This window comes from Pseudomonas sp. 01L34, assembly GCF_056400265.1.
In genome coordinates this window covers 284,537-745,909 of the sequence record NZ_JBFTSX010000001.1, presented here as the reverse complement: position 1 = coordinate 745,909, position 461,373 = coordinate 284,537, and the positions used below count along the sequence as shown (strand labels likewise).

At 58.1% G+C, this 461,373-nt stretch carries 366 protein-coding genes, 1 tRNA gene and 20 pseudogenes (2 of these 387 only partly in view); 174 read left to right on the top strand and 213 right to left on the bottom strand.

Translation table 11 applies throughout. From position 1 onward, the window contains the following. The 5 genes in view from AC1DQM_RS03230 to AC1DQM_RS03210 are tightly spaced (at most 30 nt apart) and all read left to right on the top strand, a layout consistent with a single transcriptional unit that may run on beyond the window. A protein-coding gene (locus AC1DQM_RS03230) for an AMP-binding protein (protein ID WP_138867509.1) crosses the window boundary here: on the top strand, positions 1-1,636 show its 3' portion. 29 nt of this gene lie to the left of the window's left edge; 1,636 of the gene's 1,665 nt are visible here — the last part of the coding sequence; its start codon lies off the left edge, out of view; its stop codon occupies positions 1,634-1,636. A 16-nt stretch (positions 1,637-1,652) separates the two neighbouring features. Further along, complete coding sequence (locus AC1DQM_RS03225; RefSeq protein ID WP_138867510.1) at positions 1,653-2,414, top strand: SDR family NAD(P)-dependent oxidoreductase; 762 nt, start codon at positions 1,653-1,655, stop codon at positions 2,412-2,414. Positions 2,415-2,426: 12 nt separating this feature from the next. Next, entirely contained in the window at positions 2,427-3,620 is a 1,194-nt protein-coding gene (locus tag AC1DQM_RS03220; RefSeq protein ID WP_018929130.1) for an acetyl-CoA C-acyltransferase, read from the top strand. 22 nt (positions 3,621-3,642) lie between these two features. Beyond that, entirely contained in the window at positions 3,643-4,770 is a 1,128-nt protein-coding gene (locus tag AC1DQM_RS03215; RefSeq protein WP_138867511.1) for an acyl-CoA dehydrogenase, read from the top strand. A gap of 30 nt (positions 4,771-4,800) precedes the next feature. After that, positions 4,801-5,574, top strand: coding sequence for an enoyl-CoA hydratase (locus AC1DQM_RS03210; RefSeq protein WP_019649661.1), 774 nt, complete (start codon positions 4,801-4,803; stop codon positions 5,572-5,574). A 58-nt stretch (positions 5,575-5,632) separates the two neighbouring features. Here the strand turns inward: AC1DQM_RS03210 and AC1DQM_RS03205 are convergent, their stop codons facing one another. The 11 genes from AC1DQM_RS03205 to argH form a co-directional block, all read right to left on the bottom strand. Beyond that, positions 5,633-6,784 (bottom strand): acyl-CoA dehydrogenase family protein, encoded by a 1,152-nt coding sequence (locus AC1DQM_RS03205; RefSeq protein WP_018929133.1) that lies wholly within the window; start codon positions 6,782-6,784, stop codon positions 5,633-5,635. Between the two features lie 3 nt (positions 6,785-6,787). Then, complete coding sequence (locus AC1DQM_RS03200; RefSeq protein WP_192379116.1) at positions 6,788-7,894, bottom strand: enoyl-CoA hydratase/isomerase family protein; 1,107 nt, start codon at positions 7,892-7,894, stop codon at positions 6,788-6,790. Positions 7,895-8,239: 345 nt separating this feature from the next. Next, complete coding sequence (locus tag AC1DQM_RS03195) at positions 8,240-8,935, bottom strand: HPP family protein (protein WP_026286646.1); 696 nt, start codon at positions 8,933-8,935, stop codon at positions 8,240-8,242. A 160-nt stretch (positions 8,936-9,095) separates the two neighbouring features. Continuing rightward, on the bottom strand, positions 9,096-10,274 hold the full coding sequence (locus AC1DQM_RS03190; protein WP_138867513.1) for an MFS transporter: 1,179 nt from the start codon (positions 10,272-10,274) through the stop codon (positions 9,096-9,098). Between the two features lie 55 nt (positions 10,275-10,329). Further along, a complete protein-coding gene (locus AC1DQM_RS03185) occupies positions 10,330-11,688 on the bottom strand; it encodes an MmgE/PrpD family protein (protein ID WP_138867514.1) in 1,359 nt (452 codons plus the stop codon). A 17-nt stretch (positions 11,689-11,705) separates the two neighbouring features. Next, entirely contained in the window at positions 11,706-12,593 is an 888-nt protein-coding gene (locus AC1DQM_RS03180; RefSeq protein WP_138867515.1) for a polysaccharide deacetylase family protein, read from the bottom strand. Then, complete coding sequence (locus AC1DQM_RS03175; protein ID WP_138867516.1) at positions 12,586-13,434, bottom strand: polysaccharide deacetylase family protein; 849 nt, start codon at positions 13,432-13,434, stop codon at positions 12,586-12,588. Before AC1DQM_RS03175 ends, AC1DQM_RS03180 begins: the two co-directional genes overlap by 8 nt. A 139-nt stretch (positions 13,435-13,573) precedes the next feature. Next, the gene (locus AC1DQM_RS03170; RefSeq protein ID WP_028940620.1) at positions 13,574-14,398 is read right to left on the bottom strand and encodes an ABC transporter substrate-binding protein; all 825 of its coding nucleotides are present in this window, start codon (positions 14,396-14,398) and stop codon (positions 13,574-13,576) included. A 39-nt stretch (positions 14,399-14,437) separates the two neighbouring features. Continuing rightward, positions 14,438-15,202, bottom strand: a complete 765-nt coding sequence (locus AC1DQM_RS03165; protein ID WP_018929141.1) for an amino acid ABC transporter ATP-binding protein — start codon at positions 15,200-15,202, stop codon at positions 14,438-14,440. A 10-nt stretch (positions 15,203-15,212) separates the two neighbouring features. Continuing rightward, a complete protein-coding gene (locus AC1DQM_RS03160; RefSeq protein WP_018929142.1) occupies positions 15,213-16,091 on the bottom strand; it encodes an amino acid ABC transporter permease in 879 nt (292 codons plus the stop codon). A gap of 145 nt (positions 16,092-16,236) precedes the next feature. Then, positions 16,237-17,664 (bottom strand): argininosuccinate lyase, encoded by a 1,428-nt coding sequence (gene argH, locus AC1DQM_RS03155; protein WP_138867517.1) that lies wholly within the window; start codon positions 17,662-17,664, stop codon positions 16,237-16,239. Positions 17,665-17,960: 296 nt separating this feature from the next. Between argH and AC1DQM_RS03150 the strand changes: the two genes are divergently transcribed. Then, positions 17,961-18,926, top strand: coding sequence for a LysR family transcriptional regulator (locus AC1DQM_RS03150; RefSeq protein ID WP_138867518.1), 966 nt, complete (start codon positions 17,961-17,963; stop codon positions 18,924-18,926). Positions 18,927-19,068: 142 nt separating this feature from the next. On the opposite strand, the gene AC1DQM_RS03145 is transcribed toward AC1DQM_RS03150, so the two are convergent. From AC1DQM_RS03145 to AC1DQM_RS03080, 14 genes are all read right to left on the bottom strand, one after another. After that, a complete protein-coding gene (locus AC1DQM_RS03145) occupies positions 19,069-20,691 on the bottom strand; it encodes an ArnT family glycosyltransferase (RefSeq protein ID WP_018925827.1) in 1,623 nt (540 codons plus the stop codon). Further along, entirely contained in the window at positions 20,664-22,043 is a 1,380-nt protein-coding gene (locus AC1DQM_RS03140) for a UDP-glucose dehydrogenase family protein (protein ID WP_018925828.1), read from the bottom strand. Before AC1DQM_RS03140 ends, AC1DQM_RS03145 begins: the two co-directional genes overlap by 28 nt. Continuing rightward, positions 22,040-22,453 (bottom strand): 4-amino-4-deoxy-L-arabinose-phosphoundecaprenol flippase subunit ArnF, encoded by a 414-nt coding sequence (arnF, locus tag AC1DQM_RS03135; RefSeq protein WP_138867519.1) that lies wholly within the window; start codon positions 22,451-22,453, stop codon positions 22,040-22,042. The genes AC1DQM_RS03140 and arnF overlap by 4 nt, the downstream gene beginning before the upstream one ends. After that, positions 22,450-22,794: a 4-amino-4-deoxy-L-arabinose-phosphoundecaprenol flippase subunit ArnE gene (gene arnE / locus AC1DQM_RS03130; protein ID WP_018925830.1), complete on the bottom strand. Its 345-nt coding sequence runs from the start codon at positions 22,792-22,794 to the stop codon at positions 22,450-22,452. The genes arnF and arnE overlap by 4 nt, the downstream gene beginning before the upstream one ends. Continuing rightward, positions 22,791-24,446, bottom strand: coding sequence for a lipid IV(A) 4-amino-4-deoxy-L-arabinosyltransferase (arnT, locus tag AC1DQM_RS03125; RefSeq protein ID WP_018925831.1), 1,656 nt, complete (start codon positions 24,444-24,446; stop codon positions 22,791-22,793). Before arnT (AC1DQM_RS03125) ends, arnE begins: the two co-directional genes overlap by 4 nt. After that, positions 24,443-25,327 (bottom strand): 4-deoxy-4-formamido-L-arabinose-phosphoundecaprenol deformylase, encoded by an 885-nt coding sequence (gene arnD, locus AC1DQM_RS03120; protein ID WP_111453311.1) that lies wholly within the window; start codon positions 25,325-25,327, stop codon positions 24,443-24,445. The genes arnT (AC1DQM_RS03125) and arnD overlap by 4 nt, the downstream gene beginning before the upstream one ends. Beyond that, complete coding sequence (gene arnA, locus AC1DQM_RS03115; RefSeq protein ID WP_018925833.1) at positions 25,327-27,321, bottom strand: bifunctional UDP-4-amino-4-deoxy-L-arabinose formyltransferase/UDP-glucuronic acid oxidase ArnA; 1,995 nt, start codon at positions 27,319-27,321, stop codon at positions 25,327-25,329. The genes arnD and arnA overlap by 1 nt, the downstream gene beginning before the upstream one ends. Beyond that, entirely contained in the window at positions 27,318-28,337 is a 1,020-nt protein-coding gene (gene arnC, locus AC1DQM_RS03110; RefSeq protein WP_018925834.1) for an undecaprenyl-phosphate 4-deoxy-4-formamido-L-arabinose transferase, read from the bottom strand. Before arnC ends, arnA begins: the two co-directional genes overlap by 4 nt. After that, complete coding sequence (arnB, locus tag AC1DQM_RS03105; RefSeq protein ID WP_018925835.1) at positions 28,334-29,482, bottom strand: UDP-4-amino-4-deoxy-L-arabinose aminotransferase; 1,149 nt, start codon at positions 29,480-29,482, stop codon at positions 28,334-28,336. The genes arnC and arnB overlap by 4 nt, the downstream gene beginning before the upstream one ends. Positions 29,483-29,897: 415 nt before the next feature. Continuing rightward, positions 29,898-30,968, bottom strand: coding sequence for an ABC transporter ATP-binding protein (locus AC1DQM_RS03100; RefSeq protein WP_018925836.1), 1,071 nt, complete (start codon positions 30,966-30,968; stop codon positions 29,898-29,900). Next, positions 30,965-32,563 (bottom strand): ABC transporter permease, encoded by a 1,599-nt coding sequence (locus AC1DQM_RS03095; protein ID WP_111453405.1) that lies wholly within the window; start codon positions 32,561-32,563, stop codon positions 30,965-30,967. Before AC1DQM_RS03095 ends, AC1DQM_RS03100 begins: the two co-directional genes overlap by 4 nt. A gap of 3 nt (positions 32,564-32,566) precedes the next feature. Next, positions 32,567-33,583, bottom strand: coding sequence for an iron ABC transporter substrate-binding protein (locus tag AC1DQM_RS03090; RefSeq protein ID WP_064617803.1), 1,017 nt, complete (start codon positions 33,581-33,583; stop codon positions 32,567-32,569). 265 nt (positions 33,584-33,848) lie between these two features. Beyond that, positions 33,849-35,264, bottom strand: coding sequence for a sensor histidine kinase (locus tag AC1DQM_RS03085; protein WP_064617805.1), 1,416 nt, complete (start codon positions 35,262-35,264; stop codon positions 33,849-33,851). Then, the gene (locus AC1DQM_RS03080) at positions 35,254-35,919 is read right to left on the bottom strand and encodes a response regulator transcription factor (protein WP_018925840.1); all 666 of its coding nucleotides are present in this window, start codon (positions 35,917-35,919) and stop codon (positions 35,254-35,256) included. Before AC1DQM_RS03080 ends, AC1DQM_RS03085 begins: the two co-directional genes overlap by 11 nt. A 188-nt stretch (positions 35,920-36,107) precedes the next feature. Between AC1DQM_RS03080 and secF the strand changes: the two genes are divergently transcribed. Then, positions 36,108-38,681 carry a protein translocase subunit SecF gene (gene secF / locus AC1DQM_RS03075; protein WP_138867520.1) on the top strand — a complete coding sequence of 858 codons (2,574 nt, stop codon included), beginning with the start codon at positions 36,108-36,110 and terminating at the stop codon, positions 38,679-38,681. Positions 38,682-38,684: 3 nt separating this feature from the next. Here the strand turns inward: secF and AC1DQM_RS03070 are convergent, their stop codons facing one another. The 3 genes from AC1DQM_RS03070 to pmrG all read right to left on the bottom strand — a co-directional run bounded on the left by AC1DQM_RS03070 (position 38,685) and on the right by pmrG (position 42,828). Further along, on the bottom strand, positions 38,685-40,214 hold the full coding sequence (locus AC1DQM_RS03070; protein ID WP_018925842.1) for an ArnT family glycosyltransferase: 1,530 nt from the start codon (positions 40,212-40,214) through the stop codon (positions 38,685-38,687). A 27-nt stretch (positions 40,215-40,241) separates the two neighbouring features. After that, positions 40,242-41,963 (bottom strand): lipid IV(A) 4-amino-4-deoxy-L-arabinosyltransferase, encoded by a 1,722-nt coding sequence (gene arnT / locus AC1DQM_RS03065; protein ID WP_064617811.1) that lies wholly within the window; start codon positions 41,961-41,963, stop codon positions 40,242-40,244. Positions 41,964-42,150: 187 nt separating this feature from the next. Further along, positions 42,151-42,828: a lipopolysaccharide core heptose(II)-phosphate phosphatase PmrG gene (gene pmrG, locus AC1DQM_RS03060; RefSeq protein WP_111453315.1), complete on the bottom strand. Its 678-nt coding sequence runs from the start codon at positions 42,826-42,828 to the stop codon at positions 42,151-42,153. A gap of 299 nt (positions 42,829-43,127) precedes the next feature. Here pmrG and AC1DQM_RS03055 point away from each other — a divergent pair, with 299 nt between their 5' ends. Then, positions 43,128-44,399: a sensor histidine kinase gene (locus tag AC1DQM_RS03055; RefSeq protein WP_477745874.1), complete on the top strand. Its 1,272-nt coding sequence runs from the start codon at positions 43,128-43,130 to the stop codon at positions 44,397-44,399. A 6-nt stretch (positions 44,400-44,405) separates the two neighbouring features. On the opposite strand, the gene AC1DQM_RS03050 is transcribed toward AC1DQM_RS03055, so the two are convergent. From AC1DQM_RS03050 to AC1DQM_RS03020, 7 genes are all read right to left on the bottom strand, one after another. After that, a complete protein-coding gene (locus AC1DQM_RS03050; RefSeq protein WP_138867522.1) occupies positions 44,406-44,960 on the bottom strand; it encodes a PqiC family protein in 555 nt (184 codons plus the stop codon). A 15-nt stretch (positions 44,961-44,975) separates the two neighbouring features. Next, complete coding sequence (locus AC1DQM_RS03045; protein ID WP_138867523.1) at positions 44,976-46,631, bottom strand: PqiB family protein; 1,656 nt, start codon at positions 46,629-46,631, stop codon at positions 44,976-44,978. Next, a complete protein-coding gene (locus tag AC1DQM_RS03040; RefSeq protein WP_086944304.1) occupies positions 46,612-47,280 on the bottom strand; it encodes a paraquat-inducible protein A in 669 nt (222 codons plus the stop codon). The genes AC1DQM_RS03045 and AC1DQM_RS03040 overlap by 20 nt, the downstream gene beginning before the upstream one ends. Then, a complete protein-coding gene (locus AC1DQM_RS03035; protein WP_138867524.1) occupies positions 47,277-47,873 on the bottom strand; it encodes a paraquat-inducible protein A in 597 nt (198 codons plus the stop codon). The genes AC1DQM_RS03040 and AC1DQM_RS03035 overlap by 4 nt, the downstream gene beginning before the upstream one ends. Before the next feature lie 174 nt (positions 47,874-48,047). After that, positions 48,048-49,349, bottom strand: coding sequence for an NAD(P)/FAD-dependent oxidoreductase (locus AC1DQM_RS03030; RefSeq protein WP_138867525.1), 1,302 nt, complete (start codon positions 49,347-49,349; stop codon positions 48,048-48,050). Continuing rightward, positions 49,346-50,434: a polyamine ABC transporter substrate-binding protein gene (locus AC1DQM_RS03025; protein ID WP_019578877.1), complete on the bottom strand. Its 1,089-nt coding sequence runs from the start codon at positions 50,432-50,434 to the stop codon at positions 49,346-49,348. The genes AC1DQM_RS03030 and AC1DQM_RS03025 overlap by 4 nt, the downstream gene beginning before the upstream one ends. Before the next feature lie 50 nt (positions 50,435-50,484). Further along, positions 50,485-51,843 (bottom strand): glutamine synthetase family protein, encoded by a 1,359-nt coding sequence (locus tag AC1DQM_RS03020; protein WP_018925852.1) that lies wholly within the window; start codon positions 51,841-51,843, stop codon positions 50,485-50,487. A gap of 162 nt (positions 51,844-52,005) precedes the next feature. On the opposite strand from AC1DQM_RS03020, the gene AC1DQM_RS03015 reads away from it, so the two are divergent. Together AC1DQM_RS03015 and AC1DQM_RS03010 are read left to right on the top strand one after the other, a co-directional pair. After that, on the top strand, positions 52,006-52,932 hold the full coding sequence (locus AC1DQM_RS03015; RefSeq protein WP_019578879.1) for a helix-turn-helix domain-containing protein: 927 nt from the start codon (positions 52,006-52,008) through the stop codon (positions 52,930-52,932). After that, positions 52,929-53,381, top strand: coding sequence for a YMGG-like glycine zipper-containing protein (locus AC1DQM_RS03010; RefSeq protein WP_138867526.1), 453 nt, complete (start codon positions 52,929-52,931; stop codon positions 53,379-53,381). The genes AC1DQM_RS03015 and AC1DQM_RS03010 overlap by 4 nt, the downstream gene beginning before the upstream one ends. Here the strand turns inward: AC1DQM_RS03010 and AC1DQM_RS03005 are convergent. The 3 genes from AC1DQM_RS03005 to AC1DQM_RS02995 are packed head-to-tail and all read right to left on the bottom strand — an operon-like array spanning position 53,366 to position 57,057. Beyond that, positions 53,366-54,397, bottom strand: a complete 1,032-nt coding sequence (locus AC1DQM_RS03005) for a DUF2955 domain-containing protein (protein ID WP_192379120.1) — start codon at positions 54,395-54,397, stop codon at positions 53,366-53,368. The two genes, AC1DQM_RS03010 and AC1DQM_RS03005, sit on opposite strands and share 16 nt — an antisense overlap. Further along, positions 54,387-55,526, bottom strand: coding sequence for an HlyD family secretion protein (locus AC1DQM_RS03000; RefSeq protein ID WP_111453324.1), 1,140 nt, complete (start codon positions 55,524-55,526; stop codon positions 54,387-54,389). The genes AC1DQM_RS03005 and AC1DQM_RS03000 overlap by 11 nt, the downstream gene beginning before the upstream one ends. Beyond that, positions 55,519-57,057 (bottom strand): efflux transporter outer membrane subunit, encoded by a 1,539-nt coding sequence (locus AC1DQM_RS02995; RefSeq protein WP_138867528.1) that lies wholly within the window; start codon positions 57,055-57,057, stop codon positions 55,519-55,521. Before AC1DQM_RS02995 ends, AC1DQM_RS03000 begins: the two co-directional genes overlap by 8 nt. A 206-nt stretch (positions 57,058-57,263) precedes the next feature. Here AC1DQM_RS02995 and AC1DQM_RS02990 point away from each other — a divergent pair, with 206 nt between their 5' ends. After that, a complete protein-coding gene (locus AC1DQM_RS02990; protein WP_019578884.1) occupies positions 57,264-57,785 on the top strand; it encodes a transporter suffix domain-containing protein in 522 nt (173 codons plus the stop codon). Positions 57,786-57,791: 6 nt separating this feature from the next. Here AC1DQM_RS02990 and AC1DQM_RS02985 read toward each other — a convergent pair whose 3' ends face one another. After that, on the bottom strand, positions 57,792-58,424 hold the full coding sequence (locus tag AC1DQM_RS02985; RefSeq protein WP_018925859.1) for a response regulator: 633 nt from the start codon (positions 58,422-58,424) through the stop codon (positions 57,792-57,794). A 33-nt stretch (positions 58,425-58,457) separates the two neighbouring features. Next, a complete protein-coding gene (locus tag AC1DQM_RS02980; protein WP_018925860.1) occupies positions 58,458-59,819 on the bottom strand; it encodes a cache domain-containing protein in 1,362 nt (453 codons plus the stop codon). Positions 59,820-60,061: 242 nt separating this feature from the next. Here AC1DQM_RS02980 and AC1DQM_RS02975 point away from each other — a divergent pair, with 242 nt between their 5' ends. From AC1DQM_RS02975 to AC1DQM_RS02965, 3 genes are all read left to right on the top strand, one after another. Then, the gene (locus AC1DQM_RS02975; protein ID WP_138867529.1) at positions 60,062-62,119 is read left to right on the top strand and encodes a carbon starvation CstA family protein; all 2,058 of its coding nucleotides are present in this window, start codon (positions 60,062-60,064) and stop codon (positions 62,117-62,119) included. 14 nt (positions 62,120-62,133) lie between these two features. Further along, on the top strand, positions 62,134-62,331 hold the full coding sequence (locus AC1DQM_RS02970) for a YbdD/YjiX family protein (protein ID WP_007938220.1): 198 nt from the start codon (positions 62,134-62,136) through the stop codon (positions 62,329-62,331). 323 nt (positions 62,332-62,654) lie between these two features. Then, the gene (locus tag AC1DQM_RS02965) at positions 62,655-64,418 is read left to right on the top strand and encodes a SulP family inorganic anion transporter (RefSeq protein ID WP_138867530.1); all 1,764 of its coding nucleotides are present in this window, start codon (positions 62,655-62,657) and stop codon (positions 64,416-64,418) included. 75 nt (positions 64,419-64,493) lie between these two features. On the opposite strand, the pseudogene AC1DQM_RS02960 reads toward AC1DQM_RS02965, so the two are convergent. Next, positions 64,494-64,605, bottom strand: a pseudogene (locus AC1DQM_RS02960) (ornithine carbamoyltransferase); the annotation flags it as partial. A 1,178-nt stretch (positions 64,606-65,783) separates the two neighbouring features. On the opposite strand from AC1DQM_RS02960, the gene AC1DQM_RS02955 reads away from it, so the two are divergent. The 4 genes from AC1DQM_RS02955 to AC1DQM_RS02940 all read left to right on the top strand — a co-directional run bounded on the left by AC1DQM_RS02955 (position 65,784) and on the right by AC1DQM_RS02940 (position 69,765). Further along, a complete protein-coding gene (locus tag AC1DQM_RS02955) occupies positions 65,784-67,193 on the top strand; it encodes a circularly permuted type 2 ATP-grasp protein (RefSeq protein ID WP_138867531.1) in 1,410 nt (469 codons plus the stop codon). A 3-nt stretch (positions 67,194-67,196) separates the two neighbouring features. Then, on the top strand, positions 67,197-68,147 hold the full coding sequence (locus AC1DQM_RS02950; protein ID WP_019578892.1) for an alpha-E domain-containing protein: 951 nt from the start codon (positions 67,197-67,199) through the stop codon (positions 68,145-68,147). Beyond that, a complete protein-coding gene (locus AC1DQM_RS02945; RefSeq protein WP_138867532.1) occupies positions 68,144-68,941 on the top strand; it encodes a transglutaminase family protein in 798 nt (265 codons plus the stop codon). The genes AC1DQM_RS02950 and AC1DQM_RS02945 overlap by 4 nt, the downstream gene beginning before the upstream one ends. A gap of 80 nt (positions 68,942-69,021) precedes the next feature. Further along, positions 69,022-69,765: a proteasome-type protease gene (locus AC1DQM_RS02940; RefSeq protein ID WP_138867533.1), complete on the top strand. Its 744-nt coding sequence runs from the start codon at positions 69,022-69,024 to the stop codon at positions 69,763-69,765. 80 nt (positions 69,766-69,845) lie between these two features. Here AC1DQM_RS02940 and AC1DQM_RS02935 read toward each other — a convergent pair. Continuing rightward, positions 69,846-69,983, bottom strand: a pseudogene (locus AC1DQM_RS02935) (OprD family outer membrane porin); the annotation flags it as partial. Positions 69,984-70,196: 213 nt separating this feature from the next. On the opposite strand from AC1DQM_RS02935, the gene AC1DQM_RS02930 reads away from it, so the two are divergent. From AC1DQM_RS02930 to AC1DQM_RS02905, 6 genes and pseudogenes are all read left to right on the top strand, one after another. Continuing rightward, a complete protein-coding gene (locus AC1DQM_RS02930) occupies positions 70,197-70,928 on the top strand; it encodes a GntR family transcriptional regulator (RefSeq protein WP_111453331.1) in 732 nt (243 codons plus the stop codon). A gap of 136 nt (positions 70,929-71,064) precedes the next feature. Then, entirely contained in the window at positions 71,065-72,354 is a 1,290-nt protein-coding gene (locus AC1DQM_RS02925; RefSeq protein WP_138867534.1) for an MFS transporter, read from the top strand. Positions 72,355-72,382: 28 nt separating this feature from the next. Beyond that, on the top strand, positions 72,383-73,228 hold the full coding sequence (locus AC1DQM_RS02920; RefSeq protein WP_018925911.1) for an amidohydrolase family protein: 846 nt from the start codon (positions 72,383-72,385) through the stop codon (positions 73,226-73,228). 157 nt (positions 73,229-73,385) lie between these two features. Next, entirely contained in the window at positions 73,386-73,529 is a 144-nt protein-coding gene (locus tag AC1DQM_RS02915; protein WP_168206167.1) for a hypothetical protein, read from the top strand. Beyond that, complete coding sequence (locus AC1DQM_RS02910; RefSeq protein ID WP_032833722.1) at positions 73,526-74,911, top strand: GntP family permease; 1,386 nt, start codon at positions 73,526-73,528, stop codon at positions 74,909-74,911. The genes AC1DQM_RS02915 and AC1DQM_RS02910 overlap by 4 nt, the downstream gene beginning before the upstream one ends. A gap of 108 nt (positions 74,912-75,019) precedes the next feature. Further along, a pseudogene (locus tag AC1DQM_RS02905) lies at positions 75,020-75,160 on the top strand (hypothetical protein); the annotation flags it as partial. On the opposite strand, the pseudogene AC1DQM_RS02900 reads toward AC1DQM_RS02905, so the two are convergent. Further along, positions 75,146-75,295 (bottom strand): annotated as a pseudogene (locus AC1DQM_RS02900) (hydrolase); the annotation flags it as partial. The pseudogenes AC1DQM_RS02905 and AC1DQM_RS02900 overlap by 15 nt on opposite strands. A gap of 203 nt (positions 75,296-75,498) precedes the next feature. Then, positions 75,499-75,625: pseudogene (locus AC1DQM_RS02895) on the bottom strand (hypothetical protein); the annotation flags it as partial. Positions 75,626-75,802: 177 nt separating this feature from the next. Here AC1DQM_RS02895 and AC1DQM_RS02890 point away from each other — a divergent pair. Beyond that, on the top strand, positions 75,803-75,985 hold the full coding sequence (locus tag AC1DQM_RS02890) for an ATP-binding protein (RefSeq protein ID WP_414868092.1): 183 nt from the start codon (positions 75,803-75,805) through the stop codon (positions 75,983-75,985). A 1,218-nt stretch (positions 75,986-77,203) separates the two neighbouring features. Beyond that, positions 77,204-78,502, top strand: a complete 1,299-nt coding sequence (locus AC1DQM_RS02885; protein ID WP_477745873.1) for a tyrosine-type recombinase/integrase — start codon at positions 77,204-77,206, stop codon at positions 78,500-78,502. A gap of 348 nt (positions 78,503-78,850) precedes the next feature. On the opposite strand, the gene AC1DQM_RS02880 is transcribed toward AC1DQM_RS02885, so the two are convergent. The 6 genes from AC1DQM_RS02880 to AC1DQM_RS02855 form a co-directional block, all read right to left on the bottom strand. Continuing rightward, complete coding sequence (locus AC1DQM_RS02880) at positions 78,851-79,921, bottom strand: UvrD-helicase domain-containing protein (RefSeq protein ID WP_477745872.1); 1,071 nt, start codon at positions 79,919-79,921, stop codon at positions 78,851-78,853. Next, the gene (locus AC1DQM_RS02875; protein ID WP_477745871.1) at positions 79,914-80,402 is read right to left on the bottom strand and encodes an ATP-dependent endonuclease; all 489 of its coding nucleotides are present in this window, start codon (positions 80,400-80,402) and stop codon (positions 79,914-79,916) included. The genes AC1DQM_RS02880 and AC1DQM_RS02875 overlap by 8 nt, the downstream gene beginning before the upstream one ends. A gap of 265 nt (positions 80,403-80,667) precedes the next feature. Beyond that, the gene (qatD, locus tag AC1DQM_RS02870; protein WP_477745870.1) at positions 80,668-81,408 is read right to left on the bottom strand and encodes a Qat anti-phage system TatD family nuclease QatD; all 741 of its coding nucleotides are present in this window, start codon (positions 81,406-81,408) and stop codon (positions 80,668-80,670) included. Then, a complete protein-coding gene (qatC, locus tag AC1DQM_RS02865; protein WP_477745869.1) occupies positions 81,408-82,673 on the bottom strand; it encodes a Qat anti-phage system QueC-like protein QatC in 1,266 nt (421 codons plus the stop codon). Before qatC ends, qatD begins: the two co-directional genes overlap by 1 nt. After that, positions 82,670-83,524 carry a hypothetical protein gene (locus AC1DQM_RS02860; RefSeq protein WP_477745868.1) on the bottom strand — a complete coding sequence of 285 codons (855 nt, stop codon included), beginning with the start codon at positions 83,522-83,524 and terminating at the stop codon, positions 82,670-82,672. The genes qatC and AC1DQM_RS02860 overlap by 4 nt, the downstream gene beginning before the upstream one ends. Further along, positions 83,524-85,425, bottom strand: coding sequence for a KAP family P-loop NTPase fold protein (locus AC1DQM_RS02855; RefSeq protein WP_477745867.1), 1,902 nt, complete (start codon positions 85,423-85,425; stop codon positions 83,524-83,526). Before AC1DQM_RS02855 ends, AC1DQM_RS02860 begins: the two co-directional genes overlap by 1 nt. A gap of 761 nt (positions 85,426-86,186) precedes the next feature. Between AC1DQM_RS02855 and AC1DQM_RS02850 the strand changes: the two genes are divergently transcribed. From AC1DQM_RS02850 to AC1DQM_RS02840, 3 genes and pseudogenes are all read left to right on the top strand, one after another. After that, entirely contained in the window at positions 86,187-87,326 is a 1,140-nt protein-coding gene (locus AC1DQM_RS02850; RefSeq protein ID WP_477745866.1) for a ParA family protein, read from the top strand. Positions 87,327-87,952: 626 nt separating this feature from the next. Next, entirely contained in the window at positions 87,953-88,444 is a 492-nt protein-coding gene (locus tag AC1DQM_RS02845) for a hypothetical protein (protein WP_477745865.1), read from the top strand. 775 nt (positions 88,445-89,219) lie between these two features. Then, positions 89,220-89,387 (top strand): annotated as a pseudogene (locus AC1DQM_RS02840) (phosphoglycerate mutase family protein); the annotation flags it as partial. Between the two features lie 736 nt (positions 89,388-90,123). Here the strand turns inward: AC1DQM_RS02840 and AC1DQM_RS02835 are convergent. Next, positions 90,124-90,861, bottom strand: a complete 738-nt coding sequence (locus AC1DQM_RS02835) for a hypothetical protein (RefSeq protein ID WP_477745864.1) — start codon at positions 90,859-90,861, stop codon at positions 90,124-90,126. A gap of 228 nt (positions 90,862-91,089) precedes the next feature. Next, complete coding sequence (locus AC1DQM_RS02830; protein WP_477745863.1) at positions 91,090-91,917, bottom strand: pentapeptide repeat-containing protein; 828 nt, start codon at positions 91,915-91,917, stop codon at positions 91,090-91,092. A gap of 226 nt (positions 91,918-92,143) precedes the next feature. Here AC1DQM_RS02830 and AC1DQM_RS02825 point away from each other — a divergent pair, with 226 nt between their 5' ends. Next, positions 92,144-92,767, top strand: coding sequence for a 3'-5' exonuclease (locus tag AC1DQM_RS02825; RefSeq protein WP_477745883.1), 624 nt, complete (start codon positions 92,144-92,146; stop codon positions 92,765-92,767). A 100-nt stretch (positions 92,768-92,867) separates the two neighbouring features. Here the strand turns inward: AC1DQM_RS02825 and AC1DQM_RS02820 are convergent, their stop codons facing one another. From AC1DQM_RS02820 to AC1DQM_RS02790, 7 genes are all read right to left on the bottom strand, one after another. Further along, entirely contained in the window at positions 92,868-94,022 is a 1,155-nt protein-coding gene (locus tag AC1DQM_RS02820) for a Shedu immune nuclease family protein (protein WP_477745862.1), read from the bottom strand. 100 nt (positions 94,023-94,122) lie between these two features. Beyond that, entirely contained in the window at positions 94,123-95,004 is an 882-nt protein-coding gene (locus AC1DQM_RS02815) for a restriction endonuclease (RefSeq protein WP_477745861.1), read from the bottom strand. 76 nt (positions 95,005-95,080) lie between these two features. Continuing rightward, entirely contained in the window at positions 95,081-96,244 is a 1,164-nt protein-coding gene (locus AC1DQM_RS02810; protein WP_477745860.1) for a restriction endonuclease, read from the bottom strand. A 99-nt stretch (positions 96,245-96,343) separates the two neighbouring features. Further along, complete coding sequence (locus AC1DQM_RS02805; RefSeq protein WP_477745859.1) at positions 96,344-100,147, bottom strand: YobI family P-loop NTPase; 3,804 nt, start codon at positions 100,145-100,147, stop codon at positions 96,344-96,346. Between the two features lie 135 nt (positions 100,148-100,282). Further along, positions 100,283-100,729 carry a ubiquitination-like system serine protease family protein gene (locus tag AC1DQM_RS02800; protein WP_477745858.1) on the bottom strand — a complete coding sequence of 149 codons (447 nt, stop codon included), beginning with the start codon at positions 100,727-100,729 and terminating at the stop codon, positions 100,283-100,285. Next, the gene (locus AC1DQM_RS02795; RefSeq protein WP_477745857.1) at positions 100,726-101,913 is read right to left on the bottom strand and encodes a ThiF family adenylyltransferase; all 1,188 of its coding nucleotides are present in this window, start codon (positions 101,911-101,913) and stop codon (positions 100,726-100,728) included. Before AC1DQM_RS02795 ends, AC1DQM_RS02800 begins: the two co-directional genes overlap by 4 nt. Next, a complete protein-coding gene (locus AC1DQM_RS02790) occupies positions 101,888-102,637 on the bottom strand; it encodes a multiubiquitin domain-containing protein (protein WP_477745856.1) in 750 nt (249 codons plus the stop codon). The genes AC1DQM_RS02795 and AC1DQM_RS02790 overlap by 26 nt, the downstream gene beginning before the upstream one ends. A gap of 203 nt (positions 102,638-102,840) precedes the next feature. Here AC1DQM_RS02790 and AC1DQM_RS02785 point away from each other — a divergent pair, with 203 nt between their 5' ends. The 12 genes and pseudogenes from AC1DQM_RS02785 (at position 102,841) to AC1DQM_RS02730 (ending at position 117,703) form a co-directional block, all read left to right on the top strand. Then, complete coding sequence (locus AC1DQM_RS02785) at positions 102,841-103,212, top strand: helix-turn-helix domain-containing protein (RefSeq protein ID WP_429581454.1); 372 nt, start codon at positions 102,841-102,843, stop codon at positions 103,210-103,212. A 13-nt stretch (positions 103,213-103,225) separates the two neighbouring features. Beyond that, a complete protein-coding gene (locus AC1DQM_RS02780; RefSeq protein ID WP_477745855.1) occupies positions 103,226-104,095 on the top strand; it encodes an ImmA/IrrE family metallo-endopeptidase in 870 nt (289 codons plus the stop codon). Between the two features lie 224 nt (positions 104,096-104,319). Next, on the top strand, positions 104,320-105,267 hold the full coding sequence (locus AC1DQM_RS02775) for an RES family NAD+ phosphorylase (protein ID WP_477745854.1): 948 nt from the start codon (positions 104,320-104,322) through the stop codon (positions 105,265-105,267). Positions 105,268-105,321: 54 nt separating this feature from the next. After that, positions 105,322-106,617: a DNA-processing protein DprA gene (locus AC1DQM_RS02770; protein ID WP_477745853.1), complete on the top strand. Its 1,296-nt coding sequence runs from the start codon at positions 105,322-105,324 to the stop codon at positions 106,615-106,617. A gap of 24 nt (positions 106,618-106,641) precedes the next feature. Continuing rightward, positions 106,642-107,775 carry a phosphoribosyltransferase gene (locus AC1DQM_RS02765; protein ID WP_477745852.1) on the top strand — a complete coding sequence of 378 codons (1,134 nt, stop codon included), beginning with the start codon at positions 106,642-106,644 and terminating at the stop codon, positions 107,773-107,775. Between the two features lie 905 nt (positions 107,776-108,680). After that, a complete protein-coding gene (locus AC1DQM_RS02760) occupies positions 108,681-110,003 on the top strand; it encodes a DUF6602 domain-containing protein (RefSeq protein WP_477745851.1) in 1,323 nt (440 codons plus the stop codon). A gap of 418 nt (positions 110,004-110,421) precedes the next feature. Then, a pseudogene (locus AC1DQM_RS02755) lies at positions 110,422-110,904 on the top strand (3'-5' exonuclease); the annotation flags it as partial. A gap of 295 nt (positions 110,905-111,199) precedes the next feature. Continuing rightward, entirely contained in the window at positions 111,200-112,327 is a 1,128-nt protein-coding gene (locus AC1DQM_RS02750) for a DUF3800 domain-containing protein (RefSeq protein WP_477745850.1), read from the top strand. 235 nt (positions 112,328-112,562) lie between these two features. Continuing rightward, entirely contained in the window at positions 112,563-112,772 is a 210-nt protein-coding gene (locus tag AC1DQM_RS02745; RefSeq protein WP_019579120.1) for a hypothetical protein, read from the top strand. A gap of 106 nt (positions 112,773-112,878) precedes the next feature. Next, positions 112,879-113,820, top strand: coding sequence for a protein NO VEIN domain-containing protein (locus AC1DQM_RS02740; RefSeq protein WP_477745849.1), 942 nt, complete (start codon positions 112,879-112,881; stop codon positions 113,818-113,820). A gap of 365 nt (positions 113,821-114,185) precedes the next feature. Then, positions 114,186-116,237, top strand: a complete 2,052-nt coding sequence (locus AC1DQM_RS02735) for a DUF262 domain-containing protein (RefSeq protein WP_477745848.1) — start codon at positions 114,186-114,188, stop codon at positions 116,235-116,237. A gap of 278 nt (positions 116,238-116,515) precedes the next feature. Continuing rightward, the gene (locus tag AC1DQM_RS02730; RefSeq protein ID WP_477745847.1) at positions 116,516-117,703 is read left to right on the top strand and encodes a hypothetical protein; all 1,188 of its coding nucleotides are present in this window, start codon (positions 116,516-116,518) and stop codon (positions 117,701-117,703) included. Between the two features lie 133 nt (positions 117,704-117,836). Here the strand turns inward: AC1DQM_RS02730 and AC1DQM_RS02725 are convergent, their stop codons facing one another. Beyond that, complete coding sequence (locus AC1DQM_RS02725; RefSeq protein ID WP_477745846.1) at positions 117,837-118,790, bottom strand: hypothetical protein; 954 nt, start codon at positions 118,788-118,790, stop codon at positions 117,837-117,839. A 317-nt stretch (positions 118,791-119,107) separates the two neighbouring features. Continuing rightward, complete coding sequence (locus tag AC1DQM_RS02720; protein WP_477745845.1) at positions 119,108-121,240, bottom strand: DNA recombination protein RmuC; 2,133 nt, start codon at positions 121,238-121,240, stop codon at positions 119,108-119,110. A gap of 401 nt (positions 121,241-121,641) precedes the next feature. Here AC1DQM_RS02720 and AC1DQM_RS02715 point away from each other — a divergent pair, with 401 nt between their 5' ends. Further along, complete coding sequence (locus AC1DQM_RS02715) at positions 121,642-122,436, top strand: NYN domain-containing protein (RefSeq protein WP_477745844.1); 795 nt, start codon at positions 121,642-121,644, stop codon at positions 122,434-122,436. Positions 122,437-122,521: 85 nt separating this feature from the next. Here the strand turns inward: AC1DQM_RS02715 and tssD are convergent. After that, positions 122,522-122,740 (bottom strand): annotated as a pseudogene (gene tssD, locus AC1DQM_RS02710) (type VI secretion system tube protein TssD); the annotation flags it as partial. A 634-nt stretch (positions 122,741-123,374) separates the two neighbouring features. Between tssD and AC1DQM_RS02705 the strand changes: the two are divergent. The 4 genes from AC1DQM_RS02705 to AC1DQM_RS02690 are packed head-to-tail and all read left to right on the top strand — an operon-like array spanning position 123,375 to position 128,325. Next, positions 123,375-125,105, top strand: coding sequence for a caspase family protein (locus AC1DQM_RS02705; protein ID WP_477745843.1), 1,731 nt, complete (start codon positions 123,375-123,377; stop codon positions 125,103-125,105). Then, positions 125,102-126,022: a serine protease gene (locus AC1DQM_RS02700; RefSeq protein ID WP_477745842.1), complete on the top strand. Its 921-nt coding sequence runs from the start codon at positions 125,102-125,104 to the stop codon at positions 126,020-126,022. Before AC1DQM_RS02705 ends, AC1DQM_RS02700 begins: the two co-directional genes overlap by 4 nt. Before the next feature lie 15 nt (positions 126,023-126,037). Continuing rightward, a complete protein-coding gene (locus tag AC1DQM_RS02695; RefSeq protein WP_477745841.1) occupies positions 126,038-127,561 on the top strand; it encodes a hypothetical protein in 1,524 nt (507 codons plus the stop codon). Between the two features lie 20 nt (positions 127,562-127,581). Further along, on the top strand, positions 127,582-128,325 hold the full coding sequence (locus AC1DQM_RS02690) for a hypothetical protein (RefSeq protein ID WP_477745840.1): 744 nt from the start codon (positions 127,582-127,584) through the stop codon (positions 128,323-128,325). A gap of 128 nt (positions 128,326-128,453) precedes the next feature. Here AC1DQM_RS02690 and AC1DQM_RS02685 read toward each other — a convergent pair. The 4 genes and pseudogenes from AC1DQM_RS02685 to AC1DQM_RS02670 all read right to left on the bottom strand — a co-directional run. Continuing rightward, positions 128,454-128,651, bottom strand: a pseudogene (locus tag AC1DQM_RS02685) (IS3 family transposase); the annotation flags it as partial. Beyond that, entirely contained in the window at positions 128,648-128,716 is a 69-nt protein-coding gene (locus tag AC1DQM_RS02680) for a hypothetical protein (protein ID WP_477745882.1), read from the bottom strand. The pseudogene AC1DQM_RS02685 and the gene AC1DQM_RS02680, both read right to left, overlap by 4 nt. Before the next feature lie 196 nt (positions 128,717-128,912). Beyond that, positions 128,913-129,170: pseudogene (locus AC1DQM_RS02675) on the bottom strand (hypothetical protein); the annotation flags it as partial. A gap of 214 nt (positions 129,171-129,384) precedes the next feature. Continuing rightward, positions 129,385-129,684 carry a hypothetical protein gene (locus AC1DQM_RS02670; protein WP_477745839.1) on the bottom strand — a complete coding sequence of 100 codons (300 nt, stop codon included), beginning with the start codon at positions 129,682-129,684 and terminating at the stop codon, positions 129,385-129,387. Positions 129,685-129,837: 153 nt separating this feature from the next. Between AC1DQM_RS02670 and AC1DQM_RS02665 the strand changes: the two genes are divergently transcribed. Then, positions 129,838-130,137 (top strand): hypothetical protein, encoded by a 300-nt coding sequence (locus AC1DQM_RS02665; protein ID WP_477745838.1) that lies wholly within the window; start codon positions 129,838-129,840, stop codon positions 130,135-130,137. A 52-nt stretch (positions 130,138-130,189) separates the two neighbouring features. Here the strand turns inward: AC1DQM_RS02665 and AC1DQM_RS02660 are convergent, their stop codons facing one another. The 4 genes from AC1DQM_RS02660 to AC1DQM_RS02645 form a co-directional block, all read right to left on the bottom strand. Further along, positions 130,190-130,723, bottom strand: a complete 534-nt coding sequence (locus tag AC1DQM_RS02660) for an HAD domain-containing protein (protein ID WP_477745837.1) — start codon at positions 130,721-130,723, stop codon at positions 130,190-130,192. 293 nt (positions 130,724-131,016) lie between these two features. Next, the gene (locus AC1DQM_RS02655) at positions 131,017-131,580 is read right to left on the bottom strand and encodes a hypothetical protein (protein WP_477745836.1); all 564 of its coding nucleotides are present in this window, start codon (positions 131,578-131,580) and stop codon (positions 131,017-131,019) included. 77 nt (positions 131,581-131,657) lie between these two features. Continuing rightward, on the bottom strand, positions 131,658-132,062 hold the full coding sequence (locus tag AC1DQM_RS02650) for a DUF6957 family protein (protein WP_477745835.1): 405 nt from the start codon (positions 132,060-132,062) through the stop codon (positions 131,658-131,660). 22 nt (positions 132,063-132,084) lie between these two features. Beyond that, a complete protein-coding gene (locus AC1DQM_RS02645; RefSeq protein ID WP_367241817.1) occupies positions 132,085-132,405 on the bottom strand; it encodes a hypothetical protein in 321 nt (106 codons plus the stop codon). 254 nt (positions 132,406-132,659) lie between these two features. Between AC1DQM_RS02645 and AC1DQM_RS02640 the strand changes: the two genes are divergently transcribed. Continuing rightward, positions 132,660-133,172 (top strand): helix-turn-helix domain-containing protein, encoded by a 513-nt coding sequence (locus AC1DQM_RS02640; RefSeq protein WP_477745834.1) that lies wholly within the window; start codon positions 132,660-132,662, stop codon positions 133,170-133,172. A gap of 1,898 nt (positions 133,173-135,070) precedes the next feature. Here the strand turns inward: AC1DQM_RS02640 and AC1DQM_RS02635 are convergent. The 6 genes and pseudogenes from AC1DQM_RS02635 to AC1DQM_RS02610 form a co-directional block, all read right to left on the bottom strand. Continuing rightward, positions 135,071-135,883, bottom strand: coding sequence for a hypothetical protein (locus AC1DQM_RS02635; protein WP_477745833.1), 813 nt, complete (start codon positions 135,881-135,883; stop codon positions 135,071-135,073). A gap of 12 nt (positions 135,884-135,895) precedes the next feature. Next, positions 135,896-136,792 (bottom strand): TniB family NTP-binding protein, encoded by an 897-nt coding sequence (locus AC1DQM_RS02630; RefSeq protein ID WP_477745832.1) that lies wholly within the window; start codon positions 136,790-136,792, stop codon positions 135,896-135,898. 357 nt (positions 136,793-137,149) lie between these two features. After that, positions 137,150-138,949 (bottom strand): Mu transposase C-terminal domain-containing protein, encoded by a 1,800-nt coding sequence (locus AC1DQM_RS02625; RefSeq protein WP_477745831.1) that lies wholly within the window; start codon positions 138,947-138,949, stop codon positions 137,150-137,152. Between the two features lie 1,483 nt (positions 138,950-140,432). Further along, a complete protein-coding gene (locus AC1DQM_RS02620; protein ID WP_477745881.1) occupies positions 140,433-140,639 on the bottom strand; it encodes a DUF3224 domain-containing protein in 207 nt (68 codons plus the stop codon). A 28-nt stretch (positions 140,640-140,667) separates the two neighbouring features. Next, positions 140,668-140,811, bottom strand: coding sequence for a DUF3224 domain-containing protein (locus AC1DQM_RS02615; RefSeq protein ID WP_250637209.1), 144 nt, complete (start codon positions 140,809-140,811; stop codon positions 140,668-140,670). 81 nt (positions 140,812-140,892) lie between these two features. Further along, positions 140,893-141,050, bottom strand: a pseudogene (locus AC1DQM_RS02610) (transposase domain-containing protein); the annotation flags it as partial. 344 nt (positions 141,051-141,394) lie between these two features. Here AC1DQM_RS02610 and AC1DQM_RS02605 point away from each other — a divergent pair. Continuing rightward, positions 141,395-142,609: a sugar MFS transporter gene (locus tag AC1DQM_RS02605; RefSeq protein WP_477745830.1), complete on the top strand. Its 1,215-nt coding sequence runs from the start codon at positions 141,395-141,397 to the stop codon at positions 142,607-142,609. Positions 142,610-143,048: 439 nt separating this feature from the next. Here the strand turns inward: AC1DQM_RS02605 and AC1DQM_RS02600 are convergent, their stop codons facing one another. After that, positions 143,049-144,584, bottom strand: coding sequence for a diguanylate cyclase (locus AC1DQM_RS02600; protein WP_111453337.1), 1,536 nt, complete (start codon positions 144,582-144,584; stop codon positions 143,049-143,051). Positions 144,585-144,953: 369 nt separating this feature from the next. After that, positions 144,954-145,703, bottom strand: a complete 750-nt coding sequence (locus AC1DQM_RS02595) for a hydroxypyruvate isomerase family protein (RefSeq protein ID WP_477745829.1) — start codon at positions 145,701-145,703, stop codon at positions 144,954-144,956. A 178-nt stretch (positions 145,704-145,881) separates the two neighbouring features. Here AC1DQM_RS02595 and AC1DQM_RS02590 point away from each other — a divergent pair, with 178 nt between their 5' ends. Then, entirely contained in the window at positions 145,882-146,772 is an 891-nt protein-coding gene (locus AC1DQM_RS02590) for a LysR substrate-binding domain-containing protein (protein ID WP_476213549.1), read from the top strand. A gap of 505 nt (positions 146,773-147,277) precedes the next feature. On the opposite strand, the gene AC1DQM_RS02585 is transcribed toward AC1DQM_RS02590, so the two are convergent. After that, entirely contained in the window at positions 147,278-147,982 is a 705-nt protein-coding gene (locus tag AC1DQM_RS02585; RefSeq protein WP_477745828.1) for a helix-turn-helix transcriptional regulator, read from the bottom strand. Between the two features lie 269 nt (positions 147,983-148,251). Between AC1DQM_RS02585 and AC1DQM_RS02580 the strand changes: the two genes are divergently transcribed. Beyond that, the gene (locus AC1DQM_RS02580) at positions 148,252-148,875 is read left to right on the top strand and encodes a glutathione S-transferase family protein (RefSeq protein WP_064617920.1); all 624 of its coding nucleotides are present in this window, start codon (positions 148,252-148,254) and stop codon (positions 148,873-148,875) included. 263 nt (positions 148,876-149,138) lie between these two features. On the opposite strand, the gene AC1DQM_RS02575 is transcribed toward AC1DQM_RS02580, so the two are convergent. From AC1DQM_RS02575 to AC1DQM_RS02545, 7 genes are all read right to left on the bottom strand, one after another. Then, positions 149,139-150,557 (bottom strand): aldehyde dehydrogenase family protein, encoded by a 1,419-nt coding sequence (locus AC1DQM_RS02575; protein WP_477745827.1) that lies wholly within the window; start codon positions 150,555-150,557, stop codon positions 149,139-149,141. A 12-nt stretch (positions 150,558-150,569) separates the two neighbouring features. Next, on the bottom strand, positions 150,570-151,610 hold the full coding sequence (locus AC1DQM_RS02570) for a homoserine dehydrogenase (RefSeq protein WP_477745880.1): 1,041 nt from the start codon (positions 151,608-151,610) through the stop codon (positions 150,570-150,572). Between the two features lie 115 nt (positions 151,611-151,725). Next, complete coding sequence (locus AC1DQM_RS02565; protein WP_018925939.1) at positions 151,726-152,163, bottom strand: Lrp/AsnC family transcriptional regulator; 438 nt, start codon at positions 152,161-152,163, stop codon at positions 151,726-151,728. After that, entirely contained in the window at positions 152,160-153,548 is a 1,389-nt protein-coding gene (gene thrC / locus AC1DQM_RS02560) for a threonine synthase (RefSeq protein ID WP_064617926.1), read from the bottom strand. The genes AC1DQM_RS02565 and thrC overlap by 4 nt, the downstream gene beginning before the upstream one ends. Positions 153,549-153,566: 18 nt before the next feature. Then, positions 153,567-154,457, bottom strand: a complete 891-nt coding sequence (locus AC1DQM_RS02555; RefSeq protein ID WP_096480217.1) for a LysR substrate-binding domain-containing protein — start codon at positions 154,455-154,457, stop codon at positions 153,567-153,569. Between the two features lie 51 nt (positions 154,458-154,508). Next, a complete protein-coding gene (locus tag AC1DQM_RS02550) occupies positions 154,509-155,945 on the bottom strand; it encodes an amino acid permease (protein WP_086944287.1) in 1,437 nt (478 codons plus the stop codon). A gap of 137 nt (positions 155,946-156,082) precedes the next feature. Continuing rightward, positions 156,083-157,351: a cystathionine gamma-synthase family protein gene (locus AC1DQM_RS02545; RefSeq protein WP_026286400.1), complete on the bottom strand. Its 1,269-nt coding sequence runs from the start codon at positions 157,349-157,351 to the stop codon at positions 156,083-156,085. A gap of 468 nt (positions 157,352-157,819) precedes the next feature. On the opposite strand from AC1DQM_RS02545, the gene wrbA reads away from it, so the two are divergent. Next, complete coding sequence (gene wrbA, locus AC1DQM_RS02540; protein WP_064617932.1) at positions 157,820-158,422, top strand: NAD(P)H:quinone oxidoreductase; 603 nt, start codon at positions 157,820-157,822, stop codon at positions 158,420-158,422. Between the two features lie 172 nt (positions 158,423-158,594). Here the strand turns inward: wrbA and AC1DQM_RS02535 are convergent, their stop codons facing one another. Together AC1DQM_RS02535 and AC1DQM_RS02530 are read right to left on the bottom strand one after the other, a co-directional pair. Then, positions 158,595-159,158 (bottom strand): hypothetical protein, encoded by a 564-nt coding sequence (locus AC1DQM_RS02535; protein ID WP_477745826.1) that lies wholly within the window; start codon positions 159,156-159,158, stop codon positions 158,595-158,597. Further along, a complete protein-coding gene (locus tag AC1DQM_RS02530; RefSeq protein WP_477745825.1) occupies positions 159,159-160,859 on the bottom strand; it encodes a toll/interleukin-1 receptor domain-containing protein in 1,701 nt (566 codons plus the stop codon). Positions 160,860-161,117: 258 nt separating this feature from the next. Between AC1DQM_RS02530 and AC1DQM_RS02525 the strand changes: the two genes are divergently transcribed. Further along, a complete protein-coding gene (locus AC1DQM_RS02525; RefSeq protein WP_477745824.1) occupies positions 161,118-161,816 on the top strand; it encodes a hypothetical protein in 699 nt (232 codons plus the stop codon). 20 nt (positions 161,817-161,836) lie between these two features. Here AC1DQM_RS02525 and AC1DQM_RS02520 read toward each other — a convergent pair whose 3' ends face one another. The 4 genes from AC1DQM_RS02520 to AC1DQM_RS02505 all read right to left on the bottom strand — a co-directional run bounded on the left by AC1DQM_RS02520 (position 161,837) and on the right by AC1DQM_RS02505 (position 165,419). Further along, positions 161,837-163,486 (bottom strand): trypsin-like peptidase domain-containing protein, encoded by a 1,650-nt coding sequence (locus AC1DQM_RS02520; RefSeq protein WP_477745823.1) that lies wholly within the window; start codon positions 163,484-163,486, stop codon positions 161,837-161,839. After that, positions 163,486-164,478 (bottom strand): lipase family protein, encoded by a 993-nt coding sequence (locus tag AC1DQM_RS02515; protein ID WP_477745822.1) that lies wholly within the window; start codon positions 164,476-164,478, stop codon positions 163,486-163,488. Before AC1DQM_RS02515 ends, AC1DQM_RS02520 begins: the two co-directional genes overlap by 1 nt. Further along, positions 164,475-165,065, bottom strand: coding sequence for a hypothetical protein (locus AC1DQM_RS02510; RefSeq protein WP_477745821.1), 591 nt, complete (start codon positions 165,063-165,065; stop codon positions 164,475-164,477). The genes AC1DQM_RS02515 and AC1DQM_RS02510 overlap by 4 nt, the downstream gene beginning before the upstream one ends. A 210-nt stretch (positions 165,066-165,275) precedes the next feature. Further along, a complete protein-coding gene (locus AC1DQM_RS02505; RefSeq protein WP_477745820.1) occupies positions 165,276-165,419 on the bottom strand; it encodes a hypothetical protein in 144 nt (47 codons plus the stop codon). Positions 165,420-165,738: 319 nt separating this feature from the next. Here AC1DQM_RS02505 and AC1DQM_RS02500 point away from each other — a divergent pair, with 319 nt between their 5' ends. Then, positions 165,739-170,553: a M10 family metallopeptidase C-terminal domain-containing protein gene (locus AC1DQM_RS02500; protein WP_477745819.1), complete on the top strand. Its 4,815-nt coding sequence runs from the start codon at positions 165,739-165,741 to the stop codon at positions 170,551-170,553. Positions 170,554-170,734: 181 nt separating this feature from the next. Here AC1DQM_RS02500 and AC1DQM_RS02495 read toward each other — a convergent pair whose 3' ends face one another. After that, positions 170,735-171,235 (bottom strand): Lrp/AsnC family transcriptional regulator, encoded by a 501-nt coding sequence (locus tag AC1DQM_RS02495; RefSeq protein WP_018925946.1) that lies wholly within the window; start codon positions 171,233-171,235, stop codon positions 170,735-170,737. A 119-nt stretch (positions 171,236-171,354) separates the two neighbouring features. Between AC1DQM_RS02495 and AC1DQM_RS02490 the strand changes: the two genes are divergently transcribed. From AC1DQM_RS02490 to AC1DQM_RS02475, 4 genes are all read left to right on the top strand, one after another. Beyond that, on the top strand, positions 171,355-172,389 hold the full coding sequence (locus tag AC1DQM_RS02490; RefSeq protein ID WP_018925947.1) for a histone deacetylase family protein: 1,035 nt from the start codon (positions 171,355-171,357) through the stop codon (positions 172,387-172,389). A gap of 50 nt (positions 172,390-172,439) precedes the next feature. Beyond that, positions 172,440-173,492 carry an ornithine cyclodeaminase gene (locus AC1DQM_RS02485; protein WP_477745818.1) on the top strand — a complete coding sequence of 351 codons (1,053 nt, stop codon included), beginning with the start codon at positions 172,440-172,442 and terminating at the stop codon, positions 173,490-173,492. Positions 173,493-173,667: 175 nt separating this feature from the next. After that, positions 173,668-175,083, top strand: a complete 1,416-nt coding sequence (locus AC1DQM_RS02480) for an amino acid permease (RefSeq protein ID WP_477745817.1) — start codon at positions 173,668-173,670, stop codon at positions 175,081-175,083. Between the two features lie 262 nt (positions 175,084-175,345). Beyond that, the gene (locus AC1DQM_RS02475) at positions 175,346-175,996 is read left to right on the top strand and encodes an MliC family protein (protein WP_477745816.1); all 651 of its coding nucleotides are present in this window, start codon (positions 175,346-175,348) and stop codon (positions 175,994-175,996) included. 142 nt (positions 175,997-176,138) lie between these two features. On the opposite strand, the gene AC1DQM_RS02470 is transcribed toward AC1DQM_RS02475, so the two are convergent. The 3 genes from AC1DQM_RS02470 to AC1DQM_RS02460 form a co-directional block, all read right to left on the bottom strand. After that, on the bottom strand, positions 176,139-176,480 hold the full coding sequence (locus tag AC1DQM_RS02470; RefSeq protein ID WP_477745815.1) for a hypothetical protein: 342 nt from the start codon (positions 176,478-176,480) through the stop codon (positions 176,139-176,141). Between the two features lie 74 nt (positions 176,481-176,554). After that, a complete protein-coding gene (locus AC1DQM_RS02465; RefSeq protein WP_477745814.1) occupies positions 176,555-177,199 on the bottom strand; it encodes an ATPase in 645 nt (214 codons plus the stop codon). Between the two features lie 153 nt (positions 177,200-177,352). After that, a complete protein-coding gene (locus AC1DQM_RS02460) occupies positions 177,353-178,855 on the bottom strand; it encodes a sensor domain-containing diguanylate cyclase (RefSeq protein WP_477745813.1) in 1,503 nt (500 codons plus the stop codon). Between the two features lie 228 nt (positions 178,856-179,083). Here AC1DQM_RS02460 and AC1DQM_RS02455 point away from each other — a divergent pair, with 228 nt between their 5' ends. Further along, positions 179,084-179,515 carry a nuclear transport factor 2 family protein gene (locus AC1DQM_RS02455; RefSeq protein WP_477745812.1) on the top strand — a complete coding sequence of 144 codons (432 nt, stop codon included), beginning with the start codon at positions 179,084-179,086 and terminating at the stop codon, positions 179,513-179,515. A gap of 157 nt (positions 179,516-179,672) precedes the next feature. Here the strand turns inward: AC1DQM_RS02455 and AC1DQM_RS02450 are convergent, their stop codons facing one another. The 4 genes from AC1DQM_RS02450 to AC1DQM_RS02435 form a co-directional block, all read right to left on the bottom strand. Further along, positions 179,673-179,975, bottom strand: a complete 303-nt coding sequence (locus AC1DQM_RS02450; protein ID WP_019578969.1) for a hypothetical protein — start codon at positions 179,973-179,975, stop codon at positions 179,673-179,675. Positions 179,976-180,257: 282 nt separating this feature from the next. Next, the gene (locus AC1DQM_RS02445) at positions 180,258-181,766 is read right to left on the bottom strand and encodes a tripartite tricarboxylate transporter permease (RefSeq protein ID WP_477745811.1); all 1,509 of its coding nucleotides are present in this window, start codon (positions 181,764-181,766) and stop codon (positions 180,258-180,260) included. A gap of 24 nt (positions 181,767-181,790) precedes the next feature. Continuing rightward, a complete protein-coding gene (locus AC1DQM_RS02440; RefSeq protein ID WP_477745810.1) occupies positions 181,791-182,282 on the bottom strand; it encodes a tripartite tricarboxylate transporter TctB family protein in 492 nt (163 codons plus the stop codon). Position 182,283: 1 nt separating this feature from the next. Continuing rightward, positions 182,284-183,249, bottom strand: a complete 966-nt coding sequence (locus AC1DQM_RS02435) for a tripartite tricarboxylate transporter substrate binding protein (RefSeq protein WP_477745809.1) — start codon at positions 183,247-183,249, stop codon at positions 182,284-182,286. Positions 183,250-183,473: 224 nt separating this feature from the next. Here AC1DQM_RS02435 and AC1DQM_RS02430 point away from each other — a divergent pair, with 224 nt between their 5' ends. After that, positions 183,474-184,127, top strand: a complete 654-nt coding sequence (locus tag AC1DQM_RS02430) for a hydrolase (protein ID WP_253423344.1) — start codon at positions 183,474-183,476, stop codon at positions 184,125-184,127. A gap of 49 nt (positions 184,128-184,176) precedes the next feature. Continuing rightward, a complete protein-coding gene (locus tag AC1DQM_RS02425; protein ID WP_086944280.1) occupies positions 184,177-185,529 on the top strand; it encodes an OprD family porin in 1,353 nt (450 codons plus the stop codon). Positions 185,530-185,547: 18 nt separating this feature from the next. Here the strand turns inward: AC1DQM_RS02425 and AC1DQM_RS02420 are convergent. The 7 genes from AC1DQM_RS02420 to fdnG all read right to left on the bottom strand — a co-directional run bounded on the left by AC1DQM_RS02420 (position 185,548) and on the right by fdnG (position 194,678). Then, positions 185,548-185,643: transfer RNA gene (locus AC1DQM_RS02420), tRNA-Sec, on the bottom strand. A gap of 6 nt (positions 185,644-185,649) precedes the next feature. Then, positions 185,650-187,569, bottom strand: coding sequence for a selenocysteine-specific translation elongation factor (gene selB / locus AC1DQM_RS02415; protein ID WP_477745808.1), 1,920 nt, complete (start codon positions 187,567-187,569; stop codon positions 185,650-185,652). Beyond that, complete coding sequence (gene selA / locus AC1DQM_RS02410; protein WP_192350528.1) at positions 187,566-189,014, bottom strand: L-seryl-tRNA(Sec) selenium transferase; 1,449 nt, start codon at positions 189,012-189,014, stop codon at positions 187,566-187,568. Before selA ends, selB begins: the two co-directional genes overlap by 4 nt. A gap of 60 nt (positions 189,015-189,074) precedes the next feature. Then, positions 189,075-190,013, bottom strand: a complete 939-nt coding sequence (gene fdhE / locus AC1DQM_RS02405; protein ID WP_477745807.1) for a formate dehydrogenase accessory protein FdhE — start codon at positions 190,011-190,013, stop codon at positions 189,075-189,077. A 4-nt stretch (positions 190,014-190,017) separates the two neighbouring features. Beyond that, positions 190,018-190,671, bottom strand: a complete 654-nt coding sequence (locus AC1DQM_RS02400) for a formate dehydrogenase subunit gamma (protein ID WP_111453360.1) — start codon at positions 190,669-190,671, stop codon at positions 190,018-190,020. Beyond that, positions 190,668-191,612: a formate dehydrogenase subunit beta gene (fdxH, locus tag AC1DQM_RS02395; RefSeq protein WP_064617966.1), complete on the bottom strand. Its 945-nt coding sequence runs from the start codon at positions 191,610-191,612 to the stop codon at positions 190,668-190,670. The genes AC1DQM_RS02400 and fdxH overlap by 4 nt, the downstream gene beginning before the upstream one ends. Then, positions 191,613-194,678, bottom strand: a complete 3,066-nt coding sequence (gene fdnG / locus AC1DQM_RS02390; protein ID WP_138867564.1) for a formate dehydrogenase-N subunit alpha — start codon at positions 194,676-194,678, stop codon at positions 191,613-191,615. It lies immediately after the preceding gene. A 235-nt stretch (positions 194,679-194,913) separates the two neighbouring features. Between fdnG and AC1DQM_RS02385 the strand changes: the two genes are divergently transcribed. The 3 genes from AC1DQM_RS02385 (at position 194,914) to AC1DQM_RS02375 (ending at position 198,293) form a co-directional block, all read left to right on the top strand. After that, positions 194,914-196,068 carry a MalY/PatB family protein gene (locus AC1DQM_RS02385; RefSeq protein ID WP_477745806.1) on the top strand — a complete coding sequence of 385 codons (1,155 nt, stop codon included), beginning with the start codon at positions 194,914-194,916 and terminating at the stop codon, positions 196,066-196,068. A 176-nt stretch (positions 196,069-196,244) separates the two neighbouring features. Beyond that, positions 196,245-197,585 carry a cation:proton antiporter gene (locus AC1DQM_RS02380; protein WP_086944273.1) on the top strand — a complete coding sequence of 447 codons (1,341 nt, stop codon included), beginning with the start codon at positions 196,245-196,247 and terminating at the stop codon, positions 197,583-197,585. A 231-nt stretch (positions 197,586-197,816) separates the two neighbouring features. After that, a complete protein-coding gene (locus tag AC1DQM_RS02375) occupies positions 197,817-198,293 on the top strand; it encodes a hemerythrin domain-containing protein (protein ID WP_086944272.1) in 477 nt (158 codons plus the stop codon). 69 nt (positions 198,294-198,362) lie between these two features. Here the strand turns inward: AC1DQM_RS02375 and AC1DQM_RS02370 are convergent, their stop codons facing one another. The 4 genes from AC1DQM_RS02370 to AC1DQM_RS02355 all read right to left on the bottom strand — a co-directional run bounded on the left by AC1DQM_RS02370 (position 198,363) and on the right by AC1DQM_RS02355 (position 205,367). Continuing rightward, a complete protein-coding gene (locus AC1DQM_RS02370) occupies positions 198,363-200,282 on the bottom strand; it encodes a hybrid sensor histidine kinase/response regulator (RefSeq protein ID WP_086944271.1) in 1,920 nt (639 codons plus the stop codon). Between the two features lie 104 nt (positions 200,283-200,386). Then, positions 200,387-201,295, bottom strand: coding sequence for a zeta toxin family protein (locus tag AC1DQM_RS02365; RefSeq protein ID WP_477745805.1), 909 nt, complete (start codon positions 201,293-201,295; stop codon positions 200,387-200,389). Between the two features lie 128 nt (positions 201,296-201,423). Then, the gene (locus AC1DQM_RS02360) at positions 201,424-203,703 is read right to left on the bottom strand and encodes an ATP-dependent DNA helicase (protein WP_477745804.1); all 2,280 of its coding nucleotides are present in this window, start codon (positions 203,701-203,703) and stop codon (positions 201,424-201,426) included. Next, complete coding sequence (locus AC1DQM_RS02355) at positions 203,700-205,367, bottom strand: VRR-NUC domain-containing protein (RefSeq protein ID WP_477745803.1); 1,668 nt, start codon at positions 205,365-205,367, stop codon at positions 203,700-203,702. The genes AC1DQM_RS02360 and AC1DQM_RS02355 overlap by 4 nt, the downstream gene beginning before the upstream one ends. A 207-nt stretch (positions 205,368-205,574) precedes the next feature. Here AC1DQM_RS02355 and AC1DQM_RS02350 point away from each other — a divergent pair, with 207 nt between their 5' ends. After that, entirely contained in the window at positions 205,575-205,799 is a 225-nt protein-coding gene (locus tag AC1DQM_RS02350) for a YgdI/YgdR family lipoprotein (protein ID WP_018925975.1), read from the top strand. A gap of 121 nt (positions 205,800-205,920) precedes the next feature. Here the strand turns inward: AC1DQM_RS02350 and AC1DQM_RS02345 are convergent, their stop codons facing one another. The 13 genes from AC1DQM_RS02345 to AC1DQM_RS02285 form a co-directional block, all read right to left on the bottom strand. Next, positions 205,921-207,000 carry a tartrate dehydrogenase gene (locus AC1DQM_RS02345; RefSeq protein WP_192350537.1) on the bottom strand — a complete coding sequence of 360 codons (1,080 nt, stop codon included), beginning with the start codon at positions 206,998-207,000 and terminating at the stop codon, positions 205,921-205,923. A gap of 24 nt (positions 207,001-207,024) precedes the next feature. After that, the gene (locus AC1DQM_RS02340) at positions 207,025-208,482 is read right to left on the bottom strand and encodes an NAD-dependent succinate-semialdehyde dehydrogenase (protein WP_064617979.1); all 1,458 of its coding nucleotides are present in this window, start codon (positions 208,480-208,482) and stop codon (positions 207,025-207,027) included. Between the two features lie 149 nt (positions 208,483-208,631). Next, positions 208,632-209,789: an acetylornithine deacetylase gene (argE, locus tag AC1DQM_RS02335; RefSeq protein ID WP_477745802.1), complete on the bottom strand. Its 1,158-nt coding sequence runs from the start codon at positions 209,787-209,789 to the stop codon at positions 208,632-208,634. Beyond that, positions 209,786-210,955 (bottom strand): NAD(P)/FAD-dependent oxidoreductase, encoded by a 1,170-nt coding sequence (locus AC1DQM_RS02330; RefSeq protein WP_477745801.1) that lies wholly within the window; start codon positions 210,953-210,955, stop codon positions 209,786-209,788. The genes argE and AC1DQM_RS02330 overlap by 4 nt, the downstream gene beginning before the upstream one ends. After that, positions 210,952-212,343, bottom strand: coding sequence for an FAD/NAD(P)-dependent oxidoreductase (locus AC1DQM_RS02325; RefSeq protein ID WP_064617981.1), 1,392 nt, complete (start codon positions 212,341-212,343; stop codon positions 210,952-210,954). Before AC1DQM_RS02325 ends, AC1DQM_RS02330 begins: the two co-directional genes overlap by 4 nt. Further along, positions 212,325-212,633 carry a (2Fe-2S)-binding protein gene (locus AC1DQM_RS02320; RefSeq protein WP_018925981.1) on the bottom strand — a complete coding sequence of 103 codons (309 nt, stop codon included), beginning with the start codon at positions 212,631-212,633 and terminating at the stop codon, positions 212,325-212,327. Before AC1DQM_RS02320 ends, AC1DQM_RS02325 begins: the two co-directional genes overlap by 19 nt. Beyond that, entirely contained in the window at positions 212,630-214,471 is a 1,842-nt protein-coding gene (locus tag AC1DQM_RS02315; RefSeq protein WP_477745800.1) for an ABC transporter ATP-binding protein, read from the bottom strand. The genes AC1DQM_RS02320 and AC1DQM_RS02315 overlap by 4 nt, the downstream gene beginning before the upstream one ends. Before the next feature lies 1 nt (position 214,472). Next, a complete protein-coding gene (locus AC1DQM_RS02310; protein ID WP_018925983.1) occupies positions 214,473-215,348 on the bottom strand; it encodes an ABC transporter permease in 876 nt (291 codons plus the stop codon). Continuing rightward, the gene (locus AC1DQM_RS02305) at positions 215,345-216,301 is read right to left on the bottom strand and encodes an ABC transporter permease (protein ID WP_019578992.1); all 957 of its coding nucleotides are present in this window, start codon (positions 216,299-216,301) and stop codon (positions 215,345-215,347) included. Before AC1DQM_RS02305 ends, AC1DQM_RS02310 begins: the two co-directional genes overlap by 4 nt. Before the next feature lie 47 nt (positions 216,302-216,348). After that, positions 216,349-217,986, bottom strand: a complete 1,638-nt coding sequence (locus AC1DQM_RS02300; RefSeq protein WP_477745799.1) for an ABC transporter substrate-binding protein — start codon at positions 217,984-217,986, stop codon at positions 216,349-216,351. A gap of 94 nt (positions 217,987-218,080) precedes the next feature. Beyond that, a complete protein-coding gene (locus tag AC1DQM_RS02295) occupies positions 218,081-219,355 on the bottom strand; it encodes an NAD(P)/FAD-dependent oxidoreductase (RefSeq protein WP_477745798.1) in 1,275 nt (424 codons plus the stop codon). 42 nt (positions 219,356-219,397) lie between these two features. Beyond that, positions 219,398-220,066 carry a haloacid dehalogenase type II gene (locus tag AC1DQM_RS02290; protein WP_018925987.1) on the bottom strand — a complete coding sequence of 223 codons (669 nt, stop codon included), beginning with the start codon at positions 220,064-220,066 and terminating at the stop codon, positions 219,398-219,400. Between the two features lie 521 nt (positions 220,067-220,587). Continuing rightward, positions 220,588-222,060: an aldehyde dehydrogenase family protein gene (locus tag AC1DQM_RS02285; protein ID WP_019649870.1), complete on the bottom strand. Its 1,473-nt coding sequence runs from the start codon at positions 222,058-222,060 to the stop codon at positions 220,588-220,590. A 241-nt stretch (positions 222,061-222,301) separates the two neighbouring features. On the opposite strand from AC1DQM_RS02285, the gene AC1DQM_RS02280 reads away from it, so the two are divergent. Further along, positions 222,302-223,159: a GNAT family N-acetyltransferase gene (locus AC1DQM_RS02280; RefSeq protein ID WP_477745797.1), complete on the top strand. Its 858-nt coding sequence runs from the start codon at positions 222,302-222,304 to the stop codon at positions 223,157-223,159. A gap of 69 nt (positions 223,160-223,228) precedes the next feature. Next, positions 223,229-223,942 (top strand): cupin domain-containing protein, encoded by a 714-nt coding sequence (locus AC1DQM_RS02275; protein ID WP_477745796.1) that lies wholly within the window; start codon positions 223,229-223,231, stop codon positions 223,940-223,942. 67 nt (positions 223,943-224,009) lie between these two features. Here the strand turns inward: AC1DQM_RS02275 and AC1DQM_RS02270 are convergent, their stop codons facing one another. The 4 genes from AC1DQM_RS02270 to gabT all read right to left on the bottom strand — a co-directional run bounded on the left by AC1DQM_RS02270 (position 224,010) and on the right by gabT (position 228,367). Continuing rightward, positions 224,010-225,215, bottom strand: coding sequence for an acetyltransferase domain-containing protein (locus tag AC1DQM_RS02270; RefSeq protein ID WP_192350547.1), 1,206 nt, complete (start codon positions 225,213-225,215; stop codon positions 224,010-224,012). 572 nt (positions 225,216-225,787) lie between these two features. Continuing rightward, the gene (locus tag AC1DQM_RS02265; protein ID WP_003174918.1) at positions 225,788-226,276 is read right to left on the bottom strand and encodes an Lrp/AsnC family transcriptional regulator; all 489 of its coding nucleotides are present in this window, start codon (positions 226,274-226,276) and stop codon (positions 225,788-225,790) included. 45 nt (positions 226,277-226,321) lie between these two features. After that, positions 226,322-226,978 (bottom strand): HAD family hydrolase, encoded by a 657-nt coding sequence (locus AC1DQM_RS02260; protein ID WP_064617999.1) that lies wholly within the window; start codon positions 226,976-226,978, stop codon positions 226,322-226,324. A 96-nt stretch (positions 226,979-227,074) separates the two neighbouring features. After that, entirely contained in the window at positions 227,075-228,367 is a 1,293-nt protein-coding gene (gene gabT / locus AC1DQM_RS02255) for a 4-aminobutyrate--2-oxoglutarate transaminase (protein ID WP_477745795.1), read from the bottom strand. Positions 228,368-228,639: 272 nt separating this feature from the next. On the opposite strand from gabT, the gene AC1DQM_RS02250 reads away from it, so the two are divergent. Continuing rightward, positions 228,640-229,566 carry a 2-hydroxyacid dehydrogenase gene (locus AC1DQM_RS02250; protein WP_477745794.1) on the top strand — a complete coding sequence of 309 codons (927 nt, stop codon included), beginning with the start codon at positions 228,640-228,642 and terminating at the stop codon, positions 229,564-229,566. Positions 229,567-229,595: 29 nt separating this feature from the next. On the opposite strand, the gene AC1DQM_RS02245 is transcribed toward AC1DQM_RS02250, so the two are convergent. From AC1DQM_RS02245 to AC1DQM_RS02195, 11 genes and pseudogenes are all read right to left on the bottom strand, one after another. After that, a complete protein-coding gene (locus tag AC1DQM_RS02245) occupies positions 229,596-229,961 on the bottom strand; it encodes a hypothetical protein (RefSeq protein ID WP_477745793.1) in 366 nt (121 codons plus the stop codon). Between the two features lie 258 nt (positions 229,962-230,219). Then, on the bottom strand, positions 230,220-232,073 hold the full coding sequence (locus tag AC1DQM_RS02240) for a polyurethane esterase (protein ID WP_477745792.1): 1,854 nt from the start codon (positions 232,071-232,073) through the stop codon (positions 230,220-230,222). 97 nt (positions 232,074-232,170) lie between these two features. Next, on the bottom strand, positions 232,171-233,868 hold the full coding sequence (locus tag AC1DQM_RS02235) for a polyurethane esterase (RefSeq protein ID WP_477745791.1): 1,698 nt from the start codon (positions 233,866-233,868) through the stop codon (positions 232,171-232,173). A gap of 23 nt (positions 233,869-233,891) precedes the next feature. Further along, complete coding sequence (locus tag AC1DQM_RS02230) at positions 233,892-236,939, bottom strand: autotransporter domain-containing protein (protein WP_477745790.1); 3,048 nt, start codon at positions 236,937-236,939, stop codon at positions 233,892-233,894. A gap of 66 nt (positions 236,940-237,005) precedes the next feature. Continuing rightward, a pseudogene (locus AC1DQM_RS02225) lies at positions 237,006-237,263 on the bottom strand (autotransporter domain-containing protein); the annotation flags it as partial. Beyond that, positions 237,259-237,762: pseudogene (locus AC1DQM_RS02220) on the bottom strand (S8 family serine peptidase); the annotation flags it as partial. The pseudogenes AC1DQM_RS02220 and AC1DQM_RS02225, both read right to left, overlap by 5 nt. 180 nt (positions 237,763-237,942) lie before the next feature. Next, entirely contained in the window at positions 237,943-239,307 is a 1,365-nt protein-coding gene (locus tag AC1DQM_RS02215) for a TolC family outer membrane protein (protein ID WP_477745789.1), read from the bottom strand. 2 nt (positions 239,308-239,309) lie between these two features. After that, positions 239,310-240,659: an HlyD family type I secretion periplasmic adaptor subunit gene (locus tag AC1DQM_RS02210; RefSeq protein WP_019649882.1), complete on the bottom strand. Its 1,350-nt coding sequence runs from the start codon at positions 240,657-240,659 to the stop codon at positions 239,310-239,312. Next, on the bottom strand, positions 240,656-242,443 hold the full coding sequence (locus tag AC1DQM_RS02205) for a type I secretion system permease/ATPase (RefSeq protein WP_477745788.1): 1,788 nt from the start codon (positions 242,441-242,443) through the stop codon (positions 240,656-240,658). Before AC1DQM_RS02205 ends, AC1DQM_RS02210 begins: the two co-directional genes overlap by 4 nt. Before the next feature lie 212 nt (positions 242,444-242,655). Then, positions 242,656-243,078 (bottom strand): AprI/Inh family metalloprotease inhibitor, encoded by a 423-nt coding sequence (locus AC1DQM_RS02200; protein WP_018926003.1) that lies wholly within the window; start codon positions 243,076-243,078, stop codon positions 242,656-242,658. 67 nt (positions 243,079-243,145) lie between these two features. Beyond that, positions 243,146-244,594: a serralysin family metalloprotease gene (locus tag AC1DQM_RS02195; RefSeq protein WP_018926004.1), complete on the bottom strand. Its 1,449-nt coding sequence runs from the start codon at positions 244,592-244,594 to the stop codon at positions 243,146-243,148. 514 nt (positions 244,595-245,108) lie between these two features. On the opposite strand from AC1DQM_RS02195, the gene ahr reads away from it, so the two are divergent. Beyond that, positions 245,109-246,140 carry an NADPH-dependent aldehyde reductase Ahr gene (ahr, locus tag AC1DQM_RS02190; RefSeq protein ID WP_477745787.1) on the top strand — a complete coding sequence of 344 codons (1,032 nt, stop codon included), beginning with the start codon at positions 245,109-245,111 and terminating at the stop codon, positions 246,138-246,140. Positions 246,141-246,213: 73 nt separating this feature from the next. On the opposite strand, the gene AC1DQM_RS02185 is transcribed toward ahr, so the two are convergent. The 4 genes and pseudogenes from AC1DQM_RS02185 to AC1DQM_RS02170 form a co-directional block, all read right to left on the bottom strand. Then, complete coding sequence (locus AC1DQM_RS02185) at positions 246,214-247,299, bottom strand: polyamine ABC transporter substrate-binding protein (protein WP_436275333.1); 1,086 nt, start codon at positions 247,297-247,299, stop codon at positions 246,214-246,216. A 59-nt stretch (positions 247,300-247,358) separates the two neighbouring features. Beyond that, positions 247,359-247,445, bottom strand: a pseudogene (locus tag AC1DQM_RS02180) (cupin domain-containing protein); the annotation flags it as partial. A gap of 2 nt (positions 247,446-247,447) precedes the next feature. Next, positions 247,448-248,854, bottom strand: coding sequence for an NAD(P)/FAD-dependent oxidoreductase (locus tag AC1DQM_RS02175; protein ID WP_477745786.1), 1,407 nt, complete (start codon positions 248,852-248,854; stop codon positions 247,448-247,450). 51 nt (positions 248,855-248,905) lie between these two features. Then, the gene (locus AC1DQM_RS02170; protein WP_477745785.1) at positions 248,906-249,721 is read right to left on the bottom strand and encodes a helix-turn-helix transcriptional regulator; all 816 of its coding nucleotides are present in this window, start codon (positions 249,719-249,721) and stop codon (positions 248,906-248,908) included. Positions 249,722-250,000: 279 nt separating this feature from the next. On the opposite strand from AC1DQM_RS02170, the gene AC1DQM_RS02165 reads away from it, so the two are divergent. After that, a complete protein-coding gene (locus AC1DQM_RS02165; protein ID WP_018926009.1) occupies positions 250,001-250,276 on the top strand; it encodes a DUF1652 domain-containing protein in 276 nt (91 codons plus the stop codon). A gap of 187 nt (positions 250,277-250,463) precedes the next feature. On the opposite strand, the gene AC1DQM_RS02160 is transcribed toward AC1DQM_RS02165, so the two are convergent. The 3 genes from AC1DQM_RS02160 to AC1DQM_RS02150 form a co-directional block, all read right to left on the bottom strand. Beyond that, on the bottom strand, positions 250,464-251,645 hold the full coding sequence (locus tag AC1DQM_RS02160) for a cystathionine gamma-synthase (RefSeq protein ID WP_477745784.1): 1,182 nt from the start codon (positions 251,643-251,645) through the stop codon (positions 250,464-250,466). Beyond that, positions 251,642-253,018: a pyridoxal-phosphate dependent enzyme gene (locus AC1DQM_RS02155; protein ID WP_064618027.1), complete on the bottom strand. Its 1,377-nt coding sequence runs from the start codon at positions 253,016-253,018 to the stop codon at positions 251,642-251,644. The genes AC1DQM_RS02160 and AC1DQM_RS02155 overlap by 4 nt, the downstream gene beginning before the upstream one ends. 263 nt (positions 253,019-253,281) lie before the next feature. Beyond that, positions 253,282-255,756, bottom strand: a complete 2,475-nt coding sequence (locus AC1DQM_RS02150; protein WP_111453389.1) for a UvrD-helicase domain-containing protein — start codon at positions 255,754-255,756, stop codon at positions 253,282-253,284. A 281-nt stretch (positions 255,757-256,037) separates the two neighbouring features. On the opposite strand from AC1DQM_RS02150, the gene AC1DQM_RS02145 reads away from it, so the two are divergent. Beyond that, entirely contained in the window at positions 256,038-256,733 is a 696-nt protein-coding gene (locus AC1DQM_RS02145) for a pirin family protein (RefSeq protein ID WP_258668486.1), read from the top strand. A 245-nt stretch (positions 256,734-256,978) separates the two neighbouring features. On the opposite strand, the gene pgm is transcribed toward AC1DQM_RS02145, so the two are convergent. The 4 genes from pgm to AC1DQM_RS02125 all read right to left on the bottom strand — a co-directional run bounded on the left by pgm (position 256,979) and on the right by AC1DQM_RS02125 (position 263,305). Then, positions 256,979-258,625 (bottom strand): phosphoglucomutase (alpha-D-glucose-1,6-bisphosphate-dependent), encoded by a 1,647-nt coding sequence (gene pgm, locus AC1DQM_RS02140; RefSeq protein ID WP_138867588.1) that lies wholly within the window; start codon positions 258,623-258,625, stop codon positions 256,979-256,981. Positions 258,626-258,735: 110 nt separating this feature from the next. Then, entirely contained in the window at positions 258,736-260,136 is a 1,401-nt protein-coding gene (locus tag AC1DQM_RS02135) for an aminotransferase-like domain-containing protein (RefSeq protein ID WP_064618032.1), read from the bottom strand. 67 nt (positions 260,137-260,203) lie between these two features. Beyond that, positions 260,204-261,694, bottom strand: a complete 1,491-nt coding sequence (locus AC1DQM_RS02130) for a hypothetical protein (RefSeq protein ID WP_477745783.1) — start codon at positions 261,692-261,694, stop codon at positions 260,204-260,206. 588 nt (positions 261,695-262,282) lie between these two features. After that, complete coding sequence (locus tag AC1DQM_RS02125) at positions 262,283-263,305, bottom strand: zinc-dependent alcohol dehydrogenase family protein (RefSeq protein WP_019649900.1); 1,023 nt, start codon at positions 263,303-263,305, stop codon at positions 262,283-262,285. 268 nt (positions 263,306-263,573) lie between these two features. On the opposite strand from AC1DQM_RS02125, the gene AC1DQM_RS02120 reads away from it, so the two are divergent. After that, entirely contained in the window at positions 263,574-264,488 is a 915-nt protein-coding gene (locus AC1DQM_RS02120) for a LysR family transcriptional regulator (RefSeq protein WP_086944243.1), read from the top strand. A 51-nt stretch (positions 264,489-264,539) separates the two neighbouring features. Here AC1DQM_RS02120 and AC1DQM_RS02115 read toward each other — a convergent pair. Together AC1DQM_RS02115 and AC1DQM_RS02110 are read right to left on the bottom strand one after the other, a co-directional pair. Further along, positions 264,540-264,674 (bottom strand): annotated as a pseudogene (locus AC1DQM_RS02115) (beta-ketoacyl-[acyl-carrier-protein] synthase family protein); the annotation flags it as partial. 12 nt (positions 264,675-264,686) lie between these two features. Then, positions 264,687-265,580, bottom strand: a complete 894-nt coding sequence (locus AC1DQM_RS02110) for a DMT family transporter (protein ID WP_477745879.1) — start codon at positions 265,578-265,580, stop codon at positions 264,687-264,689. Between the two features lie 155 nt (positions 265,581-265,735). Between AC1DQM_RS02110 and AC1DQM_RS02105 the strand changes: the two genes are divergently transcribed. The 4 genes from AC1DQM_RS02105 to AC1DQM_RS02090 all read left to right on the top strand — a co-directional run bounded on the left by AC1DQM_RS02105 (position 265,736) and on the right by AC1DQM_RS02090 (position 272,703). Beyond that, entirely contained in the window at positions 265,736-266,317 is a 582-nt protein-coding gene (locus AC1DQM_RS02105; RefSeq protein ID WP_477745782.1) for a helix-turn-helix domain-containing protein, read from the top strand. A 507-nt stretch (positions 266,318-266,824) separates the two neighbouring features. Further along, positions 266,825-268,078, top strand: a complete 1,254-nt coding sequence (gene mexE / locus AC1DQM_RS02100) for a multidrug efflux RND transporter periplasmic adaptor subunit MexE (RefSeq protein ID WP_018926019.1) — start codon at positions 266,825-266,827, stop codon at positions 268,076-268,078. A 15-nt stretch (positions 268,079-268,093) separates the two neighbouring features. Next, positions 268,094-271,285, top strand: coding sequence for an efflux RND transporter permease subunit (locus AC1DQM_RS02095; protein ID WP_018926020.1), 3,192 nt, complete (start codon positions 268,094-268,096; stop codon positions 271,283-271,285). Beyond that, positions 271,282-272,703, top strand: coding sequence for an efflux transporter outer membrane subunit (locus tag AC1DQM_RS02090; RefSeq protein ID WP_018926021.1), 1,422 nt, complete (start codon positions 271,282-271,284; stop codon positions 272,701-272,703). Before AC1DQM_RS02095 ends, AC1DQM_RS02090 begins: the two co-directional genes overlap by 4 nt. 238 nt (positions 272,704-272,941) lie before the next feature. Here the strand turns inward: AC1DQM_RS02090 and AC1DQM_RS02085 are convergent, their stop codons facing one another. Further along, a complete protein-coding gene (locus AC1DQM_RS02085) occupies positions 272,942-273,913 on the bottom strand; it encodes an HlyD family secretion protein (RefSeq protein ID WP_371924272.1) in 972 nt (323 codons plus the stop codon). Between the two features lie 383 nt (positions 273,914-274,296). Here AC1DQM_RS02085 and AC1DQM_RS02080 point away from each other — a divergent pair, with 383 nt between their 5' ends. The 7 genes from AC1DQM_RS02080 to tkt all read left to right on the top strand — a co-directional run bounded on the left by AC1DQM_RS02080 (position 274,297) and on the right by tkt (position 280,866). Continuing rightward, on the top strand, positions 274,297-274,731 hold the full coding sequence (locus AC1DQM_RS02080; RefSeq protein WP_225602876.1) for a hypothetical protein: 435 nt from the start codon (positions 274,297-274,299) through the stop codon (positions 274,729-274,731). Next, the gene (locus tag AC1DQM_RS02075) at positions 274,728-276,203 is read left to right on the top strand and encodes an ATPase domain-containing protein (RefSeq protein ID WP_477745781.1); all 1,476 of its coding nucleotides are present in this window, start codon (positions 274,728-274,730) and stop codon (positions 276,201-276,203) included. The genes AC1DQM_RS02080 and AC1DQM_RS02075 overlap by 4 nt, the downstream gene beginning before the upstream one ends. Before the next feature lie 9 nt (positions 276,204-276,212). Then, entirely contained in the window at positions 276,213-276,503 is a 291-nt protein-coding gene (locus AC1DQM_RS02070; protein ID WP_256597082.1) for a hypothetical protein, read from the top strand. Further along, complete coding sequence (locus tag AC1DQM_RS02065) at positions 276,464-277,234, top strand: sensor histidine kinase (protein ID WP_225602874.1); 771 nt, start codon at positions 276,464-276,466, stop codon at positions 277,232-277,234. The genes AC1DQM_RS02070 and AC1DQM_RS02065 overlap by 40 nt, the downstream gene beginning before the upstream one ends. 253 nt (positions 277,235-277,487) lie before the next feature. Beyond that, positions 277,488-278,216, top strand: coding sequence for a Crp/Fnr family transcriptional regulator (locus AC1DQM_RS02060; RefSeq protein WP_111453649.1), 729 nt, complete (start codon positions 277,488-277,490; stop codon positions 278,214-278,216). 114 nt (positions 278,217-278,330) lie between these two features. Continuing rightward, positions 278,331-278,585 (top strand): DUF1652 domain-containing protein, encoded by a 255-nt coding sequence (locus AC1DQM_RS02055; protein ID WP_111453637.1) that lies wholly within the window; start codon positions 278,331-278,333, stop codon positions 278,583-278,585. Between the two features lie 190 nt (positions 278,586-278,775). Then, positions 278,776-280,866, top strand: coding sequence for a transketolase (gene tkt / locus AC1DQM_RS02050; RefSeq protein WP_477745780.1), 2,091 nt, complete (start codon positions 278,776-278,778; stop codon positions 280,864-280,866). Here tkt and AC1DQM_RS02045 read toward each other — a convergent pair. The 7 genes from AC1DQM_RS02045 to AC1DQM_RS02015 all read right to left on the bottom strand — a co-directional run bounded on the left by AC1DQM_RS02045 (position 280,837) and on the right by AC1DQM_RS02015 (position 295,258). After that, the gene (locus tag AC1DQM_RS02045) at positions 280,837-282,360 is read right to left on the bottom strand and encodes a mercuric reductase (protein ID WP_477745779.1); all 1,524 of its coding nucleotides are present in this window, start codon (positions 282,358-282,360) and stop codon (positions 280,837-280,839) included. The genes tkt and AC1DQM_RS02045 overlap by 30 nt on opposite strands. Next, a complete protein-coding gene (locus AC1DQM_RS02040; RefSeq protein ID WP_111453634.1) occupies positions 282,360-283,703 on the bottom strand; it encodes a glucoamylase family protein in 1,344 nt (447 codons plus the stop codon). Before AC1DQM_RS02040 ends, AC1DQM_RS02045 begins: the two co-directional genes overlap by 1 nt. Positions 283,704-283,721: 18 nt before the next feature. Then, entirely contained in the window at positions 283,722-283,868 is a 147-nt protein-coding gene (locus tag AC1DQM_RS02035; protein ID WP_105341819.1) for a lmo0937 family membrane protein, read from the bottom strand. 87 nt (positions 283,869-283,955) lie between these two features. After that, positions 283,956-292,460 (bottom strand): glycoside hydrolase family 94 protein, encoded by an 8,505-nt coding sequence (locus AC1DQM_RS02030; RefSeq protein ID WP_477745778.1) that lies wholly within the window; start codon positions 292,458-292,460, stop codon positions 283,956-283,958. 121 nt (positions 292,461-292,581) lie between these two features. Then, a complete protein-coding gene (locus tag AC1DQM_RS02025) occupies positions 292,582-292,740 on the bottom strand; it encodes a DUF3309 family protein (protein WP_105341824.1) in 159 nt (52 codons plus the stop codon). Between the two features lie 180 nt (positions 292,741-292,920). Then, a complete protein-coding gene (locus AC1DQM_RS02020; protein WP_008026537.1) occupies positions 292,921-293,121 on the bottom strand; it encodes a DUF1656 domain-containing protein in 201 nt (66 codons plus the stop codon). After that, complete coding sequence (locus AC1DQM_RS02015; protein WP_477745777.1) at positions 293,111-295,258, bottom strand: FUSC family protein; 2,148 nt, start codon at positions 295,256-295,258, stop codon at positions 293,111-293,113. The genes AC1DQM_RS02020 and AC1DQM_RS02015 overlap by 11 nt, the downstream gene beginning before the upstream one ends. A gap of 210 nt (positions 295,259-295,468) precedes the next feature. Here AC1DQM_RS02015 and AC1DQM_RS02010 point away from each other — a divergent pair, with 210 nt between their 5' ends. Together AC1DQM_RS02010 and AC1DQM_RS02005 are read left to right on the top strand one after the other, a co-directional pair. Continuing rightward, positions 295,469-296,368 carry a bestrophin family protein gene (locus AC1DQM_RS02010; protein ID WP_111453630.1) on the top strand — a complete coding sequence of 300 codons (900 nt, stop codon included), beginning with the start codon at positions 295,469-295,471 and terminating at the stop codon, positions 296,366-296,368. A gap of 76 nt (positions 296,369-296,444) precedes the next feature. Further along, positions 296,445-297,500: a tetratricopeptide repeat protein gene (locus tag AC1DQM_RS02005; RefSeq protein ID WP_192350583.1), complete on the top strand. Its 1,056-nt coding sequence runs from the start codon at positions 296,445-296,447 to the stop codon at positions 297,498-297,500. Positions 297,501-297,585: 85 nt separating this feature from the next. Here AC1DQM_RS02005 and AC1DQM_RS02000 read toward each other — a convergent pair whose 3' ends face one another. The 4 genes from AC1DQM_RS02000 to AC1DQM_RS01985 form a co-directional block, all read right to left on the bottom strand. Then, positions 297,586-297,963, bottom strand: a complete 378-nt coding sequence (locus AC1DQM_RS02000) for a response regulator (RefSeq protein WP_018926027.1) — start codon at positions 297,961-297,963, stop codon at positions 297,586-297,588. 44 nt (positions 297,964-298,007) lie between these two features. Next, the gene (locus tag AC1DQM_RS01995; protein ID WP_477745776.1) at positions 298,008-299,222 is read right to left on the bottom strand and encodes a hybrid sensor histidine kinase/response regulator; all 1,215 of its coding nucleotides are present in this window, start codon (positions 299,220-299,222) and stop codon (positions 298,008-298,010) included. A gap of 78 nt (positions 299,223-299,300) precedes the next feature. Beyond that, entirely contained in the window at positions 299,301-300,113 is an 813-nt protein-coding gene (locus AC1DQM_RS01990) for a CheR family methyltransferase (protein ID WP_018926029.1), read from the bottom strand. Further along, a complete protein-coding gene (locus AC1DQM_RS01985; protein WP_477745775.1) occupies positions 300,113-303,604 on the bottom strand; it encodes a response regulator in 3,492 nt (1,163 codons plus the stop codon). Before AC1DQM_RS01985 ends, AC1DQM_RS01990 begins: the two co-directional genes overlap by 1 nt. Before the next feature lie 258 nt (positions 303,605-303,862). Between AC1DQM_RS01985 and AC1DQM_RS01980 the strand changes: the two genes are divergently transcribed. From AC1DQM_RS01980 to AC1DQM_RS01890, 19 genes are all read left to right on the top strand, one after another. Further along, on the top strand, positions 303,863-304,225 hold the full coding sequence (locus AC1DQM_RS01980) for a response regulator (RefSeq protein WP_477745774.1): 363 nt from the start codon (positions 303,863-303,865) through the stop codon (positions 304,223-304,225). 200 nt (positions 304,226-304,425) lie between these two features. Then, positions 304,426-308,217, top strand: a complete 3,792-nt coding sequence (locus tag AC1DQM_RS01975; RefSeq protein WP_477745773.1) for a M35 family metalloendopeptidase — start codon at positions 304,426-304,428, stop codon at positions 308,215-308,217. 146 nt (positions 308,218-308,363) lie between these two features. Beyond that, complete coding sequence (locus AC1DQM_RS01970) at positions 308,364-309,659, top strand: glycosyltransferase (RefSeq protein ID WP_477745772.1); 1,296 nt, start codon at positions 308,364-308,366, stop codon at positions 309,657-309,659. Positions 309,660-309,808: 149 nt separating this feature from the next. After that, positions 309,809-310,675 carry a phosphatidylinositol-specific phospholipase C domain-containing protein gene (locus AC1DQM_RS01965; RefSeq protein WP_018926034.1) on the top strand — a complete coding sequence of 289 codons (867 nt, stop codon included), beginning with the start codon at positions 309,809-309,811 and terminating at the stop codon, positions 310,673-310,675. A gap of 190 nt (positions 310,676-310,865) precedes the next feature. Beyond that, the gene (locus tag AC1DQM_RS01960; RefSeq protein ID WP_477745771.1) at positions 310,866-311,747 is read left to right on the top strand and encodes a phosphatidylinositol-specific phospholipase C domain-containing protein; all 882 of its coding nucleotides are present in this window, start codon (positions 310,866-310,868) and stop codon (positions 311,745-311,747) included. 80 nt (positions 311,748-311,827) lie between these two features. Beyond that, entirely contained in the window at positions 311,828-312,733 is a 906-nt protein-coding gene (locus tag AC1DQM_RS01955) for an AraC family transcriptional regulator (RefSeq protein WP_018926036.1), read from the top strand. 341 nt (positions 312,734-313,074) lie between these two features. Further along, on the top strand, positions 313,075-314,385 hold the full coding sequence (locus AC1DQM_RS01950; RefSeq protein ID WP_477745770.1) for an ABC transporter substrate-binding protein: 1,311 nt from the start codon (positions 313,075-313,077) through the stop codon (positions 314,383-314,385). Positions 314,386-314,567: 182 nt separating this feature from the next. Then, positions 314,568-315,497, top strand: a complete 930-nt coding sequence (locus AC1DQM_RS01945; protein ID WP_064618053.1) for a carbohydrate ABC transporter permease — start codon at positions 314,568-314,570, stop codon at positions 315,495-315,497. A gap of 10 nt (positions 315,498-315,507) precedes the next feature. Continuing rightward, complete coding sequence (locus AC1DQM_RS01940; protein ID WP_064618055.1) at positions 315,508-316,338, top strand: carbohydrate ABC transporter permease; 831 nt, start codon at positions 315,508-315,510, stop codon at positions 316,336-316,338. 32 nt (positions 316,339-316,370) lie between these two features. Continuing rightward, on the top strand, positions 316,371-317,474 hold the full coding sequence (locus tag AC1DQM_RS01935; RefSeq protein WP_064618056.1) for an ABC transporter ATP-binding protein: 1,104 nt from the start codon (positions 316,371-316,373) through the stop codon (positions 317,472-317,474). Between the two features lie 16 nt (positions 317,475-317,490). Beyond that, complete coding sequence (locus AC1DQM_RS01930; protein ID WP_064618058.1) at positions 317,491-318,966, top strand: mannitol dehydrogenase family protein; 1,476 nt, start codon at positions 317,491-317,493, stop codon at positions 318,964-318,966. 126 nt (positions 318,967-319,092) lie between these two features. After that, entirely contained in the window at positions 319,093-320,589 is a 1,497-nt protein-coding gene (xylB, locus tag AC1DQM_RS01925) for a xylulokinase (RefSeq protein WP_477745769.1), read from the top strand. Positions 320,590-320,602: 13 nt separating this feature from the next. Further along, positions 320,603-321,541: a carbohydrate kinase family protein gene (locus AC1DQM_RS01920; RefSeq protein WP_018926043.1), complete on the top strand. Its 939-nt coding sequence runs from the start codon at positions 320,603-320,605 to the stop codon at positions 321,539-321,541. A gap of 396 nt (positions 321,542-321,937) precedes the next feature. Then, positions 321,938-322,669, top strand: coding sequence for a hypothetical protein (locus tag AC1DQM_RS01915; RefSeq protein WP_018926045.1), 732 nt, complete (start codon positions 321,938-321,940; stop codon positions 322,667-322,669). Positions 322,670-322,898: 229 nt separating this feature from the next. Next, positions 322,899-324,971 carry a type VI secretion system Vgr family protein gene (locus AC1DQM_RS01910; RefSeq protein ID WP_477745768.1) on the top strand — a complete coding sequence of 691 codons (2,073 nt, stop codon included), beginning with the start codon at positions 322,899-322,901 and terminating at the stop codon, positions 324,969-324,971. Further along, on the top strand, positions 324,968-325,819 hold the full coding sequence (locus AC1DQM_RS01905) for a DUF4123 domain-containing protein (protein ID WP_477745767.1): 852 nt from the start codon (positions 324,968-324,970) through the stop codon (positions 325,817-325,819). Before AC1DQM_RS01910 ends, AC1DQM_RS01905 begins: the two co-directional genes overlap by 4 nt. Beyond that, positions 325,788-326,627 (top strand): hypothetical protein, encoded by an 840-nt coding sequence (locus tag AC1DQM_RS01900; RefSeq protein ID WP_477745766.1) that lies wholly within the window; start codon positions 325,788-325,790, stop codon positions 326,625-326,627. The genes AC1DQM_RS01905 and AC1DQM_RS01900 overlap by 32 nt, the downstream gene beginning before the upstream one ends. A gap of 1 nt (position 326,628) precedes the next feature. Beyond that, on the top strand, positions 326,629-327,405 hold the full coding sequence (locus tag AC1DQM_RS01895) for a hypothetical protein (RefSeq protein ID WP_477745765.1): 777 nt from the start codon (positions 326,629-326,631) through the stop codon (positions 327,403-327,405). A gap of 11 nt (positions 327,406-327,416) precedes the next feature. Next, positions 327,417-329,546 (top strand): lipase family protein, encoded by a 2,130-nt coding sequence (locus AC1DQM_RS01890; protein ID WP_177431094.1) that lies wholly within the window; start codon positions 327,417-327,419, stop codon positions 329,544-329,546. Between the two features lie 82 nt (positions 329,547-329,628). On the opposite strand, the gene AC1DQM_RS01885 is transcribed toward AC1DQM_RS01890, so the two are convergent. Continuing rightward, positions 329,629-329,925, bottom strand: a complete 297-nt coding sequence (locus AC1DQM_RS01885) for a hypothetical protein (protein ID WP_111453612.1) — start codon at positions 329,923-329,925, stop codon at positions 329,629-329,631. 373 nt (positions 329,926-330,298) lie between these two features. Between AC1DQM_RS01885 and AC1DQM_RS01880 the strand changes: the two genes are divergently transcribed. From AC1DQM_RS01880 to AC1DQM_RS01870, 3 genes are all read left to right on the top strand, one after another. Then, positions 330,299-330,832 carry a hypothetical protein gene (locus AC1DQM_RS01880; RefSeq protein ID WP_018926050.1) on the top strand — a complete coding sequence of 178 codons (534 nt, stop codon included), beginning with the start codon at positions 330,299-330,301 and terminating at the stop codon, positions 330,830-330,832. Between the two features lie 171 nt (positions 330,833-331,003). Further along, on the top strand, positions 331,004-331,273 hold the full coding sequence (locus AC1DQM_RS01875; RefSeq protein ID WP_477745764.1) for a DUF2790 domain-containing protein: 270 nt from the start codon (positions 331,004-331,006) through the stop codon (positions 331,271-331,273). 90 nt (positions 331,274-331,363) lie between these two features. Next, on the top strand, positions 331,364-331,762 hold the full coding sequence (locus tag AC1DQM_RS01870) for a hypothetical protein (protein ID WP_018926052.1): 399 nt from the start codon (positions 331,364-331,366) through the stop codon (positions 331,760-331,762). On the opposite strand, the gene AC1DQM_RS01865 is transcribed toward AC1DQM_RS01870, so the two are convergent. Then, on the bottom strand, positions 331,759-332,028 hold the full coding sequence (locus AC1DQM_RS01865; RefSeq protein ID WP_026286409.1) for a DUF1652 domain-containing protein: 270 nt from the start codon (positions 332,026-332,028) through the stop codon (positions 331,759-331,761). The genes AC1DQM_RS01870 and AC1DQM_RS01865 overlap by 4 nt on opposite strands. Positions 332,029-332,418: 390 nt before the next feature. Here AC1DQM_RS01865 and eco point away from each other — a divergent pair, with 390 nt between their 5' ends. Next, positions 332,419-332,901: a serine protease inhibitor ecotin gene (eco, locus tag AC1DQM_RS01860; protein ID WP_086944229.1), complete on the top strand. Its 483-nt coding sequence runs from the start codon at positions 332,419-332,421 to the stop codon at positions 332,899-332,901. Positions 332,902-332,931: 30 nt separating this feature from the next. On the opposite strand, the pseudogene ilvA reads toward eco, so the two are convergent. Both ilvA and AC1DQM_RS01850 read right to left on the bottom strand, forming a co-directional pair. Continuing rightward, positions 332,932-333,927: pseudogene (gene ilvA / locus AC1DQM_RS01855) on the bottom strand (threonine ammonia-lyase, biosynthetic); the annotation flags it as partial. A gap of 222 nt (positions 333,928-334,149) precedes the next feature. Beyond that, positions 334,150-335,628 (bottom strand): RimK family protein, encoded by a 1,479-nt coding sequence (locus AC1DQM_RS01850; RefSeq protein WP_173861192.1) that lies wholly within the window; start codon positions 335,626-335,628, stop codon positions 334,150-334,152. 200 nt (positions 335,629-335,828) lie between these two features. Between AC1DQM_RS01850 and rimI the strand changes: the two are divergent. After that, positions 335,829-336,275, top strand: a pseudogene (gene rimI, locus AC1DQM_RS01845) (ribosomal protein S18-alanine N-acetyltransferase); the annotation flags it as partial. A 55-nt stretch (positions 336,276-336,330) separates the two neighbouring features. Here the strand turns inward: rimI and AC1DQM_RS01840 are convergent. Both AC1DQM_RS01840 and AC1DQM_RS01835 read right to left on the bottom strand, forming a co-directional pair. Continuing rightward, on the bottom strand, positions 336,331-337,479 hold the full coding sequence (locus AC1DQM_RS01840) for a PQQ-dependent sugar dehydrogenase (protein ID WP_477745763.1): 1,149 nt from the start codon (positions 337,477-337,479) through the stop codon (positions 336,331-336,333). 51 nt (positions 337,480-337,530) lie between these two features. Next, a complete protein-coding gene (locus tag AC1DQM_RS01835; protein ID WP_086944224.1) occupies positions 337,531-337,893 on the bottom strand; it encodes a hypothetical protein in 363 nt (120 codons plus the stop codon). Positions 337,894-338,106: 213 nt separating this feature from the next. Here AC1DQM_RS01835 and ku point away from each other — a divergent pair, with 213 nt between their 5' ends. Beyond that, the gene (ku, locus tag AC1DQM_RS01830; protein ID WP_018926060.1) at positions 338,107-338,967 is read left to right on the top strand and encodes a non-homologous end joining protein Ku; all 861 of its coding nucleotides are present in this window, start codon (positions 338,107-338,109) and stop codon (positions 338,965-338,967) included. Positions 338,968-339,047: 80 nt separating this feature from the next. On the opposite strand, the gene lpxO is transcribed toward ku, so the two are convergent. Further along, positions 339,048-339,947, bottom strand: coding sequence for a lipid A hydroxylase LpxO (gene lpxO / locus AC1DQM_RS01825; RefSeq protein WP_026286412.1), 900 nt, complete (start codon positions 339,945-339,947; stop codon positions 339,048-339,050). A gap of 234 nt (positions 339,948-340,181) precedes the next feature. Between lpxO and AC1DQM_RS01820 the strand changes: the two genes are divergently transcribed. Beyond that, entirely contained in the window at positions 340,182-340,859 is a 678-nt protein-coding gene (locus AC1DQM_RS01820) for an SOS response-associated peptidase family protein (protein ID WP_305412647.1), read from the top strand. A gap of 182 nt (positions 340,860-341,041) precedes the next feature. Further along, positions 341,042-341,254 (top strand): hypothetical protein, encoded by a 213-nt coding sequence (locus tag AC1DQM_RS01815; protein ID WP_081626507.1) that lies wholly within the window; start codon positions 341,042-341,044, stop codon positions 341,252-341,254. Here AC1DQM_RS01815 and AC1DQM_RS01810 read toward each other — a convergent pair. Then, entirely contained in the window at positions 341,224-341,565 is a 342-nt protein-coding gene (locus AC1DQM_RS01810) for a hypothetical protein (RefSeq protein WP_064618085.1), read from the bottom strand. The genes AC1DQM_RS01815 and AC1DQM_RS01810 overlap by 31 nt on opposite strands. Before the next feature lie 153 nt (positions 341,566-341,718). On the opposite strand from AC1DQM_RS01810, the gene dapF reads away from it, so the two are divergent. Continuing rightward, positions 341,719-342,537: a diaminopimelate epimerase gene (gene dapF, locus AC1DQM_RS01805; RefSeq protein ID WP_064618087.1), complete on the top strand. Its 819-nt coding sequence runs from the start codon at positions 341,719-341,721 to the stop codon at positions 342,535-342,537. Between the two features lie 39 nt (positions 342,538-342,576). Here the strand turns inward: dapF and AC1DQM_RS01800 are convergent, their stop codons facing one another. Continuing rightward, positions 342,577-342,858: an excalibur calcium-binding domain-containing protein gene (locus AC1DQM_RS01800; RefSeq protein WP_081626508.1), complete on the bottom strand. Its 282-nt coding sequence runs from the start codon at positions 342,856-342,858 to the stop codon at positions 342,577-342,579. 348 nt (positions 342,859-343,206) lie between these two features. Between AC1DQM_RS01800 and AC1DQM_RS01795 the strand changes: the two are divergent. From AC1DQM_RS01795 to AC1DQM_RS01785, 3 genes and pseudogenes are all read left to right on the top strand, one after another. Further along, positions 343,207-343,478, top strand: a pseudogene (locus AC1DQM_RS01795) (hypothetical protein); the annotation flags it as partial. Next, on the top strand, positions 343,462-345,051 hold the full coding sequence (locus tag AC1DQM_RS01790) for an ABC-F family ATPase (protein ID WP_026286413.1): 1,590 nt from the start codon (positions 343,462-343,464) through the stop codon (positions 345,049-345,051). The pseudogene AC1DQM_RS01795 and the gene AC1DQM_RS01790, both read left to right, overlap by 17 nt. 169 nt (positions 345,052-345,220) lie before the next feature. Continuing rightward, positions 345,221-346,408 carry an MFS transporter gene (locus AC1DQM_RS01785; RefSeq protein WP_477745762.1) on the top strand — a complete coding sequence of 396 codons (1,188 nt, stop codon included), beginning with the start codon at positions 345,221-345,223 and terminating at the stop codon, positions 346,406-346,408. Between the two features lie 27 nt (positions 346,409-346,435). Here AC1DQM_RS01785 and AC1DQM_RS01780 read toward each other — a convergent pair whose 3' ends face one another. Continuing rightward, on the bottom strand, positions 346,436-347,473 hold the full coding sequence (locus AC1DQM_RS01780) for an alpha/beta hydrolase family protein (RefSeq protein ID WP_477745761.1): 1,038 nt from the start codon (positions 347,471-347,473) through the stop codon (positions 346,436-346,438). 172 nt (positions 347,474-347,645) lie between these two features. After that, positions 347,646-348,257: an FMN-dependent NADH-azoreductase gene (locus AC1DQM_RS01775; RefSeq protein ID WP_477745760.1), complete on the bottom strand. Its 612-nt coding sequence runs from the start codon at positions 348,255-348,257 to the stop codon at positions 347,646-347,648. Between the two features lie 130 nt (positions 348,258-348,387). Here AC1DQM_RS01775 and AC1DQM_RS01770 point away from each other — a divergent pair, with 130 nt between their 5' ends. Together AC1DQM_RS01770 and AC1DQM_RS01765 are read left to right on the top strand one after the other, a co-directional pair. Continuing rightward, positions 348,388-349,296, top strand: a complete 909-nt coding sequence (locus tag AC1DQM_RS01770) for a LysR substrate-binding domain-containing protein (RefSeq protein ID WP_477745759.1) — start codon at positions 348,388-348,390, stop codon at positions 349,294-349,296. Beyond that, entirely contained in the window at positions 349,293-349,652 is a 360-nt protein-coding gene (locus AC1DQM_RS01765) for an MmcQ/YjbR family DNA-binding protein (RefSeq protein WP_477745758.1), read from the top strand. The genes AC1DQM_RS01770 and AC1DQM_RS01765 overlap by 4 nt, the downstream gene beginning before the upstream one ends. 7 nt (positions 349,653-349,659) lie before the next feature. On the opposite strand, the gene AC1DQM_RS01760 is transcribed toward AC1DQM_RS01765, so the two are convergent. Next, positions 349,660-350,088: a DUF1294 domain-containing protein gene (locus AC1DQM_RS01760; RefSeq protein WP_086946410.1), complete on the bottom strand. Its 429-nt coding sequence runs from the start codon at positions 350,086-350,088 to the stop codon at positions 349,660-349,662. Beyond that, positions 350,085-350,915 (bottom strand): undecaprenyl-diphosphate phosphatase, encoded by an 831-nt coding sequence (locus tag AC1DQM_RS01755; RefSeq protein ID WP_477745757.1) that lies wholly within the window; start codon positions 350,913-350,915, stop codon positions 350,085-350,087. The genes AC1DQM_RS01760 and AC1DQM_RS01755 overlap by 4 nt, the downstream gene beginning before the upstream one ends. Before the next feature lie 295 nt (positions 350,916-351,210). Here AC1DQM_RS01755 and AC1DQM_RS01750 point away from each other — a divergent pair, with 295 nt between their 5' ends. The 9 genes from AC1DQM_RS01750 to AC1DQM_RS01710 all read left to right on the top strand — a co-directional run bounded on the left by AC1DQM_RS01750 (position 351,211) and on the right by AC1DQM_RS01710 (position 359,523). After that, positions 351,211-352,845, top strand: a complete 1,635-nt coding sequence (locus AC1DQM_RS01750) for a methyl-accepting chemotaxis protein (protein ID WP_477745756.1) — start codon at positions 351,211-351,213, stop codon at positions 352,843-352,845. A gap of 238 nt (positions 352,846-353,083) precedes the next feature. Further along, positions 353,084-353,647 carry a nicotinamide riboside transporter PnuC gene (gene pnuC / locus AC1DQM_RS01745; protein WP_477745755.1) on the top strand — a complete coding sequence of 188 codons (564 nt, stop codon included), beginning with the start codon at positions 353,084-353,086 and terminating at the stop codon, positions 353,645-353,647. Then, complete coding sequence (locus tag AC1DQM_RS01740) at positions 353,644-354,168, top strand: AAA family ATPase (protein ID WP_477745754.1); 525 nt, start codon at positions 353,644-353,646, stop codon at positions 354,166-354,168. The genes pnuC and AC1DQM_RS01740 overlap by 4 nt, the downstream gene beginning before the upstream one ends. A gap of 401 nt (positions 354,169-354,569) precedes the next feature. Continuing rightward, positions 354,570-355,022, top strand: coding sequence for a hypothetical protein (locus AC1DQM_RS01735; RefSeq protein WP_192350619.1), 453 nt, complete (start codon positions 354,570-354,572; stop codon positions 355,020-355,022). Position 355,023: 1 nt separating this feature from the next. Beyond that, positions 355,024-355,617, top strand: a complete 594-nt coding sequence (locus AC1DQM_RS01730; protein ID WP_018926077.1) for a hypothetical protein — start codon at positions 355,024-355,026, stop codon at positions 355,615-355,617. 64 nt (positions 355,618-355,681) lie between these two features. Next, on the top strand, positions 355,682-356,632 hold the full coding sequence (locus AC1DQM_RS01725) for a heme utilization protein (protein WP_477745753.1): 951 nt from the start codon (positions 355,682-355,684) through the stop codon (positions 356,630-356,632). 67 nt (positions 356,633-356,699) lie between these two features. Next, positions 356,700-357,380, top strand: coding sequence for a C39 family peptidase (locus tag AC1DQM_RS01720; protein ID WP_138867630.1), 681 nt, complete (start codon positions 356,700-356,702; stop codon positions 357,378-357,380). A 45-nt stretch (positions 357,381-357,425) separates the two neighbouring features. Then, entirely contained in the window at positions 357,426-358,172 is a 747-nt protein-coding gene (locus tag AC1DQM_RS01715; RefSeq protein ID WP_477743227.1) for a hypothetical protein, read from the top strand. Between the two features lie 46 nt (positions 358,173-358,218). Next, positions 358,219-359,523: a hypothetical protein gene (locus AC1DQM_RS01710; RefSeq protein WP_477745752.1), complete on the top strand. Its 1,305-nt coding sequence runs from the start codon at positions 358,219-358,221 to the stop codon at positions 359,521-359,523. Positions 359,524-359,591: 68 nt separating this feature from the next. Here AC1DQM_RS01710 and AC1DQM_RS01705 read toward each other — a convergent pair whose 3' ends face one another. Next, positions 359,592-360,917, bottom strand: coding sequence for a sigma-54 dependent transcriptional regulator (locus tag AC1DQM_RS01705; RefSeq protein WP_477745751.1), 1,326 nt, complete (start codon positions 360,915-360,917; stop codon positions 359,592-359,594). Positions 360,918-361,260: 343 nt separating this feature from the next. Here AC1DQM_RS01705 and AC1DQM_RS01700 point away from each other — a divergent pair, with 343 nt between their 5' ends. From AC1DQM_RS01700 to nhaB, 3 genes are all read left to right on the top strand, one after another. After that, positions 361,261-361,527: a hypothetical protein gene (locus tag AC1DQM_RS01700; RefSeq protein ID WP_018926082.1), complete on the top strand. Its 267-nt coding sequence runs from the start codon at positions 361,261-361,263 to the stop codon at positions 361,525-361,527. Positions 361,528-361,809: 282 nt separating this feature from the next. Then, a complete protein-coding gene (locus AC1DQM_RS01695; protein WP_477745750.1) occupies positions 361,810-363,099 on the top strand; it encodes a hypothetical protein in 1,290 nt (429 codons plus the stop codon). A gap of 67 nt (positions 363,100-363,166) precedes the next feature. Next, complete coding sequence (gene nhaB / locus AC1DQM_RS01690) at positions 363,167-364,669, top strand: sodium/proton antiporter NhaB (RefSeq protein ID WP_477745749.1); 1,503 nt, start codon at positions 363,167-363,169, stop codon at positions 364,667-364,669. A gap of 55 nt (positions 364,670-364,724) precedes the next feature. Here the strand turns inward: nhaB and AC1DQM_RS01685 are convergent, their stop codons facing one another. The 3 genes from AC1DQM_RS01685 to gnd are packed head-to-tail and all read right to left on the bottom strand — an operon-like array spanning position 364,725 to position 368,043. Beyond that, positions 364,725-365,546 (bottom strand): HAD family hydrolase, encoded by an 822-nt coding sequence (locus AC1DQM_RS01685; RefSeq protein WP_477745748.1) that lies wholly within the window; start codon positions 365,544-365,546, stop codon positions 364,725-364,727. Beyond that, complete coding sequence (zwf, locus tag AC1DQM_RS01680; RefSeq protein ID WP_018926086.1) at positions 365,543-367,066, bottom strand: glucose-6-phosphate dehydrogenase; 1,524 nt, start codon at positions 367,064-367,066, stop codon at positions 365,543-365,545. The genes AC1DQM_RS01685 and zwf overlap by 4 nt, the downstream gene beginning before the upstream one ends. After that, positions 367,063-368,043, bottom strand: coding sequence for a phosphogluconate dehydrogenase (NAD(+)-dependent, decarboxylating) (gene gnd, locus AC1DQM_RS01675; protein ID WP_018926087.1), 981 nt, complete (start codon positions 368,041-368,043; stop codon positions 367,063-367,065). Before gnd ends, zwf begins: the two co-directional genes overlap by 4 nt. Positions 368,044-368,315: 272 nt before the next feature. On the opposite strand from gnd, the gene AC1DQM_RS01670 reads away from it, so the two are divergent. Together AC1DQM_RS01670 and AC1DQM_RS01665 are read left to right on the top strand one after the other, a co-directional pair. Beyond that, positions 368,316-368,498 carry a DUF6026 family protein gene (locus AC1DQM_RS01670; protein WP_018926088.1) on the top strand — a complete coding sequence of 61 codons (183 nt, stop codon included), beginning with the start codon at positions 368,316-368,318 and terminating at the stop codon, positions 368,496-368,498. Positions 368,499-368,692: 194 nt separating this feature from the next. Continuing rightward, positions 368,693-370,438, top strand: a complete 1,746-nt coding sequence (locus AC1DQM_RS01665; RefSeq protein ID WP_477745747.1) for a phosphoethanolamine transferase CptA — start codon at positions 368,693-368,695, stop codon at positions 370,436-370,438. A 65-nt stretch (positions 370,439-370,503) separates the two neighbouring features. Here AC1DQM_RS01665 and AC1DQM_RS01660 read toward each other — a convergent pair whose 3' ends face one another. From AC1DQM_RS01660 to AC1DQM_RS01645, 4 genes are all read right to left on the bottom strand, one after another. Then, positions 370,504-370,995 carry a GNAT family N-acetyltransferase gene (locus tag AC1DQM_RS01660; protein ID WP_477745746.1) on the bottom strand — a complete coding sequence of 164 codons (492 nt, stop codon included), beginning with the start codon at positions 370,993-370,995 and terminating at the stop codon, positions 370,504-370,506. A 130-nt stretch (positions 370,996-371,125) separates the two neighbouring features. Further along, entirely contained in the window at positions 371,126-372,244 is a 1,119-nt protein-coding gene (gene zapE, locus AC1DQM_RS01655) for a cell division protein ZapE (protein ID WP_477745745.1), read from the bottom strand. Positions 372,245-372,335: 91 nt separating this feature from the next. Then, complete coding sequence (locus AC1DQM_RS01650) at positions 372,336-372,677, bottom strand: nuclear transport factor 2 family protein (protein ID WP_008010768.1); 342 nt, start codon at positions 372,675-372,677, stop codon at positions 372,336-372,338. 52 nt (positions 372,678-372,729) lie between these two features. Next, positions 372,730-373,446, bottom strand: a complete 717-nt coding sequence (locus AC1DQM_RS01645; protein WP_019579228.1) for a helix-turn-helix transcriptional regulator — start codon at positions 373,444-373,446, stop codon at positions 372,730-372,732. Between the two features lie 140 nt (positions 373,447-373,586). Between AC1DQM_RS01645 and AC1DQM_RS01640 the strand changes: the two are divergent. After that, positions 373,587-374,087, top strand: a pseudogene (locus AC1DQM_RS01640) (solute carrier family 23 protein); the annotation flags it as partial. Positions 374,088-374,142: 55 nt separating this feature from the next. After that, a complete protein-coding gene (locus AC1DQM_RS01635; RefSeq protein WP_477745744.1) occupies positions 374,143-374,616 on the top strand; it encodes an LEA/WHy family protein in 474 nt (157 codons plus the stop codon). An 8-nt stretch (positions 374,617-374,624) separates the two neighbouring features. Here AC1DQM_RS01635 and AC1DQM_RS01630 read toward each other — a convergent pair whose 3' ends face one another. Then, the gene (locus tag AC1DQM_RS01630) at positions 374,625-376,187 is read right to left on the bottom strand and encodes an alkaline phosphatase D family protein (RefSeq protein ID WP_477745743.1); all 1,563 of its coding nucleotides are present in this window, start codon (positions 376,185-376,187) and stop codon (positions 374,625-374,627) included. A 68-nt stretch (positions 376,188-376,255) separates the two neighbouring features. Next, positions 376,256-377,179 carry a carbon-nitrogen hydrolase family protein gene (locus AC1DQM_RS01625; protein ID WP_477745742.1) on the bottom strand — a complete coding sequence of 308 codons (924 nt, stop codon included), beginning with the start codon at positions 377,177-377,179 and terminating at the stop codon, positions 376,256-376,258. Between the two features lie 85 nt (positions 377,180-377,264). On the opposite strand from AC1DQM_RS01625, the gene AC1DQM_RS01620 reads away from it, so the two are divergent. Beyond that, positions 377,265-378,185, top strand: a complete 921-nt coding sequence (locus tag AC1DQM_RS01620) for a LysR family transcriptional regulator (protein WP_477745741.1) — start codon at positions 377,265-377,267, stop codon at positions 378,183-378,185. On the opposite strand, the gene AC1DQM_RS01615 is transcribed toward AC1DQM_RS01620, so the two are convergent. Next, complete coding sequence (locus tag AC1DQM_RS01615; protein ID WP_007983592.1) at positions 378,178-378,429, bottom strand: hypothetical protein; 252 nt, start codon at positions 378,427-378,429, stop codon at positions 378,178-378,180. The genes AC1DQM_RS01620 and AC1DQM_RS01615 overlap by 8 nt on opposite strands. A 166-nt stretch (positions 378,430-378,595) precedes the next feature. On the opposite strand from AC1DQM_RS01615, the gene AC1DQM_RS01610 reads away from it, so the two are divergent. Continuing rightward, entirely contained in the window at positions 378,596-378,913 is a 318-nt protein-coding gene (locus AC1DQM_RS01610; RefSeq protein WP_018926101.1) for an ElaB/YgaM/YqjD family protein, read from the top strand. A gap of 23 nt (positions 378,914-378,936) precedes the next feature. Here AC1DQM_RS01610 and AC1DQM_RS01605 read toward each other — a convergent pair whose 3' ends face one another. Next, complete coding sequence (locus AC1DQM_RS01605) at positions 378,937-379,977, bottom strand: Ldh family oxidoreductase (RefSeq protein ID WP_018926102.1); 1,041 nt, start codon at positions 379,975-379,977, stop codon at positions 378,937-378,939. 229 nt (positions 379,978-380,206) lie between these two features. On the opposite strand from AC1DQM_RS01605, the gene AC1DQM_RS01600 reads away from it, so the two are divergent. Together AC1DQM_RS01600 and AC1DQM_RS01595 are read left to right on the top strand one after the other, a co-directional pair. Continuing rightward, positions 380,207-385,069: a dermonecrotic toxin domain-containing protein gene (locus AC1DQM_RS01600; protein ID WP_477745740.1), complete on the top strand. Its 4,863-nt coding sequence runs from the start codon at positions 380,207-380,209 to the stop codon at positions 385,067-385,069. Positions 385,070-385,200: 131 nt separating this feature from the next. Beyond that, positions 385,201-386,202, top strand: a complete 1,002-nt coding sequence (locus AC1DQM_RS01595; protein ID WP_477745739.1) for a FecR family protein — start codon at positions 385,201-385,203, stop codon at positions 386,200-386,202. Positions 386,203-386,258: 56 nt separating this feature from the next. On the opposite strand, the gene pvdQ is transcribed toward AC1DQM_RS01595, so the two are convergent. After that, the gene (gene pvdQ / locus AC1DQM_RS01590; protein ID WP_477745738.1) at positions 386,259-388,604 is read right to left on the bottom strand and encodes a bifunctional acylase PvdQ; all 2,346 of its coding nucleotides are present in this window, start codon (positions 388,602-388,604) and stop codon (positions 386,259-386,261) included. A gap of 235 nt (positions 388,605-388,839) precedes the next feature. Between pvdQ and AC1DQM_RS01585 the strand changes: the two genes are divergently transcribed. Next, complete coding sequence (locus tag AC1DQM_RS01585; RefSeq protein ID WP_477745737.1) at positions 388,840-389,241, top strand: fe2+ zn2+ uptake regulation protein; 402 nt, start codon at positions 388,840-388,842, stop codon at positions 389,239-389,241. Here AC1DQM_RS01585 and AC1DQM_RS01580 read toward each other — a convergent pair. After that, positions 389,231-389,419: a hypothetical protein gene (locus AC1DQM_RS01580; RefSeq protein ID WP_018926107.1), complete on the bottom strand. Its 189-nt coding sequence runs from the start codon at positions 389,417-389,419 to the stop codon at positions 389,231-389,233. The genes AC1DQM_RS01585 and AC1DQM_RS01580 overlap by 11 nt on opposite strands. Positions 389,420-389,577: 158 nt before the next feature. Here AC1DQM_RS01580 and AC1DQM_RS01575 point away from each other — a divergent pair, with 158 nt between their 5' ends. The 6 genes from AC1DQM_RS01575 (at position 389,578) to AC1DQM_RS01550 (ending at position 397,099) form a co-directional block, all read left to right on the top strand. Beyond that, entirely contained in the window at positions 389,578-389,715 is a 138-nt protein-coding gene (locus AC1DQM_RS01575; protein WP_018926108.1) for a hypothetical protein, read from the top strand. Between the two features lie 297 nt (positions 389,716-390,012). After that, positions 390,013-391,254, top strand: a complete 1,242-nt coding sequence (locus AC1DQM_RS01570; RefSeq protein ID WP_477745736.1) for an MFS transporter — start codon at positions 390,013-390,015, stop codon at positions 391,252-391,254. Between the two features lie 21 nt (positions 391,255-391,275). After that, the gene (locus AC1DQM_RS01565; RefSeq protein WP_026286419.1) at positions 391,276-392,406 is read left to right on the top strand and encodes a LuxE/PaaK family acyltransferase; all 1,131 of its coding nucleotides are present in this window, start codon (positions 391,276-391,278) and stop codon (positions 392,404-392,406) included. A gap of 1 nt (position 392,407) precedes the next feature. Beyond that, entirely contained in the window at positions 392,408-394,810 is a 2,403-nt protein-coding gene (locus tag AC1DQM_RS01560; RefSeq protein ID WP_477745735.1) for an aldehyde dehydrogenase family protein, read from the top strand. 40 nt (positions 394,811-394,850) lie between these two features. Beyond that, complete coding sequence (locus AC1DQM_RS01555; RefSeq protein ID WP_167331179.1) at positions 394,851-396,140, top strand: phenylacetate--CoA ligase family protein; 1,290 nt, start codon at positions 394,851-394,853, stop codon at positions 396,138-396,140. Further along, positions 396,140-397,099 (top strand): GNAT family N-acetyltransferase, encoded by a 960-nt coding sequence (locus AC1DQM_RS01550; RefSeq protein WP_477745734.1) that lies wholly within the window; start codon positions 396,140-396,142, stop codon positions 397,097-397,099. The genes AC1DQM_RS01555 and AC1DQM_RS01550 overlap by 1 nt, the downstream gene beginning before the upstream one ends. Here AC1DQM_RS01550 and AC1DQM_RS01545 read toward each other — a convergent pair. Continuing rightward, on the bottom strand, positions 397,088-398,014 hold the full coding sequence (locus tag AC1DQM_RS01545; protein ID WP_477745733.1) for a LysR family transcriptional regulator: 927 nt from the start codon (positions 398,012-398,014) through the stop codon (positions 397,088-397,090). The two genes, AC1DQM_RS01550 and AC1DQM_RS01545, sit on opposite strands and share 12 nt — an antisense overlap. A gap of 115 nt (positions 398,015-398,129) precedes the next feature. On the opposite strand from AC1DQM_RS01545, the gene AC1DQM_RS01540 reads away from it, so the two are divergent. The 14 genes from AC1DQM_RS01540 (at position 398,130) to AC1DQM_RS01475 (ending at position 417,625) form a co-directional block, all read left to right on the top strand. Further along, the gene (locus tag AC1DQM_RS01540; RefSeq protein WP_064618145.1) at positions 398,130-399,125 is read left to right on the top strand and encodes an aldo/keto reductase; all 996 of its coding nucleotides are present in this window, start codon (positions 398,130-398,132) and stop codon (positions 399,123-399,125) included. A 240-nt stretch (positions 399,126-399,365) separates the two neighbouring features. Next, positions 399,366-399,812, top strand: a complete 447-nt coding sequence (locus AC1DQM_RS01535) for a DUF411 domain-containing protein (protein ID WP_018926116.1) — start codon at positions 399,366-399,368, stop codon at positions 399,810-399,812. Continuing rightward, positions 399,812-400,246, top strand: coding sequence for a YqaA family protein (locus AC1DQM_RS01530; RefSeq protein ID WP_018926117.1), 435 nt, complete (start codon positions 399,812-399,814; stop codon positions 400,244-400,246). Before AC1DQM_RS01535 ends, AC1DQM_RS01530 begins: the two co-directional genes overlap by 1 nt. A 139-nt stretch (positions 400,247-400,385) precedes the next feature. Beyond that, positions 400,386-401,429, top strand: coding sequence for an alpha/beta fold hydrolase (locus AC1DQM_RS01525; RefSeq protein ID WP_477745732.1), 1,044 nt, complete (start codon positions 400,386-400,388; stop codon positions 401,427-401,429). A gap of 13 nt (positions 401,430-401,442) precedes the next feature. Further along, positions 401,443-402,396, top strand: a complete 954-nt coding sequence (locus tag AC1DQM_RS01520; protein WP_138867645.1) for a D-2-hydroxyacid dehydrogenase family protein — start codon at positions 401,443-401,445, stop codon at positions 402,394-402,396. A gap of 570 nt (positions 402,397-402,966) precedes the next feature. Next, positions 402,967-404,553 (top strand): glycogen synthase GlgA, encoded by a 1,587-nt coding sequence (gene glgA / locus AC1DQM_RS01515; RefSeq protein WP_457327045.1) that lies wholly within the window; start codon positions 402,967-402,969, stop codon positions 404,551-404,553. Positions 404,554-404,566: 13 nt separating this feature from the next. After that, on the top strand, positions 404,567-406,363 hold the full coding sequence (gene treZ / locus AC1DQM_RS01510; protein WP_477745731.1) for a malto-oligosyltrehalose trehalohydrolase: 1,797 nt from the start codon (positions 404,567-404,569) through the stop codon (positions 406,361-406,363). Next, positions 406,360-408,438 carry a 4-alpha-glucanotransferase gene (malQ, locus tag AC1DQM_RS01505; RefSeq protein ID WP_477745730.1) on the top strand — a complete coding sequence of 693 codons (2,079 nt, stop codon included), beginning with the start codon at positions 406,360-406,362 and terminating at the stop codon, positions 408,436-408,438. The genes treZ and malQ overlap by 4 nt, the downstream gene beginning before the upstream one ends. Further along, the gene (locus AC1DQM_RS01500; protein ID WP_477745729.1) at positions 408,435-411,221 is read left to right on the top strand and encodes a malto-oligosyltrehalose synthase; all 2,787 of its coding nucleotides are present in this window, start codon (positions 408,435-408,437) and stop codon (positions 411,219-411,221) included. Before malQ ends, AC1DQM_RS01500 begins: the two co-directional genes overlap by 4 nt. A 21-nt stretch (positions 411,222-411,242) precedes the next feature. After that, positions 411,243-411,584 carry a DUF2934 domain-containing protein gene (locus AC1DQM_RS01495; protein ID WP_477745728.1) on the top strand — a complete coding sequence of 114 codons (342 nt, stop codon included), beginning with the start codon at positions 411,243-411,245 and terminating at the stop codon, positions 411,582-411,584. A gap of 206 nt (positions 411,585-411,790) precedes the next feature. Beyond that, the gene (gene glgX / locus AC1DQM_RS01490) at positions 411,791-413,947 is read left to right on the top strand and encodes a glycogen debranching protein GlgX (protein ID WP_477745727.1); all 2,157 of its coding nucleotides are present in this window, start codon (positions 411,791-411,793) and stop codon (positions 413,945-413,947) included. Between the two features lie 400 nt (positions 413,948-414,347). Beyond that, a complete protein-coding gene (locus AC1DQM_RS01485; RefSeq protein ID WP_018926126.1) occupies positions 414,348-415,106 on the top strand; it encodes a PIG-L deacetylase family protein in 759 nt (252 codons plus the stop codon). 227 nt (positions 415,107-415,333) lie between these two features. Further along, the gene (locus AC1DQM_RS01480) at positions 415,334-416,134 is read left to right on the top strand and encodes an endonuclease/exonuclease/phosphatase family protein (RefSeq protein WP_018926127.1); all 801 of its coding nucleotides are present in this window, start codon (positions 415,334-415,336) and stop codon (positions 416,132-416,134) included. A gap of 426 nt (positions 416,135-416,560) precedes the next feature. Further along, the gene (locus AC1DQM_RS01475; protein ID WP_111453570.1) at positions 416,561-417,625 is read left to right on the top strand and encodes an autotransporter domain-containing protein; all 1,065 of its coding nucleotides are present in this window, start codon (positions 416,561-416,563) and stop codon (positions 417,623-417,625) included. A 108-nt stretch (positions 417,626-417,733) separates the two neighbouring features. Here AC1DQM_RS01475 and glgB read toward each other — a convergent pair whose 3' ends face one another. The 3 genes from glgB to AC1DQM_RS01460 all read right to left on the bottom strand — a co-directional run bounded on the left by glgB (position 417,734) and on the right by AC1DQM_RS01460 (position 425,500). Next, entirely contained in the window at positions 417,734-419,965 is a 2,232-nt protein-coding gene (glgB, locus tag AC1DQM_RS01470) for a 1,4-alpha-glucan branching protein GlgB (protein WP_477745726.1), read from the bottom strand. Between the two features lie 2 nt (positions 419,966-419,967). Beyond that, on the bottom strand, positions 419,968-423,309 hold the full coding sequence (gene treS / locus AC1DQM_RS01465; protein WP_477745725.1) for a maltose alpha-D-glucosyltransferase: 3,342 nt from the start codon (positions 423,307-423,309) through the stop codon (positions 419,968-419,970). Between the two features lie 193 nt (positions 423,310-423,502). Continuing rightward, complete coding sequence (locus AC1DQM_RS01460) at positions 423,503-425,500, bottom strand: alpha-1,4-glucan--maltose-1-phosphate maltosyltransferase (protein ID WP_477745724.1); 1,998 nt, start codon at positions 425,498-425,500, stop codon at positions 423,503-423,505. Positions 425,501-425,778: 278 nt separating this feature from the next. On the opposite strand from AC1DQM_RS01460, the gene AC1DQM_RS01455 reads away from it, so the two are divergent. From AC1DQM_RS01455 to AC1DQM_RS01430, 6 genes are all read left to right on the top strand, one after another. Continuing rightward, positions 425,779-426,012: a DUF3203 family protein gene (locus AC1DQM_RS01455; protein ID WP_018926132.1), complete on the top strand. Its 234-nt coding sequence runs from the start codon at positions 425,779-425,781 to the stop codon at positions 426,010-426,012. A gap of 195 nt (positions 426,013-426,207) precedes the next feature. Beyond that, positions 426,208-427,638: a cytochrome c oxidase accessory protein CcoG gene (ccoG, locus tag AC1DQM_RS01450; RefSeq protein WP_192350676.1), complete on the top strand. Its 1,431-nt coding sequence runs from the start codon at positions 426,208-426,210 to the stop codon at positions 427,636-427,638. A gap of 190 nt (positions 427,639-427,828) precedes the next feature. Continuing rightward, entirely contained in the window at positions 427,829-429,238 is a 1,410-nt protein-coding gene (mapR, locus tag AC1DQM_RS01445; RefSeq protein WP_018926134.1) for a GntR family transcriptional regulator MpaR, read from the top strand. Between the two features lie 169 nt (positions 429,239-429,407). Next, positions 429,408-430,586 (top strand): SIR2 family protein, encoded by a 1,179-nt coding sequence (locus AC1DQM_RS01440; RefSeq protein ID WP_477745723.1) that lies wholly within the window; start codon positions 429,408-429,410, stop codon positions 430,584-430,586. Further along, positions 430,576-432,351, top strand: coding sequence for an ATP-binding protein (locus AC1DQM_RS01435; RefSeq protein ID WP_477745722.1), 1,776 nt, complete (start codon positions 430,576-430,578; stop codon positions 432,349-432,351). Before AC1DQM_RS01440 ends, AC1DQM_RS01435 begins: the two co-directional genes overlap by 11 nt. A gap of 3 nt (positions 432,352-432,354) precedes the next feature. Then, positions 432,355-432,567, top strand: a complete 213-nt coding sequence (locus AC1DQM_RS01430; protein WP_477745721.1) for a KTSC domain-containing protein — start codon at positions 432,355-432,357, stop codon at positions 432,565-432,567. A 120-nt stretch (positions 432,568-432,687) separates the two neighbouring features. Here AC1DQM_RS01430 and AC1DQM_RS01425 read toward each other — a convergent pair whose 3' ends face one another. From AC1DQM_RS01425 to AC1DQM_RS01390, 8 genes and pseudogenes are all read right to left on the bottom strand, one after another. Continuing rightward, entirely contained in the window at positions 432,688-433,434 is a 747-nt protein-coding gene (locus AC1DQM_RS01425; RefSeq protein ID WP_018926135.1) for an SDR family oxidoreductase, read from the bottom strand. Between the two features lie 268 nt (positions 433,435-433,702). Then, complete coding sequence (locus AC1DQM_RS01420; RefSeq protein ID WP_477745720.1) at positions 433,703-435,784, bottom strand: putative bifunctional diguanylate cyclase/phosphodiesterase; 2,082 nt, start codon at positions 435,782-435,784, stop codon at positions 433,703-433,705. A 284-nt stretch (positions 435,785-436,068) separates the two neighbouring features. Next, entirely contained in the window at positions 436,069-437,550 is a 1,482-nt protein-coding gene (locus AC1DQM_RS01415) for an efflux transporter outer membrane subunit (RefSeq protein ID WP_018926137.1), read from the bottom strand. Next, positions 437,547-440,654, bottom strand: a complete 3,108-nt coding sequence (locus tag AC1DQM_RS01410) for an efflux RND transporter permease subunit (RefSeq protein ID WP_477745719.1) — start codon at positions 440,652-440,654, stop codon at positions 437,547-437,549. Before AC1DQM_RS01410 ends, AC1DQM_RS01415 begins: the two co-directional genes overlap by 4 nt. Continuing rightward, positions 440,651-443,755: an MdtB/MuxB family multidrug efflux RND transporter permease subunit gene (locus tag AC1DQM_RS01405; RefSeq protein WP_477745718.1), complete on the bottom strand. Its 3,105-nt coding sequence runs from the start codon at positions 443,753-443,755 to the stop codon at positions 440,651-440,653. Before AC1DQM_RS01405 ends, AC1DQM_RS01410 begins: the two co-directional genes overlap by 4 nt. After that, a complete protein-coding gene (locus AC1DQM_RS01400; protein WP_477745717.1) occupies positions 443,752-445,068 on the bottom strand; it encodes an MdtA/MuxA family multidrug efflux RND transporter periplasmic adaptor subunit in 1,317 nt (438 codons plus the stop codon). The genes AC1DQM_RS01405 and AC1DQM_RS01400 overlap by 4 nt, the downstream gene beginning before the upstream one ends. Positions 445,069-445,234: 166 nt before the next feature. After that, positions 445,235-445,735 (bottom strand): thiol peroxidase, encoded by a 501-nt coding sequence (gene tpx / locus AC1DQM_RS01395; protein ID WP_018926141.1) that lies wholly within the window; start codon positions 445,733-445,735, stop codon positions 445,235-445,237. 149 nt (positions 445,736-445,884) lie between these two features. Next, positions 445,885-446,181 (bottom strand): annotated as a pseudogene (locus AC1DQM_RS01390) (SRPBCC family protein); the annotation flags it as partial. A 181-nt stretch (positions 446,182-446,362) separates the two neighbouring features. On the opposite strand from AC1DQM_RS01390, the gene AC1DQM_RS01385 reads away from it, so the two are divergent. Beyond that, positions 446,363-446,788 carry a YciI family protein gene (locus AC1DQM_RS01385; protein ID WP_477745716.1) on the top strand — a complete coding sequence of 142 codons (426 nt, stop codon included), beginning with the start codon at positions 446,363-446,365 and terminating at the stop codon, positions 446,786-446,788. Between the two features lie 259 nt (positions 446,789-447,047). Continuing rightward, the gene (locus tag AC1DQM_RS01380) at positions 447,048-447,185 is read left to right on the top strand and encodes a hypothetical protein (protein ID WP_477745715.1); all 138 of its coding nucleotides are present in this window, start codon (positions 447,048-447,050) and stop codon (positions 447,183-447,185) included. Positions 447,186-447,244: 59 nt separating this feature from the next. On the opposite strand, the gene AC1DQM_RS01375 is transcribed toward AC1DQM_RS01380, so the two are convergent. The 4 genes from AC1DQM_RS01375 to AC1DQM_RS01360 all read right to left on the bottom strand — a co-directional run bounded on the left by AC1DQM_RS01375 (position 447,245) and on the right by AC1DQM_RS01360 (position 451,256). Continuing rightward, a complete protein-coding gene (locus AC1DQM_RS01375) occupies positions 447,245-447,916 on the bottom strand; it encodes a DUF3313 domain-containing protein (RefSeq protein WP_019650018.1) in 672 nt (223 codons plus the stop codon). Positions 447,917-448,036: 120 nt separating this feature from the next. Then, positions 448,037-449,005 carry a hypothetical protein gene (locus AC1DQM_RS01370; RefSeq protein WP_258612123.1) on the bottom strand — a complete coding sequence of 323 codons (969 nt, stop codon included), beginning with the start codon at positions 449,003-449,005 and terminating at the stop codon, positions 448,037-448,039. Positions 449,006-449,091: 86 nt separating this feature from the next. After that, positions 449,092-449,586, bottom strand: coding sequence for a DUF934 domain-containing protein (locus tag AC1DQM_RS01365; RefSeq protein WP_477745714.1), 495 nt, complete (start codon positions 449,584-449,586; stop codon positions 449,092-449,094). Beyond that, the gene (locus tag AC1DQM_RS01360; RefSeq protein WP_477745713.1) at positions 449,583-451,256 is read right to left on the bottom strand and encodes a nitrite/sulfite reductase; all 1,674 of its coding nucleotides are present in this window, start codon (positions 451,254-451,256) and stop codon (positions 449,583-449,585) included. The genes AC1DQM_RS01365 and AC1DQM_RS01360 overlap by 4 nt, the downstream gene beginning before the upstream one ends. A 428-nt stretch (positions 451,257-451,684) precedes the next feature. Here AC1DQM_RS01360 and ccoN point away from each other — a divergent pair, with 428 nt between their 5' ends. Beyond that, entirely contained in the window at positions 451,685-453,112 is a 1,428-nt protein-coding gene (gene ccoN, locus AC1DQM_RS01355) for a cytochrome-c oxidase, cbb3-type subunit I (RefSeq protein ID WP_026286424.1), read from the top strand. A 15-nt stretch (positions 453,113-453,127) separates the two neighbouring features. Next, positions 453,128-453,349, top strand: a complete 222-nt coding sequence (locus AC1DQM_RS01350) for a hypothetical protein (RefSeq protein ID WP_064618182.1) — start codon at positions 453,128-453,130, stop codon at positions 453,347-453,349. Positions 453,350-453,513: 164 nt separating this feature from the next. On the opposite strand, the gene AC1DQM_RS01345 is transcribed toward AC1DQM_RS01350, so the two are convergent. Beyond that, on the bottom strand, positions 453,514-454,008 hold the full coding sequence (locus tag AC1DQM_RS01345; RefSeq protein ID WP_064618184.1) for a hypothetical protein: 495 nt from the start codon (positions 454,006-454,008) through the stop codon (positions 453,514-453,516). A gap of 70 nt (positions 454,009-454,078) precedes the next feature. Next, complete coding sequence (locus AC1DQM_RS01340; RefSeq protein ID WP_477745712.1) at positions 454,079-454,855, bottom strand: helix-turn-helix domain-containing protein; 777 nt, start codon at positions 454,853-454,855, stop codon at positions 454,079-454,081. A 78-nt stretch (positions 454,856-454,933) separates the two neighbouring features. Here AC1DQM_RS01340 and AC1DQM_RS01335 point away from each other — a divergent pair, with 78 nt between their 5' ends. Next, positions 454,934-455,626 (top strand): aspartate/glutamate racemase family protein, encoded by a 693-nt coding sequence (locus AC1DQM_RS01335; RefSeq protein WP_477745711.1) that lies wholly within the window; start codon positions 454,934-454,936, stop codon positions 455,624-455,626. A gap of 1 nt (position 455,627) precedes the next feature. Here AC1DQM_RS01335 and AC1DQM_RS01330 read toward each other — a convergent pair whose 3' ends face one another. The 3 genes from AC1DQM_RS01330 to AC1DQM_RS01320 form a co-directional block, all read right to left on the bottom strand. Next, positions 455,628-456,146, bottom strand: coding sequence for a GNAT family N-acetyltransferase (locus AC1DQM_RS01330; protein ID WP_477745710.1), 519 nt, complete (start codon positions 456,144-456,146; stop codon positions 455,628-455,630). 222 nt (positions 456,147-456,368) lie between these two features. Continuing rightward, positions 456,369-457,355, bottom strand: coding sequence for a LysR substrate-binding domain-containing protein (locus AC1DQM_RS01325; RefSeq protein ID WP_477745709.1), 987 nt, complete (start codon positions 457,353-457,355; stop codon positions 456,369-456,371). Positions 457,356-457,447: 92 nt separating this feature from the next. After that, positions 457,448-457,888 carry a carboxymuconolactone decarboxylase family protein gene (locus AC1DQM_RS01320; RefSeq protein WP_018926156.1) on the bottom strand — a complete coding sequence of 147 codons (441 nt, stop codon included), beginning with the start codon at positions 457,886-457,888 and terminating at the stop codon, positions 457,448-457,450. A gap of 208 nt (positions 457,889-458,096) precedes the next feature. Between AC1DQM_RS01320 and pdxR the strand changes: the two genes are divergently transcribed. From pdxR to AC1DQM_RS01305, 3 genes are all read left to right on the top strand, one after another. Beyond that, complete coding sequence (gene pdxR, locus AC1DQM_RS01315; protein WP_477745708.1) at positions 458,097-459,530, top strand: MocR-like pyridoxine biosynthesis transcription factor PdxR; 1,434 nt, start codon at positions 458,097-458,099, stop codon at positions 459,528-459,530. A 123-nt stretch (positions 459,531-459,653) separates the two neighbouring features. Then, positions 459,654-459,947 carry a putative quinol monooxygenase gene (locus AC1DQM_RS01310; protein ID WP_018926158.1) on the top strand — a complete coding sequence of 98 codons (294 nt, stop codon included), beginning with the start codon at positions 459,654-459,656 and terminating at the stop codon, positions 459,945-459,947. A gap of 285 nt (positions 459,948-460,232) precedes the next feature. After that, entirely contained in the window at positions 460,233-460,652 is a 420-nt protein-coding gene (locus AC1DQM_RS01305; protein WP_138867708.1) for a cupin domain-containing protein, read from the top strand. Positions 460,653-460,753: 101 nt separating this feature from the next. On the opposite strand, the gene AC1DQM_RS01300 is transcribed toward AC1DQM_RS01305, so the two are convergent. After that, on the bottom strand, positions 460,754-461,373 hold the 3' end of the coding sequence (locus AC1DQM_RS01300) for an NAD-glutamate dehydrogenase (protein ID WP_018926160.1). Its footprint extends 4,288 nt past the window's final position; the window shows 620 of its 4,908 coding nt (coding positions 4,289-4,908); its start codon lies off the right edge, out of view; its stop codon occupies positions 460,754-460,756.

The following is a 461,373-nucleotide window of genomic DNA, read 5'->3' as shown; positions in this document are numbered from 1 at the left end:
GTTCAATTATCAGCACACCGTCGATGCCGCGCTCACAGGGTCGTTGACAGCGCTCAACGCCTGCGTCGAGTGTTGCGACCGGCATGCCTTGCCGGGGCGCATTGCGCTGTTCTGGGAGGGTCGCGATGGCAGCAGCGCGACCTACACCTTCAGCGACTTGCAGGACAAGGCCGCGCGTTTCGCCAACTTTCTGGTGGCCCAGGGCGTGAAGAAAGGCGACAAGGTCGCAGGCCTGCTGCCCCGCAACTTCGAATTGCTGATCACCGTGTTTGCCGCCTGGCGCATCGGGGCGGTTTATCAGCCGCTGTTCACCGCCTTCGGCCCCAAAGCCATCGAACACCGTCTGAACAGTTCCGGCGCCAAAGTGGTGGTCACCGATGCGGTCAATCGCCCGAAACTGGCTGAAGTGGCCGACTGCCCGACCATCGTCACCGTCGGCGGTCCGAAAGGCCAAGGTATTGTTCGGGGTGATTTCAGTTTCTGGGCCGAACTGGCCAACTATTCCAGCGTCTGCGAACCGGTATTGCTGACTGGCGAAGACCCGTTCCTGCTGATGTTCACCTCGGGCACCACCGGCCCGTCGAAAGCGCTGTCGGTGCCGCTCAAGGCCATCGTTGCGTTCCAGAGTTACACCCGCGACGCTGTAGACCTGCGCCCCGAGGACGCCTTCTGGAACGTCGCCGATCCGGGTTGGGCTTACGGTATTTATTTCGGTGTCACCGGGCCGATGGCGATGGGGCATCCGATCACCTTTTACGATGGCCCGTTCACCCTCGAAAGCACCTGCCGGGTGATCAACAAATACGGGATTACCAACCTCACTGGCTCACCGACCGCCTATCGCTTGCTGATTGCCGGTGGCGATGAATTCGCCCGTTCGATCAAGGGCAAGCTGCGCATCGTCAGCAGCGCCGGCGAGCCGCTGAATCCGGAAGTGATCCGCTGGTTCGCCGACAACCTCGGCGTGGTGATTCACGACCATTACGGCCAGACCGAACTGGGCATGGTCCTGTGCAATCACCATGGCCTGGAACATCCGATCCACATGGGCGCCGCCGGTTTTGCCTCGCCGGGCCACCGTATCGTGGTGCTGGATGAGGAATACAAAGAACTCGGCGTTGGCCAGCCAGGAATCCTGGCCATTGACCGTACCCAGTCGCCGATGTGCTGGTTCGGTGGTTACGAAGGCGTACCGACCAAAGCGTTCGTCGGCAATTATTACCTGAGCGGCGACACCGTCGAGTGGAACCCGGACGGCAGCATCAGCTTCGTCGGCCGCAGCGACGACGTGATTACCACCTCGGGTTACCGCGTCGGCCCGTTCGACGTGGAAAGCGCCCTGATCGAACACCCGGCGGTGGTCGAGGCGGCGGTGATCGGCAAGCCCGACCCGGAGCGCACCGAACTGGTGAAAGCCTTCGTCGTGCTCAGCCCGCAATACCGCGCCGAGCCTGCGCTGGCCGAAGAACTGCGGCAACACGTGCGCAAGCGTCTGGCGGCGCACTCGTACCCCCGTGAAATCGAATTTGTCAGCGAATTGCCGAAAACCCCAAGCGGCAAATTGCAGCGCTTTATCTTGCGCAACCAGGAAATCGCCAAGGCTCAAGAGGCCGCCGCGAAGAACGTTTCAGCTTGAATCCAAGGAAACAATGATGCAGATCGAAAACAAGGTTTTTCTCGTCACCGGCGGTGCTTCCGGCCTCGGTGCCGCCACTGCTGAAATGCTGGTGGCCGCCGGCGCCAAGGTGATGTTGGTGGACATGAACGCCGAAGCCGTCGCGGCGCAGGCGGCATGTCTCGGCGCGCAAAGCGTGGTGGCCGACATCAGCAATGAAGCGGCGGCAGAAGCGGCGGTGCAGGCGACGGTCAAAGCGTTTGGCGGCCTTAATGGCTTGGTCAATTGCGCCGGCATCGTGCGTGGCGAGAAGATCCTCGGCAAGACCGGCCCTCATGCCTTGGCCAGTTTCAGCCAGGTGATCAACGTCAACCTGATCGGCAGTTTCAATATGCTGCGCCTGGCTGCTGCGGCGATTGCCGAGACTGAAGCCGATGCAGACGGCGAGCGCGGGGTGATCATCAACACCGCCTCGGTGGCGGCCTTCGACGGCCAGATTGGCCAGGCCGCGTATTCGGCGTCCAAAGGCGCGATTGCCAGCCTGACCTTGCCTGCCGCCCGTGAGCTGGCGCGCTTCGGCATCCGCGTGATGACCATCGCACCGGGCATTTTCGAAACGCCGATGATGGCCGGCATGACCCCGGAAGTACGTGATTCACTGGCCGCTGGGGTGCCGTTTCCGCCACGCCTGGGCAAGCCGAGCGAGTACGCCGCGCTGGCCCGGCATATCATAGAAAACAGCATGCTCAACGGCGAGGTGATCCGTCTCGACGGTGCCTTGCGCATGGCCGCCAAATAAGGAGTATTTGTCATGACACTGTCCAACGATCCGATTGTTATTGTCAGCGCCGTCCGCACCCCGATGGGCGGTTTCCAGGGCGAACTGAAAAGCCTGACCGCGCCGCAACTGGGCGCTGCTGCGATTCGTGCCGCGGTCGAACGCGCCGGTATCGCCCCTGAATCCGTCGAAGAAGTGCTGTTCGGCTGCGTGCTCTCCGCCGGCCTCGGCCAGGCCCCGGCGCGGCAAGCGGCACTGGGCGCCGGGTTGGATAAATCGACCCGCTGCACGACGCTGAACAAAATGTGCGGCTCGGGCATGGAAGCGACGATCCTGGCCCACGACATGCTGATCGCCGGCAGCGCCGACGTGGTGGTCGCTGGCGGCATGGAAAGCATGTCCAACGCGCCGTACCTGCTGGACCGCGCCCGCAGCGGTTACCGCATGGGCCATGGCCAGGTGCTCGATCACATGTTCCTCGATGGCCTCGAAGACGCCTACGACAAGGGCCGCCTGATGGGCACCTTTGCCGAGGATTGCGCCGAGACCAATGGCTTCAGCCGTGAAGATCAGGACGCGTTTGCCATCGCGTCGACCACCCGCGCCCAACAGGCGATCGAGGAAGGTAGTTTTAACGCCGAGATCGTGCCGCTCACCGTGACGGTCGGCAAACAGCAAGTGCTGATCAGCCACGACGAACAACCGCCGAAAGCCAAACTGGACAAGATCGCTTCGCTGAAACCGGCGTTCCGCGAGGGCGGCACGGTGACGGCGGCCAACTCCAGTTCGATTTCCGACGGCGCGGCGGCACTGGTGCTGATGCGCCGTTCCGAAGCCGAGAAACAAGGCTTGAAACCACTGGCAGTGATTCATGGCCACGCGGCGTTCGCCGACACCCCGGGGCTGTTCCCGGTGGCACCGGTGGGTGCGATCAAGAAGTTGATGAAGAAAACCGGCTGGTCACTGGACGAAGTCGAGTTGTTTGAAGTCAACGAAGCTTTTGCCGTGGTGAGCCTGGTGACCATGACCAAGCTGGAAATCTCCCACGAGAAGATCAACGTCCACGGCGGTGCCTGTGCCTTGGGCCACCCGATTGGTGCGTCCGGCGCGCGGATTCTCGTCACCTTGCTCTCGGCCCTGCGCCAGAAAGGCCTGAAACGCGGCGTGGCAGCGATCTGCATCGGTGGCGGCGAAGCGACGGCCATGGCCGTTGAATGCCTGTACTAAAGCTTGGCATTAAGGAATCTACATGCTGCCCAACGACGAACAACTTCAGATCAGCGACGCGGCCCGGCAGTTTGCCCAGGAACGGCTGAAACCGTTCGCCGCCGAATGGGACCGCGAACATCGCTTCCCCAAGGAAGCCATCAGCGAGATGGCTGACCTGGGCTTCTTCGGCATGCTGGTGCCGGAGCAGTGGGGCGGTTGTGACACCGGATACCTGGCTTACGCCATGGCCCTGGAAGAAATCGCTGCCGGCGACGGCGCCTGCTCGACCATCATGAGCGTGCACAACTCGGTGGGTTGCGTGCCGATCCTCAAGTTCGGCAACGACGACCAGAAAGAACGTTTCCTCAAACCGCTGGCCGCCGGCGCGATGCTCGGTGCGTTTGCGCTGACCGAACCGCAAGCCGGCTCCGATGCCAGCAGCCTGAAAACCCGTGCCCGGCTGGAAGGCGATCACTACGTGCTCAACGGCTGCAAGCAGTTCATCACTTCCGGGCAAAACGCCGGAGTGGTGATTGTGTTTGCGGTGACTGACCCGAGTGCCGGCAAACGCGGGATCACCGCGCTGATCGTGCCCACCGATTCGCCGGGCTATAAAGTCGCGCGGGTCGAAGACAAGCTCGGCCAGCACGCCTCTGATACCTGCCAGATCCTCTTCGAGGATGTGAAAGTGCCGGTGGCCAATCGACTGGGTGAGGAGGGCGAAGGCTACAAGATCGCCCTGGCTAACCTCGAAGGCGGACGTGTCGGCATCGCCTCGCAATCGGTGGGCATGGCCCGCGCCGCGTTCGAAGCGGCCCGCGACTACGCCCGCGAACGCGAGAGCTTCGGCAAGCCGATCATCGAGCACCAGGCGGTAGCGTTCCGCCTGGCCGACATGGCCACCCAGATCGCCGTGGCCCGGCAGATGGTGCATTACGCGGCGGCATTGCGCGACAGCGGCAAACCGGCGCTGGTCGAAGCGTCGATGGCAAAACTGTTCGCCTCGGAAATGGCCGAAAAGGTTTGTTCCTCGGCGTTGCAAACCCTTGGCGGTTACGGTTACCTGAACGACTTCCCGCTGGAGCGGATCTACCGCGACGTGCGGGTGTGCCAGATCTACGAAGGCACCAGCGACATTCAGCGCATGGTCATTTCGCGCAATCTTTGAGAAGGAGTCCCGTCTGTGAGCAATAAAGAGCTGAACTACGAAACGATTTTGCTGGAAACCCACGGCCGCGTCGGCCTGATCACCCTCAACCGTCCGCAAGCCTTGAACGCGTTGAATGCCCAAATCGTCAGTGAACTGAACCACGCCCTCGATGGCCTGGAAGCCGATTCGAACATCGGTTGCATCGTGCTGACCGGCTCGAAAAAAGCCTTCGCCGCCGGTGCCGACATCAAGGAAATGGCCGAGCTGACCTACCCGCAGATCTACCTCGATGATCTGTTCAGCGACAGCGATCGCGTGGCTAACCGCCGCAAGCCGATCATTGCCGCGGTCAACGGTTTCGCCTTGGGCGGTGGCTGTGAACTGGCGCTGATGTGCGACTTCATCCTGGCCGGCGACAATGCAAAGTTCGGCCAACCGGAAATCAACCTCGGCGTCTTGCCGGGCATGGGCGGCACCCAGCGCCTGACCCGCGCCGTGGGCAAGGCCAAGGCCATGGAAATGTGCTTGAGCGGGCGCTTGATCGATGCGGTGGAAGCCGAGCGTTGCGGGATCGTGGCGCGCATCGTGCCGGCGGATGATCTGGTGGACGAAGCGCTGAAAGTCGCGGCGCTGATTGCGAAGAAATCACTGCCGATTGCGATGATGATCAAGGAAAGCGTCAACCGCGCCTTTGAAGTCAGCCTGTCGGAAGGCGTGCGTTTTGAACGCCGGGTATTCCATGCGGCGTTTGCCACCCAGGATCAGAAAGAAGGGATGGCGGCATTTATTGCCAAGCGTGAGGCTGAATTCCAGGGCAAGTGATGTCGCGCTTCTGATCGTTCCCACACAGAGCGTGGGAACGATCTTCTTAGAGATCTTTTTAGATCAGGTAGTTCTTGAGCTCCCGGGCAATCACCATCCGCTGTATCTCGCTCGACCCTTCATAAATCTGCGTGATCCGCGCATCCCGGTAGTAACGCTCCACCGGGTAGTCCTCCAGATACCCATACCCGCCATGAATCTGAATCGCTGACGAACAGACTTTCTCCGCGATCTCCGAAGCAAACAGCTTGGCCTGTGAAGCCTCCGACAGGCACGGCTTGCCGGCACTGCGCAAGCGCGCGGCGTGCAGGATCAACAGGCGCGCGGCGTTCAGTCGGGTCTGCATGTCGGCCAGCATATTGGCGATGCTCTGGTGTTCGATGATCGGCTTATCGAACTGCACCCGATCCCGCGCGTAAGCCAGCGCCGCTTCGAACGCCGCACGGGCGATGCCCAGGGCTTGCGCAGCGATGCCGATACGGCCGCCTTCGAGGTTGGAGAGGGCGATGGCCAGGCCTTTGCCGCGTTCACCCAGCAAATTGGCTTCAGGGACGGTGCAGTTGTTCAGGGTGACGGCGCAGGTGTCGGAAGCGCGGATGCCCATCTTGTGTTCACTGCGGTCGACGATGAACCCCGCTGTTTCGGTCGGCACCAGGAATGCCGAGATGCCACGCTTGCCCAACTCCGGATCAGTCACGGCGAAAACGATTGCAAGCTTCGCCCGTTTGCCGTTGCTGACGAATTGCTTGGCGCCGTTGATCACCCACTGGCCGTCGCGCAGTTCGGCGCGGGTGCGCAGGTTATGGGCTTCGGAACCGGCTTGCGGTTCGGTCAGGCAGAAGCAACCGATGGCCTGGCCGCTGGCGAGGTCCGGCAGCCATTGCTGTTTTTGCTCTTCGGTGCCGTAATTCAGCACCGGCCCGCAGCCGACGGAGTTGTGGATGCTCATCAGCGCGCCGGTGGCGCCGTCACCGGCGGAAATCTCTTCCACCGCCAGCGCGTAGGCCACGTAGTCGACATAGGTGCCGCCCCATTCCTCGGGCACCACCATGCCCAGCAGACCCAGTTCCCCCATCTTCGCCACCAGACCGTCATCGATCCAGCCGGCCTTTTCCCAGGCTTGTGCGTGGGGCGCGATTTCGCCGCGGGCAAAATCCCGGGCCATGTCGCGGATCATCACTTGTTCTTCGCTCAATTCGATATCGTGCATGGCTCAGCTCCCGCTCTGGTCAAACCCGGTGAAAAAACTCGCGACGTGCTCGGCGTCCAGCGCCTGCAAGGTCGGCGGGTTCCAGCGCGGGTTCTTGTCTTTGTCGATCAGCAAGGCGCGCACGCCTTCGATCAGGTCGCCGCGTTCGAACCACTGGCGATCCAGGTGCAGTTCGAGGGCGAAGCACTGTTCCAGGCTCAGGTGCCGACCGCGCCGCAGCATTTCCAGGGTCACGCCCATGGCCAGCGGTGAACGGCTTTCCAGCAAGTCGGCGGTGGCCATGGCCCACTCATGGCTGTCGGCGACGGTCACTGCACGCAGTTGTTCCACCATACTCGGCACATCGGGCAGGGCGAAGAAGTGGTCGATGACCGGCCGCAGCGCCGCCAGCGGCGCTGCCGGCAGTTGCTGCACGGCGAGTTTCGCCAGCGCGCCTTGCAGGTCCTTGAGCGGGGTATCGTGCCATTCCAGATGGTCGAGTCGCTCGTCCAGCTCGCCCAGGCTGGCGCTCTCCAGGTACCAGTCGGCCAGGCCGCAATAGAGCGCATCGGCGGCGCGGATCTGCACGCCGCTGACGCCGAGATAGATGCCCAGCTCACCGGGAATGCGCGGCAGGAAGTAGCTGCCGCCGACGTCCGGGAAATAACCGATGGCCACTTCCGGCATCGCCAGACGGCTACGCTCGGTGACCACCCGCAAATCGGCGCCTTGCACCAGCCCCATGCCACCGCCCAGGACAAAGCCGTCCATCAAGGCCAGGACCGGTTTGCGGTAGTGATGGATCGTGAGGTCGAGGGCGTATTCCTCGACGAAGAAATCTTCGTGCAGCGTGTCGCCGCTTTTGAAGCTGTCGTACAGCGAGCGGATATCGCCGCCGGCGCAGAAGGCTTTCTCGCCAGCACCGCGCAACACCACCGCATGCACCTGCGGATCCTGTGCCCAGGCATCGAGTTGCTGTTGCAGGCTGCGGACCATGTCCAGGGTAATGGCGTTGAGGCCGGCGGGGCGGTTGAGGGTCAGGTGACCGATGTGATTGCGAACCTCGGCCAACACTTCGTTTTGCGTGGCATCCATGGACGGTGTCCCCGGGGATGAAACCTGAGCAGTCATCACTAACTCCCTGCTTTTATTGTTCTTTATAGAGAAGCTCGCGCGCGAGCGATGCAGGATCGTAACAGTGCAAATTTGCCCTGTACAACCGAGATACGTGCAGGTTCTTTCTGCATTTTTACCTTAGTGCAAAATCAAAAGATCGCAGCCTTCGGCAGACTGACTCCGTTTTGAATCAACCTTGAATTTGTGGCGAGGGGGCTTGTCGGATCGCCGCACCGTCCCGTTCGACTGCGCAGCAGCCGCAGATAAGGGCTATGAGCTATGCCTGGAAAAATTCGTTAGCAGGTTTTGGGGCCGCTTCGCGACCCAACGGGGGCAAGCCCCCTCGCCACAAAGATGCCTTTAGGTTCTGCTGCTCAGCACTTCACCGATACTGCGGCGCTTGGCATGCAATTCACTGGCATGAATCAACTGCTCGAGGTCTTCAGGGGTGACGTCGTAGAAGGCCTCCATGTCGGCGAGTGCCCGTCGCAGATCTTCGGCGGTGATCGCCTGGCTGTCGGCCGCGGGCATAAGCGGGGCCGGTTCGGCGGGACGCTTGGGGTAACGAATGCGCGTGAAGTTGTTGTACGCCAACGCGCTGAGCAGCATCGTCGAGCCACTGAGCATTACCGGGCCGAGGGCTTTCCAGTCCATGGCGATGGTCGCCGGGTCTGCCAGCACCATCAGCAGCGCCAGCGCCCCGGCGGGTGGGTGCAGGCAACGCAGCCAGCACATCAGAATCAGCGCCATGCCCGCCGCGAGGCAGGCGCTGCCGAGGGTGCGGCCGAGTACGTGAGCGACCAGCAGCGAGATCACCCCCGCGCAGAGGTAACCGCCAAGAATCGACCACGGCTGGGCCAGCGCACCCGAGGACACGGCGAACAGTAATACCGCCGACGCGCCCAACGGACCTATCAGATGCAGCGCCACGTCGATGCCGAACACCTGGCCGCACAACCAGACACTGAACATCGTCCCCATGGCCATGCCGATGGCGGCACGGCTCCATTCGGAGGGGCGGGTGTTGATGGCGGCGGGCAACCAGTGAGCGAGCATGACGAACATCGATCCTTTGACAAAAACCAGGGCAAAAAAAAGGCTTGTCCGGATACCCGGAAAGCCCTTGAAGTGGTTCCAACTATTGGGGGAGGAACGGCGAACAGTGTGCCGGTCATTACCGATACTGACAAATTCATATTAATGCAGCTTCAATGCATTATTTTTGCAGTATCGCGACGCGTCGACCGCTCATGAAACAGAGAAAACCGCCCATCGCCGTCAATGCGCTCAGGGCGTAGAACATGGTGGGCGCGGGCGTGTGCATCAGCAAGAAGCCGCAGATCACCGGGCTCATCGCACCACCGAGGGCTGCGAGGTTCTGCGCGCCGTAGTAGCTGCCGCGCAGTTCTTCCGGGGCCAGGGTGTCGACGAAGAGGAATTCGGCCGGGTAAATGATCATTTCGCCGAGGGTGAAAATGAACATTGCGATGCACCAGCTCACCAGGCCGTCGGCCAGGCTGAAACCGATCAAGCCGAGGATGAACAGGCTGCTGCCGCCGACAATCCAGTAACGCAGTTGTTCGCGTTTGAGAAACCGGCCGATCTGGTATTGCAGCAGGATCACGCTGATGGCGTTGCAGGCGAGCAGGGCGGCCATGGTTTCCAGCGCTCGTTTGGAGTCGTGGGTCACCAGCAGGTATTGCGACAGGTACAAGGTAAAACGACCGTGGACCACGGTGCTGAGCAGGCAGCCGCAGGTGAACATGATCAGCGTGCGGTCGTTTTTCAGGGTGACCAGGGTCTTGAGAAAGTTTTGCGGCTGACCGATGGCGGGTACCTGGGCCGGGTCTTTGGGAATCCCGCTCATCAGGAAAATGCTGAAGAACGCGATGCCGCCGGCGATCAGGAACGGCGCAATCGGGTACACGCCGGCGATCACCACGCCGAGCATCGGGCCGGTGGCGTAACCGATATTGGTCAGGGTGTAGCGCAGCGAAAAAGCCTTGGCGCGTTGGCCCATGGGCAGGTTGTCGCTGAGAATCGCCTTGGACCCGATCAGAAACAGCGCCGAGGCGGTTTCGGTGATCACCAGGGTGGCGGTGGTCAGGTAGAGGTTTTCGGCAAAGGTCAGCAGCACGAAGCCGATGGCACTGGAGAGCATGGCCAGGATCAACAGCCGACGCTTTTCGAGGCGGTCGATGATGTAACCACCATAGAGCGCGAGCAGGGTGGCGATGAACACCGCAATCCCGAGCAGCAGGCCGACGTCCTGTTGGTTGAGGCCGAGCTTGGTGCTCAGGAACAGCGTGAGCAACGGGCTGGTGATGGCGCGACTGACGACGATGGTCAGCGAGCAGATCATCAGCCGGCGGATAACGAGGGAGTAAGTGGCCACGGTGGGGCAAATGTCCTTATTCAGATTCTGTGGTGTTCGACGCGCAACGCCAGGCTCAACTCAGCCACCGATCAAGCGCCCGAACCGACTCCAGTTCTTCCAGCCGCCACAACTGCTCCAGCAGCTCTTTTGCCTGCTGTAGCGGTATCACCCGCCCGGCCAGGCTGAAGAATTTCTCCTCCAGCGCCGCATCACTCAGCGGATTGCCCGGAGCACCCAAGGGCACCTCAACGCACAGGCTTGCTTGCCGACCGTCCACGGTCCGCACGCTGACGACAGGCTCGCCATCCTCGGACAGTTGCGGGTCGACTTCAAGGCGAATACGCGACATCCAGTGCGCAATCCGCGGGTGGCGGCGTTGTTCATCGTCGTAGGCTTCCAACCGGCAATGCCCATGGACCAGCCGGGCCGCCAGGGCATAACGCAGGCTCATCTGCGCCGCCGGCAACGTGCTGACGTCCTGGCCACCGCACATGTCCTGAAGGAATCCGCACAGCGACACCTGAACGTCCTCGATCTGATCGGCGCTGATCTGCAATTGATTGAGCAACAAGCCCAATGCATCAATCGCCGAATGGGTCCCACGGCAAGCCGCATAGGGCTTGATCGAGCAGCGCGCGAGTTTCCATACGTGGCCCAGTTCGGCGTCCAACGCCTCGGGCGCGGCGGTGTCCGCCGCGAGGGTCTTGAGGAAACCGCCCCAGACGTCATCGAACAGTTTTGTCGGGCCGGTGATGCCTTGTTGAGCAAACCGCGCGGCCAGCAATCCACCTTCGGCGGCGCGTCCGCTGTGGAGTCTTTTGCTTTGCGAGCCGTCATGGATAAACGCCCACAGACCACCACTGAAGCTGCCGGCGATGCCCAGTGCCGATAAGGTTTGTTGTGCATCCAGCCCCAGAATCCGTGCACTGGCCGCCGCCGCGCCAAACACTCCGCACGTCGCCGTGGAGTGCCAACCGGCGCCGTTGTGGGCCGAGTAACTGCCGCAGGCTTCGAGCACCCGACGGCCGATTTCGTAGCCGATCACCACGGCAGTGATCAGTTCGCGACCATCAATTGACGCTTCAGAAACCGATAGCGTTGACATCGACAACGCTGCCATCACCGCCGGCAGCACCACCGCGCCGGAATGGTCGCAGCCGCCGGTATCGTCCAGCTCCAGGGCATGCGCGGCGATACCGTTGAGCATGGCGGCTTGCGCCGCGCCGACTCGCTGACCGGTGCCCCAGACCAACGTGCTGCCGGCTTCCCCCTTGAACACCTGACGCGCCTGTCTGGCGACATCGCTGCCGGCTCCGGCCAGGGCTGCGCCGAAGGTGTCGAGAATGTGCCGCTTGGCTTGCTCCACCAACGCGGCGGGTAAATCTTCGAAACGGGTATCGACGCAGAACTGCGCCAGCCGCGCCATTCGCATAACCCCATCCTGATCTCTCATACGCCGTAATCCCGATAATGACGCTCGTACACAGCGGCCGGGTGATCCTCAGTCACCGGCGCTGCCGATTCTGCCCACCACTGGGCCACTTCGGCACCGGTGGCGATCCACACGTCATCGTGCTGCTGAATGCTTTGCAGCAATTCGCGCAACACGCCGATCCGCCCTGGCGTGGCGATGATTTCCGGGTGCAGCCGCAGCACGTAACACAAGCCGAATCGGTGAAACCCGGCGAAGTCCATCTTCAGATTGCCAAGGGTGTGGCTGTAAGAGGCGATGCGCGATTGCGCCGGTGGCACCGCCGGGCTGAGGTTGAAGGCGAAATAGGGCTCGTCCTCCAGTTCGTAGTGCAACGGCAGTTCGATTACCTCGGGCGCCGTCGGGTGGGCGAAGGGCAAATCATCGCCGCGCCATGACGAGGACCAACGGATACCGTGCTCGCGCAACGCCTCGATGAAGCCCGGTGCGCCATTGCCGGCGGGAATGCGAAAGCCTGTCGGCCGCTGACCGGTCAGCGCGCTCAAGGCCGCGCAGCCCTTGGCGATTTCGGCGCTTTGCTCGGCCAGGGTCAGGTTGTCGTAGTGCTGATGGCGGTAGCCGGCGCAGGCAATCTCGTGCCCGCCGGCCTGGATCGCCCGGAGGTGTTGCGGGTTTTCCTCGGCGACGATGCCGGGCACGAACCAGCAGCTGGAAACCCCCAGTTCTGCGAACACGCCAAGCAAACGCTCGACCCCGCGCTGGGTGCCGTAGCGCCACACCGACAAGGTCTTGTCGCGCCCGGCGACTTCCGGCGCCTGGGTAAGGATGCCGTGGATGTCGTTGTAATCGACAGTCAGCACCACGGCGCAGCGGTAGCCGTTGGGCCAGACAATGGAATCAGCCATGGTGATGCTCCTTCAGCCACCAGTGGGCGACATCGCGGCAGGTGGCGAACCACACGTCGTCGCGCTGGCGCATGTGTTCGAAGAGTTTTTCCAGTAACAGGATGCGGCCCGGTTTGCCGCTGATCTTGGGGTGGAACAGGGTGGTCAGGCACAGGCCTTCAGCCATGGCGCCATCGAACTCGCGGCACCAGTTATTGAGGGTCAGTTCGTAGCTGGCGGTTCGGTCCAGCCCGGAAGGGAAGTCCGGTGCGCGGGTGTAGGCGAGGGAAGCGTAGTCGTCCATTTCCCAGCGGCCGGGGATTTCCACCAGTGGTGTATCGAAGCCCGGCACCTTGACCAGGTAGGGCCGGTCATCGCCGCGCATGCTGCTGGAATAGGTCACGCCGGCTTCCACCAGCATGGCCGGCGTTTCGGCCCGCCAGTCGCCCGATGGAGTGCGGAAACCTTCAGCGCGGATGTTCAGGTACTTCCAGAACACCTCGCGGGATTTGTGCATCACGTCCTTCTGCTGCTCCAGCGTCAGGGCGTAAAAAGATTCGTGTTTGTAGCCGTGATAGGCCACCTCATGCCCGCGCTCGACAATCGCCTGGCACTGTTTCGGCCAGTTCTCCACGACCCAGGCCGGAACGAAAAACGTGGTCGGGATGCGGAACTCATCCAGCAGATCGAGAATCCGCGGCAGCGCCCGATAGGGGCCGTAACCGCCGAAACCGAAATACTCGGGCTTGCGCCAGATCGAGCCGTTAAGCATGGCATCGCCGGTGGGGCCATCGAGGTCGAAGGCCAGGGCGAGGCAGGCCTGGTGCTGGTCGGGCCAGGTGGGTTGCAGCGAGGAGGACATCGTGGCGCTCCCTTCATCCATAGATAAAACACAGACCCTGTAGGAGCGAAGCTTGCTCGCGAAAGCGGTGTGTCATTCAACGTCAAAGTTGACTGGCAGGGCCTCTTCGCGGGCAAGCCTCGCTCCTACAGGGCAAGCATTACTTGCCGGCGTTGATGGTCACGGTCTTGATCGCGCCCAGTTCCAGGTCCCATTTCTTCAGGATTGCCTGGTAGCTGCCGTCATCGATCATGCTTTGCAACGCGACTTTCACCGCTTCGCTCAGCTCAGGTTTTTTCTTGCTCACACCCATGCCCGAGAACTGCTTGGAGATCGGCAGTCCCACGGTTTTGTACATGTCCTTTTCCTGGGTCTTGAGGTACGGCAGGGTTTCGCTGCCTTGCATGGCCGCGTCGATACGGCTCTGACGCAATTGCGCACGGGCGTCGGCCGAGCCTTCGGTGCCGATCACGTTGATCGCGGGTTTGCCGGCGGCTTCGCAGTTTTCCTTGCTCCACGCGGCGATTTCCGCCGGGAAGGTGGTACGGCGGCTGGTGCCGACTTTCTTGCCGCACAAGTCGACGATCTCGTTGGTGTCCTTGTTTTTCTGCAAGGTGTAGAACTGCGGACCACTGGTGAAGTAATCGACGAAGGTCACGCTGGCCTGACGCTCGGCGGTGTCGGTCATGCCCGACAGCACCATGTCCACGCGGTCGGTCGTGAGCGCGTTGATCATTTGCTCGAAGCCGGTTTCCTGCCATTTGATCTTCACGCCCAGACGTTCGGCCAGGGCGTTGCCCAGGTCATAGTCAAGGCCGGTGAGGGTGTTGGTGGCCGGGTCCTTGAAATCCATCGGCGGGTAGTTCGGCATGATCGCAACAACGATCTCGCCCTTGTCTTTGATACTGGCCGGCAACTCGGCAGCGAAGGCGAAACCGGATGCCAGGACACTGGCAAGTACTGCTGGGATTACTAGGTTCTTCATGGTCGTTCTCTTATGAGTGTTGTGAGCGCCAAAGGGCGCTTAGGTTCGAACGGCAGAAATGAAGCTTTGGGTGCGTGGGTTTTGCGGACTTATTAGTATTTCTTCGGGGCTTCCAGCCTCCACGATCTGCCCGCCGTCCATGAACACCATGCGGTTGGAAACCTCGCGAGCGAAGCCCAGTTCATGGGTGACGACGATCATGGTCATGCCGGTTTGCGCCAGATCGCGCATCACCGACAGCACCTCTCCGACCAGTTCCGGGTCGAGTGCCGAAGTGGGTTCATCGAACAGCATCAGCTTGGGGCGCATGGCCAATGCACGGGCAATAGCGACACGTTGTTGCTGACCACCCGACAGTTCGATCGGGTAGCTGTTGCGCTTGTCGGCCAGGCCGACGCGAGCGAGCAGTTCCACGGCTTCTTCGTGCGCCTCTTTGGGCGAACGCTTGAGCACCTGGCACGGCCCTTCGATGATGTTTTGCAGCACAGTCATGTGCGGGAACAGGTTGAAACGCTGGAACACCATGCCGGTGGCCAGGCGCTGGCGGGCAATCTGCGATTCGTTGAGCTCGTGCAGTTTGTTGCCGACGATCCGGTAACCCACCAGTTCGCCGTCGACCCACAGGCCGCCCTTGTCGATTTTTTCCAGCTGATTCACGCAGCGCAGCAGGGTACTTTTGCCGGAGCCGGACGGGCCGATGATGCACAGCACTTCGCCTTGCTCGACTTCGATGTTGATGTCCTTGAGCGCGTGGAAATGGTCGTAATACTTGTTCAGGCTCACGGCCTTGACGATGCTTCTCATGTCGGATTCCTCAAGAACGCTTGCCGGCGCCGCGAGCGAAACGACGCTCCAGACGGCTTTGACCAAAGGACAGCACGGTGACCGTGGCCAGGTACCAGATACCGGCGACGATCAGCAGCTCCATCACGCGGGCGTTGGCGTAGTAGATGTTCTGCGCGTTGTAGAGCAGCTCCGAGTACTGGATGACGCTCGCCAGGGAGGTCATTTTCACCATGCCGATGAACTCGTTACCGACCGGCGGAATGATGATCCGCATGGCCTGGGGCAGGATGATCCGGCGCAAGGCTTGCAGGCGCGGCATGCCGATCGACTTGGCGGCTTCGTACTGGCCGGTGTCCACCGACAACAGGCCGGCACGCACCACTTCGGCGGTATAGGCGCCCTGGTTGATGCTCAAGCCGAGGAGGGCGGCTACGAAGGGCGTCATCAGGCTCACGGTGTCCATTTCGAACAGGCCGGGAATGCCGATGGTGGGGAAGATCAGCGCCAGGTTGAACCACAGCAACAGCTGCAGGATCAGCGGCGTGCCACGGAACAGCCAGGTGTAGGTCAGCGCCACATAGCGCAGGATCGGGTTGGCCGACATGCGCATGATCGCCGTGATCACCCCGAAGACAATGCCCAGCGCCATCGCCAGCACCGCCATGACGATGGTGTTGAGCAAGCCCCACATGATCGCTTGCGAAGTGAGGAACTGGCCGATGTACGACCATTCGATCTTGCCTTCGGCGAAGGCTCGTACCAGGCCAATAATCGCGATCACGATGACGCTGGCGAAGAAAATCCGCCCGTAGTAACGCCGTGGCACGTGTTGGTACTGGGTGATATCGAACTGGTTTTCCGCCAGTTTGCGCTCCGCCTGGAGTCGTTCTGCCTGTGTCTGGCTCATGTTGGTTCTCCGTACACTGTTCTTTCAGATCAAGCACAATCCCCTTGTAGGAGCCGGCTTGCTGGCGATGGAGTGTCAGTCGACATCAATTCAGCTGACACACCATCGCCAGCAAGCCGGCTCCTACAAGGTTTTGCGTTGTCTATCAGAGGCGGAAGCCCTGATAGTTCTCGGTCCACTCTTGCTGCGCGACAAGGGCGGTTTTCAGTCGGCCGATCTGCTCGCGCACCTGTTGCGGCGCGGTACCGCCCCAGCCACTGCGGGCGGCGATGGCGGCTTCGAGGGTCAGGCTGTCGCGCACCTCAGGTGTCAGGCGCGGATCGATCTCGGCCAGCAGCGCCGGTGAGGCTTCCCACAGTTCGATGTCGTGTTTCTCACAGGCCTGGACCAATGCGCCGGTGATTTCATGCGCTTCCTTGAACGGCACGCCGCGCATCGCCAACCAGTCGGCGACTTCGGTGGCAAGGGTGAAACCCAGTGGTGCCTGACGGCGCAGTTCTTCGACGTTGACCTTCATGGTCGCGACCATCCCGGCCATGGCCGGCAGCACCAGCAGCAGGGTGTCGACGCTGTCGAGCACGCCGTTCTTGTCTTCGCTCAAGTCACGGTTGTAGGACAGCGGCAGGGATTTCAGCGTCGAGAGCAGGCCGGTCAGGTTGCCGATCAAGCGGCCAGCCTTGCCCCGGGCCAGTTCGGCGATGTCCGGGTTTTTCTTCTGCGGCATGATCGAACTGCCGGTGGCGTAGGCATCGTCCAGCGCGACCCAGCGAAATTGTCGCGACGACCACAGGCAGAATTCTTCGGCGAGGCGGGAAATGTTGATCCCGAGCATGCTGGCGATAAACAGGAATTCGGCGACGTGATCGCGGCTGGCCACGGCGTCGATGGAGTTTTCGCACACGCCGCTGTAGCCCATTTCCTTGGCCGACTGCTGGGGCAGGCGAGCGATGGCGGAACCGGCCATGGCCGCCGCACCCAGTGGCGACAGCGAGGTGCGCGCGTCCCAGTCCACCAGACGCTGCACATCGCGCAGCATCGATTGGGCGTGGGCCAGCAAGTGATGAGCGAAGACGATCGGCTGGGCCTGTTGCAGGTGAGTGAAGCCCGGGCAGATGCTTTCGACGTGTTGCTCGGCCTGCTCCACCAGCGCTTGCTGCAAGGCCAGCACTTCAACGGCCAAAGTACGGACGTGATCACGCAGGAACAGCCGCAGGTCGTTGGCGGTCTGGTCGTTGCGCGAACGGCCGGCGCGCAGCTTGCCGCCCAGTGCGCCGAGGCGTTCGGTCAACAGGCGCTCGATGAAGGTATGCACGTCTTCGTCATCCAGGGTCGGCGCGATGCTGCCGGCACGGAAGTCATCACCGATGCGCTGCAGGGCGTCGAGCATGGTCTGGGTTTCCTGCTCACTCAGAAGACCGGCGCGCTGCAATTCCCGGGCATGCGCCTTGGAGCCGGCGAGGTCGTACGGGGTGAGGCGAAAGTAGCGCTCGGGGCAACGGGACAGCGCCGCCAAGGCTTCGGACGGGCCGCTCTTGAAGCGGGCACCCCAGAGACGGTCGGTGGTTTGAGACATTGTTGTTTTCCTCGTCGGTAACGCGAACTGATATCGGTGTGCAGAGCCTGAAACACTTCCCGGAAATTATTCGGGTGTGGTCATGGCCAAGCAGTGTTCAAGAGGGCAGTTGCTAAAGGGCGAGAGCTGATCGAAGTGTCAGCTTTTAATAGTTCGAAATCAGTGAGTTGGCACTGATCGGCGGAATTTATTAACGGTTGCCAAGCCTTGTTTTCTGTGTTCATTATTATTAGCCAGCACTGTTTTTGTTGTTGGGCACAGGTTGTTGAATAGGGCGCCAGAGGTAAATAAGCATTATGGAAACCCCACTTTCCAATTCCGGAAACCCGCCGTTAAAAACGGTACATCGGGCGCCGTTGGCCCTCAGCGGCCTGGACTTCAAACTGCTCAAAGTATTCAAGGCCGTGGTCGAGGCTGGCGGCTTCAGTGCGGCGCAGAATGAGCTGAACGTGGGCTTGGCGGCCATCAGCAAACAGATTTCCGACCTTGAGATTCGCATCGGCATGCGCCTGTGTACCCGGGGGCGGGAAGGGTTTCACCTGACCGAAGAAGGGCGCCTGGTGTATCAGGCGTCGATCGATTTATTTGCCTCGGTCGATAACTTTCGTGATCGGCTTAGTTCGGCGCAGAATGAACTTATTGGCGACCTTGGGGTGGGCGTCATTGATAATACAATTACGGACTCGAATTCTCCGTTAGTTGCGGCGCTTAGAAGAATAAATGAAGAGTCGCCGAAAGTAAGATTTCAACTTCAGGCCTCCCAGTTAGATGAGGTGGAAAGAGGTGTGGTCGAGGGGCGGTTAGTGGCCGGGATCGTGCCGGTTTATCAAAAAAGAGAAGAGTTCGATTACTTCCCGCTGTATGAAGAACGCTCGTATGTGTATTGCGCCGTCGGTCATCCACTGTTCTCGGTGCCGGAGGCGGACATGGGCGGCAATGTGCTGCAGGATTACGAGTGCATCAACCACCGCTACGCGATCCATCGGGACAAACTGAACTTTGCCCGCTACGACAGCTTTTCCGCTTCGGCGACTCAAGTGGAAGCTGTGGCGCTGCTGGTCAAGACGGGGCGTTTCGTCGGTTTTCTGCCCGAGCATTACGTGGCAAACCTGGTGGCTCAGGGACAGTTTCGGGCGGTGCGTCCGGACCTGATCAACATCGTCACGCCGTTCAATCTGATCCTGCGCCACAACACTGTGCGCAGTCCGTTGGTGAAGGCGTTTGCCCAGGCGCTGGGGGTGGATTTGAAGGCGCCGGTTTAACCTCAAACGTAGGCGTTCAAGTGTGGTTAACAGTAACTAAAGGACAATACATGGATACGCAGGAGCTACTGCAGGCTGCGATCTTTGATCTTGCTCTTCAGCAACATCGAAACCATCAAAAGATCGCAGCCTACGGCAGTTCCTACAAGGGCGGCGTGTGCAGCAATACGAAATCGTTCTTATCGAAACGTCCGCTCAATACCGGTGGCTGGGCACCCAGCGGAGTGCCTTGCAGGGCGTTGTAGTCGTTTCGGTCCATCATCAGCCAGGCCGGCCCCGAGAGGGCTTCCAGTTCCTGTGTCGATTCGGTGAACACCGGTTGAAAGTCCTGCTCGATATTGACCATGAACTTGATCGCCTTGGCGTCTTTGCCCATGCCGTGCAGCACCAACGGCGCCGGCGCTTTTTGAATCTCTGCGAACGCGGCTCGACTGAAGGCTTGCGTGTCGTAAAGCTGACGTTCGACCGGTTCATACACCAGGATATAAACCGACCACAGCGCCAGGACTGCGCAACAGGCCAGTACCTCGGCTCGCCAGTGAGCGCGGAACCAAGCCGCCAGTGTGATGACTTGCAGAGCCGCAAGCACGATCAATACCGGCACAAAGGCAGGAGGTTGTGCTGGCAGACGCCGCTGAATGATCAGCAATGCGACAATCAACACCCCCGGTATCACCAGCCACAGCCCTTGCATCAAACCCCGCAACCAACCGAATACCCGACCTTGCGCCACCTGAAACGGGTACGCCGCAATGATCGCCGCCATGGGCAGCATCGGCAGCAGGTAACGGGCCTTTTTCGCCTGGGGAATCGATAAGCCAATCATCACGATCAACCCGGCCGCCGTGCAGTATTGCAACAAGCGTAATGCCGGACCTGCCTGCCGTGGATTCGTCAGCCAGACCGCGGCCAATACCAGCAGTGCCAATGGATAAGCGAGCGCATAGTTGCCAAACGAAGCGGTGAAGTAATACAGCGAGCCACTGACGCCTTCACTGCCGTCCATGCGCCCCATGAACTGCATGCGCACCACGTCATGCATGAAGGCCGTTCCACCACTGGCTTCGGCCAGCCACAGCAGCGCGCCGACGCACACCACCAACAACACCGCCGCCAACAGGCCAAAACCGAACAACCGTGACCATTGGCGATTGAGCAGGTAGTAGCTGCACAACATACCGGTGGGGATAACCAGCCCGATCGGCCCGCGAATCCCGAAGCCCAACAGCAGCAGCACAAAAATCAGCGGCCACCGACGGGGCATCGCGAAATGATCGGCGGCGTACCCAAGGTAGAACACCGAAAAGGCCACGGCCGCTAGCATCAGGTCCTGGGACACGGCACGGGTTTCAGTGACAAATGTACTGGTGAGCAACATCAACGCGATGCTCAGCAGCGCCCAGCGTGTGGAGCAGGGCGCGACCAACCGGTACATCAACGTGACGATCACCGCAGCGCCGATGGCAGTCGGCAACCACGCGGTGAGGCTATTGACCTGACCGAACGGCAGGGACAACAGCCAGACAAACACCGTAGACAGCGCCGAGTAATCGGCATAGGGCTGGCCATAGGTGGTCGGGAAAAACGACGGCCCGTGGCGCAGCATCTCCTGGGCGAACAGCACGAACCGCGAATCGAAACCGATTGCTGTTTGCTGATAGACCCCCGCGATGAACAGCATGAACGTCAGCAGCCCGAACCCTAAGGACTGCCGACGAATGCCGGGCGATACCGTACTCACGCGACGCCTGAGGCCGATGGCCATTGCTGAAGGGGAATTGGCAATTTGCGGGATTCACCACGGCCCATCGGGAAATACAGGAAGCCGCTGCGGGCCAGGCGCTCTGCGTCGTACAGGTTACGTCCGTCGAAAATCACCGGTGCATTCAGGCGTTGCTGGATCAGGTCGAAGTCTGGCGCCTTGAACTGCTGCCATTCGGTGCAGATGATCAAGGCGTCGGCACCCGAAAGGACTGATTCCGGCGTGCCCATGAGCATCAGCTTCGGTTCGTCAGGATAAAGGTGTTGGGTTTCCTGCATGGCTTCCGGGTCGAACGCCCGTACATTGGCCCCCGCAGCCCACAGCGATTCCAGTAGCACCCGGCTCGGCGCATCGCGCATGTCGTCGGTGTTGGGCTTGAAGGCCAGGCCCCAAACGGCGAAGGTCTTGTCGCGCAAATCACCCTTGTAGAACGCGTTGATGCGTTCGAACAATTTGTGTTTCTGCCGCTCGTTGATGGCTTCCACCGCTTGCAGCAGGTCGCTGTTGCAGTGGGCTTCTTCGGCACTGTGGATCAGAGCGCGCATGTCCTTGGGGAAACACGAGCCGCCGTAACCGCAGCCGGGGTAGATGAAGTGGTAACCGATACGCGAGTCGGCACCGATGCCCAGCCGTACCGATTCGATGTCGGCACCCAGGTGTTCGGCCAGTTCGGCGATCTGGTTGATGAAGCTGATTTTGGTCGCCAGCATGCAGTTGGCGGCGTATTTGGTCAGCTCGGCGCTGCGCAGGTCCATGAACATGACGCGGTCATGGTTGCGGTTGAACGGTGCATAGAGGTCGCGCATCACGTCGCGCACTTCATCGCCTTCACAGCCGATGATGATGCGGTCCGGGCGCCGGCAATCGGCCACGGCCGAACCTTCTTTCAAAAACTCCGGGTTGGAAACGATATCGAACTGCAGCTGACGGCCGGCCTTGAGCAGGTACTGGTCGATATGGGCGCGTAGCGTATCGCCGGTGCCCACCGGCACCGTGGATTTCTCCACCAGGATCACCGGCTGTTCACGATGACGCGCGACCGCTTCACCCACGGACAACACGTATTGCAGATCCGCCGAACCATCCTCCCGGGACGGTGTGCCGACGGCGATGAACAGCACCTGGCCATGTTGCACCGCGAACTTTTCGTCCGAGGTGAAGTGCAGCCGCTTGGCATCCAGGCTTTCACGCACCAGGCTGGCCAGCCCCGGCTCGAAGATGCTGACGTGGCCTTGTTGCAGCAACGCAACTTTTTTTTCGTCAATGTCCATGCACACTACGTCATGGCCGACTTCAGCCAGGACGGCGGCTTGCACCAGACCAACGTAACCGCTACCAAATACACTGATTTTCATGATGCACTCCTAAGTTCGGGCGCGCGAGCAGGTCGAGAATTAATAGTAATGACCCCCAGGATGACCAGCGCCACTCCCAGGGTTTTTGAAAGACTGAAGGATTCGTTGAACAGCGGCAGGCTGGCGGCCAGCACATACACCAGCGCGTAGCTGATGCTCAGCAGCGAATAGGCCCGACCCAGCGGCACATCCCGCAGGGCGGCGAGCCAGGTGAGCATCGACACGGCATAGGCGAGGATGGCGGCCAGCACGACAATCACAGCGGGCATATCGACACTGCCGCTGCTCAAGGCCGCTAGCCACTGTTCGGGATGTGGCAAGCGAGTCATGCTCCAGCGCATGCCCAACTGCGCGGCGGTGCCCAGCACTACGCTGCCCATGGTAAAGGCGATTCCGCGACGCAGGCTCATGCGTGTTGCCCCAGCAACGCCACGCCACCAATCACCAGGGCCACGCCCAACCAGTGACGGCGGTCGATGACTTCGTGAAAGACGAAACGGGCGACCAGTGTGATCAGCACGAAATTCAGGCTGAGCATGGGATAGGCGATACCGACTTCGAGGCGCTGCAACACCAGCAGCCAGACCAGCAAGCCCAGCCCCAGAGAGGCGAGCGCCAGCCACAGCCAGGGCGAACGCAGTTTCTCGCCCCAACCCGAGGTCTTGCCACGCCAGCTTTCCACGGCGTACTTCTGGGCGATCTGGCCAAGGCAAGTCAGCAGGCAGGCGGTCAGGAGCAGCAACAGGCTCATGACGCATCCCGGGGGAAGATCAGGATCACCAGGTTGCCTTGTTCATAACGTTTGCCATCCTTGGGCAGCAGTTCGATTTCTTGCAGTTCGTCATCCCCTTTGACCCGCATCACCACGCCGACCGAACCACTCTGACGCGCTTCGCGCATCCACTGTTGCACGTGCTCGAGATCGACCCGTTGCTGTATTGCATCTGGATCAGGATAGTCGAGGCCGTATTTCAATTCGCCTATCGTGTTGTACAACGCCACCTCCGGGCGTTTCAAGCGCCAGGCCAGGGCCGAGGCAGCGCCCAGGTCGTTGCTCAACAGCTTGTCGGTCTGCGCCAGTTCCGGGGCGTGCTGGAGGATGAACTGGTCGGGCATCTTGTTCGCCACCACCGAATCCGGCATGCCGGCCGGCAGCACGCCGATCAGCAGCAAACTGCCAAAAGCCGGTGCCGCCCAGCATTGCAAGGGACGGAAGGCCTGCAGCAGGTTGGCCATGATCCAGCCGATCAACCCGATGAACACCAATACCAGGTTGTGCAGTTCGTGGGTGTACAGCGGTTTTTTCAGTTGCAGATAAACCAGCGCAATCAGGACGATCAGGCCCAGCGTCATGTTCAGCAGGCCATTGATCCCCAGCACCCGGCCTTGTTCCAGCTTCAGTCGGTCCGCCAGGGCATGGCCCAGCAACAACGCCAGAGGCAGCAGGCAGGGCATGATGTAGGTCGGCAGCTTGCCGTTGCTCAGGCTGAAAAACAGCAAGGGCATCAGCAACCACAGCAGCAGGAAAGCGATGTTGGCCTGACGCCGGGTCTGCCAGGCCTGTTTCAGCGCCGATGGCAGCAACGCCGCCCATGGCAGGCTGAACGCCACCAGCAGCGGCAGGTAGAACCACCATGGCGCATCGTGTTGGGCGTCATCCCCGGCGAAGCGGCGAATGTGTTCGTGCCAGAAGAAGAACCGCCAGTAATCGGGTTCCTGCGCGTGCACCGCCAAGGCCCACGGCAGGCTCACCGCGATGGCGACGATAATCGCCACCGGGCCGTAAGTCAGCAGTTCCCGCCAGCGTTTCTGCCAGAGCACCCAGGGCAGGGCGATCAACACCGGCAACGCCCAGGCGAGGAAGCCTTTGGTCATGAAGCCCATGCCGCAGGCCAGCCCCAGTACAGTCCAGCCGAGCAGACGCTGGCCACGGCTGGTGCTGTCCAGCGCAAACCACAAAGCCACCAGGCTCAGGTTTACCCAGAAGGTGAATTGCGGATCGAGGTTGGCGTAGCCGGCTTGCCCGGCGATGATCGCAAAGCTCATGTACAGCAGCGCACAGGCAAAACTCTTGCGCGGCTCGTTCCACAGCCGGTGAGCGATCAGGTAGCACAGCAACACGCTCAGCCCGGTACTCAGCACCGAGGCAATACGTACGCCAAACAGATTGTCGCCAAACAGCGCCTGGCCGATAGCGATCATCCAGTAGCCCGCGATGGGCTTTTCGAAATAACGCAGGCTCATGAAATGCGGCGACACCCAGTTACCGCTCAGGAGCATGTCCTGGCTGATCTGGGCGTAACGGGTTTCGTCGGGAATCCATAGGCCGTGGGTGCCCAGTGGCAACAAGTACGCCAGCAGCAGAACGACCAGTAATAACGGCAATGCCCAGGGTTTGCTCATGCGCCTTGAACCCCTAGCCAACCTTCGCGACCCTCAAGGGTGCCGCGTACAACCCGGCCCTTCGGCAAGATGGCGGGGGCGTCGGGAAGCAAATTGCCCAAGGGCTGGAAATGAATATCACGTTGGCGAGCATCGGCCAATAATTGGCGAAAATCGTTGGCCATCAGAATCCCTTCTACTTCGGCATGGACAGTGTAGACATTGAGTTTTTGCGGGGAGAACCGCTCAAGAATGAAGGTGTTGAAGTCTTTGGCCGCAACGGTCGGGCCAACCACTTCGTCGAAGGTCGGCAGGTCCACCGGAATCTGCGGTGCGCCCAGACTACCATTGGTCAGGATTGGCTGGAACATATGCTGGCCTCGACAATCGCTGTTGTAGCGAAAGCCGAAACCTTGCTTGGCTTCGATCACACGCTCGTCCGCCCGCCAACCGGCGGATGCCGAGCATTCGACTTTTTGACCGAGGATGTCACTGAGGCTGTCGACGCCACGACGAATCTGCTCGATCAGTTGCGCCTGGCTCCAGCGTCCGGCATTGGCCTGCCAGCCGTGGTGATCCCAGGCGTGCAGGCCGACTTCATGCCCAGCCGCCTGGGCTTGACGCATCAGGTGCCCGAGGTCGCGACCGATCGGTTTACCCGGCCACGCAGTGCCTGCCAACAAAATATCCCAGCCATACAGGCCGGCAGCGTTGGAACGAAGCATCTTCCAGAGAAACTGCGGACGGATAAGGCGCCACAAGTGGCGCCCCATGTTGTCTGGCCCGACGCTGAAGAAAAACGTCGCCTTGACCTGTGCTTCATCGAGTATTTCGAGTAACCGCGGCACCCCTTCACGGGTGCCTCGGTAGGTGTCGACATCGATTCGAAGGCCTGCCTGCATCAACGTTTTTTGTCCGCGATTTCGAGCATGGCCTCGCGCAGGAAGAAGTCCAGCGTGTTGCCGATGGTTTCCTTCATCTCCACGGTGGGTGCCCAGTCAAGCAGACGCTTGGCGTTGGCGATGCTCGGTTTGCGGTGAGACACGTCCTGATAGCCAGTGCCGTAGAAAGCCTTGCTTTCGATATCGCGGAAACCGGCGAATGGCGGGAAGTTGTCGCGCAACGGGTGAGCTTCGAACTGACGCAGCAGTTCTTCGCCCAGCTGACGAATGCTGGCTTCGTTGTCCGGGTTGCCGATGTTGATGATCTGGCCGTTGCAGACATCGTTGTCGTTGTCGATGATCCGCGCCAGGGCTTCGACGCCATCGGCGATGTCGGTGAAGCAGCGTTTTTGTTCGCCGCCGTCGAACAGGCGAATTGGCGTGCCTTCCACCAGGTTCAGGATCAACTGGGTGATGGCCCGGGAGCTGCCGATACGCGCCGAGTCCAGACGGTCCAGGCGTGGGCCCATCCAGTTGAAAGGGCGGAACAGGGTGAAGTTCAGGCCTTTCTGGCCGTAAGCCCAGATCACTCGGTCAAGCAGCTGCTTGGAGATCGAGTAGATCCAGCGTTGCTTGTTGATCGGCCCAACCACCAGGTTGGAGCTGTCTTCGTCGAAGTTGGCGTCCTGGCACATGCCATAGACTTCGGAGGTCGACGGGAAGATCACGCGCTTGTTGTATTTGACGCAGTAGCGAACCAGTTTCAGGTTCTCTTCGAAGTCCAGTTCGAATACACGCAGCGGATTGCGGGTGTATTCGATCGGCGTGGCGATCGCCACCAGCGGCAGGACCACGTCGCATTTCTTGATGTGGTACTCGATCCACTCCGAGTGGATGCTGATATCGCCTTCGACGAAGTGGAAGTTCGGATGGCTGCGCAGGCGCTCGATGGCGTCCGAGCCGATGTCCAGGCCGTACACTTCATAGCGGTCGTCACGCAGCAGGCGCTCGGACAGGTGATTGCCGATGAAGCCGTTGACGCCAAGGATCAGCACGCGGGTGCGACGCGGTGCACGGCCCGATTCGGCGCCACGCAGCACAGAACCGTCGACCAGCCCCAGTTCATTGGCCAGTTGTGGACCGCTGAGGTACAGGCCGTTGTCGTTGCGTTGGCCGGCGTTGACCACCAGCGAGTCTTCGCCGCAGGCGATTCGCAGCGGATCGACGCTGATAACCCGGCCCGGTGCCTGGCCTTCGTTGCCCTTGACGACATCCGCGCTCCAGACAATCAACTTGTGCTCGCCCACGGCACAGAACGCGCCCGGGTAAGGTTGGGTCACGGCGCGGACCAGATTGAACAGTTCTTCGGCCGGCTTGCTCCAGACCAGTTTGCCGTCCGCCGGGGTGCGACGGCCAAACACTGTGGCTTTGGATTCGTCCTGTGGGGTTTCGCTGATTTTGCCCTGAAGCAAGGCAGGCAAGGTGTCGCGCAGCAGATCGCTGGCGGCCTGGCGCAATTTGGCGTGCAGGGTCAGCGCGGTGTCGGCGCGCTCGATCGCTACCCGCTCCTGGGCAATGATGGCGCCGGCATCGGCACGTTTGACCATGCGGTGCAGGGTCACGCCGGTCTCGGTTTCACCGTTGACCAGTACCCAGTTGGCCGGTGCGCGGCCACGGTAGCGAGGCAGCAACGAACCGTGCAGGTTGAAGGCGCCTTTGCTGGCCGTGGCCAACAGTGGTTCGCTCAGCAGGTTGCGGTAGTAGAACGAAAACAGGTACTCGGGGTTGAGTTTGCTGATGCGCTCGATCCACAGCGGGTGGTTGGCGTCTTCCGGGGCGTGCACCGGGATGCCTTTACGGGCGCACAGTTGCGCAACCGAGCCATAGAACGCATTTTCCTTCGGGTCATCGGGATGGGTGAACACGGCTGCAATCTCGAAACCGCTGGCAAGCAGGGATTCGATGCCGGCACAGCCAATATCGTGATAAGCGAAGACAACAGCTTTTGCACTCATGAGAGAACCTGATCTGAAGAAGTGGAAGTGAGACCGTCAACGGTGACAACGGGGGCAGGAGCAGAAGGGGTGCTACGTAAAACTTTTTCGATAAAGAACCGTGGACGTGCCCGGACGTCGCTGTACATGCGACCCAGGTACTCGCCCAGCAGGCCCATGCCAATGAATTGCCCGCCGGTGAAAACGAACAGTACGGCGAACAGGACGAACGTACCGCCGCCCGCCCAACCGGCGCCGAAAGCCATGCGCAGCACAATCAACGCGATGGCGAACAGCACGCCGAGGCCGGCCATGCCGAAGCCGACGATGCTCAGCAATCGCAGGGGCGTGGTCGTCATGCAGGTGATCAGATCGAACATCAGGTTGATCAGGCGCATCGGGCTGTATTTGGATTCGCCGTGTTCACGCTCGGCGTGGGTCACCAGAATTTCCGTGGTGTGCCGGGCGAAGCTGTTGGCCAGGATCGGGATGAACGTGCTGCGTTCGCGGCAGGCGAGCATGGCGTCGACGATGGTGCGGCGGTAGGCGCGCAGCATGCAGCCGTAGTCGCTCATGGCAACACCGGTGGAGCGTTGCACGGCAAGGTTGATCAGCTTCGACGGCCAGCGACGCAAGGCCGAGTCCTGACGGTTGTTGCGCACCGTGGCGACTACGTCATAGCCCAGTTCGGCCTGAGCCACCAGCCGCGGGATTTCTTCAGGCGGGTTCTGCAGGTCGGCGTCGAGGGTGATCACCACGTCGCCCTTGCATTGTTCGAACCCTGCCATGATCGCCGCGTGCTGGCCGTAGTTGCGGTTGAGAATGACCGCCACCACCGGGCTGCCGTCGAGACTGGCCGCCTCCTCGAGGATTTGCGCCGAGTTGTCGCGGCTGCCGTCGTCGACCAGCACAATTTCGTAGTCATGGTGCAGTTGCTGGCACGCCGCTTCGGTGCGCCGGAGCAACTCGGGCAGACTGTCCTCCTCGTTATAGACCGGGATGACGATTGATACGCAACGGATCGGATAAGGTTTCACAGGCTTCTGTCCAGTGTTTTTTCAATGGCGCCGACGACACGATCGACATCATCGGTAGTCATGTCGGGGAACAACGGGATCGAACACAGCCGCGCCGAGTTCCATTCGGTGTTGGGCAGGTAGATGTTGGGGAAACGCTGCCGGTAGTAAGTGTGCAGGTGGGTGGCGATGAAGTGAATACCTGTGCCGATGTTCTGTTCCTGCAACGCCTTCATGAACGCCTCGCGATCCAGCCCGCAACGTTCGGCGTCGATGCGCAGGATGAACAGATGCCAGGCGTGCTGTTGCGCATGGGCCGGAATGGCCAGCGGTTGCACCGGCAGGCCTTCAAGGCGTTGCAGGTAGGTCTGGGCCAGCTCTGTGCGCTTGGCGTTGATCGCGTCCAGGCGTTCCAGCTGAACCAGGGCGATGGCGGCATTGATGTCGGCCAGGTTGTACTTGAAGCCGGGTTCGATCACCTGGGCCTGGGGTTTGCGGCCGTGGGTGAGGCGGTCGTAGGCGTCGACGCCCAGGCCATGGAACTTGAGCATGCGTACCCGATTGGCCAGGGCTTCATCGTCGCTGACGAACATCGCGCCCTCGGCGCAGGTCATGTTCTTGATCGCGTGGAACGAGAAGATCGCCGTGCCTTGGGCGCCGACATGCCGACCTTTATAGAAAGTGCCCGCCGCGTGAGCCGCGTCTTCGATGACGGTGATGCCATGTTTGTCGGCCAGAGCGTAGAGCGGATCGAGGTCGAATGCCGCGCCGGCGTAATGCACCGGAATGATTGCCTTGGTGCGAGGCGTGATCGCCGCTTCGATGCTCTCCAGGTCGCTCATCAACGTGTCGCGGTCAACGTCGACGAAAACCGGCGTCGCACCGAGCAGGCAGATCATGTTGGCGGTCGACACCCAGGTCTGGGACGGAGTGATGACTTCGTCGCCGGGACCGATACCCAAGGCCAATAAAGTAATGTGCATGCCACCGGTGGCCGAGGACAATGCGACGGCATGCCGACAGCCAACATAGTTGGCGAAGTGTTCTTCCAGTTGCTGGTTTTTCGGCCCGGTAGTGATCCAGCCAGAGCGCAGTACTTGCTCTACCGCAGCAATTTCTTCATCGCCGATACTCGGGCGAGAGAAGGGGAGAAACGCCTGACTCATGGGCACCTCGGAACTGAAAAAAAATTAGACTATCAGGCTTGAACGTTGGATCCAACATTAGCGTAGACGCTAAAACAAAAGCGGCATCAAGCAGTTGCCAGTAATTTGTGACAAATTACATCGGTTGACTTTGCTTGTCATGCCCGACGGGTTGGACGCTATCAAGACGCCATCTGTGATCCGTTGAGGGTAAGCGCGATTTTGTGAAAGGAACATGAAAAACCGGTAGGTGATTCGTTTTATTTCAAGCCCATACAGGCACTGTTCAGGCTTCTACCGGCTCATCGCATTTTTTGTAGGGAAAGGCGTACAGAAGTGTCTGCCTTGATGGACTTGCGCTGCATTGCTTAGTTGTTTTTTTGAATTGTTATATTCGGGGGCGATTTCGTTTCTCGCCCGTTACCGATTCAAAAGCTTAAGGTTCGCTCAGTACATGAGCATGGCCGATGGTCGACACATGAACCTCGCTCCCAGCGGGTGGCGCATGCATGCCGGAACTGCGCACCAGCAATGAACGCCCCGGACGGTCATCAGCGTTCAACGTCTGCAATTCCACGGTCAATGTGCAGGTATTACCGCCGAAGTCGCATTCGGTGACCACGCCGCGACAGCCGTCCTGTTGCTCCAGGCCGTGGGGCGCGCTGATCAGCTGAAGTTGCTCGGGGCGCAGCATGATTTGCGCTGATCGGTTGTTTCTGTGGTTGTTGACCGGTATGCGACCCAGATCGCAATGAGCCCAACCCGCTTCGATTCTGGCCGGCATGACCACGGCATCCCCGAGAAACAGGGCGGTTTGTTCATCGGCGGGATAGCGGTAAAGGTCCAGCGGATGTCCGGATTGCACTAGCCGGCCCTGACGCATCACCGCCAACTGATCGGCGAATGACAACGCTTCACTTTGATCGTGAGTCACCAGAATGGTCGTGACACCGGCGTCAGCCAGAAGCCTTGCGACCAATTTGCGCATGGCGGCGCGCAAACCGGTATCGAGTGCCGAAAACGGCTCGTCCAGCAACATCAGCCGTGGTTGTTGCGCCAGGGCCCGGGCCAGCGCGACACGCTGTTGCTGGCCGCCGGAGAGTTCATGCGGCCAACGATTGGCCATACTCGAGTCCAGTGCCACGCTGTCCATCAACTCGGCGACACGTTCCTGTTTGGCAACGCCCTTGGCCGCCAGCCCGAAACCGATGTTGGCGGCTACGGTCATGTGCGGGAACAGCGCACCATCCTGCGGAACATAGCCGATCAAGCGTTGATGCGCGGGGACCTCGCGGGTGCCGTCGACCAGCATTTGACCATTGAGCGCAAGGCTGCCCGAGTCCGGGAACTCGAAACCGGCGATCATTCGCAGCAAGGTGGTCTTGCCCGAACCGGACGGGCCGACGATCACCGTACGGCTTCCCGTCGGCACCGACAGGCTGATGTTCTCCAGGGCTCGGTGAGAACCGTAGGACTTGCAGATCGAGTGGAGTTCAAGAGCGTTCATCGGCCAGCCGTGCGTTTGGATTGATGGTAAAGAAGTCCGGTTAACGGAAGCGACAGCAGAATCATGAGCAAGGCATAGGGCGCCGCGGCGGCATAGTCGATTTCACTGGTCATTGCCCAGAAACCGGTAGCCAGGGTGCGCGTGCCATTGGGGGCGAGCAGCAGGGTGGCGGTCAACTCATTGCTGACCGCCAGAAACACCAGCGCAGCGCCGGCGGCAGCACCGGGTGCGGCCAGGCGCAGAGTGATCAGCCACAACGCCCGACCAGGCGAACGGCCGAGGCTGCGCGCCATGTTCTCCAGTTCCACCGGCGCCTGGGCGATGCCCGCGCGCAAACTCACCAGGGCGCGGGGCAAAAACATCAGTAAATACGCCAGCAGCACCGTGATGGTGGTCTGGTAAATCGGCCGGGCAAAATGAATCGTCAGCGTTACCAGCGCCAGCGCAACGACAATCCCCGGCAACGCGCTGGTAATGTAGTTGCAGCTTTCCAGCACACGTTGCAACGGGCCCGGTGAGCGAATCGACAGCCAGGCGATCGGGATGGCCGCGCATGTGGTAATGAGCGCGCCGGCGGCCCCGAGCATCAGCGTCTGCTCCAGCGCCGGCAGCAGTTCGCTCAGGTTCCAGACTTGCGCGCCACCGTCGATCAGCCACTTGCCAAGGGTGATCAACGGCACACCGAGTGCCAGCACACAGGTCATGCCTTGCAGCGTCAGCGCGAGCAGGGTGGTGCGCAACTTCAAGCGCACAATCCTTTGTTCGCGCGCGCTTCCCGACCCGACCCGGGCGTAGCGCGCCGTGCCGCGAGCAGCCGACTCGGCCGTCAGCATGGCCAGGCAGCAGAGCGCGAGGACGCCGGCCAGCATATTGGCGGCAGGCCCGTTGAAGGTGGACTTGAACTGATCGAAGATGGCCGTGGTGAAGGTGTCGAAGCGAATCATCGCGTACAGACCGTACTCGGCCAGCAGGTGCAGCCCCACCAGCAAGGCACCGCCGCAGATGGCCAGGCGCAACTGCGGCAGCACCACGCGAAAGAACACTGCCCAGGGCTTGAGCCCCAACGACTCGGAGACATCTTCGATAGCCGGATCGAGCCGGCGCAAAGTCGCTGCTATCGGCAGGTAAAGAAACGGGAAATAGGCGATGACCGACACCAGAACGCCGGCAAACAGGCCATGAATCGGTGGCACCAGACTGACCCACGCATAGCTGTGCACGAATGCCGGCACCGCCAGCGGCGCCGTCGCCAACAGCGACCACCAGCGCCGCCCCGGCAAGTTGGTGCGTTCCGTCAACCAGGCCAGCGCCAGACCCAGTGCGATGCACAAGGGAATGGTGAGCACCACCAGCAGCACGGTGTTGATCAGCAACTCGCCGACGCGTGGGCGCCATACCAGCGTCACCAGCGTCGCCCAGCCAGTCTGCACCGATACGCCGATCACGAAAGCAATCGGCAGCAACGCCAGCAACGACATCAGCACCGACAGGCTAATCACCCAGGCGCCGCCGCGGCCCGAGAAGACGCCGCGAGAGCGTGCGCGCAAGTTTACAGAGGACGCCGCAGCGACCTCTGCCGGTAGCGTTTCAGGCAACAATTAGAGCAACCCGGCCTGGGTCATCAGCTCAACCGCCTTTTTGCTGTCGAGTTTCGAGACGTCGACAGTCGGAGCGTCGAGTTGCTGCAGCGGCACCAGTTTTGGATTGGACTCTGCATTCTTGCCCACGGCGTATTCAAACGAGTTGCCGTTCTTGAGGATCGCCTGGCCGTCTTTGCCGGTAATCCATTTCAGGAATGCCTGAGCCTGTTCCTTGTGTTGACTGGAGGCCAGGACGCCACCGCCGGACAGGCTGACAAAGGCACCTGGATCCTTGTGTTTGAAGTAGCTCAGCGAGGTGTTCTTGCTGTTCTCGCCGGTCTTGGACTGATCGACGAAGCTGTAATAGTGATAGATCACGCCGCTGTCGATCTGACCGGCATTGACTGCCTTGAGCACGGCGCTGTTGCCCCGGTAGGCGGTGAAGTTGGTTTTCATGGCTTTCAGCCAGTCGAGGGTGGCGGCTTCACCCTTGAGTTCCAGTACCGCTGCGACGATGGCCTGGAAGTCGGCACCGGCCGGCGAAGCGGCCCAGCGGCCTTTCCAGTTCGGTGCTGCGAGGTCCATCAGCGATTTTGGCAAGTCTGCTTCAGCCAGCTTGCTCGGGTTGTAGACGAACACCGTGGAGCGTGCGGCAATCCCTACCCATTTGCCATGCGCCGGACGATAGGCCGCGCCCACTTGTTCCAGCGTGCTCGGCGCAACCGGTGCAAACAGCCCCGCGTTGTCGACCAGCACCATCGCCGGGGAGTTTTCGGTCAGGAACACGTCGGCCGGGGAGGCTGCACCTTCCTGCACAAGCTGATTGCCCATCTCGGTGTCGTCGCCATTGCGCACGGTCACTTTGATGCCGGTTTCCTTGGTGAAACCTTCGACCCAGGATTTGGTCAGGCTTTCGTGTTGAGCGTTGTAGACCACGATACCCTCCGTCTGCGCAGCGGCATACACGTGACCGGCGCTGAGGAAAGCAGTGGTCAGCAATGCGTTTTTAAGGAACGAGGGGATACGGGAAATCATTCTGTCGACGGCTCCTGTTTTTTTAGTCAACACGCGCAGATTCATTATGGGAACAATGCGAATCATTTGCATGTTTGAGTCGCCGCGAATGTAGAGCGCCAAATGAGAAAAAAACGTCAAAAAAATCGTAAATAGATGTCATTTCACGGTCGACGGAAAACTTGAGCCGACACGGTGGTGGGCAACTTTCAAACGATATCTTCGATCGGAGTGTGGCTTTGGGCCCCTTGGCTGAACTTTGGCCTGGTCTGAGGTGACGTGGGGCTCAAGGCTTATAACGCATCATGGCAATGGTCACGCGTGTTCCTGTCTGCGGCGTACTTTGAACCGTCAGATGTCCACCCAGTCTTTCGACAATCCGCTTGCAGTGGGCAAAGCCAAGCCCGAACGACGATGATTGCGACCGTGCGGCGTCGGCACGGAAAAACACTTGCCCCAATTGCCGGACTTCTTGCGCGGACATGCCTGCACCGTTATCGGTGATCCTGATGATCAAACCGCTGCCCGGATGTTCGTCCAGCGTGACGTCGACGGCGCCGCCGGCCGGGGTGTACTTGATGGCGTTGTCCAGCAGGTTGCCAAACACCACTTCCCACTGTTCCGGTCCTCCGGCGACTTGGGCCTGATAATCCTCCAGCAGATGCAGGGAGAGACTGAGACCTTTGAGTTCGGCAGCCTTGCGCCAACGCTCGACAGCATTGAGCGCATTGTCATTCAACCCACTTGCCTGCCCGGCAATCTCGGCGGTGCCCTCCAGTTGCGCAAGGTCCAACAGGCCGAGAGACAGGCGCTTGAGCACCTGCATTTCGGCCAGCACATCACGACAGGTCTGGGCGTAATCTTCGGCGTGCCGTGGCCGCGCCAGAATGACCTCCAGCGCAGAGGTCACGGCAGCAATCGGCGTCTTCAGTTCATGGGAGGCGTTGGCGATAAACAGCCGTTGATGTTCCAGCACCTCCTGAACCGCCGCTTCCATTTGCGCGTAGCTGTCGAACAGCAGTTTTTCTTCCGCCGAGTGCGCCTCGAACACCACCCGGCGGGTGAATTCCGGCGGCTTCAAGGTGCGCAGTTGTCGAGCGAAATGGCGAAGGTTGCGGGTGGAGAGCGACACCACGATAAAACTGCCAAGCGTCGTCAACAGCAATATCCCTATCGCGGCCAGCGCCACCACCCGTTTGAAGGCGTTGACCGCATTGAGCACCGGTTGCGCGTTGGTGGCCACCAGCAGCCTGGCTTTCAGCGGGCCTTCGGGGCTGGCGCGCTCAAGGTCGCCCATCTGTGCGATCCATTTCTCGTGACCGACATCGAACAGGAACGTCTCTTCGTCGCCCGCGCGAACCTGACTCATGGCCTCGCGAAGCGCTTTGCGCATTGACGGCGTTGGTCCCCAGGATTCTTGCAGCATCTCACCCGATATCGATGACAAGTCAAAAAACAGGTCGTGATCGTGATCCAGTTCCGAGGCGAATTCACCCTGGCGCTGATAGACCAACTGCGCGTTTTCGACGCTGATCAGCGACTCGATGACGTCCGACTGGGTATCGAGATGGTGCCGCAGTTCATCGAGCCGGGTGGTTTGCACCCAATGACTCAGCCACACATAGCCGACGAGCAACACACACGCCTGAACCACGAACAGCGTGAGCGCGATTTTGATGTTCAGTGCCAGGTTACGCCACACGAAGGATCAACCCTTTGCCGCGAACGGTTTCAATCTCGACGTCGGCCCCAGCCAACTTGCGTCGCAGGCGATTGAGCAGCACGTCCAGGCTGTTGCTGTCCGGCTCGCTGTCGAAAGGGTAGAGCAACCCCAGCAATACCGTGCGGGTCTGCAACTGATTCGCCTTGCCGGCCAGCGCCACCAGTAGATTGTATTCCATGCCCGTGAGATCCAGCGGACGGCCGCCGATGCTGACCCGCAAGGTGTCGAGTTCGATGTTCAGATTACCCAGTGTCAGCGATTTCGAGCCACGGGCGATCGAGCGCCGATAGAGGGCATTGAGCCGCGACACCAACTCGATCATTTCGAAAGGTTTGCTCAGATAATCGTCGGCGCCGCGATCCAGGCCCTGCACCCGATCCACTACTTCGCTTCTGGCCGTGACCATGATCACCGGCACGTCGTTGCCCTTGCCGCGCACCACGCTGAGTACTTCCAGACCCGATATCTGCGGCAGCATCCAGTCCAGCACCAACACGTCGTATTCACTGGCATCGGCATAGTACAAGGCCTCTTTGCCGTCCCTGGCCAGATCCACCACCCAGCCTTCTTCCTCAAGCCCGCGCTTGATGCTGTTACCCAGCAGGGCATTGTCTTCGGCCACCAGAACCTTCATCGCTCGCTTCCTGATCAGGCATTGCAGGCGTGCATTCATTGCATGTCCGGCACGCACTGGCAAGCCGTCGCACAGCCATGTGACTTCGTTAACAAGCGGTTCATTTTCGCTTCTTTAGACTGCCCGCCAGTGGTGAGCGAGCCCTTCGGCTTCGATTCGCTTTTCAGTCCCTTTTCTGGATTTCTTCCATGAGCCTTTCCAGTCGACGCCTGTCATTCATCCTCCTGACGGGGCTGCTGGCCTGTCTGGTGGCTGCGACATTTTCCAGCCTGGCCACTCATGTGCGCTTCGGGCTGGAGTTTCGCGGTGGTTACGAGATTTATTACGTTGTGAACCCGGCACCGGGCAAAACCCGGCTCGCCAAGGATGACTTGTTGCAGACGGTCGCGATCCTGAGTAAACGCGCCGACAGCATTGGTATTACCGAACCGGACATCCGGGTCGAGGGCGCCAACCATATTCGGGTGAAACTGGCAGGCCTGACGTCCGCCGAAGAATCACGCTCGCTGCTCGGAAGTTCGCAGGGGTTGCCCACGCAGCTGACCGAGAAATACACCCAGACCGTCGGCAGCGTACTCGGCAAAACCGCGCTGGCGGAAACCGTTCAGGCAGGTTTGATCGGCATCGCCTGTATTTTCCTGTTGCTGGTGGGGCTGTACCGCACTGCCGGTTTGATCGCCGCGTTTTGTACGCTGGTCTACCTGTGGCTATTGCTGATTGTATTCACCGCCTCGGGTGCCACCTTGTCGCTGTCGGCGGTGGTCGCGTTTGTGCTGGGCATTGGCATGGCGGCGGATGCGAGCATCATTTGCCTGGAACGTATTCGCGAGGAAATCGACCTTGGCCGGTCTCTGCGCGAAGCCGTGGATAACGGTTTCAAAGGCTCGCTGCCGACGATACGTGATGCAAACCTGGTGACCGCGCTGGCGATGATTGCCTTGTTCGCGGCCGGCATCGGGCCGATTCAAGGATTTGCGCTGACCATGCTGGTGAGCATCGTGATCAGTGTCGCCACTAACTTCTTGCTGATTCGCCAGCTGATGCTGTGGCTGGTCGATACCCAGTGGGTCAGCCAGCGTTGGTTGATCGGAAAGAGCAAGCCGCGCGCCACCAAGGCTCGCCGTTTCAACTTCTTGGGCCTGGGTAAAACGGCGATTGTGGTCTCGTTGCTGACCATCGTTTCCGGCTCGCTGTATTACCGCGCTCACGGCCTGAACCTGGACATTGATTTTACCGCTGGCACTGCGCTGGACATCGACGTCGACCGTGCGATCACTCAGGAAACCGCCACGCAAATCATGACCGGGGCGGGCACCATCCCGGCCACCGTGGCCGTGGGCGGTGCACAGAATCAGCACATCGCCGTACGCTTCGATGAAGTGCTCAAGCCCGCTGATCTGAAGCAGATCATTACTGCGTTCAAGGGTAAGTATCAGACCGTAGAGTACGAGGAAAACACCGCAGACCCGGGCGTTGCACGGGATTTTGCCACTCGGGCCATTTATGCGGTGATTGCGGCATTCGCCAGCATCGCAATCTATATCGGCCTGCGTTTCTCCTGGGCCATCGCCTTGGCAACCTTGCTGCCGATCGTTCAGGACATCCTCATCGTTTCGGCGATCTTCTCGCTGTTCAAGTTCGAGATCGACGTCACTTACATCGCTGCATTGCTGACGATCATCGGCTATTCACTGAACGACAAGATCGTGATCTTCGGACGCATTGTCGAAAACGTGAAAAAGTCCCCGCCGGTGGATGCGCTGGCCTTGTGGAGCCTGATCAACCTGAGCATCAGCCAGACCCTGAGGCGTTCGCTGTACACCGTGCTGACAGTGGTGATGGCGTCGACCTGCCTGTATCTGTTTGCCTGCGAACCGTTGCAGATGTTCTCGCTGGCTCTGGTGCTGGGTCTGATATCCGGCGCGGTGTCGTCGATTTTCATGTCCAGCGCTATCTGGCTGACGCTTTCCCGGCGAAGCTTTCGGGTGGCGAAGGTTGGTTCAACATTGAAACTCAGCCCCAAGCGTGTCCCGCATCTGGCGTCCACGCTGTTCCTGGGGGCACTGCTGTTCGTCTGCACGGTCGGCGTCGGTGGGTGGTTCTGGGTGCCGGCTCAGGCAACGGCCGGTAAACCGACGGTGAGCGCCTCGACGGTGACCGGTTCCCTTGGCGATTTGTCGAGTTTCCGGACGATTACCGTAGACACTGCCCGTTTAGTGGACGCCGGCGACCTGAAAGCAGCCAAGGCTCGCATCACCGATCTGGAAACAGCGTGGGATCAAGCCGAAGAAACCTTGCAGCCGAAGTCGCCGGCTGACTGGACTTCGGTCGATAAATCGATTGACCGTGCACTGTCCCAACTGCGCTCCGGCAACCCGGATCCGCAAGCCTGTGCCGAAGCCTTGAAGACTCTGCTGGCCAAGTTTGATAGCAAGCAGATCAGTGCCGCCATCCCCGTAGCAGCCACTCCCGCCGGGTCGATGGGCGATCTGTCCTACCTGATGGCCATCATTACCGACACCAAAAAGCTACTGGGCAGTGGCGACATGAAAGGTGCAAGGGCCAGGATCACTGACCTGGAAAGTGCCTGGGACCAAAACGAGGAACAACTGCGACCGATTGATCCTGAAGGCTGGACCTCCATCGACAAGTCCCTGGACCGGGCGTTGAAGCAAGTCAGAACCGGGTCGCCGGATCTGACTGCGTGTACTGAGGCGCTGGAAACCCAGGCGACGAAGATCGACAGCAAGCGCCTGCACTGACACCTATTCGGCCCGGGGAATATACGCCACGCTCTGGTCTTCACGGCCGTGGAATATGCGCTCGCCGTTGGTGGGCGTGGTGGTGATGACCTGATGGTCGGCACTCAGGTAGTCCAGCGGTACTGCATCACCGTTGCGGTACTGGGTGATAACGATGGTGCGTTGCGGGTCCCAGTGCTGGCCGCTGGTGTTGTCCAGCCAGGTCATCAGCGCGGCGGTATCGCCGGTGCGAGGAAAGTCCTGGCTTTGCTGCACGTAATAGAAGGGGGCGCCGCCGGTTTGCAGGTACATCGGCACTTTGTTGTCCACCTCGATCATCACCATGCGCCATGTATTGAGCGGTGCGCGTTTGCTGGCCTCAAGCCTGACCGTCTCACCGAACTGAACCACGCCGCCACCGCCGTTGGTCCAGGGATAGAACACACCGAGTATCGCCATCAACAACACAGCGGTCAGGCCGAAACCGATTTTCAATCGGCGACTACCGAACCTGTCTGTGGCGTTGCGTTCGGCCATTCGCCGGGTGATCCACCAGGCGCCCAGCAACTGGGCGAAGGGCACCAGGGGCAATACGTAGTAACTGCGTCGACTGCCGCTGGCCGTGAAAAACAGCATCAACAGACCCAACCCCCAAACCAGCCAGCGCGTATTGGGTTCGACGCTGCGCCAGTGGCGCAGCGCAAACCACAACCCCAGCATCCAGCAAGGCGCCCATGGCAGAGTGTAGACCGGGAGGTAAATCAAATAGGTGTAGATCGGTCCGATGTTGTCGAAGGGCTGGAAAAACCGCACGACGTTTTCCCGCAGCACCAGGCCCAGGCCACTTTCGCCATAAGTCGGCGCGCCGTAGAGGTGCGACAATATGAATGGCGTCATGTAAAACGCCCCGGCGATGACCAGGGCGCCGCACAGCCGCAGATTGAGATGGCTTTTCCAGCGACCGTCCTGCACCACATGCGGTAATAGCAGCAAGCCCGGCAGAATGAAGCCGATCAGGCCTTTGAACAATGAGGTCAGGGACAACAGCAGGAAAAACACCAGGTAACGGCTGAAACGCGTGTCTTGCGGCCCGCGCCAATACCACCACACCGCCGCCAGCACACCGCAGACGGTGAGGATGTCGGCGGTGGCGACCCGTGCCCAGAACACGAAATAAAAGGTGGTCGCCAGCATCCACCCGGCAATCAACCCGGTGCCTTTGCGCATTAGCTGCTCGCCGATCAAGTACACCAGCCAGACGCTCAGCCAGGCGGCAACCACCGAAGACAAGCGTAGTGACCAGTGCCCTAAACCGCCGGTCAGCCAGGCGGTGGCCGTGATCAGCCAGTAGGAGGGCAGCGGTTTGTCGTAATACGGCCCGCCCTTGAGGTAGGGATCGAAATAGTCACCGCTCTGGAGCATTTGCAACGCGATGTTGGCCCAGCGGGTTTCCGGCCCCCATAACTCCCGCGTGCCCAGGCCCAACAACAAAATCAGCGCAGAGGCGCCGAGCAGGAGCGCCAAGGCGCCCCTGTCACTAGCCCGAAGGTTCATAGCGGGTTTCCTGTAGGAAGAACGGTGTCAGGGTTGGCTCTGCGGGAATATCAGAATCTCCAGGTGGCCGCGCTGATAGCGCTTGCCATCGATGGGCAACATCTCGACTTCCTGCATCTCCGCGACACTGTTAACCCGCATCACCACGCCGACCGCGCCTTTTTTGCGGGCCTCGGTCATCCATTGCCCGACGTTGTCCAGGGTGACTTTACGTGACGCCATGGCGGGATCGTCGAGGCCATATTTCAGCTCGCCGACAGTGTTGAACAGATCGACCTGAGGTCGCTTCAGGCGCCACGACAAGGCTGACGCCGCGCCCAGATCGTTGCTGAGCAACGATGTCGTCTGACTCAAGGCATCCAGATGCTCGGCGATGAACTGGTCAGGCATTTGGCTATTGACGATCTGCGCCGGCATCGCTGCCGGCAACAACGCTACCAGCAGCCAGATGCCGAGTGCCGGCATGGCCCAGAATATCAATGGACGCAGCACCTGCAAGGCGTTGGTGATGATCCAGCCGAGCAACACGATGAACGCCAGGGACAGGGTGAACATCTCGGTGTTTTCGTAGACTTCCTTGGTGGCTTGCAGATAAAGCAGGGCGATCAGGGCGCTGGTGGCGATGACGACGTTGATCACGCCGTTGATGCGAATGATCCGGCCTCGTCCTTGATTCAATAGCTCCATCACTGCGTGTCCCATCAGCAACGCCAGAGGCAACAGACACGGCATGATGTAGGTCGGCAGTTTGCCGCTACTGAAGCTGAAGAATGCCAGCGGCAACAGCATCCAGAGCAACAGAAAGCCGATTACGGGCTGGCGCTTTTGCTGCCAGGCCTGAACGAGTGTCGTTGGCAACAAGGCAGCCCACGGCAGGCTCGAGGCGACCAGCAGCGGCAAATAGAACCACCACGGGCGCGCGTGTTGCGCATCTTCGCCAGCGAAACGGCGGATGTGTTCGTGCCAGAAGAAAAACCGCCAGAAATCCGGTTCCTGATGGTGAATGGCGAGCACCCACGGCAGGCAGACCACCGCGGCCACGACCACCGCCAGTGGTCCGTAGCGCAACAGCTCGCCCAGGCGTCGCTGCCAAATCATGTAGGGCAGGGCGATCAACACCGGCAACAACCAGGCGAGAAAGCCCTTGGTCATGAAGCCCATGCCACAGGCAAAACCCAACAGCGCCCAAGCGCCGAGTTTGCCGCGGGAGGAATGGCTATCGATGGCAAACCACAACGCGACCAGGCTCAAGTTGACCCAGAGCGTGAATTGCGGATCGAGGTTGGCGTATCCGGCTTGCCCGGCGATCAGGCCGAAGCTCATGTAGAGCAAGGCGCAGATAAAGCTCTTGCTCGGATCATTCCAGAATCGGCGAGCAATCAGGTAAGTCAGCCAGACGCTCAGCCCGGTGCTCAGCGCCGAAGCGATACGCACACCAAACAGGTTGTCGCCAAACACCGCTTGACCGATGGCGATCATCCAGTAACCGGCGATGGGTTTCTCGAAGTAGCGGATACCCATGAAGTGCGGGGACACCCAGTTACCGCTCAGCAGCATTTCCTGACTGATCTGGCCATAGCGGGTTTCATCGGGAATCCATAGACCATGGGTGACTAGCGGCAGCAGGTAGAAGACCACGTACGCCAGCAGCAAGCCGGGCACGATCCAGCGTTCGGTGATGGGCAGCGCACGCGCGGTGCCACGCAATAAAGAGCCGTCGGGGTGGGGCAACAAGTTATTGGACGTCATGACTCGACCTTGGCGCAGAAGGATGTTGCTCCGCCAGGTGTACGCTTGCACTAGCGGAACTTTTTACATAAAGCAACACAATAGCGATGTGGACTACAGAAGTTGCGTCAGCCATCTAATGGTTACGGACTAGTTATAGTCTGCCCGAGCAAAAAGGCTTTCTCGGCTTCGACTTTTTTTTCCGCGATTATTGTTTCAAGGCTTTGCCGTGCAACAGCGTCTGCCAGTCAGTGGCATTCACAATGCCGAGTACCTGAGGTTGCCCGTCGGCGGCAATTTGCACGAACAAGGCACTGCCATACTTACTGGTCGTCGCGTGCTTGAAACCGGTCTGGGCTTCGAAGTCGCTGATGCAACCGCTGTGCGTGACCAGCACCAGATTTCGATGGGCTTGCTTGTGCGCCACCACATCGTTACGCATGGTTTTGCCACAACTGACCAGCCATTCCTGGGTCGCCGCGTCTTTACCGAACATGTAACGCGAGGTTTGCGCCGTGCGGGTGGTTGGGCTGCTCAGCACATCGGTCTGGGTCATGCCCAGCTGCACAAAGCCTTGGCCCACGGCTGTGGCGGCTTCGCTGCCGACTCGGGTAATACCGTCGGCGGGGCCAAGGCACGGATTGCTGGACTGGTCGCAGCGTTCCGCATGGCGAACCAGTGCCACCACTTCACCGGCTTGCCAGCGATCGAGCAGGCTGTTGGTCGCTTCGGACCCGGCGGTCACCAGGTTGATCGGCGATCTGGGCCACCAGACAAACCCCATGACGAGTGCCGCGATAACCAGAGCGGCCGTTGCCGCGACCAGTTTGCCCAGCCGCGATGCAACGATTCGTGCTGGCTGTTTGCGCGATACATGATCAACCATGTTTTGTTTACCCGTCGGTACGCAATAGAGAACAACTTTCAAATACAACCCAGCGTAACAACGCTTGAAGGGTCCTGGAAAGACACTAGTTCAAGGGAGGTGTCGGAGTAGTGAAAGGGATGTGAAAAATTTGCGTAGAAAAATTTCAGTACTTTTTTTTAGTTGGTTGTAGCAGCGCTTGTCTTGAACACCACGTACAGTGGTCTATGGTCTATCTTTGGTTCGCGTCTCGGCTCTGCGGCATCGGCCTGATTCAGCAGATGGCGCGGTTTGAACCGGCAGTGGAGCCAAGCAACAGAATGGATTTCAAACTGAGTCTGAATAAACGGATTGTCATCGTATTTGCCTTGATGAGTACCTTGGTCGCGGGCGTATTTGCGATGGGCATCGTCGCGACCGTGCATGTGGTGGATCGAAATATCACGGCTTCCCGCCTGGTAGGAGGGCTGCACCGCTTGCTGTCGATGGAAAACAGCGCCGGGTGGAGCCATCAGCCGGAGAAAGACGAACTGTTTTTCATCCAGGAAGGTCCGGGTGCGATGGCGCTGGATAAGGAACTGGCGGCGCTTGCACCAGGTTTTCAGGAAACGCTCTACGCGGGTTCTAAGTACTACGCCATGGTAAGCCTGGTGGGCGGTCGCAAATACGTTTTGTTGCGAGACCGGCGAAGCGTCGAACAGCGTGAACAGGCGTTATTCTCAGTGGTGGTCGTCGGGTTCGTCTTGAGCATCCTGCTCGCGGTTTTGTTAGGCCGGATGCTGGCCAGGCGTGTGATGGCGCCGGTCATTCGTCTGGCGCACCAGGTGCGTCAACGTGAGCAGTTGCTGGAACTGGCCCCTGAGCTTCATCCCGACTACGCGGCCGACGAAGTGGGAGCGCTGGCACTTGCCTTCGATCAGACCCTGGGCCGGTTGCGTGAGGCACTGGACCGGGAAAAACTCTTTACCAGCGATGTCAGCCACGAACTGCGCACGCCATTGATGGTATTGGGCAGTTCCTGCGAATTGCTGCTAGCCAATCCCTCGCTTGACCGGCGCTCCGTGGCTCAAGTCAGTCGAATTGCCCGCGCGAGCGACGAAATGCGGCAATTGATCGATACGTTTCTGATGCTGGCTCGCGATCGGGAAGACTCTGATACCGCAGCAAGTGCGACGCTCAAAGAAGTCGCCGATGCTCTCGTGGATATCTGGGCACCGCTGATCCGGGAAAAAGGCATCGAGTTTATTTACGACAATGAACAGGTTTCGTCGGATCGCCATAACCTGACGTTCCTGCGATCGGTCATGGGCAATTTGCTGCGCAATACCTGGCATTACACCGATCACGGCTACATTCGCCTGACCCTGCGGGCGCGCGGTTTCAGCGTCGAAGACAGTGGCATAGGCATTTCGGAAGAAAAACGCCATACGATGTTTCAACCGTTCGTTCGCGGTGACGAGCGCCGGGGAGAAGGCCTGGGACTGGGGCTTTCACTGGTCCAACGGATTTGCACCCATCAGAATTGGCGAGTGGAACACAGCAGCCTTCAGCCCAACGGCAGTTGTTTCACCATTGAACTGGAAGGCGTCTGATGACTGTTATTTAGTTGCCGGGCAGCTTTTCGATGTGCCAGCGGTAGCCTGGCTGATGGTGGCGGCCAAGCGCTTCACATTGTTCTGATGAGCCACCACCAACTCATCGATACTCGTGCCGGAAGGCGTCTGCAAGGTGCTGCGGCAGGTGATTAATGCAGCATCGCCTTCGCCGAGTTTGCGCAGGCGCCATTTGACGTCGATCAATGCGTACTGGCCGGGTATCGAATCAAAACGCTGAACGTCCAGGCGCAACGACACTTTGCGCTGCGGGTTACTGTTGACCAGTTGATCGACCAGGGCACTGCGCAGTTCTTCCGACAGGCTTGCGCCCCACCATTGGGTTTCGAGGATTGCCAGGCCGGCGTTGCCTTGACGAATGACGATCTGCGGACGGTCGACCTGGGGCGGCACGGTGATGCTTTCGATCTGGATGTCCGCGACGCCGCTTGCACCGTTCGGTTGAGCCGGGGTCAGGGTGTGGAATTGAATCGGCTCACTGCGGCAAGCGGCGAGTAGCAACAACGCAGTGACCAGCGTGATCTTCAGCGAAAATGCCATGGGTAGCTCCTGTGGTCAGTTGCGCGGTGGCCCTTGCAGATCCATCGGCGCGGCATTGTCGGGGCGGCCGCGAATCAGCGATTCCGGATGCCGTCCCATGTAGTCCGAGAGTTCACGCAACGAGCGCGACATGCGTCCAAGCTCGTCTAGGGTCTGGCTCAGTTGTTCCCGTTGCGGCGAATCTTCGGCGAGGGTCGAACTGGCCGATTGCAAGGTCTTGCTGACGTCCGACAGGGTGGTTTGCACGCCGGGCAGGGTCTTGGCGTTGAATTGCGCTAAGCCTTTGCGCAGTTCGACGAGATTGCTGTCCAGGTTCCCGGCTATGCGTTCGATAGGCAGTTGGTTGATTTTGTTGACCATGCTTTCCAGTTTTTCCTGCAACTGCTCAAGACTGCCGGGAATGGTTGGAATAGAGATAGGGCGGGCAGCCGGATCGAACGCGACTTTCTCCGCCTTGGGATAGAAGTCGAGCGCAATGTAAAGCTGACCGGTCAACAGATTGCCGCTACGGGCCTGAGCTCGCAGGCCGTTTTCGATGAAGGAGCCTAGCAGGCGCACGGTTGCAGATTCGTCATTGGGGTCATGCTTCAAGGCCTCGAGCATTTTGATGTGAGCTTTACCAAGACGTTGCGGGTAGATCACGATGCCGACATTGACTGGAAAGCTGCGTTTTTTCGCGTCGAAGTCCAGATTGACTGCCACCACCCGGCCGATCTCCACACCAAGAAACTCCACCGGTGCATCAACCTTGAGCCCGCGCAACGCCTGATCGAAACGCAAGCTCAGGAACTGCGCCTTGCCGTTGGGCGGGGCGAGGGCGGTGTGCTCATCCTCGAACAGGTCGAAGGTTTTATCCTCGATGGCCACTTCATCGTTGGGACTGTATTCCGGCGCGCGAAAGGCGACGCCGCCCACCAACAAGGCCGACAGGGATTCGGTCTTCACCGAAAAACCGTTGGCGCCGACATTCACATCAATACCGCTGGCGTTCCAGAACCGGGTGTTCTCGGTAACGTAGGCATCGTTGGGTGCGTGTACGAAGATTTCGATGTTCACCCCTTTGCCGTCGGCATCCAGTTCATACGCCACCACTTGCCCGACGGGGATCTTGCGGTAGTAGACGGGGGAACCGATGTCCAGCGAACCGAGGTCCTGAGTGTGCAACATAAAGCGTTTGCCCGGCTCGCCATAGGTAATGGGCGGCGGGTTTTCCAGCCCGGTGAAGTGTTTGGAGCGGGCATCGGCCTGGCCGATGTCGGCACCAATGTAGTCGCCCGACAGCAAGGTATCGATGCCCGAAACGCCACCGGCACCGATGCGCGGCCGCACAACCCAGAATTGCGAGTCTGCACGAGTAAAGCTTTCAGCCTGTTTGTCGAGCTGGATCGTGGCGTCGACGCGTTTCTGGTCGCCGCTCAGTTTCACTTCCGAGACGCGGCCGATGACCACATTGCGGTATTTGACCTCGGTCTTGTTGGCCACCAGGCCGCTACCTGTCTTGAACGTGACGGTAATGGTCGGGCCTTCCTGCAGCCAGCTGTGCACCACCAGGGAAATCCCCACCAACACCGCTACGATCGGCACGATCCATACCAGCGAAACGCTGAAGCGACGGGTCTTGATCGCGGCTTGGCCAGGGGCATGCGGACCGTCAGTGGCTTGGGACTTCATCCATGGGCTCCTCATCTTGTGGGTTTTGCAGCGCTCTATCCCGCTCGTTATCCCAGATCAGCCGCGGGTCGAAACTCATCGCCGACAGCATGGTGAACACCACCACCAGACCAAAGAACAGAATGCCCGGGCGCGGTTCGATATCGCCCAGGGCCTGGAATTTCACCAATGCCGCCACCAGCGCAACGACAATGACGTCGAGCATCGACCAGTAGCCGATCAGCTCGACAAAACGGTAAAGCCTCGAACGTTCCTTGCGCGCCCAGAAGCTGCCGCGTTGCACCGTGATCAGCAGCAGGGAGAGAGCAACGAACTTGATGCCCGGCACCGCGATGCTGGCAATGAAAATGATCAGCGCAATGTCCCATGCACCGTGTGCCCAGAACTCCAACACACCGCTCATGATGGTGCTGTCGGAGCCGTTGCCGAACAGACTGGTGTTCATGACCGGCAGCAGATTGGCCGGGATATAAAACACCAGTGAGGCCAGCAGGTAGGCCCATGTCCGGGTCAGAGAGTCAGGTTTGCGGGCATGCAACGGCGCGCCGCAGCGTTCGCATTCGTGAGGTTGATCGGTCATGTCGCAGGCCATGCCACAACTGTGGCACAGGCACAGGTTGAGTTCGCTGGCGAGCGGTGGCCTGTTCATAGGGTGTCCCACAAATCACGTACATCGCGCCCGGCGATGCGGATCAGCAACAGGCTGAGGAGCGCCAGGGCAAACATGCCGATACCCGGCAGCACATCCAGCAGCCCGGCGAGTTTGAACACCGCGACCATCGCCCCAAGCAAGCAGACTTCCAGCATGCTCCAGGGTCTGAGGGTTTCCAGCCAGCGCATGCACAGCTTGAAGCCTGGGGAGCGTCGGGAGGTAAGGGCGAAGCTCAATACCCAGATCAACAGGAGCAGCTGGAACATCGGCGCGATGATGATGGAAATCGCCGCCACCAACGCGATGAAAGTGATCGGCCCCTGGCTCAGCGCCACCACCGAATCCCAAAGTGTCGCGCTGTTCCTCATGCCCTTGAGGCTGATGCTCATGACCGGATAGAAATTAGCGAAAGTCCACAGCACTGCCGCCGTGAAACTCAGCGCCAGGCGTTGTTGCACCGACAAACCGTTGTAACGCGCAAGCACACCGCCGCAACGTGTACACAGGGCCTTTTGATGTTTGGCGAGCGTGACTTTTTCATACACGCAGTCGCAGTGCTCGCAGATGATCAATGGAGCAGTCGTCGCCATGGGCAGCACTCGCCGGGAGGCAGAAAAGTCAGAGCACTCCCTCAATATAGAAGTGACTTGCGATTGAGCAAATCTAAAGGCTACTCCAGGGATAACCCGAATGCGGCACTAGAGGGCATTTGTAGCAGACTGCACTTCGGCTTCAGGGTATGTGCAAAGCCATTACCACGAATCTCAGCCAAGCAATTCGCGCAACCGGTACCAGAACATGCCAAGCGCCAGCAGCGGTGAGCGCAGGGTTCGTCCGCCGGGAAAGGTCATATGCGGCACGGCGCTGAACACGTCCAGCCCCCGGCTGTGGCCGACCTGTATCACTTCGGCCAGCAACCGGGCGCACCAGTGGGTCACGTTCAGGCCATGGCCGGAATAACCCTGGGCGTAGAACACGTTCGGGTACTGGCTCAAGCGTCCGGCCTGGGGGAAGCGGTTGGCGGTGATGCCGATCTTGCCGCCCCATTGATAGTCGATGCGCACATCCGCCAATTGCGGGAAGACCTTGAGCATTTTCGGCCGCATATAGGCGCCGATGTCCACCGGGTCGCGCCCGGAATAATGGCAGGCACCGCCGAATAACAAACGTCGATCCGCCGAGAGCCGGTAGTAATCAAGACCGACTTTCTGGTCGCACAGCGCCAGGTTCTGCGGGATCAGCTGAGCGGCCACCTCGGGTGCCAACGGTTCGGTGGCGATGATGTAACTGCCCGCCGGCAGCACCTTACCGCTCAGGCGCGGTTCGAGTTCTTCCAGATGTGCGTTGCAGGCCAACACCAGGCTGCCGGCGCGCACTGTACCGCCGGCGCAGCGAACCTGCACGGTGCTGCCGTGGACCAACTCCAGCACCGGGCTCTGCTCGAAAATTCGTACCCCGAGAGATTGCGCCAGCCGCGCTTCGCCGAGCACCAGATTCAGCGGATGCAAGTGCCCCGAACCCATGTCGATCAGGCCGCCGGCATAAAGGTCCGAGCCCACCACTTGCTGGCGGATCTGCTCGGGGCCGACGAGTCGGGTTTCATGGGCGTACTCCAACTCGGCGAGGCTATGCAGCTCTGCCTTGAACGCAGCGAACTGCGCCGGGGTATTGGCCAGTTCGCAGAAGCCCCAGCGCAGGTCGCAATCGATGCCATGTTCACGGATGCGATTGCCCACCAGCTCCACGGACTCGATGCCCGCACGCTCCAGATAACGCACGCCTTCCTCGCCGACATAACGGGCGAACCCACTGACGTCATGGCCAATGCCACGGATCAACTGCCCGCCATTACGACCGCTGGCGCCCCAGCCGATCCGCCGGCCCTCCAGCAGAATCACCGAGAGCCCGCGCTGTGCCAGTTCGATCGCGGTGTTGACCCCGGTGAACCCGCCACCGATCACGCAGACATCGGCTTCAAGGTCCGAATCCAGCGTAGGGTAGGGTGCCATGCCATTGGCCGATGCCGCGTAATAGGAGCGGGCATGTTGCTTGTCATGCTGATTCATTGGTTGGACTTCACTTTGCTCCAGGAACGGGTCATCAGACGCATGATCGCCTGGGGCGGGGTGGTGGAAATGTAGAGTTTGTCGAGGACGTCCTGGGGTGGGTAGACCTCAGGATTATTGACCAACTCAGCATCCATGTAGGCCTTGGCCGCCGGGTTCGGATTGGCATAGCCCACCGAGGCACTGACCTTGGCGATCACTTGCGGGTCCAGCAGGTTATTGATGAAGGCGTGGGCCTCTTTCGGGTTGCTGGCGTCGGCGGGAATTGCCAGCAGGTCGAACCACAGGTTGCTGCCTTCCTTGGGGATCGAGTAGGCGATGTTCACGCCGTTCTTCGCTTCCTTGGCGCGATTGGCCGCCTGGAACACGTCGCCGGAGTAACCGAAGGCCACGCAGATGTCGCCGTTGGCCAGGTCCGAGACGTACTTGGAGGAGTGGAAGTAGGTGATGTAAGGCCGGATGCTCAAGAGTTTGGCTTCGGCTTTTTTAAAGTCCTCAGGGTTTTCGCTGCGTGGGTCCATGCCCATGTAGTTGAGGACTGCCGGGAATACTTCATCAGCCGAGTCCATCATAGACACACCACACTGGCTGAGTTTCTTCAGGTTCTCGGGTTCGAAAAACACGGCCCAGGAATCGATGTGATCAATGCCCAGCACTTGCTTGACCTTGTCGACGTTGTAGCCGATGCCGTTGGTGCCCCACAGATACGGCACGGAATGCGCGTTCTGCGGATCGTTTTTCTCCAGCAGTGTCAGCAGTTTTGGGTCGAGGTTTTTGAAGTTGGGCAGCTGCGAGCGATCCAGTTTGAGGAACGCACCGGCCTTCACCTGCCGCGCGAGAAAGTGGTTGGACGGCACCACCACGTCATACCCGGTGCGGCCGGCGAGCAGTTTGCCTTCCAGGGTTTCGTTGGAATCGAATACGTCGTAGATCACCTTGATCCCGGTTTTTGCCTGGAAGTCGGCGAGGGTGGTCTCGCCGATGTAATCGGTCCAGTTGTAGACGCTGACGCTTGGCTGAGCCTGCGCCCCGGCGCTGAACAATACCGCCAGCGCGACCGGAACCACGGATTTCAATAGACGCATATCGACACCTCTTTGAGTTATTTGGCTTTGTGGGAGCGGGCGTGTGTTTTTCAGACGCTGAGCAGCAGGAACTCGCGCTCCCAGGAGCTGATCACGCGCTTGAAGTTCTCGTGTTCGGCGCGCTTGACCGCGACATACCCCCGGACGAATTTGCTGCCCAGGTAGCGCTTGATGGTTTCGCACTCTTCCATGCGCGTGAGTGCGTCCTCGATGGTGATCGGCAGGCGCAGGTTGCGTCGCTCGTAGGCACGACCCTGCACCGCGGCGCTCGGCTCGACCTTTTCGACCATGCCCAGGTAGCCGCACAACAGGCTCGCGGCGATCGCCAGGTAAGGGTTGGCGTCGGCACCCGGCAAACGGTTTTCCACGCGCATGGCGTCGGGGCTCGAGGTCGGCACGCGCAGGCCGACGGTGCGGTTTTCTTCGCCCCATTCGACGTTGACCGGTGCCGAGGTGTCGGGCAGGAAGCGGCGGAACGAATTGACGTTGGGCGCGAACATCGGCAGCACTTTGGGGATGTACTTTTGCAGGCCGCCGATGTGGTGCCGGAACAGCTCGCTCATCTGCCCGTCGGCATCGGCGAAGATCGGCTGGCCGCTGGCGATGTCGACCACGCTTTGATGGATGTGCATGGCGCTGCCAGGTTCGTCACCAATGGGTTTGGCCATGAAAGTCGCAGTCACGTTGTGCTTGAGTGCCGCCTCGCGCAGGGTGCGTTTGAACACGGTGATCTGGTCCGCCAGGTCCAGCGCATCGCCATGACGGAAGTTGATTTCCATCTGCGCCGGGCCGTCTTCGTGGATCAGCGTGTCGAGGTCCAGGCCCTGCAGTTCGCACCAGTCGTAGACGTCTTCAAACAGTGGATCGAACTCGTTGGCGGCGTCGATGGAAAAAGACTGTCGACCGCTTTCCGCACGGCCAGAACGCCCCAGCGGCGCCTTGAGTGGCAAGTCCGGGTCTTCGCAGCGCTGGGTCAGGTAGAACTCCATTTCCGGCGCGACAATCGGCTGCCAGCCTTTGTCGGTGTAAAGCTGCAGCACTTTCTTCAGCACGTTGCGCGGCGACAGTTCGATGGGGTTGCCGAACTTGTCGAAGGTGTCGTGGATCACGATGGCGGTGGGTTCGATGGCCCACGGCACCACGTAAACCGCGTCGGCGACAGGTTTGCAGACCATGTCGATGTCGGCCGGGTCGAGCAGGTCGTAGTAGATGTCGTCGTCGACAAAGTCCCCGGTTACCGTTTGCAACAGCACACTTTCCGGCAGGCGCATGCCTCGCTCATGCAGGAACTTGTTGGTGGGTGCAATCTTGCCGCGAGCAATGCCGGTCAAGTCGCTGACCACACACTCGACCTCGGTAATCTTGTGATCTTTCAGCCACGTGAACAGCTGATCGAAAGGGACATTCATAAAGACCTCATTGTTGGTTTGAATTACGCCGGGGAAGGCGCCTTCATCCACCGGACACTTCCCCTGTGGCGCGTTGACGACTATCTTGGGTGAGCCGTGGCGTTCCATCTATCCACTTTAAGCAGCACCAAAACGCACCAAACGAGTGCGTAAGGTCACCCCATGACAGCGTGCAATCCGTTACAGGTTCAAGCCTTCAACACCGCCGACGTGGCTGAGCAGATCCGCGCCACACCGGGTTGGGTGCAGCACTATCAGCAGATGTCACCGGGGCATTTCGCCGGGCGGGTGCGCTATCTGGACTTGCAAGGCGTGGAGATTTACGAAGAGCAGATGAACACCCGGGTCGAGCAGAATTTCAGCGCCCCCGAAGGTTCACTGGCGTTCTGTTTCGATCGCAACGACAACTCGCTGTACATGTTGAACGGCGAGAGCCGCAACATCTGGATCACCCCGGAGAACTACCAGGAAATCGCCGTGGTGTTCGGGCCGCAATTCGTTCAACGGCATGGCCTGGACGTGGCGCGGCTCGAAGGCTTGTTCATGTCGCCGCTCAATTGCGGGCAGAACGCGCTGTTCAGCCGCTGGTTGAGCGGCACCTTGACGCGACTGGAGCAGACGCTGGATCCGCCGAGCAAAGAGGCATTGACCCAGCAGTTGCTGGAGGACTGTTTGTTCATCCTCGATAACGCCTGTGTGTGCCTGGATCGCGCAGGCTTGCAGCGTCGGGCCGAAGAGCGAACGATCATGAAGCGCGTCGCCGAATGGGCCGCCGATACCCCGGAAGAAACCCTCAACTTGCTGGAACTGTCCCAGGTGGCCGGGGTTTCGTTGCGTCAGTTGCAGCACGCGTTCAAGGCGTACACCGGGATGACGCCCTCGCATTGGTTGCGCTTGCGCCGGCTCAACAGTGCGCGCCGTGAGTTGCTCAGCCGAACGGCCAGCGACACGACAGTCGCGCAAGTGGCGATGCACTGGTCGTTCTGGCATTTGGGGCGGTTTTCCAGCAGTTATCGAGCGTTGTTCCAGGAGCTTCCCAGCCAGACGCTCGCCCGCCAACACAGTGGACCTTGTCGGAGGTCATCATGAGTCGGTTATCGTCTTTCAGTCTGTGTGTCGTAGTGTCGATGGCCTGTACGCAGGTCCAGGCCGAAGCGGTTGTGCCGTTGAAAGGGCAGAGTTCGCAACAAACCCAGCTGGACATCAACGATTGCCGCAACGTCGCGGCGAGTCAGAGTTCCTCAACCCCACCACCCTCGGGCGGGCGACTGCGCGGTGCTGCGGTGGGTGCCGCTGCCGGGGCGGTGGGCGCTGAGGTGCGGGGGCGTCAGCATGACGAGTTTTACGAGGGGGTCGACGACGATGTGAAACAGGAATATCGCCAGAACCGGGCCGGGCAAACCGCAGCGGCGGGCGCAGTGGTTGGTGGCGCGCGCCAGCGTCAGGAGCGTCGGGCGCAGCAACAGACCAACGCGTCGACCAGTTCAACCGCCTATACCAGCTGCCTGCAAGGGCGGGGTTATCAGGTAACGCCCTGAGCACCGGGCGTTCGCTGCCGCTGTTCAATCAGGTGAACCATCAGGTCGGCATAGAGCGTGAGGGCGATAAACAACCCCATGCGCACGGCGAAGGCGGTATAGACGTCTTTGCCGGCAAGACTGTCCTGCACCGACTGGCCCAGCAGGATGATCAGCGTGACCAGGCTGTTGAGCCAGAACCCCGGGGTTTGTCGAGTCGGACTCAGGGCATAGAGCTTGCGCGCCAACAGCAAGCCGAACAGCAGCATCCACAGAAAGAACATCCACAAGTGCACGAACAGGCTGAGCGCGCACCAGAACATAATGGCCAACAGCCCGCCCATCAAGGTCGAGCCGAGCAGTTCGCGACTGGCGTTGCGCGTCGTTACCGTCGAACTCTGCTGGCCCAGACTGACCGCTTTCAAAATGATCGGCAGATAGCTGGCCGGGTCGATCAGCGCCAACAGGAACGCTGGGATCACGATCAGGGTGGCACGCAGCGCTATCCTTGGCACTTCTTGCGCCGGCATAGCGCTGGCGACAGGTGGCAAGGGTGCATTGGCCGGGTCGGGAAACAGCCAGTGACTGATCGCGACGACGATGACGGCGAGGAGCAAGGCCTTGACCAGGGCACCGATGACCATTATCGCCAGATCGAACTCGGCAACGCCGGCCGAGGAAATCATCGTCAGGCCGATGATCAGAAAGGTCACGACCAAGGTGTTGCCGCCGCGCAGCCCGAAACCAAAGGCCAGGAACAGACCGACACCGATCAGCAGCACGCCACTGAGGGGGTAATAACGCAGGACCGGGATCAGTAACAGCCCGATGCCGGTGGTCAGCATCGCAACCACTGCCAGCATCACGCCTGCCTTGAATGGCAGGGGTTTGTTAAGCGTGGCCAACAGCAACACGCAAAGCACCGGCGCAATAAACGGAATCGGCAGTGCCAGGCCGAAGCTGATGGCCAGGCACAGCGCCGTGCCGACGGCCAGACGCGGCGCCCGTTGGAATCCGGGCGGGCGATCAGTAGGCATAAGACAACCAACTCATCAGCCAGAAAAACAGGCGTCCCAAGGGATTCAGCGGATTATTCTGCGCAGGAAAGGCCATGACTTCGGCCTGGCCGCCGGCACGAATGGCGCGACTGTCACGTAGCACCTGCATCGCCTCGTCAGAAAATTCGATGATCACCGGGAAGCGTTGGGCCGGACGCAACCAGTCGCGACTGTTTTGCACACTGGGCAAGGTGCCCGGCGCCGGCGTCTGCCCCACGCTGACGCCGTAGCCGACGCTGCGCACCCGCCCCTCGAAGACCTCGCCCGGCAGCGCGTCCAGCACGATCGCCACCGGAGTTCCAGGCTTGACCCGCCCCAGGTTGTTCTCGGTCATGTCCGCACTGATCCACACATCGTGAATGGCAATCAAGGTCATGACCGGCGTGCCGACCGCGGCGAATTGCCCGACGTCGGTGCGCAGGTCAGTAATCAAACCCGCCGAGCGCGCGCGGACCTGGGTGTTGGCCATGTCGAGTTCGGCTTTTGACAATGCCGTGGCGGCGCTGCGTAACAACGCGTTGTCTTCCTCGCTGCCGCCTTCCTGTTCCCGTGCTCGCTGGACTTCAGCACGGGCCGCGGCGACCTGGCTGACGGCCTGCTCACGGCTGGCCCGCGAAGCTTCCAGCAGGCGCACGGAAATGGTTCCGCGGTCTTGGCGGTACAGGCTTTCAAGGCGTTCGTTATCCTGCCGGGCCTTGAGTTCATTGGCCTGGGCCGCCCGCAACGAGGCTTGCGCGGAGGCAATGCCGGCAGTGCTGGCACCGATCTGCCGGCGGGTAGACTCAAGATCCGCGCGTGCGCGGTCGGCGGCTATTTGATAGGGCTGCTGATCGACCTCGAACAGCACATCGCCGGCCTTGACGTCCTGGTTGTTGCGCACATTCACGCGGATCACCTGACCGGCCACCTCGGCCGTCACCGGAATCACAAAGGCACCGACCCGAGCCTGTTGCGTATACGGCGTGAAACGGTCAGCCAACAGGTACCAGGCCAGGCTCAGGACGATCAGCAGCAGCACCCATTTGATGCCTTTTTTTGCCGGATCGGCAGCCGGTTCGGGCGCCTTGGAAGAGGGCGCTTCAGTGGCGGGCGGTGAGGGTTCACTCATCGGCTTTGACCTTGTCTGACGTGGAAGAGGGGGCTGGCGAAGGGACTGGTTCATGCAGCAGGTCGCCCCAGTCGGTGCGGTGTTCCATTTGTTGGCGCGTGCCTGGGTCGACGGTTGGCAGGGCGCTGTACCAGCCACCGCCGAGGGCTTTGTACAGGGCGATCAGGTTGCTCACGGCACTGCTGCGGCTGATCAGGTAATTGTCCTGTTGTTCGAGCAATGCGCGTTGGGCATCCAGCACCCGCTGGAAGTCCGAGTAGCCTTCGCGGTATTGGCTGTTGGCCAAACTCAGCGAGCGCTTGGCGGCGACCTGCGCTTCACTCAGGATGCGCTCGCGTTCCAGTGATTTGCTCAGGCCGCTGGCGGCATCATCGGCTTCGCGTGCAGCCTCGCGGACTTTGTCGCGATAAACCTCGATCAGCTGCTGCAATCGCGCATCCTGCACCCGCACGTTGTTGCTGATCTGACCGTGATCAAACAGGTTCCAGCGCAAACTGGGGCCGCCGATCAGGTCCAGGCTGTTGGAGGTGCCCTTCAGCGTGTCGGTCGACCAGACGATGCTGCCGAGCAAGGTCAGCGATGGATAGAAGTCGGTTTCTGCCACGCCGATCAGTGCCGATTGGGCGGCGACGTTGAGTTCGGCGGCGCGTACGTCCGGTCGACGCAACAGCAGGCTGGCGGGTACGTCTTGCAGCACGGCACGGTCTACCAGCGGAATCAGTCCCTGGTTTTCGAGCAATTGGGGCAGGGCGTTGGGCGGCTGTCCGATCAGTACGGCCAATGCGTTGCGGGTGCGCAGTACTTGCCCTTCAAGCTCCGGAATGCTGCTCAAGGTGCCGAGGTACTGGGTCTTGGCTTGTTGCAAATCGAGCTCGGCGCTCTGGCCACTGTTGAACAGTTTCTCGGTGATTTCAAAGTTGCGCTTTTGCTGTTCGGCGTTTTCCCGGGCGACGCGTAAACGCGCTTCGGTGGTGCGCAATGAGAAGTAAGTGTCGGCCACTTGAGCACGCAGCAGTACCAGTGCGTCTTCATAATTGGCTTGAGCCGCAAAGTAACTGGCATCTGACGACTCGATGGCCCGACTGAAACGTCCCCAGAAGTCCAGTTCCCAACCGACATCAAAACCCACGCTGTGTTGCCAGAAATGGCTGTCTTGCGGGTTGTTGCCGCCGTATTGCCGACGGTTGATGTACAAGCTCTCGGCGCTGGCCTGCTGCAGTTGCGGATAGCGTCCGCTTTGGGCAATCCCCAACCGGGCACGGGCTTCCATGACACGAAGGCCGGCAATTTTCAGGTTGGAATTGTGCGCATCCGCTTCGGCGATCAGCCCGTCGAGGACCGGGTCAGCGAACACTTGCCACCACTGGCGCACATCGGGATAGGCGCGTCTTTGGCTGGCCTGTTCAAGCGCAGGGCTGCTCCAGCGTTTTGTCCAGGCCTCGCCCGGGGCCTGGAAATCCGGTCCCAGACGCACGCAACCGCCAAGAGCGAGGGCACTCAGTAGAAGCAGCGGACCCGGGCGCGTCAGCATCGCAGTACTGTAAGTTGGTCACGGGAAAACCTCATCCGAGCGTCCCCAATGTTGAATGCCCTGGCTGTTGGGCGGGTTTGAACCGGTTTTGATTAGGTTAGTACAGCCAAGGCAAACACAAAGTCATGTTTGACAAACAGGGCATTGAGCAACTGCTACGCTTTTGAAAGTTATTCATTCGGGTGAATAAGAAGGGTACGAAGACCATGACCAGTCCCCAGGACGAGATTGCCCCCAGCTCTACCGGTTGGCGTTTCAAAGCAGGCATCGGGATTCTCAGTTTGACAGTGCTCGCCTGGCTGTTGGTGCCGCTCGCCGCCGCTGCGGATGTGCCCGGCCCAAAGATCGCGGCACTGACAGGCATTTTGTTTATCAGCAACAAGATTCTGCTGATCCTCGCCATCGCCGTCATGGGCAAGTCTGGTTTTCAGCAACTCAAGCGCAGCGTGTTTGGCTACGTTTCCACGCTCGCACCGACTGAACTGGAAGTAGGCCCGGCTCGCCATCGAATTGGCCTGGTGATGTTTTGCCTGCCACTGATTTCATCCTTTCTCGAGCCTTACGTGGACACACTGTGGCCGGGGCTGAGACCGAACCTCTGGCAGGTCCAGGCGCTGGGCGATGCCATGTTGGTCGGCAGCTTTTTCGTACTGGGCGGGAATTTCTGGGACAAGGTGCGTGCTTTGTTTATCCGCACGGCGCGTGTTGTCAACGTGAGTACGGTGTGAGTGCTTCTAACGAGAGATGATCCCGTGATCGATCGCGTATTTTACGAGGGCGGCGGGTTTGTCGATGTTGAGTTTGCGGCGGATGCTCAGGCGATGGGTTTCCACTGTGCGGACGCTGATGTCCAGCTCGCGAGCCATTTCCTTGTTGTTCAACCCCTGAGCCATTTTGTACAGCACCTGGCTCTCGCGTGGTGTCAGTTCGTTGTCGGTACTTTTATCGGCGATGAGCCGTTGGGCGATTTCGGCACTGTAGAACGTCCCACCACTGACAATGGCTTCGATGGCCGCAATGATTTCCCGTGAAGGCGCGTTCTTCAGCACATAGCCGCTGGCCCCCGAGCGAACCGATTCACTGACGTATTCGTAGTTGTCGTACATGCTCAGCACCAGCACCTTGAGCGACGGGTACTGGCTGCGCAACAGCCGGGTCAGCTCGAGCCCGTTGATATCCTTCAGGCTGATGTCGACCAGCAACAGATCCGGCTGACAGCGCCCGACCATCTCAATGGCATCGGCGCCATTCTCGGCTTCGCCCACCACTTCCAGCGGCGCCATGACCGCCAGCAGCGATTTGATTCCATCGCGGACCAGGGAGTGATCGTCGACCAGGGCGACGCGGATCGGGTAGGGCAGGTTCATCGCAGGCATTCACTCTAATTGTTATGGGGTGAGTCAGCGTTCTGTACCGGGTGGCTTCATCGGCAGCAGCACGTCCAGTTCACTTCTTCCCGGCATCGAGGTCAGGTCGAATCGACCGCCAAAATGCTCGACTCGCTCACGGATATTGCGCAGGCCAATGCCGGCCTGGCGACGTTCGACCTGGGCGACATTGAAACCTATGCCGTCATCGATCACCGTCAACCGTACGGACTTTTCGCAGCCGTGCAGGGTAATGATGACGTGTTTTGCCTGGGCGTGGCGTTCGATGTTGGTCAGGCCTTCTTGCACAATGCGAAACAGCGAGGCGGCGGCGCCATCGGCCAGGTGACAGTCGAATTCGTTATCGTTGAAGGTTACAACAAGACCGCTGCGTTGCTCGAACTCGGCGGCGAGTTGACCGATTGCCGCCGGCAGGCCGAGGGTGTCGAGCAATGATGAGCGCAGGTCGTGGGAGAGGCTGCGAACCTCGCCGATCGCTTCCCCCAGGCGCTCGGTGGCGTCTCTTAAAATGCTCAAGCCTTTGTCTTGGCCATTCTCCAGTACATGGCTGGCCAGTTCGAACTGAAACTTGATAGAGACCAGCAACTGGCTGATACCGTCGTGCAGCTCTCGGGAAACCCGCGAACGCTCCTCCTCCTGCAGGCTGACGATACGTTGGGTCAGGCGCTGCAGCTTTTTGTCGGCCAGGCGATGTTCGCTGACGTTCAGCGTCATGCCGCTGGCGAACACAAACAGCACCGCTACAAGCGCCACCGCGGCAATCGCCAGCATGGTTGTGCGGATGCCCTGAGCCACCTCGGCACGCGCTTGTTGGGTGGCGCGCTCAACATCTTCAAGGTAGATGCCGGTGCCGAGCATCCAGCCCCAACGATCGAGCATCACTACGTAGGCGAGCTTGTCGGTCACTTGGCCGGAAGAGGGTTTGTTCCAGGCGTAACGTTGAAAGCCTTCGCCGGATGCCGCGCTTTTGAGCAACGCCTGGATTACCGGCAGGCCGTGAGGGTCTTTCATGTCCCACAGGTATTGGCCCACCAGCTCTGACTGGCGTGCGTGCATCAGGCTGCGGCCTTCGCGGTCGTAGACGAAGAAGTAGCCATTGATGCCAAAACTGAGCTTGCGCAGTTCTTCCAGCACTTGTTGCTGTGCGTGTTCGTCACCACGGCCGTTGTCGTACAGCGGCGCGATCAGGCTTTGTGCCATTTCAACGTAGTTTTTCAGCTCTGCGCGCTTGCTGGCCAGAATGCTGTCTTCGATCAGTTGCGCCTGTTGATCACCCAATTGGCGGTTCAGGGAAATCACCAGCGCGCAGATGACCGCGATCGCCAACACCAGCGGCAGAATGCCGAGCGCGACGATTTTGTGTTTGAGCTGCATCTCTACTCCTGGCCAGACCGAGGGAGGGCGAAGGCCCGGCATCATATGCCAAAGATACGCGCCTCCAGTAGCGGTGCTGGACAGAATGACAAACCGTCTACGTAGAACTACGTAGACGCCACGTACGTAGTAACGCGGATTTATTTGTCGACAGCATGGGTGGATATTGGGCCCGCTCCGCAAAGCGGACACAATTATAATAATTACCGCCGCAGTCACTGACTGTCGGCAGGAGACACGCTATGCCCCGTCTGGCTAAACACCTCGCCTGGTTTGCCGTGGCTGTCTTGGGAGCGTTTGCGCTAAGTGTCGTGGCCCTGCGCCGCGGCGAAGCCATCAACGCCCTCTGGATCGTAGTCGCAGCCGTCGCTATTTATCTCGTCGCATACCGCTATTACAGCCTGTTCATCGCCACCAAGGTGATGCAGCTCGACCCCAATCGGGCCACTCCCGCCGTACTCAACAACGATGGTCTGGACTATGTGCCGACCAATAAACACGTACTCTTCGGTCATCACTTCGCAGCCATTGCCGGCGCGGGGCCGCTGGTCGGTCCGGTGTTGGCGGCGCAGATGGGCTATCTGCCCGGTACGCTGTGGCTGATTGCCGGCGTGGTGCTGGCCGGTGCGGTTCAGGACTTCATGGTCCTGTTCATGTCCACTCGCCGCAACGGCCGTTCCCTGGGCGACATGGTCCGTGAAGAAATGGGCCGCATCCCCGGGACCATAGCGCTGTTCGGCTGCTTCCTGATCATGATCATCATCCTCGCGGTGCTGGCGCTGATCGTGGTCAAGGCCCTGGCCGAGAGCCCGTGGGGCATTTTCACGGTGATGGCGACCATCCCGATCGCGATGTTCATGGGCATCTACATGCGCTACATCCGTCCGGGCCGTATTGGTGAAATCTCGGTGATCGGCGTGGCGTTGCTGCTCGGTTCGATCTGGCTGGGCGGGCAAATTGCTGCTGACCCGGTCTGGGCCAAAGCCTTTACCTTCACTGGACTGCAGATTACCTGGATGCTGATCGGCTACGGTTTCGTGGCGGCGGTGTTGCCGGTATGGCTGATTCTGGCGCCGCGTGATTACCTGTCCACGTTCCTCAAGATCGGCACCATCGTCGCCCTGGCGATCGGCATTCTGATCACCATGCCCGTGCTGAAAATGCCGGCATTGACCCAGTTCATCGACGGCACCGGGCCGGTGTGGAAGGGTGGGCTGTTCCCGTTCCTGTTCATCACCATTGCCTGTGGCGCAGTGTCCGGTTTCCACGCACTGATCGCTTCCGGCACCACGCCGAAGCTGCTCGCCAGCGAAGGCCATGCCCGTTACATCGGTTATGGCGGCATGCTGATGGAATCCTTCGTGGCGATCATGGCGATGGTGGCCGCTTCGGTGATCGAACCGGGTGTCTATTTCGCCATGAACAGCCCGGCGGCCCTTGTCGGCGCCGATGCTGTTTCGGTTGCACAGACAGTCAGCAGCTGGGGTTTCGCGATTACCCCGGAAGCGTTGCAAGCGGTGGCCAAGGACATCGGTGAAACCACCATCCTGGCCCGTGCCGGCGGTGCGCCGACCCTGGCGGTCGGTATCGCGCAGATCCTGCACCACGTGCTGCCGGGTGAAAACACCATGGCGTTCTGGTACCACTTCGCGATCCTGTTTGAAGCGCTGTTCATCCTCACTGCGGTCGATGCCGGTACCCGTGCCGGGCGTTTCATGCTGCAGGACTTGCTCGGCTCCTTCGTGCCGGCGCTGAAACGCACCGAATCCTGGACCGCCAACCTGATCGCCACCGCCGGTTGCGTGGCGATGTGGGGTTACCTGCTGTACCAAGGCGTGATCGACCCGTTGGGCGGGATCAACACCTTGTGGCCACTGTTCGGTATCTCCAACCAGATGCTGGCCGGTATCGCGCTGATGTTGGCAACCGTTGTGCTGATCAAAATGAAACGCCAACGCTATGTGTGGGTGACCATGCTGCCAGCGGTATGGCTGCTGATCTGCACCACCACTGCAGGCTTCATCAAGCTGTTCGACGCCAACCCGGCGATCGGCTTCCTGTCGCTGGCGAAGAAGTACAGCGATGCCCTGGCCAACGGTCAGGTGCTGGCGCCGGCCAAGAGCATCGAGCAGATGCAGCATGTGATCTACAACGCCTACACCAACGCAACGCTGACGGTGTTGTTCCTGCTCGTGGTGTTCAGCATCCTGTTCTTTGCGCTCAAGGTCGGTATCGCCGCCTGGGGCACCAAAGAACGTACGGATAAAGAAGCGCCATTCCATGCGCTGCCAGATGCTTGATCGAGGAGGGCAGAATGTTCAATGACCTGAGTCGCCTCGGTAAATACCTCGGTCAGGCCGCGCGCCTGATGGTCGGCATGCCCGACTACGACAACTACGTCGAGCATATGCAAACCGAACACCCGGACAAGCCGGTGATGAGCTACGAGATGTTCTTTCGCGAACGCCAGGAGGCTCGTTACGGCGGTAAGGCAGGGCCGAAGTGTTGCTGACCTGACAGCCAGGTTGATCCAAACCCTGTGGGAGATTCTATGTTGCAGGACAACCCTGCAACGGTCGATTCGGTTGGTATTCGCTCTGGTTTTTCATCAGGGCGAACGCCCCTCATGATCGCTGATCATGTTCTAGACTCACCGGGGGCCTGATGGAGTTAAACGTCAAGAGCAGAAGGGCCGTCCACGCGATCTGGATAAAACGAATGAGCGGTCTGCAAGAGAAGGCAGGCGGTTATCGCGAGCCGGATTATCCGTTGCGGCGAATTCCCGAAAAATTCTGACGGATTGCCGAGCGAGTCTCCGCCAAGGGCTGCATTGCCATGAGTCATTCGGATATTGTGCCTCCCGTCCCGGAACCGGGGCGGATTGCGCACCGCAAGTCGAACGACGGCCAGACCCTCTGGGACCGCTGGTTCCCGGGACTGCGTACGTTGCGCGGATACCAAATGATTTGGTTGCGCCACGACCTCGTGGCCGGACTGGTGCTCACCACTATGCTGATACCCGTCGGCATCGCCTATGCGGTGGCATCGGGCGTACCCGGTATTTATGGGCTCTACGCAACGATCGTTCCATTACTCGCTTATGCGTTGTTCGGTCCCAGCCGGATTCTGGTGCTTGGGCCAGACTCTTCGCTGGCTGCTGTCATCCTGGCCGTCGTCTTGCCACTGTCCGGCGGCGATCCGCATCGCGCAATCGCCCTCGCGGGCATGATGGCGATCGTCTCGGGGGTGGTGTGCATCCTGGCTGGCATCGCGCGTCTGGGCTTCATTACTGAGCTGCTTTCCAAACCGATCCGCTACGGATACATGAACGGGATTGCGCTGGTGGTATTGATCAGTCAACTGCCAAAGTTTTTCGGTTTTTCGATCGAAACCGACGGGCCGCTGAGAAATGTATGGGAGATCGCTACAGCAGTGATGGCTGGGATAACCAACTGGGCCGCGTTCACGGTGGGCGCAAGTACTCTGTCGGTGATCCTGCTACTCAAGGGCAATAAACGCGTGCCGGGCATTCTGGTCGCAGTGGCAGGCGCGACCGTTGCCGTTGGTGTACTGGACCTTGCAGCTCGCGCCGGGGTGTCGGTCCTGGGATCGCTCCCACAGGGGCTGCCAGCATTCGCCATTCCCTGGATCACCAGGGCTGATATCGTCCCCGTCCTGATTGGTGGTTGTGCCGTCGCCCTCGTTTCGTTCGCCGACACCAGTGTGCTCTCTCGTGTCTATGCGGCGCGGACTCGTACTTATGTGGACCCGAACCAGGAAATGGTCGGGCTCGGCTTCGCCAATCTGACCGCCGGGCTTTTTCAGGGGTTTCCAATCAGCAGCAGTTCATCCCGGACACCCGTCGCCGAGGCCGCAGGCGCGAAAACCCAATTGACCGGTGTCGTCGGTGCGATCGCCGTTGCCTTATTGCTGATGGTGGCGCCGAACCTGTTGCAGAACCTGCCTACCAGCGCATTGGCGGCAGTGGTGATCGCATCCGCCATCGGCCTGATCGAAGTGACCGACCTGCGACGAATCTATCGCATCCAGCGCTGGGAATTCTGGCTGTCGATCGTCTGTACCATCGGTGTGGTCGTACTGGGCGCGATCGAGGGCATCGGCCTGGCCATCGTGATCGCCGTCATCGAGTTCCTGTGGGATGGCTGGCGCCCGTACTCGGCGGTTCTGGGCAGCCCGGAAAAGATCCGGGGTTACCACGATATCAAGCGCTATCCCGACGCGCGCCTTATCCCAGGCCTGGTTTTGTTTCGCTGGGATGCGCCTTTGTTTTTCGCCAATGCCGAGCTGTTCAATGACCGGGTACTGGACGCCGTGGCAACATCGCCTTCGCCCGTGCGTTGGCTGGTTGTAGCGTCGGAGCCGGTCACCAGCGTGGACGTAACTTCTGCCGATATGCTGGCTGAACTCGATGAAACCTTGCGTGGGGCGGGTATCAAGTTGTGCGTGGCCGAGATGAAGGATCCGGTCAAGGACAAGCTAAAGCGATTCGGGCTTTTCGCCAAGCTGGGCGAAACGGCGTTTTTTCCAACGATAGACGATGCGGTCGAAAGTTATCTCGTGATTTATCCAGTGGGTTAGCCCGCGCCAATGAGCTTCGCAGGCGGGATTTCCCGGGAAAGCAAAGCGCGCGTGGACGCTTGGATTTCACAGAACGAATGCCGGAAGGCAGTGCATGAACCGGGGGGGGCGGGTTGCCGGTGGCTTTCATCAAGTCCGTGTTGACCTGGTACGGCAACAGTTGCTTGATACGTTCGGCCCAGGCTTTGCCAAGTGAGGTTCATCGTGCTGATCGAGAGGCGAGCTGCGGGAAATCGTTCCCGGCCACAAAGGACGGTTTGTAATCATTTCCAGAGAGTGCGGGGCATTGATTCGGGAGTTCAATCTCTCGACAAAAGACTCGGCACCATCAAGGCTGCGGAAGCTCGCCATCCACAGACCCATGTGAACCCACCAACAATTCTGTGCAGGGTCTTTTTCAACATAAATCTTCATTGACGGCGCTCCAAAAAGGCAGGAATCAATCATCCTGATGTGTGCAGGCTCATCCTTTGCTTTCTGAGTACGCTGGCGGTGAGCAATCCATGGCATTGCGTCGTTGCGTGCCCGACAGCGTGTGCGCGATCAACCGGCAAACTATTGATCAGGATCAACTATCCTGATCTGTTTGCCCGCGGCCTGATGCCGTGCGTCGGACAGCAACTGTCTAGCTCAATGCCTATTGCGTTGTAGCTTGGCCATCGGGGCGTGGAATATGGTTTTGGCGTAGTACGGATGGTAAGGCTCAGTGTCGGGCCGTCCTCCATGCCTCACTACTTTGCAGCTTCGCTTCAGGCGTCATCTCCGGGTGCATTTTATTGACCATTAATAGTGCGTCGGTATTCATCAATGCGCCGCGCTGGACGCCTTGTATTACACGGAGAATAAAAACAGTGAGTAGGAATTTCCCGCTTGTAGGGCATAAAACTCAAATCAGTTGCCAAATGCACCATTTTCGTCCGATCCAGAGTTGTGCAAGTTACAAGTGGAAAAACCGTTTCAGTAGTCTTATCGATTTTCGTCTCAAAAATGAAACGATGTGTCGCTATTCCGGCTTGTCTAAGGGTTTTTCCGGTTTTTATCGGTCGTAACAATAGTTGGGCACAGCCCTTGCAAAAGTACTTTCAAACCACCGCTAGTGTGGTTTTTCATCGAAAAAAGATAATGGGGGAGCGTTATAAATGGGGCGCCAGAAATCAAACCGCAAAGGCCAAGTCTCTGGCGTCGGAACGCGTCAAGAGGTTGCCGAATTCATGCGGAATTTGTTTCCAAATGAGACAGGAAGTTAACGACGCACACTGAGGTGCTCAACAGAAACAGTACTCACTAAAACAACGTAAGGCCTAATTTTATTGAAATAGCGAAGTTATAAGAAAATGCCGTCTGTATCGCGGCAAGGAGTAGGGTATGTCCCGAGCTTTTTTTAACGAAATGTATGATGCGAGTGGTGGCTGCCGCCCACATTACCAGGAGTTCGCACGTTGGTTGGCGGACACACCTCTGGAGTTACTGGATCAACGTCGTCGCGAAGCCGACCTGTTGTTCCACCGAGCCGGCATCACCTTCACTTTATACGGGGACGAGCAGGGCACCGAACGGTTGATTCCGTTCGACATCATTCCGCGCAGCATCAAGGCCAGCGAATGGCAAATGGTCGAGAAGGGCTGCATTCAGCGGGTCCAGGCATTGAACATGTTCCTGGACGACATCTACCACGGGCAACGTATTCTCAAGGAGGGCATCATTCCGGCCGAACAGGTATTGGCCAATGAGGGTTATCAGGTCGCCATGCAGGGCCTGAATCTGCACCGGGGCCTCTACGCCCACATCGCCGGGGTCGATCTGGTCCGCGACGGCGATGGCAGCTACTACGTACTGGAAGACAATCTGCGCACTCCCAGCGGCGTCAGCTACATGCTTGAAGACCGCAAGATGATGATGCGTTTGTTCCCCGAGCTCTTCGCCGCCCAGCGTGTGGCGCCCATCGATCACTACCCGAACCTGCTGCTGGACACCTTGAGGAGCTCCAGTCCGCTGGACAATCCCACGACCGTGGTGCTGACCCCGGGCCGCTTCAACAGCGCTTACTTCGAGCATGCGTTCCTGGCCCGTGAAATGGGCGTAGAACTGGTTGAAGGCGCAGATCTGTTTGTCCGCGACGATCACGTTTATATGCGCACCACCGCTGGCCCCAGACAGGTGGACGTCATTTACCGCCGTCTCGACGATGCGTATCTCGATCCACTGTCGTTCAACCCGGACTCCATGCTCGGCGTACCGGGCCTGATTGCCGCTTACCGCTCAGGCAACGTGGTGCTGGCGAACGCCGTCGGCACCGGCGTGGCCGACGACAAGTCGATCTATCCCTATGTCGGCGACATGATCCGCTTCTATCTTGCCGAGGAACCGATCCTCAAGAACGTGCCTACCTGGCAATGCCGCAAACCGGAAGAGTTGTCCCATGTGTTGGCGAATCTGCCTGAGCTGGTGGTCAAGGAAACCCAGGGCTCCGGTGGCTACGGCATGCTGGTCGGCCCGGCGGCCACGGCGGCGGAAATCGAAGACTTCCGCGCGCGCCTCAAGGCACGCCCCGAAGCTTATATCGCCCAACCAACCCTGTGCCTGTCGACGTGCCCGACCTTTGTCGAAAACGGCATCGCTCCACGCCACATTGACCTGCGCCCGTTTGTGCTGTCGGGCAGAGAAACCCGTCTGGTGCCCGGTGGCCTGACCCGCGTGGCATTGCGCGAAGGCTCGCTGGTGGTGAACTCGTCTCAGGGCGGCGGCACCAAAGACACTTGGGTAGTGGAGGACTAAGACATGCTTTCAAGAACCGCTTCGGACCTCTACTGGATGTCCCGTTACCTGGAGCGCGCCGAAAACCTGGCGCGCATGCTCGAAGTCAGTTACTCGTTGTCGTTGATGCCTCAGGCGGGGCGTACCGATGGCCGCGCCGAACTGGCAATGTCGCTGCTCGCCGCCGGTACGCTGGACGATTACAACGAGCGTTATGGAGAGCTCAACACCGAACGCATGTTGCACTTCTTCGCGCTGGATGAAACCAACCCCGGGAGTATCTATTGCTGTTTGCAAGCCGCGCGAGCCAATGCTCATGCCGTGCGCGGACGCATCACCGCCGACATGTGGGAGAACATCAACGCCACCTGGCTGGAGATGCGCAACATCGCCAGCAATGGTCTGGCGCGCTATGGCATCAGCCATTTCTGCGAGTGGGTCAAGGAGCGTTCGCACCTGTTCCGCGGTGCGACCTCGGGCACCATCATGCGCAACGATGCCTACTGCTTCATTCGCCTGGGGACTTTCCTTGAGCGGGCAGACAACACGCTGCGCCTGCTGGATGCACGCTACGAAATGTTCGGCGAGGAGTCGGAGGAGGTGAGTGACAACTCCGCGCGCGGCTACTACCAGTGGAGTGCCTTGCTGCGAGCCTTGTCGTCCTTCGAGGCGTTCAACGAGATCTACCGCAATGCGCCGGGCGCCGAGCAGGTCTCCGAGATGCTGTTGTTGCGTAGCGACGTCCCGCGTTCGTTGCACGCCTGTATCGAGGAACTGGACCATATCCTCGCCAGCCTGCCGGGCAGCAACGGGCGGGCCGCCCAGCGGTTGGCCGCCGAGTTGAATGCTCGGCTGCGCTACACCGGTATCGACGAGATTCTCGGCTTCGGTCTGCACCTTTGGCTGACTGACTTCATCTCCCAGGTTCGCCATCTCGGCCAGACCGTTCACGAGTCCTATCTGGAGGCCGTATGAAACTGTCCATACGTCACGACACCACCTACAGCTACGCCGATGAAGTCTGCACCAGCATTCAGTTCCTGCGTCTGACGCCGCAGAACAGTGAACGCCAGCGCATCCTGGAATGGCACCTGGAACTGCCGCGCCTGGTGCGCAGCCAGTTCGATCCGTACGGCAACATCCTGCATGTGTTGACGATGGACGAACCCCATGGGGCCTTGGTACTGACAGCTTATGGTCAGGTGGATATCGACTCGGACCGTGAGCTGGAGCGCGACAGCCAATCGCCTTTGCCGTTTTTGCGCACCAGTAAGCTGACGATAGCGGACGATGCCCTGAATGCCTTCGCCGTGCAGCACTGCGGCATACGGCGTGATCGAATGGCGTTGATCGACCTGATGCACGGCCTGGCCGACCGTATGGTCTACAACCCGGGCGCAACCACCGTGGACACCACGGCCGCCGAGGCGTTTGCGGGCGGAGGCGGGGTCTGTCAGGACCACACTCACGCCTTCCTGGCCTGCGCCCGTAGCCTGGGGATTCCTGCGCGTTATGTCTCCGGTTACTTGTGCACCGAAGATGAAAACCACTTGGCCAGCCATGCGTGGGCCGAAGCCTGGCTCGACGATGGTTGGTACAGCTTCGATGTCACCAACCGGCTGGCCCGGCCCGAACGCCATCTGAAACTGGCGGTGGGCCTGGACTACCTCGACGCCTGCCCGGTACGTGGCATGCGTCGTGGTGGCGGGGCCGAGTCGATGCTGGCGCGGGTACAGGTAACGTCGCTGTTTCAGGTTCAGCACCAATAAGCCTGAAACGTTCATCGTAATTGGCCATGCCGTCGGGGAGACGGTATGGCCTTTCATCCAGAATTCACGAGTAAGCGCAAATGACTTATTGCGTCGCTATGCACCTGGCCGACGGGATGGTGTTCATCTCCGACTCACGGACCAATGCCGGTATCGACCAGATTTCAACGTTTCGTAAGTTGTTTATTTTCAGCACGCCGGGCGAACGGCTGATTGTGTTGCAGACCGCGGGCAATCTGGCCACCTCGCAATCGGTGGTGAACTTGCTCAAGCAGCGTTGCAGCGGGCCTGGCTCGCACCTGTTGAATGTCCGCACACTCTATGACGCCACTGTGCTGGTGGCCGAAACCGTTCGCGAAGTCGTCGCCCGGGACCGTACCAAGTTGGCCGGCAAGACCGACTTGAGTTGCTCTTTTCTGGTGGGCGGGCAGATCGCGGAGGGGGCGATGGATGTGTACAGCATTTACCCGCAAGGCAACTTCATTCAGGCGACGGAGGACACGCCTTTCCTGCAATTGGGTGAAAGCAAGTACGGCAGGCCGATACTCGATCGCAACCTCACGTACCGCACATCACTCGAAGAGGGCCTGCGCTGCGGGCTGATCTCGTTCGACTCGACCATGCGCAGCAACCTGTCGGTGGGTATGCCGCTGGATCTGCTGGTGTTCAGAAAAGACAGTTTTGGTGGTGCAAAAAGTTATCGCATCACGGCCGACGACCCGTATTTCATGCGTATCCGTATGCAATGGGCCGCCGGACTGCAAGACATGCTTGCCGCATTGCCGGAGCCGCCTGACGCTTACATGTCGGGTGGCTGCCAATAAAACGCTGACTCTGCGTCAGCGCTGAAGTAAAGCGGCCGGGCCAGCGATTACCAAGTGCGCGATATCGTGATGTCGATTGGCTAAAGCAGCGGAATGCTGTAGCTCACGATCAAGCGATTCTGGTCCTGGTCACGCGCCGCCTCGCTGTTGGACTTGCCGTTGCGCCATCCAAATCCGACACCTTTAAGCGTGCCGGACTGAATCACATAGTCCAGATCAAGCCCACTACGGACGCGACGCCAGAGGAGATTTTAGAACAGGCTGAGCGGGTAGGGCTCTCTCGGATTGAGGCAGAGGGGCATTCCAGTTGACCTAGGCTCACCCACCTTTCGTCAGCGAGATCAGCAACCCTTGTTGACAGAAAAATGCATCAGGAGAATACTCGCCTCAAGATTCATATATATGACTATATAACAAGGTGAATAAAGTCGATGAACTCCTTATCCAGTGATGTCCGGCTACCGCTTTATCAGCGCCTGCGAGATCAGTTGGCTGAACAGATTGCCAACAATCGTTGGCGTCCCGGGGAGGCCATTCCCACCGAGGCTGCACTTTCAGCGGAGTACCAACTGTCCACTGGCACCGTACGCAAAGCGGTTGACGCGCTGGTCAGTGAGGGCGTTCTTGAGCGTCAGCAAGGTCGAGGCACCTTCGTTCGCCGGCCGCAGTTTCAATCGTCACTGTTCCGATTTTTCCGCTTCCAGACCGCTGCGGGCGAGCGCCAGGTGCCGGAGAGTCGCATCTTGTCGATTGAGCCGGTGGCCGCACCCTCGGCGGTGGCCCAAACGTTAGGCCTGCCAATCGACGCACCGGTTATTCGCATTGTTCGCGTACGTCTTCTCGATGTTCAGCCGGTACTTGCCGAAGAAATCTGGCTACCTCGCAGCCGGTTTCAGCCGCTGCTGGAGATCGACCTGAGTCGAAAAGGGCCGCTGTTGTATCCGATTTACGAAGAAGTCTGCGGTCAGGTCGTCGCTTCTGCCGAAGAAACACTCACCGCCGAGTCTGTAAACGACGTGCATGCGCGATTGCTGCAAGTACCGGTCAACAGTCCCGTGGTGGTGATCGAGCGTCTGGCGCGTGACTACGCCGGGACGCCTCTGGAATGGCGTCGCTCCCGTGGGCATGCCGAGCATTTCCGTTACAGCGTGGATATTCGCTAGCGCCTTGCCTCAATAGCGGATCGCTCATCGGCGCCTGATCTGCGCCGTCTTCATCGTCTTGCTTGCCATGCCTGGCCTCGTAGCGGCGCGGTTCGCTTTCGGCTGCCTCACGTTTCACTTATAAGGATAAGAAATCATGTTCAGCTGGTATCGCCAAGTCACTCCTCGGGAGCGCAAAACGTTCTGGGCCTGCTTCGGCGGATGGTCGCTGGATGCTCTGGAAGTACAAATGTTCGGCCTGGCCATTCCGGCGTTGATCGCTGCGTTCGCACTGACCAAGGGCGATGCCGGGCTGATCAGCGGCGCCACGCTGGTCACTTCGGCCATCGGCGGATGGGTAGGGGGGACGTTGTCCGACCGCTACGGCCGGGTGCGTACGTTGCAGTGGATGATTCTGTGGTTCTCCTTCTTCACCTTTCTGTCCGCCTTCGTCACAGGGTTCCATCAGTTGCTGATGGTCAAGGCACTGCAAGGCTTCGGCATTGGCGGTGAGTGGGCCGCCGGCGCGGTATTGATGGCCGAAACCATCAACCCGAAATACCGCGGCAAAGTGATGGGCACTGTGCAAAGTGCCTGGGCGGTCGGTTGGGGGCTGGCGGTCGGGGTATTTGCGCTGATTTATACGTTCGTACCGCAAGACATGGCCTGGCGTGTGATGTTTATCGTAGGCCTGCTGCCCTCGTTCCTGATCCTCTGGGTACGGCGTAATGTCGAGGAGCCTGACAGCTTCCAACGTTTGCAGAAAGAACACGCCATTCCACAGAGCTTCTTCAAATCCCTGGCCGGTATTTTCCGACCTGAACTGCTCCGCGTAACGCTGTTCGGCGGGTTGTTGGGCTTGGGCGCACATGGCGGATACCACGCGGTGATGACTTGGCTGCCGACATTCCTCAAGACCGAACGCAACCTGTCGGTGCTGAACTCCGGTGGCTACCTGGCCGTGATCATCTTTGCCTTCTGGTGTGGCTGCGTTGTTAGCGGATTCTTGATCGACCGTATTGGCCGCCGCAAAAACATCGTGTTGTTCGCGTTGTGCTGTGTCGTCACCGTGCAGTGTTATGTGTTCCTGCCGCTGACCAATACCCAGATGCTGTTTCTGGGGTTCCCGCTCGGCTTCTTCGCGGCAGGCATTCCTGCGAGTCTTGGTGCGCTGTTCAACGAGTTGTACCCAGCGGATGTACGCGGTGCCGGTGTCGGTTTCTGCTACAACTTTGGCCGGGTGCTCTCTGCAGTATTCCCGTTCCTGGTCGGTCACATGAGCGACTCCATGTCCTTGGGTTCGGCGATTGGCATCGACGCTGGGATTGCCTACGGCGTGGCGGTGATCGCGGCACTTTGTCTGCCGGAAACCCGTGGACGTAGCCTCGAAGCTTCGAGTGCATCGGTGCCAGCAACGGTCAACGGCAACGAGAGTGCGCGGGCCTGATGCCCTTTACCTTCTATAGATGAACGCTATGACTGACACCTGTTCTACGCCGATCACCGGCATCGACTCCCATGCTCATGTGTTTAGCCGTGATCTATGTCTGGTCGGTGCACGGCGCTATACCCCTGATTACGACGCCACGCTTGAGCAGTATCTGACGCACTTGCACGCTCATGGTCTGAGTCATGGCGTATTGGTGCAACCGAGCTTTCTCGGCACCGACAATAGCTACTTGCTGGCGGCGTTGAAGCAAGCGCCGGAGCAGTTGCGAGGCGTGGTTGTGCTGGAGCCAGGCGTCAGTCGCGCCATGTTGAATGACATGGATCACCTGGGCGTGGTCGGCGTTCGCTTGAACCTGATGGGTAAGGCGTTACCTGATTTTCGTAACAGTGCCTGGAGAGAGTTTTTCAGCCACATTGCTGATCTTGACTGGCATGTCGAGTTGCATAGGGAGGTAAAGGATCTGCCGGGACTGATCCATCAATTGACGCCGTTCGGTTTGAAGTTGGTGATTGATCACTTTGGTCGGCCGGATGCCAATTCGGGCGTCGATCAGCCCGGCTTTTGCGAGTTACTGGAGTTGGGATCGAAAGGTTCGATCTGGATGAAGGTATCGGGAATCTATCGTTTGGGAGGTACGCCGCAACAGAACATCAATTTCGCTCGAATGGCATTACCGCTGCTGGAACAAAGTTTCGGCCTTCGCCAGTTGGTGTGGGGCAGCGACTGGCCGCATACGCAGCATGAGCAAAGCATCGGTTTCAGCACCGTAGTCGATCAGTTGCAAGCCCTGGAGTGTTCGACGCAGGTTAGCTATTCGTTGCTGGTGCAAGTCCCTCGAAGGTTATTCGGTTTTGCGAAAGGCGAAAGCTGAAATTTACGCCTGCATTTGCAGATGACCATTCATCTCACCCATTTAAACGAATACATACAGAACATTCGAAGTGCGACCGTTGCAGTAAAACCTATCGTGGCTCATCGAGAAGTTCTGTGTAATAGCAGCATATTCCAATTACAAGAGAGTAGATTCCATGAACACGTCATCCAATGCCGAAGTTGAAAGCACCCAAACGATGTTTGGTTTATTGCGTGCGCCGACAGGCGTTACGGTTTCAAACTTCTCTTTCAAATCTGAGTGCAGTTTGAGCGCCAGCCCAACCGAGATCCTTTCATGACTCCCTTAGATGTAGACCTCTTACTGACCGCATTGGTGAGCGTCCTGGTGCTGGTGGCGCTCATCGTGTCGCGTCTCAAAATGCACCCGCTCCTGGCCTTGCTAGTAGTTTCCGTTGGCGTTGGCTTTGCAACCAGTATGGAACCAGAAACCATAGTCTCCCACTTGATCACCGGCGTCGGAAAGACACTGGGGGCAGTAGGGGTCGTAATCGCGCTTGGAGCGATGCTAGGCAAAATCCTTGCTGACGCAGGCGTCACAGAGCAGGTCGCCGAGGTCATCCTCAAGCGAACATCGGATCGGATGATACCTTGGGCCATGATGATGGTTGCATTTGTAATTGGCATTCCCATGTTTTTCGAGGTGGGCTTGGTGATCATGCTGCCGCTGATATTCAGCGTGGCGCGAAAGCTGGAAAGCCAGGCTCGCTTCAAAGGTTCAGCCTATGTGTATGTGGGTGTTCCGGTGATTGCGGCACTTGCAGCCATGCACGGGATGGTACCGCCGCACCCTGGCCCCTTGACGGCCATCGCCGCGCTCAAAACCTCGGTTGGGCCCACAATGCTCTATGGCTTCCTTGCGGCTATTCCTGCAATGATTTTAGGCGGCCCGCTTTATGGCGCATTCATTTCGCCGCGCATGAGCACTCGGCCCGATCAGGTTTTGCTAGATCAGTTCACCCTGGCTGAAAAAGCCGACGATCAACCAAGCACCAGCGTATGCCTTGGCGTGCTGGCAGCCTTGCTACCGGCGATCCTGATGCTGATTCATGCCGTCGCTGAGATGGTATTACCCAAGGACAATGCGATCCTGAAAATGGCTAGTTTCTTGGGCAATCCCCTGATCGCCATGCTCCTGGGCGTGCTGTTCGCAGGGGCAAGTCTGGTACTCGCGCGGGGCGGCGATGCGGGGCAATTGCGCGAATCCCTGGGCAAGAGCCTCAAGCCAATCGCCTCAATCATCATGATCATCGCCGGCGGTGGTGCCTTTCAGGAGCTGTTGACCAGCGCCAAGGTGGGCGATGCCATTGTGCACCTGACTCAGCAGTCTGCGTTCCCTCCGCTGATCTTGGGTTGGTTGATCGCGATGTTGCTCTCGGTATCTACCGGTTCTGCCACTGTCGGTATCGTTGGTGCTGCTGGCTTGCTGGCGCCGCTTGCAGGTGCTGATCCCAGCCTCAACCTGCCTCTGCTTGCCTTGTCCATAGGCTGCGGCTCGCTGTTCTTCAACTATGCGAACCATGCGGGCTTCTGGATGGTGAAGGAATCCTTCGGCATGACTATGGGCGAAGCCACCAAGACCATTTCGGTGGTTCAATCCATCGTAGCCGTGGTCGGTTTGATTGTGGTGTTGATGTTGAATGCGGCTGTCACGGTGGTTTGAGTCAGGATCTGTTCGCAGTTAGTAACCCTGCCCGAACGAGTTAGCCGAGGGGGGGAGATAGAGTTACGCTCCACAGGGTGTTTTACTCGGCTCTAACCCTAAAGTGTCGGCACGCGTAAGCCCCGACAGGTGAAGGTCTACAAAAAACCTCACACAGGCGAAGTTGTAGAAACGAAGGGCCCTTCAAGGGCCCTTTGTTGTATGCGCTTTCGAAATTGTAAGGCCGAATTAAGCTTAGCGCGCTGCTAATGCCGAGTAGCTGTTCATCAGGTTGCGATAATTCGGAATGCGCTGGGACAGCAGGTTACCCAGGCCTTCGATGTCGTTGCGCCAGTCGCCCTGCAATTCGCAAGCTACCGAGAACCAGTTCATCATTTGCGCACCTGGCGTGGCTCATGGTGAAATCCTTTATCGATGCGAGTTAGAGGTGTCGTTCAACATGGGCTCAGATTAATGATCTATGAAAAAAGGAAAAGAGGGTGGAAACGGTTTTACTGACAACTCAGGAGAGACAACACCTCAGAGCCTACGCATGTGGTCTGTCCCGGTATTAGTAGAGTGAAGAGGGGGCAGGAACGATAACGGCGGAGGTCGAGATCGTAGACCAAGATGTCGACTACGCGAACCGGATTGGCATCGTGGGCATAGTCATCAAGGCTCTCGGGAAGTAAAGGTGTCTTGGCCTCGATGTTCACATTGGATAAAGCGCTTCAGAGGCGATCCCTGCGACGAAACCCTCAAAAACCATAGCAAGTGTTCGCGACGGCGTTTTTACACACTCTGGGCCAGATCATTCAGAAACCGTCAGAATGCCTTTTTCCTGCCTCGCGCCCACGACTTTGTTGATTAGTTCATCCCAAGGTGGCGTTGAAGGGAACAGCTCAATCAGAAATGCGAGGAATGCCTGTCAAATCCAAAATCGGCTTTAGGGGCGCAGATGATTTCACGGGTGGTTCGGGCTTGGACCTATCCACCGTCGAACGTGTTGTAGATCACCTTGGATGGGGCATTCGACATGAGCCCAATCCGAATGGCGGTAGCCGCTTCACCTTGCAGCTTCCCGATAGCGTGTAGTTTTCCATCGACAGTAAAATCGACACACCGCACGCACATAGGTTGATTCATCAGAGATCGTCCTGCATTGAATGAAAGGGATCCTCGAAAACCTGCGTCCCACTGGACTAATCTTGAAACATAATGTTACGTGTAATGTATATTATGTTAAATGATGTGTCGGGACGGAACTTCTCCCCATGTTGGACGGCTGATGTCAGCGTCCTTAATTAACCGGAATTGAGGCAATCGTGAAATAAAGAGACGTTGCTTTCAAAAGCGCTTAACAGATTGATTTTACTGGATATAACGAAAAATGTAGTGTAGGCCTCACCGACTGTTGCAACGTAATTATGAGACTACCACGTAGCCGGCAGTTGGCCTGTAAGCCTTTATTTGCGAGGGTTTCAGCCTATTCCATGATTTTGTTACTAACTCAGAGTCTATCAATCAATCGTGGGACAACATCGCGCAACCATTTTTGCGCGATTAAGAAAAAAACTATTAAAAACAGAAAGTTAGCTATATTTCGATGAAATCGCGAGACATAACCCGCAGCGCTTTTGGTGAAGATTTGACGAGACACATCTAGGCCCGAACGCTCTGGCGGCATAGGCAAAATTCCGCGCCAATCCACCGCTCGGATTGCTGTAGACCAAGCCTGATGCGAGTTTTCCTAAAATATTTTTCGGAAAACTGGACTGAGAACTGCTCTGCACTAGACCCATCCTAGAGCTATGGTTCTGGCCTCCCGGCACGAAATCGTGAGATATCACCAGTGGACTTACACCCCTGGCTGCCCGCCACCCAGAAATTCCGGGCATTGGCGGGAGTGTAAAGTTTTCACGATATTTAGCCGTGCCTACGACGGGTAACGGAATAATGAGACTAAAACGAGTTTTGTTAACGCAATTACGAGAAATAACCAGAAGGTTCGCGCAGTAATGACGAGACAGTATGGCGGGCTCATACGTACATAAGTGCCTCTAGCTTGATATCTTTAGAATAATCGGGAGACAAGCACTGTCTATTTAACGAAATCTTGAGATAAGTACAGAAGGTTTGGGAGGTAATGAGTCATAGTTGCGCGATAGATACGCGCGAGATACCATCGGGCTTTCTTAAGCCCATGTTGCATGAGAAGAGAGACTAATTATGGATAATAGGTCTCCGACTTCCGATTACTGTTATAACTGGAAGTCTCTAAACAGCATTAACTAACGTCTCTGGTGGTCATTAATGTCTCGTTCGCCGAAACCCTTATTTGATACGTACGAGTCCTTCCTTGATCAGGACTTCCGTTATAGCGAGCCCACCACTCCAAGCGTGAAAGCTTACCTTGCGTCATTTCCCCCTACGCTAGAGGCTCCGCGCGGCTACCTGGCCGTGCGTTCGTTCCTGCGGGCTTTTTCCGACAATGCTCAAACCTTCAGCTCGTATCGCATCCATATTGAGCGCTTGCTGCTGTGGTCATTGTTGATTAACCAGAAGCCGCTGAATCAACTTAAGCGCCAGGACGCCCTGGATTATTTGAGTTTTTGTCGTAACCCACCTCGAGACTGGATTGGGCCTGTCACGCGTAGCCGTTTCGTGAAGAATAACGACGCGCAGAGCGCGCTCGAGGAACCTGTTATTCCTAACCCTAACTGGCGTCCATTCAACATCAAATCATCGAAGCCACAGACCGGCTCCGATGGTCAAGAGCAAGTTGTAATGGGGAGCACATATAACGCAGCTAACGGTACGATTAATCAAGTTTTCTCGATTTGCAGTCGCTTCTTCGAATTCATGGTTGAAGATGGTTATGCTGTGGCAAACCCTTTCCGGATGATCAAAAAGTCCGGCCGTAACAGCGATAATGTTCAAGACGAGGGTGTTACGCGCGCGTTGACGCCGTTGCAATGGAGCTACGTGCTTGAAACAGCTGAAAAGATGGCGGAGTCCGAACCTGCCCGGTATGAGCGTACACTGTTTATACTTTCAACATTGTTTGCCATGTATCTGCGCGTGTCAGATGTTGTCGGGCGACACAACTGGAAGCCCTCTATGGGGGACTTCCGCCAAGATCCTGAGGGCAACTGGTGGTACCACGCCGTGGGCAAAGGTAACAAGGTTGGAAAAATTGCCGTCAGGGATGAATATATAGATCTCTATCTGAAGCGCTATCGTCGGTTTTTGGGGCTGCCGGAACTTCCGGAGATCGGCGAGACCACACCCTTGATCAAGACCCTCAGAGGACGGTCTGGTCTGTCGGATCGACAGGTACGCGCCCTCCTCCAGGTTGTCTTCGATAAGGCTCTTGAAAGTATGCGCATCGAGGGGCGTGCGGTTCACGAGATGGAAAGCTTAAAGGTCGCTTCTCTTCACTGGTTACGCCATACATCTGCGACCTTCGACGCGCCTTTGCGGAGCGCCAAAGACCTGCAGATCGATCTGCGTCATAGCAATCTCAGCACTACCCAGAACACGTACTACCACTCACACGATCAGGAGCGTGCGCACTCAATCAAGCGCCTAGGTTTACGCGATCGTGGGTAAACGTCTTTAGCTCCAGACGTGCCGATAGTACGTTCCCTCGCTGGGTATCTTCATTCGAGATCGCACGCAGCCTGCTCTTCAGAAATATCTGGGATGTCGACTGGATCTACGGGGGCCAAGTGCTGAGCCAGCATCCGCAGCTTACCGAGCAACTCGTCAAAGGTGACGACCTCGACGTCCTTGCAGGCGTTGCGGATGCAGTACCTGGGTAATCAGCTCCACTGAGTTGCAGGTTGGGCAAATAGAACCACATCTCGCACCGGCCCCCAGCCCGCCCCCTCCAAATGGGCCCCCAGCATCCCAACAGCCCTGGGCCCATCTTGACCACACTTGAGCGCCCTGCTCCTCTCAGCTACGGCCCCAAACCGGCAGTTTCGAGTTACCAGGTTTGTCGATGATGATCGCTAAGGTTTGCTTGGCCCGTGTAGCAGCAACATAAAAGGCAGCCGCTGACGTTGACTCCAGATAGGTCTGTTTCTGAATAAAGGCCTTGATTGGCGCGGTAGGCATGATCAGCACGCGCTCGAATGTGGCACCTTTCGACAATTTGAAATTCATGAAATCCAACGCAAACTCCTTGCCAGAAGCTATGGTGCTGCGCAGGCACTGAGGTCGGTATTGCTCAACGTATTGATGAACGTGCTGGGAATGCACTAAATACACGCCATCATGTTCAGACACCGCGTGGTTCTCTGACGTGGTTCCTGGGAAGCCCCATGACGCATCAAAAATGGTGTCAGAGAACGTCGCGATTTCAGTTCGGCAGCGGTAAGTCGTGGTCGCATAGTCAATGCTAAGCAGCCCTACTTTTTCGCGCACAAGAAACCATTCAAGCGCACCTGCGTACCCATACTGTTTGTTTTTCTGTCCCCTCGGGTTTGTCGAGAGCACCGCCTGGCGCACGTCACCAACCATGCGGACGTCGATCCTCGACTCAAGTAATTCATGGACGATTTCCCAATCGTAGCCACTGAGATCTTGTACCTCGTCGATCAGAATCTCGTCGTAGATAGACTCCAGTCGTCGTAACAACATGGGTGTGGCTGCCATCAACTCGCGTGCGAGACGGCCGAGCTCGCATGCGTAGATCTGGTTGCTACCATCCATAAATCTCTGTTTGCCGTTCGCGTACATGCTTGGGCGACCTTCGAAGTTGAAGCCCCCTACCCGCTCCCTTGGGAATTTGAATGGCAGGAACGGTTTTGCAAAGTGGCGAAGCAAGAATGTGTACCAGCCTAGAACTTCGATGTTGTGGCGATCGCCGGCTTGGGAGCCTAGGCGATGGATCAGTTCCTGCTGATTCGTCTGGGTGAACGTGACAATGAGCACACGCCGATCGGTAGGCAACTCTTTGCAGTGATCGACCAGGCCTTGAGTTTTTCTACCACCAGCGACAGCCAAGGTCAGAAGGTTAGGCATTGTGGATGAACTCCGCCGCATCCTTCATGTATCCAGGCGGGGTGAGCACCTGATCCGACTCAGCCAGTCGAATTGCCCCTTCGGTCTTCTCGCGCGCCATCCAGGTCAATAGAGTTGCTCCCGCGGTGATGCCGAGCATTTTGCGCAACTGAGGCTCGCCGTTCGCCGTAATAAGCTGGGGTTCCAGCGTGGTGCCGTCAGCAACGGTGCCGATGAACAGCTCTCTGCGCTTCACGTCCAGCCACTTTAGAACCGGAGCACGTAGGTCGATTGGGTCAACGCCGTCGTTGTCGCGCATCACGGCTACTGGCTTGTTGATCGCTGCGCAAAGCTCAAGGCATCGCGCCAGTGCCAGTCCACGCATGCTGATGACATCTATCCCGTGGGCCATCGGGCGTGCGCCGAAGCAATCGTTGTAGACACGTTCGAATATGATTTCGTCGGACGGCCCCTCGACCAAGACGACTTTTTTTGCTAGCACTAAGCGGAGGAAGTCTGTGTCGCATCGTCGGCGGGTGCTTAGTCGCCGTGTTTAGACGCCGTGTTTAGACGCCGGCTGAGCTGAGTGGCGCCCAAAGACCGTGGAGCCTTGGGAACACCAGATTTAATGGATAAGGTGATCAAACGCATTGCAGTTTCGCAATCATTCGAACAGTACGTAGAGGCTGCCATTTGTGCAGTGCGAGGCCTGGTTTATCGGTCGGAAGCCTCAGTCATCAACGAGAAGCGTGAGGACTCGAACAGAGTCAACCGGCCCCGTGTATCAGACCGATCAGTTGTCTAGCATTGAATTCGAGAGTCATTGCCACCTCACCCACTGGCACGCCCCATGCCTGAGCCAGCAGCTCAGCCGTTTGGCCTGAGCTCCACGGCATGACTGTGGCACCATTGACCTGGGCGAACGGCCCGTCGCTTTCAGGAACCACGCGATCACGAGGCAGCTTCTTGGCAAGCGCCTTACCAGATGCCGAGTTGAACGCTGCCGGCCCGACGCTGAACCAGCATCCCATATCTGAGGCGGACTTAAGCTCAGCAGCTGTACCCGTAAACCAATGAAGAACTGCTGTACCAAAACCCGGGTGGTCATCGAGAATCGCCAGCACGTCTCTCACGGCCTGGCGCGAGTGAATGCTAAGCACGCGCCCACCGACGCTGACGCATTGCGCGACCACAGCAGTGAACACTTCACGCTGAGCGTCGAAGCTGTGCTTGAACCGTTTGGAACCATCCAATCCCACCTCACCGACAGCAGATATGTACTTGATCTGCTCAATCAGAGTGTCGAGCTCAGCGTAACGCTCATGGACGATTTCCGGATGCAGTCCCGGCGTAATGAGCACATTTTCATGACCGCCAAGCACTTTGCTGGTGGCGGAAAATGCACGGGGGCTGGTGGTGACCAGCCAAGTGAACATGTTCCTCTCCAACGCTTGCGCGAAGACCTCCCGTGCATTGGGATAGAGGTCGAGATGGCAGTGAAAATCCATCAAAGCAATCCGTCTCCGGTCAAAAGTGCCTCCAGCTCATGGATGCCATTGGTAAGCACAGATCGATACTGAGGTCGTTCAGGAATAGGGGCAAACGCTAGTGATGCTCCCAGGAACCTGTCGATACCCCTATCTCGCGCCGTAAGTACCGCCAATGCTACAGCCATTGGATCATCTGGCCCGCTGGATTTGTCGCTGCCTACCAACCTTGGGAAGACGTAGCGGGTTGCATCGCCCCCCGATGTCCAGGCACCGAAAGCAGCCCTGCGAATCATACAAGGCACGCAGCGACCGCAGTGAGTTCGATTGTACGTACGGAATCGCCCGCAGCTGGTCGTGTCGGACGCTAGCGCTTGTAGGCGCGGCTGATCAAGGCACTCATTCATCATCTGCCCTTTGGTCTTGAACCGGTAGGGCAAGTCCAGCTGCACCGAGACGCCAATACCGTCGAGAACCTGCTGCAGTTTGTTGATGAACAGAGGGTGAGTCGTGCGAGTACTCAGGCTCGATACTCGCCCAGGAACCAGTGGAGGGTTCACGCAAATGAATCCGTTTTCTGGGATGTAAATTGTCGGGCGCGCGGCACCGAGCCTGGACGCGGCCAGCACGGCAAAGGCATAGAACGCCAGTGAACGACCACGCGTCGACGGTTCACGCGGGCCTTTGAAGCTGATTCCATGACTCCACTGATAGTGGGCATCAGCACCACCTAGCAGGGTTGCATAGCGACGCTGGCGTTCAGAGTCCTCGTGAGCCAGCTGAGAAACAAACAGAGGCCGCCGACCCCGGGCCACTAGATCCAGGCCACCGATAAGGCTGTCGAGGCCACCAGATAACAAGGAAACGCAATCTTGATCCTTGGCGGTGAAGCGTCCTTGAGGGGGTGGCAGGCCTGCATCCGTGAAGATCAGAGTCCAATAGTCCCCGGTCAGCACCCTCAGCAGTTGCTCAAGCTCCACCTTCCACGGATCCCATCGCAATGGCTCATGAAGCCCAACACTCAGCTCGATTGTACGAGTCCAGCCATCAGCACTTTTACTGCGCATCGCGCAAAGGTCGGTCGCACAGACGGCCAAGCAGAACTGAACGAAGTCCCAAGCCGCAGGGGTTGGGCGGAATCCTTTGCGCTTCAGGGAACCGTGCCAACTCTTGGCGATGGTACCGACACCCTCACGCCTGGCGCTTCTGAAATAGGTGAAGGCGCGCTCCCCTTCGGCGAGTTGTGCGGGAAGACGAGCAACGCTGGTACAAATGACCTTGATCATTCTGCAAATACCTCCAGCGCGGTCTGCAGTACACGATGCGCAAGGGTCTGGGGATCGATTCTCTGCGCCGCAAGACCTTCCATGATTCGCTGCACCTCTCCGTGAACCCATTGCTTGATGTCATTACGAAACGCCTGGATCTCGACTGGCGAATACTTAAGCTTTTCATAAGTCTGGCCCAGCTGCAGATCCATCCGGTTGCAGACTTCGTTGGCGATCGTGAACCCAATTACCGCCGTGATCTGCTGATCATCAAGCTGAAAAATATCGACATTGGGATCCTGCTCGTACAGCTGCGCTAACGCATCGGCGGCGGCGTTTCTCAATGACTCATCGTCGACACTGCCGGTGTCCGGCATGACTTCCTTGATGAGCTCCAGAGCAAGATCGCTGGCTGAAAGGTTCTGGCCGCGAACCCTCTGAATCCAGTCGACTACATGAGGATCGGTGCCGGCCCTGACCGCTTCGAGAAACGATCCCAGTCGGCCGGCGCCTTGAGCAACCCCACGCATGGTGTTGCTCGCACGCGCTGCTCCCCCCATACCCTTTTTGATCATGCTGCTGGCAGCGCCGCGAAGCGCGTCACGACCACCTCCAGACAAGTATTTGCCCATCTGTGAGCGGGCCGGCATAAACCTGCGATCTGGTGCAATGTCCTGATCTTGGGCGGGTTCTAAACCGGCCTCACCATTTTCAGGTGCATCCTGGGGAACACCCTCATCACCATCTGGAGCATCTTCCGGCGCTCCGCCATCTGGCGATTGGTTACCGGCAGCATCGCCCTGATCTAACCATTCCGGGTCAAACGGAGAACCTGCCTTGCCGCCACCACTTGATGTAGAGGTTCCCATCAGACTCCACTCCTTAGCGCTGCCTTGATTGCCCTTTTGGTATGGCCGCTCACGGCAGGATCATCTCCCCAAGATCTCAATACTTCCGCCGCCCAGGATTGGCCAGCAAGGGCGGGTATGATGCCTGGCCCCAATGCATCCAGAGGAGCAAGACTCAACAGCCCTGCTGCACGCCTTCCGAGCGCTGGATAAACCTTGCAGGGTTCAATCAGGATGATCATCTCGACGGTGGCTTTCCATGTCCGCGACGATGCAGTCGCCTGCCAGGCCTTCACCATCGCAAGCTCTGCCTGGTCGCTGTCGACGGCGGTAATAGCATTTGTCAGCGGTTCATTGGCGCTGGTGGCCACCTTCAAAACATCACGAAGAACACGCGCAGGGGGAGTCATGTTATCGTCGCCGAAATCGCGCGTCGCGGTATCTCGACTCAGGTGAAGCAGGGGGCGCAAGTCCGTCGCACCAAGCGCCGGCGCTAACTGCAGCCACTCTTTGATGAATGGCTCGTCAAAAGGCTTGGACAATGCTCCTCCATCGCGGGCGAGCTCCTCTGCCTGCAGCAACTCCGCCACTTGCCCGTCATTTTCAGAACTGACCATGGATGACAACGTGTCGGCCAGCTCCTCTTTGTAGCGCTCCAACAAATGCCACTTAGCCAATGCCGGAATGTCCAGGGTGATTCCTTGAGGTTGCGCCAAGGACTCCCTCAGATAGACAGTATTCAGAAAGCGCTTCATGAGTCGTGGATTCGCGCTGATGCTGGAGGACTTAAACATCAGCGTTGCCAACCCTTGCGCCAGTTCCATCAATGCCTGAAGACGTGTATCGGCTCCCACGAGCTCGTTGAGGAACGAAGACGTAATCGTCTCGCCGAGCCAGCTTCGGGCCAGGCGTTGCGGTATATCCAGCTTCGCCTGATCAAATTTGTCTTGTGGAAACATCCCCGACCTGGCCTCGCGTTCGAGCAGGAGCAGCACAAGGTATGCCTTGGCTTCGTTCACGCCGATACGGGGTACATGCAGAGGCACTTGGATCAGCTTGTCAAAGTAGTTAGTGGCAATGTCGCTCGTGATGCCGGTGCCTTCGAAATGTTTCTTCACCGCCCCGTGGATAAAGTCATTGTCGGCAGCGATCACGAAAGCCGTTCGCTTGAGGAATAAGAGCAGCCTGATGGATTCGAGGGTCGAAATCGCTGTCTCCGGTAAGCATCGATCCAAGTCGTCGACAAACACCACCAAGGTGATGCCAAGCTCTTCCAGCAGCTTTTCGAGTGCGGATCTGAAGGCATGAATTTCGTTAGGCAGCGACAGAGGCTTCGCCGGATTCAACAGACCATCGGCCTTGAGATCCAGCGACTCCCCTTCTTTCTTTTCTCCCCCCTCAGCCGCATCGCCGTCTGAGCTGAAGGCGCTCCAGAGACCTGAAACCTTTCCGATCGCCTTGCCGATCGTCCCGACGGGCACACCCGTGGTTATCGTGATCGCAGCCTCGCCCCCGAACTGGGCCAACCGCAGCAGGTTGATGCGTTTCAGGAGGTCGAGGGCTTTCTTCAGTAGCGTTTCATCGTCTTTGGCCAGCTTCAGCACTTCATCACCGACGATCTGCAGCAATGCACTTCGAGCGCTTTCGAAGTCTTGATACAGCCACGGGTTGAAGGTGATGACAACGTATCGGTGTTCGGGTTGGGCACCTGTGGTAGCAGGTAGTGACGGGGCTGCAGAAGCCACCGGGGTTTCGAGGCGGGCGGCGATCATTTTGACCAGAGAGGACTTACCCGCCCCCCACCCACCTGACACACCTATCGAAATCGGCTCGCCACGACTCTGCCGCAGAAGGCTGGCGCAGGCGTCAGCCACCACGCCGAAGTTCAGATAGTCGACCGTTGTCTCGTTGTCATGCCACATGGATTGAAGTCCGTTTCGGATTTTGTGCGAGGAACGCTTGGCCACTTAATGCTGCCGGCAGCAGCGCCTAAGCAGGGCTGAGAAAACGTCCGTGAATGAGTTGACTGCGCTGAGTTACGTCCAGTGGTGAGGCAGGCAGTGGGCCAACTCCCCTCGGGAGCTCCACAGCATGCAAATAGGATCCCAAAGATTCTAAGTCGCTTTGATGGCAACACGCCATACCAAAACCTGATGAATTCGGGCCGTCTACAGCCTCTCCATCACTCTAGATGCAGGCCGAGGCCAATGAATACGGCACTCAGTCGCACTTGGTTCGGTATGCAAATACACACCGTGTCGCAATTTCCCGTCCTGAGAGGGTCGCACAATCAAAAATCGGACAAAGATCCAATCCCGACGGTGGCAACGGATTTCCTGTGAACCCTCTCAATAATTAACAGATCAGAAATACAGCATTGTTAGCACTGATGGAATTTTGACCCAAGTTACCGGACTCGATTGACCCACCCTAATGCACTCTAAGCGATTGCCTTGCTTGATATCGCAGAGGCTGCAGACAGATCATTCAAAATCAGCCACCTGGGTCAAAATCGTATCGGCACCAACAATATGGAGTCCACTGAAGAGCTCTTCATCCGACCTCATAGCAGTCCAATCGCGGCACGATGCTCGTAGTGAAAAAAGCCCGGCACTCTGCTCATAATTTTTCGCCATCTCGGATTTGGTTAGTCTTCAGAAACCAACGAATTTGGAGGACGATCATGGACAACCAACTAAGAAAACATTCGAAAGAGCTCCGCGAGGCTGCCGGTGTCAGTGTCAATCTTGCCGCGATGTGGGCCAACGTTGCCGAGAGAACCTGGAGATCCTGGGAAACCGATAGCGGCAACGTAACCTCACGCTTGCCCTCCCCTGCTGCGCTGTGGAGCTTTCTGGCTCGCTCAGGGATCAACCTACGAAAATTGGGTCTTGATATTGATGTAAAAGCACGTGGGCTCGCGTTGGCTATCGCCTCCTACAAAGGAGGTGTTGGAAAGACATCCATCACTGTGAACCTCGCAGTCGCACTCGCTGAGCTGGGGTTTCGGGTAGCAGTCGTGACGAATGACTGTAACCACCGTTATGCATGCGAAGATGGCGAACAACCGGCCCCAGGCAGTTGGGCAAGTCGAGTTGGGTTCTTCGATGAGCGCGACCTCATCACCTTCCCATCGGCGGTGAAGCAGCGACGCAAGCGGATTCGCGATCAACTGGCTGCTTTGCCCCCAAACGAACAAGCGAAATACCAGTTCATTCATGCCGATGAACTTGAAGCCCTGGAACGAAAACAGCGAGCTACAGAAAAGCTCAGCGAACTGATCGCGCGGCATGATTACGTGTTGCTTGATGTGAACGCTGAGCTCGAACTGATACGGCGCTTTGCAAATCTGGTTGCCGTGGTCGTGGACACCAACTGCTCGATGGCTGTGCGCAGCGCTGGGAGATTCGTCTCGGCGCTGAAGGACATCAAATGCCGCGAGACAACACCTAGCTACTTCGGCTTGCTGACAAATTGTGATGTCGGAGGCGTCAGCACTGAGCTCGAAGAATTTGTTGGCGATTTTGTGAAGCTGAGTGATGAACAGTATCAGGACATTATCGACTCGAAATACTCGACCTACCGGCGCCGCGAGCGAGTGCTTGAGCTGGTCGACTCACTGAAGTTTCCTCCTCTGCATACTGAGTTGACCGGCGCTTACCGGATCGCCATCGAGATGCAGGAGGACGCCCCTACTCCGGGACAGGAGTACGGGTATTTCAGCGCATTCGTAGATTTCGCGCCGCGCTCACATGCCGCTCGGGAGATGCGTCGCCTGGCAGATGAGCTCATCCATTGGCGACTTCGCAATACCTGGAAGTGATATAGAAAGCTCGGTTTGCAGGGCATCCTGCCTCACTCGACTAGCGGTTCCACCGCCAAAGAGAGAAATAATGCTACGACGGTGGGTTTGTTAACTCGGTGCAGTGATTGGCTTCAAAATTTTTGGTTTGATGTCTCTTCTTCCGAAAATGTCTGGGGTTGACCATCGCATGATCCCCGATCTCGCGGGCCCTAGCGCTGTTGAAAGATCGTGGATGGCTGTGATCAGAAAAAGCCGGTCTGTGGCCAAAGACTGGACTGCAGCCCCCGACTCATCCTAAGACCGCTCGTGGTATCTGAGTACGTAACCCGCGTGGTCTTGCGATAAAGTCAGGAACGCTTCTGACGATACATTAGTAAACCATCTGTTTGAGGTTATGAATGTCGTCTGTCCTGCGCAAGTTCCTATATTTCATCCGAAACTCAGAGCAAGCCCGGTACCTGTTTCTTTTCCTGACGCCCCTGCTCGTGAAACCGTCAGATTTTGTAAGGCTTCCGAACATACCCTCTCCAATCTACACACGGCTCCGAGGCCTATGGAGCACGCCTCTCCTCGTAGCGGGGATAATCGCCCATCTTTCAGGCCCAGGTTTCGAGTGGATACTCTCGCAGAAGCATGACCCTGCCATGCCGATGTCTATGTTTTTCAAAGAGCTCCATAGGGTGCAGAATATTGGCTATCTGATGCTTTTTGTAGGCGTAGCTGTTCTGCTTTACGGTATAAGCGCGGCACGCTGGGGTTATCACTCTACGGCCATTCATATCCTGAATCGCTGGAAGCCAGAACTAACCAAGCCCAAGCCGTTATTTTTTTTGGTCAACACTACTGGCTGGGGCTTCTGGCTATCGCTTTACCTGACAGCTTTTTTTTACATCCTGAGGTGGTGGGATGAGAAAGGCCGACCTGCGTTCAACTTTGACGATCAGACTCCTGCTCAATCCTTTGGCGTGTTATTGGCACTTATCTTGATCGGAGGCGTCTTTCACCTCACTACGCGTAACAGCAACGCAGGGATGCGCGAGATCTATGGCGGTAGCCGAGCTCTGAGTTTCTGCGTAGACCTAATCGGAATTGCCCTTCTAATTCTTGCCATGTGCTTGTTCGAGTATTTGACCTAATCAACCGAGCCGCTCGGTGATTTCCTTTCCTGTTGTGATCGGGAGTCCGGCGTGACCAAGGTGTCGTTCCTGACACCACTGGCGACCTTGGCATCACTGACCCGTTGCATGAGCGTGGTTAGTTTGTTGAGGGACAGCGGCAGTACATGGCGGATTACTACAGGGCTGCAGCGGACATGGTCGTAAGGTGGGCCCTGAGTGAGTCCAACTACGGTAACGTCAATATCGCCGAATGGTTTCCTGATGTAACGGACAAACAACGACTGCTCGCTCTCTTCAATGCTGGGATGCCGAAGCTAGGGATTCTGAACAAGCAGGAAACGGTAAGCGCCCGGCTACGTACGCAGTCCCTCGGATAGCGGCGCGAGGTGACACACGCTCGAGCAAACGACTCTAAATTATTTAAATTATTGGCTAGCCATAATTATCGCCCCGCCATAATTCTTAATAATTTTGGGCGTATCAAAATCGGAGCCTAGCAGGCCATTTGGGTCACCAGTCATAGGCGGGCACAAGGCCCGAAGGAACGAAGCCCCCACGTACGGCTCAGCGATTGCGACGCGTCTCTCTTCAACGGAAGAAGCCACGATGTCGTACGCCGACCAGCTCCCCTCCCTGCTTTATTACCCGCTTGCCCTGGATGCGGGCAATAATGGAGCTCACTTGATCGAGCTTTCAGAAGCCTAGATGTTACCCCATCACCCCCAACTCAACTCCAGCCATGCCCCTAGCAACGATACTGGTGTCGTGCGTCGGCGAAACGACAGGTAAGTCAATGAAGAATGTCAGGCTAGTGCGTCATGGAGAAAGCGCGGCCAATGTCGGTGCAGCTACCCTTGATCACGCAAGTATTCCGCTCACCGAAAAGGGCATCGAACAAGCTAAACGAGTGGCGCAGTCCGTCGGCCGTGCACCTGAGTTAATCGTAGCCTCCCCTTTCACGGACGTTTGCTGCGCAGTATCCAAACGCGGGATGGGCATCTTGGGGTGACTATGATGCAAGACAGCTTGACCGCGATGCTGGTTTAGCTGGGTGCCCTTCCCTGCTCGAGGGCCTGCAACATTTCAATGCCAGGAAATGGCATGTTGGTTTATACGACAACCGCCCCAAAGGACTTAAGCAAACGGTGGAGTCGATGGGATTGGTTTGGCAGGGTACCTATCATCGAGGGATCGACGATGCCAAGAACGTTGCATCCTTCATTAAGGAGATGCTCGGCTGATTTGGTGAGCCGGCCCCATTGGCCCGAAGAAGCGACTTCTCCATTTATGTCACCCCGCAGCTCAGCTAGGGCTAGACAAGCCTCGGATGCAAAATAACTTGAACACAACCTCCCCTCTCTCCGCCCGCGTGGTTTGCGAGGTACTGACGGACGTCGCGCTCGGCAAACGCTTCATGACGCCAAGCACCATTTAGTCATGGAATTAGATCTACCACGGCCTCATGCCCGGAGAAATCGATGGCTGGCAGCTCAGAGTCTTCAATGACTGTGACGCCCTAGGCTACTGCTAATACGGCGGATCGCCGATCGCATATTCGGGGCACTCGAACTTGGACAGCGTGCCGGAAACGATTCCGGCGATCTGTTTAGAGCTTGAAAACTTAAGTATCACGAGCATTTGTTCGTATCGTGGCGGGCCAGATGTGAAGTGGCTCGCCCGATACAGGTGAGACGCTATCAACCCTTAAGTGGATAACTTACATAGCTGCATATCAGCTGCGAGATGATGGGCTCTTGAACATACGAGACCATCGCACTCAACAGAGCCATACCAATCACTGTTGAAAGGATCGCACGAATCCAACCGAAGTCATGCACTGAACGCTGCATTTTGGCGATGGCAAAGCCGATGAACATTACATAACCGATCAGCACTATATCATCTGAAGTCTTAGCCATTGAGCTTTGCTGGATTGCCGACGTGACCGCCTCGTCATAGCTGAAGGCACTACAACTCTGCGCCATCGCTTTAAATCGTGCACCCAAAGCGGGCATTTCGAATAACTTTAGTACCACCAGCCAACCCGAGACGTAAAAGAAGGTATTAACGCTTACCAACATCTCGCGGTCACTTCCGAGTAGCCGAGATCCTATCGCGAAGCAAACCCCGTAGAACGCAACGAGGAGCCAGTTCATCATTGTCATCACGCCCGCAAACTCAAGGTTTGGAGTAATGCCGGCAGACCGAGACGCTGGCAGCCCTAGAATCCCCAAGCCAATCGCCACGAAGATGCCGAAAAGCCAGGCATTCGAGCAAACTCCCTTGCGATCTCTCATGGTTGCGAAAAAGGATGAATTCGACTGAATGAGCTCCCGCGCGTCTTGAGCGGACGCGCACAAGGCTGGCCAAATCTTCTCCAAGAAAAACCCTATTATTTTTTCCATCTTCTTATTCCCCTTAACTTCAATGGCCATTCACCCAATAGCTGATGATCCAATCCTTGCCCTCTCATCTCGAAAAGCCGGAATTGAAAAAAAGGCACACGGATAGGGCATCAGCTCAAAGTGATACTTAATGTTCGTTACTAGCGTTGATATGATTCACTTGCAAAGCGTTCTTTAATCACAACATTCATCGCCCGCCCCGCTCACCACAACTCCATCTGGGCGAATGAGCGGGGTACCAAGTTCAGATGTTGCGGTTCAGTCTTCGTCGTCTGGTAACCAAGGGACGACGCCCTGAGGGCCTACGTCCCAGTTGTGATAAAGGATTTCACCGCTCAAAAACGCTCCTGTGGCACCGGTAAATATGCAGCCATTGATATTCGCATTGCGCAGATCAGCTCCATCGACTTTAGCCCCTTTAAAACAGGCTCCTCTCAAATAGGCCCCTCGAAGGTCAACGCCTCGCAAATCTGCATAGCTAAAATCGGTTTCCCATCCGTAAGCGCCAGGTTGAATCACTGGATCAGCAGTAATGCAGTAGAACTTTGCATCACTGAAGTTGCAGTGGCTTGCCTTTTGAACGTCCTGGAACCAGTCGTAGTGCACGAGGCTTCCGGGCGCCTGCAGGTAGCTGAAATCAGGGACTTTCAAGCGCTTGAGGACACGACGAATTCTGCTAAATAGCAACGAGCTGAAATGAAATCCGCTGAAATCGACGCCCCGCTTATCTGCAGCAGATGCAAGTGGAACTTGGTCACGAAGACATTCAACAAGCGCATCGAATTGCAACAGGAATCGCGCCCTTCGGAATACGCCTTCATATGGTTTGCGCCAAAACCCTTGAGAAACACAGTGTTCCGCATACCGGGATATCATCTGATCTCTAGCAACAATTTTGGGGTATGGCAGACCATGCTCTTTGGCAATGATACGCAGGCAGATATCACGGTTCACGGGGCCCGAACTGATCAATTGAGCACTAATTGCTCTGTCAATCGCAGAGCGGCAGCCACTGCGTAAATCACGATGCAGAACAGCTGCATCTGACTTAAAAGCAGCAAGCGAAGGAGTGTCAGGGAGTTTCATAGCCTAGCCTCTCACGATCAACGCTAAACCCTAGTGTCAGTTGACCATTAAAGGTGGCAATAAGAGGTGTTGGAACGACGTTGCAGAGGCTTCACCTAGCTAGGGCTGAACGCCAACGTCGATGGCGCCGACACATAGTGAAAAAAAAACTAGTCTTCGTCAAGGCCCGCAACGTCGTGTATGAATGCTCCTGAGCGATGTACCTTGGACAGATCAAAGTTAGGACATCCTTGCCATTAGCATTGAATCGAAGCTTCGTCATCTACAAGCCATCCAGAACCTCCTCGCGCCATACCGCTATCTTTATTGCGTAGACCTTGAGGCGACCTGTGATGAGGTTGGTGAGTCGGAATCACCAAGGCAGCTTGCAGTCGTCCCCGCCCAGATGGAAAAGATTGAAATTGGCCTTGTTGTGGTGGATCTGGAAACGCTTGAGATCGTCGATGAGTTCCAGCGCTTCGTCCGGCCTCTGATCAACCCCATCCTCACCGCTTTCTGCAAAAAGCTCACATCCATTCAACAAGCAGATTTGGATGATGCCCCAACCTATCAAGAGGTTGGTGAAGAACTACGAACGTTTGCTGCGCGTTATCCAGATGCGGCCTGGGCGTCATGGGGTAACTATGATGCGAGACAGCTAGAACGCGATGCTGCCTTTGCCTGCCCTTCCCTGCTCGAAGGCTTGCCACATTTCAATGCCAGGAAATGGCATGCTGGCTTATATGACGATCGACCTAAATCACTTAAGCAAACGGTAGAGTCGTTGGGATTGGTTTGGCTGGGTACCTATCACCGAGGGATAGACGATGCTAGAAATGTTGCTTCCATCGTGAAAGAGATGCTCGCCTGACAGCATGAGCCGGGCTCAGGAGCCCGAAGAAGCGATGCACCCTTCAACGGCATGATCTCAGCACAGCTGGGTGATGGGGAGCATGCCTTGCATGTGAATACTAAGCTTCATTCGCTGCGATGATGTGTTTTGCCCGTTCAAAAAGCTCATCGTAAGTCACTATCTCGGGCTGGATTGTATTTCGACGAAATAACTCAAAGCTCCTGAGATGCTCCCGATTGACGCCGTGCTCGCCAACAAACTGCTCTAGGGAACCAACCACCACAAATGCCCTCGGGGAATAGTTGAAAACCTCTTCAGCGGTGGGATATCCATTGTCGTCAGTCAGCCGCACCGATTCTTTCAGAGTTTCTGCTGCGAGGGCCACAGTTCCCTGCACTTGAGCGACCGCGCCTGCAAGCTCATCCGAGGGCGCCCAGCAACCTTCACGATAACTCTTGTTTTTTAACAGACGCGTCTTGTGAGTTTTGATTTCGACAAAACAGAGGCTAGACGCCCAAGCCTTTGTTTTCAGAAGCGCATCCACTCTCTTCCCTGGCTGAGCGACATCATTACCTCTGACCGCTTGTTCTAGCTTCTTCCCATCAAGGCCGGACGCGTATATATAGCTAAGCCCATAGCCGAATATCCAAGGATTTTTTTCAAAAAACTTTTGCCAAAGGGCTTCCGGCGTACAGCCTTTCCTTGATTGTAATTTTAGGAAGTAGTCATCATCCTCGAGTAGGGACTTGAAGACTTCAAGCTGCTTTTTTCGGTATCCGATTGCGACTACGTCCTGCTTTGTTAGTGAGTTTTTCACGACCTCAGTAATCAGGTCTTCGTTTTCCGTGACTAGTTGTTTTGCCTGGAGAGACGTCAGAGCGATTCGTCTCAGCTCTGAGTCGGAAATATTGATTTGGCTCCCGCCTTCAAAGGCTACCGCTTGGATATTGGCAAGAAACTCACAGAATCTACCAATCTCCTCTCCGACAAACGAGAAACCACTGCCATACGGCTGCCCACTTTCCGAACTAAATTTTTGAACAGTCAGAACCTGAATCCTCCGAGTGTCCTCGAGGAACTTTGCCGATATATAGGTCGCCGCTTCCGGTTTGTGCCGCAGCACAGCTTCGTCACGCTCGCGACCGTACTCATAGCCGTCTACCGATGGCAACACTTTGGACGCGATACGGATAAGCCGCGATTTATCACCAAAGGAGGGAAGCGCGGGGCTGATATATGTCTTTCCTGGCTTTGGATTCTGATAGTTATCCATACTCAAACTCCTCCTTACTTACGCTTGATCGTATGCCGATCAGACCCTGTCAACAAGTGAAGGCTTACTCTCTATCTCGTATGTTGGGTTAACCCTGTGGCTACTTGGTGAATAGCTCGTCTACTTCGACAAATGGAGCCCCCGTTTCTGCTGCTGCACGTACTTTTCGGTCAATCACATCAGCAATAGGAATGCCGCGCCCCAAGGCCTTGTAGATGTCTTCGCCGGACATGCAAATTACTTTTCGGCCTTTGCCAAAAGCTTGCAAGCCAACGTCGGTGAAACCACCGTAGCTGATAAAAAGCCCCCGGGCCCAAGCGGCTTTTTGTTCAACCTTCCCATGGAAGGAATGGAGCTCAGCCACCCCTATCGGATCCCGTACCCATTTGGCCTCAACCAGGTAGGTTTCATGGCCAAGCTGAAAACTCCCGTCTATTTGTTCACCCACCAGGCGGAAAGGCGACCGCGCTTGGAGTCTTGAAGAGTCAAACAGATCTTTTAAAAACGTTTCGAACTCGTAGCCACGCTGGTGAGGTGGAAGCTCACGTATTTCGAAAAGCTTTTTCCGAAGTGCCTCGTAGACCGCAGCCTGGTCGAAGACAGCGGCTGCGGCAAAAGGGTTATCTACAATTGCAGCCTGCTGCACAGGGGATCGGATGGAATTGAGCACGGAGAGAAATCTACCCTCAGCATTTACAATGGTTTCCTCAGTCCTAGCCTCCTCTCGCATCGCTTGCCGATATCTCCAGAGCGCCTCAAGTACGCGATAAACAGTCGGAACATCTGCGTTTTGCAGTAGGCACCGAAGGCGCTTGGCTTTTGAGGTGCCATCCTTGGAGAACATCGCATGGTCAATATCAATGTTCAGCTCTTCAAGGAAAAACTCGCCCATTGTTCGGTCTGAAAAATCGAGGACGTACCCTCCTCCCATTTCAAAGATCGAATCAAGGAATTTCATCTCAGTCGATTTGAAGTTGGCCATGCTCTTTCTCGTCACTCATCTCTAAACCGCACCGACGTCGCGAGCCAAAAGCTTTTGCCACGGAGGGCATGTACTTCTAAGCACTCTCTTCCTCAGCCTGAAAGACCTCGATAAGCTTCTGATTGTAGTCGTCTAAATAGCTCTGAAGCCCATCCCGGTCGATCAGCCGAACGCCTGCTGTGCCGGCCAGTTCTTTTGCGGATTTTGTGTAGTAGGAATTCGTGACTACCATAGCCTCGTCGCACCCATAGAAGGCTTTTGCGGAAATGGCTTGCTGTACAGCAGCATTGCCTACTGAGCCGGAGTAGTTTTTGGCCTGGATCACCATGTTTTTGCCGAAGCAGCTGACAAATAGATCAGCACCTTGGTCAGCAGTCTTCTTGGTTTCTTTTACGTCGTAGCCGATGGTCTGAAAAATCTCAACTAGAAAGGCTTCGAATTGAAATCCGTCCATAGCATCCACCAGGTACATGGTGATGAACTGGTTCGGATTGAAATGCTCCAGCTGTGATCCCAGCCGCTCGACGAGAATGTCGAAATAAATCTCTTCGCAGAGACTCAGGCCATTCCGGAAAGCCTGTAGCGGGAGGAGTGGTACGCCAGATGTCGAGGCCGCTTGGGGATCGAATTGGACATTGGGAAAGGGAACATCATTTTCCCAAAGGTAGTAGTAGAAAAGGGCCAAGTCAGACCTGAACGTTGTCCCGGCCTCTTCAATCCAGGAACGTAAGGTATCGGCGAGATCAGCTCGAATGTGGCGAGTCAGCTCCCTCGAGAATCCAAGGTACGCAGAGTTGAAGGCCGTGGTCTGCAGCAACTTGTCCAAGAGAGATGGAAGCCCTTCAAGTTCGTCAAAACCTCTGCGAATCAAGACCTCCATAAACAGCTCCCTTTCGCTATACACGCCATCCAGTCGAGGGCCAGGCACACCCGCGTCATCACTCCCCGTGCTTTCACGGGTGGTGTGAATGAAGTTTGTGAAGTAAGGCTGCTTAAGCTTCGCGTATTTTCTCAATACGTTGTTCAGAAGATCGTTGAGCTGGGCTTGCTCCTTCTTTTTACCGAGGAAGTCTTTTATCAAGCCTTTGGATCTGTATTGGAAGTCTGGGTAGAACGAAGGATCCAGCGGAGTGAGGTGTCGCAAAGTCAGCTCTGATGACGGCAAAACCTGGGAGCCCATGCACCATGGGCATGCTGTCTCAAAGGTCGTCCTGTTACATCCATTGCATTGGTAAATCATTGATTTCCATCCTGAATGAAGATGTCCAGTAGCCCAGTCACTTTGGTATAGCGGTTTCATTGACTCTACTCGTCTAAGACGAGCCATCGACGCAGTTTCTCAAGTCATTCCTGAAGGCTTGCTGAATGCCTCAATGTGGTTCTTTCCATTGTTGACCTTACCCACAAAACCTCTGAGCTGGAGCGCATTCGCGATGTGTGCATCCAGGCTAGAGGTGGGCAAGCGCACCGAGCGTTTCTTGGCTGCGAGGTCTCCGTATCCACCAGCCAACGCAACCAGAATTGGCGAGGTAGTGACCCAGTCTAAATTCAACTTCAGCGCCTGAAGCAGAAGCTCTTTCCGTTCCTGTTCCGAGGTATTCGCGTCGTTAGCTGAGCTAACGATTATCGGGAGGCAGTTGCGAGAGAGAACGACACCTTCAGCATTGGCCCGGGCGCACACGCTACCCAATTGCTTAAGGGTTCCTGCATCGCTTGCCACTTCGCGCTCAACCAATCCTTCCCACATCCTAAGGACATCGCCGATTGGTACGTTTGGAGCTTTGCTCAATGAGGCCACGGTGTACGGGTCTAGCTTCAAGAGCTCCAGCTCAGCCCGTGCGGTCTCCCATCGATTGCGCAGGAAAATAATTTCAAGATCTGGCCCTTGGTTAGCAAAGGCCATATGAGTTGCGGCATCGAAAGGAACAAAGGAAGCGGTGGCCAAAAACTCCCAGCGGGCAGGCGAAACTCTCGAGCCCTCTATTGCAGCAGCCCCTACCGTAGTGCTGGCAAACACCTGCTCAAGGGTATCGTCATCATAGAGATCAGACACGATGAGACGAGCCTTCAACTCATCGTTCTCCGGCTGTTCTTCAACCCAAAGCTGTTGAGCAGCAATGGCGTTTCGCGCAATAAAATGGGCGAACACGTCTTCCAGATAGTCCATTTCATCGGAGGTAGGTGCGTCGTTAGGACGCTCTGTTGGCCGAATGAGCATATGATTGAAGAACGCCCATGCAGCTCCTGGGACTGACTCTACGCGATCCAACTGAAGCGCTTTAATCCAAATGTTGTCTGAGAAGCTACTCAGATCCTCTATCGGACAATCAGTACGCAGGAATAGCTGATCTTGCAGCTCAGGATCGTCGTTGATCAGGGATAGGACGTACTTCAGCGAATTGGAGTCTTCCTCAATGACTCCTACCTGCTCCATCAAAGCTAGGACGTACCCCCTAGGCGCGTGTTCGATCATGGCACTCAACCCACTGAGCTTCAAAGCCAGCAGGCGGCGACAAGAAACATTACCCTCCTCTCCATCCAATTTACGGCAGAGCAGCAACATCATGGAAAGGTTTAGCTCTAGGCAATTCCACTCCACCAAGTGTCTGAGCGTCTGCTCATCTGTGCCAGAGTCGAGATTTCTGAATTTTACCGGCTCGTGAAGAAGCCATGCCCAGCCATTCGCTTTAGTTTCCATACTAGAGATGAAAGCCTTCGCATCCGGCAGCTCTTCAATGGTGCTCAGGAGTAGATCCTGACCTGCCATTCCTTCAATTTGCTTTTGAGTCAGGGTGTCCAAAAGGCCGCAAATAAAGTCGAGCCGTATGTCTGAGCCGCTGAATTGGTCTGCTTCAAGCAAGTCGGTAAACAGGCGTGGCTCAATCGCAAAGATTGACCGGATGAAGTCTGATCGAGCTTCTCCTGCAAGGATGATACGAGCCGCATCAGCAAACCTGTCCAGATGCTGCTGCGCACTCCGTAAAACAATGTCTAGCTTTTGAGTTCGAACATCACCGAGATTACTGAGGCACGCAGACACGGAGAGCTCAGCAATCAGCGCTGCGATAATCCCGCCACCGCCATCTAACGAGTCGTGTTCGAGTTTCGCAATCACTCGCTCAGGATTTCTAATTGGCGTGGCAACGTCTAACACGGCACGACGCCGAAGCGCGAGAAGCAAATTTTGATCATCGTGGGTCAGAGAGCCTTCGTAGAAGAAACCGAGGTAGTCCGTGTAATCGGTGTCGAGATAGCCACTACGGAGCAAGTACACAATCACTTCCATGCTCATGAGCTGTTGCGCAATCACAGTGCCGTAATCTCCGCGTGCAGCTTCGCGAAAGGAGAGCGTTTTAAATTTGATAATGTCCCTCTCGACAGCTCTGATCGCGTCTTCCAGCGCCTTCATAGGGGTCTGTATTCGATTTTCCCGCCTTTTGAAATCAGCTTGCGCGAGAGCGTCTTTTGGACTGACGGCGACCCCAAGCGGGTTGTGATGCGACCAAGAAGAAAACCAAACGCTCTGCCATTGTCTCGCTTGGCAAAGTTGCTCGAAGATCTCATCCTTGAGGAAATCGCTTAGGCTAAACCGTTGGCCATTTTCACTCTGAATGTAATTAGCCCCATCAACCCCACTAGCCTTCAGGGCCTCATGCCAGACGCGGAGTCTCGCATCGACCAGCTGCTCCTCATTTTGAAAAAGTCGTTGAGATCTCTCCTCGTGCAGCTCTTCTTGGCGATCAATAAGTGCCTGGCTTGAGCTTTCTAACCACTCCGACAATCCGGTCAGTACGGAATGTACCTGACCTCGGCGCCTGCTCAATAACGCAAATTCTTCAGGGTGCAGATTCCTAATCACCACAATCGCGAACAGCTTGTTTTGGTCTAGTTCCAGACCACCATGGGAGAGCAGGCTCGCAAATATGTCGTACTCGTTGACAATATTTTTTATAAGCCGCATCTCATCGATGTAGTAGCAGACCGTTTCCACCAAGATAGGGTCGAGGCTTGCCCCCAACGGCTTGCCATTCACTGTACGAGTGCCCATTAGCTGGTACAGCTTTTCTCGAGAATTTTCCGAGTTAACGACGGGGATCACAGGGATGATCAGGTCGAAGAATTTGGTCTTGTCTGTGACGGTGAAGAGTTCATCGCGGATGGCGTAGATGAAGTGAACGGGACGCTTGATCTGAGGCGAGCGACGTATTGTGAAATTGATCTCCCGGAGTCTGAAAAACACCTCTTGGGTACCGAAGCGATCCAGATCCTCAATGATAACGACGCGGATGTCACTACGCTCGAAGCAGTAGATGATTTCGTCCACGTTCTTGTGCAGGACGGAGCTATGGTTTGTGGCCTCGAGCTTTCCGCCCTTGATGGTCAACCCGTCAATGCTGAACATGGCGAGGAATTTCAGGCTAGCGTACAAGATGTACCAGCAGCCAAACCCCACCCCGGCTATGGCGAGCCAGCCAGGGATCATCATAAGGCCAGGTACGAGCCAGTCCGGATCAAGCGTAGGAAGCTTCGTCACTGTGGGGATGTAGAGACGAAGGCTGCCCAGGATGATCCCGGCAACTGCAAATGTACGAAAGAATATCGTTCGCCCAGGAGCCTGAACGATGCGTTTCAGTCGGGTCTTAGGAAGTCGTGACGCCGGCACTGCGTAGAGCAATTGCTGAACGATGGTTTCCTCAATCCTGGCGATGAGATCACCCGATGCCGCAGGCTCCGATGAAGAATCAGCTGGCTGCCCTTTCTTACTTCCTGCCTCGGAAGTTGGCTCACTCTCTGAAACCGGTAAGGGCGATGGTGCGTCCTTGCTGAAGGTGGCTAGCGAGACGTAGGCAGTTTCGAATTCTGGATGTCGCTCAAAAAAGGTTTTGATGATGCTGGACTTCCCTGCGCCATATCCACCCGTAAGAGCGACGTTCAGAACCTCATCATTATTCAGGGCCCCTACCAGTTCGCGTTCGTACCGATCAAATTGATCGGCATCAAGCAATACCGGGGTGAGCGGCTCAAATGTCCCTGGCGAAGCTGCCGTATTGCGGAGGGATTTGAATAACCGTAGCCCTTCATTGCATGAGATGACGAAGGCAGTCCATGTCCGCACAACGGGGGAGAAGAATTCGTGAGGCATCGCTAATCCTGGCGACCAGATTCCATGCCGTTGTCAGGCAAGGCATACGCTAAAGACATTCATGCACCAGCCCACTGGTGCACTACCCATACTAGCTATATGCCATACACTGTGGCATGTAAGCTAGCCCACACCTTACACGTGGCTTAACCACTTTTTCAGCCTGCCAATCAACGACGCTACTTGGGTTTGCGCTTGAGCTGATGGTGCCGGATGGCGAATCTGTTCACCACTCGGCCTGCCCACCTGCTGCCGCGCCTTCGCCTCAGCATCCCGTTTGCGCCCGGCGTTGATCGCCTCCTGGGACATGTTACCGGCCCACTCGATTCGGCCAGACCGCACCCAGTAATGCGAGCGGCACTTGAATGTCCAGTTGCCGATGGAGGGCTTGAGCGACACCGTTTCACCATCGAATGACATCTGCCAGTCGGTTGGTGAGAACGGTGTGATCACCTTGTTGCCGCAACCACAGGCACACAGGTGGGCTGCAGTTGCGAACTCCATGGCCAGGTAGAGCTCACCGGGTTCCAGCTTCTCCGGGAAGTGCTCAACGAACTGAGGCGTGAGACGTTTGATGGTCATGGGCGCTCCTCGCTATTACCCATCTCATTGAGGTTGGTCGAGTAGGTGAAGTGGTCGGCCTGTACGTTGTCGACATAGAAGCCACACAGTCGCTTCCACGTACCGACAGCCAGTACCGCGTTGAGGGCATTCAGGTCGGCGATCTGAATGTTCGTGCCGTAAACGTCCTCACCAGCATTCTCGCTCAGCGGCATGGTGCGGGCAGCGTGGTCATGATGCCCAGGAGTGAGAGTCGTGACCCGGCACGTTCCCCAAACCTGTTGCGTTTCGCCTACCAGGTGAACCCCCATCCCAACGTCAAGCAACGAGGTACGAGTACCACTGAGCTCATGCACCACTAACTCTCGCACCGTGGTGTTATCGACGCTGAGGAACACGTAGTCGAAGGCGCCAAGCTCAGCGACATTCTCAGCTGTGATCATGCACGGATGCGGAATGATGTTGCGATGCATCTGCCCGAAGACCTCCTGCAGGTATTCCACTTTCTTCATCCCCCGTTCGAGATGGGCGAAGGTGACAGCGCCTGGGTAGCGGAAGGCGTTGTGCTGGTGGAGCCCATCACCATCAAAGAGATGGATCTCCGCCACCGGGGTTTTCGCAACCTGATCCAGGATGTAGGCGCCGGTACCTCCGAGCCCGACGATTGCGATCTTCAGTCCTTTGAACTTCTCGGTGGGCACTCCGATGCCGGCACGTGTTGACGCCGTGTCGGTATAGGCGAACACCGTTTCCGATGCCTCCGACCGAAATGGTGCGAATGTCATCGCGGTGACCCCTTTCTCGATAGCCTCAGCCTGGCCGCTCAGGATCGAAACGTAGATCGAGACCTTCTCGTAGTAATCGGAGTAGTTGCCAGCCCGGGGCTTTGCCGAGAAGTAGTGGTTCACGACCAAATCCGGCAACAGCGGATTCAACTGGCTGTTGTTGACAATTTGTTCGAGGGGACGCCCTTGCGAATCGCAAGGGCAGTCACCAATGAAATGTGCTGTATGGTCGCTCGGTTGGCCCGCAACATCAGCCACCAGGTTGAGCCCCATGACCAACACGCCTTTGCACACCTGACGCTGAGCGTTTACGTAGGGCACGTCCCGAACCAGGAGGTAAGCCTCCTTGATGTCCAAGTTGTACCCTTCGTTGCGTAAGCGCAGGAGGTGAGGACTACGACTTATCAGTTGGTGTGACATTGAAGTGCATCCCCTTCTTGATACGGACGTGTTGGCCATCGACCAGGTTGGTGAGCGAGTTGCCTTCGTGGCCCTTGGCAAAGGTCACGGTGAAGTGGGAATTCGGGCCAGGCTCAGCTTCCGGGTAAGCGAGCCGCACTACTTCCCAGTAGGTAAGGTTGCGAGAGTGGACGAACACGGGCACCGTGTTGACGAAGACCTTGATGTTGATCTCCACCGCCGCAAAGTGCTCGACACCAGGGCGCGCCAAGTCGAACAAGTCACGATCTTCAATCAGCTCATCGTCATCACCCGGAACGACCAGGAAGATGTCGTACTTCTGCGCATCCACGCCGGCCAACTGCTTCAGGGTGCGCCCAGAGATGCGCTGGCCACCCCAATCCTGCGCGCTCCCGTCGATGAAGAACCGGAACGAGCGGTCGCTCTTGAACACCAGGAATTTCTCGATACCAGCCTGACGCAGGTCAGTCGTTTCACTGGGGCTGAACAGCTCCAGGTGGCCGTTGCTGAGAACCTGGAACAAAAGGTACTCGTCGACCGGACGGAGTTCTGCGGCCCCCAGCACCTGCTGGCCGGTGGGAACAGGATCAGCGATCACCAGCGGACGGTACTCCAGCGCCTCGTTGCCTAGCTGGATTTTGTACGGGCCGTGATCACGTACTTCGCGGCCCGCCAAGACGGCGGCGGCCACGTCCTCAACCTCAAAATCGCTCAACTGTGTCATGGGGAAAATCCTCGCATGCGAACTGTTGCCTATACAGACAACACCATCGATCTAAAAAACGACCCCGGGGTCGTTGTCCAGACAGACAACAGTGGACTTCAAAAAAAAGCCGCTTATCATGGATCATGAATCGCGAGCTGTTGTCTGGCTAGGCAACAGACTACTCCCGCCCGTTTGGGCAATGCAAGAGGTTGGAGAAAAAAATGGATTTGGCCGAGTTCATCGCAACCATGCGTGAACGAAAAGAGCTGAGCTTTCGTGACTTGGAGAAGCGCGCAGGCGACCTAGATCACGCATATATCTGGAGATTGGAGAAGGGAGACCGGGCAGCACCGTCCGATGATGTCGTCATGCGGCTGAGCCAAGCGCTTGAACTGGACGACAGACAGAGTGACATATTTCGACTGCTGGCCAAGTCAGTGACCGTCGAGAACGCGCTGTACCAGCTCATGATTTCTCGCATAGATATACCGTGGGAAGATTTTGAGGACGTTGCTACGATGAGCTTCCGAGGTGAGCGTCCAGACACCGAAGAAGCATGGCTCAAGCGCATCGAACTCATTCAACAGATGTAGAGAGAAGGATTTCATGGACGAAAACGTTGCAGTTGCTTTGGCGCGTAGACTGTTGAAGGACGCCAACGTCACAGCGGCGCCTGTTGATGTTGAGGCGCTGGCTCTATCACTGGGCTTCCATGTATCTCGCAAGGAGCTGGAAGAAGGTGAAGCAGGCATTACCTTTGAGCGACGCGGAAAAAAACATATCTGCGTCAACCAGAAAGACAGCCTGTTACGGCAACGTTTCACGATCCTCCATGAAATCGCACACCACGTGCTCAAACTGCCTTCCAAGCATGGTGAAAAGGTGCCATCGATTGAGCTTGAGCGCTTCACCGGACGCCCACCGGAGGAAGTTCTTTGCGATATATTCGCGGCGGAGTGCCTAGTACCCTGGGAACTCATTCAGCCGCTCGCAGAAGAGAAGGATTTCACTCTGGAGCATCTCGCCGAACTGGCTGAACAGTTCCAGGCGTCCCGGTCTTGTATCGCGTCCAGGTTCGCTCAAGCCTCAAATGATCACCTTGCATTTGTGGTGGCCGAGGATGGCGTCGTCAAATACTCCATCGTCTCGAAGGCACTCAAAGAATCGCGAGTGTGGATAAGCAAAGACATCCCGCTTCCCCGGAGCTCCGCTGCTGCGAAAGCTTTCAACTCAGGTATCAGTGGCCTTCATGAGGCAGATTCCGAAGGCGTAGACTGGAGCAACAGTGATGATGCCAGGCGATTCGCCTGCTACGAGCAGGCGATCTACTACGCTCCTGCCAAGCAGACTCAGTCGATCCTCATTTTCGAAGAGCTTGAGCGCCCAGTGTCGAACGGCTATCGCAACAATCGTGACGATGACAGCCTGTTGGAAGAGCTTGACGGATACCCTGGATGGTCTAAACCTCGGTACTAGCTAACCCGATGGATAGGCGCCACAGCGGAAGCAGAAGGTGTCATCGACCAAAAACGATCCACCGAATATTTGGGCATCCACTTTAGACTCTGCTTACTCATTTGATGTGTGAGTATGTCTCGTCCGCAAAAGCGCTTTGGAAGGCTTTCAAATTTATACACCCGATTGGAACGTGTAAGACATCAGAAACTTGATTGTTAGAAACAATAACCGTTAGGAAACACATGAATTACGAACTTACTTCTTTTGAAGACATGGTCTACGCGGATTTAGAAAAGGCATTCAGTGCTCGAATTGCTTGCTGCGATAAATGCCGCGATGATTTCTTGAAGTCTTGGCCTTGGGCATACAACGCAGAAGATCACGACTTCCAGAGACGAGGCATTGATCTACAATGGTTTTACGACTCTGGCAGAGTGAAAGACTTATGGACTATTGAAGAATACTGGGAACTAATGGCTGAACTTGGTTGCCCCAGGTGCTATGAACCGCTTACCGGAGCTATCTGGGCATATGAATTACCTTTCGACGCTCGAGACCTCGAGGATGAAATATACGAAGTTTCAGAACTAGCCAAAGCGACGCCATTCCTGCTCCTAGAACACGACTTTTGCAAGAATGTATATTCGGCGATCAAAGCAGCTGCAATGGTTATCCAACCAATCATTATTACCCAACACCTATACAGAGCGAGAGTAAAAACAGCAAACCTCAACGCTGTGATTACAGAATTTGATTTCCCCCCAGCTCGTTTCGTGGGTGAAGGTCGATACAATCACGCTGGAGGGCCAGTCCTGTACATCGCAAGCGATCTAGAAACTTGCAAAGCCGAGACCCGCAATGAAAATATCCTTACGATAAAGTTCAAAACAGACACACCACTGAAAATTTTTGACCTTACTAGCGATTTTCGCGATATACGGGAGCATGAAGAGCTTTTGATATGCTTGGCGTACTCAGCCCTGGTGAGCGCCCCTCAGGATGAGGAAGGATTTCATAAGCCGCACTATACCGTTTCGCGATTTGTAGCTGACTGCGCCAAATCAGCCGGATTTGACGCTATAAAGTATCCTTCAACAAGATCCGCATATGGATCATTCAACTTAGTTATCATCAACCAGAAACTCACCCTGCAGCATATTGCCAGTGATATTGAATATATAGATCTGTAGCATGCCGTTTGCGATAGAAAGCGACGATAGAATTCAGCGTGAGGCATCTGGCGGATGGTCGCTCAGCACCAGTTGTCTCACTGGGTAAGCCATCGGGGAATAGGTCTTGATGAGACACTGCGCGACAAGGCATTCGGTGCGGAAGCAGAGAAAACGTGCTACACACCTTCTGGATATAAATGGACTTCTACACCGTTCCAAGGCACCCTTCAAACTCGCATGGCCTTACACCTAGTGAGGCAGAACCTTGAAGGGCGGGATGCCTCTGAAGGTCATAACGTTAGTCATCACAAGGCTTTAATAGGGATGGAAGACAAACAGTTCATTCGGAGCGAAAAGGTCGCTTTCCTCGCGTTGACGTGCGTCAAAGGCGTTGGCTTCTGGACATTGCACAAGGTCGCCCAGTCAGGCATCGGTTACAAAGGGTCTCTAAAGGATCCAGATAGCGTAGGCCTAGGAAAAGCATTCCGAGACGCGGATTTCGGAGGTTTCGAAGGTCAGGAGCGTCTTTGGGCCATGGGCCTTGGTCTCGCTAGGCAGTTAGCTGCTGCAGGCGTGAATGTTGTATTCAAAGAAGAGGCAGCTTTTCCCCCTAAGCTACGCGAAATACCAGACGCTCCAGAGTGGCTTTTTATTCAAGGCAAGGCCGATAATCTTGGGAGGAAAGCTGTTGCCATTGTTGGAACCAGGAAACCCTCTCCTGACGGGTTATTCTTGACTAAATTAGTCGTCGCTACATTGGCCAACACAGGGATGGCGACGGTAAGTGGTTTAGCGCTGGGAATTGATCAAGTAGCTCATAGCGAATCGATCCGTTTTGGGCTGCCCACAATTGCAGTGCTCGGCACCGGAATATTCAACGACTATCCTAAGGGCTCGGAATCTTTACGTAGCGAGATCCTGAGTGCAGGAGGAACGATAGTTAGTGAGTATTTGCCACACCAATCATATAGCGCCGAAAATTTTGTAAGACGTAATAGAATTCAAGCAGCCTTAGGAGATATTCTGGTTCCGGCTGAATGGCAGATAAAAAGCGGAACTGCCCATACAGTGAGATTCGCTTCAAAATATGGGAAACTTATTTATAATGTGTGTCTCCCTGACACTAGAAACTCAAAACCAGAATTTGACTTCGCGCTTGAGGAATATGGAACCAGAACCCTTGAGCTACCGTTAGATATTTACGTGTTATTGAACTCCTGCAAAGAAATCCCTGCGCAACACCACAATACAAACTCAGAAATGGAAGATACCTCGCGACCATTGGCTATTTCAAGCCAAGAGCAGAAAGAAGCGCCGACTGAGGCCAACCCAGCAGACCTAAATTTAAAACAATTACCACTTTTGTAGATCATCGGATTCTCAGGAGTAAGGATGCTAGCTCTAATCACCTCACCTCATGCTCTGATACTAAACGGCCAACCGAGGCCATACATCGTTGATGCATTAATAAAAACCAGCTTACAAGGCAACTCGGTAACCATCGTATCCAACAAAGATAAACCGGACTGGTTTGACAAAATTTTTGATAAAAGCAGAGTGACTTTTCGCCGTACGGAGGCGCGCCAGAGTGGAGTGATTATTGGCCAAATTGCCAAGGAGTTGTCCATTCAGACCTACGACGTCTTAGTGCTTGCAGTTACCGATATAGACATGCAAATGGCAAAAACGGGCAAAGCTGTGCTTATCGCAGCCGCTTGGTCAAACGACGTAAAAGTAAAAAATTTAGGCATTCAGGTGGCCTCTGCAATTGAGCTCCGAGAGCTGATCGAAATGACTAATGGCTGGTCTGGCCATTGGTGGTTCGAAGGTGTCGAGTCAACTTACAGCGCGAGAGCATTAATGGATTTATCTGAGTATGGAAAAGACTCTGACCAAATCCTTTTTGCCGGCAAACTTAAAAACACAGTAAAGAAAGGTGGAGCAAGGCTCACAGCCCTTCTAATCGTGACAGCACGATCCCTCCTGATAGATGGCGCAAGAAACACTGATAAACTCTTTTGGGCAGTATATCCTTCGTCTCAGTCGGACAATGACGACACTGAGGTTCTTAGTGAGTTCACCCACCGCCTACGAACTACTGCCTCACAAGTTCAATTCTCTCGCAAAGGAAAGCCACTGTTCATAAGACACGCAGCATCAGAAAAAAGATCAGCGAAGAAAGGAGGAGATCGGACAGACCCGACCGGGCAAATAACCACCCTCCACCTAAATCCTGAATATAAAACGCAAATAAAGGGAAGAAACGTCATTGTTATTGACGACTGCACGACATATGGAGTTTCTTTTGCAGTGGCCTCTGCATTTCTGCTGAAAGCCGGTGCGGCTTCCGTAAATGGAGTGGCGCTTGGGAAGTTCGGCAACACCATGAGTTACTTCGATATAACCATTAACAGTGATCCATTCAGTCCAGTGCAGGCAGACGGATTTCAGCTCAAAGAAGTAAGACCGTTCAACGGCAATAGGGACAGCACAGCTCAGAAGATTTTGCTGACTCTTATACCTTAGATAGAAAATTGTCGTATTGGTTTGGCGATAAAAATTTTGAGTAGCATTAACAAATACGCAGCTAGGCACTTGGCAAGGTTACCAGGTCGCCTAGCTACGCTGTGAAGTTTTACCAGGTCGCCCTCCTCTGGTCTAAATGACCAAAATCTCGGAGCGAGAGACGATTTTAGACGTCAATAATCTTCCGTGATGCTTTGGTTAATACCGTAGACGCCGGCGTCGAATTGAACCACGTACCGGCGCAAAACTGCCCCAACCTCAAGGCGGTACTAATACAGCACAGGTAAAGGTTCGCGAAGAATCAGACTGAGTCAGTTATATCTCGGCAACTAGCTCAATTGGCCTCGGCGCCAACATATCGTCGCTAGTCAATACCATAATCGTGAAAACTTCGAAGTCATCCATGTCGATCCTGCCGGGCCCGACGGCCCGACGGCCCGACGGCCCGAAGCAGTGACGCCAAGAAAATGCGTCGACACGTACCTGCGGCTGAGCCGGCCTCCCAGCAAAGTTGACTGCATTGCACAGTCATAAATTGTCTCAGCTTAAGCTCGTCCCGTTCTTGAAGTCGCCTCCTTTTGCCGGTACTTGTAGGACACCAATCTCATGCACGGAAAGCAACCATGCAAGCAAGACTCAGAGTGATTGAGACCACCATACTGGACGATGGTAGCAAGCGATACAGGGTCGTTGATCTTGTAGAGGACGGTTCAGCTAGCAAGCATGGTGTCTTCAACGTCAGTAGAGAGGCAGACGCTGTTTGCTCAGGCAGTAGCATTCTTATATGCAGGCCTGAAACTGCTGGCCCTGATAGAGTTCGGTATCGCTTATCCTCATGCACCGCCTGCGCCGACTCGTGAGAAAAACACGGATTGGCTCAGGCGCTATTACCTAGAGACGATGATATGAAATATGAACTTGGCGACTACTGCATCGTCATTACGGATAGCTGGGAACAACTCAAGCCATACCGATTTGCGGGCGCAAGCGAAGATGGAATGATATTAGTCAAGGAGATCAGTTCATCTGGAACACGGATGCTCTCAATCCATGAAAAAATCTCCTTGTCACCATTTTCCATACGTGCACATTGTGAGAGGTCACCGAATCTTGAGCTCTACCGGCAGGTGCTAGACATCGCAAGCTCTCATATTGGCCACTCTCGGAGAGCGCTACTGAAAGATGTTATTGACAAAGTTTGTGCTGATAAACGAGTCAGCGCTACTCCAGAACAAATTATTTTTATGTTTCAAGCCTTAGTCGTAGAAGGCTATGTGAAGGCGACAGCGAGCAGCCAAAGTCACTGCTATCTAGAGCTCGGCGAACGTCAAAAAGATATTGAAAAACGCCGAAGCTTTGCTGCCTCAATGGCAAGTGAACTTGAAAGCCTGAGCAATCGGGTGCGATTAATCATCTCTCACGGCCCTACTGTAGGTGCCTATCGAGAGCAGCTGCTCATAGGTATTTTACGTAAACACCTGCCAGAGCGTTATCATATAGCCTCAGGCTTTATTTACGATTGCCCTAGACAATTCGATGTCTTGATCTACGACCGCCTAGAGTATGCCCCCCTATTCAGGGAAGGTGATTTAGTCGTCGTACCGGCAAACTCAGTAAGGGCTGTCATCGAAGTAAAAACGACTCTAGACAAAGATCAATTAAAAAGCAGTTTAGCCATCCTCGAGGCGGCCGGGCGTCATGACGATGGATACCCTCCTATCTTCAAGGGAGTATTTGCATTTGAAAGCTCTCTAAAAGAAAGCTCACTTTGTGATATTGCTTTTGATTTTTATACCAATGGTCATCATCCAATTTCACCCCCCTATGGATTTGTTTATCATCCATTTTGCCACCTTACAGCCGTGTGTATATACAAAAGACATTACATGTACACCCGTTACATTCGAAATAGCGACGGGAAATATATGCCAACATTGTGCACGAAGCGGAGCAACATCGGATTAGAAAGCCAATTCGCATGGTTCATTCAAGAGCTTCTTACACATCTTCGATACAGCGCCGCGAAGGACAACTACTACTCGCAAGTTTCCGAAATGCTCGGGACAGACACTATCGTAGAAACTCACAAAGTGATTGCTCATGATGAGTGGGGGCCGTACTCCGACGATGACTTCATCACTGACGATGATATCAAGTCTACGGAAGAGCGCATTTCCTCTGTACAAGACTGGCTGGAGGGGAGAATAGACTCCTGGAAGACGCGCTAGCCTTTGTATCCTGGGGGGCTTCGTCTTGTACCCGACACGGAAATGTTGTGATCACAACCTCCGCTCTCAGCCCGTTAGGTCTGCAAGATGCTGACGGATTCCGCGTTCGGCAAACGCTTCAGGGCACCAACCCGCGAGGCATGAAATGCGATCTATCGCAGCTCGTGACTGTTCGAAGCCCCTAGCCTCTACGGCGAAACCGAAACAGCATGCCCACTAACAGCTCCGTCAGAACGTGGCTGTATGCTCGTATCGATGTATCTTGGACAGATCAAAGTTAGGACATCCTTACCATGAGAATTGAAGCAAAGCTGCTTCACCTTCAAGCCATTCAGCGCCATACCGCTATCTTTATTGCGTTGACCTTGAGGCAACCTGTGATGAGGTTGATGAGTCGGAATCACCAAAGCCGCTTGCAGTCATCCCTAACCAGATGGAAACGATTGAAATTGGCCTGGTGGTGATCGATTTGGAAACGCTTGAGATCGTCGATGAATTCCAGCGCTTCGTTCGGCCTCAGATCAATCCTACCCTGACCGATTTCTGTAAAAAGCTTACATCCATTCAACAAGAGCACGTTGACGGAGCCCGAAGCTATCAAGAGGTTGGCGAAGTGCTACGAACATTTACTGCACGTTATCCAGACGCCGCCTGGGCGTCATGGGGTGACTATGACGCAAAACAGCTTGAGTGCGATGCTGGCTTTGCTGCGTGCCCTTCCCTGCTCGAAGACTTGCCACATTTCAATGCCAAGAAATGGCATGCAGGTTTGTACGACAATCGACCGAAAGGACTTAAGCAAACAGTAGAGTCGATGGGGTTGGTTTGGCAGGGTACCTATCATCGAGGGATAGACGATGCTAGAAATGTTGCCTCCATCGTGAAAGAGATTCTTGCCTGACTGCGTTAGCCAGGCCCAAGTGCCCGAAGAGGCGATGCCTACATTAACAGCACTGCATCAGCGCTGTTGGGTGGTGGGCAGCGCCATTACTCTCGCTAAGCTATTCCGCTTTTTGCAGTACACCGTCCATAGCTCGTCAGTTGGTACTCGATAGTGCGACTACCTTGCCGCCAGAGTTTAGGAATCTCCCAAACCATTAGGTAAACATCAATGCAGGTGTGGAATTTTTTTCCTGCATGCGCCCATGATGCGCTGCTCTCAGCGGCCGTCGACATCCACACATAAGGAACATGAAATGTCGCAAAAAATCTACTTCGATGAGTCAGGCTTTACCGGAAATAACCTGCTACACCCCAGGCAAAATTACTTTGCTTACGCTTCGGTTGCTACTGACGACGACGAGGCAAGAGCGTTGGTTGAGAAACTCACCAAAAAGTACAACATTCAAGGTGGCGAGCTCAAAGGCGCCAATCTGGTGAAGTTTTCGAAGGGCAGAAAGGTCATTACGGAGGTACTGGATGCTTTCGATGGCCGAATCAAAATTTCCATCTCTGACAAGAAATTTGCTCTCGCTGGGAAATTTCATGAGTATATTTTTGAACCCTGCTACTCCAGCATCAATTCCATTTTCTATGGGATAGGTTTTCACCGCTTCATCGCAAACGTGCTCTATATGGAGTTCACCGCACGAGGCGCGGGCGCGGAAGAGCTTTTTGCTGAGTTCGAAAGCCTGATGCGGGAAGGCACGGGGCAAAACCTCGAAACCATTTTCTCTTCTTCAGCAGTCGCGGAGCATTCCGATACCATCAGGCTGATTCGTGAGTTTGCCCAAGTCCGTCACCAAGATATCCGGAGCGAACTGGAGTCTTTGACTGGCGGTGAAACGGGCAAGTGGGTGCTCGATTTAACCAACACAGCCCTCTATACCCTTCTGGCAAACTGGGGAAACGAGCATGATGTGCTTACGGCAGTGTGTGATCACTCAAAGCCGCTGCAGCACAACCAAGAGCTCTTCAATGCGATGGTCGGCAACACCAAAAAGCTTACATCTGATTTTGGGGGCGTGGAGCATCCCATCACATTCAATCTGTCGGGCCCAATAGAGTTCGCGTCCTCGCATGATACCCACGGTATCCAGATCGCTGATGCCCTAGCCGCAGCGGCCGTATACGTTTTTTCGGGAGCACGGGATGAGGCCTCTGACCGTTGGCGACACATTGTCGCCCGCCAAGCACACTACGGCAGCGTCGTACCGGACATGGACGAACTCAGACTCGGGTCTCAGCGCCCCCAGCTCAATACCCTTGTGCTACACCAACTCCATCAGCGTGCGATGAAGGGACTCAGTCTTACGGAGGGAATGCCGGAGGCAATTGCAAACATGGGGCGCAGCTTGAGATTTTCACCGTACTCTGCGGCATAGACATCTTAAGGAGGACAGGAAACTAGATAGCAGAGAGTGCGGTGTGCGCCCATTTATGAAGCTGGGCGCCAACTGAAATTTGTTGGTACTACAACCTATTGAGTGGCTGGGAACGAGAGCAACTTGAGCGTCTGCTGAGCGCGCTCTGACTCTATGCGACCGTCCATAGTCGAGCGGCAAAATCCCACCAAACTCCTCTACTGCTACGCTGTCCTTTTTCCATGGAGGAATCGCGATGCCAAACTCAGATCTGCTCCCTTCCCTGCTATTCAAGATCAACGAAAACCAACAAGCCCTTGAGGCTGCCATCATGGAACTGACACTCTGGGTCGAGCAGCGTGGATCGGGGGAGGTTGGAGGCAACGTGCGCGGTGCGCTGGACATGATCAGAACAAATGAAGAGTTCATCAACATGACGCTCGCTGTATTGATGACACCGGAGTAATTCACCCCACATGTTGAAAGAAGCCTGTTGGATGCGAAGGTGCCATTACCTAATCCAAACACCAATTATCTCACTCACGCTTCGCTGAGAAATTTCAAAGGTATATATGGACAGAATTGCATTTTTAAAAACAGGTTGGGCCGTCGACTACCAAGGAGAAGAGGTAGTCGGCAGACATCGCCACATCAATGATTATGCTGAAGCGCACGAACGCTTCAATTTTAGAAAAGCTCCGGACGGACGTTACTACGGCTACATACCTCCGATGGGTGAGCATGAGGCAACGCCGAAGCCCTTACGCCTTAGCGGGTGGACAATCATTTTAGTCGCGGCACGAGATGGCGATGGCCCTTTGACCGTAGTCGGACACTACGAAAATGCGACTTTTGAAACGGGCTATCGCGACCGGCCTGAGTATCGCTACGGTTCATTTCCGAAAGACGCAGACGGACAGAATTTTAGCTACATCGTTAGCGCCGACAAAGCCAATATCATTCCCTTACCTTTGCGTCAGACAGAAATTTCAGGTGCTCACTTTAAAAGGTCGCCAATCGTTTACGTTCGAGGTAATAGACCTGGTCAGGATCAAGAGTGGCGTCAGCACTTCGCCAAGATTGCACAGGAAATAGTCAGCGTCTCCCCTGAAGGCGACGTTGTTGACGTACAAGTACCAACGTTTTCCTTTCCTGATGCCGAGCATAGAAAGGCGGTGGAAATGGCGGCTGTGGACTACGCATCTACAGCTTACGGAAAACGCTATGAAATTCAGGATGTCCAGCTGCTCAATCTTGGCTACGACCTGATTTTTCGGGATCGTAAAACAGGTGAAGAACTACACGTAGAAGTAAAGGGAACCAGCAATGCGATACCACATTTTTTTATGACTAGGAATGAGTACCGATATCTCGACAATCCTCGTTGGCGCATGCTCATGGTCACCCAGGCGCTCGAAAAACCAAAAGGTCGGTTGCTCACTCTGGGTGAACTGGAGGATGCGTTTGACGTTAAGCCATTCGCCTTCGAGGGCGTTGCTAAGCTGTTGCCTTAATGCGGAAACCACATTGCTGTAACTGTTAAGAAAGGACATTTCAGAGTGGTGGGTCGAAGTACGCTTCCAATACATTGCGCAGACCACCGTGATCTACAATTACCGCATCGCTCTACGCAGCATCCCGCTTGTGGCTTGGGACTATGTGGTCAACGGCAAGGCCGGGCTGGGTGATGGACATCGTCAACGAAGCCAACAACTGGGCCATAGAAACCATGGGCAACCCTAAGCCCCCACTGGAGCTGTTCCTACGTGTGGTGGCGGTGAGTTTGGAAACCAAGAGATCGTCAAGGCACTGCTTGCCCTCAACATCGAATAGGACGACTGAGGTCACCTATCTTTGAAATACAGACAAGGATTTCAGGATGCAGCCCAGCAAAACCACAGTCACCGGTCTGTTCAGTACACCTCATCAGTACCAGATTCCCATTTTTCAGCGGGGTTATGTATGGACGTTGGAAAAGCAGGTTGGCCCGCTATGGACTGACATCCAAGACCGTGCAGATGCCGTGCTGGAGCAACAATCGCTAGTATCAACAGGCACCACGGCGGCATTGAAACCGTTACAGAAGCACTTTCTGGGTTCAATTGTGATGACTCCTGTGCCCAACAGTTTCGGCAGGGCGCCAGCTTTCGAGGTGATCGATGGCCAACAGCGTTCGACAACCTTACACCTCCTACTACTCGCCTTCCGCCTGGCAGCGCGTGAGCTGATAGACAGCCCCATACCGCAAATGCTTGATGGGTTGGTGCGGAACCCAGGCCCTTACCAGCGCGCAGAAGATCATTACAAAGTTTGGCCAACCCAGGCGGGACAGGACGAGATGCGCCGCCTGAGCGATACCGCCACTTACGCTCAGGATGTGTACACGATGTATCCTGCTCGCGATGTACGCACTCGGATTGAGCGGCCCCTGATGGTGCAGACTTACCTGTACCTCTACCACGCCTGCCTTGCCTATATGCGGGGTGTTGACCTCACCGATACTGTCAATCCTACAGCCGACCCCACGTTCGGGGATACGCTGATCGCGGATATTGGCCGTAATAACGACGTGTCGCCGTTGCAAGCCCATATGCCGCTAGAGTCGAAGCGTGCTCAGGCGCTTTACATGGCATTGGCCGACCACGTGCAGATCATGACCCTGACCTTGGAAGCTGAGGACGACCCTCAAGTCATCTTCGAAACGCTCAATGCGCGTGGAGAACCGCTGCTGGCGTCTGACCTAGTACGCAATTTCGTGTTCCTTGAAGCCGCTCGCCAGGGACAAGCTGTGCCGCAGCTATATGAACGGTACTGGAGCCCATTTGATCTTGTTGCGACCACCGGCCAGGGCGTTTCGGCAAACGCCTACTGGCGGGAGAAGGAGCGACAGGGTCGCTTGACCTATCCGCGCATTGATCTGTTCTTCTACAACTACACGATCCTGCGCAGCCACGAAATTACCCTAGCCAGTCATGTGTTTCAGTCATTCAAAGCATGGTGGCTAAAGCAGCTACGCGATCTTGAAGTGGAGCTGGCGCAGCTTGTTGCATCCAGCCAGCACTTCCAGGAGCTGGTATCTCCAGAGGGTACTGGGCACTTGGCTGAGTTTGCACGCTTGGTTAAATCACTTGACGTGGGTACGGTTACACCGGTTTACCTTGCACTGCGTGAGCGGTTGGCAAGCGACAGCGCGGAGCTGAAACAGGCTCTCGGCGACTTGGCCTCCTATCTGACACGACGCGCCGTCTGCGGTTTGACTACCAAGGGCTACAACCGCTTTTTCATGCGTGTACTGCAAGCTGTGTTGGGCGCACCCGAAGCCCCACACATAGCTTTACGCAAAGTGCTTCTAGCAGCGACGGCACTCAGCGAGGTTTGGCCGGATGACGCCCTTTTTAGTGACAAGTGGTGTCATCGTCCGGTTTACAAGGAGCTTCGACCCGTTAAAACGTGCGGTGTCCTACGGGCGCTGGAGTATGCCGCTCGTGGCTCTCAGCAAGGGAGCAATCATGTGCCAGCCCAGTCTGATTTGACCGTAGAGCATGTGATACCGCAAAGCTGGGAAAAGCTGCCTACATACCAGATAACAGACATGACCGAGGCACAGCGTCAGTTCAGAGAGACGGCAGTTCATGGTTTTGGGAACCTGACGTTACTTACTCAGCCGCTGAACAGCTCGATCAGCAACGGCCCCTTTGCCGACACCCAGGTTGTAGGCAGTGAACAGGTTCTGGGTAAACGGTCTCGACTGGGTCAAAGCGCTCTACTATTGAATACCTATTTTCAGCAGACAGCGCTTGTAGCATGGGATGACGATGCCATCGCGAACCGTTCTGAAGCCCTGCTTAAAGCTGCGCTACTCGTGTGGCCGAAGCCTGTAGCCGGCAGCGTTGCGCCCGTAGCTGTGGCATCGGCGATCTCAGGGAACTGAACCTACCCTCCTCTCGCTGGGACGTTGGAACCAGCCCCTGGGGAATTGGTATAGCGTTGGGTTCCTGGTGGATGGGTGGCGGTCGACAAGAGCTGTGCTTAAGTAGGGGCTGATTGGTTCACTTGATCTCGATCTAATTAACCCCATACGTCGAAAGAAGCCTGTTGGGTAGTTGGAGTTCATGCCCTCGCAGACTTGAAATGACCCGCAGGCTTCGACTTGAGATTGGAGTGAGGGAATCTACGCTGGTATCGGAACGCCAAACGCCGGATAAGTCTATGTACAAGATCGTAACCTTCACTCCTCAGGAGTTGTTCGACAAAGCTTGGGAAACACCTGTACTGAAACTGGCCCAAGAAATCGGTATATCAGACGTTGCGCTTTCCAAAGCATGTCGCAAAGCCGGCCTAGCTCTGCCCCCTCGAGGACATTGGGCAAAACCAGTGTCTAAACGCCCTAGCAAGCCTATGCCTCCCACCGTCGAACACCCCATCAGCTTCACGGTATTGGATCGAAGCACACTTCCAGCGCAAAGCGCTGCGCGTATAAAACCGAAAGCATTCCGTTCAACCATCGAAGCACCTCACACCCTCCTTGCGCCCCACCCGCTGGTGATCAAGTGGTTGAAATGCGTTAAAGCGGCCAAGACGCATGAAGGCCATCTCGTGACCACAGGCAAACATGTGCTCGACGCGAGAATCTCCTCCGAAGTCATTGATCGCTGCGCACTAATTTTCGACACCCTAATCAAAGAGAGCGAGGTACTCGGCTACACATGGAAGGTCACATCGGACGAAAAAACATTGGTCGAGGTCGACGGCGAGCCCCTCGCGATCAAACTTGTGGAGCGCTTGAATAAACACGCTATCCCGCCACCTCCACCACCCCCTCGGCGCAATGCTCGATGGGAACCTGATTTCTCGTTGCTGCGCGCGCCTCAGTTTGAATGGTCTTCCACTGGCGAATTAAGCCTGCAGATTGACGCACGCACCGAATACGGAAAGCGGAAGAACTGGACGGACACCAAGACCGGAAAAATAGAGGAAAAACTTACGAGCATTTTCGACGGCTTCGAGGCTATAGCCGAATCGGTGAAAGCTCTGCGTTTGAAGAATGAAGAGGCTCGTCGTGAACGAATAGCTGAAGAAGCGGTACGACTTGAGCTCGCGAAGCGTGATGAGACTCATAGGCGCTTACGTCACAAACTCGTGGAAAATACAAAGCGCTGGGAGCAGGCTCAGCGATTGAGGGCATTCATCCAGGCAACCTGCAATGCCAGTGCGGCTACCTCAGAGCACAGCCAGCAACAAACTGCACTATGGGCGGCCTGGGCATCAGCCCAAGCGAACCTACTTGACCCTCTACACCCAAACACTTCATCCGTCACTTCGCTCACCGTCGATATCGAAAGCTGGTTCAACGGCTATGGAATGACACGTGCAGAAAAGGACTGGTGGTCAGAATGAATGAACGCTCCGGAATGAGCCGAATATCGAGGCTTTCACTACCTAAGCCTCCGTCATGCACATTGCTTTTCGAATCTACCCAGCGCCCATATTTCCACTCTCTAGCGTTGACCAACGTGGTGCCTACCAGCCGCTACTGTGGCGTTATCTGTTTCTGAGCAATCTTGGCCCAGTACCTGATCGATGGTTTTACTGGAAGCGTGGGGTCATGCGCGAGCCTCTCAATGAATGAGAGCACGAGGTCGAAGGTATCCATCTCCCTGGATCGCGCGGCGACTTCCTCAGGATTTCTGAAAAATGGGATTCCTGTGATATTTGTAGGAGCGATCTGTCCACTCGCTGTCCATAGGATGTAGGCCGCATGAGCTGAAGCATATCGCTTCTTGTCCTTTGGTTTCGTGTCTCTGGATCCACGCTCAATCCCAAGCACGGACTCATCGAACAAGCCTTGGAGGGTGTCGGAGACCATCCTCATCTGGTTTTTGGAAGTGCGCAAAAAAGGCTTCTTTTCAAAAATGTCTTCCTCATATAGTTCAGGTGCTCGGTCGCTCGGCTCGGGAACTGCAGTGACTTCCGGCTTGTTCACATCAGAAAGAGGTTCGGGCGCCTCAGGCAGGCCTCTAGCTTTCCAGTTTTCCTTGGCAGCCGCCAAATCAGTCTCTGTTACCTCGGCCGCTTTTTCCCAAGTGCTCTCGAACCAGTCCAAGGCTTGCTTGAACTCATCGCGCTCAGGGTCGAGCAACACCCCGGCTTCATTCCAGCCCAATGCCTGCCCCTCGAACCCGAGAGCAGCGTCAGAGAAGTTGGCTGACCCCACGATAGCGCCCGCATTGGAAACAACGACCTTGGCATGCAGTCGGCTAGATTGCCTCATGCGGATGCCAGGCTGCGCCATGATGCGTTCTACAGCATAAGGGTTGGTTCCAGGGTGACTCAGATTGCAAATCACTCTGCCGGCTCCTTGGCGGGGTATCAGAGCCTCTGAACCATTACCCCAGAAAGCGACCGCCACGCCATAGTCGGCATCGGGGGCCTCAATGAGACTTTTGATTGCCGACAAAATTTGTTCGCGACTTCCCAAGAACATTGAGCAGAGTCCTTCCGGTGGCAATGGTATCGCGACCCTTCCAGATTGCAGCGGGAGAGCGGCGGAGGTGATCAGGGCCCGCTGATTGAATAATCGGACGGGCACCCTATGGAAATATTGGTACCTAAATGACGTCAGCCACCAGAGGCAGAATAAGCCACTTAGCCCCCACGCTTAACCTCGACTAGCTACCGTCCTTTATCCACATTCTGAGGAGTGCTCCCTTGCCTGCAATGCAAGACCAATTAAAACCAACTCGCCTTAGAGGCGGCCACCATCGAATCTTCAAGCTGAATCATTCGCGTGTCTATCACCTCCTATTGGTGTGAACCATTAGGTCGGATGGCGTCAGATGAGGCTATCAATACCGTAGGTTCAACCTCTGCGAGCTCCGCGATGGCACTGCTTAGCTCTAAGTTCGCACGTTCGACCAGATTGGCTGGCAGCTCTTTCTGGACAGACACACCCAGGTCTTTAAACTCGGCGGCTTGTTTGATCAGGTTCCCTTTTCCGGTATACAGCTGACCGAAGGCTCTGTCGTAACTGTCACGAGCCCTGTCCAACTGGTTGCCTACCCCCTGCATGCTAGTCAGGAAGCCATTGAGTTTGTTGTAAAACTTCTCAGCTCGGTTGGCCAGCTCGGCGGTGTGCTTGTTCTGATCTTCGAACCGCCACAGCTGGCGGACGATGTTAAGGCTGGTCAATAAGGTGGTGGGCGTGGCGACCAGCACGTTACGCTCAATAGCCCGCTGGAACAGAGTCTCATCGTACTTAAGGGCTTCAACGTAGGCGGATTCGATCGGAATAAACATAATCACCACCTCGGGTGAATTCAGGCCAGGCAGCTTGAAATAGTCTCGATCGGCCAACTCATTGACCCGGTCACTCACCGCCTTGGTATGGGCCGCCAACGCTTTACCGCGTTCCAAGTCATTATCGGCATTTACATACTGGGTGTAGGACATTAACGACGTCTTGGCATCGATGATCAGATGCTGTTTTTGTGGCAGGTAGACGATCGCATCGGGACGTTGTCGGCCCTCTTCAGTGGTGAAGCTGACTTCCCGTTTGTAGTCGATATCAAGTCGCAGGCCCGAGTTGTCCAGTACGTTCTCCAGCATTAGCTCACCCCAGTTGCCCTGTACCTTCTTTTGGCCTTGCAGGGCGGTAGTCAGCTTGTCGGCCTGATCGGTGATCTCCTTGTTGAGTGTTTGTAGGTTTTTCAGCTCGGTTCTGAGCTCGATGCGCTGCTCCGCATCTTTAGCGTGAATATCCTCCACCTTCGCCTTAAACCCTTTCATTTCGGTATGGAGAGGATTGAGCAGGTTGGTGATGCTCTCCTGATTCAATTCTTTAAACGCTTTGCCTTTGCGCTCCAGAACTTCGTTGGCGAGGCGTTCGAACTCTTTGGTTAGTTCTTCCCGATTCTCTTGCAGCAGCTTCAACTGCGCGTCAAAGTGTTGCTGCTTTTCATCCAACGAGGTCTTGAGTTGGCCATGGGCGTTGTCCAGCGCCGCATATCTGTCTTGCGTAGTCTTCAATTCGCCCTTGGACTGCTCCCACCAGGTTTTGTAGTTGGTGAGTGCTTCCTGCTTTTCTTCCAGTTGCGTCTGCGCTTTCTTCAGCGTCTCGCGAATTTCAGCCAGTTGAGCAGCAGTATGCTTTTGCACTGCGTCGGCGGCCGCCAGCTTTTCATCCAACTCCGCGATCCGCTGATCTTTCTCTTCGATGCGCTCCTTCGAAGTCGTACCGTTAATGACAAGTTGTTCTTTCAACTTGTTCGCCGATTCCTGTGCCGTAGCTCCGACCTCACGAGCCTGTTTTTCTGTTTTACGCAGGGCTTCGAGTTCGGCTTTCTGGGCACCCCAATCACGTTCAAAACGCTCTTGAACGACCTGTTTCTCTTCGAGCTGGGTCTGGGCTTGTTTCAGTGCCTCGCGACTTTCGGACAGCAGCTTCGCTGTATTGGTTTGTTGCACCTCTGCGGTGACCTGCTTTTGATCCAGATCTGAAATGCGCTGATCCTTCTCTTCGAGACGTTCTTTGAAGGCGGTACTGTTACTGGCTAACTGGTCTTGCAGCTTGTCGGCCGCCTCTTGTGCTTTCGAGCTCGTCTCTCTGGCCGCTTGTTCGGATTTTCGCAAGCGATCAATCTCAGCTTGTTGGGCGACCATATCACCCTCCAGGCGGTCGATCCGTGCCTTGCCGCTATCCCGTTCCGTTTCCAACCGTCCATAAGCAATATCCAGTGCTGCTTTCTCTCTAGACAGGGCGCCAAGTGTGGCCTGTTGTTGCGATAACTCTGCCTGGACACGCGTCAAATCAGCCTGTGTCACATCCAGATCAGTCTGCAGCTGCTGGTTGTTGCGCTGGGCACGCCAACTAGCGATCGCCCAAGCCGCGATGAAGGTCGCCAATGACAATACGATGAGAATTACCAAATTTTCCATATCCATTCTCCTACGTCCAAGTTGTAATTATTTAAGGCGAATGAGGTCTCAGGTCTTTAGCGTAGCTGACCCCAAGGATAAAAAATGTGTTCTACAGGATGCTGAAGGACGTCGCGCTTGATACACGAATGACGAGCGCCTGCGATCAGTCCTGTAATGAAATCTATAGCGGCCTCATGCCAGTTGAAATCAACGGCTAGCTGCTTACGCTTTTCAATGACTTGCGACAGCTTGGATTACTGTGAGGATTACAGGTCACCCGAGGGACGAGTTGGAACACTTTAAATCTGGCAGCGCTACGGCGCTGATCCGGGCCCTTAGTGGATGGGAATACGAGCGACCGAAGCCAAAATTAGTCTCTCGTTTACAGGTAAGGTGAAGCTTTCACTCAAGGATGAACCATGGCTACGCATACCTCCAATAACGCTCAGAAGCGCCTCGCAGTGTTGATCGACGCCGACAATGCCCCTGCAGCAATCGTCGAAGGTCTGTTTGAAGAAATTGCTAAGTACGGCGTCGCGAGTGTCAAGCGCATCTACGGCGACTGGACTGGCCCCCATCTCGGCGGCTGGAAGAAAGTCCTGCTCGATCACTCGATTCAGCCCATCCAACAATTCGCCTACACCAAAGGCAAAAATGCCACCGATAGCTCGCTTATCATCGATGCCATGGACTTGCTATACACCCGCCGTTTCGACGGGTTCTGCTTAGTATCGAGCGACAGCGACTTCACTCGATTGGCTTCTCGATTACGCGAAGAGGGCTTGACTGTTTACGGGTTCGGCGAAGAGAAAACACCCAAGCCTTTCGTGGCCGCATGCGACAAATTCATTTACATCGAGTTACTCCGCGAGGATGTCATTGCACCTATCAATGGTGAGCCTAGTACGGCTTCTGTTGCGCCCCCTGATGTGACCAAACCAGCAGTTGCTGAGCCTTCCAAAAAGCCTAAAGCACCGGTGGGCTTTATCGCCAAGATCATGGACGACATTGCTGACGAGGATGGCTGGGCACATTTAGGCGCGCTGGGCGCGAACATTACGAAACTACGTCCGGATTTCGACCCACGCACTCATGGCTACAAAAAACTGAGCGACCTCATCAAAGGCTACCCGCAGTCGTTTGAGCTGCAGGCCAGAGGCACATCAGGTGGCACGGCAGTGATGTACGCTCGTCACAAGCAGCCAAGCAAATGACAGACATACCTCCTGGTGGACGCCAACTGTCCGTGACCGGCAAGTTTTACGGTCGCTCTGGCCCGCCGTGCTAAGTCGATCCGATGACCTTGGTGATCACGACTGGCTTGTGTACACGCTGACCGGTCGGTTGGCCGGACTGTGGGTCACGCGGGATGATCACGTCGTGGCTGAAAGCCTGAACCATGACCTGGTCTTCGTGACCTTCCTGGTAGGTGTTGCCAACGGAGTCGGCGGTGAACGCGCCGGCAGTGATCAGGCCTTGTTTCTCGCCAGTAACGGACATGTACGCTGGTGTAGCCATGAATGCTCTCCTTGCTAATGGATGGGGTCGCTGGTAGGTGGGATTACCTGACAGACTGCCCATTGCCATCAAAAAGCGCGCCAGCTTTTATCAACCCCTTATAAACCAAGGGCTTGGTGAGGTATTTCCGCACAAGCGGCGAAATTGGCGTAAGCATCTATCGAAAAGTGCGCAAGAAGTTGCGCACTTCCAAAGTGACCTGTCGACTCTTCTCGCGGATGGCAAAAATCCTAACGAAAGATGGTCAGGTTCCGGGAAAAGTCCAAATAGCCTAGGTAGCCAGTCAGGGAAGCCATTCAGCTCAAGTAGACCGTAGAGACAAATTTTATTTTCAGCTCTTATCGCATTGTCGGTATAAAAAAACGCCTGCCTATCGCGGTATATTTTATACTGAGACTAGAAAACTTACTCTAAGACTGAATTATCACCACTAAGGCATTGGAACAGCAACGCTGCTCCTTCTGATGCTGGTTTGCTTTGGCATAACATCCGTGCCGCTGATGATTTTTAGCCCCAAAAGAGGAATGACTTGCACAATCGCTTTTGCGGGCTACATTGACATATAGCCCCCTAGTAAAGCTTCACAAAAGTGTCGACAGAGCGACCAGAGTAACGATTTTCAGAGGCCTACATAATGCCTAAGTTTTCGTTTCGCACCCCTTTTGTAGTGATCGCTATAGTACTAAGCACAATCCTACCTGCAATGGCGGAACAAAAGGACTATACCTTTGAAAAACCTGTCAAGCATTTAGCTCTATTAATTGCCAATTGGGATTACGATGGAGGTAGCCTACCGGGCACAGAACTTGACCAAAAAGAAATGAAGGCTAGATTAGAAAGACTCAACTTCAAAGTTCAGGTCTTATCGAACTTTAGAAATCGTGACGAGCTAATCGAATCATTAAATCCATTTCTAGAGCAAGTAAAATTTGGTGATTTCGTAGTGGTTTATTACTCAGGTCACGGACTAGGCTATTCTGCAGAAAATTATCTAGTACCAACAAAACTACCAAAACAAATTCAAAAAGATAAGTTTTTTGACTATTTTTTTTCCGCAGAAGATATTCAGCGACAAATACAAATTCGACAAGCCGGTATCAGCTTAGTCATTTTTGATGCATGTCGAACGTTCAACACTCCCGAGCTTATCAACACAACCAATGAGCCTAGTGAAAACAAAGAAATAGAAAAAGGTCTTCTGAGACCCTCAATCAGACTTGCAACCAATTTTGTAATCGGATACGCAGCAGAACCAGGGCATGCCGCCATTGCTAGAGCCGGAGAACAAAGCTACTTCACCCAAGCCATTACTAAAAGTATCGACAACGGAATCTATGAATTCGACGATCTTCGGCGAGCAGTCATTGATGAGGTACTTAACTCAAGCCGCGGAAAACAAGCCCCGTGGTTTTTAGACTCAACGACAGCTGTTATTCGTCTACATGATACAGAACAGTCACTCACGAATGAAAAAACAACATGGATTAATGTGCTTGGGAGCGGTGCACCGGAAATGGTACAAAGATACATCCGCACTTTTCCAACTAGTCGATTTGTAACTGCAGCAAGGGAGTGGCTCAGAGACAACCCAGAAAAGGAACCTGTTGCAACAACCTATCTGCCACCCGCTATCGTCGCGGAAGCATGGAACTCAAATACACCAGTAACTGTAGAGTTCACTGATGTCAGCCAAGAGTTTAAATTTCCAAAAAGCGGTAGACAAAGTCCGAAAACAGCCCAAGCAGCACAGCAATACTTTAACAAAATCCAAAAAAGAAGCGTTCGACAAACTCTCTACCTGGACGCTTCTGACATGATATTAACTTCAAAAGATCAAGTTGTGCGTGCTACGCCATCCACGCAGTCCATGATTACAGACAGCGTTGCTGCTGGAACAAACATAGCTTTCACAAAAGCAATTAGTGATGCTCACGGCAACTCGTGGGTATTAACAAATGACGAGACAAAAAATACCAAAGGATATATTTTAACCCCCAACAACTACAATACAATGAAGGTAAAGTTCGGCACGCCTGCTGCTGAAGGGTATGCTAGACCCAACGCCCCAGAGAGTTCTGGCTTGGTTATCAAGGAAGATGTTTACAAACTTATAGAACAAATAAAATTCGGGAATAAAAAGCCATCATGGGCGTCACTTGAAGTCGGAGCAATTAAATGCCTTGAAATTGATAAAGAGCGCTGCACACTTCAGTCAGATCTAAACACACTACGCTTACTTCACGTCGAATCCCTACTAGCTACCCACGGATATGCTCGCAATAAAATTACATCTCTTACGAATGTGGAAAATATACCTAACAACGAAATTCGAATTCGCTTATTCGCGAATGAGGAAAAACAATGAAATCAATATGTATAACCTCATTCGTACTTACCGCACTTACGTTCACTCCTGCTACCGTTTTGGCTCAAAGAGAAATCCCCCCTACAATTGCGAATGAAAAATATCCGGATCGAGGTGTACTAATCGAATACCAATCCGCAATTGAATCAAGCAAAAGGGGTGAGAGCCCGAAAATCATAGGAGGCATCGACGCACCAATCTATGGACAACCATGGCAGGTATCGCTTGTCATTCCCTGGATCAAGGACTCTAGGGAAGCACACTTTTGCGGCGGTGCTTTAATTGGAAGTGAATGGCTAGTTACCGCAGCACACTGCGTTGAGAACTTACAACCTGAAGATCTCGAAGTTATCACGGGTACCGTGACGCTAAATAACAAAAATACACGAACACCCGTTATAAAAATTATTTCCAACCCAGATTTCGACCCGGAAACCTTCGATAATGATATAGCACTCGTGCGCATCCCCCCCATAAAAAATTTTGACCGCAACTCCTCACCAATAAAATTAATTAGCAAAAATCAAGAAAATAATATTTCATCAAATGAGTCAGTTCGAGTCACGGGATGGGGAGCAGACAAGGTAGATGGCGACGCAGTCGCCAGATTAAAAAAGATAGATATCCCCCTCATTAGTCGCAAACGATGCAATGATATTCGCTCTTATAACGGCGATGTTAGCTCTCTAATGCTATGCGCGGGAACAATACCACGCGTAGATAAAAACACAATAATCCAAGATGCCTGCCAAGGTGATAGCGGCGGCCCGCTAGTAGCTTCATTTGACAGTTCCGAACCTTTACTTGCAGGCATAGTTAGCTGGGGCAAGGGATGTGCAGAGCCTAATAAATTCGGTGTATACACTAGAATCCCACCTCAAACAAAATGGATTAATCGCACCATTTCGGCTAAATAATGAGGAGATAACAGCATGACCACTTTCAGGCTCGTATACCTTTCAGCAATTCTATTCTTAACCCCAACACAACAAATACTATATGCAAATGAAAACTTAGTATATCTTCAAGGCGTCGTGGTATCACCCAACTCGACAGAACAATTAGGAGGCATACCTGGCGGTATGATTTCGATCAACCCTCAGTCGCTACTAATACTTGACAACCAACGCAAAAAAATTGTCATGATGAGCCTTCCAAATCACAAAGTACGAGACATCGACTTACCTGACACACCTAATGCACCTATTGCTATAGATACAGATGGACAAAATATTTTTATCGAATTCATAAATACAAATGAAAGACTCTACACTTCGATTGAGTCCCTGTCTCAAAGCGAGCGCCAAACGTGGCTCACTAAAGAGGTCACCCCCCCACTCACCAAACCTTTCCAAGTTTTACGCGATGATAAAAACATTAAGATAAGCCTTCATAAAAACTCCAGTGCAATTTTAAGCCTGAAGCCCATAAGCGGCGGACGCGTAGTATCAGTAAATGATTTTATCCCGCTGAAAAATGATAAGTTTATCGCATCCTGGGAAGAGCTTCACGATATAGAAGGTTACATTCAATCCTCTTCTTGGGCTGGTATTTTTTCTAGCAACGGAGAGCTTGAAAAACTTGCACTATTACCCACTGAAAAACAACCTAATCTTGCACATCGGTATGTGGCACTAACATCCGACGGAAAGGTTTACTTTCAGGGGGCCACAGACGGACGCGTTTTTGTGGAGCAGGTTTTTCTTGTCTCGCCTACTGATGGCCAAATAAGCTTTGCCAAAAGATCGAGGAAAATTTCTAACCCTGGGCTCGGAAGTGAGTTTGAATCTGCTGTCAGGCGAATTGCAGAAGAAGAGATAGGCGAACAGTATAAAACTCGGGCGGCATTTGGAAAAATAAGCAGAACTGAAGTCATTGATAATGCCAGAAACTTCCTAACAGTAAACTGGGTGCTAGCAGAGAAAAACTACTCCAGGCCTAATCTTCCTTCATTATGCAATGTTAAAAACAAACAATGGTGGTTGCGCCCTAAACCCCTGAACGGAAGAAAAGATCAGTCAATTGTTGCAATGCCTTACCGCTGGGGCGGCACTTCAACCCCTAAAAGCTTTACTACTCGCTTGAACCAAGGAGATTTGGCGGGCTCAGTCTGCACCTGCCGAATTAGCGAGTACAATTATTGCATAGTCCCCAGAACTACTGGCGTTGACTGTTCTGGATTTATATCTAACGTATGGAGTACTGAACGGCATACTACCTCATCGCTCAACAGCATCTCAGTTATTTTGCCTTCTATTTTAGACTTGAAACCTGGAGATGCACTTAATAAACCTGGATCGCATGTTAGGCTATTTCTGGGTCTCACTAATGACCAAGAAATTAAAGTAAGAACAATAGAGTCATCCGTCAGTTGCGGGGGAGTTTGCGAGCGCACCTATAGTATGAGTGAGCTTAATGGCTATATACCGATCCGATTCAAGGGAATAACCGACTAATTTCACCAGGAGGCACTGAAATGCAAAAAAAAATCATAATAACCCTCTTGCTTTCTCTTGCCGGATGTTCGAGCTATCGACCGATACCTACTGAAGCCGAGCATATGTCATTTAGAGGCTATGTCAACAAAGAGATGATAGATGACAAAAAAACTTCTTACAAGCTTAAGCACGTAGATAGAGCATTGGAAATTTACTCAAACCTATTACTTAATAGCCTCCGAAAAAAAGCGACTAATGCTTGGAACGTTTCAAGTATAACTACAGCAGGAGGTACTGCGGCTGTTATAGGGGGAATAGCCAATGAAACCGGCCTACTTAATACCGGCCTTGGGCTAGCGGGCTTAGGCTTTGCAACATCCTCACAATCAAAGCTAGACGAACAAATCAACCTTATACTGACTGCGTACAAGAAATTTAGTTGCGTTAAAGGCTTTAGTGGCTCGTTGACTGAAGAATTAGCTCAACTGGTACGAGCTTCGGGAGACCAAGATGCTATAGCTGCGTTGGACAGCGCACCTGAAGATACAATTCAATCAAGCATAAATATTCAAAATGATTATTTGGTATCTATGTACTCACTAAAACCCAGCCCCCCTTCCAGTGGAGATATTGCTAGCTTTTTTGACAGGCTAGTTGAATTACGGACATCAACCACAACATCACTAAGAGGTCGGAAAGCGCGTGCTTCACCGGAAACCGAGGCGGCCATCAAGACGATAAAAGGCTACAAACTTCAATTAGAAGCATGTACCAAATTCTGATAGCTCACCTTCAAACAAAAAACTATTGGGTAAAATGACGATCATCTTTTTTGTGACCGGATGAAGCGCCGAACGGATGAACTGACCGAAAGAAGCGAATCCGGCTACTGTAAATCGCCCCGGATTCTCTAGGCACCTTGCAAGCTCATTGCGGAACGCTTTTCAAACTCTACCGGTGACAGCCGATTGTTGAAACCATGGCGGCGTTTTGCGTTGTAGGATATCTCGATGTAATCGAACACATCGCTACGAGCATCTTGCCGTGTGGTGTAGATTTTTCGCTTGATACGTTCCCGTTTCAGCAGCTGGAAAATACTCTCTGCTAGAGGCTGTGCACGGACACGCCCAATCGCACAGCCACCTCTGAGATAGGAAGCTGCTTTTCGGTCACTTGGTTGACCGCCTGGATTTTGAATTCTTCGGATAACGCTGGTTGCTCATGGCACCTCCTAATTGGCCTGATTTTAAGGCTGGAGGCGTCTACGAAACCCGGGGCGATTCAAATAGGAGAGTAGCTCGGGTGCCTAAAATTCACCTTAGCAACTTATCCAAGAGGCTTTACCCAAGGCAAACGAGGAGCGCGACTATCATTGCAACACTCGCGGTGTGAAATGCTGCAGTCCCTGTGATAGGCGCAAAAACTCCCGCAGACTCGCACGTCCATTACCGCGCTGAAAAGTAGCGAGGACGTAGCGAGAGTTCACTGTTGTCAGCACCCAAAACATACCTTCACGTTCGGCCTTCACAACGTCAGAAGTACGGATCAAGTGACCGTCGCCGAACCTACCGTATTGGTCTTTCCGCTTGTGGCCAAAAACAACACCGATACCTGCGCGAGCCAGTACCTAGATAGAAGATTTTGAAATGAAAAATTATGGCTAAGCCATAATTTCCAATAATTCAGTCTCCCCTCCGCCGTATCCATTGGTGGCGAACTCGATCACCTGCTGCGCACCGTACGTCCCACTATTTACAGCCCCGATGGATGTTCGAGGAGCATGACTCAAAGGTCAGCCGATTAAGTTGAAGCGCAACATTGTGATTGAAAGTGGGGGGTTTTCAGTCGTCTCTCCAAGGATTGAATTTGTCCCCATACCTCGCGTGTAAGGCGCGATTGCGCTCGATCCTCCTGATCCACGGATCGTAGTCCTCGGGCAACGCGGCTAGCTTAGCGCTGATGATCATTTGCACCGCCTCGTCACGCAGTAACCTGCTGGTCAGTTCGCGGTAATCGCTAAGCGTAACTACACCATAAATGGCGTAATTGTCTTTCACATAGAGGTCAGTCATTCCCACCCGCAGATGGCCATATTTTTCTACGTCATCAGGGTAGATATCCTCTAGGCTGAGGTGCCCCATATCGAACTCCAGGTTTCAAAGGCGCCATCGAAAGCCTGCGCCATCATTGAAATCGTTCCTTCGCGCCAGCGCCTACAAAAGCCAGCCAACAGCAGGCCATTAAGTGTGCGCATGATAACCTCGGCACAGACATCACTGTTCTGAGAATTCGCTTTGAACACACCTGACGCACGTGCCGATTTCAACACCCTGATCAACGCACCAAAATTTTCGGACGACCCAGTTGGGCAGCACCAAAAGAAACGGTGGCGACTGCTGGCTGAAGACATTTATCAAAGCACCACAATAGAGGCACTGCTAGAAGCGAGAGGCAAAGCGGAAGGCTACATCCATGGCCTTGTGGATGCCGGACACCTCTCGACCAAGGACTACGAGCGTGATTACCTAATACTGTGCATCGCTCAGAGGCGGCGTGACTTTCTGCGCAAATTGCTGAACGAATACGGTTACTGAAGCAATAAATTCATGCCTTAGCAGCAATTCCAAAGCGTTTCGGGGAGTGTTTTTACGACCCCATCATGGCTCTCAGCTTGAGCCGTAGCTCCTCCTGGGTCGGCACTGAGCTAAGGCCCAGGTTGGGATCAGTGCGAATCAACCGTCGATCGTGATCTGCCCAACTTTCAAAAGGATCATCATCCAGGGCGATCCAATTCGTCAGGCCTGCCCTGATCACTGCAGCACGGATCTGCTGATAGCGGCTGTACATGTCATAGCCCTCAAAAGGCGCCTTGGGCATTCTTGAATGCCATGTACTGCTCACGGTGAGAGCCTGCAACTCTGGCGGTAACGCAGCGCGTGCACGACGGTAACCGAGAATGCGCACCCAGCTTGTCGATAAGCTGATTTTGACTTGAGGAAACTCCTTCAGTATCTCGACAAGGATTCCGGCATGCATCATGAGTTGCCCGGGTGCACGCAACACCAAACCGTTCCGGGTTCGGTAAACGTCGTCTGGGTGCAGCACACCATCAAAATCGAGAAATAGAACTCGATCATTCGGCATCAGCCGGCTGCATGTCGGGCAGTTCGAATCAAGCATGGAAAAGAACTCTCAAAGCCGGCCCTCCTGAAAGCTATCTGCTTCCCCTGGGAAGCACTGGCGTATGCGCTCAATCAATCCGTAGCTCGTCAAGACTGACTAGGCCATCCACACATTGCCGCAGCTCAGCAAGGTGCCTGAAGAAGACCTCACATCTTCGAGTGCTTGACTGCCAAGAACCTCCGCCACAGCTCAGCGACGTCGCTCGTGCTCGAGCACATAGGCCTGCAGCCGCCACCTCCCCCTTCGCTTCGCCGAAGCCTCAACCAAGGGGGAGCCTGGCTATGAAGTGCTTACTTAAACGCCTTACTAAAGCGCTGAGAAAGTGTCACAGCATCGATCACTGCCCAGTTCTCCGGTTGGCTACTTTTCCGAATAAAGTTGATCGCACATCCAACCATGAACACGCCCGCAGCGACTCCTTCCCAAGCCGCAGCCTTAAACGTCGCCGGAACGAGATAACTCGGGTTGACGCTACCCGTTATGAGGTGGATCGGATAAGGCGAAATGAAGCAACCAGCAACGGCCACCGCAATCATCAAGGGTACCGCTGCAACTAGCATTAGAACCGGTACTTTGATCTGGTACTGCTTCGCCGCGACAAGCTTGCCGCTCGAACCCTTTACTGCGTAGATGATGGCTTTGTTCTCAGTCTTGTCTTTTTTCTTCGTGAAGATGCCGTACAGGGTCACTCGCTCCCCCGCCTCAATCTCTTCAAAAATCTTTCCTGGCAGCAAAACATTCGGCAATACCTGCCCATCGATAACGATGCGCGCGGTCACAGTCCCCTGCTCAGTAGCAATCACTCGTGGCTTCTCGATCACTCCAGTGACCTGCCGGCAATCAAATCGAATCAAAACGTGCTCCTGCAATTTTTAAAGGCGTAGTCAATCGCACTGCCTGAATGGCAGCGTGGGTGAAACTGTTGAGTCAGTTACGCTCGAAACGAAAAAACGGTACTAAGTGCTGCTGGCTTCCTTACACCATCACCAAGCAATAGGTAGACAGTGCTTTTGGTTTCAAACATGCACGGGTGGTCATGCGAAATTCCAAAATTTGTACGCACCCAGTGGCCTGGAGAAAAACGTCGTCGGCTGTCCAAGACGACCTCATGGGAATAGACAGCTTTTGGTAGCAGCCCCATTGACGCGAGACGATCTTGCTCCGCCTGAGTGAGCTGGAGATCAGCGATGATCCATTGCTTCACTAGGCAGAAAGGCTTCCCCGGAAAAGTCTTTTCGGCGAGCCCGATTATTTCTTCTTGCGCGCCATGCCAACCAAGAACGACTTCCCCACTTCCGTAAAAAAACTGAGCAATCTCATCAAGAGTTACTGACATGGCGCCTCCAGTGTTTGAACCATCATGTGCGTGCACTGGTGTAGATATGGCCCGTTCCGGTGATGAACTCGTAGACGGGGTTTTCCTCGGTGCCAGGCTGGATGCGAATTTCAGAGAGAAGCTCCATTGCGTATGACCCCTGCTCGCTCTTTGTGGGTGGAAGTATGAGATGGATGTTCGTCACGATCAGGAACTCACCCTGCTCCGCTGCACGCATCATCTGAACGGTTTCCACATCCGTAACTAGGTGAGCAACCGGACTAAAGCCACCATCCTCTAATCCCATTCCCTCAATCAGAAACGAGTACTCGCACCGACTGATATCGACCGACTTCCAGAGCATTCGAGTGCTGTCCGGAGTTCTAAATTGCCCCTGCAAATTGCTGCTATTGGTTACAAACACTGCGGATAAACCCTATTTCAAACCCTGCCAAGCTCTGAAGAAGCTCAGCGTAGGCAGCCTTCGATTGACCCTGCTCATGCTTCTGGCAACCGGATAGGGATGCTGCCGAAAGGCACGCGATTCCTTGGCGCTATGCATCCTGTTGAATGGCCATCATAAGCAAATATCCCACCATTAACAATTAGAGATATTTGGTGGGCCAGCGCGAGTATGGCTCTATCCTTTATTTTGAGAAATTGAACGTGAAGGAAGAGCTAGCCGTCACGCTGCGCGCCATCCGACAAATGAAAGGATTGGGTTATGAGGCCCTGGCGGGAACCATCAGCCAAAGCAACCTTAGCTTGCTCGAGCAAGGGAAAATCCAGGCGACGCTGCCTACCCTCGTCAAGATCGCCGAAACGCTCGATATCAACCTTCTGACTCTATTGGCGTTGTGCTTGGCGATCCGTGACAAAGAGGCTCCTGAACATTTGATAAAAAATGCGCAAAAAGAGCTTCAAGGCTTCATCGAGTCGGGCGGCCTTAAAATCATGGAGGATCAGATTCAGGACGGAGCATTGAAAAAACGATCTCGAGGAACTCGAGCGGATGCTCAGAGGGTCAGTGCCGTTGTTGAACTGAAAAAGCAGGGCCTGACACAAGCCGAAGCTGCGCGCGAGCTAGGTTTGCCCACATCGACTGTTCAACGGTACTGGCAAAAGGAGTAAGCCTTTAAAGGCAGAACCTCCACCACGACGCGCCTCATCACCACACTATTCATCCACTACACTCGCCCAGCCGGTTATCTAAGGCAAGACTGAGTGTATGAGGAAAACCTAATGCTGAGCTCATGCTAACGCGTGGATCACTTCGGACATCAGACACCTCTATCTGGCGAGCATTCTCGCCTAAATGGGTGTCCGGTTTCATTAGACCACTACATCTGGCGTTGCATAGGGAAGAAAATGGCGTTCTTGCTTAATGCAAGGCCAACGATACTGGACAGCCACAACCTATACTCTGTGCCCATTAGCCTGTGAAAGGGTAAGCAATCCAGGCTCTATAGCCGGCTGCTGCCCAGAGATCTAGTGACAGGATTCCTGTCGACCTTTGCGTAATCTATGAACGTCTATCGTGTATGGTTCATTCGCGTCACCGTTGCCGAAAGGATCCTGAAGAGTGCTTCCAAACTGATCCTATAGGGGTCGTTGATCAAAGCTAGCTCATCGCATCCCCAATCAAAAAAGCAACGTAGCAGGCGGTTCTTAAACACCTGTTCGTCGATCAAATTCAACTTTCGTTTGTACCTCCAGTTTAGGGAGGCACATAGCCGATCTGGATCTGGATACCGAGTCGAGAAGTCTGGTTCTACCGGCATTACGCCGGAGAACTGGCTGACCATCGGGTTTATAGTTGAAGGCCATGAACACTTCCCTGACTCCTGCGCTCTAAGGGCGAGCAATGCTCGTTGGTAGAGATCCACGCCCGGATAGCCGAATGAGGACGAGTAAGTGAGGATCTGCCCGGTTCGCGCGCTTCCTACAAAGCACAAGGTCACTTGGCGTGATTCGAAGCTCCTCGGTAAGCTGACACGGATGGATGTCGTCAGATAAACAGGAAACAGATAAGTCAGCATCATTTTCTTACACATAGCGCTTAAACGCCTATGTTCGATAGTGAAAGGAGACTGCTCTCGTACAACTCCAACTGATTATGCACCCATCTACCTAACTGCGAATTTATATCAATAGTCCGCCATATTTGCGCGCGATCAGTGACCCTATAATAGTCCCTACCCCTAGCTGCTTGAGCATCGCTGGGTTCGATCCAGCCGAGCAATAGCCCACTTAAATAAAGCGCCCTCGCTCTCGCACTGCACGACACCCTGTAAACCTCGAAATAGAATGTCACATAGAAGCTTAGGCCATGCTTTGGAAAACAATCAGGGCCTCCGCATCCCGACATATCCACATTGCGGTATGAAGCGCTGAGGCAAGGTAGAAGCATCGCTCTCATTAGAGTAAGCATAAAATTGTCCATCTGCTGAGCCACATCGCTATGGGGCGCCCTTAGCCGGAGATCCATGTACCGCTGCTGCACATCCAAAGACAGCCTCAGCAACTCTGAATCAGCTTCACATGGAAGATCATATCGGTCGAAAACCCTGTCTCTATTGTGGTGCCACATGAAAAGCCGGAACCCATAATCTTCGTTGGTACTGTATTTTACGGGTGCGTCTCGCAAAAGAACCTGGTGCGCAGCGCAAAAGGGTTGAAGAAGATATCGCCACTCCAATTTGCATACAAATGAGCGGGTGGTCTTGAGACCTTCTTCCAAACATGCATAGCAATAAGAGCGCCGATATTTAATCGGAACTAACGGCTGCTCACACGGGCCGAACTTCTCGGCCAAACGTTCTCTCGCAACACCATGCTGCTTGATGAAAGATGGCAGCTTCACGTTAGTTTCCATAAAATCAGGATCACTTACCGATGAATGCGTTGCATGAGCCCACATCTCGCCAGCCTCAAACTCCCCAATGTGACTCGCGTCAAAATATCTATTACACATTCCCTGCAAAGCAATCCTGTACATCCAGGACGAAAGGCTTTCTCCCTCCGAAACCTCAGGAATAAACATTTGATTGCACCTCAAATTTGATTTCCTCCCTCGATATGCATCTATCCGTTATTTTTTGCGCCCCCTTCCCAAACAGAACCCCAAGCACATAAATATCTTGAAGGATATCGATTACTCGATCGATCTCAAAGTCAGCATCTTTACAGAGGCTAAAAATACATTTACTCATAGGGATGTCTAATCGAAAAGCACTATTATTCCAACGCCAAAAAGACTCGATAATCTCAGTGCTACTAGAAATATTAAGCTGCCGCTTAAGCCCTATCCGAAAAAAATTTGAGCTACTAGTTTCTATATGCTGCTGCAACGATGTCGAGCGTGTTGAAATAATAAAGCAGAATCGCGCACGACTCTCCGTCATTTTTCTTATCTGTTCCGCGACATGTAGGGATTCCACCTTATTTCGCACAATCACATCCAAATCGTCGACCGCGATCATCGTCTGGGCAGTGAGAAATGAAAACTCCGCCAAGTAAGCGGGCACGTCTTGCAGGGAAACGGAAGGTTCTAGAAGTGAAAATGCAGCACAGACTCTATCTATAAAAGTGATGTCGTAATCATATAAATTATTCGTCACGGTAATCCCAGAGAAAACAGGGTCAGCCACAATAGCTCTAAAAAAGGTCGTAATACCGCTTCCCGCAGGGCCGTCAACCAGAATCACTTGGCCGCCCTCTTCGTTCTGAATATACTTTAGCATTTGGGAAAAAGCGTTACGCCAAGACTCGCTAACATACTGGAAGCCGTGACGGCCTTCCAGTACAGTGCGAGCAACTTGCAGGGAGTGCTCTTGATTCAAGACATGTTCCTATTATGCTGTAGCATCGGCATCTTCGGCTCGCAGGGCGAAGCTGAAGTCTTCCATGATTGATTCGATGTTATCGATATGGGAATGCGTAATGTGCTCGCTGCCGTCAATGACTGCTGCCATCGCTGCACTCTGCAGGATTTTCACAATGTTGTCAGTTAAACCCAAGCTTTTGTCCATAATCTTCAAATACAGGATCTGGTCTTTCAAATTGGTCGCTTTCTTCAAAGGCAACCGATGGATGTAGCTTGCGACAAAACTTCTAAACTCAGCGCCGTTCTCCCAACTGGCCAAATGTTTTACCGCGTAGCGACGCTCCAATTGCTGATCTCGGCGAAGAACATCTGCAGCATCTTCTACACCAAATGCGAAGACCGAAAGCCCATAAATATCACTAGAAAGATTCTTCAAAAGTGACAAATTCACGCTTTGCTGTGCAGCCGTCAACGTCAATGCGTCGTGCACCTCATCGATGACAATGCCTCTGATATTCTGCGATTTGATTCTACTTTGAAGTTGTGGGGTAAGATTTCCGCCTTGACGCGCAAGCTTACCGACTCCAAGGCCCATCGCAACAAGAATCAGGTCGCGCAAACTATAGTTATTTGGATTCTGATGCATGGTCACAAATATCAACTTGTCATCAGCGTACAGATTACGCTCCTTGAGTTGGTTCACCATTGCAGACTTGCCCGCGCCGCCTGCTGCTGCAACGATCATGCAAGGCGCTACAATCCTGTTTTTCATTTTCATAGAGAAATGAATCTGACTGATAACTCGTTCTGCTGCAGGATGCGGCACCCAGAAATCGTCAGAGCACGAGATCATTCTATTTTCATCGGAAAGCTCAAAATGGTGCTGAGCAGCCTGATGCACATGCGGATAAAGAGTTTCGCTCACAGTAAATTTCCAATTTAAATATTTATATATAACTTATTCAAGGCCAAGGACTCAACTTGCATATCATTCACTATGACAGAGCCTGCGGAAGTGGCATCAAACCTATTGACACCTTTCCCGTTGATTAAGTTTTTTCAGGCAGCGAACAAGGCGTGCACAAAATTTTACTTCTGAGAATTTATAATATTGCGATACGCCTTATTCCAATTTTCAGACAATAAAATTCGTACTCGCGCTACTGAATCACGCAAGTGGATTACGTTTTTATTTGATCCATTAACGGCGTCTTTATGCATTAGCTTTTGCTAAGATTTTAGCCTGCTGTCCAACTCGGGCTACTCAAACTGGGCTGTTGCTTCACCATCGAATAGGGGCGCTGTCGTAGATAACTGGAAACTCGTCGTCGCGAGCAACCTGCTCCTTACGCTGCAAGAATGCAATGACATCAAAAACATTCGATTTAACTTCCCTAGCGACCTTGCCCAGCTTAGGCTTCGTCTTGGGATTAATGGACGTATGGAGTTTTTTCGATTCAGTTGCTTTGTCTGAATTGGCTGCAACAGAGCCAGATTTAGCGTTCTGTGTTCTGTAGTCCTCCATACCTTTCTCGCGTTTCTTCCTCTGTTTCTCCTGGCGCGTAAGCTTTGATTCCTCTTCAGCAGCCTGGTGAAATTTCCCAGCCGACTGCGCCCCTGAAGTGCTCATGGTTCCGTCCCGGTCTCCTTTTTGTTGACGCTGCCAACGATAAATCTCTAGGTCGCTGCTTCTGTTAAATTTGTTCCTTACACACGGAATCTTTTCCCATTTACCGTCAAACTTAACCATTACATAGCTCATATCATAAGGGTCATATTTTACTAGAACCTTCTGTCGAACCTTACTCTTCAAGGCTGATGAGGAGTATTGCCTACGAAACATACCTATCCCGTCAGGGGTGATTTCCTTACCTGAGACTTCAGGATAAAAGGTGTACTTGAAGTGCTCATGCTGAACCACTGGCAGGAGCCGATAAGCTGGATGCTTTTCATAATGCTTGTTCCAAGCTTGGCTAGGACTTTTACCTAACGCTGAGTGCTTCGTCTCATGATAAGCATGTATGGCATATACCATCATCTGACGCAGCCTTGTTAGGGTAATGCTGGCGGTCTTCTCACTGCGAAGTGACTTGCGTTGAACTGTGTTCGAACCAGTACTACCAGGTAGTTGGTGGATCAAATGGATCATCTGTTTGCCAATCAGGCTTTCAATGTGCCCACCCTGATGCTTCTTTCCAATCATCCGATGCTCAACCGTGATACCGAAGCCTTTTGCATTAAGAACGAAAACGTCCGACGTGAATTCCTTCGCGTTGTCGGTATGGATCGTCTCCGGCAGACCGTGCATAGGCCACAAATACGTCGGTAATCCCCACCTTTCCAGCATCTCGTCCTTCGGCAGGGCGCAGTTCTCCAATAACATAGCGACTGTCACTGCGCTGGGAGGGAGGAAGGACAGGTAGAACCCGAGAATTACTCTAGTATGAATACAGATTGCCAAACTGATGTAGGGACGACCGATAATTTTTGTCCTATCGTCCTCATCGACTAACAGCATATCCACAACCGTGTGGTCAATCTGCACCCACTCCAAAGGGCGGTTCGTTACTTTGTAGCCTGGACGAAGTTCAAAACGCTGAACCGCTGCTTCCTTCCCGTGTTTCATCTTGTAGAGAAGTTCTGACGGTTGCTTTTTAATCCATCGTTTGACCGTGTGATAGCTCGGTCTCAGAATTTGACGGCTGTCACCCTCGGTCTGACAAGCTCTCCAGACCGCCCCATAGGTTCTCGCCTGAGGGTAGTGCTTAAGGAACATGTCCTCGATGAGCCGCTCCACGTCATTCTGAATCGCATTTGCGCCGAACTTTCTTCCGCTACGATCGCCTACGATGGCGCGGTAGCTCAGAGACCCTCTCGACCGTTTGAGCAACTTGTAGAATTGTGACCGGCTGATCGAAAGGATTTCTAGAGCCTGCTGGAATTCTAACGCGCCCGAATTGAAATCTTGAATGACCGTGTAACGCTTGTTCGCCAACTCATGTCGTGTTATCTCTGTGTCTAGGCTTTGTGAGTCCAGAACAGTTTTTTCATGCAGCATTACGCTTTGGGATACTTCTTCCATTGAACCTTCCGTTCACTATCTGCTCGACGTGCCACGCCATTAGATCCGAAACTCCGCAAGCGAGCGCACATCTGAGTTTGTACTTAGTTTTTTTAAAGAGCGAGTGTTGCATTCCTAAGGAAATACATCTTCCAGAGCAACTTTGATGTTTTGGGTTTTGTGCATCGATCTGTTCTCATGTCGTGAAAGCCAATCTAGTAAAACTTTCAATGGTCGAACTTGTCAACTTTGACGCGCCCGACAAAATCCGACCGTCACCATTATTTTATATATGCAATATATTGACTGAATGGCAATTTATGATATATGTTTTTTTGGCTGGAAGCCCCGTAATACGGGGCCTCTAGAGTTAACTGCTTAATATTTGACTCGAATAGATCTCATTTTTCACGAGATCCGATTATGACTTCCATTTTAAAAATCTGCGCAATCAGGCCTCATAAACTGGCAAACAAATCGAAAATTTCTATGTAAGTTTTCTTTCGCGATTTTTTTCAATACCGTCAGGAATGATTACATATATATTGACAATTTTTTAGTTTGGATGACGGAAACGATGCACACATTTGCGTGCTTAATCACACTAAATGACAGAGTTCAATTGTTATATATTGACAGCGAGGCCATTGAAATCATGTCAAACAATCGCGAGATTTTTTTGTAGTGCGAATAAACAATGGAGATAATTATCCGAAGAATTGGCTATCTTCGTGAGATAAAACCAGAAAAAGTCTCAACATTAGCGCACTGGGGGGCTGCGCCCCCCGGAAATCATGGCTTTGGCAATGTCTCATGATTTCGCGACTGCCTCACCCTGCTTGATCGACTCCGTGTCCCTTGGATCATTTTTTTTATAATGGACGCTCTTTACTCAGAAGCTACAAACCTCAACCTCCATTCAATTAATCGTACTTTCGTGTTCCGTGGCCAGCCAGTTTTCACAACACAGCCAATTAATCCGGCTTGGCGCCCGTGCTATCGACGCGCCCCGGAGACCCCAATCGTCAGCACAGTGATGCGCAAGGTGCACGGTATTACCTTCCATTTTCTCAATTATTTGTGGAATGATGAGGCGCTGCTAGGTGCAACAGAAATTGCAAAAAAATTAGCGCAGTTGACGTTCAGCCAGGTACGGCGTTCGGCGCGCGCAAATCGGCAACTCGCGTGTAAAAAACCAAGATTCCTAGATGATCTCAAATTCTGCTTGTCGCTTCATAGGACTTGCCCAGGCTGCCTACTAGCACTGCTAGGGTTTGCCTAGAACTACAGTTTGCCCCTCGCGAGCGCCCTGCTCCTCTCAATTACGGCACCCACACTGGAAGTTTGGACCTACCAGGTTTATCAATGATGATCGCCAGGCTTTGCTTGGCTCGCGTAGCTGCAACATAAAAGAATGAGAGACTCCAGTCTTCGTAACAACATAGGTGTGGCTGCCATCAGCTCTCGCGCGAGACGGCCAAGCTCGCATGCGTAGATCTTGTTGCTACCATCCATAAATCTCTGTTTGCCGTTCGCGTACATGCTGGGGCGACCTTCGAAGTTGAAGCCCCCTACCCGCTCTCCCAGTAATTTGAATGGCAGGGTGCGTTCCATCGATGTCAATTGTGATCCCTCCTGACCCTGATATCCCTTTCAAACCATCCGTACCACTGCCTCCAACTATGCAGAAAAACTCATCTGCACGATCAATTCCGGTAGTGGAGGCGGAGTGAATGAAGTTAAAGGAACCCTCTACCCCAATTCACCGTCCCCTTGAAGCTCTCCATCGCGATGTAGCAGCCCCTTCTTGATGCTTGGTCGAACGCCGCAGTAAAGGCTGTTGAAGAAATACCATCGATAGCTCCTGTATAGGACTTTTCCATGGAGCTGATCGACACTGGTAAGCCTGTTGTAATTTCGGGCGTGGGATGCTGTGGCAGCAGTTGATCGATCTCACTCGCTCGCTACGTCGGCAGGCGCGTCAGCACATCTTTGAGATACGCATAAGGATCATGCCCATTCATGCGGGTTGACTGAATCAAGCTCATGATCGCAGCTGCCCGCTTACCGCTGCGTAGCGACCCGGCGAACACCAGTTCGAGCGTCCAAGTGCCCACGGCCCTACTGCAGCCCAAATGAGCGAATTTACCCCTTATCTCGGCATCCCCCCAAGAGATCCTGCGGCTTGCCAAATGAAAAGTCAGGCACTAAGGTAGCGCCCTCTAACGACTGGCCCTGGACTTTGGGTGAGCGGTAGCGGCTACAGACAAAAAATCAGATGGCAGCGCACCCTCCTTTGGCGAGTACTTCACCGCACAAAGATAGCGCTGTCCCACTGTCAAGGTGCCCGAGGCTCTATAGAGCTTTCCTTGAAAGTAACAATCACAAGAAAGGAAGCCCGTGATGACGAATGCTAGTGCTAGCGCGACTGTCACCAACAGTTTGGCAACACCCCACGCCCAACGGATGAGCACCTACGTGTTCGCGCTGTTTTTCATCCTCGGCAGCATCACCAGCCTTAACGATGTCCTGGTGCCAAAACTCAAGCACCTCTTCAGCCTCAGCTATACCGAGGCCATGCTTGTGCAGTCGTCATTCTTTTTTGCCTATTTCATTTTCGCCATACCCGCAGGCCTGCTCATTTCGCGAATCGGCTACATGAGAGCGGCCGTCCTCGGGTTGCTGCTGATGGCTGGTGGATGCCTGCTCTTCATTCCTGCCACCCAGTCCGCATTGTTTCCAGCCTTCCTCGGCGCCCTCTTTGTGCTTGCGATTGGCGTGACAACCGTTCAGGTCGTTGCGAACCCGCTGCTTTCACTACTCGGAACCGCCGCAATGGCCCCCAGCCGCCTCACCCTCGGCCATGCGTTCAATTCGCTGGGAACCACGGTCGCTCCCTACCTGGGTGCCATACTGATCCTGGGCTCCCTCAATGCGGTAGATACCTCCGCATTGTCGCCAGCAGAACTGACGTCCTTCCTGTCGCAGGAAGCCAGCGTGATCAGCAACACCTATGCAAGCATTACGCTCTTCATCTGCATGGTCGCCTTGATCGTCTGGCTGAAAAGAAATGAGCTGCAACCGTCAACAAGACCTGAACGTCTCAATCCACTCGCTGCGCTCGACCTTCTAAAGCAGCCGCGCTTTGCACTCGGCACCGTTTGCATATTTCTCTATGTCGGCGCCGAAGTCACGATTGGCAGCCTCATCACCGACTACCTCATGCTGCCGACAACCCTGGCCCTTCCCGCCGAAGCCGCAGGCAAGCATGTTGCCTTCTATTGGGGTGGCGCCCTGGTTGGCCGCTTTATCGGCTCGGCGCTGATGCGCACTTTCGCGCCCGGGAAACTGCTGGCCTTTGCCGCCACGGCAGTCATTGTGCTGTTGACGATCTCTGCCACCGCACAAGGCGTTGTTGCCGGATGGTCGCTGCTGGCCGTCGGGCTGTTCAACTCCATCATGTTTCCGACGATCTTTACCCTTGCGACCGCAGGGCTCGGTCATCGCGCGGCGGAAGGTTCGGGCCTGTTCTGTTGCGCCATTGTTGGCGGGGCATTTATTCCGCCATTGACAGGGTATGCGGCCGACCTCTCGACGCTCGCGATGGCATTGAGCGTGCCAGCGACCTGTTATGCCGGCATCGCAATCTACGGTTGGTATGCCCGCGCTCCGAAGCACTAGCATTCCCTGGCGCGGCTAGCCCATTGGTAGAAGCTAACGATCAGATTCAACCGCTTGTTCGCCGTGCCAGGATCGAGCCCCAGCTCGCCTTGTAGTGGTCTAATGAAACTTAACGTCGTGTCAGGGATTAATTGACCACTACACTCAGTCTGATAATGGGCGCTGATGACCGAAGCTAAAAGTGGAGCACGGGTTTGGTAATTCGATGACGACCGAATCTTTATGTAATTCGCACGATCTGCCGAGGTCTGAGGCGTTCCAAAACGACTACCTGTTGAAGTTTCTGAGCGCAGAGTCCGAATCACGGTGACTTAACCGAACGCTTACGATTACCAGGGGGCGTGTGCTGGACAATGGGATGATGATCTGAAGGCAGAGCGCGGCTCCGAAGCTGTCGAGTTTTGGCTTTTTGCGCAGTGACACCCGGGTAGCCGATCTGCTACATATCGGCAAGTTGGACTTGATCTCTACCATTTGATTTTGCACTGTACATCGCGGTATCGGCACGCCGAATGAAGGCGTCAAACGATTCTGATGGAATCCATGTTGCAACGCCGAAGCTACAAGTCGCCTGTCCAATATCATCAAATGGTAGGGTGTTTATTAGAGCTCGAAGCTTTTCTGCCAGCAGCCTTGTATCGTTCAGTTCGCTATCCGGGCAGATCAATGCAAACTCTTCTCCGCCTGTTCTGCACAGCAGATCGGTTTTGCGTGTTGCCGAACGTATTCGTGTGCACAACGACTTCAGAACGTTATCACCACACTGATGGCCCCAGCGGTCGTTGATGTGTTTGAAGTGATCGACGTCAAACATGATCAGCGACAGAGGTCGGTATTGCACGTTAGCCTCGATGAGCAAGTGCTCCATCAACTCTTCGAAGTATCGGCGGTTATAGACTCCGGTCAGGTGATCGGTAATGTTCAACAAACGCAAGTCTTGCGTGCGCTCATCAACCAGCAAGAGGGCGCGGGCGCGCTGCGTAATCAGCAAGTACACCATCAAGGTCAGCAGCAGCGACAACCCTGCTCCGAACACGACAATTAGGCTGATGGACAGTGCGTAGCTGTTGGCGACCAGAAATGTTGAGCTGGGTCGAAACTGGATCAAGTAATTTTGGTCGGCTACTTTCAGCAGCCGCTGCGTGTACAGCGCTGAAGGGGCCGCGGGGGCCAAGCTCTGATAAATGCTTTCCCCTTGATGCTGCGTGTCGATCAATGAAAGCGTCACGTTCAGTCGTTGCAGACTTGGTAATGGAATGCCTTGTTCCATCAAAGAAGCCAAGCGTACGCTGGAGACAACGAACCCCTGCAAATTATCATCGTTCAATGGAACCTCAGGGGGCTTCTGGAATACAGGTGCGACAAAGAAAACCCCCGACTGCCCATTGGTCATTTTCAACGGTTCCGACACAACTATTTGACGTGTTTGTCGTGCCTTGCTCATCAAGGCTTGGCGACCCGGGCGAGCTAGAATATCCATGCCGGGTATGATCTTTACGTCATCGCGCTTCAATAAGTAGAGCAATATCCAGTGTTCCGGCCGGCTGGTGAGGGGGACTCTTTCACCGGTGACGGGATTAATTTCATGATAAGAAAAATCACTGGTACCGTTGAGGAGCGCCTTAGCGCGAAACGTTTGTAGATCCTTCTCGAGAATCCTTGGCACCCAGCTATAGGCTTCGTCCTCTCCAACTAGAGGCGTAACAAATCCCAGAAACTCCTTTTCAGTGACATCGTCGGCGTTGATAAAGAAACGCCTCACAACGTCTAGTTTCAAGACCTGAGTATTAAAGCGTCGTTGCAGGCGACTGAATCTTTCGTCGACCTCCAGTTGAAAAGCAACGCTAACGGTACGCTGCTCTGCCCCTGCGAACAGAATAAGCACCAAGAACGTGACGGCCACCCCAGCTAGGCACACCAGACCGCAAAGGGTCACGTCTGATGCTTTGAGCGCGTTCTGACGAATAGACATCATTTTGTGTTCCTTGCTCATCGCCAAAAATAGCGTGCAGTGACCTGAAGTACTTTTGGAGTATCGGCACACTTGTCGTTATCTTTATAAATCAGACGTTAGAGCAAGGGGCTTATATTAAGGACTCCAACCAGTTAACGGTTCAAATCTAGAGCTGTCGTGGCAAATGGGTCTGCGAACAGTTATAGACACGTTCGCCGCCCCTCCACAGGCTTCGGCCGATGTGCATGCGTCAGCCAGTCTGGCAGCGCTCAGGCGAACCCAAGCTTGTGAATGGCAAAGTCGCGCAACCCGCTTTTCTGGAGCTTACTCGATCGGCTGATTTTGGCCGGTTGCTACCCTTCGTGACGGGAAGCAACCAGCCATCAAGCGCTAAGTATTTTGCGACTTGAGCCAGCCTAAGCTTGCAACAGTAGTGCTGGAAGGACGGTATTCACATCCGATCCATCCTGTGTATCCACGATGTTCCAGAGTCGCGAACAATTCAGCAAAATTTAAGATGCCTGTCCCCGGCTCGTGGCGACCTGGGCAGTCCGCAATCTGTACGTGGACGGTTCGGTCATAAAACTGATCCAGAACATTTGCGGCGTCGCCGGTCAAAAGCTGTGCATGGTAAAGATCGAGAATCAGTCCAATACTCGGGAAGGCTTCCAGCACCCGTAGCGCTTTGCTGAAATCCGACATGTAGTACCCCGGGATTTCCTTTGGGCTTATCACTTCAATCAGGGGCCGCAACCCCCGATCTTCAAAATATTTGACTGCATATTCCAAGTTGCTCATGAAACTGGGCGCAGCTGAAACTTGTGCAGTAATCCCAGACATGACGTGCACATTTGAGCAGCCCAACACCTTTGCATACCTGGCGGCCAAGGCTAAACCTGCACGAAACTCTTCTTCCTTGCCTTGCAACGCAGCAATGCCCTTGGTGACTCCGGCCGGTACAGCGAACTGGATCAGAGGTAGAGAATATTGAGTCAAATGTGCGGCCAATTGACTGGCTTCAAATTCATAAGGCGAAGGAAACTCCACCGCCTTGAATCCAGCAGCCGCTGCAGCTTCGATACGCTGGAGAAAAGGCAAATCGTTGAATTGGAAGCCGAGATGAGCATTGAACTTGAGCATTCAGTAAAAATCCGTTTTGAAAGAGGCAAGTCATCTGCCTGGACGCGAGCCTCGAGAAGGCGACAACACAGTTATCGCAGGCATATTAAAGAGACTCCTCCATCACGAAAAATATTATGTTGTGATTTTTTTCATCACTAATTGTTATGCTTTGGGTTTCGATCCGAGAATGACTGGTATGAATCTCAAAGCGTTGATGTGCTGCGTAGAAGTTGCGCGGCAAGGTAGCTTCACCAAAGCCGCGCAGAGCCTGCACATCGCCCAACCAGCATTGAGCATGGCCATTACTCGATTGGAAGAGGAGTTGGGCGTTACGCTTTTCAACCGCGCGGCACGACAAATCAACGTGACGGCTGAAGGAAAAAGCTTTATTGCCCGTGTCGAAGTCGCTTTGCTCGAACTAGACATGGCACGTCAAGAGCTGCGGGATCTGTCGCATTTGCACAGTGGTGAGATTCGTCTTGGCGTGCCTCCCATGTTCGGGATCAACTACATTCCGCAGGTACTCAACGCCTTTGGCAAGAGATATCCAGGTATCGTGATGACGGTGATTGAAGGCAGTGCGGATGACATCAGCCAGCGCCTGGAAAGCCGTGACATTGATGTCGCCCTGCTGGAGTCTCGTCGAGTAGAGAGCGGATGGGACTCCGTTTTGTTAGGCACCGACGAGATGGTGATGTGCATGAACGACAGCCACCCACTTTCGCGCGAGGCTTTTATCGAGGCCTGGCGTCTGCAAGATGAGAAAATGGTGCTTTTTGACCAGACATTCCTGCAACGCCATATGTTCGACACCTTCTGCGAAGCCTCTGGAGCCCGCTATCGAATAGCATTGCAGACCAATTTCGTCTCACTGGTCATCAAGGCAACACTGGATGGAATGGGCGCCTCTACATTGCTGCGTTCCATTCAGCAATGTGTACCCGGCTTGCTGGGCATTCCCTTCAAACCGGCACAGATCATGAGTTTCAGTCTATGCTGGCGAGCTAACGAATATTTGTCTGTCGCAAACAAGCGGTTTGTTGAGTTTGCTCAAACAACCGGTTTCTTCGGTAAAGACCCCGACTAACAGTCAATGGAGTTGAAACGCGCCAAGCCACCGATCTCGGCTGCGAGTCCGATGTAACTGCCCGTCCTGGTCGTCTGGTCGAACGCCGCAGTAAAAACTGTTGAGGAAACACCGTCGATAGCACCCGAGTAGCATTTCTCCATGGTGCTGATAGACACTGGTAAGGAGGTAGTAATCTCGGGGGTTGGGCTCAGGCCTATTGGTTTAAAATTCTTAGCAGTAAAAGTGGCTAACGCTTCCATTCACATCCGTCTCTATCCAAATGAGTGAGGTTCTGATTCTACTCCCCAGCACAGCACAGAGCCAAAAACGCTTTTCGGAGCTAAGCCTATTTCCATCTATGTGGCAGCAACTCCGAGGTGTCTTCACCGGACTCTTACTTCCGCGCATAGAGAAATGCAGGACGGAAGCCCTTGGCCTGGAACGCTTCCAACTGGCTAGGGGGGCACACCGATCAGGATACACTCCTCGACCAGGGGGCTCAGAAAACGCAATATAAAGCACGCTAAGACAAATGCTGCGGCGGCCGCTGATGGATGTCCACCTCGCGCCATTCTTTAAGCAAGGCTTGCCTCCGACGAGGGTAGCGCTCGGGCTTTACTCTCAAAGCAGATATGCGATCAGTCCTAAAGTGACGGAACTCTTGCCGTAGTTCGCACCACCCGGCAAGCATCCGAGCATGATCAAAATAGCCCAGCGCAACGGGCCAAATCGTTCTCTCTGAACTAGCTCCCTTCAGATCTAGATACTTGATTATTACCTTATGCTCGACTCGAATGGCCCTTCGAATCTGCGACAGATCGATGGCCTCTAATTCTGTTTGATCCCCTTTGCCAACCACCAATGAATTGGTATCAAGTGCGGTCCGCAGGTCTTGGGGTAAAACAGAAGCTATTTTTGACAATGCTCCTTTTGCGGCACTACTCAGTTGAAGGTCAGCACGCTCGGACACCCAGCGAGAACCCAAGACAAGGGCCTCTATTTCCTCCTCGGTAAACATCAATGGCGGGAGCATAAAGCCGGGGCGTAAAACGTAACCAAGTCCTGGCTCGCCTTCAATGTTGGCACCTTGCCCCTGAAGCGTTGCGATATCTCTGTAAAGCGTACGAACGCTTATCCCCAGTTCTTTGGCCAAATGATTGCCAGTCACTGGAAAACGATGGCTTCGCAGGGTCTGAATCAGATCAAATAATCTTTCGGTGCGAGACATAAGTGGCTTTGTTGGTGGTGTGATCTCAACGAGATGCTGCCATCATTTGGCAGCAAGTCAAAGAACTGATTGCCATCAACCTCTGGGGAAGGCTACTGAAGGCCATTTGGATCATGCTGATAGCGATGTTCAACGGAAACGACCTGATAGGAAGAGCTTTCCTGGCAGGCTGATGAGAGCAGACGCAACGCACGCATCACTACTGACACTTTCTGTCAGTATGCAGGAAGACAATGGCAGTGTTGATCACTAAACAAGGAGCTAAAACCATGCGTCTTCACTACCATCCCGCATCAACTTGCAGCCGCCGAGTGCTGATGGCCGCACATTACCTCGAAATCAAAGTCGATCTCGTGCTGGTGAATCTGTTCAATGGGGAGCAGAACTCTCCTGAATTTCTGAAACTTAACCCGAATCATCGGGTTCCGGTTCTCGAACATGATGGATTTGTTCTTTGGGAATCTTACGCCATCATGCAGTACTTGGCGAATATGACCCCTAGCCAAACTATTTATCCCATCGAACCCCGTGGCCGTGCTGACGTTAACCGCTGGCTTTTTTGGTGTGGGCAGTATTTCATGCCGGGCGTCGGCATTCTTAACTGGGAGAACTCGATCAAGTCTTTGGCTGGAATTGGTTCGCCCGACCCCAGTGAGGTCGCTCGCGGAGAGCGGCTTGTGACTGAAGCTGCGAAAATTCTTGATGCGCACCTTAGTAATCGAGAATGGATTTGCGACACCGGTCTTTCACTCGCCGATTTTGCTATAGCCGCGCCACTAGCTGACCAGCACAGCGCCAAATTCCCCGTAACTGATCTGCCCAATCTCCAGCGGTGGTTCATGCAAATCCAGGCGCTTGAGTCTTGGAAGAAGACGGAAGCAGGTGCTCTGTAAGCTAAAGGCGTCCGGTTGGAGCAATGCCTAACTAGGCGTCAGGCATTGCCGTCAGGATGTAGTCCCATTGAGCCTTTATTGACAATTGACACACTCAATAAAGGCTCAATGATTCTTTCTTGAAACATTGGTGAGGGAGACGCACATGTTTCGACGACCTCACTGTTCGGCCAGGTGTTTCTCAAGGTTGCCTGAACTCTGCGACTCTGGACATCGTTAACCTCGTGAATGACTGTCTGCAAAGACGAATTTACTTCGTAGGTTTAATCCAACTCACTGATGCAGACCACTTTAGGCTGCGTCATGTCCTCATAGGCAAACCGGACACCCTCTCGCCCCAGACTTCCGTACTTGAATCCACCGAAAGGCATGGCATCAAAACGATAATCGGAAGAGTCATTGATCATCACTCCACCGGCTTGAATTTGCCGCGCCAATTTCAAGGCCTTGGAAAGATCACGTGTGAAGAGTCCCGCATGTAAGCTGTACTCCGGAGCGTTGGCCAGAGCAACAGCATCATCCAGGTGGTCAAAAGGCTCCAGGATGACAACCGGCGCGAAGACTTCCTGCTGCCAAATCCGACTGTTATGGCTTACACGCTCCAGCACGGTCGGCGCATAGCTTCCCACTTCGCGATGGTGCCCACACAGAAGAACGGCCCCCTCGGCCAGTGCTTCATTCACCAATTGTTCGGTACGACGGGCCGCCTGTTCTGTAATCATCGGGCCTACATCCGTTGCTCGCTGGTCAGGATCACCCACTACCAAGGCACGCGTTTGGCTGACAAAACGCTCACGGAAGTCCTCATAAATTGAACTGTGTACAAGGATGCGTTGAGTGCCGATGCAATTCTGCCCTGCTGCCCAAAAGGCGCCAGACACGCAGGACTCAACAGTCGGTTCGATATCGCAATCTTCAAGCACAAGAACCGGGGCATTTCCTCCCAGATCCATCGCTAGCTTCTTCAACCCTGCACTACGAGCGATGGCCTCACCTGTGGCAAAACCGCCCGTAAAGGAAATCATCCGAACTTCACGAACCTCCACCAATGCTTTACCCAGATCGACGCCACCGGTCGCCGGGGTTACCACAGACGGAGGCAGACCCGCTTCCACCAGGCACTCAACCAGCTTGAGAGCAGACAACGGTGCGAGCTCTGAGGGCTTCAGGATCACAGCATTACCACCGGCGATGGCCGGGCCAAGTTTATGGGCGACCAGGTTCAGCGGATCGTTGTAGGGGGTGATCGCGACGATAAGCCCCAACGGTTCCCGAGTGAACCAGCCTTGGCGCGATTCGGAGCCTTCATATGCCTCAAATGGAATCACTTCCCCGGCGTTACGACGAGCCTCTTCCGCCGATAGCTTCAGCGTATTCACACAACGCTTCACTTCCTTCTCTGCTTGTCGCAGCGTCTTCCCCGCCTCTGCAACAATAAGTTTGGCAAACGCTTCAGCCTCAAGCTCTACACGCCGGGCCGCCTCCTCAAGAATGCGCGCACGCAGGTGACGAGGCATTGCCGCACTCTCACGCACGCCAATTCGCGCACGTTCCAGCAAGCCAGGAACTGCGGCGGCATCGAGGCAAGGGACACTGCCCACCAGGCGACCATCGAATGGACTGAACACATCAATCTGTTTGGCTTCAACAAGCTGGATACTGGCCATGCTGGATACGCTCATGACTATCTCCTGTTATTTGCCGTGGGCGGTGTGGATGGCGACGATGTCCGACAGCAATGCGAAGGCTGTTTCGATGCGCCCTGCCCCAGGCCCGGACACCGTGACAGCTCCCAGCAGTTCGGTCTTGAATGACACTGCATTCGTAGCACCGCTGATTCCGGCAAGAGGATGTGTGTTCGACAGTAACCGAGCTTCCACACTCGCTCGAACCGAGCCATCTGCTTCACGATCGGCTGAGCCAATCAGTTTCCAGCTAGCGCCATTGGCACTTGCCTGGGCAATATCTTGTGCGCTGATATTGCTGATACCCGAGCACGCTACATCGCTGACATTCAGTCGTGCGTTGAGCAGTTCGTTGGCCAGGATCACCACCTTGAGGCGTACGTCAAACCCTTCCACATCGGCGGTTGGATCTGCCTCGGCGTAGCCGAGCTGTTGCGCTTGTACGACGGCATCGTTGAACGCCAGGCCGTCTTTCATCCGGGTGAGCACGTAGTTGGAAGTGCCGTTCAGGATGCCTTCGAAGCCTTGCACGTTGGCGCCCGCCAAGGCCTGCCTGGCCAGACGAATCACGGGGGTGCCACTCATCACCGCCCCCTCGTATTCGAAGGCGACCTGGTTGCGCCGGGCCAACGCTTTGAGCTCGGCACCGTGCAGCGCAATAGGTCCCTTATTGGTGGTCACTACATGAATGCCGCTTTCCAAGGCCCAGCGGCAAAAGGTAGTGGCAGGCTCGCCATCCACCGGATTGGTGAAAGTGGCTTCAGCGATGATGTCTGCACCGGAATGCTTGATCACGGTTTCGTTGAAGGCCTCAGCATTGCCGCCGGGCAGTTGAGCGAATGCGCCCTTCTCAACCGGCAGCGCCACCAACTGCTTTGCATCCAGACCGTCTTTGGCAACGATTGAGCCGAGGAACAGATCGGTGACACCGACAATTTTAATGGTGAAGCCGAGGGCCTCTTTCCACTCGGCATTACAATCGGCGACCAATTGGGCGAAGCCACGGTTCACGCCACCAAATCCTACCAAGGCAATTTTGTACTCAGTCATAAGCGTTGTTCCTATATTGATGTTGTTCGTTAGGAACATCCTAAGAGCCGGGCTTTGGCAGTTGAATATGGCAGAGTGCTGTATTAATTGAGCGTTTTGCCCAAGCACGATGTTGTCAAAACACCGCAGAAAGGACGAACGATGTCACGGTGTTTTCCACCCCCGGCATGGCCGCGATTTCCTTCCACACGAGATGGACGCGTTCAGGTGTGGCGGCATTCACACGCAGCATTAAATCGAACTCACCACTGAGTACTTCACATTGCACGACTTCGGGAATGGAGCGCAGCGCAGTCAGTACTTCTTCGCCACGCATGCGGTCGTAGCGGTAGACAAAGATCACCGCGCTGATAAGCGACGTAGGCCGCCGCGACTCACCGAGAAGAACCGTATAGCCCTGGATCGCACCGTCGCGCTCAAGACGCTCGATGCGCTGGCGCACCGCATTGCGCGATAAGTTGATCTTGGCACCCAGTTCGATATGGGCTATTCGCGCATTGGCGGTAAGTTCGGCCAGTATGCGTTCGTCCAACGGATCTAGAATGCGCTTCATGCAGACCTCTGCAGCGCCAGACGAAGAGCCTGGCACAGACCGTCAAGATCGCCCTTGGCCAGGTACGGTGGTTGCGCGCGCACCTCGACAGTGCTCGGAACGCTTGCTTGCCAGACGCCCAGTTCGGCCAACAGCGCCGCTGACTTGGCCGGCGCAATTTGCCCGAAGGTGACCATCGGCGCGCCCAGGCTGCGTCGATGAAGCCTGCCGGCCAGTACACCGACAGCGGTGTGAGGATCGATGGCCGAGCCTGTCTCTCGGAACAGTTCGACTACTTCATCGCGCACCTGGGATTCGTGTACGGCATAGGAATCGAAGAGTACTCGAGCACGCAGCCATTGCTGGTTGCCGATGCTCATTTCTCCGCAACTTTCAAAATGCTCCATCAGTGCTTTTGTTGAGCAGCCATCGTGCTCGTAAATCTCCCAGATAAACCGCTCCAGGTTGGAAAACAACGAGAAGTCCATCGCCGGCGACACGGTTCGATTAGTCATCCGGGTGGAGTAGCGATTGCAATGAAAAAACTGGTGCAGGGCATCATTGCTGTTGGTGGAAATGATCACCTGATTGATCGGTAATCCCATTTTCTGCGCAATGTAACCAGCGTAGATTTCGGCCGAGCTGGCAGCTGGAACGCTAAAGCCAACGGGACGCGAGCCACCGCCCAGTTGCAAGGCTGCGTGGAAGTAAAAAACGATCTGGGCCAGGACGCCGATCCAATTGGTCGAGTTGAAACAGACCGGCAATACTCCGTCCAACGGCCACTCGCGCAAGAGTCGGGAGACCAGCGTCTGGCAATCATCGAAATTACCGTCAACCGGAAACAGCTGAACCCGCTGCGGGTCGGCTGCCTGCAAGGCACTGAGTTGCTCAGGCGCAAGCCCGTCGCGCGGATACAGTATTGCCATGCGGGCGGCCGGGCAGTTAGCAAAGGCTTCAAGCGCCGCGACGCCGGTATCACCGTTAGTTGCACCGACCACCAACGCTTCTTTACCGATCTCCTTCAGGAAATGGTCGACCAGGCGCGACTGCAATTGCGCGGCGAAATCCTTGGAAGAACCGGTCGGACCATGAAACAGCTGGAGTATCCACTCGTTGTGCCCGATTTGCTCAAGCGGCGTAATAGCGCGGTGCTTGAATTGTTGATAGCTGTCACTGAGCAAGGCACGCAGGGTGCTTTCGTCTATGGAAGAGCCGACAAAAGGCGAAATCACTCGCCAAACCAACTCATCAAACGGCAGCCACGACCAGCCAGCAATCTGTTTCTCGGTAAAGACAGGCAAACTGGCTGGGACATAGAGACCACCATTTTCGGCGAGCCCCGACAGAACCACACTGCGAAAATCAGCACGCATGTCGCCGCCGCGAGTGCTTACATAATCCATGGCAACTCCAAATCAGTTTTACAAAAGGCGATGGGCTTGCGCCACCAGCCAGGTAGAAAAATGTGCGGCATCAGGCGATAGCACTTCGTTCTGTTCGTGCACCAGATAAAAGGATTCGCTTGCCTCGATACGGTGATTGAATGGCGCAACCAATTGCCCACTCTTAAGCAAATCCTCGACCACGGAAGACCGTGCCAGCGCAACGCCCTGCCCCAATTCGGCCATGCGGATGGTGGAAATCAGCGTGTCAAACTGAAGGCCACGGGAGTAGTCGACGTCGTCTGCACCAACTCGTTTTAACCAGTAACCCCAACCTTCTTCGTACCCCAACACGTGAAGCAGTGAATGGTTCATCAAGTCGCGAGGCTCATGTATGGGTGAGCTGGCCATGAGCGTTGGGGAGCAAACAGGCTGAAGGATGTCCCAAGTCAACCGCTGAGCGTGCAAGCCCGACCACTCACCGCATCCCCAGCGAATCTCCAGGTCATCCTCGCCGTCCGGTTCTTTCACCCAAATATTGCTGATATATCGAATATCAATCTGGGGATACTCCCGACAAAAATCTGCGAGTCGGGGGGCCAACCAATAGTGAAGAAAGGAAAGGCTGCCACGCACCTTCAAATGTCTTCGATTGCGCTGGCCGAAAATCTCGTTTGTGCCGACTGCAAGGCGACTGATCGCGTCTTGTACGACAGGCAGGTACGACTGCCCTTCCTCGGTCAAGCCAAGTCCTCGAGGTAAGCGCTTGAACAGCGCCACACCGAGGTGACTTTCTAACTGACGGATCTGCTGACTCACAGCCCCTTGAGTCAAATGGAGTTCTTCCGCCGCGTGGGTAAAATTTAAACAACGCGCCGATACTTCGAATGCCCTCAACCAGTTCAAGGGTGGTAGTGACTTTTGACTCATCGGCGCAACCTCATCAGGGCTTTAACTATGCTCAATCATTGCCTGAGAAACTCACACGGTGCCAGAGGAATGAACAGCGGCGGCTAAAGCCAATCGCTCTGCTCTCTTGTTTCGAGTGACCCAGTAAACGAAATAACACCACGCGATAAAGGGCAGTCCGAAGTAAAGCGCCACTCGCTGCTCAGGATCAAAAGCGATACCCACACAGGCCAGCAAGCAACACAACAGTGCACCGATAGGCACCCATGGATAGCCGCGTACACGGAAATGCAGGTCTTCAACTCGTCCGCCATTAGCAACGTATTGACGACGGAACGCGATCTGGCTGGCAGCAATGCTCATCCACACGACTACGACCGCCAGACCGGAAATGGACACCAAGGCCAAGTAAACCGTATCAGGGGCAAACACACTGCTGAGCAGAGAAGCCACTGCGCCCGCCATACTAAGCACGATGGCGTTCACCGGTGTGCCACGACTGGAGAGCCTGGCGTAGCGCTTAGGCATATGTCCTTGATCGCTCAATGTCCACAGCATGCGCGATGCTGCATACAGCCCCGAGTTAGCGGCGGAAATCAGTGCCGTAAGAATGACGAAGTTCATAATGTCGGCAGAGTATGGGATGCCAATCAGCTCAAACACCATGACGAACGGACTTTCTACAAGCCCCGCTTGCTCTCGTGGCAGTAACGTCGCAAGGACGAAAATGGTCCCCACGAAGAACAGCGCCAAACGTACCACTGTCGTGCGGATTGCCTTGGGCACGCTAGTTTGTGGATCTTGCGCTTCACCTGCCGCAATCCCGATCAGCTCAGTTCCCGAAAAGGCGAAGGAAACAGCCAGGAGGGTCATTGCAATGGGTAGAAATCCGGTGGGAAAAAGCCCCTCACGTGTGAAGTTGGAAAGTCCCGCACCCTGCAAACTCTGTACTTGAATAAGACCGAAAATTGCCGCTCCGCCGATCACAATGAATGTGATAACGGTCAGCACCTTAATCAGCGAAAGCCAAAACTCAGTCTCCGCAAACCACCGAACGGAGACAACATTGCTTGAGAACACTGCGATGGCAAATAGCGCGCTCCAAATCCAGACGGGTGTATCAGGAAACCACCGAACCATCAGAATGCCCGCAGCTGTGAACTCTGAACCGATAGCTACTGCCCAAGTGAGCCAGTATAGCCAGGCCACTGTATAGCCTGTGCCTGGGCCCAGGTATCGCGTTGCGTAACTACTGAAAGATCCGGTTTCTGGCATCTGTACAGCCAACTCACCGAGACAGACCATGACTAAATACACCATCACTGCACCGATGATGTAAGCAATCACTGCACCGAGTGGCCCTGCCTGATTAACCGTGTAACCGGAGGTAAGGAATAACCCCGTACCGATCACACCGCCCAGTGCCAACATAACGATGTGGCGTGTTTGCATTTCCTTTTTGAAACGCGAGTTTGGGTCGGACTGATGATCTTTAATATGCGTGGACATAGTTTTATTCTCATGAAATGTGCGGACAAGCGTCCTTGTAACTGGCGGTTGGGCAGTACAATTTAGTTGTCGCTGGATTTTATTATTTTCATTCTTCATGAAGGGCTTAAGATGAATCTCGAGCGTCCTGCCCGTATTCAGGTTTCTACTTCAATGAAACGTTGGGCACTATCAGCGTTAAAGCTCGTATCACCATGTTTACCTCGCACTAAAGCGAAAGCTTGTTTTAGGTCAGCCAATAAATCTGCTGAATCTTCAATACCTACGGATATTCGAACCAAACCTTCGGAGATTCCCAGTGCCTGACGCTCTTCCAAGGTATTTTCCACGTGACTGGTCGTCCGAGCCGGCCCATAGATGGTCTCGACAGCGCCCAAATTACCCGCCCGATGCGCATACCTGAGCAGCGGTAGCAAACGGGTCACTGTGTCCATGCCTCCTTTCAGCACGAAGCTGACGATGGCTCCGAATCCGTTCATTTGCGAACGAGCGATGTCATGACCTGGATGTTGAGGCAGCCCCGGATAGTTCACCGACTCAACCAGCGGTTCGGTACAGAGGTACTCGGCCAAAAGCTTCGCGCTCGCCTGTTGCTGGCGAACACGCAGAGCCAGAGTCTTGATGCCTCGGATGATTAGATACGCCGAAAAAGGATCCAGCGAGGCACCATTGATTTCGCGGTAATGGCGAACTTGAGACATCAAATGCTCGGCGCCGCAGACCACACCACCGAGGACATCACCATGACCGGACAGGAATTTGGTCGCGCTGTGCACAACCACATCAACGCCTAAGGCGAGCGGGTTCTGATTCAGAGGCGTCGCGAATGTATTGTCCGCAACAACCAAAGCGCCCACTCGCTTGGCCGCTGCCACAAGGCGCCGAATATCAACGATTTTCAGCGTTGGGTTCGTGGGTGTTTCCAGGTACAGGACGTTGCAGCCTTTAGCGATCTCCTGCTCAAGTGCCACGGTGTCGAGCGTATCGCAAAGGGTTACCTCCACCCCCATGCGTGGAAGAAACTCCTCGAAAATCTTGTTCGTACCACCGTAGCTGTCACGCGTAGATATCACACGCTGCCCAAAGGACAGGAAGGTGTGCAGTACACCGCTGATCGCGGCCATTCCGGTACTGAAAGCTACGGCCGACTCTGCGTTTTCGAGCTCACAGAGTTTATCTTCCAAGACGGAGACAGTGGGATTGCTCATCCGGCTGTAAATGAAGCCGGGCTCCTTTCCCAATGCCACGTCATACCACTTATCGATATCGTCATAGCCATAGGCAGCACTGACCACGATGGGTGTCTGCGTCGCATTGTAGGGATGTTGAACCTGCTCTCCTCCCCATACCACTCGAGTCCCCATCCCAATGTCTGAAGCCTGGACGGCGCGTTTCTTATTTTCCATAAAGTTCTCTCGCATCAAGGGAAACACAGCCGTGTTCCAAGTGGGCTTGGGAGGACTATATGGAAAGCTCATGCTTGTGAAAAATCATGATATCCGGGAGTAAGGGGTACTTTTTTTAATGGCTGGGTACCGGGTGCCCTGACCATCCATTCACATGCCCATGCCCATGCCCATGCGCATTGAGTGAAGTGAATTACCTATGACAGATGCCCTCTTTGCTGCGCGCCCTTCCCCACTACACGTGCTGCCATCTGCCACCAATCGAATAGCTTCCCTGACTGCCCGGCAGGCAGCATACGGAACTGCTAGTGTTAATCCGCATGCCGTCAAAGTCCCTGCAGTCGGGTGGGTGTGAGCCGCCGTTTTGTTCATGACCGAGTGCTGCACCTGCCGCTGCTGTTCGTTGGCAGTGGTGTAACCCAAGATCTTCCTAATCCATCGAATGGCGCTTAATCCAGGAGAAAAATCATGGCGAAGGTACTGGTTCTCTATTACTCAATGTACGGTCACCTCGAAACGATGGCTGGAGCAGTGGCCGAAGGCGCACGATCCGTACCTGGCACCGACGTGACGCTCAAGCGTGTTGCTGAAACCATCCCGGCCGAACAGGCAGCAGCCATCGGCGTCAAACTTGACCAGAAGGCACCGGTGGCGACACCTGACGAGCTGGGCAATTACGATGCAATCATCTTTGGTACACCGACGCGCTTCGGCAATATGGCGGGACAGATGCGCACGTTTCTCGACCAGACCGGCGGACTGTGGATGAGCGGCGCGCTGGTCGGGAAAATCGGCAGTGTCTTTGCATCGACCGGCACCCAGCACGGTGGCCAGGAAACCACGATTACGTCGTTTCACAGCACACTCCTGCATCAAGGGATGGTCATCGTGGGTGTGCCTTACACCTGCGCAGGGCTGACCAACATGAGCGAGATCACCGGCGGTACGCCCTATGGCGCGACCACCCTGGCAGGCGCTGACGGTAAACGGCAACCGTCAAAAAATGAACTGGATATTGCGCGTTTCCAGGGTAAACACGTCGCTGAGCTTGCAATAAAGATCGCGGGTTAACGTAAGCACCTGAATGGGCGCGTGTTGCAGGACAGGTTGTCGGCCTGCACTTCTCCGGTATCCATGAGAAGGTGAACACTGCGCCCTACCCTACAAGAATTCTGACCGTGACCCGTTTCTGCTAACCGAAAACTGACTTGGGTGCTCAACTGCCCCTACTCAGCTAACGCGGTCAATTCGGCGACACGTCAGCCTCGTTGCTGCTCTGGTAGATGTTGATGCTCCGTACCACCCCTTCCAGCATTGGCTGGTAGGCTTCCAGTTCCTTCGCGTAGGACGAAAAGGTGATCAGGATAGCCACTTGTGCAGTGAACGTAGCCAGGTAGTGCGTGCGATAGCCGATCACCTCGCTGTTGAGGTGAGTCCCCTCAATCCAGGTGCGGCCATCGATCACCGAGCGCTTGACCTGCTCGACGATCGAAGTGGCTTCGTTGGTGAGCGAAGCAGGCGTTTTCAAATGGGCTTCATAGGCGGCGAACGTGTCCATCTGCGGGTTTCGGTACTTCATCGTCGCAATCAATATGGCGTGATACGGCTTTGGCCCAGGTGGTGTGCAGACCAATTCGGAGCTTTCCATCCCACACACCCACCCTCTAGGCAGCGTAATGTCGTACACCGACATGCGGTATATATTCGCTGGTGCGGGCATCAGGAAGTTCGCAACCGCGAGGCCAGCGGCGGTCAGTGCGGCGAAGACCAGCGCTGCGGTGGCTATCGCTGTCAACAGGTTGCGCATCTAGTTGGCCTTCAGCGCAATCGCCGATTCGGCGTTTGCGATGCGCTGAGCCAGGAAGCCTTTTTCCCGCTTCAACTCCCCCCGCTGCGCCTCGCTGATATCGAGGGCAAGCAGTTCGTCGGTAACGGCCAATCCACGCCTGTCTACCTCTATGCCTTCCGGCTGGCGACTAGCCGCGAACAGCGCGGTTGCGCGTACTTCATGGGCCAGTATTTCCTCCATGCGCAAGGCGATATAGTGCTCGTCGCCCTTCGTCGTCAGGCCAAGCCCCTCGTTCACCAGTGCCAGAGCTGACGTCGTCGCGGCAAGCGAACCGGGGTTGTCCCCGAGCTTCTCGGTGAGCAGCCAGCCCAGCCGGCGTTGAAACGCCACCGACCGCTCAAAACCGAAGTGCTGCCGGCGTTGGGCCCCCTCATCGGTTTCGCTTTTTATGTCCTGTTGTTTTTTTGCCATCGCTTCGAATAATCCGGCAGCCACCTCGGTCACCAGCGCCGAATCCCTGAAGTTGCCTGCTTTCTCCTGCGCGTCAATCAGCCAATTGACACGCCTGGAATAATCATCGGCCAGCGCTAGCGTGAGGTGCGCCTTGAAAAGCTGACCTTGCTCGCGCGCGTTGTCGCGTACAACGCGCAGTTGCGCCGCATCGTCTTTTGCGGACAGTAGGTTGGTCCTGAGTTGCAGGTCGAGCAGCGATGAGACAGCTTCGGCCCATTCGGCGCTGTTTTTCTCGGCGTACCGTGCTCGCACCCGGGCCCGCGTTGCCTTCAGGTACGTCTGTGCACGCTCGAGGTCAGGCAGTTCTATCAGGGAGATGATGCGGTCGATATTGCAGTTGAGGCTTTCGAGTTCAAACTTCTCCCGTGCGGCCTCATCCGCCATGTTGTCGAAAAGGTCACAGGCCTTCATCAGCATGGACCGCCTCTGCTCCTCATGCTCCGGGCCAACGCTCAGCGCGCTTGCCTCTTTGATGATCTGGCTGGCGGCGAACAGGCTGTTGTCGAGGGTCTGCTGCGAGGCCCGTTGCTGGCTCAAGGCATACCAGGACAGCGCCACGGCGAACGCGATCGCACCGGCGCTTCCTCCCAGCACAATCGCCAGTACACGCTGTTGAGCCAACTCCTGCTCGCGCCTGAGCCTAGGCATGTCGGCGGTTGGCACATCGAACAGGGGCGCGACCAATTTTATCCATTCATCCGCCAGGCGCGAGGCATGCAGAGGCGACATCATCGAAAACAAACCGGAGCGCCTGAGGTCGATGATCTGGATATTGGGCGCGGTAACGTCAAGATCACCTGGCAGCTTCTCGAAAAGCTCGCCCGCGGCGCGCACGACCAGGATGTTCTCGGCACCACGATGGGCTCGAAAGTCCTGGATTTCACGCTGGATCCAGTCATCACCGCCCCGTCGGGAAATGGCGTCAGGGCTGGCCAGCACGATCAAGCGCCGTGAGGACAGGAGCGCTGGCCGGATGTTGCGCTCGTAGAAGTCGTCAGCGCCGCGCTCGTATACCGTATCGAGGAATACTTTGAGTTTTTCCCGCCGTAGATGCTTGAGCCGGCTGTGAATGTCATAGCGCTGGAGCTTTTGTCGCAGGCGTTGTGCAGCCTGGGTGCCATCGGAGCGGCGATAGGAGATGAAAACGTCAAAGGCGAAGTGTGCTGGCAGTTGCTCGTTTAGCGCAGGTTGAGTGGGGTCCACCATGTTCATTTCTCCCGGGTGGTGGTCGCTCAACGTTTACTCTAGCCCAGAAAGACAAGGAAATGGCAAGGTATTAACGGTCCAGATGCGAGCAAGCCGCATAGCTTCGAACTAGACTTTGCCCACCTGCCAAGTCATGAGGTTCTGCGAGTGAAGCACTTTGCGCATTACATTAAGCGTACGGTAGTAACTGCGGGCGTAAGCAGCCCAGCCCATGACCTCCCCTATGCAGAGCCTCAACCTGAAGACCAAGGCTTCAGTTTGCCGACCTATCATTCCGTACCCTTGAACTCCGGTGTCGCTTTACGGGTAGGGGTTGGCGATACGATCTGGTTATTTTCCCAGCTCAATAGCCCTTGGGGTTCCTTGCCTCCTTCGCTGGACGGCAAGATCGAGGTGGGGAAAATAGCCAAGAGCCAGGGGGCGGCCGGTCGGTATCGATTCGGTGCAGGTGGCAATTCGAAGTGGTACCCGTTGTTCAGCGCAATCAAGCTGGCGGGCGAACTGAATGCCATTGATGCCCAGGGCGAAGTACGCGATTTGCTGAACACACCCCGTACCACGATTGGCCAGGCGTTGCAGTTTCTTCGCGAAATCGCCGACCCCGCACCGTTGTTGAAACATGCCGCGCGCGTGGAAGAAATGGCGCCCGATTTCATCAGTTACAGGATGGTCGATGGAACACGGATGGCATTTGAACTTGCTGCATGGCTCTTGGGTAACCAGCGCGCCGTTTTCTGGGATCGCTGGTCATTACCGCGTCGGCTCGCCGAGCGCGACGAGCACGTTGCGGCCGTGGCGCTCGACGCACATATCGCGACGGCGATCGAGCACGCTCGAATCGTTTGGGGTGTGCATTCCGAGCGTTACGCCATGGCGGGGTCGTATTCGAAACTCGAGAAAGAGTGGGCCGAAAGATTGGGCAAGTTCCGGCCCTACCCTCCCAGGGTCGAAGACTGACCTCTCCCCGCTCACCCCGTTCAAATCGCGGGTGCTGCCCCCTTCCAGTGCTGGCGGATTGAATGCAGCGTGATGCCTTCATTCGCTTCATAGAAGCCAACGCCCGACAAACGCGGGCACGTCTGCGAGCCAGCGTGGTGCAGAGCGACGACCTCCCACTCTCGGTTGAACACCGGGCTGCCGGAGCTGCCGGGGTCGGTGGGCGTTCGGTAGTGCATCAGTCGCTCATTGTGGCAGACGTCGAGGAGGACGCTGTCCTGGAGCGAGAACTGCAATTCGCCGGCGCGTGGATGACCGACCACGAATGCCTTGGTCCGCGGTGAGGGCCAGGGGATGCTCGCTGCCACGAGAAGGCCGTCCGCGCCGCTCGGCGTGCGGCTCAAGCGGCAGATGGTCACGTCCAGCTTGCCCGGCGCCTCGGTCACGTTGCCGAGTTGCCCCGGCTCCGAATTGAACAGGATCTCTTGCACCAGGCAAGGCTGCATGCCGCTGTCCGCCTCGGTCTCGAAGGTGACACGAGCGTCGGCGCTCCGGATCGCTTTAGCCAAGGTATCGCTAATCACATGCGCATTGGTGACGAACAGCAGGCCTTCGTCGCCGAAGGCCGAACCCTGGACCAGGAAACCGGTGCCCATGCGCACACCTTTGTCGTTCGTGACGCAGCCGATGTTCGGCGCAAGAGCGAGCATTCTGCGGATGTCGTCTACAGTGAACGACTTCTCACCGCAGAAGTTCTTTTCCAGCTCTTCGGGGTTTTGTTGAAACCACTGTAATTGACGGGCATCCACGGACCAGCGCCGTTGGGTGCGCAACACATGACGTTCGAAGATCCTGGCCAGGCGCCCAGCACACGTCGATTCGTCCAGCGGCGTTCCATTCCAGATTTCGCGCAACTGGCGGAAATAGCTTTCCATCTCGAACGGCCCACACTTTGGGTGCGCCAGGAATCGGTACAGCCACAGCTCGGCCCAGTCGCACCAGTTCTCGTCCGGTAGGAAGCGGTTCAACGCAAGGCACGCCTCGGAGGCGGTCGCCAGTGCCCAAGGGTCAGCAGGCTTGGTTCGGATCGCCACGGTTGCCTGTTTCAGGACATCGTGGGCCAGTTCGATCAGCGCTTGGACCGGTTGCGCTATCCGGTCGTGCAGGCACACGCGCAGCGCCAGCACGTTGACGTCGAGGAAAAAGCTCGGCTCCGCACGCTGCTTCTTCTGGTAGTAGGCGATTGACTCGTCGAGCACGTTCACGTTGTCCGTTAGCACGAACCGTTGCTTGCGGATGCGCCCGCGCAAGGCGTTGTAGTCCTTATCCTGAGCCTTATATTCCAGGTCTTCCGGGTGCTTGCTCGCCATTTGGTCGGCTTCGTCGAGCAACTCGTCGGCCCCCTCCAGGGCGCCGAGTTCCACCTCGGCTTGGGCGAGCAAGCGCTGGATGACGGCATCGCAACCATGGGTGTCGTGCCAGGCGACGCCGATTTCGTGCACGTGCTCGAAATGGCGGTGCCTGCGCAGCAGGTCCATGGCGTCGCGGATGCTCTTCGGGGAGGCCGGCGTGCTGTCGAGCACCTCGTCCGCGAGAAAATGCACGGCTTGCGTCAGCAACTGCAACGGCGGGTTCGGATACTCGCCACGTTTCAGTGCCTTCGCGAGCTCGCTCACTGAAAGGGGCGTCATCAGCGCTGCATCCCGAGGGCTTGCGCCAGCAGTGTGCGGAACTGCCTGCCGGCGAAGTAGTGGGTGATGGTGTGACGCCAACTGCCCCAATTGCTCTCACGCACGTCTTCCACTTTGCGCCCCGCCGTGGGGCGGTAATCGTCCATTTTCGGGTCCGCGCCACAGATAGGGTCGAGCGGGTCATAAACGTTGATCCACCGCCCGAGTGCTGGCGGGAAGTCGACGTTCTGCTGGCCCTCAGCTCGCAGTTGTTCCTGTACCTCGGTGATGCCTAGCGGCGAGCCCAGGGTGAACAGCACCTCCACCGGTGGGCAGTCCTTGCAGTTGCGCAGCACGTCGTAGGCGATCATCGTGCCCATGCTGTGAGTCACCAGAACCAGCTTTTGTGCCTGCTTCGCCGCTTGTTCCAGATCCTCGATCAGGCGCTTGCGCAGCTCCGCGCGGACCTTGAAGGTCACGCCGTCGGCGGGCCGGACATAGTCCTTGTCGAACAGGAAGTAATAGGCCTCCATCGCCGCTTTCTTGATTACGGCCTCCTTCACGGGGCCCGGAAGCCACGAAGCGATCTCTAGTTGCGCGGCTTGCTGTGTGGCGGGCAGAGCCATGAGGCCTGGCGGCTCGGCGGGGGAAGGCACCTCGCGCATCTTGCGCTCCACCTCTACAAGGAACCTCGCCTCTTTTTCATTGGCAGGTGTCGGAAGGGTGAGCTCGCCGGCCACCTGGTCGAAGTTCTCCTGGTGGACGACGGCACCATTCTCCGACTCGTAGAAGGCGTCAAGATCCGTTTCGTAGTCGGTGCCGTAGAAAACGTCCGCGTAGTAGTTGAACAGGCCCCGCACGCCCTGGGTGTCGAGGTCGATCCCTGGGTTGTCGCCATCGAAAGGCGGAGGCGTATCCGCTCGCTCCAGCCCCCAACGCCAGATTTCCTCGAGCTTTGCTGGCGAAGGTTTCTTTGCCAGTCCGTGTACAAAGACGACCGCATACTTCCTCATGCTCCATCCTCCCCGCCTGTGTCCTGGAAAAGCGTCTGGGCATCGCCGCAGAACGCCCGAGGGACCGGCCTGCCTTCTTTGATGGCATTCGCCGTGGCGCGAGCGTGAATCATGTCCGCCTTGTGGAAGCGGATAAGCTTGCCTTTGCTGCGCCCTTCCTCAAGTTCGTCACGGGTGATCGCACCGCCGCCGATGGCGATCATCACGTCGCTGGCGTTGACCATCGCCTGAGAGGTGGAGGATAGATGATCATTGGCCTGCTTTCCGCCCCAGGTATCATCGTCCACCACGAACACGCACTCGCAGTCCTTGGAAAACTGCACTCCCTCGGCGCGCGCCCGCGACGACACGATGCCTGCGGTGCGGAACCCCATGCGTAGTGCCAGCGGATAGACCATGCCGATGCCTTCGGCGGTGGCACCGGAGCACACGATGGTATCCCTCGGGTCGAGAGTCTCGAGCTCGGTGAGGAGCACCCCTCGGGCGTGTGCCTCATCCTCATAACCCGCGTCGGAAAAGCCCAGGAAGGTCACCACACGCCCCCTGCCCAGGGAGCGGATACCGTCGACGGCTGCTTGTGCGTCCATGGAGTGGATCTCGTGGCAAATACCCACTGCCGTGCGCAGGGGGGGGCGGGCCTGCCGACGATCGCGCCTGGCGGGTCGCCAGGAACACCGGAGCCCGATGGATCACTTGACGAAAGCACCAAACCCAGGGTTCTGCAACTTACCCACCATTTCGTATCGGGGGCCGGCCTTGCTGTTCAAACGCTTTCGGTAGCCTTCATCGTCCTGATCTCAGGGTTTCGAAGGTGCCTGGGCATTGCTCGCCGCACGCTCTGGCTGACCATTCTGATGCGCTGTCACAAGGCCGATGAAGGAAATCACCAGCACCACGACCATGGTCGAAGAAACCTCCAGGCGGTGTTCCGGCGTCACCATCGCCTGAGCACGCCATGTACGAGTCTGATTTCGACATCAGGCCACCGGAGTCGGTGGCCCCTCAACAGGCCTCTATCAGCCCATGCGCATTTACTGCCAGTCCACCGCTCCCACACGGGCATCGCTCGCTACCGGAGTGAGCGTCAACAAACTGTTACTTTTTTGATACACCCCTCGAACCGCCGATCAGTTAGTCCGGTTTTTTGACACATCCCCGATATGTGGTCATAACTTTTGCACTCCGCTGGGTCAAACCACGGTGGCTGTCGATGGAATATTGGCATCTTCCGAGGTTCTTGCCTGATACGGAGATAAGCTCATGATTTTCAATGTACAAAATTTTGGCGCCAAAGGAGATGGCATCACTGACGACACAGCGGCGATACAACGTGCAATTGATGCGGCGGCCGCCGCAGGCGGGGGGCAGGTTTACGTGCCGACCGGAACCTATATCGTTTCGGGAGGAGTGGAACCTTCCGACGGTTGCCTGATGCTCAAGAGCAACGTCTACCTGTACGGCGACGGCATGGGCGCTACCACCGTCAAGGTGGCTGACGGCTCCGACACCAAGATCACCGGCGTCATCCGCTCCGCCTATGGCGAGGAAACCCACGACTTCGGCGTCAGCAAGCTCACCATTGACGGCAACCGTGACAACACTACGGGCAAGATCGACGGTTGGTTCAACGGCTACATTCCCGGGCAAGCAGGCTACGACTCCAACGTCACCCTCGACAGCGTCGAGATCAAGGACTGCTCCGGGTACGGTTTCGACCCCCACGAGCAGACCGTCAACATGGTCATCAAGAACAGCGTGTCCCACGGCAACGGCCTGGACGGTTTCGTAGCTGACTTCCTGAGCAACAGCACCTTCGAAAACAACGTCGCCTACGACAACGACCGGCACGGTTTCAACGTCGTGACCAGCACCCACGACTTCACACTCACCAATAACGTTGCCTACAACAACGGCGGCAATGGCATCGTGGTGCAGCGCGGCAGCGAGAACATCCCCTCCCCCAGCAACATCACCATCACCGGTGGCGAGGTGTATGGCAACGGCGCCGAAGGGGTGCTGATCAAAATGTCCAGCGAGGTGACGGTCAGCGGCGTCGACATTCACGACAACACCAGCGCCGGGGTCCGTATCTACGGCAGCAACCACGTCGAGCTTATCGACAACACGCTCCACAGCAATTCCCTGGGCAACCCCGTACCGGAGATCATCATCCAGTCCTACAACGACACCCTGGGGGTGTCCGGCAAGTACTACAACGGCAGCGATAACATCATCCAGAGCAATATCATCACCGGCAGCAACCTGTCGACCTACGGCGTTGCGGAACGCAATGAAGACGGCACTGATCGCAACGCCATCATCGGCAACACCATCAGCCACACCAGCAACGGTGCGACGCTGGTCTATGGTGACGGCAGCTACGTCAGCGACACGGTGCCGATGATCACCGTGCAAGGCACGGCTGGCAATGACACCCTGCTGGGCAGCGCCGGCAGCGAGATTTTCTATGGCGATGCCGGCAACGACACCATCAATGGCGGGGCCGGTGACGACATTCTGGTAGGCGGTGCAGGCATCGACAAACTCACCGGAGGTACCGGCGCCGATACGTTCCGTTTCACCACTCAGTCCGACAGCTACCGCAACGCAACCGCAAGCTTCGATGACACCATCACCGACTTCGATGTCACCCAGGACAAGATCGACCTCGCCGGCCTCGGTTTCACCGGCCTGGGCAATGGCCATGGCAGTACCCTGCAAGTCAGCTATAGCGCCAGCACTAACCGCACCTACATCAAGGACTACGATGCCGACGCCAGTGGCAATCGCTTCGAATTGATACTCTCGGGCAACCTCGCCAGCACTCTGACCGCCAGCAATTTCATCTTCAATCGTGTGCTCACCGGCACCAGCGGCAACGACTCGCTGCTGGGCAGTGATTCGGCCGACACCCTGCTCGGCCTGGCGGGTAACGACAGCCTCAGTGGCGGTGCGGGTGACGACAAACTCGATGGCGGTGCCGGTATGGACACCCTCACCGGTGGCGCCGGAGCGGACACCTTTGTGTTTTCCAATCGCCTGGACAGTTATCGCAATTACAACACCGGTGGTGCCAACCTTGCCGACCTGATCACCGATTTTGATATCACCGCCGACAAGATCGACCTCTCGGCCATGGGTTTCACCAGCCTGGGGGATGGCAAGAACAACACCGTGTACGTGGTGCTCAACAGTGCCGGCACCAAGACTTACATCAAGTCCCTGACTGCCGACGCCGATGGCAACCGCTTCGAAGTGGCACTGAACGGTAACTACCTCGACAAGCTGACCAGCGCCAACTTCGTCTTCGCCACGTCGTCACCGACCAACCACGCACCGGTTCTGGCCACGCCGCTGCTGGATCAGAACGCAACCGAAAACGCCCCGTTCAGCTATGTGGTGCCAGCCACCAGCTTCACCGATGCGGACAATGACAACCTCAGCTACACCGCCACCCTGGCCGATGGCAGCGCCCTGCCCGCGTGGCTGAGCTTCAATGCCACCAACCTGACCTTCACCGGCACGCCGACCAGCACCGCGTCCGGCAATTACGACGTGCTGGTCAAGGCCACAGACCCGGCCGGTGCATCGGCCAGCGATAGCTTCGCCCTGGGAGTGGCCAACACTGTCACCGGCACCAACAATGCCGAAACCCTCAACGGCACGGCGGGTGCGGACCTGATCCTCGGCCTCGGTGGCAACGACACGATCAAGGCCGGCGCTGGCGCCGACACCGTCGACGGCGGTGCCGGACGCGACTCGCTGTATGGCGGCGACGGCGCCGACACCTTCCGCTATACCAACCTGCTCGACAGTTACCGCGACTACGACACGGGTGGTATCACGGCCACCGACACGATTTATGACTTCACTGCGGGCGTCGACAAAATCGATGTGTCAGGCCTGGGCTTTGTCGGCCTTGGCGATGGCCACAATGGCACGTTGTACATCACCCTCAACGCGGCGGGCGACAAGACCTACATCAAGTCCGCCGAAGCGGATGCCAATGGCAATCGCTTTGAAATCGCCCTCAGCGGCAACTACCTCAACACCCTGACCGCCAGTGACTTCGTGTTTGGCCAGCACGCCCAGCAGGACATCCTCTACCTGCCCACCCTCGGCCAATCCAATGCGCGCCTGCTGCGCATGACAGAGGACGACAATCAGTCCGGCACCTCGATGCTGGTCAACGACCTGGATCGCTACACCCCCTATGACGTGCGCAGCCAGTTCACCGATGCCGATGGCAACGGCATCGACATCGCGGTGGGCGGCAGCACGGTCACCGGCCTGTCGACGCTCAGCGCCGAGGAACTCAAGTTGTGCTGGTGGCTGACCGACACCAACCAACCCGGGGCTGCGCTGTTGCGCGCCGTGACGCTGCTGAGCGAACAGCGCTCCGAACTGCAATCGATCAATAACGTCACCATGGGCATCATTTGGGGCCAGGGTGAGGAAGCCGCCCAGGAGATCGCCCGCGCTACGGACAAGGCAGCGGCAGCGGCGGCCTACAAGGCAGCGACCCTTAAGGTGTTTGATTACCTGCATGCCCAGCTCGGCAACTTCGACGTGTACATGATGGAAACCGGTCACTACGAGCAGGACGCGGCGCGTGCCCGTGGTTATTCGGAAGACAAGATTGCCGCCGTCGTCGAAGGGGTTGGCTATGTCCGCGCCGCCCAGGAAGCCATCGCCACCGAGCGCGCCGACGTCAAGCTGGCGGTGGACTACACCGATCTCCCCTTGCGCCACGAAGTCGATGCGCTGACGTATCCCGACGACGTCTGGCACCTGCACGAGGAATCGGCGGAAATCGTCGGCCAGCGCCTGGCCGACTACATCGCCAATGACCTTGGCTTCCAGGGCAACCCCAACGACAACAACAGCGTGCAGGACATTTTCGACAACAACCGAAAGATGATTTCCGGTACCGACCAGGCAGATACCCTGGTGGGCAGCTCGGGTAACGACACGCTGGATGGCGGCCTGGGCGCCGACACCATGACCGGTGGTGACGGCAACGACATTTATGTGGTCAACAACGTGCTCGACCGCGTGGTGGAAAGCAACACCTCGACCTCGCAGATCGATACGGTACAGGCCTCGGTCAGCTGGACCCTGGGCGCCAATCTCGAGAACCTGGTGCTCACCGGCGTGTCGGGCGTCAACGGCACCGGCAATGAGCAGCACAACTTCATCACCGGCAATGCCGGCAATAATGTGCTCGATGGTGCCGCAGGCGGCGACAGCATGAGCGGCGGCGATGGCAACGACACCTACTATGTCGACAACGCTGACGACGCCGTGATCGAGACCAACAGCAGTGCGGCGTCCGGAGGGATCGACAGCGTGCACAGCAGCCTGGCGGCCTATACCCTCGGCAACAACGTCGAGCATCTGTATATCGATAGCACTGGCGCCGCCAATGGCACGGGCAACGCGTTGGACAACACGCTGTTCGCCGGAGCCGGCAACAACGTGCTGGACGGACGCGAGGGCAATGACACGGTGTCTTTTGAACGCGCCGCGTCTGGCGTTACCGTCAACCTCTCGACGTCAGCGCAGCAAAACACCGTGGGTTCCGGGCTCGACACCGTGAAGCTCTTCGAAAACCTCACGGGAAGCGCCTACGCCGACACTCTGTCGGGTAACAGCGGCGCGAACGTTCTGAACGGTGGTGCGGGCAACGATACGTTGGTGGGCGGTTCGGGCAATGACCGGCTGATCGGCGGTGCCGGCACCGACAACCTCACCGGAGGTACTGGCGCGGATACCTACGTGTTTGATGCGCTGTCAGACATGGGCGCCGGCGCTTTACGCGATGTGATCAACGGTTTCAAGAGCACCGAGGGTGATCATCTGGACTTCTCCGGCCTGGACGCCAACCCGCTGACCACTGCTATCGACGCCTTCACCTTCATCGGCGCCAACGCCTTCGACCCTGCCGACGCCACCGGCCAACTACGCTTTGCCGATGGCATTCTCTACGGCAGTGTCGATGCCGACGCCGCCCCCGAGTTCGAAATCGCACTGATGGGCGTCACGGAGCTGCACGCCAGCGATTTCACAGCCTGAGTTACGCCCAAAAGGGATTTGCAGTGCTCGAAAAATCGAGGACAGCCACAGGTCAAAATGCAGGAGCGGGCTTGCCCGCTCCTGCATTTTGCATTCTGGTACGGGGGCAGGCGTCAATTTCGCCAGCGAGAAAAAAACTCGGTCAAGGTAGTTTTTAGAAAGGTGATCCAACACCTGCCCTTCAGTCCTTGCTCGATTTGGGTATCGCAATACGGCTACTGGTCTTGACCTCGCGTAATGCCAGGCTGGACTGGATGGAGGCAATACCCACCTGGCGCCTGAGCACCTGCTCGATAAAGTCACTGTAGCTATCAAGATCCTCTGCCAACACTTGCAGCACGTAGTCGGCATCCCCGGTGATCTTGTGGCAGGACAACACTTCGGGCAACTGCGCAATCACCGCCTCGAAGTCGTCGGGAGCGTGATCGGCGTGGGTGGAAAAACGGATGTGCACGAACGCCATGATGTCCAGCCCCAGCATTCGTCGATCAAGGTTAGCCTGATAGCCCTTAATCACTCCCGCCTCCTCCATTCTCTTACGCCGCCGCCAGCAAGGCGTAAGGCTTAACGACAGGCGCTCACTGAGCTCGGCGTTGGAGATACTCGCATCCTCCTGCAGCAATGCGAGAATCGCCAGGTCGGTGTCGTCGAGACTGATGCGCTTGGATGTTTTTTTCTGCATTGCGCCATTCCTGAGTAAAACCTCCCGTAATATCTACCAAACACCGAAAACAAAGCAAAGAAATCGCATCTGTACCAGAACAAAATATTTGTACTGGCTCACATCAACGGATGCGCACAATGTTTACAGTTTTCAGTGATTCCCACCGTTTGCACCACGGCACCGAATTGAAAGACGGCGTGCTCAAGCCGTCCTTCGAACAGCCCAGTCGGGCCGATACCGTCCATCATCGGGTCAAGCAGGTCGGGCTTGGTCAGGTCATCGAGCCGCAAGCCTTTGACCGGTCGTGCTATGTCAACGCGCACAGCGAGCGCTACGTAACCTTTCTTGAATCGGCCTGGTCTGAATGGAGCGCAACCGGACGCACCCACGATGCCTTGCCGCTGGTATGGCCAGTGCGCGATCTGGCTAACGAGCATGTGCCGGCTTACATCGACGGCAAGTTGGGTTTCTACGCCATGGACGCCGGCTCCCCGATTACCGCCACCACATGGCAAGCGGTAAAAACCAGCGCCGATATCGCGCTGACCGGGCTGGCGCTGATCGATGAAGGACACGACAGTGCTTTTGCCCTGTGCCGTCCGCCCGGCCATCACGCAGCACGTGAATACATGGGCGGCTATTGCTATCTCAACAACGCCGCCATTGCCGCACAGCACGCCATTACTCAAGGCGCCAAACGTGTCGCGGTACTGGACGTCGACTTTCATCATGGCAACGGCACCCAGAACATCTTCTACGGGCGCAGTGACGTCATGTTTGTCTCGCTGCACGGCGAACCGACGGTGTCCTATCCGTATTACTCAGGCTACAGCCACGAAGTCGGCGCCGGCCACGGCGAAGGTTACAACCTCAACTACCCGTTGCCGAAGAACACCACCTGGGAAAGCTATCGCAACGCCCTGCTCCACGCCTGCAAGAAACTTCAGCAATTCGCCCCTGAAGTGCTGGTTATTTCACTCGGCGTCGACACATTCAAGGACGACCCCATCAGCCACTTTCTGCTGGAAAGCGACGATTTCATCGGCATCGGCGAGCTGATAGCGGGCGTGGGCTGCCCCGCCCTGTTCGTGATGGAGGGCGGCTACATGGTCGATGAAATCGGGATCAATGCGGTCAACGTGCTGCACGGTTACGAGAGCAAACGCACCTGAGTCATCCCCTGAATCGCAGCGTTTCAACTATTGAATCGGAGAATAAAAACATGACTCTTTTTATAGACGTCGATCATGCCGCACGCCTGTTCGCCAAGGTGGGAATCCGTCGGGCAACACGCGAAATGGCGGCTTACATCGAAGCTGACTACTCACGCTGGGCGCAGTTTGATAAGTCGCCGCGCACCGCCAATCATTCGGCCGATGGTGTGATCGAGTTGATGCCGACGGACGATGGTCAACAGTACTCGTTCAAATACGTGAATGGTCACCCGGACAACGGTCAAAGCAATTTGCTGACGGTCATGGCCTTCGGTGTCCTGGCCGATGTCCACAGTGGCTATCCAACCTTGCTCAGCGAACTGACATTGACCACCGCCGTGCGCACAGCCGCGACCTCCGCCCTGGTCGCGAAGTCCCTGGCGCGCCCTGATGCAAACATCATGGCAATCATCGGCAATGGCGCCCAGAGCGAATTTCAAGCCATCGCCTTCTACGAAATGCTGTCCATCAAGGAAATCCGCATTTTCGATATCGATCGCGACGCTTCACTTAAGTTGAAGCACAACCTAGCCGCATTCCCGGATATCGAGGTGATTCTGGCCAACTCGGTACAGGACGCGGTCAAGGGTGCGCACATCGTCACCACGGTCACTGCAGACAAGGCCTATGCAACGATTCTGACGCCCGAGATGATCGAGCCCGGCATGCATATCAATGCCGTCGGCGGTGATTGCCCTGGGAAAACCGAACTGCACGCCGACATCCTGCGCAATGCCCGGGTCATCGTTGAGTTTGAACCTCAAACCCGGATTGAAGGCGATATTCAACAACTGGAGGCCGACTTTCCCGTCGTCGAATTCTTCCGGATTGTTCAAGGTGAAGTCGCGGGCCGTGAGAACGACGCCCAGGTCACGGTTTTCGATTCCGTGGGTTTTGCACTCGAAGACTTTTCGTCACTGCGCTACGTGCACGACCTTGCGCGGGAGCATGCCATCGGTGAGCGCATCCATCTGGTGCCGACGCCTGCCAACATAAAAAACCTCTATCAACTGCTTGATCAGCAGCCAGCAGTTCCCTCGCGCCTGCGCACAGTCAGCTGATCGCCATAGGTGAGGCCTCCTGAGCAAAGTGCCAAGGGGCTACTCACCGTGTGACCGGACGAGAAACCCTGCCACACGCAAACCACCACCGTCAGTAGCCGTTGCATCTCTAACAAGAACGCTAGACACCCACTTTCTGCCAAAACTCAAAAACATAAAATCAAGAGGTTTTGTAATGAAAACGACTCCGTCCGGGCTGCCTGAACAGCCCGCGCTGCAGCGTACCCTCAGCAATCGTCACATTCAGTTAATGGCCATGGGAGGCGCCATTGGTACAGGGCTGTTCATGGGCTCCGGGAAGATCATCGCCCTTTCCGGCACGTCGATCATCCTCATCTATATGATCATCGGCTTGTTCGTCTACTTCGTCATGCGCGCCATGGGCGAACTGTTGCTCTCCAACTTGAACTTCAAAAGCTTCGCGGATTTTGCCGGTGCCTACCTTGGCCCGCGAGCGGCATTTTTTCTCGGTTGGTCGTACTGGCTGAGTTGGAGCGTCGCGGTAGTGGGTGATGCCGTGGTGGTCGGCGGCTTCTTTCAATACTGGTTCCCTGATGTACCCGCCTGGATACCGGCCATCGGTGTGCTAATGACGCTGTTTGCCTTGAATGTGCTGACCGTCAGGCTTTTCGGTGAAGTGGAGTTCTGGTTCGCGATCATCAAGATCATAGCCGTCGTCACCTTGATTGGCGTCAGCATGGTGCTGATTGCCAGCTCCTTCGTCTCACCCAATGGCGTCACTGCCTCCCTGAACCACCTGCTGGATAAACAGGCAGCCTTCCCCAACGGCCTGTTCGGTTTCTTTGCCGGTTTCCAGATGGCCATCTTCTCCTTTGCCGGCACCGAGCTGATCGGCACAGCAGCAGCCGAAACCCGCTCCCCCGAGAAGACCCTGCCTAAAGCCATCAACTCGATTCCGCTGAGAATCATCCTGTTTTATGTGCTGGCACTGGCCTGCATTATTGCGGTGACCTCCTGGCAACAGGTTTCGCCCAACAAGAGTCCTTTCGTCGAACTGTTTCTGGTTGCGGGATTTCCCGCAGCAGCAGGTATCGTCAACTTTGTCGTGCTGACATCTGCCGCCTCATCGGCCAACAGTGGCGTATTTTCATCCAGCCGCATGCTGTTTGGGCTGGCCAGTCACGACAATGCACCAGGGATTTTTCGGCGTTTGTCGGGCAATAGCGTGCCTCTGCTGAGCCTGGCGTTCACCACACTGTTGATGCTGGTGGGAGTGCTGTTGCTGTTCATCGTTCCGGAAGTCATGACAGCGTTCACCATCGTCTCGACCGTGTCGGCGATCCTGGTGATTTTCACTTGGTCGACCATCCTCGCGTCGTACATTGCCTATCGCAGAAGCCGGCCCGATCTGCATGCGCAATCGGCCTACAAGATGCCTGGCGGCGTGCCGATGGCCTGGTTCTCCTTGGCGTTCCTGGGCTTTGTACTCTGTTTGCTGGGATTAAGACCTGACACCCGGATTGCTTTAATGGTCATGCCGGGGTGGTTTATATGGTTGGCAATTGCCTATCAGCTGACCCACACCTGGAGGCCCAAACCCGCAGCTGGATCGATAAGTCAGTACAACTGATTTTACCTGGAGCCTTTGGGGGCGCCCCCCTAGAGTGACGTGGCATTTGTGGGTCACCTGCGGGTCGAATAGCTGCAGGCGAAGGCCGTCAAATTTCAGTGGCGGCTAACTCGCTCCTGCAACCCCACCGCCGCCGAGCGGTATGGCAAGTTCTGAGCACTGACTTACACTGCGATACACCAATGCGAACGAATAACTATTCAACGCATTGATCAATCCCACGGCAATCCGGGCATCACGTAATGATCTGGGTGAAGCCAACATGAAAACGGTCACGACCCTTTTCACCTGTCTACTCGCTGCCAGCGTATGCGCGGCGGCGAGCACTTGTGTCAATGCTGCACCAACCTTCAAGACCAGCTTCGACTGTGCCGAGGCAAAGGCGTCCGTCGAAAAGCTGATCTGTCGCGATCCGCAGCTGGCGCAGATGGATATCGAACTGACACGTCTTTATCGCCTGGCGCTCACGGATGAACATTCAGTGCCGCGTCCAGATAAAATCATGATTGACCAGCAGTTCTGGATCGATGCCCGCAATCAGTGTGCCTCCACGCCTGTACCCAAGGCGTGCACAGTCCGCAGTTATGCCGAGCGCGCGCACCAGTTGCGCCAAGGCTCGGCCATCGTGAGAACCAAGGACCCATACAGGCTCACCGAGGGCCCCCTGGCTTTTCGTTGTACAGGGCTTGACCCGCTGGTTGCCGCCACCTTCTTTACCACGCAGCCTGGTGTCGTGTACCTGAAATGGGCGAACACCTCGATCGTCCTGAACCAGGAACCGAGTGATTCGGGAACCCGATACACAGGCAAGGATAGCCAGGGGAACTACAGTTTCTGGCAAGACGGCGACGTGGTGCTTTTCCAGAAGCCAGGCTCAGGGCCAATGAGTTGCAAGGCCGAGCCGGTCGGTTGATGTCTCTGGCGCAAGTACCGGCTCCCTGCTCCCAGCCCCAAAACCTGCAGGCAAAAAAAAGCCCCGAAACCACATAAGGTACGGGGCAAAAAATTGGTTGGTTGCGGCCAACCAAAGGAGCATTTTTCAAAGCGGTTTCGGGTTACAGGCAATCCTGCGCGGCACGTTCGAAACTCGAAGGCATGAAGTTCGACGCCAGCAAGTGGCGCTCATACAAAAACACCTTGCCGCCGTTCGGCGCTTTGTAGGCTTCCAGAACGTTGTCCGCGGCGACTTTGCTCGGCACCACGATCCGGTAGCTGCGCTGGGTTTGCGAGACCGTCGGGTTCAGTGCGCTGCCCTGCAACTTCGGCACCACGCAATCGGCGTACTCGGCAGGCGTTTTTTTCGTCTGCAGGATCTGCGTCGGGTCGTTCGGCGCAGAGGCACAACCGGCCAGCAGCAAGGTGGCGAAAGCCATGACAGGAACAAATAAAGGGCGCATCGGTGCAGTCCTGAAGTAAAAAATCTGTTTCGTTGCGCAACGGATCGCTGTCGTTGCGGTTATGGTCCGGGTGTTCAGCCAGCAGTCACCAGGGTTTTGAGCGAATCATCGAACTGCTTCAAGGCGCTGAGTTGCAGGTCGCGTTGTTGATCAATCTGGGCGGCAATCTCGGCAGCAGCTTTACGGTGTACCCAGACCGAAGGCATTTGTTTCTCGACGGCGCCTTCGGCCTTGCCGATGTATTGCAGGTTGGCGTCGTAGAACCGTGCGGCGAAACGCGCTTCGACCTGACTGTTGCGCTGGGTCAGCAGACGGTTATGCGTATCGAGCATCACCACCACATCCGGATGGGCCTGCAACAACGCATCGAGGTTGTCGTAGACGGTCGCCGACAGGAACTGCTGCTGTAACGAACTCATCAGCCAGTCGATTGCCAACTCTGGGTCGGAGCTGTTGACGAAGGCGTCGCGAATCCGCGCATCCAGCGCATCGCGCGCGCCGTTCACCGCCACATCGTGATAACGCTCGAGGTATTGCAGGTTGTCCAGGGTGTTTTCGCTGTACAGCACACCGACAGTTTGCGAATGCTGCAACCCGGTACTGGCGCCGGCGATGGGCAGAAAATGGCACGACTGGGCGTCGTCTGCGTAGGCGGTTGCAGCAGTAACAACCCCGCCCATCAACAGGGCGACAATTGCCAGTCGGATCAATGTCTTCATCGCGCAAATTCCTTGAGCTGCGTCTTCGATGGAGGCGATTTTCCGCCTTTACCCGATCCAGCAGAACTTGCGTTTCTTGATTGTCACTATCACTTGAACCGATAGTTGCGCCGCGTGCCGATAGTTCGCTCTTTCCTCCAAGTGCCTGCTCGTTCACGCGACGCTCAGCTGATTTCTCCCCTGCGACTTTGCCGCATAAAGTGCGCGGTCTGCACGACCGATCAGTGCCTTTTCATCAGGGTCGCTGCCGTCGGCGACATAAGTCGCCACCCCAAGGCTGACGGTCACGATACCTAGCGGGCTCGACAAATGCGCAAGTTGTTCGGCCGCAATACCCGACAGGATCGCCTCGGCCACCTTGCGCGCTCCTGCTTCGTCCGTATTGGGCATCACCACGGCGATTTCTTCCCCGCCATAGCGAGCCGCCATGTCACCCGGGCGACGTACACAGTGCTTGATCGCCTGACCAATGATCCGCAGACATTCGTCTCCAGCGAGATGGCCGTAGTGATCGTTGTAGCGTTTGAAAAAGTCCACATCGATCAGAATCAGTGACAACGGACTTGCGAGTCGCTTGGCGCGTTTGAGTTCGACATCCAGGAACTGATCGAAATGCCGACGGTTGGCGAGGCCGGTGAGTTTGTCCTCGCTGGCGAGAACTTCCAGCGTCTGGTTAAGCTCGATCAGTGCGGTTTGGGTGGCGAGCAATTTTTCCTCCGCCCGAATACGCCGGCTGATGTGGGAAATCAGCCGGCGTCCCAGTGCGACCAGGAGCCCCAACAACAGCAGCACCACAGCGACAGATTGCTTTGTCTGACTGAGCCACGCTTGCATTGCCTCGGCCTGCCCCACCGCAACCGTCGTGACGACAGGATATTGATCGTTTCTCTTGAATGCGTAGAGGCGATGGATGCCATCTACTTTCGACGCAAAATCCACGGTGCCCGATGAGGTGTTGCGCAAGTATTCGGAGAATATGGGTGCGTGAGACAGGTCACGGCCGATGTCTTCCACTTGAAAGGGATACCGCACCAGCAGGCGCCCTTCGGATGAGGTCAGGCTGATTGCGCCGAATTGCCCCACGTGGATGCTTCGATAAAGTTTTAGGAAGTGTTCGAGGCTGATAGTCGCGGCGATTACCCCGGCAAAACTTCCATCAGGGTGATCGATGCGTCGGCTGACGGAAATCACCCAGGCGCAAGTGACACGGCTGAGAATCGCCGGGCCGATATAGATACCGCGATCCGCGACGTCTCGGTGATGCTTGAAGAACGCCCGATCTGCGTTGTTGCTATTGGATGAGATCAGCATGTTGGTCGAGAATAGCCAGTCCCCTTGGGCGTCATATAGCACCACATTATTTAATTGCGGGAGCGCATCCATCTGCTGGGCAACCAACTTGCTCAGCCGTTTGAGTTGCTCCGGGCCGGTGCCGTCTTTCTCGATCCTTTCTGTCAGGCCCAGCAACAGCACTTCACTTTGCTTGAAGGTGCCCTCGGTGTAAGTGTTGAGCGCCTGAGTCAGGTTCAATGTATCGGTATTGATGTCGCTCAAGGTGTTCTGTCGGGCTGTCCATGTCTGCCAGGCCGTCAGCAGCACCACGGAGACACACACCAGAAAGATCAGAAAAGTGGCAAGTCGAAGATCGCGTTTCAAGGAAATACCGGGCTGTTGAGTACACTGGCGTCAAAGGCTGCGCATTATAGAAGGCTTTTAGCCATCACTGCTGATGCATATGCATAGGTCAGCCCTGCGCCGGGAATGTTTCCAGGTCGGCAAGCCATATCTGCGTCAATTGGTAAAAACCTGATATGTTGTACGATGACAGATGAGTTGACGTAATCCATCTGTCGTCCTCGCACCTATAACAACAAGGAATTACCCATGAAAAAAGTGAAACTGATTATCGGTTTTTTATGCCTGTTCAGTGGCTACGTGGCGGCCTCCCCCGCATCGAGCGAGAAGGATGTTGCCACTGCGGTAGACCATCTGACTCAAGCGATGCTGACCAAAAACGTCCCACAACTGAATGCGCTCACCGCTGAAAACCTGACCTACGGGCATTCCAGCGGGAAAATCCAGGACAAGAAAGAATTCATCGCCGACATCGAAACCGGAAAAAGCGCTTTCAAAACGCTGGAGATGCAGAACCAGAAAATCACCGTCTCGGGTGATGTGGCGTTGGTCCGCCATCATTTTTCGGCGCAAGCCATCAAGGGCACCGAGATTGTTCCCACAGAAATCGAGAACTTTCAGATCTGGCAAAAGCAGCAAGGCAAATGGTTACTGGTAGGACGACAAGCGTTCCGGCTCTGACCTGGCGAGGGGTGTCAGGCAGTTGCAATGCTGGATGTGCCGGTCTCTTCGCGAGCACGCCCGCTCCCACACTGGATTTTCTGTGAGCACAGTATTTGTGCACGCCAGCGATCACATGTGGGAGCGAGCCTACTCGCGATGGCGTCCGTCGCTACCACTAAACAGCAGCCTTGAACCCCTCCTCCCGCTGCAACGCCCGAGCCTGGATCACATCCAGCACGGCACAGCCTTCACGCGTCAGCAGATGCACCGCCCGGGTGACGCGGGTCAGGTCGCAGTCGGAAATACCTTTGAGGTTGAGACTGGACAAGGTGTCCATCAGATCGCGAACCACGGTGAAGCGATGCATGGCGCAGGCGGCCAGGTCGCTGAGTTCTTTATGGGTATTGATGAAGAGCACCGGGGATTCGGCGTCGTAGGTGTCGATGGGGAGGTAACGCGGCATGACTTGGTCGGACATTGAGGTAGCTCCTGATTAATTGAGTTCTCCTGGGTTATCGACCGGCCAAGATCGTCGCGAATTTTGCCGCGAGCCGGAACTATAAGGGGCGTACTGGAGCGTAGCAACGAGAGACTCTGTCAGAAATTTCCGGAAAATTTGTGCGCCACGTTCCTACGCTTTGCCCGGGAGCGAATGCGGTATGTCAGGCAGACCGCATCAGTTGAATACACGACTGCTTCGCAGCCGAACGCAGCCTTCGGCAGCTGCTACAGATCGCGCTGGGAGCCAGGTAATCAGCCGTCAATCATCCTCATGCAACTTGATCCCACGCTTATGCAGCAGATACGGCACCAGCAACACCAACAACGTCAACGCCAGCACCGACGCCGCAATCGGTTGTGTCACAAATATCATCCAGTCGCCCTGGCTGATGGATAAAGCATTACGCAGCTGTTTTTCCGCCATCGGCCCCAGCAGCATGCCGACGATCACCGGGGCGACGGGGAAGTCGAAGCGGCGCATCAACACCCCGGCCCAGCCGATACCCAGCATCAGGAACAAGTCGAAGGATGAGTGGCGCATGCCGTACACGCCAATGGTGGCGAATACCAGGATCCCGGCGTTCAGGTACGGCCGAGGGATTTGCAAGAGTTTGACCCACAGCCCCACCAGCGGCAGGTTCAGCACCAGCAGGATGACGTTGCCGATATACAAAGAGGCCACCAGGGTCCAGACCAACTCGCCCGAGGTCTGGAACAGCAGCGGCCCCGGTTGCAGGTTGTAGTTCTGGAACGCCGCCAACAGAATCGCCGCCGTGGCGGAGGTCGGTATGCCCAGGGTCAGCAGCGGCACCAGTGAGCCGGTGGCGCTCGCGTTGTTCGCCGCCTCGGGACCTGCGACGCCTTCGATGGCGCCTACGCCCTTGCTGGCGGCGAATTCTTTCGGGTACTTGCTGAGTTTGCGTTCAGTGGAATAGGACAGGAACGTCGGGATTTCCGCGCCACCGGCCGGAATCGATCCGAAGGGAAAACCGATCAAGGTGCCCCGCAGCCACGCCGGGACCGAGCGCTTCCAGTCTGCGCGGGTCATCCACAACGAGGTCAGGCGGTGTCGGCTGGCCGTTTCTTCCTTTTGGTAAAGTACGCCGTACAAGGCCTCACCGACGGCAAACAACCCCACCGCGACCAGCACCACTTCGATGCCATCGACCAGTTCGGGAACTCCCAAGGTGTAGCGGGCAATGCCTGACGTCGAGTCGAGGCCGATCAAACCGATGGTCAGCCCGATGCCCAATGAAGCAAAGCCGCGCAGCATCGACGCGCCGAGCACTGCCGACACGGTGGTGAAGGCCAGCACCAGAATCGCGAAATACTCCGCCGGCCCGAATTTCAGCGCCAGCGTGGCTACGAGGGGCGCGAACAACGTCAGCAAGATCGTTGCGATGGTGCCAGCCACGAATGAACCGATGGCGGCCGTTGCCAGCGCCGGGCCTGCCCGTCCGTTGCGGGCCATGAGGTTGCCTTCCAGGGCCGTGACCATGGAGGACGATTCCCCCGGGGTGTTGAGCAGGATCGAGGTGGTGGAGCCGCCAAACTGAGCGCCGTAATAGATGCCGGCGAACATGATCAGTGCCCCGGTCGGATCGACCTTGGCGGTAATCGGCAGCAGCAAGGCGACGGTCAGCGCCGGGCCGATCCCCGGCAATACTCCGATTGCAGTGCCCAGCAGACAACCGATAAAACCCCACATCAGATTGATCGGCGTCAGCGCGCCAGCGAAGCCGACGGCCAGATTCGAGAGAATATCCACCTTGTCGACCTCCTTCGGCCTGGATCAGATCCAGGCGTTGATCAAGGGCGGAAGGGAAACCCCTAGCCCGGCGGTGAAAAGCCAGTAGATCGGCAGTGCCAGAGCGATGCCGATGGCCAGGTCCCGCACCGGGCTGCGGCTGCCGAAGCCTCGCGCCGAACAGGCAAACAGCAATGCAGCAGCCAATACGAAGCCGATGTAGGTAATGAGCAACGCCACGCCCAGCAGCCCTGCCGTAACCCAGGTCGCCCCAGACTTGCCGCCGGGCTCGGCCCCGGAAGTCTCATGATCATCGGCGAGGTTGCGAAAACCACCGGTGAGCGCCTGATAGCCCATCAACAGACCGACGGCGCCCAGAAATGCCGCCACGGCATAGGGGTAGACGTAGGCCGGCATGATGACGAACCCCATCTCGGCGGGAAACCGCGAGGCGCCGACCGCCAATACCGCACTGATCACGACAATACCGACGCCAATCGCCAGTTGAGCCGGCCTTACGCTCCAGCGCCCGGCCATCTCAAAGCAGCCCGACCTTGACCAGCATCGCGTGCAGGCGTCCGTGCTCCTCATCGACGAATTTGCCGAAATCATCTCCGGTCAGAATGCTCGGCGACCACGCATTGGTTTTTACGTTTTCCTGCCATACGGCGCTTTTGGTGGCGGTCAGGACGGCTTCCGTCAGTGCCTTGCGCTGTTCAGGCGTCAGGCCCGCGGCGCCGTAAACACCCCGCCAGTTGCCGATCGTCACGTCGTAACCAGACTCTTTGAGGGTCGGTGCGTCGATGCCTTCAACGCGGTTGGGCGCGCCGACGGCCAGTAAGCGGAACTGTTTGGACTGCACGTATTTGGCCAGCTCAGCGTAGCCGCCGGTGATCACCGTGATGTGCCCCCCCAGCACCGCGGCAACGACTTCGCCGCCACCGGCGAAGGCAACGTAATTGACCTTGTTGACGGGGATGTCCATTTTGCTCGCCAGTTCGGCGATGCCGATGTGGTCGATCGAACCCTTGGAGCCACCGCCCCACTTGATGCTGGACGGGTTGGCTTTGAAGTCCTTGAGCAAGTCCTCCAGGTTTTTGTATGGCGAGTCGTCGCGTACGGCGATCACGTTGTATTCGGTAAACAGCCGGGCGATCGGGGTTACGTCCTTCAAGGTGATTTGCGGTTTGTTCTGCTCGATGGACGCGACCATGATCGCGCCGACCACGATCAGCGCATCGGGGTCGCCCTTAGTGGCGTTGGCAAATTGCGCCAACCCCAGGGTCCCGCCGGCGCCCCCCTTGTTCTCGAAGGTGGCGGCTTTAGCCGTTTGGGCCTCGACCATGGCTTTGCCCAGGACTCGCGCGGTCTGGTCATAACCGCCACCCACGGAACCTGGGGCCATGAACTTGACGGTGTCCAGGGCAAAAACGGGTGATGCGAGTGCGGCGGCGGTAATGAAAGCGGCGAGGTTGCTGCTGAATCGACGGGCCAGTGCAAACATGAGACGTCTCCGGATAGCCGTTCTTGTTGTTTTCGATCAGGGAGAACCCCTGTTCGGTGAGCATGCGTCTGGAAACAAGCGTAGGTCATAGATGTGTTTGTTGACGGCCTTTGTGCTGATGCGCCGTTAATCAAAGACAGCACATCGACTCAATATCCGCATCGAAATCTACGCAACCATAGGCCTTGTGAACCAACCCCCAATCCACTTGCAAGGACATCATCATGGCCATCGCAAAAGCTGTACCGGGCAAAACCCTGCTGACCCCAACCGACCACACCCTGATCATGATCGACCACCAGTCGCAAATGTCCTTTGCGACCAAGTCGATCGATGCCGTCACCCTGCGCAATAACGCCGCACTGGTGGCCAAGGCAGCCCGGGGCTTCAAGGTGTCGACCATCCTCACCACCGTCGCCGAGAAAAGCTTCTCCGGCCCGATCTTCGACGAAATCAAATCGGTGTTCCCGGAACACAAAGTGATCGACCGTACCAGCATGAACACCTGGGAAGACGAGCGCATTGCCGTTGAAGTCAACGCCATCGGCAAACAAAAAATCGTCCTGGCCGGCCTGTGGACCTCCGTGTGCATCGTTGGCCCGGCACTGTCGGCCCTCGACCAAGGCTTCGAGGTGTACTTCATCGCCGATGCCTGTGGCGATGTCTCCATCGAAGCCCATGAAATGGCCGTGCAACGCATGATCCAGCTCGGTGCCCGCCCAATGACTTCGCTGCAATACCTGCTTGAACTGCAGCGCGACTGGGCACGCACCGAGACTTACGACGAGACGGTGAAAACCTCCATCGCCAACGGTGGTGCTTATGGTCTGGGCCTGATCTACGCCAAGACCATGTTCCATGCCTCTGAAGGCCATTGAGAATAAATAGCGACTCTTCGGAGTCGCTATTTCAGGCGGGAGATCAATCATGTTTTCTTTACAAACCCTCCCGCGCATTTCCGGGCGGAAGGACGTACCCAGGGCGTCCTTCTGGCTCTGCGTGTTTTTTGCCGGAACAGCTCTGGCGGATGAGGCACCGGATTCCGCGCAAGGATTTCTCGAGGGCGGGAAGCTTGAGGTGCTCAGTCGAAATTTCTTCCTCAACAGCGACTACCGCTCACCCCAGCCTTCGGGCAAGAACTACAAACAAGAGTGGGCTCAAGGCTTTATCGGCTCATTTGAATCTGGATTCACTCCCGGCACGCTAGGTTTCGGCGTCGACAGCCACGCGTTTATGGGGCTGAAGCTCGACGGCGGCAAAGGGCATTCGGGAACCGGGTTACTGCCGCTGGACAGTGACGGTCGCAGCGAAGACAACTATTCCAGTGCCGGTGGCGCGCTGAAAATCAGGGCCTCCCGAACCACCCTGGCCTTCGGTGAAATGACCGTGGAAACCCCAGTGTTCGACACCTCCGACAAACGCCTGCAACCGGAATACGCCACGGGCTTTCTGTTGAACAGCAACGAAATCGACAACATGAAACTGGTGGCTGGTCATTTCACGGCGTTCAAGAATCAGGACAACACAACAAGCAAGGGCAACTTTTACGGCTACGGCGCCAACACCGAAGCTGGTGGCATCACGTTTCTGGGCACCGACCTGTTCACAAACAGTCCTGTCGGCGGCGCGTTGTACGCCTCCGAGCTGAGCGACACCTGGCGCCAGTATTACGCCAACCTGCACCTGAAACAGTCCGCCGTGTTCCTCGACGCCAACCTGTACCGCACGCAGGACACCGGCAAGGCACTGGCCGGTGCCATCGACAACACCGCCTACAGCCTCTCGGGCAAATACACCCTGGATGCCCATGCCTTCACCCTGGCCTGGCAACGCATCAATGGCGACACACCGTTCGACTTCGTCGGTGGCGACTCGATTTACCTGGCCAACTCGATCAAGTACGCCGACTTCAACGGCGCCCATGAACGCTCCTGGCAGGCACGCTACGACCTCGACCTCGGTGCTTATGGCATCCCCGGCCTGAGTTTCATGACGCGTTATGTCCGGGGCAGCGACATCGACGGCACCCGTGCGCCCAAGGGTGGGGCCTACAACCCGTTCGACCCGACCATCGGCGAGTACGTGCCTCAACAGGGCGATGGCGGGCGGCATTGGGAGCGCGACATCGACCTGCGCTACGTCGTGCAGTCAGGCTCCGCCAAGGGGTTGTCACTGCAACTGTCCCATGTGTCTCATCGGGCCAACACCGCTCAGGCGGGTGATGACATCGACAGGGTTTACGTTGTCATCCAGTACCCGCTGACCTTCGGGCACCTGTGATCGAGATCACCATGGAAATGGCGGAAGGCAGCCGGAGTCGAACCTGCCCGGGAACGGATGCCGTCCCCAACCGGGTTTGAAGCCCGGCCGCGCCACCGGGCGCGATTGCCTTCCTTGAAGTCAGACTGCGGCTTGTTGGGCCAGTGCATTGTCGAGCCGGATATGGCGTCGATCGCCAAAGCGGCGGGTCAGGCCGAGCCGGTCGAAGTATTCAAGAATCTGAATACTGCGCTTGCGCCCCAGGCCCACGGCATCGCGAAACCCGACGACCTGGATCACTGGGTTATCGCTGGCCAGTTGCACCAGCATAGCCGCCAATCGGCGCAGCAGCGTGTCGGTGTAAAACAGGTCGCGAACGATTTGATGCAGCAGTCCCAACCGGGCCATCTTGCGCAGCAGCAGGCGCACGGCAGCCTCGTCATGGCCAGTGGCTTTGGCCAGATCACGCACCCACGGCGGATCGAAACCCGCCTGTTCGAACAATGGCTGCAATTGTTGCCAGAGGCTTTCGTCGTCCTCGCTCAAGCGCACCTGGTGATCGGGTAAATGCAGCCACGGGCCGCTGGCCGTCATTGCACCACTGGCCAGTAATTCGTCGAGCAGGCTGATAAAGGTCGACCGTTCCAGCACGCTGCCGGCGAAGCGACGCAGGCGATCGCGGTCCGGTCCCATCTGGTCCGGTTCGAGTTGATGAAAGCGTGCGAGGTGTTCCAGCAGCGGCGCTTTCAGCGCTTCCCAACGCACCGCGCTGAACAACAATGGCCCCTGCCGCGTATCGAGGAGACGCACGTCATCGGGCAATTCCCAAGTCTCGCGCGGACGGTTGAACTGGCGCTCCAGTCGCTGCGGATCGAGCCCGGTGTCGCTGTTGGCCAGCAGCGCCGGCAGTGCCGCTTCCAGACTATTGGTGGTGGACAGCGCTTGTAGCTGCGCCAATCGCTCAGGGCTGCGACGATGTCGGGCCGGAGCGAACGGGTCCAGCACTTGGCCACCGCCATGGGTGCGTTGGGCGCTTTGGTCGCGCAGGATCAAGCGGTCGCCCTTCACTGCCAACACCGGTGCATTGACCAGCAGTTGCGCGAACATCTGCTCCCCCGGGGCCAGGCTCGCGCCCTCCAGCAAGGCCACTCGCCCCGTGATGTCCTGAGTGCCGAGATGCACATGCACCGGTTGAAAGTGTTCGAAGCTTCGCGCTTCGCTGGCTAACACCGTCATCTCGATATCCAGGCGCTGAGTGGGCGCATGCAGCCATTCGGCCACCAGCCAATGGCCACGGTGGATCTGCTCCAGGGCCAGACGCTCGGCACTCAGGTTCAGCGCGACCCGCTGCCCAGCCGTTGCGCGGTCAGCGGCCTGGTTTTGCGCATGCAGGCCACGTACTCGCACCGGTTTGCCCTGCGGGCTCAACATCAGCGTATCGCCCACTGTCACCTGACCGGACAACGCCGTACCGGTCACCACGATGCCGGCGCCGGCCACGCTGAAGGCCCGATCAATCGCCAGACGAAAACCGCCGCCGGTGCTACGTTGAAGCACTTCACGCTGTGCCTCCAGCAAGGCCAGACGCAGTGTCTCGATGCCCTCGCCAGTGATACTCGACAGCGGGATTTGCGGCGCACCGTAATACGGGCCGGGCGCCAGTAATGCTTCGATCTGCTCACGAACAGCCTGCACCCGAGCCGGGTCAACCCGGTCGCACTTGCTGATTGCAATCAGTGCCCGAGGGATGCCCAGCAACTCGACAATCGCCAAATGCTCACGGGTTTGCGGCATGACGCCGTCATCGGCCGCCACCACCAGCAACGCCAGATCAATCCCCTGAGCACCAGCCAGCATGTTGTGGGTGAAGCGCTCATGGCCGGGCACGTCGATAAAACCGGTCAGGGCGGCGCCCGGTTCCAGCGCCGCATAGACATAGCCCAGGTCGATGGTCATGCCGCGTTCGCGTTCTTCGCGGCGACGATCACCGGCCTGCCCGGTCAGAGCCTGGAGTAAGGAAGTCTTGCCGTGATCGATATGCCCCGCCGTGCCGACAATCACCCGTCCCGGCCCTCCTCCTGCAGTTGATCGAATTGCGCCAGCTGATTGAGCTGCGCCAGCCACGCGGCTTCGTCGTCGAGTTGACGCAGGTCGAGCCACAAGGCGTCATCGTCAATGCGACCGAGCACTGGAATGGGCAGTTGCCGTAATGCTGCCTCCAGCCCTAGCAATCGACGCCCACGCAGGCGTTTCGAAACCTTTGGCCGCAGGCATAACGCCGCGCTGGGCAACCGGGCCACGGGTTGGCTGCCACTGCCGATCATGCCCAGTGCCGGCACCGCGCTGACGCTCCAGCCATCGCCCAACACCTGCGCCAATGACGGTTGCAAGCGTTCGGCCTGGGCGAGGATGTCGGCTTGGGGCCGGGTCAATAGACGCAGACTTGGCAGTCGTTCGGCCAATCGATCGGGATCGCGGTACAGCGCCAATACGGCTTCTAGGGCGGCCAGGGTCAGTTTGTCGACTCGCAAGGCACGCTTGAGCGGGTTCTTTTTGATCCTGGAGATCAGGTCTTTGCGGCCGACGATCAATCCGGCTTGAGGCCCGCCGAGCAGTTTGTCGCCGCTGAAGGTGACGATGTCCGCGCCATCGAGCAGTGCCTGGCGCACCGTCGGTTCGGCGGGCAACCCCCAGCGTGTCAGGTCCAGCAGGCTGCCGCTGCCGAGGTCTTCGAGCAAGGGCAGTCCGTGGCTGTGAGCCAGCTGCGCCAATTCCGCCGTCGGCACTCTCGCGGTGAAGCCTTCGATGCTGTAATTGCTCGCGTGTACGCGCATCAGCAGACCACTGCGTGGGCCGATGGCGGCCTCGTAATCGCGCGCATGGGTGCGGTTGGTGGTGCCCACCTCATGCAACCGCACCCCGGCGCGGGCCATGATGTCGGGAATGCGAAACGCGCCGCCGATTTCGATCAGCTCACCTCGGGAGATGATCCCTTCCTTGCGTGCACCCAGGCTGTTGAGCGTCAGCAACACGGCGGCGGCATTGTTGTTGACCACCGTCACCGCTTCGGCGCCGGTCAGTTCGCAGATCAAGCCTTCGATCAAATCATCCCGGTCGCCGCGCTTGCCGCTGTGCAGGTCGAATTCCAGATTGAGCGGATAGCGTGCAGCCCGTTGCACCGCTTCAATGGCTTCTTCCGGCAACAACGCGCGACCTAGGTTGGTGTGCAGCACCGTGCCGGTGAGGTTGAACACCCGGCGGATCTGGCTGCGATGCTGAATTGCCAGACGCTCACCTGCCCTCCCCGCTAATACGTCGGGGGCGATTTCAATGGCGGCGAGTTCACCGTTGTGCACCGGCTCGCGCAAGTCGTCGAGCAATTGCCGCAGGCCGGCCAGCAGTGCGTCGTGTCCGTACCGCTCGGCCAACGGTTGGCAGGCGGGATGGCGTAGCAGGCTGTCGATGGAAGGCAGCCGCAAGGTTTTGCCGGCGAGTGTTGCGGGCATCAGAGGCTCCCGGAAGCGAGTGACCGTCGCGTCTGAGTGTAGCCGCTGGGATCGATAAGCTCAGTCGCCTCCGGGCGCCAGCAGCAGATTGGGCGCTGGCCGCTGATAGCCTTCCTGCTCCAGACGCATGTCCAGCATCAGGCTGGACAGGTCCGCCGACAGGGCTTCGGCTTCGGCGTCGTTTTCCAGGTAGATCAGTTTCAGGTAGCTGTTGCAGCCGGGACAGACCTCCGCCCGCAACGGCGCCTGATTGGCGGCGTGGCGATCATCCTCGAAGCTGACGTATTCAAGCCCCTTGCTCTGTTCGCAATACACGCATTTGACCCGCACCACATGCCACTCGCAGGCACACAACGAGCACACCAGATATCGCAAACCGTTGTATTTGCCGCGATGACGAATCACCCCGGCCATCGCCGGCGAACCGCAGGCCGGGCATTGGCTGAGGCTGTCGCCATGCTGGCGCTGCAGATGGAGTTCAAGGTTAGGCGTGTTCAGCAGCCAATAACTCCAGGCCGCTTGCAGCGCGGCACCGAGAAACGGTACCAGCGCTGCCGGCAGCATCGAGTACTGGCCGCTGACCAGGGCAATCGCCCACGCCTTGAGCAGCCCAGGGTTCGCGCTGCGCAACGTCGCCACGGCGTTTTCTACCGCCGAGTGTGGCAATGGCTGATAGCGCTGCAACAAGGCCTCGAGGTATGGCAGCCAAACGTTTTCGCGCACCAGACTGTCGGCAGCGAACGGCGGCAAGCCATGTTCTACGCACAACCGCAGGCGTTCGGGGTCGGGCATGGCGGCCATGGGGGGATTGTCCATCAGGTGCTGCTGGACGTGGCACAGCTCCGCGATCAAACGCAGATAGTCCGCCATGGGATGGCCGTCGGCCAAACGTTCCAGGCGCAACGCGCGCAGGGTGAACAGGTTGTTCGGCGGCAGGTACAAAAACGGCGGTGAACTCGCCGCCGCTTCTATTTGCCCAGGTTCGAGGATCGTGGCCAAGGGGTCATCCTTTTTTGCTGATCGGTCGCTCAGGCGTTTCGTCACCGGTCACTTCCCGGTACCAGAGCTCATGGTGTTTTCTCGCCCAGGCGCGGCTGACCCGGCCACGCACCATGGCGTGGACCGAACCGCGAATCCAGATACCCGCGTAGACGTGGACAATGATGCTCAGCACCAGGATGAACCCCGCCAACGCATGCAACAGCATCGCCCAGCGAATGCTGGTGATGCCGAAGTACGCGCTGAACCAGGCGCGCCAGATCACCAGCCCGCTGAACAGCAACACCAGCATGCAGATCAGTAACACCCAGAACAGCAGCTTCTGTCCCGGATTGTATTTACCGATCGGCGGCACGCCCTCCTCCTCGTTACGGATCACATGCCCGACACGCCTGAGCCACAGCCGGTCGTTGGTGATGAAGTAGTTCGCCCGCCAGAAACTGCACACCAGGCCGAGGAACAGCACAAACATCGTCACGCCCAGGTACGGATGCAGAATGCGCGTCCACGAACCGCCGCCAAACAGGTTGCTGAGCCAGAACAGCCCCGGATGGAACAAGGCCAGCCCCGACAGCGCCGCCATGAGAAACAGAATTGCCACCAGCCAGTGATTGGTGCGCTGGTTGACGGTATAGCGCAGGATCGGTTTGTCGTTCATGGCCTGTCCTCCCCGCCCGGTTTGCTCGGATCGAAGGTGTGCACCGACGGATCGAACTCATGCACGGCAGGGTCGACGGTGGTCGGATGTTCGTCCTCCTCGACCAGTTGTGGCCCGACGCGCACGTAATGGAAGAACCCGGCCAGCACCGCCGCGCCCATGGCCAGCAACGCCAGGGGTTTGCTCAGGCCTTTCCACAGGTCCACCAGCGGACTGATCGCCGGGTGATCCGGCAAACCGGCATACAACCTGGGCGTGTCGGCATGGTGCAGCACATACATCACGTGAGTGCCGCCGACGCCCGCGGGGTCATACAAACCGGCGTTGTCGAAGCCGCGGCTCTTGAGGTCGACGATGCGTTCGGCGGCGTGTTCCTTCATGTCTTCCTTGCTGCCGAACACGATGGCGCCGGTCGGGCAGGTTTTCACGCAGGCCGGTTCCAGCCCCACCGCCACCCGGTCCGAACACAGCGTGCATTTATAGGCCTTGTGGTCCTTTTGCGAGATGCGCGGAATGTTGAACGGGCAACCGGTGATGCAATAGCCGCAGCCGATGCAGTGGTCCTGATCGAAGTCGACGATGCCGTTGGCGTGTTTGATGATCGCGCCGGGGCTCGGGCACGCCGCCAGGCAGCCGGGCTCGGCGCAGTGCATGCAGCCGTCCTTGCGGATCAACCATTCGAGGTTGCCGGCGTCGGTTTCATGCTCGGTGAAGCGCATCAGGGTCCACGTGTCTGCGCTGAGGTCGTGAGGGTTGTCGTAGGTGCCCAGGTTGTGACCGACATCGTCGCGTAGCTCGTTCCATTCCGAGCAGGCGACCTGGCAAGCCTTGCAGCCGATGCACTTGGTGGTGTCGATCAGCTTGGCCACTTCCTCCTGGGTGCGCACCGAGGGCGGCACGGTGGTGGTGGCCGAACGGGCGATGATGTCTTGGCTGGCCATTTAGACTTTCTCCACGTTGACCAGGAATGACTTGGATTCCGGGGTCTGAGTGTTGCCATCGCCGAGGAACGGCACCAGGGTGTTGGTCAGGTAACCGTGGCGGGTGGCGCCGGTGAAACCCCAGTGCAACGGGATACCGATCTGGTGCACCACCTGATTGTTGACCTGCAGCGGACGAATCCGCTTGGTCACCACCGCCACCGCTTCGATATGTCCGCGCTTGGAACTGACCCTAACCCGGTCGCCAGCGGCAATCCCCTTCTCCTTGGCCAGCGCCTCGCCGATTTCGACGAACTGCTCGGGCTGGGTCACGGCGTTGATCGGGCAATGCTTGGTCCAAAAGTGGAAGTGTTCGGTCAGCCGGTAGCTGGTCGCCGCATAAGGGAAGTCCTTGGCCTGGCCCAGGGTGTCCCAGACCGAATCGAAGATCCGCCCGGCCGGGTTGCTGGTCGCCTGTTTGTTGTTGGGGTGCATCGGGTTGATGCCGATGGGCGTCTCGAACGGTTCATAGTGTTCGGGGAATGGCCCTTCGTTCATCTTGTCGAGGGCGAAGAACCGCGCCACGCCTTCGGGGTTCATGATGAACGGGTTCATCCCGGCTTCCGGCGGCACATCGACCTTGTAGTCGGGCACGTCGGTGCCGGTCCAGACCTTGCCGTTCCACCACACCAGCCGCTTTTTCGCATCCCACGGTTTGCCTTGGGGGTCGCAAGAGGCGCGGTTGTAGAGAATCCGTCGGTTCGCCGGCCAGGCCCAGGCCCAGCCCAGGTTCTGCTTCATGCCGAAAGGATCGCTGTTGTCACGCCGGGCCATGTTGTTGCCCTGCTCGGTCCAGCTGCCGCAGAAGATCCAGCACCCGGACGCCGTGCTGCCATCGTCCTTGAGCTGGCCGAAGCCGGACAGTTGCTGACCGGCCTTGACCACCGCACCCGAGGCGTCGGTGACATCGGCGATGGCGTAGCCGTTGAATTCCCGGGCCAGTTCTTCTGGCGTCGGGTCATCCGGCACTTTGTAGGGCCAGTCGAGTTTGAGGATCGGCTCGGCCCAGGCGCCACCATTGGCCTGATAGCGCTGGCGCAGGCGCATGAACAGCTCGGCCATGATTTTCACGTCAGTGCGCGCCTGTCCCGGGCCGTCGGCCCCCTTCCAGTGCCATTGCAGCCAGCGGCCGCTGTTGACCAGCGAGCCGTTTTCTTCGGCGAAACAGGTGGTGGGCAGACGGATGACTTCGGTCTGGATGTCGGCCGTCTGCACATCGTTGTAAGGCCCGACGTTGCGCCAGAACTCCGAGGTTTCGGTGGCCAGCGGGTCCATCACCACCAGCCATTTGAGTTTGGCCAGAGCCTTCATCACCCGGTTCTTGTCCGGCAAGGCGGCAATCGGGTTGAAGCCCTGGCACATGTAGCCGTTGACCTGGCCCTTGCCCATCATGTCGAACATTTTCAGGATGTCGTAGCCGGGAATGTCCAGTTTCGGCAGCCAGTCGTAGCCCCAGTTATTCTCGGCGGTGGCATTGGCGCCATACCAGGCTTTCATCAGGCTGACATGGAACTTGCCGTAGTTCTGCCAATAGGACATCTGCCCGGGACGCAGCGGTTTGAGTGCGCGCTTGGCGATGTAGGCGTTGTAGTCCTGTTCGCTTTCGGATGGCAGGGTCAGGTAGCCGGGCAGCAGGTTGGACAGCAAGCCGAGGTCGGTCAGGCCCTGGATGTTGGAGTGCCCCCGCAAAGCGTTGACGCCCCCGCCGGGCATGCCGATGTTGCCCAGCAGCAATTGCACCATGGCCGCGCTGCGGATCATCTGCGAGCCGATCGAGTGCTGGGTCCAGCCCAGGGCATAGAGAATCGTCATGGTCTTGCCCGGTTGCGCACACGTGGCAATCTCTTCCCAGATTTTCTTCATCGCGTCGGTGGGCATGCCACAGACCTGACTGGCCAGCTCCAGGGTGTAGCGGCTGTAATGCTGCTTCATCAATTGATAGACGCAGTGTGGGTCCTGCAAGGTCGGGTCGACTTTGGCAAAGCCGTCCTCGCCGATCTCATACCCCCAGCCGGACTTGTCGGTGTAGCTGCGCTTGCTCGCGTCGTAACCGCTGAACAAGCCGTCCTCGAAACCGTAGCCGGCCTTGACGATGAACGACACGTCCGTATAGGCCCGCACGTATTCGTGCTGGATCTTGTCTTCGGTCAACAGGTAATTGATCAGCCCGCCCATGAAGGCGATGTCGGTGCCGGTGCGGATCGGTGCGTAATAGTCCGCTACCGAGGCCGTACGGGTGAAACGCGGGTCGACCACAATCAGCCGCGCCTTGTTGTGGGCTTTGGCTTCGGTCACCCATTTGAAACCGCAAGGGTGTGCTTCTGCTGCGTTGCCGCCCATCACCAGAACCAGATTCGCGTTGGCGATATCGGTCCAGTGGTTGGTCATGGCACCACGGCCATACGTCGGGGCAAGACTTGCCACCGTCGGGCCATGTCAGACACGTGCCTGGTTATCGAACCCCAGCATGCCCAGACTGCGAATGACCTTGTGGGTGATGTAACCCGCTTCGTTGGACGAGGCCGAGGCCGCGAGGAAACCGGTGGTCAGCCAGCGATTCACCGTTTGCCCTTGGGCGTTCTTCTCGATGAAGTTGGCGTCACGGTCGGCCTTCATCAGGTCGGCGATGCGGTCCAGCGCGTCATCCCAGGAGATCCGCGTCCACTCCTTGGTGCCGGGCTTGCGCACTTGCGGGTATTGCAGACGGCTGGGGCTGTGAATGAAGTCGAGCAGGCCTGCGCCTTTTGGGCAGAGGGTGCCGCGATTGACCGGGTGGTCGGCATCGCCTTCGATGTGAATGATGCTCTGGGCGACATTCTTCGCATTGTCGCCCTGGCTGTACATGATCAAGCCGCAGCCGACCGAGCAGTACGGGCAGGTGTTGCGGGTTTCATGGGTATGGGCGAGCTTGAAATGACGCACTTGTTCGGCGAAGGCTGGCGTCGGAGCCATGCCCAGCGCGCCGAGGGTGGATCCTGCAAGGCCGAGACCAGCGACCTTGAAGAACTGACGACGGTTGAGGTCCATCGTGCACTCCTGATCAGGTGGAAGCCCGGTGCGTTGGCCGGGTTTTTCTGGACGATCACGGTGACGGCAACGGAACTACCGCCAATTAGAACTTTAGACAATGTTGTGGTGCACGGTCTGAAAACCGACCGTCGGCGGCTTGCCGGTCATGCCCTGTTGCACAACTCGCCAGCAGTGAAGGTTGGCGCTTATCATGGCCGCCGGATTACCCCCTCTGCCTTTTATGAGACTGAGCATGACTTTCGATTTTGATCAGGTGTTCGACCGCCATGGCACCGGCAGTACCAAGTGGAGCCGTTACCCGGCCGACGTGTTGCCGATGTGGGTCGCCGACATGGACTTCGCCGCGCCGCCGGCGATCATTCAGGCCCTGCAAAAACGCCTGGAACACCCGATGCTCGGTTACAGCGTGGCTCAGGATGACTTGCGTGACGCCATCGTCGCCGACCTGTGGAGCAAGTACGCCTGGCGTGTGCAGCCCCAGGAACTGGTGTTCCTGCCGGGTATCGAATCAGGCTTCAACATGGCCCTGCATGCACTGGTTCAACCGCAACAGAACGTGGTCGTGCAGACGCCCAACTACCCACCACTGCGCCATGCGCCGGGCCACTGGCAGCTGAACAAGGTCGAACTGGACTTCAACGTGCTGGCCGATGGCACGTACGCCACGCCACTTGAAGCCTTGCGCCAGGCTCTGCAAGGCGGTGGCGCGTTGCTGCTGAGCAACCCGCATAACCCGCTGGGCAAGGTCTTCCCTCGGGAAGAACTGCAAGCGGTTGCCGACATCTGCCTGGAACAGGATGCGTGGATCATCTCCGACGAGATCCATTCCGAGCTGTGCTTCGATGGGCGCGTGCATATTCCGACCGCCTCGCTCAGCCCGCAGATCGCCAAGCGCACCATCACCTTGATGTCGGCGAGCAAGGCCTACAACATCGCTGGCCTGAAGACTGCGTTCATGATCATTCAAGACGCAGCGCTGCTCCATCGCGTCAACCATGCCCGCTGCGGCATGGTCGACAGCGTCAACCCGCTGGGCCTGGAAGCCACCCGCGTCGCCTACAGCGAAGGCCGCCCATGGCTGACCGAACTCATGGCCTACCTGCAAAGCAATCGGGACTATCTGGTGGAGGCGGTTCGCACGCGGTTGCCGGGCGTGACCATGAACGTGCCCCAGGGCACTTATCTGGCGTGGCTCGATTGCACGGCACTGGGGCTGGACAACCCGCAGCAATTCTTCCTCGAACAGGCCAAAGTCGGGCTGAGCGCCGGGCTGGATTTCGGCGATCACGCCCGGCAATTCGTGCGCCTGAACTTCGGCTGCCCACGGGCGTTGCTGGAAGAAGGAATTGCGCGGATGGAGCATGGATTGCGTAGCCGCAAGGCCTGATAGCAACGAAGATCCAATGTGGGGCTTGCTCGCTCCCGCACTGCTCGCATGATGCTGTCCCGGCAAAAAAAATGAACCCTGACGATTGACGCACCTCGATACCTTAGGAGCCCAAGGTTAAGTGCCTTGGGCCAGCCATCCCTCGGCGGTCGGCCGCACGTATCCGGGAACCAGGCATGAGTTTCATCGTTTGGATGGCGGTGTTGGGGGCGGTGCTGCTGACCCTGGCGCTGACCTCTTCCTATCTGCGCTGGATGCCGGTGACCACCTCGGCGGTGTGCCTTGCGCTGGGCGTGGCGATCGGCCCGGCGGGCCTGGGCTTGCTGAAACTGGACATCAAGGACGCTGCGGTCTGGATGGAGCACCTGACGGAAGTCGCGGTGCTCTTTTCGCTGTTTGTCTGCGGACTCAAATTGCGCCTGCCGCTCAAGGATCGCCAATGGCGGGTGGCGTTCGGCCTGGCGGGACCGGTGATGGTCTTGACCATCATTGGCATCTGCCTGTTGCTCCACTATGGATTTGATCTGGCCTGGGGGCCGTCGCTGCTGATCGGAGCGATTCTGGCACCCACCGATCCGGTGCTGGCCTCGCTGGTACAAGTCAACGACGCCAGGGATGACGACGCAGTACGTTTCGGGCTCTCCGGTGAGGCCGGCCTTAACGACGGCATCGCCTTCCCTTTCGTGATCCTTGGTTTGTTGTTTGTGCAGCAGAACGGTGCCAGCGATGCCTGGCTCGGTGAATGGGCCTTGAAACGCGTGTTGTGGGCCGTACCGGCGGGCTTACTCATCGGTTACTGGATGGGCCACGGCATCGGGCGCCTGACCTTGTCGATGCGCATCCGCAATGCCGACAGCACCCTTTCCCCCAACGATTACCTGACCCTGGCTTTGATCGCCCTGGCTTACGTCGCCGCCGAACAGATCCATGGCTATGGCTTTCTGTCGGTATTCGCCGCTGGCCTCGGTTTGCGGCAAGCCGAAGTCAAATCCACCGGCGACACCCAGATGCCCGCCGAGCATCTGGTGCAGCCGGTGGTTGGTCACCAGAACGTCGAGCCTGAAGCCGCCGTCCATGGCGACGTGTCGAATCTGCAGGATACTCAAGTGGCGGCCGGCATCATGATGGGCGACATGCTGGCTTTCGGCGGCCTGGTGGAGCGCGCCATGGAAGTGTTTCTGGTGACCCTGCTGGGCGTGGTGCTGGTCGGCCACTGGGATTGGCGAGCACTGGTGGTTGCGTTGGTGCTGTTTTGTGCCATTCGCCCTTTAAGCGTATGGCTTATGCCGTGGGGGCGTTTGCTGGATGGCCGACAACGCCTGTTAATCGGCTGGTTCGGGATTCGCGGCATCGGTAGCTTTTACTATCTGTTCCATGCCTTGAACCATGACCTCGGTCCGTCGTCGGCGACGTTGTGCACCGACCTGACGTTGTCGGTGGTGGCGCTCAGCATTCTGGTCCATGGCATCAGCACCCAACCGATGCTTGCCCGTTATGAGCGGCGTAATCGGCCATAGGTTTTACTGGCGTTCGGCGAAATCAATCCTTCGGTCAACCTGCACTGAGCAATTACGCAGATTCATGCAGGCTGCACGATGATGAGCGCTGCCGCTTCAGCGCAACCGATTGTTTTCAAGTGGCTTTTTTTTAATCCAGAAGCAGGCACGGGAAATGCTCCAACCATGGGAGCGACTGACGGGAGGAAGACCGTTTGCGCTTGACCCATGACTAAACAAGAGGTTTCGACCATGAACGCCATTGACCTGTTGAAAGCCGACCATGAACGCGTAAAAGGCATCCTGAGCCAATTGAGCGAATCCACCGAGCGTGGCGTGAAAAAACGCACCGAGCTACTGGCCAAACTGGAAATGGAGATCTCGATCCATACCCGCCTGGAAGAAGAAGTCTTGTACCCGGCGTATAAAAAAGCCGGGGGCAAGGAGCAGGATGTGATGTATTACGAAGCCAAGGAAGAACATCGCACTGTCGATTCGCTGGTGCTTCCCGACCTGAAAACCACCGATCCCTCTACTCCGCAATTCGCCGGCCGAGTGAAAGTGGTCAAGGAGTTGCTGGAACATCACATCGAAGAAGAGGAAAAGGAAATGTTTCCTCAGGCCAAAAAGCTGCTGAGCAAAACGACGCTTGAGGAGTTGGGCGCAGAGATGGAAAGCCTGAAGGCTCGGTACAAAAAAGAACTTGGCGCATCCAACCTCGCCGCTTGATAGCGGTTGAGTAACCAGCAGAGGCCCGGTGAATGCGGGCCTTTGGCTTATCCAATAAATGCGGTGGTGTCACTTCATGACCAGAGCAATGACTTCCACCAGGTTGAGTTGGGTAAAAGGCTTGGACAGGCGCGGCAGTCTGGCCGCGAAGCCTTCCAGTCGCTCGGCGTAACCGGTGGCGAGGATGATCGGCAGGTGTGGCTTCAAGGTCCGGATCGCCTGCGCCAGTTGCGCGCCACTCATTCTGGGCATGACCATGTCCGTAATCACCAGGTCAATGTCATGTCCGTTGTCGAACAGCTCCAGTGCCTGGGCACCGGACGCGGCACTGATCACCCGATGGCCAAGGTCCTCAAGCAACAAACTGGTACTGGTCAACACCAGGCTGTCATCGTCAACGACCAACACACACAAACTGGGCACCCGCGACGCAGCGGTCTGCTCGGTAGCGGGTTCGGTGGTCGAGCCTGCGACTGCGACGGGTAACCAGAGTTCGGCAGTGGTGCCGGCATTCTGCTGGCTTTTCAGGATGAAGCGCCCGCCCAGTTGTTCGGTAAACCCATGAACCATCGACAGTCCCAGTCCTGTGCCTTTGCCGACGCCTTTAGTGGTGAAGAACGGATCCATTGCCAACGACAGGGTAGCGTCATCCATTCCCTCCCCCGTATCCGTGACACTCAGGCAGACGTAACGACCGGCCGCAAGGGATAACTTCGTCTGATCGGAGACCTCCTCCATCCGGGCACTGATGAGCAGTTTTCCACCGTCGGGCATTGCATCGCGGGCGTTGGTCGCTAGATTCAGTACCGCCAGTTCGAGCTGATTGACGTCGGCCATCACAGGTTCGAGTTCGGGCGCAAAGCGGGTTTCTATGCTCACCGAAGGCCCTAGGGAGCTGCGCAGCAACCCGGTAATTCCCTGCACCAGCGTCGGTATCTCGACCGGTTCGGTCTTGAGCTCCTGACGCCTGGCAAACGCCAGCATGCGCTGGGTCAGGGAAACGCCACGCAAGGCACCCTGGGTCGCGTTGTCGAGCAGGCGGGTAATTCTCGGATCGTCCGCTGCGCGTTTGCGCACGATTTCCAGATTGCCGAGGATAACGGTCAGCAGATTATTGAAATCGTGGGCAATGCCCCCGGTGAGTTGGCCGATGGCCTGCATTTTCTGCGCCTGAAACAACGCTTCGCGGGTTTGTTCAAGCGCCTGCTGGGCTTGTGTCACCTCGGTGATGTCCCGGGTGATCTTGGCAAATCCCAGCAATGTACCGGTGTCGCCCCAGATCGGATCGACCACGACATGCGCGAAAAAGCGCGTACCGTCTTTGCGAACGCGCCAGGCCTTGTTTTCGAATCGGCCCTCGCGAGTCGCAATGTCCAGCGTCCGCTGCGGTTCGCCGGCTTCACGGTCTTCAGGCGTGTAGAAAATCGAAAAATGTTGACCGATGACTTCTTCTGGCCGGTAACCCTTGATGCGCTGCGCCCCCGGATTCCAGTTGGTCAGGCGTCCATCGGGGGCGAGCATGTAGATGGCATAGTCCGTAACGCTTTGAACCAGCAGCCGGAACTGCTGCTCGCTTTGCTTGAGGATTTCCTCGGCCATCTTGCGATCGGTCAAATCCCGGGTGATCTTGGCAAAACCCAGCAACTTGCCCGACGGATCGAAAATGGGATCGATCACGACGTGGGACCAGAAATGCGTGCCGTCCTTGCGAACCCGCCAGCCTTCGCCTTCGAAACGCCCTTCGTTAATGGCGGTATCAAGGGCGCGCTGAGGCAAGCCGGCCTTGCGATCTTCCGGGGTATAAAAACGCGAGAAGTGCTGGCCGAGGATCTCCGCTTCTTCATACCCTTTGAATCGCTTGGCGCCAGCGTTCCAGCTGGTAATGATGCCATCGGGGTCAATCATGTAGATCGCGTAGTCGACCACCGCATCTATCAGCAGCCGAAAGCGCATCTCTTCAATGGCATTCTTGGTCCGGTCATCGCTCATGGAACCCTGCCCTTATTGTTGTTCTTCTGGAGTATGCGACAAACCAAACGGGTGGAAGGTCCAAAAATAACCAATACGTTGGTGTGTCGCAGTGACGGGAGGAATTACCGGCGCACGTATTTGACGATGTAGGCGTACAGCTCGTTGTAGACGAAGTTCGGGACATAGCGGGCATGAGTCCGGGACTTATGCAACGCCACATGACACTCTTTGACCATTTCGTCCCGGTCGGTCATCGCGAAGACATGCTTGTCGATGATGCCGGAATAGACGCCGTGCGAAAAATGCGTGTTGAGTGTCGTCGAATCGATCGTTCCGTTGGCGGCCTTGGTGTAGGTGCTCTGAGCGCGCAAGACACGGTCTTTCAAACCACCAAACCCACGTTCGTACAAGATGATTTGCGAGCCGCTGATCGCCTTTGCGGCTGTCTCGAAGGCCGGGATGATCGCTTGTGCATATCTCATGCTGGCCTCCAGCTTTGATGCCGGGAGAAATCTTTCCATTTCCTGATCTTCCAGGCTTTTCAGTGCTCTTTTGATGCTCGATACATGAGCGAACTCCTGATTGCAGGCGACGATGTGAGTTTCGAACTGGTAGCCGGCAGCCGTCGCCGTCGGTGGGAAAGCCGCGAAATCGATGCTGTCGAATGCACATTCCATGATGATGTTGTATTTGTTTTTAAACGCCTCGGTGAAGATCTTCGTGCTCACATCCCGGACAAAAGCCTCCGTATGTTCATAAGCGTGCAGGACACCGAGTTTGATCATTTCTGCGTATTGAGGGTGTTTTTTTCGGTATTCGGGCAAGTACAGCCGGACATAATTGGCATAGCGGTTGGTGGGCAAAAGGCTTTTTTCCAGAAGATAGGTTTTACCCGAGCCCTGTACCCCCGCGACAATCAGCATCTTGGGGAGTGTTTCGGCGGTGATGCCGCTGAATAATGTGGTGGTGATTTCAGTGAACGCTGCGGTGACTTGTTCTGGCGTGTAAGCATAATTCGGTGCTACTGACATACCTTGATTTCCTTATCAAAGATTCGCTTGAAAGTGATTGCCTGCCCTTTGAATAAAGCGGTGTTTCGTTGTTTGTTCAAATGAGCGTGTCTTTCAAGATATGTCACTGTTTTACAAGGTAAAATCCCCTACAAGCCAGAAGGAAAATGCGTCAGCTCAACGGACCACCAACGCGGCAGTAATTGCTTGACCTTACTCTCGCCAAACCGGTCGTCGATCAGCATCACCACCCCTTGATCCTCCCGTGTACGGATCACCCTTCCTGCCGCCTGCACCACTTTCTGCACACCTGGAAACAGGTAGGTGTAGTCATAACCGGCACCGAAAATCGCCGCCATGCGCTGTTTCAGCTGTTCGTTGACCGGATTGAGTTGCGCCAGCCCCAGGGTGGCGATGAAGGCGCCAATCAAGCGGGCGCCGGGCAAATCGATGCCTTCACCGAACGCGCCACCCAGCACCGCAAACCCGATGCCCTGCCCGTCGGCGGTGAACTGGTCGAGAAAGTCCTGACGCTGCGCTTCCCCCATGCCCCGGGACTGCGACCACAGCGTGATCTGCGGATACCGCTCGGCCAGCAACTGCGCCACTTGCTGCAAATAGTCGAAGCTGCTGAAAAACGCCAGGTAGTTGCCCGGACGCTGGCTGAACTGTTTGGCGATCAGCTCGACGATGGGCGCAAGGGAGGCCTGACGGTGGACGAACCGCGTGGATATCTGGCTGACGATGTGCACTTGCAGCTGATCGGCGTGAAATGGCGATTCCACATCGATCCATACCGTATTCGCCGGAGTGCCCAGCAAGTCGGCGTAGTAATGCCGAGGGCTCAGGGTCGCGGAAAACAGCACCGTGCTGCGCGCTGCGGTCAGGCGCGGGCGGAGGAAACCGGCGGGCACCACATTGCGCAGGCACAACTGCGACAGATTGCGCTTGCGCTCGAGGTCACGCTTGGTGATGTCGAACAGGAAATGCTCGTCGAACAGTTCAGCCACGCGGCCGAATTGCAGCATGTCGAAGTAAAAATTCTGCAACCCGCTGTCCAGGCCCTGAGGATGATCATTCAGGTAATCGCCGATGCTTGCGCAGCACAAGGACAAGGCCTGAAGCAGTTTTTCCGGGGCTTTGTCGTAGGCCTGATAGGCGCCGAGTTGCTGATCGTGCAAGGCATTCCATTCACGATTGACTCGCTGCAAGGATCTCTTCAACGACTCGGGCGCGGTTTTTCGTACGCCGTTCAAAGTCGCCTGGTCGAGGCTGGCGCTGTACATTTGCCGGCCGCGCTCCACCAGGTTGTGGGCTTCGTCCACCAGCACCGCGACGTTCCAGTTATTGGCCTGGGCCAACCCGAACAGCAACGCGCTGAAGTCGAAATAGTAGTTGTAGTCAGCGACCACCACGTCCGCCCAGCGGGCCATTTCCTGGCTCAAGTAATAAGGACAAACCTCGTGCCGCAGGGCAACCTCGCGCAAGGCACTTTGGTTCAACAGGCTCAATTGACTGGCGGCCTGACGCGCGCCCGGCAGACGATCATAAAAACCCTGGGCCAACGGGCAGGATTCGCCATGACAGGCCTTGTCCGGGTGCTCGCAAGCCTTGTCCCGGGCGATCATCTCGAGGACTCGCAACGGCTGCGCATCGGCGCTGTCGAGGATGACCTGAGCGGCGTCCAGCGCCAATTTGCGCCCCGGGGTTTTCGCCGTGAGGAAAAACACCTTGTCCAGTTGCTGCGGCGCCAGGGCCTTGAGCATCGGGAACAGCGTGCCAATCGTCTTGCCGATACCGGTCGGCGCCTGGGCCATCAGACAGCGGCCGGTGCTGACCGCCTTGAACACCGATTCGGCCAGATGCCGTTGGCCGGGGCGAAAATCGGCATGGGGAAAGCTCAGCTGTTGAGCCGCCAGATTGCGCCCTTCGCGATGAGCCATTTCCTGCTCGGCCCAGTGCAGGAACAACCCGCAGTGGTGCTCGAAGAACAGCTGCAAGTCGGCGGCGCTGAAGGTCTCGACCAGACAGGTTTCCTTCTCGCTGACGATGTCGAAGTACACCAGCGCCAGGTCGATCTGCGCCAAATCCAGTTTCTGACACATCAACCAGCCATAGACTTTCGCCTGCGCCCAGTGCAACTGCCGGTGGTTGGCCGGTTGCTTGCTCAGGTCGCCCCGATAGGTTTTGATTTCTTCGAGGCAGTTTTGCCCCGGATCGTAGCCGTCCGCCCGGCCTTTCACGCTCAAGGTTCGATACTGGCCTTCGAGCGCGACCTCGTTCTGGTAACCCTCGCTGCGTCGTAACGCCACGGTGCGATGGCCGACAATGCCTTCCAGCGCGGTTGGCGACGGGGTGAAGCGCAGGTCGAGGTCGCCGACCTTGGCGGTGAATTCACACAACGCCCGCACCGCGATGCTGTAGCTCAAGCGCCCTGCTCCACCCATTGCACGTAGCAAACGGCGATGGGCATCTGGTGCTCGTGACAGAACTCCAGCCACCGCAATTGGTTGTCTTGCAGGCGATCGCCGGGGCCTTTGACTTCGATCATTCGGTAGGTCTTGTGTTGCGGCCAGAACTGGATCAAGTCCGGCATGCCGGCGCGGTTGGCCTTGATGTCGAGCAGCAGTCGATTGAACCAGTGCTTGAGGTGTTCGGCGGGCAGACAGTCGAGCGCCTGCTCCAGCAGTTCCTCGCTCAGCGCGCCCCAGAATACGAACGGCGACTGCACGCCCCACTTGGCGCTGTAACGCTCGCGGATGGTCTGGGCGTAACGCCCGTCATCGAGTTCGGCGAGGCAGGCCTGGAACAGATCCGCGCGCCGCGCATGAAAGTCTTCGTTGTGCAGGTCCACCGGGCCGCGCTGGAATGGGTGAAAAAACGCCCCCGGCAACGGGGCGAAGATCGCCGGCCAGCACAGCAACCCAAACAGCGAGTTGATCAGGCTGTTCTCGACGTAATGCACCGGTGCCGACTCGTCCGCCAGATGCGCCTGAACGTAATACTCCACCGACAATGCCGGGTCGTGCCTGGGCAATTGCAGGTCCAGGCGCTGCATGGGCCGCGGGGCTGGCCGCTTGATCGGCGGCCCGCCCAGTTTGCGCCGCAGCCTGGGCAGCACACGCAATAAATGCTGATGTTCGGTGGCGCTTTCCGGGGTTTGCTCGGCGTGGCTCGCCAAATCCATGGCCAGTTGAAATTCACCACAGCGCTCCAGCACGCGAATCAGCCGCAGGCGTGCGCCGGGGTAGGCGCAATCGCGGTAGAGGCCCAGGGCGGTGGAAAAATCCGCCATGCGTTCGCAGTGCTGAGCGATCTGGAACAGCAGCTTGGCCCGACGTCTTTGCAGCCAGGGATTGGCGAGTTCCAGCCTGTTGATCTGCTCGACAACCACCGCCACCTCTTCACCGGCCTCGAAATGCTGCTGACAGCTGTGCAGGAACAGGCAGGCGTCGACGTCTTCGCGGCTGCGCAAGCCTCGGGACTCGGCGCAAAACTCGACTTTTTCGTAGGTGTAGATGCCCAGGTCAGCCAGAACGAATTCCGACCAATCCTGGTAAAGATTGCCGAAGAACATCAGGCGCAACCGATCGCACAGGCCCATGACGGTCAGGCTGAACAACCGGTCATCCAGTGCCGGGCACCACTGGGCAAAACTTTGCTCTTCAGGAAACTGCTCGCTCAGGGCCGGCAGCCAATCGCTCTTTTTGCCTTTCGGTTGATCGATGGCGTCGCCAAAACACTGGAGAATCTCGGCCTTGAGCAGCACCTCGAACACCTCCTCGACAGGCAGCGGCGACTGTTCGTCGATCCAGCCCAAAGCCAGTAGCGGCGCCGCGGCGCTGGCGATGTCGCCGATTTCGACGTAACTCAGTTTGCCGACCCTGAAATGCACGCCCTTGCGCATCACCAATCTGACCAGCAAAGCCTGGGACTCGCGGGGCAGTCGATTGAAGTCGCGGATGAAGTCCTGCTCTTCGATGCTGAGTACATCGGCATAACGATGCTCAAGCCAATCAAGCACTTGCATGAAGTTGTTCAAGTAATAGAACGGGTCGTCGAGGGGATTTACAATCACGGGCAATCGGGCCATGGCAAGCGAATACTGGTTATGCGTACAGATACCAGCTATGCCCCACCCGGCGCAAACGGAAAAGGATAAGTGGCGACGCAATCGGACAATTTTCGGGTGACCATCGAACTTTCTGCCATTCCATCGCACCAACCGCGTTAGAAGCACAGTGAGGATTGATCTCGAACGAGGCGTTCGCACTGTTTTTATTGAGTGATGGAGGTGTGTATGAATATCAAGACTCTGGGTTTGCCTCTGGCGGCAGCGGCCTTTCTGGCCCTGACCGGTTGCTCGACGCCAACGGTCGTGACCCTGCAGAACGGCACCCAGTATTTGACCAAGGACATGCCGAACACCAAGGGCAAGGATGGCTTCTTCGAATTCGAAGATATTTCCGGGGCGAAAGTGAAAGTCCGCGCCGATGACGTGGCCACGATTCGCAAGGAAGACTGATCCCCTGAACGGGCCGCCCCTGTAGGAGCGAGGCTTGCCCGCGAAGAACGATGACGCGTAATACCTGATAAACCGCGGTGCATTCTTCGCGGGCAAGCCTCGCTCCTACAGGGTGTTGGCTTTAAAGCGCTTGCGCGATCGCCTTGCCGACCTCCTGAGTCGAGCCCTGCCCGCCCAGGTCCGGGGTGATTGGCCCTTCTGCAATCACCCGTTCAATCGCCCGCAGAATCCCGTCGTGCGCGGCGCGATAACGCTCATCGCCATTGCCCAGAAAATCCAGCATCAACGCACCGGACCAGATCATCGCGATCGGGTTGGCGATGTTGCGCCCATAGATGTCCGGGGCCGAGCCGTGCACCGGTTCGAACAGCGATGGAAAACGCCGCTCGGGATCGAGGTTGGCCGACGGCGCAATGCCGATGGTGCCTGCGCAGGCCGGGCCGAGGTCGGACAGAATGTCGCCGAACAGGTTCGACGCCACCACTACATCGAACCGGTCCGGTTGCAGTACAAAACGCGCGCACAGGATGTCGATGTGCTGTTTGTCCCAAGTGATGTCCGGGTACTGCGCGGCCATCAATGCCGTGCGTTCGTCCCAGTACGGCATGCTGATGGAAATCCCGTTGGACTTGGTTGCCGCCGTCAGGCGTTTGCGCGGTCGGGTCTGGGCCAGGTCGAAGGCGAACTTGAGAATCCGGTCCACGCCGCGTCGGGTGAACACCGACTCTTGCAGCACGAACTCATGCTCGGTGCCTTCGAACATCTTGCCGCCGACCGAGGAATACTCGCCTTCGGTGTTCTCGCGGATCACCACGAAATCGATGTCCCCCGGTTTGCGCCCGGCCAGCGGGCACGGCACGCCGGGAAACAGACGTACCGGGCGAATGTTCACGTATTGGTCGAAGTCGCGACGAAACTTCAGCAGTGAGCCCCACAAAGAAATGTGGTCCGGCACCTTGTCCGGCCAGCCGACGGCGCCAAAGTAGATCGCATCGAACCCCTTGAGCTGGTCGAACCAATCGTCGGGCATCATTTGCCCGTGTTCCAGGTAGTAATCGCAGTGAGCCCAGTCGAGCACTTCGATGCTCAGCTCCAACTGCCACTTCTTCGCGGCTTGCTCCAGTACCCGCAACCCTTCCGGCAGGACTTCCTTGCCGATGCCATCGCCGGCAATCGCGGCGATTCTGAATGTCTTGCTCATCAATCGTGCCCCCGTGTCCGTTAATTACAGCCCGCCGATGTGGAAAGCTTTGACTTCAAGGTATTCATCCAGCCCGTACTTGCTGCCTTCACGGCCCAGCCCAGACTGCTTGATGCCGCCGAACGGCGCGACTTCCATGGAAATGAGCCCGGTGTTGAGGCCGACCATGCCGAACTCCAGCGCCTCGCCGAACCGCCAGGAACGGCGCAAATCCTGAGTGAAATAGTAGGCGCCCAGGCCGTAAGGCGTGGCATTGGCCAAGGCCAGCGCTTCGGCCTCAGAGGTAAACCGCATCAACGGCGCCACCGGGCCGAAGGTTTCTTCGTTGGCCAGCAGCATGCCGGCGTGGGTGTCGCCAAGGACGGTCGGCTGAACGAACTGGTTGTCGCCTTCAGGAATGCCGCCGCAGAGCAAACGCGCGCCCTGACTCAGGGCATCGTCGATGTGCCGGGCGACCTTGCTCACCGCCGCCGGGTTGATCAGCGGGCCGATGGTCACGTCGGCGTCCAGGCCATTGCCGACCTTGAGTTTGCCCACCTCCTCCACCAGTCGCTGGGCGAAACGTTCGTAGATGCCATCCTGCACCAGAATGCGGTTGGCGCAGACGCAGGTCTGCCCGGCGTTGCGAAATTTGCTGAGCATGATCCCGGTTACCGCCTGCTCCAGGTCGGCGTCGTCGAACACAATGAACGGCGCGTTGCCGCCCAGTTCCAGGCTCAAGCGCTTGATGTGCTCAGCGCTCTGACGCATCAGCAGCCGACCGACCGCAGTGGAGCCGGTGAAGGAGATCTTGCGCACCGTCGGATTGCCGGTCAGTTCTTCGCCGATGCCGGCGGGCATGCCGGTCAGCACGTTGAACACCCCGGCCGGAATGCCGACGCGTTCGGCGAGTACCGCCAGGGCCAGGGCCGACAGCGGGGTCAAGTCCGAGGGTTTGACGATGATCGGGCACCCAGCGGCCAGGGCCGGCGCGCACTTGCGGGTGATCATCGCGTTGGGGAAATTCCACGGGGTGATCGCGGCACACACGCCGACCGGTTGCTTGAGGGTCAGCAGGCGGCGGTCGCCGCTGGGGGCCGGTATGGTTTCGCCATAAACCCGGCGGGCCTCTTCGGCGAACCATTTGACGAACCCGGCACCGTAGCGGATTTCACCCTTGGCTTCGTTCAGCGGTTTGCCCTGCTCGCAGGTCATGATCAAGGCGAGGTCGTCGAGGTTGTCGATCATCGCCTGATACCAGCGCTCCAGCAGCGCCGCCCGTTCTGCTGCCGGGCGTGTGCGCCACGCGGGCCAGGCCCGCTCGGCGGCTTCGATGGCGCGTCGGGTTTCTGCGCCCTGCATGGCCGGCACCCGGGCAAGCAACTGGCCGGTGGCCGGGTCGATGACGTCCAGGGTCGCGGCGTTATCGGCGCCGATCCACTGCCCGTCCACATAAGCGAGTTCTGCCAGAAGGCTGGGGTCTTTCAAACGATTCTTGAGCATGGTCGAGTCCTGATCCGAGACATTTCCAGTCTAGGGAGGTGCCACGGATAAGGATGCTGAAAGCGTTTGATGGGCAGTGTTGGATGCTGAAATTCGCGGTGGGACGGCAGGCTCTACCGGCAAGCACAAATCAAAAGATCTTGACGATCTCAAAGTTTCAGGGAACCCAGCAATCCCTCCAGAAACCGCTCCCCAGCCTGCATCTGGCTGATCTCGATGAACTCGTCCGGCTTGTGCGCCTGTTCGATCGAGCCCGGGCCGCAGACCACCACCGGTACATCCAGACGCTGCTTGAACAGCCCGCCCTCGGTGCCGAACGAGACTTTGGCGGTGCCGGTGTCCGGGGCGGCGAAGTTTTTCAGGAAGCGCACCGCTTCAACGCTCGGGTGGGTATCGAGGCCCGGATAGACGTTGAGGGTTTCGATCTCGATGTCTGCCACGCTGGACAGCTTTTTCGCCTCGCGCACGATCACTTCGGCACGCTCGCGCATCTGCTCCAGGAACTGATCCAGATCGTCCGCCGGCAAGTTACGTACCTCGAAATCCAGGGTGCACAGGTTCGGCACGATGTTCAGCGCCTTGCCGCCGACAATCTGCCCGACGTGCACGGTGCTGTAAGGCACGTCGTAATCGGCATCCTGTGCGCCCTGCTCTTGCAGTTGCTGCTGGCTCTGACGCAGAGCCGCGATGAAATCGCAGGCCACGTGAATCGCATTGACCGAACGCGGCGCCAACGAGGAATGCGCTTCCAGGCCACGGCAGTAAGTGCGGTAAGACCCCTTGCCCTTGTGCCCCAGCACGAACTGCATGTTGGTCGGCTCACCGATCAGGCACAAAAACGGCCGCACCGGCGCCAGGTGCAGCACGTCGAGTAAACGTCGTACACCGACGCAGCCGGTTTCTTCGTCATGGGACAAGGCGATTTGCAGCGGTCGGCTCAACGAATGGTCGGCGGCATCGAGCATGGCGTCGATGGCCAACGCAATAAACCCCTTCATGTCGCAACTGCCCCGGCCGTAAATCCGCCCGTCCTGAATCGTTGCCTGAAACGCCGGCAAGGTCCAGGCCTGGCCTGCCGCCGGCACTACGTCGGTGTGGCCGGACAACAGAATGCCTGGTAACTCTTTAGGGCCGGTGCTGGCGAACAGGTTGGCCTTTTTACCCGTTTCGTCCTTGACGATCAGTGACTCGATGCCCTTGGTCAGCAGCAAGTCGCGTACGTACTCGATCAGGGCCATGTTCGACTCCGAAGACACGGTGTCGAAGGCCATCAGGCGTTTGAGAATATCCAGTACACGGGGTTTCATGAGGCCCTGCTCCTTTGCTCGGTTGTCCGTTGCTCGGCTGAAGGGGTGAACCGGCGGATCGAGAACGGCTCAATCGAAGTGCTGGTGCTGCCGGTGCTGATCAGTTCGGCCATGACGTCGCCGACGCCTGGGCCGAGCTGGAAGCCATGACCGCAGAAGCCGAACGCGTAATACAAACCGTCAACGTTGCCGCTGGGGCCCATCACCGGCAGGGAATCGGGCAAGTAGCCTTCAATACCGCTCCACACGCGGATGATGTTCAGGTTGCCGACGCCTGGCAGCAGGCGACGCATCTGGTCCATCTGATTGAGAATGCTGCGCGGCTCGACATAGGCGCGGCGGTTGAGCATGTCCGGTTTGCTGCGGTAGCCGCCACCGATGATGATGTTGCCGCGCGGGATCTGGCGGAAGTAGATCACTTCTTCGGGGATCTTGGTGTACACGCCGATCACCGTTGGCAAGGCGTACGGCACCGGTTCGGTCACGGCCATTTGTGGGCCGTTGGTATCCAGCGGCACCGGTTCGCCGAACTGCGCCGAGAGTTTCTGGCCCCAGGCGCCGGCGGTGATCAGCAAGCGCTCGGCGCCGAACTGGCGACCGTCGGTGGTAGTCACCGTGAACTCGCCGGCAATTTTCTGCACTTCAGCGACTTCAGTCTGTTCCTCGATCCACGCCCCGAGGCGGCGGGCAGCCCGGGCAAACGCCGGTGCGGCCAGACGCGGGTTGGCGTGGCCATCGTGGGGCGCATAGGAGCCGCCCTTCACGTCCGGCCCGAGAAACGGAAAGCGCTGGTGCAGCTCGGCGCCACGATAGATTTTCAAATCCAGCTGCGCCGCCTCGGGTGCTGCCGCATAGGCTTCCAGTTCAGGGATTTCATCCTCGCGGTAACACACGCGCATGTGCCCGCTGGCAATGAATTCGAGGTCGTCGTCGATCAGCTCTGGCAAGCGTTTCCACAGCGCCCAGGAACGGTTGGCCAATTCCAGTTGACCGAGGAAGCGTCCCTGACGCCGGACGTTGCCGAAATTGACGCCGCTGGCGTACTGACCAATCTGGTCGCGCTCCAGCAGAATCACCGACTGCCCGCGCTGGCGCAGGAAAAACGCCGCCGCCGAGCCCATCAGGCCGCCGCCAACAATCACTACATCGGCTTTGTGTAGCGTCATGGCGACACCTCCTCGGTGAGCATCGAAAGGGGTTTGACCGGTGCCTGTCCACGCTGCCGACCGACCTGTTGCACACTGACGCCTGCCGCCGCCGCGATCACTTCGGCCCCGGCCTGGGAGCAATAACGCCCCTGGCAGCGGCCCATGCCGACCCGGCTGAAGGCCTTGGCCCGATTGACTTCACAGGCCCCCTTCTCACTGACGGTGCGGCGTAACTCGCCGGCGCTGATCATCTCGCAGCGACAGACGATGGCTGAGTCCGGCAAGGCTTTGGCTTGATCCGCCGGCCAGGGAAACGCCTGGGCCAGACCGAGGCGAAACTCATCCATTACCGCCAGCGCGTGGCGTTGTTCGTCACGCAAGCCGGCGTTCACCGGTTGCTGCAGATCCTCCAGCAACGCCATCGCCGCCAGGCGCCCGGCGTGCTCGGCCGCATCGGCGCCGCGAATCTTCGAACCGTCCCCGGCGGCATACACACCGTTGACCGAGGTGCGGCCCTCTTCATCGACGGCCAGCCACCACTGGCTGGAGGCCTCATCGAAGCGCATGCGACAACCGGCCAGATCGGCCAGTTGGGTTTCCGGGCGCAAGTGATAACCCAACGCCACAGCATCACAATCCACCGTTAACGTCTCACCGCGCGCGGTACGCACCCGCACACCACTGACGCCGCTGGCTGCATCGCCTTGCACCTGAAGCGGCGAAATCCCCAGATGCACCGGGATTTTCGCCCGGTACAACTGCGCCAGTAACTTCATCCCGGTGAACAGCAATCCCGGACGCGCCATCAGCTTCGGCACTGCCGCGATACGCTTGCTGAGGGGCGAAGTGTCGAGCACCGCCGCCACATTCGCGCCTGCTTTGACGTATTGGCTGGCGACCAGATACAGCAACGGCCCGCTGCCCATGAACACCACGCGGTGGCCGATGGAAACCGCCTGGGACTTGAGCGCGATTTGCGCCCCGCCAAGGCTGTAGGTGCCTGCCAACTGCCAGCCTTCGATCGGCATCAAGCGGTCGGTGGCACCGGTGCAGAGGATCAGCGCATCGTAATCCACCGTCGAGTGCTTGCCCTGGCTGACGCAGCACAATTGCCCTGGCGTCAGGTTCCACACCAGCGTGTCGGGGCGGTAGTCGATTTGCCCGCGCAATCGGTCGAAACTCTGGTGCAGATTCTTGGCCTTGGCCGCTTCGGTGCCATACAAGGTGGCGTAGTCCCGGGTAAAACCTTCGGGCTGGCGCCGGTAGATCTGCCCGCCATCCCGGCGATTCTCATCGATCAGGATCGGTTTCAAGCCAGCCGCCAGCAGCGTTTCGGCACAGCGAATGCCGGCCGGCCCGGCGCCGACAATAACCACTCGTTGAGCGCTCAGCCGTGCAGTGGCCATATTGCCTCCGGTTGTGTGGTGACGATGTCCAGCCCTTCGCGGACTTCATTGGAACAGGCGCGCAAACGCTCGCCACTGCGGGTCCAGACCCAACAATCCTGGCAGGCGCCCATCAGGCAGAAACCGGCGCGGCGGCCCGAGTCGAATTCCGATTGGCGCAGCGCCGAGCCCTGGGTCAGCAACGCGACCATTAATGTGTCGCCCTGCAACGCCTCAATGGGCGAACCGTCCACCGTCAGCTTGACGGTCGGCCGGCCCTGCTCGGCCAGCCTCACAAAACGCCCTTTCATGCATAAGCTCCCAGGCTCATGGTGGATAAACCCTGCTGTGTTTTCAGCAACTCGGCACTGTCGTGATGACAAAGAATTTCGCTACCGCCGTCGATGATCCGCCGGTTCGGCGCGGTGCGATTGCACAGGCCGTCGACCCGCACCGGGCAGCGACTGAGAAAGGTGCACAGCTCTGGCACATTGGCCTTGGCGCCAATCGGCGGCAGCGTGCCGCAGGTGGTGCCGCAGTTTTCCAGCCAGCCCTGACGCAGTTCCGGCACCGAATGGATCAACAGGTCGGTGTAGGGATGGAACGGTGCCTGGGCAAACGCCTGCCGGCTGCCGGCCTGAACCTTGTGGCCGCTGTACATCACCACAATGTCGTCGCACAGCGCGCGCACGGTGGAAATATCGTGACTGATGAACAGATACGACACCCCCAGTTGCTGACGCAGGTCGCGCAGCAGTTCGAGAATCGCCGCGCCGACCACGGTGTCCAGCGCCGAGGTCACCTCGTCGCAGAGGATCAGGTCCGGTTTGGCCGCCAGGGCACGGGCCAGGTTGACCCGCTGTTTTTGCCCGCCGGAGAGTTCATTCGGACGGCGTTCGGCCATGGCGCGCGGCAAGCGCACCAGGTCCAGCAGTTCGCCGATACGCTCGCGCAGCGCGGCGCCCTTGAGGCCAAAGTACATTTTCAGCGGACGGCTCAGAATAGTGCTGACACTGTGCATCGGGTTGAGCGCAGTGTCGGCATTCTGGAACACCATCTGAATCCGGCGGAACTGCTCATCGGTGCGCTCGGACAGGCTACCGCCCAGTGGCTGGCCATCGAAGGTCAGGCCGCCCAAGGCCGGCGTCAGCAACCCGGCCACCACCCGCGTCAGGGTCGACTTGCCGGAACCCGACTCACCGATCACGCCAATGGCCTGGCCCCGGCGCACGGTCAGGTCGATGTCTTCCAGCACGCGAATCGACGGCATGCCTTGCAGGTTCTTGTTGCCGTAACCGGCGGTCAGCCCCTGGATGGTCAGCAGCGGTGTTTCTTCAGCGATGCCGCAAGGTGGGCGGATCGTCGTGTCCGGGCGGGCCGCCAGCAGCAGGCTGCGGGTGTATTCATGGGCCGGAGCCTTGAGCAACGGCGCGGTGGCGCTCTGCTCGAAAATCTGTCCGCCGTTGAGCACGACGATCTGATCGGCCATTTGCGCGACGACCGCCAAATCATGGGACACATAGACCGCCGTCGCCCCACGTTCGCGGACCACCCGCTTGAAGGCGCGCAGCACGTCGATCTGCGTCGTCACGTCGAGGGCGGTGGTCGGCTCGTCGAGCACCACCAGCAGCGGATCGCTGATCAGCGCCATGGCCGCCATTACCCGTTGCAACTGCCCGCCGGATACTTGGTGCGGGTAACGCTGGCCAATGTGATCGGGATCCGGCAAGGCCAGATCGCGGAACAGTTCGATGGCTTTGGCTTCCAGCACGGCCCGGCTACCCAGGCCGTGAATCAATGCGCCCTCCACCACTTGATCGATCAGTTTTTTCGCCGGGTTGAACGCAGCGGCGGCGCTCTGGGCAATGTACGACACCCGATTGCCGCGCAGGCCTTGCAGTTCGCTTTCGCTCAACGCCAGCATGTCGTGTTCGCCGACTTGCACCACGCCGGACGCCAATCGACAACCGCGTCGGGCATAGCCGAGCAACGCCAGCGCTATGGTGGTCTTGCCGGAGCCGGACTCACCGATCAACGCCAGCACTTCACCTTTGGCCAGGGAGAAGCTCACGCCTTTGACGATCTCCACTTCGCCACGCTCGCCGCAAGCGACCACGCGCAGGTCTTCGACTCGAATCAAATCACTCATTTCAATGACCTCCCGTACGTCGACTACGCCGTGACGACAATCGGTCGATGAACAGATTCACGCCGATGGTCAGGGTGCCAATGGCCAGCGCCGGAATCACGATGGCTGGCGCGCCCTGATTGAGGCCGCCGATGTTCTCGCGCACCAGGGAGCCCAGGTCGGCGTCCGGTGGCTGCACGCCGAGGCCAAGGAAGCTCATGCCACTGAGCAGCAGCACGATGAAGCCGAAGCGCAGCCCCAGATCGGTCAGCACCGGGTTGAGCATGTTCGGCAGGATTTCCACGCAGGCGATGTACAACCGGCGCTCGCCACGGGTGCGGGCCACTTGCACGTATTCCAGCGCTTCGATGTTCACCGCCATGCTGCGGGCGATGCGGAACGCGCCTGGGGTGAAACTCAAGACTGCGGTGCAGATCAGCAACAGCACCGATGAACCGAACGCCGAGACCATGATCAACGCCAGCATCTTGCTCGGGATGGATATAAAGGCATCCATCAAACGGCTGATCACTTCGTCCAGCCATTTCGGCGACACCACCGACAGCAGCGCACATCCGGTCCCCAGCGTGCTGGCCAACACCGCTGAAATCAGCGCCAGCCCCACGGTGAACCGCGCGCCGACGAGAATGCGGCTGAGCATGTCGCGGCCCAGGTAGTCGGTGCCCAACGGGTAAGCCGCGCTGAGGCTGTCGAACACATTATCGGAGACCACTTCACCCACCGGGTGCGGCGCCAGCCACGGACCGAAGATAGCCACCAGCAGCCAGATCACACACATCGCCGCCCCGACCAGGCCAAGCCACGACGGTCCATGGGCGACCTTGCCCAATGCCAGCTCGGGCCCGGCAGGCGCCGATTTCGCCATGAGATCGTTCATTGGTTTCTCAGCCTCGGATTGGAAAGAATCGCGCACAGGTCGGCAATCAGCACCAACCCCAGGTACGCCGTACAAAACAGCATGGTGCAGGCCTGAACCAGCGCCATGTCACGGTTGGTCACGGCATCGACCATCAGGCTGGCGATGCCGGGGTAGTTGAAGATCGTCTCGACGATCACCACCCCGCCCAGCAGGTACGACAGGCTCAGGGCGATGGCATTGGCAATCGGCCCGATGGCGTTGGGCAAGGCATGGCGCAACACGATCCGTACCGGGCTCACGCCCTTGAGCCGGGCCATTTCCACATAGGCGCTGTCGAGCTGATCGATCACTGCCGCCCGGGTCATGCGCGCCATTTGCGCGACAATCACGCAGCACAGAGTCATCACCGGCAAGGCGTAGGTGCGCATGAATTGCCAAGGTGAGGTGATGTCGCTGGCATAGGACAGCGCCGACAGCCAGCCCAGGTTCACCGCAAAGATCAGCACTGCCAGGGTCGCCACCAAAAATTCCGGCACGGCGACCAGGGCCAGGGTGATGAAGCTGAGGAAACTGTCCATGCGCCCGCCCCGGCCCATGGCCGAGCCGATGCCGATGATCAGCGCCACCGGCACCGACACCAGCGCCGTGACGGCCGCCAGCATCAGTGTGTTGGGCACCCGCCCGGCCATCAGCTCGCTGACCGGCAAGGCATTGGACACCGATTGCCCCATGTCGCCGCTCAGCAGGTTCATCAACCAATGCAGGTAACGCACCACACCGGGTTGATCCAGCCCCAGTTTCAGGCGCAAGGCCGCCACCTGTTCCGGCGTGGCGAATTGCCCGAGTGCCTGTTGCGCCGCGTCCCCCGGCAATACCGCCGTGATCGCAAACACGACCATAGACACGATCAACAAAGTCACAATCGCCGCGCCCAGGCGCCGGCCGATCAACCACAGTGTGTTGCTATTCATCGCCCTACCCTCATGCAATAGCCCCGCTGACACCCGCGTGCGGCCGATCAGGCATCGAGCCAGACCTGTTCGGCGAACATGTAGCCCATGAAACCGCCGAGGGGGTTGCTGCCGTAGCCCTTGATGCGCTGGTCGACACCGTCGATGTTGCTGATGAACACCGGCACGCCGATGCCACTGTGTTCATGCACCAGGGCCTGCATGTCGCCGTACATCTTGCCGCGCTTGGCGTCGTCGGTTTCACCGCGGGCGAGCATCAGCAGTTGGTCGAACTGATCGTTCTTCCAGCCCGATTCGTTCCATGGCGCGCTGGACTGGAAGAACTGCGAGAACATCACGTCGGCGTTCGGCCGTGGGTTGATGTTGCCGAAGCTCAGCGGGTGCTTCATCCAGTGGTTGGACCAGTAGCCGTCGCTGGGCAGGCGGTTGACGTCGAGCTTGAGCCCGGCCTGTTTCGCCGATTGCTGCAACAGCACGGCGATGTCCACCGAACCGGTTGCGGCAGGCGATGCCACCAGCGGCATGCTGATGCTTTCCATGCCGGCCTTCTTCAGCAGGAATTTGGCTTTTTCCGGGTCGTAGGCCCGCTGCGGCAGGTCGGCGTTGTAGTAGCGCGAGCCAGGGGAAATCGGATGGTCGTTACCGACGACGGCAAAGCCACGGAACACCGCGGATTTCACTTGTTCACGGTCCAGCAAATACTTCATCGCCTGAGTGAATTCGGCGCTTTTACCCGGCATCTGGTCCTGACGGATGATCAGGTCGGTGTAGTTGCCCGACGGCGCATCGACGACCCGGTGTTTGGCGCTGGCCTTGATCCGTGTGGTCGAGCGTGGGTTGACCTCGTTGATCATGTGCACGTCGCCCGACAGCAGCGCGTTGACTCGTGACGGTTCGTCGGCAATCGCGATGAATTCGATCTCGTCCAGGTACGGCAGGCCCGGTTTCCAGTAGCCGGTGTTGCGCGCGGCAATCGAGCGCACCCCCGGTTTGAATTCCTTGACCGTGAACGGCCCGGTGCCGATGCCCTGGTTGAAGTCGGTGGTGCCCTCGGGAACGATCAGCAAGTGCGACACGGCGAGGATCGACGGCAGCTCGGCGTTCGGCGCGCTCAGGCGGATCTGCACTTCGTGGGTGCCGGTGGCCTTGATCTCTTCGAACTGCGCCATCAGCGGCATGACCTTGGAACCGGTCAGCGGGTCTTTGTGGCGCGACAGCGAGAACACCACGTCGGCGGCGCTCAGGGTCTTGCCGTTGTGGAAGGTCACGTCCTTGCGCAGGGTGATGATCCACAGCGTCGCATCGGTGTTATCGATGCGCTCGGCCAGTTCCAGTTGCGGCACCAGGTGGCTGTCGAAACGGGTCAGGCCGTTGTAGAACATGAAGTGACGCACATAGTCGGTAGACAGCGCGCCCTTGGCCGGGTCCAGGGTGTCGGCGGTGGAGCTGGACATGCCGGCGACGCGAATCCGCCCGCCCGGCTTGCCTTTGCCCGGGGTTGCCGCTTCTTCGGCCAACAGTTTGCCGGCAGCGCCGAACAGGCTGCCGGCACCCGCTGCGGCAACACCCGCCACGCCGAGCATCTGCAAGGCGTGGCGGCGCGACATGCCACGATTGAGGCCTTCGAATACCCGCAGGCTTTCTTCACCGGAAATCAGTTGGGAGTCGATCTTGTTGTCAGTCATATCAGTTGTACCTGTCGAAAATCAGAAGATTCGAGTGCCCCGGATGTCCGGAGCGTCCTGGAAACGCAAACGACGGTGACGCCACAACATCAACTCAATGCAAATAGTCCTGGAGGCGGTAGTAAGCGCCTACGAGCGGCAAGAACCACGGCTTGCCGAAATGCCCGGGAATCGCTGGCCAGTCGAGTTCGCGCCAGGGATTGGCCTCGACTTTGCCGGCCATCACCTCGGCCATCACCTGGCCCATGTGCACCGACATCTGCACCCCATGGCCGCTGTAGCCCATGGAGTGATAAACCCCGCCGTGCTGACCGGCGCGAGGCAAACGGTCGGAGGTCATGTCCACCAGCCCGCCCCAGCAGTAGTCGATTTTCACCTTGGCCAACTGCGGGAACATCTGCACCATCGCCGCTTGCAGCACCTTGCCGCTCTTGGCGTCGGACACGCTGTCGGACATCGCAAACCGCGCACGTCCGCCGAACAGCAAGCGGTTGTCCGGGGTCAGGCGAAAGTAGTTACCGATCATGCGACTGGTGACATAGGCACGCCGACCGGGCAGCAACTGATCGATGAGGAACTGCGGCAGCACCTCAGTGGCGATCACGAAACTGCCGACCGGCACGATCCGCCGCCGATACCAGCCCAGGCCACCGTGCTGACAAGCGCCGGTCGCCAGCAATACTTGCCCGGCGTGCAAAGAACCCTTGGCGGTGTTGACCCGATAACCGCCGGCCTGGGCCTTCCAGTCCGTCACCGACGTACCTTGATAGATCAGCGCGCCGTGACGCGCCGCAGCCTCAGCCAGACCGACGCCGAAACGCCCGACATGCATCTGCACACCGTTGCGCTGCAGCAAGCCGCCATGGAACTGGGCCGAATTCACTTCGGCGCGGGTCTGTTCGGCGTTCAGCAACTCGACCTCGGCATCGACCTCCTTGCGAATCAATTCGCAGGTGCGCGCCAGGCCTTCGTAGTGCAGCGGTTTGGCCGCCAGTTTGAGCTTGCCGTTGCGCTTGAGGTCGCAAGCGATCTGCTCCTGCTCCACCAGGGACACAACGCTCTGCACCGCGCTTTCATAGGCCTGGTAATAGGCCCGCGCCTTGTCGGCACCGAGGCTGGCACTCAGCCCGGCATAGTCCTGGGCAACGCCGGTGTTGCATTGGCCGCCGTTGCGCCCGGAGGCTTCGCCGATCACTCTCCCGGCTTCCAGCACCACCACACTGGCGCCCTTCAAGGCCAGCGCGCGAGCCGCCGCCAGGCCGGTGAAACCGCCACCGACGATGGCCACGTCGACCTGCCCGGGCAATGCGCCTAGCTGAGCACCGGTAAACGCCGGTGCGGTGTCGAGCCAGTAGGATTCACTGCCCATGTCTAACCCCTTATTCCGTGAAGAGCGCCGTTACCGTTCAACTCAGAGACCGACCAGCGCCGCCAGTCCACCGATGTCGGTGATCTGCTGGTAGCCGTAGAACGCATTGCCCGGAACCTCGTGACCGCGGGCGACGAAGGCCTTGTTCTTGATCTTCATGTCGTGGGCCGGCATCAGGTCGTAACGGAAACTGGAAGACACATGCAAGATGTCTTCCGGGCCGCAGTTGAGGTTGTCGAGCATGTACTCGAACGCGGCCAGGCGCGGCTTGTAGGCCTGGGCCTGTTCGGCGGTGAAGACTTTGTGAAACGGTGCGCCGAGCTTGTCGACGTTGGACATGATCTGGCTGTTACTGGCGTTGGAGAAAATCACCAGGGGGATCTTGTCGGCGATTTTCGACAGACCGGCCGGCACGTCCGGGTGCGGGCCCCAGGTCGGCACGGCGTCGTAATACAGCTGGCCTTCGCCACGGTATTCGACACCCCAACGCTTGCAGACCCGCGCCAGGGAGGTCTTGAGGATTTCGTCATACGGCATCCAGTCACCCATGACTTGGTCCAGGCGATAGGCCGAGAAGTCCTTGACGAACTGATCCATCTGCTCGGGTGCCACGCGGTCGGCGAACAATTCGCGAGTCATCGTGCCCATGTGGAAATTGGTCAGCGTACCGTAGCAGTCGAACGTAATGAATTTGGGGCGAAGGAAGCTCATTGAGTGCGGTCCTGAAGTTCGTTGAGGTCATGGCGCGACAGGTATTCGCTGCGTTTCGGGAGCGGCGATGCAACGCTGCAGCACACCGTCATTACAACACCGTGAAATCAGCAGATGGCGTTAAAAGCGACCTCTGCTTGATACAAACCACCGTTTTAGCCTGCCCCCTCAGCAGACTTTGCGGCTCGCTCCAGCCTTGGGCAACCCCCGTATTTATGCGCTCTTATGGATCTTCATGGCTATGCGAGGCTGACGAACGCCCCCATTCACGGCAGAACCTGCGCCGGGCTGAACGAAAACGGGCGCTTCCCTGAGGAAGCGCCCGTTTGGGTGCGGTTTGAACCTTCTCTTGATGACTACCCGGTGTAGCAGCTGCCGAGCCTGCGAGGCTGCGTTCGGCGGCGAAGCCGTCGTGAAATCAGCTATTGCGGTGTGTCATGAAAACCTTGCAAATCGGGTTTACGACGGCTTCGCCGCCGAACGCCGCCTCGCGCTGCTCGGCAGCTGCTACGGGGGCCGTGTTATTGGACGATATCGATCAGCACACTCTTGAAGCGCAAGTTAGCTTCGAAGGCTTCGCGACCCAGGTCCTTGCCGATGCCGGAGCGTTTGTAGCCACCGGTCGGCAGGATGTAGTCGTTGCTGCGTCCATAGCGGTTGACCCACACCGTGCCCGCCTCCAGCCGCCGGACCAGTCGCAGGGCGCGGTTGATGTCGGCGGTGTGCACGCCCGCCGCCAGGCCGTAGGTGGCGTGCGCGGCCAGGCTCAGTGCCTGCTGTTCGTCATCGAACGCCTGCACCGTCAGCACCGGGCCGAAGATTTCTTCACAGATCGCCGGGTTCTGATTGTCCAGGCCAGCCAGCAAGGTCGGCTGGTAATAGGCACCGCCCAGCCCTTCAAACAAACCACCGCCAGTCAGCACTTCGGCCCCGGCCTGGCGCGAACGCTGGACGATGCCGTCGATACGGCTGGCCTGCAACCGGGAAATAATCGGCGACAGCGTGCTCTCGGACGACCAGGTCGGCCCCGGGCGCAACTCCTCGAAATACGCCTGCAAGTGCGCAACGAACGGTTCCATGATCGAGCGCTCGATCAACAACCGCGAACCAGACACGCACACCTGCCCGGCATTGCCGGTAATAGCCAGCGCCACGGTGCGTGCGGTTTTCGCGATATCCGGCACGTCAGCGAACACCAGTTGCGGGCTCTTGCCGCCCAGCTCCAGCGTTACCGGTTTCGGCCCCACCAATGCACAAGTGGACATGATGCTCGAGCCGGTCGCCGTGGAGCCGGTAAAGGTTACCTTGCCCACCCGTGGATGACGGCACAAGGCGTCGCCAGTGACCCGGCCATCGCCCTGAACCACGTTGAAAATCCCGGCAGGAATGCCCGCCTGCAGCGCCAGTTCGGCAAAGCGCAGGCTGGAAAACGGCGTCAGCTCCGACGGCTTGAGCACCACGGCATTGCCGGCAGCCAGCGCCGGCGCGACTTTCCATGAAGCCATGCTCAAGGGGAAATTCCACGGCGCGATGGCGGCGATCACGCCGTACGGTTCAGCGATCTGCATGCCCAGGCGATCGGTCTGGGTTGCCGCGACTTGGCCGCCGTGCTTGTCCGCCAGTTCGGCAAAGAAACGAATGCCCTCGGCGACATAAGGAATGTCCCAGGCGATCACATCTTTATGCGGACGGGTCGAGCCCACCGCTTCCAGCGGCGCCAGCACGGCGACATCGGCTTCGATCAGATCGGCCCAGCGACGCATGACCCGTGCCCGCTCCCGGGGCGGACGGCTGGCCCAATCGCTGCGGTTAAACGCCTGCCAGGCATCGTTGACCGCCTCATCCACCAGGTCGGCATCGGCGATCGGCAACTGGGCATAGGCCTGACCGTCTGAAGGGCGAACCACCTCCAGCCCCGGTTGGGCGTCGCGGTATTTGCCAGCAATAAAGTGAGCGCTGCGCACAGCGATAAGGCGAGGATCGAAGCTATCCATGGAGCACTCCAGAAAGGGACGGCGAGGCGTTTACTCAGGCCTCCATCGTAGAAAAAAAGCCCAAGCATTTGCTGCCGACCTTATGGGGCAATTAAGTAGTAAGTGTGGTCTGCAGGCCTTTGATGTGAGGAATCTGCCGAATCCTTCCGCCCCCCTTGTCAGGCCTTCACACAGATGGGATACAGGCATCCTCGCGCCGGAAAACCGGTTGATCGCGCACACTGTAAAACGGAGATTCATCATGTCCGCCTCGCACCCTTCCGCTTATGTCTATCGGCCGATGACCGCTGCTGATTTGCCTTCGGCCCATGCCTTGTCTGTTGAGTTGAAGTGGCCTCATCGCCTGGAAGACTGGGCGATGTTGCAGCGGGTCAGCGAAGGTTTCGTGGTGCTCGATGGCCCGCGTTTAATCGGTACCGCATTCGCCTGCCGGCAAGGCGACTTCGCCACCATCGGCCTGGTGATTGTCAGTGACGACTATCAGGGCAAGGGCATCGGCCGTCGATTGATGGAGCACGCACTGGAGGCCTGCCAGTCGCGCACGCCGATGCTCAATGCGACCCTCGCCGGTGCGCCGCTTTATGCCAGCCAGGGGTTTGTCGAGTACGGACGAATTCAGCAGCATCAAGGCCTGGCCCAGGTGCCCGCGCTTGAACCACTGGCGGACGGTGAGGAATGCCGCCCGTTACAGGCGACGGATCAGGCTCCTCAACTGGCACTGGCCAACGCCGGCAGTGGTCTGGACCGGCAAGCGGTGCTCACGGAGCTGTTTACGGTGGCCGAGCATTCGGTAGGCATCGAGCGCGACGGTCAGTTGCGTGCCTTCGCCCTGCTGCGCCCGTTTGGTCGTGGTCGTTGCCTCGGCCCGGTCATCGCCGAAAATCTTGAACAGGCCAAACACCTGATCGCCGTGTTGCTGGCCCAGGTGCCAGACGCTTTCGTGCGAATCGACATTCCAGCGGACAGTGGTTTGAGCGAGTGGCTGGAGCTGGCCGGTCTCAAACAGGTCGACACCGTGGCGCAAATGGCACGGGGTACACCGCCGCAAGCGGCCAACGGCGTACGCCAATTTGCCCTCGTCACCCAAGCCATCGGCTGATCCCGGCGCGCGATGAAACGAGCGCCTTCCATCACTTTCTACCCCCCATTTGCAGGGAGCGTCACCCGCATGTCTCAACCCACCATTGTGCTGTTGGCCCGCGCCGACGGCAGCCGCGTTTCTACGTCTTTCAAGGCAGCGCCCTTGAGTTCCATCGATCCGTTCATGGACGGTCGTCAGATCGCCTACATTGGGTCCGACGGCGTCTCGGCGGGCCTTGTTCACACCAGCAAAACCGTCGATTTCGAGCACTTCCCGCACACTGAAGTGATCGTGGTCCATGCCGGGCACGTCGTGCTGCAATCCGGGGAACAGGTGCTGGAACTGGGCATCGGTGCCAGCGCGGTGATCGGTCGCGGCACAGCGCTCAGGTTTGAGGCACAACCCGATACGTGCTGGGCCTTCTGCGCCGTCACCAGCCCCAGCGCCGAAAAGAAACCGGGGCTGACAGCGCTCGACCCGCTGGCGATGCTGTCCCCTTCGGCGGCACCGGAACCGCAGATACTGATCGGGCCTACGCCGCAGTGTCGCTCGCGCAATGCCTTCGAAGATGACGCCACTGATCTGCGTGTAGGCGTGTGGGATTCGACGCCTTACACCCGCCATGGCCGAGCGCACAAACTCAACGAGCTGATGCACCTGCTCGAAGGCAGCGTGACTTTGCAGGCGCCGGATGGAACCAGCGTAACGGTCAACCCCGGTGACACCGTGTTCGTGCCGCAAGGCGCACCGTGCGCCTGGAGCAGTACGCGGTATGTGCGCAAGGTGTATGCCGTCAAATAGGGAACTGTGGGAGCGCCGTATCGCCGCTCCCACAGGTATTTGTGCTGAATTCAGCAAGATCTTTGAATCAGAGGTATTTGAGAATCGCGATGTCGCGACGGCGCTGCTTGAGGTTGGCGAACCAGCGCGTCGGGAAGAACAGCAGCACCCCGAGAATCACGCTCCACAGCCAGACCATGGGCAGGTTATCGAAGCCGTAATAGGTGCCCTGATTGGCGCCCCAGATGGCAACGGCCACCAGGTACATGGCCTTGAGCACATACAGGTGCAACAAGTAGAAGAACATCGGCGCACCACCGTAGACCGCCAGGGTCGCGGTGGACCAGCGATTCTGGGCCTTCTCGAACAGCGCCAGAAGGATCAGCCCCAGGCCGAGGGTCGGCATCAGGAACATCAGTGACGGCGGGTACTTCTTCGCGCTCATGAAACTCATGAAGGTGCGCAGCGAATCACCGGTCTGCACCCAGGGTTTCTCGCCGTAAACGTTCAGATAGCGGATGAACACAAACGCCGCCAGCAGGCCGAAGCCGACTTTGAGCAAGCGGGAAATCCGCTCTGCCGGGTCCATGTCCTTGCCGAACCACGGCCCGATGGCCCAGCCCAGCAGGATTACGCCGATCCACGGCAACACCGGGTACGTGGTGCGAGCCCGGGTGAACTCGGTGATGTCGATGAATACGCGCTGATGCAGGATCGACCACGGCACGAAGAACGGCGACTCCGGCCCCACGGTCACGCCATCGAGCAGGTTGTGCCCGGCGACGATCGCCACCCCGAGTACGATCAGCCAGCCGCGCTTGAAGTGCAGCAACCCGGCGAGCACGATCATGCAGATGCCGATGCACCAGATCACTTGCAGCCACAGCGTCTTGGGCGGGAACTCGGCGTTCCAGGCAAAGCACACGAATGTGAGCTCCAGAAATACCAGGAACAGCCCGCGCTTGAGCAGGAACACCGAGGTTTCACTGGCCGTGTGTTTCTGGCTGTAGAGCCAGGCCGACAACCCGGTGAGGAAGATGAACACCGGGGCGCAAAGGGTGCTCAGCAGGCGGGTGAAGAACAGGTCCGGGGTCACGCTCAGCGCATCGATCGGGTCGGTGACCTGACGGTGCAGCAGAAAGGTTTCGCGCACATGGTCGATGAGCATCAACAGCATGACGAAGCCGCGCAAGGCATCGATGGCCAACATCCGGGTGTTGGTTTTGGCAACGCTGGTGGCCAGCGCAGGGGAAACACTTCCCGCCTGCCCTGCCACGCTTGTAGATAGGGTCATATCAGTCACTCATGTCTTGGTCTGTGGACTACCGCTGGCTCAGCCCTGTTTCTTCAGCCTGGCAACTTCCGATGCCGGCAGCTGCGACGGCGCCCGCGGCAAGGGTACCTGACCTTCCTTTCGATAGAACGACAGTGTTGAACTGAAACCGTGCCACGACCTGCCCCTCTCTCTGAACGCATTACAACGCAGGCGATTTTGCGCTTTGTTCCGAATTCATCGCCCGTAACGCAAACGAAGACTGTTTTCGCCGCGTAAACAGCGGTTTATACGGCCTGCGCCAGCATGAAGCGTGTTGAAGCGGTTGTGCGGCCCCGATGTCCGATTGAGGTGCATGCCCAAACCGAATTCTCCGTAGCAGCTGTCGAGCAGCGCGAGGCGGCGTTCGGCGGCGAAGCAGCCGCAAAATCAGTCACTGCGATCCGTCAGGTACACCGTGCATTCAGGGTTTACGACTGCTACGCAGCCGAACGCCACCTCGCGCTGCTCGGCGGCTGCTACACAGAGCCCGTCGCGCGCCTCTTTCGAAGGCGCGGCAGGCTGCAAGGGAATGGGGGGATGTGGAGTCAGCTTCAGTGCCGCAACAATTTGCGCAGCGGCACGCCGTCCTTCAGTACGGGCGACTTGATGACGATGTAGCTGAAATACTTGGAGATGCCGATGTTCTTGTCCAGCAGGCTTTCGACCACTTCCTGATAATGCTGGATGCTGCGTGTCATGAAGCGCACCAGGTAATCGTAGCCACCGCTGATCAGGTGGCATTCGAGCACTTCGTCGACCAGACGGATATTGGACTCGAACTTGGCGAAGTCTTCGCGCTTGTGGTCGCTCAAGGTGATCTCGGTGAACACCGTGACCGAGTCGGTGATCTTGGCCAGGTTCAGGTGAGCCTTGTAGCTGGAAATATACCCGGCCGACTCCAGCCGCTTGACCCGTTGCAGGCAGGGGCTGGCCGACAAGCCCACGGCATCGGCCAGGCTGACGTTGGTCATGCGCCCGTCCTTTTGCAGCTCAACCAGGATGCTGATGTCGATTCGGTCCAGTTTTACTAAACCTTCCATTGCGTACCTCTTGACTGCCGTTTGTAAGACAATCTTCTAGCAAAATCAGCGCCGTAAAGACAGCTGATGCTGAGCCACCAGATCCGCCATGCTGTTAATGCAGTAATCCGCCGCGCACGGCGACGGTTGTCTGGCCCGGCCGCGACAGATCAGGCAGACCGCCCCCGCCCCCGGTTGCCGGGCGCCAGGCCGGGTTACCTGGAGGATGGTGTTGGCATCAAGGTCATTGGCCGCCAGCCAGTCATGGTCCTGCAATGGGTCGCTTGCCAAGGAAATAAAATCGTCGGGCATGATCCCCAGGCGTTCGCACAGCAGGCCGCGATCTTCGGCGTCACGGTCGCCATGCACCAGCAGGCGATAGAACTTGCGCAAGTACAGCATGGCGCCGGGTGCATCCTCGAACAACGACCAGCCGACGACGGACCGGGCGAAGCTCATGCCCTCCTCCCAACTGGCTTTCAACGCCCAGCGCTCGGCCAATTGACGGTGGGCGAAACACAGCAAACCACTGAAGCCCAACTCGCCGAAACGCGGGTACAGCGCCCGCACCACCTCGCTGAATTCGGCCAGCACCTGTGCCTTGTCCGGGTGACCGCCACGGCTGTCGAGCAGCGGCTGCAACGCCGCCCAGACTCCGGAATCGCGATCCACCAGCACCTCATCGCAATCGATCAGCAACGCTCGATAATCAGTCAGCCCCATGGTGTGTAAAGCCTCCGATGATGCATTCCATCAATCCATGCTCCATAAATGCTCACGGGCGATGCCGTGTGGCAGCGCCCGTGAGCTGGCGTGAGCTCAGTTCAAGACTCGTGCCAGTGCCGCGTCGAGAATCTGCAACGCTTCATCGATCTGTGCTTCGCTGGTCACCAGTGGCGCGAGGAAGCGCAACACGTTGCGTTGCACGCCGCACTTGATTACCAACAAGCCACCGGCCCGGGCTTCGTCGATCAGTCGTTGGTTGAGGTCGGCATCCGGGGTGCGCGCCTCGTCATCCTTGATCAGCTCGATCGCCAGCATGAAGCCGCTGCCGCGCACGTCGCCGATCCGCGGGTAACGGGCCTGCAAGCGCAACAGTCCCTGACGCAGACGCTCGCCCAACGCGTCGCCACAGGCCAGCAACTGCTCTTGCTCGTAGGCCTCGATCACCGCCAGCGCCGCCGCGCACGACAGCGCGTTGCCGCCGTAAGTACCGCCGAGGCCGCCGGGCAATGGCGCGTCCATGATCTCGGCTTTACCGACCACACCGGACAGCGGCAAACCGCCGGCCAGACTCTTGGCCACGGTGACCAGATCCGGCTGAATCCCGGCGTGCTGGAAACCGAACCATTTGCCGGTACGCCCGAAACCGGTCTGGATCTCATCGAGGATCAGCACGATGCCGTGCTTTTCAGTCAGGGCACGCAGGGCCTGAAGAAACTCCGCCGGTGCCGCAAGGAAACCGCCATCGCCCTGCACCGGTTCGATGATGATCGCCGCGACCCGCTCAGGCGTCACTTGGGTCGCCAACAACTCGTCCAGCGCCTTGAGCGCCATGTCGCTGGTGACACCGCGATAGGCATTCGGATACGGGGTGTGGAAGACCTCCGGCGCGAACGGCCCGAAGTTCTGTTTATACGGCTGGCTCATGCCGGTCAGCGTGGTGCCGAGCAAGGTCCGGCCATGGAACCCGCCACGAAAGGCGATCACCGCCGAGCGGTTGGTGTGGGCGCGGGCAATCTTCACCGCGTTTTCCACCGCTTCGGCGCCGGAGGTGAAGAACGCTGCTTTATAAGCGTCCTGGCCGCCGATCATTTCGCACAGGCGCTGGGCCAGGTCGAGATAAGGCTTATAGGCCACCACCTGAAAACAGACGTGGGAGATTTTTTGCAACTGCGCCTGCACCGCCGCGACCACCTTCGGGTGGTTGTGACCGATGTTAAGCACACCGATACCGCCGACAAAGTCCAGGTAGCGCTTGCCGTCCACGTCCCACAATTCTGAACCCAGGGCCCGATCGATCACCAACGGATGCGCGGTAACCAGGCCACGTGGCACGAATTGATCGCGCTGACGGAGCAAATGAGGGGTTTCGTCGACTTTGCTATTCATGGCATTTCCCATCGTGAGTCCGGCAACCGGGAAGTGGTTGCGATGGTGTTCAGGTTAAGGGTTGCGCGAAACGAACTACGCCGAACTTGCCCCCTGAGAAATTCGGATCGACTGTTTTCACCCCGCCAAACGGCAGATTCCTTCAGCCCGCCGAATCTGCCGATGCCGGGTCGATACAAGATCACACAACCCGTTAAAGCCGCTGCTTTCGACAGATCCTGCGCTGGTATTGCGCGATGATGGGCAGCCCCTTCACCTTTCAGGAAATGCCCATGGCCCTGCTGTATAAAGCTGACCCTGTGCGCGGCAAACAGTGGCAAGCGCTGTTTGCCGAACACGCCCCGGATATTGAATGGCGCGCCTGGCCGGACATCGGCGACCCGAAGGACATTCAATACCTGGCCGCGTGGCAGGCACCTGACGATCTCGACGTTGTGCTGCCGAATCTGCAAGTGCTGTTTGCCTTGTCCGCCGGCGTCGATCAACTCGACCTCGGTCGCTTGCCGGCGAGCTTGCCGGTGGTGCGTCTGCTGGATCCGGGCATCACCCGTGGCATGTGCGAATACGCGACTTTTGCCGTACTCAGCCTGCACCGCGACATGCTGCGCTACCGCCAGCAACAAATGGCCCGCTGCTGGCAGGCGCACTTGCTGCAACCGGCGGCCAAACGTCGGGTCGGGGTCATGGGGCTCGGTGCCCAGGCGCAGCAGATTCTGGCGACCTTGCAACCGCTGGGCTTTGCCTTGTCTGGCTGGGCGCGCAGTGCCCATCACATTCCGGGGGTCGATTGCTATGCCGGCAACGCGCAACTGTCGGCGTTCCTCAGCCAGTGCGACATTCTGTTGTGTGTGTTGCCGCTGACCGAACAGACCCAGGGCATTCTTGATCGCAACCTGTTTGAGCAACTGCCCAAGGGCGCGGCGCTGATCAACATGGGCCGTGGTGGGCATTTGATCGAAGAGGATCTGCTGGAAGCGCTGGGCAGCGGGCATTTGAGCGGCGCGGTACTTGATGTGCTGCAGCAGGAACCGGCACAGGAGGATCATCCGTTCTGGCACCACCCGCAGATTCTGCTGACGCCACACATCGCGGCGATGACCCAGCCGGAAAGCGCGTTCGGGGTGTTGCTGGAGAACATCCGCCGGCATCAACGGGGTGAGCCGATGCTCGGCGAGATCGATCGCGCGCAGGGTTATTGAACGCCGATGCCATAACGGTCGCTCGGTGTTTAGTGGGTGCCCGGAATACTGTTATCGCAGGAAATGTATTGCCCGCCACGCCGGATCAGTTGTTCCTGCATGCGCTGGCAGCGTTCCAGTTCCTGCTGCATCGAACGGTCGATGCTGATATTGCCAGTCTTCTCTGGTTGTTTGCCATCGCCCAGGCGCAACGTCACCCAGGGCTGTTCCGACTGGAGCTGGAAGCGGCTTTTTTCTTCGACGGGCTTGGCGGTTTCGGTGGCTGCCGGTTTGGGCAGTTGATCGGAGGTGACCCCGTAACGGGTCAGAATCGAGCTCTGAGGCAGTTCTGCGGCGGCGGCGGCCGATAACAAGGCCAGCGCCAGACCGAAGGTGTACCTCTTGCTGTTACTCACGTTACTAAATCTCCTGTACTCAATGGCGGCATGCAGCACCGGCGTCATAAGGATAACGCGTGGATGGACTGATGCTTTAGGGCCAGTTGCTGTTGAGGCAGGTATTCGAGTCCGGGAGTGGCCAGTGAGTCACGGGGACAGGCAGGATTACCGCGTTATCGTTCTTCGCGGGCAAGCCTCGCTCCTACAGGGGAAATGGATTCCAATGTAGGAGCGAAGCTTGCTTGCGAAGAGGCCCTTACCGGCGCCCCATTACCCTCAGGCGATCACAATGCCGCTGCTGGACAAACTGTCCAGCCCAACGCCTACCAGGGTCACCGAATCACTGCCAAACGTCAGCAGCGTATCCTGCCCCACCGCCGTGGCATGGGCGCGGAAGTCGTCGTTTGGCGCAACGCCCTGAACCCCGAGGAACACCAGTTTGTCGTTGGCCTGATAACCCACCACCCGGTCCTGGCCAAACGCGCCGCTGAACAGGAAAGTATCAATCCCGCCGCCCGACTCGATCAGGTCATTACCCGCCCCGCCGACAAACACATCGTTGCCGGCGCTGCCGATCAAGTGGTCGTTGCCGTCCAGGCCAAACAACCAGTCGCCCGTTGCATGGGCCTTGAGAGTGTCGGTGCCGGTGGTGCCCTTCACGCTCGAGGCGTACTGGGTCAGGTTGCTGCCGACGGTGAGGCCATTGGCGGTGACGCTGTGGGTCACGTCATCCTTGAACACGCCCCAGAGAAACCCCGGCTCCTTGGTGACGATGCTACCGATGTCGCGGGTGATGCTGATGCCGCCATTGGCGTCGCGCACGTACAGGTTGCCGACACCGTCATTGGCGAAGACGAAGTTCTTCACCGACTGTTGCAGGTCCAGCACGTTGCTGCCCTTGCCGCCCAACAGGATGTTGTAGCCACCACTGTCGCGGAAGGTGTCGTTACCGTCGCGGCCTTCGATGTAGTCGTTGCCCTTGCCGCCCTGGATCAGGTCATTGCCGTCGCTGCCGATGATGAAGGTGCTGCCTTTGTGGGTTTCGGCGTTGCGGTTCAAGTCCTGGACCCAGGTGTTGGCTCGCGCCGGGTCCGAGAGGTTGGCGACGATGATCGTCGAGTCCTTGCTGGTCAGGTCGTAGAACTTGGACTCCAGCACCCGGGTCATGCCGTCGCCGTAACCGGTGGGCAAGTGTGAAATCCAGGTGGCGATGTTGGTGATGGAATACGGCAACACATTCCACGCCGTCGAGGCGTAATGGTCGTTGAAGCTGACGATGTTATCGGTCGCTGAATCCTTGGGAGCATCGTGCACGCCCACCGAAGCCAGGTTGAACGACGAGCCATCGAGCGCGCGGAACACCGGGTCATTTTCATAACCGATGTTCAGCACTTTGTCGCTGCTGCTTTGGGTCGGTGAGGCGTAGGCGATGTAGTTGGAATCCTGATAGAACCCGGACCATTTTTCGCTGCTCAAGTCCGCCAGGCTGTTGACCGCCAACCCGCCGAGGCTGTGGCCGCTAACCAGCACGTCCTTGCCCGCAAGGCCATTGGCCTGGCCAAACGCCGCGACTTTGCCGAGCAAATTGCCGAAGGCTTCGCCCGCATAGTTTTTTGCGTAATCCTTGGGGCCGAGCGCCGCCAGCAGATCGTTGATCACATCACCGATGGAATCGCCGATCTGGATTTCCCTTGGGCCGCTGGTGCCACGAAAGGCAATGCCGATTTCCGTGAGATGACCCTGGGCGTCGTACTTGCCGAGGATCTCCACTTGCGCGCTGGTGTAACCGGCCTTCTCGCCGAAGAAGGTTCCGCGAGCGTCGGTCTTGCCGTCATAGCCCAGTTGTGTGGCCGTGATCGGGGTCCAGCCGGCCTTTTGCACAGCGTCGAGCGCGGCCTTTTCCGAATCGGGGTTCCAGGGAATGCCGGGAATCACGCCCTGGGAGTCGGTGCCGCCGATCAGCGCGGTCACGAGGGTGGCCGGCAAGCCCAGGCCGAAACCGTTTTGCTGGTAACCGGTGGCGAAACCGTTGTCGAGGTTGTGATAGGAATACAGCATGATCGCCATGGCGTCGCTGAACAACGCCTTGGAGTCTGCTGCGCCGAAGTTCTTGTAGTCATACACACCCATTGCTATTGCCTCTCTCTTTGTTGGAATTGTCAGAGATAGCTCACAGCCAGGACGCCTCGATCACGAGGCGCCCCGGAGCCTCTAGTGCATGCCGCCTTTACGCAAACGTAATTCCCGAAGCCGACAGGTTATCCAGTCCCACCCCCACCAGCGTCACGGCGTAATCGCCAATCTTCAGCATCGTGTCGTTGCCGGCCTGTGAAGCGTGCTGGGTGTAGTCATAGCCCTGCCCCGCGCCCTGGACGCCGATGAACACCAGTTTGTCGCTGCCCTGGTAGCCATTGATCGCGTCAAAGCCGAAGGCGCCGCTGAACAAAAAGGTGTTGCCGCCTCCCGAGGCATGCATCACGTCATTGCCCGTGCCGCCGACGAAGGTCACATGGCTTTTATCGCTGCGCAGCAGGTCGTCGCCGGCATTGCCGAACAGCCAGTCACCGTCGACGCTGGCCACCAGCGTGTTGCTGAAGGCATCGCCGTTGAGCGAATGGTTGTAGTGGGTCAGTTCCGTACCATTGAGCAAGCCATTGGCGGTGACGTTGTAGGTCACCTCCTTGCTGCCCCACCACGAACTCGACTCCTTGCTCACCAGCACGCCAATGTCGCGGGTCATGCTGATGCCGCCGTAGGCATCGCGCACGTACAGGGTGCCGTCGCCGTCATGGGCAAAGCTGAAGTTCTGCAACGGCTTCTGCAGCTCGAAGGTGTTGCTGCCCTTGCCGCCCAGCAGCAGGTTGTAGCCGCCGTCATCGCGGAACCGGTCGTTACCGTCTCGACCTTCGATGAAGTCATTGCCGGCGCCGCCCTTGAGCCAGTCATTACTGTCGGTGCCGATGATGAACGTGCTGCCGGTGTGGGGCTCGCCGCTGCGGCCCAGGTCCTCGACCCAGGTGGTGCCTCGGGACGACTCCGACAGGTTGGACACGATCAGCGTCGAGTCCTTGTCGGTGAGGTCGTAGAAGCGCGAGTCGATCACCCGGTTCAAGCCGTCGGCATAGCCCAACGAGCCATGGGCCGACCAGTTCAGCGGGTTGAGGATGCTGAACGGCACCAGGTTCTGCGCGGTGGACGCGTACTGGTCATTGAAGTTGACGATGTTGTTGGTCGCCGAATCCTGATGACCGTCGTGCTTGCCCAGCGAGCCACTGCTGAAAGTGGTGCCGTCGAGCACGCGAAACACCGGGTCGTTCTCGTAACCGATGTTCAGCACGTTGTTGCCGGTGGCGCTTTGGGTCGGCGAGGCAAAGGCGATGTAGTTGGCGTCCTTGAAGAAACCACCCCAGTTGTTGCCGCTCAACTCCGCCAGGCTGTTGACCCCCAGCCCACCGAGACTGTGCCCGCTGACCAGCACGTCCTTGGCGCTCAGGCCGTGGGCGATGGCAAACGCGGCGACGCTTTTGAGCAAGGTATCGAAGGCGTTTTTCGCGTAGTTGCTCGCGTAATCCGCCGGTCCGACCGCGGCCAGCAGGTTGTTTTTCATGTCGCCGAAGGTGTCGCTGTAGCCCAGGCCGCCAGTGCCACGGAACGCAATGCCGAGGCCGATCAGCTGCCCTGCCCCGTCGTATTTACCGAGGATTTCGGCTTCGGCGCTGGTGAAACCGTCCTTCTCGCCATAGAAGGTGCCTTGAGGCCCCACCTTGCCCTGATAGCCCAGGGCTGCCGCGCCAATCGGCGCCCAAGCGGTCGCTGGCAGTGGCTGGCCGGTGGGCGTGTACGCGTAGAGCGTCAGCGCGATCGCGTCGGAGTACAACGCCTTGCCGGCCGCACTGCCGGCATTTTTGTAATCAAACAGTCCCATGTTGTGGCTTCCTTTGCGTCAAATCAGAACTGCCAGTCCAGGGTCAGGCCCACACCGTGGTCTTTTTCCCGGGAGCCGAGCAGCCCGTTGTAATCCAGGTTCAAACGGGTATCGCGGCCCAGCGCCAGTCCGGCACGGGCGCCGACCACCGCGGCATCGCGGTCCATCGACACGCTTTGCACGCTGAACGCGGTGTTGCCGTTGACGAAGGCCAGGTGGTCTTCGGAACGGGTGCTGCTCAGGTTGTGCTGCCAGCCGAGCGTGCCGGACAGTTCCAACTGATGCTGGTCGGACAGCGCAATGGCTTTGCTCGCCCGCAGACCGAGGGTCGAGAGCACCGCATCGCGGTTGTTTTCGCCGCCCTTGAGTGCGGCGGCATCACCTTTTTCGCTGAAGCTGTCGCTGTTCAAATGCACGTAGGCCAGGTTGGCGAACGGCTCCAGTGCCAGCGGTTGCAGGTCCAGGCGATAGGCTGCTTCGGTGAACAGTTGCGCGGTGGTCGCATCGCGTTTGGATTTCTGCTTGCCGCTGACGTCACCGAATTGCAGGTCGCGTTTGACGTCGATGCGATGCCAGCTGTAAGCGCCGCCGACACTCAGGCGCAGCGCGTCGATCTCATGGCCCAGGTAGGCGCCCAAGTGATAGCTGTCGACGGAAGCTGAAGAGTGCGTGCCATCGCCCATGCTCAATGAGCTGTCGCTGTAACCAGTGACGAAACCCAAGCGCGTATCTTCAGTGATCAAGCCATCGACACCGGCCAGCAACCCGCCGATGGAGCTGTTGGAACTGGCGTTGTCATGCCCGCCATCGCTCTTGCCCCAGGCGCCGAGCACTTTGAGCCAGGCATTGCTGCGGTCATCGGTCGGTGCGCCGGCGTCGAACAGATCATGCTCGCGCAAACGTTCGCCGACGGCATCGCGCAGGTAGTGGCTGTCGTTGATCAGCAGCGTGCCGATCGCCGGATGAATCTCGCCAGACAGCTGCTGGAACGCCTGTTGCGCGACAGCGGCGGTCGGCGACAGCAGCAGGGTTTCGTACAGCGGATTGCCTGCGCCCAGTTGCTCGGCGGCAGCGGCCACGGCGCGTTGGTTCGGGGTTTGGCCAACGCTGGTGAAGGACGTCGCATTACGCTCGACGGCCAGTTGAATGCCGTTGGCCGCGTAGTCGAGGGTGCCACCGATAAACAGGTAATCCGGCAGCACTGCTCCGAAGCGCCCTTCGATTCCGCCGGCCGCTTGCAGGATGTTGTACTGATTGCCGAGCAGGGTTTTCGCCTCGCCGGTGGTCAGCAGCGTCGGGCTGTTTTCCAGCGACAGGCTGACCGTTGCGCCGTCAATGATCGCCTTGCCGCCGGCGATGATCCGGTCGCTGCTGGTGGGCGACAGTTCTACGGCGTAGGTCGAACCAGGTTCGAAGGTCACGTCGCCCGCCACCTGCAAGGTGCCGATGGAATTGCCGGGGGCTACAGTACCGCCGCTTTTCGCGGTCAGTGCCGCGATGCTGCCGTTACCGCCAAGGATGCCGCTGTTGTTGACGGTGACGGCCGACAGCAGCGAACCGTTGATCGCCAATCGGCCCTGATTGACCAGGGTCGGGCCGGTGTAGGTGTTGGCGCCGGTCAGCACCAGCGTGCCGATGCCCTGCTTGGTCAGGCCGCCATGGCCGGAAATGTCGTTACGCCAATAGTCGAGCCCGCAATGCACGTCATTGCACACACGCTCGGTGGGTTTGCCAGCGTCGATGATCGCGCCGATACCCGGCAAGTCCGCGACAAACTGGCTGGAGCCGTAGGCGCCGTTGATGCGGAACTCCTCGGGAATGTCCTGCTCGGTGACGAACATCGCCGGGCCATCGATGCCTTTGCGCAGGTTGATCATGCCCCAGCCGTACAGTGCGTCGACGCCGGGTGCGCCGAGGTCGGTGGCGGTGGTGCGCAGCACGCTGGCAACTTGCGCGCCGGTCATGTACGGGAAGCGTTCCATCAACACTGCCACCGAGCCGGCAACGTGCGGCGCCGCCATCGAGGTGCCGTTGTAGTTGGCGTAGCCGGTGGTCAGGTTATCGGCATTGGTGCCACTGATGATCGAGCTATAGATGCGGCTGCCCGGTGCCGACACGCAGAAACTCGCGGTGTAGCCGCAGCGCGACGAGAAGGTGCTGATGGTGTAGAGGTCGGGGCTGTTGATGTCCGGGTTCTTCTGCAACGCGGCGACGGTCATCCAGTTCGGCGCGATCTGGGGGACGAAGTAACCGAGGCCGGCGATAGCGTCCGGGTTGTTGAGGTTGTAATCGTTGCCGGCGGCGAAGATCGTGATGATGCCGCTGCGGGCCGCCGCAATGGCGCCGTCGTAGGCACCGCCGGGTTTGGTCCCGAGCAAGGTCTGGATTTCGTTGAATTGCAGCTGCGCGTCCTGCACGGTGAAGTGCGGGTACGCCGGGTCCCGGCCGCCGAGATCGAAGCGGTCGGTGATGCCGATGCCCCAGCTGTTGTTGATGATCCGCGCGCCGCTGGCGATCAGGGCGTCCCAACCGGCCTTGTACACCGCGCCGTCGTTGCCACGGATGATGCCGTCTTCCGGGCCTGGGTCGCCGTTGTCAGCGCTGATGATTTGCGCGCCAAAGGCGACGCCGTGCATCGGTCCGCCATCGCGACTGCCCGCGGCGATCCCGCCAACGTGGGTGCCGTGGGCGCCGAGTTTGCCGTTGGAACCTACTGAAGGCGAACCGTCATAGAGAAAGGCGTCCCCGGCTTTCACCGGAATGTATGGGTCGGTGTACTCGCGGATGCCGCTGGTGACCAGGGTTATTACCTTGTTGACCCCGGAAAACTCCGGGTGCAAGGCGTAGACCGGCTGATCGAAGATCCCCAGTTTCACCCCTTTGCCGGTGTAACCAGCCGCATAGGCCTCCTGAGCGTTGATCGCCCCCAGACCCCAATCGGCGTTGAACTCCGCGCTGCGCCAACTGTTCGGGTTACCGACCCTGCCGTTTTCCACGTAGGGTGCCGCGTGTGCGGTGCCCAGGGTTGCCAGTGCACAGAGCAAGGCAAGTTTGTTGTACTTGTTATCCATCAAGCTACCGTCCTTAGTTGTGTTGCAAAGATCCTTGGGCCTTCAAAGGCGTGTCTTGTCCTGCGACTAAAACTGCCAATTGAGACTCAGCCCTACTCCATGGCTCTTCTCGCGGCTGGCCAGTTGGCCGGTGTAATCGAGGTTCAACCGAATATCCCGACTCAAGACCAGGCTGGCATGGGCGCCCACCAGCGCCGCATCACGAACCAGCGGCGAGCTCTGCACCGCGAACGGTGCGCCACCGCTGGCAAACACCAGGTGTTCTTCGGAATCGGTGTTGCTCAGGTTGTGCTGCCAACCGAGGCTGCCGCTCAGGTCCAGCTGTGAAGTAGCGCGGGTCGGGGTTGGGACCGAACAGGAAACTGTCGTTCTTGTTGGTGTTGCCGACGTAGATTTGCGCGTTGAACGCCACACCGTGCGTGCCGCTGCCATCCCGGGAAGCGCCCATGGTGCCGGTGACGTGGGTGCCGTGGGAGTCGTTGTTGGCGTTAAGCGTGCCGTCGACGTTGAACGCCGAGCCATCGACATAGCTGCCGTTGGTCGTCACCGCGTGATAACGGTCGGCGGCGAATTCGGGATGACTGGAATCGAAACCGGAATCCAGCGCGCCGATTTTCACGCCTTTGCCGGTGATGCCGGCGGCATAGGCTTGATCGGCCTGCATCCGCCCCAGGCCCCAATCGCGCTGGAACTCCGCCGAACGCCAACTGGCCGGGTCACCGAGGGTGCCGGTTTCCAGGTACTGCGCCTGGGCCGAACCCGGCGCTGATGAAATCAAGAGCAGCAGTGTGCCGACCGACATCGGCTTGATCTGTACGTCCATGTGCATGAAATCTCGCTTTCTTGGCGTTTTTAGAGTTCTAGGCCCCGGTCCCAGGGGCGACGTGTTGCGGTGATTCTGTGGCGAGGGAGCTTGCTCCCGTTCGGTTGCGCAGCACCCGCCATTGGGTCTGCTTCGCAGCCCAGCGGGAGCAAGCTCCCTCGCCACACTGTTTTCTAACGGCTACTGTGCCCTCGTGCCCTGGCCGAACGCCTCATCCACCTTGGCCAAGTCCTGTTCGTTCAAGGTGCCGGCGTAGTAATGCAACTTGGTCCAGGCCATCAGGTAGTCGTAGCGTGCCTGCGCCAGATCCCGGCGGGTGGTAAATAGTTGTTGTTCGGCATTCAATGCGTCGAGGTTGACCCGTTCGCCGCCCAGAATGCTTTGTTTGGTCGAGACCACCAGCGCTTCGGCCGAGGTCAGGGCCTTCTGATAAGCGCGCAACTTGTTGACCCCCGACAGGCAGGCGCTGAACTGGCGGCGCAGCTGGATCAAGGTTTCCCGGGTCTTGCCGTCCAGCTCGTACTCAGCCTGTTCCATGTTGCGGCTGGCCTGCCGGGTCGAGGCCGAGACGCCGCCACCGGCGTACAGCGGCATATTGACTTCAATACCGATGGTGTTGGTGTCGTAGCGCTGGTTGTAGGTGTTGCCGCTTTCCGATTCGTTCTGGCGCATCGAGGCGTAGGCGCTGACTTTCGGCAGGTGCCCGGCGCGGTTGCGTTCGACTTCATAGCGCGCCACTTCCACCGCCTGGCGCTGGGAAGCCAGGTTCGGGTTATTGGCCACCGCCATCTCGTGCCAGGTGTCGTAGTTGGCCGGTTGCAGGGTGAAGGTCTGGAAGTTCTGATCCAGTGGCGTCAGGTCGCCAATGTCGATGGCGGCTACACCCACCAGGGCGCCCAGTTCCCGCAGAGCCGCATCCTGTTCGTCCCGCGCCTCGATTTCCTCGGCGGTCGCCAGCTCGTAACGTGACTCGGCTTCGAGGATGTCGGTGCGCGTGCCTTCCCCTTGGCGGAACATCTGCTCGTTCTGCTGGAACTGCTCCTCGAAGGCTTTTTTCTTCGCGCGCGCGATGTCGATCTGGTCCTGGGCGAACAGCGCCTTGGTGTAATTCTCCAGCACGCGAACCAGCAGTTCCTGGCTCTTGCCACGGAAGTTTTCATCGGCGAACAGCGATTGCGCCACGCCTTTGCGATACGCAGCGTAAGCCTCGTAATCGAGCAACGGCTGTTGCAGGGTCAGGGTCGAGCCGTAACTGCTGTAGTTGCGATCTTCACTCTGGCTGTTACCGCGGGCATTCAGATTGGTGGCCTTGGAGGAGTTACGCCCCTTGTTGTAGTTGTAACCCAGCCTCGGCAACAGCCCGGCGCGGCCAATGGCGCGGTTTTCGAGGCCGGCATCGCGCTCCTTGATGGCACCGAGGAACACCGGATCATTGCGTAACGCTTGCTCGTAGATGTCGAACGGCCCCATGGCCATTGCGCTGTTGCACGTCAGCAACGCCAGGGTCGCTGCGAGCAGGGAAAGCTTATTCATACAACCGAACATCCTTATTCCTCAGTCAACGCGGAGCCTGCCCGGTCGAGCAGCGGTTTGAACAGATAGTTGAGGAGTGAACGCTCACCGGTGCGCACGAACATTTCTGCCGGCATGCCAGGCTTGATCACCAGGCCGTTGAGTTTTTCCATCGCCTGATCGCTGACGCTGCTGCGCAGCACGTAATACGGCGCACCGGTTTTCTCATCGACCATTTGGTCGGCGGAGATCAGGCTGACTTCGCCCGGCACTCGCGGGGTGCGGCTCTGGTTGAACGCGGTGAACAGAATGTCCACCGGCAAGTGCGTGCCGACCTTGTCGATCAAGTTGATCGGCAAGTGCCCTTCCACTTCCAGGCTGGTGCCTTGCGGGACAATCTCCAGCAGGTTTTCGCCCTGGCGTACTACCGCGCCTTCGGTATGAACCCCAAGGTTGACCGCAATGCCATCGGCGGTGGCGACGATTTCGCTGTGTTGCAGGTCGAAGCCGGCGGAAGTCAGCTGCTCTTCCAGGGTCACGCTTTTGAGCTGCGCGTCGGCCAGTTGGCTGCGGACTTCCTTCTGGTATTCCTCACTGTGCTGTTGCAGCTTCAGTCGGGACTCGAGGATGCCCTGCTCCACCCGGCCGCTTTCGCCGGTGTTCTCTGCCAGTTGTTGCTGCACTTGCGACAGCTGACGCTGGTACTCCATCAAGCGGTTGCGCGGGATGTAGCCGTTGTCTGCCAAGGGCTGCAGATTGCTCAACTGTTGTTGCAGGGAACTGGCCTGGGCTGTCAGGTCCGTGCGCGCGCGGCGCATGCCGGCCAGTTGCGCGCTGGCGCCTTCGATGTTCGCGCGCAAAGCGGCTTGCTCACGGGAAAACGCTTCGCGGCGGCTGCTGAACAATTGCCGTTGGCCTTCAAGCACCAGCGCCAGGCGCGGATCGGGATCGTTGCTCAGTTCAGCGGGGAAATTCACCTGCTTGAGGTTGTCCCGTTCACTCTGCCAGCGCGCCAGGCTGGCCCACGCCATGCGGTATTGCGCTTGCAGCGATTGCACGTCGGCCGCGACCTGAGTCTGGTCGAGGCGGAACAGCGGCTGGCCTTGTTTCACCACTTGGCCTTCACGCACCAGAATCTGGCTGATCACGCCATTGCTCATCGATTGCACGGCCTTGCGCTTGCCCGAGACCACCACGGTGCCCTGCACCGGGATGCCTTGATCGAGTGGCGCGAGGCTCGCCCAAGTGAAAAAACTGCCGGCGCCGACAATCGCCAGAATCCAACCCATGCGGGCGAAGAAACGGGCATCGCGCTCAGGGCGTTCGGCAATGTAATCGTGTTCCATCGTCGCTTCGCTGTCGTTGTTCATGCGTGTGCTGCTCATACACCCGAATTCCTGGTCGTGGGCTGATACTGCCGGCTCATGCTGAGCCCGCCCGGTGCCTGCGCGGCTTTTTCACGTGCCTGTTCCTGGGAAGCCGACGGGTTGCCGGCAAGCGCCTTGAGCACGTCCTGGCTTGGGCCGAAGGCTTGCAAGCGACCTTCATTGAGCACCAGCAACTTGTCGGCCTGGGCCAGGGCCGAAGAACGATGGGTGACCAGAATCACGCTGGTGCCCCGGGCCTTCATGTGTGCGATGGCGCCGGCCAGTGCCGCTTCGCCGACGGTATCGAGGTTGGAGTTCGGTTCATCCAGTACCACCAGGCTCGGATGGCCGTACAACGCACGAGCCAGGGCCACCCGTTGCTTCTGGCCACCGGACAAACCGCTGCCGTCTTCGCCGAGCACGGTGTCGTAGCCCTGGGGCATGCGCAGAATCAATTCATGGACGCCAGCCTGTTGCGCGGCTTCGACGACTTTTTGCGGGTCTGCCTCACGGAATCGGGCGATGTTTTCGGCGATGCTGCCGCTGAACAATTCGATGTCCTGAGGCAGATAGCCGATGTAAGGGCCGAGGTCGTCGCGGTTCCAGCGATGAATGTCCGCGCCATCGAGGCGCACCGTGCCGCCCAGCGTCGGCCAGACGCCGACCAGCACCCGTGCCAGGGTCGACTTACCGGAGCCGGAAGCCCCGAGCACGCCCAGCACTTCGCCGGCGCCGAGGTTGAAATTGACCATGTGCAAGGTCGCTGCCCGCTGCCCCGGCGGGCCGGCGCTGACTTGCTCGAACGTGATCTGGCCTTTCGGCGCCGGCAGCGCCATGGCCTCGTCACTCGCAGGAAAGGCTTGCAGCAAGGCGTCGAGGCGGCGGTACGCGAGTTTGGCGCCGCTCCACTGTTTCCACACGGCAATCAACTGATCGATGGGGCTCAGCACCCGGCCCATCAAAATGGAGCCGGCGATCATCATCCCGGCGGTCATGTCGCCCTTGATCACCAGCAAGGCGCCCAACCCCAAGACCAGGGATTGCAGGCACAGGCGCAGGGTTTTGCTCAAGGAACTGATGACCGCGCCGGTATCGCTGGCCTGATTCTGCAGGCCGAGAAAACGCGAGTGCACCCCGAACCAGCGCTTGCGCAATGCACCAAGCATGCCCATGGCTTGAATGGTTTCGGCGTTATGCAGATGACTGGTGGCCAGTTGGCTGGATTTCTGGGAAAACCCTGCCGCTTCGCCCAAAGGCTTTTTGGTCATGGCCTCGTTGAGGCAGGCCAGCCCGATCAGCAGCACCGCCCCTGCGGTGGCCAATACGCCGAGCCAGACGTTAAACAGGAAAATCACAAACAGATAGACCGGAAACCATGGCGCATCGAAGAAGGCAAACAGCGCCGGACCGGTGACAAACTGGCGAATATGGGTCAAGTCGCCCAGGGATTGCCCGGCGTTGCCCTCACCCTTGAACAGGTTGCGTTCGAAAGCAGCCTGATACACCCGCAGGTTGAAACGGCGCTCCAGTTGGCTGCCGATACGGATGACGATGAAACTGCGCACGGTCTCCAGCAACCCGATGAAGGCGAAGAACCCGACCACCATCAGCGACAACATCGCCAGTGTGGTTTCGTTTTGCGACGACAGCACCCGGTCATAAACCTGGAGCATATAAATCGACGGGACCAACATCAGAACGTTGATCAATGCGGTAAAGCAGCCGACGCTGATCAAGATGCTCTTATAGTCGCCCAGTGCCTTGAATAACGGTGCGGTGGCCGGGCTCTTCGCCATCTTCATTGGTTTTTCCTGAGGTATTAAGCCTCGCCTCACTTGGCAAGGTTCCAATTAACTGTCCGCACACGGGTCGAGACATTCTTTTGCCGGTTATTGCTGACAGATTAATAACAACTCTTTGTGGACTTTAAAGAGTCTTGGTTATTGATCTGCTGCTTATAACTGCAACAACGGTCTTTATATTCAGTACCTGTCGTCGGTCCGACGCCTTTCGCTTATTGCGCTGCGCGCGTGAGCGTAATAATCAGCCCCGACTTCAAGGTGCTTTTATAAAGCCCCTCATGCTGTCGGCTGAAAAACACAATTCTTGAGCCTTCTTCCCCGGTCACGGCAATGCCGTCCGGCTCCGGGAACCAGCCCATTGCCGATTTGTTCAGCCAGGCACTGAAGCAATCGGCCCCCTCACCCAGGGTCTGGTCCGATTTAAGCTCTATCGTGCAGACATTCGACGGTTTGTCCTGCAGCGCCTGGGACTCGGGCGAGTCTTGCGCGGTATTCAAAATGGCTTGCCATTTGCCGGCGAGCTCCGACGGATCGGCTAATTTCAGACTGCTTGCCATGGCTACTTCTCCAAGAAACATCATTAGCGTCGCTAACAGCCACGCGGTTGTTTTGCAGGTAAAAGCGTTCTGGGTCATAGGGCGTTTTACTCTGGATCGGGGCAGAGAACGACGCGTAAAGCGCCGCCCTCCTTTATGCCTTGAATCAGGCCACGATGTCCGAGAACGCCGCCTGGCCAACGGTGCTGACCAGGAAATCAGCCACGCCGTGCCCGGAGAAGTCCACCGACAACAGGCTGTTGCCGCCCGAAGTGGTCAACACTGCATCGCCTGCCGCACCGGTGAACGAGTTCACGAAATGCAGGCCCGCGCCTTTGGTGATGCCGGTCAGGTCGATCTTGTCCAGGCCGCTGACGAAATCTAGGATCTGGTCGACCGCGCCTGGCTTGGAATCGCTGCTGGCCGCGAACACGAAGGTGTCCGAACCCGAGCCGCCCCACAGTTTGTCTGCACCGCCCGCGCCGAAGAGGATGTCGTTGCCGGCACCGCCCTTCAGTTCGTTGGACACACTGTTACCGATCAACAGGTCGCTACCCGAGCCGCCAATCGCGTTCTCGATCGTGACGCCTTTGGCGATGGACACGTTGCCCACCAGGCCGCCAACGTCGGAGAACGAGGCTTCATTGAGGTTGATCTTCTGGTTCTGGGTAAAGCCGGAGAAATCCAGGGTGTCCTTGCCGCCCGCATCCCACACCGAAAACACGACTTTGTCCGACGAGGAAGATGCGCTCAAGAAGTCGCGACCGGCGTTGGAGTTGAAGCCGTAGGTGGTGTCACCGGTACGGGTGGTGGTGTTGGCACCGTAGAGCTTCTGGATGGCCGCGATATCGTCCATCAGCGGGCCGGAAGAATACGCTTCCACACCGCCCTTGCTGAAGTTCTGATCGGTATTGCTTTCACTCCAGTAACTCATGACGCTATAACCGCGGGTGTCTTGCCCGTAAGTCGCGTCATTGTAGGTCGGCGCACCTTCACCGGCGTTGTAATCGCCAGGGTGGGCCAGCCCCAGGGTATGACCGATTTCGTGGGTCAGGGTCTGACGGCCGTAGTTGTTCAGGTCCGGCGTCTTGTTCGGCGTATAGCTGCTGTTGGTCAGGTACCACGAAGTACCGTCATAACCGGCGCCCGTGCCAGGCAGATAAGCGAATGCCGCTGCGCCATCCTGACCACCGCTGTAGTTGCCGAAGGTCATGTGACCGTCACCACCGGAGGACTTCTCGGTGAAGGTGACGTTGGCCACGTCGGCCCAGGATTGCATGGCGAGCACGGCCTGGGCTTTCTGTTGCGTATTGAACTGGCTGAACCCGGTAATGCCGTGCTTGTTCATGGTGCTCGACGAGGCCGAGGTCAGGAACGTGTAGGTAAGTTCGATTTTGCCACTGCCGTCCTTGTCCTGGTAGGCAGCGCCGTCACGCAGCAGCTGGGTAGCGGCCTGGTCGACGGAGAAGGAGGGTTTGCCATTGACCGTGAGATTGCCACCCCGATCATACTGATGGCTGAAACTATCGATCTGGTTGTAGGCAGAACTGGCGGCAGCCAATGGTGCAAAGGCCTGTTCGGCAAGATCAATAGCGTTGTCTTTTACTTTCGACATAAACACACTTCCTTGTTTAGCAATGGAACAGTTTTTGTCCGATACGACAATCTCTGGCGAGATCGTCCTATCACTCGCCCAATGAAGGCGTATGAAAACTGACACAATTCGAAATCAAACGTCTACATTTTTTTTGACGTCAAATTGAACTGTTTCGTAGAACTCCAGCAAACATTGCTTGTGCTGTCGAAAGATTGTTCTTAGTACAGGGTTTCAGCCGGATTGTCCGACAATTTCATATTTAAATATTAAATATTGGTAAGTTGTTTTTTTGTTGATTGGCTCTCTTTTTTTGGACTTCTTAGTATCAGTGCCAGTGTATTGATATCAATCAAATTAAACGTCCAGTTAGTTGCCGCAGTGGACAACGACAGGGCTCCGACGACCCGTTAATCCCGGCGCCGCCCTCAGACCATGCTCGTGATTGCGGCCTGCTAGACTGATTACGCTCTGGCTTGCCAGGCCACCGCATCCGAACGGCCAAAGTCCCTGTCTCCTGATCTGGAGGTATCCCATGAGCAACAGTACCGAACTCACAACTTTTACCGGCTGGGCCGCAACATCGGCAGGCGCGCCGCTGGAGCGCTATAGCTACGACCCCGGTCCATTGGGCGCCGAGGAGGTGGAAGTCGCCGTGGAGTATTGCGGCGTCTGTCACTCCGACCAGTCGATGATCGATAACGAATGGGGCCTGAGCCACTACCCGTTTATCCCTGGCCACGAAGTAGTCGGCAGTATCGTGCGAGTGGGCGCACAGGTACGCGGTCTCGAAGTGGGGCAACGGGTGGGCATTGGTTGGTACAAGGGCAGTTGCATGCATTGCTCCTCGTGCATCGGAGGCTCCCACAATCTGTGCAGCACAGTCCAACCCACCATCGTTGGCAGCAATGGAGGCTTCGCCGATCGCCTGCGTTCGCACTGGGCCTGGGCGCTTGCGATACCGGACGGACTTGACCCGGCCATGGCCGGACCGCTGTTCTGCGCAGGCTCGACGGTGTTCAACCCGCTCGTGGAATTCGACGTCAAGCCCACTGACCGGGTCGGTGTCGTGGGAATCGGCGGCCTCGGTCATCTGGCACTGCGCTTTCTCAACGCCTGGGGCTGCGAGGTCACGGCCTTTACCTCGTCGTTGAGCAAGCAGGACGAAGCCAGGCGCCTGGGCGCGCACAACGTGCTCGCCTCTACCGACAGTAACGCGCTGAAATCCATTGCCGGCACCCTGGATTTTCTCCTGGTCACCGCCAACGCCGACCTCGACTGGCCGTCCATGCTCGGCACGCTGCGCGGCAAGGGTCGCCTGCACTTTGTCGGCGTCGTGCCTGGCGCTATTCCAGTGCACGTATTCAACCTCCTGCCCCAACAAAAGAGTGTGTCCGCCTCGCCGGTTGGCTCGCCCAGTAACACAGCAACCATGCTTGAGTTCTGCGCCCGGCATCAGATCTTGCCGCAGGTCGAACACTTTCCCATGAGCCGGATCAACGACGCCATTGATCACCTACGCAGTGGCAAGGCGCGTTACCGCGTCGTGCTGGACGCCAGCAAATGACAGACTGGCGCGTCGGGTAATACCGCACGCGCCTTTTGCCATCGCTACTCGAGAGGTGTTGCAGGCAGACCGATCAGCTACCGGTCCTGATCTTGTTCCACACCCGCGTCCGCACCCTGTCGATGTTCAACGGCATCGCCTCAAGGGCAAACAATTTGCCCATCATTTCCGGGCTCGGATACACCTTGGTGTCGTTCTTGATCGCCGGATCGATCAGGTGGTCGGCCTGTTCGTTGCCGTTGGCGTAGTGCACGTAGTTGCTGATGCCGGCCATGACGTCGGGACGCAGCAGGTAGTTCATGAACGCGTAACCGGCTTTCTCGTCCGGGGCGTCGGCGGGCATGGCGACCATGTCGAACCAGATGGCCGCGCCTTCCTTGGGAATCGAATAGCCGATGTCCACACCATTCCCGGCTTCCTTGGCGCGGTTTTCCGCCTGGAGAATGTCGCCAGAGAAGCCGACGGCCACGCAGATATCGCCGTTGGCCAGGTCGCTGGTGTATTTGGACGAGTGGAAATAGCTGACATAGGGCCGGACTTTCATCAGCAGCGCTTCGGCCTTTTTATAGTCTTCGGTTTTTTTGCTGTGATGCGGCAGCCCCAGGTAATTCAACGCCGCCGGCAACAGTTCGGGCCCGTTGTCGAGGATCGCCACGCCGCACTTTTGCAGTTTTGCCATGTTCTCGGGTTTGAAGATCAGGTCCCAGGAATCCACCGGCGCGTTGTCGCCCAGCACAGCCTTGACCTTGGCCACGTTGTAGCCGATGCCGGTGCTGCCCCATAAATACGGGAAGCCATGCTCGTTGCCCGGGTCGTTGGCTTGTAACGTTTTGAGCAACACCGGGTTGAGGTTTTTCCAGTTCGGCAGCTGGCTCTTGTCGAGTTTCTTCAGGGCCCCGCCCTCAATCTGTCGGGCCATGAAGTGGTTGGATGGGAATACCACGTCATACCCAGATGCGCCGGTCATCAATTTGCCATCAAGGGTTTCGTTGCTGTCGAAGACGTCGTAACTGAAGGCGATACCGGTTTCTTTCTGGAAGTTTTTTGTGGTGTCCGGGGCGATGTAGTCCGACCAGTTGTAGATTTTCACGGTCTCGGCGGCCTGACTGAGGGTCGCGACGAGCGCAAGTGGAGCAAGCGTCAGTGTCTTTCGGATCATGGGTCGATTCCTGTATGGGTTGTTTTCTTTTTATTGGAGAACTGGCAGGCAATCAGAGATCAAAAAATCAAAACGTAGGTCTTGCGCACGGTTTCCTGGATGTCCCAGATGCCGAGGCTGTTGGCTGGCAACATCAGTGCATCGCCGTTCAGCGCATGAAACCTTCCATGAACCCCGCGACCCGGCCGGCCAGTTTGCGACGCCAGGGCGCGGTGGACGGATTGGCCAGGGTCTGGTCTTCGTGAACGAAGCTGCGGATGATTGCGTTGTAGCCCAGCCAGCGGCAGGGCTCCGGCTCCCAGGCCTTGAGCGCGTCGAGACCGCCCTCCGTAATCACCCACGGCTGGCGCACCAACTCGGTATCGCGCCGAAGAATCAGATCGGCCAGCGTCCGCCCGCCGAGGTTGCTGGCACCCACGCCTTCCCCGCCATAACCGCCCGACAAGGCGATGCCGCTGGCCTGATCGCAGAGCATGTGCGGCTTGAAGCGCCGGGACATCCCCAGGTTTCCGCCCCAGGCGTGGGTGATTCGCACGTTCTTGAGCTGCGGGAAGAGTTCACCGAACAGGTAGCGTCGCAACTGCACTTCGCTGGCGCTCAGCTCGAAGTCATGGCGCAACTTGCCGGCAAACTGATAGCCGCCACGGGCGCCAAACACCAGACGGTTGTCGGCCGTGCGCTGGCCGTAGGTGACCTGGCGGCTGCTTTCGCTGAACGCCTGACCATGGCTGAGGCCGATGTCGTCCCAGGTCGCGGCGGACAGCGGTTCGGTCGCCACCAGTAAACTCTGCACGGGCAATTGATAACGACCCAGCGGCGGCAACGTGACCGCGTAACCTTCTACCGCCGGCACGATCCAGCGGTTGCGAACCTGCGCGCGGGCGGTACGCAAACTGCCCGACTGCCACTGGGTGACCGGGCTGTTTTCATAAATTTTGACCCCCATGCACTCCACCGTCCGTGCCAGACCTCGCACCAACTTTGCCGGGTGAATGGTCGCCACGTGCGGTGCATAGATACCGCCATAAGGTTTGGCAATTCTGATCTGTTGCGCCAATTGCTCGGTGTTGAGCCAGCGGTAGTCGGCCTCGGTCAGCCCTTGGCGGTAGAGCGCGTCCAGATAATCGCGCAGGCTGGCTTCCTGCTCCGGGTAACGCGCCGCACAGTAAAGCGCCCCGCCCTTGCGGTAATCGCAGTCAATGCCTTCTCGTTCGAGGACGATCTCTACTTCATCAGGGATGCTGTGCAACAGATCGAAAGAGGCGCGACGTTGTTCCGCCGGTAGTCCGGCGAGCAAGCGGTCTTCACCCAGCAGATTGCCCATCAACCAGCCGCCGTTACGGCCCGACGCACCAAACCCCGCGGTTTGGGCTTCGACGATGGCGATGTTCAGTCCCGGCGCCAGGCGTTTGAGGTAGTACGCCGTCCAGAGCCCGGTGTACCCGGCGCCAATGATGGCCACGTCGACGTCCAGGTCCTGTTCCAGCGCCGGGCGCGCCAGCATCGGCTCGTCGAGTTGATCCATCCACAAACTGATCGTTCGCCACGCTGCCATGCAAGACTCCGCCACTCAATACTTCGATGGCGTCGATCCTAGTGCGTGGGCTCAGGGGCCGTCTTGCGCGCGTGCATGCAAAGAAATTTGTTTGACGTAAGCCTTGGGCGACAGACCGGTGTGCTGGCGGAAACAGCTGTAAAACGCCGACAGCGAATTGAAGCCTGCGGCAAAGGCCAGCTCATCGATACGCAGTGGTGGAGTGGCACTGTCCAGTGCCGCGAGCAAATGCTGCAACCGCGCCTGATTGACGTAACGGTAGAAGCTTTGGCCGAGCACCTGGTTCAACAGGTAGGAAATCTGATTGCGGCTGTAACCGCACTCCTTCGCCACCCGTTGCAGGTCGAGTTCGGGATCCAGATACGGCTGCTGCCCCTGGAAATACTGCTGCAAGTCTTCGGCCATGAAACTCAGCTGTCGCGGTGACAACCCGAGCCGACTGACCGCCGGGCGCAGGCTGCGGGCGGCTTTGCCGGATGTTTGTTCATGTACAAGGGTGGCGTATTCATTGACCCGCCAGATCAGCCCGTCACGCACGGTGATCGCCTCGCTGGTCCGAAACGACACCAGCCCTTCACCGCCGCGAAGGGTGATGCGGTATTGAATGAACGCCGTGTTGCCATCCAGTCGAATACGGTCCGAGTGCTCCAGCGCCTCATCCGGATCCCGGGGCATACTGTCGCGCACGTAGTCGCGCAACGCATCCAGCCCCATCACGCGGTTCTGGAAAAAGTCGTTGTACTGAATGTCCGGGTGATAAAGCGCCATCACACCATCCAGATCCCGGTGCTTCCAGCGCAGGTGGTAACGCATGACCGTGTCGCCCGTGGCCTGGGTTTGCGACGGACCATCATCATCGGCGTGCATAGAGGACTCGACGAGAAAAAATCGAGCTTGCCGAAGTTCTGTCCGGGCTTCAATGACCAATGGGATGCCCGGCCCGGCAATGCTGGCCCTTGGCCGAGATGCCCGTATCTCATGACCTGCATCAAAAAAACTGAACCAATCGCTGAACGGTCTGAAAAAATCCACATGATTTTCACATCCGGGTGCTACTTTTAAAGACAGTCACCGGTTGAGCCATTGAAGGCTCTTCCCTCCTAACATGAGCTAAAGGAAGCGCTCGATGAAGAAGGTGGGCAACACATGAATCAAGGTTCATTCAGCAAGGTCACTTTTCCAAATGCCTGCCAGCTGATGCGCTGGCATTTTCATCCCATGGGTTTCGAAGCGACCATGGATGCACCGGGCAGCATGGTTGCTCGTCTATTCGACCGAGCCAGCGGCGAAACCATGATCGCCATTGCCGGCATTCCTTGTGCAACGGTCATGAACGCTGCCGATGTAGAGCGGATTATCGAAGCGGTCGAGGATGAGCTGGAAGCGTTCATTCCTCCGCAGACGCTCAGGAGTTATGCCTGACGGTCAGGACAAAGGCGCGGGACTATTGTGGCGAGGGGGCTTGCCCCCGTTGGGCTGCGCAGCGGCCCCAAAAAAACATTCACTGCGATCCTCCAGGTAAAACGCATCAACCGGATTTGCGACTGCTACGCAGCCGAACGGGGGCAAGCCCCCTCGCCACACAAGCCCGCTCCCACATGAATTGCGCTTAACTGATAGACATCAGGGCCTGGGCCAAATCGGCGCGTAGGTCTTCGACATCCTCCACCCCCACAGACAAACGCACCAGCGCATCGCTGATACCTAGCTGTGCGCGTGTTTCTGCGGGAATGGTGGCGTGAGTCATGATCGCCGGGTGCTCGATCAGGCTTTCCACCCCGCCCAGGCTCTCGGCCAAGGCAAAGATCCGCACACTCTCGAGAAAACGTCTGGCGCCCGTCAGGTCGCTGTTCAGCTCGACGGAAATCATCCCGCCGAACCCGCGCATCTGCCGCCGCGCCAATTCGTGCTGCGGGTGCGATGGCAGGCCCGGATAATACACGCGTGCCACTTGCGGCTGACGTTCCAGCCATTGCGCCAACTCCAGCGCGTTGCTGCAATGACGTTCCATGCGCAGCGCCAGGGTCTTCACCCCGCGCAAGGTGAGGAACGCGTCGAACGGCCCGGCGATCGCCCCCACTGCGTTCTGCAGAAAGCCCAGGCGCTCGGCCAGTTCTGCATTCTGCCCGACCACTGCGATGCCGCCGATCACGTCGGAATGACCGTTGAGGTACTTGGTGGTCGAGTGCAGCACGATATCAAAGCCCAATTCCAGAGGACGCTGGATCCACGGGCTGGCGAAGGTGTTGTCCGCCACGCAGATGATGCCGCGCTCGCGACAGATGCGTGCGACGGCGGCGAGGTCAGTGAGGCTGAGCAAAGGATTGCTCGGCGTCTCGACCCAGACCATCCGCGTGTCATGCTGCAGCGCCGCTTCGAAGGCCGCCAGGTTCGTCAGATCAACGAAGCTGAAGCGATGCCCCGCGCTGCGCCGGCGCACCCGTTCGAACAGACGGAAAGTCCCGCCGTACAAATCATTGCCAGAAACGATGTGCGCACCCGCGTCGAGCAATTCGAGCACAGTGGCGATCGCCGCCAGCCCGGAGGCGAAAGCGAACGCCTGGGTGCCGCCCTCAAGGTCCGCCACGCAACGCTCCAGGGCAAAGCGCGTCGGGTTGTGCGAACGCCCGTAATCGAAGCCCTTGTGCACACCGGGGCTCTGCTGCGCATAGGTGGAGTTGGCGTAAATCGGCGGCATCAGCGCCCCGGTGGCCGGGTCCGGCGTCTGTCCGGCATGGATCACACGGGTGGCAAAGCCCCGTGGCGCGGTGCTTTCATCGTGCTGACTCATGCCAGTGATCTCCGCAAGTGATTGAGCATGTCGACGCGGGTAATCAGGCCGTGGAAGCCCGAGGTGTCGGCGATGATCGCCACCAGCCCACGGTCGAGCACCGCCTCCAGTTCAGCAAGACTGGCGCCGGGAGGCAGGGTTTCGAGTTTGTCGGTCATCGCGCTGGTCACGGTCATGCGAAAGTGCGTGGCGTCTTCATGCACGCCAAACAGAATATCGGACTCGTCGATGACCCCGACCAGCCGCTGCCCGTCCACCAGCACCGGCAGTTGCGACACATCCGCCAGGCGCATGCGCTGGAAGGCGGTGAGCAAGGTGTCGTCCGGGCCGACGCTGACCACCCGGCCATCCTCGAAACGCCGCGCGATCAGGTCACGCAAATCGCCGTAGCGTTTGCGCGCAAGCAGGCCCTGATCGTTCATCCACTGGTCGTTGTAGATCTTCGACAGATAACGGGTGCCGGTGTCGCAAACGAAACTGACCACCCGCTTCGGCTCGGTTTGCTCGCGGCAATAGCGCAATGCCGCCGCCAGCAAGGTGCCCGTCGAAGAGCCGCCGAGAATGCCTTCGGCGCGCAGCAGCTGGCGGGCATGATCGAAGCTTTCCTCGTCGCTGATCGAATAGGCCTTGCGCACGCTGGAAAGGTCGGCAATCGACGGAATGAAGTCCTCGCCGATGCCCTCCACCGCCCAGGAACCGGGCGTACCGAGGGTGCCGCTGCGGCTGTATTCGGCCATCACCGAGCCGACCGGATCGGCCAGCACCATTTCCAGATTCGGTTGTACGCGCTGAAAGAAACGAGTCAGCCCGGTCAGCGTGCCGGCCGAACCGACACCGACCACGATGGCATCCACATCATGCTGAGTCTGCGCCCAGATCTCCGGCGCGGTGCTGCACTCGTGGGCCAGAGGATTGGCCGGGTTGTTGAACTGATCGGCGAAGAAGGCGTCGGGAATGTCCTTGGCCAGCCGCGCAGCGACGTCCTGGTAATAATCCGGATGCCCCTTGCCGACGTCGGAGCGGGTGATGTGCACTTCGGCGCCCATCGCCTTGAGGTGCAGGACCTTCTCGGTGGACATTTTGTCCGGCACCACCAACACCACCCGGTAACCCTTGGCGCGACCAACCAGTGCCAGCCCCAGACCGGTGTTGCCGGCGGTGGCCTCGACGATGGTACCGCCGGGGCGCAGGCGACCGTCGCGCTCGGCGGCGTCGATCATCGCCAGGCCGATGCGATCCTTGATCGAACCACCGGGGTTCTGCGATTCAAGCTTGAGGAACAGTGTGCATGGGCCGGTATCGAAGCGGCTGATACGCACCAGCGGCGTATTGCCGATCAGTTCGAGCACGGCGGGACGGGAGTTGTTCGGCATGTCGTCACCTCGCTACGGGTATCCGCACTGGATGGACAGCGACCTGAAGCGTGTCGAGCGCCTCGTCGCAATCAAAGCCTCGCTTGGACCATAGGCCGGGATCGCGCCCCTCGCAACTTTTGTGGCGAGGGAGCTTGCTCCCGCTTGAGTGCGCAGCGCTCACAAAAATCGGCAATGCTTGTCGCATTTTTGGGGCCGCTACGCAGCCCAGCGGGAGCAAGCTCCCTCGCCACAGGTTTTTTGACTCAAGACTCTCTTGAGGTTCAGGCCTGCACTTTTCCCTGACGGTGATCGGCAAAAAACGCCTTGCCCTTGCCGATCCGGTCGGAGGCCTTGGGCATATTCGCCGCCTGGGTATCCTGGCCATCGACATACCAGTAGCAATGGCTCACCGCCCGGGTGATGCCCACGTAGGCCAGACGCAGGATCTCGTCTTTCTGTGCGCTGTCGTAGGGCTCGCTGTCGCCGGCCTTGCCGAGCCCGGCCATGCGATAGACCTGGTTCTTGTAAGGCGAACTGGTCAGATGCTGGCAATCACCCAGCAGGAACACCGCATCAGCTTGCAGGCCCTTGGCGCTGTGATAGGTCAGTTGCTTGAGCCGTCGCGCGTCGTACGGCAAGCTAGAATCAACATTAACTACAGACTGAATATGCTCTTCTATCAATGACTTATCGCTACTTTTTCGATAAAGCATCAAGATTGAATCGCCTTTTCTGTAGTGCTCGATCAGGCGCTGGGCCATGCCCTGGTCATCCCGATCGAGGACGTTCACCGGCAGCAACGCCTTGGGTTCTCCGCTGGCCTTGGCCTTCTTGCCGGCGATTGCCGGTGCGGCGCGGACGATGTGCTCCGCCGCGTCGATGATGTGCTGATGGCTGCGGTAATTGTCGCTGAGCATCACCTTGGTTGTGCTCGGCGACGGGAACTCCTTGTTGAACTCCATGAAGTAGCTCGGCGAGCTGCCACGCCAGCCGTAAATCGATTGCCAGTCGTCCCCCACACACAGCAATGACGAACGTTGCGCCCCTCGCCCTACGTGCATGGCCGGGCCACGACTGCGGATCTCGGCCAGGCTGGCGCGAATCCAGGAAACGATCTGCGGCGACACGTCCTGGAACTCATCGATCATCAAGTGCGACATTGGCCTGAGCAGTTCATCGCCGAGCAACTTGAGATTCTCCGGTGAATGCTCGCTGAACAGGGCAAACATCCGGTTGTAGGTCATCACGGGTGGCGATTGATCCAGCAGATGATCTTCCAGCGCTCGCCAGAACAGGCTCAAGGCCTCGAAGAAGAATCGGTCCGGGTCATCTTTGGCGAAACTCATCTGGCCCACGGCATTGGGCACATCCAGGCCGAGGTTTTCGATAAACCCGGCTGCCGCGACAAAACAGTCCAGCAACGGCGCGGAAGCCAGCTCGCCCTTGACCTTGTAATCGAAGCCCGGCCCGGCGCTGGCGTCACCGGCAAGCGACGCCAAAACACGTTTTGAAGATTCGTAACTATCTAGCCATATCAATGGCTTACGACAGAAAGCTTGAAACAGGGTGCGCTTTACAGCCCATTCCGCACGCACGGTCAGCTTGGCATTCGGGCGACTGACCTGGGGATTTTCCCGAGGATCGAAACCCAGCACCACCCAGGCATCCAGCGCCGGAATATAACCGTGGCAATGGAAGGTCGAACCGTTGATGTCGAAGGTCTGACGATTCGGCTCGATGCCCTTGATCGGCCAGGCGCCGGCGCGAAACCACAGGTCCTCGATGGTGTCGCACAGCTCTTCATCGCGCTTGGCCGCCAGTTCAGTCACCGCCATGCGCTTTTGCACGTCCGGGTGATCGCGCTCCAGTTCCTTGAGCTGCAAGGCGTGACGAGACAACGGCTTGATCAATTCGCGGAAACGCTCATCGCGGGTATGCAGGCTGTGATAGCAGGCGTTGAGCTGCTGGCGCTGGGCGTCGTTGATTCGCAGGTCGAAGGGGTTGCTGTCGACCTCCTCATCGGTGCCCTGCACGCGAAAGCTGAGGTTTTCGAAGGCTTGCAGCCGTTCGAAACCCGGCAGGCTGCGCACCATTGGCAGGATCCGCGAATGAAAAGTACGCACCAGGTCCCGCGCTTCTTTGAAGCTGAGTGCCCGGCCCCACACGGCAAACAGTTCGATCAGCTTATTGATGAAGTCCTTGCGCGACTCGCGAGTGAAGGTCACCACGGTCATCGAGCTCAGCTCAAACCCCAGGTAATGGCTGAGCAGCAGGATACGCAACACCAGGGTGGTCGACTTGCCCGCGCCCGCGCCGGCGATCACCGAAGTCGACGGTGTGTCACTGAAGATCATTTTCCATTGGGCAGCGCTCGGCTGGGCATGCGCAGGCAGCAGTCGCGCCACGTCGGCCTTCATGCGCTTCTTCAGCTCGGCGCTCAATGGCAGGCGCCAATCGTCGAACAGGTTGTCATCGACGTTGGGCGGTCGATGCTCGGTGGAGCGCGAGTCGCGGATCAGCAGCACTTGCCGGCCTTCTTCCAGACCCTCGAGCTTGCCTTCCTTATAGCCGTATTCCACGCCAGCGCTGTGACCGCTGCGAAAACCGTCGGCTTGCCCGTGCAGCCAGGACGCACGGTGTTGCGCGCGCAAGCGGGTCAGGCCGTGGCCAAAGAACCGGGCGGCCAGACGTTTGAGCAAAGGCATCTCGGCCAGGGGACGAAGTTCGGGCGGAAGATCGGGTGTGTGTTGCGGCACGCAGGCGGACTCCAGTGTGTGAGGCTGTCGGGGGCTATGGTGTCTGCATTTGCCGTTGAGTTCTAGTGAAATGCTTACAGGTCATTGGCTTATGCGATGAAGTGAAGGCTGGATGAGAAAAATTCGAGATTATTCGGTATCAAATAATTCGATTGGATTGAGGCATTTTTTACGCTTTTTATCGATGGGTACCTGATGGATGATACTGACCATCAACCACCGGTTCTCGTTTGTGGCTCAGACGTTCTGCCCCCATGACGAACCTTTTTCAGGAGACGATCATGCTTGAACTCAGACCTTTCAACTCCCTGGGCGGCGCGCACCATGGCTGGCTGGATGCCCATCACCACTTTTCGTTCGCCGAGTACTACGACCCCAAACGCATGAACTGGGGCAACCTGCGGGTGTGGAACGATGATGTGATTGCCCCCGGCACCGGGTTCCCGCAACACCCGCACCGGGACATGGAAATCATCACCTACGTTCGTGAAGGCGCGATTACCCACCAGGACAACCTGGGCAACAAGGGCCGTACCGAAGCCGGTGATGTGCAGGTCATGAGCGCCGGCACCGGGATCGCCCACAGTGAATACAACCTGGAAGCGACCGAGACCCGGATCTTTCAGATCTGGATCATCCCCAACGAAACCGGTCTGGCACCGTCGTGGGGCGCCAAGCCCTTCCCCAAAGGCCAGCGCGAAGGCTTCGTGACCCTGGCCAGTGGCAAGGCCGGCGACGATCAAAGCCTGCGGATTCGCGCCGATGCACGTCTGGTGGCGGCCAACCTGAAAGCCGGGGAAACGGCTGAATATCGTCTGGACAGTGGCCGTCGCGCTTATCTGGTGCCAGCGACAGGAGCGATTGAAGTCAATGGCTTGCGCGCACAAGCTCGAGACGGGGTCGCGGTTGCCGATGAGCAAGTGTTGCGGGTGACCGCGATTGAGGACAGTGAAATCGTGTTGGTGGATTTGGCTTGATAAGGTAAATGCGCGACAAAAAAAGGGGCGACCGTTAATGGTCGCCCCTTTTTTATGTGTAGCCATTTTGGTGAGGGGATTTACCGTGGCGAGGGGGCTTGCCCCCGTTGGGTTGCGAAGCAGCCCCAAAACCAGCAAGCGCGGTGCATCAGGTACACCGCATGCAATGGTTTACGACTGCTTCGCAGCCGAACGGGGGCAAGCCCCCTCGCCACAGGCAAGCTCCCTCGCCACAGGGCCTTCAATCACTTCGCAGAAATTGCGCCATCTACCAGTGTCTGGGCCTCGGCCACCAGTTGTTTCAGGTGGTCATCACTGACAAAGCTTTCTGCGTAAATCTTGTAGATGTCCTCGGTGCCCGACGGCCGCGCCGCGAACCAGCCGTTCTCGGTCATGACTTTCAGACCGCCGATGGCCTGGTCGTTGCCCGGTGCATGGCTGAGGATGCTCTGGATCGCTTCGCCCGCCAGTTGAGTCGAAGTGACCTGGTCCGGCGACAATTTGCTCAGCAGTGCTTTCTGTTCAGGGTTGGCCTTGGCATCAACGCGTACCGAGAACGGCTCACCCAGTTCATCGGTCAACGCGCGATAGGCCTGGCTTGGATCACGGCCCGTGCGAGCGGTCATTTCAGCGGCCAGCAGCGCCGGAATCAAACCGTCCTTGTCGGTACTCCAGACACCGCCGTCCTTGCGCAGGAACGACGCACCGGCGCTTTCTTCACCGCCAAAACCCAGGGAGCCGTCGAACAGACCGTCGGCAAACCATTTGAAACCGACCGGCACTTCGTACAGACGACGGCCCAGGCGTTTGGCGACGCGATCGATCAAGCCGCTGCTGACCACGGTCTTACCCACGGCCGCATCGGCGCGCCACAGTGGACGGTTCTGGAACAGGTAGTCGATCGAGACCGCGAGGTAGTTGTTCGGCGCCAGCAAACCACCGGACGGGGTCACGATGCCATGACGGTCGTGGTCCGGGTCGCAGGCAAACGCCACGTCGAAACGCTCTTTCAGGCCGATCAGGCCTTGCATGGCATAGCTGGACGATGGGTCCATGCGGATCTGCCCGTCCCAGTCGACGGTCATGAAACGGAACGTTGCATCAACCTGTTTATTCACCACTTCCAGGTCCAGGCGGTAGTGCTCGGCAATCGCCGACCAGTAGCGCACCCCTGCTCCGCCCAGCGGATCGACACCCAGACGCAGCTTCGCATCGCGGATGGCGTCGAAGTCGATCACGTTGATCAGGTCAGCGACATAGGTGTTGAGGTAATCGTGACGATGGGTAGTGCTGGCCTTCAGGGCCTGCTCGTAGCTGATGCGTTTGACGCCGGCGAGCTTGGCTGCCAGCAACTCGTTGGCCTTGGCTTCGATCCACTTGGTGATGTGGGTATCGGCCGGGCCGCCGTTGGTTGGGTTGTACTTGTAGCCACCGCTTTGCGGCGGGTTGTGGGACGGCGTGATGACAATGCCGTCCGCCAGGCCTGAAGTGCGCCCGCGGTTGTAGCAAAGAATCGCATGGGAAATGGCCGGCGTCGGGGTGTACTCGTCGCCTTCGGCGATCATCACCGTGACACCGTTCGCCGCCAGCACTTCCAGGGCACTGGCACCGGCCGGCGTGGACAGTGCGTGGGTGTCGATCCCGACGAACAGCGGGCCATCGATGCCCTGGGCCTCGCGATACAGGCAGATCGCCTGGCTGATGGCCAGGACATGCCATTCGTTGAAACTCAAGTCGAACGAGCTACCTCGGTGTCCGGACGTGCCGAAGGCAACGCGCTGGGTAGAAATGGCTGCATCGGGCTGGCCGGTGTAATAGGCCGTTACCAGTCGCGGGATGTCGACCAACAGTTCTGCCGGTGCCGGTTTGCCCGCAAAAGGACTGAGTGTCATGCAAAACCTCTGAGAGAGAGTGGTTCGGGATAGGAGCGCAGTTTACTGACAGTTTGGCCGTTGCGCGACGTTATCGAATGTCAGGTTCCGAGGAGCTCTGCCACCTCGGCTCAATCGATCGATTCCAGACGCAAGGCATCCCCCAGTAGCCCCAGTGCAGCGACGAGCTCGTGGTCGCCACCGAATGTATGACTCAGGCGCAAGTGCTGCGCGTGCAGGCCCTGCAAACTGAACAACTCCCCCGGTGCGATGACCACTTGCTGCTTGAGCAGTCTCTGGAACACTCGATGTACATTGACCTGGCGCAACGAGCGAATCCATACCGTCGCCCCGCCCTGGGGCTCGACGAAATGCAGCGATTCCGGCAGACGCTCCTGGAGCAGTTGGGTCATCAGCACCATGCGTTCCTTGAGCAGTCGACGCAACACCAGCAGGTGTTGATCGATTCGTCCGTTGCTGTACAGCCGCGCGATGGCTTTCTGACGAATCAGCGACAAACGGAATGCCCGCAGCAGAAAGTGCCGTTGCAGTTCGGCACGCAGTTGTCGCGAAAGCAGGTAACCAAAGGGTGCCTCCGAGCCGATGATTTTCTCGAAAGTGGAAAACACGATCAGCCGATCAGGGTCCACCAGGTCGCGAAACCGCAAGCCGCTCGGCTCGAATTCGAGCTCGCCGTAACAATCGTTTTCCAACACCCAACAGCCATGCCGTCCCAGCAGTTGCGCAGTGGACTGCCGGTTGTCGTCAGGCGCCACGCTCCCGCGCGGCATGTTCAGTCCTGATGAAAGCATCATCAGTCGCACCCGCCCGGTCTCGAGCAGCTCTCTCAGCTGTTCGAGATCCAGGCCACCACAGGCTTGCAGCGGCAGCTCGACAACCTGCACGTCGGCGTCCTGGAACAAGCGCAGAATCACCCAGTCGCACGGCGACTCGACCACCACCACCGAATCTTTGAGCTCAAGAACGGCGATCAATATTTCAAGTACGCCGCGCATATCTGCGCCGATATAGACATCATCGGCATGCCAGCAGCGTGTCGGCGAAGTGGTGTAGCGTGCCGCAAGGGCCGTGCGCAGTTCCAGCTCGCCGCAGGGTTGTGAAGACGGTTGTGGCTGGCGCGGATACTGGCGCAGCAATTCTCTCTCCAGCAACAACAACGGGCTGTCCAGGGGTTGTAACAACGCCGGTTCATCGGCGCTCAACACCAGCATGCCGGGGCGCCTGGCGTTGACATAGACCGTTTCGAGCAGGTCTTTACCGCTGCCGGGAAGACCGATAGAAGACACCGGCAGTGCGTAATAGCCTGACTTGGCAACCGAATAGATGCGTCCTTCCTTCTCAAGCAGCGAATAGGCGTATTGAATGGTCGAGATCGACACACTCAAACGATCCGCCAACTGCCGCAATGAGGGCAGGCGCACTCGCACGTCACTGCCCGGTTCATTGATCAGATTGTTCAGGTAGCGGTACACCGCCTGGTACGCGAAATCGGAATCTCGTGATCCTTTCATGGGTGATGACCGAACACGCTACGAACGTCATGACGCACTCTTGATGCATCCGCCAAACCAGGAACATTCACTGGCCCATCGACCATTCGCCAGTCACTGCTGTTTCATTCTCGGGGTCCATGTCTTCGACTTGCACGCCCGCGTCGCCGCTTTCCGTGTCTGGCACCCTACCCTCATCCCGAACCACCGGCCTCATGCGGTAAAGCGTACCGATCAGGCTGACCGGTAACCCGCTGACATCCACCATCCACTGCAGAACCTGCTCGGGTGCCGGACCGCCCTGCATCGCCCGGTGCAATTCCGGCAGCGCTACCAGCATGCCGGGATGGCATTGACGAAGAAAATGCTCCAGGGCCGCGCCGTTATCGACAAACGGGGCGAACAGCAGGCACACCAGTTGGGCTTCACTCAAACCGAGATTTTTTTGTGCCTCGGCTGTCGCCAATCCGCGCTGATCGGCCATGGTCAGCGGATTGCCGAAGGTCTCCACTGCCTGCTCGCAAAAGCGCTCGGGCAATTGTTTACGACGCATCATCACCAACGCCCGCTGCAGGTATTCGCTGACCCCCTCTTCGTAGGTGCGACCGTGTACAAAGCGCGCTTGCAAGCCGCGAAGGTGCGCGGATATCGACGGACTGACATGGTCGTTATCACTGAGTTGAGCCGTCAGTTCGTCAGGTTGGAAGCCGAGGAAGTCAGTGAGCAGCGGCCAGCGCTCTTCCAGGTTGCTGACCAGCATGTCGTGGATGTCGATGAAGGTCGTGCGACGGCAGGCCTCAAAGCGCTCGGCAGGACGCCACGCAGCCTGAGCAGAGTCGGGATAAAACTCGCGATAGCAGTCGCTGCCCAGTTCATCGAGCCGCGCGAACAATCCCTCGTAGCCCGTTTCATGGCGGCTCGTCGGCGCAAGCCCGGCCTTGGCTGCGGCACGGTTCAAACCCTCGATAAACTGCGCCTGCCGACGGGGTGAATCGCTGCTGACCATGACATCGACGCCGTTGTCCCAGCGGGCAATTTGTCCATAAAAATCACCTGTGGCCAGGTACCCGTCGTCCCACAACTCAAGCGGCCCGTTCCAGGCCCGACGGTGCCCGACCATCAGCAGGTTGAGCCGATTCGACTCGCGGCCGGCATCGGAGATTGGCGCCAAGTGATTGAACGGCAGGACCTCACGATTATCGACCATCAACATTTCGACCCGGGGATCGTCGTAGAGAAACAATGCACTGCTGCTGCGATGGATGTTTTCCAGTGCTGTCGCAGCCGTACCATTCAAGCGCAAAGTGGCCACTCGCAGCTGAAACGTCGCCGGTGCCCGACCGGCGATACTCAGTTGCGCGGCGCGCAGCAGCGCCAGTGTGTAGCAGCTGTCACGGGACCCGGACTGGATCGCCAACACCTTGTAATCGCCGATACGCTCCATACCTCCAGCCGACACCACCAGGCGCTGAATCATCAGTTGCAATGCCGTGCGCTCGGCGCGAGAGAAAAAGCTCAGCAAGCGCTGCAGTACTTGTTGATAAACATAATTCATTGCCTGTTCATGGGTATGGGTCATCATTGTTTACCTGTTACTCATAAGTTCGACGCCACGCAAACAATTACATGCACTGCGCGACGGATTGCCTGTCATGAATGGGGTGCCGGGGTTGTTATCAAATGCTAGCACTTAAGCATTTTGTAATTATTTGAAATGGTTGCATGTCTCGAGAACCCCAAACAGGGCAATACCGCCGCAACGCCAGGCAGGACGGGTGTTTTTCGGCCCCGAGCGATGTCCTAGGAAATTTCCGACAACATCCCACAGACGTGTAATACAAGAAATAAAGAAAGAAGTTGCCAGTAAATGTATGACCGCCGAGCGGCGTCGAATTATTTGTTGAGCATGTATTGCCGATGCGCGTTGAAAAGTTTCAACCTGATACCCAGCCATGACTCTTTCCTTGAGATGAAATAATCATTCAATTATCAGGGCTTACATAATGATTAGAAGATACAGATCGAGAGCAAAAACCAGTTCAGTTGCTGAACCGCCCCACCGAGGGATCGATGGGATGTCTCATTTTGGAGGTTTTGACAGCGGAAAAGTCCGTGCCTGCACGGACCTTTCCAGAGGGGTTTATACAAAGGGGCTCGTACGAAGAGCTCAGGCAGGTTCGACCTCAAGGGCGACCCGTTCGCGGCATGGGCATTCGTCCATGTAGCGGTGTGCTTCGACAAACTGGGAAAACGGGAATACCCGAGTCTTGAGCGGCAGCAGCACATGGTCTGCGGTCAACTGGTTGATGTCGCGCAGGGCACGTTGCAGTGCGGCCTGATCCTGGAGGATGCCCAGCTCCGGTTTGCCGGTGAAGTTGCCGATGCAGTGCACGAAGAACTGAATGTTCTTCTGGAACGCCGCACAGGCCGGAAATGGCGTCTGGTTACCACCTTGCAGGCCATAGAGCACCAGGCTGCCGCGAGGCGCGAGCACATCGCCGAGCAGCGACATCTGCGGGCCACCCAGGCCATCGAACACCACATCGACGCCACGGTTGTCGGTAATTTTGTTGATCCGCATCAGCAGATCTTCTTCTTCGGTGACGATGACTTTTTCGGCACCCAGCGACAGCAGGTATTCACGCTCGTCCGCGGTTTTGGTCGCAGCGATTACTCGCACACCAAGGGCTTTGCCCAGCTGTACGAACGACGGCCCGGCGCAGTGACTGGCGTCGGTCACCAGAGCGAATTGCCCGGGCTTGACGCGCGCCAGATCGGTGTAGCCAAAATAGGCGACCAATAGCGGCGTGTAATGCACGCTGGCTTCGACCGGACTGAGCACGTCCGGGTAGCGGGTCAGCGCCGTGCGTGGCAGAACGATCTGTTCGCCGTAGACCGGATAATCGTTGGGGCTTTCGGCCGGGAAGCTGGCGACCTTGTCACCGATAGCGAGGTCATCGACCCCCTCGCCGAGCGCCGTGACCACGCCGGCCATTTCATGACCCAGGCCTGAAGGCAGGCGAGCATGGGACGAGGCCAGGTTCTGGCGCCAGAGAATGTCGTACCAGCTGATGCCTATCGCCTCGACACGCACCTGCACTTCGCCCGGCGCAGGCAGAGCGGCCGCATGCTCTTCGCATTTGAGCACCTCGGCTGGACCAAACTTGTGAAAACGGATCGTGCGGGACATCGCAAACCTCGTCAAAGTAACCTCTAATGCCCTGAACTCTATCTGGGCTTTCTACCCAAGACCATCAGTGGCTATTAATAGTCGACATGCCTGTCATTGATTCCGCAGCGACGGCGACATCATCCAATGCCGTAAAAACCGAAGCAGCCTTTCAGGGAAAACTGAATTACCCTGTGCAGAGTACCAGCCTTTCCCCGTAAGATTCACGCCGGCCATTGTTCTCATATGGTCGCTCACGTCAAGTTTGCTGAATCTGCCAGGACCCCAGATGAATCGTAATGACCTGCGTCGTGTCGACCTGAACCTGTTGATCGTTTTCGAAACACTGATGCACGAGCGCAGTGTGACCCGCGCTGCGGAGAAATTGTTCCTCGGCCAGCCGGCCATCAGTGCGGCGCTCTCGCGCCTGCGTGGGCTGTTCGATGACCCGTTGTTCGTGCGCACGGGCCGCAGCATGGAACCTTCCGCCCGAGCGGTGGAAATCTTCGCCCTGCTCTCGCCGGCCCTGGATTCGATTTCCACCGCGGTCAGTCGCGCGGCGGAATTCGATCCGGCCACCAGCACCGCGGTGTTCCGCATCGGCCTGTCGGACGATGTCGAGTTCGCGTTGCTGCCGATGCTGCTCAAGCGGCTGCGCGCCGAGGCACCGGGCATCGTGCTGGTGGTGCGTCGGGCCAACTACATCCTGATGCCGAACCTGTTGGCCTCGGGCGAAATTTCCATTGGCGTCAGCTACACCGCCGACCTGCCGGCCAACGCCAAGCGCAAAGTACTGCGCCGCAGCATGCCGAAACTGTTGCGAGCCGACTCCGTGCCGGGGCCGTTGAGCCTGGATGACTTCTGCGCCCGCCCCCACGCGCTGGTGTCGTTCGCGGGCGACCTGAGCGGCTTTATAGATGAAGAGCTGGAGAAGCTGGGGCGCAAACGGCACGTGGTGCTGGCGGTGCCGCAGTTCAATGGGCTGAGCACACTGATCAGCGGCACCGACATCGTGGCCACCGTCCCGGACTACACCGCCGAAGCGTTGACCGCCGCCGGTGGTGTTCGGGCGGAAGATCCACCGTTGCCGGTGCGCAGCTTTGAATTGCACATGGCCTGGCGCGGGTCGCAGGATAATGATCCGGGTGAGCGGTGGTTGAGGTCTCGGATTCAGATGTTTTTTGGCGACCCTGAGAGCCTTTGAATCAAACCGGCGTAGCGCCTGATCGCTGCGACCGGGCGCTATCCACAGCGGTCATGCATGGCGATTGTCCGTACCGTCCATGGTGCGACGGGCCGTGGAGGCGCCGGCACCAAAGATCGGCCAAGTGGCACGGTCTTGCGGGTTGACGACGGAGGTAAAGGCTTCCGCTCCGATCAGCAGGAGGTTTCTCGCCGAGCCCTACATCACTTCCTGACGCGGGGCGCGGCCCAGCGACCAACCGAAGTTCATGCCCGCAGCCGCCAACAGGATGGCGCTCGCGCCAATCACTTGCAGGACGCCGAGCGGGTGGGCGAAGGCAACCCAGTCGACCAGGATGGCGACGATCGGATAGATGAACGACAGTGCCCCGACCAGCGCCGTGGGGATTTTCTGGATAGCGCTGTACAGCAGGGTCGACATGAGCCCGGTATGGACCACGCCGATAATGATCAGGTATGTCCAGGCGCCCTCGACCGTATCGCCCCTGCTGAAATCCACGAACGGTGCCAGGACCAGCACGCCTACCACCATCTGGATCAGCACGATCAGGTGCGCGGGCAAGTCCTTGAGGCGCTTGGTGATCGCCGCCGCCACTGCGTAGAAGAAGGCTGAAGCCAGGGCCAGGCAAACGCCCAGCAGGTAGTCGACGCCAGTGCCCTGCCCGCTGCCTTTGGCGGACACGATCAGCATCAGACCGGCGAAGGCCAACAGCAACCAGCCGACCTTGGCGGTGCTGAGGCGTTCAGCGAAAAACAGCACACCCAGACCAACCAGCATGAACGGCTGAACGTGGTAGACCACCGTGGCAATGGCGATAGAGGAATGTTTGTAGGCACTGAACAGCAGCACCCAGTTGAGGATCAGCGCCGCCCCGCCCAGGCATACCAGAATGAACTGCCGGGCGGTGATCAGGGAGCGGCGCAGCACCCCAAGCACCAGGCATGTGACCAGCATCGCCATGGCGCCGAACAAGCAACGCCAGAACACCACGGCCTCCGGGCTCTGCCCCGACATGATGACGAACCAGCCCACCGTGCCGGAGATCACCATGGCCGAAATCATTTCGAGCGTCCCACGGGTTTGCGACTTCATCACTCACTGCTTCCTTGCTGCCGGCATTGCCGTAACCTAAGCCGCCATTCGCGGGGGTTGGTTCGGCAAATCGAACTTTATAATGAACTAATGACCACTATACTGAACAAGACGCCTGAGAGCGTCAACCCATTTCAGGACGATTTACAAAACAAATGACCGACATAACGAACACCCTACTGAGAAATAACCCGAGCCGAATCGATCTGCTGGCCCTTTCAATCAAACGCGAGCGCCTGGCCGCCGGGCTTTCCTTGACCGAGCTGGCAAAGCGCGCGGGGGTGGCGAAGTCAACCTTGTCTCAATTGGAGTCGGGAATCGGTAACCCCAGCTTCGAAACCTTGTGGTCGCTGGCGATGGCAATGGGCTTGCAAGTCACTCGGTTCTTCGAGCAACCCCAGCAGACCCTGCGGGTGATTCGCGCCAACGAGGGTATGACGACCTATGCCGAGACTGCCAATTATGCAGCGACACTGCTTGCCGATTGCCCGGCGGGAGTACAACGTGATATCTACCGGCTCAAAGTGCAGCCCGGCGAAGTTCGGCTGTCTCAGCCTCACCCACCGGGAACCGTAGAGCACGTGGTGTTGTGCAGCGGCAGCGCCCATATCGGCCCGGCGACTGGACCTGTATTGCTGAACGCTGGCGACTACATCAGCTACCTGGCGAATGTGCCTCACGTGTTCGAAGCACTCGAGGCGGACACCACTGCGGTGATGGTGATAGAGCATTCCTGAGGTGGGTGCCATCGACACGGTGAATCACCCTGAATTTTCTAGACGCCCTGACAGCTGCGCACGATGCCCCTGACTCTAATAGTGAGTGGGGGTAAAAGTGGGGGCATCGCCAGTTTTTTATCACCTGAAACCACCGCCCTGGAGTCAAGTCAAAATATTCTTCGGGGATCCGGATAGTCTGGCCTGATCCTGATGTTGTATTGAGGCTGATGGCCTCTTCGTGGGCAAGCCTCGCTCCTGGACCGGATCAACGATACACAAATCCCCAGTGGGAGCGAGGCTTGCCCGCGAAGGCCACTACACGGTTTCAAGCCAGACCTTTGCACTCCACGCAACACACAATTGTCATCATTTCATTTGATAGCCCGCTAACGAAAGGTGCATGCTAGAGGGCTTGCTTCTGGCTTATATCATTCCGAATGATAGTTACCTTTGCCTCGTTCGATTCGTTTGATACCGCCCCGCCAAGCATTATCCGCCCATCTCAATACATTGGCGGATGCATCCATGGAACAGTCACTCAAACATTTGCGCTTCCCCTTGGCCCTGTTGGCCGTGATGGTGATGAGCGCCTGCGGCAAGACTCCGGACGCTGCCGCCACCATGCCCGCGGCCAAAGTCAGCGTGGCCAAGGTGCTGGAGCAACCGGTCAACGAGTGGGACGAATTCACCGGGCGCCTGGAAGCGCCGGAAACGGTTGAGATTCGTCCACGGGTCTCCGGTCAGATCGATGACGTAACCTTCACCGAAGGCGCATTGGTCAAGAAAGGCGATCTGTTGTTCCAGATCGACCCGCGTCCGTTCCAGGCTGAGGTCCGCCGCCTCGAAGCCCTGGTGGCGCAAGCTCGCGCCACAGCCACCCGCAGTGAAAACGAAGCCCAACGCGGCGAACGTCTGCGCACCAGCAACGCGATTTCCGCCGAACTCGCCGACTCGCGCACCAGCGCTGCTCAAGAAGCTCGCGCCGCCGTCGGCGCGCTTCAGGCTCAACTGGACCTGGCCAAACTGAACCTGAGCTTCACCCGCGTGACTGCGCCTATCAGCGGTCGCGTCAGCCGTGCGGAAATCACCGCCGGCAACCTGGTGACCGCCGATACCACCGCCCTGACCAGCGTAGTGTCCACCGACAAGGTTTACGCCTACTTCGACGCCGACGAGCGTGTGTTCCTCAAGTACAACCAGCTCGCCCGCCAGGGTCAACGCGGCGCCACTACCCCGGTTTACATGGGCCTGTCCAATGAAGACGGCAACCCGCACCAGGGCCAGATGAACTTCGTCGACAACCAAGTCAACCCGAAGACCGGCACCATCCGCGGTCGTGCGGTGTTCGACAACAGAGACGGCAGCTACACCCCGGGTCTTTATGCACGCCTGAAACTGGTGGGCAGCGGCACCTACTCCGCGGTGTTGATCAACGACGAAGCGGTCGGTACCGACCTGGGTAAAAAGTTCGTGCTGGTGATGGATGCCGACAACAAAACGGCTTATCGCCCCGTCGAGCTGGGTCCGAAAATCGAAGGTTTGCGCATCGTGCGCAGCGGCCTGAACAAAGACGACACCATCATCGTCAAGGGTTTGCAACGGGTTCGCCCTGGTTCGCCGGTCAGCCCTGAAGTGATCCCGATGGCCAGCAAGGAAACCCTCGCGGCCCTCGCTCAACAACGACAAGCGCTGGAAGCCAGCAACCTGCCCCAAGTCGCACCTGCCAAGGTTGCGCCGGGTACGGTTGTGAAACTGGCTGCTGCGACTCCACGCGGTTAAGGGGCAATTACTCCGATGAATTTCTCCCAATTCTTCATTTCACGGCCGATCTTCGCAGCGGTGCTGTCGCTGCTGATCCTGATCGCCGGTGCCATCTCGCTGTTCCAGTTGCCGATCAGCGAATACCCGGAAGTGGTACCACCGACCGTGGTGGTCCGTGCCAACTTCCCGGGCGCCAACCCTAAAGTCATCGGTGAAACCGTGGCCGCTCCTCTGGAGCAAGCCATCACTGGCGTCGAGAACATGCTGTACATGTCCTCGCAATCCACCGCTGACGGCAAGATCACCCTGACCATCACCTTCGCCCTGGGCACCGACCTGGACAACGCGCAGGTGCAGGTGCAGAACCGCGTGACCCGGTCCGAGCCCAAGCTTCCCGAGGAAGTGACGCGCATCGGTATCACCGTCGACAAGGCATCGCCCGACCTGACCATGGTTGTGCACTTGACCTCGCCGGACAAACGCTACGACATGCTCTACCTGTCCAACTACGCCTTGCTCAACATCAAGGATGAGCTGGCGCGTCTGGGCGGTGTCGGTGATGTGCAGCTGTTCGGCATGGGCGATTACTCGCTGCGGGTGTGGCTCGATCCGAACAAGACCGCTTCGCGCAACCTGACCGCCACCGATGTGGTCACCGCGATTCGTGAACAGAACCGTCAAGTGGCGGCCGGTGCCCTGGGTGCTCCGCCCGCACCGAATGCCACGGCATTCCAGCTGTCGGTCAACACTCAAGGCCGTCTGGTGTCCGAGGAAGAGTTCGAGAACATCATCATTCGCTCTGGCGAAAATGGTGAAATCACTCGCCTCAAAGACATCGCTCGCGTCGAACTCGGCTCCAGCCAATACGCCCTGCGCTCCTTGCTGAACAACCAGCCGGCGGTGGCGATTCCGATCTTCCAGCGCCCAGGCTCCAACGCGATCCAGATCTCCAACGACGTTCGGGCGAAAATGGCCGAGCTGAAGAAGAACTTCCCGGAAGGCATGGACTTCAGCATCGTCTATGACCCGACGATCTTCGTGCGCGGCTCCATCGAGGCGGTGGTTCACACCCTCTTCGAAGCGCTGATCCTGGTTGTGCTGGTGGTGATCCTGTTCCTGCAAACCTGGCGCGCTTCGATCATCCCGTTGGTGGCGGTGCCGGTTTCGCTGATCGGTACGTTTGCCGTGATGCACCTGTTCGGCTTCTCGTTGAACGCCCTATCGCTGTTCGGACTGGTATTGGCCATCGGTATCGTGGTCGACGATGCGATCGTGGTGGTGGAGAACGTCGAGCGAAACATCGGGCTCGGACTCACTCCGGTAGAAGCCACCAAGCGTGCGATGCGTGAAGTGACCGGTCCGATCATCGCGACGGCGCTGGTGCTGTGTGCGGTGTTTATCCCGGCCGCGTTCATCTCCGGCTTGACCGGTCAGTTCTACAAACAGTTCGCCCTGACGATTGCGATTTCGACCGTGATCTCGGCCTTCAACTCGCTGACCTTGTCGCCAGCACTGGCCGCTGTGTTGCTCAAGAGCCATGACGCGCCGAAGGACCGCTTCTCCAAGGTGCTGGACAAGATCTTCGGTGGCTGGTTGTTCCGTCCGTTCAACCGTTTCTTTGACAAGGCCAGCCATGGCTATGTCGGCACCGTGGGCCGGGTAATCCGCAGCAGCGGTATCGCCCTGCTGCTGTACGCAGGCTTGATGGTGTTGACCTTCTTCGGCTTCTCCAATACGCCGACCGGTTTCGTACCTGGCCAGGACAAGCAATACCTGGTGGCGTTCGCACAACTGCCGGATGCCGCGAGCCTGGACCGTACCGAAGACGTGATCAAGCGTATGTCCGACCTGGCCCTGAAACAGCCTGGCGTGGAAAGCGCGGTGGCCTTCCCCGGCCTGTCGATCAACGGTTTCACCAACAGCCCGAACGCCGGCATCGTGTTCGTCACCCTGAAGCCTTTCGACGAGCGTAAGGATCCGAGCATGTCCGCCGGTGCGATTGCCGGCGCGTTGAACGGCCAGTACGCCGGGATTCAGGAAGCCTACATGGCGATCTTCCCGCCACCGCCGGTACAAGGCCTGGGGACCATTGGCGGTTTCCGCCTGCAGATCGAAGACCGGGGCAACCTGGGCTATGACGAGCTGTACAAAGAAACCATGAACATCATCGCCAAGAGCCGCAGCGTGCCGGAACTGGCCGGTCTGTTCACCAGTTACACCGTGAACGTGCCGCAGGTCGATGCTGCTATCGACCGGGAAAAAGCCAAGACTCACGGCGTGGCCGTCAGCGACATCTTCGACACCCTGCAGATCTACCTGGGTTCGCTGTATGCCAACGACTTCAACCGCTTCGGTCGCACCTATCAGGTCAACGTTCAGGCCGAGCAACAGTTCCGCCTCGAATCGGACCAGATCGGTCAGCTGAAAGTGCGTAACAACCGTGGCGAGATGATCCCGCTGGCGACCTTCATCAAGGTCAGCGACACCTCGGGGCCAGACCGCGTGATGCACTACAACGGCTTCATCACCGCTGAAATCAACGGTGCGGCAGCCCCAGGCTACAGCTCCGGCCAGGCCGAGAAAGCCATCGAGAAACTGCTCAAGGATGAACTTCCGAACGGCATGACCTACGAGTGGACCGACCTGACCTACCAGCAGATTTTGTCCGGCAACACTGCGCTGTTCGTGTTCCCGCTCTGCGTACTGCTTGCGTTCCTGGTGCTCGCTGCTCAATACGAAAGCTGGAGCCTGCCACTGGCGGTGATCCTGATCGTACCGATGACTCTGCTGTCGGCCATTACCGGGGTGATTGCCTCGGGCGGCGACAACAACATCTTTACCCAGATCGGCTTGATCGTACTGGTGGGACTGGCCTGTAAGAACGCGATTCTGATCGTCGAGTTTGCCAAGGATAAACAGGAAGAAGGCCTCGGCCCGCTGGCAGCGGTACTGGAAGCTTGCCGTCTGCGTCTGCGGCCGATCCTGATGACCTCCTTCGCGTTCATCATGGGTGTTGTGCCACTGGTTTTCTCCAGCGGTGCGGGTGCCGAAATGCGTCATGCCATGGGTGTGGCGGTGTTCTCCGGGATGCTCGGGGTGACCTTCTTCGGTCTGTTGCTGACGCCGGTGTTCTACGTACTGATTCGCAACTTTGTGGAGCGCGGTGAGCAACGCAAAGCGGCCAAGGCACTGAAATTGGAAAAGCAACTGGAGGCGCAACAATGAGCCTGAAAGCCTTCCTGCCGAGCCTGCTGGTACTGGCGCTGAGCGCCTGTGCCGTCGGCCCGGACTATAAAACCCCAGCCACCGAGGCGGCCAACATCACGGCCGCCAACGATGGCAGCGCCGGTCAGAAGAACTTTGACCGCGCCCGTTTCGAAGGCATCTGGTGGCAGCAATTCGACGATCCGACCCTCAATCAGTTGGTGAAGCAATCCTTGCAGGGCAACCGTGATTTGCGTGTGGCTTTTGCCCGCTGGAAAGCGGCCCGAGCGATTCGCGATGACGCCAGCAATGACGCCATGCCGACCATCACCAGCCGCGCGAGCAGCGATCTGGGCAAAGGGCAGATTCCGGGTCAGACCACCAAACGGGTCAACAGCGAACGCTATGACCTGGGCCTGGACATGGCCTGGGAACTGGACTTGTTCGGTCGCATCCAGCGCAACCTGGAATCCAGCGACGCTGAGCAGCAAGCGGCCGAAGCCGATCTTTACCAACTGCAAGTCACCATGATTGCCGAACTGGTGGACGCCTATGGCCAACTGCGCGGCGCGCAACTGCGAGAAAAAATCGCGCTGGCCAACCTGAACAATCAGCAGGAGTCACGCAAAATCACCGAAAGCCTGCGTGACGCCGGTGTTGGCGATCAGCTGGACGTGGTTCGTGCCGATGCGCGCCTGGCGTCTGTCGAAGCCAGCGTGCCGCAACTGCAAGCCGAACAGGTTCGTCAGCGCAACCGCATCGCCACCCTGCTGGGTGAACGTCCAGACAAGCTGACCGTCGACCTGAGTCCAAAAGACTTGCCGGCGATCGCCAAGGCCCTGCCCATCGGCGACCCGGGTGAACTGCTGCAACGGCGTCCGGACATCCGCAGCGCCGAACGCAAACTGGCGGCTGCCACTGCGCGTATCGGCGTGGCCAAGGCTGACTTGTTCCCTCGGGTGAGCCTCAGCGGTTTTCTTGGCTGGACTGCCGGGCGCGGTTCGCAGATCGGCTCGTCGGCGGCCAATGCCTGGGCACTGGGCCCGAGCATCACCTGGGCGGCGTTCGACCTGGGCAGCGTGCGCGCCCGTTTGCGCGGCGCCGATGCTGAAGCCGAGGGCGCCTTGGCGACCTATGAGCAGCACGTATTGCTGGCACTGGAAGAATCGGAGAACGCCTTCAGTGATTACGGCAAACGCCAGCAGCGCCTGATTTCGCTGATTCGTCAAAGCGAATCAAGCCGCGCCGCTGCGGACCTCGCCGAAATTCGCTACCGCGAAGGCACCGTGGACTTCCTCGTCCTGCTCGATGCTCAGCGTGAGCGTCTTGCAGCCGAAGACACCCAGGCCCAGGCCGAAGTCGATTTGTATCGCGGCATCGTCGCGATCTACAAAGCCCTCGGCGGCGGCTGGCAGCCAGAGACGGTCGCCAGCAAGTAATGCTTTAACGTGCCCCTTTGGTTGGCCGCAACCCAACCAAATTCTTTGCCCCGCGCCTCATTCGGTCGCGGGGCTTTTTTTTTGTCGGTCTTTAATTCAACGCATATCCCTGTGGGAGCGAGCCTTTGTGGCGAGGGGGCTTGCCCCCGTTGGGTCGCGAAGCGGCCCCAATCTACGACTGCTGCGCAGCCGAACGGGGGCAAGCCCCCTCGCCACATAAGCCCGTCCCCATATGGGGTTAGTGGGTTGCCTGATTATCCCGGTTTTCCATGACGGTCACCGTGGCCGTGGTCCCGGCACGCAGGCTGTTTTTGGCGATATAGTCGGCGTCGATCTGAATCCGCACCGGCACTCGTTGCGCCAGTTTGACCCAGGTATAGCTGGGGTTGATGTTGGCCAGCAGGCGACTGCCGGGGGAGTTCTCACGGTCGGCGATAGCAAAAGCGATGCTTTGTACGGTGCCGCCGAAGGTCTCGCCGCTCATCAACTCGATCCTGACCCGATCACCCTCCTTGATTCGCGGCAACTTGGTTTCTTCGAAGTAGCCACTAACATAAAAGGATTGACTGTCAACCAACGCCAACAGCGCACCGCCACCACTAGCGAAGTCACCCTCGCGGGTCAGCAGATTCGTCACATAGCCACTGACCGGCGCCACCACCCGGGTTCGTTGTAAATCCAGCTCGGCCTGGGTCAAGGCCGCAATAGCCAGCTGCACATTGGCTTGCGCCAAGCCAAGGTTGGCCTGGTTTCTCAACAGGTCCGCCTGAGCTACCGCCACTTCGGTACTGGATTTTTCCCACTCTTCGCCGGAGATCGCGAAACGCTGCTTGAGCGTCCTTCGCCTCTGCTCTTCGCTCTGGCGTTGTTTGAGTAAGGCCTCACTGGAAATGATTGATGCCTTCGACTGGCCCTCAGTGGCTTTCGCCACTTCGACTGAGCGCTTCGCGTGTTCGACCGCCAGTGCGTAACGCGCCGGGTCGATTTCCAGCAGCAACTGGCCCTTCTGCACATGCTGGTTGTCCTGCACCTGCAAGCTAATGATGCGTCCCGAGACCTCGGCTGATAGCGTCACCACATCGGCACGCACTCGCGCATCACGAGTCCAGGGTGATCGAGTGTAATGATCCCAAGCAAACCAACCGAGCAGCACCGCCAACCCGACTACGGCCAAAGTCACCAGTTGTGCAACGGTTTTCTTCAGACTCATGAGATACCCATCACCAAAATCACCACCGCACACACGCAAGCGTAGACGGTCATTTTCACTGAGATTTGAATATTTTCAGATAGGTTGTAATGGGCAGATGAGATTGCACAGCCAGCACAACGCGTCCGTCTCGTAGCACCGTACCGCCCCACAGCGAGCCACTGGCGCCGGTAAAAAGGAGGCTTTTCTCTCGGCATCGTCAGAAAAAGAGACGATCACACCCTTGCTTTAACCGATTCTCCAGCCCGTACCGATGGGATCAAGCTCAGATCACAGCCAAAAGGACAATCAGACTGCTTTTTCAATACTGCCTCAGAACTGAGTCTCGATAAACTCGAGATAAGGTGTACCATCAGGCTCTGTCCATCAGATATTAGTCCGTCATGTCCACGCTAAGCGAAGAGAGCCGCCAGATCGTAGCTTCTCTGGCGCACCGTGTTGGTCCCGACGCGGACATTGCGAGGGTCGCCCAAGCGATCGTTTCAACCTTGCAGGATATGGACGCAGCCCTCACGCCCATCATTGGGCCGCAGGGGGTTGCCGCGCTTTACCGCCGTAGCCTCCAGCTTTGCACTTGCGCTCATCCGCGCCTGGCCGGTACCTATGACCGCGTGCAGGCCGCGCTGGATCTGGCTGCCCTCAAATCCGTACTCGTTGAACAAAGCGAAGCCGATGCGTTGTTTTTCGGTGAAGTGATGCTGATCACCTTCTACGAACTGCTGACCACGCTGATCGGGCCCTCGCTCACCGCACGGTTGCTTCGTGACGTGTGGGAACCTTCTTTGAGCGACACCCCATCGCAGGAAAATTCGCCATGAGCACCAAAGTGACTATCAACCGCTTGGCCACCGGCGTGCCAGGATTGGACGAGGTGCTGGGCGGAGGTTTGCCGGAGTTTTCGTTCAACTTGATCGCCGGCCCTCCCGGCTGCGGCAAGACCACCCTCGCTCACCAGATGATGTTTGCCCTGGCGACGCCCGAACGTCCGGCGCTGTTCTTTACGGTGCTTGGCGAGCCGCCACTGAAGATGCTGCGCTATCAACAGCAATTCGATTTTTTCGACAGTGAAGCGATCAACCATTCGATTCGCTATATCAACCTGGCCAACGACACCCTCGCCGGAAATCTGGACGAAGTGCTGCGGCGCATCGTCAGCGAGGTGGAGGCGCACTCTCCGTCGCTGGTGTTCGTCGACTCGTTCCGTTCGGTGGTGCTGGCCAGCCAAACCCAGGACAACCCCAACAACAACCTGCCGCAGTTCATTCAGCAACTGGGCATGTTGATGACCACCTGGCAGGCGACGACCTTCCTGATCGGCGAATATTTCACCGAAACCGACACCAACCCGATTTTCACCGTGGCCGATGGCCTGATCTGGCTGCGTCAAAGCGTTCAGCGCAATTCCATGGTGCGCAAGATGGAAATCATGAAGATGCGCGGCCAACCGACACTGCCGGGGCTGCATACCTTCCGCATCGCGACGTCGGGGATCAAGGTCTTTGCGCCAACGACCCCCAACCCGGTTGAAGCGCCGCTGGAGTTCCCTATCAAGCGCCTGAAGATGGGCGTGCCGCAGCTCGACGAGATGCTCGGCGGCGGTCTGCCCCGTGGTTATTCCTTGCTGGTAGCCGGGCCTTCGGGCTCGGGCAAAAGCATTCTGGCCGCGACATTTCTCGCTGAAGGCGCGCGCAATGGCGAAACCGGCGTGATCGCGGTGTTCGAACAGCGGCCCAATCACTCCCAGAATGCCACCCTCGCTGGCCTGATCCAGAGTGGCCAGGTCGGTCTGGTGGACAGCCGGGCCCCGGACCTCTCCATCGACGAAATCGTGCAGTTGCTGTTGAGCGAGATCACCCGGCTGAAAGCCACCCGCGTGGTCATCGATTCGCTGTCGGGCTTCGAACTGGCGCTGGCGCCGACCTTCCGCGATGACTTCCGCGAGTCGCTGTCACGCATGGTCACCGCGCTGACCGGCGCCGGGGTCAGTGTGTTGATGACCTCCGAGCTGGAAGACCGCTACACCGATCTGCGTTTCAGTCCTTACGGCACCGCCTTTCTCACCGATGCGATCATCGTTCAACGCTATATTGAAGTAGAGAGCCGCTTGTTGCGGATCATGGCCGTGGTCAAGGTCCGAGCCAGCGCCCATTCAGATCAGTTGCGCCAGTACCACATCGACGATAACGGCCTCCAGATCGGCGAAATGCTGCCGGACCAGGAGGGGCTGCTCGGTGGTCGACCGACAAAACAGAGTTCAGGAGCGGTACGTACGGGAGATAAAAATGTTTGAGCCCGACTCATGAGTAAAGCCGGTGGCAAGAAGGAACGTGAGATGGCCAATGCTGCTCACGAACTCTTCCTGCTTGGACAAAAAACTGTTGAAGCGCGCGCCGTACTGGCAGCACTGCAAAAACAGTTGAGCGACGCCAGCAGCCGGTTGGCAGATACCCAGCAGGTCGAGCAAGTGATCGAGGCCAATCAGCAGCTGGTACTGGCGATACTCTTGGCGCAATCAGACGCTGTACCCCCCCTCGTCTGGAGGAGCAGCGTTTGTACCAGCAATTGCGCGAGGCTAATGCGCAACTGGTAATGGCTGCGCTCAGCGCTCAAGACCTTCAAGCTACAGCCGAGCGCGCATTGAGCCAGCAGAAAAGCGTACTGGCGATGGTGGCCCATGAGCTGCGAAATCCGTTAACACCTATCAGCATGATTGCAGAGCGTATGGTTCGACTGCCTAGCGACCAACTGCCGCGAATGCGAGAGTTGATTGAGAGTCAAGTACAGCATATTTCACAGCTGGTCGACGATCTGCTCGACGTCTCCCGCGCCAGCACGGGCAAGCTGCGAATCAATCGCCGCGATGTCGACATGATGCAAATTCTGATTGAGGCTGTTGATGCGTGTGGTCCTGTGATGATCGCCCAACAGCAGCAGTTCGATGTCCATCTTCCAGATGGCACCTTGATGGTGAATGGTGATTCAGGACGCCTCGCTCAGATTCTTCACAATCTACTGGCGAATGCGGCCAAGTACACTCCGGCCGAAGGCAGAATCAAGCTGTCTGCCACGGTAGAGGCCGACGTTCTGAAGATAAGTATTTCCGACAATGGAATCGGCGTTTCGGCTAAAGCACTCCCTTTTATTTTTGACCCTTATGTTCAAGACGAACACGCCATAGGTTTCAACGGCTCCGGTTTGGGCATCGGGTTGACCGTCGTTCGGGAGCTGGTCGAAGCGCACGGTGGCAAGGTCACCGCCACGAGCGAGGGTAATGGTAAGGGAAGTGAGTTCGTGGTGATGTTGCCGCTGGTGAGCCATTGACGCTTCTTTGCACTTAATAGCACTCACGCCTGATCGAAGCGCTCGCATCGTCTTCCTCCGTTACGCCGCTCTTCAAAGGCCTGAAAGATGACAAGGAGCCTATGGAGCCGCCAATCCTCGACGGCCGTCCAAGGGCCTGGCCCGAATTGAATGTGCCGGCAAAACCGACGGACGGCCCCATATGGCAGCGTACGGCGTGCGCCATGGATTAATCTTTAGGTATTGGAAGTCTCAACCTCGGATGCTGGCTGATATGTTTGATACACCCAAGCCACAACAGAACCATCTTCTGGCGGCCCTTCCTGCACAATCGAGGGAGCGCTTGTTGCCCTACTTCGAACTGATCACCCTGCCGCTCGGCAAGGTGCTCTACGAATCCGGGGATGTCCTGCGGCACGTCTACTTCCCCACCGACGCCATCGTGTCCTTACTGTATGTGATGGAAAACGGCGCATCGGCGGAAATTTCAGTGGTAGGCAATGAAGGCTTGATCGGCATCGCCGTCTTCATGGGTGGTGAAAGCACACCAAGCCGGGCGATCGTACAGAGCGCCGGGCATGCCTTTCGGTTACCCAGCCAGCGACTCAAGGATGAGTTCAATCGCCACGGGGAGATGCTCCTGCTGATGTTGCGCTACACCCAGGCGTTGATCACCCAAATGGCGCAGACCGCCGCGTGCAACCGCCACCACTCGATCGATCAACAATTGTGCCGCTGGTTGCTGCTGTCTCTCGATCGCCTGCAAGACAATCAACTGATCATGACCCAGGAGTTGATCGCCAACATGCTCGGCGTACGCCGTGAAGGCGTGACCGATGCCGCTGGCAAACTGCAACGCCTGGGCGTCATCGAATACAGCCGTGGCCATATCAAGGTGCTGGACAGGGCCGCACTTGAGCAACTGAGTTGCGAGTGCTACGCCGTCGTCAGAAAAGAAACCGAGCGCCTGCTGCCCTATGTTCCGTTAAAACCGTCTTACTGACCCGCACCTGCGTGTTCTAGCGAACAGACCACCCCGACGGCGTCCCTCACACTCCAGCTATGAGACGGTTCAACACTCGCCCTTCCCGAGTCCACCGTCTTCACTGGAGTCATCATGCTATCCACGCTTGAGTTGCGTCACATCATCGAGTCAGCACTCCGTCCCCTGTCCTGCGAGTGCCGAGTCGATCAAAGCGGATCACTGCAAGCTCTGATATTCGAGCCTGTCTCTGGTCGAGTAGAGCTGTTGGTTACGGGAATTAGTACAGCCAGCCTCAATTGCAATCGAGCGATAGGCAAGTTTATAGCTGAAATTCAGGAGGACCTCGAAACGACTCATGGGCAGAGGCCAACGCTCAGGATTGGGTAGAGGCTCAACGAGAAATCCCGGCGCATGGGCGGGCATTTTTTATCTGCTGGTGGAATACACGACATACCTGATGAGCGTTGGATCAAAGCGGGAACCGCGAGTAAAGGGACGTGAACCCGATGATGGATGTGGACCACAACCGAAACACCCGCGACGCGCTGAGTCCCCTTTACCTCACCAAGAGACCATCATGACCAGCAAACTCGACCAGCAATGCATCGATACCCTACGCTTCCTCTCGCTCGACATGGTGCAAAAAGCCGATAGCGGCCACCCCGGTCTGCCGCTCGGTGCCGCGCCGATGGCCTATGTGTTGTGGACGCGCTGGTTAAAGTTCAACCCGCGCAACCCGCAGTGGCCCGACCGCGACCGTTTCGTGCTCTCCGCCGGACACGGCTCGGCGCTGCTCTATAGTCTGCTGCACCTCAGTGGCTACGAGCTTGCGCTGGAGGAGATCAAGCGTTTCCGCCAATGGGGTAGCAAGACGCCAGGGCATCCCGAGCGCGGACACACGCCCGGCGTGGAGACCACTACCGGGCCGCTTGGTCAGGGCCTGGCCAACGCGGTCGGCATTGCGATGGCCGAGGCGCAACTGTCCGCGCGCTACAACCGTCCCGGTCATGCGGTCGTCGACCACCATACCTACGCCCTCGTCAGCGACGGCGACCTGATGGAAGGCGTGGCAAGCGAGGCCGCCTCGCTCGCCGGCCATCTCGGGTTGGGCAAGCTCACCTGCCTGTACGACGACAATGCCGTTACTCTGGCCGCCGGCACCGCCATGACCTTCTCCGAGGATCGTGCGCGGCGATTTGAGGCCTACGGCTGGCACACAGTGTCGGTGGCAGATGGCAATAACCTATTGGCGATAGATGCCGCGCTGCAGGCGGCACGGGCGCAAAGCACGCGGCCATCGTTAATTCTCGTTCGTACACATATCGGCTACGGCTCACCCGAGCAGGACACCTTCAAGGCCCACGGCTCGCCGCTCAGCATGGAAGAGGTGCGCAAGACCAAGGAGAAGCTGGGCTGGCCCACCGAGCCGGACTTCCTGATACCCGACGCTGCCTTGGCGCATTTCCGCAAGGCCGTGGAACACGGGGTGCGGAGCGAGGCTGCCTGGCACATGCGCATGGACGTCTACACCAAGGCCTTTGCAGAACTGTCCCATGAACTGGAGCAGCGCCTGAACGGGGAACTGCCGCCGGGCTGGGATGCAGACATTCCGGTGTTTCCCACCGATGCCAAGGGGTTGGCCACGCGCGACGCCAGCGCCATGGTGATCAATGCCATCGCGCCCCGTCTGCCAGCATTGAGCGGAGGCTCCGCCGACCTCGATCCCTCAACGAAAACCGCGCTCAAGGGCCTTGGCGACTTCAACCCGCCGCCTACCACGGGCACGGATCAACAAGGCTCTGACGTGGGCGGCTGGAGCAAAGCGGGTCGCAACTTGCACTTCGGCGTGCGCGAACATGCAATGGGCGCCATCGTCAACGGCCTTGCCGCACACGGCGGCTTCATTGCCTTTGGTGCGACCTTCTTGATCTTCTCTGACTACATGCGCCCACCGCTACGCCTCGCGGCACTGATGGGCCTGCACGTGGTGCATGTGTTCACCCACGACAGCCTGGCGCTCGGCGAGGACGGCCCTACCCATCAGCCTGTCGAACAACTGGCGAGCCTGCGCGCCATCCCGAATCTGGTGCTGATCCGCCCCGCCGACGCCAATGAAGCCGCAGTCGCCTGGCAGGTTGCGGTGACCACCCGTGACCGCCCTGTGCTGCTGGTCTTGACCCGGCAATCGTTGCCAACCCAGGATCGCAACCGCTATGCCCCGGCAGATGGATTGCGTCGCGGCGCCTATGTGCTGAGCGATGCGGCGAACAGCGAGCCCGAACTGATCCTGCTCGCCAGTGGCTCGGAAGTCGCCTTGATCCTGGCGGCGGGCGAGCGCCTGGAACGCGAGGGCATTGCCGTGCGCTGTGTCTCGATGCCCAGTTGGGAGCTGTTCGAGGCCCTGCCGCAGGCCGAGCGCGACGCGGTACTGCCGCCGTCAGTCGGCGCGCGGCTGGCGGTCGAGTTGGGTGTGCGGCAAGGCTGGGAGCGCTACATTGGCGCGCGGGGGGACATGCTCGGGGTAGAACGCTTCGGCGCCTCGGCACCGGCCGACGTACTGCTGCGCGAATACGGCTTCAGCATCGACAATGTCTGTGCACGCGCCAAGGCGCTGCTGGGACGGCTTCAGGCTACTGACTCAGCGCTCCATCCAACGCGCCAAACGTGACCTGACGCGAGGAGGCAAGCGGGTACGATTGTAGGCATCGGCGGCCTTGCGGATCGCCTCCGCCTGCGTGGGATAGGCATGGATCACCAGGGCCAATGTGCGCAAGCCGACGCCCGCCACCATGGCCAGGGTGATTTCGTTGATCATGTCGCCGGCATGGCGAGCGACGATGGTGGCACCGAGAATCTGGTCCGTGCGCTCCCTGACGTGGATTTTCACGAAACCCTCCTCCTCACTGTCAGTGACCGCACGATCGACCTGATGCATGGGAATGGTGAAGGTTTTCACCGGAATATCCCGACGGTTGGCCTCACGCACATACAAACCGACGTGAGCAATCTCCGGATCGGTGTAGGTACACCAGGGGATTACCAGCCGGCTCATCCGCTCGCGACCGCGCAGCAGGGCGTTCTGCACGACAATGCGGGCTGAAGCCAGGGCGGTATGGGTGTACTTGTGCTCAAGGCAGACATCCCCGGCAGCGTAGATAAGCGGATTGCTGGTGCGCAGGAAGTCATCGACACGGATTCCCTCACTGGCGTCGTAGTCGACACCGGCGGCTTCCAGGTTCAGGCCCTGGACATTCGGCGAGAGGCCGATGCCGGCGAGGATCGCATCGACGGCAACCGTACTGCGGTAATCGTCGCTGACCAGGTCGACCAGTTTCTGCCCACCCTCTACGCGCACGGCAACGACCTGGGTGTTCAGACGGACCTCGATGCCGTCGCGAGCGAAGGCATCCGAGAGCAGTTGCGCGGCGTCCCGTTCCTCGTTGCCGAGGAACAGCGGCATGTCTTGCACGATGGTGGTTTGTGCGCCAAGCCGGGAGAAGGCCTGGGCCAGTTCACAGCCAAGGGGGCCACCACCAATCACCAGCAGGCGGCGCGGCAACTCGGTCAGATCGAAAACGTTTACATTGGTTAGGTAACCGGCTTGCGCGAGACCGGGAATCAGCGGGATATTCGGGGCCGCGCCAGTCGCAATCAAGGCTTTGCGAAAGCGCAGGGTCTGCCCATCGACGGTCAGCGAATCAGCCCCCGTGAAGCGCACTTCGCCGAAGAACATATCCACGCCAATTGCGCTCAATCGTGCCGCCGAATCGCCGCCGCTGAGGTGACTGCGGATACGCCGTACGCGCTCCATCGCGGCAGCGAAGTCGACCTGAATGTCGCTCGGCACTTGCGCGCCATAGTGCCGGGCATCGCGCATTTCGGCATACAACTGCGCCGTCCGGATAATCACCTTCGACGGTACACAACCATTGTTCAGACAATCGCCGCCGATCAACCTGCATTCAATCAACGCCACCCTGGCGCCGAGCGCTACAGCGGTTTTCGCGGCGCCCAGACCCGCAGGCCCCGCACCGACTATCACCAAGTGGTAGCGCTCGGCAGCGTGCGGATTGACCCAGCGCGGCGGATGCACACTGGCCAGGCGTTGACGCTCATAAGCATCCTGCGGCGTGGTGATCGACCCATCGTAGTCTTGCGTCATCAGCCTGCTCCCGCAAATGGCGGTTGCTGCAACCAGCCGCCGTGGAACCCGGCGCGCTGCAAACCGTCGCGGATGTAGGGGCAGGCGCGCATCAGCTCCCAAATCCGTTGGCTACGATGGTTCTCGATCATCATCAGTACAATGCCCTGATCGAGCCCGTAGTGCCCTGGGGACACCCAGGCGCGCCCGTTGGCATCGGCGAGGCTCGGATTGAAGCTGCTGGAAAAGCGCCCTTCGACGCACATTTCCGGGTAGCGCTCCATCATATGCCGCACCGCGTCGAGGACAATTTCCGGCGCAAACGGCAACGACGCCACCACCGAGGGGGCGCACAGTGTGCCGTCATCCGGCCCGTACGGTACGCCACGAGCGGCATAACCGAACAATCGCCGCGGCTCATTGGACAGCTGCGGCTGCTCATCGCTCGGCCCATCGCAAGCGGACAAGCCCCAGCAATTTTCAGCGTAGCCGGCGAACTCTTGCGGGTTACGCCGCGCGTACTCACGCTGGATGTAAGCGGCGCGTCGGCTGTTCTGGAAGTAGTCCGAGCACTTCTCACGCATGAAACCATCGTGGATGCCGCGAAAATCTATCCATGCATGGGAGAAATGGTGGACAAACAGCGGCCCGGCATAGAGATAGTCATGGTCGTAGAGGTTTTCCCACTGATAGGTGGAGGTCCATGCCCGGTAGCAGTCGCCCACGATGGCACAGCTTGGCGAGCCGAGCGCCAACACATACAGCAGGATGGCCTCGCTGTAGCCCTCCCAGCCGTAATGCAGGAACCCGCATTCGGGTTTCCAACCCTGCCTTATCGTCTCACCACTGTCCTGTGCCCAGCGCCAGTCGATGCGCCGATAAAGAAAGTCGGCCAGGCCCCGCAACTCGTTCTCGTCAGCGGTATCCGCGCAAAAATACAGGCTTGCTGTCAACACGCCGGCGATCAGCAAAGCGGTGTCGATCATCGACAGTTCCGAGCGCCAAACCCGCACACCCGTATGGATATCAAGGAAGTGATAATAAAACCCTTTATATCCTGTCGCCCCGGGGCTACCGCTTTGATCGCTGGCCTGGAAGAAACGCAGTGCGGCGAGGCTGAACCGCAGCGCGTCGGCCCGTGTCAACCAGCCCCGATCTACGGCCAGCGGATACACTGACAGGGCGAATCCGACCACCGCGATACTGACGGGCGAACCGGGACGCGAGGTATCGGCCACCAGTCCGTTAAACGGATTCAATGTCTGCAGGAAATAACCCAAGGCGGCACGCTGCAGGCGATCGAAAAGCGCTTCATCGGCGAGTGTGGACTGTACTGTCCGCGAGCGGCGCTCAACCCTGTTCATCGGCAGGACCGAAGAGGCTTATGAGCGCCTGCTCTGAAAGAAACTGACCGCCAGCAAAATCAGCGCCACGATCAACAGGACATGAATGAAGCCGCCCAGGCTGTACGACGTTACCAGCCCAAGTAACCACAGGACGATCAGGACGACCACGATTGTTTGTAGCATGACGATTCTCCGATTGTGATCCAGGACTTTCTGAACACCTCCAGATTGAACGCATCGGCAACGTAGTTCTGTGCGCCAGCGTACCCATTAGAGAACAAGCTCAAGACGATGCGCACATCCGTCCAGCGGCACGCGAACGGCCCCTTGCTCGCAGGTCTGCGGTACACCATCGAGCAGCGCCTGCTCGAGGTCCCGGCAACGTCGTCCCGCCGACTTCAGGCTGATCGTGTAGTCGCTGCCGTCCAGCCTCAGACGGGCTTCAAAACCTGGCCAGTGACGCGGGATGCAGGGATCGACAACGAGAAACGCCCCCTCTCGGCGCAAACCCAGAATCCCCTCTACGCCGGCGCGGTACATCCAGCCGGCCGAGCCGGTGTACCAGGTCCAGCCACCCCGGCCTATATGCGGCGCAACGGAATAGACATCCGCGGCGATCACATAAGGTTCGACCTTGTAGCGCTCGACCTGCTGTGGCGTGCGCGCATGGTTGATCGGATTGAGCAGCGCGAACAACTCGACGGCCTTATCGCCTTCCCCGAGTCGGGTCAACGCCAGGATCGTCCACATCGCCGCATGGCTGTACTGCCCGCCATTCTCGCGCAGGCCTGGCGGGTAGCCTTTGATATAGCCGGGGTCGAGCGAAGTGTGCGCGAACGGGGGTGCGAACAGTAACGCCAGGTTGTCGTCGCGGCGGATCAGCAGACGCTCCAGCGAGGCCATCGCCAGCCTCGCGCGGGCGGGATCGGCGCCACCTGAGAGTACCGCCCAGGACTGCGCAATGGAGTCGATCCGACATTCCTCGCACGCCGCCGAGCCGAGCCACGTACCATCGTCGAACGTCGCCCGGCGATACCAGTCGCCATCCCAGGCCTCACGCTCCAACGCTTTGCGCAGCAACCCCGCATGCGCCCGCCACCGCTTGGCACGCTGATCGTCGCGGCCGTCGGCCAAAGGCGCAAAACTGTTCAAGGTGCTCAACAGCAACCAGCCGAGCCAGACACTCTCGCCCTGCCCGCCCACGCCAACCCGGTTCATACCGTCGTTCCAGTCGCCGCTGCCGATCAGCGGCAAGCCTTGGGCACCGGTCAGCGTCAGACACTGGTCGAGACCGCGGGCGCAATGTTCGAACAGCGAAGCCGACTCGTCCGCGGGCATCGGCTGGAAGAACGCGTCGCTTTCGCTGGGGAGCAACTGCCGCCCTTCGATGAACGGCACGCTCTCGTCCAGCACCCCGGCATCCCCGGAAGACGTGACATAGGTGGCGCAGGCAAAGGCCAGCCAGACACGATCATCGGAAATCCGCGTACGGACCCCCTGCCCCGAATGCGGTAACCACCAGTGCTGCACATCGCCCTCGACGAACTGCCGGGCGGCAGCACGCAGCAGATGAGACCGGGTTTGCGCTGGGTGTGCGAATGCCAGTGCCATGCAGTCTTGCAACTGGTCGCGGAAACCATAGGCACCGCTGGCCTGGTAGAACGCCGAACGAGCCCAGATGCGGCAAGCCAGAGTCTGGTAGAGCAGCCAACCGTTAAGCAGGATATCCAGGGCGCGGTCGGGCGTGCGTACCTGCACTGCACCGAGCACTTCGTCCCAGTGCCGTTTGACCGCTGCAAGTACCTCGTCCAGGTCACGCTCGCGGTAACGCAGAACCATCTCCCGGGCAGCATCGGTCGATACGGCCTGCCCCAGCAAAACCAGCACCTCGACAGACTCGCCGGGGGCCAGCTCGACGACGCACTGCAGCGCCGCGCATGGGTCCAGACCGGCACCGCAGGCCGCGGACAACGGAGCTCTACCGAGCAGCGCCCGAGGCGCCGCCGGCCCGCCATGGCGACCGAGGAATTCGCGGCGGTCGGCGGTCCAGGCGCTTTGCCGGCCGCCGAGATCAGCAAATGCCACACGGCCCGGGAAGGCGATACTCCATGGGTTGTGCGCCAGCAGCATGCCGCTGGCGGCGTCGATCTCCGTTTGGATGAACGGCCCGTCGGTCCCGCGCGAGGTGCCGAGCACCCATTCCACATAGGCCGTCACCGACAGTTGACGTGGCCGCCCGGACAGATTGCGCAGGGTCAGTCGGGAAATTTTCAATGGGTCGTCCAGCGGCACATACTGCAGCAATTGCGTGTGAATGCCGTGTGCCGAATGGTTGAAGCGGCTGTAGCCGAAGCCGTGCGCAGCGCGGTAGACGCCGTCGTCGCGGATCGGCTGCGCGGTAGGGCTCCAAAGCTGGTGACTTTCCTCGTCGCGGATATACAGCGCCTCGCCCCCCGGGTCAGCGACCGGGTCATTGGACCAGGGGGTGAGTTGGTTTTCACGGCTGTTCTCGGCCCAAGTGTAGCCACTGCCGTGCTCCGAAACCTGGAAGCCGAACGCCGGGTTAGCGATCACATTGATCCACGGCGCGGGCGTCGTCTGGTCGCGCTCAAGCGTGATCAGGTATTCCCGCCCGTTGCGATCAAAGCCGCCCAGGCCATTGAAAAACTCCAGGCCGTCATCCCCGACCGGTGCCTCCGGCAACGGCCACACTGGCATTGACGGAGGCTGGCGGGCGGCAAGCCAGTTGCGCGGCGCAGGCTTTGGCAGGCGCTCGAGCTGGTCTGCAATGGAACCACGATGGGCGATCAACTCGACTCGCGCCACGGCCTGCAGCAACGCCCGTGTTTCTACGGTCATGAGGTCGGTGCGCAATGTGTAGACCGCACCGCGCCTGCGCTCCTCGCCAAAGTGCAGGCGAGACTGAGTGCTGCGTACTGCGGTTTCTATCGCCTCCTGCAGGTCCTGCACATAGGACGACGCCCGTTCGTTGAGGATGACCAGGTCGACGTGCAGGCCCTTTATCCGCCAGTATTCACGGGCACGCAGCAACTGACGGACCCGGGCGAGGTCCTCGACCTCGTCGATGCGCAAGAGAACCAACGGCAGATCACCAGAAATCCCCAGCGGCCATAGCCCCGACTGGCACCCCGCCCCTCGTATGATGGCCGGCGCCGAAGCGCGAAAACGTGGGTCAACATAGAGAATCGGCGCGGCCAGGCGCTGGAAGTCCGCCGCCTCCTCGGAGTCGATGCCAAGGTCGCGCAATTGCACCTGGGCCTGGGTCCAGGCCAGGGTCTTGGCGCGCTCGAAGGCATTGCGTTCATGGTGCTTGTCGATCAGATCCAGTAATTCCTCTCGCGAGCTTGCGACCACCGTCCAGAAGGCTACCCGCGCAACTTTGCCGGGCCCAACCCGCAGACGTTGACGCAAGGAAAAGATCGGATCGAGGACCGTCCCCTGGCTGTTCGACAGCGCCCGATGCCCGGTGATCGCCAGCGCCTCGCGCACGCTACGGTTGCGGCCAAGGAAACGCGCGCGGTCGGACTCGTATTGCGGATCAGCGATCAGCTCACCTTCCACCACCACGAAGTGCGCCGCCCATACCGGCGTTTCCTCCGGTCCACGCGGGCGGCGAGTGGCGACCAGTGCCGTGAACTCGGCAAGGTATTCAGTCTGCACGAACATTCGCGAGAACACTGGATGCGCGCTGTCAGCGGCCCGAGTCGCCAGGACCACCTCGGCATAGGAGGTCAGTTCGATGTCGCGTGGCCTGCGCCCGTTGTTGACCAGCGAAACTCGCCGCACTTCGCCGTTGTCCTCGCCGGACACCAGTACTTCCAGGCTGGTGACCAGCGAGCCTTGGCGATGAATGAACTCGGCCTGATCCTCGTGGAACAGCACCTCGCCGTTTTCAACGTCGCGGCCACTGGGCTGCAGCGTCGCCGACCAGGCTTCCCCACTCTGGGTGTCACGCAGGAAGATGAAGCTGCCCCAGTCATCGCGGGTGGCATCCTCACGCCAGCGCGTCACGTCGATATCCCCCCAGCGACTGTAACCGCCGCCTGCCGAGGTGAGCATCAGCGCGTAGCGGCCATTGGAGAGCAGATGGGTGATCGGCGCGCCGCCGCCTCCCGCATCGATGCGCCGCAGGGTTTCGCTGCGGCCCTCGGTCGCGGAAACCGTCACCTCTTCGGCTCGTGGATGCGCCAACAGTACGTCCCGTGGCACGCGCTCCTGCAGTAGCAAATCGCAGGCCTGAATCATCGGCTCGCGGTGGAAACGGCAGCGCATCCTGCCATCGTGCAAGGCATTGGCGATGGCAACGATGGTCATGCCCTGATGGTGGGCCATAAAGCAGCGAACGATCGCCACATTCTCGTCATCCGGCAGCCGTGAGCGGGTGAAGTCCAGCGCCTCGTAGAAACCATAGCGGCCCTGCGCGCCCATCCCGGCCAGCCGCTCGTAATTGCGGCGCGCTGCCTGCGGATCGATCATCGCCGCCAGACCGGTCGCATAGGGCGCGATCACCACGTTCTCGGACAGCCCGCGCTTGAGGCCAAGCCCGGGCACACCGAAGTTGGAGTACTGGTAGGTGAATTCCAGGTCACGGGCGTTATAGGCGGACTCCGAGATCCCCCAGGGGATGCCCAACGAACGGCCGTAGGCTTCCTGTAACGCCACCACCAGACGAGTGCTCTGTTCCAGCAGGCTGCCGGCCGGCGCGCGCATCACCAGCGACGGCATCAGATATTCAAACATCGAACCGGACCAGGAGATCAGCGCCGAGCCGCCGGGGACCGGCGTTGCGATGCGTCCGAGGTGGAACCAGTGACGAGTCGGGACATCCCCCTTGGCAATGGCGAACAGGCTGGCCAGTCGTGCTTCCGAGGCGAGCAGGTCATAGCAGCTCGGATCGAGGCGATTATCGGTCTGGGAGTAGCCGATCGACAGCAGCTTTCGTTCGGGGTCGAGCAGGAAGCTGAAGTCCATCGCCCCAGCCATCGCCCGGGCCATATCGGCGAGCGCTTGCAAGCGCTGCGCCAATGTAGACCGCGCCTCGTCCGGCAACGTGCGGTCGCGCAGGTGTTCGGCCACTGCCTTGCGCAGCGCTTCGACCCAGAACAGCAGGTCATCACCCTCGCCGACCGGAACGACCCTGACGGCCACCTTGGCGGCCTTCTCGGTCAGCCGCTTCAGACTCGGCAGCAGTCCGTCGAATGCTTGCAGCCCCGCCAAGTGGACGCGGACTTCCTCCAGATCGTCGCGCAGTTGCCGCAGCGGCTCGCCACCCGCACCCGACAGCCCGGCGATGGCCTCCTGGACCAGCCACAGGTCGTCCATCAGGCCGCGACAGGCCTCCTGCGCCAACGGGCTTTCCCGCCACTCATCGCAAGCGTTGGCGAGCACGATCAGGTGCCCGGCGAAGTTACCACTATCGACCGACGACACGTAGGCCGGATGCAAGGCTCGTAGGTCTTGGGTCGCATACCAGTTGAAAAAATGCCCGCGATAGCGCGGTAGCTTCTCCAGGGTTGCCATGGTCGCTTCCAGGCGCTCGAGCGTCTCAATGCTGCCGGCCCAGCCAAAGTCGCGGGCAGCGACTGCCGAGAGCAGATAGAGCCCGATGTTAGTCGGCGAGGTGCGATGTGCGAGTACCGGTTTGGGCTGTTCCTGGAAGTTGTCCGGCGGCAGCAGGTTATCCTCCGCTGTAACGAAGGTTTCGAAGAAACGCCAAGTGTGTCGCGCGGTCAAGCGCAGGGCATGCGCGTCCAGCGGCGAAGCCGTGCGCTGGCGGGCGACCTTCGATGGCCGGCTGCTCAGCAGAGCCAGCGCCGGCGCCGCCAACCAGAGCAACGCTAGTGGCCCGACTAACGGCCAGGAGCTGGGCGCGAAGGCCAGCCCGGCGGCGCTCATCAGCAGCGCAAGCGCGGTGCCACCAGCCATCTGCCGGTAACTGCCGCGCAGGTCTGGTAAAGGGCAGCCGGAGGCCTGCGCGGCGGTGGTCCATTCGAGCAGGTGATCGTGGCTGGAGAACATCCGCACCAAGGTGCGCCCGATAGCGTCTCCCATGCGCCATGCAAGGTCCGCCAAAAAGGCCAGCGAGAGCACAATCTGCAGAGCCGCGCGACGCAGGTCGGCACCTAACATGCCGAAGTGATTGCGCAGACGGATGCCGCGCCGCTGCGGCAGCAGGGAGCAGACGGTTGGCAGCAGGGCCGGAATCATCAGGGTCGCCAGCACGAACAGTGTAGCGAGCAGCGCCAGCGGCAACGGCAGCCACCAGCAGAACACCAGACTGGCCAGGGCGAAGGGCGCGAACAACGAGCGACGCAGGTTGTCGAGCATCTTGCAGCGGCCGATCGGCGGTACCGCCTGAGCCCCCCTCCAGTGCCCGAATACCCAAGGAAGCAATTGCCAGTCGCCGCGCGTCCAGCGGTGCAGACGTTTGGCGGTGACATCGAAGCGCGCCGGGGATTCTTCGATCACTTCGACATCCGAGGCCAGGCCGGCGCGGGCGAAGATGCCCTCGAATAGATCATGACTGAGCAGCCGGTTGTCGCCGACCCGGCCACCGAGCGCGGCTTCGAAGGCATCCACATCATAGATACCCTTACCGGTGTAGGAACCTTCGCCGAAGAGGTCCTGGTAAACATCCGAAACCGCCGACGCGTAGGGATCTATGCCGCCGGGACCGGAGAACACCTGCTGGTAAAAGGAGCCCTCGCCGCCCAGCGGCAGAGAGGGCGTGACCCGTGGCTGGAGGATCGCGTAGCCGCTGACAATGCGCTTCAGCGCGGCGTCGAAACGTGGGTGGTTCAATGGGTGAGCCATCTTGCCAATCAGCCGCAGCGCCGCCTCCCGCGGCAGGCGGGTATCGGCGTCAAGGGTGATCACGTAGCGCACCCCGGCCGGCACTTTCGGTGCCTCGCCGAAGATGGACATGAAACTCGTCTCGCCATCCCCACGCAACAGGCGGTTTAGCTCGTGCAGTTTGCCGCGCTTGCGTTCCCAGCCCATCCAGCACTGCTCGCGGGCATTGAACAAGCGCCGCCGACAGAGCAAGAAGAAGCGCGGGCCGCCGGGCCCAGGCCCATAGCGGCGATTCAGCTGTTCGATCGCCTCGGTTGCTACCGTCAGCAAATGCGCATCGCTGTCGAGCTCCTCTTGCTGCGCATCGACGCCATCGGCCAGCAAGGCAAAGGCCAGATCGCCGCCGATGCCCGCCAAATGGTGGACCTCCAGTCGCTCGATCTGCTCCAACAGATCGGCTTCGCTGGTCAACAGCGTCGGCACAGCGATCAGCGTACGTAGCGCCTGCGGCACGCCGGCGGACAACTCCAACCCCGGCAGAGTAATGGCGCCGGAACTCCAGGTGACTATGCGATTGACCAGCGCCGTGGCCACCTCGGTGACCGGCACGCACATCGACAGCAGGAACAACAGGATCCAGCCAACAGCCACGGACGGCACCGCCAAGGCCCAGGCCATTAGCGCCAGTAGCAGCGTGGTCAGCAAGAAAATGCTGCCAACATAGCCGCCGATGCCCAGGCGAATGTTGAAGCGGCTGATGCGCAAGCGCAGAGGTGCGCGAAAGCCCATGGCCCGCTCCAGCGCCGGGCGTCCCTCGGCGATCAGGTGGTAGCCAGGATCGCTCGCTCGCCCACCCCACTCCTCGCCCTGCTCGGCGCTCTCAGCCAGGCGGGCAGCCTCCAAGGCCCGGTCGGCGACCTCCAGTTCCGAGAGAGCCGAGCCACGCGCCAGTTGCTCGATGGCGCTGCGGTACAGGTTGCGCGTCGGGAAGTCCATAAGGGCAAACGCACTGCCCGCGCGCAAGCGCGCATCGACCAGGCTGACACTTTCAAACAGCTTGGCCCAGTCAATATCGGAAATCAGCCGCATGCTGGTGATGATGTTGCGCACCGTGACATTGGAGGCACCCTGGCGTTGCTGGGCGTGCTGCACCACCTCCTCGACGCAAACACCCTGTGCTTGCAGACGTTCGTCCAGCCAGCCCAGCGCCGGGGTCGTACGCGGATCCTGGTCGCGCAGGCGTTTAGCGAGTTGAGCGGCGAACAGCTCGGGCAACCGCCCGAGCGGACGCGCGGCGATGTCTGCCAGCGCCGAACGGGCGCTGGCAGGTACGAGCAAACGATCGGCCAGTTCGTCGGCGTCCGCGCGGGCCATACGACCGTCGTCGATCTGCTCGGCGAGTCGGCGCAGGTTCTCGATCAGGACGATACGCAGAGTGATCGCCACAGCCCACAACTCACCGATGGTCAGCGGCTGGACCCGCTGGTACGCATCGATGAAACACCGCAGCATGTCGAGGTCGAGATGACTGTCGGTATGCGCAACGAAGGCCCAGGCCAGGCCAAAGACCCGCGGGTAGCCAGCGAACGGTCCCTCGGCGAGCTTCGGCAACTGGCGGTAGTAGCCAGGTGGCAGATCATCGCGAATTTCCCGGATCTGTTCCTCGACGATATGGTAGTTATCCAGCAGCCATTCGGCGGCGGGCACCACGCTGTGGCCGCTCTCAAGCTCCGCGGCGCTCGCCCGGTAGGCGGCGAGCAGGACCGAAGCGTTGTCGTCGAGGCATACATGCAAGGAAAGCACAGTGGGCGGCCTGGGTGTCACCTGCTGGGCGATGGCCAGACTCTCGGCATGCTGCTCAAGTCGCTCGATACCGAAAAGCGTCTCCCGTACCGGCGCATGGTCACTCCAGGGGGGTGATAGAACGCGCTGCCCAAGTGCCCGGCGGAAGATTGAATGCATAAATAACGTTCCGAGACGCGCATCGGTCTCATCAGCAAGCTAGGTAGCGAACCTCAGACAAGGCGGCAAGGGGCTCGAAACAGCAACATGCCGCTGTTCAGTCAAGCCCGGCGCCAGTCAATCAAAGCCGCCCCATTAGCAGCAGCACGATGACGATGATCACCACAATGCCCAACCCACCGCTTGGCCCGTATCCCCAGCTCCTGCTATGCGGCCAACTCGGGAACGCACCGATCAACAGCAGGATGAGAATAATTAACAGAATTGTGCCCAAGCTCATGGCTATCTCCTCGGACGCATGAAGAAACTGGCTGGTTGACTATCGCTCAAAGCGCGTCCAGCAATCTGACAGAGCCCAGATTGAGTGTATTCACAGGCACGAGTCTGTACGCCAACGCACAGAGTCCGCTCAGAAGCTGATGCGCGGTTCAACGTTAATGGCCCCAGTTGAAATTACAGCTCAGGCGCCCATCACCAGAATCAACGTTGCGCATACGCAGGCATACAACGCGCCTTCGAACAGGGCTTCATGCCAGACAAATCGCAATACCCCCAGGCGGCGCAAGGTCCAGTCCAACAGCAGAAAAATCGGCAAGGCCAGCAACAGCGCCTGGGCGATTGGCGGCAGATAGACGCCCCCCACTTCCAGATCAATGGGCAAGGGCTGGCACTCCTTCCTTGTCTGCGGGTTGAAAGTATTTGCGATGGCGCTCCAGAAACGACACCACGATCAACAACGCCACGCGCATCCTGAATACCGACCACAGGTGTTCATGTACGTCTAGATGCAAGTCGTCCATTTCATCGCCCAAGACATGCAAGCTTCCGAGCAACTGCACAAGGTCAACCCCGGGTCGCCCGGCGATCAATCGCCCTGTCTCTCGGACAGCCGCCAGCAAACGGTTCTGTTGTTGCGTACTCAACAACGTATTGCTCTGCCCCTGCTGCCTGAGCTGGTTCAACGCCACCCCCAGCGCCATGCACCCGAGGCTGACTTCGAACAGCTCGCGGGTATGCTTGTCGCTGGTCGCCGGCAATAGTCCCAACATCATGGTCAGGCGATCGACCATACGGCTTTCAAACGCAAATTGCTGTTCATCGGTGGCCGGCGTCTTCAACAAAGCGTAGACCTGCTCGCAGCTTTCATTGAACAGCCGGCGCATTCGTAAATCGGGCCTGAACGGGAAGATCAAGGCATACACGCTGAGCGCCATCGCGGCCGCGCAGATATACGCACCGGCAAACTCGAACCACTGAATGGCATTGTTTTGGCCGATTCCTGCGTTTTGCGGCCCCAGCAACAACATGGTCGTCAGTCCAAGACCAATGCCTGTGCCAGTGGTTGGCGGACTGGCCAGCCCCACCGCGACCGCGTACAGCAATGGCGCAAACAACAAGGCGAGCAACTCGAAGTCACTGATCATCGGCATCAGCATGAACAGATAGAACGCCGACACCACCAAGGCCAGACCCAGCCCCCTGGCAAAGCTTTGACTGGCCAGCAACGGCCGCGGAAAAGTCGCCATCAGCGAACAGAGAATCCCCACTACAATCATCCCGCCACGGGCCCCATCCCAAGCAGTCTCGATCCAGATCAGCCCCGCCACCAGTAACGCGGTAAATGCCCGGACTGCGTTCATTGCTGCCAACATGAAGTCCAGATGCAACGGGTTGTCCTGGCCGCGGAACACGCAACTGGCTTCCCGTCCTTCCTGGATCGCGTCGCTCAGTTCCAGAATCTGCCCCAGTTGCTCCAACATCCGTGCCTGCTCCCAGCGCAGTGCCCAGGCCAATGAACGCAGCGTGGCAGGCATCGTCTCGGTGAGTTGTTCGGCCTTGTAGGCCTGGTCATCGAAACGCTGTTGCAGCGTCAAAAAATGATGCCGCGCCTCAATCGACAATGAGCGACCTTGCACGGCCAGCTCATCAAGGAATGCCAGTTCCTCGCTGCGCAAACGCTGTATCTCTTCCGGCAGCGCGCCTTCCCAACGTTCGGTGAGTAATTGCCGCTGGTGACGCAAAGCCGTCAGGCGCGAAGTCAGCAGCACCAGTTGATTGCCAAGCAATTGCACCAGGCTATTGGAACTGCGCAACCGTGGTGCATCGAAGTACAAATGTCGACGCAGCCCTTCAAGGGCGCTGATCTCGCCCAACAGTTGCATTTGCCGCTTGTGGAAATCGGCCTCGCTTTCCTCGGTTCGAATCACCGCTGCCGCGTGAGTCGCGAGCAGTTTGATCACTTGATCGATCTTGGCGAAGTAACCCTTGGCCACCGCCTCCGGTCGCGCCGTCAGAAGGCTGACAACGCACACGCAGGCCACCGCCAGCAATGTTTCTGTCACGCGAGTGACTGCCAGCAGGAACGTACCCTCCTGATCGGGTTGCGCCAGCAGTGCCACCACCACCGCCGTGTAACCGCTCAGGACAAACGCTTGGGAACTGGTGTAGCGCAACAAGGTGCCGCCGGCGGTACACAGCGCCAACCACAAGGCCAGGGTGATGATGAAGGGCAGCGGCGCCTGGGGGAAAATGGCCATGATCAACACCGCGACTGCCGCGCCCAACGTGGTGCCGATGATCTGGCCGAAACTTCGGGCCAGGGCCATGCCGCCCAATGGCTGACTGACAATGATCACCGCCATGATCGACCACTTGGGCTGGTCGAGGTCGAACACAAAGGCCAGGTACAGCGTCAGCAGCCCCGCCACGATGGTTCTCAGGGCAAACAGCAGCACCTCGCGTCCGGGGTTGAGAATCGCCTTGAAGTATTGAAGCAGCGGTTGCATGGGAGCGCTCATCGAGTGGTCTCCTGCAAGCGTAGTCATTGCTTCCTTGCTTCGACGAGTTTCAATGTCGACAAGACCTGTAGGCCATTTCGCCGATGGACACGCCTGCGTCGATAGAGCCTGTCGATCACTTCGTCAGCCAAAGCGATTGGACAGGATCCCCCCATGCCCCTAGGCTGAAATCGCTGCGAAAGCGTCACTCTCTCTATAAAGCCCCTGCCCATGATTGTGCGTCCCAAGCCGAATCTGCTCGGCATGTTGTTTTCCCTTAAAGGCTCGATTGCCAAGCGCATTGCCTTGCGCAGTCTGTTGGTGACCCTGCTGGCGTCGGTAATCGTGCTGGTGGAGATCTGGCACCCGGCGTATTTCTCCAAGGTCAACGCCACGCCGTTCACCCTGCTGGGTCTGTCGTTGTCGATCTTCATGAGTTTTCGCAACAATGCCTGCTACGACCGCTGGTGGGAGGGCCGCAAGCATCTGGGGCAGTTGATCATCGAAGTGCGATCGTTGATTCGTCAAACCCAGGGGCTGATGGAGGCGGCCGAACGTGAACTTATGCTGCGTGAACTCTGCGGGTTCGCCCATGGCCTGATCGCCCGCCTGCGCGTTGAAAACGAGATGAGCGCCATCAAGCCGTGGACGCAGGATGCCGTGGACGCAGAGCATCCGAACATCACTGACGCGCTCTTGCAGCGGATTGGCGTCCGGTGCTCGGCCCTTGCCGAACGCGGCCAGATCAGCGAATGGCGTTATACCCAACTGGAAACGCGACTGGTCAGCCTCAGTCAGGTCCAGGCCAGTTGCGAACGCATCAAAAGTACGCCGCTGCCCTTCCCCTACACCCTGTTGCTGCACCGCACCATCTACCTGTTCTGCATCTTGTTGCCGTTCGCCATGGCCGAATCTCTTGGCTGGCTGACACCGGTGATTACCGCCATTGTCAGCTACACCTTTTTCGGTCTCGACGAAATTGGCGACGATCTGGAAGACCCGTTCGGCTTCGATGAGAACGATCTGCCGTGCAATGCGATTTTGCGCACGCTGGAGCGCGAAGTGCTGGCAGCGTTGGGGCAAACCGACTTGCCACCGGCCCTTGAGCCCGATGACTACGTGCTGAACTGAGCCAGGGTTTGACTCACAGCCCGGCCTGACCGAAGCTGGTGACCTTGTAAAAGCCTGTCAGCTCCCGGATTCCTGCATGCCTCAGTCCCGCCGCTATCTGCTCATCAGCCTCTGTGCACTGTTTGCCCTCGCCCTTGCCTGGTTTTTTTTGCGCAGCACGACGCCCGTGGTGCCGGAGGCAATTCGACGCGGCTACAGCGAAGCGCTGACCCAGGCACGCACGGGTCAACCGGGGGCGGCGCGGGTTCTTTACCAGCAATTGGGCCGCCCTGACCTGTCCGACAAGCGCCGCGTCTGGCTACATGCCGAACTGCCCAACTACCCCAGCCCGCAAGCCTTGAAACTGGCGGATGCGGACCTGCAACATCCATCGGCGGAGGTACGCATCGCGGCGATCAAAAGCATCAGCGGTTTAGTGCCCAATGGACAGCGAAGTCTGTTGCTCGGGCCCTTGCTCGATGACAGCGACCCAAGCGTCCGGTTTGCGGCGGTCAACGCCTTGCTGGGGCTGTCTCCGGATGAGCTGGGGTTGTATTTCGGCCCCCTGGAGCAAGCCATTGACGCTTGGGAGCAGGTCCTCAAGCAGCAGCCGGAAAGCGCCGACACCCAGTACCAACTGGCGCGCCTGCATTTGCATAATGCCGAACTGAAGGACGCGCAGCAGGCATTGGAGCGCACGTTGCAACTGGCGCCCGGCAACTTGCCGGCACTGGTGATGCAGATTGACGTGCTGGATCGACTGGGCCAAAGCGATGCCGCCCAGCAATTGTTGGCGAAGCAGTTAAAGGCCCAGCCCGATTCGGCCTACTTGCAACATGCGTTGGGGCTCTGGTTGCTGCATCACGGGCAAAGTGAGTTCGCCTTGCTCGGGCTGTCCAAAGCCGTGGAGCTTGAACCCGACAATAAGGATTACCGCTACGACCTGGCCACCACGTTGCATGGTGAACAAGAGCTGGAGGCCGCGCAGAAACAGCTGCAGGAAATCGTCCAGCGCCACCCGGCCGATCGCAAGGCGCGCGTGCTGTTGATCAACTATTGGAAGGAAAGCGGGCAGCTGCAGAACGTACAGATCCTGTTGGCGCAGCTCGAGCAGCTCAATCCGGATGATCCGGCGTTGCAGCAAGGGCTTTAATCAAGATCAAAAGATCGTCCGAACGCGGCCCGAGCCTTCGGCAGCGCCTACAGGGGGGCCGTACGACACAACCGTCGACGCAGCTTCAGGAGAGCATGTCCTGCATGATCTGTTGCAACACATCCAGATCGAATGGCTTGGCCAGGATCGGTGCCTTGCGGGTGATCGGGCTGTCGGTCTCGCGGATTTCCTGCGGGTAACCGCTGATGAAGATCACCTTGAGTTCCGGTCGCAGCTTCACGGCTGGTTCGGCGATTTGCACGCCAGAAATCCCGCCAGGCAGGCGGAAATCGGTGATCATCATGTCCAGGTTTGGTTTGCTCGCCAGGATCTCAAAGGCCTGCTCACCATTTTCGGCTTGCAGCACCCGGTAACCTTCACCCGACAAATAAGCGGACAGCACCATCAAAATCGAAGGGTCATCTTCAACGATCAGTACCACGTCTTGTGCATCTTCACTCATGGAAAACCTTTGTTCGGTCAATAGCTGCTGATACGACCATGTGGTCAATCAGAGGTTGCGTTCATCGGGCTGTTTTCCTGCAGCGGCAGACAAACGCGAAACAAGGCGCCTTCGCCAATCCGGCTCTCGACGGTAATGGAGCCACCATGGGCGGCGACAATCTGCTGCGAAATAAACAACCCCAGGCCCAGCCCCGCCACCACGGCCCTGGTGGAAACCCGCTCGAACTGCTGAAAAATGCGCTGTTGATTCTCTATACCGATCCCGATACCGCGATCCTGAACCTCAACCCGCGCTTGCCCGTGGTGATTGTACACGCGAACGTCGATCGCGCTCTTGGCACCATAGCGCAACGCATTAGTCAGCAGATTGCAAATCACTTGTTCGATACGAAACTCGTCCCAGTCGCCCATCACGGGCTGGTCGGCGATCAAGCTGACTGACGACTCTGCGGCCTCAACCTGCGGTGCGAAGTTCTGCAAAAGATTGTGCACCAGTTGCACCAGGTCAAACCGACTGGGGCGGATCGACAGCTTGCCGGTGCGGATCCGCGACACATCAAGCATGTCTTCGATCAGGCGGATCAAGCTTTTGATCTGCCGTTCGTCGCGCTCGACCATGGCGTGCATTTTGTCCAGGGTGAACGCCGCGGCGTTATCCCGGGCCAGGTGCATTTTGCGCAACTGGGTTTCGAGGATCAGGCCATTGAGCGGTGTACGGACTTCATGCGCAACGATGGACATGAAGTCATCGCGCATGCGCACCGCCTGCTTCAGTTCTTTCTGGGTGTTCTGCAACTGTTCGAGCAACGCCCCCTGTTCGCGGCGACTTTGCTCCAGGGCTTCGACCTGTTGCTTCATCGCCTTGCTCTGGCGATACAGATCGACGAAGACATTGACCTTGCTCTTGACCGCGTGAACATCCAGCGGCTTGTGCAGAAAGTCCACGGCTCCACTTTCGTAGCCCTTGAATGCGTAGTTGAGATCACGGCCAGCGGCACTGACGAACACAATCGGGATGCTTTTGGTTTTTTCCGTGCCGCGCATCAACTCGGCCAACTCAAAGCCGTTCATGCCGGGCATCTGCACATCGAGAATGGCCAGCGCGAATTCGTGCTGCAACAACAGCGACAGGGCTTCGTCGGCGGACAAGGCCTTGTAGACGATGAGGTCCTGCCGCTTGATCAACGCCTCAAGCGCCAGCAGGTTCTCCGGCAGGTCGTCGACGATCAGCAGTTTGGTCTGGATGTCACTTGGCATGGGATTCGTTCCCGCTCGACACGCAGACGGCCGAAGCACCGATCACGATAGCTTCTACACAAGGAAAACCTGCACTGTTCATGATTTGCGGTAGATCCTTTCTTGTTTGACCAACGGCTCAAACTGATTGCCATAGGCCGAAAAATCCAGGGTTTCCTTGCTGCCCAGCGCCAGAAAGCCCCGATGACACAAAGATTCGTGAAACAAGCCGAACGTTCGATCCTGAAGCTTTTTGTTGAAGTAAATCAGTACATTACGACACGAAATTAATTGAGTTTCGGAGAATACGCTATCGGTGGCCAGGCTGTGATCGGCGAAGGTTACGTTGTCGCACAGGCTCTTGTCGAAAATCGCGTAGTCATAAGCCGCCGTGTAGTAATCGGCGAACGAACGCTGACCACCGGCCTGCTGATAATTGTGAGTGTAGGCCCGAACATTCTGCAGGGAGAAAATCCCCTGCCTGGCTTTATCCAGCGAGCGCGGGTTGATGTCAGTGGCATAGATGATAGTGCGCTCCAGCAAGCCTTCTTCGCGCAGCAGGATCGCCATCGAATAGACCTCTTCGCCGGTGCTGCAACCAGCAATCCAGACCTTGATCGACGGATAGGTCTTGAGCAGCGGCACCACTTCCTGACGCAGCGCCAGGAAGTGCGAAGGGTCGCGAAACATTTCGCTGACCGGAATCGTCAGCAATTGCAGCAGCTGCATGAATGCGGTTGGGTCGTGCAGGACCTTCTCTTGCAGCGCCGAGATGGTATTGCACTCGAATTGGCTCAATGCATGGTTGACCCGACGCTTGATCGACGCGCCGGAGTAATCGCGAAAATCGTAGCTGTATTTGAGGTAGATCGCTTCGATCAACAACCTCAGTTCGATTTCGCTGCGCTCCATTAGAGGCGTTCCATCTTCGGTAACCACACACGAATCAGCGAGAACAGGCGATCCAGGTCGATGGGCTTGGCCAGGTAGTCGTTGGAGCCGGCCTGCAAGCAGCGCTCCTGATCGTCCTTCATCGCCTTGGCCGTCACCGCAATGATCGGCAGCTTGCGCCAGCGCGGATCATTGCGGATTTCCAGGGTGGCTTCGAAACCATCCATTTCCGGCATCATCACGTCCATCAGCACCAGGTCGATGTCCTCGACTTCATTTAATCGCTCAATTGCTTCACGACCGTTACGACCAATCACCACCACCGCGCCCTTCTGCTCCAGCGCACTGGTCAGGGCGAAGATATTGCGTACATCGTCGTCCACCAGCAGCACTTTGCGCCCCTCGAACACCTTATCGCGGCTGCGGGCGGTCTTGAGCATGGTCTGGCGTTCATGGGATAACCGGGATTCGACCTTGTGCAGGAAGAGTGTCACTTCATCCAGCAACCGCTCGGGCGAACGCGCGCCCTTGATGATGATCGAGCGCGAATACTTGCGCAGCTCGGCCTCTTCGTCCCGGGTCAGATTGCGCCCGGTATAGACGATCACCGGTGGAAACGAGCAGATATCCTCGCAGGACATGCGCTTGAGCAAGTCGTTGCCAAGCATGTCCGGCAGTTTCAGGTCGATGATCATGCAGTCGAAAATCGTCGTGCGCAGCAAATCGAGTGCATCCTGCGCCAGGCCGACGGCAGTGATTTCGATGTCCTCGTCGCCGATCAATCGGGCGATGCTGTCACGCTGCAGATCGTCGTCTTCGACCAGCAATATGCGTTTGACCTTCTGGGTCAGTTTGGCTTCGAGACGGGCAAACACCTCCTTGAGCTCCTCGCGCGTAGTCGGTTTGACCGCGTAACCGATGGCGCCCATGTGCATGGCGGCCTCGACACGGTCTTCGACCGAGATCACATGCACGGGAATGTGCCGGGTTTCGGCTTGCTCTTTCAGGCGCTGCAACACCGTCAGCCCGGAATGATCCGGCAGGCGCATGTCCAGCAGGATCGCGTCGGGGATGAATTGCCGGGCCAGGTCGTAGCCTTCATCGGCGCCGTAGGCCACCAGGCACTGATAACCCAGTTCATGGGCCAGATCGTAGAGGATGTGCGCAAAGTCCGGCTCATCTTCCACCACCAGGATGCAACGAGTGGCGAACGGCGCCTTGTAGCGATCATCATCGAAACGCGCGACTTCGACCTCGGCAACCAACGGTACAGGCGCGGTAACCACGATGGCTTGCGGCATGGTCACCGGCGTGGCTTTCATCGTTTCGACAGGCGCATCGCCCGGTTCGATGTAGTGCTGCGGCAACACCAGGGTGAACACACTGCCCTGCCCCGGCGTGCTGGTCAGGCTGACGGAGCCGCCCAGCAAGGTGGCCAGATCACGAGAGATCGACAGGCCCAGGCCGGTTCCGCCGTAACGACGGTTAGTAGTGCCGTCGGCCTGACGGAAGGCTTCAAAAATGCTGTCCTGATGATCCGGCGCAATGCCGATCCCGGTATCACGGACGATAAAGGCGATGCCCTCGCCTGGCTGAGCCGCGACAATCAGGCTGACTGTGCCCTTTTCGGTGAACTTCACCGCGTTGGACAACAGGTTCTTGATCACTTGCTCCAGGCGCTGGCGATCGGTGAACAGCATCAGCGGTGCGTCAGCGCGCAATTCGACTTCAAAATCCAGTTTCTTGTCCGCGGCCAACGGCTCGAACATTCCTCGCAGGCCTTCCACCAGGCGCGCAACGCTGGTGTTCTCCGGACGCACCTCAAGCTTGCCGGCCTCAACCTTGGAAATGTCGAGAATGTCGTTGATCAGGTTGAGCAAGTCGTTGCCGGCGGAATAGATCGACTCGGCGAACTTGACCTGCTCGGCGCTGAGGTTTTCCTGCGGGTTTTCCGCCAGCAATTTCGCCAGAATCAACGAACTGTTCAGCGGCGTGCGCAATTCGTGGGACATGTTGGCAAGGAATTCGGATTTGTACTTGCTGGCACGCTGCAATTCTTCGGCGCGGGCCTCGAGCTCAAGCTGGGCCTGATTCAGCTGGCTGTTCTTCAGGTCCATGGCGTCGCGTTGCTCGGCCAGGATCTGCGCCTGTTCGGCGAGTTGCTCGTTGGTTTGCTCCAGCTCGATCTGCTGGGTTTCCAGGTGAGCCTGGGACTCCTTGAGAACCCGCGACTGCTCTTCCAGCTCTTCGTTGGCGCTCTTGAGCTCTTCTTGCTGAACCTGCAACTCTTCGTTGAGTTGCTGGGTTTCGGCCAGCACTTCCTGTAAGCGCTGGCGATAGCGCGCCGCTTCGATCGAGGTGCCGATGTTGCCGGCAACCAGTTCGAGCAACTCGATGTCACGATCTGTCAGCGGTCGCAGGAAACCGAGTTCGATCACCCCGTTGACGCGATCGTCATCGCTGGTCGGCACCGCCACTACACTGCGTGGTAAACCGTCGCCCAGGCCGGAGCTGACTTTGAAGTAGTCCCCTGGCACCTCATCAAGACGAATCAGACGCGCCTGTTGCGCCACCTGGCCGACAATCCCTTCGCCATTGTAAATCTGCTGCTCAAGTGCTTCCTGTTCCCGGGAGAAACCGTAAGACGCGATGCGCTTCAGGCCACCATGCTCCTCACGGACATAGATCGCCGCGACGGCGCTGCCCAGGTATTGCGCGCAGAACTGCAGGATATTGCGGCCCAACAGATTGAGCGATAACTGCCCCAGGACTTGCTCGGCCAGTTCGGTCTGGCCATTGCGCAACCAGGCCTGCTGTTCCAGACGCCGGGCGCTGGCCTGTTGCGCGGCGAGGTTGACGCTGTAGCTGCGGGACAGGTTGAGTAGATCCCGGCGGCCGACATAGGCCAGCAATCCGCTGATACCGGCTACGAACAACAGATAAAGGGCGATGCTCCAGATTGTGGCGCTTCGCACTTCTTCATTGCGCGTGGCACGCAACTGCTGCTCCATGTCGATCACGTCTTCGAATTGCTTGCGGATCTCATCGGTCAACCGTTTGCCGCGCCCGACCTTGACGACGCTGCGGTAATCACCGCCTGCGCGCTGCAAATCGATTATCGATTGCGCGTAATTGGCCCATTCCGTCTGCAAGGCCTGGAGCCGGTGCAGGCGGTCGGTTTGCACCGAATTGTCCGCGGTCAGTTCGAGCAGGGTATTGAGGGCGACCGTTATTCTTGGCTTGGCCGTCTCATAGGGCTCGAGAAATTGCTCGTCGCCACTGAGCAGGAAACCGCGCATACCGGTTTCCAGATCGACGGTCAGTTTTACGGCTTCATTGGCATTATTGATCACCCGGTCCGAGTGCTGGACCCACTGGATCACCGACAGCAGATAGGTGATCAGCAAGACAAAGAACGCCGCGCTGATGACACCGACACCCAACGGCAGGCTGACGTTGCGGCTCAGGAGTTTACGGAATCGTTGCTCATCAACCGCAGGCGCAGAGGTCATGGGAAGCCTTGTCGAACTGTTGGATGCCATCGAGTCTGCCCCAAATCGGCCGAGGGGATCCATTTTTCTGACACGTTTTTCGGCAATACCCTGCATTTCACTGCTCCGGCGCAAAGGAGCGGTTATTCTTCGCGGCTCTTGTGCGGCTATTGTTCTTTGTAACGCCTCGGGAACTTGTCGTGATCCGTCCCATACTCATGCAAGAGCCCGGCGATTTCGATCGACGCTATCGTAAATCCAACCTTTGAGAGCCCCACTATGTCCACCAACACATCCACCATCCTGGTCGTCGAAGACGATGCCATCGTGCGCACGCTGATCGTCGATGTGCTGGAGGAACTGGAATACCGGGTACTTGAGGCCGATGGCTGTGAAGAGGCGTTGGATTTCATCAACGATGAGGACCAGCACATCGACCTGCTGATGACCGATGTGGGGCTGCCAATCATGGACGGTCGGGAGCTGGCCAAGCAGGCACGCATGCTGCGCCCCGAGTTGCCGATTCTGTTCGCCAGCGGTTATGCCGAAAGCATCGAGGTGCCTGATGACATGCATGTGATCGGCAAGCCGTTCTCGATTGATCAACTGCGGGATAAGGTCAAGGGCATACTTGAAACGTAACTAAGCGCTTAAGCCGCGCCAAGCACCTGTTCCTGAAAATAGCGGTGCTTCTTAGTTGTCCCGCAACGGAACAGTCCGCACCCATAAATACTTTACAACCCCACCTGAAACAGGAACTAATACAATGCCAGTTGCCCAATAACTTAAACTAAAAGAGGATCCCCACACCTTTAAGCAACAACCAGTAGAAGGAACTACTAATGAACCAACTGCACACAGCTGCGAATTATAATTTGCAACTATCCAACCCTCAAGACATCACCCCTCGACTTAAACAAGGCATTGAGAGCGATAAAATCGAGCGAGGCGAAATCATCGCACAGCTTAAAAAGGCTATTTCCGGAAAAGAAAACAATGAGCAGATAGACTGGGAAGAGCTATTCATTACAGTGACCGAAGGTTCTTCGTTCGAACAGGCGCTGCGCCCCGGCGCTGTCATGTTGCAGAGCATGATCGACAAGCCCGCCTTTAAAGAAGTGCTCGCCTACTATTCCGTCCATCCCGATGCTTCGTTCTATGTTGTCGATGCAGGTCACATCATCGCCTCCCATAATGGCCGCGAAATACGATTGACCGCAAAGACCAAACTTGATCCGGACCTCAATGATGATTTGGTTGCAATCGCGGATATTGCAGCAACCATCGACAGAGTGGTGTTCTTCGACAATCGGCTGGGTGTTGCTCAATGGATCACATTCCACGAATACGAACTGCCCGAAGATGTAAAACGCATAAAAAACCTGATCAAACATCTAGAGTTTGACTACCACCCTTCCCCTGCATTGGGTAACTACTGGGAAGCCATCACGAGCAGTGAGGACAGGGCTTTGGTGTTGTCGGCGGACGACAGGCAAACAATTCGTACCTTGACCGCTCAGCACATCGGCGGACGCGGAAAACTGCTGGTGGACCTGTGTAGCATTGCATTGGGAAATCGTTCGAAAACAGCAAACCGATTGAATTGCCGCGAACTGCTGCATGAATTGGGTGTACACCCCTATTTCAAAAGCTGGTCCGAAAGTTATTTAAAAGCGCTTGACTGGTACGGATCCAAATCAGGTGAGTCCGTCTCAGAGTTGAACCTCGAGCAGGTGCTCATGACTGCAATTATTCTCGACATTTACCCGGACGCGGGAGGCGACGAGCGTCGAAATCACATCGCGGGTTACAACCTTTATGCACCTGAAAACATAGAGAAATCGGTTCCAGAGGTTTTCACTGAACTGGAACGGCATCTTGAGAATGAGCATGACATTCCTTCTAACACCAGTACGCTCGCCGCCTACTTGCTGCTGGCAGGCAGGGCACCCGAATTTCTGGTAAGAAATCTGCCCGAATCATTGCGACTGGGCACCCCCGAATGGATTACGTTCTGTCGGGGCGTTGCCATAGCAGAAGCCAACGCTTGCGGTTCCGTGCTTTCCATGACATTTGCCAACGTCATGCAACTTGAAGCGATTGAGCCAGTCAACAAGGAGCAGGAAATTCTGCACAGTGTGCTGTCAGTCGACCCGATTATTGACTGGGCGCTGTTGAACAACGTGATTACTCTTGAGCAGGTGGTCAGTGACTATAAAGGTTCTGGTGATCGTGCCATTGAGGCTTATCAGACCTTTGCAGATGCCTATTCGCAAGCAGTCGCCACGTTATCGACCCCACTGCCCAGCCGAAAAGCGATTTCCCGGGAGATACTTGAGCAGATCGTGCCGGACTGCGATTTCATCGACGAAAAAATACTGTTCGAGAAACAACGGGGTTGGCACGAGTTCAACAATTTCGAGCCGTTAGCCATGTCCATGGTAGAGCTCAACATGTCCAACCATCTGGGGACACTGAACTGGGATTTGAAAAGAAGCCCTAGTCTCTACCAGAGATTTCCGCACCTTGTGCCTAATCTGGTCTCTACGGAGGGGATTTTCAAACGTCGTTTTGACCAGGCTTATGCGCCATTGGAAAAAGCGATGGCCAGTATTGTCAAGCTGGCTTTGTCGGCGTTACCGCCGGCTGACCGGGTTCGTTTGCTGTGCGGTGAAGTCACTTTCTTCACTATCCGGCCCTCGGTTGCCATCATCCAGCCTCCCGATTTGTTTCCTCAGGAAAAACAGAAAGCCAAAGATGAAGCCACGGGTCGCTATGGCGTCGTGATGTGCTCGAAATATGAAGGCCGGTTGTATTGTTATGAACTGTTCACCTTACACGGTGAATGCAGGGAGAACCCTCAACTGGCAGCACTTGTGCAAAAAGAAGGTCTGCTGGCACAACCTGCGAGACTGGACTTTACCGATCACATCAACAGTTTGAGCAAAGCCGAAAAAATCCACAATTTGCCAACTGATATAGAGAGCTATACCCATGGAGTTCCACCCGGCAACACCCGGTCCAGTCATGGGGTAATTGAAAAACTGGGATCATTGAACGCATCGGTAAAAACAACACGCACTATTAAGCCTGGTTATTATGAGAGCTATCAAAGCGAAGAATTCAGCCCCCTGACAAATTACATTTTGAAGCATCGCCCCCTCTGGACGTACGACGAACTGATAGAAGACGCACGGGGCCGAACAGAACTGGAGCAAAGACACTCAAAGGAAGAACAACAATTCGAGACATTCATTAATATTATTGTGCCTTTTAAATCCTGCATCGAAGACTTCTTCTCCGACGATCCGGACCGTAACAGGGGCAGTACGTTGTCCTGCACGCTTGAACTAGCGATGACCGTTTTGCTGGTTGTTGGCGTCGCCGCAAAAGCCGCTAGCGTTGCGGCAAAGGCCGTTTCCACGGCCTCGAAGACCAGAGCGCTAGCCAAGTTGGGCCTAGGGTTTCTCCACTCTGTATTCAACCCGCTGGACGGTACGCCAGAGCTGATCCTGGGCGTCGGAAAGTATTTAAAGAAAGGTGTATTGGGTATCAGTCGGGCTGGCTTGAACTCTTTGGAAAGTGCAACCCATCAACTTCGAAGACTGACCGGCAGTGCTGACGCTTATGACTTGATCAAAGCGGCGCAACGAACTGATATCGGACAAGGAACCTGGCGTCCGCTGGGTAGCTCTGGAGATTCTTTCGTCGTGTCGGCGGTCCGCATGCAGGATGACTGGTACGCTCTCAACCGGCTGGGGCAGCCGTGGGGAAAGAAACTCAAAAACTTCGACTTGAGTTTCAAGTCCTACGTTCGCAAGAAACTCCTCCCGGATAGCTTCGTCTCCGCCTATGTCAAAAGAAGCTTACCGATCGCCCAGACAAAAATTGACACCGCACTGCATCAACTGGTGGCGAACAGTGCTGATTTCGACGTAAAAGCGGTAATAAAGTATTTCTTCGGCAACAGTTCCGCTCAAACTGTTGAGCACCTGACCGAAGCATTACGCAAAATGAAAAAAGACCTCAATCACATCTCCCTGAAGAACATAGATATTGTAAAAAAACCTTCGGACGGCGCGCTGGCGGCAATGCTTCCCGAGACCTTCGCGCGATGGAAAGCAGCGAATTACCCTGCTGATTCGGTTAACAGTCGATTCATTAAGATCTACTCGGACAATATGACTGACTTTTTCCAAAAGGAAAGGTTCGACAGAGGACGGATCGCTGATGGCGTGGTGCATGAGATGTCTCATGGCTCACAACGTACGATTGACCTGATGTATGGCAACCCGGATCCCGCATTTGGTAAGGCCGGCGATGTCGATGTGACTCAGTTGATGAATCTGGCGAAGCATCCGGAAGGATTAGATCCTTTCACATTGCGGGATGCCGATCACAAGGGGTTCCGTGAGTTTAACCAGCTTAAAAAAGACTTGCCCAAGATCGTTGCCGAGGCTCCTGCACTCCTGAACGCCGACTCTTACGCCCTGGCTATTGGCTTGCTGAATCAACGATCGGCCAATTACCCGCGCTTTCTCGAAAACCTGGGCCGGATGAGGAGCAAGTTCGACACCGCAACCGGTAAGCACATCACGGAGGCTGTGATCATTAATCTGTCTACACTCGCCTAGATGCCTGGGACAGAAAATCTCTGTCAACAGGGGCGCTGACCTCCCGTCGACTCAAGTAAACGGCCGCAAACTCACAGGAATCGCCTCCTGTGGTTTAATTGCGGCCTTTTCTTCGTCCCTCCTCGCCTACACCAAGGAACACTGTCATGAGTCAGCTCAACGCAACCAAAGTCCTGGTCATTGGTTACGTCTGGCCCGAGCCCCGTTCTTCAGCGGCCGGTGGGCACGTCATGCAAATCCTTGAGACATTCTTGCAGCAAGGCTGGGACGTCACCTTCAGTAGCCCGGCCGGCACCGGCGAACATCGGGCTGATCTGACGGCGTTGGGCATTCGTGAAATTCCGATTGAATTGAACAACAGCAGTTTCGACGACTTCGTCAGTGAACTTGCTCCGGACATAGTGCTGTTCGATCAGTTCATGATGGAGGAGCAGTTTGGCTGGCGGGTCGAAAAATACTGTCCCGATGCCCTGCGTGTCCTCGAGACATCGGATCTGCAAAGCTTGCGGCACGCCCGGCATCAGCGCCTCAAGGATCGCTTGAAGGTCAATGACGACAATAATGATTTCAGCGACTTGTTCGCGCCGGCGTTGCGCGAAGAGTTCGAACTGATGGCTGATACCGATCTCGCCAAACGGGAGATTGCTGCGCTGTACCGTTGCGACTTGAACCTGATGATCTCTGAAGTGGAGATCGAATTACTGGTCGAGCAGTTCAAGCTGCCGCGCAACTTGTTGCACTGGTGTCCGCTGATGGTCGAACCTGAGCTCGTACCGCCGACAGCCTTTGAAGATCGGGCGCACTTTCTCAGCATCGGCAATTTTCGACATGCGCCGAACTGGGATGCGGTGCTCTGGATGAAAACAGCCATCTGGCCGTTGATCCGCGCGCAACTGCCCACGGCTCAGTTGCATATCTACGGTGCTTACACCCCCCCCAAAGCTACCGCGTTGCACAACCCGGCCCAGGGCTTTCATGTCATGAACTGGGCAGAAGATGCTTTGCAAGTGATGTCGGCGGCACGCATTTGTCTGGCGCCTCTACGCTTCGGTGCCGGTATCAAAGGCAAGATCGTCGACGCCATGTTATGTGGCACCCCCACGGTGACGACGCCCATCGGCGCCGAAGCCATGCATGGCAATCATCCCTGGCCTGGGACCGTGGCCCGCACGGCACGGGAACTGGCTGACTGTGCGGTGCGCCTGTATAAGGATGAAGCGCTTTGGGCGCAGGCCCAATCCCACGGACAGAGGTTACTGGCCGATCGATATAAAATGTCGGAACATGGCCCGGCATTGATCAAGAAGTTGTTGCACTGCCAACAGCACTTGACTCAACTTAGACGCGATAATTTTACCGGTAGTATGTTGCGTCATCACCACCATAAAAGTACGCAATACATGGCGCAATGGATTGAGGCGAAAAACCGAAACCCTGCTTAAGTTACGCACAACCAAATACACATATCTTGCATTATCACAACGATTGATCGCCCCGCTCTTTCCCTTTATAAATTATTGACCGAAGTGAGTAACAGCCACTCACTTCGGCCAACCGATAACACCTATCAAACTATGCAAGGAAGCATTAAATGGACAATACTGTTCAGAACAACTACGTACTTAGAAACTGGATGGCCAGCACGCCGGCAATCGATACACTGTCGCTCAATGAGTTGACACTGCCAGGCACCCATAACGCCGGAAGCGACTGGAAAGCCACTTGGCTGCAAGGCCCGGGAGCCCATTGGCTGGCCTGTCAGCATAAATCGTTTTATTCCCAGCTACACAACGGTTCCCGCGCGCTGGATATTCGCCTGACTTACGACGCCCGCGCGCCGGGACTTGGAAAATTTCGCTGTCATCATAACAATTATCGCAATGACCGAACCCTGGGCCAACTTGTAACCGATGTAGAAAAATTCCTCCAGGAAAACCCCAATGAATTCATCATCCTGGACTTTCACGATCTGAGCGGAAGCACGTTTGACTTCGCTTATTTTAATGACATGATGATCCACTTTCTCGGTCATCGGATCATTCCCAGCAAAAACCGGTCGCTGAGTCTGCGTCAACTCAAACAAATCAGTTCTTTGCAAAGAATACTGGTCGCAGCCCCCAGGAACAGAGCCCTTGATCAAAACCTATTCATTGAACAGATCGAGCACAAATGGTCTGGCAACGGCCTCACCAGTGCCTCCGAGTTGGAACAGCACATTATAAAAGTGCTGAAGTTTCCGCCAGGCACATGGGCACCATGGTCGCTGTCCGCGACCAGTTATAGCGCTCTCGGTGGTCCGGTAGATATTCACGATGAGCTTAATTCGTGGTTTGACCCGAATAAAAGCGACTGGGCAACACGGTGCAACATTATCAATGTCGACTTCATTGAAGAAAGCAACATCGTTTCGTATTGCCTGACCGCAAACCTGAGTAAAGCGGCCAAGCGCGCCAACTAGCGCCGAGCCATTAAAGGATTAATTCTTATGCAAGTATTTCCGTGACTGGCAATGCAGTCGCGCACTTCTATGCTGGGTCATGAAAGCCTTTCTACGCAGGCGAGCAATAGAGGTATGGCACGCAGCCACACCCTAAACATGGACCTCGTCCCCTCCATGGAGGTAGACGAGTCTACGACAAGGAACTGTCATGACCCATAACGCAGTAATCACGCTGGATAAACAAAAATGGATGAGTAATGCCCTCGACATCGATCGTATAAAACTGACTGATGTTATCTGGCCCGGCGCCCATAACGCCGGCATGGATAAACAGGCGCCTAATTATGAGGTGGTCGTCGGCAACTGGACGACATGTCAAAACGGTTCATTTGCATGGCAATTGTCCAATGGCGCACGGGCATTCGATATCCGCTTGGGCTATACCGAGGGGGCTGATCAGTCGATTTTCTATTTCCATCACAATGGATATCAGTCACATCGGGTTCTCGATGAACTCATCAGCGCAGTTTCATCTTTCCTGGACCGAAACCCGGATGAATTCGTGGTTTTGGACTTTCATCAGCTAGGGGACGGCAACAATCGCTTTGACTATCAGAAACTCAATGAGCTTCTGGTCAGCCAACTCGGACAGCGAGTGATACCGCCCGACAACGCCACAAAAACGATCGGCGAGCTCAAGCGGATCAGTGCTCTGCGCCGGGTGATATTAGCGGCGCCCGTACGGCGGGAACTGGATGAGAATTATTTCTGGCCGCGTATTGCACACAAGTGGATCAACAAGCGGTTTACCGACACCGAGGATTTGAAAACCCATATTTCCAACACACTCAAAGACGCGCCTTACGAAACATTTTTATGGTCGTTATCGGCCACCAGCTACGCGTTTCTGGGAGGGCCTCAAGACATCAAAAACCACATCAATGACTGGTTCAATCCCACCCGGGACTGGGTGACGCGCTGCAGCATCATTAATACCGACTTTTTCGATGAGTCCGAAATCGTTCGTTACTGCTGGAGTGCCACCAGCATGAAAGCGGTATACGGTGATGCGTTGCATGCCCCCGCCTAAGCACAGTCGCGTTGCAAGCTGGCCTTAGGCATCCCGAAAGAGGCATGATCAAGGGGCGATAACAATCAAAGCGCCCTGACATGACCCGAACAGCCAGAGTCACCGATCCTTCCTACGAATTGATGGACGACCACAACGGGTTGTCCATCATCTATCGCCAACACGGATTCCCCTGCCCCCTGGTGCGCTGGCATTTCCACAAGGAATACGAACTGCACTTGATCATCGCCAGCTCCGGCAAGGTGTTCATCGGTGACTACATCGGTAACTTCTACCCGGAAACACTGTTCCTGACCGGCCCCAACCTGCCCCACAACTGGATCAGCCAGGTAGCCGAAGACGAAGTGGTGCCCGAGCGCGACATGCTGGTCAATTTCACTGACGAGCTGTTCGAAAGTGGCCATCAGGTATTCGCTGAACTCAAGACAATTGCGCCCTTGCTGGAGCGCGCGCAGTACGGCATCGAGTTTCGCTGCAAGCGCACCATACGCCAGGCCATGACCTTGATGCAGCGCATCGCCGACACCCAAGGCATGACCCGGCTCGGGCATTTTTTCATTCTGCTGGAGTTGCTGGCGGCGTCCGATGACTACCAGTTGCTGTCCGGTGCCACAACGCCGCAATTGGCCGATGAACACAATATCGACCGTACCAACCGGGCGGTGGATTACATCTTTGCCCATTACGCCAGGGATTTAACGCTGGAAGAGGTGGCCGAGCATCTGGGTCTGAAGCCGACCTACTTCAGCCGAGTGTTCAAACAGGCCACCGGACGCTGCTTCATCGAGTTCGTCAATCGCCTGCGCATCAGCAAATCCTGCGAGCTGCTGGCCGATGGCGACAAAACGGTGACCGATGTGTGTTTCGAGTCGGGCTTCAACAACATTTCCAACTTCAACCGGCGTTTTCAGCAACTCAAGGGCATGACGCCGTCGCACTATCGGCGGCTGGCGGTGCAACGGTTGACTGAGCAGAATCAGCACTGACTTATCCTGTACCACGGATCCTTGTAGCAGCTGCCGAAGGCTGCGTTCGGCTGCGCAGCAGTCGCAAACCCGGCCACTCCACCTCTTCTGTATCGCCGCAGCTTCGGACCCGGCGAGGGCTTCGCCCTCGAACGCAGCCTGACGGCAGCTGCTACAGCGCGGCATGCAGCGACACCAGCCCCTGACTTCCCAGTGCAAAAAAGTATCGATCACAGTGCGATGGATGATTTGTCAGCCTGTCAATTGAAGGCTGTAATCGCTGCACATTCTTCCCTCCGCAGGAAGACACAAAAACAATAACTGTCCTTCTGTAACCCCCGGGTGCAGAAAAGGAGTGCACGATGCAACCTTCGGTAAAAGCTCTGCTTGCCCTCACCTGCATGACCCTCAGCAGCGTCAGCCTCGGCGCTCAGACCCTGACCATCGCCACCGTCAACAACAGCGACATGATCCGCATGCAAAAGCTCTCGAAAACCTTCGAAGCCGAGCATCCGGACATCAAACTCAATTGGGTGGTGCTTGAAGAAAACGTCCTGCGCCAACGCCTGACCACCGACATCGCGACCCAGGGCGGGCAGTTTGATGTGTTGACCATCGGCATGTACGAAGCCGCACTCTGGGGTGCCAAGGGTTGGCTGGAACCGATGAAGGACTTGCCGGCCAGCTACGCCCTCGACGACGTTTTCCCTTCGGTGCGTGAAGGTCTTTCGGTCAAGGGCTCGCTCTATGCCCTGCCGTTCTACGCTGAAAGCTCCATCACCTATTACCGCACCGACCTGTTCAAGGACGCCGGGCTGACCATGCCGGAACGCCCGACCTGGGAACAGATCGGCGAATTCGCCAGCAAACTCACCCATAAAGATAAAGAACAGTACGGCATCTGCCTGCGCGGGAAGGCTGGCTGGGGCGAAAACATGGCGCTGATCACCACTGTCGCCAACGCCTATGGCGCGCGCTGGTTCGATGAGAAATGGCAGCCGGAATTCACCGGTCCTGAGTGGAAAAATGCGCTGAATTTCTACGTCGACACCATGAAAAAGTCCGGCCCGCCCGGCGCATCGAGTAACGGTTTCAATGAGAACCTGGCGCTGTTCAACAGCGGCAAGTGCGCGATCTGGGTCGATGCCAGTGTGGCCGGCTCGTTCGTGACCGACAAAACCCAGAGCAAAGTCAGCGACCACGTCGGCTTTACTTACGCACCGCATCAGGTCACCGACAAAGGTTCGGCCTGGTTGTATTCCTGGGCACTGGCCATCCCAACCAGTTCCAAGGCCAAGGAAGCGGCGAAAACCTTCAGCGCCTGGGCCACGTCCAAGGAGTACGGAGCCCTGGTCGCGGAAAAAGACGGCATCGCCAACGTGCCACCAGGCACTCGCGCTTCGACCTACACCGAGGCTTACATGAATGCCGCGCCGTTCGCCAAGGTGACGCTGGAATCGCTGAAAGCCGCGGACCCGAGCCAACCGTCGCAAAAGCCCGTGCCCTACATTGGCATCCAGCTGGTGACCATTCCTGAATTCCAGGCCGTGGGCACCCAGGTCGGCAAGCTGTTCTCGGCCGCGTTGATCGGCCAGACCACGGTCGACCAGGCCCTGACCGCCGCCCAGTCAACCACCGAACGTGAAATGAAGCGCGCCGGTTATCCCAAATAACCAGCGCCCCATGTGGGAACAGGTTTGTGTGGCGAGGGGGCTTGCCCCCGTTCGGCTGCGAAGCAGTCGCAAAGTGTTTTTGGGGCCGCTTCGCGACCCAACGGGGGCAAGCCCCCTCACCACACAAGCCTCGCCCCTACAGTTGATCTTCATTTGTCTGTTCCCAATCGGTTCTGATCGCCATGAATACTTCAACCACTGTCAAAGCTCACATGGACATCCCGCAACCAGTACGTAAAAGCCGGTTGACCAACCCCGGCTGGTTTCTGGTCAGCCCCTCGGTGGCGTTGCTGCTGCTGTGGATGATCGTGCCGTTGGGCATGACCATTTACTTTTCGATGATCCGCTACAACCTGCTCTACCCCGGCGAAAACGAATTCGTGGGGCTGGAGAACTTCAGCTACTTCCTGAGCGATTCGGGTTTCCTGCCCGGCGCCACCAATACCCTGTTGCTGGTGGGCAGTGTGTTGCTGATCAGCGTGGTGTTCGGCGTGTTGATCAGCGCGTTGCTGGAGGCCAGTGAGTTTCTCGGTCGCGGCATCGTGCGGGTGATGTTGATCTCGCCGTTCTTCATCATGCCCACCGTCGGTGCGCTGATCTGGAAGAACCTGATCTTTCACCCGGTCTCGGGGATTCTCGCCTACATCTGGAAGCTGTTCGGCGCGCAGCCGGTGGACTGGCTGGCGCACTACCCGCTGCTGTCGATCATCATCATTGTGTCCTGGCAATGGTTGCCCTTCGCGATCCTGATCCTGATGACTGCCATGCAGTCCCTCGACCAGGAACAAAAGGAAGCCGCGCGCCTGGACGGTGCCGGCCCGATCGCGATTTTCTGGCACCTGACCTTGCCACACCTGGCCCGGCCGATTGCGGTGGTGGTGATGATCGAAACCATCTTCCTGCTGTCGGTGTTCGCCGAAATCTTCACCACCACCAACGGTGGCCCCGGTTACGCCTCGACCAACCTCGCCTACCTGATCTACAACCAGGCGCTGGTGCAGTTCGACGTCGGCATGGCCTCCGCCGGTGGCTTGATCGCGGTGGTGATTGCCAACATCGCGGCCATTGTGCTGGTGCGCATGATCGGCAAAAACCTGACAGACAAAGCCTGAGGCCCGCGCCATGACTCTTCAACAATCCCGTCGTCTGCAAAGCCTGCTGCTCGGCACCCTGGCCTGGGCCATCGCGATCGTGATTTTCTTCCCGATCTTCTGGATGGTGCTGACCAGTTTCAAGACCGAAATCGACGCCTTCGCCACGCCACCGCAGTTCATCTTCACGCCGACGCTTTCGAACTACCTGCACATCAACGAGCGTAGCGATTACTTCAGCTTCGCCTGGAACTCGGTGGTGATTTCCTTTAGCGCCACGGCATTGTGCCTGCTGATCGCGGTGCCGGCCGCCTATTCCATGGCGTTCTACGAAACCCAGCGCACCAAAGGCACGTTGCTGTGGATGCTCTCCACCAAGATGCTGCCGCCAGTGGGCGTGCTGATGCCGATCTACTTGTTGGCCAAGAGCTTTGGCCTGCTGGATACGCGAATCGCGCTGATCGTGATCTACACGCTGATCAACCTGCCGATCGTGGTCTGGATGGTTTACACCTACTTCAAAGACATCCCCAAGGACATCCTCGAAGCCGCACGCCTGGACGGCGCCACCCTGTGGCAGGAAATGGTCCGGGTGCTGCTGCCGATCGCCAAGGGCGGCCTGGCCTCCACAGTGTTGCTGTCGCTGATCCTGTGCTGGAACGAGGCGTTCTGGTCGCTGAACCTGACCTCGTCCAAAGCCGCGCCACTGACCGCACTGATCGCCTCTTACTCAAGCCCCGAAGGTTTGTTCTGGGCCAAGTTGTCGGCGGTGTCGACCCTGGCTTGCGCGCCGATCCTGATCTTCGGCTGGATCAGCCAGAAACAGCTGGTCCGCGGACTGTCGTTTGGCGCCGTGAAATAGCCCTCAAAGAATAAACATAAAGGAGCGCCATCATGGCCAACCTGAAAATCAAAAATCTGCAAAAAGGCTTCGAAGGTTTTTCCATCATCAAAGGCATCGACCTGGAAGTGAACGACAAGGAATTCGTGGTGTTCGTCGGCCCGTCGGGTTGCGGCAAGTCCACCCTGCTGCGGCTGATTGCCGGCCTTGAAGAAGTCAGCGGCGGCACCATCGAGCTCGATGGCCGCGACATCACCGAAGTCAGCCCGGCCAAGCGCGACCTGGCGATGGTGTTCCAGACCTACGCCCTGTACCCGCACATGAGCGTGCGTAAAAACATGTCGTTCGCCCTCGACCTGGCCGGTGTAGCGAAAGCCGAAGTCGAGAAGAAGGTCGGCGAAGCAGCTCGCATCCTGGAACTCGGGCCGATGCTCGAACGTAAACCGAAACAGCTGTCCGGCGGTCAGCGTCAGCGCGTAGCGATCGGCCGGGCCATCGTGCGTAACCCGAAAATTTTCCTGTTCGACGAACCGCTGTCCAACCTCGACGCCGCCCTGCGGGTGCAAATGCGCCTGGAACTGTTGCGCCTGCACAAAGAACTGCAAGCCACCATGATCTACGTGACCCACGATCAGGTCGAAGCCATGACCATGGCCGACAAAGTCGTCGTGCTCAATGGCGGTAAGATCGAGCAAGTCGGTTCGCCACTGGACCTGTATCACCAGCCGGCCAACCTGTTTGTCGCAGGTTTTCTCGGCACACCGAAAATGGGCTTCCTCAAAGGCAAAGTCACCCGTGTCGACAGCCGGGGCTGCGAAGTGCTGCTGGACGCCGGCACCCGCATCACTCTGCCGCTGAGCGCGGCCAACCTGAGCGTCGGCGGCGCGGTGACGCTGGGCATACGCCCGGAACACCTGGAGCTGGCACAACCTGGCGACTGCACGTTGCAAGTCACCGCCGATGTCAGCGAACGTTTGGGCAGCGACACCTTCTGCCATGTGCTGACGTCGTCCGGCGAAGCGTTGACCATGCGCGTTCGCGGCGATCTGGCCAGCCGTTATGGCGAAACCCTGAGCCTGCACCTGGACGCCGAACACTGCCATTTATTCGATGCCGACGGCGTGGCGCTGACCCGTCCACTGCGCGCCGCAGCCTGATATCAGAGAACATGCGATGAAACTGAATAAATCCAACCTCAACTGCCTCGCCCCCGAGGTGGCCCTGCCCGCCTACACCCTGAGCGACACCCGCCAGGGCATCGCGCACATTGGCGTCGGCGGTTTCCACCGCGCACATCAGGCGTACTACACCGACGCCTTGATGAACACCGGCGAAGCACTGGACTGGGCCATCTGCGGGGTTGGCCTGCGCGCCGAAGACCGTCGTGCCCGGGACGATCTCAAAGAACAGGATTACCTGTTCACCTTGTTTGAACTCGGCGATACCGACGACACCGAAGTGCGAGTCATCGGCGCGATCCGCGACATGCTGCTGGCCGAAGACGGCGCCGAGGCGCTGATCGATAAACTGGCCAGCCCCGAGATCCGCATCGTCTCGCTGACCATCACCGAGGGCGGCTACTGCATCGACGACAGCAACGGCGAGTTCATGGCGCATCTGCCACAGATCCAGCATGACCTGAGCAATCCGAACACGCCGAAAACCGTGTTCGGCTTCCTCTGCGCCGCGCTGGCCAAACGGCGTGCCGCCGGCACGCCCGCGTTCACGCTGATGTCCTGCGATAACCTGCCGCACAACGGCGCGGTGACCCGCAAAGCCTTGCTCGCATTCGCCGCCCTGCGCGATGCCGACCTGCGCGACTGGATCGAGCGCAACGTCAGCTTCCCCAACGCCATGGTCGACCGCATCACGCCGATGACCAGCATCCAGCATCGCCTGCAATTGCACGACAAACACAGCATTGACGACGCCTGGCCAGTGGTCTGCGAACCGTTTGTGCAGTGGGTGCTGGAAGATAAATTCGTCAACGGTCGCCCGGCCTGGGAAAAAGTCGGCGTGCAGTTCACCGACGACGTCACGCCTTACGAAGAGATGAAGATCAAACTGCTCAACGGTAGTCACCTGGCCCTGACTTATCTGGGTTTTTTGAAGGGTTACCGCTTCGTTCACGAAACCATGAACGACCCGCTGTTCGTGCGCTACATGCGCGCCTACATGGACCTGGACGTGACGCCGCAACTGGCGCCGGTGCCGGGCATCGATTTGACCGAGTACAAAAACACCCTGGTGGCGCGCTTCTCCAATCAGGCGATTGCCGATCAACTGGAGCGGGTGTGTTCGGACGGCTCATCGAAGTTTCCGAAATTCACCGTGCCGACCCTCAACCGCTTGATCGCCGACGGCCGCGAGACCAAACGTGCGGCGCTGGTGGTGGCGGCCTGGGCGCTGTACCTCAAAGGCGTGGATGAGAACGGTCAGACCTATGCAATTCCGGATCCGCGGGCGGCGTTCTGTCAGGCGCTGGTGGCCGATGATGCATTGATCACCCAGCGGCTGCTGGAGGTTGAGGAGATTTTCGGCACGGCGATTCCGCGTTCGCCAGAGTTCGTCGCGGCGTTCGAGTGGTGCTGTAACAGCTTGCGGGAAGTTGGCGTGACGCAGACGCTCGAACGAGTGCTGGCCGTCTGATTATTCCCACGCTCTGCGTGGGAATGCAGCCCGGGACGCTCCGCGTCCCATTCAGAAGCGGACGCAGAGCGTCCATTGATGCATTCCCACGCAGAACGTGGGAACAATCTTCGGTAGGGTGTTTCCATGGCAAACCAACAACTATTCCTGGGCATCGACTGCGGCACCCAAGGCACCAAAGCCGTGATCCTCGACGCACACAGCGGTCAGGTCCTCGGTCAGGGCGCTGCTGTCCACAGCCTCATCAGCGGCCCCAATGGCCGTCGCGAGCAAGACACCGCCCAGTGGCTGGAAGCCTTTACCCAGGCCACCCGTCGCGCGTTGCTCGCCGCGGATGTCGATGGTCAGGCCATTCTCGGCATCGGCGTTTCCGGCCAGCAACATGGCCTGGTGCTGCTCGACGATCACGGCCAGGTACTGCGCCCGGCCAAGCTCTGGTGCGATACCGAATCCACCCCGGAGAATGATCGTCTACTGGCTCATCTGGGCGGTGAAAAAGGCTCCCTGGAGCGCCTCGGCATCGTTATCGCGCCGGGCTACACCGTGTCCAAGCTGCTCTGGACCAAAGAACAACACCCGGAAATTTTCGCCCGCATCGCCCGTATCCTGCTGCCCCATGACTACCTCAACTATTGGCTCACCGGTCGCAGTTGCAGCGAGTACGGCGATGCGTCGGGCACCGGCTATTTCAACGTACGTACGCGCCAGTGGGACTTGCAACTGCTGCGCGACATCGACCCCAGCGGGCGCCTGCAAGCCGCGCTCCCGGAGCTGATCGATGCCCACCAGCCGGTCGGTACGATCCTGCCGGGCATCGCCGAGCATCTGGGCATCAACCCCAAGGCCCTGGTCTCCAGCGGCGGTGGCGACAACATGATGGGCGCGATCGGCACCGGCAACATCAAGCCCGGCGCGATCACCATGAGCCTCGGCTCTTCGGGGACGGTCTACGCCTATGCCGAGCAAGCGCACGTCAGTCCGGACGCCTCGGTGGCGACGTTCTGTTCCTCCAGCGGCGGCTGGCTGCCGCTGATTTGCACCATGAACCTGACCAATGCCACCGGCGCGATTCGCGAGTTGTTCGAACTGGATATCGAGCAGTTCAATGCCTTGGTCGAACACGCGCCGATTGGTGCTGAAGGCGTGTGCATGCTGCCGTTCCTCAATGGCGAACGCGTTCCCGCCCTGCCCCATGCCAGCGGCAGCCTGCTGGGGTTGACCATGACCAACCTGACCCGGGCCAATCTGTGCCGCGCCGTGGTGGAAGGCACCACCTTCGGTTTGCGTTACGGGCTGGACCTGCTGCGCCACAATGGCTTACAAAGCCGCAGCATCTGCCTGACCGGCGGCGGCTCCAAAAGCCCGGTGTGGCGGCAAATCGTCGCCGACATCATGAATACGCCAGTGATTTGTACCGAACAGAGCGAGGCCGCGGCGCTTGGCGCAGCGATTCAGGCGGCGTGGTGCAAGTCTTGGGCAAACGGCCACGAAGACAGCCTAGCGGACTTGTGCGAGCGCTGCGTGAAGCTCGACCTGGCCAGTGAAACCCTGCCGATTGCAGAAAATGTACAGGCCTGTCAACAGGCCTACGAACGCAATCAACAGCATGTCGCAACCCTTTAAAGAGCGAGCAACTATGTATCTGGTGTGTGGTGAAGCGCTATTCGATTTCTTCAGCGAAGACGATGCCAGCGGCCTGGCATCCAAAGTGAATTTCAAGGCAATTGCCGGCGGCTCGCCGTTCAACGTCGCGGTGGGTTTGCGCCGCCTGGGCGTGGATGCCGCGCTGTTTGCCGGGCTGTCGACCGATTACCTCGGCCGACGGTTGCAGCAAGTGCTGCAGGATGAAGGCGTGCGCCCGGATTACCTTGTGGACTTCGCCGCGCCGACCACGCTGGCGATGGTCGCGGTCGGTGCCAATGGCTCGCCCCACTACAGCTTTCGCGGCGAAGGCTGCGCGGATCGGCAGTTGAGCCTTGCGCATCTGCCGCAACTGGGGCCTGAAGTGCGCGGCTTGCACATCGGCTCGTTCTCGCTGGTGGTGCAACCGGTTGCCGATACCTTGCTGGCGCTGGTGCAGCGCGAAAGTGGCAAACGCCTGATCAGCCTCGACCCGAACGTGCGCCTGAATCCCGAGCCGAACATCGAGTTGTGGCGTTCACGGATCGCCACCCTGGTGGAGCTTGCCGACCTGATCAAGGTCAGCGACGAAGATTTGAGCCTGTTGTATCCCGAGCAGGATCCCCAGCGCGTGATCGAAAGCTGGCTGGAGCATCGTTGTCAGTTGGTGTTCCTGACCCGTGGCGGTCAGGGGGCGACGGTGTTCAGCCGGGCTCATGGCACATGGTCGGTGCCGGCCTGTTCGGTGAAGATTGCCGACACCGTTGGGGCTGGCGATACCTTCCAGGCGGCGCTGATTACCTGGCTGACCGAGCAGCAGCTGGATTCGGTTGCGGGTGTGCAGCGGCTGAGCCGTGAGCAGATTGACGGGATGCTCAGGTTTGCGGTGAGTGCCGCCGCGTTGACCTGCAGCAAGACCGGGCCGGATTTGCCGTATCGGCGGCAGTTGAGCTGAAATACACGCCCCCCATACCTCTCTACTATGGCAGGTCCTGATTTCAGGGCCTGCCGGTGGACTTGAATAAAAGACAGCTTGCATATCTTTCTTCATTGAGCGCTACATCTTTTCTCCCATTATATTTTTTAGATATAGTCTTATTGCAATTTAAAAAATAAAACCCGTACAAAAGATAAGCGGTCATTGACAGCTTTATATTTTTTATGCCCGAGAAAATTTATAGCGATTTATACTTGCAACTATTCCAAAAAATAATCATATGCAGCCAACTACAACCAGTTAGTTACTTGACCGCTACATGCCTTCAACTAGTATCTTTTCCACGCACGGCGCAGGTAAGGACAATTGCTGTGCGAATCCTTATACCACCACAACAGGAAAAGGAACTCCAACATGGAAAGTGTCGCTATCTCAGCTGCCCAAATTAACTGGAACGGCGGACAACGCATTACGCTCACCGCAGGTGATACAGCCACCTGTACCGCGCTTAGCCCAGGCCAGCTGTATGGGATCTTTATCTACAACTCCGCGCAAAATGACAACAACTCGACTGTCTCCGTGAACTGGAGCAACAGCCAGCCGCCCGTACCGATCACGGTACCTGGCACCACGGCCAATGCAGGCCTGGCATCGTTGGGTTTTGTCTCGGGCACCGATACTCAAACCGTTTCGGTCTCACTGTCCAGCAACGCCGGTAAATCACAGGTCGAAATCTGGCTGGGAAGTGTCAGCATGCCGACCAACACATCGGGGCTCAGCAACTATCCGCTGCCGGCCGATGGTGAGCAGCATCCGTTCAACAAGTACACCCGCTACTATGCGGTCCCTCCATCGAAATGGATGAACCTGACGATCACCAGCACCATTACACAGTTCCTCTCTTGCCAGTTCCGTGAGGCGCAAGCGACCGTGTTCGTCGTCAACGAGACGTCGAACGGCCTGCTCTCCGGCCAGGTCACCACGATCGGGCCTACTGCAAGTGAAGTTGGGGCCGTCAAGATCAGTTACTCGCAGATTCAGAGTATTTCCAATAATCTGCAAGGCGACGGTACGCAGTGGGTCTGGATGGATGCTGACAGCCAGCAAAACTCTCAGAGCGCGACCATTTCCCTGCAATCGCTTTGAATTAATTGGCTGAGTCATAAACGAAGGCCCCATCTGTGGGGCCTTCTTTTTTATATGGCGTAGCGGTCAATTGCCTCGAAAAGTGCCTGTATTCATCGTGCAAAACCTCAGCTATAGGGGAAAGCCCTACAAGCGTCAGGCCCCTGACCTACGGCATTTTCGCCTTGAACATGGCCATTTAATACTGCACCATCCGCCCCCTGCTTTTTCAAAGGACGGAATTCAAGGCATGCTGGACGCAAACGCAATCCATATCTCCCTCACCCTCGAAGGCGTTTCCGTCGACCTTCAGGTGCTCAGCTTCATCGGCCGCGAGGCCCTCAACCAGCCGTTCTGTTTCGACATCGAACTGGTCAGCACCCGTCCCGACCTGAAACTCGAAGAGCTGCTGCACAAGCCCGGTTGTCTGACCTTCGGCGCCACCGGCCAGGGCAAAATCCATGGTCTGGTGTACCGCATCGAGCAAGGCGATTCCGGCAAGAGCCTGACCCGCTACAGCATCAGCCTGGTGCCGCAACTGGCTTACCTGCGCCACAACCACGACCAACAGATTTTCCAGCAACTCAGCGTACCGAAGATCATCGCCCAGGTCCTCGAAGCCCGCGGCATTCTGGCCGACGCCTACAGCTTCCAGCTCGGCGCGATCTACCCGGAGCGCGTGTACTGCGTGCAGTACGACGAATCCGACCTGCATTTCATCCAGCGCCTGTGCGAAGAGGAAGGCATCCATTTCCACTTCCAGCACTCGGCCAGTGGCCACAAACTGGTGTTCGGCGATGACCAGACGGTGTTCCGCAAACTGGCGCCGGTGAGCTACCAGCAGGACTCCGGCATGGCCGCCGAGAAGACGGTGATCAAGCGCTTCAACCTGCGCCTGGAAACCCGCACCACCCGCGTCAGCCGCCGCGACTACGACTTCGAAAAACCCCGGCTGCTGCCGGAAAGCGCAGCCAAAAGCGCGTTCGCCCCTGACCTCGAAGACTACGACTACCCTGGCCGTTTCACCGACCGCGCGCGTGGCAAGCAACTGGCGACCCGCGCCCTGGAACGTCATCGCAGCGACTACCAACTGGCCGAAGGTAAAGGTGACGAGCCAACTCTGGTCAGCGGCCACTTCCTGGCCCTCAGCGAACACCCGCGCGCCGAATGGAACGACCTGTGGCTGCTGCTGGAAATCGTCCACGAGGGCAAACAGCCGCAAGTGCTCGGCGAGAACATCACCAGCGACGTCACCGACAGCAAGGACGATTTCCATCAGGGCTACCGCAACCGCTTCCTCGCCACCCCGTGGGATGCGCACTTCCGCCCGGCCCTGGAACACCCGAAACCGCAAGTGCTGGGCAGCCAGACCGCCATCGTCACCGGCCCGCCGGGGGAAGAAATCCACTGCGATGAATACGGCCGGGTCAAGGTGCAATTCCACTGGGACCGCGACGGCCAGTCCGACGACAGGACCAGCTGCTGGCTACGCGTCGCCAGCGGCTGGGCCGGCAACGCCTACGGCGGCATCGCCATCCCGCGGGTCGGCATGGAAGTGCTCGTCACCTTCCTCGAGGGCGACCCCGACCAACCGCTGATCACCGGCTGCCTGTACCACAAGGAAAACGTCGTCCCCTACGACCTGCCGGCGAACAAGACCCGCAGCACCTTCAAAACCCTCAGCTCGCCGGGCGGCAAGGGCTACAACGAGTTTCGCATCGAAGACAAGAAAGGCGCGGAACAGATCTACCTGCACGCCCAGCGCGACTGGGATGAAAACATCGAACACGACCAGAAAATCCGCGTCGGCAATGAACGGCACGACACGGTCGAGGCCAACGTGTTCAGCGAGTTCAAGGTGGAAGAGCATCGCCTCACCCATCTGGATCGCAAGACTGAAGCGCGGGCGGATGATCACCTGACCGTGGGCGTGACCCAGCATGTGAAGGTGGGCACCGCGCAGTTTGTCGAGGCCGGTCAGGAGATTCATTACAACGCTGGCGAGAAGGTAGTGGTTGAGGGTGGCATGGAGCTCACGGCCAAGGCTGGCGGGAGTTTTGTGAAGATTGATGCGGGGGGTGTGACGATCAGTGGGGCTGAGGTGAAGGTGAATTCCGGTGGCGCTCCCGGCGCGGGCACGGGGATTCAGATTCTCGACCCCGTCATCCCCTGGGCCGCCGCCAAAGACAAGGCCGGTGCCCTGCTCGTCCCGGCCGCCGTGCAAATGGCCATGGCCAAAGCCGCCCGAGCTGCCGGCGACATCCGCTGCCCGATTTGCGAAGCCTGCCGTGAAGGCAAATGTGATTTGGGGGCAACAGCATGAGCGACGCACTGAACAACTGGCTTGGCGAACAAGCAAAACTCAATCGCGTTCTGATCCTGGCCCTCGACAGCCTCGCCGAACCGAACCCCGTCACCTCGCTCTACAGCGCTGGCCTGATGCAGCGCTCGGTGCAACTCTATCGACGCACCCAATACGCCGAGTTCGCCGCCATCAGCCCGTGGCTGACCGAACTGCACAACCCCGGCGCCGATGCCTTTCGCCAACTGCTGGACGACCCACAGCGCAACTGGGGCTGGATCGGCAGCATGGACAAGGCCGACCTCGACGGCTTGACCCAACACTGGCAAGCGCGAATGGTGATTGAGGAAGACGGCGAACGCTCGTTGTTCCGTTTTCAAGACAACCGCGTGATAGCTCGCTGCCTCGCCAACCTGAGCGAGGCCGAACGCCCCTTGCTGCTGGGCCCGATCAGCAGCGTGCTGTATTGGGACGAGGAGCAGTGGAAAAGCGCGGATAACGCCAGGCCTGGCATGTACCCGGTGCCAAACCCGGCGCCGTGGATGCGAATTCCAAACTCGCCGGAACGTACGCGCAGTATCTTGCGCGAAAACCTTAAGCGCTGGTTGCTGGTGTACCACATCGAGGCCGCCGCCAAACTCTCCGAAACCCGCAATGTCCGCGAATGGCTGGAAGAACAGATGGACCTGCTTGAGGCCTGGCAATGGAACACGCCGGAACAGCGCGAGTTCATGCTCAGCCTGAGGCTTGATCCCAGGTGCGCGGACGATGTGGCCTGGCAGCCTCTGCCGGATGAGACGCCAGAGCAACATTTTGCGCGGTGTCAGCGGGTGTTTGATGCGCAGCTGGGTCAGTCAGAGCGTGGGTGAGGTGGAGGTGTCTGACGCAACCTTTTCGGGACGTTTGCTTTGGTTGTTCGCTGTTGCGGGTGTCATGGCGGTTTCTGGTTGTTCGGTTAGATCTGCTGACAGTTTTACGCTGGTGACCGAATTACCGCCGGGGTTCAGCATTAAAGGTGAGGCGTCTTATGTGCCTAGAACGGGAGAGGCTTGTACGGTCCCTCCTCGAAAAGGCAGGAACTATCCGGGTTTGAAGTTTTTTGAGCAGAAGCTGAGTAACGATGCACAAACGGCGCGTTTCGAAGTTCCGCTGACGAGCAAGGAAGGTGGTTGTCCTTTGGTACTTGATACCTTTGGATATGAGGTTGACGGAAAGTATGGGGCTGCACGGCTCGATTTAGGTAGGGATTACACGGGCATTGCCTTTCAGGATGGAACTGCAGACAGCCACACCTCTCCCTCCCCCATGATATTGCAGAAGCAGTGCGAATGGTTTTTCCGCACGGTTGGGCCTGATCGTTACATCGTTAAAATTCTGAAATGTAAATCGGTGGCAACTCCCGAACAGGCGAACGGCTCAGTGGCAAAAGGTCCCTTGCAACGAGCTCAGTTGGCGGGAAAAACGATAAAAGTGGTTTTCGATATATCACGCGAGGAAAGACCCGCCGTTGGTGACAACTGGGTGAAGTTCTCCACGGGCTGGAAACGCTGCATGGGCGACAGTCTTGAGGATCCATACGCATTTTGTGATGGCAATAAAACAGATTTCAAACCCTTCAAAATGCCGGATGGACGTGATTGCACCGTCTATCCCAACTGCACTGAACAAGGACAATAAAATGTTTTCTCGAGACTTTTTCACTGGGCTTGTTCGAGCTGCGGCCATCGGCTTGGGGACGCTCGGGGCTACAGGATGCTCCGTTGCACAACAGGATACCTTCACGCTGGTAACTGAACTGCCACCCGGATTCAGCATTAAAGGCGAAGCGTCTTATGCGCCTAGAACAGGAGAGACTTGCACGGTCCCGCCTCGCAATGGGAAAAACTACCCCGGCAAAAAATTTTTCGAGCAAGAGCTTAATATCGATGCGCAAACGGCACACTTCGAAGTCCCACTGACAAGCAATGAAGAAGGATGCCCTTTAGTACTTAAAAGCTTCGGATATGAAGTGGACGGAAAATATGGCGCAGCCCGATTAAATATTGGAAGAGACTACACTGGGATTTCTTTTAAAGATGGAAACAACAACACACAACTAACAACACCTCCAAAAACTCTTAAAAAAGAGTGCCAGTGGCTATTTCGAACAACTGGACCAAAAAACTATATTAGCAAGATACTTAGTTGCAAGGCAGTCGCCGACCCGATTACGTCCGGAGCTCTGCAACGTGATCAGCTTTCGGGAAAAACGTTAACCGTAATATTTTCCCTGGCACAAGAAGAGCTTCCCTATATGGGTGACACGTGGATAAAGTTCCCTGAAGGATGGAAACGATGCTTGGGGAAAAATATCGAGGATCCGTATGGGTTCTGTAGCGGCAATATGACTGATTTTAAACCATTTAAGATGCCGGATGGACGTGATTGCACTGTTTATCCTAACTGTACTGAATAAGGATATTTATTATGGAGCCGAAGGCATCATGCAAACCATTATTGGGTGGAAAGTCACAAGCTTGCCCACTTAGAGGCGATTGGATCAGCTTCCAGATAGTAGATGAGACGGGTAATGGCAAGCCGTATGCTGGTCTTGCTTATGTATTGCAGGATAGTGCGCATCAAAAGTACCCCGGAGTACTAGACGGTGATGGATCAGCCAAGGTTTTCAATCATTATCAAGGACCGGTAGTTCTGACTCTGGATGCGCCCTATACAGGATCGGACGAATACTACAAAGCTCTCTCAGTTCGAAAAAAATATCCATTACCCATCACCCAACTCCAAGTCAATGCAGAACAAACCCGTTTTGTTCGAAAAGATGGTTTGCGCGTTGAGAACAACCCTGCAAAAGCCAAAGCTGATCAGTTCTTTCAGGTTGAAGTTCGAGATTTTGTAAAAAAATCTGCTCACCTTCCTCCTGAATCCAAAAAAAAATATCCACCGAACTACAATTTACTAAAAATCATGGGAGACCTCAGTTTCGGCCCCGAGGAATCGGAACTATTTGGCGTCGTGTTATCGCCTAATAAACACACTGTCCTTGAGGTCCGTCCACTGCGTGCATTCCGCCCCATGCTTTCAAAAGACAAAAAATTCAGCGCCTTGAATTTATATCAACTTTCTCTGTTTGCAAGCTTAAGCTACGCCAATTTTGGTCAAGAACCGGCTGAACTGCCAACTGACACTATCAAGTTCCCTCTCACCCCTAGCGTCGGCAACCTATTTGGAGATGGACTGGCTAGTTTCAGAGAAGATTGGAGAATTAATGCTGACCAAACCACCCCTTACTACCCGCTTTATGAAGATGTACCGTACTCAAAGCGTTTTGAGATTCTGCCTTTCGACCCGACACTCTATGATCAAAACAAACCTGGCTTGGGCGTAGAACAAGAGCACCCAGCAAAGTGGCATTTCTTTGATGATGGCCAAATAAAGGGTGGTACAAATACTCAGGCGTTCATAACTCACCATGACGAAATCATCCTAATTTCGGTCCGAGGGACATTAGAGGGCGCGGACTTCTTGCGGGATACCGATGCAGAGCAAGTTCCATTTGAGGATGGCGTAGGGAAAGCGCACAAAGGTTTCTACGAAGCCTATCAGGCGATGAGCAAATTCATTCAAGTCTATCTCGAGCAATTTTATACAGGACAAAAGGTAATCATTTGCGGGCATAGCCTGGGCGGGGCAATCGCAACATTGCTCGCAGAAGCGTTACGACGTAGTCCAAGCGCATACGACATCTTGCTCTACACCTACGGCTCCCCAAGAGCCGGCGACGCTGACTTCGTCAACGGCGCGGCAGAGCTGGCCCATCACCGCATGGTCAACAACAACGACCCGATCCCAAGTGTTCCCGCGCCCTGGATGAACACTCGTAAAAGTATCTGGGTGCCCGGCGTAATCATCAGTTTTGTCACCGCCCCTTTAGGCGCACTTATTTTCGCCATAGGCCTGTCGCGAACCGGCGGTTCGCCATACGAGCATCACGGTAATTTGCACCACTTCATGCCCGTCCACTTTAAAGGACGTGAGCAATCCGCCGTTCTCTGGGATCCAGGTTGCGACTCCATCGAAGAGGCCGCCTGCACCAGAGCATTGAAAAAGTTCGACGACTTGCCCGACCGTGCCGCTTTTGTGAAGCAACTGTTCCACATGAGCGATCACTTCATGGTGCCCTCCTACATCCCGTACGCCTGGGCAACATTGCGCCGCTGGCAGCAAACCCAGGAAAGCGGAACCACGGTGGTGACCAAGACTGAGTACGATCAGGTCTACTACCAACTGCAAGAAATGCAGGACCGTTTGAAGACGAAGGAAGCTGAACTGAACAACTCCTTCCAATACGATCGTCAGGCAAACCAGCGAGAAGCGAGTCTACTGAGAGCGGAAATAGGTCGGTTGAATACCGCCCGGCAACGGCTGCACGCCTTGAGCTTCCTTAAACTGACGCCCGAAGACATTTACGGCTCTGCCACTCAGGCGCCGGAACATAAAAACAACGTCGATCGCTGGATGGCGAAAAAAGAAAACACTGTTGAGGTCCAGCTCGCGATGATTCCTCAGGCAAGCAGCAGTGAACTGAGGACGGCTTAGTTTTCAGAAGGGCAATGACTCGGTGTATCCCGCAAACAAGCCAGCGACCATAAGGGGCTGGCTTGTTTGTCATGCTGTGGCGTCAGACCGGCGCTTTCCACCCCATCATCCGCTGCTGCGCAACCTGCAGCAGGTCGTAACCATCCTGAGTCAGTAAATAAAGCGCATGGGTAATGTGCGGGATGTCCTGAACATCACCGTGCTTGAAGCATAGGCAGTGGAGTGTTTCAAGTAGCTGGCTGGAGGCTCGGATGCGCTGTAGGGCAGATTCGAGGATGTCTTGGGGATTGGCTTCAGTGTCGATCACCAAGGGATTTGAGTCGGTAAGGCCACTTTTAATTGAACGGTAGCGCTCGGGGAATGGGTTTATCGTTGGCATAGTAATTACTCGGCATTAATTTAGTAATCGCCAGCACCGTGACCAAACGATGGGTGGCGGCTGTGCACAGGCTTGGTCAACCGATAACGCCAAATCGGCTCGCCCGAAGGCGTCCCGCACACAGCCGCCATTACAACGCAATACGAGACGTAGAAGTCCGCAGTGCGAATGAGGGCACAAATATGTGCGACGTTAACAGGTGACCAAACCTGTTCGCTGATTTTGCAGCGACGCCAAACAGTAACCGCTGGAAACCAGCCGGCGAAAGACGACAACACGCCCCAGCCTGTAGGAACGGGACGAAGCTTTCTTAGGATTTATCACGACTCACGGGCAGTAATGTAGGACCCGACAACCGAAGGGATTTCCCCGAATGCAAACACCATGGAAGTACATCATCGCGGCACTGCTAGCCGCCCCGGCCTACGCGCAACCACTCCAGACAATCCTCACCTGCCCTTTGGCCGATAGAACTCAGGTGTCCTTGCTGGCGGAAACGAATGCGCAAGGCCAGCGCCTGTTTGTGAAACTCGACAGCAAAATCCAACCGGCCTTTACCGACATCCCGGATTTCGACTTTTTCGGCGAAGTCTTCCTGGCAAAGTGTGTTTCTTCCAGCCTGATATTCGCCTTCGCATACGGCTCGCCGTATTTAAAAGGCGTCGTTTTACGCAAGAACCCTGTCACTCACACCGTCGAGCGAATCGATTTTGCCGAGAAGGCGTTACCACGTTGGCTGTACCTCGGACGAGAGCAGATCCGGCTGGTCATTCCTAATATTGGGTATGAAGTGTCGGCGAAGTTTTTGGTCTATGACTATGTTGCCGGAAGGGGGCAGTTGGAAGGACCCGCTGGTATAGAGACGCCTCCAGATCGACGTGGGTTCAAGGTTGTGCACCTCGAATAGATAACCGCACAACCGGCTCGCAACAACCATTAGCCCGCTACTTAACCTTCGATTAATCCTGCGGTCCAAAACTTTACTGGACCGCACTCCCTCAGCACCCTCTGACGCCCAGTGCGGCAGGTTCGACGCTCTTGCATCGAACTGGCTTCCCCTCTGCACTGGAGACCCATCATGAACAGGCGAACACTGCTGATGACCACCGCCCTCACCTGCACCGCTTTCGCCGGTTTCGCTCAGGCCAACGACACGTCGTCCTCTCAGGCCGTGCCTTATCACTACGGCATGCCGCTGAATGTGGGCAAGGTCATTTCCATGACCGAACCGTCGACGCTGGACTGCGAAGTGGTCACGGCGGACATGAAGTACATCGATAGCACCTCGGGCAAGCCTGCGGAAATTACCTATCGAAAACTTTCTGACGCGTGCAGTTATCAGAGCTGACAGACGATTCTGATTCGGCACTTGGCGGTAGGCCTGAGGGGATTCTGACGCTATGCTTTGGCGTCCCCTCTACCGCCGAAAGGATTCGCCATGCCGTTCTCGTTTCGCACGCTTTCAACGTTCACCGCCGCGCTTTGCTTTCTGCTGGCGCTGGTGTGGGGTTTGATGCCGCAATGGTTGCTGGCGATCTGGAGTATCGAGTATTCGCCCGCAGCGGGGTTTGTGGCCAGGCGCAGTGCGGTGCTGTTCGGTGCGCTTGGGGTGATGTTTTATCTCGTGCGGCAGGCACCGCCCTCGGCGGCGAGAAGTGCGATATGCAGCGGCTTTATGGTTGGCTGTTTCGGCTTGGCAGCGCTGGGCTTCGGCGAATGGCTCAATGGTCATGCCGGGCCGGGTATCTTACTGGCGATCCTGGTGGAATTGGCACTGGGTCTGGGGTTTATCCAGACCCGGCGCGTGTCGCTCGAATTGGGTGAAACAGTCGGCTAATGAGCTTTCGACTTAGTGCTGGGCAAATGGCTATGGGTCTTGTGCTCAAGGTCGGTGCGTAACTCGGCGATCAGATGATTAATCTCCCGACATCCGTTGAGGCGATGGGCGTCTATGCCGGTGACGCACAGGTCGAGATGGTCAGTCTCGTTGTCCGAATACACCTTAACGGTCATCGACAGATCCGGAGATAGCGTGCATTGGCAGCGTTTCGGAAGAAAACTGCTTTCAACGATATTGCGTAGTTCCAAGGCAGAAAGAAACATGACCACCCTCTCGGTATTGTGAGATTGCCAATCGAAAATCAATTGTCGGTCGGAGCTCAGATCACCCGTTCTTTTCTTCCTTGCGGGTTTCATCGTTCCAACGTCCGACCGTTTTTTTGTTTCAGCGCTGACTCAACGGGACCGTGGTCAGCTCAAGACAGCTTCAGCATAAAACATGCCCGGAATTTCGCCCTGCGGCTCGTCGGCCAATCAAGGGTTTAACAAAGAAGGCAACACATCACGTCATGCAAAATGCAAGAAAGGACTGTTTTCGACACCTGCATTTTGCACCCCATCTCTGATGGCGGGTTTGCATTGACCGAGGACGGCAGTGAGAATGCGGCCATCTGTTCAGTATCCGCTGACCCCACGCACACGCAAGGAGGCATTATGGGTGCTTTGCCCTTTAATACGACCGTCGGGCTGATAGTTACCGTTCTGTCGTCCGTTGCCCAGGCCGCGACACTCGAAGACGTCGCACCGTATCCCAAACCAGAGAGCGGCTTTACCCGCCAGGTCATTCATCTCGCCCCACAAAAACAGGAAGACGCCTACCAGGTCGAAATTCTGGCCGGCAAGACCCTGACCGTCGACTGCAACCGTCAGCGTCTAGGCGGCATGCTTGAGGAAAAGAACCTCGAAGGCTGGGGCTACCCGTTTTACCGGCTGGAAAAAGTCACCGGCCCGATGAGCACCCTGATGGCCTGTCCTGACGGCAAGCACAAACAGGACTTCGTGCCGGTGGTCGGTGACGGTTTCAAGCTGCGCTACAACAGCAAATTACCGATCGTGCTCTACGTGCCCAGTGATGTCGAAGTGCGCTACCGGATCTGGTCGGCGTCGAGCCGCGTCGAGAACGCCGTTCAGGAATAACTGGTCCATCCCTCACGCCGGGGCGCCGCTCAATGCGGCGCGCTCGGCCACATGACGCAAGCTGTCGAAGTTGATATTCGCGCCGGAATCGATGGCCACCAGGGTCTGCCCTCGGACGCCGGTTTGCGCCACGTACTGCTTGATACCCGCCACGGCCAGGGCGCCGGAAGGTTCGGTGATCGAGCGGGTATCGTCGTAAATATTCTTGATCGCGGCGCAGAGTTCGTCGTTGCTGACGGTCAGCACTTCATCGACGCAAAACCGGCAGACCTCGAAACCATGCGCGCCGATCTGAGCGACGGCCACACCATCGGCGAAGGTGCCAACGGTCGGCAGCACAACCCGTTCGCCGGCCTGTAAGGCCGCCTGCAAACAGGCGGAATGTTCCGATTCGACACCGATGATCCGCACTTCCGGGCGCAGGTATTTGACGTACGCGGCGATACCGGCGATCAAGCCACCGCCGCCCACCGGCACAAAGATCACATCCAGCGGCCCTTGGTGCTGACGAAGGATCTCCATGCCGACGGTGCCCTGCCCGGCGATCACGTCCGGGTCGTCGAAGGGCGAGACAAAGGTGCGGCCGGTTTGCTGTGCCAGGTCCAGCGCATAGGCCAGGGCAAACGGAAAACTTTCGCCGTGCAGCACCGCATCGGCACCCCGGCTGCGCACACCCAGCACCTTTAATTCCGGCGTTGTGCAGGGCATGACGATAGTGGCGGCAATCCCCAACGCGCGAGCCGCCAACGCTACGCCTTGGGCATGATTGCCTGCCGATGCGGTGATCACGCCCCGAGCCTTCTGTTCATCGCTCAGGTTCACCAGCTTGTTGTAAGCACCACGGATCTTGAAGGAAAAAGTCGGTTGCAAGTCTTCGCGCTTGAGCAGGATCTGATTACCCAACGCCTCGGACAAGGCCGGTGCCGCTTGCAGCGGCGTGCGCACGGCGAGTTCGTAGACCGGCGCGGCGAGGATCTTTTTCACGTAATGCTCAAGCAAACTCTGCTGGGCGGGGGTGCTGTTCATGGTCGTCTCCTGACTTTGATCGGAGCCCAAGAGACAGAAACTAAAAACCCGCCTCTAGGGCGGGTTGGGTGCTGCAGTCGTGAGCTAGCCCGCCAAATAAGGAATGGCGGTAATAATGCTTGGCTGGCAGCGCAATACGGTGGAAGTCATGGCTGGAAATTAGCCGGACGTTGATGGCAAGTCAATGGCCAAATTTCAACAAGCTCTGTAGGTTGAGGCCACTCACCAAGCCTGACCACGGCGTTTGAGCTCCAGCCGCCGGACGAACTCTTCCAGCACCAGCGTGTACAGATCGTCCTGCAGGTACGCGTCTTCGATGCCGGCGTCGATGTTTGGGTTGTCGTTGACTTCGATCACCACCACTTTGTCGCCGGACTGTTTGAGGTCGACGCCATAGAGTCCGTCGCCAATGAGATTCGCGGTTTTCACCGCCAGTTCAACCACTGCTCGCGGCGCTTCGTGAACCGCCAGGGTGCGGCATTCGCCGTTGATGTCCTGGCCTTTGGCCTTATGGTTGTAGATCTGCCAGTGGCCCTTGGACATAAAGTACTGGCAGGCAAAAATTGGTTTGCGGTTGAGCACACCAATGCGCCAGTCGTACTCGGTGTAGAAGAATTCCTGAGCCAACAGCAACACCGAGTGCTCGAACAGTTCGGCGGTGGCCTTGAGCAAGGCTTGCTGGCTTTCGACCTTGATGACGCCCCTTGAGAAACAGCCGTCGGGGATTTTCAACACCAAAGGAAACCCCAGACGCTCGCCTACCCGCTCAAAGTCTTCCGGTCGCTCCTTGTAGAGGATTTCAGTGGCCGGCATGCCCAGTTGATGGCTCTTGAGCAAGTCAGTCAGGTAAACCTTGTTGGTGCAGCGCAGGATCGACGCCGGATCGTCCATCACCACCAGGCCTTCGCTCTCGGCTTTTTTCGCGAAACGGTAGGTGTGGTTGTCGACGCTTGTCGTCTCGCGTATCAGCAGCCCGTCATATTCGGCGATTCGGGCGTAGTCCTTGCGTTCGATCAGCTCAACGTCGATGCCCAGCATCTTGCCGACCCTGACAAAGTTGTCCAGAGCCTTGGGGTTGGAGGGCGGCAATGCTTCTTGCGGGTCGTGCAGAATGGCCAAGTCATAACGGGCCAAGCGCCGAGAGCGTGGCAGGCGCCAGATCTTGCGACTGAAACTATCCAGCGCGTTTGCAAACTGATCTTCCTGATCTTCACGCAACTTATGCAGGGTGCCGAACTTTACACCTTCGATGTGCCAACCGTTAGTTCGACGAAATTCAACTAACAATATCGGACAAGGAAAAACCTCGAATAACTGTCGAGCCAATTCCTGTAATGGCTCGATTGAGGTCTGGCCGAAGTACAGGGTCAAGGTGAAACCTTCGGTATCGCTGTAAACATGATGACTTAAGGCTTTTTCCAGGGTTTTATCCAGATCGTCCAGGGCCAGGCCATACAGGGACTTTCGGGTCAGCTCGCTGATGGTCCGCACCGACGGAATCACCTTGTGCCCCCGCGCTTCGGCCAACAGCGAGCAGTAATAACCGTGCCCGAGGTACTTGTAACTGCGGCACAGGTTGATCACCTGAACCCGTTTGCCCTGCTCGTTGTTACGGGTCTGTTCGAGGTATTCCTGGGCGGTGACGATGTCTTCACTGGGAAAGTATGAGGCCCAGTCTTCCTTGCGTTCGACGATTATCATCAACGGACTGGAAGTTCTGATCGAGGCATTTAAATAGTTTGCAGAAGTTATTGCCGTCGGCAACGTTTGTTCGGATACTTCGCGCCAATGACCTTGTACCGCTGACATAGTGATTGATCCGTTGGAGAACAAGACCTTTCCTATTAAGCACGAACTTTTTCGAAAGTCCCGTTTCGTTACGCAACTTTTACGGCGGTCATATGAATCCTGTTTTTCGCCTGGCGGTCATTGAAGACCTTCCAGCACTGCTGGCACTCGAACAGCAATGCTTCACCACCGACCGGCTCAGCCGGCGCAGTTTTCGATGGATGATCAGCCGGGCTCACGGGCAACTGCTGGTGGCCCAACGTGGCGAGCGATTGGTGGGGTATGCGCTGGTGTTGTTTCACCGGGGTACTTCACGGGCACGTCTGTACTCGATTGCGATCGCCGTTGATGCTCGCGGCAGTGGGCTGGGCAAGCAATTGCTCGAACGCGCCGAAGCCTGCGCCCTTGAGCACGATTGCGCCTGCCTGCGACTTGAAGTTCGCATCGACAACCCGATGGCAATCGCTCTGTACGAACGCAACGGTTATCGGCGATTCGGGCTGATTCATGACTATTACCAGGACCATGCCGACGCGATGCGACTGGAGAAACACGTTCTGTAGCAGCTGCCGAACACAGGCTACGCCAGCAGCTACAAAGGTTGTGCGAGTCTGTTTACTTCAACCCAACCTTGTACAACGCACCATCGTCTTCATCGGTCAGTACATACAGATAACCATCCGGCCCCTGCCGCACATCGCGAATCCGTTTGTTCAGCTCACCCAACAGCCGCTCTTCGTGAACAACCTTGTCGCCGTCGAACTGCAGGCGGATCAGCTCCTGGCCCACCAGCGCGCCGATAAACACGTTGTGCTGCCAGGCCTTGAAGCGATCGCCATCGTAGAACGCCATGCCGCTGAGGCCGGGGGATTTTTCCCAGACATGCTGTGGACCTACGGTGCCTTCGACGATTTTGCCCTTGGCTTCCGGGATCGGCAGGCCGGAATAGTTGATGCCGTGGGTTGCTATCGGCCAGCCATAGTTCTTGCCACGCTCGATGATGTTGACTTCGTCACCGCCCCGGGGGCCGTGCTCATTTTCCCAGAGCGTGCCGCTCCAGGGATTGAGCGCCGCGCCTTGCGGGTTGCGATGGCCGTAGGACCAGATTTCCGGGCGTACGCCTTTTTGCCCGACGAAGGGGTTGTCCTTCGGCACCTTGCCGTCCGGATAGATCCGCACCACCTTGCCTTGCAGCTTGTCGAGGTCCTGCGCCGTGGGTCGATCGTTGTTCTCGCCCAGGGTGATGAACAGATAACCGTCGCGGTCGAACACCAGACGGGAGCCGAAGTGATTGCCAACCGAAAGCTTGGGCTCCTGGCGGAAGATCACATTGAAATCCTTGAGGGCCGTCAGGTCTTCCGACAACCGTCCGCGACCGACCGCCGTACCCGCCTTGCCGCCCTCACCGCCGCCTTCGGCATAAGACAGATAGACCATGCGGTCTTGCTTGAAGTCGGGCGACAACACCACATCGAGCAACCCGCCCTGCCCCTTGGCCCAGACCTGAGGCACACCGCTGAGCGGACTCGAAAGTTTGCCATCGGCACTGACCACCCGCAGGTTGCCCGGCCGTTCGGTCACCAGCATTCCTTGGCGACCGGGCAGGAACGCCAGCGCCCAGGGATGCTCCAGACCTTTAACGATTGGCGTGACCTCAAGGATGCCCTCCTCACTTTTCAGTTCCTGGACAGGCGCCGCAAACACGGGCGCACTGATGATCAGTACGCCGGCAAATAGTGTAGTCAGGAGGGTCTTACGCAACATGCACGATTCCTTTTGTGGTCAAAATGGCTGGCAAGACCTCTGTCCTGCCGTTCAACGGTTGCTGGTGTCTGCGTCCCGATGAGGTGGATTGGGTATGAATGTCGGTGGGCTGGCGGGAGCCTGGCGATCCTGCGGATAACGGTTGCCGATACCGCCGTTCTCCAGGGTCGGTGGTCGCGGCGCAGGCGCCGTACTCGGCCCGCGGATCACCGGGATGCCGGGTCGCGTGCCTTGCATGCTGTTGGGATTGGCCCGGCGGATCGGGTTGTTGTAAGGATTGTTATTGGTGCTGCCCGGCAGGTTCTGGGCCAGCAGCAAGGGCGAGGATGGCGGAGCGGCGGCATCGGCCAGGGCCAGGCTGCTTAGCACGCCACTCAATACCAGTGCGATGACGCCGAACACACATCGGTTCATGGAAACCTCTCTAAAAGCGCGTGCAACGCTTCATGGATGAATAGAGCCACGCTACGCCCGGGGTTCGGATTTGTTAACTAAAACCTCCTTCAGAAGATGTAACACCAGTTGACTGCACCGTCGATCAGCCCGCAAAACCGGGTCGCTGCCGACTGAAACTTTCCCCCGGGCAACAGGTCACCTGAACATCAATGGGCTGACGAGAACACGACGATGGCACGGGCAATCTGGAAAGGCGCAATCAGTTTCGGTCTGGTGCACATCCCCGTGGCGCTGGTCTCGGCGACGTCTTCCCACGGGATCGATTTCAACTGGCTCGACAGTCGCAGCATGGAGCCGGTGGGCTATAAACGCGTCAATAAGGTCACTGGCAAGGAGGTCACCCAGGCACACATCGTCAAAGGGGTCGAGTACGAAAAGGGTCGTTACGTGGTGCTCAGCGAAGAGGACATTCGCTCGGCCCATCCACTGTCGACCCAAACCATCGACATTTTTGCCTTTGTCGACAGCAAGCAGATCCCCCTGCAAAACATCGACACACCCTATTACCTGGCGCCGGACAAACGCGGTGGCAAGGTCTATGCGCTGTTACGCGAAACCCTCAGCAAAACCGGCAAGGTCGCCCTCGCCCGTGTGGTGTTGCATACCCGCCAGCACCTGGCGGCCGTCATGCCGCTGGAATCGGCCCTGGTTCTGGTGATGCTGCGCTGGCCGGCCGAAGTGCGCAGCCTGGATCAACTGGAGCTTGGTAGTGAAGTGACCAACCCGGACCTGGCCAAGGGCGAGCTGGAGATGGCCAAACGGTTGGTGGAGGACATGAGCGCCGACTGGACGCCCGAGGAGTACCGCGACAGCTTCGAAGACAAGATCATGGCGCTGGTTGAGCAGAAGGCGAATGAAGGCAAGATCGAAATCGTCGAAACCGCTACGGGCGAGGACGAACGCAGGACCGCGGACGTGATCGATCTGACTGAACTGCTCAAGCGCAGCCTCGGTGCCAGGAGTGCCGGTAAAACGGCAGAAAAAGCCAAAGCGAGCACAGATAAAAAAGCCACGAAGCGTTCTCGTGGCTGATCGGTTAGTGGAGTGCCTATACGTTATGCGGTGAAAATCCTGGCCTGCTTGCAATGACTAAATGCGCCGCAAAGCAAAACTCAGATCAGCACAAAAATCGCCAGCAACCCGCCAAAAATCGCCCACTTCTCCAGGTAATAGCGAGCGCGGTTACGCTTTTTGAGTGCTTTGCCGCGCAGGCGAACCGTGTAGATTTTGGCAAACAAACGGTTGATAGCACCGGTCTTGTCACCCGCATCGTTCGGTGCCCCCGCCGCCGCCATCACTGTGCGGCTGAACCAGCGGTTGAACGCCGCCGCCCAGCGATACTTCATCGGCCGTTCGACGTCGCAGAACAGGATGATGCGGTTCTGCTGGGTGCTGTTTTCAGCGTAATGAATGAACGTTTCATCGAACATCACCGCTTCGCCGTCACGCCAATGGTAGCTTTCACCGTCGACGTTGATATAGCAACCGGCATCGTTCGGCGTTTCCAGCCCCAGGTGATAACGGTACGAGCCGGCATACGGATCGCGGTGGCGGACCAGTTTGGAACCCGGTGGCAGTTCGGCAAACATCGCTGCCTTGATCGAGCCAATGCTTTGCACCAGTTCAGTAGTACGCGGGCAGAGCTTCGCGGCCGATGGGTGACTGTCGCCATACCACTTGAGATAGAAACGCTTCCAGCCACTTTTGAAAAACGAGTTGAAACCAACGTCGTCGTACTGATTCGAGCGCTTGATCTCCCCGGCCTTGAGCAGGTTCTGGCCTTCGGCGCGAATCTCTTCCCAATGAGCCTGCAAAGGGCTCAAGTCAGGAAAGTCCGCCGGATTGAGATAAGGCCGATTGGGGATTTTCGAGAACATATAAAGGAAGCAATTGATCGGCGCCAGAAACGTCGAGTGGTCGCTTAGTTGGCGGCCTGGTTTGTGGCGCACCTTACCGCGCAAGTGGACATACGCGATGGAGATGACATAGATAGCGGCAATAATGAGTTTCACGGAAATCGTCACACGTCTGAAATGAACAAAGTGCGTCCCGATGGCGCGTTCTTGAGCCATGCCGACAATCGACATGGGGGCGAAAGATGTCATTTTAGCCATACTTTGTAACCAATAGTTAACCTTCAACTGTGAAAATGTGTCTACTCATGCCCGCCAAAATGCCACGCGGCTTTAACGCCCTATTAGTTCAAAGGATCGTCTAAGCTCAGATGTAAGCATGAGGGCTCAGCCATGTGCGGACGACTTTCGCAGTACCGAGGCATTCACGACTTCGTCAAGGCGCTGAGCATGCCCAACGCCTTGGTCAACAATGCCGGCGATCAGCCATTCGAGCTCTACAACGCCGCACCGACGACTCAGCTCGCCCTCTTCCACCAGGAAGGCGACGTGCTGCACGCCGACAGGGTTCGCTGGGGCTGGCGGCCGCATTGGTCCGAAGAACACCCTATGCCGATCAATGCCAGGGTCGAGAAAGTCAGTCACGGCCCATTCTTCAAAGCCATATGGCCGCACCGGGCGATCGTTGCCATCGATAACTGGTTTGAATGGGTTTACGAGGGCGGTCCGAAGAAGCAGCCCTACCTCATCCGCCGCAAGGATCGCGCACCGATCCTGTGCGCGGCGATCGGTCAATACCCAAGGTACGAACATCTGCCGGACGAACATGACGGTTTCGTGATCATCACCGCCGACAGCAAGGGCGGCATGGTGGATGTTCATGATCGCCAGCCGGTGACGCTGAATGCCGAACTGGCCCGGGAATGGCTGGACCCGGCCACGCCGAAAGAGCGAGCCGAGCAGATAGTACTGTCGCAGGGCGAGCCGGCCGAGACATTCGAGTGGTTCAAGGTTGATCAAGCCGTGGGCAATGTGCACAACGATGGCCCTGGACTGATCGAACCTATCTGAACATCGCGCGACACCATTCGTCGCATGGAAAGCGTGGCGCGGAATACGCGTCAATGTCTGGCTTAGGGTTTGCACCTGCCGGCGATAGCGGCCCCAGAACGACGTAATTCTGACGCGGCGGCATTCACATTAACGTTTAAGGACTCCAGCGATACGCTTGGTCAGTCACCGGGAGATGTAACGTGTCAACTCTCAACGAAATCGCAGCGAACCACGCGAGAATGGCTAAGGCAAAGGAAGAAGAGTCGACCGGGCTGAGTGAGCGCCCCCCTCAAATAGTGGGCAGTTTCGAAATCACATGCATTGATGAGCAACAGCACATTCCACTGCACCTGATCACTGGCGTACAGGACAACCACCATCATTACAACGGGCAGATAGCAACAACGTCATAACCACTGTCTGGAGAAGTGATCTGCACAGTCCAGCCTTGCGTAAAAGTCATCTCGTGATACTCGACGATGGCGCTGATTTCCGGGCAAAGCTTTTTGGCGTCCTCTGGAGAACGGTCTACCGAGATATTGACCGTACGATCCTCGGCCGAGAATTCGGAGGCCTGGGTCAAGGCATCATTGCCATCGAGGATTTTGCAGAGCAATGAGGCGTTTTCGGCGGACTCATCCGTGGCGCTGGAGTCAGCGTATTGAGCCGTCACAATCGTCAGGAAACAGAACATACCTGCTGCGAATTTGTTTCTCACTTCCATGTTCCTTGGGTGGGGGATGGAATACTAATTCAAGAGTCGATCAATCGTTATCGGTTTCGAGGGCCGGTGTTTTCTTTACCCGCTCACGGCTTGCAAAGGTTATGTGATTGGGGCTAGATCGTTCTCAAATGCCAGTTCGCCCAGGATCTATATATGCCGCTGAGTTTTCATAAAATGCACGCCAATGGCGATGACTTCGTCATTGTGGACTCGCGAAACTCGGCCAATCCAGTGACAAGTAGTTTGGCTCGGCGAATGGGTGATCGGAACCGAGGCGTCGGATTCAATCAACTCGCAGCGGTGCTTGATTGCGATGATGCCGATGCCCGCTTGATGTTTTGGAATGCAGATGGCTCCACGCTGGATGCTTGTGGCAGCGCAACGCGGGGTGCCGCGGACATGCTGATGCGCGAATCCAATATGACTTCGATAGCGCTGCGAACCAACCGTGGCCTACTCACTTGCGAACGAACTTCAGCCGGCGCAATTTCGGTCAACATGGGCGAGCCGCTTTTCGGCTGGTCGGATATTCCCCTGGCTCAGGAACTGGACACTGCTGTTTTGCCACTGGCTGGTGGCCCGGCAGCTTGCAGCATGGGCAATCCTCACTGCACCTATTTTGTGGATGATCTGACAGCCATTGATATAGCGACCATCGGACCGACCATTGAAACCGACCCACTGTTTCCTCTCAGGACGAACGTGCATTTCGTCCAGATCATTAACCGACAACACATACGGTTGCGCATTTGGGAGCGCTGGGGTGGTATTCCGCTTGGTTCAGGCTCTTGCTCTTGTGGCGCCGCTGTCAGCGGAATTCGTCGTGGTTTATTAGACCATTCCGTTGAGGTTGAATGTGATGGCGGCACTGTAACGGTTCAATGGGATGGCGTGGGCCCGGTCTTTCTCATCGGGCCGGTAAAGACTATTTTTTCGGGAACAATCACGGACAACTTATTACAAGTTTTGTAGCCGTCAGGCCCGTTTATTCCCCTTGTCCCGCGGCAAAAGTCATTGGCACCACTGCGACTCACAGGGCACGCCATCGTTGTCGCCATCCATTTTCATTCCCGGACAATTTTGCAGAAATTTTTTGGCCTCTGCACACGAGGTCATCTGCGAGCAATATTGGCGTCCGTCACATTTGAATGGCGCAGAAACAGGTTTCGGCGCAGTCGCGACTGTAGGGGTTACTTTCGGGGGCGGTAGCTTGGCTTCAACCCAAGGTTGTAACTCGGGGGAAAGCTTCCAGGCCAACAAACCAATGATTAACACGACCAAAATCAGTTTCATTTGATTCATCCGTGACTAGAGGCCGTTTATATTCTAGTCGCTTAGAACGAATCATCTGGCAAGAGCAACCAAAGCCTCGATGCCCTGGAGAGAGACTGCCGCCTCATGCGGCGTGGAGAGATAAATCCGAATAGGTGCCCACCCTGACCAAGTGCTGGCCATTCAGCAATCCTTCTGAAAGACACCTGGCCGGGCAAGCGCTGCCGACTTTACCCAGAGCTGCGCCCAGTGTCCCTAACACAACGCTGAACAAAAATAACATTGGCGTGTAATCAAGGATTTGCGCAGCGTTTCGCCACCCACCAGGATGAACCATCCCCTCTGGCAGACCCAAGCAGCGGGGCCAACCTGAAGAAGCTCGCGACACGTTATCGCGCGCCGTACAACTGCCGTCACACTTATGCGACAATATGCAGAATGTCTGGCATGAATCCCGCCTTTATTGCCCAACAGCTTGGACAAGCGTCCAGATGCTGCTCTCGACTTATGCGCGCCGGTTGAAGTCTAGCGGTGACTGGGGAGAGATGGAGAAACTCCAAAACGCCCCAGGTATGGCCCAAGCGCCAAAATGCGCAGCTCGCAACCCATTGATAGGTAAAGTAATTGATCTCCACAGCTAACATCACGATGCAGTTCGGCGCCAAGCCGCTATTCGAAAACGTTTCGGTCAAATTCGGCGCGGGCAACCGCTACGGCCTGATCGGCGCCAACGGTTGCGGCAAGTCGACTTTCATGAAAATCCTCGGTGGCGATCTCGAGCCGTCCGGTGGCCAGGTCATGCTTGAGCCGAACGTGCGTCTGGGTAAATTGCGTCAAGACCAGTTCGCCTACGAAGAATTCACCGTGATCGACACCGTGATCATGGGTCACGAAGAGCTGTGGAAGGTCAAGGCCGAGCGCGATCGCATCTACTCGCTGCCGGAAATGACCGAAGAAGACGGCATGGCCGTGGCCGAGCTGGAAACCGAATTCGCCGAAATGGATGGCTACACCGCGGAGTCCCGTGCCGGCGAGCTGTTGCTGGGCCTGGGTATCGGCATCGAGCAGCACTTCGGCCCGATGAGCGAAGTGTCGCCGGGCTGGAAACTGCGCGTGTTGCTGGCGCAGGCGCTGTTCTCCGATCCTGAAGTGCTGTTGCTCGACGAACCGACCAACCACCTGGACATCAACACCATCCGCTGGCTGGAAAACGTGCTGACCCAGCGCTCCAGCCTGATGATCATCATCTCCCACGACCGTCACTTCCTGAACAGCGTGTGCACGCACATGGCTGACCTGGATTACGGCGAGCTGCGCCTGTTCCCAGGCAACTACGACGAGTACATGACCGTGGCGACCCAGTCCCGCGAGCAACTGCTGTCGGACAACGCCAAGAAGAAAGCGCAGATCTCGGAACTGCAATCGTTCGTCAGCCGCTTCTCGGCCAACGCCTCGAAAGCCAAGCAGGCAACTTCCCGCGCCAAGCAGATCGACAAGATCCAGCTGGCCGAAGTCAAACCTTCGAGCCGTGTCAGCCCGTTCATTCGTTTCGAGCAGACCAAAAAGCTGCACCGTCAGGCGGTCATCGTCGAGCGCATGGCCAAAGGCTTCGACGGCAAGACCCTGTTCAAGGACTTCAGCTTCACCGTTGAAGCCGGCGAGCGCGTGGCGATCATCGGCCCGAACGGTATCGGTAAAACCACCCTGCTGCGCACCCTGGTCAACGAACTGACCCCGGACGCCGGCACCGTGAAATGGACCGACGCCGCCGAGCTGGGCTACTACGCCCAGGACCACGCGCACGACTTCGAAGACGACTGCAACCTGTTCGACTGGATGGGCCAATGGACCCAGGGCGGCGAGCAACTGGTTCGCGGCACCCTCGGGCGCATGCTGTTCTCCAACGACGAGATCCTCAAGTCGGTCAAGGTCATCTCCGGTGGTGAGCAAGGTCGCATGCTGTTCGGCAAGCTGATCCTGCAAAAGCCGAACGTGCTGGTAATGGACGAACCGACCAACCACTTGGACATGGAATCCATCGAGGCGCTGAACCTGGCGCTGGAGAACTACCCGGGCACGCTGATTTTCGTCAGCCACGACCGTGAGTTCGTATCGTCCCTGGCCACCCGCATCATCGAGTTGAGCGCCGATGGCGTGATCGACTTCAGCGGCACTTATGACGACTACCTGCGTAGTCAGGGTGTGTTGATGTAAGGCTGCTTCTGGCTGCAAATGGAAAGCCCCGTCCTGGTGACGGGGCTTTTTGCATCTCAGGTTGATCCACTTACAGCCGATCTGTCATCCACATCGTTAGCCTGCTTTCTTTTATTTCACACCCGCGCCATGATGCAGTTCTCCTACCGCCGCCCGCGAACGAGCTCTCATGTCTGTGCAGCAACTGCCCCCGCAAAGCTCCATGGCGATCACCCTGCAGATCGTTTCCATCGTTTTCTATAGCTTTATTGCCTTCCTTTGCATTGGCCTGCCGATTGCCGTGTTGCCGGGGTATGTCCATGAACAGTTGGGGTTCAGCGCCATCGTCGCGGGGCTGACCATTGGTTCGCAATACCTGGCCACCCTGCTCAGCCGTCCGATGGCCGGGCGCTTGTCAGACAGTGTCGGCACCAAACGGGCGATTGTTTACGGGTTTTCGGGGATTGTGTTGAGCGGCGTACTGACGCTGATATCGACCCTGCTGCAAAGTTTCCCTTTGTTGAGCCTGATCATCCTGATCGCCGGCCGGTTGTTGCTGGGGATTGCCCAAGGGTTGATCGCGGTCGGCACCGTCAGTTGGTGCTTGGGCAAAGTCGGTGCCGAACACGCAGCGCAGTCGATTTCCTGGAATGGGATTGCCTCGTATGGCGCCATCGCCATCGGCGCACCGTTGGGCGTGGTGATGGTGGCTGAATTGGGCTTCGCCAGCCTCGGGATCATGCTGTCGTTACTGGCCCTGTTGGCATTGCTGTTGATCCGCAACAAACCCTCGGTGCCAGTGATTCGCGGCGAGCGGTTGCCGTTTTGGGCGGTATTCGGTCGCATTGCCCCTTTCGGCGCGAGCCTGAGCCTGGCGTCTATCGGCTACGGCACGCTCACCACTTTTATTACCCTGTATTACGCCAGTCGTAGCTGGACGGGTGCGGCTTACTGCCTGACGGTGTTCGGGGTGTGTTTCATTCTGTCGCGGCTGTTGTTCATTTCCAGCATCAGCCGTTTCGGCGGTTTCACCTCGGCCATTGCCTGCATGAGCATTGAAACCGTGGGGCTGGTCCTGTTGTGGCTGGCGCCCTCGACCGTTTACGCCTTGATTGGCGCAGGCCTGACCGGCTTCGGCCTGTCGCTGGTCTATCCGGCGCTGGGCGTGGAAGCGATCAAGCAGGTGCCCAATTCCAGTCGCGGGGCGGGTTTGAGTGCTTATGCGGTGTTTTTCGATCTGGCGCTGGCGATTGCCGGGCCGTTGATGGGCGCGGTGGCGTTGAACCTGGGGTATGCGTGGATTTTCTTCAGTGCGGCGTTGTTGTCCGTGACCGGGCTCGGTTTGACCCTGTTACTGAAACACCGGGCGATGGTCTAAAGCCTGCTGTAAATCTCTTGTGGGAGTTTATTGATCGGCAGTTTGCATGCCGGCCCGACTCGGTTTGCCCAGGGCATGGGAGAAGAAACGTCCGGCTTCGGAGATCAGGTTGCGGTGAATGTCCTTGCGGTCGACGCCGTCGGCATCGGTGCACAGCGCCGGCATGGCGGCGATCTGTTCTTCGTTGCACGGTGCCAGGAACACGAAGTGCCCTGCCCCGGCCAGCAATTTGAAATCCGGTGCAGTCGGCAGTTTGCGCGCCAGCGCTGCGGCGTTTTTGTCGAACGCCACCAGTTTGTCGCCATCGCCGCTGTATAGAAGCACCGGCACATGCACCTCGGCCAGGGTCTGGCGGCCGAACTTCAGACTCAGCGGTGCCATCAACAACAAGGCATGCACTCGCGGGTCTGGCACTGGCTGCAAGTCATCGCGGTCGACGATCAATTCACCTTGCGTGTTGCAGGCATCATGATCGTCCGGGCGCTCATGGCAATAACGGCGCAGACGGTCCAGGTCCGGGGTGGCGCCGGACAGGATCAACGCGGTCTCACCGCCCGCCGAATAGCCGATCACCCCAACCTGATCGGCATTGACGAAGGGCGCAAGCATACGGTCGCCCAAGGTCGCGGTAATGGCTTCGGAAATCTGGATCGGCCGCCCGTAAAGATTGCTCAAGGTGCCGAGGCGGCTGTGGTCTTTGGAGTTGTCGCCGGGATGGATCACCGCCACCACCACAAACCCTTTGCGTGCCAGCGAGGTGGCCAGATCGTGCAGGGCCAGCGGGGTTCCAGTGTTGCCATGGGACAGCATCAGCATCGGGAAGCGTCCGATGGCGACTTTGGTGTCTTCACCGGCTTCGACCGTGTAACCCTCGAGCTTGCTGGAGTGTTCCCTCTCACTGGACGGATAAAAGGCGATGGCGCGCATCGGCTGCAAGTCCAGCGGATCGAGGAACGTCATCTCATGGAAACCGACGCTCCAGTGAGGATACGGCGCAGGCGCGGCGTGCACCGAATTCAGGCTGCCGAACAGGCAAATCAGTAATGTTGCACAAAGACGCACCATGGGATGCCCCACCTTATTACCCTGACCGCAGATGTTAACCCTCGACTGCATAACCTGGGCCAGAAACTGATTGCCGCCAGAAACAAAAAAACTCCGCATCTGGCCATCATGATGACCAGAATACAGAGTTTCAGGGGTATTGCCCGCGCCGTTTGACGTCTTTACGCAAGCCTTACGCGGCGGCGAACAATTGTTCGCTGATTTGCGCCTGAGCGTCGCTCATGGCTTTGCTGCGTACTTCATCACCGTAGGCCAGGCCATGGGCGCGGACGAACTCGATGTCGGTGATACCGAGGAAGCCGAACATCACCTTCAAGTACTCTTCGTGAGCAGTGCCGGTCGGTTGGCCAGCGTGCAAACCGCCAGCCGTCGAAACGATCACCACTTTCTTGCCGCCGCACAGGCCTTCAGGGCCGGCTTCGGTGTAGCGGAAAGTCTGGCCGGCTACGGCGATGCGGTCGATCCAGGCCTTGAGTTGGGTCGGGATGGTGAAGTTGTACATCGGCGCTGCAATCACGACGGCATCGGCGGCGAGGAATTCGGCCAGGGCCTGCGCACTCAAATCGGCTTCATGCTGTTGCGCGGCGTTGCGCAGCTCAGCGGCGGTACCAGCGGCGACCAGCGTGGCGGCGGAAAAATGGCTGATGGCATCGGCGGCCAGGTCGCGGTAAGTCACCACAACACCAGGCTCGGCGGTTTGCCAGACTTTGACGACTTCGCCGCTCAACTGACGGGAAGCCGAGTTGTCACCCAGAATGCTCGAATCGATATGCAGTAATTTCATGTGGGATCTCCAAGGTGAGGATCGCCACCCGGCGATCTGATGGAAACAATCCTACCGACAAAACCAATAGCTGATTAGCCGGCAATAATGCGATAGTTTGTCCCACTGATAGAACAGTCGGATTTAAATCATGCAAGATCTCAACGACCTCTACTACTTCGCCAAGGTGGTCGACGCCGGCGGCTTCGCGGCGGCCGGGCGTTTGCTCGGGATTCCCAAGTCCCGGTTGTCGCGACGCATCGCCGAACTGGAAGAACGCCTGGGCGCGCGCCTGCTGCAACGCACCACCCGCCAACTCAACCTGACCGCCGTGGGCGAGCGCTACTTGCGGCACTGTCAGGCGATGCTGCTGGAGGCCGAGATGGCCGACGAAGCGGTGGCCAGCATGTCCAGCGAACCCCGGGGGCGGCTGCGGGTTTCCTGCCCCGTCGGGTTGGCCCACCAAATGCTGCCGGGGGTGATCAGCAACTTTCTGGAGAAATTCCCGCAGGTTCAACTGGAGATGATGCTGCTCAACCGTCGGGTAGATCTGGTGACCGAGGGCGTCGACGTTGCCTTGAGAGTGCGGGATCTGGGGGATGAAGATCCGTTGCTGGTCACCCGCCGTTTACGACAGGCGCAGACCGTTATGGTCGCCAGTCCGGGGTTTCTTCGTGAACGGCAGATCAAGACCCCTGACGACTTGAAAAACGTACCGATACTGGGCGCACTGGAAGCCGATCGGCTGGTGCATCTGCGGATGCTCGACCAGCAGGGCAAGGCCTGTGAAATGACATTCGAAGCCCGATTGGGCATCGACGATTTTCTCGTGCGCAAGGCGTGTACCCTGTCCGGGCTGGGTTTCACCGTGTTGCCGATGATGTATTGCGAGCAGGAACTGGAAAACGGCTCGCTGGTGCAGCTGCTACCTGACTGGTCATTGCCGGGCGGTTGGCTGCAAGCGGTCTACCCTCATCGGCGCGGGGTAATGCCGGCAGTACGCGCCTGGATCGACCATTTGATCGAATCATTCAATGCCTGTGGGGACCGACTGTTATGAAGGCAAGACCAATGAGCGAAGAGGATGTCGCGCAATTCTGCCTGGCGCTGCCCGGCGCGCGGGAGGATTACAAGTGGGGTGGCGTGAGGGTGTTTTCGATTGCCGGGAGCAAGATGTTCGCCTTGCAGAACCTGCGGGGTCAGTCCCTGGCCTTCAAGGTCGACAAGGACCTGTTCCTGGGTCATTGCGACCGACCGGGCATTCACCCGGCGCCGTATCTGGCCCGGGCGCAGTGGATCATCATGGAAACGCCCTACCCGCTGGGCACCGAAGAGCTGCAAGGCTTGCTGCAACGTTCCCACCAACTGGTGGTGAGCAAGTTGCCCAAGCGCACGCAGATCGGCTTGCTGCTTTAAAACAGCTTTAGAACAGCGCGAACAGCTGAGCACCCAGAAACAACTGGTCGATCCAGAACACCTGATGCATCAGCACGATGAGCCAGAACACCAGTTGAAACGAAACCTTGCGGGTCTTGTGCCGAAACACTTGCTGGGCCAGCAAGGCACCCGGCCAACCGCCCGCCAGTTCCACCGCGTGCAAGACGTTCTCCGGCGTGCGCCAGCTGTCGGCGCGGGCCTTGTGCTTGTCGCCCCAGTACAGGAAAAACGCCAGCACGCTGACGATGCCATAGGCGGCCAGGGGAATCACCGACACCCCGCGCAGCCACAGCGACACCGAGCCAAACAACGGCACTGCGCACAGCAAAACGAACACCAGCAATTTCAACCGCAGGTTTTGAATCGCTCCCCCGGGCTTGCGCCCGGGGTTGTTGCGTGCGGCGGCGTCGCTCATGGCTTGGCCGCGGTCCAGTCGACCCAACCGAACTGCCAGGTCGCCAGAATCACCAGGCCAAACACAATGCGATACCAGGCGAATGCCGCGTAGCTGTGGCTGGCGATGAACTTGAGCAGGCCCCGGACGGCGATCATCGCAAAGATAAACGCGGTGACGAAGCCGATGGCGAACACCGGGAAATCAGCCGGCACAAACAGGTGGCGGTATTTGTAGCCCGAGTAAACCGCTGCGCCGACCATGGTTGGCATGGCAAGGAAGAACGAGAATTCGGTGGCCGTCTTGCGCGACAACCCGAACAGCAAACCGCCGATGATCGTCGAACCGGAACGCGAGGTCCCCGGGATCATCGCCAGGCACTGGGCGAAACCGACTTTCAGGGCCTCTTTCCAGGTGATGTCATCGACGCTTTCGGCATGCACGACATGCTGCCGGCGTTCAGCCCACAACATGATGATCCCGCCCACGACCAATGCGCTGGCCACGGTTATCGGGTTGAACAGGTACTTGTGGATCAGGTCGGCGAAAATCACCCCCAATACCACGGCCGGCATGAAGGCGATCAACAGGTTCGCGGTAAAGCGTCGAGCGCTGGGCTGCGTCGGTAAACCGATGATCACGTCGAGAATCTTGCGACGGAACTCCCAGACCACCGCCAGGATCGCGCCGAGCTGAATGATGATGTTGAAGGCCATCGCTCGTTCGCCGCCGAAATTGAGCAGGTCCGCCACAATGATCTGGTGCCCGGTACTGGAAATGGGCAAGAACTCGGTCAGCCCTTCTATAACGCCTAAAATCAATGCCTGAAAGGCTGTCCAAAGATCCATCATTCCCCCAAGAAGCCATGCCCCCAGGCATGCCCCGTTAATAATTTGTAGAGCGTTATTCGCGATCAGCGTGCGCTGAAACCCCGCGCGCACAAGATCCACACAAAACCGTAAAAATTCCGTGAAAAATCGACTTGGACTCAGGTTTTTCCGCGCGGGGCCGAAATCCTATCAGACAAGCCTCATTTGCGCTGCCGTGTAATAGGACCTGAGTCGTATAGGCGCCGATCGGCACAGTGTGGTTGGATGCTGGCGATCGTTTATGACAAGAACAAGAAAACGGAGTAACAGCGTTATGAACAGCTTGCGCAGTGTGTCGATCAGCCGACGCTTGTGGCTTATCTTGATCGTGGCCGTGGTGATGCTGTTGACGTTGGGCGCGTTGATGCTCAAGCAGATCCACGACGACCTCTATCAGGCCAAGGCCCAGAAGACCCAGCATGTGGTGCAGACCGCCAGTGGCATCCTGACCTACTACCACGACCTGGAAACCGCCGGCACCCTCACCCGCGCCGCCGCGCAACAGCAGGCACTGACCGCCGTGCGTGGTTTGCGCTACGACCAGAATGACTATTTCTGGATCAACGACCTGACGCCGGTCATGGTCATGCACCCGACCAATCCAAAACTCGAAGGCCAGAACCTCTCGACGATCCGCGACCCGGACGGTTTTGCACTGTTCAACGAAATGGCCGCCATCGCCAAGGCCAAGGGCGCCGGCATGGTCAACTACCGCTGGCCGAAACCGGGCGCCAGTGCACCGGTGGAAAAAACCTCCTACGTCAAACTGTTCGAGCCCTGGGGTTGGGTGATCGGCTCGGGCGTGTACATCGACGACATGCAGGCCGAGTTTAATGCGCAGGTCTGGAAGGCGTCTTTCGTCGGCCTGGTGATTGCCCTGATCATGGCGTTGCTGGTGATCATGATTGCACGCAGCATCGTGCGCCCGTTGCAGGAAACCGTGAATGCCATGGCCAATATCGCCAGCGGTGAAAGCGACCTGACCCGCAGCCTCGATACCCACGGCCAGGACGAAGTCACGCAACTGGCCCGACACTTCAACGCCTTTACCGCCAAGCTGCGCCTGGTGATCAATCAGTTGCAAGTGTCCGCCGGCGCACTGGGCCAGTCTTCCAGCGAACTGGGCAACGACGCCGCGCAAGCCCAGCAACGCAGCCAGCAGCAGTCCCAGCAAATGGAACTGGTGGCGACCGCGATCAACGAAGTGACCTACGGCGTGCAGGATGTGGCGAAAAACGCCGAGCACGCGGCCAGTGAAATGCGCGATGCCGAATCTCAGGCGCAGCAGGGACAGATCAATATCGATGGCAGCCTGCAGCAGATCGACAAGCTGTCTTCGACCATCGATCAAGCGGTGGAAGTGATTCGTACGCTGGCCGACGAAAGCACGCAAATCGGCAGTGTCCTGGAAGTGATTCGCTCTATCGCCGAGCAAACCAACCTGCTGGCCCTCAACGCTGCCATCGAAGCCGCCCGGGCCGGTGAGCAAGGTCGAGGGTTTGCGGTGGTCGCCGATGAAGTGCGCCTGCTCGCCCAGCGTACCCAGAAGTCGACGGCAGAAATCCAGTCGATGATCGAACGCCTGCAAAGCCATTCCGAAGCGGCGGTCAAGGTGATTGGCGACAGCAGCCGCGCCTCGCAACTGACCATCGAGCAGGCCGGCCTGGCCGGTGCCAGCCTGAATGCCATCGGCCAGGCCTTGCGCAACCTCAACGGCTTGAATGCCTCGATTGCCAGTGCAACCTTGCAGCAAGCGCATGTGGTGGAAGACATCAATCAGAACGTCACCCAGGCCGCCGGGTTGTCCCACAGCACGGCATTGGCGGCCGAGCAGTCGAGCGTGGCCAGTGTTCATCTCAAGGAATTGAGCGAACAGTTGAACGGGTTGCTCAAGCAGTTTCGCGTCTGATCACATGTAGCAGCTGGCGCAGCCTGCGTTCGGCTGCGCAGCAGTCGTGAAATCAGACGACGCCGGTTCCAGATAGACCGTGTGCGCAGAATTTACGACGGCTTCGTCCGAATGCGGCCCACACCGAACGCAGCCTCGCAGGCTCGGCAGCTGCTACACCGGACTGCGCAAGCCGGTTCTACTTGGCAGCGCCTGCCGCTACAATCCTCCCCCCTTTCGTCTTCCCCAAGGATCCTCCATGTCCGGGCTTGAACTGTTTGCCGCCGCCCTCGGTGTGATTGCCGTCTGGCTGACGGTCAAACAGAACCCCTGGTGCTGGCCGGTCGGTCTGGTCATGGTGCTGCTGTATAGCTGGATCTTTTTCGAGGTGAAGCTGTATTCGGACATGTTGCTGCAAGTGATCTACGCCGCGTTGCAGCTTTACGGCTGGAGGCAGTGGACTCGCGCGGGCGTGACGCATGACGGGCGGCACGTCAGCGCGCTCGATGGCAAATCCGTCGCGCTCGGTCTGGCCGTGGGCGCGGTCGGCAGCCTGCTGCTGGGGGCTGCGATGGCTCACTGGACCGACGCCGCCCAACCCTGGCTCGACGCCGCCTTGACCGGTTTCAGCCTGGTAGCCCAGTTATGGATGGCGCAAAAACGCCTGCAATGCTGGCCGCTGTGGATCGCGCTGGACGTCATCTTCGTCGGCCTGTTCATCTACAAAGAGCTGTACCTGACCGCCGCCCTCTATGGGGTTTTCGCCCTGCTGGCGGTGCAAGGCTGGCGGACGTGGCGCGCCGACCCGGCGTTGCGCACATGAAAGTCCTGGTGCTCACGGGCCCCGAATCGAGCGGCAAGAGCTGGCTCGCCACCGAGCTGCAACAGCAATTCGGCGGCGTTCTGGTGGGTGAATACGTGCGTTGGTTCATTGAACAGGAGGCACGGGACACCTGCCTCGCGGATATCCCCGAGATCGCCCGCGGCCAGTTGCAGTGGGAAGATGATGCCCGCGCCCTTGCGCCACCGTTGCTGATTCTCGACACGCACTTGCTGAGCAACATGCTTTGGAGCCAGACCCTGTTTAGCGATTGCCCGGCCTGGCTCGAACAAGCGCTGCTGGCCCGGCATTACGACTTGCACTTGCTGTTGTCGCCTGAACTCGTCGACTGGACCGACGATGGCCAGCGCTGTCAGCCGCAGCTGGATCAACGCCGGGCTTTTTTCAACGCGACTCAGGCGTGGCTGGAACGGCATCGCCAACCTGTTCAAGTGATCCAGGGTGACTGGGCAGAACGCCGAGCCCAAGCGTTGCAGGCCGTCACTCTGCTGCTTGAGCGCTGACCTGTATCCCGCTGCAGCAGCAGCCTCGCAAGCTCGACAGCTGCTACAGTCGCCAACACCCCGGCACCCGGCATTTGTTGCGGTAATTTTGCAAATACGTCCGCTTCTGAAACACACCTCTGCTCCCTAACCGCCCGTCTAAGCGTCGTTCATCATCCTGTCATGCCATGTGTTAAAGCGCTGATACATCACAGCGCAAACCACGGATCCAGAGCTCTATCCCGCTTTTTTCCCGTTGCAGCTCCAGATTTTGTCTCAGGCCTGAAACAGCTCAACCATCGATACACCTTGCTTGATCGATAACCCCTTGAATCAAAACAACAATCAAAAAGCGGCACGACTTTCGCTCTCTCCTTCACAACGCTGATTAGGGCCAGCGCACAACAGAAGGAATCGCAGTCGTGGGGACTTTTCGTAAAGGCTTTACGCGCTTGATGCTGCTCGGATGTGCCGCCGTCTCGGTACTCAGTTTTGATGTTCAGGCTGAAGGCAATGGCGTGATCGTGCTCACTCGCGATGTACAGCCCCACACCATCGGCAGACCGCCATTCCAGAAAGACCCCTACCCGATCACTGTCAACGCCAACCCTTCGGATCGTGTCACCTCGACACTCAACAGCACCGAACTGAGCGATGGTGAGTTCGCCAGCGTGGCCAGCGGTTCGTCCATCAGCAACAACATCAATCAGAACGGGAGCGTACCCGGCAGCCTCAATGTCGTCACCAACCCCAACGGCATGCCCGGCATGAGCGTCGGTCACGGCGGCGGTAGCGGTGGCGCGATTTCGGGAACGATCAACCATGCCATGAGCTCCGGCCTCGCGCCGTTGGGCAGACTGGCGGGAGGTCAATGACATGAGCCGCTCCCTGATCCTTCTCGCCCTGGTCATCGGTGCCAGTGTGAGCCCAGGCGCCATGGCCGACTCCAGCGTTCCGGTGGTCAACACCGCCAACATCCTGGATTCCGGCGCCCGGTACAACGGCAACTTCAACGTCAACCAGGCCTCCGGCGATCAACAGCAACAGGCCAATACCCGCGCCATCGCCATCGGCACCACTGATGCCTCGGCGACCACCCGCGTCATCCAGAAACTCGACACGCCCGCCAACCCGTCGATGAACGCGACGGCCACCATCGGCGGCAACTCTTTCAGTCAAGGCAACGGTGCACTGGGTGTCAACCAGGGCGCCGGGGCCAACAACCAGATGGCCAACGCAATGCGTATCAGCATCAGTGCTGCTCCGCAAAGCGTCGACGATAGCGCCCTTTCTCAACAGAACGTGGCGTTGTTACCAAGCTCAGGGGCAACTGACGCTTCAAAAGGCAGTCGCCAGGTCGTGACAAGCGACCAGGCCTTCACCGGCAGCCGAGGAGTGATTCAGGTGAACCAGAGTGCCGGGGTGGGGAACCGAATGGCTAACACCCTGAGCATACGGGTCGCTGACTGACCCGAACGCAGTGCGATTAGAAAGTAACCAACACTTAACCAACTAATAAGCACGGAGAATCACCATGAAACCCACAATGGCTCTCAAGCCTCTGGTCTTCGCCTTGGCATCCGTCATGGCGATGGCTGCACAGGCCAGCGACAACGATCGTGGTCACCACCATCATCACGGCCCCAAAGGCCCCACCTGGGAACAACAGCTGTCAATCGACTCCGCCGCCAACGCCTATGTAGGGGACACACAGGACAGCAGCGGCAACTCGGTACTTAACCAGGGCACCAAAAACACTGCCAATGCCGACAACTCACTCAACGGTTCCAATGGCAACATGGGCGCCAACGTGGCTGGCGGTGACGGCAACCAACAAGACAACGCCGCCGCGCTGGCGACCGCCGATGAAAGTTTCATCTTCGGTTCTGCCACTGCAACGTCCTACGCGAATCAGTACAATACCGACAACTACGTCAAAAACCGCTCTACCCAAAATAACGCCACGCTCGACAACGCTGGCAACAACGGCTCCGGCAACATTGGCATAAACGTGACTGCCGGCAACTTCAACCAACAGAAAAACAACCTGGCGATTGCCGTGTCCGGCGGACGCGTAGCGACAGCCTCGGCTGACGCTTATCAATCCACCACCGGTCTGGATGTAAAAAACAAAGCTGACCGGACGCACATCACCACCACCCTCACCGATACCACCACCTCTTCAGGCAGCTTCAAGGCCAAAGGTAGCGGTACGATTGAAGAGGACGGTGGCTGGGATAGCAGACGTCGCCACGACGACGACAAGTTCAAGTTCACCGCCGTGGGCACCTTCGATCTGTCTAGCGTCACCACCCATCAAGTGCTGACTCCAGACGGCTGGAAAAACCCTGTAGTGAACAACGCCAGCATGACCGGCTCGATGAACGGCTTCTCCGGCAACGGCGGTGCCAACGTGTCGGCGGGTGTGGGCAACCAACAAAGCAACTCTCTGTCCATTGCTGCCGGCTGCAGAGCCTGCATGTAATCGCGATCGAAATGAAAGCCCCGGCAACGGGGCTTTCTTTCCACGGTTCACCAAAGGCGTATCGATCATGCGTACGACAGCCTGTTTCGCCCTGCTGTGCCTGTGCGGCCTGACTCAGGCGGCGCAGATGCCGGTGGCCGCCTTACCGGGCGGCATGCTGGTTTACAAGCAGGTGCAAAGCGTGCGTGAGCGCAAGTTCAGCGACATCGTCGAACAAAAAACCGACTTCAGCTGCGGCGCTGCCGCACTGGCCACGGTGCTACGCCAGGCTTACTGGCTCGATGTCGATGAGGAACACATCATCAAAGGCATGCTGATCAATGCTGATCAGAACCTTGTCCGTACTCAAGGTTTCTCCATGCTGGACATGAAGCGCTACATCGAAGCAATCGGCATGCGCGCGCGTGGCTACCGGATACCGCCCGAGAAACTCGAAGCGGTGACCATTCCGGTGGTGGTGCTGATGGAAATTCGCGGCTACAAGCATTTCGTGGTGATGCAGCGGGCGGACAAGAACTGGGTCTATATCGGCGACCCGGTGCTTGGGCACAAACGCTATTCCCATGATGACTTTGTCAAAGGCTGGAACGGCATTGTCTTCGCTATCGTGGGTCCCGGTTATGACAAAACCAATGCATTGCGCAGCCCTCCGGAACCGCTGACGGCCAAGAACAAGCTGGACACTTTCAACCCGGTCAAAGATGCCGAGTTGATGGACTTTGGCTTCATTCAGAGCGACTTCTTCTAATCGCCCACTGATGATAGAGAGGGCCGGATGCCCTGGGAGCAGCAGATGAAAACCTCATACTGGCTGGCCGCCGCTTGCCTTGCAGCAAGCGCATCGGGCTATGCCAATGCAGGATTCAAACCCATCGAACTCAAGGACCATGAGCTCGCCGAGCTACGCGGTCGTTATGTCATGCCAGGGCGGATCATCAGCTTCGGCATTGTCATGAGCAGTACCTGGCGCAATGCCAGTGGGGACCTGATTGGCGCAACGACGTTGATGCAGATCCAGGCCTCTACCGTAAAACCCCAGTTTTACGTATCGACCATTAAAGAAACCGGTAACGGCAGTACGCCGCCGTTAGGCACCGGGAATGTGATCGGTGGCGCAGGACTGACCACCGCCCAGGGTGTCACTCAAACTGTGCGCGCCGCCGGTGACGGCAATACCGCCTACAACAATGTCGCCCTCAACGTCCAGGAGGCCAACCAGGCGCCGGCGCCGAATCCCGTCCAAGGGCAGGTGCTGACGAGCGGGCAAACCATTACCGACAACAATGCCGCCGGTAGCGTCGCGGTGTCAGCCACCGGGGGTGGCGTGCAAATGGCTATCCAGGCCAGCAACAACCAAGGCACGGCCATGCAACAGGTGGCTCAGGGTGGTCTGGTGCAGAACACCCGGCTTCTGGGCAACAACAACAGGGTCAATAACCTGACGCATCTTAACGTGGTGCTAAATAACAATGGCCGAAATGCCGGAGCAGTCAACTGCAATCTGAGTCAACTCAACGCACTACGCAACCTGGGATATTGAACTACGCTGATGTTCGATCATTGGGCTTCATGGGGGATGGCTAATCATGTATCGGTCAGTACCACTGCGCGCGGTCGTTTGTCTGAGCACTTTGTTCCCGTCGGCGCTGCTGCAAGCAGCGCCCGATGCGGACGTGGCGGCTTTGAAACAGGAGCTCATGGAGCTCAAACAACGATACGAAGTACAACAAAAAGCCCTGGCAGTACTCGAACAACGAGTCCGCCAAGTGGAGGAGCAACCGGCGGCGCCGCCGCCTAAACGCCTGGCCAAGTCGCCAGCCGACATGAAAGGCAACCCGCAAGTGGCCACCAGGACGGGAGCGGCCGCAGCTTCAGGCGGCGCCGCGGGCAGCGGCAGTTCCTATGGACAATCGCTGGCCGATGACTCTCAACCGGCACAGAGTGTTTCCAACCTGTATGACGAGGCCAGCGGATTCTTCGGCGGCGGCAAGTTCAGCCTCGAAACCGGGCTGACCTATTCACGTTACGACACCCGCCAGCTGATCCTCAACGGCTTCCTCGCACTGGACTCGATCTTTCTGGGCAACATCAACCTGGACCGGATCAAGGCCGACACCTGGACGCTGGACCTCACCGGGCGCTACAACTTCGACAATCGCTGGCAGTTCGACCTGAACGTACCAGTGGTGTACCGCGAATCGACGTATCAGTCCGGCGGCGCCAACAACGGTGCGGCGGGAGTGACCAGCGAAGAAAGCGTCACCCGCGATCCGACACTGGGCGATGTCAACTTCGGTATTGCCTACAAATTCTTGGACGAATCGGTCAACACCCCGGATGCAGTAGTCACCTTGCGCGTCAAGGCGCCGACCGGCAAGGACCCGTTCGGCATCAAACTGCGCCAGAGCGACGCCAATACCAACCTGTTCGTGCCTGACACCCTGCCAACCGGCAACGGCGTCTGGTCGATCAGCCCCGGTATCTCGCTGGTCAAGACCTACGATCCAGCGGTTCTGTTCGGTAGCCTGTCCTACACCCACAACTTCGAAGGCTCCTTCGACGACATCAGTGCCACCGTCAATCAGAAAGTCCCGGGCAAGGTGCGGATTGGCGACAGCTTCCAGATTGGCGCGGGCATCGCGTTCGCGCTGAACGAAAAAATGAGTATGTCGTTCTCGGTGTCTGACCTGGTGCAACACAAAAGCAAGCTCAAGCAGGATGGCGGGGATTGGGAGTCGGTGGTGTCCAGCGACGCCAACGCCGGTTACTTCAACGTCGGCATGACCATCGCGGCCTCCGACAACCTGACGATCGTTCCCAACTTGTCCATCGGTATGACCGACGATGCGCCGGACTTTTCCTTCAGCCTGAAATTCCCGTACTACTTCTAAACCGCACCCCGCAATAGAAAAGGCCCACTACGATAGTTGTCGTAGCGGGCCTTTTTTGTTGCACCGCCCTAGCGGATCTGGTGCTTGTGCAGCAATCGGTAAAAAGTCGGCCGTGACACGCCCAGGACTCGGGCGGCAACACTCAGGTTGTCGCTGTGCCGGTTCAATACATCGCACAGCGCCTGGCGCTCGGCGCGGGTCTTGTAGTCTTCAAGGGTGCCCATCGGCGTGGCGAAGGCGTGTTGACTGAGCAGCCCCAGATCTCGCGCCTCGATCTGCCGCCCTTCGGCAAGTACCAACCCACGACGTACCCGATTGGCCAGCTCGCGGACATTGCCCGGCCAGTCGTGCTTGCCCATGGCGACCAACGCATCCTCGCTGAAGCTGCGCGGACGACGGCCGGTTTCACTGCTGTAGAAATGGGAAAAGTGGTTGGCCAGCATCAATAGATCACCATGGCGCTCACGCAGCGGCACGGTGACTACTTGCAGGACGTTCAAACGGTAGTACAAATCTTCGCGAAAGCGTTTGTTCTCGATGGCCTCTTCAAGGTCGACGTGCGTCGCCGCCAATACCCGCACATCCACCGGAACAGGCTGATGGCCGCCAACCCGCTCGATGTGTTTTTCCTGCAGGAAGCGCAGCAAATTGGCTTGCAGCTCCAGGGGCAGATCGCCTATTTCATCGAGAAACAGGGTGCCGCCGTTGGCGGCTTCTATCCGCCCGACCTTGCGCTGATGGGCGCCGGTAAAGGCCCCCTTCTCATGACCGAACAATTCGGACTGGATCAAGTGTTCGGGAATCGCGCCACAGTTGATCGCCACGAATGGCTTGCTGTGGCGCTGGGATTGTTGATGCAGAGTACGGGCGACCAATTCTTTACCGGTGCCGCTTTCGCCGCGTATCAGCACCGGCGATTCGGTGGGCGCCAGCTTGCTCAGTAGTTTGCGCAGCTCGCGAATCGGTTTGCTGTCGCCGAGCAGTTCGTGTTCAGGCTGATCGATATGAACCGTGCCCTGCCCACGCAGGCGCGCCATGCCGAACGCTCGGCCCAGAGTGACCTGAACCCTTGAAACATCGAACGGCAAGGTATGGAAGTCAAAAAACCATTCGCAGACGAAATCCCCGACATTCTGCATTCGCAGGACATCCTGATCGAGCACGGCGATCCACTCGGTACCGCTACGGGTGATCAGTTCCTTGACGGCTTCCGGACGTTCCAGATGAAACGGCTGCAAGCGCAACAGGCCGACGTCGCAGGTTCGTTCCTCGGCGTTTTCCAGGGTACAGCTGTCGACATCCCAACCCACAGCGCGTAAACCCGGCAGCAAACGGTGGCAGTCGTCGCAAGGATCCACTACTAAAAGACGTCGTAAAGCAGGCGCTTCGATCATGACTGTTCCTTGGCGCCAAATTTTAGGAAATATTATTAAAAACAGTCATTTGGCGGGCTTCGGTGTAACACTAGCAAAATATTGACGCGGGCTTGTATCGATTGCTTATAGGGACGTCGGCTTATTAGTTATAAAAAATCACTTAATGAGTTGCCTAACGAATTGAACCTTTCATTCAGCTTTCAGCAACTGCCTGAATCGCCGGCGAATCAAAGAAAGTTGAAATTTCTTTTGATTGTGTGTGACCCAACCCCCGGTTGCGGACATCAGTACAAGTAACCAGCCGAACGGTAAGCCCAACCGACGGCACATCACTTGATTGGGCACACAGAGAGAAGACCCCATGAACGCCCCGCTCCGTATCAACGAAGCTCTTTTGATTGCCGACCGCGCATTCCAACCCTTTCAATGCGTGGCCTGGGCCCCACAAGACGGTAATGGTGAGCTCAGCCTGGCCATCATTGATCGCACTAACACTCGCATCAGCAGCAAACAAATCCCCAGCAGTGCCTATTCCGATCCACAGCAACTTGCACACTTGCTGGAACAAGCCCGCGCCGAGCTGAGCGAGGAAGGTTACACACTGCAATCGTGGTCCATGCCGCATTAATCTTTTTCGCGGATTACCGCCCGGTAATCCGCGTCCCTTCTTCTCCTTAGTTGACGGTTTCTACGGTCAGCTGCATAACGCCATTTTCGTTTTCCAACTTCTAGCCGCCAGATTACTTGGCAGGCTTGTCAGTGGTTCGAGAAGACACTGTTCTGGCACAAAACGCCGCTCCTCCCGAGCGTAATGGCAGTTGCGCATCATCGCATTCAGGGATTGAATGTTCTCCTCATGCAGTCAACCTCCGGGCACCCGGACAAGGACGACTGGCAAGGAGATGCGTGCATGCCACTCCAGACTGCTTTTGCCATACCGGCAGCGGTGAAAGACGCCGGGCAACTCGATAGCCATTTCGCTGGCAGCGGCAAGACTCAAGTGTATTTCGCCGGCAGTACTTCCAGCAGGATCAATGGTGTGGCGATTGACCACACCGGCCGAATTCTGGTGGCAGCCAAGGTCGGCACGCCAGGTGGCTGCCGCTTTGGCCTGGCCCGCCTGCGTGAGGACGGTTCGGCGGATCTGGCCTTCGGCAAACAAGGCAGCATCATCGGGCAATTCGCCCACGGCTACGAGGCCATGGCGGGCACGGTGCGGGTGCTGGCCGACGGGAACATTCTGGTGGCCGGCCTGCACTACGAAAATGCTCATCGTACGCTGCCCGCCCTGGCGATGTTTGATCAACGAGGCTACCCGATACAGGGTTTTGGTGAGCACGGCCGCTGCGTGGTGCGCCTGCCGGGGAAGCTTTCCGAAGGCGCTCGCGACGCCTGGTTACCACCCGGCGTACCGGGTACCGAGGCCTGTGATATCTGCGTGCAGGACGATGGTCGAATCCTGCTGCTGGCCAATCATCACTTTGAATTGACCGATCACGTCGGCATGCTGATTCGACTCAATGCCGACGGCTCGCTGGACAGCACCTTCAATGGTCGTGGCTTTGTCATGGTCCGGCACTTATTGATGAACACCTGGCTGAACAGTCTGATGGTGCAACATGACGGCCGAATCCTGGTGGGCGGATCGATCAATTTCCCCGAGGAAGGTTTGCTGGCGCGTTATCACACCGATGGCCAGTTGGATGACGGCTTCGCCGTGGATGGCTTCATGACCTTCAAGGCCTGGGGTCAGAGTGCCCAGGTCTGCCAGATCGTCCAGCACGAAAATGGTGATTTGCATTGTTTTGGCAGCAGTCGCGACCCGATGCACTGCCTCGCCCTGAACGTTCACAGCAACGGCCGACCTGACATGCATTGCAATAGCGGCCAGCCACAACTGTTGGAAATCAGCCACAGCGGCTGCCAGTGGACCGCCGCCCAGATACAACCGGACGACTGTGTGCTGACGGTCGGAGCGACGGGCGGCGGGCTCGAAGGCGATTTCATTCTCGCCCGGTACTTACCCAATGGGGCGCTGGATCGCAGCTTCGCCAATGGCATGGGCTGGGTCCGCACACGCCTGAGTCGAGGCCCCGACACCGCCACTGCATTGGCCGTGCAGGCCGATGGTTGCATCGTCGTCGGCGGCTATTCACTGGATGGCAACTACCGCGCCGTCGTCGCCCGCTATCAACCCTAGTTTCCTGCACTTGATCTTCCCTTCCGCTTACGGCAAGTTGCGCGCTTCTTAATACAAGGAGTAGCCGATGTCCGGCTCAATGGCCCAGGCCTTCGCACACAATTTTCTTGGGCATTCACCCCGCTGGTACAAAGCCAGCATTATCGGATTCCTGATTCTCAACGCCCTGGTGTTGTGGACGATCGGTCCGGTGGCGGCCGGCTGGTTGTTGGTGCTGGAGTTCATCTTCACCCTGGCCATGGCGCTCAAGTGTTACCCGCTGATGCCCGGCGGGTTGCTGCTGATCGAAGCTCTGCTGCTGAAAATGACCACGCCCCAGGCGCTCTATGACGAACTGGTGCACAACTTCCCGGTGATCCTGTTGCTGATGTTCATGGTGGCGGGCATCTATTTCATGAAAGACCTGCTGCTGTTTCTGTTCTCGCGCCTGCTGCTGGGAGTTCGCTCCAAGGCACTGCTGGCGTTGATGTTCTGTTTCCTGTCAGCGTTTCTCTCGGCGTTTCTCGATGCATTAACCGTGACCGCGGTCATCATCAGCGCGGCCGTGGGGTTTTATTCGGTGTACCACCGCGTCGCCTCGGGCAACGATCCGCGGCAAGACAGTGAGTTCAGCGATGACCGGCAGCTGCCGACATTGCACCATGCCGACCTCGAACAATTCCGCGCCTTCCTGCGCAGCCTGCTGATGCACGGCGCGGTCGGCACAGCGTTGGGTGGTGTTTGCACGCTGGTTGGCGAGCCGCAAAACCTGCTGATCGGCCATGAGATGGGCTGGCACTTTGCCGAGTTCTTTCTGAAGATCGCCCCGGTGTCGTTGCCGGTGCTGACAGCGGGCCTGGTGACCTGCGTACTGCTGGAGAAACTGCGCTGGTTCGGTTATGGCACGCTGCTGCCGGACAACGTGCGTGCGGTGCTGGCCAACTACGCCGCCGAAGACAACGCCGAGCGTACTTCGCGTCAGCGCGCTGCGCTGCTGGTTCAAGGGGCGGCGGCACTGATTCTGATTGCCGGGCTGGCGTTTCACATCGCCGAAGTCGGCCTGATCGGCTTGATGGTGATCGTGCTGATCACCGCGTTTACCGGTATCACTGACGAACACCGCCTCGGCACCGCCTTCAAGGACGCCATGCCGTTCACCTCGCTGCTGGTGGTATTTTTCGCCGTGGTGGCGGTGATTCACGATCAGCAGCTGTTCGCGCCGCTGATCCAGTGGGTACTAACGCTGCCGGCGGATCAACAGCCGGGCATGCTGTTTATTGCCAACGGCTTGCTGTCGGCCATCAGCGACAACGTGTTCGTCGCGACCATTTACATCACCGAAGTAAAACAGGCATTCATCTCCGGCCACATGAGCCGCGAGCACTTTGAAACCCTGGCGATTGCGATCAATACCGGGACCAACCTGCCGAGCGTGGCGACGCCCAATGGTCAGGCGGCGTTCCTGTTCCTGCTGACCTCGGCGATTGCCCCGCTGATTCGTCTGTCGTACGGGCGGATGGTGTGGATGGCGCTGCCATACACCATGGTGATGGGAGTTCTTGGCTGGTACGCGGTAAGTTACTGGCTGTAACCCAGAACAAAAATGTGGGAGCGGGCCTGCTCGCTCCCACATTGGTTTTGTGTGCTTATCGAGGGAGGATGTATCGCTCGATCGCCTCGGCCGCGCCGTCTTCGGTATTGGCCCCGGTCACCACGTCGGCCTGACGCTTCACCGCCTCTTCCGCCTGCCCCATCGCAATCGACAGCCCGGCACGATGAAACATCGCCGGGTCATTGCCGCCGTCGCCCATGGCGGCGGTCTGCTCCAGCGACACCCCGAGAAACCCGGCCAGTGTCGCCAGTGCCGCGCCCTTGTTGGCCTGCATCGCGGTCACGTCCAGATAGACCGGCTGCGAACGCGACACCTGCGCCTGGCCTTCGACCTTGGCCAGCAACCGCGCTTCCAGCTCGATCAACAGTTCGCTGTTGTTGCTGGCGGCGACGATCTTGTCGATGCGAGCCAGGTAAGGCTCGAAACTCTCGACCACCACCGGCGGATAACCCAGGCCATGTTGTTCTCGCGGGACCATCGGGCCATACGGGTCCTTCAACAGCCAGTCGCCACCACTGAACACCCAGACTTCAATGTCCGGCTGATCGGCAAATAGCGCCAGCGCCGTCAGCGCCGCCGTTGCCGGCAGATAATGCGCCACCAGCAAACTGCCGTCCGGGTTGACGATCGTGCCGCCATTGAACGCCGCCGTCGGCAGATCAACGCCCAGGGCTTCGATCTGCTGCAACATGGCTTTGGGTGGACGCCCGGTGGCCAGGCTGAACAGCACGCCGGCGTCACGCAAGGCGCGGACGGCATCGATGGTGCGCTGGCTGAGGCTGTGATCGGGCAGCAACAACGTACCGTCCATGTCACTGAGCAGAAAACGGATGGGTTGTTGCGTGAGGTCCCTCATCCGAGGCTGTGCCAGACGCGACCGTCGCGGGTCAGCAGTTCGTCAGCGGTCTTGGGTCCGTCTTCGCCGGCTGCATAGCTCTCCACGGTTGCATCCTGCTGCCAGGCGTCGAGGAACGGCTGCACGACGCGCCAGCCGTTCTCGATGTTGTCGGCACGCTGGAACAGCGTCTGATCGCCGGTGAGGCAATCGTAGATCAAGGTTTCGTAGCCGGTGGACGGCTGCATTTCAAAGAAATCCTTGTAGGCAAAGCCCAGCTCGATATTGGCCATGTTCAACGCCGGTCCCGGCCGTTTGGCCAGCAGGTCGAACCACATGCCTTCGTTGGGCTGGATCTGGATCCGCAGGTAGGTCGGCTGCAATTCTTCGACCTCGGTGTCACGGAACTGCGCATACGGCGCCGGCTTGAAGCAAATGACGATCTCGGTGTCGCGCACGCTCATGCGCTTGCCGGTACGCAGGTAGAACGGCACACCGACCCAGCGCCAGTTGTCGATCATCACTTTGAGCGCGACATAGGTTTCAGTGGTGCTGTCGGGCGCGACGTTGGTTTCCTGACGATAACCGGGCAACCGATTGCCATCGATCTCGCCGGCGGTGTATTGGCCGCGCACTGAGTTGGCTCGCGCTTCCTCGATCGACCAGGGGCGAATCGCGCCGATGACTTTGGCCTTCTCGCCACGTACCGCATCGGCGCCAAACGCCGCCGGCGGTTCCATGGCGACCATCGCCAATAATTGGAACAGGTGATTAGGCACCATGTCCCGCAGGGCGCCGGTGACCTCATAAAAACTGCCACGGGTTTCAACGCCGACGGTTTCAGCGGCGGTGATTTGTACGTGGTCGATGTAATGGTTGTTCCAGAAGGCTTCGAACAGGCTGTTGGAGAACCGGCTGACCAGAATGTTCTGCACGGTTTCCTTGCCCAGATAGTGATCGATCCGGTAGATCTGCTTTTCCGTCATCACTTTGAGCAAGCACGCGTTCAAGGCTTCGGCGGTATACAGATCCGAGCCGAAAGGCTTTTCGATCACCACCCTTCTGAACGCTTCAGGGGCTTCTTGCAACAATCCGGCAGCCCCGAGACGTCGCACCACTTCACTGAAAAAGCGCGGAGCGGTGGCCAGGTAGAAAACGGCGTTGCCAGTGCCGCTGGCGTCGATTTTCGCCGCCAGCGCGTCATAAGTGCGCTCATCCAGGAAATCGCCCTGGACGTAGCTGATGTGTTTGGCCAATTTGGCCCACAACGCCGGATCAAGGGCGTGATCGCCCTTGCCGACCTTGGCTGCCACTTCCGCCCGAATGAAATCTTCGAGTTTTTTGGCAAAGGCTTCGTCACTGATGGCGTTGTGATCAACGCCGACGATCCGCAGTCCATTCCCCAGCAAACCATCGCGACTCAGGTTGTACAGCGCCGGCATCAGCAGGCGCTTGACCAGATCACCATGGGCACCGAACAGAAACAGCGTGGTGGGCGGTGCGGGTTCTGCCTTGGATTTCCTGCGAATCACGTGGGTCATTTTTTCGCAGTCTCCACATGGCCGCCGAAGCCGAAGCGCTGGGCCGAGAGAATCTTGTCGCCAAAGTTGCCTTGCCCGCGCGAACGGTAGCGAGAGAACAGCGAGTTCGACAGCACCGGTACCGGCACCGCTTGTTCCATGGCGGCTTCGATGGTCCAGCGCCCTTCACCGCTGTCCGCCACTTCACCCGAGTAGCCGTCGAGTTTCGGATCGGACGCCAGCGCATCGGCGGTCAGGTCAAGCAGCCAGGACGAGACCACGCTGCCACGACGCCAGACTTCGGCGATGTCGGCCACGTTCAGGTCGAAACGCTGATCTTCCGGCAGGTTGGTGCTGGCTTTGGTCTTGAGGATGTCGAAGCCTTCGGCGAAGGCCTGCATCATTCCGTATTCGATGCCGTTATGGATCATCTTGACGAAGTGGCCGGCGCCGGCGGGGCCTGCGTGGATGTAACCGCGCTCGGCGCGATCGTCATCGGACTTGCGATCCTTGGTGCGCGGAATGTCGCCCATACCCGGGGCCAGGGACTCGAACAACGGGTCAAGACGCTTAACCGTCTCGGCATCGCCGCCGATCATCATGCAGTAGCCACGTTCCAGGCCCCAGACGCCGCCGGAGGTGCCGACGTCGATGTAATGCAGACCTTTTTCCGACAGGGTTTTGGCCCGACGGATATCGTCCTTATAGAAGGTGTTGCCGCCATCAATGATGGTATCGCCCGCTTCAAGCAAGGTGCTCAGTGTGTCGATGGTGTCTTCGGTCGGTGCGCCGGCGGGCAGCATGACCCACACCGCGCGCGGCTTGGCCAGGCCAGCGACCAGGGCTGGCAAGTCGGCGACGCCGGTGGCGCCCTCTTCGGCCAGGGTATCGACAAAAGCGGTATTGCGGTCGTAAACAACGGTGGTGTGCCCGTTGAGCATCAGGCGCCGCGCAATATTACCGCCCATGCGGCCCAGTCCAATAATCCCGAGTTGCATGTACTGATGCTCCCTACTACAAATAAAGTGTGTCTAAGGTTATAGCCCAATGCGACTAGTGAAGGTTAGTCCAGAGCGGCGGGATGAAGTTTCCGGGCATTGTGCCCGATCCAGACTGATAACGTCGGGAATCGTGCCGAAGACACAACGACCATGAAAAATAAAAAAGTTCCCTTCAGGGGCAAAAGAAATCAAAATTGGCGCCGATAGTAAGTGAGCACCCGATTTCGGGAGTCGACTTACAGTTGATACCGCCATTTGCGAGGTGAGCAATGGGCACCGTACACACCGCACTGCCAGCACAAACCCTTTACGTCACTATCCGTCGCGATGAACTGCGCCAGTTGAAAGAGGAGCGCGATCAGTTGAAGCGGGAAGTTGCGCAATTGCGCCTGCTGACCCAAGGCAATCAGGCTCAGCCCTTGCCCGTCACCCAACGTGCTCCTCACGCCTGATCTCCTCGCTTGAGTCGGAAGCGGCCCAGCGCTGTTTCTGACTCGCTGCAATCCTGTCCGCTGCGACAACTCACAAAGTTTTCACACTTGCTTGGCGATACTCCGGCCCTTTGTGGCTGCTTGCTTTGCGAGCGGCATCCGTTCGTCTGCGACAAGGAGAGTGCCGACGGCCGATCATCAGGCTGGAGTGTTGAATGGCTTTGCTTAAACGCAGCAAAACGTCTGCGAATGGTTTTGATTGGGCAGGATTACTCTGGTTATTTCTGTTCTTCTGGTATTTCTCCGGTATCACCCAACTACTGATTCAACTGACGGGCACCTCCGGTTTTAGCGGGTTCCGCCAGGCTTTTGTGATGAGCGCCATTTGGCTCGCGCCGATGCTGTTGTTCCCCAGACAAACCCGTGTGATGTCCGCGCTGATCGGTGTGGTGCTGTGGGCCTGTTCGATGGCCAGCCTGGGTTATTTCTTCATCTATCAGCAGGAATTTTCCCAGAGCGTCATCTTCATCATGTTCGAATCGAACGTGTCTGAAGCCGGCGAATACCTGACGCAGTATTTTGCCTGGTGGATGGTGCTGGCGTTCCTCGCCCACACTGCATTCGCGTACTTCCTTTGGACCCGCGTGCGTCCGGTGTACCTGCCACGCGTCCAGGCGCTGATTGCAGCGACGGCGATTGTGCTGGCCGTGATCGGTTACCCGCTGATCAAGCAGACCGCGCACACCGGCAGCCTGGCGGAAGGCTTCGAGAAATTCGAAACCCGCATCGAGCCCGCGGTGCCATGGCAGATGGCCGTGGCCTATCACCGTTACCTCGGTACCCTGGGCAGCATGCAAGGCATGCTCGACAGCGCCAGCAAGATCCCGCCGCTGAAGAACTTCACCGACTCGATGGCCAATCAGCCGGCGACCCTGGTGCTGGTGATCGGCGAGTCCACCAACCGTCAGCGCATGAGCCTGTACGGCTACCCGCGGGAAACCACCCCGGAACTGGATAAGCTCAAGGACCAACTGGCGGTTTTCAATAACGTCATTACCCCACGCCCCTACACCATCGAAGCGCTGCAGCAGGTGCTGACGTTCGCCGACGAAGAAAACCCGGACCTCTACCTGACGACGCCGTCATTGGTCAGCATGATGAAACAGGCGGGTTACAAAACCTTCTGGATCACCAACCAGCAGACCATGACCAAGCGCAACACCATGCTCACGACCTTCTCTGAACAGGCCGACGAGCAGGCGTACCTGAACAACAACCGCAACCAGAACGCCGCCCAGTACGATGGCGATGTGATCGAGCCGTTCAACAAGGCGCTGGCCGATGCGGCGCCACGCAAGCTGATCGTCGTGCATTTGCTCGGCACGCACATGAGCTACCAGTACCGTTACCCGCCGACGTTCAACAAGTTCACCGACCGCAAAGGCGTGCCGGACGGCGTGCGTGACGATCAGGTGCCGACGTACAACAGCTATGACAACGCGGTGCTGTACAACGACTTCGTGGTCTCGAGCCTGATCAAGGACTACGCCAAGACTGATCCGAACGGCTTCCTGCTGTACCTCTCCGACCACGGCGAAGACGTGTTCGACTCCGCTGGCCACAACACCCTGGGCCGTAACGAGAACAAGCCGACCGCACCGATGTACACCATTCCATTCATGGCCTGGGCCTCGCCGAAATGGCGCGAAACCCATGACTGGAGTTTTGCCGCTGATCTGGGTCGGCCGTACAGCAGCTCCCAGCTGATTCACACCTGGGCGGATCTGGCCGGCCTGAGTTTCGATGAACTGGACCGCAGCAAAAGCCTGGTCAGCGACAGCTTCAAGCTTCGGCCATTGATGATCGGCAACCCTTACGAGCGTGAGCTGCGGCCGTTGATCGACTTCAGCCTGATAAAACCCAAGGTCGCGCCTGTCACCCCGGCGGTCGTTCAGCAGTAGTTTTGAGGGGCCGACAAATGACTTAAGGGCGTCCTGATCGACGCCCTTTTTTATGGCTCGGAGGACTAAAGCGCTTTGGTCCAGAACAGCATCCGGCCGTGCGTCGGGTCGAACATGCCGGGTGAAAAACCGAATTTGCCATAAGACGCCTGGGCCACTGGATTGCCTTCCAGCACTTCCAGGGTGATCTTGCAGCAGCCGCGCTGACGTGCGATGTCCTCGACTTTGTGCAACATCTTCTGGCTCAGTCCCAACCCGCGAAACTTCGACACCACGACCACATCGTGCACGTTGACCAATGGCCGACAGGCAAAGGTCGAAAAGCCTTCGAAGCAATTGACCAGCCCTGCCGGCTCGCCACCGACAAACGCCAATACACTGAAGGCATGGGGCCGCTTGGCCAGCTCCCCCGGCAGTTGTTGCAACACATGGGTGGGCAACGACTTACCGCCACCCATCGGGTCTTCGGCGTAATGGTTCAATACAAGACAAATCGCCTCGGCATGTGTCGGGTTGCTGTAACTGGCCTGAAGCACAAGAATTTCTGCGGATTCCATTTCCACCCTCGATCACACATGAAGTTGCCCCAGTTCGCTTCTTGCGCACTGAAAGGTCCTGCGACCTTATCGCGAGCGCCGGGGTGCCGACAACTGGATCCTCTCGCCCCGTTGCACCTTCTCCCGGACATCAAGCCTCGGCAAAACGTTTTAGCTGCATCTCCTGCAAACGGCTGAGGGTGCGGCGAAACGGGAATTCCAGATAGCCCTCGGTGTACAACGCTTCCATCGGTACCTGCGCTTCGAGGTACAGCGGCACCTTGCGGTCGTAGCATTCGTCCACCAGGGCAATGAACCGCCGCACACCGTCGTCATGCACCGACAATTGCGGCAACTCGCGATCCCCCGCCACCACCCGCTCGACACCGTCTTCAGTGCCGCGGGCGATGCGCCCTTCGCGTTTTTGCGCGCTGAGATTGGGCACGTCACTCAACAGAATAGCGCTGAAGGTGTCGCACAGGGCCATGAAGTCCATGGCGGCAAAAGGCTGCTCGCAGACCTCGGCGTAACGGCACCAGAGCACGGTTCGACTGGCCTGCATGACATTGACCGAACGGTAGCCGATCTGCACCGGATCGCTGGACAGCGTCTGGCCGACGGTCAGGGCCTTGAACACGTCGCCAAGGGCACCGGGCTGACCCGGAACGTTCACCCAGTAACGCTGCAGGCCGGCGCCGGGGTGCAGACGATGATCTTCTCCACCGTCCACCGCAATCACCTGCATGTGTTGCTTGATCGCGCTAATCGCCGGCACAAAGCGGTCGCGGTTGAAACCATCGGCGTACAGCTGATCCGGCGGTTGGTTGGAGGTGCAGACCACCACCACGCCTTGCTCGAACATCACCTGAAACAAACGCCCGAGAATGATCGCGTCACCGATGTCGTTGACGAACAGTTCATCGAAACACAGCACCCGCACTTCCTGGCTCAGCTCGCGGGCCAGGGCCTTCAGCGGGTCGGCGGTACCGGTCAACTGGAAGGAGCGCTGATGCCCCCAACCCATAAAGTGGTGAAAGTGCTGCCGCCGGGCCGGGACGCGCAGGTTTTGATAGAACTGATCCATCAACCAGGTCTTGCCCCGCCCGACCGGGCCCCAGAGGTACACGCCGGTGATGGGCGCGCGGCCTTCCTGCAAGGCTTCGTGGCATTTTTGCAGCGCCCACACGGCATGTTCCTGGGCTTCGTCCTGGACGAAGCCCTTCTGTTCGATGGCGTGTTGCCAGGCGCTTAAGGGAGAGTCGACATTCATGCGCGGCAGTATACGTCTCTATAGCGGCTCGCCAAGCCCGGGCCGTAGCAGCTGTCGAGCACCGCGAGGCAGCTGCTACATAGGCCGGTGGTTACAGCGAGATGTCCAGCCGGGCGATCTTGCCCTGTTCATTGAGGCGGAACATATAGCGCAGTTCCAGCGGGCTGCCGGGAAAGGTGCCGGAGATCAGGTTGTGCACCAGCACTTTGCCGGTGCGCTGTTGAACGTCAAGCACCTCGACCCGCGGCTGATAACGTTGCGCAGTGTCTTGCATCCATTGGGCAATGGCTTGCGTGCCGACCTGATGCTGCCCCTCATCGAACACGTTGGCATCCTCAGCGAAAAAACTGGCGACCCTCGAGGTGTCGCGTGCATTGGCGGCAGCAATGTAGGCGGCAATGGCGGGGGCCAGTGAAGAGGCTGGATTGGACATGTTTACGGCTCCTTGTGAGTTGTTTCTGGAGCCATGCTAAAACAAGCCAGTGTCAGTTCTTGTCAGGAGTGAAACGCCCTGCTTCGTCCAGTTGCATCTGCTTGCGCCAGGTGCGCAACAGGTCGCTGCGCCGCCCCGGATAGCGCTCACCCTGTTCACTGGCGGCCGAGATCCGGTCGGTGCGGAACGTGCGATAGGCACTGCGCAACTCACACCAGGCGACGATGATCCGCACCTCATTGAGAAACCCCAGGGCCAGTGGCCAGATCAAACGTTGGCTGGGCACCTGGTTGGCGTCTGCGTAATCGATATGCAACTTGGCCTGATCGCGGATGGCCTGGCGAAACACATTCAACGGCACGGCGTTTTGCGGATAGCCATAACCCGGCGGCCCCGGCAACACCGTCGGGTTGCGCAAGGCGTCCTGGGCCGTCGGGTCGAGCACCGCGGCGATTTTCGCCAGGGCATCGGCTGCCGCTTTGCTCAACACCTCATCGCCCCGCTGATCCACGTAGCGCAAACCGAGCACGATGGCTTCGGTCTCATCGGCATTGAGCATCAAGGGCGGCAGAAACAGACCGCTGCGCAACACATAGCCGATCCCCGCCTCGCCAAAAATCGGCGCGCCGAGTGCGGTGAGTTCAGCGATATCGCGGTACAGCGTGCGTTCGGAAATCTCCAGCTCGCTGGCCAATGTCGCGGCAGTCACCGGACGACTTTTGCCGCGTAGCACTTGTAACAAGGTCAGTAAACGAGTGGTTCGGGACACGGTCGGCAGGCTCCTTGCTGGAAGTCGCCGGAGCTTAGCAGAGGCTGCTGTCAGAAAGTGGCAGGAGCTATAGCCGATTTTGAAAATTTCCCACTCCGTGGCGAGGGAGCTTGCTCCCGCTGAGCGGCGAAGCGGCCCCAAAATCGGTGATCCAACTCACTGGCGTGGCCAGCCGTTATGTGGCGTTTTTCATTGCCGGCCTGTTGGTGCTGCTGGGCTTGTTCCCGATGATCGGCGCGGTGCTGCAACTGATGCCAAAACCAGTGCTCGGTGGCGCCGAACTGGTAATGTTCGGCACTGTGGCCGTGGCCGGGATCAAGATCCTCGCCGAGGCCGGCCTGCATCGGCGCAACATGCTGATCGTGGCGATTTCCCTCGGCATGGGCCTGGGCGTCGCGGCGGTGCCTGAAGTCCTGCGCGAGCTGCCGAAGGCGCTGCACAACATCTTCGAATCGCCGATCACTGTCGGTGCGTTGTGCGCTATCGTGCTGAATATCTTCCTGCCCGAAGAGTTCATCGAGCTGGAAGAAGACGAGTTCGACCCCGAAGCCTCGGTGCTTCAGGTGATGCAGAACCCGGATGTTGCGGCCAAGGGTGAACCCGCGTCACCTGTGGCTGTCGCACAGTTGAACCGTCCGTAATGCTCGAAGGCCGAGCTTTGAGCGGTTCGGCCTTTTTCTTTACGAGAATATGTTCATGCGCAGATTGCTGGCCCTGTCCCTATCCCTTCTATTGCTGTCTCTGAGCGCCTGCGCCCTGTTCCCCAGTCGCGACCCGCTGCACATCAATGTGGTCGGTATCGAGCCGCTGCAAAGCCAGGAGCTGGAAGTGCGCTTCGCAGTAAAACTGCGCGTGCAAAACCCCAATGAAACCGCGATCGCCTATAACGGCGTGGCGCTGGACCTGGAGGTTAATGGCCAGCCGCTAGCTTCCGGCGTCAGCGATCAGTCGGGCTCGATCCCGCGGTTCTCCGAAGCAGTGATCGTGGTGCCGGTGAGCGTTTCGGCCTTCTCGATGCTGCGTCAGACCCTCCGACTGAGTCAGACGCAGACACTGGACAATCTGCCTTACGTACTGCACGGCAAACTGGCCGGAGGGGCGTTCGGCACCATGCGTTTTGTCGATAGCGGCAAGCTCAGCCTGCCGGGCTCGATCTCTGGCACCTGGTAACGCCCCCGCTATGTAACGGGGTCGATCACCTGCGTCACACTATGCTTCAGACCTTCTACGTGCCAGTTGGCCCACAGTCGGGTCTTGCCGTTGCCGCCTTCATCCGGCTCGATCGCCAACCAGTTTCGTGCGGCGATCAGGTAACGACCCCTCGCGCCAACAGGCAACATGGTTCCGGTGATGCCGTAGTCGATCTGTTCCTGGTTCGCACCGATGGACTCCAGAAAGTGCACCGCCAACACTGGCGGCGCAGGATGCACGACGCCGGTGGAAATCAATTGGTAGATTTTCCCCGCGCCATCGCTGCCATGCCGGGGCAACTTCGATTCGATCACACAGGCCCCGGCCACATGAACGTCGCCGGACACCAGCGTGACCTTGCATGATTGGGCTTTGGCGAAATCCAGCAGCCGCATGATCAACCGCTTGCGTTCACTGCGGTGCGGCAGGCTTCGCCAGTGGTCGCGTAAATCGTCCTCGAGCTCCTGTTGCCCCACCATCACGTCCAGCGCCTTTTCGGCGGCCTGTAAATCAAGGTAACCCACCGGAATACTCGACATTAGCAACAGGTGCTTGTGCGCAGGGACCTTGTCCAGCCAGGCATAAATCGCATCCCAACTGACCGGGGAAATAACCCGGGTTTGTTGGGCCTGCGGGGTGGTCAAGTCCGGCGCACGTTCGCTGCGTAGATCGGGAACCAGCAAGGCCAACTCGCCCAGGCCGGTGAACCCCAGGTGAAAGCCATCAGCAGTGCCGGGAATCGCGCAGGGATGGGTATCAGCGGACGGCTTGAGGTGAGGATGCGTCTGGATCAGTTGCTGCTGGAAAATCCTGAAATAGCGTTTGGCTGTGGCAAACAGCCCCTGGAACACCGGGCTTGAATGCAATATCTCATCGTAGGAACCCCAGCCATCGATGATGTCATGGTCATCCCACATCATCACCGTCGGAATGGCGCCGAACACCTTGGCCATCTCGGGCTGTTTCCAGCATTCCAGGTAGAGCCTGGTGAAAAACTTGTCCAGATCGGCTTCGATCACCTTGGTGTAAGCAGCCTTTTGCCGGTCGGCGAAGGGTTTGGCGAACCATGCTTTCATCGACGGCACACTGCTGCGCATGTCGTCGCTGTAAACCTGATCGCCGCCCATCAACAGCAGATGATAGGGCTCGCCCTGGTGAGCACCCCACATGTGCTCCCAACGCTCGTTGTTCCGGTCTACCTTCTCCATCTCCTTGGGGTCGGAGAAACCGTTGCACGACACATACGCAATGCGCGGCGACTGGCCCTTGGCCGGAACGACGAAGTTGGCCTGCGCACCGTCTATGGAAACCGTGTAACTGGTGGCAACGGCCTGATCCTGCGCCGCTTTGAAATCGATGCGCCAAACCCGGGAATTAGGGTTGAGCAGCGGGATATCGGCGATGGCCAAGGGTGTGTCGGCAGTCACATCCTTGGGCACTTTTACCGTGGGAGGTGGCTCGCCCAAGGGTGAAACCACCAGGGCAGACACGTTGTAGACATTATTATTGATGCCACGAAACTGCAGAATCGGGCCTAGTAACAAACTCATGGCGAGTCCATCCGTTGACGGGGGTGTGAACGCCTGGAGACTAGACGACAATCACACCCCCCGACGGATTATGTGTTGAACCGCACGCCCGGTTTGGCTCGCTCATCCACCGTCAACTCAAACACGTCCGGGCGCGCATAGTGCCCGACCACGTCGTAGTCGTACCGGGCGCGGATCAGGTCATCGGTGTCGATTTCGGCGGTCAGCAATCCCGCCTCGCCACGCAGCGGCCCGGCGAGAATGTCGCCCATCGGCCCGACAATCACGCTGCCGCCGGCAATCAACGGGCGCTCCGCCGGCCAGTTGGCGATGTCCACGCCCAAGGCTTGTGGCGAGTCCTGAACCTGACAGGCACTGACCACAAAGCAGCGTCCTTCATGGGCGATGTGACGCATGCTGACCTGCCACATCTCGCGCTCGTCCACAGTCGGCGCGCACCAGACCTCCACGCCCTTGGCGTACATCGCGGTGCGCAGCAACGGCATCATGTTTTCCCAGCACACCACCGCGCCGATCCGCCCGACCTGGCTGTCGATCACCGGCAAGGTCGAGCCATCGCCCTTGCCCCAGATCAGTCGCTCGGTGCCGGTGGGCATCAATTTGCGGTGCTTGGCAACCAGCCCTGCCTGCGGGTCGAAATACAGCGCGGTGCAGTACAAGGTGCTGCCGGCGCGCTCGATCACGCCGATCACCAGGTTGGCCCCGGTGTGGGCCGACAACCCGGCCAAGGCGTCGGTCTCGGTACCAGGCACGTCGATGGCATTGGCGAAATACCGGGCAAACGCTTCACGACCTTCCGGCAGTCGATAGCCGAGTTGCGTGCCGAAGCTCTCGCCTTTGGGGTAGCCACCGAGCAACGCCTCGGGCATGACCACCAACGCCGCGCCGGATTCGATAATGGCGGTTTCCCAAGAGAGGATTTGATCGAGGGTGTCGGCCTTGCCGCCGGGCAAGGCGCCGATTTGCAGGGCAGCAACGATTGACTTGGGCATTACGGTGGCTCCGTCAGGAATGAGGTGTTGCTCATTCTCCGGCGCCACAGGATCATGAATAAAGCCCGACTCACTGCTGAATGATATGAACCAAATGAATATCGCCACCGTCGATCTCAACTTGCTCAAAGTCTTCGAAGCACTGCATGAGGAGTCCAGTGCCAGCCGCGCCGCGCTGCGTCTTGGCGTGACGCAATCGGCGGTCAGCGCGGCGTTGCGCCGGTTGCGCGAGGTGTATGGTGATCAGTTGTTCGTGCGCACTGGCCGAGGCCTTGCGCCGACGCTCAAGGCCAACCAGCTCAAACCGGTAATCAGCGATGCGCTGAACAAATGCCGGCAAAGCCTGGCGATGGTCGATCCTGCGGCCCATCATTACGACGGGCGCTCGGTAACCGTGGGTTTGTCGGATGATTTCGAAATCGCCTACGGGCGACGATTGATCGAGGAAATCGCTCACCGAGCGCCGAAACTGCGGCTGATCTTTCGCCAGACCCATAGCCAGATCGTCGCCCGGGCCTTGATGGAACGCAGCATCGATCTGGCGATCACCGCAGGCGGGTTTGCCGAGCGACTGCTGAGCCGCCAAGTGCTGGGTGAAGGGGGTTACCTGTGTCTGGTGGATCCCCTCAGCCTGGCCGAAGGACAACAGAGTCTCAGCCTTGATGAGTTCGTCGCCCGCGAGCACATTCTGGTGTCCTCGGGCGGTTTTATCGGGATTACCGATGAAGGCCTCGCCGCGTTGGGATTGAGTCGGCGGGTATGCGCATCGACCACCCACTTTGCCGCGTTGCCCTATCTGCTCAAGGGCAGTCAGGCGGTGGCGACCATTCCGGCCCATGCGGCGCAAAGTATTGCGGCACTGTGCGGATTGGCGCTGCTGCCCTGCCCTCTGGCGCTGCCGCGTTACCCGATCGAACTGGGCTGGCGCACCAGCACGCAGCTCGATCCGGTGGTGTTGAAAGTGCGTGAAGCGATTGCCGCGATTTTTTCCGGGGCGTTTATTTAGCGGCCATCAAGCGATTGACTTCACTGCGCACCATGTTCGCGAATTCCGGCGGCGACATGCCGTCGAGTTCGGCGCGTACCCATTCCGCCCATTTGCCTTTGCGCTTGGCGCGCTCACCGAACAACCGTGCGGCTTCGCCCTTGGCTTTGCCCAGGTTGTTTTGCCAGAGTTCGAACAGACGGGATTTTTCATCTTCAAGCGCCGCGCGCTCGGCGAGGGGTTTGTCGGCCAGATTGAAGCTCATGGGGAATTACCTGCTGCGTAAAATAGGCGACATCTTACACTGTAGGAAGAAATGTCCTGCGCTGGATTTTTCGTCAGGGGTGAGTCACCGCGCAAAATGGCTGCAACTTTTGCCACGGCGGCAGACTCCATTGCTCACTGTCCATTCACTGTAAGGAGTACACCAAATGGCTCGCAAAACCGTCGATCAAGTCGCCGATGATCAAATCAAGGATCAGGTCTTCAGCGAACTTCAGGCCCTGATCGAAGAGTCGGAAAAACTGCTGAAAAGCAGTGCCTCACTGGTCGGAGAAGAAGCGGACACCCTTCGCGGGCAAATCGCCCAGAAACTCCAGCAGGCCCGAAGCTCGTTATCCAGTGTTCGTGACCGGACCCAACCCGCGGTCGACGCCACCGAAACCTACATTGGCGGCCATCCATGGCAAACCGTGGCCATCTCTGCGGGTTTCGGCCTGGTGGTTGGTCTGTTGTTGGGTCGGCGTTGAACCATTGATCTGTGGGAACGGGCTCAGGACCCGGCCAGTTCCCGCAGATTCGCCAGCGTCTGTGGATCGAGCGCAATGCCTTCAACATTGGCTTTGGCGCGTTGCAGGTGACGCCGATCCCCCGGTAAACGCTTGAGCCCCACACCATGCATCTGCCGGACCAGTTCCTGGCTGCGTTCGGCAAAATTCTGCCCCGCCGATTTGCTCGGATCGATCACGATCAGCAGTTGCCCGGTCCAGGGGGTTTTGGCCCCCGGATGGTTCGACCAGTCGAACTCGAAAGAAAAGTTGCCACCAGTCAACGCCGCCGCCAACAACTCCACCATCATCGACAGCGCCGAGCCCTTGTGCCCGCCAAACGGCAGCAGCGCGCCACCTTCGAGAATGGCTTTCGGGTCCTGAGTCGGCTGGCCGAGGCTGTCCACACCCATGCCCGCTGGCAAGCGTTCGCCTTTACGCGCGGCGATCTGCACATCGCCATGGGCGATGGCGCTGGTCGCCAAGTCGAAGACAATCGGCGCACCGCCGGCCCTGGGCGCGGCGAAGGCAATCGGGTTGGTCCCGAACAGCGGACGATCGGCACCGTGCGGCACCACGCAGGTCATGCTGTTGACCACGCTCAGCGCCACCAACCCTTCATCGGCAAACGGCTCGACGTCCGGCCACAAGGCGGCGAAGTGATGGGAATTGCGGATCGCCAACACCGCAATGCCGGCGCTGCGGGCTTTTTCCACCAGCAAGGGCCGCGCCGCCGCGAGGGCCGGTTGGGCAAATCCATTGCCGGCGTCAACCCGGACAAAACCCGAGGCCACGTCCTCGACCACCGGCACGGCCTGGCCATTGACCCAGCCACTCTGCAACGTCGACACATAACCGGGAATACGGAAAACGCCGTGACTGTGAGCCCCGTCACGTTCGGCGCTGGCGCAGTTGAGGGCCAGGGTTCTGGCAACATCGGCCGAGGTGCCATGGCGCAGGAAAATCTGTTCGAGCAATTGAACGAGCGCGTCGAAGTCGAGGTTCTGTGTGTTCGAGTTGACGGCCATTTCAGGCGATGCGGTCATCTGAAGCTCCGGTTTTATTATTGGGTATGGGCAACAGGTCAAGCGAGGTTGCAGGACAACCGAAAAAAGTCGTCGATTAAGCGCTGTTTTACCGGCGTCCTGTCAAGCCTGCGACAAAGGATAAGCTCAAGCAATATGTACCGCACCCGGGCTTTCCATTGGCCCTACTGTTTTCCCTCGAGCCAACGACCTGCGATCGCCATCGATCGCAGCCCATCGAGGAAAAATCATGACTGCTCCAGCACTGCCGTATTTTTTCGACGAGGCAGAACGTGCATCCAATGCCAAACACCCCGGTGATCGCGAGAAAGCGCTGCATCTCACTCTTGACGATTTGAAATGGTTGAGGGGTGGTGTCTATCTCGCCACCCACGAGGTTCGCGCAGCCCAAAAGACTCCGATGCAGATAGATCGGTTGATGTTGAAGATGCCCGACGGGACTGACATTCCATTGGCCGGTGCGTTTTGCATGAGCCACCCCAAAGTCGAGGACGATGTCAAAAACGAACACAAGGCCAACGGCGAAGTCATCCTCTACACACCGTGGAAAGGTCTCGTCAAATACGCGGACATGACCGACCTCACCAAGAAACTCGAGGAACTGCTGAGCCAGGACGACGGCAAGCAGGCGCTGTTACGTTATCTCTCCATCGAACAGCGGGCGACTGCATTGGCCACCACGGGCTTGACAGTGACGCCGCAAAAAATCGAGGGGGCGGGGTTTCAGGACCAGGAGCAGATCCTCGACCGCAACCAGACGCAGAACATCCAGACGATGCTGGCTGAACTGGTGAAAATTCCGTCGCTGCAATCGATGCTGGACGAGCTGCTCAACATCGCCCTGGCCAAGCGTTTTCCCAAACTGGACCAGCGCCAAACGCAACTGGATAGTTTTATCGACAGCGCGTCTCCCTCCTCCAATACCGACAACCCGGAAAGCCGGCGCAAGCTTTCTTCGCTATCTCTGAGCGATGCCCTGCTGCACTTCTACCTGACCAATCAATGGCCGGATGGCGACATCAGGACCTTCTCCAACCCCGGCCACGGTGTGAGCAGCGACGCTGATAACCAGGCCTGGGAACTCGAGGTAAAAGAGATCGCGCAAAGCTTCACGCCCCATCTGCAGAGTCTGCTCGAAACCTTCTGGAATTCTCCCATGAGCAGCGGGCAGTCCCGTTCCGAATTTTTCGCCGAGGGCATGCGGGATGCCTATCATGTGGATCTTCTGCGAAAACGTCAGCAAGGTATTTTGAACACCACTGAATATCTGGAGTTGATGAGCGTCAGCGGCGCCGCGCCTGCGCCAGCCCTTCCGTTACGGGTCGAGGCCGTACGTGTCAGCGCCCTCTACAAACATTACGTAGAGCTCGCATCCACCTTTATGTGTGGTAACTCGGACACCTTGGGCTACCTGTACACCCACTCCTCAGGCATCCAGGCCAGTACCGATCTTGCAGCGATAAAAGACACGATACTGACCATGCTCAAAAGTGAAGGTCACGAGGACAATCTGCTTAATTTCATGTCCCTCGAGGAACGCGGCACCTTCCTGTCGCTTGAGCCACAGGAGCGCCTGATCATTGCTGAACCGATTAGCGGCCAGGTGTTTGAGCGACTCATGGAAGATGTCCGGGCCAAGCAATGGCAGAACCTGACCTACGCCCTGAGCCGGTACCGGGAAAGCGAGGGCACGCTCAATGTGCATGCGTTGCTCGACAATGCGCTGGATGTACGGGGCCTGATCGACAATCGCCTGTTGACCGGCGATGCAAACGGCCGCTGGAGCACCCGGGCCGATCAGCGATGGAGTGCCCGACCGGCCACCGTGCGGGCAGAATCGGCAAAAGAACAACTGGAAAGTCTCTCCACCGTCAAGCAGGCACTCGAGCAACAGCTGGATAAACACCCGTCCATTTCGGTTAAAACGTTAGCGGCGGCACAAACCCTCACCCGTTCGTCCCTTGAGCAACTGCAACCCAAGTTTGTGCATACCCTGACCACCGCATTGCGTAGCGAGCACAAGCTGCTGGGTGTCATCCGCGCGCTTGGGACGACGGAACTGGCAATGATCAAGACGGTGCTTGAGACGCCGGTCCGGCTGCAACGCGCAGCGCTGAACGGTTTTCTGCCGGACGTCTTTTCCCTTGCGCTGAAGGCCGGCGACTCCAGTGACTTGCTCGATCTCGCCAGTTGTTTTGTGCTCACCGAACGCGGCGGCCTGGACCCGACCCACTCCGGCAAGGCGATTTTATGGACCCCCGCCTCGGGATTCGAAGCCTTTTCCGCCCTCACACCGCTGCTGACAGCGTTCAATAAACGTTTGCAGAGCGAGGACGATCGCCCAGCGATTCTGGAGAATATCGAAAGAAGCCAGCGAACATCAGGGCGCACCTTTACCCTCGCGCCATTACAGCTGATTCATGAGAATTTTCTGGATCACGTACAAAAACCATTTGTTCGGCTGGATCAACTGTCCGTCGAACGCGCATTGGCCTCCCCCCTGACCGAACCGGTCCTGAAGAATCTACTGAGCCTGGTGGCATTGCATAAACCGATGACGGGGCTGCGTCGGGCAACAGACCTCGCGCGCTCTCTGACGACACAACAAAAGCTTCCGGCATGGTTGGCCAAAGCGTCCATACAGGATCAGAGACTGCATGCAGAACTGCTTCAGCAATACCTGAACAATGCCCAGGACGATAAGGATTACCTGAGCGGCGTGCGCTCTCTTGAACGCACGGCACAGTTCGAGTTGAAAGAGTTACTCAAGGCCGATGAATTGACCATTGATCCGGACAACGTCCAGGTGCAGGTTGCCTCGCGCCTGATGTCCACGGCAAAGACGTTAACGCTGTCGGCTTTTGCATTGACTCACTTTGATGAACTGGACAGTGCCGACTTCAAGTTGAAGTCACTCACCTCAGCCGCCATCCCTGCCAAAATGGACAAGCCTTACATCAAGAGCCTGATACGAAAGCTGAATGTCGGTCAGTTCCACAAAAAATTTGTGGAGGCGGCGCTTGCCGAAACCAGCACCACTGCGAAATCCTGCAGACAGCTGTTCGCCGCACAATTGCCCTGGCAACTGCTGCACTACGCGCATTCGCTAAAACTGCAGGAACGCCTGAGCGAAACCGGGCTCGACCTCGTTCGGCAGGTCATGGACATGCCCGATGCAATCGCCCGCGAGGCCGTCAGCGGTACGAATGCGATAATCCGTCCACTTGAGCTTCTCTTCGGTAAAGACCAGTCGATCAAAGTCCCGGGAATGTATTTGATCGGCCCCAAACAGAACACCCCGGGACCCGAGGTGCTTATCGCGCCCTATAGCCCTGAGCATGGCGTGAAGGAATATGAAAACGAAAAGCTGTTGCTGACCGAGCTCAAGTCACAAGGGCCATTACAAAGTTGGGTGCGCAACAGGCTGTCGGACACCGGCCGCACGCATTACGACACCCATGTGACGGGTACGAAAGCGTCCGGCAAGATCAGTCTGGCCTCCAACCCCATCAAGGGCCATCTGTTCAGGCACCTGTTCAACGAAAATATCAAACTCCTCGCGCGACTGTTGGGCACCCAGTCCAACAAAGACGCTCAAGGCGAGTGGGAAACCGTAAAACGTGTACTGGGTGACGATCTGGAACAGGCCTATACATTCCTGATGGGCAAACTGGCCTACCCGATTGTCGTGTGGCGCAGCTATCGTGAGGTCAAGCAGTCTGCGGAGGAGCTTCAACAACACAAATGGGGCCCGGCGATAACATCCTTTATCAGCGGCATCACGCAACTGGCGATGTTGCGCCAGTCAATGGAAGGCCAGGCAGAGCCCTCTGCAGCGGCCAGCGAGTCTTCCCCCTCCCCAGCCAGTGCCAGCCTTAAATGGCAAGACATCGCCACTACCGATCCCGCACGCACCGGTTTGCAGAACCACGAGCACGTTGATGTCAACCTTGGCTCGATGACCCGGGACACCGCCCTTGGGCTCTACACGCACCCGACCACACAGAAAAAATACGGTGCGGTTGAAGGAAAGGTCTATCAACTCGAAAAACGTGGCCTGCGCTGGCGCATCAGCGGTCCGGACGGAAGCGGCCCCCATGTTGCTCGAAACGCTTCAAAGCAGTGGGTGCGGGAACCGGATGAGCTGGTTCGTCAGTACAGCCTGATCAAGAGGTTGAAAACGTGGAACGCTGTCCGTGGCGGGATGAACGTCGAAGCCAACGGAATGGCTCAAATACGCCGGCTCTTCCCTGTGCGGGCGCGGCTGATCGACGAAGGCCTTGACTTCGCAACTACCTATGCGTGGAACGGTTTTCGTAACTTGCAACTGTTGAAAAATTCAGGCGACACAGAGACACCGGTTCATCAGCTCGTCAGGAGGTTTCTTGATGTGTCGGAGATATCGCCCGAGCATGTGACGATGATCCAGAAGGTCGTAGAGGACATTCTCGGTGCCTTGTTGGATCCGACCCTCAGGAACGAGCAGTCGGAACGCTTCGTCACCGGGAGAGCTCATCCCGGTGACCGGGACCATATGTTTGCCTTCACGATCCCTACCGATCAACAGAAAAAAATCTACCTGGCAGAGAAGTATTTTATGCCTTACATGGATCACTACCGTAATTACATGACCGATGCCGCGTTCCCGATCCGTGCCCACGCCCGCGCAACGACGTTGATCCACGAGCTGTCGCATGTAATTTGTGACACGGAGGATATTGCTTATATGGATGCAAGCAGACCGTTTGTCGACCTGATTGATACCACTACGCCCCGTGGCAACCATTTGAGCAAGGCGCTGACACAGCTTCAGAAGGAAGCACTTTCAATCCATACCCCCTTATCCGAACTGTTCGCCGTTTTGAATGACGATACAAATGTATGGGAAGATTTTGGTCAAACCTTCTACGAGGAAACCAACCGTACACGTGACCGGATTTTGAGTTTGACCGGAAAAAAAACCCTGGCCGAAGCACGCACGCATTTCAAAAAGGATGCTACGACAAGACTGGCTGTCCAGCTGGCCAATGCTGACTCTGTCGCTTGGCTTATCTCTCATTTGGGACGTCAACTTCACGTCGACACCCCCTGAAACGCGGTCACCAGGCACTGGCGCAATGTCAGTGCCCTGAAAATAACTTCGACTTTGATGGGGAAATGCCATGACGATTGTTCTCGCAGGCTTCCCCTCAAGGTTAGAATGCAGGAAATCAGGATGAGTCAATGACCGACCACTCTCTCTCGCAAGCCCAATACGACGCCATCACCGATGCCGCTGCGCACTGGTGCATGCGTCTGCACGCCAGCGACTGCACGGCAGAGGAACGCCTGGCGTTCGAGCAATGGCGTGATGCCCATCCGCTGCACGCCTTCGAGTACGAAGCCATGCTGGAGATCTGGGATGTTGCGGGGGATTTGCCTCGTCCTGAATCCGTCACACCGGCTGTTCGGCTCAAACCGACAACACCCTGGCGCACTTTCGGCATCGCAGCCGCGATCTGCGCCCTGGCGCTGCCACTGGCCGCGTATACCGGATGGAACCTGGGGTGGCTGCCCAATGCCTACCAGCATTTCGAGGCGACCGATAGTGTTCGTCAGGTCACACTGGGTGACGGCAGCCAGGTGGAGCTGAACCTGGGCAGTGAACTGACGTTCAGCAATTACAAGGATCAACGTCGTGTCACGCTGAAAAAAGGCGAAGCCTTCTTCAGCGTCAGCCACGACCTGCAGCACCCGTTCATTGTCAGGGCGGGCGACGGCAGGATTCGCGTCACCGGCACCCAATTCAATGTCTGGATGTATGAAGACCAGGTACGCGTGAACCTGATCGAGGGTTCCGTGCTGGTGACCAGCAACGATGCCCTGCCCAGCGACGGTCTACGCCTGGAACCTGCGATGCAGGCACGTTACAGGCACGGCGACTTCACGCCACAAATCAGCCAGACCTATGCCAACGACCAGTCGCTGGCCTGGCGTAGCGGCAAACTGGTGCTTGATAATCTGGCGCTGACCGATGCCCTGCCCTTGATCAATCGTTATCTGAACAAACCGGTGATGCTCGCGGACCACAGCGCTGGTTCGATTCGCCTCGGCGGTATCTACAACATCAAAGAGCTCAATAACCTGGTGGCTTCGCTGCCCAAGGTGCTGCCGGTCTACCTGACCCGCAACCAGGACGGCAATCCGGTCCTCAACTCAATGCCTCAACAAGCCCCAAAAAGCTGAAGGCCGCGACCCTTGCGGGGTACGGCCTTCACCTTTTCATTTAAACGCTATCGCTGTTACTGCGCGGCGATCTTCCCCACCTTTTCATCCTGCTCGCGGATCGTCTGAGCCTGATACTGCGGATCAGCCGTGATCTGCTGCTCGGTGAACGGCAACACACTCAACTGTTTGTTCGAAAAGGCCTGTGTCTGGTCCCGGGAATACTTCGACGCCGGGTCACTGGACAACGAGAATGCCAGCAAACCCTGAACCTGCGGCCCCTTGTCATCGAACGTCACCACCTGCAAATAGCTGGTGCCACTGACGACTTCACGTTTGCCGTCGGTTCTCGGCACGCTTTGAATGGCGTTATACACACCCAGCGCGCCCGGCCCGCCGTGGATCGGCGTTTGCTGCCCGCCACTGCTGGCCACCTGGATATCGCCCCAGCGGCTGTCGGCCTTCAGGCCAAGGGTCTCGACCTTCTCTACCGAAGCCAGCATCGCCGCTCGAACCGCTTTGGCGACTTCCGGCCGTTCGGTTGCCAGGCCACTCGGGGTGTGTTGCGGATCCTTCGGATCGAACGCCACACGCCAGAAGTCAGGGGTTTGCTGCAACGCCAGCATGACGTTCTGAAAATGCACAAAGCCCAGCCCACTGTCCAGATTCACTCGGTGATCCCAAGCCTTGAGACTGGCACACAAGGGCGTCAGCGTCGGCGCATCGGTGCCGAGGTCCGCGGCACAGAATTGCAGCAGGTCCGGCATCACCAGGGCCGCCTGATACACCTGATCGTCCATCACCATGTGTTGCAGATCCGCCGCCGCAATAGGACCCGCCTTGTTTAAAAAGCTCAGGCGCTCCAGGGCGAAGCGCGAACGCAGCCCCAATGGCTGGCTGTCCTGACTGATCAATGGCGAGAAACCGGTGAGCGGTTGTGCCGGGTTGGCCATCCAGGCCGAATCGTTGGAATGCTGCACAAAATCCTTGCGCAACAGTTGCGGCAATTTGTCTGCGGCATAAATGCCTTTTTGCGCGGCGTGCGGGTCGATGTCCCAGGCACAAGCACTGTTGGAGCCGTCGAGCAGGATCATCTGTAACCCCGCTCGCGGGTCGCTGCACTTGGCCAACTTCTCGGCACTGACGTTCGGCACCACTGACAGGTTCATGTAAAGCGTCTGCCCCTGATCGTCCACTGCCAGGGTGTTGACCCACGGGATACCCTGAATCTTGTGCACCGAAGCCTGTAAATCCTTGACGCTGGCGGCACGATTCATCGCGTACCACTGCTGCAAGACCCGGTCGTTGTCCAGGTTGGCATCACGCAGGCTGTAGGCAAACTGATTGTTCCAGTCCAGTTTTCCAGGCCATTGCACAATCGGCCCGAACGCCGAGCTATAGACCACATGGGAAATCTGCCGGGTCTGGCCATCGGGTTGCTTCACGCTGACTGTCAGCGTCTGCTTTTTCATTGGCAAAGACTTGCCATCGAGCAGGTAGCGGGTCGGCTCCTTCGGATCGAGTTGCAGGCGATACAAGGTGAAGTGCTTGGACGAGTCCACGGTGTGGGTCCATGCCAGATGCTGGTTGAACCCGATGTTGATCATCGGCAGACCGGGCAACGCGGCGCCCATCACATCCAGTTTGCCGGGAATGGTCAGGTGCATCTGATAAAAACGCATCCCGCCCACCCAAGGGAAGTGCGGATTGGCCAGCAGCATTCCGCGACCGTTGAACGAACGCTCGCTGCCAACCGCCACGGCATTGCTGCCGCGATCCAGAGCAAAGCGTTGCATGCGCGAAGCCGCCAACTGGAACGACGCCGGGTCGCCTGCCGCATGAGCGACGGCTTTAGGCGGAGTCGCGCCGGCCAGTGCTTCGGCAAACTGGCCCACGCCGCCTTCGACCAACAATCGACGAGTCAACTTGACCAGGTCCTGGGCGGTAATTGCGCGCACCCATTCGCCTTGGCATTGCTGCGGTAAACCTTGCGCTCGACGCTCTGTCAGCGAACGGTTGTAACCCGCCACATAGCCTTCAATGAGATCACGTACTTCAGGAGTTTGCGCCTGCCAGAAACCGGCGACAGCCTCGGGGGTGTTCAGCCAGTTGAAAAACAGATCGCTGGCCAGGTTGCCGCGCTCCTCGAGCGTCACCTGCTCCGGGCCAAAATACTGCGAACGCTCGCCATTGACGGTGACGATCTCATTGGCCAGCAAGCACAAGTTGTCTTGAGCGTAGGCGTAGCCAATGCCATAGCCGAGCCCGCGCTCGTTTTCGGCGCGGATATGCGGTACGCCGAAACTGGTTCGACGGATGTCGGCCGTCGCCTGCTCTGGCTGACTGCGCGCGTTTGCCGCAAGGCTCAGCCCCAGAAACACACCCGCCAGGCTCAACCTGGTTAACTGCCTGGAAATAATCACGCTCGCTCCTGATCGAAAAGACGTATGACACGCAATGCGCCTTCCAGAAAAACGAAGCGAACACCAAAAAAATTAGGTCTTCGAGGGCATCCCCAAATGCCCTTCTCACAGAGCGCTGACGTCGCGGCGACAAATTTTCTACATGCAGGTCTTCATTATTTCCCGGCTCGTTCGTCTTATTGATCAAGAGCACCCATCACATTTTCATGATCAGGCTCTGGAAAGGAGTTTTTGCATGTACAACCCGCAACTGCCAACGGATGGTAGCCATACATCAAAGGGCAGCGCCATGAGCTCCGGTGCTTGCAATCAACAGACCGAACGCCAGGGCAACGAACGGATCAGGTTTTTGCTCAAGTGCTTTGGCCTGCGGACCAGCCTGATTCGCCTGAAAGTCATCGACGCCTTGCTAAGCGCCGCCGAAGGCGACCGCAGCCTGGGTGTGCGCGGTGTGCACAGTCATTTGCTGGACCTGGACATTCCCCTGTCCTTTCTCAGTGTCCGCGAAGTGTTGAAACGCCTGTGCAGTGAAGGCGTTATCACGCTCAATCCAGACAAAAGCTACAGCCTGCATCCACAGGCTGTCGCCGTCCTTCATGGCGAGCAATCAGGCCAGCAGGCGTCGCTCAAGGCTTGACCTTGCGACGCATCACGCCATTGATCACCACCACGACCACCGCCACGCCAATGGCGATGTACTGGAACAGCTTCTCGCTGATGAACCCTGCGTTCTGCAGCCAGGAAAGGCCGAACATGATCCCCAGTACCACCAGGGAAATCAGAATCGAGTATTTCAAACGTTGCGACTGGGTCATTACGGGTTCCTGAACCAAAAAAATGTATCCGGTTTGTATCCGATTGCATACCAAACCCCTACAGTTCTGCGCGAATGCGGGGCTGCAAACGGGGTCTCATGTTACAGCCGATGAAGAGTTTTGACTTCATTGCGGCGATAACCATGAGGATTTTTAAAATGTTCCGTCGAATCACAAAGCTGATTCCACTGCTCGCCCTCCTGACCCTGAGTGGCTGCATCATTTTTCCTAATAACGGCTGGCATGGCGGCCACCATTACGACCGTGACGGACACGGCTACTATCAGCGTCGATAACGTTAAACTGCTTTCTTGACCAGTGAATAACTTACCATTCACTCACAAGACGAAGAAATCACCCTACAAGTCGCGTACAAATGCCTGCTCTATCGCGGGCATTTTTGTGTAGGACTATTCTTATTTCTCTGTAATTTTATTTACAAAAGCCCACTCCTCTTTCCCCTGAACTTCCAGCCAGACACATAACGAAAAGTATTGAAACTCTTAGCCTCACATAAGCACATGTAATTATTCATGAGCCATGGTTACTCTTGCTCTGCTGCCTTATCCAACTCCAGCACCAACGGGAACGCCATGCGCAAACCTTTGATAAATATAAGTCCGCCTCGATTATTCGGTTTTTGTCTTGCAATCACTCTTTTCGAACTGCTGACTTATATGGCCAGCGATATGATTATGCCGGCCATGTTGACCGTCACCCATCAACTGGATGCCAGTACGAGTCACGTTCCATATGCCTTCAATCTTTACTTGATTGGCGGCGTTCTTCTGCAGTGGCTTATCGGACCATTGTCCGATCACTTCGGTCGTCGCAGGCTGTTGCTCATCGGTTGTGCGGTGTTCGCCCTGGCCTGTGCCGTGGCGTTCTACGTGCAGAGCATTCTTGCCTTCAACGGCTTGCGCCTGATTCAGGGCATCGGATTGGGATTTGTCATTGCAGTCAGTTATCCAGCCCTGCAAGAAGTCTTCTGCGAAGCCGACGCGGTAAAAATCATGGCGTTGCTGGGGAACGTTGCGCTGCTCTCCCCGCTGCTCGGCCCCCTGCTCAGCAGCCTGGCGCTGGAATGGCTTTCCTGGCGGGAGCTGTTTTTAGTGTTGGGTGTCGGCGGCGCGACGGTCTGGCTCGGGCTTTACCTGTTCATGCCGGAAACCGTGGGCACCGCGCGCCAGGACGGTCAACAATTGGCCGCAGTGCCCTTTGAATGGAACGGCACCGTGCGCCGATACGCCGCGTTGCTCACCAACACACAATTCCTGAGCGCTACCGTCGCCCTGGGACTAATGAGCCTGCCGTTGATTGCCTGGATCGGCTTGGCGCCAATCTTGCTGATCCAGAGCCAGGGACTTCCTCCTCTGCAGTATGGCCAGTGGCAAATCCCGGTATTTGCGGCCGTCATTCTCGGCAATCTGATACTCAACCGATTGATTGCCAACACTGAACTGCCCCAACTGATTCGATATGCGCTCTGGCCATTTTGCGGCGGGCTCATTGCATTGATCACCATAACGTTCACCGGTGCTTCAACGGTGCTGTTGGTCAGTTGCCTATCGCTTTACGCCATCGGTCTCGGCATGAGCAATGCCGCGCTGTACCGGCTCGCCCTGTTCTCCAGCGACGACAGCAAAGGCCTGGTCTCGGCCATGATCGGCATGATCTCCATTGCCGTCATGGGTGGCGGCGGCTCAATTATCGCCGCACTGGGTGCCGGTGACAGCCTTGAAGCCTTCGCCCTGATGGCCGGCCTCACGGGACTCTTGTGCCTGGCGCCCTTACGACTGTTTCTGCGTCGCTCTCATATCACGCTTGCCGTCTGATACCACCCCATAGGTCTTTTGATGATCCATCTACCCCACGCCGATGCGCTTTGCGCGTTAACGCAACCCTATTGCCTGGAATCCATGCCAGAAGGTCTGTTCGATCAGGCAATGGGTGAAATCAGCCTGTTTCATTGTCATCACACGCCCGGATATGAACGCTGGCTGAACGCCAATGGCCTTGATGCCCGCACTCTCGAGACGCTGGATGACTGGTCAAGGTTGCCGCCGATTTTCGCCAATTACTTCAAACGTCATCTGCTGATCAGTCCCACAGGCGAAGGCGCGCTGGAGATGACCTCATCCGGCACCAGCGGTCAGAAGAGTCGCATGCGCTACGACCATCGCAGCATGGTCGCCGCCCAAGGCATGGTGAGCCACATTTTCCGGCACTACGGCTGGGACACCCCGGACAGCCCCTGCAATTATTTGCTTCTGAGCTACGAACCCGAGGCGGTCATTACCCTGGGCACGGCCTATACCGATCAATTTCTGTGTAGCTATGCCCCCGTCAACCGAGCCGCTTACGGCTTGCGCCTGACCGGCAAAGGCCACGAGTTCGACCTCTTCGGTGTCATTCGCGCCCTGCAGGAGTTTGCCGAGGAAGGATTGCCCGTTCGCATTCTCGGTTTTCCGGCGTTCCTTTCCCATGCACTGCAGCACATGGAGGACACAGGCGTGGCCGACTTGCAGTTGCCTGCCCAGTCACTGGTGTTGCTGGGGGGCGGCTGGAAAACCCAGGCGGCACAGGAGATTCCCCTGCATCAGTTGTATGCCCGCATCAACCGGCAATTGGGTATCGACCTGTCCCGCTGCCGGGACGGCTACGGCGCCGTAGAGCATGCCGTGCCCTATATCCAGTGTGCCCACCATCATTTTCATGTACCGATTTACTCGAAGGTTTTCGTGCGCAACCCATCCGATTTCACTGTCCAGCCCTACGGCCAGCGCGGTTTGCTGGAATTCGTCTCCCCCTACATTTCCTCAAGCCCTGCTCATGCTGTGGTCATGGGCGATCTGGCAACGTTGCACCCCGGCGCCAGTTGCGGATGCGGCCTGACGACCGATTGGTTCGAACTGCATGGACGTGCCGGCACCAGCGCCAGTCGTAGCTGTGCCATGGCCGCTTCAGAACTGATCGGGGGAGCTTGATATGTACCTGATCAATGGCCAACTGCGCGACGACATCTCTGCCCAAAGCGCCCTCGAACTCCTTCAGCAACCGCTGCCCCGGCTGCTGGCTACGCCGATCGACAGCGATATCGTGATCGAGTCCGCCGCTTGCTTTGCCACGCAGTTGCAAGCTCGCAGCCTGGATCTGCCCCTGGACGACGACCAATGTCAGGGGCTTATCGACTTCTGCCAGCGCAGCAACCTGAGCACCAAGCTTGAACGGGAATTGGGCCCGCAACCGCGTTCACTGCGGCGTATCGACTACCGCCAGCCAAGCTTCGAAAGCTGGCATCCATTGGGGCTGGTGGTGCATATCACCCCGGGCAATGCGCCGATGCTGGCGTTCTGCGCGATTCTCGAAAGCCTGTTAGCCGGCAACATCAACTGGCTGCGCCCCAGCTCCAGCGATCAGGGTTTGACCGCACAATTGCTCGCCGCCCTTTTGCGTTGCGACACCAGTGGCAGACTGGCCGAATTCGTAGCGGTTCTGCCGGTGGACACCTCCTATATCGCTCAACTCTGCGCCAAGGCCGATGGGGTATCCGCCTGGGGCGCAGAAGTGGCGCTTAAATCGATCCGCCAGCAGATCCCGTCCGGCTGTCGCTGGATCGATTGGGGACACAAGATCAGCTTCGCCTACCTGTCACCTGATGCGGCGTCGCCTTCGGCGCTCGATGCCCTGGCGGATGAAGTCTGTCGACTGGATCAACAAGCGTGTTCCAGTCCTCAATGGGTGCTGGTGGACAGCAACGATCCGGCCGTCTTGCAGAACCTCGGAGATCGACTGGCCGAAGCCTTCAACCGTCGCGCCCCACACTGGCCGGCATTAACGCCGACAGATCAGGAAGCATCGGAAATCACCACCCGCACCGCCATGGCACGGCTCGATCAGTGCTTTGCCAATCAGACCGGCCAAGTGTGGACTGGCCTCGGATGGCGCGTCATCTGGGAGCACCATCAAAAGCTCGCGCCGTCACCGTTGTTTCGTACGATTGTGCTCAAACCGGTTCCTCAGTATCTGCTCGCCGAGACGCTGCAGCCTTGGCGCAACTTCCTGCAAAGCTGCGCGTTGATGTCCCCCTCGGCAAAAACGCCTGAGCTCGTTCGAACATTGGTCAATGCCGGCGTCAGTCGCATTGCACCTTGCGAATCGATCCATGACGGATACACCGGCGAGCCCCACGATGGCGTCTACGCGCTGTCGCGTCTGAGTCGCCGCCTCTCGGTGAGTTTGCCCCAGCATGTCTTAACAGGTCGTGCAACGCTCGACCCAGTTCCGCCCGCCCCCGACACATCCCGTGACCCGATCATGGACAAGGACACTTTTATGGCCCAGCCGATCGGGTCCGCAGCACAGCTGTACTTCCGCTCCGGCGGTAGCAGCGGGACCCCGGCGCTGGCTGGCTTCAGCTATCAAGACTTTCATCGACAAATGCGCGCCTCGGCCGACGGCATGTTCTGCGTCGGGCTCGATCCGTCACTGGACCGGGTGATGAACCTGTTCTACGGCGGCAACCTTTATGGTGGTTTTTTCAGTTGTTCCAACATTCTTGAACGGATGGGGGTTGTGCATTTGCCCATGGGGGCTCCCCAGGACGATGACTTCAGCGAAATCGCCCGACTGATCGTGGAGCAGCGTGTCACCGTGCTGATCGGCATGCCCAGCACGTTGCATCGGCTGTTTCTCAAAGAGCAGGCCCGACTTCGCGCTTATGCCGGTATCGGCAAAGTATTCCTTGGCGGCGAACATCCGGGAGAAGCCAGTCGGCGCCTGATGGAAAGCTGTGGGGTGTCGACGATTCGCTCCGCCATGTATGGCTCCGTCGATGCAGGCCCCCTGGGGCATGCCTGCCGGGCAACGGCGGACGGCGTATTCCACTTGATGAGCGAAATCCAGCATCTGGAAATCGTCCAGCTCGAACAGGATGCGCCGGTACAGGCCAATGAGATCGGCCGCCTGCTGTTTACGTCACGCGCCCGGCAGGGTCAGCACGTGCGCCGATATGACATCGGCGACACCGGCCGCTGGATACCCGGAACCTGCCCTTGCGGACTGGAGACGCCGCGATTCGAACTGCTGCAGCGGCACGACAAACTGGTGCGCATTGGCACGGAGTTCATTTCGCCCGCGGCGCTGGAACTCAGTGTGGGATCCCCCATTCAAGTGGTCCTGGACCACACCGCCAACGGGGTCGAACGCATGTACGTTCTCGCGGATGCAGACGCCGAGTGGGTACACGAAAAACTGCTGACCCACGAAGCCTTGGCGAATGCGGTGCGCGCTGAACTTTTAATTGTGGAGGTGACAACATGCGTTGAACAAGCATTCACCCGAAACAAACACAGTGGCAAAACCCCCTTAGTTATCGATCAACGAAAATAAGAGAAGTCGACGCAAGACGCCCACTATAAAAGAGAATCCCGTGAAGCCAACTTATTCGCTTGAACAACTTGTACCTTATATAAGACAACACTCCAACTTCTACCATAAACATCTGGAACACTTGCCCGAAAACGGGCTTACTTTAAAAGATCTGCCATTAACCCATGTGGCCGACTATTGGTCCGGTAGCAACGACTTGAGTCATTGGTCAGTCCTGACCGGAGATGTCGATGATGCACTGGTATTAAAAACCGGAGGCTCGACCAGCCAAGGCAAACTTGCGGTTTACTCCTACGAGGAATGGCAAGCCTTGGTCAGCACGTTCGGCGCCAGCCTCTCAGCTCAACTGAACAATGGCGACCGGGTTGCCAACCTGTTTTTTTCAGGGGATCTCTACGCCAGCTTTCTGTTCGTCCACGACTCCCTGGCCTATGTCGAGCGATCCATCTGCGAATTTCCGTTTACCGGAAACGTCGAGCCGGACGTATTGGCGGATGCCATAGAGCGGCATCGGATCAACGTTCTGGCCGGCGTACCGGCACAACTGCTGCAATTCTGCGCCTACCTGGCGCAGCATCGGCGTGTGTTGTACGGGGTTGAGACGCTGTTATATGCCGGCGAAAGCCTGTTTGCTCCGCAGTTGGCAATCCTTGGGGAAATGTTCCCCAATGCCCGTATCGCCTCGATCGGCTACGCCAGCGTAGACGCCGGGCTGATAGGCGCCAGCGATCGCGACTGCGCATTGGGCGAGCATCGGGTGTTCGATCAACAAACCCTGCTGGAAATCGTCGACGAACACACCGGTGAAGTGATTGAAGAGTGCGATCGCACCGGGTTGTTGGTACTGACCAACCTGACACGCCGGCTTATGCCGCTGCTGCGCTACCCAGTGGGCGACCGTGCCTGTTGGCGTGAGCCGGCCGCAACCCCGAGGCGTAAATTCGCGCTCAAAGGGCGCAGTGCCCACAGTCAACGAGTACGAGTCGGTGTGTTGTCGCTGTTCACTGAAGAAATACACGAGATCGTCCAGCGTGTAGCGCACAGCGAACAATGGCAATTGCTGATCGAGCAGACCGGCCCCAAGGATCTGCTGAGCGTGAAGTGGGTGCCCGAACCCCAGTTACAAGCCGTCGAACCGGTGCTCCGCGAATTGCGTGAAGCGCTGCTCGCCCACTACCCCGCCATCGACGACCTGAGCCGCGAGGGTCTGCTGGAGTTTCGAGTACTGCCTTGCGCAACCACAGACCTGAAACTCCACCCTCGCTCGGGCAAACAACTGCGGGTGCTGGATTTGCGAGTGTATGACGTGCCCTTGCAGGAGTTCGTGTGATGACCCCGTTGATAATTCGCGCCTACCGCCCTTCCGATGCAAACGCAGTGAGTCGATTGTTTCAAGAAGTCTACGGCGATCATTACGCTCAGCCGGATGTTTACCTGCCGAACATGATCAATCAGCACAATGCCGAGGGTCACTGGCAATCAATGCTGGCTGTGGATGACACAGCCGTCCTCGGTCATGCCGCGTTGCGACGCGACACACCTTCGAATACCGCGGAACTGGCCCTCACCGTGGTACATCCCGCCGCGCAGGGGCAGGACATCGCCACTCGTCTGGGCCGCGAACTGCTGAGACAGGCAGGTTCTCTGGGGCTTAAAAGCGCCTCGATCATGCAAGTGACCCACCATCCCTACACGCAACGCATCGCAAAGAAACTCGGTTTCCACAACACTGGACTGCTTCCCGACTACGTCCCCTCGCCATTTGGCGAACCACTTCCGGAAACCATGGTGATGTGTTGCCACATGATCGAAGGACACACACGACCACTCCCCGATATCCAATGGCCCGAAAGCTGCCGGGCGCTTATGCAGCACCTGTGCTCGGTATTCGGAACCCACCAGGACACTCCGCGCCTCGCCACGTCCTTGCAAATTGAACAACATCAGCATCGGGTCGACATTATCATTCAGCATTTGAACAATGATTTACTTGAGCAACTCCGGCAACTGCCCGGGCACTGGGTGATCTCGGCACGGCTCGAACTGTCCCGGCACTTCGCCCGGGACTTGTGCAGTTTTTCGGCGCTGGGCTTCGCCTTTACCGGCTTGATGCCTACGTCAGGTGACAATGGCTGGTTCGCCCTGTTTCATCGGGGCGTGCAGGTTCGATCCCTCGATCTGGGCTGCGTATACATGCAACAGTTGCATGACGATTTGCAGCAGAACGCGAGCGCCACGAGAAGCCAGCGCTGCGCCGATACACCCATTGGAGCCCGCTCAGCCGCGTGAGGGTTTCCTGTAAAAGTCATTACCCGGCTGAGCGCAAAGTTCCACCAGCCAGTCGACAAATACCCTAACCCGCCGGGATAACTGGCGGTGAGGAGGATAGAGCGCCGTCAGCGGCATACCCGGTGGCGGCACATCCCTCAGGACCTCGATCAAACGTCCCTCCTTCAATTGACGGGCAACGTGATAATACGGAGCCTGGACCAAGCCATATCCCGCCTCACACGCCGCCAGATAGCCATCGGAGCTGTTGACCGCGACGTGCTTGGGCAGGTCGATCAACCGCAACTGCCCATCGACGACAAACTCCAGTCCGTAGCGTTTGCCCGTGCTATTGGAAAAGTACTCCACCATCTGATGCCCCTTCAGATCCTCCAGACACCGCGGAGTCCCGCAACGTTGCAAGTATTCGGGACTCGCACACGTGACCTGATCCAGTGTGGCCAGAGGTCGCGCCACCAGTGATTCGTCCAGGGCCGAGCCGCCCCGCAACACGCAATCGACACCTTCGCGGATCAGATCCACAGTCCGGTCATTCAAACCGATTTCCAGCTCGATCAAGGGATAGCGTGCAGTGAATTGCGGCAATGCCGGGATCACCATCAAACGCCCCACTCCCGCCGGCATATCCACTCGCAACAGGCCTTTGGGGTTTTGGCGAGCAGCGGAAAACACGGCTTCGGTTTCCTCCAGATCCGCCAGCAACCGCACGCAACGCGGGTAATAGGCTGCGCCATCGAGCGTCAGACTGATTTGCCGGGTGGTGCGTTGCAGCAGTTGCACGCCCAGGTGGGCCTCAAGTTGCTTGATCAGAATGGTCACGGAGGCACGCGGCAATTGCAGGCTGTCCGCCGCCTTGGCGAAGCCGCCCAGTTCGACTATTCGCGTGAATACACGCATGGCGTTTAAACGATCCATGGTCAGGACTCGATGATTATTTAGAAATTACGAACAGTGATAGCACTTTTAGCCGGTTTATCTTCGTTCTGTCGAGATCGACACTAAGCGCCTACATCCACAGGGAGTTCATTTCATGCAAACACGTCAACTGGGCAAGAACGGACCACAGGTGTCAGCCATCGGTCTGGGCTGCATGGGCATGACCGATTTCTACACCACCGGCGTGGACACCCGCGAAGCCACGGCAACGCTGCATCGCGCGCTGGAGTTGGGGATCAACCTGCTCGACACGGCAGACATGTACGGCCCACACACCAACGAAGAGCTAATCGGCAAGGCGATTGTCGGCAAGCGCGACCAAGTGTTCCTGGCCAGCAAGTTCGGCATTGTCCGCGACCCGTCCAACCCCGGCGCGCGTGGCGTCAACGGTCGCCCGGAATACATTCGCGAAGCGATCGACGGCACCCTCAAGCGCCTGGGCGTGGAAACCCTGGATTTGTATTACCAGCACCGCATCGATCCGCAGGTGGCCATCGAGGAAACCGTCGGCGCCATGGCCGAACTGGTGAGGGCCGGCAAGGTGCGTTACCTGGGATTGAGTGAGGCCTCGGTCGATACACTGGAGCGAGCGCACAAGGTTCATCCGATCAGCGCCCTGCAAAGTGAATATTCGCTGTGGAGCCGCGATCAGGAAGAGAACGGTTGCCTGGCCGCATGCCAGCGCCTGGGCGTGGCCTTTGTACCTTATAGCCCGTTGGGCCGGGGCTTTTTGACCGGGGCACTGAAAAGCCCGGATGACTTCGCCGCAGACGACTACCGTCGCTTCAGCCCGCGTTTCCAAGGGGAAAACTTTGCCAAAAACCTGTTGCTGGTGCAGCAGGTACAAACGCTGGCCGCCGACAAAGGCGTGACAGCCGGCCAATTGGCCTTAGCCTGGGTTTTGGCTCAAGGGGATTACCTGATCCCGATTCCGGGCACCAAACAGCGTAAATACCTGGAGGAAAATGTGGCCGCGCTGGAGGTGAAACTGAGCCGCGAAGAGTTGCAGGCCCTTGAAGCGATATTCCCGGCCAATGCCACCGCTGGCTTGCGCTATCCGGAAGAGGTCATGAAGTTGCTCGACCGGTAGCCGTTGCCCTTGCCGTAGGCTTGCAAATTTTACAGTTCGTAAGTCCCCCTGAGCGCCGGTTTTCGACGCTCAGACGGCACACCTGACATTTTTGTCATTCCTCGCTCATTCAGCTGACAGCATCAACCTGCGATGATCTGGCCAGCCGACCTTGTATAACTTAGAAACACTCGCGCAATGCCCAGTCGGATAAAAGAGTCAAAATGCACCTTTTTGGCCGCAACCCGAGACGAGACTCCCATGCGAACCCACCTGCGTCTGGCCGCCCTGAGCGCCCTCTTCATCTCCTCCCTGGCCCAGGCCGCCGACCTGATCCCGATCGAAGTGCACCGCGACGCCAATTGCGGCTGCTGCAAAAAATGGGTCAGCCATCTGGAAGCCAACGGCTTCAAGGTCGAAGACCACGTCGAAGCCGATATGAGCCAGTTCAAGCAACAACACGGCGTGCCGCCTCGCCTGGCGTCGTGCCACACCGCCTTGATCAACGGCAAGTTCGTCGAAGGCCATGTGCCGGCCGACCAAGTGCTGGCCTTGAGCAAACGTGACGATCTGTTGGGAGTTGCTGCCCCCGGTATGCCGATGGGCTCGCCCGGGATGGAAATGGACGGCATGAGCGATGCCTATCAGGTGATCGGCCTGCAAAAGGATGGCACTGACGTGGTGGTGGCGGACTACCCCGCCCATTGATGTTCGGTGCCTACATCGGGTTGTTTCTCGCGGCGTTCGGCGCCGCGAGCCTGCTGCCCTTGCAGTCCGAAGCGGTGCTGGTGGGGTTGTTGCTCAGCGACCGGTATTGGCTCTGGTCGCTGTTGGCAGTAGCAACGCTGGGCAACGTGCTGGGGTCGCTGCTGAACTGGTGGCTGGGACGCGGCATCGAGCGGTTTCGCGAGCGGCGCTGGTTTCCGGTCAGCCCTCGTCATCTTCAACAAGCCCAAATACATTATCTGCGCTACGGTCATTGGTCCTTGCTGCTGAGTTGGGTACCGATCATCGGCGACCCGCTGACGCTGGTGGCCGGCGTCATGCGCGAACCGCTGGGGCGTTTCCTGATGATCGTGACCCTCGCCAAGGCTGCCCGCTATGGCGTGCTGGCAATGGCCACGTTGGGCTGGATGGGTTGAACGAAAGGCCCCGTGTATCGGCGTTCGCCGTAGCAGCTGCTACAAAAAGAGTGCATCGCGAGGGGAATGGCTTGACTGCGTTTAATGTCACCCTAATCACGCCAATCCAGCATCGGCGGATTTCCTGTGGAGTTTCCCCATGTCGCCCATCCTTTCCCGCTGGTTACCCGGCCTGCTGCTAACGGCGGCACTGCCGGTTCTCGTTTATGCCCAGAACCAGGCCCAGGCCGAAACACCAGAATACGGCCTGGAACTCCAGGGCTTTGACTACCCCTACACGGTCAAGCATTTCGCCTTTCAATCCCAGGGCAAATCCTTGCAAATGGGCTACATGGACGTTGCCGCCCAAGGCAAGGCCAACGGCCGCAGCGTGGTGTTGATGCATGGCAAGAATTTCTGCGCAGCCACCTGGGACAGCTCGATCAAGGCACTGAGCGAGGCCGGTTACCGGGTCATCGCCCCGGACCAGATCGGCTTCTGCACCTCCAGTAAACCGGACCACTATCAGTACAGTTTCCAGCAACTGGCGAGCAACACTCAGCAACTGCTCAAAGCCCTCGGCATACAAAAGGCGACCCTGCTCGGCCACTCCACCGGCGGCATGCTCGCCACCCGCTATGCGCTGCAATACCCCGATCAGGTCGAACAACTGGCGCTGGTCAACCCCATCGGCCTGGAAGACTGGAAAGCCCTCGGCGTGCCATATCGCTCGGTCGATCAATGGTATGAGCGCGAGCTGAAAGTGACCGCGCAAGGTATTCATGACTACCAACGCACCACCTATTACGACGGCCGCTGGAAGCCCGAGTTTGACCGCTGGGTGAACATGTACGCAGGCCTGGCCAAAGGACCGGGCAAAACAGCGGTGGCGTGGAACTCGGCGCTGATTTACGACATGATCTTCAACCAGCCGGTGTACTACGAGTTCAAGGACCTGAAAGTGCCGACCCTGCTGTTGATCGGCACCTCCGACACCACGGCCATCAACAAAGACATCGCACCGCCCGAGGTCAAGGCGAAAATCGGTCATTACGATGTACTCGGCAAGCAAGTGGCGAAGCTGGTCCCCCAGTCGACACTGATTGAATTCCCGGGTCTGGGCCACGCGCCGCAGATGGAGGCGCCGGCGAAGTTTCATCAGGCGTTGCTCGGCTGGCTGAACAAAACCAATCCCGTTCGTTGATGAGGTAAGGCTGATGGCGGTGCAGATTGCGGTGATCGATGACTGGCAGGACGTGGCGCGCGACGTGGTGGACTGGTCAGTGCTGGACAGCATCGGCCAGGTGAGTTTTATCCATGACTACCCGGCCGATAACGAAACCCTGGCCGAGCGCCTGGGCGCATTCGAGGTGATCTGTGTGATGCGCGAGCGCACCCGGTTCGACGAAGACCTGCTGCGCCGCTTGCCCACCCTCAAACTGTTGGTCACCGGTGGCATGCGTAACGCCGCCCTGGACCTGAAAGCCGCCGCCGCGCTGGGCATCCAGGTCTGCGGCACCGACAGCTACAAACACGCGGCTCCCGAATTGACCTGGGCACTGATCATGGCCGCGACCCGCAACCTGGTGGCCGAAGCCAACGCCTTGCGCGCGGGCTTTTGGCAGCAAGGCCTGGGTGGCGACTTGCAGGGCAAGACGCTGGCGATCCTCGGCCTGGGCAGTATCGGTCAACGGGTTGCCCAATTCGGCCAGGTGTTCGGCATGCGCGTCATTGCGTGGAGCGAAAACCTCACCAGTGAACGAGCGGCCGAAGTCGGCGTGACCTATGTCAGCAAGCAGGAACTGTTCGAGCAGGCCGATGTGCTGTCAGTCCATCTGGTGCTCAGCGAGCGCAGCCGAGGGCTGGTGGACGCTCAGGCGCTGGACTGGATGAAGCCCACGGCATGGCTGGTCAATACTGCGCGCGGGCCGATTGTCGATGAGTCGGCGCTGATCAAGGCGCTGCAGAAAAAGCGCCTGGCGGGCGCGGCCCTGGACGTGTTCGAGCACGAGCCGCTGCCTCGCCATCATCCCTTCAGAACGCTGGACAATGTGTTGGCCACGCCCCATGTCGGGTACGTCAGCCGACAGAACTATCAGCTGTTCTTTTCGCAGATGATCGAGGACATTCAGGCTTGGGCGACCGGGGCGCCGATTCGGTTGCTGGGCTGAGACGGCGTTATCGTTCTTCGCGGGCAAGCCGCGCCCCCACATGTGAAATGCATTCCCCTGTGAGAGCGAGGCCTGCCCGCGAAGAGTCCCTCAAATCCACCACACCCTCCTAAATCCTGCGCACCGAAATGGTGCAACCCCTATTCCATCGCGCCCAACTATCGTGACTTCCCGGTCCCGATTTGACCCACCCAAAAAAACAAACCTGCCCTTCGTCGGTGCGCTCCCCCATAAACCCCGTGTGTTTTGTACCCTCCCCCAACCGATTGTCGAACAATTTGTCCGGTTGACCACCCCGCTCTAGGTTCTGGCCTAGACTGTTTTCGGGGAATAAAACCGACTGGTCATTCGGTGAAATAAATAGAAACTTTTCGTATTGGCTTCAGGTCAGCTGAAAGGTAGGGCACAGCGACTGGTGCATTCCTTGCAACAGCCACTTCACCCATTGAGCTTCAGCGCATGGGCAGCACTTGCTCACCGATGCGTAGCGCGTTTGCGCCCGGCCACAGGAATTGGCCAACACCGTTTGTGCCAGGTTTGGAATCAGATCAACAACACGGGGAGATGCATATGATCAATACGGCGTTAGATGTTCAGGGAGAACGTGCTCATCAACAGGTCGGCGAAGCCAACACCGTGGGAGCCCTTACCGCCAAATCGGTCAGCGTCCCGGTCACCAAAGCGTTGGCACCGGTAGTCCGTCAGAATCCCAACAAGAAGAAAGTGTTGTTCGTCACCTCGGAGATTGCCGATCTGGTGAAGACCGGTGGCCTGGGAGACGTTTCCGCCGCGCTGCCGCGAGCCATGGCTCACCTGCACGATGTCCGGGTGTTGATCCCCGGTTACCCGCAAGTGCTGAACAGCGAAAACCCGATTCATATCATCGGTGAACTGGGCGGGCACGCCGCGTTGCCGCCTTGCAAGATCGGGCGCATGGACATGCCCGACGGCCTGGTCATTTACGTGTTGATCTGCCCTGAACTGTACGAGCGCGAAGGTTCACCCTACGGCGCCAACAACGGCCGTGACTGGCCAGACAACCATATTCGTTTCGCCCGCCTGGGGCTTGCGGCCGCCGATATCGCCGCCAACCTCGCACAAATTCACTGGTGCCCGGATCTGGTGCATGCACACGATTGGCCCGCCGGCCTGGCCCCTGCCTATATGCACTGGCGTGGCCAACGCACCCCGACCCTGTTCACCATCCATAACCTGGCGTACCAAGGCGTCACCAGCCTCGGCTCATGCCCGGAACTCGGTATTCCCGTGCATGCCTTGCAGCAGGAAGGCATGGAGTTTTACGGCAAGATGTCGTTCCTCAAGGCCGGCATGGCCTACTCGAGCCACATCACCACCGTCAGCGCCACCTATGCCCAGGAAATCACCACGCCGGCCTTCGGCTGCGGCCTCGACGGTTTTCTCGCCGCCAAGACCCAGCAAGGTCTGCTCAGCGGGATTCCCAATGGCATCGATGAAAGCTGGGACGCAGCCACCGATCCGCACCTGTTCCACCCGTTCGGCATCGGCGACTGGGACGGCAAAGCGGTCAACGCGGCGCACGTTCGCCGGTTATTCGGCCTGGATGATTCCGAAGGCCCGCTGTTCGCCGTGGTCTCGCGACTTGTCTACCAGAAAGGCCTGGACCTGACCGAAGCGGTGGCCGAATACATTGTCGCCAATGGCGGCCAGATTGCGATCATCGGCCGCGGCGAACCGGAAGAAGAACAAGCCATGCGTGAGCTGGCGTTGCGCTTCCCCGGGCAAATCGGCGTGCACATCGGCTTCAATGAAACCGACGCCCGCCGGATGTTTGCCGGCAGTGATTTCCTGCTGATGCCTTCGCGTTACGAACCTTGCGGCCTGAGCCAGATGTACGCCCAGCGCTTCGGCTCATTGCCGGTGGCGCGCAATACCGGCGGCCTGGCCGACACCATTGAAAACGGCGTGACCGGTTTTCTTTTCGACGAATCCACCGTGGAGAGCTATCGCGAAGCCCTGAGCCGCGCGTTCAAGGTGTTCGCCTTCCCCGGCCTGCTCAACGCCATGCGTTGCCGGGCCATGGCGGCGCCTTTCAACTGGTGCAAGGCGGTCGAACCCTACGCCGAACTCTACGAACAACTGGTGGCTAAAGCGCTGGGTAAATCGGGCAAACAGTAAGAGGTTTTCAACGATGCCGTTACGGACTCTTGAAACCTGGCCCCACGGCGCAATCATGCTGGACGCTGAACACACGCGTTTTGCCTTGTGGGCGCCAGATGCGTTTTACGTCAGTCTTGAACTGGAAAACGGACAATCCCTGCCGCTGCTGCCTCAGGCCGACGGCTGGTTTGTGATCAAGACCCGCTGTCCCGCGGGTACCCGCTACCGCTACAACATCGATGGCGAACTGGAGGTGCCGGACCCGGCCTCCCGCGCCCAGGCGGGCGATATCGACAGCCCCAGCGTGGTGGTCGATCCCCTCGCCTATCGCTGGCAACACACTGCCTGGCAAGGTCGGCCATGGAACGAAGCGGTGATCTACGAACTGCATGTCGGTGCGCTCGGCGGTTTCAGCGAGGTCGAGCAGCATCTGGCGCGCTTGGTCGAGTTGGGGATTACCGCCATCGAACTGATGCCGTTGGCGCAGTTTCCCGGCGAGCGCAATTGGGGCTATGACGGGGTTCTGCCTTACGCACCGCAGGCCTCCTACGGTTCGCCCGAACAACTCAAACACCTGATCGACACGGCCCACGGCTATGGCCTGGCGGTGATTCTCGACGTGGTCTACAACCACTTCGGCCCGGACGGCAATTACCTGCATCACTACGCCAAAGGTTTTTTCCGCGAAGACCAACACACGCCGTGGGGCGCAGCCATCGACTTCCGCCGGCGCGAGGTGCGTGACTTCTTTATCGACAATGCGCTGATGTGGTTGCTGGAATACCGCTTCGACGGCCTGCGTCTGGATGCCGTGCACGCCATCGAAGACCCGGACTTCCTTCAAGAGCTGGCGCAACGGGTTCGCCAACATATCAATCCGGCGCGGCATGTGTGGCTGATGGCAGAAAACGAGCACAACCAGGCCAGCCTGCTGGAGCAAGGTTTCGACGCGCAATGGAACGACGACGGTCATAACGCCCTGCACGTGTTGCTTACCGGTGAAACCGATGCCTATTACGCCGACTATGCCCAAAACCCCACCGAACAACTGGCCCGTTGCCTGAGCCAGGGCTTCGTGTTTCAAGGCCATATCACCCGCCACGGTACGCCGCGCGGTGAGCCGAGCGGTCACTTGCCGCCGACGGCCTTCGTGCTTTTTTTGCAGAACCACGACCAGATCGGCAACCGCGCCTTTGGCGAGCGCTTGCATCAACTGGCCCGGCCTGAGGCCCTCTGTGCCGCCACCGTGTTACTGCTGTTGTCGCCGATGATCCCGCTGATATTCATGGGCGATGAGTTCGCCGCCGAGCAACCGTTCCTGTTTTTCACCAGCCACCATGGTGAGCTGGCGGAGTTGGTGCGCGAAGGTCGACGCAACGAATTCGCGGCCTTCAGCGCCTTTGCCGACCCGCACAAACGCGAGCAGATTCCCGACCCGAACGCGATGCAGACTTTCGAAGCGTCGCGGCCGAAGCTGACCGCCACCCGGCAACCGGCCATTCATGAGCTGTATCGTCGACTGCTGCAAATCCGCCATCAACACATCATCCCGCAGTTGCCCGGCGCCCACGCGCTGGGGGCGCAGGTACTGGCCGAGGGCGCGGTGTCGGCACGCTGGCGGCTGGGCGATGGCAGTCAGTTGCGCATTGACCTGAACCTCAGCGACGCAGCCGTGGTCCACTCCCCACAGGCCGACGCGACACTGCTGTTCGAATACCCGCCGCACTCGGCCGGTCTGTTGGATCAGGGCACCCTTGCCCCGTATTGCGCGCTCGTCAGCCTCACAGCCGCAGCCCCTTTGCTACCCCCGGATGGAGAGCGACCATGAGCGATGCGCAACTGGAAATACTGGCCAGCCGAGCCGGCCTGGCCGTCGACTGGATCGACGCCAACGGCCGTCCACAAAAAGTCACGCCGGCGGTGCTGCGTTCAGTGCTGGCCGGGCTTGGCCATCCCGCCAGCACCGCCCAGGAAATCGACGCCAGCCTGCTGCAACTGCAGGAGGCACAGCAAACCCGGCACCTGCCGCCCCTGCTGACCTGTGACGTTGGTGTCGGTCTTGATCTGGCCCACTACTTTGCACCGCAAACCCCGTGTGAGATCCATCTCGAAGACGGCTCGCGGCTCAACCTCAAGCTCGATGACAACGCTGTTTTGCCCGGTTTGGTGCCGGTGGGTTATCAGCACGTCAGCATCGACGATCAGTCGTTCATCCTGGCGGTGGCGCCCGAGCGCTGCTACAGCGTCGGCGACGCCGTTGACAGTCAAACCCCGCGCGCCTGGGGCCTGAGCGTGCAATTGTATTCGCTGCGCCGCCCCGGCGATGGCGGTTTCGGCGATACCCAGGCCCTCGAAGATCTGGCCCGGGTGGCCGGCGAACGGGGCGCCGAAGCATTAGCGATCAGCCCGCTGCATGCGATGTTCAGCGGCGACACCCAGCGCTACAGCCCTTACTCGCCGTCCAGCCGTCTGTTTCTCAATAGCCTGTACGCAGCGCCCGGCGCGATTCTCGGTGAGCGTGCCCTGCGCACCGCAATCGACGCCACGGGCCTGGCTGGCGAACTCAAGCATCTGGAAACCTTACAGCTCATCGACTGGCCCACCGCCGCCGAGGCCAAACATCGCTTGCTGGAAGCCTTGTACGAAGGATTCACCCACGGCGCACACCCCTTGCATGCCGACTTCAGCAGCTTCCGTCACGCCGGTGGCGAAGCGCTGGAAAATCATTGCCGCTTCGAAGCGATCCAGGAAGCCCGTGCAAGGCGCGGTGAAAGCCTCGACTGGCGCGAGTGGCCCGAGCAATGGCGTAACCCGCGCAGCGCCGCTCTGGCGCAATTTGCCGAAGAGAACTCGGCCCGCATCGGCTATTACGCATTCTGCCAATGGCTGATTGCGCGCAGCCTGGAGCGCGCACAAACCGCCGCCCGTGGTGCCGGCATGGGCATCGGCCTGATCGCCGACCTGGCGGTGGGCGCTGACGGCGGCGGCAGCCAGGCCTGGAGTCGCCAGGACGAATTACTCGCCTCCCTGACCGTGGGTGCGCCACCCGACATCCTCAACCGCACCGGCCAGGGCTGGGGGATATCCGCGTTTTCCCCCGAAGGTCTGGTGCGTAACGGCTTTCGCGCGTTCATCGAAATGCTGCGGGCCAATTTCGCCCATGCCGGCGGCCTGCGCATCGATCACGTCATGGGCCTGCAGCGGCTGTGGGTGATCCCTAAAGACGCACCGCCCAGCGACGGAGCGTACCTTTATTATCCGGTGGATGATCTGCTGCGCCTTCTGACCCTCGAATCCCATCGGCATCAGGCCATCGTCCTCGGCGAAGACCTTGGCACCGTGCCTGATGGCCTGCGCGAAAAACTCATCGCGCGCTCGATCCTCGGCATGCGCGTGCTGTTGTTCGAACAGGACAACACACACTTCAAACCGATTCTCGACTGGCCGGACAACGCCCTGGCCACCACCAGCACCCACGACCTGCCGACGCTCAATGGCTGGTGGCATGGCCGCGATATCGACTGGAGCGCACGCCTGGGCCTGGTCGACGCCACGGGTGAAATCGAATGGCGTCAACATCGCGAACGCGAGCGCGAAGGCTTGCGCCGGGTGCTGAGTCAGGACCCGCAAAATTTCCGTGAAGAGTCCCATGAAACCGATCAGGTGCTCGACGCCGCCATCCGCTTCCTCGGTCATACCCGCGCACCGCTGGTGTTGCTGCCACTGGAGGATGCCCTGGGTATCGAACAGCAGGCCAACCTGCCCGGCACCACCGACACCCACCCCAACTGGTCCCGCCGATTGCCCGGCGACAGCGAAAGCCTGCTCGATGATCCGGACGCCGCCCGCCGCCTGGAACTGCTCGCCTGCGCGCGACTTCAGGCGGCCGAGCGTGACCAATGAATCAACCGCTCAGCCAGCCGCTGCGGGCGACCCTGCGGCTGCAATTTCATAAAGGCTTCACCCTGGATCAAGCGGTGCCACTGGTGCCGTATTTTTCCAGCCTGGGCATCAGCCATCTCTATGCCTCACCGCTGCTCGCCGCCCGCGCCGGCTCCATGCACGGCTACGATGTCGTAGACCCGACCACGGTCAACCCTGAACTGGGCGGCGAAGCGGCGTTACGCCGTTTGGTCGCTGCGTTGCGCGAACAGAACATGGGGCTGATCCTCGATATCGTTTCCAACCACATGGCCGTCGGCGGTGGCGACAATCCCTGGTGGCTCGACTTGCTGGAATGGGGACGGCTGAGCCCTTACGGCGAGTTCTTCGACATTCAGTGGCACTCGCCCGACCCGTTGATGGAAGGCCAGTTGCTGCTGCCTTTTCTGGGCAGCGACTACGGCATCGCCTTGCAGGACGGCACCCTGCCCTTGCGTTTCGATGCCCGGCGCGGCGCCTTTCATGTCGAGCACTATGAACACCACTTCCCGATATGCCCCACCGACTACGGCGAACTGCTCAAGGCCGATGACCGATTGAATGCCAAGCAGGCTGAACGGCTCAAATCCCTGGCAGATCGTTTCGACACCTTGAGTTATCAGTCCGACGTGTACAGCCTGGCGATTCCACTGAAAGCCGAGCTGCGGGAACTGGCCAGTGATCCAGCCATTCTGCACGCCATCCAGCACACCCTCGACACTTACGACTCGCTCACTCCCGACGGTTTCCAGCGCCTGCATAACCTGCTGGAGCGCCAGAGTTATCGCCTGGCCAGTTGGCGCACCGCGGCGGACGACATCAACTGGCGGCGCTTTTTCGATATCAATGAACTGGGCGGCCTGCGCGTCGAGCGGCCGGCGGTGTTCGAAGCGACCCATGCAAAAATCTTCGAGCTGGTGGCCGAAGGTCTGGTCGACGGACTGCGCATCGACCACATCGACGGCCTCGCCGACCCGCGGGGCTACTGCCGCAAACTGCGACGTCGAGTTGATCGACTGGCACCCGGCCGACACCTGCCGATCTACGTCGAAAAGATCCTCGGCGAAGGCGAAACCCTGCACCGCGACTGGTGCGTCGATGGCAGTACCGGTTATGAATTCATGAACCAGTTGTCGCTGCTGCAACACGACCCCGAAGGCACCCAGACCTTGGGTGAACTCTGGAGCCGGCACAGCGAACGGCCCGCCGATTTCCGCCAGGAAGCACAACTGGCGCGCCAGCAGATTCTCAACGGCTCCCTCGCCGGGGATTTCGAAAGTGTTGCCCACGCCCTGTTGCAAGTGGCCCGGGACGACCTGATGACCCGGGACCTGACCCTCGGCGCGATCCGACGGGCCTTGCAGGAACTGATCGTGCACTTCCCGGTGTACCGCACTTACATCAGCCCGTTGGGTCGTGCGGCCCAGGATGACGTGTTTTTCCAGCAGGCCATGGCCGGTGCCAGGCAAACCCTTGGCGAGGCCGACTGGCCGGTGCTCGATTGCCTGGCCGGCTGGCTCGGTGGCCAACCCTGGCGCAAGCGCCCGGTGGGCCGTCCACGCAAACTGCTCAAGCACGCCTGCGTGCGCTTCCAGCAACTGACCTCACCGACGGCGGCCAAAGCGGTGGAAGACACCGCGCTTTATCGCTCGGCGGTGCTGCTGTCGCGCAACGATGTCGGCTACAACACCGAGCAGTTCAGCGCCCCGGTTGCCGACTTCCATGCCGCCTGCGCCAATCGCCTCGCCGAGTTCCCCGACAACCTGCTGGCCACCGCGACCCACGACCACAAACGCGGTGAAGACACCCGCGCGCGGCTGGCGGTGTTGAGCGAGCGCAGCGCCTGGTACGCCGAACAGGTCGAGCACTGGCGAACCCTCGCGGGCGAACTGCGCAGCGACCCCGGCGCGCCCTCGGCGGGCGACGAGCTGATTCTCTATCAAGCAATCCTCGGCAGTTGGCCACTGGAATTGTGTAGCGACGATCAACCTGCGCTCGAGGACTACGCCAAACGCCTCTGGCAGTGGCAACGCAAAGCCCTGCGCGAAGCCAAGTTGCAAAGCAGCTGGAGCGCGTCAAACGAGGCATATGAACAGGCGACCCACGGGTTTCTCGAACGCCTGCTGCTAAGCCCCGAAGGTCAGCCATTGCGCGCGGCCATCGAGGCAGCCGCTCAATGCATTGCCGTCCCGGGTGCACTGAATGGATTGGCGCAAACCTTGCTGCGAATGACCGTGCCGGGGGTGCCGGATCTCTATCAGGGCAACGAGTTCTGGGACTTCTCGCTGGTCGATCCGGATAACCGCCGGCCGGTGGATTACGTCAGCCGTCAGCAGGCCATGCACCTACCGCTTGACCTGCCCGCTCTGTTGGCGAACTGGCGTGACGGGCGCATCAAGCAAACCCTGATCGCCCGGGCGCTGAACCGGCGTGCCGAGCATGCCGAACTGTTTCAAAAAGGCACTTACCAAGCCCTTGAAGTGATTGGCAGCCAGGCTCACCGGGTACTGGCGTTTGCTCGAGAATGGCAGGGAAAACGGGCAATCGTGGCCGTACCGATACGTTGTGCCGGACTGCTGGAAAACAGTGCCGCCCCCCAGATTGACGCGTCGCTGTGGGGCGATACCCGAATCAAATTGCCGTTCACCGCCACCGAAGAAAATCTGAAGGGACTTTTTACCAGCGTCGCAGTCACAAAACACAAGGAGCTGATGGTCGGCGCCGCGCTGGGGGATTTCCCGGTCAATCTCTTTACCCAAACTTGAGTTCAGTTCAGGAGCATTGCGATGAGTACCGACGAAAAACGCATCCGCGAATTTGCCTATCAAATCTGGGAGTCCGAAGGAAAACCCGAGGGCCAGGAAGCCCGCCATTGGGAGATGGCCTGCAAACTCGCCGAGGCCGAAGCCCTGGCGCCCGGCAAACCAGCCAAAGCGAGCAGCAGCAAAACCGCAAGCAAGCCCGCGGCCGGCAAGCCCGACGGCAAGCTGGTCAATACCAAGGGCCTCGAAACCAAACCTCGCGCCAAGCCCAAAGCCAAACCCGCTGCCGCTTCGGCAGTGATCCCGCCGGGCGAAAAAACCACAGTGAAAAAGCCGCGCACCGCGCGTAAACCACCCGAGGTCTGACGCTTCACTGTCTTGTCCTGATTTGTGGCGAGGGGGCTTGCCCCCGTTCGGCTGCGAAGCAGTCGTAAACCAGACGCCACGTTGCTGATTAAAGAATTGCGGTGACTGGTTTAAGGGTCGCTTTGCGACCCAACGGGGCGATGCGGCGTTCCGACAAGCCCCCTCGCCACAGAGCGCCCTCGAAAAATACCGTTGCAGGAGCAGCTATGACCAGTCCAAAGAAAACCGCGCCCGAACCTCACGAGGCCTCGCGAATCCGTGAAGGCTTGCCCTTCCCGCCAGGCGCGACCTGGGATGGCCTGGGGGTCAATTTCGCGCTGTTTTCGGCTCACGCGACCAAGGTCGAACTGTGCATCTTCGACGATGCCGGCGAGGTGGAACTGGAGCGTATCGAACTGCCGGAATACACCGATGAGACCTACCACGGCTACTTGCCCGACGCCCATCCGGGGCTGATCTACGGCTATCGCGTGTACGGGCCGTACGACCCGGCCAACGGTCATCGCTTCAACCCGAACAAACTGCTGATCGACCCCTATGCCAAACAGTTGGTCGGCCAATTGAAATGGTCCGAAGCGTTGTTCGGCTTCACCATCGGCCACCCCGACGCCGACCTCAGTTTCGATGAGCGCGACAGCGCGCCCTTCGTGCCCAAGTGCAAAGTGATCGACCCGGCCCACACCTGGGGCCATGACCATCGGGTCAGCGTGCCATGGGACAAGACGATCATTTATGAGACTCACGTACGCGGTTTCAGCATGCTTCACCCCGCCGTTCCCGAGAACCTGCGCGGCACCTTCGCCGGGTTGATGGTCGATGATGTGCTGGAACACATCCGCAAGCTCGGCGTATCGACTGTGGAGTTGCTGCCGATCCATGCCTTCGTCAACGACCAGCATCTGCTGCACAAAGGCATGACCAATTATTGGGGTTACAACAGCATTGCGTTCTTTGCCCCGGACCCGCGCTACCTGGCCAGCGGCAAGATCGCCGAGTTCAAGGAGATGGTCGCGCATCTGCACGAGGCCAATCTGGAAGTGATCCTCGACGTGGTCTACAACCACACCGCCGAGGGCAACGAACAAGGCCCGACCCTGTCCATGCGCGGCATCGACAACGCCTCTTACTACCGCTTGAGGCCCGACGACAAACGCTACTACATCAACGATTCCGGCACCGGCAACACCCTGGACCTGAGCCACCCGTGCGTGCTGCAAATGGTCACTGACTCGCTGCGTTACTGGGCCACGGAAATGCACGTGGACGGTTTCCGTTTCGACCTGGCAACCATCCTCGGCCGCTACCATGACGGCTTCGACGAACGGCACAGCTTCCTCGTCGCCTGTCGCCAGGACCCGGTGCTGCGTCAGGTGAAGTTGATTTCCGAATCCTGGGACTGTGGCCCCGGCGGTTATCAGGTCGGGAACTTCCCGCCGGGCTGGGTCGAATGGAACGACAAATTCCGCGACACCGTGCGCGCGTTCTGGAAAGGTGACGACGGCCAGCTCGCCGACTTCGCCGGCCGCATGACCGCCTCCGGTGAGATGTTCAACCAGCGCGGCCGTCGACCGTATGCTTCGCTGAACTTCGTCACCGCCCATGACGGCTTCACCCTCAACGATCTGGTGTCGTACAACGACAAGCACAACGAGGCCAACGACGAGAACAATCAGGACGGCAGCAACAACAACCTGTCGTGGAACCACGGCGTCGAAGGCCCCACCGACGATCCCGAGATCAATGCCCTGCGCCTGCGGCAGATGCGCAACTTCTTCGCCACGCTGCTGCTGTCCCAGGGTACGCCGATGCTGGTGGCCGGCGACGAGTTCGCCCGCACCCAGAAAGGCAACAACAATGCTTATTGCCAGGACAGCGAGATCGGTTGGGTCAATTGGGACATGAGCGAAGACGGCAAGGCGCTGCTCAAGTTCGTCAAACGCCTGATCAAGTTGCGCCTGGCCTATCCGATCCTTCGGCGCGGGCGCTTCCTGGTGGGTAATTACAACGAGGACATCGGCGTCAAGGACGTGACCTGGCTGGCCCCGGACGGCAGCGAAATGTCCAATGAGCAATGGGAAGAAGGCCACGGTCGCTGCATGGGCATACTGCTCGATGGCCGCGCCCAGGAAACCGGCATTCGCCGCAAGGGTGCCGACGCAACCCTGCTGCTGGTGGTCAACGCGCACCATGACATCGTCAACTTCCTGCTGCCGGAAGTGCCTGACGGTGGTTTCTGGACTTGCATGATCGATACCAATCAACCGTCGATTCGGGGCCAGGAACGCTTTGAATTTGGTCGCCAATATTCGGTTACTGGCCGTTCGCTGCTGTTGTTTGAACTGCAGCATGAGGAAGAAGAGTGAGAGTGATCACCATAATATCTGTAGCAGCTGCCGAGCCTGCGAGGCTGCGTTCGGCTGCGCAGCCGCCGTAAAACCTGAGTGCACGGTATATCTGCAAGATCGCATCGTTTGACTTCACGACTGCTTCGCAGCCGAACGCAGCCTCGCAGGCTCGGCAGCTGCTACCAAAGGACGGTTTCGGTGACTTTTTGCGAACCCCGACACAGCCAGGGTTAAAAAAACCGCATCAGACCAAAGGCTGAGGCGACGAATAGCGTTTCATGAGCAATACTCTGAACGCGGCAATCCAGGGTTCGGAGCGCCGCACATTGCTATCTACCCGCCTTCACGGGTCTGCCAGGCTTGCTCCCGCAAGTATTGCGCACGACTGAGGGCCAGACAGAACAAGGACGTAGCGCCTATGAGACCGGTTTCCATCAGCGAAAACAGCTTGCCTGCGCAGATCTGGAACAGCGCCCCACAACTGGACAACATCCCCGTCATCAACACCGAAACACTGGTCCCTGCTGGAGCTCGCGCGGTGGTGATCGCCCCGCATCCCGGCGATGAAGTGGTGACTTGCGGCGGCCTGCTGCAACTGTTGTGCTCCCTTGGTCATCCTCTGCAACTGATCTCGATCACCGACGGCAGCGCCAGCCATCCGGGGTCGCGTCAGTGGTCGGAAAAGCGCCTGAGCGTGTTCCGCCCCCAGGAAAGTGTCGAAGCCTTGCGTCGACTCGGCTTGCCGATGCACAGCCTGAAGTGGATTCGCGGCGGCTTCACCGACAACGCTCTGGCCGAGCGAGAGTCTGAATTGACCCAATTCATCGTCCGCTACCTGCGCCCCGGCGATGTGGTGTTCACCACCTGGCGCGAAGATGGCATCGTCGACCACGACGCTGTCGGCCGGGCCAGCGCCAGGGCTGCCGCCCTGGTAGGGGCGACGCTCAACGAAATACCGGTCTGGGCCTGGCACTGGCCGATGCGCGAGCACGGGCTGATCCCCTGGCATCGCGCGCGCAAGCTACGCCTCGACACCTGGACTGTCGCGCGCAAAAGCCACGCCACCTATGCCTACGCCAGCCAGCTCGACGGCGAACCGGCGATCGGCATCGCCCCGCTGCTGCCACGAGTGATTCTGGAACGCATGCGGTTGCCGTATGAAATTGTGTTTGTCTGAATGACTCGAAGAATGTTTTTTGTGGCGAGGGGGCTTGTCGGAACGCCGCATCGCCCCGTTCGGCTGCGAAGCAGTCGCAAAGCTTTTGGGGCCGCTTCGCGACCCAACGGGGGCAAGCCCCCTCGCCACAGTAGCCCGCTCCCACATGGATTGGCGTAGCTCGAACTGAACTGCTCGCCCACGCATCAGTCGCATACATACAGCAGCCCTGATTCAGAGGAGTGAACGTGACCCACGATGCCGAACGCCAAGCCGTCGAATCAGTGCCATCGAACACGCCCCCGGCGATTCGCCGACTCAGAGTACTGACGGTCAATACTCACAAGGGTTTCACCGCCCTCAACCGACGTTTCATCCTCCCGGAACTGCGCGAAGCGGTACGCAGTACGTCGGCGGACCTGGTGTTTCTGCAGGAAGTGGTCGGTGAGCATGACCGGCATTCTTCCCGTTATAACGACTGGCCACCGACCTCGCAGTACGAATTCCTGGCCGACAGCATGTGGAGCGATTTCGCTTACGGTCGCAACGCGGTCTACCCCGACGGCCATCACGGCAATGCCCTGCTGTCGAAATACCCGATCCGCGAATTTCGCAACCTCGATGTCTCGATCACCGGCCCCGAGCGGCGCGGCTTGCTGCACTGTGTGCTGGATGTGCCGGGCCATGCCGAAGTGCATGCCATTTGCGTGCACCTGAGCCTGTTGGAGAGCCATCGACAACTCCAGCTGCAGTTGCTCTGCCTGTTACTCGAATCGTTGCCAGAGGACGCCCCGGTAATCATTGCCGGCGACTTCAACGACTGGCAGCTGCAAGGCAATGCCACCCTCGCCCGACGCGACTACCTGCATGAAGCGTTCGAACGCCACCACGGCCGCCCGGCGAAAACGTACCCGGCACGGTTTCCCCTGCTGCGCCTGGACCGCATCTACCTGCGCAATGCCAGCAGTCATGAGCCGCGCATACTCGGCTACAAACCCTGGACGCACCTGTCGGACCATTTGCCGCTGGCAGTGGAGGTACGCCTGTAACACCGTCAAGCGACAGGCGCCAAGAACTGCAGCCTGAAGCAGAAAAAATGACAGTAATCACGTCACGGACTTGCTCATGGATTTTGCACTGTTCACCCGTCACGCAACCGATAGCCCACTACCCAATACGTCTGGATTGCACCTTTCAGGATGATTTTTCGTACAAACAACAACTTAGATCGGCGCCAATAATCAGTCACTTACAGAGTCTGAAATAGCCGTACCACTTATCGGCCATTTTCTTGACGCAGCGTCATCGGTCTTCTTAGCTAGTCCTTACTACCCCCGGAAATCCATCAGGGGCAAGCCTCCAGACACCCGTAAAACGGGCGGGTCGGACCTTGCCTCAATCCATTCGGTCGCCCCTCATTCGGGGTAGGAGAGACGCCACAGCGAGATACGCATGCGATTGCAAGGTAGACCTCCATGAGAACTTCATTCACCCCACAAGAGATAAAATTCACTTTTTGCGTCGTCTCCGGTTCACTCCTGCTGTGCTCATCCATGGAGGTGCGAGCGTCGTCTTCCGAGGACGAAACAACGCCCTGGTACAGCCAGCAACTACCGACAATTACCTTGCCCTTCGGCGTCGCCACATATCCTGACCGTTTACGCGTCAACTCAGACTTACCCAGCTCACGCCTGACGATCGAAGACGCCGCGCCCTTGGCCTGGGATCACGCCTATGGCCCGACGTCGCGGCAGGCACAAACCGATTATCTGACCCAGGGCACGATCCCCGGAGCCAGCGAATTCAAAGGCCCGGCACTCCTGACCGTGCAAAGCAACAGCGGTAGTATCCAGCGGGTCGGACTGATCGGCGGCACCGCTCAATTCCAGGGCAACGACAACGGCCTGCTGACCAGCCGCGCCCTCGCCGACCCCAGCCATGACACGCTCAACCTTCAAGGCCAAAGCCTTGGTGCCTACTGGAGCCTGACCGGGGCGCAAGGCTGGCACGTCGACTTGACGGCCAGCGGCGGCCGGGTCAGCGGTTTTAGCCGCAACGACCAGGGTGTGCGACAAACCACCGAAGGCAGCGCGATGACAGTGTCGGTGGAAGGTGGTTTCCCGATTGGCCTGGGCGACAACTGGGTGGTTGAACCCCAGGCGCAGTTGATCAATCAACGCATCACGCTGGATACGCCATATGCCGGGTCAGGCAACGCCTCGTCCAGCGACCTGACCTCCTGGAGCGGTCGGGTCGGTGCACGCTTGAAAGGCAATTACGATATCAACGGCCTGCCGGTCGAACCCTATGTGCGGACCAATTTGTGGCACACGGTGTACACGGGCAACACAGTGAGCCTGGATCAGGTCGACAAAATCAGCAGCAGTCGCAATTCATCGACAGTAGACGTGGGTCTGGGGTTGGTGGCCAGAGTGACGCCTTCGGTCAGCCTGTATGTCAGCGCCGACTACAGCAGCAATGTGGTTGAAAATGATTTGAACGGGTTGATTGGCAGCCTTGGGGTGCGGATGCGTTGGTAAAAAAATCAAAAGATCGCAGCCTTCGGCAGCTCCTACGGTTCAACGTTGTCCCGCCCACCTGGGGCGACCCGATCCTGTAGGAGCCGGCGAAGCCGGCGATCTTTTCGATCAACCCTCCGGTCGCAGAATCAACACCGCCAACGGCGGCAAATTCAACACCAGGGAAAGTGCCTGCCCATGGCTCGGTTCTTCCTCGGTGAACACCCCGCCACCGTTACCGTAATTGGACCCGGCATAGGTGTCGGCGTCGCTGTTGATCAACTCGACCCAGCGCCCGGCAAACGGCACGCCGACGCGGTAAGACTGACGCGGCACCGGGGTGAAGTTGGCCACCACCAACACCGGCCTGCCCTCCTTGCTCCAGCGCAGCCAGGCGTAGACGCTGTTGATCGCGTCGTCGCCGATCAACCACTGGAAGCCCTGCGGTACATCGTCCTGATCGTGCAGGGCAGGCTCTTCGCGATACAACCGATTCAAGTCGCCGACCAGCTTGCGCACACCCTGGTGTTCCGGATATTGCAGCAAGTACCAGTCCAGCTGCTGATCGTGATTCCATTCGCGCCACTGGCCGAACTCGCAGCCCATGAACAACAGTTTCTTGCCGGGATGGGTCCACATGAAACTCAGGTAAGCCCGCAGGTTGGCAAACTTCTGCCAACGGTCGCCGGGCATTTTGTCGATCAGCGAATGCTTGCCGTGTACCACTTCGTCGTGGGAAATCGGCAGGATGAAACGCTCGGACCAGGCATACACCAGGCCGAAACTCAGTTCATTGTGATGATGGGCGCGGTACACAGGATCCTGCTGAATGTAATGCAGCGAATCGTGCATCCAGCCCATGTTCCACTTATAGGCAAAACCCAACCCGCCCTGTTGCGTGCTCTGGCTGACACCCGGCCACGCCGTGGACTCTTCGGCAATCACCAGTGCACCCGGTGCTTCCAGAGCCACTACGTCGTTGAGATGACGCAGGAAATCGATGGCTTCCAGGTTTTCCCGACCGCCGTGACGGTTGGGCACCCACTCGCCGGCCTTGCGCGAGTAATCGCGATACAGCATCGACGCCACTGCGTCGACCCGCAGTCCATCGACATGGAAATGCTTGAGCCAGTGCAGCGCCGACGCCAGCATGTAGCCGTGCACCTCGGTGCGACCCAGGTTGTAGATCAGCGTGTCCCAGTCCTGGTGAAAGCCCTCCATCGGGTTGCCGTATTCGTACAGCGCGGTGCCGTCGAACTGCGCCAGGCCATGGACATCGGTCGGGAAATGCGCCGGCACCCAATCAAGGATCACGCCGATTTCGGCCTGGTGACACGCGTTGACGAAAGCGGCGAACTCATCCGGCGAGCCGTAACGGGCGCTCGGGGCAAACTGCGACAACAATTGATAACCCCAGGAGCCACCGAATGGATGTTCCATGATCGGCATCAGTTCGATGTGGGTGAAACCCAGCTCTTTGACGTACGGAATCAGCCGCTCGGCCAACTCGGGCCAGGTGTACTGACGGGCGACTTCGCCCAGGTCATCCAGCTCGCATTGCCAGGAACCGGCATGCAACTCATAGATCGACAGCGGTGCACTGGTTCGCTGACGCTCGCCCCGCGACTGCATCCAGTCCTGGTCCTGCCAGTCGACTTGCAGCGGCGAAGCGACTTTCGATGCGGTGTCTGGCGGCAGCGCTGTGGCCAGGGCCACCGGGTCGGCCTTGAGCGGCAGAATGCCGTGGGCGCCGAGGATTTCGTATTTGTAGGCCTCCCCCGCTTGCAGGCGCGGGATGAACAACTCCCAGACCCCAGTGGGATGGCGCAGGCGCATCGGATGCCGACGACCGTCCCAGACGTTAAAATCGCCGACCACCGAGACCCTTCTGGCGTTCGGCGCCCACACGGCGAAGCGCACACCCTCCACGCCATCGACCGTCTTCAACTGCGCGCCGAGGCAACTGCTCAGATCCCGGTGATTGCCCTCGGCGAACAGGTACAAGTCCATCTCGCCGAGTAACGGGCCAAAGCTGTAAGGGTCTTCGGCGAGTTGCTCACCGCCGGCCCAACGGGTTCGCAGCAGATAAGGCTGTGCCCGCTCGAAGTGCCCGACGAACAACCCCGCCGTCTGGGTCGCCTCAAGGCTGCCGAGTTCTTCTCCGGAGGCCTTGTCCACCACTTGCACACTCAAGGCATCCGGCAGATACGCCCGAATGAATTGCCCGCCAGCGCCATCGCCGTGCGGGCCGAGAATTGCAAAGGGATCCTGATGTTCGGCGCGTACCAATGCGTCGATGTCCCGCGCCCTGGGCAGCAGCGCCTCTTTAACGTGCCCCTGTTCCTTGTTCGAGAAACTCATGACTACTCTCCACCAAGATCGGAAAAGGGTTTAAGCCCACTCAATAATCCATATAAACCGTGCAACGGCACCGGTAGCCAAGTGGGGCGGTTTTCAGCCTCATAGGCCACTTCGTAAGCCGCCTTCTCCAGACCGAACAACGCCAGCGCAGCATCCTCGCCTTCAGGATCTTGCCATGCATGAGCAAGACTAGCTGCCGCCAGCCGATAAGCGTCGACAAATGATTGTCGCGCCTCTTTCAAATAGCGATCGGCGACCCGTTGACGCGCCGCCTGGGCATCCGCCGTGTTGTCGACGTTGTGTACATTTATCGCCATCGCCGCGGCGTAATCGAAGGAGCGCAACACGCCGCTGACGTCTTTATAGGGGCTGTGTTTACCGCGGCGCTCACACAGCGGCCGCGCGGGTTCACCCTCAAAATCGATCAGATAAGCATCACCCTTGATCACCAGCACTTGCCCCAGGTGCAAGTCACCATGGACGCGGATACGCAAGCCGCCAGCGGCCTTTTTGCCCAGCTCCTGGATATGTCCGAGGATGGCTTTCTTGTTGTCCAGCAAGCGGCTGACCAATGTCTGGTCCGCCGCGCTCAGTTCGGTTTGATGTTGCTTGAGCAGCTTCAGTGCATGCTCCAACTGCGCCGCCACGTCCTTGGCCGAGGCCAGGGCATCTTTCTGACTCATGATGTGTGGGGCAAAGTCCGGGTTGGCGCTCGGGGTCGCCAGTACCTGATGCATCTCCCCCAGGCGCTGGCCGAGCATGCCGGCAAAATCCTTCAGCTCGCCGAGGGCGTTGTAGTGCTGCTCCTGCTCGGACACGGCATCGGCGAGCTCGTCACGAAGCGCCCGTTCGAGGTTGTTCTGGGTCCATTCCCACGCGTCGCCCTGATTGCTCAAGTAACCTTGGGCGATCATCAACAGCGTGTCCTCGCCCGCCGCATCGCGACGAATCACCGCTCCCAACAGCGGCGAAATATTTTTGAAACCGGCATGGGTCAGGTACGCGCTCATTTCCAGTTCCGGGTGCACCCCTGACGCGACCTTGCGGATTAGCTTCAGCACCAGGCTGGCGCCGATCACCACCGAACTGTTGGATTGCTCGGCAGACAGGTAACGCACCTGCGACTCGGCACTCAGCCCCAGTTTGGCCAATTCATCAGTAGGCTCGAAACGGATCTCGCCACCGTCCGAGGGCAACACCGTACTGGCCTGCATGCCCTGCAACACTGCATGAACAAAGCTGTCGAGGCTGAAGGCGTCGGTGATTAGGCCGACCTGACGACCGCGACGGACCCTGGCCAGCGCCAATTGCTGCGGCAACGCGGCGCCGACCTGTTCCTCGGAAATAAAGCCGAATGGCAATTGATAGCGGCTGGTCTGGCCAGCGCTGGTGACGTCGATTTCACTCAACAGCACCGGATGCTGCGGGTCGCCGAAGCGCACGCCGTAAGCGAGGTTGACGCTGTCGATGGTGCCGTCCTTGCCGGCGAACCAGCGGCGATTCTGCAACCAGCTCGGCAAAATGCCCTGCTCCAGTGACTGCCGAGACGGCGCTTCGAGCAGCTCTTCCATGCGCTGCTTCAGGACCAGCGTGGTGAAGTCCGGCAGGCTTTGCGCCGGCTCCACGTGCCAGCTCGGCATCTGGTTCTCCGCTGCCAGGCCGAACCAATAGAAGCCGTAAGGCGCCAGCGTCAGCAGGAAATTCAACTGGCCGATCGGCGGGAACGCATTGCCGCCGAGCATCTCCACCGGGACCATGCCGACATACGCCGACAGATCCAGCTCCGCCGCTTGCGCGCTGCGGGACACGTTGGCCACGCACAGAATGATCTCGTGCTTGCCGTCCGCGCCGTTGAATTCACGGGTGTAAGCCAGGATCCGGCGATTGCTCGGCGACAGCATCTTCAGCGTGCCGCGACCGAAGGCCTTGGACTGCTTGCGTATCGCGAGCATGCGCCGGGTCCAGTTCAACAATGAATGAGGGTCGCCGGCCTGGGTTTCGACGTTGACCGACAGATAGCCATACTGCGGGTCCATGATCGGCGGCAACACCAGACTGGCCGGGTCGGCGCGGGAGAAGCCGCCGTTACGGTCGATCGACCACTGCATCGGCGTGCGCACACCGTCGCGGTCGCCGAGGTAGATGTTGTCACCCATGCCGATTTCATCGCCGTAATACAGGGTCGGCGTGCCGGGCATCGACAGCAACAGACTGTTGAGCAGCTCCACGCGACGACGATCGCGTTCCATCAACGGCGCCAGACGCCGGCGAATCCCCAGGTTGATCCGCGCCCGACGGTCGGCCGCGTAGTAATTCCACAGGTAATCGCGCTCCTTGTCGGTGACCATTTCCAGGGTCAATTCATCGTGGTTGCGCAGGAAAATCGCCCACTGGCAGTTGGCAGGGATTTCCGGAGTCTGGCGCAGAATGTCGGTAATCGGGAAACGATCTTCCTGGGCCAGCGCCATGTACATGCGCGGCATCAGCGGGAAGTGAAACGCCATGTGGCATTCGTCGCCGTTCTGGCCTTTGGCGTCGGTGTTACCAAAATACAGCTGAGTGTCTTCCGGCCACTGATTGGCCTCGGCCAGCAGCATGCGATCGGGGTAATTGGCGTCGATCTCGGCGCGGATCTGCTTGAGGACGTCGTGGGTCTCGGGGAGGTTTTCGTTGTTGGTGCCGTCGCGCTCGATCAGGTACGGGATCGCGTCCAGCCGCAGGCCGTCGATGCCCATGTCGAGCCAGTAGCGCATCACCGACAGCACCGCTTTCATCACTTGCGGGTTGTCGAAATTCAGGTCCGGCTGGTGGGAATAGAAGCGGTGCCAGAAGTACTGACCGGCCACCGGGTCCCAGGTCCAGTTGGACTTTTCGGTGTCGAGAAAGATGATACGAGTGCCGTCGTATTTCTGGTCGTTATCGGACCAGACATAGAAGTCGCGGGCCGCCGAGCCGGGCTTGGCCTTGCGCGCGCGCTGGAACCACGGGTGCTGGTCCGAGGTGTGGTTGATGACCAGTTCAGTGATCACCCGCAGGCCGCGTTCGTGGGCCTCGGCAATGAAACGCTTGGCATCGGCCAGGGTGCCGTAGTCGGGGTGCACGCCACGGTACTCGGCGATGTCGTAGCCATCGTCGCGTCGTGGCGAGGGGTAGAACGGCAACAGCCAGATGGTGTTGACGCCCAGATCGGCAATGTAATCGAGCTTGGCGATAAGGCCGGGAAAGTCGCCGATCCCGTCATTGTTGGAGTCGAAAAAAGACTTAACGTGAACCTGGTAGATCACCGCATCCTTGTACCAGAGCGGGTCTTTGATGAAGGTGGCTGACCTGGGTTTCTTCGCCATTTGTAACTCCTGTTGAAGAATTCGTCATGAGCCAAACGCCAACTAATGCTGATGGCTCTTTTGTGGCGAGGGGGCTTGCCCCCGTTCGGCTGCGAAGCAGTCGTAAACCTCTGAATCTGGCTGGAGGGAGAGGTTGCCTGAGCGATTTGGGGACCGCTTCGCGGTCCAACGGGGGCAAGCCCCCTCGCCACAGTCAAGAAGCGGTGATCCGCCAAATCCCGAACGGCAGATGCCACGGTTCGATCCGCATGAACTGGTACTTGCCGTGCCAGGTCCAGCGGTGACCGTTCATCAAGTCTTCGCCTTGGGTGCTGGCATCGTCGGGCAGGCCCATTTCCCACAGCGGCAATTCAAAATTCGCTTCCTGGGCGTTATTCGGATCGAGGCTGACGGCCACCAGAATGAAATTGCTGCCATCCTCACTGCGCTTGCCGAAATACAGAATGTTGTCGTTCCAGGCGTTGTAGACCTTCAGGCCCAGATGCGTGTGCAGCGCCGGGTTCTGCCGGCGGATGCGGTTGAGCTGGGCGATTTCGGCAATGATGTTGCCCGGCGCGTTGAAGTCCCGCGGGCGGATCTCGTACTTCTCGGAATTGAGGTACTCCTCCTTGCCCGGCACCGGCGCCGCTTCACACAGCTCGAAGCCCGAATACATGCCCCATAACCCGGAACCCATGGTCGCAAGCGCCGCGCGAATCAGAAAACCCGGGCGCCCGGAGTCATGCAGGAATGCCGGGTTGATGTCCGGCGTATTGACGAAAAAATTCGGCCGGTAGCATTCACGCCATGGCGACTCGTTGAGTTCGGTGAAATAAGTCGCCAGTTCGGTCTTGGTGTTGCGCCAGGTGAAATAGGTGTAGCTCTGGGAGTAACCGACCTTACCCAGGCGCGCCATCATTGCCGGCGTGGTAAAGGCTTCCGCCAGAAAAATCACCTCGGGGTACAGCGCCCGCACATCGGCGATCAGCCACTGCCAGAACGGCAGCGGTTTGGTGTGCGGGTTATCGACACGAAACAGCTTCACGCCCTCTTCGACCCAGCCCACCACGATGTCCCGCAATTCAACCCACAGGCTGGGAATCGCATCCACGGCATAGAAATCGACGTTGACGATGTCCTGATATTTCTTCGGCGGGTTCTCGGCGTATTTGATCGTGCCGTCCGGGCGCCAGTTGAACCAGCCCGGATGCTCTTTGAGCCAAGGGTGATCCTGGGAACACTGAATCGCAAAGTCGAGGGCCACTTCCAGCCCATGTTCGGCGGCCGCCGCGACGAGCCGGCGAAAGTCTTCGCGGCTGCCCAGTTCCGAGTGAATCGCCTCATGCCCGCCTTCTTCGCTGCCGATGGCGTAAGGACTGCCCGGGTCGTCGGGGCCGGCGGTCAACGAGTTGTTCGGGCCTTTTCGATAGCTGCGGCCGATCGGGTGGATCGGCGTGAAGTACAGCACGTCGAAGCCCATGTCCTGAATCATCGCCAGCCGCGTATGCACGTCATTAAAGGTGCCATGACGGGCCGGATCATCCGTGATCGAGCGTGGGAACAATTCATACCAACTGGCGAACTGCGCCAACTCCCGCTCCACGTCCACCGGAAATTCAGGACTCAGGCTCACGAAGGGACGATGATCGGCCTGGGCCATCAAGTCCGCGCTGCGTTGGTGCAGAAACAAGGCAACCTGCTCGGTTTCGAGCAGACCGGACAACTCATGGTGCAACGCCGCCAGCTGCTCGCTGAGGAGGCCTTCACTGCGTTCCGCTGCCTGCTTGACGTGCAGGCGCCCCTCCTGCAATTCCAGGCTGACCGACATGCAGGCCCCGTGCTTCTTTTTCAGCTCATAACAAAAACTGGCGTACTGATCGATCCAGGCTTCGATACAGAACGCATAGCGGCCCTGCTTCTTGACACGGAACTGGCCCTGCCAGCCGTTATTGCCCAACTCGGCCATCACCTCGCTCTGCCAGGTGTCGTCGCCTTCGGCACGCCAACGGATGCGCACGGCCAGTTTGTCATGACCGTCGGCAAACACTTTGCTGGTCACCACCACGTCCTGATCGACCACGGCTTTAACGGCAAATTGCCCGCCATCGAGGGTCGGCATGGTGTTTTCGATCACGATACGCGGCAGCAGCAACGCCTGGGACAGCGGTATATGCGGGTTGTAGCTCAGCTCTGTGGTTTTTTCAGCGGTCATCGAGCATCTCTCCTTACGCCCCAAGGACGCTCTTGTGCCTGGTCATCACTCACACGAAGCGATCTGCCCCGAGATGAACTCAAGGGTATGAACACACATAAGTTCCGAGCCACAGGCGCCGGCAAAGTTCAGAGGGATTTGCCAGGTCCTTCGAGGAATCAATCCCCCGGGCACGGGTCAACCAACTTAAGCACGACTCACGCCATCTATCGGTTGCACAGAACAATCACCGGCAAACGCGCCCTAACACTTAATGAATCCGCAAAAAGGCCTCCTCCATGACCGTGCGCATCGACAACCAGACCTGCTTCTTCATCACCGAAAACGGCGAAGAAATTCGCCTTTGCCCTGATATCACCATAATCACTGACGAGGAAAAATCCATGTCGGCAGTAGAACTCGACGGCCAGCGCTTCTACATCACCGAAGCAGAAGCCGACGCATTGACCGTAGCAGGTGCTGTGGACGGTCGCCGGCATTTGAAGGCCACGAACAGTGATTCGGTGATTTGACTGACCGGCATCAACACAACCCACCAGCGCCTGACCTAGGTACTTGCAGCCCGCCCTTGCGGGTGCATCAAGTTGTCGCAGGCGGGTGTGGGTAGCCCATCTGATCCGCTTTTTATTGCGCTAGCTGAGTCTGTTATGCAAACAGATCGCTGGTCATAGTGCTCAGGCCTGATGGAGGCTGATGAGCGAAAGACCATGAGCGATAGAATCCCCGTCCGAACCGTTGAACCTGCCTCGTTTATAAAAAACAATGAGCCTTCGCGTCCAAAGATGAAGGCCAAGTCCAGTGACAACCTGATCCACACCCGCAGCTTCACCGGCCTGTTCCGCACCCTGCGCATGAGCGGCGCGGGGTTTCTGTTTCTACTGTTCTTCGGCACGGTGTGGCTGAACTGGGGCGGCCGCCAGGCGGTGCTCTGGGACCTGTCCGAAAGCAAATTCCACATCTTCGGCGCGACCTTCTGGCCCCAGGATTTCATCCTGCTGTCGGCGCTGCTGATCATCGCCGCCTTCGGTCTGTTTGCGATCACCGTGTTCGCAGGCCGGGTCTGGTGCGGTTACACCTGCCCGCAGAGCTCCTGGACCTGGATCTTCATGTGGTGCGAGAAGATCACCGAAGGCGAGCGCAACCAGCGGATCAAGCTGCAAGCCGCGCCCTGGGGCCTGAACAAACTGCTCCGTCGCTCGGCCAAACACACCTTGTGGCTGGCGATCAGCCTTCTCACCGGCCTGACCTTTGTCGGCTACTTCACACCGATCCGGCCCCTGGCCGAAGAGCTGCTGACTTTGCAAATCGGCGGTGTCAGCCTGTTCTGGGTGCTGTTTTTCACCGGTGCCACTTACATCAACGCCGGCTGGCTACGTGAAGCCGTGTGCATGCACATGTGTCCATACGCACGGTTCCAGAGCGTGATGTTCGACAAGGACACCCTGACCATTTCCTACGACGTGGCTCGCGGCGAAAACCGTGGCCCGCGCAAACGTGAAGTGAAACCCGCCGAGGTCGGCCTGGGTGATTGCATCGACTGTCAGGTGTGCGTCCAGGTTTGCCCGACCGGCATCGACATCCGCGATGGCTTGCAGATGGAATGCATCGGTTGCGCCGCGTGCATCGACGCCTGCGATTCGATCATGGACAAAATGGGCTACGCCCGAGGGCTGATCAGCTACACCTCGGAGCATCAATTGCAGGGTGGCAAGACCCACCTGCTGCGCCCGCGCCTGATCGGTTACACCGCGGTGCTGCTGGTGATGATCGGCGCCTTCGCCCTGGCCTTGGTGGAGCGGCCGATGGTGTCGCTGGACGTGAGCAAGGACCGTGGCCTGTTCCGCGAGAACAGTGAAGGTCAGATCGAAAACATCTACAGCCTGAAGGTCATCAACAAGACCCAGCAACGTCAGGAGTACCGTCTGACACTGGTCGACGACGACGGCTTCCAGTTGCAAGGCAAGACCGAACTGAGCCTGGCCCCCGGTGAAATCGTCGATGTACCGGTGTCGGTGGCGATGACCACGGAACGGCCGAGCAGCAGCTCGCAGACAATCAGCTTCAAGATTGTCGACAGCGATGAGCCGGACATCTATAGCGTGGCCAAGAGCCGGTTTGTTGCACCGATGAACCGCTGAGCCTTTAAGATGCAATCCTTTGTCCTGTGGCGAGGGGGCTTGCCCCCGTTGGGTCGCGAAGCGGCCCCCTACATTATTCAGATATATCGAGCAGTCTGGTTTTACGACTGCTGCGCAGCCGAACGGGGCGATGCGGCGCTCCGACAAGCCCCCTCGCCACAAAATGCACAATTCACTAACCGGGCACTCGATGAAACGCTACGAAAAATTCGCCGACGACATCGCTGAACTGATCCGCTCCGGCGTTCTTGGCCCCGGCCATCGGGTGCCATCGGTGCGCTACGCCAGCCAGACCTACGGCGTCAGCCCGTCCACGGTGTTCCAGGCCTATTACCTGCTCGAACGTCGCGGCCTGATCCGCGCGCGACCGCGTTCCGGCTACTTCGTCAATGCGCATGCACCAAGCCCGTTCTCGGAGCCGGTGATCAGCAGCCAGGTCAACGAGTCCACCGAAGTCGACGTCAGCGAACTGGTGTTCTCAGTGCTGGACTCGATCAAGGACCCCACCACCGTGCCCTTCGGCTCGGCCTTCCCCAGCCCCACGCTGTTCCCGCTGCAGCGTTTGTCCCGCTCGCTGGCCAGTGCTTCCCGGGAGATGGACCCGCGCATGGTGGTCACCGACATGTCGCCGGGCAACCCGCAACTGCGTCGGCAAATCGCCCTGCGCTACATGGTCGGCGGGCTGATGCTGCCGATGGAAGAACTGCTGATCACCAACGGTGCGCTGGAAGCGCTGAACCTGTGCCTGCAAGCCGTCACCGAGCCTGGCGATCTGGTAGCCATCGAAGCCCCGGCGTTTTACGCCAGCCTGCAAGTGCTGGAACGGCTGAAGCTCAAAGCCGTGGAAATCCCCGTCCACCCGCGAGACGGCATCGACCTCGGCGTACTCGCCCAGACCCTGGAACGGCACCCGATCAAGGCCTGTTGGTGCATGACCAGTTTCCAGAACCCCATGGGCGCGACCATGCCCGAGGCGAAGAAACAGGAACTGGTGGAGTTGTTGCGCAGCCATCAGGTGCCGCTGATCGAGGATGACGTCTACGCCGAGCTCTATTACGGCCAACAGGCGCCGAAACCGGCCAAGGCGTTCGACACCGAAGGGCTGGTGATGCATTGCGGTTCGTTCGCCAAGAGCCTGGCCCCCGGCTACCGCATCGGCTGGGTCGCCGCCGGGCGCTATGCGCAGAAAATCGAACGGCTGAAACTCATGACCTCGCTGTGCGCTTCAATGCCCGCCCAGGCCGCCATCGCCGATTACCTGCAACACGGCGGCTACGACCGGCACCTGCGCAAACTGCGTTACGCCCTGGAAGAACAGCAAAGTGCCATGCTCGCCGCCATCGCCCGCTACTTCCCGGCCCAGACCCGCGTCAGCCAACCGGCCGGCGGTTACTTCCTGTGGCTGGAACTGCCACCGCAGATGGATTCGTTGAAGTTGTTTCAGATGGCATTGGCGCAGGGGATCAGCATTGCACCGGGGCCGATTTTTTCACCGACCCAGCGGTTCAGGAATTGTATTCGGTTGAATTATGGTAGCCCGTGGACCGAGGATTCGGAGAAGGCGATGGAGACGTTGGGGCGGATTGTGCGGTCGTTCTGATCTTTCCTCCCGTGATGCCATATTACTGGCGCACTCTCCATCGAACGACTACGCTCATAAAACCGTTGTAAGGTTCAAGGAAGGCCGAGTTAGATTCAACTTCCCTGCTGTCCAAAAACAAGCAGCAATAAGATACTTAACTCGAATTGTAGCAAGGACAAAAATAATAATGAGCAGCTCTACTCACAACCCGGATCAATATATTTTTGGCTTTCGCCAGATAGTTAGCACCGGCAAAAAGAAAATAGGAATTCTAATTGGAGCCGGAGCGCCGGTCAGTATAAACATAAAAAAACAACCAGAATGGGAGTCACTAATCCCCAACCTTGCCGGCCTAACCAATATCGTCAAGAACAAACTTAATCCCGATGACCTCAAAGTATATGAAGCATTAGAAAAAACAACACCAGACTCCAACCTAGAAAAAATGCTCTCCAAAATTAGAGCCTTAAGCGAAGTTATCGGAGAAGCACTGATACACAACTACAACGCCGCCGACTTCGCAAAACTCTCAGAAACCATTTGCTTACTAATCAGAGATGCTGTGAGCAAAGAGTTACCGGAAGGACAGAACCCGTACTCAGAATTAATATCATGGATAAATGGAGTTACTAGAAAACACGGAGTAGAGATATTTACAACCAATTATGACTTGCTAATCGAACAAGCATTAGAGCGAGCAAAAACACCATATTTTGATGGTTTTAGCGGTTCAAGAAACGCTTTTTTTGATCCAGCAAGCATATCAAAAAATGACTTACCGCCAAGATGGGCTAGAGTATGGAAACTGCATGGTTCCATAGGATGGGAAAAAAATGAAAAAAATGAGGTAATCCGCATACCCCGCTCTAACAGAGCAAATATGGTTTACCCTTCCCATATAAAGTATGACCAAACACAAGCGGCGCCTTTCTCCTCCCTATTTGATCGACTGAAGAACTTCATCCACGAACAAGACACATTATTAATTTCAGCTGGATTTTCTTTTGCGGACGCCCATATCTCTTCAAAATTATTAGAAAGCTTACTTGCCAACCCCTCAGCCGCATTAATGGCATTCCAATTCGGGACACTTAAAGAAGAGATACACATAAGAGATCTTGCCTTGAAATGTCCTGGCATCAGTGCTTTTTGTCGCGATGGAGCAATCATAAATGGTGTTGAAGCAAAATGGCGCCTTGGCATTGTACCTAGCAAAAATTGGGAGCACATCCGAACGGAATACTTCGAAAACAACGAATTCTTATTGGGAGACTTTTTAAAGTTATCTCGATTCCTAGCAACAGCCGGAGGTGACTTTTCAAACGACGCGTTGATCGAAGATGGCGAGGTCAACGATGATAAATAATAGCCCAACTTTGCTCGGAACCATAAGCGCGGTATCCAGTTCTTCAATCGCTGTGGAATTAGCTAGCTCCGTAGAGTCAGGACTTCTTATCTTTGAAGGCCGGAACTATCGAATAGGGCAAGTCGGCAGCTTTGTCAAAATACCTATTGGATACAACCAGCTTTATGGCGTTGTATCTGGCTCTAGCGAATCCTCACACTTTGATGACGAGGCGCTTTTACTTGCGGACAGACGCTGGATAAAAATCGAACTAATCGGAGAGATGGTTGGCGGTGAGTTTGAAAGAGGCATAAGTGAATATCCCAGCATTGGAAATGACGTGCATATTGTCGTTGAAAGTGATCTAAAGAAAATATTTGGAACCAACCTCGCCGGACAGTTTCAAGTAGGCACGCTCTCTAGCTCCGACAGCATCAACGTCAGCATTGACCTAGACAAGCTAATAACTAGACATGCAGCTCTATTGGGATCAACTGGATCAGGAAAGTCTACAAGCACAGCTAGCATTCTGAGATCCATCATAACAAAATCGTCCGAAGTGCAACTACCATCTGCCAGAATACTTCTTATTGATATACACGGAGAATATCACGCTGCGCTAGGAGACATTGCAAAAGTATTCTCAGTATTGCCCGAAAGCCAAAACCAACTTTACGTTCCTTACTGGTGCATTTCTCCTGAAATGCTAATAGATTTTTTGTGCGGGGGACTAAACGAATCACAAAAAACTCTATATCTTGACAAAACCATTCAAGAACGTGAAAGACTTTTAGAGATCAATAACCTTCAAGATTTCGATCCTTCAAAAATCACAGGAAACACCCCACTCCCCTATAGAATTAAAAAAATATGGTATGACTTACTACATGAAGACACGGTCACTTGGAATGATGCCGAAATGACCACTCCCTCATACTTAAACAATGAAATAGGCGACTACGAAAAGCTCACTGCTCCAAAATTTAAACCTCCAGGTGCAGGAAGCTCATTACCCAAGAAAGGTGGGGCTGGAGGAATGAAGAAGCAACTAGACTTAATGAAGTCCCGCCTGCTCGACTCACAATACTCATTCTTACTCGACCCAGGCGACTGGTCACCAGACAAAAATGGAAAAATAAATAAAGATCTAGACTCTCTTATTGGAGAATGGCTTGGACACGAAAAGCCAATTACTATCCTTGATTTATCCGGAATGCCATCATCTAGGCTAAGCCTACTTCTCGGCTCAATTCTGGATATAATTTTTGAGTCTTCAATATGGGGCCGAAACCTAGAGTCCGGAATGCGCGCCAGGCCACTATTACTTGTTTTAGAAGAGGCGCATAGATACCTAGCAAAATCGGAGACCGGACTCGCAAAAACCATGGTTCAAAGAATAGCAAAAGAAGGAAGAAAATTTGGCGTCGGCGCACTACTAGTTAGCCAAAGACCTTCGGAAATTGATGACACCATACTTTCTCAATGCGGCACAATAATCGCATTAAGGATTAACAATGCAACAGACAGAGCCATTGTAAAGTCAGCGATGTCAGAAGGTTTAGCAGGGATAGCCGATGCATTGCCAATATTAAGAACGGGGGAGGCGATAATAGTTGGAGAGGCGGCAAAACTTCCAACTCGCTGTAAATTCAACATCCTTCCAGAGGGAAAATATCCTGACAGCAGAGATCCAACCGTAACAGCCTCTTGGTTAAAGGAGCGCAAAGAGGAGAATTATAAAGAACTAATAAGTGCATGGCGCAACCAATCTATCAATAAGGTATAAAACATGGACAGAGAAAGAGTGACTTCCAGTAATATAACCTCGATCGGATATGACAGCAGCACTCAAACACTGGAAATAGAATTTCACGAGGGCGAAGTATATCAATACTACGGAGTTCCAGAAAGTATTCATGACGAGCTAATGTCCGCCAGCTCGCATGGAGTTTATCACAATGTAAACATCAGAAAAAGTTACTCATACACGAGAGTACAATAATCATACTACTGCTCAAAGAAACTTAATATCTCTTTGAGCAGTAATTTCATGACCCATAATATTCGAAATCAGGTGCGCTAAGATCAATCAGATGACTCAGTAAAGATCGTCCATTAAAAGTTAACGCCCGCCGCCCAAATCAACAAACGTCCCCGTCGCATACGACGCCTTATCCGACAACAACCACACAATCGCCTCCGCCACTTCATCCGGCCGCCCACCGCGGGCCATCGGAATCGCCGACTCAAGTTTGCTGACCCGGTCCGGATCGCCGCTCAATGCATGGAAATCGGTGTAGATGTAACCCGGACGCACCGCATTGACGCGAATCCCCTCGCCCGCCACTTCCTTGGACAGGCCGATGGTGAAGGTGTCCAGCGCCCCCTTGGACGCGGCGTAATCCACGTACTCGTTGGGTGAACCCAAACGCGAGGCGACCGAGGAGACGTTGACGATGCTGCCGCCCTGCCCGCCGTGTTTGGGCGACATGCGCAAAATCGCGTGTTTGGCGCAGAGGATCGGCGCCAGGACGTTGGTCTTGAGGATTTTCAGAATGCGGAATTCCGACATTTCGTCGATCCGCGACTTTTGCCCGACGGTGCCTGCGTTGTTCACCAGCGCGGTGACCCGACCCAGTTCGGTGTCCACCCGATGAAACAGAGCGATCACTTCGTCTTCGATGCTGACGTCGGCACGCACGGCGATGGCTTGGGCACCGCGTGCGCGGACTTGCTCCAGCACACTGAGCGCCGCCTGTTCGTCGGACTGATAATTGATGCAGATCCGATAACCTTGTTCGGCGGCCAACAGGGCCGTGGCGGCGCCGATTCCACGGCTGCCGCCGGTGATGACGATAACTTTGTCCATGCTGGCTTTCCCCCGTTCCAAGCGTAAGCAGTCGGGGCCAAGAATAACCGCCATTGCGCGGTTTTGCATGGACCTGCATCAACCCTGTGATGACAAACCTGTGGCGAGGGAGCTTGCTGTGGTGAGGGGGCTTGCCCCCGTTCGGCTGCGAAGCAGTCGTAAATTCAGGCAACTCGGTGAACATGAAAAATCGAAGAGGGACCGCTTCGCGGTCCAACGGGGGCAAGCCCCCTCACCACAGGCAAGCTCTCCTCACCACAGGGATCAATCAGCCCGTTGCCGATTGCTCCCCGCGGTGTATGTCGACCATGAAGCGATCGGCCGGCAGCGGATGCCCGAGCAGGTAGCCCTGCAACGAGTCGCAGCCCAGCTGGGTCAGGAAGTCTTGCTGGACGCCGGTTTCCACCCCTTCGGCGACGATCCGCAGGCCCAGCGCCTGGCCGAGGGCGACGATGGCCGAGACAATGGCCGCGTCGTCGCTGTCGTGCTCCAGATCGCGGACGAAACCCCGGTCGATCTTCAGTTCATTGGCCGGCAGGCGCTTGAGGTACATCAGGCTCGAATAGCCGGTACCGAAGTCATCGATGGACAGGTCGACGCCCATTTCCGACAGCTCCTGCAACACCGTCATGCTCGCATCGGCGTCGCTCATGGCGGTGGTTTCGGTGATTTCCAGGGTCAGGCTGTTGGCCGGCAGATGATGGGTGGCCAGGGCTCTGGCAACGCTCTGCACCAGCCCCGCGTGGCAGAATTGCAAGGCCGAGAGGTTCACCGCGATACGCCAATCGGTGTAACCGAGCACGTACCACTCGCGCATCTGCCGGCAGGCCTCGTTGAGCACCCACTCGCCAATCGGAATGATCAGCCCGGTCTTCTCTGCAAGGTCAATGAACGTGTCCGGCTGCAGCAGGCCCAGGGTCGGATGCTCCCAGCGCAGCAACGCCTCGGCGCCCACTGGTCGGCCATGACCGGCGTCGAATTTGGGCTGGTAATAAAGTTTGAACTGTTGCTGATCGACGGCACTGCGCAAGTCCTGGAGCAATTGCAGCTGTTTGCGCGCGTTGCTGTTCATCGAGGCGTCGAAGAAGCGATGACCGTTTTTCCCGGCGCCTTTGGCGTGGTACATCGCGGCATCGGCGTTCATCAGCAACTCATCGGCCGTCTGACCGTTGCCCGGATAGAGCGCGATGCCGACACTGGCGGAAATCTGCAAGTCATGTTCGGCGACCCGGAACGAGCGCGCAATCAACCCGACCTGACGCTCCGCCAGGCTCAGCGCATCGTTTGGCTCGTTCAGGCGCACCAGCAACACGAACTCGTCGCCGCCGATCCGCGCCAGGGTGTCCTGGCTACGCAGGTCTTCGCGCAGGCGCAGTGCAACTTCACGCAACAGCTGGTCGCCCATGTGATGGCCGAACGCATCGTTGACCGGTTTGAAGCCGTCCAGATCAATGAACATCAACGCAAAACAGCTGCCCTGCTCCTGCACTTTCGATATGGCCTGATCGATACGGTCGGCCAGCAACATGCGGTTGGGCAAACCGGTCAGGGTGTCGTGCAAGGCCAGTTGAGTGAGTTCACGGTTGGCCACGGTCAGCGAGTGGGCGAGGTCCGCGGTGCGAGCCTCCAGGCGGGCATCGAGGATCGACGTCAGCAAGGCGATGCTCAATATCGCCAAGGTGGTGATCAGCACCAGGCTGTCCAGCCCCTTGCCGTTCAAGCCGCTGACCGCCGCACCACAGAAACTGCCGGCGGCAAAGCGCGCCGCGGCCATGCCGGTGTAGTGCATGCCGACGATGGCAATGCCCATGATGACTGCAGCACCCGCACGGAACAGGCGAACATGCGGCGTGTGCTGGCGCAGGCGGAAAGCGATCCATAACGCCGCGCCCGACGCGCCGACGGCAATCAGCAACGACGCGCCAAACAGAGTCGGGTCGTAATCGATGCCCGGCTGCATGCGCATGGCGGCCATGCCGGTGTAATGCATGGCGCTGATACCCGCGCCCATGATCAGCGCGCCGAACGCCAGTTGCCAGGCCGGTAGCCGTGGCTGACTGACCAGCCAAAGGGCAAAGCCGCAAGACAGCACCGCGATCAACAGCGACAGTGCCGTGAGGGTGGTGTCGTAGCCCAGGTCGATCGGCAATGTGAACGCAAGCATGCCGATGAAATGCATCGACCACACGCCGATGCCCATCGCAAAAGCGCCGCCCGCCGTCCATAAATGCGCCGCTCGGCCCTTGGCCGTGGCGATGCGTCCGGTGAGGTCAAGCGCGGTATAAGAGGCCAGTATCGCCACGCACAGCGATATGAAAACCAGCGTAAGGGAATAACTACCAATGAGCATGGGATTTCTCGCAACAGCCCCCGCCATACTGTGTTTGTTCTCGGGGGAGCAAAGCCGGCGATTGTACTGATTCCGCGGACGAACGCACTCACAAAGTAATCAAAAAGCCATCAAGATGATGAAGCGGTTGTGTGACCCTGTGGCGAGGGGGCTTGTCGGAACGCCGCATCGCCCCGTTCGGCTGCGCAGCAGTCGTAAAATAAGGCGGCTCGGTATATCTGAAGAATGCAGGGGGCCGCTTCGCGCCCCAACGGGGGCAAGCCTCCTCGCCACACAGGGTGCTGCTATTGCTTGTCACTCACCTGAAGCTGCCCGTCCCACCCACCGCCCAGCGCGGCAATCAACTGCACGCTGGCAATCAGCCGGCTCTGCAACAGGCTCAGCGCGTTGCGTTCGTTGTTCAACGCCGTAGCCTGAACCACCACCACATCCAGATAAGCGATCAACCCGGCCTTGTACTGGTTCCGGGTCAAGCGAAGGGACTCGCGTGCCGCATCCAGTGCTTCCTGGCGCACGACGGCTTCGTCTTCCAGCACCTTGAGCTGCACCAGATAGTTTTCCACTTCGCGGAAGCCATCGAGCACGGTCTGGCGGTATTTGGCGACGGTCTCGTCGTAGGCCGCTTCACTGCGGTCGACTTCCGCCGAGCGCTGACCACCGTCGAACAGGGTCATGGCCAGTTGTGGGCCGACCGACCAGAAACGGTTCGGCAAGCTGATCCAGTTGGCGTAAGTGCTACTGCTATAGCCGCCGTTCATGCTCAGGGTCAGGTCCGGGTAGTAGGCCGCCTTCGCCACGCCGATGTTGGCGTTGGCGGCCATCACCGAGCGTTCGGCGGAGGCGATGTCCGGGCGCCGTTCCAGCAGCTGCGAAGGCAAGCTCAGCGGCACCTGGGGAAGCGCCGGGATGTCTGGGGTTTCGGCCAGGCTGAATTCGGCCGGTGGCAGGCCGATCAGCACGGCGATGGCGTTCTCGAACTGCGCGCGCTGCCAGATCAGGTCGACCATCTCCGCCTGGGTGGTTTTGAGCTGAGTGGTGGCCTGGGCCACCGCATCCTTGCCGGAAACTCCGGCGCGGTACTGGTTTTCGGTCATTTTCAGCGAGCGCTGATAGGCCTCGACTGTCGCTTCCAGCAGGCGTTTCTGCTCATCGATCACCCGCAATTGCAGGTAGTTCTGCACCAGCTCCGATTGCTGGCTCAGGCGCATCGCCGCCAGGTCGGCAAAACTCGCCTGGGCGTTGGCCGTGTCGGCTTCCAGGCCTCGACGCAATTTGCCCCAGATATCGGCTTCCCAACTGACCCCGGCCTGTGCCGAGTAAGTGTCACGGATACCGCTGGACGAACTGCTCAGGCTCGAACTGCTGCTGCCGGTGCCCTGGCTGGAGCGGTTCTTGCTGACGGTCAGGTCCACCGTCGGAAAAAACGCCCCACGGGCACTGCGCACCAAGGCCTGGGCCTGACGGTACTGGGCCTCGGACTGGGCAACGGTCTGATTGGCGCTGTTGAGCTTTTCGATCAGGCCGTTGAGCTGCTGATCGCCATACAGCTCCCACCAGGCACCACGCGCCAACGAATCGCTGGGGTTGGCCTGACGCCAGCCGGCCGCCTCTTTGTACTGCGCAGGTGCGGCGGCTTGCGGGCGCTGGTAATCCGGGCCGATGGCGCAGGCGCTGAGCATTGCCACGCACAGCGACAGGCTCAGCAAACGCGAGCCTCGGGCCGTGATCAGCGGTGCAGCCAGGTTGAGAAGCGAACGGTCAGTCATAGCGGAGTTTCCAGAGCAGCATCGGTACGCACCCCACGCCAGCGGTTGAAACGATGGCGCAGTTTGTCGAGATAGAGGTAAACCACCGGGGTGGTGTAAAGGGTCAGCACCTGGCTGAAGACCAGCCCGCCGATGATGGTCAGGCCCAGCGGCTGACGCATTTCCGCCCCTTCGGCGCGGCTCAGCAGCAGCGGCAAGGCACCGAGGATCGCCGCCAGGGTGGTCATCAGAATCGGTCGCAGCCGTTGCAGGCAGGCGCTGCGGATCGATTCCAGCGGCTCCAGGCCTTGGTGCCGTTCCAGTTGCAGCGCCAGGTCGATCATCAGAATGGCGTTTTTCTTCACTACACCAATCAACAGGAACAGCCCCAACAAGGAGATCAGGCTGAACTCACCGCCCAGCACATAGATCGACAGCAGCGCGCCGACCCCGGCCGATGGCAAGGTCGAAAGAATGGTCAGCGGATGAATGTAGCTTTCATACAGCACACCCAGCACCAGATACACCGCGACCAGCGCGCCGAGGATCATCCACGGCTGGCTCTTCTGTGCGGCGGCGAAGGCGTCGGCGGTGCCGGCCATTTTCGCGATCACGTCTTCCGGCAGGCCGAGTTTGGCAATCGCCCGCTCGATGGCCGCCGAGCCCTGCTCCACCGTCACCCCTTCGGCCATGTCGAAGGCGATGCTTTCCGAAGCGAACTGGCCTTCGTGGCTGACCCGATCGTTTTCCAGGCTGCTCTCATAGTGGGCGATGGTCGACAACGGAATTCGCGCGCCGTCGGCAGTGATCACTTTGACCTGGTTCAGGGTGACTGGGTCCTGGGCGTATTTCGGATTGACCTCCATCACCACCTGATACTGGTTGAGGCTGTCGTAGATCGTCGAAATCTGCCGCTGGCTATAGGCGTTGTTCAGCACCGCCGTGACCATGTTCATGTCCACGCCCAGCCGCTTGGCCTGGTCGCGATCGACGATCAGCGTCACTTGCTGGGCGCCACGGCCTTCGCGGGCGTCAATCGCCGTCAGTTCAGGCAGGGCCTTGAAGGCGGCAACGACTTTCGGATACCACTCGCGTAACGCACCGAGATCGCCACTTTGCAGGATGTAGGAGTACTGCGAGGTGGTTTGCTCGCGACCGCCACCGAATTGCAGGTCCTGGTCAGCCATCAGCATCAATTGCGCACCGGGCACCTTGGGCATTTCCTTGCGCAAACGCTCGATGACTTTCTGCGCGGACAGGTTGCGTTCCTTGATCGGCTTGAGCCGCACCAGCATGAACGCGTTATTGGTGCCGTTGTTGCCACCGATGAACCCTGCAACGCTTTGCACCGCGTCGTCCTTGAGCACGGCGCGGCGGAAGGTTTCCATCTTCGGCTGCATCACGCTGAACGACAGGCCATTATCGCCACGCACGAAACCGATCAGCTGGCCGGTGTCTTGCTGGGGAAGAAAGGTTTTAGGAACAACAACATACAGCGCAATGTTTACGCCAATCGTCACGAACAGACTGAGCAAGGTCAGTCGGCGATGACGCAGCACCCAGTCGAGGCTGGTGGCGTATTTGCCGACCATCCAGTCGTTGGCCCGCTGGCTCCAGCGCTGCAGACGGTTTTCCTGCCCCGGCGTATGCGGCTTGAGCCAGCGCGCGCAGAGCATCGGCGTCAGCGTCAGCGACACCAGCAGCGACACCACGATGGCCGCCGCCAGGGTGATGGAAAACTCGCGGAACAGGCTTTCGATGATCCCGCCCATGAACAGGATCGACAGGAACACCGCCACCAGCGAGACGTTCATCGACAGCAGCGTGAAGCCGACTTCCTGCGCCCCGAGGTACGCGGCCTTCATCGGCGGTACGCCCTTGTCGATGTGCCGGGAAATGTTCTCCAGCACCACGATGGCATCGTCCACCACCAGCCCGGTGGCCAGAATCAGCGCCATCAGCGACAGGTTGTTCAGGGAGAAGCCGTAGAGGTACATCACGGCAAACGTGCCCACCAGTGACACCGGCACCGCCAGGGTTGGAATCAGCGAGGCGCGAAAGTTACCGAGGAACAGGAACACCACCAGAATCACCAGCGCCACGGCAATCAACAGGGTCATTTCCGCTTCGTGCAGGGTGGCCTTGATCACCGGCGAACGGTCCATCGCCAGGTTCAGCTTGACGCTGGCCGGCAGCACCGCCTGCAATGCCGGCAACTGCGCCTTGATCTCGTTGACCGTCTCGATGATGTTGGCGCCGGCCTGGCGGTTGATCACCAGCAAGACTGCCGCGTCATCGTTGAAGAACCCGCTGTTGTAGCGGTCCTCGACGCTGTCGCTGACCTTGGCCACATCCTTCAGGCGCAAGGCTGCGCCGTCCGCGTAGTGAATGATCAGCGACTCGTAATCCTTGGCCTTTTCCAGCTGATCGTTGGCCTGGACCTGCCACAGCCGCTGGCCGTCTTCGACCGAGCCCTTGGGCCGGCGCACGTTGGCGTTGGCGATGGTGGTGCGCACATCGTCCAGTGCCACGCCGTACTGGTTGAGCGCCTGGGGTTCGAGCTCGATGCGCACCGCCGGCAACGAACTGCCGCCGATCTGCACTTCACCTACGCCCTGCACCTGGGACAGGCTCTGGGACAGAATGGTCGAGGCCAAATCGTAGAGCTGACCTTTTTCCAACACATCCGAGGTCAGCGACAGCACCATGATCGGCGCTTGCGATGGGTTGACCTTCTTGTAGGTCGGCATGCTGCGCATTCCGCTGGGCAGCAGGTTGCGCGAGGCGTTGATCGCCGCCTGCACTTCCCGCGCCGCGCCGTTGATGTCGCGGTCCAGGTCGAACTGCAGAATCACCCGGGTCGAGCCCTGGCTGGAGCGGCTGCTCATGGTGTTGACCCCGGCGATGGTGCCGAAGGAACGCTCCAGCGGCGTGGCCACGGTTGAGGCCATGACCTCCGGGCTCGCACCAGGCAGACTGGCCTGAACCACGATCACCGGGAAATCCATCTGCGGCAGCGGCGATACCGGCAACAGGCCGAAACTCACGCCGCCCAGCAACATGATCGCCAGGCTCAGCAACATCGTCGCGACCGGGCGCTTGATGAAAGGTCCGGACAGGTTCATGGCTGTTCTACCGGGTCCACGGACTGGGCCTTACGGCCCCAGCGCCGCCCGAGGCGGTCGAAGTACAAGTAGATGACAGGCGTGGTGAACAGCGTCAGCACCTGACTCACCAGCAAGCCACCGACCATCACCAGACCCAGAGGCTGGCGCAACTCCGCGCCAGAACCGGTGGCGAGCATCAGCGGCACCGCGCCGAACAATGCCGCCAGGGTGGTCATCAGAATCGGCCGGAAACGCAACAGCGCCGCCTGATAGATCGCAGCCTGCGGGTCCATGCCCTGATTACGTTCAGCCTCGAGGGCGAAGTCGATCATCATGATCGCGTTCTTTTTCACGATACCGATCAGCAAGATGATGCCGATGATCGCGATCATCCCCAGGTCATTACCGCTCAACAGCAGCGCCAGCAAGGCGCCGACCGCCGCCGAGGGCAAGGTCGAGAGGATGGTGATCGGGTGAATGTAGCTCTCGTAGAGCACGCCGAGCACGATGTACATGGTCACCACCGCCGCCAGAATCAGCAGCAAAGTGCTCGACAGCGACGCCTGGAACGCTTCGGCCGCGCCCTGGAACTGGGTCTGCACGCCAATCGGCATACCGATGTCTTTCTGCACCTGATCGATGATCTGCACCGCATGCCCCAGCGCCACGCCGGGCGCCAGATTGAACGACATCATCACCGCCGGGAACTGGCCGATGTGGGTGATCGCCAGCTGCGCCTGACGCTCCTCGACATGCGCCAGGCTGGACAGGCGCACTTGCCCGCCATCGGTGGTCTTGACGTGAATCTGGTTCAGCGCATCGGGGCCGATCTTCTCGCCGGACTGCGATTGCAGCACCACGCGGTACTGGCTGGCCTGGGTGTAAATGGTGGAAATCTGCCGTTGGCCGAAGGCGTCGTAGAGCGCGTCGGTGATGTTCGACACCGATACGCCAACCCGCGACGCCGCATCGCGGTCGATCACCAGATAAACCTGCAAACCCTTGTCCTGCAAATCACTGGCGACATCGGTCAGTTCCGGGCGTTGCGCCAGGGCTTCGACCAGACGCCCGCTCCACAAGCCAAGCAACTCGGCATCCGGCGACGACATGCTGAACTGGTACTGCGTACGGCTGACCCGATCTTCGATGGTCAGGTCCTGCACCGGCTGCATGAACAGGCGAATGCCGACCAGCTTGTCCAGCTCCGGTTGCAAGCGGGCAATGACTTGGGTGGCGCTCAGGTTGCGGTGGCCGTGGGACTTGAGGTTGATCAGTAACCGGCCGCTGTTGAGCGTCGAGTTATCACCGTCGACGCCAATATAGGACGACAGGCTTTCGACCGCAGGGTCAGCCAGAATCACCTTGGCCAATTCCTGCTGGCGCTCGCTCATCGCCGCGAAGGAAATCGACTGTGGCGCCTCGGAAATCCCCTGGATCACCCCGGTGTCCTGCACCGGGAAGAAACCCTTGGGCACCACCATGTACAGGAACACGGTCAATGCCCACGTGCCGATGGCCACCAGCAAGGTCAGCGGCTGATGCTTGAGCACCCACTGCAACTTGCGCCCGTAGGCGGCGATCATCCAGTCGATGGTCGCGCCACTGGAGCGGTAGAACCAGCCCTGATCTTTTTCCTTGGGCTCACGCTTGAGCAACCGCGCGCACATCATCGGCGTCAGGGTCAGGGACACTACCAGCGAAATCAGGATCGCCACCGCCAACGTGATCGCGAACTCGCGGAACAAGCGCCCCACCACATCGGCCATGAACAGCAACGGAATCAGCACCGCGATCAACGACAGGGTCAGGGAAATCAGGGTGAAGCCGATCTGCTTGGCACCCTTGAGCGCCGCTTGCAGCGGGCTGTCGCCCTCTTCGATGAAGCGGGAAATGTTCTCCAGCATCACGATCGCATCATCCACCACGAAACCGGTGGCGATAGTCAGCGCCATCAGGGTCAGGTTGTTGACCGAAAACCCGGCGAGGTACATCACGCCGAAGGTGCCGATCAACGACAGCGGCACCGCCACCGACGGAATGATCGTGGCACTGGCCCGCCGCAGGAACAGGAACGTGACCATCACCACCAGGGCGATGGCGATCAGCAGTTCGTGTTGCACGTCGGTGACCGAGGCGCGGATGGTTTGTGTGCGATCGGTGAGCACCGTGACGTCGAGGCCGGCCGGCAGGTTGTCGGTGATGCTCGGCAGCAAGGCCTTGATCCGGTCGACTACCTCGATGACATTGGCGCCGGGCTGACGCTGGATGTTCAGCAGCACGGCCTGGTTTTCATTGGCCCATGCCGCCAGGCGTTCGTTCTCGGCGCCATCGACGATTTGTGCCACGTCCTTGAGCCGCAACGGCGCGCCGTTTTTATAGGCCAGAATCAGGTTGGCGTAGTCCTTGGGCGACGTCAGCTGGTCGTTGGCGTCGAGCATCGACACCCGGGTCGGGCCGTCGAAGTTGCCTTTGGGCTGGTTGACGTTGGAGGCACCGATCAAGGTGCGCACGTCCGACAGGTTCAGGCCGTTGGCCGCCAGGGCCTCGGGGTTGACCTTGATCCGCACCGCCTGACGCTGACCGCCGGCAATAGTGACCATGCCGACGCCGCTGATCTGGGCGATTTTCTGTGCCATACGGGTGTCGACCAAGTCATTGAGCTTGGGCAGCAGCATGGTTTTGGAAGTGATGGCCAGGGTCAGCACCGGGGTATCCGCCGGGTTGACCTTGTTGTACACCGGCGGCGCGGGCAGATCCTTGGGCAGCAAATTGGTCGCGGCGTTGATCGCCGCCTGCACCTGCTGCTCGGCGACGTCCATGTTGATGTCGAGGCTGAACCGCAGGGTCAGCACCGAGGCACCACCGGAACTGGTCGAGGCCATCTGGGTCAGGCCGGGCATCTGGCCGAACTGACGCTCCAGCGGCGCAGTCACGGCGCTGGTCATGACATCCGGGCTGGCGCCGGGATAGAGCGTCATGACGCGGATGGTCGGGTAATCGACCTGGGGCAATGCCGACACCGGCAGCAGCCGATAAGCGATTACACCGGCCAGAATAATGGCCAGCATACTCAGGGTCGTGGCGACCGGGCGAAGGATGAACAGCCGCGAGATGTTCATGCGCCGCCCTTTTTCGCCTTGTCGGTGGCCGCCGGCTCGCCTGGGGTCGCCGCCGATTTGCCTTGCAGATGTTCGGTCGGAGTGGTCGGTACATCCTTGCTGTCGTTGACCACCTCCACTTCACTGCCGTCCTTCAGGCGGTCGGTGCCTTCCAGCACCACCCGATCACCGACGGCCAGGCCTTCGGTAATCACGGTGTTTTCCCCGTCACTGGCGCCGACTTTCAACTGACGGATGGCAACCTTCTTGTCGCCGTCCAGCGCATAGACGAATGTGCCATTGGTGCCGAACTGGATCGCCGCCGAGGGTGCAAGCACCACATCTTTAAGGGTATCGGCCAGCAGGTGCACGTTGACGAACTGATTCGGGAACAGCGCTTGATCACGGTTCTCGTAGCGGGCCTTGAATTTCAGGGTGCCGGTGGTGACGTCGATCTGGTTATCGAGGCTCTGCAACACGCCGGTGGCCTGCAATTGGGTGTCGCCACGGTCCCAGGCTTCGGCGGGCAGCTTGGCGCCGGTGCGATAGCGGGTCAGCACGGTGTCCAGGCTGTTTTCCGGCAAGGTAAAGGCCACGCTGATCGGTTGGGTCTGGGTGATGATCACCAGCGCCGTGGTGTCGTTGGCCGCCACAAGGTTGCCGACGTCCAGCTGCCGCAGACCCACACGCCCGGTGATCGGAGCGCGGATCTTGGTGAATTCCAGATTGAGCTTGGCGTCGTTGACCGCCGCCTGATTGGTCTTGACCGTACCCTGATACTGGGCGACCAGCGCTTCGGCGGTGTCCAGGGTTTGCTTGGCGATACTGTCTTCGCGGTACAGGCCACGATAACGCTCGACGTCGACCTGGGCGTTTTTCAATTGCGCCTGATTCTGCAGCAAGGTGCCTTCGGCCTGGAGCAAGGCATTCTGATAAGGACGTGGATCGATCTCGGCCAGCAGGTCACCCGCCTTGACCATCTGCCCTTCTTCGAAATAGACCTTGACCAGTTCGCCACCGACGCGGCTGCGCACATTGATGGTGTTCAGCGCCGTGACCGTGCCCAGCGCCTTGTAATACAGCGGAAAATCGCCTTTGACCACCGGCGCCACGCGCACCGGAACCGGTCCCGTCGCCCCGCCGAATCCCGGACGCATCCCCCCCGACCGGCCGGTATGCCCGGCAACGGCTTTCTGCCCTGCGCCCTCCTTCGGGCTGCTGCCAGCGGGCCAGAACTTCCAGCACAGGCCGACGATGACCAACAGGACAAGCAGGCCGAACAGCCAGCGACGAGGATTGCGGGAAGCGGAGGATTGCATGGAATGATCAACCATTGGGCGCGTGCGCTTTTTTCTACGGGAGGCTGAACGATAAGCACTGGCGGGTATTAAGCAAAGCGCCTTTACCGGCAATTTACCTTTGGCTTACGTAACAGGAAGTTAGGACACAAATGAAAACGGCCTGGACAGGGCCAGGCCGTTAACAATTGTAAAACTTTGCTTACTTCAGAACGGCGAGCGCTGCGTCGTAGTTCGGTTCTTCAGCGATTTCCTTGACCAGTTCGCTGTGCAGGACCTTGTCGTTTTCGTCCAGAACCACGACGGCACGGGCGGTCAGGCCTTTGAGTGGACCATCGGCGATGGCCACGCCGTAGTTTTCCTTGAACTCGGCACCGCGCAGGGTCGACAGGTTCTGTACGTTTTCCAGGCCTTCGGCGCCGCAGAAGCGGGCTTGGGCGAACGGCAGATCAGCCGAGATGCACAGCACCACGGTGTTGGCCACGTCATTGGCCTGGGCATTGAACTTGCGCACGGAGGTGGCGCAGGTCGGGGTGTCGACGCTTGGGAAGATGTTCAACACTTTACGCTTGCCGGCGAAGCTCGCCAGGGTCACGTCGGACAGATTGCCGGCAACCAGGGAAAAGGCTGGCGCCTGGGAACCGGCTTGTGGCAGTTGGCCGTTGACTTGAACCGGGTTGCCTTTAAGAGTGACTTGAGCCATGAACGGAGTCCTTCTGAACGTTGATGTAGAGAATTTTGACGAGGCCGAAGTTAACCACGAAATGAGCCGGGGACCTATGCAAAAACACAAATTGTCATGAGTAGCGGGAGAGGCAAACCTGCAATTCCACAGGGCTGGATGCACGTGCACTACCCGAGCAACCGCAGCATATTGCGGTGCCGCGCCGCGAAAATCCGCCGCATGCAGGCATTCACCAGCAGCCCTTCAGTCAAAGCACCGCCAATCGCCGCATAGGTCACGCGGTCGGTGCACAGCGTACCGCCCTCTCCCGCCGCCACCCGATGCTCATGACGAAAGGCACGCAACGGCCCCTTGAGCATTTCATCGATGAAATGCGTATCGCCGACCTCCCGGATCACCACCGTCCAGTTCGACGGGATCAGGTTGAACATCCAGTGCCTGAAGCGGAACTGGGGGGCACCTTCCGTTGGTCGTTGGATGGGTCTCACAGGAATATTTGATCGCGAGGAGGATGTCGAAAATACATCTGTTCTCTACAACATCGACTAAAACGAAAAGGACAATTTTTGTTTAGGTGCATTGTCGATTCAAGTCACGCCCATTCGACTATGCAATGAATCACTCAACTTCAACGGAGACAAGACCATGCGATTCATGATCATTATAAAAGCCAGCCCCGATTCCGAGGCCGGCGTGATGCCCAGCGAAGAACTGATGACCGCAATGGGCAATTACAACGAGGAACTGGCCAAGGCCGGCATCCTCATCGACTGCGATGGCCTGCAGCCCAGCAGTAAAGGTGCCCGTGTGCGCTTCTCGGGAGATAAACGCACAGTGATCGATGGCCCGTTCGCCGAAACCAAAGAGCTGATCGCCGGCTACTGGCTGTGGCAGGTGAAGTCGAAAGAGGAAGCGATCGAGTGGGTCAAGCGCTGCCCCAACCCGATGCCGGGTACAGAGGCCGAGATCGAGATTCGCCAGGTGTTCGAGGCCGAAGATTTCGGTGCCGAGTTCACCCCGGAACTGCGTGAACAGGAAGAGCGCGTGCGGGCACAGGCGAAGAAGCACTGAAGCACACCTACACGCGACTCAGCATTCAACAGTGATGTTGACTGACAATCCTTCTTCGCGAGCAAGCCCATGCCCACAGGAGATTGTGGTTGGCAAATCAGCCAAGGCTCATTCAATACCTGTGGGAGCGCGGCTTGCCCGCGAATGGACCTTCAATTCAACAAGCAAACCCGTTGACGCGACAACCACCTGCTAGAGTAAAAAAAAGCCTTCATGCAGGCCATACCGAATGTCATCTTCGGAAAATGAGGAAACGTCTATGAAAGGTTTGCTTCGCGTTGCGGGATTCAGCCTGATGGCGCTTTTCGCCAGTTGTGGTGTCGGTGCCCAGACAATGCAAAGTCATGCGACGCCGATTGCGCTCACTGTCATACCGGCCGACATCCCGGGGGAATAGCCAAGGGGATTGATCGTTCCCATGCCTGGGAACGATCTTGCGCGAACAATGAACCCGCGTTACTTGGACTTGAATTTTACAAACGACTGATTCATGTCCGAAGCCCAGCCATCGATCACGTTTTTCACGTCATCGGCTTTCATCACCTGAGCTTCGTTTTCCAGCGGTTTGCCGGTGCCCTTGCGCACCACCTGGGCGATGACTTTGTTGGTGCCGCCATCGAGAAACACCGCTTCGGTGGCCAGATCGGTTTGCTGATCGCGAGCACCGCTGGCGGTGGTGACGGCCGCTGCCACCAGGGCGATCGGGATCACTTCATATGGCTTGAGGCTTTCGGTCTTGCTGCTGACGGCGGTGATCGCCGCACGCACCACGATCACGCCTGGCCCGGGGCCGCTGGCCAGTGGCAGGGATTTACCCAGTTCGCGCTTGAGCGCTTGATCGTAGTAGCTGGTGATGCCGTTCAACGTGGTCTGAGGGATTTTCGCTGTCGGCTGCGGTTTGGGATAGAGCTGAGTCGGCTCGATGTAGGCACTGGTGTATTTGTTGACGTTGAGCTTGGGATCGACCCAGCGCATCACCACGGCGCCCGATGGCGACTTGGCTTCCTTGAGCTGGCTGTAGTCCTTGAGAAAGCCGGAGTACTGGTCTGGCTCGACGACTTTGCTGGCGCAACCCGCCACCCCGAGAGAGGCGATGCACAGTGTGCTCATCATTAACGCAAGCTTCATGCTTTAACTCCTGTCGGAAGGACGGCAACGGTATTGCCTACGAGAGTTACAGGTATAGCTAATGCCCGGCGTTTTTGTATCGAAAATCACAATTTTCAGCTCTCGCCACGGTCGCGATAATCACCACGAAGACCCGCTTTTCGCTGCCAACTCCCGCCGGCTATTGGCCCGCATCGCCTTGATCAACGATACCGTGCCCACCAGGATGATCACCGCGCCGAACAGGAAGTCGATGGTGTACAACTGGAAATCGTTCAACGGCCCCACCAGGAACACCCGGATCGCGCCAATACTCACCAGCGTCGCGAGAAAGTCGATGCCCGGCTCGTCGCGATAGAACACGTGCAGCAGCGGCAGGCACATCACCAGCAACAACAGCAACACAATCACCTTGAACGAGCCCTTGCGCTCGACGCTGAACGCGCATTCGTTGGCGCCGTAGGGCTTGTAGTCCTGCTCGCTGATCAGCGAATTTTTCTCGTTGATGTACTCGACACGGTTGTACTTCTGGATCGGCGTAAAGGTGTTGGACATCTGCATGCTGGTGGTGACGTTTTTGAAACGCAGGTCGACGCGCTCGTTACCCTTGAGGTAGTACAACACCGGTTTGTAACCGTAGCGGTAGGTGTCGAACGGAAAGTCGGTCGCACGCCCCTGGACGTCGATGGGCCGGGACTCAAGTTCGGCGTAGGCACTTTTGTTGACCGAAGACAGGTTACGGCTCAGGGGTTTGATCTTGACCTGTTCCATGAAAATCGGCGCAACGCCGTAGGACCACTGTAGCGGCTCCATGCGCAGCCGCAGTTCGTTGCGGCCCAGGTCGTAGCGATCAAAGGTTCGCTCGGAAACGACAACCGCCCCCGAGAGCATGAACTCGCCGCGAACGTTGTTGGTGATGCGCAGCGACAGTTGATCCTTGCCCTGCCCGCCGCTATCGCTGGCCGGCGGCGTGCCGCACCAGGCGTAGCTGTCGAACGCATCCCCGAGCTGGCCGTTACGGTTCTCTTTGAACACGTAAAAATAACTGCCCCACAGGGCCGCCATCAGCAACAGCGCTATCAACCCTAAAATCTTCTTGCCCGCGCCCAAACCAGACTCCTTTCTTCACCAACTCCTTATGAGACGCGGACTCTATCAAAATGCCATCACTGGCCCAAGCAAAAGATCCCAATGCCCTACCGCCGCCGAAACAACGGCCGCGGCTCGATCACCGAACGCCCATACAACACGCTCATCCCCGCCAGTCCCTTCAGCGCATCTTCGGCAGACTTGTCTTCACGCACGGCAAAGCTGTCGAAACCGCATTGGCGCATGTGGCTGAGTTGATCGCGCAGCACATCGCCAATCGCGCGCAATTCGCCTTGCCATCCGAATCGCGTGCGCAACAGATAGGCCTGGCTGTAGGCACGTCCGTCGCGAAAACTCGGGAAGTCCAGGGCAATCAGCGACAGGTCGGGGAACCACGGAATCAGATTTGTCACTTCGTCGTCAGGACCGAGCCAGACACCTTCGAGCGCGGTTGTGGTGTCGGCGTTAAGGGCCAGCCACTGGGGTAACGGCAGGATCAGCGGCCCGGCCGGCGGTTCACCGGTCGTTTCACGAATCAACTGCCACGGGTCATCGCGCACCCACTCGGCACCGCCCTCTCGCAAACGCAGCAGATTGTTCATGCCGACACCTCCAGCACCTTTGGATAAACCCGTTCCTTGAATGGCTCCAGACCGACGCGCGCCAGGGTATCGACGAACAGTTCTTCGCTCTCGCGGTAGCGCACGAACGTGCCGATGATCCGTTCAATCACATCGGGCACTTCGGCGGCACTGAAGGACGGGCCGATGACCTTGCCCAACGCGCTGTCCTTGCCCTGGGCGCCGCCGAGGGTGATCTGGTACCACTCGCTGCCGTTCTTGTCGACGCCAAGGATGCCGATGTTGCCGATGTGGTGATGGCCGCAGGCGTTCATGCAGCCGGAGATGTTCAGGCTGATGTCGCCCAGGTCATGCAGGTAGTCCAGATCGTCGAAACGTGCCTGAATCGCTTGCGCGATGGGGATCGACTTGGCGTTGGCCAGGGCGCAGAAGTCGCCGCCAGGGCAAGCGATGATGTCAGTCAGCAAGCCGATGTTGGCACTCCCCAGGCCTTGCTCGCAGGCCAGGCACCACAGCGCGTAAAGGTCTGCCTTGGGCACGTCCGGCAGGACGATGTTCTGTTCATGGGCGATGCGAATTTCGCCGAAACCGAACTGCTCGGACCATAGCGCCACCGCTTCCATTTGTTCGGCCGTGACATCCCCCGGCGGCGCGGCGATACCCGGCTTGGTCGACAGCACCACGCTGGCGTAACCCGGCACCTTGTGCGGCTGAACGTTGCGCGCCACCCAACGGGCGAACGCCGAGTGCTCGGCCAGGCGCGTGCCGAAGTCCAGGTCGGTGCCGGCCAGTGAACGGTAATCGGGTGGCACAAAGGCGCTGGCGACACGCTCATACTCGACGTCGGTCAACTGCGCCGGGCCGTCCTTGAGGTGTTGCCACTCCTCCTCCACTTCCTTGGCGAACGCTTCGATCCCCAAGGCCTTGACCAGAATCTTGATCCGCGCCTTGTACTTGTTATCGCGCCGCCCGTGGCGGTTGTAGACCCGCAGCACCGCCTCGACATAAGACAGCAAATGCTGCCACGGCAAGCCTTCGCGAATCTGCAGACCGAGAATCGGCGTACGCCCCAACCCGCCGCCAACGATCACCCGCAAGAGCATTTGCCCGCTGTCGTCGCAATAAAGATAAAGACCGATGTCATGCATCATGATCGCCGCGCGGTCCTGTTTCGCCGAACAGATGGCGATCTTGAACTTGCGCGGCAGGAACAGGAATTCCGGGTTGATGGTCGACCATTGCCGCAGGATCTCCGCCAGCGGACGCGGGTCCATCAGCTCGTCCGCCGCAACGCCGGCGAAGGCTTCGGTGGTGATGTTGCGCACGCAGTTGCCGGAGGTCTGGATCGCGTGCATTTCCACTTGGGCCAGGCGTTCGAGGATGTCCGGGACCTGGGCCAGTTCGATCCAGTTGAACTGCATGTTTTGCCGGGTGGTGAAGTGGCCGTAACCACGATCGTAGTCCCGGGCAATGCTCGCCAGAGTGCGCATTTGCCTGGCGCTCAGGGTGCCGTAAGGAATCGCCACGCGCAGCATGTAGGCGTGTTTTTGCATATACAGGCCATTCTGCAAACGCAGGGGCAGGAACTCTTCTTCGCTCAATTCGCCGGCCATGAAACGTTCGACCTGATCGCGAAACTGCGCAACACGCTCGAACACCAGGGCCCGGTCATAGTCGTCGTACTGATACATGTAGCTGCCACCTCATCAGGAATGTTGCGCAGAACCTGTGGAAGCTCCTGTGGCGAGGGGGCTTGCCCCCGTTTGAGTGCGTAGCACTCACAAGATCTTCGGTGTATCAGAGATTTTGGGGCTGCTTCGCAACCCAACGGGGGCAAGCCCCCTCGCCACAGGCCGCTCCCACAGGAGTTGCGGTGGATCGAACTCTGCGGCTCGTTCTTGGGGTGCAACTATGCGGCAGCAGCGCAGCGTGTTACAGATTCAGCTAAACACTAAAAAACCGTATCAGGACGCGACTGATGGCCGCAGGCGTGCCCCGTATCTGATCCGTATAAATGAAAGTTTCCTGAGACTGTTTTGTTTCCGGCAGGGTTTCTACAGTTCATCGCATGCCAGACCGGGTGGCCTGGCAAGACTTTGCAACCGTGGAAGAACTGACCATGAGCACAGCAACAATCGGACTGGCCTATAACTACAAGGTCGTCCGCCAATTCGTCGTGGCAACCGTGGTATGGGGCGTCGTCGGGATGGCGATGGGGGTATGGATCGCCTCGCAACTGGTATGGCCCGAGATGAACCTCGACCTGCCGTGGACCACCTTCGGCCGCTTGCGCCCGCTGCACACCAGCCTGGTGATTTTCGGCTTTGCCGGCAGTGCGCAATTCGCCGCCAGTTACTACGCCGTGCAGCGCACCTGCCAGGTTCGGCTGTTCTCGGACAAACTCGCTGCATTCACCTTCTGGGGCTGGCAATCGGTGATCGTGGTGATGCTGATCAGCCTGCCGCTGGGCTACACGACCACCAAGGAATACGCCGAGATCGAGTTCTCCGGCGCGGTGTGGATGACGGTGGTCTGGCTCGCCTATGCCATCGTGTTTTTCACCACCGTGGTGCGCCGCAAGACCAAGCATATCTACGTCGGCAACTGGTTCTTCGGCGCGTTCATCGTGGTGATCGCCATGCTGCACGTGGTCAATCACCTGTCGATTCCGGTGGACTGGTTCAAGTCGTATCCGGTGTACTCCGGGGCCACCGACGCCATGGTGCAGTGGTGGTACGGGCACAACGCGGTGGGCTTTTTCCTCACCACCGGGTTCCTCGGCATGATGTATTACTTCGTGCCGAAACAGGTGGGTCGGCCGGTGTATTCCTATCGCTTGTCGATCGTGCACTTCTGGGCGCTGATCACCCTGTACATCTGGGCCGGCCCCCACCACCTGCACTACACCGCACTGCCGGACTGGGCGCAGTCCCTGGGCATGGCGATGTCGCTGATTCTGCTGGCGCCGAGCTGGGGCGGTATGATCAACGGCATGATGACGCTGTCGGGGGCCTGGCATAAGTTGCGTACCGACCCGATCCTGCGCTTCCTCGTGCTGTCCCTGGCCTTCTACGGCATGTCGACTTTCGAAGGGCCGATGATGGCGATCAAGACGGTCAATGCCCTCTCCCACTACACCGACTGGACCATCGGCCACGTGCACGCCGGCGCTCTCGGTTGGGTGGCGATGATCACCTTCGGCGCGATCTATCACATGGTCCCGAAAGTCTTTGGCCGCACGCAAATGCACAGCGTGCCGCTGATCAACCTGCACTTCTGGCTGGCGACCATCGGCACCGTGCTGTACATCGCCTCGATGTGGGTCAACGGCATCACCCAGGGCTTGATGTGGCGTGCGATCAACGACGACGGCACGCTGACCTACTCGTTCGTCGAGGCGTTGCAGGCCAGTCATCCGGGCTTCATCGTGCGGTTTGTCGGCGGGGTGTTCTTCCTCAGCGGCATGCTGCTGATGGCGTATAACGTGTGGCGTACGGTGCGGGTTGCGGATGTGAAGATGGCCGAACTTGAAGCGCAGTATGCCTGAGGCAAGGAGCCTGACATGATCGAAATGGCATTGAATCTATTGGGCGTGCTGGGGCTTTGGCTGGCGATCGAATACTGCTTGAAACAGCAGACGACCGAGAGCCTGGACGATGCCAGCCTGATTCCGTTTGCCGATGACCCCGAGGTGGCGCGGCGGGTGGAATTGGCTACCGGCAAGAGAGTGAAAGCGGTAGCGCCGCAAGAGTTGAAACCTGGCTGGGGCAACCTCGAAATCTGAGGTACACCCAATTCACTGTGGGAGCGGGCTTGTGGCGAGGGGGCTTGCCCCCGTTCGAGTGCGCAGCGCTCGCAGGTTCTGGGTCCGCTGCGCGGCCCAACGGGGGCAAGCCCCCTCGCCACAAAAGCCCGTTCCCACAGGGTTGAGTGTCGATCACATGGACATTAGTTGCGCTCGCGGGGTATCAGGCTCTGCAGTTGCTGCGCCAAAAAGTTTGCATCGAAGGCAAAGGTGTCCGGATCTTTCAGGCCGTTGGTCTTGCGCCATTGCCAGGCGCTGGACGGTGGCAGGCACACCAGCGAAATACTGCCATAGCGCGCCGCGGTCAACCCCATCACGGCAAGGGAAATCTGCCCACCAACGCCCATCACGTCTGGCACAAACTCCACCGGTTTGCCGGCGATAACGACGCTCAGTTTCTCGGTCTTGAACGTCGACGTCTCCACCGGCACACTCGGCCCGGATGCGACATACGCCTCGCGGCTCACTTCCAGCAGGTTCGGCGCCAGGACCGGTGCCAGCCACTGCTGGATCTGATCGAACAACTCCCCGATGCGCGTCGCCCACACGGCCGATTGCGCCTCAAACAGTTGCTTCTTGTGCGCTTCGCTTTCTGCATAGTGGCGAAGCATCTCGCCCAGTTGCTGTACGTCGTCCATTGCGATGTTCCTTTGGTTGAAGCGGTGCTGCGGACTTTGAGCATGGCAGATGCGCGCTGTCGGCGTACGACTAAAAGCGCGAGCGGTACTGGCTGGGGGTCATGGCCAGGTATTTGCGAAAGGCACTGCCCATGTGGGACTGATGGGCGAAGCCGACATCCAGAGCGATGCTGGCCAAGGGCAGAGCCGTGCGCTCGATCAGCCTGCGTGCGGCCTGAAGCCGCACTTCAATGAGGTAGGCGTGAGGCGTCAGGCCAATAGCCTGGGTGAAATCGCGCAGAAAGCGCAGTTCGTTGTGCCCATAGGTGACAGCCAATTGTTCCAGCGTCAGGGGGTGCTGGAACTGCTCGGCGATCTGTTCCATGACTCGGGCAAAGGCCTTGGGCGTGGCACGCTGCGTTGTATCGGTTATCGAACCCGCGACGCCAACCAGCGCCACGGCACATTGCTCAAGCGCCAGCGGGTCGGGCTGCGTGGCGAGCAACTGACGACGAATCTCACGTGCGATGGTCAGCGCACGTCGATTGCCGCAAGACTGCACACGGTGGGCGACACTGGGTAATTGTTCGCTGGCGAACTGTTCGTCCAGCCGCATCAGCAGATACTCGCCACCGCTGGCCGATTCGGAAAACACCTCCACGCCGACCGGCGTGTACGCCAATACGCCCGGCCAGGTATCGAAATCCGTCCGCCGGTCAGAATCGATCGCATGCACGCCCTGCTGACGTTCAAGCGTCACCCCGAGGGTTTGCGACTGCGCCGGATCCCGCACACTGTAAGGCGCACGGGGCAAGAGTTGCAGGCAGAGTCTGCCGCCCAACAGGTTCTCGCTCAGCACACCGGGCATGTGAAATTTCCTGATAGATCGGAACAAGGATCCACTGGACACTCTCTCGCAAGGGTTTGCCATTCACAGGAGCATGACATGCGCACCATCGGCCTTATCGGCGGCATGAGCTGGGAGTCCAGCGCCGAGTATTACCGTCTTATCAACCAGCAGGTACGCGACCGCCTCGGGCCGTTGCGTTCGGCGAAATTGCTAATGTACAGCGTCGACTTCGGCCCTGTCGAACAGGCCCAACATGCCGGGCGCTGGGACGATGCGGCGGCGATTCTGGTGGATGCCGCGCAACGCCTGGAGGCTGGCGGCGCCGACTGCGTGGTGCTGTGTACCAACACCATGCACAAGGTGGCCGGGCAGATTCAGTCTGCGATTGATGTTCCGTTCCTGCACATTGCCGCCCCTGCCGCTCAGGCGGCACTGGACGCCGGTGCGCTGCGGGTAGGCCTGCTCGGTACTGCATTCACCATGGAGCAGGACTTTCTCAAGGCACGTCTGACGGCCAAGGGCCTGACGGTGCTGGTGCCGGAGGCTGAAGAGCGACAGGCGCTGCATCGGATCATCTATGACGAGTTGTGCGTCGGGGTCATCAGCGAGGCGTCGCGCCAGGTCTATCAACGGGTGATCGAAGCGCTGACCGAACGCGGCGCCCAGGCGATCATCCTCGGCTGCACCGAGATCGGCCTGCTGATCAAACCCGAACACAGCGCCCTGCCCTTGTTCGACACCACCGAACTGCATGCGCAGGCGGCGGTGGCGTTTGCGTTGGGCGACTGACTCAACCTTCCTTGGGCGTGCGACGCAAGCGCGCCATGCTCAGGGTATCGACCAGGCGACCGTCACGCACGGCATAGTCGCGGAACAGGCCTTCGGTCTCGAAGCCGAATTTTCGGTACAGGCCGATGGCCGCTTCGTTGTCGGCGTACACCGAGAGTTCGACCCGTTGCAGGTTCATCCAGTTGTCGGCGACATCGAGCGCCGCCGCCAGCAGCTTCGAACCGACACCCTTGCCTTGCCAAGCCACGGCGACACCCATGCCGAAGCTGCCGGCGTGGCTGCGGCGAACTCGCGAAAACTGTTCCAGACCGATGTTGCCGATGACCGTTCCCTGGTGCAGCGCCACCAGTTTCACCGCCCGTTCATTGTCCGCCATCAGGCGTTGGCGCCAGACCTCGGAGGACTGAAACGGCATCTGCAGCACCTGACGGGCCACAGCCGGGTCGTTGTAGAGGGCGGTGACGCCCTCGATGTGGGATTCGTTGAAGCGTTCGAGGGTAATGACGGAGTCGGCGGGCATGAATGTTTCGTCCTTGATGCGTACATGGCCGCTTACTCTATAACGGCGCAAACCCATGTGGCGAGGGGGCTTGCCCCCGTTGGGTTGCGCAGCGGCCCCAAACCATTCGACTCGGTGCATCAGGCAAACCGGGTTCTCAGAATGGAGGCTGCTTCGCAACCCAACGGGGCGGTGCGGCGTTCCGACAAGCCCCCTCGCCACAAAGGTGTTCTTGCCAGAAGCTCAGTCGAGCTGCTCAAACCACTCCCGCCGCTCGTTGAAGGTATTGCGGATCAGCTCGACAACTCCCTGCACCTCGGCCTCATTTCGGGAGTCGGCATTGACCGCCATCCACACCTGGCGCTGCATCGGTTGGTTGAACAGCCCGGGCAACGCCAGCAGCCCTCGATCGAATCGGCTCATATAATGCGGCAACAAACCGATGCAAGCGCTGCAACGGATCATCTCCAGCATCAACTCATAGGAATGCAACTGCACCACCCCCGCCAGGCGCTGCTCCACCAGACGGTTCCACGGCCCAAAGGTCTCGACCTGGCGGTCGTGCTGCCATTGCACCAGCATGAAGTCGACCAGGTCACCCAGGCTGTCCGGGCGGGCCGCGACCCGTGAATAGCGCTTGGCGATGTGCGGCAGATAGTCCAGCCGCGCAAGCCGCTGGGGCTCGCTGACAGCAAAACTGGGGCTTGGCAATGGCGAATCGGTGCCCGCCAGCCACACCACCACATCGGCGCTGATCGCCCGCAGGGACAACTCGCTGTCGAGGGAAATGATGTCCAGGCGCACACTGGCGTTGCGCCGCAGCAGCGAGACCAGGTCGCGACCGAGGATGTCGTGCAGGATCGACTCGGCCACGGCCAGGCGAATCAAGGGCTGTTCAATCACCGGCAAGTCGCGTTCACGGGCCAAGGCCATCAACTGCGCCTGAAGCTGCAACCCGTCACGACTGAGGGCAAAGCCATTGCCCGAATGGCAGAACAACGAGCGCTGCAGTTGTGTTTCAAGTTGCGCCAATTGTTTACGCAACTGGGTCGACTTGATATTGAGACTGCGGGCCGCCTGCATGAAACAGCCACAGCGGGCGCTGACCCTGAAAGACTGCAGCAACACCGGATCGATTCCGGCTATCCGTGAGTGTAAGGCGTTACTGTGTTCTACGGGCGAATGGTACTCGGCCACGCCCTGACGCCCGGCGGATTCCATGAATGACATTGATGACTCCCTGTCGATCTGTCCTTGAGCGTTTCATCCTGCTGATCGTTCATGAACCTGATGTGACAAGCGGGCAAAAACCAAACCGATAATCAACCGCCGGGGGTTTGCCGAAAACTCACCGCCAGGCGATTCCAGCTGTTGATGGCGCTGATGGCCATCGTCAGGTCGACCAATTCCCCTTCACCGAACTGCTCCCGGGCCAGTGCATAAACATCGTCCGGCACATGGCTTTGCGCGAGCAGGGTCACCGCTTCGGTCCAGGCCAGGGCCGCCCGCTCCCGAGGGCTGAAAAAGCCGCTGTCGCGCCAGACCACGATTGCATACAGCCGCCGATCGGTCTCGCCGATACGACGTGCGTCCACCGAGTGCATGTCAGTGCAGAAGGCGCAGCCATTGAGCTGCGAGGCGCGGATCTTGATCAGGTTCAGCAACGCCGGTTCGATGCTCAGATCACGGGTCAAGGCCTCCATGGCGATCATGGCTTTCATCGCCTTGGGCGATGCGCTGTAGTAATCCAGGCGAACGGTCATGGCGGCGGCCTCGTGGCGCGAATCGGTATCTCCACGTTAGGCGCTGATGCACGAGCGTTACAGAGCCAATTCAGCGAAAAAGCCATGGACCGCCCGACAGAAGACCAATCGCCGGTTTTTCACCCACACAACTTCTGTGCAGTCACTCATGCAGGTAATCTGACGCGACGCACAGTCGCCTCACAATCGCCCCAGGAGCCCCGCCGGTATGGAACTTCACGTTGTCATCAACGGCCGCAAGGATCTGGCAGGCCAGCTGTACCGGCAACTGCGCAGCGCCATCGAATCCGGGCGCCTGGCAGCCGGCACGCAGCTGCCGCCCAGCCGTTTGCTGGCCGAACAACTGGGGATTTCGCGCAAGACCATTTCCGACACGTATGCGCAACTGACCTACGAAAACTTCCTCACCGGGGTGATCGGCAAAGGCACCTACGTCAATGCCCGGGCGGCAAAAGTCGTCCGTAAACAGAGCCATTCGGAATTGGCCAGCTTCGATGTCATCGAGAGCTGGCGCAAGTTGCCGACGTTCTTGCGCCACCCGACGCTGGAAGGCTCGCTGCGCTACGACTTTATCGGTGGTGCAACCAGCAAGGGCCAATTTCCGCAGGACGACTGGCGCCGTTGTACCTCCCATGCCTTGCGCCAGATCGCCGGCTCCAAGGGTTTCTACAGCCAGCCCGAAGGCCTGCCGGCGTTGCGCAATGCAATCGCACAGCACATCGCATTTTCCCGCGGGGTCAATTGTCGGGACGAAGACGTTGTGGTGTGCAATGGCGCGCAGCAAGCGCTGGACCTGATTTCCCGGGTGTTGACCCAACCGGGCAGCCTCGTGGCCATGGAGGACCCCGGTTACCCTCCGGCGCGCCTGTTGTTCGGGACTCATGGCGCAACGGTGGTCGGCGTGCCGGTCGATGCTCAAGGCATCCAGGTCGAGCACATTCCCGACGGCACGCGGCTGATTTATGTCACCCCCTCGCACCAGTTCCCCTTGGGCATGCCCATGAGCCACGAGCGTCGGCTGGCGCTGCTGGAGCGGGCCCACGAACTGGGGGCGATCATCATCGAGGACGATTACGACAGCGAGTTCCGCTATGAAGGACGGCCCACCGACTCGCTGCAAAGCCTGGATGAACGCGGCATCGTCGCCTACGTCGGCACCTTCTCGAAGACCCTGTTGCCGGAGTTGCGGCTGGGGTATGCGATTTTGCCGCCGGCGATTCTCGAAGCGGTGATCAGCGCCAAGCAACTCACCGACCGGCACACCTCCACCCTGCCCCAATGGGCGCTGGCCAAGTTCATCGCCGAAGGCTGTCTGCTCAAGCACATCCGGCGTTGCCACACGATTTACGCCGGGCGCCGCGAACGGATCCTGGCGCGGATGGCGAGCGACCTTTCGCCATGGTTCGAAGCGGTGCCGACCACGGCCGGGTTTCACATGGCGGTACTGTGCAAGGTGCCGGTCGATATTCCATTGGTGATCGAACTCGCGAAAAAAGTCGAAGTGGGGCTCTATACCCTGGACGACTTTTTTTACCAGCAAACGCCACGGGCCGGGCTTTTCCTGGGATTCGGGGCGATCGAAACCCTGGACATCGACATCGCCCTGGACCGTTTGCGGGACATTTTGCAGCAGGTTGGTTGACGGATTGGTCTGCGGTTTTATCCGGTGATTGGCTATTGGCGGCCCAAGGGGGCAGGCCTATCCTGCATGGGCGTTATCCCTCAATGAGCAGGATTCGTCCGGCCTGATTCAGGAGTGTGAGTAATGTCCAACCAAGTGTTCAACACCGTAAAGATACGAGCTGCCGCCGGTCGCTCGGACGAACTGGGCAAACAACTGCAAAAGATTGTCGACACCCTGCGCGAACTTCCGGGCTGTGACGGCTATATGGTCGACCGCTGCCCCGAGGACGACACCCGCTGGACGGTCAGCGCCCGCTGGCAATCGGAAGCGGCCATGCAAGCGCATTTCAATCGCCCCGAAGTGCAAGGCTTTATCGGCCTGATCGACAGCCGACTGGCCAATGCCGTCGACTTCAACAGCTTTCCTATCGTCTAAAACAAGATCAAAAGATCGCAGCCCCGTAGCAGCTGTCGAGCCTGCGAGGCTGCGTTCGGCTGCGAAGCAGTCGTGAGTCCAGCTGACGCGATCTGTCTGACGCACCGCGAGTTCTGATTTGACGACTGCTTCGCAGCCGAACGCAGCCTCGCAGGCTCGACAGCTGCTACAGGGAACGTAACATCAGTGATTGGTCCCCTCACCTTCCGGAAAATTGGCCGTTTGATTGCCCGACGGCGCGGCTTACCGTGGTCCCTGACGACTCACCACCACAGGTAATCAACCATGAATGCACTTCGTTTTTTTGCCGCCTCTCTCACCGCCCTGGCCCTGAGCGTTTCAGCCTCGGCATTCGCCGACAAAACCGCCGCCCCTTCGGAAAACGTCACCATTCTGCAGGACCAGATGCTAAAAAACGCACCTGGCAAAAAAGCCTTGATGATCGAAGTCGATTACCAGCCGGGCCAATCTTCCATTGCCCATAAACACCAGGGTACGGCCATGGCCTACGTGCTGTCAGGGGAGATCACTTCTCAAGTCAAAGGCGAAAAAGCGACCACCTACAAGGCTGGCGAATTCTGGTACGAACCGGCCGGTTCGGAACATCTGGTCTCGAAAAATGCCAGCGCCACCCAACCCGCCAAGCTGTTGGTGTTCATGGTGTTGGCCCCGGATGAGAAAGTGTTGATTCCTTTGCAGAACTGATCGCTGAGGCGAAGAGGCCCGACCAGCCCCCCCCCAAAAAACCATCAGGCAAAAAAAAGCCCCGTCTCTCTCGAGACGGGGCTTTTTCATTCAACGCTCAATCAGGCAGCCGGTTCCAGCTCGGCACCCGCAGTAGCGGTAATAACGGCAGGTACTACCGTTTGACCGCTCAACGCGACATCCAGCAATTCACGGTTGGCCACCGCGTACATGGCGTAATCAGTGCCGCTGGCGGCACGGATTTCCACCAGCATGGCGCGCCAGCGTTCGATCATGCCTTCGTTCTGCTCCATCCACAGCTCCAGGCGTGTTTCCACGTCCTGGGTGCCGTCGCCCTGTTGCAGGACCGAGATGGTGATCGCACGTTGTTGCCAGTCGACGTCATCGCGGAACGCTTCACGGGCCAGCGCTTGCCAGTTGTTTTCAACCGGCAGGGCGCTGATCTGTTGCAGGTACCAGGTGATGTCCAGCGCACTGCCCACGGCGAAGTAAGCCTTGGCCACATCCGCCGGGTCCTGGCCGGTCACGTCGGAAGCCTCGATGATCGGCAGCAGGGTGTACAGGTGCGTGGTGCCAGCCACCATGCGTGCCAGCAACTCCGGCACACCGGCTTCGACGTACGCCTGATAGCGAGCCTGCCAGGTGTCGCGAATCTCGCCACTGAGCAGTTCGTCAAGCTTGAGGCCCAACTCCTTCAGGTGCGGACCGAAATGCGCGACGT

Bases quoted from the DNA above. Each gene is read 5' to 3' on its own strand.
- AC1DQM_RS03225 (WP_138867510.1), top strand. From the start codon at position 1,653: ATGCAGATCGAAAACAAGGTTTTTCTCGTCACCGGCGGTGCTTCCGGC.
- AC1DQM_RS03220 (WP_018929130.1), top strand. From the start codon at position 2,427: ATGACACTGTCCAACGATCCGATTGTTATTGTCAGCGCCGTCCGCACC.
- AC1DQM_RS03215 (WP_138867511.1), top strand. From the start codon at position 3,643: ATGCTGCCCAACGACGAACAACTTCAGATCAGCGACGCGGCCCGGCAG.
- AC1DQM_RS03205 (WP_018929133.1), bottom strand. From the start codon at position 6,784: ATGCACGATATCGAATTGAGCGAAGAACAAGTGATGATCCGCGACATG.
- AC1DQM_RS03200 (WP_192379116.1), bottom strand. From the start codon at position 7,894: ATGACTGCTCAGGTTTCATCCCCGGGGACACCGTCCATGGATGCCACG.
- AC1DQM_RS03195 (WP_026286646.1), bottom strand. From the start codon at position 8,935: ATGCTCGCTCACTGGTTGCCCGCCGCCATCAACACCCGCCCCTCCGAA.
- AC1DQM_RS03185 (WP_138867514.1), bottom strand. From the start codon at position 11,688: ATGCGAATGGCGCGGCTGGCGCAGTTCTGCGTCGATACCCGTTTCGAA.
- AC1DQM_RS03180 (WP_138867515.1), bottom strand. From the start codon at position 12,593: ATGGCTGATTCCATTGTCTGGCCCAACGGCTACCGCTGCGCCGTGGTG.
- AC1DQM_RS03175 (WP_138867516.1), bottom strand. From the start codon at position 13,434: ATGTCCTCCTCGCTGCAACCCACCTGGCCCGACCAGCACCAGGCCTGC.
- AC1DQM_RS03170 (WP_028940620.1), bottom strand. From the start codon at position 14,398: ATGAAGAACCTAGTAATCCCAGCAGTACTTGCCAGTGTCCTGGCATCC.
- AC1DQM_RS03165 (WP_018929141.1), bottom strand. From the start codon at position 15,202: ATGAGAAGCATCGTCAAGGCCGTGAGCCTGAACAAGTATTACGACCAT.
- AC1DQM_RS03160 (WP_018929142.1), bottom strand. From the start codon at position 16,091: ATGAGCCAGACACAGGCAGAACGACTCCAGGCGGAGCGCAAACTGGCG.
- argH (WP_138867517.1), bottom strand. From the start codon at position 17,664: ATGTCTCAAACCACCGACCGTCTCTGGGGTGCCCGCTTCAAGAGCGGC.
- AC1DQM_RS03150 (WP_138867518.1), top strand. From the start codon at position 17,961: ATGGAAACCCCACTTTCCAATTCCGGAAACCCGCCGTTAAAAACGGTA.
- AC1DQM_RS03145 (WP_018925827.1), bottom strand. From the start codon at position 20,691: ATGGCCATCGGCCTCAGGCGTCGCGTGAGTACGGTATCGCCCGGCATT.
- AC1DQM_RS03140 (WP_018925828.1), bottom strand. From the start codon at position 22,043: ATGAAAATCAGTGTATTTGGTAGCGGTTACGTTGGTCTGGTGCAAGCC.
- arnF (WP_138867519.1), bottom strand. From the start codon at position 22,453: ATGAGCCTGCGTCGCGGAATCGCCTTTACCATGGGCAGCGTAGTGCTG.
- arnE (WP_018925830.1), bottom strand. From the start codon at position 22,794: ATGAGCCTGTTGCTGCTCCTGACCGCCTGCCTGCTGACTTGCCTTGGC.
- arnT (WP_018925831.1), bottom strand. From the start codon at position 24,446: ATGAGCAAACCCTGGGCATTGCCGTTATTACTGGTCGTTCTGCTGCTG.
- arnD (WP_111453311.1), bottom strand. From the start codon at position 25,327: ATGCAGGCAGGCCTTCGAATCGATGTCGACACCTACCGAGGCACCCGT.
- arnA (WP_018925833.1), bottom strand. From the start codon at position 27,321: ATGAGTGCAAAAGCTGTTGTCTTCGCTTATCACGATATTGGCTGTGCC.
- arnB (WP_018925835.1), bottom strand. From the start codon at position 29,482: ATGAGTCAGGCGTTTCTCCCCTTCTCTCGCCCGAGTATCGGCGATGAA.
- AC1DQM_RS03100 (WP_018925836.1), bottom strand. From the start codon at position 30,968: ATGAACGCTCTTGAACTCCACTCGATCTGCAAGTCCTACGGTTCTCAC.
- AC1DQM_RS03090 (WP_064617803.1), bottom strand. From the start codon at position 33,583: ATGATTTCCCGTATCCCCTCGTTCCTTAAAAACGCATTGCTGACCACT.
- AC1DQM_RS03080 (WP_018925840.1), bottom strand. From the start codon at position 35,919: ATGAAGGTTCTGGTGGCCGAAGACAATGCCCTGCTGGGTAACAGCATC.
- secF (WP_138867520.1), top strand. From the start codon at position 36,108: ATGAGCCTTTCCAGTCGACGCCTGTCATTCATCCTCCTGACGGGGCTG.
- AC1DQM_RS03070 (WP_018925842.1), bottom strand. From the start codon at position 40,214: ATGAACCTTCGGGCTAGTGACAGGGGCGCCTTGGCGCTCCTGCTCGGC.
- arnT (WP_064617811.1), bottom strand. From the start codon at position 41,963: ATGACGTCCAATAACTTGTTGCCCCACCCCGACGGCTCTTTATTGCGT.
- pmrG (WP_111453315.1), bottom strand. From the start codon at position 42,828: ATGGTTGATCATGTATCGCGCAAACAGCCAGCACGAATCGTTGCATCG.
- AC1DQM_RS03055 (WP_477745874.1), top strand. From the start codon at position 43,128: ATGGATTTCAAACTGAGTCTGAATAAACGGATTGTCATCGTATTTGCC.
- AC1DQM_RS03050 (WP_138867522.1), bottom strand. From the start codon at position 44,960: ATGGCATTTTCGCTGAAGATCACGCTGGTCACTGCGTTGTTGCTACTC.
- AC1DQM_RS03045 (WP_138867523.1), bottom strand. From the start codon at position 46,631: ATGAAGTCCCAAGCCACTGACGGTCCGCATGCCCCTGGCCAAGCCGCG.
- AC1DQM_RS03040 (WP_086944304.1), bottom strand. From the start codon at position 47,280: ATGAACAGGCCACCGCTCGCCAGCGAACTCAACCTGTGCCTGTGCCAC.
- AC1DQM_RS03035 (WP_138867524.1), bottom strand. From the start codon at position 47,873: ATGGCGACGACTGCTCCATTGATCATCTGCGAGCACTGCGACTGCGTG.
- AC1DQM_RS03030 (WP_138867525.1), bottom strand. From the start codon at position 49,349: ATGAATCAGCATGACAAGCAACATGCCCGCTCCTATTACGCGGCATCG.
- AC1DQM_RS03025 (WP_019578877.1), bottom strand. From the start codon at position 50,434: ATGCGTCTATTGAAATCCGTGGTTCCGGTCGCGCTGGCGGTATTGTTC.
- AC1DQM_RS03020 (WP_018925852.1), bottom strand. From the start codon at position 51,843: ATGAATGTCCCTTTCGATCAGCTGTTCACGTGGCTGAAAGATCACAAG.
- AC1DQM_RS03015 (WP_019578879.1), top strand. From the start codon at position 52,006: ATGACAGCGTGCAATCCGTTACAGGTTCAAGCCTTCAACACCGCCGAC.
- AC1DQM_RS03010 (WP_138867526.1), top strand. From the start codon at position 52,929: ATGAGTCGGTTATCGTCTTTCAGTCTGTGTGTCGTAGTGTCGATGGCC.
- AC1DQM_RS03005 (WP_192379120.1), bottom strand. From the start codon at position 54,397: ATGCCTACTGATCGCCCGCCCGGATTCCAACGGGCGCCGCGTCTGGCC.
- AC1DQM_RS03000 (WP_111453324.1), bottom strand. From the start codon at position 55,526: ATGAGTGAACCCTCACCGCCCGCCACTGAAGCGCCCTCTTCCAAGGCG.
- AC1DQM_RS02995 (WP_138867528.1), bottom strand. From the start codon at position 57,057: ATGCTGACGCGCCCGGGTCCGCTGCTTCTACTGAGTGCCCTCGCTCTT.
- AC1DQM_RS02990 (WP_019578884.1), top strand. From the start codon at position 57,264: ATGACCAGTCCCCAGGACGAGATTGCCCCCAGCTCTACCGGTTGGCGT.
- AC1DQM_RS02985 (WP_018925859.1), bottom strand. From the start codon at position 58,424: ATGAACCTGCCCTACCCGATCCGCGTCGCCCTGGTCGACGATCACTCC.
- AC1DQM_RS02980 (WP_018925860.1), bottom strand. From the start codon at position 59,819: ATGCAGCTCAAACACAAAATCGTCGCGCTCGGCATTCTGCCGCTGGTG.
- AC1DQM_RS02975 (WP_138867529.1), top strand. From the start codon at position 60,062: ATGCCCCGTCTGGCTAAACACCTCGCCTGGTTTGCCGTGGCTGTCTTG.
- AC1DQM_RS02970 (WP_007938220.1), top strand. From the start codon at position 62,134: ATGTTCAATGACCTGAGTCGCCTCGGTAAATACCTCGGTCAGGCCGCG.
- AC1DQM_RS02965 (WP_138867530.1), top strand. From the start codon at position 62,655: ATGAGTCATTCGGATATTGTGCCTCCCGTCCCGGAACCGGGGCGGATT.
- AC1DQM_RS02955 (WP_138867531.1), top strand. From the start codon at position 65,784: ATGTCCCGAGCTTTTTTTAACGAAATGTATGATGCGAGTGGTGGCTGC.
- AC1DQM_RS02950 (WP_019578892.1), top strand. From the start codon at position 67,197: ATGCTTTCAAGAACCGCTTCGGACCTCTACTGGATGTCCCGTTACCTG.
- AC1DQM_RS02945 (WP_138867532.1), top strand. From the start codon at position 68,144: ATGAAACTGTCCATACGTCACGACACCACCTACAGCTACGCCGATGAA.
- AC1DQM_RS02940 (WP_138867533.1), top strand. From the start codon at position 69,022: ATGACTTATTGCGTCGCTATGCACCTGGCCGACGGGATGGTGTTCATC.
- AC1DQM_RS02930 (WP_111453331.1), top strand. From the start codon at position 70,197: ATGAACTCCTTATCCAGTGATGTCCGGCTACCGCTTTATCAGCGCCTG.
- AC1DQM_RS02925 (WP_138867534.1), top strand. From the start codon at position 71,065: ATGTTCAGCTGGTATCGCCAAGTCACTCCTCGGGAGCGCAAAACGTTC.
- AC1DQM_RS02920 (WP_018925911.1), top strand. From the start codon at position 72,383: ATGACTGACACCTGTTCTACGCCGATCACCGGCATCGACTCCCATGCT.
- AC1DQM_RS02915 (WP_168206167.1), top strand. From the start codon at position 73,386: ATGAACACGTCATCCAATGCCGAAGTTGAAAGCACCCAAACGATGTTT.
- AC1DQM_RS02910 (WP_032833722.1), top strand. From the start codon at position 73,526: ATGACTCCCTTAGATGTAGACCTCTTACTGACCGCATTGGTGAGCGTC.
- AC1DQM_RS02890 (WP_414868092.1), top strand. From the start codon at position 75,803: ATGCGAGGAATGCCTGTCAAATCCAAAATCGGCTTTAGGGGCGCAGAT.
- AC1DQM_RS02885 (WP_477745873.1), top strand. From the start codon at position 77,204: ATGTCTCGTTCGCCGAAACCCTTATTTGATACGTACGAGTCCTTCCTT.
- AC1DQM_RS02880 (WP_477745872.1), bottom strand. From the start codon at position 79,921: ATGCCTAACCTTCTGACCTTGGCTGTCGCTGGTGGTAGAAAAACTCAA.
- qatD (WP_477745870.1), bottom strand. From the start codon at position 81,408: ATGGATTTTCACTGCCATCTCGACCTCTATCCCAATGCACGGGAGGTC.
- qatC (WP_477745869.1), bottom strand. From the start codon at position 82,673: ATGATCAAGGTCATTTGTACCAGCGTTGCTCGTCTTCCCGCACAACTC.
- AC1DQM_RS02860 (WP_477745868.1), bottom strand. From the start codon at position 83,524: ATGGGAACCTCTACATCAAGTGGTGGCGGCAAGGCAGGTTCTCCGTTT.
- AC1DQM_RS02855 (WP_477745867.1), bottom strand. From the start codon at position 85,425: ATGTGGCATGACAACGAGACAACGGTCGACTATCTGAACTTCGGCGTG.
- AC1DQM_RS02850 (WP_477745866.1), top strand. From the start codon at position 86,187: ATGGACAACCAACTAAGAAAACATTCGAAAGAGCTCCGCGAGGCTGCC.
- AC1DQM_RS02845 (WP_477745865.1), top strand. From the start codon at position 87,953: ATGCCGATGTCTATGTTTTTCAAAGAGCTCCATAGGGTGCAGAATATT.
- AC1DQM_RS02835 (WP_477745864.1), bottom strand. From the start codon at position 90,861: ATGGCCATTGAAGTTAAGGGGAATAAGAAGATGGAAAAAATAATAGGG.
- AC1DQM_RS02830 (WP_477745863.1), bottom strand. From the start codon at position 91,917: ATGAAACTCCCTGACACTCCTTCGCTTGCTGCTTTTAAGTCAGATGCA.
- AC1DQM_RS02820 (WP_477745862.1), bottom strand. From the start codon at position 94,022: ATGGATAACTATCAGAATCCAAAGCCAGGAAAGACATATATCAGCCCC.
- AC1DQM_RS02815 (WP_477745861.1), bottom strand. From the start codon at position 95,004: ATGGCCAACTTCAAATCGACTGAGATGAAATTCCTTGATTCGATCTTT.
- AC1DQM_RS02810 (WP_477745860.1), bottom strand. From the start codon at position 96,244: ATGATTTACCAATGCAATGGATGTAACAGGACGACCTTTGAGACAGCA.
- AC1DQM_RS02805 (WP_477745859.1), bottom strand. From the start codon at position 100,147: ATGCCTCACGAATTCTTCTCCCCCGTTGTGCGGACATGGACTGCCTTC.
- AC1DQM_RS02800 (WP_477745858.1), bottom strand. From the start codon at position 100,729: ATGACCATCAAACGTCTCACGCCTCAGTTCGTTGAGCACTTCCCGGAG.
- AC1DQM_RS02795 (WP_477745857.1), bottom strand. From the start codon at position 101,913: ATGTCACACCAACTGATAAGTCGTAGTCCTCACCTCCTGCGCTTACGC.
- AC1DQM_RS02790 (WP_477745856.1), bottom strand. From the start codon at position 102,637: ATGACACAGTTGAGCGATTTTGAGGTTGAGGACGTGGCCGCCGCCGTC.
- AC1DQM_RS02785 (WP_429581454.1), top strand. From the start codon at position 102,841: ATGGATTTGGCCGAGTTCATCGCAACCATGCGTGAACGAAAAGAGCTG.
- AC1DQM_RS02780 (WP_477745855.1), top strand. From the start codon at position 103,226: ATGGACGAAAACGTTGCAGTTGCTTTGGCGCGTAGACTGTTGAAGGAC.
- AC1DQM_RS02775 (WP_477745854.1), top strand. From the start codon at position 104,320: ATGAATTACGAACTTACTTCTTTTGAAGACATGGTCTACGCGGATTTA.
- AC1DQM_RS02770 (WP_477745853.1), top strand. From the start codon at position 105,322: ATGGTCGCTCAGCACCAGTTGTCTCACTGGGTAAGCCATCGGGGAATA.
- AC1DQM_RS02765 (WP_477745852.1), top strand. From the start codon at position 106,642: ATGCTAGCTCTAATCACCTCACCTCATGCTCTGATACTAAACGGCCAA.
- AC1DQM_RS02760 (WP_477745851.1), top strand. From the start codon at position 108,681: ATGAAATATGAACTTGGCGACTACTGCATCGTCATTACGGATAGCTGG.
- AC1DQM_RS02750 (WP_477745850.1), top strand. From the start codon at position 111,200: ATGTCGCAAAAAATCTACTTCGATGAGTCAGGCTTTACCGGAAATAAC.
- AC1DQM_RS02745 (WP_019579120.1), top strand. From the start codon at position 112,563: ATGCCAAACTCAGATCTGCTCCCTTCCCTGCTATTCAAGATCAACGAA.
- AC1DQM_RS02740 (WP_477745849.1), top strand. From the start codon at position 112,879: ATGGACAGAATTGCATTTTTAAAAACAGGTTGGGCCGTCGACTACCAA.
- AC1DQM_RS02735 (WP_477745848.1), top strand. From the start codon at position 114,186: ATGCAGCCCAGCAAAACCACAGTCACCGGTCTGTTCAGTACACCTCAT.
- AC1DQM_RS02730 (WP_477745847.1), top strand. From the start codon at position 116,516: ATGTACAAGATCGTAACCTTCACTCCTCAGGAGTTGTTCGACAAAGCT.
- AC1DQM_RS02725 (WP_477745846.1), bottom strand. From the start codon at position 118,790: ATGTTCTTGGGAAGTCGCGAACAAATTTTGTCGGCAATCAAAAGTCTC.
- AC1DQM_RS02720 (WP_477745845.1), bottom strand. From the start codon at position 121,240: ATGGAAAATTTGGTAATTCTCATCGTATTGTCATTGGCGACCTTCATC.
- AC1DQM_RS02715 (WP_477745844.1), top strand. From the start codon at position 121,642: ATGGCTACGCATACCTCCAATAACGCTCAGAAGCGCCTCGCAGTGTTG.
- AC1DQM_RS02705 (WP_477745843.1), top strand. From the start codon at position 123,375: ATGCCTAAGTTTTCGTTTCGCACCCCTTTTGTAGTGATCGCTATAGTA.
- AC1DQM_RS02700 (WP_477745842.1), top strand. From the start codon at position 125,102: ATGAAATCAATATGTATAACCTCATTCGTACTTACCGCACTTACGTTC.
- AC1DQM_RS02695 (WP_477745841.1), top strand. From the start codon at position 126,038: ATGACCACTTTCAGGCTCGTATACCTTTCAGCAATTCTATTCTTAACC.
- AC1DQM_RS02690 (WP_477745840.1), top strand. From the start codon at position 127,582: ATGCAAAAAAAAATCATAATAACCCTCTTGCTTTCTCTTGCCGGATGT.
- AC1DQM_RS02670 (WP_477745839.1), bottom strand. From the start codon at position 129,684: ATGGGGCACCTCAGCCTAGAGGATATCTACCCTGATGACGTAGAAAAA.
- AC1DQM_RS02660 (WP_477745837.1), bottom strand. From the start codon at position 130,723: ATGCTTGATTCGAACTGCCCGACATGCAGCCGGCTGATGCCGAATGAT.
- AC1DQM_RS02650 (WP_477745835.1), bottom strand. From the start codon at position 132,062: ATGTCAGTAACTCTTGATGAGATTGCTCAGTTTTTTTACGGAAGTGGG.
- AC1DQM_RS02645 (WP_367241817.1), bottom strand. From the start codon at position 132,405: ATGCTCTGGAAGTCGGTCGATATCAGTCGGTGCGAGTACTCGTTTCTG.
- AC1DQM_RS02625 (WP_477745831.1), bottom strand. From the start codon at position 138,949: ATGGAAGAAGTATCCCAAAGCGTAATGCTGCATGAAAAAACTGTTCTG.
- AC1DQM_RS02615 (WP_250637209.1), bottom strand. From the start codon at position 140,811: ATGGAAAAGTCCTATACAGGAGCTATCGATGGTATTTCTTCAACAGCC.
- AC1DQM_RS02605 (WP_477745830.1), top strand. From the start codon at position 141,395: ATGAGCACCTACGTGTTCGCGCTGTTTTTCATCCTCGGCAGCATCACC.
- AC1DQM_RS02600 (WP_111453337.1), bottom strand. From the start codon at position 144,584: ATGATGTCTATTCGTCAGAACGCGCTCAAAGCATCAGACGTGACCCTT.
- AC1DQM_RS02595 (WP_477745829.1), bottom strand. From the start codon at position 145,703: ATGCTCAAGTTCAATGCTCATCTCGGCTTCCAATTCAACGATTTGCCT.
- AC1DQM_RS02590 (WP_476213549.1), top strand. From the start codon at position 145,882: ATGAATCTCAAAGCGTTGATGTGCTGCGTAGAAGTTGCGCGGCAAGGT.
- AC1DQM_RS02585 (WP_477745828.1), bottom strand. From the start codon at position 147,982: ATGTCTCGCACCGAAAGATTATTTGATCTGATTCAGACCCTGCGAAGC.
- AC1DQM_RS02580 (WP_064617920.1), top strand. From the start codon at position 148,252: ATGCGTCTTCACTACCATCCCGCATCAACTTGCAGCCGCCGAGTGCTG.
- AC1DQM_RS02575 (WP_477745827.1), bottom strand. From the start codon at position 150,557: ATGAGCGTATCCAGCATGGCCAGTATCCAGCTTGTTGAAGCCAAACAG.
- AC1DQM_RS02570 (WP_477745880.1), bottom strand. From the start codon at position 151,610: ATGACTGAGTACAAAATTGCCTTGGTAGGATTTGGTGGCGTGAACCGT.
- AC1DQM_RS02565 (WP_018925939.1), bottom strand. From the start codon at position 152,163: ATGAAGCGCATTCTAGATCCGTTGGACGAACGCATACTGGCCGAACTT.
- thrC (WP_064617926.1), bottom strand. From the start codon at position 153,548: ATGGATTATGTAAGCACTCGCGGCGGCGACATGCGTGCTGATTTTCGC.
- AC1DQM_RS02555 (WP_096480217.1), bottom strand. From the start codon at position 154,457: ATGAGTCAAAAGTCACTACCACCCTTGAACTGGTTGAGGGCATTCGAA.
- AC1DQM_RS02550 (WP_086944287.1), bottom strand. From the start codon at position 155,945: ATGTCCACGCATATTAAAGATCATCAGTCCGACCCAAACTCGCGTTTC.
- AC1DQM_RS02545 (WP_026286400.1), bottom strand. From the start codon at position 157,351: ATGGAAAATAAGAAACGCGCCGTCCAGGCTTCAGACATTGGGATGGGG.
- wrbA (WP_064617932.1), top strand. From the start codon at position 157,820: ATGGCGAAGGTACTGGTTCTCTATTACTCAATGTACGGTCACCTCGAA.
- AC1DQM_RS02535 (WP_477745826.1), bottom strand. From the start codon at position 159,158: ATGCGCAACCTGTTGACAGCGATAGCCACCGCAGCGCTGGTCTTCGCC.
- AC1DQM_RS02530 (WP_477745825.1), bottom strand. From the start codon at position 160,859: ATGGTGGACCCCACTCAACCTGCGCTAAACGAGCAACTGCCAGCACAC.
- AC1DQM_RS02520 (WP_477745823.1), bottom strand. From the start codon at position 163,486: ATGACGCCCCTTTCAGTGAGCGAGCTCGCGAAGGCACTGAAACGTGGC.
- AC1DQM_RS02515 (WP_477745822.1), bottom strand. From the start codon at position 164,478: ATGAGGAAGTATGCGGTCGTCTTTGTACACGGACTGGCAAAGAAACCT.
- AC1DQM_RS02510 (WP_477745821.1), bottom strand. From the start codon at position 165,065: ATGGACGCACAAGCAGCCGTCGACGGTATCCGCTCCCTGGGCAGGGGG.
- AC1DQM_RS02505 (WP_477745820.1), bottom strand. From the start codon at position 165,419: ATGGTGACGCCGGAACACCGCCTGGAGGTTTCTTCGACCATGGTCGTG.
- AC1DQM_RS02500 (WP_477745819.1), top strand. From the start codon at position 165,739: ATGATTTTCAATGTACAAAATTTTGGCGCCAAAGGAGATGGCATCACT.
- AC1DQM_RS02495 (WP_018925946.1), bottom strand. From the start codon at position 171,235: ATGCAGAAAAAAACATCCAAGCGCATCAGTCTCGACGACACCGACCTG.
- AC1DQM_RS02490 (WP_018925947.1), top strand. From the start codon at position 171,355: ATGTTTACAGTTTTCAGTGATTCCCACCGTTTGCACCACGGCACCGAA.
- AC1DQM_RS02485 (WP_477745818.1), top strand. From the start codon at position 172,440: ATGACTCTTTTTATAGACGTCGATCATGCCGCACGCCTGTTCGCCAAG.
- AC1DQM_RS02480 (WP_477745817.1), top strand. From the start codon at position 173,668: ATGAAAACGACTCCGTCCGGGCTGCCTGAACAGCCCGCGCTGCAGCGT.
- AC1DQM_RS02475 (WP_477745816.1), top strand. From the start codon at position 175,346: ATGAAAACGGTCACGACCCTTTTCACCTGTCTACTCGCTGCCAGCGTA.
- AC1DQM_RS02470 (WP_477745815.1), bottom strand. From the start codon at position 176,480: ATGCGCCCTTTATTTGTTCCTGTCATGGCTTTCGCCACCTTGCTGCTG.
- AC1DQM_RS02465 (WP_477745814.1), bottom strand. From the start codon at position 177,199: ATGAAGACATTGATCCGACTGGCAATTGTCGCCCTGTTGATGGGCGGG.
- AC1DQM_RS02455 (WP_477745812.1), top strand. From the start codon at position 179,084: ATGAAAAAAGTGAAACTGATTATCGGTTTTTTATGCCTGTTCAGTGGC.
- AC1DQM_RS02450 (WP_019578969.1), bottom strand. From the start codon at position 179,975: ATGTCCGACCAAGTCATGCCGCGTTACCTCCCCATCGACACCTACGAC.
- AC1DQM_RS02440 (WP_477745810.1), bottom strand. From the start codon at position 182,282: ATGGCCGGGCGCTGGAGCGTAAGGCCGGCTCAACTGGCGATTGGCGTC.
- AC1DQM_RS02435 (WP_477745809.1), bottom strand. From the start codon at position 183,249: ATGTTTGCACTGGCCCGTCGATTCAGCAGCAACCTCGCCGCTTTCATT.
- AC1DQM_RS02430 (WP_253423344.1), top strand. From the start codon at position 183,474: ATGGCCATCGCAAAAGCTGTACCGGGCAAAACCCTGCTGACCCCAACC.
- AC1DQM_RS02425 (WP_086944280.1), top strand. From the start codon at position 184,177: ATGTTTTCTTTACAAACCCTCCCGCGCATTTCCGGGCGGAAGGACGTA.
- selA (WP_192350528.1), bottom strand. From the start codon at position 189,014: ATGCCCGCAACACTCGCCGGCAAAACCTTGCGGCTGCCTTCCATCGAC.
- AC1DQM_RS02400 (WP_111453360.1), bottom strand. From the start codon at position 190,671: ATGAACGACAAACCGATCCTGCGCTATACCGTCAACCAGCGCACCAAT.
- fdxH (WP_064617966.1), bottom strand. From the start codon at position 191,612: ATGGCCAGCCAAGACATCATCGCCCGTTCGGCCACCACCACCGTGCCG.
- AC1DQM_RS02385 (WP_477745806.1), top strand. From the start codon at position 194,914: ATGACTTTCGATTTTGATCAGGTGTTCGACCGCCATGGCACCGGCAGT.
- AC1DQM_RS02380 (WP_086944273.1), top strand. From the start codon at position 196,245: ATGAGTTTCATCGTTTGGATGGCGGTGTTGGGGGCGGTGCTGCTGACC.
- AC1DQM_RS02375 (WP_086944272.1), top strand. From the start codon at position 197,817: ATGAACGCCATTGACCTGTTGAAAGCCGACCATGAACGCGTAAAAGGC.
- AC1DQM_RS02370 (WP_086944271.1), bottom strand. From the start codon at position 200,282: ATGAGCGATGACCGGACCAAGAATGCCATTGAAGAGATGCGCTTTCGG.
- AC1DQM_RS02365 (WP_477745805.1), bottom strand. From the start codon at position 201,295: ATGTCAGTAGCACCGAATTATGCTTACACGCCAGAACAAGTCACCGCA.
- AC1DQM_RS02355 (WP_477745803.1), bottom strand. From the start codon at position 205,367: ATGGCCCGATTGCCCGTGATTGTAAATCCCCTCGACGACCCGTTCTAT.
- AC1DQM_RS02350 (WP_018925975.1), top strand. From the start codon at position 205,575: ATGAATATCAAGACTCTGGGTTTGCCTCTGGCGGCAGCGGCCTTTCTG.
- AC1DQM_RS02345 (WP_192350537.1), bottom strand. From the start codon at position 207,000: ATGAGCAAGACATTCAGAATCGCCGCGATTGCCGGCGATGGCATCGGC.
- AC1DQM_RS02340 (WP_064617979.1), bottom strand. From the start codon at position 208,482: ATGCTCAAGAATCGTTTGAAAGACCCCAGCCTTCTGGCAGAACTCGCT.
- argE (WP_477745802.1), bottom strand. From the start codon at position 209,789: ATGAAACCCCGTGTACTGGATATTCTCAAACGCCTGATGGCCTTCGAC.
- AC1DQM_RS02330 (WP_477745801.1), bottom strand. From the start codon at position 210,955: ATGACGCTACACAAAGCCGATGTAGTGATTGTTGGCGGCGGCCTGATG.
- AC1DQM_RS02325 (WP_064617981.1), bottom strand. From the start codon at position 212,343: ATGGCCACTGCACGGCTGAGCGCTCAACGAGTGGTTATTGTCGGCGCC.
- AC1DQM_RS02320 (WP_018925981.1), bottom strand. From the start codon at position 212,633: ATGAAAGGGCGTTTTGTGAGGCTGGCCGAGCAGGGCCGGCCGACCGTC.
- AC1DQM_RS02315 (WP_477745800.1), bottom strand. From the start codon at position 214,471: ATGAGTGATTTGATTCGAGTCGAAGACCTGCGCGTGGTCGCTTGCGGC.
- AC1DQM_RS02310 (WP_018925983.1), bottom strand. From the start codon at position 215,348: ATGAACGATCTCATGGCGAAATCGGCGCCTGCCGGGCCCGAGCTGGCA.
- AC1DQM_RS02305 (WP_019578992.1), bottom strand. From the start codon at position 216,301: ATGAATAGCAACACACTGTGGTTGATCGGCCGGCGCCTGGGCGCGGCG.
- AC1DQM_RS02300 (WP_477745799.1), bottom strand. From the start codon at position 217,986: ATGACTGACAACAAGATCGACTCCCAACTGATTTCCGGTGAAGAAAGC.
- AC1DQM_RS02295 (WP_477745798.1), bottom strand. From the start codon at position 219,355: ATGGGCAGTGAATCCTACTGGCTCGACACCGCACCGGCGTTTACCGGT.
- AC1DQM_RS02290 (WP_018925987.1), bottom strand. From the start codon at position 220,066: ATGAGCTTCCTTCGCCCCAAATTCATTACGTTCGACTGCTACGGTACG.
- AC1DQM_RS02285 (WP_019649870.1), bottom strand. From the start codon at position 222,060: ATGGATAGCTTCGATCCTCGCCTTATCGCTGTGCGCAGCGCTCACTTT.
- AC1DQM_RS02280 (WP_477745797.1), top strand. From the start codon at position 222,302: ATGTCCGCCTCGCACCCTTCCGCTTATGTCTATCGGCCGATGACCGCT.
- AC1DQM_RS02275 (WP_477745796.1), top strand. From the start codon at position 223,229: ATGTCTCAACCCACCATTGTGCTGTTGGCCCGCGCCGACGGCAGCCGC.
- AC1DQM_RS02270 (WP_192350547.1), bottom strand. From the start codon at position 225,215: ATGACCCTATCTACAAGCGTGGCAGGGCAGGCGGGAAGTGTTTCCCCT.
- AC1DQM_RS02265 (WP_003174918.1), bottom strand. From the start codon at position 226,276: ATGGAAGGTTTAGTAAAACTGGACCGAATCGACATCAGCATCCTGGTT.
- AC1DQM_RS02260 (WP_064617999.1), bottom strand. From the start codon at position 226,978: ATGGGGCTGACTGATTATCGAGCGTTGCTGATCGATTGCGATGAGGTG.
- gabT (WP_477745795.1), bottom strand. From the start codon at position 228,367: ATGAATAGCAAAGTCGACGAAACCCCTCATTTGCTCCGTCAGCGCGAT.
- AC1DQM_RS02250 (WP_477745794.1), top strand. From the start codon at position 228,640: ATGGCCCTGCTGTATAAAGCTGACCCTGTGCGCGGCAAACAGTGGCAA.
- AC1DQM_RS02240 (WP_477745792.1), bottom strand. From the start codon at position 232,073: ATGGGTGTGTATGACTACAAGAACTTCGGCGCAGCAGACTCCAAGGCG.
- AC1DQM_RS02235 (WP_477745791.1), bottom strand. From the start codon at position 233,868: ATGGGACTGTTTGATTACAAAAATGCCGGCAGTGCGGCCGGCAAGGCG.
- AC1DQM_RS02230 (WP_477745790.1), bottom strand. From the start codon at position 236,939: ATGGATAACAAGTACAACAAACTTGCCTTGCTCTGTGCACTGGCAACC.
- AC1DQM_RS02215 (WP_477745789.1), bottom strand. From the start codon at position 239,307: ATGTTCGGTTGTATGAATAAGCTTTCCCTGCTCGCAGCGACCCTGGCG.
- AC1DQM_RS02210 (WP_019649882.1), bottom strand. From the start codon at position 240,659: ATGAGCAGCACACGCATGAACAACGACAGCGAAGCGACGATGGAACAC.
- AC1DQM_RS02205 (WP_477745788.1), bottom strand. From the start codon at position 242,443: ATGAAGATGGCGAAGAGCCCGGCCACCGCACCGTTATTCAAGGCACTG.
- AC1DQM_RS02200 (WP_018926003.1), bottom strand. From the start codon at position 243,078: ATGACCCAGAACGCTTTTACCTGCAAAACAACCGCGTGGCTGTTAGCG.
- AC1DQM_RS02195 (WP_018926004.1), bottom strand. From the start codon at position 244,594: ATGTCGAAAGTAAAAGACAACGCTATTGATCTTGCCGAACAGGCCTTT.
- ahr (WP_477745787.1), top strand. From the start codon at position 245,109: ATGAGCAACAGTACCGAACTCACAACTTTTACCGGCTGGGCCGCAACA.
- AC1DQM_RS02185 (WP_436275333.1), bottom strand. From the start codon at position 247,299: ATGATCCGAAAGACACTGACGCTTGCTCCACTTGCGCTCGTCGCGACC.
- AC1DQM_RS02175 (WP_477745786.1), bottom strand. From the start codon at position 248,854: ATGGCAGCGTGGCGAACGATCAGTTTGTGGATGGATCAACTCGACGAG.
- AC1DQM_RS02170 (WP_477745785.1), bottom strand. From the start codon at position 249,721: ATGCACGCCGATGATGATGGTCCGTCGCAAACCCAGGCCACGGGCGAC.
- AC1DQM_RS02165 (WP_018926009.1), top strand. From the start codon at position 250,001: ATGAATCAAGGTTCATTCAGCAAGGTCACTTTTCCAAATGCCTGCCAG.
- AC1DQM_RS02160 (WP_477745784.1), bottom strand. From the start codon at position 251,645: ATGAGTCAGCACGATGAAAGCACCGCGCCACGGGGCTTTGCCACCCGT.
- AC1DQM_RS02155 (WP_064618027.1), bottom strand. From the start codon at position 253,018: ATGCCGAACAACTCCCGTCCCGCCGTGCTCGAACTGATCGGCAATACG.
- AC1DQM_RS02145 (WP_258668486.1), top strand. From the start codon at position 256,038: ATGCTTGAACTCAGACCTTTCAACTCCCTGGGCGGCGCGCACCATGGC.
- pgm (WP_138867588.1), bottom strand. From the start codon at position 258,625: ATGACACTCAGTCCTTTTGCGGGCAAACCGGCACCGGCAGAACTGTTG.
- AC1DQM_RS02135 (WP_064618032.1), bottom strand. From the start codon at position 260,136: ATGAAAGGATCACGAGATTCCGATTTCGCGTACCAGGCGGTGTACCGC.
- AC1DQM_RS02130 (WP_477745783.1), bottom strand. From the start codon at position 261,694: ATGACCCATACCCATGAACAGGCAATGAATTATGTTTATCAACAAGTA.
- AC1DQM_RS02125 (WP_019649900.1), bottom strand. From the start codon at position 263,305: ATGTCCCGCACGATCCGTTTTCACAAGTTTGGTCCAGCCGAGGTGCTC.
- AC1DQM_RS02120 (WP_086944243.1), top strand. From the start codon at position 263,574: ATGAATCGTAATGACCTGCGTCGTGTCGACCTGAACCTGTTGATCGTT.
- AC1DQM_RS02110 (WP_477745879.1), bottom strand. From the start codon at position 265,580: ATGAAGTCGCAAACCCGTGGGACGCTCGAAATGATTTCGGCCATGGTG.
- AC1DQM_RS02105 (WP_477745782.1), top strand. From the start codon at position 265,736: ATGACCGACATAACGAACACCCTACTGAGAAATAACCCGAGCCGAATC.
- mexE (WP_018926019.1), top strand. From the start codon at position 266,825: ATGGAACAGTCACTCAAACATTTGCGCTTCCCCTTGGCCCTGTTGGCC.
- AC1DQM_RS02095 (WP_018926020.1), top strand. From the start codon at position 268,094: ATGAATTTCTCCCAATTCTTCATTTCACGGCCGATCTTCGCAGCGGTG.
- AC1DQM_RS02090 (WP_018926021.1), top strand. From the start codon at position 271,282: ATGAGCCTGAAAGCCTTCCTGCCGAGCCTGCTGGTACTGGCGCTGAGC.
- AC1DQM_RS02085 (WP_371924272.1), bottom strand. From the start codon at position 273,913: ATGAGTCTGAAGAAAACCGTTGCACAACTGGTGACTTTGGCCGTAGTC.
- AC1DQM_RS02080 (WP_225602876.1), top strand. From the start codon at position 274,297: ATGTCCACGCTAAGCGAAGAGAGCCGCCAGATCGTAGCTTCTCTGGCG.
- AC1DQM_RS02075 (WP_477745781.1), top strand. From the start codon at position 274,728: ATGAGCACCAAAGTGACTATCAACCGCTTGGCCACCGGCGTGCCAGGA.
- AC1DQM_RS02070 (WP_256597082.1), top strand. From the start codon at position 276,213: ATGAGTAAAGCCGGTGGCAAGAAGGAACGTGAGATGGCCAATGCTGCT.
- AC1DQM_RS02060 (WP_111453649.1), top strand. From the start codon at position 277,488: ATGTTTGATACACCCAAGCCACAACAGAACCATCTTCTGGCGGCCCTT.
- AC1DQM_RS02055 (WP_111453637.1), top strand. From the start codon at position 278,331: ATGCTATCCACGCTTGAGTTGCGTCACATCATCGAGTCAGCACTCCGT.
- tkt (WP_477745780.1), top strand. From the start codon at position 278,776: ATGACCAGCAAACTCGACCAGCAATGCATCGATACCCTACGCTTCCTC.
- AC1DQM_RS02045 (WP_477745779.1), bottom strand. From the start codon at position 282,360: ATGACGCAAGACTACGATGGGTCGATCACCACGCCGCAGGATGCTTAT.
- AC1DQM_RS02040 (WP_111453634.1), bottom strand. From the start codon at position 283,703: ATGAACAGGGTTGAGCGCCGCTCGCGGACAGTACAGTCCACACTCGCC.
- AC1DQM_RS02035 (WP_105341819.1), bottom strand. From the start codon at position 283,868: ATGCTACAAACAATCGTGGTCGTCCTGATCGTCCTGTGGTTACTTGGG.
- AC1DQM_RS02030 (WP_477745778.1), bottom strand. From the start codon at position 292,460: ATGCATTCAATCTTCCGCCGGGCACTTGGGCAGCGCGTTCTATCACCC.
- AC1DQM_RS02025 (WP_105341824.1), bottom strand. From the start codon at position 292,740: ATGAGCTTGGGCACAATTCTGTTAATTATTCTCATCCTGCTGTTGATC.
- AC1DQM_RS02015 (WP_477745777.1), bottom strand. From the start codon at position 295,258: ATGAGCGCTCCCATGCAACCGCTGCTTCAATACTTCAAGGCGATTCTC.
- AC1DQM_RS02010 (WP_111453630.1), top strand. From the start codon at position 295,469: ATGATTGTGCGTCCCAAGCCGAATCTGCTCGGCATGTTGTTTTCCCTT.
- AC1DQM_RS02005 (WP_192350583.1), top strand. From the start codon at position 296,445: ATGCCTCAGTCCCGCCGCTATCTGCTCATCAGCCTCTGTGCACTGTTT.
- AC1DQM_RS02000 (WP_018926027.1), bottom strand. From the start codon at position 297,963: ATGAGTGAAGATGCACAAGACGTGGTACTGATCGTTGAAGATGACCCT.
- AC1DQM_RS01995 (WP_477745776.1), bottom strand. From the start codon at position 299,222: ATGCCAAGTGACATCCAGACCAAACTGCTGATCGTCGACGACCTGCCG.
- AC1DQM_RS01990 (WP_018926029.1), bottom strand. From the start codon at position 300,113: ATGGAGCGCAGCGAAATCGAACTGAGGTTGTTGATCGAAGCGATCTAC.
- AC1DQM_RS01985 (WP_477745775.1), bottom strand. From the start codon at position 303,604: ATGACCTCTGCGCCTGCGGTTGATGAGCAACGATTCCGTAAACTCCTG.
- AC1DQM_RS01980 (WP_477745774.1), top strand. From the start codon at position 303,863: ATGTCCACCAACACATCCACCATCCTGGTCGTCGAAGACGATGCCATC.
- AC1DQM_RS01975 (WP_477745773.1), top strand. From the start codon at position 304,426: ATGAACCAACTGCACACAGCTGCGAATTATAATTTGCAACTATCCAAC.
- AC1DQM_RS01970 (WP_477745772.1), top strand. From the start codon at position 308,364: ATGAGTCAGCTCAACGCAACCAAAGTCCTGGTCATTGGTTACGTCTGG.
- AC1DQM_RS01965 (WP_018926034.1), top strand. From the start codon at position 309,809: ATGGACAATACTGTTCAGAACAACTACGTACTTAGAAACTGGATGGCC.
- AC1DQM_RS01960 (WP_477745771.1), top strand. From the start codon at position 310,866: ATGACCCATAACGCAGTAATCACGCTGGATAAACAAAAATGGATGAGT.
- AC1DQM_RS01955 (WP_018926036.1), top strand. From the start codon at position 311,828: ATGACCCGAACAGCCAGAGTCACCGATCCTTCCTACGAATTGATGGAC.
- AC1DQM_RS01950 (WP_477745770.1), top strand. From the start codon at position 313,075: ATGCAACCTTCGGTAAAAGCTCTGCTTGCCCTCACCTGCATGACCCTC.
- AC1DQM_RS01945 (WP_064618053.1), top strand. From the start codon at position 314,568: ATGAATACTTCAACCACTGTCAAAGCTCACATGGACATCCCGCAACCA.
- AC1DQM_RS01940 (WP_064618055.1), top strand. From the start codon at position 315,508: ATGACTCTTCAACAATCCCGTCGTCTGCAAAGCCTGCTGCTCGGCACC.
- AC1DQM_RS01935 (WP_064618056.1), top strand. From the start codon at position 316,371: ATGGCCAACCTGAAAATCAAAAATCTGCAAAAAGGCTTCGAAGGTTTT.
- AC1DQM_RS01930 (WP_064618058.1), top strand. From the start codon at position 317,491: ATGAAACTGAATAAATCCAACCTCAACTGCCTCGCCCCCGAGGTGGCC.
- xylB (WP_477745769.1), top strand. From the start codon at position 319,093: ATGGCAAACCAACAACTATTCCTGGGCATCGACTGCGGCACCCAAGGC.
- AC1DQM_RS01920 (WP_018926043.1), top strand. From the start codon at position 320,603: ATGTATCTGGTGTGTGGTGAAGCGCTATTCGATTTCTTCAGCGAAGAC.
- AC1DQM_RS01915 (WP_018926045.1), top strand. From the start codon at position 321,938: ATGGAAAGTGTCGCTATCTCAGCTGCCCAAATTAACTGGAACGGCGGA.
- AC1DQM_RS01910 (WP_477745768.1), top strand. From the start codon at position 322,899: ATGCTGGACGCAAACGCAATCCATATCTCCCTCACCCTCGAAGGCGTT.
- AC1DQM_RS01905 (WP_477745767.1), top strand. From the start codon at position 324,968: ATGAGCGACGCACTGAACAACTGGCTTGGCGAACAAGCAAAACTCAAT.
- AC1DQM_RS01900 (WP_477745766.1), top strand. From the start codon at position 325,788: ATGCGCAGCTGGGTCAGTCAGAGCGTGGGTGAGGTGGAGGTGTCTGAC.
- AC1DQM_RS01895 (WP_477745765.1), top strand. From the start codon at position 326,629: ATGTTTTCTCGAGACTTTTTCACTGGGCTTGTTCGAGCTGCGGCCATC.
- AC1DQM_RS01890 (WP_177431094.1), top strand. From the start codon at position 327,417: ATGGAGCCGAAGGCATCATGCAAACCATTATTGGGTGGAAAGTCACAA.
- AC1DQM_RS01885 (WP_111453612.1), bottom strand. From the start codon at position 329,925: ATGCCAACGATAAACCCATTCCCCGAGCGCTACCGTTCAATTAAAAGT.
- AC1DQM_RS01880 (WP_018926050.1), top strand. From the start codon at position 330,299: ATGCAAACACCATGGAAGTACATCATCGCGGCACTGCTAGCCGCCCCG.
- AC1DQM_RS01875 (WP_477745764.1), top strand. From the start codon at position 331,004: ATGAACAGGCGAACACTGCTGATGACCACCGCCCTCACCTGCACCGCT.
- AC1DQM_RS01870 (WP_018926052.1), top strand. From the start codon at position 331,364: ATGCCGTTCTCGTTTCGCACGCTTTCAACGTTCACCGCCGCGCTTTGC.
- AC1DQM_RS01865 (WP_026286409.1), bottom strand. From the start codon at position 332,028: ATGTTTCTTTCTGCCTTGGAACTACGCAATATCGTTGAAAGCAGTTTT.
- eco (WP_086944229.1), top strand. From the start codon at position 332,419: ATGGGTGCTTTGCCCTTTAATACGACCGTCGGGCTGATAGTTACCGTT.
- AC1DQM_RS01850 (WP_173861192.1), bottom strand. From the start codon at position 335,628: ATGATAATCGTCGAACGCAAGGAAGACTGGGCCTCATACTTTCCCAGT.
- AC1DQM_RS01840 (WP_477745763.1), bottom strand. From the start codon at position 337,479: ATGTTGCGTAAGACCCTCCTGACTACACTATTTGCCGGCGTACTGATC.
- AC1DQM_RS01835 (WP_086944224.1), bottom strand. From the start codon at position 337,893: ATGAACCGATGTGTGTTCGGCGTCATCGCACTGGTATTGAGTGGCGTG.
- ku (WP_018926060.1), top strand. From the start codon at position 338,107: ATGGCACGGGCAATCTGGAAAGGCGCAATCAGTTTCGGTCTGGTGCAC.
- AC1DQM_RS01820 (WP_305412647.1), top strand. From the start codon at position 340,182: ATGTGCGGACGACTTTCGCAGTACCGAGGCATTCACGACTTCGTCAAG.
- AC1DQM_RS01810 (WP_064618085.1), bottom strand. From the start codon at position 341,565: ATGGAAGTGAGAAACAAATTCGCAGCAGGTATGTTCTGTTTCCTGACG.
- dapF (WP_064618087.1), top strand. From the start codon at position 341,719: ATGCCGCTGAGTTTTCATAAAATGCACGCCAATGGCGATGACTTCGTC.
- AC1DQM_RS01800 (WP_081626508.1), bottom strand. From the start codon at position 342,858: ATGAAACTGATTTTGGTCGTGTTAATCATTGGTTTGTTGGCCTGGAAG.
- AC1DQM_RS01785 (WP_477745762.1), top strand. From the start codon at position 345,221: ATGTCTGTGCAGCAACTGCCCCCGCAAAGCTCCATGGCGATCACCCTG.
- AC1DQM_RS01780 (WP_477745761.1), bottom strand. From the start codon at position 347,473: ATGGTGCGTCTTTGTGCAACATTACTGATTTGCCTGTTCGGCAGCCTG.
- AC1DQM_RS01775 (WP_477745760.1), bottom strand. From the start codon at position 348,257: ATGAAATTACTGCATATCGATTCGAGCATTCTGGGTGACAACTCGGCT.
- AC1DQM_RS01770 (WP_477745759.1), top strand. From the start codon at position 348,388: ATGCAAGATCTCAACGACCTCTACTACTTCGCCAAGGTGGTCGACGCC.
- AC1DQM_RS01765 (WP_477745758.1), top strand. From the start codon at position 349,293: ATGAAGGCAAGACCAATGAGCGAAGAGGATGTCGCGCAATTCTGCCTG.
- AC1DQM_RS01760 (WP_086946410.1), bottom strand. From the start codon at position 350,088: ATGAGCGACGCCGCCGCACGCAACAACCCCGGGCGCAAGCCCGGGGGA.
- AC1DQM_RS01755 (WP_477745757.1), bottom strand. From the start codon at position 350,915: ATGGATCTTTGGACAGCCTTTCAGGCATTGATTTTAGGCGTTATAGAA.
- AC1DQM_RS01750 (WP_477745756.1), top strand. From the start codon at position 351,211: ATGAACAGCTTGCGCAGTGTGTCGATCAGCCGACGCTTGTGGCTTATC.
- pnuC (WP_477745755.1), top strand. From the start codon at position 353,084: ATGTCCGGGCTTGAACTGTTTGCCGCCGCCCTCGGTGTGATTGCCGTC.
- AC1DQM_RS01740 (WP_477745754.1), top strand. From the start codon at position 353,644: ATGAAAGTCCTGGTGCTCACGGGCCCCGAATCGAGCGGCAAGAGCTGG.
- AC1DQM_RS01730 (WP_018926077.1), top strand. From the start codon at position 355,024: ATGAGCCGCTCCCTGATCCTTCTCGCCCTGGTCATCGGTGCCAGTGTG.
- AC1DQM_RS01725 (WP_477745753.1), top strand. From the start codon at position 355,682: ATGAAACCCACAATGGCTCTCAAGCCTCTGGTCTTCGCCTTGGCATCC.
- AC1DQM_RS01720 (WP_138867630.1), top strand. From the start codon at position 356,700: ATGCGTACGACAGCCTGTTTCGCCCTGCTGTGCCTGTGCGGCCTGACT.
- AC1DQM_RS01715 (WP_477743227.1), top strand. From the start codon at position 357,426: ATGAAAACCTCATACTGGCTGGCCGCCGCTTGCCTTGCAGCAAGCGCA.
- AC1DQM_RS01710 (WP_477745752.1), top strand. From the start codon at position 358,219: ATGTATCGGTCAGTACCACTGCGCGCGGTCGTTTGTCTGAGCACTTTG.
- AC1DQM_RS01705 (WP_477745751.1), bottom strand. From the start codon at position 360,917: ATGATCGAAGCGCCTGCTTTACGACGTCTTTTAGTAGTGGATCCTTGC.
- AC1DQM_RS01700 (WP_018926082.1), top strand. From the start codon at position 361,261: ATGAACGCCCCGCTCCGTATCAACGAAGCTCTTTTGATTGCCGACCGC.
- AC1DQM_RS01695 (WP_477745750.1), top strand. From the start codon at position 361,810: ATGCCACTCCAGACTGCTTTTGCCATACCGGCAGCGGTGAAAGACGCC.
- nhaB (WP_477745749.1), top strand. From the start codon at position 363,167: ATGTCCGGCTCAATGGCCCAGGCCTTCGCACACAATTTTCTTGGGCAT.
- AC1DQM_RS01685 (WP_477745748.1), bottom strand. From the start codon at position 365,546: ATGAGGGACCTCACGCAACAACCCATCCGTTTTCTGCTCAGTGACATG.
- zwf (WP_018926086.1), bottom strand. From the start codon at position 367,066: ATGACCCACGTGATTCGCAGGAAATCCAAGGCAGAACCCGCACCGCCC.
- gnd (WP_018926087.1), bottom strand. From the start codon at position 368,043: ATGCAACTCGGGATTATTGGACTGGGCCGCATGGGCGGTAATATTGCG.
- AC1DQM_RS01670 (WP_018926088.1), top strand. From the start codon at position 368,316: ATGGGCACCGTACACACCGCACTGCCAGCACAAACCCTTTACGTCACT.
- AC1DQM_RS01665 (WP_477745747.1), top strand. From the start codon at position 368,693: ATGGCTTTGCTTAAACGCAGCAAAACGTCTGCGAATGGTTTTGATTGG.
- AC1DQM_RS01660 (WP_477745746.1), bottom strand. From the start codon at position 370,995: ATGGAATCCGCAGAAATTCTTGTGCTTCAGGCCAGTTACAGCAACCCG.
- zapE (WP_477745745.1), bottom strand. From the start codon at position 372,244: ATGAATGTCGACTCTCCCTTAAGCGCCTGGCAACACGCCATCGAACAG.
- AC1DQM_RS01650 (WP_008010768.1), bottom strand. From the start codon at position 372,677: ATGTCCAATCCAGCCTCTTCACTGGCCCCCGCCATTGCCGCCTACATT.
- AC1DQM_RS01635 (WP_477745744.1), top strand. From the start codon at position 374,143: ATGCGCAGATTGCTGGCCCTGTCCCTATCCCTTCTATTGCTGTCTCTG.
- AC1DQM_RS01630 (WP_477745743.1), bottom strand. From the start codon at position 376,187: ATGAGTTTGTTACTAGGCCCGATTCTGCAGTTTCGTGGCATCAATAAT.
- AC1DQM_RS01625 (WP_477745742.1), bottom strand. From the start codon at position 377,179: ATGCCCAAGTCAATCGTTGCTGCCCTGCAAATCGGCGCCTTGCCCGGC.
- AC1DQM_RS01620 (WP_477745741.1), top strand. From the start codon at position 377,265: ATGAACCAAATGAATATCGCCACCGTCGATCTCAACTTGCTCAAAGTC.
- AC1DQM_RS01615 (WP_007983592.1), bottom strand. From the start codon at position 378,429: ATGAGCTTCAATCTGGCCGACAAACCCCTCGCCGAGCGCGCGGCGCTT.
- AC1DQM_RS01610 (WP_018926101.1), top strand. From the start codon at position 378,596: ATGGCTCGCAAAACCGTCGATCAAGTCGCCGATGATCAAATCAAGGAT.
- AC1DQM_RS01605 (WP_018926102.1), bottom strand. From the start codon at position 379,977: ATGACCGCATCGCCTGAAATGGCCGTCAACTCGAACACACAGAACCTC.
- AC1DQM_RS01600 (WP_477745740.1), top strand. From the start codon at position 380,207: ATGACTGCTCCAGCACTGCCGTATTTTTTCGACGAGGCAGAACGTGCA.
- AC1DQM_RS01595 (WP_477745739.1), top strand. From the start codon at position 385,201: ATGACCGACCACTCTCTCTCGCAAGCCCAATACGACGCCATCACCGAT.
- AC1DQM_RS01585 (WP_477745737.1), top strand. From the start codon at position 388,840: ATGTACAACCCGCAACTGCCAACGGATGGTAGCCATACATCAAAGGGC.
- AC1DQM_RS01580 (WP_018926107.1), bottom strand. From the start codon at position 389,419: ATGACCCAGTCGCAACGTTTGAAATACTCGATTCTGATTTCCCTGGTG.
- AC1DQM_RS01575 (WP_018926108.1), top strand. From the start codon at position 389,578: ATGTTCCGTCGAATCACAAAGCTGATTCCACTGCTCGCCCTCCTGACC.
- AC1DQM_RS01570 (WP_477745736.1), top strand. From the start codon at position 390,013: ATGCGCAAACCTTTGATAAATATAAGTCCGCCTCGATTATTCGGTTTT.
- AC1DQM_RS01565 (WP_026286419.1), top strand. From the start codon at position 391,276: ATGATCCATCTACCCCACGCCGATGCGCTTTGCGCGTTAACGCAACCC.
- AC1DQM_RS01560 (WP_477745735.1), top strand. From the start codon at position 392,408: ATGTACCTGATCAATGGCCAACTGCGCGACGACATCTCTGCCCAAAGC.
- AC1DQM_RS01550 (WP_477745734.1), top strand. From the start codon at position 396,140: ATGACCCCGTTGATAATTCGCGCCTACCGCCCTTCCGATGCAAACGCA.
- AC1DQM_RS01545 (WP_477745733.1), bottom strand. From the start codon at position 398,014: ATGGATCGTTTAAACGCCATGCGTGTATTCACGCGAATAGTCGAACTG.
- AC1DQM_RS01540 (WP_064618145.1), top strand. From the start codon at position 398,130: ATGCAAACACGTCAACTGGGCAAGAACGGACCACAGGTGTCAGCCATC.
- AC1DQM_RS01535 (WP_018926116.1), top strand. From the start codon at position 399,366: ATGCGAACCCACCTGCGTCTGGCCGCCCTGAGCGCCCTCTTCATCTCC.
- AC1DQM_RS01530 (WP_018926117.1), top strand. From the start codon at position 399,812: ATGTTCGGTGCCTACATCGGGTTGTTTCTCGCGGCGTTCGGCGCCGCG.
- AC1DQM_RS01525 (WP_477745732.1), top strand. From the start codon at position 400,386: ATGTCGCCCATCCTTTCCCGCTGGTTACCCGGCCTGCTGCTAACGGCG.
- AC1DQM_RS01520 (WP_138867645.1), top strand. From the start codon at position 401,443: ATGGCGGTGCAGATTGCGGTGATCGATGACTGGCAGGACGTGGCGCGC.
- glgA (WP_457327045.1), top strand. From the start codon at position 402,967: ATGATCAATACGGCGTTAGATGTTCAGGGAGAACGTGCTCATCAACAG.
- treZ (WP_477745731.1), top strand. From the start codon at position 404,567: ATGCCGTTACGGACTCTTGAAACCTGGCCCCACGGCGCAATCATGCTG.
- malQ (WP_477745730.1), top strand. From the start codon at position 406,360: ATGAGCGATGCGCAACTGGAAATACTGGCCAGCCGAGCCGGCCTGGCC.
- AC1DQM_RS01500 (WP_477745729.1), top strand. From the start codon at position 408,435: ATGAATCAACCGCTCAGCCAGCCGCTGCGGGCGACCCTGCGGCTGCAA.
- AC1DQM_RS01495 (WP_477745728.1), top strand. From the start codon at position 411,243: ATGAGTACCGACGAAAAACGCATCCGCGAATTTGCCTATCAAATCTGG.
- glgX (WP_477745727.1), top strand. From the start codon at position 411,791: ATGACCAGTCCAAAGAAAACCGCGCCCGAACCTCACGAGGCCTCGCGA.
- AC1DQM_RS01485 (WP_018926126.1), top strand. From the start codon at position 414,348: ATGAGACCGGTTTCCATCAGCGAAAACAGCTTGCCTGCGCAGATCTGG.
- AC1DQM_RS01475 (WP_111453570.1), top strand. From the start codon at position 416,561: ATGAGAACTTCATTCACCCCACAAGAGATAAAATTCACTTTTTGCGTC.
- glgB (WP_477745726.1), bottom strand. From the start codon at position 419,965: ATGAGTTTCTCGAACAAGGAACAGGGGCACGTTAAAGAGGCGCTGCTG.
- treS (WP_477745725.1), bottom strand. From the start codon at position 423,309: ATGGCGAAGAAACCCAGGTCAGCCACCTTCATCAAAGACCCGCTCTGG.
- AC1DQM_RS01460 (WP_477745724.1), bottom strand. From the start codon at position 425,500: ATGACCGCTGAAAAAACCACAGAGCTGAGCTACAACCCGCATATACCG.
- AC1DQM_RS01455 (WP_018926132.1), top strand. From the start codon at position 425,779: ATGACCGTGCGCATCGACAACCAGACCTGCTTCTTCATCACCGAAAAC.
- ccoG (WP_192350676.1), top strand. From the start codon at position 426,208: ATGAGCGATAGAATCCCCGTCCGAACCGTTGAACCTGCCTCGTTTATA.
- mapR (WP_018926134.1), top strand. From the start codon at position 427,829: ATGAAACGCTACGAAAAATTCGCCGACGACATCGCTGAACTGATCCGC.
- AC1DQM_RS01440 (WP_477745723.1), top strand. From the start codon at position 429,408: ATGAGCAGCTCTACTCACAACCCGGATCAATATATTTTTGGCTTTCGC.
- AC1DQM_RS01435 (WP_477745722.1), top strand. From the start codon at position 430,576: ATGATAAATAATAGCCCAACTTTGCTCGGAACCATAAGCGCGGTATCC.
- AC1DQM_RS01430 (WP_477745721.1), top strand. From the start codon at position 432,355: ATGGACAGAGAAAGAGTGACTTCCAGTAATATAACCTCGATCGGATAT.
- AC1DQM_RS01425 (WP_018926135.1), bottom strand. From the start codon at position 433,434: ATGGACAAAGTTATCGTCATCACCGGCGGCAGCCGTGGAATCGGCGCC.
- AC1DQM_RS01420 (WP_477745720.1), bottom strand. From the start codon at position 435,784: ATGCTCATTGGTAGTTATTCCCTTACGCTGGTTTTCATATCGCTGTGC.
- AC1DQM_RS01415 (WP_018926137.1), bottom strand. From the start codon at position 437,550: ATGACTGACCGTTCGCTTCTCAACCTGGCTGCACCGCTGATCACGGCC.
- AC1DQM_RS01410 (WP_477745719.1), bottom strand. From the start codon at position 440,654: ATGAACCTGTCCGGACCTTTCATCAAGCGCCCGGTCGCGACGATGTTG.
- AC1DQM_RS01405 (WP_477745718.1), bottom strand. From the start codon at position 443,755: ATGAACATCTCGCGGCTGTTCATCCTTCGCCCGGTCGCCACGACCCTG.
- AC1DQM_RS01400 (WP_477745717.1), bottom strand. From the start codon at position 445,068: ATGGTTGATCATTCCATGCAATCCTCCGCTTCCCGCAATCCTCGTCGC.
- tpx (WP_018926141.1), bottom strand. From the start codon at position 445,735: ATGGCTCAAGTCACTCTTAAAGGCAACCCGGTTCAAGTCAACGGCCAA.
- AC1DQM_RS01385 (WP_477745716.1), top strand. From the start codon at position 446,363: ATGCGATTCATGATCATTATAAAAGCCAGCCCCGATTCCGAGGCCGGC.
- AC1DQM_RS01380 (WP_477745715.1), top strand. From the start codon at position 447,048: ATGAAAGGTTTGCTTCGCGTTGCGGGATTCAGCCTGATGGCGCTTTTC.
- AC1DQM_RS01375 (WP_019650018.1), bottom strand. From the start codon at position 447,916: ATGAAGCTTGCGTTAATGATGAGCACACTGTGCATCGCCTCTCTCGGG.
- AC1DQM_RS01365 (WP_477745714.1), bottom strand. From the start codon at position 449,586: ATGAACAATCTGCTGCGTTTGCGAGAGGGCGGTGCCGAGTGGGTGCGC.
- AC1DQM_RS01360 (WP_477745713.1), bottom strand. From the start codon at position 451,256: ATGTATCAGTACGACGACTATGACCGGGCCCTGGTGTTCGAGCGTGTT.
- ccoN (WP_026286424.1), top strand. From the start codon at position 451,685: ATGAGCACAGCAACAATCGGACTGGCCTATAACTACAAGGTCGTCCGC.
- AC1DQM_RS01350 (WP_064618182.1), top strand. From the start codon at position 453,128: ATGATCGAAATGGCATTGAATCTATTGGGCGTGCTGGGGCTTTGGCTG.
- AC1DQM_RS01345 (WP_064618184.1), bottom strand. From the start codon at position 454,008: ATGGACGACGTACAGCAACTGGGCGAGATGCTTCGCCACTATGCAGAA.
- AC1DQM_RS01340 (WP_477745712.1), bottom strand. From the start codon at position 454,855: ATGCCCGGTGTGCTGAGCGAGAACCTGTTGGGCGGCAGACTCTGCCTG.
- AC1DQM_RS01335 (WP_477745711.1), top strand. From the start codon at position 454,934: ATGCGCACCATCGGCCTTATCGGCGGCATGAGCTGGGAGTCCAGCGCC.
- AC1DQM_RS01330 (WP_477745710.1), bottom strand. From the start codon at position 456,146: ATGCCCGCCGACTCCGTCATTACCCTCGAACGCTTCAACGAATCCCAC.
- AC1DQM_RS01325 (WP_477745709.1), bottom strand. From the start codon at position 457,355: ATGTCATTCATGGAATCCGCCGGGCGTCAGGGCGTGGCCGAGTACCAT.
- AC1DQM_RS01320 (WP_018926156.1), bottom strand. From the start codon at position 457,888: ATGACCGTTCGCCTGGATTACTACAGCGCATCGCCCAAGGCGATGAAA.
- pdxR (WP_477745708.1), top strand. From the start codon at position 458,097: ATGGAACTTCACGTTGTCATCAACGGCCGCAAGGATCTGGCAGGCCAG.
- AC1DQM_RS01310 (WP_018926158.1), top strand. From the start codon at position 459,654: ATGTCCAACCAAGTGTTCAACACCGTAAAGATACGAGCTGCCGCCGGT.
- AC1DQM_RS01305 (WP_138867708.1), top strand. From the start codon at position 460,233: ATGAATGCACTTCGTTTTTTTGCCGCCTCTCTCACCGCCCTGGCCCTG.